Annotated in this window: 429 protein-coding genes, 14 tRNA genes, 1 other RNA gene and 2 pseudogenes (2 of these 446 only partly in view); 174 read left to right on the top strand and 272 right to left on the bottom strand. The window is 69.4% G+C overall.

The genetic code is table 11. The annotated features are described in order from the left end of the window. On the top strand, positions 1–277 hold the 3' end of the coding sequence (mutM, locus tag V2S04_RS09905; RefSeq protein WP_413638344.1) for a bifunctional DNA-formamidopyrimidine glycosylase/DNA-(apurinic or apyrimidinic site) lyase. The gene continues 626 nt to the left of window position 1, outside the view; 277 of the gene's 903 nt are visible here — the last part of the coding sequence; its start codon lies off the left edge, out of view; it ends in the stop codon at positions 275–277. A gap of 9 nt (positions 278–286) precedes the next feature. Here mutM and V2S04_RS09910 read toward each other — a convergent pair whose 3' ends face one another. Genes V2S04_RS09910 through V2S04_RS09925 form a run of 4 tightly spaced genes read right to left on the bottom strand, consistent with a single transcriptional unit; the run spans position 287 to position 3,282 of the window. Beyond that, the gene (locus V2S04_RS09910; protein WP_413638345.1) at positions 287–805 is read right to left on the bottom strand and encodes a GNAT family N-acetyltransferase; all 519 of its coding nucleotides are present in this window, start codon (positions 803–805) and stop codon (positions 287–289) included. Then, on the bottom strand, positions 805–1,899 hold the full coding sequence (locus V2S04_RS09915; RefSeq protein ID WP_413638346.1) for an N-acetyltransferase family protein: 1,095 nt from the start codon (positions 1,897–1,899) through the stop codon (positions 805–807). Before V2S04_RS09915 ends, V2S04_RS09910 begins: the two co-directional genes overlap by 1 nt. Then, positions 1,896–2,993: a GNAT family N-acetyltransferase gene (locus V2S04_RS09920; protein WP_413638347.1), complete on the bottom strand. Its 1,098-nt coding sequence runs from the start codon at positions 2,991–2,993 to the stop codon at positions 1,896–1,898. The genes V2S04_RS09915 and V2S04_RS09920 overlap by 4 nt, the downstream gene beginning before the upstream one ends. A 7-nt stretch (positions 2,994–3,000) precedes the next feature. Beyond that, positions 3,001–3,282 carry a hypothetical protein gene (locus V2S04_RS09925; RefSeq protein WP_413638348.1) on the bottom strand — a complete coding sequence of 94 codons (282 nt, stop codon included), beginning with the start codon at positions 3,280–3,282 and terminating at the stop codon, positions 3,001–3,003. Between the two features lie 536 nt (positions 3,283–3,818). Between V2S04_RS09925 and smc the strand changes: the two genes are divergently transcribed. From smc to V2S04_RS09940, 3 genes are read left to right on the top strand one after another with little or no spacing between them, the layout of a single operon-like run. Then, positions 3,819–7,361, top strand: a complete 3,543-nt coding sequence (gene smc / locus V2S04_RS09930; RefSeq protein WP_413638349.1) for a chromosome segregation protein SMC — start codon at positions 3,819–3,821, stop codon at positions 7,359–7,361. A 26-nt stretch (positions 7,362–7,387) separates the two neighbouring features. Then, a complete protein-coding gene (gene ftsY, locus V2S04_RS09935; protein WP_413638350.1) occupies positions 7,388–8,263 on the top strand; it encodes a signal recognition particle-docking protein FtsY in 876 nt (291 codons plus the stop codon). 38 nt (positions 8,264–8,301) lie between these two features. Next, positions 8,302–8,802: a DUF2004 domain-containing protein gene (locus V2S04_RS09940; protein ID WP_099194775.1), complete on the top strand. Its 501-nt coding sequence runs from the start codon at positions 8,302–8,304 to the stop codon at positions 8,800–8,802. A 6-nt stretch (positions 8,803–8,808) separates the two neighbouring features. On the opposite strand, the gene lipA is transcribed toward V2S04_RS09940, so the two are convergent. Further along, on the bottom strand, positions 8,809–9,801 hold the full coding sequence (lipA, locus tag V2S04_RS09945) for a lipoyl synthase (protein ID WP_413638351.1): 993 nt from the start codon (positions 9,799–9,801) through the stop codon (positions 8,809–8,811). Continuing rightward, complete coding sequence (lipB, locus tag V2S04_RS09950) at positions 9,798–10,448, bottom strand: lipoyl(octanoyl) transferase LipB (protein ID WP_413638352.1); 651 nt, start codon at positions 10,446–10,448, stop codon at positions 9,798–9,800. Before lipB ends, lipA begins: the two co-directional genes overlap by 4 nt. 104 nt (positions 10,449–10,552) lie before the next feature. On the opposite strand from lipB, the gene V2S04_RS09955 reads away from it, so the two are divergent. Next, positions 10,553–11,137, top strand: a complete 585-nt coding sequence (locus tag V2S04_RS09955; protein WP_413638353.1) for a TetR/AcrR family transcriptional regulator — start codon at positions 10,553–10,555, stop codon at positions 11,135–11,137. A gap of 39 nt (positions 11,138–11,176) precedes the next feature. Next, a complete protein-coding gene (gene ffh, locus V2S04_RS09960) occupies positions 11,177–12,730 on the top strand; it encodes a signal recognition particle protein (protein ID WP_413638354.1) in 1,554 nt (517 codons plus the stop codon). Positions 12,731–12,793: 63 nt separating this feature from the next. Here the strand turns inward: ffh and glpK are convergent, their stop codons facing one another. The 3 genes from glpK to V2S04_RS09975 all read right to left on the bottom strand — a co-directional run bounded on the left by glpK (position 12,794) and on the right by V2S04_RS09975 (position 16,895). Then, on the bottom strand, positions 12,794–14,308 hold the full coding sequence (glpK, locus tag V2S04_RS09965; protein ID WP_413638355.1) for a glycerol kinase GlpK: 1,515 nt from the start codon (positions 14,306–14,308) through the stop codon (positions 12,794–12,796). A gap of 28 nt (positions 14,309–14,336) precedes the next feature. After that, entirely contained in the window at positions 14,337–15,089 is a 753-nt protein-coding gene (locus V2S04_RS09970; RefSeq protein ID WP_413638356.1) for an MIP/aquaporin family protein, read from the bottom strand. 87 nt (positions 15,090–15,176) lie between these two features. Next, complete coding sequence (locus V2S04_RS09975; protein ID WP_413638357.1) at positions 15,177–16,895, bottom strand: FAD-dependent oxidoreductase; 1,719 nt, start codon at positions 16,893–16,895, stop codon at positions 15,177–15,179. A gap of 100 nt (positions 16,896–16,995) precedes the next feature. Between V2S04_RS09975 and V2S04_RS09980 the strand changes: the two genes are divergently transcribed. After that, the gene (locus tag V2S04_RS09980) at positions 16,996–17,964 is read left to right on the top strand and encodes a sugar-binding transcriptional regulator (RefSeq protein WP_413638358.1); all 969 of its coding nucleotides are present in this window, start codon (positions 16,996–16,998) and stop codon (positions 17,962–17,964) included. 7 nt (positions 17,965–17,971) lie between these two features. Here the strand turns inward: V2S04_RS09980 and V2S04_RS09985 are convergent, their stop codons facing one another. Next, complete coding sequence (locus tag V2S04_RS09985; protein ID WP_413638359.1) at positions 17,972–19,120, bottom strand: glutamate--cysteine ligase; 1,149 nt, start codon at positions 19,118–19,120, stop codon at positions 17,972–17,974. Positions 19,121–19,329: 209 nt separating this feature from the next. Here V2S04_RS09985 and rpsP point away from each other — a divergent pair, with 209 nt between their 5' ends. Genes rpsP through trmD form a run of 4 tightly spaced genes read left to right on the top strand, consistent with a single transcriptional unit; the run spans position 19,330 to position 21,254 of the window. Further along, entirely contained in the window at positions 19,330–19,746 is a 417-nt protein-coding gene (rpsP, locus tag V2S04_RS09990) for a 30S ribosomal protein S16 (RefSeq protein WP_099194785.1), read from the top strand. 6 nt (positions 19,747–19,752) lie between these two features. Further along, positions 19,753–19,983, top strand: coding sequence for an RNA-binding protein (locus V2S04_RS09995; protein WP_071644715.1), 231 nt, complete (start codon positions 19,753–19,755; stop codon positions 19,981–19,983). Between the two features lies 1 nt (position 19,984). Then, positions 19,985–20,548, top strand: a complete 564-nt coding sequence (gene rimM, locus V2S04_RS10000; RefSeq protein WP_340086735.1) for a ribosome maturation factor RimM — start codon at positions 19,985–19,987, stop codon at positions 20,546–20,548. A 13-nt stretch (positions 20,549–20,561) separates the two neighbouring features. After that, the gene (gene trmD / locus V2S04_RS10005) at positions 20,562–21,254 is read left to right on the top strand and encodes a tRNA (guanosine(37)-N1)-methyltransferase TrmD (RefSeq protein ID WP_099194787.1); all 693 of its coding nucleotides are present in this window, start codon (positions 20,562–20,564) and stop codon (positions 21,252–21,254) included. 17 nt (positions 21,255–21,271) lie between these two features. Here trmD and V2S04_RS10010 read toward each other — a convergent pair whose 3' ends face one another. Further along, a complete protein-coding gene (locus tag V2S04_RS10010) occupies positions 21,272–22,027 on the bottom strand; it encodes a DedA family protein (protein WP_413638360.1) in 756 nt (251 codons plus the stop codon). A gap of 101 nt (positions 22,028–22,128) precedes the next feature. On the opposite strand from V2S04_RS10010, the gene V2S04_RS10015 reads away from it, so the two are divergent. Continuing rightward, positions 22,129–22,353, top strand: a complete 225-nt coding sequence (locus V2S04_RS10015) for a hypothetical protein (RefSeq protein ID WP_413638361.1) — start codon at positions 22,129–22,131, stop codon at positions 22,351–22,353. A 21-nt stretch (positions 22,354–22,374) separates the two neighbouring features. On the opposite strand, the gene map is transcribed toward V2S04_RS10015, so the two are convergent. Then, positions 22,375–23,157: a type I methionyl aminopeptidase gene (gene map, locus V2S04_RS10020; protein WP_340086731.1), complete on the bottom strand. Its 783-nt coding sequence runs from the start codon at positions 23,155–23,157 to the stop codon at positions 22,375–22,377. Positions 23,158–23,259: 102 nt separating this feature from the next. On the opposite strand from map, the gene V2S04_RS10025 reads away from it, so the two are divergent. The 9 genes from V2S04_RS10025 (at position 23,260) to V2S04_RS10065 (ending at position 30,262) form a co-directional block, all read left to right on the top strand. Then, complete coding sequence (locus V2S04_RS10025) at positions 23,260–23,754, top strand: MFS transporter permease (RefSeq protein ID WP_099194791.1); 495 nt, start codon at positions 23,260–23,262, stop codon at positions 23,752–23,754. A 174-nt stretch (positions 23,755–23,928) separates the two neighbouring features. Then, positions 23,929–24,276 carry a 50S ribosomal protein L19 gene (gene rplS, locus V2S04_RS10030; RefSeq protein ID WP_099194792.1) on the top strand — a complete coding sequence of 116 codons (348 nt, stop codon included), beginning with the start codon at positions 23,929–23,931 and terminating at the stop codon, positions 24,274–24,276. A 117-nt stretch (positions 24,277–24,393) separates the two neighbouring features. Continuing rightward, positions 24,394–25,125, top strand: a complete 732-nt coding sequence (lepB, locus tag V2S04_RS10035; RefSeq protein WP_099194793.1) for a signal peptidase I — start codon at positions 24,394–24,396, stop codon at positions 25,123–25,125. After that, a complete protein-coding gene (locus tag V2S04_RS10040) occupies positions 25,122–25,781 on the top strand; it encodes a ribonuclease HII (protein ID WP_413638362.1) in 660 nt (219 codons plus the stop codon). The genes lepB and V2S04_RS10040 overlap by 4 nt, the downstream gene beginning before the upstream one ends. 43 nt (positions 25,782–25,824) lie before the next feature. Continuing rightward, on the top strand, positions 25,825–26,151 hold the full coding sequence (locus V2S04_RS10045) for a DUF2469 family protein (RefSeq protein WP_071644723.1): 327 nt from the start codon (positions 25,825–25,827) through the stop codon (positions 26,149–26,151). Positions 26,152–26,243: 92 nt separating this feature from the next. After that, entirely contained in the window at positions 26,244–26,606 is a 363-nt protein-coding gene (locus V2S04_RS10050; RefSeq protein WP_413638363.1) for a YraN family protein, read from the top strand. Next, positions 26,603–28,132: a YifB family Mg chelatase-like AAA ATPase gene (locus V2S04_RS10055; RefSeq protein WP_413638364.1), complete on the top strand. Its 1,530-nt coding sequence runs from the start codon at positions 26,603–26,605 to the stop codon at positions 28,130–28,132. Before V2S04_RS10050 ends, V2S04_RS10055 begins: the two co-directional genes overlap by 4 nt. Continuing rightward, complete coding sequence (dprA, locus tag V2S04_RS10060; RefSeq protein ID WP_413638365.1) at positions 28,129–29,304, top strand: DNA-processing protein DprA; 1,176 nt, start codon at positions 28,129–28,131, stop codon at positions 29,302–29,304. Before V2S04_RS10055 ends, dprA begins: the two co-directional genes overlap by 4 nt. Positions 29,305–29,359: 55 nt before the next feature. After that, positions 29,360–30,262, top strand: a complete 903-nt coding sequence (locus V2S04_RS10065; RefSeq protein ID WP_413638366.1) for a tyrosine recombinase XerC — start codon at positions 29,360–29,362, stop codon at positions 30,260–30,262. A 28-nt stretch (positions 30,263–30,290) separates the two neighbouring features. Here V2S04_RS10065 and V2S04_RS10070 read toward each other — a convergent pair whose 3' ends face one another. After that, entirely contained in the window at positions 30,291–30,788 is a 498-nt protein-coding gene (locus V2S04_RS10070; protein ID WP_413638367.1) for a murein hydrolase activator EnvC family protein, read from the bottom strand. 296 nt (positions 30,789–31,084) lie between these two features. Here V2S04_RS10070 and rpsB point away from each other — a divergent pair, with 296 nt between their 5' ends. The 8 genes from rpsB to V2S04_RS10110 all read left to right on the top strand — a co-directional run bounded on the left by rpsB (position 31,085) and on the right by V2S04_RS10110 (position 37,053). Next, the gene (rpsB, locus tag V2S04_RS10075) at positions 31,085–31,948 is read left to right on the top strand and encodes a 30S ribosomal protein S2 (protein ID WP_413638368.1); all 864 of its coding nucleotides are present in this window, start codon (positions 31,085–31,087) and stop codon (positions 31,946–31,948) included. 43 nt (positions 31,949–31,991) lie between these two features. Next, on the top strand, positions 31,992–32,819 hold the full coding sequence (gene tsf / locus V2S04_RS10080) for a translation elongation factor Ts (RefSeq protein WP_413638369.1): 828 nt from the start codon (positions 31,992–31,994) through the stop codon (positions 32,817–32,819). A 90-nt stretch (positions 32,820–32,909) separates the two neighbouring features. After that, a complete protein-coding gene (gene pyrH, locus V2S04_RS10085; RefSeq protein WP_099196663.1) occupies positions 32,910–33,626 on the top strand; it encodes a UMP kinase in 717 nt (238 codons plus the stop codon). A 75-nt stretch (positions 33,627–33,701) separates the two neighbouring features. Next, on the top strand, positions 33,702–34,256 hold the full coding sequence (gene frr / locus V2S04_RS10090) for a ribosome recycling factor (RefSeq protein ID WP_099196664.1): 555 nt from the start codon (positions 33,702–33,704) through the stop codon (positions 34,254–34,256). Between the two features lie 5 nt (positions 34,257–34,261). After that, positions 34,262–35,422, top strand: a complete 1,161-nt coding sequence (locus tag V2S04_RS10095; protein WP_413638370.1) for a phosphatidate cytidylyltransferase — start codon at positions 34,262–34,264, stop codon at positions 35,420–35,422. Next, the gene (locus tag V2S04_RS10100) at positions 35,419–36,009 is read left to right on the top strand and encodes a DivIVA domain-containing protein (protein WP_340086716.1); all 591 of its coding nucleotides are present in this window, start codon (positions 35,419–35,421) and stop codon (positions 36,007–36,009) included. The genes V2S04_RS10095 and V2S04_RS10100 overlap by 4 nt, the downstream gene beginning before the upstream one ends. 60 nt (positions 36,010–36,069) lie before the next feature. Then, positions 36,070–36,756: a transglycosylase SLT domain-containing protein gene (locus V2S04_RS10105; RefSeq protein WP_413638371.1), complete on the top strand. Its 687-nt coding sequence runs from the start codon at positions 36,070–36,072 to the stop codon at positions 36,754–36,756. A gap of 9 nt (positions 36,757–36,765) precedes the next feature. Beyond that, positions 36,766–37,053, top strand: coding sequence for a hypothetical protein (locus V2S04_RS10110; RefSeq protein ID WP_413638372.1), 288 nt, complete (start codon positions 36,766–36,768; stop codon positions 37,051–37,053). Positions 37,054–37,063: 10 nt separating this feature from the next. Here the strand turns inward: V2S04_RS10110 and V2S04_RS10115 are convergent, their stop codons facing one another. Then, positions 37,064–38,143: an AI-2E family transporter gene (locus V2S04_RS10115; RefSeq protein ID WP_099196667.1), complete on the bottom strand. Its 1,080-nt coding sequence runs from the start codon at positions 38,141–38,143 to the stop codon at positions 37,064–37,066. Positions 38,144–38,323: 180 nt separating this feature from the next. On the opposite strand from V2S04_RS10115, the gene V2S04_RS10120 reads away from it, so the two are divergent. Together V2S04_RS10120 and V2S04_RS10125 are read left to right on the top strand one after the other, a co-directional pair. Continuing rightward, positions 38,324–40,204 carry a glycosyl transferase gene (locus tag V2S04_RS10120; RefSeq protein WP_413638373.1) on the top strand — a complete coding sequence of 627 codons (1,881 nt, stop codon included), beginning with the start codon at positions 38,324–38,326 and terminating at the stop codon, positions 40,202–40,204. Further along, positions 40,201–41,142, top strand: a complete 942-nt coding sequence (locus tag V2S04_RS10125) for a tetratricopeptide repeat protein (protein WP_099196202.1) — start codon at positions 40,201–40,203, stop codon at positions 41,140–41,142. The genes V2S04_RS10120 and V2S04_RS10125 overlap by 4 nt, the downstream gene beginning before the upstream one ends. A gap of 51 nt (positions 41,143–41,193) precedes the next feature. Here the strand turns inward: V2S04_RS10125 and glgB are convergent, their stop codons facing one another. Genes glgB through glgX form a run of 3 tightly spaced genes read right to left on the bottom strand, consistent with a single transcriptional unit; the run spans position 41,194 to position 47,583 of the window. Next, a complete protein-coding gene (glgB, locus tag V2S04_RS10130; protein WP_413638374.1) occupies positions 41,194–43,401 on the bottom strand; it encodes a 1,4-alpha-glucan branching protein GlgB in 2,208 nt (735 codons plus the stop codon). After that, the gene (locus V2S04_RS10135) at positions 43,398–45,482 is read right to left on the bottom strand and encodes a maltotransferase domain-containing protein (RefSeq protein WP_413638375.1); all 2,085 of its coding nucleotides are present in this window, start codon (positions 45,480–45,482) and stop codon (positions 43,398–43,400) included. The genes glgB and V2S04_RS10135 overlap by 4 nt, the downstream gene beginning before the upstream one ends. A 31-nt stretch (positions 45,483–45,513) precedes the next feature. Then, positions 45,514–47,583: a glycogen debranching protein GlgX gene (gene glgX, locus V2S04_RS10140; protein WP_413638376.1), complete on the bottom strand. Its 2,070-nt coding sequence runs from the start codon at positions 47,581–47,583 to the stop codon at positions 45,514–45,516. 99 nt (positions 47,584–47,682) lie between these two features. Here glgX and V2S04_RS10145 point away from each other — a divergent pair, with 99 nt between their 5' ends. The 3 genes from V2S04_RS10145 to ligA all read left to right on the top strand — a co-directional run bounded on the left by V2S04_RS10145 (position 47,683) and on the right by ligA (position 52,354). Then, on the top strand, positions 47,683–48,837 hold the full coding sequence (locus V2S04_RS10145) for a cysteine desulfurase family protein (RefSeq protein WP_413638377.1): 1,155 nt from the start codon (positions 47,683–47,685) through the stop codon (positions 48,835–48,837). 38 nt (positions 48,838–48,875) lie between these two features. After that, complete coding sequence (mnmA, locus tag V2S04_RS10150; protein ID WP_413638378.1) at positions 48,876–49,973, top strand: tRNA 2-thiouridine(34) synthase MnmA; 1,098 nt, start codon at positions 48,876–48,878, stop codon at positions 49,971–49,973. Positions 49,974–50,035: 62 nt separating this feature from the next. Beyond that, entirely contained in the window at positions 50,036–52,354 is a 2,319-nt protein-coding gene (ligA, locus tag V2S04_RS10155; RefSeq protein ID WP_413638379.1) for an NAD-dependent DNA ligase LigA, read from the top strand. A gap of 125 nt (positions 52,355–52,479) precedes the next feature. On the opposite strand, the gene V2S04_RS10160 is transcribed toward ligA, so the two are convergent. Together V2S04_RS10160 and V2S04_RS10165 are read right to left on the bottom strand one after the other, a co-directional pair. Next, entirely contained in the window at positions 52,480–54,330 is a 1,851-nt protein-coding gene (locus tag V2S04_RS10160; RefSeq protein WP_413638380.1) for a DEAD/DEAH box helicase, read from the bottom strand. 41 nt (positions 54,331–54,371) lie between these two features. After that, positions 54,372–56,072: a long-chain-fatty-acid--CoA ligase gene (locus V2S04_RS10165; protein WP_413638381.1), complete on the bottom strand. Its 1,701-nt coding sequence runs from the start codon at positions 56,070–56,072 to the stop codon at positions 54,372–54,374. A gap of 48 nt (positions 56,073–56,120) precedes the next feature. On the opposite strand from V2S04_RS10165, the gene gatC reads away from it, so the two are divergent. Genes gatC through V2S04_RS10190 form a run of 5 tightly spaced genes read left to right on the top strand, consistent with a single transcriptional unit; the run spans position 56,121 to position 61,373 of the window. Beyond that, positions 56,121–56,420: an Asp-tRNA(Asn)/Glu-tRNA(Gln) amidotransferase subunit GatC gene (gene gatC, locus V2S04_RS10170; RefSeq protein WP_099195633.1), complete on the top strand. Its 300-nt coding sequence runs from the start codon at positions 56,121–56,123 to the stop codon at positions 56,418–56,420. Further along, positions 56,417–57,934, top strand: coding sequence for an Asp-tRNA(Asn)/Glu-tRNA(Gln) amidotransferase subunit GatA (gene gatA / locus V2S04_RS10175; protein ID WP_413638382.1), 1,518 nt, complete (start codon positions 56,417–56,419; stop codon positions 57,932–57,934). Before gatC ends, gatA begins: the two co-directional genes overlap by 4 nt. After that, on the top strand, positions 57,934–59,448 hold the full coding sequence (gene gatB, locus V2S04_RS10180) for an Asp-tRNA(Asn)/Glu-tRNA(Gln) amidotransferase subunit GatB (RefSeq protein WP_413638383.1): 1,515 nt from the start codon (positions 57,934–57,936) through the stop codon (positions 59,446–59,448). The genes gatA and gatB overlap by 1 nt, the downstream gene beginning before the upstream one ends. Before the next feature lie 50 nt (positions 59,449–59,498). Beyond that, positions 59,499–60,758, top strand: coding sequence for a DNA polymerase IV (gene dinB / locus V2S04_RS10185; protein ID WP_413638384.1), 1,260 nt, complete (start codon positions 59,499–59,501; stop codon positions 60,756–60,758). 30 nt (positions 60,759–60,788) lie between these two features. Next, entirely contained in the window at positions 60,789–61,373 is a 585-nt protein-coding gene (locus V2S04_RS10190) for a hypothetical protein (RefSeq protein ID WP_413638385.1), read from the top strand. On the opposite strand, the gene V2S04_RS10195 is transcribed toward V2S04_RS10190, so the two are convergent. The 5 genes from V2S04_RS10195 to orn all read right to left on the bottom strand — a co-directional run bounded on the left by V2S04_RS10195 (position 61,363) and on the right by orn (position 63,333). After that, on the bottom strand, positions 61,363–61,851 hold the full coding sequence (locus V2S04_RS10195; protein WP_413638386.1) for a DUF2017 family protein: 489 nt from the start codon (positions 61,849–61,851) through the stop codon (positions 61,363–61,365). The genes V2S04_RS10190 and V2S04_RS10195 overlap by 11 nt on opposite strands. Next, the gene (gene clpS / locus V2S04_RS10200; RefSeq protein ID WP_413638387.1) at positions 61,848–62,144 is read right to left on the bottom strand and encodes an ATP-dependent Clp protease adapter ClpS; all 297 of its coding nucleotides are present in this window, start codon (positions 62,142–62,144) and stop codon (positions 61,848–61,850) included. Before clpS ends, V2S04_RS10195 begins: the two co-directional genes overlap by 4 nt. After that, complete coding sequence (locus V2S04_RS10205) at positions 62,141–62,485, bottom strand: metallopeptidase family protein (RefSeq protein WP_413638767.1); 345 nt, start codon at positions 62,483–62,485, stop codon at positions 62,141–62,143. Before V2S04_RS10205 ends, clpS begins: the two co-directional genes overlap by 4 nt. Positions 62,486–62,594: 109 nt before the next feature. Next, positions 62,595–62,670: transfer RNA gene (locus V2S04_RS10210), tRNA-His, on the bottom strand. Positions 62,671–62,706: 36 nt separating this feature from the next. Next, entirely contained in the window at positions 62,707–63,333 is a 627-nt protein-coding gene (orn, locus tag V2S04_RS10215; protein ID WP_413638388.1) for an oligoribonuclease, read from the bottom strand. Between the two features lie 48 nt (positions 63,334–63,381). On the opposite strand from orn, the gene V2S04_RS10220 reads away from it, so the two are divergent. Continuing rightward, positions 63,382–63,453, top strand: a tRNA-Arg gene (locus tag V2S04_RS10220). 4 nt (positions 63,454–63,457) lie between these two features. On the opposite strand, the gene V2S04_RS10225 is transcribed toward V2S04_RS10220, so the two are convergent. Continuing rightward, entirely contained in the window at positions 63,458–63,721 is a 264-nt protein-coding gene (locus tag V2S04_RS10225; protein WP_099195640.1) for a hypothetical protein, read from the bottom strand. A gap of 66 nt (positions 63,722–63,787) precedes the next feature. On the opposite strand from V2S04_RS10225, the gene V2S04_RS10230 reads away from it, so the two are divergent. After that, a complete protein-coding gene (locus V2S04_RS10230; protein ID WP_413638389.1) occupies positions 63,788–64,690 on the top strand; it encodes an alpha/beta fold hydrolase in 903 nt (300 codons plus the stop codon). Here the strand turns inward: V2S04_RS10230 and V2S04_RS10235 are convergent. Beyond that, the gene (locus V2S04_RS10235; protein WP_340086685.1) at positions 64,662–65,135 is read right to left on the bottom strand and encodes an Lrp/AsnC family transcriptional regulator; all 474 of its coding nucleotides are present in this window, start codon (positions 65,133–65,135) and stop codon (positions 64,662–64,664) included. The two genes, V2S04_RS10230 and V2S04_RS10235, sit on opposite strands and share 29 nt — an antisense overlap. A 168-nt stretch (positions 65,136–65,303) precedes the next feature. Here V2S04_RS10235 and pdhA point away from each other — a divergent pair, with 168 nt between their 5' ends. Genes pdhA through V2S04_RS10250 form a run of 3 tightly spaced genes read left to right on the top strand, consistent with a single transcriptional unit; the run spans position 65,304 to position 68,804 of the window. Continuing rightward, positions 65,304–66,416: a pyruvate dehydrogenase (acetyl-transferring) E1 component subunit alpha gene (gene pdhA / locus V2S04_RS10240; protein ID WP_413638390.1), complete on the top strand. Its 1,113-nt coding sequence runs from the start codon at positions 65,304–65,306 to the stop codon at positions 66,414–66,416. Between the two features lies 1 nt (position 66,417). Beyond that, positions 66,418–67,443 carry an alpha-ketoacid dehydrogenase subunit beta gene (locus tag V2S04_RS10245; RefSeq protein WP_413638391.1) on the top strand — a complete coding sequence of 342 codons (1,026 nt, stop codon included), beginning with the start codon at positions 66,418–66,420 and terminating at the stop codon, positions 67,441–67,443. Then, complete coding sequence (locus tag V2S04_RS10250; protein ID WP_413638392.1) at positions 67,440–68,804, top strand: dihydrolipoamide acetyltransferase family protein; 1,365 nt, start codon at positions 67,440–67,442, stop codon at positions 68,802–68,804. Before V2S04_RS10245 ends, V2S04_RS10250 begins: the two co-directional genes overlap by 4 nt. A 35-nt stretch (positions 68,805–68,839) precedes the next feature. Here the strand turns inward: V2S04_RS10250 and V2S04_RS10255 are convergent, their stop codons facing one another. Continuing rightward, complete coding sequence (locus tag V2S04_RS10255) at positions 68,840–69,433, bottom strand: TetR/AcrR family transcriptional regulator (protein ID WP_413638393.1); 594 nt, start codon at positions 69,431–69,433, stop codon at positions 68,840–68,842. 92 nt (positions 69,434–69,525) lie between these two features. Between V2S04_RS10255 and V2S04_RS10260 the strand changes: the two genes are divergently transcribed. The 5 genes from V2S04_RS10260 to V2S04_RS10280 are packed head-to-tail and all read left to right on the top strand — an operon-like array spanning position 69,526 to position 75,438. Next, entirely contained in the window at positions 69,526–71,079 is a 1,554-nt protein-coding gene (locus tag V2S04_RS10260; protein WP_413638394.1) for a carboxyl transferase domain-containing protein, read from the top strand. 5 nt (positions 71,080–71,084) lie between these two features. Continuing rightward, complete coding sequence (locus tag V2S04_RS10265; RefSeq protein ID WP_413638395.1) at positions 71,085–72,980, top strand: acetyl/propionyl/methylcrotonyl-CoA carboxylase subunit alpha; 1,896 nt, start codon at positions 71,085–71,087, stop codon at positions 72,978–72,980. Next, positions 72,977–74,149 (top strand): acyl-CoA dehydrogenase family protein, encoded by a 1,173-nt coding sequence (locus V2S04_RS10270; RefSeq protein WP_413638396.1) that lies wholly within the window; start codon positions 72,977–72,979, stop codon positions 74,147–74,149. The genes V2S04_RS10265 and V2S04_RS10270 overlap by 4 nt, the downstream gene beginning before the upstream one ends. Positions 74,150–74,158: 9 nt before the next feature. Continuing rightward, positions 74,159–74,638 (top strand): MaoC family dehydratase, encoded by a 480-nt coding sequence (locus V2S04_RS10275; protein ID WP_413638397.1) that lies wholly within the window; start codon positions 74,159–74,161, stop codon positions 74,636–74,638. Next, positions 74,635–75,438: an HpcH/HpaI aldolase/citrate lyase family protein gene (locus V2S04_RS10280; protein ID WP_413638398.1), complete on the top strand. Its 804-nt coding sequence runs from the start codon at positions 74,635–74,637 to the stop codon at positions 75,436–75,438. Before V2S04_RS10275 ends, V2S04_RS10280 begins: the two co-directional genes overlap by 4 nt. 2 nt (positions 75,439–75,440) lie before the next feature. Here the strand turns inward: V2S04_RS10280 and V2S04_RS10285 are convergent, their stop codons facing one another. Both V2S04_RS10285 and V2S04_RS10290 read right to left on the bottom strand, forming a co-directional pair. After that, complete coding sequence (locus tag V2S04_RS10285; RefSeq protein WP_413638399.1) at positions 75,441–76,028, bottom strand: histidine phosphatase family protein; 588 nt, start codon at positions 76,026–76,028, stop codon at positions 75,441–75,443. 32 nt (positions 76,029–76,060) lie between these two features. Continuing rightward, complete coding sequence (locus V2S04_RS10290) at positions 76,061–76,909, bottom strand: Sir2 family NAD-dependent protein deacetylase (protein WP_413638400.1); 849 nt, start codon at positions 76,907–76,909, stop codon at positions 76,061–76,063. A 61-nt stretch (positions 76,910–76,970) separates the two neighbouring features. Between V2S04_RS10290 and V2S04_RS10295 the strand changes: the two genes are divergently transcribed. Further along, positions 76,971–77,780, top strand: a complete 810-nt coding sequence (locus tag V2S04_RS10295; RefSeq protein WP_413638401.1) for a TrmH family RNA methyltransferase — start codon at positions 76,971–76,973, stop codon at positions 77,778–77,780. Between the two features lie 10 nt (positions 77,781–77,790). Here the strand turns inward: V2S04_RS10295 and V2S04_RS10300 are convergent, their stop codons facing one another. Then, positions 77,791–78,618 carry an SGNH/GDSL hydrolase family protein gene (locus V2S04_RS10300; protein ID WP_413638402.1) on the bottom strand — a complete coding sequence of 276 codons (828 nt, stop codon included), beginning with the start codon at positions 78,616–78,618 and terminating at the stop codon, positions 77,791–77,793. A 104-nt stretch (positions 78,619–78,722) separates the two neighbouring features. Here V2S04_RS10300 and V2S04_RS10305 point away from each other — a divergent pair, with 104 nt between their 5' ends. The 4 genes from V2S04_RS10305 (at position 78,723) to V2S04_RS10320 (ending at position 82,930) form a co-directional block, all read left to right on the top strand. After that, on the top strand, positions 78,723–80,465 hold the full coding sequence (locus V2S04_RS10305) for a DEAD/DEAH box helicase (RefSeq protein ID WP_413638403.1): 1,743 nt from the start codon (positions 78,723–78,725) through the stop codon (positions 80,463–80,465). A 102-nt stretch (positions 80,466–80,567) separates the two neighbouring features. Next, positions 80,568–81,653: a VIT1/CCC1 transporter family protein gene (locus tag V2S04_RS10310; protein ID WP_413638404.1), complete on the top strand. Its 1,086-nt coding sequence runs from the start codon at positions 80,568–80,570 to the stop codon at positions 81,651–81,653. Between the two features lie 92 nt (positions 81,654–81,745). Further along, on the top strand, positions 81,746–82,201 hold the full coding sequence (locus V2S04_RS10315) for an SRPBCC family protein (RefSeq protein WP_099196487.1): 456 nt from the start codon (positions 81,746–81,748) through the stop codon (positions 82,199–82,201). 6 nt (positions 82,202–82,207) lie between these two features. Continuing rightward, positions 82,208–82,930 carry a glycosyltransferase family A protein gene (locus tag V2S04_RS10320; protein WP_413638405.1) on the top strand — a complete coding sequence of 241 codons (723 nt, stop codon included), beginning with the start codon at positions 82,208–82,210 and terminating at the stop codon, positions 82,928–82,930. 42 nt (positions 82,931–82,972) lie between these two features. Here the strand turns inward: V2S04_RS10320 and V2S04_RS10325 are convergent. Further along, positions 82,973–83,057 (bottom strand) — tRNA-Leu (locus tag V2S04_RS10325). 111 nt (positions 83,058–83,168) lie between these two features. Between V2S04_RS10325 and V2S04_RS10330 the strand changes: the two genes are divergently transcribed. Together V2S04_RS10330 and V2S04_RS10335 are read left to right on the top strand one after the other, a co-directional pair. Then, positions 83,169–84,464 (top strand): M20/M25/M40 family metallo-hydrolase, encoded by a 1,296-nt coding sequence (locus V2S04_RS10330; protein WP_413638406.1) that lies wholly within the window; start codon positions 83,169–83,171, stop codon positions 84,462–84,464. Between the two features lie 50 nt (positions 84,465–84,514). Then, positions 84,515–85,345: an undecaprenyl-diphosphate phosphatase gene (locus V2S04_RS10335; RefSeq protein WP_413638407.1), complete on the top strand. Its 831-nt coding sequence runs from the start codon at positions 84,515–84,517 to the stop codon at positions 85,343–85,345. Between the two features lie 22 nt (positions 85,346–85,367). Here the strand turns inward: V2S04_RS10335 and V2S04_RS10340 are convergent, their stop codons facing one another. Next, positions 85,368–86,213: a PAC2 family protein gene (locus tag V2S04_RS10340; protein WP_413638408.1), complete on the bottom strand. Its 846-nt coding sequence runs from the start codon at positions 86,211–86,213 to the stop codon at positions 85,368–85,370. A 77-nt stretch (positions 86,214–86,290) separates the two neighbouring features. Between V2S04_RS10340 and V2S04_RS10345 the strand changes: the two genes are divergently transcribed. The 9 genes from V2S04_RS10345 to lnt all read left to right on the top strand — a co-directional run bounded on the left by V2S04_RS10345 (position 86,291) and on the right by lnt (position 95,967). Continuing rightward, entirely contained in the window at positions 86,291–86,977 is a 687-nt protein-coding gene (locus tag V2S04_RS10345; RefSeq protein WP_413638409.1) for an HAD family hydrolase, read from the top strand. Then, a complete protein-coding gene (locus V2S04_RS10350; protein ID WP_099195612.1) occupies positions 86,974–87,984 on the top strand; it encodes a tRNA (adenine-N1)-methyltransferase in 1,011 nt (336 codons plus the stop codon). The genes V2S04_RS10345 and V2S04_RS10350 overlap by 4 nt, the downstream gene beginning before the upstream one ends. A gap of 10 nt (positions 87,985–87,994) precedes the next feature. Beyond that, entirely contained in the window at positions 87,995–88,906 is a 912-nt protein-coding gene (locus V2S04_RS10355; RefSeq protein WP_413638410.1) for a peptidylprolyl isomerase, read from the top strand. Between the two features lie 53 nt (positions 88,907–88,959). After that, positions 88,960–89,898 (top strand): helix-turn-helix transcriptional regulator, encoded by a 939-nt coding sequence (locus tag V2S04_RS10360; RefSeq protein WP_413638768.1) that lies wholly within the window; start codon positions 88,960–88,962, stop codon positions 89,896–89,898. Continuing rightward, the gene (locus V2S04_RS10365; protein ID WP_413638411.1) at positions 89,895–90,890 is read left to right on the top strand and encodes a helix-turn-helix transcriptional regulator; all 996 of its coding nucleotides are present in this window, start codon (positions 89,895–89,897) and stop codon (positions 90,888–90,890) included. Before V2S04_RS10360 ends, V2S04_RS10365 begins: the two co-directional genes overlap by 4 nt. 26 nt (positions 90,891–90,916) lie before the next feature. After that, positions 90,917–91,150 carry a Sec-independent protein translocase subunit TatA gene (tatA, locus tag V2S04_RS10370; RefSeq protein ID WP_099195615.1) on the top strand — a complete coding sequence of 78 codons (234 nt, stop codon included), beginning with the start codon at positions 90,917–90,919 and terminating at the stop codon, positions 91,148–91,150. 62 nt (positions 91,151–91,212) lie between these two features. After that, positions 91,213–91,971, top strand: a complete 759-nt coding sequence (gene tatC / locus V2S04_RS10375; protein ID WP_340087110.1) for a twin-arginine translocase subunit TatC — start codon at positions 91,213–91,215, stop codon at positions 91,969–91,971. Next, positions 91,968–94,439, top strand: a complete 2,472-nt coding sequence (locus V2S04_RS10380; RefSeq protein WP_413638412.1) for a DEAD/DEAH box helicase — start codon at positions 91,968–91,970, stop codon at positions 94,437–94,439. The genes tatC and V2S04_RS10380 overlap by 4 nt, the downstream gene beginning before the upstream one ends. Positions 94,440–94,443: 4 nt before the next feature. Further along, on the top strand, positions 94,444–95,967 hold the full coding sequence (lnt, locus tag V2S04_RS10385) for an apolipoprotein N-acyltransferase (protein ID WP_413638413.1): 1,524 nt from the start codon (positions 94,444–94,446) through the stop codon (positions 95,965–95,967). A gap of 1 nt (position 95,968) precedes the next feature. Here the strand turns inward: lnt and V2S04_RS10390 are convergent, their stop codons facing one another. The 4 genes from V2S04_RS10390 to V2S04_RS10405 all read right to left on the bottom strand — a co-directional run bounded on the left by V2S04_RS10390 (position 95,969) and on the right by V2S04_RS10405 (position 98,644). Continuing rightward, a complete protein-coding gene (locus V2S04_RS10390; RefSeq protein ID WP_099195619.1) occupies positions 95,969–96,352 on the bottom strand; it encodes an RNA polymerase-binding protein RbpA in 384 nt (127 codons plus the stop codon). A 117-nt stretch (positions 96,353–96,469) separates the two neighbouring features. Further along, the gene (locus V2S04_RS10395; protein WP_413638414.1) at positions 96,470–97,240 is read right to left on the bottom strand and encodes a glycerophosphodiester phosphodiesterase family protein; all 771 of its coding nucleotides are present in this window, start codon (positions 97,238–97,240) and stop codon (positions 96,470–96,472) included. Next, positions 97,237–98,163, bottom strand: coding sequence for an SPFH domain-containing protein (locus tag V2S04_RS10400; RefSeq protein WP_413638769.1), 927 nt, complete (start codon positions 98,161–98,163; stop codon positions 97,237–97,239). Before V2S04_RS10400 ends, V2S04_RS10395 begins: the two co-directional genes overlap by 4 nt. 7 nt (positions 98,164–98,170) lie before the next feature. Then, positions 98,171–98,644: an NfeD family protein gene (locus V2S04_RS10405; RefSeq protein ID WP_413638415.1), complete on the bottom strand. Its 474-nt coding sequence runs from the start codon at positions 98,642–98,644 to the stop codon at positions 98,171–98,173. 114 nt (positions 98,645–98,758) lie between these two features. Between V2S04_RS10405 and V2S04_RS10410 the strand changes: the two genes are divergently transcribed. Further along, positions 98,759–99,523, top strand: coding sequence for an SDR family oxidoreductase (locus V2S04_RS10410; protein WP_099195622.1), 765 nt, complete (start codon positions 98,759–98,761; stop codon positions 99,521–99,523). 60 nt (positions 99,524–99,583) lie between these two features. Here V2S04_RS10410 and V2S04_RS10415 read toward each other — a convergent pair whose 3' ends face one another. Further along, positions 99,584–100,168: an HdeD family acid-resistance protein gene (locus V2S04_RS10415; protein ID WP_413638416.1), complete on the bottom strand. Its 585-nt coding sequence runs from the start codon at positions 100,166–100,168 to the stop codon at positions 99,584–99,586. A 60-nt stretch (positions 100,169–100,228) separates the two neighbouring features. Between V2S04_RS10415 and V2S04_RS10420 the strand changes: the two genes are divergently transcribed. The 4 genes from V2S04_RS10420 to V2S04_RS10435 are packed head-to-tail and all read left to right on the top strand — an operon-like array spanning position 100,229 to position 104,283. After that, complete coding sequence (locus tag V2S04_RS10420; RefSeq protein ID WP_099195624.1) at positions 100,229–100,666, top strand: helix-turn-helix transcriptional regulator; 438 nt, start codon at positions 100,229–100,231, stop codon at positions 100,664–100,666. A gap of 10 nt (positions 100,667–100,676) precedes the next feature. Beyond that, a complete protein-coding gene (locus V2S04_RS10425; RefSeq protein WP_413638417.1) occupies positions 100,677–101,093 on the top strand; it encodes a VOC family protein in 417 nt (138 codons plus the stop codon). Between the two features lie 47 nt (positions 101,094–101,140). Next, positions 101,141–103,492: an ATP-binding cassette domain-containing protein gene (locus tag V2S04_RS10430; RefSeq protein ID WP_413638418.1), complete on the top strand. Its 2,352-nt coding sequence runs from the start codon at positions 101,141–101,143 to the stop codon at positions 103,490–103,492. Continuing rightward, positions 103,489–104,283 carry a class I SAM-dependent methyltransferase gene (locus tag V2S04_RS10435; protein WP_099195627.1) on the top strand — a complete coding sequence of 265 codons (795 nt, stop codon included), beginning with the start codon at positions 103,489–103,491 and terminating at the stop codon, positions 104,281–104,283. Before V2S04_RS10430 ends, V2S04_RS10435 begins: the two co-directional genes overlap by 4 nt. Here V2S04_RS10435 and V2S04_RS10440 read toward each other — a convergent pair. Next, a complete protein-coding gene (locus V2S04_RS10440; protein WP_413638419.1) occupies positions 104,278–105,126 on the bottom strand; it encodes a class I SAM-dependent methyltransferase in 849 nt (282 codons plus the stop codon). The genes V2S04_RS10435 and V2S04_RS10440 overlap by 6 nt on opposite strands. Before the next feature lie 48 nt (positions 105,127–105,174). On the opposite strand from V2S04_RS10440, the gene V2S04_RS10445 reads away from it, so the two are divergent. From V2S04_RS10445 to V2S04_RS10460, 4 genes are all read left to right on the top strand, one after another. Continuing rightward, a complete protein-coding gene (locus V2S04_RS10445) occupies positions 105,175–105,666 on the top strand; it encodes an NUDIX domain-containing protein (RefSeq protein ID WP_413638420.1) in 492 nt (163 codons plus the stop codon). A gap of 266 nt (positions 105,667–105,932) precedes the next feature. Beyond that, positions 105,933–107,036: a tyrosine-type recombinase/integrase gene (locus V2S04_RS10450; protein ID WP_340086649.1), complete on the top strand. Its 1,104-nt coding sequence runs from the start codon at positions 105,933–105,935 to the stop codon at positions 107,034–107,036. Between the two features lies 1 nt (position 107,037). After that, positions 107,038–107,379, top strand: coding sequence for a helix-turn-helix transcriptional regulator (locus V2S04_RS10455; protein WP_340086648.1), 342 nt, complete (start codon positions 107,038–107,040; stop codon positions 107,377–107,379). 334 nt (positions 107,380–107,713) lie between these two features. Beyond that, positions 107,714–108,865: a hypothetical protein gene (locus V2S04_RS10460; protein ID WP_413638421.1), complete on the top strand. Its 1,152-nt coding sequence runs from the start codon at positions 107,714–107,716 to the stop codon at positions 108,863–108,865. Positions 108,866–109,034: 169 nt separating this feature from the next. On the opposite strand, the gene V2S04_RS10465 is transcribed toward V2S04_RS10460, so the two are convergent. The 7 genes from V2S04_RS10465 to V2S04_RS10495 all read right to left on the bottom strand — a co-directional run bounded on the left by V2S04_RS10465 (position 109,035) and on the right by V2S04_RS10495 (position 116,666). After that, positions 109,035–109,628, bottom strand: a complete 594-nt coding sequence (locus V2S04_RS10465) for a hypothetical protein (protein ID WP_340086646.1) — start codon at positions 109,626–109,628, stop codon at positions 109,035–109,037. A 9-nt stretch (positions 109,629–109,637) separates the two neighbouring features. Next, positions 109,638–110,192 carry a hypothetical protein gene (locus tag V2S04_RS10470; protein ID WP_340086645.1) on the bottom strand — a complete coding sequence of 185 codons (555 nt, stop codon included), beginning with the start codon at positions 110,190–110,192 and terminating at the stop codon, positions 109,638–109,640. Between the two features lie 241 nt (positions 110,193–110,433). Further along, entirely contained in the window at positions 110,434–110,607 is a 174-nt protein-coding gene (locus tag V2S04_RS10475) for a hypothetical protein (protein ID WP_340086644.1), read from the bottom strand. 271 nt (positions 110,608–110,878) lie between these two features. Next, positions 110,879–112,285: a DUF222 domain-containing protein gene (locus tag V2S04_RS10480; protein ID WP_413638422.1), complete on the bottom strand. Its 1,407-nt coding sequence runs from the start codon at positions 112,283–112,285 to the stop codon at positions 110,879–110,881. A 52-nt stretch (positions 112,286–112,337) separates the two neighbouring features. Next, positions 112,338–113,951, bottom strand: a complete 1,614-nt coding sequence (locus V2S04_RS10485) for a bifunctional phosphatase PAP2/diacylglycerol kinase family protein (RefSeq protein ID WP_413638423.1) — start codon at positions 113,949–113,951, stop codon at positions 112,338–112,340. A 108-nt stretch (positions 113,952–114,059) separates the two neighbouring features. Further along, entirely contained in the window at positions 114,060–115,034 is a 975-nt protein-coding gene (locus tag V2S04_RS10490; protein ID WP_413638424.1) for an NAD-dependent epimerase/dehydratase family protein, read from the bottom strand. Positions 115,035–115,061: 27 nt separating this feature from the next. Continuing rightward, a complete protein-coding gene (locus tag V2S04_RS10495; RefSeq protein ID WP_413638425.1) occupies positions 115,062–116,666 on the bottom strand; it encodes a serine/threonine-protein kinase in 1,605 nt (534 codons plus the stop codon). A 130-nt stretch (positions 116,667–116,796) separates the two neighbouring features. Between V2S04_RS10495 and V2S04_RS10500 the strand changes: the two genes are divergently transcribed. After that, positions 116,797–118,125: an MFS transporter gene (locus V2S04_RS10500; protein ID WP_413638426.1), complete on the top strand. Its 1,329-nt coding sequence runs from the start codon at positions 116,797–116,799 to the stop codon at positions 118,123–118,125. Between the two features lie 13 nt (positions 118,126–118,138). Here V2S04_RS10500 and V2S04_RS10505 read toward each other — a convergent pair whose 3' ends face one another. The 6 genes and pseudogenes from V2S04_RS10505 to polA all read right to left on the bottom strand — a co-directional run bounded on the left by V2S04_RS10505 (position 118,139) and on the right by polA (position 126,042). After that, positions 118,139–118,882: a formylglycine-generating enzyme family protein gene (locus tag V2S04_RS10505; protein ID WP_413638427.1), complete on the bottom strand. Its 744-nt coding sequence runs from the start codon at positions 118,880–118,882 to the stop codon at positions 118,139–118,141. 2 nt (positions 118,883–118,884) lie between these two features. Continuing rightward, positions 118,885–119,535, bottom strand: a complete 651-nt coding sequence (locus V2S04_RS10510; RefSeq protein ID WP_413638428.1) for a YczE/YyaS/YitT family protein — start codon at positions 119,533–119,535, stop codon at positions 118,885–118,887. Further along, a complete protein-coding gene (locus tag V2S04_RS10515) occupies positions 119,532–120,287 on the bottom strand; it encodes a GDSL-type esterase/lipase family protein (protein WP_181417671.1) in 756 nt (251 codons plus the stop codon). Before V2S04_RS10515 ends, V2S04_RS10510 begins: the two co-directional genes overlap by 4 nt. A 50-nt stretch (positions 120,288–120,337) precedes the next feature. After that, positions 120,338–121,690 carry an MFS transporter gene (locus V2S04_RS10520; protein ID WP_413638429.1) on the bottom strand — a complete coding sequence of 451 codons (1,353 nt, stop codon included), beginning with the start codon at positions 121,688–121,690 and terminating at the stop codon, positions 120,338–120,340. A gap of 32 nt (positions 121,691–121,722) precedes the next feature. Next, positions 121,723–123,396 (bottom strand): annotated as a pseudogene (locus V2S04_RS10525) (DUF885 domain-containing protein). Positions 123,397–123,435: 39 nt separating this feature from the next. Further along, positions 123,436–126,042, bottom strand: a complete 2,607-nt coding sequence (polA, locus tag V2S04_RS10530) for a DNA polymerase I (protein ID WP_413638770.1) — start codon at positions 126,040–126,042, stop codon at positions 123,436–123,438. A gap of 90 nt (positions 126,043–126,132) precedes the next feature. Here polA and V2S04_RS10535 point away from each other — a divergent pair, with 90 nt between their 5' ends. Continuing rightward, positions 126,133–126,537, top strand: a complete 405-nt coding sequence (locus tag V2S04_RS10535) for a hotdog fold thioesterase (protein ID WP_099197151.1) — start codon at positions 126,133–126,135, stop codon at positions 126,535–126,537. A gap of 66 nt (positions 126,538–126,603) precedes the next feature. Here V2S04_RS10535 and V2S04_RS10540 read toward each other — a convergent pair whose 3' ends face one another. Continuing rightward, on the bottom strand, positions 126,604–127,221 hold the full coding sequence (locus tag V2S04_RS10540; RefSeq protein ID WP_071644465.1) for an ANTAR domain-containing response regulator: 618 nt from the start codon (positions 127,219–127,221) through the stop codon (positions 126,604–126,606). A 90-nt stretch (positions 127,222–127,311) separates the two neighbouring features. Between V2S04_RS10540 and V2S04_RS10545 the strand changes: the two genes are divergently transcribed. Continuing rightward, positions 127,312–127,394, top strand: a tRNA-Leu gene (locus V2S04_RS10545). Between the two features lie 43 nt (positions 127,395–127,437). Here V2S04_RS10545 and V2S04_RS10550 read toward each other — a convergent pair. The 33 genes from V2S04_RS10550 to efp all read right to left on the bottom strand — a co-directional run bounded on the left by V2S04_RS10550 (position 127,438) and on the right by efp (position 165,830). Next, positions 127,438–128,103 (bottom strand): esterase/lipase family protein, encoded by a 666-nt coding sequence (locus V2S04_RS10550; RefSeq protein WP_413638430.1) that lies wholly within the window; start codon positions 128,101–128,103, stop codon positions 127,438–127,440. Further along, positions 128,100–128,891, bottom strand: coding sequence for an alpha/beta fold hydrolase (locus tag V2S04_RS10555; RefSeq protein WP_413638431.1), 792 nt, complete (start codon positions 128,889–128,891; stop codon positions 128,100–128,102). The genes V2S04_RS10550 and V2S04_RS10555 overlap by 4 nt, the downstream gene beginning before the upstream one ends. Positions 128,892–128,971: 80 nt before the next feature. Continuing rightward, positions 128,972–130,420: a pyruvate kinase gene (gene pyk / locus V2S04_RS10560; protein ID WP_099195425.1), complete on the bottom strand. Its 1,449-nt coding sequence runs from the start codon at positions 130,418–130,420 to the stop codon at positions 128,972–128,974. 56 nt (positions 130,421–130,476) lie between these two features. After that, the gene (locus tag V2S04_RS10565; RefSeq protein WP_413638432.1) at positions 130,477–131,943 is read right to left on the bottom strand and encodes a glutamate synthase subunit beta; all 1,467 of its coding nucleotides are present in this window, start codon (positions 131,941–131,943) and stop codon (positions 130,477–130,479) included. Next, the gene (gene gltB / locus V2S04_RS10570) at positions 131,936–136,501 is read right to left on the bottom strand and encodes a glutamate synthase large subunit (protein ID WP_413638433.1); all 4,566 of its coding nucleotides are present in this window, start codon (positions 136,499–136,501) and stop codon (positions 131,936–131,938) included. Before gltB ends, V2S04_RS10565 begins: the two co-directional genes overlap by 8 nt. 132 nt (positions 136,502–136,633) lie before the next feature. Beyond that, positions 136,634–137,605, bottom strand: a complete 972-nt coding sequence (gene lgt, locus V2S04_RS10575) for a prolipoprotein diacylglyceryl transferase (protein WP_413638434.1) — start codon at positions 137,603–137,605, stop codon at positions 136,634–136,636. A gap of 10 nt (positions 137,606–137,615) precedes the next feature. Further along, positions 137,616–138,407: a tryptophan synthase subunit alpha gene (trpA, locus tag V2S04_RS10580; RefSeq protein WP_413638435.1), complete on the bottom strand. Its 792-nt coding sequence runs from the start codon at positions 138,405–138,407 to the stop codon at positions 137,616–137,618. Then, a complete protein-coding gene (gene trpB, locus V2S04_RS10585) occupies positions 138,404–139,558 on the bottom strand; it encodes a tryptophan synthase subunit beta (RefSeq protein WP_413638771.1) in 1,155 nt (384 codons plus the stop codon). Before trpB ends, trpA begins: the two co-directional genes overlap by 4 nt. Positions 139,559–139,623: 65 nt before the next feature. Then, positions 139,624–140,427, bottom strand: a complete 804-nt coding sequence (gene trpC / locus V2S04_RS10590; RefSeq protein WP_099195417.1) for an indole-3-glycerol phosphate synthase TrpC — start codon at positions 140,425–140,427, stop codon at positions 139,624–139,626. Next, positions 140,427–140,666, bottom strand: coding sequence for an HGxxPAAW family protein (locus V2S04_RS10595; protein WP_413638436.1), 240 nt, complete (start codon positions 140,664–140,666; stop codon positions 140,427–140,429). The genes trpC and V2S04_RS10595 overlap by 1 nt, the downstream gene beginning before the upstream one ends. A gap of 33 nt (positions 140,667–140,699) precedes the next feature. Further along, entirely contained in the window at positions 140,700–141,293 is a 594-nt protein-coding gene (locus tag V2S04_RS10600; protein WP_413638437.1) for a Trp biosynthesis-associated membrane protein, read from the bottom strand. Continuing rightward, positions 141,293–141,652 (bottom strand): phosphoribosyl-AMP cyclohydrolase, encoded by a 360-nt coding sequence (gene hisI / locus V2S04_RS10605; protein WP_413638438.1) that lies wholly within the window; start codon positions 141,650–141,652, stop codon positions 141,293–141,295. Before hisI ends, V2S04_RS10600 begins: the two co-directional genes overlap by 1 nt. Continuing rightward, positions 141,649–142,410, bottom strand: coding sequence for an imidazole glycerol phosphate synthase subunit HisF (gene hisF / locus V2S04_RS10610; protein ID WP_099195413.1), 762 nt, complete (start codon positions 142,408–142,410; stop codon positions 141,649–141,651). Before hisF ends, hisI begins: the two co-directional genes overlap by 4 nt. Next, positions 142,410–143,252, bottom strand: a complete 843-nt coding sequence (gene hisG, locus V2S04_RS10615; RefSeq protein ID WP_413638439.1) for an ATP phosphoribosyltransferase — start codon at positions 143,250–143,252, stop codon at positions 142,410–142,412. Before hisG ends, hisF begins: the two co-directional genes overlap by 1 nt. Before the next feature lie 41 nt (positions 143,253–143,293). Beyond that, positions 143,294–143,557: a phosphoribosyl-ATP diphosphatase gene (locus V2S04_RS10620; protein ID WP_413638440.1), complete on the bottom strand. Its 264-nt coding sequence runs from the start codon at positions 143,555–143,557 to the stop codon at positions 143,294–143,296. Beyond that, positions 143,554–144,234: a ribulose-phosphate 3-epimerase gene (gene rpe, locus V2S04_RS10625; RefSeq protein WP_413638441.1), complete on the bottom strand. Its 681-nt coding sequence runs from the start codon at positions 144,232–144,234 to the stop codon at positions 143,554–143,556. The genes V2S04_RS10620 and rpe overlap by 4 nt, the downstream gene beginning before the upstream one ends. Continuing rightward, positions 144,231–145,631 (bottom strand): RsmB/NOP family class I SAM-dependent RNA methyltransferase, encoded by a 1,401-nt coding sequence (locus V2S04_RS10630; RefSeq protein ID WP_413638442.1) that lies wholly within the window; start codon positions 145,629–145,631, stop codon positions 144,231–144,233. Before V2S04_RS10630 ends, rpe begins: the two co-directional genes overlap by 4 nt. Next, the gene (locus tag V2S04_RS10635; protein WP_413638443.1) at positions 145,628–146,548 is read right to left on the bottom strand and encodes a methionyl-tRNA formyltransferase; all 921 of its coding nucleotides are present in this window, start codon (positions 146,546–146,548) and stop codon (positions 145,628–145,630) included. The genes V2S04_RS10630 and V2S04_RS10635 overlap by 4 nt, the downstream gene beginning before the upstream one ends. Positions 146,549–146,585: 37 nt before the next feature. After that, a complete protein-coding gene (locus V2S04_RS10640; protein WP_413638444.1) occupies positions 146,586–148,565 on the bottom strand; it encodes a primosomal protein N' in 1,980 nt (659 codons plus the stop codon). Positions 148,566–148,572: 7 nt separating this feature from the next. Then, entirely contained in the window at positions 148,573–149,769 is a 1,197-nt protein-coding gene (metK, locus tag V2S04_RS10645) for a methionine adenosyltransferase (protein ID WP_110555004.1), read from the bottom strand. A gap of 111 nt (positions 149,770–149,880) precedes the next feature. After that, complete coding sequence (rpoZ, locus tag V2S04_RS10650) at positions 149,881–150,135, bottom strand: DNA-directed RNA polymerase subunit omega (RefSeq protein WP_413638445.1); 255 nt, start codon at positions 150,133–150,135, stop codon at positions 149,881–149,883. 60 nt (positions 150,136–150,195) lie between these two features. Further along, the gene (gmk, locus tag V2S04_RS10655) at positions 150,196–151,104 is read right to left on the bottom strand and encodes a guanylate kinase (protein ID WP_413638446.1); all 909 of its coding nucleotides are present in this window, start codon (positions 151,102–151,104) and stop codon (positions 150,196–150,198) included. Next, on the bottom strand, positions 151,097–151,960 hold the full coding sequence (gene pyrF, locus V2S04_RS10660) for an orotidine-5'-phosphate decarboxylase (protein WP_413638447.1): 864 nt from the start codon (positions 151,958–151,960) through the stop codon (positions 151,097–151,099). The genes gmk and pyrF overlap by 8 nt, the downstream gene beginning before the upstream one ends. Beyond that, complete coding sequence (carB, locus tag V2S04_RS10665) at positions 151,957–155,244, bottom strand: carbamoyl-phosphate synthase large subunit (protein ID WP_340086615.1); 3,288 nt, start codon at positions 155,242–155,244, stop codon at positions 151,957–151,959. The genes pyrF and carB overlap by 4 nt, the downstream gene beginning before the upstream one ends. Continuing rightward, positions 155,244–156,404, bottom strand: a complete 1,161-nt coding sequence (gene carA / locus V2S04_RS10670; RefSeq protein WP_413638448.1) for a glutamine-hydrolyzing carbamoyl-phosphate synthase small subunit — start codon at positions 156,402–156,404, stop codon at positions 155,244–155,246. The genes carB and carA overlap by 1 nt, the downstream gene beginning before the upstream one ends. Continuing rightward, complete coding sequence (locus V2S04_RS10675; RefSeq protein WP_413638449.1) at positions 156,401–156,907, bottom strand: hypothetical protein; 507 nt, start codon at positions 156,905–156,907, stop codon at positions 156,401–156,403. Before V2S04_RS10675 ends, carA begins: the two co-directional genes overlap by 4 nt. Then, positions 156,904–158,238: a dihydroorotase gene (locus V2S04_RS10680; RefSeq protein WP_413638450.1), complete on the bottom strand. Its 1,335-nt coding sequence runs from the start codon at positions 158,236–158,238 to the stop codon at positions 156,904–156,906. Before V2S04_RS10680 ends, V2S04_RS10675 begins: the two co-directional genes overlap by 4 nt. Then, positions 158,235–159,200, bottom strand: a complete 966-nt coding sequence (locus tag V2S04_RS10685) for an aspartate carbamoyltransferase catalytic subunit (RefSeq protein WP_413638451.1) — start codon at positions 159,198–159,200, stop codon at positions 158,235–158,237. The genes V2S04_RS10680 and V2S04_RS10685 overlap by 4 nt, the downstream gene beginning before the upstream one ends. Next, positions 159,197–159,727 (bottom strand): bifunctional pyr operon transcriptional regulator/uracil phosphoribosyltransferase PyrR, encoded by a 531-nt coding sequence (pyrR, locus tag V2S04_RS10690; protein ID WP_099195952.1) that lies wholly within the window; start codon positions 159,725–159,727, stop codon positions 159,197–159,199. The genes V2S04_RS10685 and pyrR overlap by 4 nt, the downstream gene beginning before the upstream one ends. A gap of 99 nt (positions 159,728–159,826) precedes the next feature. Continuing rightward, positions 159,827–161,398 carry a Rieske 2Fe-2S domain-containing protein gene (locus V2S04_RS10695; RefSeq protein WP_413638452.1) on the bottom strand — a complete coding sequence of 524 codons (1,572 nt, stop codon included), beginning with the start codon at positions 161,396–161,398 and terminating at the stop codon, positions 159,827–159,829. 90 nt (positions 161,399–161,488) lie between these two features. Continuing rightward, positions 161,489–164,803 (bottom strand): SNF2-related protein, encoded by a 3,315-nt coding sequence (locus tag V2S04_RS10700; RefSeq protein ID WP_413638453.1) that lies wholly within the window; start codon positions 164,801–164,803, stop codon positions 161,489–161,491. 50 nt (positions 164,804–164,853) lie between these two features. Continuing rightward, positions 164,854–165,264, bottom strand: coding sequence for a transcription antitermination factor NusB (gene nusB, locus V2S04_RS10705; RefSeq protein WP_099195950.1), 411 nt, complete (start codon positions 165,262–165,264; stop codon positions 164,854–164,856). Positions 165,265–165,266: 2 nt separating this feature from the next. Then, entirely contained in the window at positions 165,267–165,830 is a 564-nt protein-coding gene (efp, locus tag V2S04_RS10710) for an elongation factor P (RefSeq protein WP_071643676.1), read from the bottom strand. A gap of 151 nt (positions 165,831–165,981) precedes the next feature. Between efp and V2S04_RS10715 the strand changes: the two genes are divergently transcribed. After that, a complete protein-coding gene (locus tag V2S04_RS10715) occupies positions 165,982–167,226 on the top strand; it encodes a DUF222 domain-containing protein (RefSeq protein ID WP_413638454.1) in 1,245 nt (414 codons plus the stop codon). On the opposite strand, the gene V2S04_RS10720 is transcribed toward V2S04_RS10715, so the two are convergent. Next, on the bottom strand, positions 167,201–167,725 hold the full coding sequence (locus tag V2S04_RS10720; protein ID WP_413638455.1) for an alpha/beta hydrolase: 525 nt from the start codon (positions 167,723–167,725) through the stop codon (positions 167,201–167,203). The genes V2S04_RS10715 and V2S04_RS10720 overlap by 26 nt on opposite strands. Between V2S04_RS10720 and V2S04_RS10725 the strand changes: the two genes are divergently transcribed. Beyond that, positions 167,636–167,881, top strand: a complete 246-nt coding sequence (locus tag V2S04_RS10725; RefSeq protein ID WP_413638785.1) for a hypothetical protein — start codon at positions 167,636–167,638, stop codon at positions 167,879–167,881. The two genes, V2S04_RS10720 and V2S04_RS10725, sit on opposite strands and share 90 nt — an antisense overlap. Positions 167,882–167,911: 30 nt before the next feature. Here V2S04_RS10725 and V2S04_RS10730 read toward each other — a convergent pair whose 3' ends face one another. Further along, complete coding sequence (locus V2S04_RS10730; protein WP_413638456.1) at positions 167,912–168,577, bottom strand: SDR family oxidoreductase; 666 nt, start codon at positions 168,575–168,577, stop codon at positions 167,912–167,914. 118 nt (positions 168,578–168,695) lie between these two features. On the opposite strand from V2S04_RS10730, the gene V2S04_RS10735 reads away from it, so the two are divergent. Beyond that, complete coding sequence (locus tag V2S04_RS10735) at positions 168,696–169,274, top strand: hypothetical protein (RefSeq protein ID WP_413638457.1); 579 nt, start codon at positions 168,696–168,698, stop codon at positions 169,272–169,274. 2 nt (positions 169,275–169,276) lie between these two features. Here the strand turns inward: V2S04_RS10735 and V2S04_RS10740 are convergent, their stop codons facing one another. From V2S04_RS10740 to V2S04_RS10790, 11 genes are all read right to left on the bottom strand, one after another. Further along, positions 169,277–169,717, bottom strand: a complete 441-nt coding sequence (locus V2S04_RS10740) for a type II 3-dehydroquinate dehydratase (protein WP_413638458.1) — start codon at positions 169,715–169,717, stop codon at positions 169,277–169,279. Continuing rightward, entirely contained in the window at positions 169,714–170,793 is a 1,080-nt protein-coding gene (gene aroB / locus V2S04_RS10745; RefSeq protein ID WP_413638459.1) for a 3-dehydroquinate synthase, read from the bottom strand. Before aroB ends, V2S04_RS10740 begins: the two co-directional genes overlap by 4 nt. Further along, positions 170,790–171,311, bottom strand: coding sequence for a shikimate kinase (locus V2S04_RS10750; protein ID WP_413638460.1), 522 nt, complete (start codon positions 171,309–171,311; stop codon positions 170,790–170,792). The genes aroB and V2S04_RS10750 overlap by 4 nt, the downstream gene beginning before the upstream one ends. Continuing rightward, a complete protein-coding gene (aroC, locus tag V2S04_RS10755; RefSeq protein ID WP_413638461.1) occupies positions 171,295–172,524 on the bottom strand; it encodes a chorismate synthase in 1,230 nt (409 codons plus the stop codon). Before aroC ends, V2S04_RS10750 begins: the two co-directional genes overlap by 17 nt. Positions 172,525–172,528: 4 nt before the next feature. Continuing rightward, positions 172,529–173,353, bottom strand: a complete 825-nt coding sequence (locus V2S04_RS10760; RefSeq protein ID WP_413638462.1) for a shikimate dehydrogenase family protein — start codon at positions 173,351–173,353, stop codon at positions 172,529–172,531. Between the two features lies 1 nt (position 173,354). Beyond that, positions 173,355–174,776, bottom strand: coding sequence for an endolytic transglycosylase MltG (gene mltG, locus V2S04_RS10765; protein ID WP_413638463.1), 1,422 nt, complete (start codon positions 174,774–174,776; stop codon positions 173,355–173,357). Continuing rightward, complete coding sequence (gene ruvX, locus V2S04_RS10770) at positions 174,769–175,251, bottom strand: Holliday junction resolvase RuvX (protein WP_413638464.1); 483 nt, start codon at positions 175,249–175,251, stop codon at positions 174,769–174,771. Before ruvX ends, mltG begins: the two co-directional genes overlap by 8 nt. Then, a complete protein-coding gene (gene alaS, locus V2S04_RS10775) occupies positions 175,248–177,908 on the bottom strand; it encodes an alanine--tRNA ligase (protein WP_413638465.1) in 2,661 nt (886 codons plus the stop codon). The genes ruvX and alaS overlap by 4 nt, the downstream gene beginning before the upstream one ends. Positions 177,909–177,972: 64 nt before the next feature. Beyond that, entirely contained in the window at positions 177,973–178,161 is a 189-nt protein-coding gene (locus tag V2S04_RS10780) for a hypothetical protein (RefSeq protein ID WP_099196949.1), read from the bottom strand. Positions 178,162–178,223: 62 nt separating this feature from the next. Beyond that, entirely contained in the window at positions 178,224–178,853 is a 630-nt protein-coding gene (rpsD, locus tag V2S04_RS10785) for a 30S ribosomal protein S4 (protein ID WP_099196950.1), read from the bottom strand. Positions 178,854–179,037: 184 nt separating this feature from the next. After that, positions 179,038–180,366, bottom strand: a complete 1,329-nt coding sequence (locus V2S04_RS10790) for a replication-associated recombination protein A (RefSeq protein WP_413638466.1) — start codon at positions 180,364–180,366, stop codon at positions 179,038–179,040. Between the two features lie 168 nt (positions 180,367–180,534). On the opposite strand from V2S04_RS10790, the gene V2S04_RS10795 reads away from it, so the two are divergent. Then, a complete protein-coding gene (locus V2S04_RS10795; RefSeq protein WP_099196114.1) occupies positions 180,535–181,368 on the top strand; it encodes a formate/nitrite transporter family protein in 834 nt (277 codons plus the stop codon). Between the two features lie 65 nt (positions 181,369–181,433). On the opposite strand, the gene V2S04_RS10800 is transcribed toward V2S04_RS10795, so the two are convergent. Genes V2S04_RS10800 through nirB form a run of 4 tightly spaced genes read right to left on the bottom strand, consistent with a single transcriptional unit; the run spans position 181,434 to position 186,263 of the window. After that, a complete protein-coding gene (locus tag V2S04_RS10800; RefSeq protein WP_413638467.1) occupies positions 181,434–182,561 on the bottom strand; it encodes a uroporphyrinogen-III synthase in 1,128 nt (375 codons plus the stop codon). Beyond that, entirely contained in the window at positions 182,558–183,328 is a 771-nt protein-coding gene (gene cobA / locus V2S04_RS10805; protein WP_413638468.1) for a uroporphyrinogen-III C-methyltransferase, read from the bottom strand. Before cobA ends, V2S04_RS10800 begins: the two co-directional genes overlap by 4 nt. Next, on the bottom strand, positions 183,325–183,687 hold the full coding sequence (gene nirD / locus V2S04_RS10810) for a nitrite reductase small subunit NirD (RefSeq protein ID WP_071643690.1): 363 nt from the start codon (positions 183,685–183,687) through the stop codon (positions 183,325–183,327). Before nirD ends, cobA begins: the two co-directional genes overlap by 4 nt. Continuing rightward, the gene (gene nirB / locus V2S04_RS10815; protein WP_413638469.1) at positions 183,684–186,263 is read right to left on the bottom strand and encodes a nitrite reductase large subunit NirB; all 2,580 of its coding nucleotides are present in this window, start codon (positions 186,261–186,263) and stop codon (positions 183,684–183,686) included. Before nirB ends, nirD begins: the two co-directional genes overlap by 4 nt. A gap of 161 nt (positions 186,264–186,424) precedes the next feature. On the opposite strand from nirB, the gene V2S04_RS10820 reads away from it, so the two are divergent. From V2S04_RS10820 to V2S04_RS10830, 3 genes are all read left to right on the top strand, one after another. After that, positions 186,425–186,733, top strand: coding sequence for a hypothetical protein (locus V2S04_RS10820; RefSeq protein ID WP_271637589.1), 309 nt, complete (start codon positions 186,425–186,427; stop codon positions 186,731–186,733). A 133-nt stretch (positions 186,734–186,866) separates the two neighbouring features. Further along, on the top strand, positions 186,867–188,150 hold the full coding sequence (locus V2S04_RS10825) for a DUF349 domain-containing protein (protein ID WP_413638772.1): 1,284 nt from the start codon (positions 186,867–186,869) through the stop codon (positions 188,148–188,150). Between the two features lie 66 nt (positions 188,151–188,216). Continuing rightward, on the top strand, positions 188,217–188,777 hold the full coding sequence (locus V2S04_RS10830; RefSeq protein ID WP_413638470.1) for an SAM-dependent methyltransferase: 561 nt from the start codon (positions 188,217–188,219) through the stop codon (positions 188,775–188,777). Here the strand turns inward: V2S04_RS10830 and V2S04_RS10835 are convergent. The 10 genes from V2S04_RS10835 to pdxS all read right to left on the bottom strand — a co-directional run bounded on the left by V2S04_RS10835 (position 188,756) and on the right by pdxS (position 198,988). Then, entirely contained in the window at positions 188,756–191,008 is a 2,253-nt protein-coding gene (locus tag V2S04_RS10835) for a RelA/SpoT family protein (RefSeq protein WP_413638471.1), read from the bottom strand. The two genes, V2S04_RS10830 and V2S04_RS10835, sit on opposite strands and share 22 nt — an antisense overlap. Before the next feature lie 72 nt (positions 191,009–191,080). Next, positions 191,081–192,070: a protein translocase subunit SecF gene (gene secF / locus V2S04_RS10840; RefSeq protein WP_413638472.1), complete on the bottom strand. Its 990-nt coding sequence runs from the start codon at positions 192,068–192,070 to the stop codon at positions 191,081–191,083. After that, the gene (gene secD / locus V2S04_RS10845) at positions 192,070–193,806 is read right to left on the bottom strand and encodes a protein translocase subunit SecD (RefSeq protein WP_413638473.1); all 1,737 of its coding nucleotides are present in this window, start codon (positions 193,804–193,806) and stop codon (positions 192,070–192,072) included. Before secD ends, secF begins: the two co-directional genes overlap by 1 nt. A 41-nt stretch (positions 193,807–193,847) precedes the next feature. Then, positions 193,848–194,297, bottom strand: coding sequence for a preprotein translocase subunit YajC (locus V2S04_RS10850; RefSeq protein ID WP_413638474.1), 450 nt, complete (start codon positions 194,295–194,297; stop codon positions 193,848–193,850). 64 nt (positions 194,298–194,361) lie between these two features. After that, the gene (gene ruvB / locus V2S04_RS10855; RefSeq protein WP_413638475.1) at positions 194,362–195,393 is read right to left on the bottom strand and encodes a Holliday junction branch migration DNA helicase RuvB; all 1,032 of its coding nucleotides are present in this window, start codon (positions 195,391–195,393) and stop codon (positions 194,362–194,364) included. Continuing rightward, positions 195,386–195,994: a Holliday junction branch migration protein RuvA gene (gene ruvA / locus V2S04_RS10860; RefSeq protein ID WP_413638476.1), complete on the bottom strand. Its 609-nt coding sequence runs from the start codon at positions 195,992–195,994 to the stop codon at positions 195,386–195,388. The genes ruvB and ruvA overlap by 8 nt, the downstream gene beginning before the upstream one ends. A gap of 9 nt (positions 195,995–196,003) precedes the next feature. Continuing rightward, on the bottom strand, positions 196,004–196,582 hold the full coding sequence (ruvC, locus tag V2S04_RS10865; protein WP_413638477.1) for a crossover junction endodeoxyribonuclease RuvC: 579 nt from the start codon (positions 196,580–196,582) through the stop codon (positions 196,004–196,006). Positions 196,583–196,653: 71 nt separating this feature from the next. Then, entirely contained in the window at positions 196,654–197,418 is a 765-nt protein-coding gene (locus tag V2S04_RS10870; RefSeq protein ID WP_413638478.1) for a YebC/PmpR family DNA-binding transcriptional regulator, read from the bottom strand. A gap of 77 nt (positions 197,419–197,495) precedes the next feature. Continuing rightward, a complete protein-coding gene (pdxT, locus tag V2S04_RS10875) occupies positions 197,496–198,083 on the bottom strand; it encodes a pyridoxal 5'-phosphate synthase glutaminase subunit PdxT (protein ID WP_413638773.1) in 588 nt (195 codons plus the stop codon). A gap of 2 nt (positions 198,084–198,085) precedes the next feature. Next, complete coding sequence (gene pdxS / locus V2S04_RS10880; protein WP_099195756.1) at positions 198,086–198,988, bottom strand: pyridoxal 5'-phosphate synthase lyase subunit PdxS; 903 nt, start codon at positions 198,986–198,988, stop codon at positions 198,086–198,088. Positions 198,989–199,056: 68 nt separating this feature from the next. Between pdxS and V2S04_RS10885 the strand changes: the two genes are divergently transcribed. After that, on the top strand, positions 199,057–200,367 hold the full coding sequence (locus tag V2S04_RS10885) for an aminotransferase class I/II-fold pyridoxal phosphate-dependent enzyme (protein ID WP_413638479.1): 1,311 nt from the start codon (positions 199,057–199,059) through the stop codon (positions 200,365–200,367). Positions 200,368–200,371: 4 nt separating this feature from the next. Beyond that, positions 200,372–201,223 (top strand): pyridoxal kinase PdxY, encoded by an 852-nt coding sequence (gene pdxY / locus V2S04_RS10890; RefSeq protein WP_413638480.1) that lies wholly within the window; start codon positions 200,372–200,374, stop codon positions 201,221–201,223. A 29-nt stretch (positions 201,224–201,252) separates the two neighbouring features. On the opposite strand, the gene V2S04_RS10895 is transcribed toward pdxY, so the two are convergent. From V2S04_RS10895 to V2S04_RS10905, 3 genes are all read right to left on the bottom strand, one after another. After that, the gene (locus V2S04_RS10895; RefSeq protein ID WP_413638481.1) at positions 201,253–201,786 is read right to left on the bottom strand and encodes an HIT family protein; all 534 of its coding nucleotides are present in this window, start codon (positions 201,784–201,786) and stop codon (positions 201,253–201,255) included. After that, complete coding sequence (thrS, locus tag V2S04_RS10900; protein ID WP_413638774.1) at positions 201,783–203,720, bottom strand: threonine--tRNA ligase; 1,938 nt, start codon at positions 203,718–203,720, stop codon at positions 201,783–201,785. Before thrS ends, V2S04_RS10895 begins: the two co-directional genes overlap by 4 nt. Positions 203,721–204,072: 352 nt before the next feature. Then, on the bottom strand, positions 204,073–204,240 hold the full coding sequence (locus tag V2S04_RS10905) for a hypothetical protein (RefSeq protein WP_177243763.1): 168 nt from the start codon (positions 204,238–204,240) through the stop codon (positions 204,073–204,075). A 146-nt stretch (positions 204,241–204,386) separates the two neighbouring features. Between V2S04_RS10905 and V2S04_RS10910 the strand changes: the two genes are divergently transcribed. Then, a complete protein-coding gene (locus V2S04_RS10910) occupies positions 204,387–205,724 on the top strand; it encodes a cryptochrome/photolyase family protein (RefSeq protein WP_413638482.1) in 1,338 nt (445 codons plus the stop codon). Positions 205,725–205,764: 40 nt separating this feature from the next. On the opposite strand, the gene V2S04_RS10915 is transcribed toward V2S04_RS10910, so the two are convergent. The 4 genes from V2S04_RS10915 to V2S04_RS10930 form a co-directional block, all read right to left on the bottom strand. After that, the gene (locus tag V2S04_RS10915) at positions 205,765–206,037 is read right to left on the bottom strand and encodes a hypothetical protein (protein WP_413638483.1); all 273 of its coding nucleotides are present in this window, start codon (positions 206,035–206,037) and stop codon (positions 205,765–205,767) included. 134 nt (positions 206,038–206,171) lie between these two features. Beyond that, positions 206,172–206,243 (bottom strand) — tRNA-Val (locus V2S04_RS10920). A 25-nt stretch (positions 206,244–206,268) separates the two neighbouring features. Then, positions 206,269–206,339: transfer RNA gene (locus tag V2S04_RS10925), tRNA-Cys, on the bottom strand. Positions 206,340–206,395: 56 nt separating this feature from the next. Beyond that, positions 206,396–206,468 (bottom strand) — tRNA-Gly (locus V2S04_RS10930). Positions 206,469–206,673: 205 nt separating this feature from the next. On the opposite strand from V2S04_RS10930, the gene V2S04_RS10935 reads away from it, so the two are divergent. The 4 genes from V2S04_RS10935 (at position 206,674) to V2S04_RS10950 (ending at position 210,359) form a co-directional block, all read left to right on the top strand. Further along, positions 206,674–206,746 (top strand) — tRNA-Val (locus V2S04_RS10935). A gap of 118 nt (positions 206,747–206,864) precedes the next feature. Continuing rightward, positions 206,865–208,199: a cytochrome P450 gene (locus V2S04_RS10940; protein ID WP_413638484.1), complete on the top strand. Its 1,335-nt coding sequence runs from the start codon at positions 206,865–206,867 to the stop codon at positions 208,197–208,199. Next, on the top strand, positions 208,196–209,395 hold the full coding sequence (locus tag V2S04_RS10945) for a zinc-dependent alcohol dehydrogenase (RefSeq protein ID WP_413638485.1): 1,200 nt from the start codon (positions 208,196–208,198) through the stop codon (positions 209,393–209,395). Before V2S04_RS10940 ends, V2S04_RS10945 begins: the two co-directional genes overlap by 4 nt. A 70-nt stretch (positions 209,396–209,465) precedes the next feature. Beyond that, positions 209,466–210,359 carry a TIGR01777 family oxidoreductase gene (locus V2S04_RS10950; protein ID WP_413638486.1) on the top strand — a complete coding sequence of 298 codons (894 nt, stop codon included), beginning with the start codon at positions 209,466–209,468 and terminating at the stop codon, positions 210,357–210,359. Between the two features lie 42 nt (positions 210,360–210,401). On the opposite strand, the gene V2S04_RS10955 is transcribed toward V2S04_RS10950, so the two are convergent. The 3 genes from V2S04_RS10955 to zapE form a co-directional block, all read right to left on the bottom strand. After that, complete coding sequence (locus tag V2S04_RS10955) at positions 210,402–210,980, bottom strand: type II toxin-antitoxin system PemK/MazF family toxin (RefSeq protein ID WP_413638487.1); 579 nt, start codon at positions 210,978–210,980, stop codon at positions 210,402–210,404. Beyond that, complete coding sequence (locus V2S04_RS10960; RefSeq protein WP_413638488.1) at positions 210,977–212,236, bottom strand: ammonium transporter; 1,260 nt, start codon at positions 212,234–212,236, stop codon at positions 210,977–210,979. Before V2S04_RS10960 ends, V2S04_RS10955 begins: the two co-directional genes overlap by 4 nt. 113 nt (positions 212,237–212,349) lie before the next feature. Next, positions 212,350–213,393: a cell division protein ZapE gene (zapE, locus tag V2S04_RS10965; protein WP_413638489.1), complete on the bottom strand. Its 1,044-nt coding sequence runs from the start codon at positions 213,391–213,393 to the stop codon at positions 212,350–212,352. 126 nt (positions 213,394–213,519) lie between these two features. Here zapE and V2S04_RS10970 point away from each other — a divergent pair, with 126 nt between their 5' ends. Both V2S04_RS10970 and V2S04_RS10975 read left to right on the top strand, forming a co-directional pair. Next, entirely contained in the window at positions 213,520–214,416 is an 897-nt protein-coding gene (locus V2S04_RS10970; RefSeq protein WP_413638490.1) for a sulfurtransferase, read from the top strand. Between the two features lie 37 nt (positions 214,417–214,453). Further along, positions 214,454–214,885 carry a SufE family protein gene (locus V2S04_RS10975; protein WP_099195477.1) on the top strand — a complete coding sequence of 144 codons (432 nt, stop codon included), beginning with the start codon at positions 214,454–214,456 and terminating at the stop codon, positions 214,883–214,885. A 3-nt stretch (positions 214,886–214,888) separates the two neighbouring features. Here the strand turns inward: V2S04_RS10975 and V2S04_RS10980 are convergent, their stop codons facing one another. Beyond that, the gene (locus V2S04_RS10980; protein ID WP_413638491.1) at positions 214,889–216,037 is read right to left on the bottom strand and encodes an alpha/beta hydrolase family protein; all 1,149 of its coding nucleotides are present in this window, start codon (positions 216,035–216,037) and stop codon (positions 214,889–214,891) included. An 85-nt stretch (positions 216,038–216,122) separates the two neighbouring features. On the opposite strand from V2S04_RS10980, the gene V2S04_RS10985 reads away from it, so the two are divergent. The 4 genes from V2S04_RS10985 to V2S04_RS11000 all read left to right on the top strand — a co-directional run bounded on the left by V2S04_RS10985 (position 216,123) and on the right by V2S04_RS11000 (position 221,278). Further along, on the top strand, positions 216,123–216,644 hold the full coding sequence (locus V2S04_RS10985) for a DUF3000 family protein (protein ID WP_413638775.1): 522 nt from the start codon (positions 216,123–216,125) through the stop codon (positions 216,642–216,644). Then, complete coding sequence (locus V2S04_RS10990) at positions 216,637–217,833, top strand: HRDC domain-containing protein (protein ID WP_413638492.1); 1,197 nt, start codon at positions 216,637–216,639, stop codon at positions 217,831–217,833. The genes V2S04_RS10985 and V2S04_RS10990 overlap by 8 nt, the downstream gene beginning before the upstream one ends. A 74-nt stretch (positions 217,834–217,907) precedes the next feature. Continuing rightward, entirely contained in the window at positions 217,908–219,113 is a 1,206-nt protein-coding gene (locus tag V2S04_RS10995) for a thiolase family protein (RefSeq protein WP_340086573.1), read from the top strand. A 5-nt stretch (positions 219,114–219,118) separates the two neighbouring features. Then, positions 219,119–221,278, top strand: coding sequence for a 3-hydroxyacyl-CoA dehydrogenase NAD-binding domain-containing protein (locus V2S04_RS11000; protein ID WP_413638493.1), 2,160 nt, complete (start codon positions 219,119–219,121; stop codon positions 221,276–221,278). Positions 221,279–221,354: 76 nt separating this feature from the next. Here the strand turns inward: V2S04_RS11000 and V2S04_RS11005 are convergent, their stop codons facing one another. From V2S04_RS11005 to dut, 7 genes are all read right to left on the bottom strand, one after another. Next, on the bottom strand, positions 221,355–222,980 hold the full coding sequence (locus V2S04_RS11005) for a GMC oxidoreductase (protein WP_413638494.1): 1,626 nt from the start codon (positions 222,978–222,980) through the stop codon (positions 221,355–221,357). Positions 222,981–222,984: 4 nt separating this feature from the next. Further along, positions 222,985–223,875: a YegS/Rv2252/BmrU family lipid kinase gene (locus V2S04_RS11010; RefSeq protein WP_413638495.1), complete on the bottom strand. Its 891-nt coding sequence runs from the start codon at positions 223,873–223,875 to the stop codon at positions 222,985–222,987. A 29-nt stretch (positions 223,876–223,904) separates the two neighbouring features. Then, positions 223,905–225,848, bottom strand: a complete 1,944-nt coding sequence (gene dxs, locus V2S04_RS11015) for a 1-deoxy-D-xylulose-5-phosphate synthase (protein WP_413638496.1) — start codon at positions 225,846–225,848, stop codon at positions 223,905–223,907. Positions 225,849–225,965: 117 nt separating this feature from the next. Next, positions 225,966–228,872, bottom strand: a complete 2,907-nt coding sequence (locus tag V2S04_RS11020) for an aconitate hydratase (RefSeq protein ID WP_413638497.1) — start codon at positions 228,870–228,872, stop codon at positions 225,966–225,968. A gap of 130 nt (positions 228,873–229,002) precedes the next feature. Next, positions 229,003–229,764 carry a DUF3159 domain-containing protein gene (locus tag V2S04_RS11025; RefSeq protein ID WP_413638498.1) on the bottom strand — a complete coding sequence of 254 codons (762 nt, stop codon included), beginning with the start codon at positions 229,762–229,764 and terminating at the stop codon, positions 229,003–229,005. Beyond that, entirely contained in the window at positions 229,761–230,348 is a 588-nt protein-coding gene (locus V2S04_RS11030) for a DUF3710 domain-containing protein (RefSeq protein WP_099195468.1), read from the bottom strand. The genes V2S04_RS11025 and V2S04_RS11030 overlap by 4 nt, the downstream gene beginning before the upstream one ends. Then, positions 230,345–230,794: a dUTP diphosphatase gene (dut, locus tag V2S04_RS11035; RefSeq protein ID WP_413638499.1), complete on the bottom strand. Its 450-nt coding sequence runs from the start codon at positions 230,792–230,794 to the stop codon at positions 230,345–230,347. The genes V2S04_RS11030 and dut overlap by 4 nt, the downstream gene beginning before the upstream one ends. Positions 230,795–230,797: 3 nt before the next feature. Between dut and V2S04_RS11040 the strand changes: the two genes are divergently transcribed. Further along, entirely contained in the window at positions 230,798–231,280 is a 483-nt protein-coding gene (locus V2S04_RS11040) for a DUF3093 domain-containing protein (RefSeq protein WP_413638500.1), read from the top strand. A 59-nt stretch (positions 231,281–231,339) separates the two neighbouring features. On the opposite strand, the gene V2S04_RS11045 is transcribed toward V2S04_RS11040, so the two are convergent. Beyond that, positions 231,340–231,633 (bottom strand): DUF4193 domain-containing protein, encoded by a 294-nt coding sequence (locus V2S04_RS11045; protein WP_099195465.1) that lies wholly within the window; start codon positions 231,631–231,633, stop codon positions 231,340–231,342. Positions 231,634–231,843: 210 nt separating this feature from the next. Here V2S04_RS11045 and sepH point away from each other — a divergent pair, with 210 nt between their 5' ends. Further along, complete coding sequence (gene sepH, locus V2S04_RS11050; protein ID WP_413638501.1) at positions 231,844–232,866, top strand: septation protein SepH; 1,023 nt, start codon at positions 231,844–231,846, stop codon at positions 232,864–232,866. Here sepH and V2S04_RS11055 read toward each other — a convergent pair whose 3' ends face one another. After that, positions 232,867–233,994, bottom strand: coding sequence for an alkaline phosphatase family protein (locus tag V2S04_RS11055; RefSeq protein WP_413638502.1), 1,128 nt, complete (start codon positions 233,992–233,994; stop codon positions 232,867–232,869). Between the two features lie 83 nt (positions 233,995–234,077). Here V2S04_RS11055 and V2S04_RS11060 point away from each other — a divergent pair, with 83 nt between their 5' ends. Next, positions 234,078–236,516, top strand: coding sequence for a DNA gyrase/topoisomerase IV subunit A (locus tag V2S04_RS11060; protein WP_413638503.1), 2,439 nt, complete (start codon positions 234,078–234,080; stop codon positions 236,514–236,516). 19 nt (positions 236,517–236,535) lie between these two features. On the opposite strand, the gene V2S04_RS11065 is transcribed toward V2S04_RS11060, so the two are convergent. Next, entirely contained in the window at positions 236,536–238,662 is a 2,127-nt protein-coding gene (locus V2S04_RS11065) for a DNA gyrase/topoisomerase IV subunit B (protein ID WP_413638504.1), read from the bottom strand. A 176-nt stretch (positions 238,663–238,838) separates the two neighbouring features. Here V2S04_RS11065 and V2S04_RS11070 point away from each other — a divergent pair, with 176 nt between their 5' ends. Further along, the gene (locus V2S04_RS11070) at positions 238,839–239,048 is read left to right on the top strand and encodes a hypothetical protein (protein WP_099196012.1); all 210 of its coding nucleotides are present in this window, start codon (positions 238,839–238,841) and stop codon (positions 239,046–239,048) included. A gap of 60 nt (positions 239,049–239,108) precedes the next feature. Here V2S04_RS11070 and V2S04_RS11075 read toward each other — a convergent pair whose 3' ends face one another. Beyond that, complete coding sequence (locus tag V2S04_RS11075; RefSeq protein WP_413638505.1) at positions 239,109–240,143, bottom strand: alanine racemase; 1,035 nt, start codon at positions 240,141–240,143, stop codon at positions 239,109–239,111. Next, the gene (locus tag V2S04_RS11080; RefSeq protein ID WP_413638506.1) at positions 240,140–240,829 is read right to left on the bottom strand and encodes an alanine racemase C-terminal domain-containing protein; all 690 of its coding nucleotides are present in this window, start codon (positions 240,827–240,829) and stop codon (positions 240,140–240,142) included. Before V2S04_RS11080 ends, V2S04_RS11075 begins: the two co-directional genes overlap by 4 nt. Before the next feature lie 60 nt (positions 240,830–240,889). Between V2S04_RS11080 and V2S04_RS11085 the strand changes: the two genes are divergently transcribed. Next, positions 240,890–241,912, top strand: a complete 1,023-nt coding sequence (locus V2S04_RS11085; RefSeq protein ID WP_413638507.1) for a sugar-transfer associated ATP-grasp domain-containing protein — start codon at positions 240,890–240,892, stop codon at positions 241,910–241,912. A 54-nt stretch (positions 241,913–241,966) separates the two neighbouring features. Here V2S04_RS11085 and V2S04_RS11090 read toward each other — a convergent pair whose 3' ends face one another. The 3 genes from V2S04_RS11090 to V2S04_RS11100 all read right to left on the bottom strand — a co-directional run bounded on the left by V2S04_RS11090 (position 241,967) and on the right by V2S04_RS11100 (position 245,044). Further along, a complete protein-coding gene (locus V2S04_RS11090; protein WP_413638508.1) occupies positions 241,967–242,668 on the bottom strand; it encodes a coenzyme F420-0:L-glutamate ligase in 702 nt (233 codons plus the stop codon). Beyond that, positions 242,665–243,951, bottom strand: coding sequence for an RNA polymerase sigma factor (locus tag V2S04_RS11095; protein WP_413638509.1), 1,287 nt, complete (start codon positions 243,949–243,951; stop codon positions 242,665–242,667). The genes V2S04_RS11090 and V2S04_RS11095 overlap by 4 nt, the downstream gene beginning before the upstream one ends. A 166-nt stretch (positions 243,952–244,117) precedes the next feature. Further along, positions 244,118–245,044, bottom strand: a complete 927-nt coding sequence (locus V2S04_RS11100; protein WP_413638510.1) for a proteasome assembly chaperone family protein — start codon at positions 245,042–245,044, stop codon at positions 244,118–244,120. Positions 245,045–245,155: 111 nt separating this feature from the next. Here V2S04_RS11100 and V2S04_RS11105 point away from each other — a divergent pair, with 111 nt between their 5' ends. The 3 genes from V2S04_RS11105 to sucB all read left to right on the top strand — a co-directional run bounded on the left by V2S04_RS11105 (position 245,156) and on the right by sucB (position 249,855). Beyond that, on the top strand, positions 245,156–246,631 hold the full coding sequence (locus V2S04_RS11105) for a leucyl aminopeptidase (RefSeq protein WP_413638511.1): 1,476 nt from the start codon (positions 245,156–245,158) through the stop codon (positions 246,629–246,631). Then, positions 246,631–248,004 carry a dihydrolipoyl dehydrogenase gene (lpdA, locus tag V2S04_RS11110; protein WP_413638512.1) on the top strand — a complete coding sequence of 458 codons (1,374 nt, stop codon included), beginning with the start codon at positions 246,631–246,633 and terminating at the stop codon, positions 248,002–248,004. Before V2S04_RS11105 ends, lpdA begins: the two co-directional genes overlap by 1 nt. Before the next feature lie 72 nt (positions 248,005–248,076). Then, the gene (gene sucB / locus V2S04_RS11115) at positions 248,077–249,855 is read left to right on the top strand and encodes a 2-oxoglutarate dehydrogenase, E2 component, dihydrolipoamide succinyltransferase (protein WP_413638513.1); all 1,779 of its coding nucleotides are present in this window, start codon (positions 248,077–248,079) and stop codon (positions 249,853–249,855) included. 6 nt (positions 249,856–249,861) lie between these two features. Here sucB and V2S04_RS11120 read toward each other — a convergent pair whose 3' ends face one another. Further along, positions 249,862–251,208 carry a hypothetical protein gene (locus V2S04_RS11120; protein ID WP_413638514.1) on the bottom strand — a complete coding sequence of 449 codons (1,347 nt, stop codon included), beginning with the start codon at positions 251,206–251,208 and terminating at the stop codon, positions 249,862–249,864. 121 nt (positions 251,209–251,329) lie between these two features. Between V2S04_RS11120 and V2S04_RS11125 the strand changes: the two genes are divergently transcribed. After that, entirely contained in the window at positions 251,330–252,040 is a 711-nt protein-coding gene (locus tag V2S04_RS11125) for a DUF4191 domain-containing protein (RefSeq protein WP_413638515.1), read from the top strand. Positions 252,041–252,102: 62 nt separating this feature from the next. Here the strand turns inward: V2S04_RS11125 and V2S04_RS11130 are convergent, their stop codons facing one another. Then, positions 252,103–253,290, bottom strand: a complete 1,188-nt coding sequence (locus V2S04_RS11130; protein ID WP_099196018.1) for a RimK family alpha-L-glutamate ligase — start codon at positions 253,288–253,290, stop codon at positions 252,103–252,105. 25 nt (positions 253,291–253,315) lie between these two features. Here V2S04_RS11130 and V2S04_RS11135 point away from each other — a divergent pair, with 25 nt between their 5' ends. Then, positions 253,316–253,792 carry an ATP-dependent zinc protease gene (locus V2S04_RS11135; RefSeq protein ID WP_099196019.1) on the top strand — a complete coding sequence of 159 codons (477 nt, stop codon included), beginning with the start codon at positions 253,316–253,318 and terminating at the stop codon, positions 253,790–253,792. A 26-nt stretch (positions 253,793–253,818) separates the two neighbouring features. Here V2S04_RS11135 and V2S04_RS11140 read toward each other — a convergent pair whose 3' ends face one another. Then, complete coding sequence (locus V2S04_RS11140) at positions 253,819–254,205, bottom strand: RDD family protein (RefSeq protein ID WP_099196026.1); 387 nt, start codon at positions 254,203–254,205, stop codon at positions 253,819–253,821. 147 nt (positions 254,206–254,352) lie between these two features. On the opposite strand from V2S04_RS11140, the gene glnA reads away from it, so the two are divergent. After that, on the top strand, positions 254,353–255,777 hold the full coding sequence (glnA, locus tag V2S04_RS11145) for a type I glutamate--ammonia ligase (protein WP_413638516.1): 1,425 nt from the start codon (positions 254,353–254,355) through the stop codon (positions 255,775–255,777). A 99-nt stretch (positions 255,778–255,876) separates the two neighbouring features. Here the strand turns inward: glnA and V2S04_RS11150 are convergent, their stop codons facing one another. Next, positions 255,877–257,058 (bottom strand): polysaccharide pyruvyl transferase family protein, encoded by a 1,182-nt coding sequence (locus V2S04_RS11150; RefSeq protein ID WP_413638517.1) that lies wholly within the window; start codon positions 257,056–257,058, stop codon positions 255,877–255,879. A 121-nt stretch (positions 257,059–257,179) separates the two neighbouring features. Between V2S04_RS11150 and V2S04_RS11155 the strand changes: the two genes are divergently transcribed. Both V2S04_RS11155 and V2S04_RS11160 read left to right on the top strand, forming a co-directional pair. Beyond that, positions 257,180–259,324 carry a glycosyltransferase gene (locus V2S04_RS11155; RefSeq protein WP_413638518.1) on the top strand — a complete coding sequence of 715 codons (2,145 nt, stop codon included), beginning with the start codon at positions 257,180–257,182 and terminating at the stop codon, positions 259,322–259,324. Next, on the top strand, positions 259,321–260,649 hold the full coding sequence (locus V2S04_RS11160; protein ID WP_340086546.1) for a glycosyltransferase: 1,329 nt from the start codon (positions 259,321–259,323) through the stop codon (positions 260,647–260,649). Before V2S04_RS11155 ends, V2S04_RS11160 begins: the two co-directional genes overlap by 4 nt. On the opposite strand, the gene V2S04_RS11165 is transcribed toward V2S04_RS11160, so the two are convergent. Genes V2S04_RS11165 through V2S04_RS11185 form a run of 5 tightly spaced genes read right to left on the bottom strand, consistent with a single transcriptional unit; the run spans position 260,592 to position 266,877 of the window. Next, on the bottom strand, positions 260,592–261,314 hold the full coding sequence (locus V2S04_RS11165) for a hypothetical protein (protein WP_413638519.1): 723 nt from the start codon (positions 261,312–261,314) through the stop codon (positions 260,592–260,594). The two genes, V2S04_RS11160 and V2S04_RS11165, sit on opposite strands and share 58 nt — an antisense overlap. 57 nt (positions 261,315–261,371) lie before the next feature. After that, positions 261,372–262,307 (bottom strand): diacylglycerol/lipid kinase family protein, encoded by a 936-nt coding sequence (locus tag V2S04_RS11170; RefSeq protein WP_413638520.1) that lies wholly within the window; start codon positions 262,305–262,307, stop codon positions 261,372–261,374. A 26-nt stretch (positions 262,308–262,333) separates the two neighbouring features. Further along, complete coding sequence (locus tag V2S04_RS11175) at positions 262,334–265,312, bottom strand: bifunctional [glutamine synthetase] adenylyltransferase/[glutamine synthetase]-adenylyl-L-tyrosine phosphorylase (RefSeq protein ID WP_413638521.1); 2,979 nt, start codon at positions 265,310–265,312, stop codon at positions 262,334–262,336. Between the two features lie 9 nt (positions 265,313–265,321). Beyond that, positions 265,322–266,659, bottom strand: a complete 1,338-nt coding sequence (locus tag V2S04_RS11180) for a glutamine synthetase family protein (protein WP_099197070.1) — start codon at positions 266,657–266,659, stop codon at positions 265,322–265,324. 2 nt (positions 266,660–266,661) lie between these two features. Beyond that, positions 266,662–266,877: an SPOR domain-containing protein gene (locus V2S04_RS11185; RefSeq protein ID WP_413638522.1), complete on the bottom strand. Its 216-nt coding sequence runs from the start codon at positions 266,875–266,877 to the stop codon at positions 266,662–266,664. Positions 266,878–266,945: 68 nt separating this feature from the next. Here V2S04_RS11185 and ppgK point away from each other — a divergent pair, with 68 nt between their 5' ends. Further along, positions 266,946–267,689 (top strand): polyphosphate--glucose phosphotransferase, encoded by a 744-nt coding sequence (gene ppgK, locus V2S04_RS11190; protein ID WP_099197068.1) that lies wholly within the window; start codon positions 266,946–266,948, stop codon positions 267,687–267,689. A gap of 350 nt (positions 267,690–268,039) precedes the next feature. Here the strand turns inward: ppgK and V2S04_RS11195 are convergent, their stop codons facing one another. Beyond that, entirely contained in the window at positions 268,040–269,212 is a 1,173-nt protein-coding gene (locus V2S04_RS11195; RefSeq protein WP_413638523.1) for a tyrosine-type recombinase/integrase, read from the bottom strand. A gap of 816 nt (positions 269,213–270,028) precedes the next feature. Between V2S04_RS11195 and V2S04_RS11200 the strand changes: the two genes are divergently transcribed. Then, on the top strand, positions 270,029–270,463 hold the full coding sequence (locus tag V2S04_RS11200; protein WP_413638524.1) for a hypothetical protein: 435 nt from the start codon (positions 270,029–270,031) through the stop codon (positions 270,461–270,463). Between the two features lie 15 nt (positions 270,464–270,478). Here the strand turns inward: V2S04_RS11200 and V2S04_RS11205 are convergent, their stop codons facing one another. The 4 genes from V2S04_RS11205 to V2S04_RS11220 form a co-directional block, all read right to left on the bottom strand. Next, a complete protein-coding gene (locus V2S04_RS11205) occupies positions 270,479–270,733 on the bottom strand; it encodes a hypothetical protein (RefSeq protein WP_413638525.1) in 255 nt (84 codons plus the stop codon). Between the two features lie 573 nt (positions 270,734–271,306). Next, positions 271,307–271,576: a DUF1778 domain-containing protein gene (locus V2S04_RS11210; RefSeq protein WP_413638526.1), complete on the bottom strand. Its 270-nt coding sequence runs from the start codon at positions 271,574–271,576 to the stop codon at positions 271,307–271,309. A gap of 55 nt (positions 271,577–271,631) precedes the next feature. Further along, positions 271,632–272,132 carry a GNAT family N-acetyltransferase gene (locus V2S04_RS11215; RefSeq protein WP_413638527.1) on the bottom strand — a complete coding sequence of 167 codons (501 nt, stop codon included), beginning with the start codon at positions 272,130–272,132 and terminating at the stop codon, positions 271,632–271,634. 350 nt (positions 272,133–272,482) lie between these two features. Beyond that, positions 272,483–272,929, bottom strand: coding sequence for a hypothetical protein (locus V2S04_RS11220; protein ID WP_413638528.1), 447 nt, complete (start codon positions 272,927–272,929; stop codon positions 272,483–272,485). Positions 272,930–272,983: 54 nt separating this feature from the next. On the opposite strand from V2S04_RS11220, the gene V2S04_RS11225 reads away from it, so the two are divergent. Then, positions 272,984–273,571, top strand: coding sequence for an SOS response-associated peptidase family protein (locus tag V2S04_RS11225; RefSeq protein WP_413638529.1), 588 nt, complete (start codon positions 272,984–272,986; stop codon positions 273,569–273,571). Positions 273,572–273,601: 30 nt separating this feature from the next. Here the strand turns inward: V2S04_RS11225 and rnpB are convergent. The 4 genes from rnpB to V2S04_RS11245 form a co-directional block, all read right to left on the bottom strand. Beyond that, positions 273,602–273,967, bottom strand: an RNA gene (rnpB, locus tag V2S04_RS11230) — RNase P RNA component class A. Between the two features lie 14 nt (positions 273,968–273,981). After that, positions 273,982–275,694 carry a bifunctional 3'-5' exonuclease/DNA polymerase gene (locus tag V2S04_RS11235; protein WP_413638530.1) on the bottom strand — a complete coding sequence of 571 codons (1,713 nt, stop codon included), beginning with the start codon at positions 275,692–275,694 and terminating at the stop codon, positions 273,982–273,984. Positions 275,695–275,764: 70 nt separating this feature from the next. Then, a complete protein-coding gene (locus V2S04_RS11240) occupies positions 275,765–276,499 on the bottom strand; it encodes a zinc ribbon domain-containing protein (RefSeq protein ID WP_413638531.1) in 735 nt (244 codons plus the stop codon). 57 nt (positions 276,500–276,556) lie between these two features. Then, the gene (locus V2S04_RS11245) at positions 276,557–276,964 is read right to left on the bottom strand and encodes a YchJ family protein (RefSeq protein WP_413638532.1); all 408 of its coding nucleotides are present in this window, start codon (positions 276,962–276,964) and stop codon (positions 276,557–276,559) included. Between the two features lie 78 nt (positions 276,965–277,042). On the opposite strand from V2S04_RS11245, the gene V2S04_RS11250 reads away from it, so the two are divergent. Genes V2S04_RS11250 through V2S04_RS11265 form a run of 4 tightly spaced genes read left to right on the top strand, consistent with a single transcriptional unit; the run spans position 277,043 to position 280,695 of the window. Beyond that, the gene (locus V2S04_RS11250) at positions 277,043–277,882 is read left to right on the top strand and encodes an aldo/keto reductase (protein ID WP_413638533.1); all 840 of its coding nucleotides are present in this window, start codon (positions 277,043–277,045) and stop codon (positions 277,880–277,882) included. Continuing rightward, a complete protein-coding gene (locus tag V2S04_RS11255) occupies positions 277,879–278,847 on the top strand; it encodes a methyltransferase family protein (protein WP_413638534.1) in 969 nt (322 codons plus the stop codon). The genes V2S04_RS11250 and V2S04_RS11255 overlap by 4 nt, the downstream gene beginning before the upstream one ends. Beyond that, on the top strand, positions 278,840–279,964 hold the full coding sequence (locus V2S04_RS11260) for an acyltransferase family protein (protein WP_413638535.1): 1,125 nt from the start codon (positions 278,840–278,842) through the stop codon (positions 279,962–279,964). Before V2S04_RS11255 ends, V2S04_RS11260 begins: the two co-directional genes overlap by 8 nt. Next, entirely contained in the window at positions 279,961–280,695 is a 735-nt protein-coding gene (locus V2S04_RS11265) for a hypothetical protein (RefSeq protein ID WP_413638536.1), read from the top strand. Before V2S04_RS11260 ends, V2S04_RS11265 begins: the two co-directional genes overlap by 4 nt. Positions 280,696–280,698: 3 nt before the next feature. Here V2S04_RS11265 and V2S04_RS11270 read toward each other — a convergent pair. After that, positions 280,699–280,771: transfer RNA gene (locus V2S04_RS11270), tRNA-Val, on the bottom strand. Positions 280,772–280,924: 153 nt separating this feature from the next. Between V2S04_RS11270 and aceE the strand changes: the two genes are divergently transcribed. The 6 genes from aceE to V2S04_RS11300 all read left to right on the top strand — a co-directional run bounded on the left by aceE (position 280,925) and on the right by V2S04_RS11300 (position 288,525). Continuing rightward, positions 280,925–283,651, top strand: coding sequence for a pyruvate dehydrogenase (acetyl-transferring), homodimeric type (gene aceE, locus V2S04_RS11275; RefSeq protein ID WP_413638537.1), 2,727 nt, complete (start codon positions 280,925–280,927; stop codon positions 283,649–283,651). 28 nt (positions 283,652–283,679) lie between these two features. Beyond that, on the top strand, positions 283,680–284,870 hold the full coding sequence (locus tag V2S04_RS11280; RefSeq protein WP_413638776.1) for a PucR family transcriptional regulator: 1,191 nt from the start codon (positions 283,680–283,682) through the stop codon (positions 284,868–284,870). Positions 284,871–284,981: 111 nt separating this feature from the next. Then, entirely contained in the window at positions 284,982–285,902 is a 921-nt protein-coding gene (locus V2S04_RS11285; RefSeq protein ID WP_413638538.1) for an ACP S-malonyltransferase, read from the top strand. After that, the gene (locus tag V2S04_RS11290) at positions 285,899–286,897 is read left to right on the top strand and encodes a beta-ketoacyl-ACP synthase III (protein ID WP_099195055.1); all 999 of its coding nucleotides are present in this window, start codon (positions 285,899–285,901) and stop codon (positions 286,895–286,897) included. Before V2S04_RS11285 ends, V2S04_RS11290 begins: the two co-directional genes overlap by 4 nt. A gap of 64 nt (positions 286,898–286,961) precedes the next feature. Beyond that, positions 286,962–287,210 (top strand): acyl carrier protein, encoded by a 249-nt coding sequence (locus V2S04_RS11295; RefSeq protein ID WP_099195056.1) that lies wholly within the window; start codon positions 286,962–286,964, stop codon positions 287,208–287,210. A gap of 79 nt (positions 287,211–287,289) precedes the next feature. Then, positions 287,290–288,525: a beta-ketoacyl-[acyl-carrier-protein] synthase family protein gene (locus V2S04_RS11300; protein ID WP_340086533.1), complete on the top strand. Its 1,236-nt coding sequence runs from the start codon at positions 287,290–287,292 to the stop codon at positions 288,523–288,525. Between the two features lie 167 nt (positions 288,526–288,692). Here V2S04_RS11300 and V2S04_RS11305 read toward each other — a convergent pair whose 3' ends face one another. Both V2S04_RS11305 and V2S04_RS11310 read right to left on the bottom strand, forming a co-directional pair. Further along, positions 288,693–289,196, bottom strand: coding sequence for a DUF3145 domain-containing protein (locus V2S04_RS11305; RefSeq protein ID WP_413638539.1), 504 nt, complete (start codon positions 289,194–289,196; stop codon positions 288,693–288,695). Between the two features lie 179 nt (positions 289,197–289,375). Beyond that, positions 289,376–290,149 (bottom strand): hypothetical protein, encoded by a 774-nt coding sequence (locus tag V2S04_RS11310; RefSeq protein WP_413638778.1) that lies wholly within the window; start codon positions 290,147–290,149, stop codon positions 289,376–289,378. A 169-nt stretch (positions 290,150–290,318) separates the two neighbouring features. Between V2S04_RS11310 and V2S04_RS11315 the strand changes: the two genes are divergently transcribed. Together V2S04_RS11315 and V2S04_RS11320 are read left to right on the top strand one after the other, a co-directional pair. Then, positions 290,319–292,331 (top strand): DUF262 domain-containing protein, encoded by a 2,013-nt coding sequence (locus V2S04_RS11315; RefSeq protein ID WP_413638540.1) that lies wholly within the window; start codon positions 290,319–290,321, stop codon positions 292,329–292,331. After that, positions 292,331–293,584, top strand: coding sequence for an alpha/beta fold hydrolase (locus tag V2S04_RS11320; protein ID WP_413638541.1), 1,254 nt, complete (start codon positions 292,331–292,333; stop codon positions 293,582–293,584). The genes V2S04_RS11315 and V2S04_RS11320 overlap by 1 nt, the downstream gene beginning before the upstream one ends. A gap of 9 nt (positions 293,585–293,593) precedes the next feature. Here V2S04_RS11320 and V2S04_RS11325 read toward each other — a convergent pair whose 3' ends face one another. Continuing rightward, positions 293,594–293,800 carry a hypothetical protein gene (locus V2S04_RS11325; protein WP_413638542.1) on the bottom strand — a complete coding sequence of 69 codons (207 nt, stop codon included), beginning with the start codon at positions 293,798–293,800 and terminating at the stop codon, positions 293,594–293,596. Between the two features lie 97 nt (positions 293,801–293,897). Between V2S04_RS11325 and V2S04_RS11330 the strand changes: the two genes are divergently transcribed. Further along, a complete protein-coding gene (locus V2S04_RS11330; RefSeq protein WP_413638543.1) occupies positions 293,898–294,755 on the top strand; it encodes a DUF72 domain-containing protein in 858 nt (285 codons plus the stop codon). 64 nt (positions 294,756–294,819) lie between these two features. On the opposite strand, the gene V2S04_RS11335 is transcribed toward V2S04_RS11330, so the two are convergent. Beyond that, positions 294,820–295,827, bottom strand: a complete 1,008-nt coding sequence (locus V2S04_RS11335; RefSeq protein WP_413638544.1) for a YihY/virulence factor BrkB family protein — start codon at positions 295,825–295,827, stop codon at positions 294,820–294,822. Between the two features lie 142 nt (positions 295,828–295,969). Between V2S04_RS11335 and V2S04_RS11340 the strand changes: the two genes are divergently transcribed. After that, a complete protein-coding gene (locus V2S04_RS11340; protein WP_413638545.1) occupies positions 295,970–296,188 on the top strand; it encodes a hypothetical protein in 219 nt (72 codons plus the stop codon). On the opposite strand, the gene V2S04_RS11345 is transcribed toward V2S04_RS11340, so the two are convergent. Further along, positions 296,176–297,225, bottom strand: coding sequence for an iron-containing redox enzyme family protein (locus V2S04_RS11345; protein WP_413638546.1), 1,050 nt, complete (start codon positions 297,223–297,225; stop codon positions 296,176–296,178). The genes V2S04_RS11340 and V2S04_RS11345 overlap by 13 nt on opposite strands. A gap of 171 nt (positions 297,226–297,396) precedes the next feature. On the opposite strand from V2S04_RS11345, the gene V2S04_RS11350 reads away from it, so the two are divergent. Continuing rightward, the gene (locus V2S04_RS11350; protein ID WP_413638547.1) at positions 297,397–297,639 is read left to right on the top strand and encodes a CDGSH iron-sulfur domain-containing protein; all 243 of its coding nucleotides are present in this window, start codon (positions 297,397–297,399) and stop codon (positions 297,637–297,639) included. On the opposite strand, the gene V2S04_RS11355 is transcribed toward V2S04_RS11350, so the two are convergent. Beyond that, a tRNA-Ile gene (locus V2S04_RS11355) sits at positions 297,621–297,694 on the bottom strand. The genes V2S04_RS11350 and V2S04_RS11355 overlap by 19 nt on opposite strands. A gap of 20 nt (positions 297,695–297,714) precedes the next feature. Beyond that, a complete protein-coding gene (locus V2S04_RS11360) occupies positions 297,715–298,263 on the bottom strand; it encodes a gamma carbonic anhydrase family protein (RefSeq protein ID WP_413638548.1) in 549 nt (182 codons plus the stop codon). A 140-nt stretch (positions 298,264–298,403) separates the two neighbouring features. Here V2S04_RS11360 and V2S04_RS11365 point away from each other — a divergent pair, with 140 nt between their 5' ends. After that, entirely contained in the window at positions 298,404–298,889 is a 486-nt protein-coding gene (locus tag V2S04_RS11365) for a Dps family protein (RefSeq protein ID WP_099195067.1), read from the top strand. 138 nt (positions 298,890–299,027) lie between these two features. Here V2S04_RS11365 and V2S04_RS11370 read toward each other — a convergent pair whose 3' ends face one another. The 6 genes from V2S04_RS11370 to V2S04_RS11395 all read right to left on the bottom strand — a co-directional run bounded on the left by V2S04_RS11370 (position 299,028) and on the right by V2S04_RS11395 (position 305,532). After that, positions 299,028–300,518, bottom strand: a complete 1,491-nt coding sequence (locus tag V2S04_RS11370) for an amidohydrolase (RefSeq protein ID WP_413638779.1) — start codon at positions 300,516–300,518, stop codon at positions 299,028–299,030. Continuing rightward, on the bottom strand, positions 300,512–301,153 hold the full coding sequence (locus V2S04_RS11375) for an FMN-binding negative transcriptional regulator (protein WP_413638549.1): 642 nt from the start codon (positions 301,151–301,153) through the stop codon (positions 300,512–300,514). The genes V2S04_RS11370 and V2S04_RS11375 overlap by 7 nt, the downstream gene beginning before the upstream one ends. A 36-nt stretch (positions 301,154–301,189) precedes the next feature. After that, positions 301,190–302,671: an alanine/glycine:cation symporter family protein gene (locus tag V2S04_RS11380; RefSeq protein WP_413638550.1), complete on the bottom strand. Its 1,482-nt coding sequence runs from the start codon at positions 302,669–302,671 to the stop codon at positions 301,190–301,192. A gap of 89 nt (positions 302,672–302,760) precedes the next feature. Further along, a complete protein-coding gene (locus tag V2S04_RS11385; RefSeq protein WP_413638551.1) occupies positions 302,761–303,771 on the bottom strand; it encodes an Fpg/Nei family DNA glycosylase in 1,011 nt (336 codons plus the stop codon). Between the two features lies 1 nt (position 303,772). Beyond that, the gene (locus V2S04_RS11390; protein WP_340086521.1) at positions 303,773–304,288 is read right to left on the bottom strand and encodes a ribose-5-phosphate isomerase; all 516 of its coding nucleotides are present in this window, start codon (positions 304,286–304,288) and stop codon (positions 303,773–303,775) included. 50 nt (positions 304,289–304,338) lie between these two features. After that, positions 304,339–305,532, bottom strand: coding sequence for a ferrochelatase (locus V2S04_RS11395; protein WP_413638552.1), 1,194 nt, complete (start codon positions 305,530–305,532; stop codon positions 304,339–304,341). A 137-nt stretch (positions 305,533–305,669) separates the two neighbouring features. On the opposite strand from V2S04_RS11395, the gene pepN reads away from it, so the two are divergent. From pepN to V2S04_RS11415, 4 genes are all read left to right on the top strand, one after another. After that, positions 305,670–308,246: an aminopeptidase N gene (gene pepN / locus V2S04_RS11400; RefSeq protein WP_413638553.1), complete on the top strand. Its 2,577-nt coding sequence runs from the start codon at positions 305,670–305,672 to the stop codon at positions 308,244–308,246. A 76-nt stretch (positions 308,247–308,322) separates the two neighbouring features. Continuing rightward, positions 308,323–309,387 carry a mechanosensitive ion channel family protein gene (locus V2S04_RS11405; RefSeq protein WP_413638554.1) on the top strand — a complete coding sequence of 355 codons (1,065 nt, stop codon included), beginning with the start codon at positions 308,323–308,325 and terminating at the stop codon, positions 309,385–309,387. Next, on the top strand, positions 309,384–309,830 hold the full coding sequence (locus V2S04_RS11410; RefSeq protein WP_413638555.1) for a globin: 447 nt from the start codon (positions 309,384–309,386) through the stop codon (positions 309,828–309,830). Before V2S04_RS11405 ends, V2S04_RS11410 begins: the two co-directional genes overlap by 4 nt. Then, the gene (locus V2S04_RS11415; RefSeq protein ID WP_413638556.1) at positions 309,830–311,494 is read left to right on the top strand and encodes an FAD-binding dehydrogenase; all 1,665 of its coding nucleotides are present in this window, start codon (positions 309,830–309,832) and stop codon (positions 311,492–311,494) included. The genes V2S04_RS11410 and V2S04_RS11415 overlap by 1 nt, the downstream gene beginning before the upstream one ends. On the opposite strand, the gene V2S04_RS11420 is transcribed toward V2S04_RS11415, so the two are convergent. After that, on the bottom strand, positions 311,491–312,156 hold the full coding sequence (locus V2S04_RS11420) for a hypothetical protein (RefSeq protein WP_413638557.1): 666 nt from the start codon (positions 312,154–312,156) through the stop codon (positions 311,491–311,493). The two genes, V2S04_RS11415 and V2S04_RS11420, sit on opposite strands and share 4 nt — an antisense overlap. Positions 312,157–312,217: 61 nt before the next feature. Between V2S04_RS11420 and V2S04_RS11425 the strand changes: the two genes are divergently transcribed. Beyond that, positions 312,218–313,108 (top strand): acyl-CoA thioesterase, encoded by an 891-nt coding sequence (locus V2S04_RS11425; protein WP_413638558.1) that lies wholly within the window; start codon positions 312,218–312,220, stop codon positions 313,106–313,108. A gap of 3 nt (positions 313,109–313,111) precedes the next feature. Here the strand turns inward: V2S04_RS11425 and V2S04_RS11430 are convergent, their stop codons facing one another. From V2S04_RS11430 to V2S04_RS11450, 5 genes are all read right to left on the bottom strand, one after another. Then, entirely contained in the window at positions 313,112–313,588 is a 477-nt protein-coding gene (locus V2S04_RS11430) for an acyl-CoA thioesterase (RefSeq protein WP_099196780.1), read from the bottom strand. 1 nt (position 313,589) lies between these two features. Further along, complete coding sequence (gene ettA, locus V2S04_RS11435; protein WP_110554995.1) at positions 313,590–315,269, bottom strand: energy-dependent translational throttle protein EttA; 1,680 nt, start codon at positions 315,267–315,269, stop codon at positions 313,590–313,592. Positions 315,270–315,484: 215 nt separating this feature from the next. After that, a complete protein-coding gene (locus V2S04_RS11440) occupies positions 315,485–315,967 on the bottom strand; it encodes a DUF6993 domain-containing protein (protein WP_413638559.1) in 483 nt (160 codons plus the stop codon). A gap of 46 nt (positions 315,968–316,013) precedes the next feature. Then, positions 316,014–316,550, bottom strand: coding sequence for a single-stranded DNA-binding protein (locus V2S04_RS11445; RefSeq protein ID WP_413638560.1), 537 nt, complete (start codon positions 316,548–316,550; stop codon positions 316,014–316,016). Between the two features lie 143 nt (positions 316,551–316,693). Further along, on the bottom strand, positions 316,694–317,317 hold the full coding sequence (locus V2S04_RS11450) for a LysE family transporter (protein ID WP_413638561.1): 624 nt from the start codon (positions 317,315–317,317) through the stop codon (positions 316,694–316,696). A gap of 74 nt (positions 317,318–317,391) precedes the next feature. Between V2S04_RS11450 and V2S04_RS11455 the strand changes: the two genes are divergently transcribed. Beyond that, positions 317,392–318,099 carry a 3'-5' exonuclease gene (locus tag V2S04_RS11455; RefSeq protein WP_413638562.1) on the top strand — a complete coding sequence of 236 codons (708 nt, stop codon included), beginning with the start codon at positions 317,392–317,394 and terminating at the stop codon, positions 318,097–318,099. Positions 318,100–318,157: 58 nt separating this feature from the next. Here the strand turns inward: V2S04_RS11455 and V2S04_RS11460 are convergent, their stop codons facing one another. From V2S04_RS11460 to glgA, 3 genes are all read right to left on the bottom strand, one after another. Further along, positions 318,158–318,412: a type B 50S ribosomal protein L31 gene (locus tag V2S04_RS11460; RefSeq protein WP_099196416.1), complete on the bottom strand. Its 255-nt coding sequence runs from the start codon at positions 318,410–318,412 to the stop codon at positions 318,158–318,160. 86 nt (positions 318,413–318,498) lie between these two features. Then, on the bottom strand, positions 318,499–319,281 hold the full coding sequence (locus V2S04_RS11465; protein WP_413638563.1) for an ABC transporter ATP-binding protein: 783 nt from the start codon (positions 319,279–319,281) through the stop codon (positions 318,499–318,501). 18 nt (positions 319,282–319,299) lie between these two features. After that, positions 319,300–320,484: a glycogen synthase gene (glgA, locus tag V2S04_RS11470; protein ID WP_413638564.1), complete on the bottom strand. Its 1,185-nt coding sequence runs from the start codon at positions 320,482–320,484 to the stop codon at positions 319,300–319,302. A gap of 46 nt (positions 320,485–320,530) precedes the next feature. Between glgA and glgC the strand changes: the two genes are divergently transcribed. The 3 genes from glgC (at position 320,531) to V2S04_RS11485 (ending at position 323,182) form a co-directional block, all read left to right on the top strand. Beyond that, positions 320,531–321,772: a glucose-1-phosphate adenylyltransferase gene (gene glgC / locus V2S04_RS11475; protein ID WP_099196413.1), complete on the top strand. Its 1,242-nt coding sequence runs from the start codon at positions 320,531–320,533 to the stop codon at positions 321,770–321,772. A gap of 16 nt (positions 321,773–321,788) precedes the next feature. Further along, positions 321,789–322,424, top strand: coding sequence for a phosphoserine phosphatase SerB (gene serB / locus V2S04_RS11480; RefSeq protein WP_413638565.1), 636 nt, complete (start codon positions 321,789–321,791; stop codon positions 322,422–322,424). 62 nt (positions 322,425–322,486) lie between these two features. Further along, positions 322,487–323,182: an alpha/beta fold hydrolase gene (locus V2S04_RS11485; RefSeq protein WP_413638566.1), complete on the top strand. Its 696-nt coding sequence runs from the start codon at positions 322,487–322,489 to the stop codon at positions 323,180–323,182. A 24-nt stretch (positions 323,183–323,206) separates the two neighbouring features. Here the strand turns inward: V2S04_RS11485 and fabG are convergent, their stop codons facing one another. After that, positions 323,207–323,917 carry a 3-oxoacyl-ACP reductase FabG gene (gene fabG / locus V2S04_RS11490; RefSeq protein ID WP_413638567.1) on the bottom strand — a complete coding sequence of 237 codons (711 nt, stop codon included), beginning with the start codon at positions 323,915–323,917 and terminating at the stop codon, positions 323,207–323,209. Between the two features lie 103 nt (positions 323,918–324,020). Here fabG and V2S04_RS11495 point away from each other — a divergent pair, with 103 nt between their 5' ends. Genes V2S04_RS11495 through V2S04_RS11505 form a run of 3 tightly spaced genes read left to right on the top strand, consistent with a single transcriptional unit; the run spans position 324,021 to position 325,383 of the window. Next, positions 324,021–324,380, top strand: coding sequence for a DUF3099 domain-containing protein (locus V2S04_RS11495; protein ID WP_413638568.1), 360 nt, complete (start codon positions 324,021–324,023; stop codon positions 324,378–324,380). Beyond that, a complete protein-coding gene (locus tag V2S04_RS11500) occupies positions 324,377–324,577 on the top strand; it encodes a hypothetical protein (RefSeq protein WP_413638569.1) in 201 nt (66 codons plus the stop codon). The genes V2S04_RS11495 and V2S04_RS11500 overlap by 4 nt, the downstream gene beginning before the upstream one ends. Then, the gene (locus V2S04_RS11505; protein WP_413638570.1) at positions 324,574–325,383 is read left to right on the top strand and encodes an SURF1 family protein; all 810 of its coding nucleotides are present in this window, start codon (positions 324,574–324,576) and stop codon (positions 325,381–325,383) included. The genes V2S04_RS11500 and V2S04_RS11505 overlap by 4 nt, the downstream gene beginning before the upstream one ends. A 25-nt stretch (positions 325,384–325,408) precedes the next feature. Here V2S04_RS11505 and V2S04_RS11510 read toward each other — a convergent pair whose 3' ends face one another. From V2S04_RS11510 to sufB, 12 genes and pseudogenes are all read right to left on the bottom strand, one after another. Then, positions 325,409–327,007, bottom strand: a complete 1,599-nt coding sequence (locus V2S04_RS11510; protein WP_413638571.1) for an ABC-F family ATP-binding cassette domain-containing protein — start codon at positions 327,005–327,007, stop codon at positions 325,409–325,411. 69 nt (positions 327,008–327,076) lie between these two features. Next, a complete protein-coding gene (locus tag V2S04_RS11515) occupies positions 327,077–327,676 on the bottom strand; it encodes an energy-coupling factor transporter transmembrane component T family protein (protein ID WP_413638572.1) in 600 nt (199 codons plus the stop codon). Beyond that, positions 327,673–328,353 carry an energy-coupling factor ABC transporter ATP-binding protein gene (locus V2S04_RS11520; protein ID WP_413638573.1) on the bottom strand — a complete coding sequence of 227 codons (681 nt, stop codon included), beginning with the start codon at positions 328,351–328,353 and terminating at the stop codon, positions 327,673–327,675. Before V2S04_RS11520 ends, V2S04_RS11515 begins: the two co-directional genes overlap by 4 nt. Further along, the gene (locus V2S04_RS11525) at positions 328,350–328,946 is read right to left on the bottom strand and encodes a biotin transporter BioY (protein ID WP_340086499.1); all 597 of its coding nucleotides are present in this window, start codon (positions 328,944–328,946) and stop codon (positions 328,350–328,352) included. The genes V2S04_RS11520 and V2S04_RS11525 overlap by 4 nt, the downstream gene beginning before the upstream one ends. A gap of 97 nt (positions 328,947–329,043) precedes the next feature. Further along, positions 329,044–330,033: an MFS transporter gene (locus tag V2S04_RS11530; RefSeq protein WP_413638574.1), complete on the bottom strand. Its 990-nt coding sequence runs from the start codon at positions 330,031–330,033 to the stop codon at positions 329,044–329,046. A 67-nt stretch (positions 330,034–330,100) separates the two neighbouring features. Continuing rightward, a pseudogene (locus V2S04_RS11535) lies at positions 330,101–330,493 on the bottom strand (MFS transporter); the annotation flags it as partial. Continuing rightward, positions 330,490–331,683: a MalY/PatB family protein gene (locus tag V2S04_RS11540; protein WP_413638575.1), complete on the bottom strand. Its 1,194-nt coding sequence runs from the start codon at positions 331,681–331,683 to the stop codon at positions 330,490–330,492. The pseudogene V2S04_RS11535 and the gene V2S04_RS11540, both read right to left, overlap by 4 nt. A 1-nt stretch (position 331,684) precedes the next feature. Beyond that, positions 331,685–332,014 carry a metal-sulfur cluster assembly factor gene (locus V2S04_RS11545; RefSeq protein WP_099196638.1) on the bottom strand — a complete coding sequence of 110 codons (330 nt, stop codon included), beginning with the start codon at positions 332,012–332,014 and terminating at the stop codon, positions 331,685–331,687. Between the two features lie 9 nt (positions 332,015–332,023). Next, on the bottom strand, positions 332,024–332,794 hold the full coding sequence (gene sufC / locus V2S04_RS11550) for a Fe-S cluster assembly ATPase SufC (RefSeq protein ID WP_099196637.1): 771 nt from the start codon (positions 332,792–332,794) through the stop codon (positions 332,024–332,026). Further along, positions 332,795–333,121, bottom strand: a complete 327-nt coding sequence (locus tag V2S04_RS11555) for a non-heme iron oxygenase ferredoxin subunit (RefSeq protein WP_099196636.1) — start codon at positions 333,119–333,121, stop codon at positions 332,795–332,797. Next, positions 333,118–334,314: a Fe-S cluster assembly protein SufD gene (sufD, locus tag V2S04_RS11560; RefSeq protein WP_413638576.1), complete on the bottom strand. Its 1,197-nt coding sequence runs from the start codon at positions 334,312–334,314 to the stop codon at positions 333,118–333,120. Before sufD ends, V2S04_RS11555 begins: the two co-directional genes overlap by 4 nt. Next, on the bottom strand, positions 334,314–335,732 hold the full coding sequence (gene sufB, locus V2S04_RS11565) for a Fe-S cluster assembly protein SufB (protein ID WP_110554993.1): 1,419 nt from the start codon (positions 335,730–335,732) through the stop codon (positions 334,314–334,316). Before sufB ends, sufD begins: the two co-directional genes overlap by 1 nt. Positions 335,733–335,971: 239 nt before the next feature. Here sufB and V2S04_RS11570 point away from each other — a divergent pair, with 239 nt between their 5' ends. After that, entirely contained in the window at positions 335,972–337,114 is a 1,143-nt protein-coding gene (locus tag V2S04_RS11570; RefSeq protein WP_413638577.1) for a COX15/CtaA family protein, read from the top strand. A 75-nt stretch (positions 337,115–337,189) separates the two neighbouring features. On the opposite strand, the gene V2S04_RS11575 is transcribed toward V2S04_RS11570, so the two are convergent. Further along, positions 337,190–338,104 (bottom strand): heme o synthase, encoded by a 915-nt coding sequence (locus V2S04_RS11575; protein WP_413638780.1) that lies wholly within the window; start codon positions 338,102–338,104, stop codon positions 337,190–337,192. A gap of 282 nt (positions 338,105–338,386) precedes the next feature. Here V2S04_RS11575 and tkt point away from each other — a divergent pair, with 282 nt between their 5' ends. Genes tkt through pgl form a run of 6 tightly spaced genes read left to right on the top strand, consistent with a single transcriptional unit; the run spans position 338,387 to position 346,505 of the window. Further along, a complete protein-coding gene (gene tkt, locus V2S04_RS11580; protein WP_413638578.1) occupies positions 338,387–340,486 on the top strand; it encodes a transketolase in 2,100 nt (699 codons plus the stop codon). Between the two features lie 28 nt (positions 340,487–340,514). After that, complete coding sequence (gene tal, locus V2S04_RS11585; protein WP_413638579.1) at positions 340,515–341,627, top strand: transaldolase; 1,113 nt, start codon at positions 340,515–340,517, stop codon at positions 341,625–341,627. Further along, entirely contained in the window at positions 341,624–343,210 is a 1,587-nt protein-coding gene (locus V2S04_RS11590) for a glucose-6-phosphate isomerase (RefSeq protein WP_413638580.1), read from the top strand. Before tal ends, V2S04_RS11590 begins: the two co-directional genes overlap by 4 nt. Positions 343,211–343,244: 34 nt before the next feature. Further along, positions 343,245–344,789, top strand: a complete 1,545-nt coding sequence (zwf, locus tag V2S04_RS11595) for a glucose-6-phosphate dehydrogenase (RefSeq protein WP_413638581.1) — start codon at positions 343,245–343,247, stop codon at positions 344,787–344,789. Further along, entirely contained in the window at positions 344,786–345,721 is a 936-nt protein-coding gene (locus tag V2S04_RS11600; RefSeq protein ID WP_413638582.1) for a glucose-6-phosphate dehydrogenase assembly protein OpcA, read from the top strand. Before zwf ends, V2S04_RS11600 begins: the two co-directional genes overlap by 4 nt. Positions 345,722–345,725: 4 nt before the next feature. Next, the gene (gene pgl / locus V2S04_RS11605) at positions 345,726–346,505 is read left to right on the top strand and encodes a 6-phosphogluconolactonase (RefSeq protein ID WP_413638583.1); all 780 of its coding nucleotides are present in this window, start codon (positions 345,726–345,728) and stop codon (positions 346,503–346,505) included. Positions 346,506–346,521: 16 nt separating this feature from the next. Here pgl and V2S04_RS11610 read toward each other — a convergent pair whose 3' ends face one another. Continuing rightward, positions 346,522–347,487 (bottom strand): DMT family transporter, encoded by a 966-nt coding sequence (locus tag V2S04_RS11610; RefSeq protein WP_413638584.1) that lies wholly within the window; start codon positions 347,485–347,487, stop codon positions 346,522–346,524. Positions 347,488–347,560: 73 nt separating this feature from the next. On the opposite strand from V2S04_RS11610, the gene def reads away from it, so the two are divergent. Both def and V2S04_RS11620 read left to right on the top strand, forming a co-directional pair. Continuing rightward, the gene (def, locus tag V2S04_RS11615; RefSeq protein ID WP_413638585.1) at positions 347,561–348,127 is read left to right on the top strand and encodes a peptide deformylase; all 567 of its coding nucleotides are present in this window, start codon (positions 347,561–347,563) and stop codon (positions 348,125–348,127) included. A gap of 46 nt (positions 348,128–348,173) precedes the next feature. Then, entirely contained in the window at positions 348,174–349,160 is a 987-nt protein-coding gene (locus V2S04_RS11620; RefSeq protein ID WP_413638586.1) for a diaminopimelate dehydrogenase, read from the top strand. Between the two features lie 116 nt (positions 349,161–349,276). Here V2S04_RS11620 and V2S04_RS11625 read toward each other — a convergent pair. From V2S04_RS11625 to dusB, 5 genes are all read right to left on the bottom strand, one after another. Continuing rightward, positions 349,277–349,352, bottom strand: a tRNA-Asn gene (locus V2S04_RS11625). A gap of 95 nt (positions 349,353–349,447) precedes the next feature. After that, positions 349,448–350,215, bottom strand: a complete 768-nt coding sequence (locus V2S04_RS11630; RefSeq protein ID WP_413638587.1) for an ATP-binding cassette domain-containing protein — start codon at positions 350,213–350,215, stop codon at positions 349,448–349,450. A 35-nt stretch (positions 350,216–350,250) separates the two neighbouring features. Next, positions 350,251–352,098, bottom strand: a complete 1,848-nt coding sequence (dnaG, locus tag V2S04_RS11635; RefSeq protein ID WP_413638588.1) for a DNA primase — start codon at positions 352,096–352,098, stop codon at positions 350,251–350,253. After that, entirely contained in the window at positions 352,098–353,474 is a 1,377-nt protein-coding gene (locus V2S04_RS11640) for a deoxyguanosinetriphosphate triphosphohydrolase (protein WP_413638589.1), read from the bottom strand. Before V2S04_RS11640 ends, dnaG begins: the two co-directional genes overlap by 1 nt. After that, complete coding sequence (gene dusB / locus V2S04_RS11645) at positions 353,464–354,666, bottom strand: tRNA dihydrouridine synthase DusB (protein ID WP_413638590.1); 1,203 nt, start codon at positions 354,664–354,666, stop codon at positions 353,464–353,466. Before dusB ends, V2S04_RS11640 begins: the two co-directional genes overlap by 11 nt. Before the next feature lie 60 nt (positions 354,667–354,726). On the opposite strand from dusB, the gene V2S04_RS11650 reads away from it, so the two are divergent. Beyond that, entirely contained in the window at positions 354,727–355,230 is a 504-nt protein-coding gene (locus tag V2S04_RS11650; RefSeq protein WP_413638591.1) for a glutathione peroxidase, read from the top strand. Here the strand turns inward: V2S04_RS11650 and V2S04_RS11655 are convergent, their stop codons facing one another. Further along, on the bottom strand, positions 355,231–355,899 hold the full coding sequence (locus tag V2S04_RS11655) for a DsbA family protein (protein ID WP_413638592.1): 669 nt from the start codon (positions 355,897–355,899) through the stop codon (positions 355,231–355,233). A gap of 56 nt (positions 355,900–355,955) precedes the next feature. On the opposite strand from V2S04_RS11655, the gene V2S04_RS11660 reads away from it, so the two are divergent. Further along, complete coding sequence (locus tag V2S04_RS11660) at positions 355,956–356,519, top strand: AAA family ATPase (protein ID WP_413638593.1); 564 nt, start codon at positions 355,956–355,958, stop codon at positions 356,517–356,519. A 29-nt stretch (positions 356,520–356,548) separates the two neighbouring features. Further along, a complete protein-coding gene (locus tag V2S04_RS11665; protein ID WP_413638594.1) occupies positions 356,549–358,192 on the top strand; it encodes an HNH endonuclease in 1,644 nt (547 codons plus the stop codon). 8 nt (positions 358,193–358,200) lie between these two features. Here the strand turns inward: V2S04_RS11665 and V2S04_RS11670 are convergent, their stop codons facing one another. Both V2S04_RS11670 and recO read right to left on the bottom strand, forming a co-directional pair. Further along, positions 358,201–359,004: an isoprenyl transferase gene (locus tag V2S04_RS11670; protein WP_413638595.1), complete on the bottom strand. Its 804-nt coding sequence runs from the start codon at positions 359,002–359,004 to the stop codon at positions 358,201–358,203. Beyond that, the gene (gene recO, locus V2S04_RS11675; RefSeq protein ID WP_413638596.1) at positions 359,001–359,741 is read right to left on the bottom strand and encodes a DNA repair protein RecO; all 741 of its coding nucleotides are present in this window, start codon (positions 359,739–359,741) and stop codon (positions 359,001–359,003) included. Before recO ends, V2S04_RS11670 begins: the two co-directional genes overlap by 4 nt. Positions 359,742–359,777: 36 nt before the next feature. On the opposite strand from recO, the gene V2S04_RS11680 reads away from it, so the two are divergent. Continuing rightward, entirely contained in the window at positions 359,778–360,464 is a 687-nt protein-coding gene (locus V2S04_RS11680; RefSeq protein WP_413638597.1) for a trimeric intracellular cation channel family protein, read from the top strand. 16 nt (positions 360,465–360,480) lie between these two features. On the opposite strand, the gene leuA is transcribed toward V2S04_RS11680, so the two are convergent. The 13 genes from leuA to lepA form a co-directional block, all read right to left on the bottom strand. Beyond that, a complete protein-coding gene (gene leuA, locus V2S04_RS11685) occupies positions 360,481–362,235 on the bottom strand; it encodes a 2-isopropylmalate synthase (protein ID WP_413638598.1) in 1,755 nt (584 codons plus the stop codon). Positions 362,236–362,404: 169 nt separating this feature from the next. Further along, positions 362,405–363,352 (bottom strand): NADP-dependent oxidoreductase, encoded by a 948-nt coding sequence (locus V2S04_RS11690; RefSeq protein ID WP_413638599.1) that lies wholly within the window; start codon positions 363,350–363,352, stop codon positions 362,405–362,407. Between the two features lies 1 nt (position 363,353). Continuing rightward, positions 363,354–364,256 carry a GTPase Era gene (gene era, locus V2S04_RS11695; RefSeq protein WP_413638600.1) on the bottom strand — a complete coding sequence of 301 codons (903 nt, stop codon included), beginning with the start codon at positions 364,254–364,256 and terminating at the stop codon, positions 363,354–363,356. After that, complete coding sequence (locus V2S04_RS11700) at positions 364,249–365,544, bottom strand: hemolysin family protein (protein ID WP_413638601.1); 1,296 nt, start codon at positions 365,542–365,544, stop codon at positions 364,249–364,251. The genes era and V2S04_RS11700 overlap by 8 nt, the downstream gene beginning before the upstream one ends. Continuing rightward, on the bottom strand, positions 365,541–365,999 hold the full coding sequence (gene ybeY / locus V2S04_RS11705) for an rRNA maturation RNase YbeY (RefSeq protein WP_413638602.1): 459 nt from the start codon (positions 365,997–365,999) through the stop codon (positions 365,541–365,543). Before ybeY ends, V2S04_RS11700 begins: the two co-directional genes overlap by 4 nt. Continuing rightward, on the bottom strand, positions 365,996–367,021 hold the full coding sequence (locus V2S04_RS11710; RefSeq protein WP_413638781.1) for a PhoH family protein: 1,026 nt from the start codon (positions 367,019–367,021) through the stop codon (positions 365,996–365,998). The genes ybeY and V2S04_RS11710 overlap by 4 nt, the downstream gene beginning before the upstream one ends. 85 nt (positions 367,022–367,106) lie before the next feature. Further along, positions 367,107–367,454, bottom strand: a complete 348-nt coding sequence (locus V2S04_RS11715; protein WP_099194675.1) for an HIT domain-containing protein — start codon at positions 367,452–367,454, stop codon at positions 367,107–367,109. A 14-nt stretch (positions 367,455–367,468) separates the two neighbouring features. Continuing rightward, positions 367,469–368,197 (bottom strand): 16S rRNA (uracil(1498)-N(3))-methyltransferase, encoded by a 729-nt coding sequence (locus V2S04_RS11720; protein WP_413638603.1) that lies wholly within the window; start codon positions 368,195–368,197, stop codon positions 367,469–367,471. Positions 368,198–368,231: 34 nt separating this feature from the next. Beyond that, positions 368,232–369,338 (bottom strand): molecular chaperone DnaJ, encoded by a 1,107-nt coding sequence (gene dnaJ / locus V2S04_RS11725; RefSeq protein ID WP_413638604.1) that lies wholly within the window; start codon positions 369,336–369,338, stop codon positions 368,232–368,234. 42 nt (positions 369,339–369,380) lie between these two features. Then, complete coding sequence (hrcA, locus tag V2S04_RS11730) at positions 369,381–370,424, bottom strand: heat-inducible transcriptional repressor HrcA (protein ID WP_413638605.1); 1,044 nt, start codon at positions 370,422–370,424, stop codon at positions 369,381–369,383. Between the two features lie 57 nt (positions 370,425–370,481). After that, positions 370,482–371,708 carry a radical SAM family heme chaperone HemW gene (gene hemW, locus V2S04_RS11735; RefSeq protein WP_413638606.1) on the bottom strand — a complete coding sequence of 409 codons (1,227 nt, stop codon included), beginning with the start codon at positions 371,706–371,708 and terminating at the stop codon, positions 370,482–370,484. A 33-nt stretch (positions 371,709–371,741) separates the two neighbouring features. Then, positions 371,742–372,392, bottom strand: coding sequence for a DUF1990 family protein (locus V2S04_RS11740; protein WP_413638607.1), 651 nt, complete (start codon positions 372,390–372,392; stop codon positions 371,742–371,744). Positions 372,393–372,452: 60 nt separating this feature from the next. Next, complete coding sequence (gene lepA / locus V2S04_RS11745; RefSeq protein ID WP_413638608.1) at positions 372,453–374,303, bottom strand: translation elongation factor 4; 1,851 nt, start codon at positions 374,301–374,303, stop codon at positions 372,453–372,455. A 262-nt stretch (positions 374,304–374,565) separates the two neighbouring features. Between lepA and V2S04_RS11750 the strand changes: the two genes are divergently transcribed. The 6 genes from V2S04_RS11750 to rpsT all read left to right on the top strand — a co-directional run bounded on the left by V2S04_RS11750 (position 374,566) and on the right by rpsT (position 381,430). Further along, entirely contained in the window at positions 374,566–375,549 is a 984-nt protein-coding gene (locus V2S04_RS11750; RefSeq protein ID WP_271637432.1) for an ABC transporter permease, read from the top strand. A gap of 1 nt (position 375,550) precedes the next feature. Beyond that, positions 375,551–376,483: an ABC transporter permease gene (locus V2S04_RS11755; protein WP_413638609.1), complete on the top strand. Its 933-nt coding sequence runs from the start codon at positions 375,551–375,553 to the stop codon at positions 376,481–376,483. Continuing rightward, entirely contained in the window at positions 376,480–378,408 is a 1,929-nt protein-coding gene (locus V2S04_RS11760; RefSeq protein WP_413638610.1) for a dipeptide ABC transporter ATP-binding protein, read from the top strand. The genes V2S04_RS11755 and V2S04_RS11760 overlap by 4 nt, the downstream gene beginning before the upstream one ends. Before the next feature lie 105 nt (positions 378,409–378,513). Further along, on the top strand, positions 378,514–380,223 hold the full coding sequence (locus V2S04_RS11765) for an ABC transporter family substrate-binding protein (protein WP_413638611.1): 1,710 nt from the start codon (positions 378,514–378,516) through the stop codon (positions 380,221–380,223). A 67-nt stretch (positions 380,224–380,290) separates the two neighbouring features. Continuing rightward, the gene (locus V2S04_RS11770) at positions 380,291–381,064 is read left to right on the top strand and encodes an alpha/beta fold hydrolase (protein ID WP_413638612.1); all 774 of its coding nucleotides are present in this window, start codon (positions 380,291–380,293) and stop codon (positions 381,062–381,064) included. Positions 381,065–381,169: 105 nt separating this feature from the next. Further along, positions 381,170–381,430, top strand: a complete 261-nt coding sequence (rpsT, locus tag V2S04_RS11775) for a 30S ribosomal protein S20 (RefSeq protein ID WP_099194666.1) — start codon at positions 381,170–381,172, stop codon at positions 381,428–381,430. 72 nt (positions 381,431–381,502) lie between these two features. Here the strand turns inward: rpsT and holA are convergent, their stop codons facing one another. From holA to pabB, 5 genes are all read right to left on the bottom strand, one after another. After that, entirely contained in the window at positions 381,503–382,558 is a 1,056-nt protein-coding gene (gene holA / locus V2S04_RS11780) for a DNA polymerase III subunit delta (RefSeq protein ID WP_413638613.1), read from the bottom strand. Positions 382,559–382,587: 29 nt separating this feature from the next. Next, entirely contained in the window at positions 382,588–384,846 is a 2,259-nt protein-coding gene (locus V2S04_RS11785; RefSeq protein ID WP_413638614.1) for a ComEC/Rec2 family competence protein, read from the bottom strand. Beyond that, a complete protein-coding gene (locus tag V2S04_RS11790; RefSeq protein WP_413638615.1) occupies positions 384,843–385,496 on the bottom strand; it encodes a helix-hairpin-helix domain-containing protein in 654 nt (217 codons plus the stop codon). The genes V2S04_RS11785 and V2S04_RS11790 overlap by 4 nt, the downstream gene beginning before the upstream one ends. A gap of 110 nt (positions 385,497–385,606) precedes the next feature. Beyond that, on the bottom strand, positions 385,607–388,099 hold the full coding sequence (leuS, locus tag V2S04_RS11795; protein WP_413638616.1) for a leucine--tRNA ligase: 2,493 nt from the start codon (positions 388,097–388,099) through the stop codon (positions 385,607–385,609). Between the two features lie 111 nt (positions 388,100–388,210). Then, positions 388,211–389,569 carry an aminodeoxychorismate synthase component I gene (pabB, locus tag V2S04_RS11800; protein ID WP_413638617.1) on the bottom strand — a complete coding sequence of 453 codons (1,359 nt, stop codon included), beginning with the start codon at positions 389,567–389,569 and terminating at the stop codon, positions 388,211–388,213. Positions 389,570–389,611: 42 nt separating this feature from the next. On the opposite strand from pabB, the gene V2S04_RS11805 reads away from it, so the two are divergent. From V2S04_RS11805 to V2S04_RS11815, 3 genes are read left to right on the top strand one after another with little or no spacing between them, the layout of a single operon-like run. Beyond that, positions 389,612–390,289 (top strand): DedA family protein, encoded by a 678-nt coding sequence (locus V2S04_RS11805; protein WP_413638618.1) that lies wholly within the window; start codon positions 389,612–389,614, stop codon positions 390,287–390,289. Positions 390,290–390,321: 32 nt separating this feature from the next. Then, a complete protein-coding gene (locus V2S04_RS11810) occupies positions 390,322–391,350 on the top strand; it encodes an App1 family protein (protein ID WP_413638619.1) in 1,029 nt (342 codons plus the stop codon). Next, a complete protein-coding gene (locus tag V2S04_RS11815) occupies positions 391,347–392,204 on the top strand; it encodes a 3-methyladenine DNA glycosylase (protein ID WP_413638620.1) in 858 nt (285 codons plus the stop codon). Before V2S04_RS11810 ends, V2S04_RS11815 begins: the two co-directional genes overlap by 4 nt. On the opposite strand, the gene V2S04_RS11820 is transcribed toward V2S04_RS11815, so the two are convergent. Further along, positions 392,201–393,373: a glycoside hydrolase family 3 N-terminal domain-containing protein gene (locus V2S04_RS11820; protein ID WP_413638621.1), complete on the bottom strand. Its 1,173-nt coding sequence runs from the start codon at positions 393,371–393,373 to the stop codon at positions 392,201–392,203. The two genes, V2S04_RS11815 and V2S04_RS11820, sit on opposite strands and share 4 nt — an antisense overlap. Before the next feature lie 170 nt (positions 393,374–393,543). On the opposite strand from V2S04_RS11820, the gene V2S04_RS11825 reads away from it, so the two are divergent. Further along, positions 393,544–394,701 (top strand): calcium:proton antiporter, encoded by a 1,158-nt coding sequence (locus tag V2S04_RS11825; protein WP_413638622.1) that lies wholly within the window; start codon positions 393,544–393,546, stop codon positions 394,699–394,701. Between the two features lie 130 nt (positions 394,702–394,831). Here V2S04_RS11825 and V2S04_RS11830 read toward each other — a convergent pair. Beyond that, a tRNA-Ala gene (locus V2S04_RS11830) sits at positions 394,832–394,907 on the bottom strand. Positions 394,908–395,100: 193 nt separating this feature from the next. On the opposite strand from V2S04_RS11830, the gene V2S04_RS11835 reads away from it, so the two are divergent. Continuing rightward, positions 395,101–395,304: a hypothetical protein gene (locus V2S04_RS11835; RefSeq protein WP_099194657.1), complete on the top strand. Its 204-nt coding sequence runs from the start codon at positions 395,101–395,103 to the stop codon at positions 395,302–395,304. Between the two features lie 30 nt (positions 395,305–395,334). Here V2S04_RS11835 and rsfS read toward each other — a convergent pair whose 3' ends face one another. From rsfS to rplU, 9 genes are all read right to left on the bottom strand, one after another. Then, a complete protein-coding gene (gene rsfS / locus V2S04_RS11840; protein WP_413638623.1) occupies positions 395,335–395,712 on the bottom strand; it encodes a ribosome silencing factor in 378 nt (125 codons plus the stop codon). Continuing rightward, positions 395,712–396,809 carry a hypothetical protein gene (locus V2S04_RS11845; protein ID WP_413638624.1) on the bottom strand — a complete coding sequence of 366 codons (1,098 nt, stop codon included), beginning with the start codon at positions 396,807–396,809 and terminating at the stop codon, positions 395,712–395,714. Before V2S04_RS11845 ends, rsfS begins: the two co-directional genes overlap by 1 nt. Further along, positions 396,806–397,408: a nicotinate-nucleotide adenylyltransferase gene (gene nadD / locus V2S04_RS11850; protein WP_413638625.1), complete on the bottom strand. Its 603-nt coding sequence runs from the start codon at positions 397,406–397,408 to the stop codon at positions 396,806–396,808. The genes V2S04_RS11845 and nadD overlap by 4 nt, the downstream gene beginning before the upstream one ends. Positions 397,409–397,414: 6 nt before the next feature. Beyond that, positions 397,415–397,627 (bottom strand): hypothetical protein, encoded by a 213-nt coding sequence (locus V2S04_RS11855; protein ID WP_413638626.1) that lies wholly within the window; start codon positions 397,625–397,627, stop codon positions 397,415–397,417. A 49-nt stretch (positions 397,628–397,676) separates the two neighbouring features. Further along, positions 397,677–398,954, bottom strand: a complete 1,278-nt coding sequence (locus V2S04_RS11860; RefSeq protein WP_413638627.1) for a glutamate-5-semialdehyde dehydrogenase — start codon at positions 398,952–398,954, stop codon at positions 397,677–397,679. Between the two features lie 54 nt (positions 398,955–399,008). Further along, entirely contained in the window at positions 399,009–399,797 is a 789-nt protein-coding gene (gene proB, locus V2S04_RS11865) for a glutamate 5-kinase (RefSeq protein ID WP_413638628.1), read from the bottom strand. Continuing rightward, positions 399,794–401,293, bottom strand: a complete 1,500-nt coding sequence (gene obgE, locus V2S04_RS11870) for a GTPase ObgE (RefSeq protein ID WP_413638629.1) — start codon at positions 401,291–401,293, stop codon at positions 399,794–399,796. The genes proB and obgE overlap by 4 nt, the downstream gene beginning before the upstream one ends. A gap of 80 nt (positions 401,294–401,373) precedes the next feature. Further along, positions 401,374–401,631 (bottom strand): 50S ribosomal protein L27, encoded by a 258-nt coding sequence (gene rpmA / locus V2S04_RS11875; RefSeq protein WP_099196843.1) that lies wholly within the window; start codon positions 401,629–401,631, stop codon positions 401,374–401,376. 20 nt (positions 401,632–401,651) lie between these two features. Next, positions 401,652–401,960, bottom strand: a complete 309-nt coding sequence (rplU, locus tag V2S04_RS11880) for a 50S ribosomal protein L21 (RefSeq protein ID WP_182253397.1) — start codon at positions 401,958–401,960, stop codon at positions 401,652–401,654. A 214-nt stretch (positions 401,961–402,174) separates the two neighbouring features. On the opposite strand from rplU, the gene V2S04_RS11885 reads away from it, so the two are divergent. Next, the gene (locus tag V2S04_RS11885; protein ID WP_099196841.1) at positions 402,175–402,441 is read left to right on the top strand and encodes a DUF4031 domain-containing protein; all 267 of its coding nucleotides are present in this window, start codon (positions 402,175–402,177) and stop codon (positions 402,439–402,441) included. Here the strand turns inward: V2S04_RS11885 and V2S04_RS11890 are convergent. Further along, positions 402,406–404,841 carry an Rne/Rng family ribonuclease gene (locus V2S04_RS11890; protein WP_413638630.1) on the bottom strand — a complete coding sequence of 812 codons (2,436 nt, stop codon included), beginning with the start codon at positions 404,839–404,841 and terminating at the stop codon, positions 402,406–402,408. The genes V2S04_RS11885 and V2S04_RS11890 overlap by 36 nt on opposite strands. Before the next feature lie 266 nt (positions 404,842–405,107). Here V2S04_RS11890 and V2S04_RS11895 point away from each other — a divergent pair, with 266 nt between their 5' ends. Next, entirely contained in the window at positions 405,108–405,719 is a 612-nt protein-coding gene (locus tag V2S04_RS11895) for a vitamin K epoxide reductase family protein (RefSeq protein ID WP_099196469.1), read from the top strand. Between the two features lie 71 nt (positions 405,720–405,790). Here the strand turns inward: V2S04_RS11895 and ndk are convergent, their stop codons facing one another. The 11 genes from ndk to V2S04_RS11950 all read right to left on the bottom strand — a co-directional run bounded on the left by ndk (position 405,791) and on the right by V2S04_RS11950 (position 419,545). Continuing rightward, positions 405,791–406,207 (bottom strand): nucleoside-diphosphate kinase, encoded by a 417-nt coding sequence (gene ndk / locus V2S04_RS11900; protein WP_071643142.1) that lies wholly within the window; start codon positions 406,205–406,207, stop codon positions 405,791–405,793. A 1-nt stretch (position 406,208) separates the two neighbouring features. Continuing rightward, positions 406,209–406,625, bottom strand: a complete 417-nt coding sequence (locus tag V2S04_RS11905; RefSeq protein ID WP_413638631.1) for a DUF4233 domain-containing protein — start codon at positions 406,623–406,625, stop codon at positions 406,209–406,211. Then, on the bottom strand, positions 406,622–407,974 hold the full coding sequence (locus V2S04_RS11910; RefSeq protein WP_413638632.1) for a bifunctional folylpolyglutamate synthase/dihydrofolate synthase: 1,353 nt from the start codon (positions 407,972–407,974) through the stop codon (positions 406,622–406,624). Before V2S04_RS11910 ends, V2S04_RS11905 begins: the two co-directional genes overlap by 4 nt. Further along, complete coding sequence (gene ileS, locus V2S04_RS11915; protein WP_413638633.1) at positions 407,971–411,327, bottom strand: isoleucine--tRNA ligase; 3,357 nt, start codon at positions 411,325–411,327, stop codon at positions 407,971–407,973. The genes V2S04_RS11910 and ileS overlap by 4 nt, the downstream gene beginning before the upstream one ends. A 263-nt stretch (positions 411,328–411,590) precedes the next feature. Next, positions 411,591–412,556, bottom strand: coding sequence for an ArsA family ATPase (locus V2S04_RS11920; protein ID WP_413638634.1), 966 nt, complete (start codon positions 412,554–412,556; stop codon positions 411,591–411,593). Beyond that, positions 412,547–412,831, bottom strand: coding sequence for a cory-CC-star protein (locus tag V2S04_RS11925; RefSeq protein ID WP_099196465.1), 285 nt, complete (start codon positions 412,829–412,831; stop codon positions 412,547–412,549). Before V2S04_RS11925 ends, V2S04_RS11920 begins: the two co-directional genes overlap by 10 nt. 4 nt (positions 412,832–412,835) lie before the next feature. Continuing rightward, on the bottom strand, positions 412,836–414,563 hold the full coding sequence (locus tag V2S04_RS11930; protein ID WP_413638635.1) for a carbon starvation protein A: 1,728 nt from the start codon (positions 414,561–414,563) through the stop codon (positions 412,836–412,838). A 108-nt stretch (positions 414,564–414,671) separates the two neighbouring features. Further along, positions 414,672–416,156: an ATP-binding cassette domain-containing protein gene (locus tag V2S04_RS11935; protein ID WP_413638636.1), complete on the bottom strand. Its 1,485-nt coding sequence runs from the start codon at positions 416,154–416,156 to the stop codon at positions 414,672–414,674. Continuing rightward, positions 416,153–416,962, bottom strand: a complete 810-nt coding sequence (locus V2S04_RS11940; protein WP_413638637.1) for an ABC transporter permease — start codon at positions 416,960–416,962, stop codon at positions 416,153–416,155. Before V2S04_RS11940 ends, V2S04_RS11935 begins: the two co-directional genes overlap by 4 nt. Then, the gene (locus tag V2S04_RS11945; protein ID WP_413638638.1) at positions 416,959–417,924 is read right to left on the bottom strand and encodes an ABC transporter permease; all 966 of its coding nucleotides are present in this window, start codon (positions 417,922–417,924) and stop codon (positions 416,959–416,961) included. Before V2S04_RS11945 ends, V2S04_RS11940 begins: the two co-directional genes overlap by 4 nt. A gap of 1 nt (position 417,925) precedes the next feature. Then, positions 417,926–419,545 carry an ABC transporter substrate-binding protein gene (locus tag V2S04_RS11950; RefSeq protein ID WP_413638639.1) on the bottom strand — a complete coding sequence of 540 codons (1,620 nt, stop codon included), beginning with the start codon at positions 419,543–419,545 and terminating at the stop codon, positions 417,926–417,928. 163 nt (positions 419,546–419,708) lie between these two features. Here V2S04_RS11950 and valS point away from each other — a divergent pair, with 163 nt between their 5' ends. Together valS and V2S04_RS11960 are read left to right on the top strand one after the other, a co-directional pair. Further along, positions 419,709–422,282 (top strand): valine--tRNA ligase, encoded by a 2,574-nt coding sequence (gene valS / locus V2S04_RS11955; RefSeq protein WP_413638640.1) that lies wholly within the window; start codon positions 419,709–419,711, stop codon positions 422,280–422,282. Between the two features lie 2 nt (positions 422,283–422,284). Then, positions 422,285–422,506, top strand: a complete 222-nt coding sequence (locus tag V2S04_RS11960; RefSeq protein ID WP_413638641.1) for a hypothetical protein — start codon at positions 422,285–422,287, stop codon at positions 422,504–422,506. A gap of 27 nt (positions 422,507–422,533) precedes the next feature. Here the strand turns inward: V2S04_RS11960 and V2S04_RS11965 are convergent, their stop codons facing one another. The 4 genes from V2S04_RS11965 to tdh form a co-directional block, all read right to left on the bottom strand. Then, complete coding sequence (locus V2S04_RS11965) at positions 422,534–422,752, bottom strand: hypothetical protein (RefSeq protein WP_413638642.1); 219 nt, start codon at positions 422,750–422,752, stop codon at positions 422,534–422,536. A gap of 2 nt (positions 422,753–422,754) precedes the next feature. Next, complete coding sequence (locus V2S04_RS11970; RefSeq protein ID WP_413638643.1) at positions 422,755–423,366, bottom strand: ArsR/SmtB family transcription factor; 612 nt, start codon at positions 423,364–423,366, stop codon at positions 422,755–422,757. 75 nt (positions 423,367–423,441) lie between these two features. Next, complete coding sequence (locus V2S04_RS11975) at positions 423,442–424,620, bottom strand: glycine C-acetyltransferase (protein ID WP_413638644.1); 1,179 nt, start codon at positions 424,618–424,620, stop codon at positions 423,442–423,444. 9 nt (positions 424,621–424,629) lie between these two features. Then, a complete protein-coding gene (gene tdh, locus V2S04_RS11980) occupies positions 424,630–425,673 on the bottom strand; it encodes an L-threonine 3-dehydrogenase (RefSeq protein WP_413638645.1) in 1,044 nt (347 codons plus the stop codon). Positions 425,674–425,759: 86 nt separating this feature from the next. Between tdh and V2S04_RS11985 the strand changes: the two genes are divergently transcribed. Both V2S04_RS11985 and V2S04_RS11990 read left to right on the top strand, forming a co-directional pair. Further along, the gene (locus V2S04_RS11985; RefSeq protein WP_413638646.1) at positions 425,760–426,668 is read left to right on the top strand and encodes a LysR family transcriptional regulator; all 909 of its coding nucleotides are present in this window, start codon (positions 425,760–425,762) and stop codon (positions 426,666–426,668) included. A 23-nt stretch (positions 426,669–426,691) separates the two neighbouring features. Further along, positions 426,692–428,746, top strand: a complete 2,055-nt coding sequence (locus V2S04_RS11990) for a M3 family metallopeptidase (RefSeq protein WP_413638647.1) — start codon at positions 426,692–426,694, stop codon at positions 428,744–428,746. A gap of 12 nt (positions 428,747–428,758) precedes the next feature. Here the strand turns inward: V2S04_RS11990 and V2S04_RS11995 are convergent, their stop codons facing one another. From V2S04_RS11995 to V2S04_RS12045, 11 genes are all read right to left on the bottom strand, one after another. Continuing rightward, positions 428,759–429,310, bottom strand: coding sequence for an NUDIX hydrolase (locus tag V2S04_RS11995; protein ID WP_413638648.1), 552 nt, complete (start codon positions 429,308–429,310; stop codon positions 428,759–428,761). Between the two features lie 5 nt (positions 429,311–429,315). Next, on the bottom strand, positions 429,316–430,584 hold the full coding sequence (gene clpX, locus V2S04_RS12000) for an ATP-dependent Clp protease ATP-binding subunit ClpX (RefSeq protein ID WP_413638649.1): 1,269 nt from the start codon (positions 430,582–430,584) through the stop codon (positions 429,316–429,318). 140 nt (positions 430,585–430,724) lie between these two features. Then, entirely contained in the window at positions 430,725–431,576 is an 852-nt protein-coding gene (locus tag V2S04_RS12005) for an aldehyde dehydrogenase family protein (protein WP_413638650.1), read from the bottom strand. Continuing rightward, positions 431,573–433,015 (bottom strand): aldehyde dehydrogenase family protein, encoded by a 1,443-nt coding sequence (locus tag V2S04_RS12010; protein WP_413638651.1) that lies wholly within the window; start codon positions 433,013–433,015, stop codon positions 431,573–431,575. Before V2S04_RS12010 ends, V2S04_RS12005 begins: the two co-directional genes overlap by 4 nt. Positions 433,016–433,029: 14 nt before the next feature. Continuing rightward, positions 433,030–434,031 (bottom strand): deoxyribose-phosphate aldolase, encoded by a 1,002-nt coding sequence (gene deoC / locus V2S04_RS12015; RefSeq protein WP_413638652.1) that lies wholly within the window; start codon positions 434,029–434,031, stop codon positions 433,030–433,032. Then, positions 434,028–434,963, bottom strand: coding sequence for a sugar-binding transcriptional regulator (locus V2S04_RS12020; RefSeq protein WP_413638653.1), 936 nt, complete (start codon positions 434,961–434,963; stop codon positions 434,028–434,030). The genes deoC and V2S04_RS12020 overlap by 4 nt, the downstream gene beginning before the upstream one ends. Positions 434,964–435,209: 246 nt before the next feature. Further along, the gene (locus V2S04_RS12025) at positions 435,210–435,851 is read right to left on the bottom strand and encodes an ATP-dependent Clp protease proteolytic subunit (protein WP_363506028.1); all 642 of its coding nucleotides are present in this window, start codon (positions 435,849–435,851) and stop codon (positions 435,210–435,212) included. Between the two features lie 15 nt (positions 435,852–435,866). Continuing rightward, a complete protein-coding gene (locus V2S04_RS12030; RefSeq protein ID WP_099195276.1) occupies positions 435,867–436,457 on the bottom strand; it encodes an ATP-dependent Clp protease proteolytic subunit in 591 nt (196 codons plus the stop codon). 103 nt (positions 436,458–436,560) lie between these two features. Further along, the gene (locus V2S04_RS12035; RefSeq protein WP_413638654.1) at positions 436,561–437,064 is read right to left on the bottom strand and encodes a tetratricopeptide repeat protein; all 504 of its coding nucleotides are present in this window, start codon (positions 437,062–437,064) and stop codon (positions 436,561–436,563) included. Positions 437,065–437,133: 69 nt separating this feature from the next. After that, positions 437,134–438,636, bottom strand: a complete 1,503-nt coding sequence (gene tig / locus V2S04_RS12040; RefSeq protein ID WP_413638655.1) for a trigger factor — start codon at positions 438,634–438,636, stop codon at positions 437,134–437,136. Positions 438,637–438,696: 60 nt separating this feature from the next. Beyond that, positions 438,697–438,773 (bottom strand) — tRNA-Pro (locus V2S04_RS12045). A 130-nt stretch (positions 438,774–438,903) separates the two neighbouring features. Here V2S04_RS12045 and V2S04_RS12050 point away from each other — a divergent pair. Further along, a tRNA-Gly gene (locus V2S04_RS12050) sits at positions 438,904–438,974 on the top strand. A gap of 125 nt (positions 438,975–439,099) precedes the next feature. On the opposite strand, the gene V2S04_RS12055 is transcribed toward V2S04_RS12050, so the two are convergent. The 11 genes from V2S04_RS12055 to V2S04_RS12105 form a co-directional block, all read right to left on the bottom strand. After that, the gene (locus tag V2S04_RS12055) at positions 439,100–439,456 is read right to left on the bottom strand and encodes an RNA polymerase-binding protein RbpA (protein WP_099195274.1); all 357 of its coding nucleotides are present in this window, start codon (positions 439,454–439,456) and stop codon (positions 439,100–439,102) included. Continuing rightward, positions 439,456–439,704 carry a preprotein translocase subunit SecG gene (gene secG / locus V2S04_RS12060; RefSeq protein ID WP_101186835.1) on the bottom strand — a complete coding sequence of 83 codons (249 nt, stop codon included), beginning with the start codon at positions 439,702–439,704 and terminating at the stop codon, positions 439,456–439,458. Before secG ends, V2S04_RS12055 begins: the two co-directional genes overlap by 1 nt. 80 nt (positions 439,705–439,784) lie before the next feature. Beyond that, entirely contained in the window at positions 439,785–440,597 is an 813-nt protein-coding gene (gene tpiA / locus V2S04_RS12065) for a triose-phosphate isomerase (RefSeq protein ID WP_413638657.1), read from the bottom strand. Continuing rightward, positions 440,588–441,802, bottom strand: a complete 1,215-nt coding sequence (locus V2S04_RS12070) for a phosphoglycerate kinase (protein WP_413638658.1) — start codon at positions 441,800–441,802, stop codon at positions 440,588–440,590. The genes tpiA and V2S04_RS12070 overlap by 10 nt, the downstream gene beginning before the upstream one ends. 3 nt (positions 441,803–441,805) lie before the next feature. Then, on the bottom strand, positions 441,806–442,816 hold the full coding sequence (gap, locus tag V2S04_RS12075; protein WP_413638660.1) for a type I glyceraldehyde-3-phosphate dehydrogenase: 1,011 nt from the start codon (positions 442,814–442,816) through the stop codon (positions 441,806–441,808). Positions 442,817–442,916: 100 nt separating this feature from the next. Further along, positions 442,917–443,543, bottom strand: a complete 627-nt coding sequence (locus tag V2S04_RS12080) for a superoxide dismutase (RefSeq protein WP_099195270.1) — start codon at positions 443,541–443,543, stop codon at positions 442,917–442,919. A 148-nt stretch (positions 443,544–443,691) separates the two neighbouring features. Continuing rightward, positions 443,692–444,684 (bottom strand): DNA-binding protein WhiA, encoded by a 993-nt coding sequence (gene whiA, locus V2S04_RS12085; protein WP_099195269.1) that lies wholly within the window; start codon positions 444,682–444,684, stop codon positions 443,692–443,694. Between the two features lie 86 nt (positions 444,685–444,770). Continuing rightward, positions 444,771–445,643, bottom strand: coding sequence for an RNase adapter RapZ (rapZ, locus tag V2S04_RS12090; RefSeq protein ID WP_340088410.1), 873 nt, complete (start codon positions 445,641–445,643; stop codon positions 444,771–444,773). 25 nt (positions 445,644–445,668) lie between these two features. Further along, positions 445,669–447,555 carry an excinuclease ABC subunit UvrC gene (gene uvrC / locus V2S04_RS12095; protein WP_413638662.1) on the bottom strand — a complete coding sequence of 629 codons (1,887 nt, stop codon included), beginning with the start codon at positions 447,553–447,555 and terminating at the stop codon, positions 445,669–445,671. Continuing rightward, entirely contained in the window at positions 447,555–450,443 is a 2,889-nt protein-coding gene (gene uvrA / locus V2S04_RS12100; protein WP_413638664.1) for an excinuclease ABC subunit UvrA, read from the bottom strand. The genes uvrC and uvrA overlap by 1 nt, the downstream gene beginning before the upstream one ends. A 62-nt stretch (positions 450,444–450,505) precedes the next feature. After that, entirely contained in the window at positions 450,506–450,949 is a 444-nt protein-coding gene (locus tag V2S04_RS12105; RefSeq protein WP_413638665.1) for a MarR family winged helix-turn-helix transcriptional regulator, read from the bottom strand. Between the two features lie 43 nt (positions 450,950–450,992). Between V2S04_RS12105 and V2S04_RS12110 the strand changes: the two genes are divergently transcribed. Continuing rightward, positions 450,993–451,235 (top strand): hypothetical protein, encoded by a 243-nt coding sequence (locus V2S04_RS12110; protein ID WP_413638666.1) that lies wholly within the window; start codon positions 450,993–450,995, stop codon positions 451,233–451,235. A 39-nt stretch (positions 451,236–451,274) separates the two neighbouring features. Here V2S04_RS12110 and uvrB read toward each other — a convergent pair whose 3' ends face one another. Beyond that, on the bottom strand, positions 451,275–453,344 hold the full coding sequence (uvrB, locus tag V2S04_RS12115; RefSeq protein ID WP_413638667.1) for an excinuclease ABC subunit UvrB: 2,070 nt from the start codon (positions 453,342–453,344) through the stop codon (positions 451,275–451,277). Positions 453,345–453,409: 65 nt separating this feature from the next. Here uvrB and V2S04_RS12120 point away from each other — a divergent pair, with 65 nt between their 5' ends. Continuing rightward, the gene (locus V2S04_RS12120; protein WP_413638669.1) at positions 453,410–454,024 is read left to right on the top strand and encodes a DUF4126 domain-containing protein; all 615 of its coding nucleotides are present in this window, start codon (positions 453,410–453,412) and stop codon (positions 454,022–454,024) included. Between the two features lie 19 nt (positions 454,025–454,043). Here the strand turns inward: V2S04_RS12120 and coaE are convergent, their stop codons facing one another. Both coaE and rpsA read right to left on the bottom strand, forming a co-directional pair. Then, positions 454,044–454,643, bottom strand: a complete 600-nt coding sequence (gene coaE / locus V2S04_RS12125) for a dephospho-CoA kinase (RefSeq protein WP_413638670.1) — start codon at positions 454,641–454,643, stop codon at positions 454,044–454,046. 92 nt (positions 454,644–454,735) lie between these two features. Then, a protein-coding gene (gene rpsA, locus V2S04_RS12130; protein ID WP_413638672.1) for a 30S ribosomal protein S1 crosses the window boundary here: on the bottom strand, positions 454,736–455,326 show its 3' end. 864 nt of this gene lie beyond the right edge of the window; 591 of the gene's 1,455 nt are visible here — the last part of the coding sequence; the start codon falls outside the window, past its right edge; the stop codon is at positions 454,736–454,738.

A 455,326-nucleotide genomic window follows, 5' to 3' on the forward strand; every position in this document is an offset into this window, starting at 1 on the left:
CCACCCCGAGACGCACGGCACCGCCCTGTCGGTGCAGGCGCTGCGCCGGCTGTTCGCCGAGGTCCGTCTCGTGCTCGAGAAGGCGCTGGCCGAGGGCGGCACGAGCTTCGACGCGCAGTACGTCAATGTGAACGGGCAGGCCGGGTACTTCGCGCACTCGCTGAACGCGTACGGGCGCGGGGATCAGGCGTGCCCGCGCTGCGGCGGATCCATCCGTCGCGAGGCGTTCATGAACCGCTCGAGTCACTACTGCCCGCGCTGCCAGCGCAGGCGCTGAGCCCGACGGTCACTCCGCCGGACGGTCGATGGCGAACGCCAGGTGGGGCATGTCCACACCGCGGTAGTGCTTGATGAAGCGTCCCCGCACCGTCATTCCCAGCCGGATCGCGACGTTCATCGAGGCGATGTTCGTGTCGCGCACCTGCGCCCACACGCGGTCGGCACCGAGGGCCGTGAAAGCATGGTCACGGCATCCGGTCGCCGCCTCTGTGGCGTAGCCGCGGTGCCAGTGCGCGCGGTCGAAGAGGTAGCCGACCTCGATCACGTCCTCCCCGAGGATGTGCTGCCTGGTCAGCCCGCACTGGCCGATCATCTCTCCGGACTCGCGAAGCACCACCGCCCAGAGTCCGAACCCGTCGTCGCGGTAGCGCTCGCGCATCCGTCGAAGCCAGGCCTGCACCATCTGCTCGTCGAACGCGCCTTCGTAGGCGGTCATGGTGTCGTCGTCCTGCAGGATGGCGCGAAGGGCCGGCAGGTCGTCCTCGGTCAGTTCACGCAGGTCGAGACGTCTTGTGTGCAGGATCATCAGGCCAGCTTCTTCTGCCAGGCGCCCGCATACGAGGCGGGCGCGAAGCCCATCGCTTCGTTGATGTCGAGCATCGGCCGGTTCTCCTCGGCGTTGAACGTGGTGATCCGCGGCGAGCCCGGCGCGATGCCGCGCCAGCGCAGGATGTTGGCGCACTTCACGATCTGCCCCAGTCGGTGTCCGCGGTGCTCCTTGAGCACCAGCGTGCAGTACTGGTGCGTGACGCCAGTCGGATCGGTGCCGGTCACGAGCTCGTTGAACGCGGCGAGCGTTCCGGTCGGCACGTGCTCGACTGCGGCGACCGAGACGGTCTGGCCGCCCTCGACGAACCGTGCGTCGCGCCGCGCGATCCGATCGGCGTCCCAGGTTTCCTCGTCCACCTCGAGCTCTCCGCTGGGCGCGTCCGTCGACATGCGCGACAGCGCCCAGGCGTATCCCGAGCGCAGCTCGGGCGGGGTGGGAACGGTCCACTCCACGAGTCGGTACTCGGCGCCGGCGACGGCGAGCGCGTCGGCGAGCATCCTCTCGATCGGCGCCAGGTCGCCGTGCAGATCGAAAGCGCTGTTGCGCTCCACCTGCTCGAGGGTGAAGCCGTCATCGACGAGCAGCTGTGCGAGCGGGGTGCGCGACACCCGACCCCATCCGGTCCTCGGAACCAGCGGGGCGTCGCCGGGGTCGGGGCGGTGCAGCGTCCAGGTCTGGATCACCTTGCGTCCGAGCGCGCGCACCTCCTTCTCGGCAGCGGCGAGCAGAGCCTGCTCGATACCGCGCCCCCAGTTCGCGGGCATGACCATCAGGTCGATCTCGGCGCTCGTGGGCTCGGCGGTGGCGTGGGTGACGGTCACCGCGCCGACGATCTCGCCGTCCTCGCGGGCGAGCAGCGTCCGCTGTACGTAGTCGGTCGTCGCACGCCAGTGCGGCAGCATCTCCTCCGCAGTGGTACCCAGGTCGTGCAATCCCGTGTCGCTGAGGCAGATGGCGTTGTTCAGCGCGACGAAGGTGTGGAAGTCCGCCGCGTCGGGAGCGTCCAGCGCTTCCGGAACGGTCAGTGCGGTGATGGACAGTGCGGCCGTGCCGGTCGGCGTCGTGCTCATGCGAGGTCCTTTCTCCAGGCGCCCTCGTAGGCGATCGGGGCGAAGCCGATGGCTTCGTTGATGGAGAGCATCGGCCGGTTCTCCTCGGCGTTCCATGTGGTGACTCGGGGCGAGAGCGGATGTCGGTCGCGCCAGGCGAGCAGGCCAGCCGTCTTCACGAGCATCCCGAGTCGGTATCCGCGATGCTCGGCGAGCACGAGGGTGTCGAACTGGTGCGTGCCCGCGGAGTCGTCCTGCCCGATGGCGAGCTCGTTGAATGCGCAGAGCTCGCCGGTGGCGACGTGCTGCGCCGCGGTGACGAGAAGCGTCCAGCCGCGCTGCGTCAGTCGCGACTCCTCTCGGCGCAGGCGATCGGCGTCCCAGATCTCCTCCGGCATGCCGAGCTGCCCATCGGGCACGTCGGTCGACATGCGCGACTTCATCCAGGCGTAGCCGTCGACATACTCGTCCGGTGTCGGCATCGCCCACTGCACGACGCGGTAGGCAGTGGCGTGCGCCGCGGCACCGTCGCGCAGATCGCCCAGGCGCTTCGCGGTGCTCTCGTCCCAGATCAGTGCGCTCCCGCGTTCGACCTGCTCCAGCCGGAAGCCGGTGCACTGCAGGAAGCGCGCCGTGCGATCGAGGGGAGCGCACCCGGCACCGGTCGGCGAGTCGATCCTCGGCAGCGGCGTCGCCTCGTCGTGGTGCTCCGACCAGTTGAGCAGCTTGCGCACCCCCGCATCGCGTGCCGCCTGCTCGACCACAGCGTATGCGGCCGGTCCGATACCGCGGCCCCACGCGCGGCGGAGCAGAGCGACGGTCACGAATCCGGTCTCACCGCCGTCGTCGCGCAGGATGTCGAGCGCGCAGCGCCCGACAGCGTCGCCGTCGAGTTCGATCGTCCAGTGACGTCGGTCGCGGTCGGGGGTGGGGGAGAGCGTCGAGAGCAGTTCGGACGCGGTGAGGCAGTCGTCATCGCGACCGGTGGTCTCGATGAGCAGCTCGTTGCGCACGGCTGCGTAGGCACGCACTGCGGAGGACGGCCCCGCGTCCGCTCGGGCGGAGAGCTCGAGCGGACGCAGGGTCGCACCGGCGGGAAGGGAGATGCTCATCATCGGCCTTTCAGAGAATGTTGCGCTGCAGGCCCCAGACCAGCAGGTTGATCGCCTCGGTCTCGCGGATCGGCCGGCGGTCGAGATCCGGGATCGCGGAGGGGGCGGTCGCACGGACCCGAGTGCTGCGCTTCAGCAGCCAGAGTCCGATTCGGAAGGAGAGCCGGTCGGCCGCCGTCAGGCGCTGCAGACCGTCTCGGTCGGGGATGCTGATGGTCTGACGACCCTCGGGATCCGGCGGATGGATGGATGTCGATTGCTGCCGGTAATCGGTCAGCAGAACGGTGCTCACGATGTGTGCGCTTTCTGTTGGGATGGCTGGGCGAAGCCACCGCCGCGGACGGCGGGGTCGACGCCCGGGGACGCAGCATCGCGAACGGACCGGCCGACACGCAGTTCGGCCGAGATGTCAGGATGCTGACGGGCGTGGCCCGCGATGCGGGCGGGCGTCGGCTGCCGGGAAGGCGGCGACGGCGATCATCGATCAGACGCACAGAGGCGTCAGAGAGATCGGGAGAGGCGGGGCGGTTCTAGCCCTGAGAACGGGCGAAGGTCACCGACATGGCGGCGCGTGGCGCACGCATCGGCGACGTGGTGAAGAACCATGCGTCGTTGTTGTTCGTGATCATCGGTGACCTCCTCTCTTGTGATCGGAGGACACGCTAGTGAAGTTTCACAGCCCGCGTCAAGCATTTCCTTTCGACGCGGCGTGTCGCGATCGGCGCCGGTGGCGTCAGAACCCGGCGAGAACGGCGCGGAATCCGCGTCGTTCCGGTCGATCTCCGGTAGCGTCTCACCCGTGGACCCCCTGACCCCGAAGGCGCCGGCATGCATCTGAAGAGCCTCACGCTCAAGGGCTTCAAGTCGTTCGCGCAGCCCACCTCCTTCGTGTTCGAGCCCGGGGTCACCTGCATCGTCGGACCGAACGGATCGGGCAAGTCGAACGTCGTCGACGCCCTCGCCTGGGTGATGGGGGAGCAGGGGGCCAAGACGCTTCGCGGCGGCAAGATGGAGGACGTCATCTTCGCCGGCACCTCCACGCGCGGACCGCTGGGTCGTGCCGAGGTGCAGCTCACGATCGACAACACCGACGGCGCTCTGCCGATCGACTACGCCGAGGTGACCATCAGTCGCACGTTGTTCCGGAGCGGATCCAGCGAGTACGCCATCAACGGCTCCAGCTGTCGTCTGCTCGATGTGCAGGAGCTGCTCAGCGACTCGGGGCTGGGGCGCGAAATGCACGTCATCGTCGGACAGGGGCGCCTCGACACCGTTCTGCAGGCCTCGCCAGAGGATCGTCGTGGCTTCATCGAAGAGGCGGCCGGCATCCTGAAGCACCGTCGACGCAAGGAGAAGACGGTCCGCAAGCTCGAGGCGATGGAGACGAACCTCACCCGCCTCAGCGACCTCGCGGGCGAGATCCGCCGACAGCTGAAACCGCTGGGCAGGCAGGCCGAGATCGCCCGGGAGGCGCAGACCATCGCCGCCGTCGTGCGGGATGCCAAGGCGCGACTGTTCGCCGACGACGTCGTCGCCCTTCGCAGCGCCCTCGCGGACCACACTCGCACCGAACACGAGCGGCACACCGAGCGTCTCGTGCTGTCGGAGCAGGCCGAAGGGGTGCGCGCGGGCATCCAGCGGCTGGAGCAGCAGCAGAACTCGGCTGCCGTCGACCGCGCGCGCAGCGTCGCGTTCGCGCTCGAGCAGGTTCAGGAGCGCGTGCGCAGTCTGTACACCCTCGCCAACCAGCGACTCGCCCTGCTGGGCAGCGAAGACGACGATGCCGTCACCGCGATCACCGTCACGCAGGACACGATCGACGAGGCGGCAGACGAGGTCACGCGCATCTCGGAAGGGCTCGGCGATGCACAGGATGCTGCGGTCGCAGCCAGCCGTGAGGTCGTGAACGCTCGCGCAGAGCTGGACACACTCGATGTCGGCATCGCCGAGCAGAGCGCGCTGGTCTCGCAGTACGACATGCGCCTCAACACGCTGCGCGGCAACGCCGACGCGGCCGCATCGGCGCTTGCCGCCGTGCGCGGCGCGGTGCGGCGCCAGGAGCAGGCTCTCGAATCCGCCCACCAGCGCCGCCGGGAAGCGGCCGAGGCACTGGAGGCGATCGACGAGACGCATGCGCCGGAGGGGTCGGCAGCCGAATTCGCCGCCGCGTACGAAGCGGCGCAGAAGGAGGTCACGGCTGCAGAAGCCGAGCGCGATTCCCTGCGCGAGAGGCTGCATGAGGCCGAACGCGAAGCCGATTCGCTGACCGCGAAGGCTGCGGCGCTGACGAGCGCCCTGTCGCTGTCGGGCGGCGCGGCCGAGATCGTGGCATCCGGCGCCGCCGGGGTGCGCGGGCTCGTGGGCGACGCCGTGCAGGTGCGCGCGGGCTTCGAGGGCGCGATCGCGGCGGTTCTCGGGCCACTCGCCGAGGGCGTGCTGGTCGACAGCCCGGACCACGCCTTCGCGCTTGTCGCAGAGGGCGCTCGAGGGACGGTCGACGTCGTGATCGCCGAGGGGACGGTGCCCGCGGATGCGACCGTGCCGAACGTCGCCGGCGTCGTTGCGGCCACCGACGTCGTCGACGCGCCGCACGGCGTGCGCGGCCTCCTCGCCACGGTGCTGATCGCCGACGACCTCGATGCGGCACGCGCGGGCAGGGCGGCGCTGGACGCGCTCGGTGATGACAGGGCGACCATCGTGACGAAGAACGGCGAGGTCATCACCGCGCACACGCTGCGCGGCGGCTCGGGTGAGACGTCGCGTCTGGAACTCGCCGCTGAGCGCGACGCTGCGGCGGAGCGCCTCGCCGAGGTGCGCACGGTGGTCGACGCGCTGCGCGAAGCGCGCGTCGATGCCACCGACCGCGTCGAGACCGCACGGCGCGTGTCGAAGGACGCGCTGCGCGCCCTGCGCGAGCATGACGCGGCCTTGGCCAACCATGCCGAGCAGGTCAACCGGGTGACGGTGCAGCACGAGGCCGCGGCCGCGGAGTGCGCTCGTCTGGAGTCGAGTCTCGCGCAGGCGCAGTCCGCCGTCGCGGACGCCGAGCAGAAGGCGACGGCGGCGAAAGCGGAGCTGCAGGCGGCCGAGTCGGAGCCGCGCCCGGTGCTCGACGCCTCCGCTCGCGACGGGCTTCTCGAGGCGCTGGAAGCGGCTCGAGAGGCGGAGGTGCGCGCCCGGCTCGAGATCGAGACGCTGCGTGAACGCGTGCGGGCGGCACAGGCACGGGTCGTCTCGCTGGAGCGGCAGCGCGAAAGCGAACGGGATGCCGCAGCCGAAGCAGCGCGCAGGGCGGTGATCCGCCGCGGCCAGCGCGCGGCGGCGTCGGCCGTGGCCGACGAGCTGCCGCGGGTGCTGGACTCGATCGATCGGTCCGTGACCGAGGCACGCATCGCCCTCGCGGCCGCCGAGGCTGAGCGCTCGGCTCACAACGAGGAGCTCATCGCCCTGCGCAGGCAGGAGAGCAGTCTGCGCGACCGTCTTGCGGGCCTCACCGAGAGCGTGCACGGCCTCGAGCTGCAGATCCACGAGAAGAAGCTGCACCTCGGCAGCCTTCTCGACCGGGTGGCCTCCGAGCTCGCGCTCGACGAAGATATTCTCATTGCGGAATACGGCCCCGATCAGCTGATCCCGCGCGATCCGGGCAGCACATCGGATGACGATGCGTCCGGGGAGGAGCACGAGGCCACGGGCATCCCGTTCGACCGGCGCGTGCAGGAGCGACGACTCAAGGAGGCCGAACGCAAGCTGGGGCAGCTCGGCCGGGTCAACCCGCTCGCGCTCGAGGAGTTCGCCGCGCTCGAGCAGCGGCATGCCTTCCTCACCGAGCAGCTCGCCGATCTCACGAAGACCCGGCAGGACCTGCTCACCATCATCGCCGAGCTCGACGAGCGCATGCAGACGATCTTCGCCGCCGCCTTCGAAGACACGAAGCAGGCGTTCGGCGAGGTCTTCCCCCTGCTGTTCCCCGGTGGGTCGGGCAGCATCTCGCTGACCGACCCGGACGACATGCTCACCACCGGGATCGAGGTGGCGGTGCGCCCGGTCGGCAAGAAGATCGAGCGCCTTTCGCTGCTCTCGGGCGGCGAGCGGTCGTTGGCCGCGGTCGCCCTCCTGGTCGCCATCTTCAAGGCCCGGCCGAGTCCCTTCTACATCCTCGACGAGGTCGAGGCAGCGCTCGACGACGCGAATCTCGGCCGGCTGCTCACCGTCTTCGAGCAGCTGCGCGAGAGCTCGCAGCTGCTGGTCATCACGCATCAGAAGCGCACCATGGAGATCGCCGACGCCCTGTACGGCGTATCGATGCGGCAGGACGGCGTCTCGGCAGTGGTCGGCCAGCGCGTGGGCGACCGCGCCGCGGCATCCGCCTGACCTCCGCCACCGCCTAGGCTGGAGACATGGCGGAGAAATCCTGGTCCCTCGGTCGTGCGCTGCGCGGCATGTTCGTCAAGCCCACCATCGATGAGACGACGTGGGACGACCTCGAGACGGCGTTGATCACGGCCGACTTCGGCCCCGACATCACCGAGCAGCTGCTCGACGAGCTGCGCGAGAAGGTCGGCCGCTACCGCACGACCGACCCGCGCGACCTGCAGCGCATGCTGCGCGAGACCCTCGAAGAGCGCTTCGCGAAGTTCGACACCACGCTCAAGCTGACCGAGCGCCCCGCCGTCGTGCTCGTCGTCGGCGTCAACGGCGTCGGCAAGACGACGACCATCGGCAAGTTCACGAAGTTCCTGCGCGGGTTCGAGCGCAGCGTCGTCGTCGGGGCCGCCGACACGTTCCGCGCCGCGGCCGTCGAGCAGCTCGCCACGTGGGCGCAGCGCGGGGGAGCGGCGATCGTTCGCCCGCAGCAGGAGGGCCAGGATCCGGCATCCGTCGCCTTCCAGACCGTCGAGTACGCGAAGAAACAGGGCATCGAGATCGCCATCATCGACACCGCCGGCCGGCTGCACACCAAGAGCGGCCTGATGGATGAGCTGTCGAAGGTGCGACGCGTGATCGAGAAGCAGGCGCCGATCAGCGAAGTCCTGCTCGTGCTCGATGCGACGACGGGTCAGAACGGCGTCATGCAGGCGGAGTCGTTCCTGCAGCACGCCGGGGTCACCGGCCTGGTCATCACCAAGCTCGACGGCTCCGCGAAGGGCGGCTTCGTGCTGGCTGTGCAGGAGCGCACCGGCATCCCGGTCAAGCTGCTCGGGCAGGGCGAGGGGATCGACGATCTCACCGGCTTCACCCCGCACGTGTTCGTGTCGTCGCTCGTCGGCGCGTAGGACTACCGCCGCGGCGGAGAGGCTGGTTTCATAGCGATATGGCGATCGAACACGACTATTTCGGGGTTCTCTCCTCGGGGCCCGACGGCGCCATCTTCTGGACCGAGAGGGTCGATTTCGGCGACCAGTCGGTGACGGTCGATCTCACCGCCCCCGATCAGGACGACGTCTCGATCGCCGCCCTCGACGTCGCCGCCGCGCTGATCGCCGGGATCGAGGAGCTGGATGCCGCGGTCCGCGGCGCCATGCTCACCGAGGTCGACGATCGCACCAGCGAGGTGACCGAGTACATCCTGCAGCAGCAGGAGGCGTTCGGCGACGACCTCGAGGATGTGCTCGTCGATGTCAGCGGCGACGCCGCGGTGGACATCATCCGGTCGCTGCGCCTGTCGAGCATGACGATCCTGGCCGACGAGCACGGCGGCAGCGAGCCCTTCGCGGTTCTCGAGTACGCGCTCGACGCCGACGAGACCGACGAGGTCCTGCTGGTGAACCTGGCCTCCGACGGCTCGGTGCAGTCGGTCACCAGCGCCGACTGATCCCCATCAGACCGCCTGCGCGAATCCGAGGTCGGCGCCCTCGGCGATGTGCGCGAGATGCGGCGGGATCTGCCGGCCCTTCGAGATCATCGACTGCGCCCACAGGCGTCCAGCACGATACGACGAACGCACCAGCGGGCCCGCGAGCACGCCGAGGAAGCCGATGCGCTCGGCCTCGGCCTTGAACTCGACGAACTCGTCCGGCTTCACCCAGCGCGCGACCGGCAGGTGGCGAGGGGTGGGGCGCAGGTACTGCGTGATGGTGATGATGTCGCACCCTGCGTCGTGCAGGTCGTTCAGCGCCTCGATGACCTCCGCCGGCTCCTCGCCCATGCCCAGGATGAGATTCGACTTGGTGATGAGTCCCGCCCCGTGGCCCTGCGTGATGACGCTCAGCGATCGATCGTAGGTGAACGCAGGGCGGATGCGCTTGAAGATCCGCGGCACGGTCTCGACGTTGTGCGCGAAGACCTCTGGTCGCGCGTCGAAGATCTGCCCGAGGAACGCCGGATCGGCATTGTGCTCGTTGGCGAGCAGCTCCACGCCGGTGTTCGGGTTGAGCGCGTGGATCCGGCGGACGGTCTCCGCGTTCAGCCAGGCCCCGGTGTCGGGCAGGTCGTCGCGGGCGACGCTCGTGACGGTCGCATAGCGCAGCTTCATCCTCTGCACGCTCTCCGCGACGCGACGCGGCTCATCGGTGTCGTAGGCGTCGGGCTTGCCCGTGTCGATCTGGCAGAAGTCGCACCGCCGGGTGCACTGCGACCCGCCGATCAGGAACGTCGCCTCGCGGTCCTCCCAGCACTCGAAGATGTTCGGGCAGCCCGCCTCCTGGCAGACCGTGTGCAGGTCCTCGCTCTTCACCAGCGATTGCAGGGCGGTGTACTCCGGTCCCATCTTCGCCTTCGTCTTGATCCACTCGGGCTTGCGCTCGATCGGCGTCTCGGCGTTTCGCACCTCGAGGCGCAGCAGCTTGCGGCCCTCCGGGCGTGCGGCGCTCATGCGGCGACTCCTGCATCGTCGCTCGCGTACTCGGCGGCGAACGCCTCCGCCACGGACTGCACGATGTCTGCGGGGGTGATGTGCGATGCGGTCACCTCGCTGACGGTGGTGACCCCGGCGTCGGTGATGCCGCAGGGAATGATTCCGCGGAAGCCCGCCAGGGAGTTGTCGCAGTTGATGGCGAACCCGTGCATCGTGACGCCCTGCTGCACGCGCACTCCGATCGCGGCGATCTTGTCCTCGCCGAGCGGACGGCGGACCCAGACGCCGCTGCGGCCGCGCACCTGGTAGCCGTCGACGCCCAGCGGCGCCAGCACGCCGATCAGAAGCCGTTCGAGTCGGCGCACGTGCGCGACCACGTCGACGGGGGTCCGCAGACGCACGATCGGGTAGCCGACGAGCTGACCGGGGCCGTGCCAGGTGATCTTGCCGCCGCGGTCGACGTCGACCACCGGGGTGCCGTCCTGCGGGCGCTCGTGATCCTCGGTGCGCGCACCCGCCGTGTACACCGCCTCGTGCTCCAGAAGCAGCAGCGTGTCGGGACGCGTGCCGGCGACCACATCGTGGTGGATGCTGCGCTGTAGCTCCCAGCCGTCGAGATACGGCACGTAATCCGGCGCGAGACCGGTGATCTGGATGTCGAGCATCGGGGGCTTCTCCCAATTTTTGGATGGCGTCCAAGAACGAACTGCACATCACGATACGCCCTCCGGCGGCGTGACGCATGCGACGCGCGGCTACGCTGAGCGCTATGACCACGGCTTCGCGCGCAGGGCGCCCTCGCGCGTCGTCCCGCGAGACCCTCGCCGAGGCGGCGTGCGAGCTGTTCCTCGAGCAGGGCTACGAGGCGACGTCCATCGTCGACATCACCCGTCGGGCAGGCGTGAGCCGCTCGAGCTTCTTCAACTACTTCTCGTCGAAGAGCGATGTGCTGTGGTCGGAGTTCGACGCGCGGATCGACGCGGCGCTGGTGGCGCTCGCACGCGTGGGCCGGGGCGCCGACGGGCAAACGGTGCGAGACGCGCTGCGTCCGATTCTCGAGGGCCTCGCCCCCGACCCGCTGGCGCTCGCGATGCGCAACGCCAGCGCCATGGGCGTCGAGGCGGAGCTGATCCGAGACACGGGCCTGCGGCACGCGCGGCTGGCATCGGCGGTGGCCGCGACCGCCCGCAGCGCCGGCATCGAGGTCATCCGGGCTGACATCCTCGGATCCGCGCTGGCCACGGCGGTGCTGTCGTCACTGCGGGTGTGGGCCGAGCAGGGTGCCGGCCAGGCGACTCTGGATGAGAAGCTCGACGAGGCCATGCGCAGCGTCCACGACCTTCCCTGGGGTTGATCGGACGACGCTCGCCGCTCGCGTAGAATCAGAGGCACCATGGCTACGTTTGGCACGCTCTCCGATCGGCTCACCGAGACCTTCCGCAATCTGCGCACGAAGGGAAAGCTGACTCCCGCCGACGTCGACGGCACCGTCCGGGAGATCCGGCGCGCCCTCCTCGACGCGGATGTCGCCCTGCAGGTCGTCAAGGACTTCACCGCGAAGGTGCGCGAGCGCGCGCTAGGCGACGAGGTGAACAAGGCCCTGAATCCCGCGCAGCAGGTCGTGCAGATCGTGAATGAGGAGCTCGTCGCGATCCTCGGCGGCGAGCAGCGCCGACTCCAGTTCGCCAAGAACCCGCCGACGGTCATCATGCTCGCCGGACTCCAGGGATCCGGAAAGACGACGTTCGCAGGAAAGCTGGCCAGGCAGCTCGAGGCCGAGGGGCACACGCCGCTGCTGGTCGCGGCCGACCTGCAGCGTCCGAACGCGGTGAACCAGCTGCAGGTGGTCGCCGAGCGGGCCGGTGCCACGATCTTCGCACCGGAGCCGGGCAACGGCGTCGGCGACCCCATCCGCGTCTCGAAGGACGGTGTCGAGTACGCGCGCCGGCACCAGCACGACGTGGTCATCATCGACACCGCCGGACGCCTCGGTGTCGACGCCGAGCTGATGAAGCAGGCATCCGACATCCGCAAGGCGACCAGCCCCGACGAGGTGCTGTTCGTCATCGACGCGATGATCGGTCAGGATGCGGTGAACACCGCCAAGGCCTTCCAGGAGGGCGTGGACTTCACCGGCGTCGTGCTGTCGAAGCTCGACGGCGACGCCCGAGGCGGCGCGGCGCTGTCGGTTGCGTCCGTCACCGGCCGACCCATCATCTTCGCCTCCACGGGTGAGAACCTCGAGGACCTCGAGCCCTTCCACCCCGACCGCATGGCCAGCCGCATCCTCGACCTCGGCGACATCCTCACGCTCATCGAGCAGGCGCAGGCCGCGTTCGACGAGGAGGAGGCGCTCAAGGTCGCGGAGAAGCTGGCGAACGAGGCCTTCACCCTCGAGGACTTCCTCGAGCAGCTTCAGCAGATGAAGAAGATGGGCTCGATGAAGAAGATGCTCGGCATGCTGCCGGGCATGGGCCAGATGAAGCAGCAGCTCGAGGACTTCGACGAGCGCGAGATCGACCGCACTGAGGCGATCATCCGCTCGATGACCCCGGGAGAGCGTCGCAACCCCAAGATCCTCAACGGCTCGCGCCGCATGCGCATCGCCAAGGGCTCGGGCATGACGGTCACCGACGTCAACCAGCTGGTGCAGCGGTTCGAGCAGGCCGCGAAGATGATGAAGACCGTCGCCCGCGGCGGCACGCCGAACATCCCCGGCATGGGGCCCATGGGCAAGCCCGGCGCTTCGAGCAAGCGCGGCAAGAAGGGCGCCAAGGGCAAGGGCGGTGGTTCCCGCTCGGGCAACCCGGCCAAGCGCGCCGCAGAGAACGCGGGCCTCGCGACCTCGAACACCACGCCGACGGGCACCGGCTTCGGGCTCGGCGGGCAGAAGGCGCCCAGCGAGGCCGATCTCGCGGAGATCCAGAAGCTGTTCGGCAAGAGCTGACAGCGCCGAGACGAGAAAGCGGGCCCGGGGAGGAATCCCCGGGCCCGCTTCGTCAGTCGGCGATCAGCGCACGTCGGCGTCGACCCAGTCCATCGACTTCGAGACGGCCTTGCGCCAGAGGCGCAGCTGACGGTCGCGCTCCTCGGCATCCATGCTCGGCTCCCAGCGCTTGTCCTCCTGCCAGTTTGCGGACAGGTCGTCCAGGCCGCTCCAGAATCCCACCGCGAGACCGGCCGCGTAGGCAGCGCCCAGTGCGGTGGTCTCGGCGACGACCGGCCGCACGACCGGCACGCCGAGCACGTCTGCCTGGAACTGCATGAGCGCGTCATTGGCGACCATGCCGCCGTCGACCTTCAGCTCGGAGAGATCGACCCCGGCATCCGCGTTGACGGCGTCCAGCACGTCGCGCGTCTGGAAGGCCACGGCCTCGAGAGCGGCACGGGCGATGTGGTTCCGGTTCGAGTACCGGGTCAGGCCCACGATCGCCCCGCGGGCGTCCGGACGCCAGTACGGCGCGAACAGACCCGAGAAGGCGGGCACGATGTACACGCCGCCGTTGTCGTCGACCTGACGAGCGAGGTCCTCGACCTCGGGCGCCGAGCCGATGATGCCGAGCTGATCGCGCAGCCACTGGATGAGTGATCCGGTGACCGCGATCGAGCCCTCGAGGGCGTAGTGGGTCGGGCCGTCGCCGAGCTTGTACCCGACCGTGGTGAGCAGGCCGTTCTTGGAGTGCACGACCTCCTCGCCGGTGTTGAAGATCAGGAAGCAGCCCGTGCCATAGGTGTTCTTGCTCTCGCCCTTGTCGAAGGCGGCCTGACCGAAGGTCGCGGCCTGCTGATCGCCGAGGATGCCCGCGATGGGCGTCTCGCGCAGCAGCGACGAGCTCTCCGCCGCACCGTACACCTCCGACGAGGAGCGGATCTCAGGCATCATCGAGCGCGGCACGCCGAACGCCTCGAGGATGTCGTCGCGCCACTCGAGCGTCTCGAGGTCCATGAACATCGTGCGCGACGCGTTGGTCACATCCGTCGCGTGCACACCGCCGTCGACGCCGCCGGTGAGGTTCCAAAGCACCCAGCAGTCGGTGGTGCCGAACATCAGGTCGCCGGCATCCGCCTTCTCACGCGCACCCTCGACGTTCTCCAGGATCCAGGTGATCTTGGTGCCGGAGAAATAGGTCGCCAGCGGCAGGCCCACGACCGGCTTGAACCGCTCGACGCCTCCGTCAGCGGCGAGCCGGTCGACGATCTCCTGCGTGCGGGTGTCCTGCCAGACGATCGCGTTGTAGACCGGCTTGCCGGTGTTGCGGTCCCACACGACGGCGGTCTCGCGCTGGTTCGTGATGCCCACGGCGGCGATGTCGTGGCGGGTGAGGTCGGCGCGGCTCAGCGCCAGGCCGATGACCTCCTGCACGTTGCGCCAGATCTCCAGTGCGTCGTGCTCGACCCAGCCCGCCTTGGGAAGGATCTGCTCGTGCTCCTTCTGACCGGTGGCGACGATGCTGCCCTTCCGGTCGAAGATGATGGCACGGCTCGACGTGGTGCCCTGATCGATCGCGATGATGTACTCAGCCATGTTGTTTCTCCTTTGAAATCGAATCGGGTCAGGCCAGGCTCAGCAGAGCCGGTGCGGCGAGCGCAGCGATCGCGGCGCCGATGAACGGGCCTACGACCGGCACCCACGAGTACGACCAGTCGCTCGAGCCCTTGCCCTTGATCGGCAGGATCGCGTGCGCGATGCGGGGGCCGAGATCACGGGCCGGGTTGATGGCGTAGCCGGTCGGACCACCGAGGGATGCACCGATGCCGACCACGAGCAGGGCGACGGGCAGCGCCGTGAGCGGGCCGAGGCCGCCGGGGGTGCCGATCTCGATGTCACCGTAGTCCGCGAACGCGAAGATGACGAACATCAGCACGAAGGTGCCGATGATCTCGGTGACGAGGTTCCAGCCGTAGGAGCGGATCGCCGGACCGGTCGAGAACACGCCGAGCTTGTTCGCGGCCTCCGGCTCCTCGTCGAAGTGCTGCTTGTACGCCAGCCATGCGAGCACCGCGCCGACGATGGCGCCGAGCAGCTCTGCAGCGGTCGCGACCAGGAAGGCGACGAAAGTGATCTTGCCGGCGATCAGCAGACCGAGCCCGACGGCCGGGTTGATGATCGCGCCGGAGTACGCCGACACGAGTACACCCGCGAACACGGCGAGACCCCAGCCCCAGTTGACCATGAGGAAACCGCCCGCGAAGCCCTTGTTCTTGGCAAGGGCGACGTTGGCGACGACGCCGCATCCGAGAAGGATCAGCATCGCTGTTCCGACGAACTCGGAGAGGAAGTACAAACCGAGATTGACATCAGTCATGTCTTCATTGACCTTTCGTGCTGCCCGCGCTCTCCCCGGCGCGGGCAATGGGTGAATTCATGTCGCGGGGAGGCGACGGTCGGTGCTTCAGCCGTTCTGATGCGACGGAAGTGCGGGAAGGTCGAGGCCGTGTCGGTCGTTGAGCAGAGAGCGCGTCTCCTCGAGTTCGGCAACGCGTCGCTCGGCGTCCCAGTCGAGGAGAGGAGCCATCGCATCGGCGAGCTCGACGAGCACCTCGTCGGTGACATCGCCGGTGAACGCCAGACTGGTGCGACGCAGGATGACATCCTGAAGGCGGACGGCGTGTTCGCGCTCGACCATCCACATCAGCTCTCGTGTCGACAGATCACCGTCGGCGAGCGGTGCGTCGTCGCCTCCGCGGACGAACTGCCAGACGTCAGCCGCGCGGGTGCCGTATCGGGTGAGCAGGCGCTCGGCGCGGTCGCCCGCGCCGGGAAGGTTCTGCTCGATCCAGCTGTGCCGGGCGCGCGCGGTACGCGGGAAGCCCTGTCCGCCGCCGATCGCGCGGCCGACGGTCGACACTCGTCGGCCGCGACCGATCAGTCCGAGCACGACGTCGGAGAGCGACTCACCGAGTGCGCGGAACGTGGTCCACTTGCCGCCGACGAGGCTGACCAGGGGGACGTCTCCGTCGCGGTCGACCTCGACCCGGTAGTCGCGCGAGACGAACCCGGGCGCAGTGTCCTCGTGACGGGGGAGCGGACGGATGCCCGAGAACGTGAAGACGATCTGATCGCGCGATACCGGGATGGACGGGAACACGTGATGGATGAGGTCGAAGAAGTAGTCGATCTCCTCCTCCGTGCACACCGGCACCTCCCGAGGGTCGGCGTCGATGTCGGTCGTGCCGACGAGCACGCGGCCCTTGAGCGGGTAGATGAGCACGATGCGTCCGTCGGAGTGCTCGAAGAAGATCTCCCGCCCGCCGGTCGCGTCGAGCAGCTCCGGGTGATCCAGCACGATGTGCGACCCCTTGGTGCCGCCCATGAAGCGGGTCTCCTCGCCGAGGGCGTCGTTGGTGAGGTCGGTCCACGGACCCGAGGCATTGACGACCACGTCGGCCGACACCGTGAACTCGGTGCCGGTCTCGAGGTCGCGCAGCAGCACGCCCTCTGCGGTGCGGCCGACGGCCTCGACGTAGTTGAGCGCCACGGCGCCAGGGTGCGCGGCCCGTCCGTCCTGCAGCACGTCCAGCGCGAGACGCTCCGGGTCGTGCATCGAAGCGTCGTAGTACGTGGCGGTGTACTTGATCTTCGGGTCGAGCGCGGGCAGCTCCGCCAGCGAGCGCTTGCGTCCGAGGAAGCGGTGGCGGGGGACGACCCCGCCGTCGCGCGAGAACGTGTCGTAGATGGTGAGTCCGACCTTGATCAGGAAGGCGCCGCGCTCCTGCGGCTTTCCGCTGCGGTGCGTGAGGAAGCGCAGCGGAGCGGAGAGGATGCCCGAGAAGGTCGAGTAGATCGGGATGGTCGTCTGGAGGGGCTTGACGTAGTGCGGCGCGATCTTGAGCAGGCCGTTGCGCTCCTGGACGGATTCCCGCACGAGGCGGAACTCGCCGTTCTCGAGATAGCGGATGCCGCCGTGGATCATGTGGCTCGAGGCTGCGGAGGCACCGGATGCGAAGTCGCCGCGCTCCACGAGCAGGACATCGACGCCCTGCAGGGCGAGATCGCGGAACGTGGAGATGCCGTTGATTCCCGCACCGATGATGAGAACCGTGGTGCGTCCCGACTCGCGGACTGCTTCGACCTGCTGGCGTTCGCGTGATGAGTGCGTCGACTCGATCATCTTCGACCTCCCTCTTCTCTGGATGCTCTCAGCATCGACCCGAAGAGCGCCACGTGCAACCCCGATGCACATATGTGCAAGAATCGGCGCGGAGGAAGACATGACAACGGACGCCGCACGCGACCGGAAGCTGATCGCGGCGCTGACCGCGGCTCAGCTGTATTACATGCAGGACCAGACGATGGAGGTCATCGCTCGCGAGCTCGGCACCTCCCGATCATCGGTGTCCCGTCTGCTCAGCTTCGCCCGGGAGGTGGGCCTGGTCGACATCCGGATCCATTCGCCGCTGGAGCGGCTGGGGATGCTCGAGCAGCGACTCAACGAGCGGCACGGGATCACCGCCCACATCGCTCCGATCCCGGAACGCGTCAGCGAGGTGGAGCGACTCGAACGCGTCGCGCTGACGGCTGGCCGCCTGCTGACGCAGTTCGTCGAGTCGAACATGGTCGTCGGCGTCGCCTGGGGCTCGACCATCAGCGCGGTCAGCCGCTCGCTGCTGCCGAAGGAGACCCACGGGACGACCTTCGTGCAGCTCAACGGCGCGGGCAACACGCAGACGAGCGGACTGGAGTACTCCAGCGACATCCTGCAGCGCTTCGGATACGCCTTCGGCGCCCAGGTCGAGCAGTTCCCCGTCCCCGCCTTCTTCGACAGCCCCGACACGCGCGAAGCGATGTGGCGCGAGCGCAGCACCCGCCGCGTGCTCGCCTTCCAGGCGAAGATGGACATCGCGGTGTTCGGTCTGGGATCCCCCGGGGCCGATGTGCCCAGCCGTGTGTACGTCGGCGGCTACCTCGGTCGCGATGACTACCGGAGTCTGGAAGAGGATGCCGTGATCGGCGACGTCGCGACGGTGTTCTTCCGAGCGGACGGCAGCTGGCGCGACGTGCGGCTCAATGCACGTTCGACCGGTCCTGGCCTCGACCGGCTCCGGCGGGTGCCGCGCCGGGTGTGCGTCGTATCGGGCGCGGCGAAGCTCGGCTCGCTGAGAGCGGCCATCGGCGCAGGGCTCATCACCGACGTCGTGCTCGACGACGCGCTGGCTCGCCGTCTGCTCGACAGCGACTGAGCCGCGGTCAGTCTCCGGGCGAGCTCTCGGGCCCACCGCGGAATTCGCGGATGAGGTGCTGCACGACCTGCCGCAGGTCGCCGCCGGCGGCGTCCGCCGCAGCCAGCTGACGGTCATAGCTCGCGCCTTGCTGCACGATCGTCTGCACGCCCTGCAGCTCACGCGTGCAGTGGAGATCGGCGGCGATGGGCATGAGGTCCTCGACGACCGCGGCGAGATGCTGGCGCACCGGCACCTGCGAGCCCGCCCGGTCGACGATGACGCGGGCGTCCAGCCCGTAGCGCGCCGCCCGCCACTTGTTCTCACGGTGGAACCAGGGCTGCAGTGTGGGCAGCTCCCGTCCCTCGTCCATCTCGCGGGAGAAGAACTCGACGAGCGTCTGGGTGAGAGCGGCAACGGATGCCAGCTCGCTCAGCGTCGACATGCCGTCGCAGGCGCGGATCTCGATCGTGCCCCACTTCGGCGCCGGCCGGATGTCCCAGCGGATCTCGGACGCATCCTCCATCACCCCGGTGCGGGTCATGTCATCGACGAAGGTCTCGAACTCGCGCCAGGTGGAGATCGACCAGGGAAGGCCTGCCGTGGGCAGCTGCTGGAAGACCAGCGCCCGGTTCGAGGCGTAGCCGGTGCGCTCGCCCGCCCAGTACGGGCTCGATGCCGACAGCGCCTGCAGGTGGGGGAGGAACGCGCCCAGTGCGCCCATGATCGGCAGGACCTTCGCGCGATCCTCGATCCCGACGTGCACGTGGATGCCCCAGATCATCATGTTGCGACCCCACCACTGGGTGCGCTCGATGAGCTTGCGGTAGCGGTTCTTGTCGGTCACGCGCTGGTCGTACCACTGCGCGAACGGGTGGCTGCCGGCCGAGAGCAGCTCGATGCCCGCCGGATCCGTCGCCCGGCGCACGGCGCCGATCGCTGCGGCGATGTCGTCGACCGCGTCCGCGACCGTGGCGCCGACCCCGCTGGTGACCTCGATCGTGTTGGTGAGGAGCTCGCCCGTGACAGTGTGGCGCTCGGGGGCGCTCTGCTGCTCGAGACGGGACAGCAGCTCGGGAGCCCGCCCGACGAGATCTCCCGTCGCGGGATCCGCGAGCATGATCTCCCACTCGAGTCCCACGGTCGAGCGGGATGAGGAGGCGAATTCGATCGGCACGCGCACAGTCTGACACGCCGGATCGACACGACGGCGACGCGATGACGTGTCGTTTCGCGGACTGCGGCGGGATCTGGCAGAATAGAGGGTCGGACGGCTGCTCGACCCTCTATCCAGCATCCGTCACCCCTTTCAGAGCTTCCGCCGGATGTGCACCCCACTCTCCAGGCGACCGGTTCATCTTTCTTTCCACACCATTCAGGAGAATCGTGGCTGTCAAGATCCGTCTCAAGCGCATGGGCAAGATCCGTGCACCGCACTACCGCATCGTCGTCGCTGACTCGCGCACCAAGCGCGACGGTCGCGTGATCGAGGAGATCGGCAAGTACCACCCCACCGAGAACCCCTCCTTCATCGAGGTCGACTCCGAGCGTGCGCAGTACTGGCTGTCCGTCGGCGCGCAGCCGACCGAGCAGGTCACCGCGCTGCTGAAGCTCACCGGCGACTGGGGCAAGTTCAAGGGCGACAAGGACGCGAAGTCCACAGTCCAGGTCGCAGAGCCCAAGGCTGCCTTCGAGGTCGACTCGGCCAAGAAGTCGGTCATCAAGCCCAAGGCCGAGAAGAAGGCCGACGCTCCCGCCGCCGACGCGGAGGCCGCTGAGGCTCCCGCCGCCGACGCAGAGTAATCCGCTGTGCTCGCCGCCGCGCTCGAACACGTCGTCAAGGGGATCGTCGATCACCCGGACGATGTCCGCATCACCGCATCCGCGTCGCCCCGTGGCGACCTGCTCGAGGTGCACGTGCACCCGGATGACCGTGGTCGCGTGATCGGGCGCGGCGGCCGCACCGCTAAGGCGCTGCGCACTCTCATCTCCGCTCTCGCCGACGGACGTCGCGTCCGCGTCGACGTCGCGGACGACTGACGTGGCCGCCGAGAAGAATCAGCTCCGCGTCGGTCGCCTGCTCAAGGCGCACGGACTCAAAGGCGCGTTGAAGCTCGAGCTGTACACCGACAACCCCGAACGGCGTTTCGTGCCAGGGGCCGAGTTCACCCTGCAGGTGCCGGAGGCATCCAGCTGGCACGGCAAGACCGTCACCATCCGCGAGTACCGCGTGATGAACGGCAACTCCGTGGTCTTCCTCGACGGCGTGGATGACCGCACCGCCGCCGAGTCGCTCGTGCGCGCCATCCTCTGGATGGACGAGGACGACGAGGTCGAGGACGACGCCTGGTACGCGCATCAGCTGGTCGGACTGGACGTGGTGCGCGACGACGTGGTCGTCGGCCGTGTCGCCCGCGTCGAGCATCTGCCCGCACAGGACCTGCTGATCGTCAAGACCGACGGGGACGACGTGATGGTGCCCTTCGTCGAGGCCATCGTGCCGACCGTGGACATCCCGGCCGGCCGCATCGTCGTCACCCCGCCGCCCGGCCTCTTCGAGGAGCTGCCGGCTCCGGACGCAGCCGACGACGCGTCCGCAGGCTGACGCGCGGCGAACGATGAGAATCGACGTCGTCTCGATCTTCCCGTCGTACTTCGACGGGCTCGCTCTCTCCCTGCTCGGCAAGGCGCAGGATTCGGGCATCCTCGACATGAACGTCCGCGACCTTCGCGACTGGACCTCCGACCGGCACCGGACCGTCGATGACACCCCGTACGGCGGGGGGGCCGGCATGGTCATGAAACCCGAGCCGTGGGGGCTCGCGCTCGACGAGCTGGCGCCGACCGAGGCATCCGTCCGGCCCACCATCATCTTCCCCTCGCCCGCCGGCGAGGTGTTCACCCAGACGACCGCCCGCGATCTCGCCACCCGCGAGCACCTGATCTTCGGATGCGGCCGGTACGAGGGAATCGACGAGCGCGTGTTCGAGTACGCCGCTGACCTCGGCGAGGTGCGGCTGATCAGCCTCGGGGACTACGTTCTCAACGGGGGAGAGGTCGCCGTCATGGCGATGGTCGAGGCGATCGGCCGGCTCATTCCCGGAGTCGTCGGCAACCCCGAGAGCCTGGTCGAGGAGTCCCACGAGGACGGCCTGCTCGAGTACCCGTCGTACACGAAGCCGTCGGTATGGCGCGACCGCGAGGTGCCGTCGATCCTGCTCAGCGGCAACCACGGCGCCATCGCCGCCTGGCGCCGCGAGCAGCAGCTCGAGCGCACCCGCGCACGCCGGCCCGATCTGCTGTCGGACTGAGCGTCGCACGGGGCCGTTCAGCGGCCGGATGCGACGGGGATGTCGTCGGTGCGCGGATCGTCCTGCACGGTGCTGGACTCGTTCTGATCGGTGCCGGACTCGCCCTGCTCGGCACTGGTGCTGTGGTCGCGGCTTCGCTGTGCGCGCAGCGAGCGGATGCGCAGCGTCGCGAACACACCCACGGCGACCGCGACGATCGCGATGACGACGTTCTGCACCACGTCGACGTACTGCTCGACGATGTGCCAGCCTGAGCCGAGGAACCAGCCGCAGAGGATGAACACGGTGTTCCAGGCCAGGCTGCCCGCTGTCGTGAGCAGTCCGAAGCGCCACAGCGGCATCCGCGCCACACCGGCCGGTATCGAGATGAGGCTGCGGAAGATCGGCACGAACCTGCCGAAGAAGACCGCTTTCCCGCCGTGTCGGTGGAACCAGGCGACGGTGCGGTCCACATCGGAGACGTCGACCAGCGGCAGGCGATCGGCGATGCGGCGGAGGCGCTCCAGCCCGAGCCACGCCCCCAGCCCGTAGAGCGCGAGGGCACCCACCAGCGAGCCCAGGGTCGTCCACAGGACGGCCTCCCAGAGGCCGAATGAGCCGTCGTGGGCGGCGATCCCCGCCATGGGCAGGATCGCCTCGCTCGGCAGGGGCGGGAACAGGTTCTCGAGCGCGATGGCGACCCCGGCGCCGATGGGGCCGATGACGTCCATCAGGCCGATCACCGCGTCGATGAGTGAGCCCAGCCAGGAGGTGTCGGTCGTGGAGGTCGTCATCGTGTGGCGTATCCCTCAGATCGTCGGGCGGGTGTCCGGGCCGAGCCTACGGGTGTCGCATGCGAGAGTTCTGGGAGTGCCGGCCCTGCCATACTGACCGCATGCCTTTCGCCGTCGGCCTCGCCGTCATTCTCGCGCTCGTGGCCGTGTTCCAGATCGCCCTCGCAGCCGGGGCGCCGTGGGGACGACTGGCATGGGGAGGGGCATACGAAGTGCTGCCGGCGAAGCTGCGGATCGGCAGCTTTGTGTCGGTGCTGATCTACGTGCTGGCGGTGCTGAGCCTGCTCATCGCGCTCGGCGCGGGTGCGCTCCCGCCCGTAGCCTGACCGGGGGAAGAGCCAGTCGGATCAGTCGACGCCGAGGAAGCTGCGGTCGGTGAGCACGATCGGGCCGTCCTTCGTCACGGCGACGGTGTGCTCGGAGTGCGAACCGCGGGAGCCGTCCGCGCTGCGCAGAGTCCAGCCGTCGTCGTCGGTGACGAGCTCGTCGGTGGTCGCGAGGAACCACGGCTCGAGAGCGAAGACGAGCCCCTCGCGCAGCGGGAAGCCGCGTCCGGCGCGCCCGTCGTTCGGCACATGCGGGTCGCCGTGCATGATCCGGCCCACACCGTGCCCGCCGAAGTCGGTGTTGATCGAGTAGCCCTCGCCACGTGCGACGGTCGCGATCGACGCCGAGATGTCGCCGATCCGGTTGCCGACGACCGCGGCGGCGATGGCCGCTTCGAGAGCCCGCTCGGTGGTGTCGATCAGGCGCAGGTCCTCGTCGCGCGGGGTGCCGACGACGAACGACACGGCGGAGTCGGCCACCCAGCCGTCGACGGAGACGGCGAAGTCCAGCGAGACGAGGTCACCGTCGCGCAGCGTGTAGTCGTGCGGAAGGCCGTGCAGCACGGCGTCGTTCACCGAGGTGCAGATGACCTTGCCGAACGGGCCGCGTCCGAACGAGGGGGCGTAGTCGATGTAGCACGATTCCGCGCCGGCGCGACGGATGAGGTCGTGGGCTCGAGCGTCGATGGAGAGCAGATTCGTCCCGACCTTCGTCTCGTCGCGCAGGGTCGCCAGGGTCTCGGCGACGAAGCGGCCGGCGGCGCGCATCTCGTCGATCTCGGCGGGGGTGCGCAGTTCGATCATGGGAGTTCCTCTCGTCAGCATCCATTCTCCCCGATGCGCGGGCGGGCGATGCCCACAGCGAACACCCGCCCGCGGCATGCGGTGTCGACGTAGCATCGGAGTATGGTCCTGCGACGGCTCTTCTTCCGCTGGCTGCTGCCGGCCTCCCTCGTCCTTCCCGCGTGGATGCTGGTCGGCTGGGCGATCTTCGGCCGAAACGGCTGGGGTCTGCTCTGGGTGCTGCTCATGGCGATACCCGGCGTGCTCGTCTCGCAGCTCGTCCTCACGCTGCTCACCCGGTCACGGCCCTCGGTGCGCGCCGAGCGCGCGGTCTCATGGCTCGATGTCGCAGGATTCGGCGTCTGGCACGTGCTGACGATCCTCGTCGGGTGCTTCATCGACGGCGCGTTCCCGTGGCTGCTCACCGGCGCCATCGTGGCCGCGGTCGCGCTGCTGTGGATGCAGCTGTGGCAGCTGTGGAACGAGGCGAGGGGCGCGGGCGCGCGGCTGCGCGAGACCATCACCTGGTCGACCATCACCGCGCAGCCGCGCACGGATCGCACCGCGGCGGAGCCGGATGTGATCGTGATCGAGGAGACCCGCTCGCGCGAGATCTGACCCGTTCCGCTGATTGGCGCGCGGGTCCGGTTCATGGCAGAATAGCTGTTTGTGCCGTGACCTGGTTCTGCCTCAGGGGAACCCGCGGACGCATCGCGCGCCGCTCGGCACACACCCGTTCTCATCCCTTTGATTCATGCATCCGACCTGTGGCGAGTGCAGAGAGAGACGATCATGCAGATCCTCGACGCCGTCGACGCGGCTTCGCTCCGTTCCGACATTCCTGTCTTCCACCCCGGTGACACCGTCAAGGTGCACGTGAACATCACCGAGGGCACCCGCTCGCGCATCCAGGTGTTCCAGGGCGTCGTCATCGGCCGTCAGGGCGATGGCGTGCGCGAGACCTTCACGGTCCGCAAGATCAGCTTCCAGGTCGGCGTCGAGCGCACCTTCCCGGTGCACTCGCCGGTCATCGACCACATCGAGGTCGTCACCCGCGGTGACGTCCGTCGCGCGAAGCTGTACTACCTGCGCAACCTGCGCGGCAAGAAGGCCAAGATCAAGGAGAAGCGCGAGAACTGACTCGTCGCATCCTTGCACCAGAACCCCGGGACACTCGTCCCGGGGTTCTGTCGTTCGGGCGCGGGTGTGCGAACCTTGTAATGCCGCGCGCGCGGTGAGTCGATGAAGAGGAAACACATGACATCCGATGCCCCCGCGGCAGTCCAGTCGCCGCAGCGGCGTCGGGGGGCACTGGTGTTCCTGCGGGACGTGCTGGTCATCATCCTCATTGCGGCACTGGTGTCGTTCGTGGTCAAGACCTTCATCGTCCGCTCGTTCTACATCCCGTCCGGCTCGATGGAGCGCACGCTGCTCGTCAACGACCGCATCCTCGTCGACGAGCTCACGCCGCGCTGGAGCGGATACGACCGTGGAGACGTGGTGGTGTTCCAGGATCCGGGCGGCTGGCTGCCCCCGGCGCCCCAGACGCCGGCGCGACCGCCGCTGATCGAGGCGGTCGACTGGGCGCTCACCTTCGTCGGCATCTCGACGACCGACGCGCAGGACCACCTGGTCAAGCGGGTGATCGGGATGCCGGGCGACCACGTGGTGTGCTGCAACGCGCTCGGTCAGATCACCGTGAACGGCTCTCCGATCAATGAGCTCGGCTACCTCAACCTTCCCGAAGGCGACACGGCGGCCTCCAACGCCGAGTTCGACGTCACGGTGCCCGAGGACCGCATCTGGGTGATGGGCGACAACCGCGACCGCTCTCAGGACTCCCGCGCACACCAAGACCTGCCCGGCGGCGGTTTCGTGCCCCTCGAGAACGTGGTGGGGCGCGCATTCCTGACCACCTGGCCGCTCGACCGGTTCGGGCCCATCGACACGCACGACGACGTCTTCCGCGCCGTGCCGGACCCGAAGTGACCGTCGTCGCCCCGTCGCTCACGCTCGAACGACGGCTGCTGAAGGAGTTCGACCTCATCATCGCCCTGGACGAGGTCGGCAGGGGAGCGCTGGCGGGTCCCGTCGCCGTCGGAGCCGCGGTGATGGATGCCGCGGGATCACGCCGACGCGTTCCGGACGGCCTGCGCGATTCGAAGATGATCACCGAGAAGCGCAGGCCCGAGATGGCCGATCGCGCCAGCAGTTGGGTGCCGCTGTCGGCGGTGGGCTGGTCGACCGCCGCGGAGATCGACGAGGTCGGCATCATGCGCGCGCTGGGACTCGCCGCGTCCAGGGCCGTGCAGGCGGTGGTCGACGCGGGGGCGTCCCTCGAGCGGACCCTCGTGATCCTCGATGGCAACCACGACTACATCTCCCGCGTGCACCCCGCTCCACTGGTCGTCCGCACGGTGACCAAAGGCGATCGAGACTGCGCATCCGTCTCCGCCGCCTCCGTCATCGCGAAGGTCGCACGCGACACCCACATGGCGACCCTGCATCCCGAGCATCCCGACTACCAGTGGGACCGCAACAAGGGCTACGCGAGCCCCGAGCACCGCCAGGCGATCCGCGATCGAGGGCTCTCGCCGCTGCACCGATCGTCGTGGGCGATCGCGGACGCGCCGACCCTGTTCTGACGAATCCGCATTCCTCGTCCGGTGCTCATAGGATGGAGTCATCATGGATGAGGATGCCTTCGACGACTACGACCGCGAGCTCGAACTCGCGCTGTTCCGCGAGTACCGGGACGTCGTCGGACAGTTCCAGTACGTCGTCGAGACCGAGCGCCGGTTCTACCTCGCCAACGAGGTGAACGTCGTGCGTCGTGACACCGAGCACGACTTCTACTTCGAGATCTCGATGACCGACGTGTGGGTGTGGGACATCTACCGCGCCGACCGCTTCGTCAAGGCCGTCCGCGTGCTGACCTTCAAGGACGTCAACGTCGAGGAGCTTCAGCGTCGCGAGTTCGAGCTGCCGGAGGAGCTGTCGCTCGACGGCAAGTGACTGTTCTCCCCAGTCCGGTGATGTCGACGGGTTCTCCCCAATCGCTGTGAACGGCGCTGCTGCGCGTCCGAGGCGCGCACCAGGCTGTCGTCATGGCAGAGAAAGACGACTTCGGGCGAGCGGGTGAGGACCGCGCGGCGCAGCACCTGAGAGCCCGCGGCTACGAGATCCTCGAGCGCAACTGGCGGTGCCCGCAGGGCGAGATCGACATCGTGGCGACGCGCGATGATCTGCTGTGCGTGATCGAGGTGAAGACGAGACGCTCCGACCGCTTCGGTCACCCCTTCGAGGCGATCGACGAGCGAAAACGGCGACGGCTCTGGCGGCTCGCGTTCGCCTGGGCGGACTCGCACGCCGAGTCCGCGCGCGGCCGACGCATCCGTCTCGAGGCGATCGGGCTGACCGGAGCGGATGCCGGTGACGCCCGTCTCGAGCATCTCGAGGATCTCCGGTGAGCACGGCACGCACCTGGGCGGTCGCGCTCACCGGCGTCGACGGTCACATGGTGGAGGTGGAGGCCGATCTGAGCAGTCAGACGCCCGGCTTCCAGATCATCGGCCTGCCGGACAAGGCGCTCGGCGAGGCGGCGCAGCGCGTGCGCAACGCGTGCGTGAACGCGGGACTGGACTTCCCGCGACGCCGTCTCACCGTGAATCTGTCACCCGCGAACCTGCCCAAGGCGGGCAGCGGGTTCGACCTGAGCGTTGCGGTGGCGACGCTCGCCACCACCGGAGCGCTGCGGCGGGAATCCGTGCGCTCGACCGTCCACATCGGCGAGCTGGGGCTCGACGGCCGTCTGCGGCCGGTGCCCGGGGTGCTGCCCGCGGTATACGCCGCCGCCCGAGCCGGGTTCACGAAGGTGATCGTTCCGCATGCGAACGCCGCCGAGGCGCGGCTCGTGCCCGGTGTCGGGGTGCACGCGGCGGTGTCGCTCGCCGAGGTCGCCGTCGCGCACGGCGCCGAGATCGACGTGGTCGACACCGAGCCGGTGCGGATGCCGGCGCCCGCCCTGCCCGCCGGTGAACCTCTCGACCTCGCCGACGTGATCGGCCAGGACGAGGCTGTCGATGCGCTGATCACGGCCGCAGCCGGCGGCCACCACATGATGCTCAGCGGTCCGCCCGGCGCCGGCAAGACCATGCTCGCGCGTCGGCTCCCCGGCATCCTGCCCACCCTGAGCGAGAGCGAGTCGCTCGAGGTCGCGGCGATCCGCTCCCTGACGGGCGAGACGGTCACGCGCCTCGACCCTCTGCCGCCCTTCGAGGCGCCGCATCACAGCGCCTCGGCGGCGGCCCTCGTCGGCGGGGGATCCCGCTCACCGCGTCCGGGTGCGATCGTCCGGGCGCACCGCGGAGTGCTCTTCCTCGACGAGACGCCCGAGTTCCAGCGTGCCGCGCTCGATGCGCTGCGCCAGCCGCTGGAGTCCGGCCGGATCGAGATCATCCGCGCCGGATTCGCCGCGTCGTTTCCCGCGAGGTTCCAGCTGGTCCTGGCCATGAACCCGTGCCCGTGCGGCAACTACGGTGTGCGCGGGGCCGAGTGCACGTGCCCGCCGATGGCCATCCGCCGGTACGCGGGCAGGCTCTCGGGGCCGCTGCGCGACCGGGTCGACATCGACCTGCAGGTGGCGCGGGTCGCGGCGTCGCGAGCCACGTCGGGTGAGCGCTCGGGGCAGTCGACCAGCGTGGCACGCGATCGCGTGGCCGCGGCCCGGCAAGTGGCGGCGGAGCGGTGGCGAGGAAGCCCGTGGCGGCTCAACGGCGAGGTCCCCGGCGATCGACTGCGCCAGGGCGCACTGCGCCTGCCGCCCGCCGTGCGGGCTCCGCTCGATCGCGCTCTCGAGCGCGGCGCGGTGACGCTGCGGGCGTATGACCGGGTGCTGCGCATCGCATGGACCTTGAGCGACCTGCTGGGGCGATCGTCGCCGGGCGCCGAGCAGCTGGGTCACGCGCTCTTCCTGAAGAAAGGACTGCTGGCATGATCGCCACCGGACTCGAACTGATCGACGATGCCGAGCTCATCGCCGCCGCCGCGCTGCTCAGGCCCGACCTGGACCCGACCGAGGTCGCCGCGCGGGCCGCGTGGTCGGTGCTCGTCGAACCGGGCGACGGCGTCGCCGGCGCCCTGATCCAGAGTCTCGGGGCCACCGAGGCGCTGCGCACGGTGTTCGGAGACCTGTCTCTCACGATGCCCGGCCTGGTGCCGCCACGCGCCATGTCGGAGGCGGTGGCGCGGTGGCGGCCGCGCGCGCAGCCCCGCGCGGTGCGTGATGCCCTGCTGTCGGCGCACAGTGTGGGTGCCCGTCTGCTGCTTCCCGGCGACGAGCTCTGGCCGGAAGGGCTGCACGATCTCGACGCGCATCAGCCCGTGCTGCTCTGGGCACGAGGCATGTGCGATGCGCTGCACGCCGAATCGGCCGTGGCGATCGTCGGAGCCAGGGCGGCGACCGCGTACGGCGAGAGCATCGCCGCGGAGATCGCGGGAGATCTCGCGTCGACGGGCACGCTCGTGGTCTCCGGAGGAGCGTACGGCATCGACGGCGCGGCGCACCGAGCGGCGCTCGGCACGGGCGGCGCCACGGTGGCCTTCCTCGCCGGCGGCGTCGACCGGGCGTACCCGATCGGTCATCAGCAGCTCTTCGACCGGATTCGGCAGGCCGGTGTGGTGCTCAGCGAGGTGCCGTGTGGTTCGGCGCCGACGAAGTGGCGGTTCCTGGCCAGGAACAGGCTTATCGCCGCCGCGAGCATGGCGACCGTCGTGGTGGAGGCGGGCTGGCGCAGCGGCACGCTGAACACCGCCGGGCACGCCTCGTCGCTGGGCCGCCCGCTCGGGGCTGTGCCGGGTCCCGTCACCTCAGCCGCATCGGCCGGCTGTCATCGCCTCCTGCGTGAGTTCGATGCCGTCTGCGTCACCAGCGCACGTGATGTGCGGGAGCTGTGGGGAGAGCGGGATGCCTCGAATCCGACACCGCCGGCTCCGGATCACGACCGCACCAGGCTGATCGACGCGATGAGCACCCGGAGCGCGCGGGAGACGGCCGACATCGCTCGTCGCAGCGGTCTGTCGATCGAGCGGGTGCGGTCGCTTCTGGGACTGCTGGCGCTGGACGAGCGGGTCGCGCAGCGCGATGGCGGCTGGGTGCGGCGAGACTGACGCGATCCTCGGCGCGGCAGGTCGAGAAGCGGACGGGACGCGACATGCTGGTCGGGTGCGGTACGCGAACGCGGTTGACTCCTTCACCTCGCACCTCGAACAGGTGCGGCGGCTGTCTCCGGCCACGGTGCGCGCCTATCGTGCGGATCTCGCCGACCTCGGCGCCGTCGTCGGCGACGCCGAACTGCGTGACGTCGACCTGGAGATGCTGCGCGAGTGGCTCTGGCGCGCGACGCAGCGCGGTGACGCCCGCTCGACGATGGCCCGACGGGCTGCGGCCGCCCGCTCGTTCTTCGGCTGGGCGCACGAGAGCGAGCTCATCCCTGTCGACCCGAGCCTGCGACTCGTCACCCCCAAGCGCGCGAAGACGCTGCCGATGGTCGCGTCGAAGGACGGCATGCGCGACCTTCTCGATCAGCATCGCGTCGCCGCCGCCGCCGGCGACCCGGTCGCGCTCCGTGACCACGCCATCCTCGAGGTGCTCTACGGCAGCGGTGTCCGCGTCTCGGAGCTGTGCGGCATGGACGTCGACGACATCGACATGCAGCGGCGCACGGTGCGGGTGCTGGGCAAGGGGTCCAAGGAGCGGGTGGTGCCGTTCGGATCACCCGCCGCCGCCGCCGTCGGCGCCTACACGACCAGGGGGCGCCCGGCGCTGCTCGCCCGCACGGAGCACACGACCCCGGCGCTGTTCCTCGGTGCGCGGGGCGCGCGCATCGGATCGCGCACGGTGTACGCCCTCGTCGCACGCGTGCTCCGACCGATCGTCGGATCCGAGCACGTCGGCCCGCACGCCCTGCGCCACTCCGCGGCGACGCACCTGCTCGACGGCGGAGCCGACCTGCGCGCGGTGCAGGAGATCCTCGGGCATGCGAGCCTCGGAACGACGCAGATCTACACGCACGTCTCGGCCGAGCGCCTGATCGACGGCTATCGCCTGGCGCATCCGCGGGCGTGATCACGCTCTGCCGGGTGCGAACCCGGGCTCAGCCCTCGCAGCAGGGCAGCAGGACCGCCCGCGGCACCTCTCCGAACAGCGGCAGGGGATTGAGGTAGGCGCCGTCTCGGCGCACGCCGATGTGCAGCGTGCTCCGCGCCGCGTGGCCGCCCGACGCGACGACGCCGATCGGGTCGCCGGCGAGCACGACATCACCGGGGGAGAGCGACGACGCCACCGGCTCCCACGTGCTCACCAGGCCACCCCCGTGGTCGATCGTGAGCAGCGGGCGATCGACCACCGAGCCGCGGAACGCGACGACGCCCCGGGCCGCCGCCCTGACCACAGTCCCTTCCGGCGCGGCGACATCCATTCCGCGATGCCCCGGCCCGTACTCGTGGGCCGGAGCGCGAAACGGCTCCACCACGGTGCGTGCACCGGCGATCGGCCACTGCCACGCAGGCTCGCCGGCGTCACCGGCGCCGGCCGCGCCGTCACCGGCGAGCAGGGCGAGCGAGAGCAGGACAGCGAGAAGTCGGCGGCGCATGGCTCCACCCTCGCCGATCGGGTCATGCCCGCGGATGCCAGGGGCCGGTCGTCGTGGAGAAGCGGCCGCGCGGGCACGCCTGTGCAGGACGTTTCGGCCCGACCGGATCCTGTACACTGGGAGAGCACCTCGAAATCGGGGTGACTACGCGTGCCCACAGCGACTTCGGTCGTGGCATCCACTCCCACAGGTCCTGCTCTCGAGCGGGCGGGTGTGCGCCGGGCACCAGGACTGCCGGTCGTTCGACCGGCGAATCAACCTCAAGGACGCGACAGCGTCAGAACAAGGAGACGACCATGGCTGTGGTCACCATCCGCCAGCTGCTCGACAGCGGCGTGCACTTCGGACACCAGACCCGCCGGTGGAACCCGAAGGTGAAGCGCTTCATCCTCACCGAGCGCTCGGGCATCCACATCATCGACCTGCAGCAGTCGCTGTCGTACATCGACCAGGCGTACGACTTCGTCAAGGAGACCGTCGCGCGCGGCGGCACCATCCTCTTCGTCGGCACCAAGAAGCAGGCGCAGGAGATCCTCGCCGAGCAGGCCGACCGCGTGGGCCAGCCCTACGTGAACCAGCGCTGGCTGGGTGGTCTTCTGACCAACTTCTCGACCATCGCGAAGCGTCTCGCCCGCATGAAGGAGCTCGAGGAGCTCGACTACGAGAACCCCGCCGCCTCGGGCTTCACCAAGAAGGAGCTGCTTCTCAAGAAGCGCGAGCTCGACAAGCTGCACAAGTCGCTCGGCGGTATCCGCAACCTCTCGAAGACCCCGTCCGCTCTGTGGGTCGTCGACGCCAAGCGCGAGCACCTCGCCATCGACGAGGCCAAGAAGCTCGGCATCCCCGTGATCGGCATCCTCGACACGAACGCCGACCCGGACGACTTCCAGTACCCGATCCCCGGCAACGACGACGCGATCCGCTCGGTGTCGCTGCTGACGCGCATCATCGCCGACGCCGCCGCCGAGGGCCTGCAGCAGAAGCACAACCCCGATGCCGGTGACGCCGAGCCGCTCGCCGAGTGGGAGCGCGAGCTGCTCGAGGGTGCTGACGCGCCCGCCGCCGAGGCCGAGGCTCCTGCCGAGGCCGCCGGCGAGACCGAGGCTCCCGCCGAGACCGAGGCTGCAGCCGAGGCTCCCGCCGACGCAGACGCCAAGTAAGTCACCCCCACACGTACAGACACGAAGCAAGGAGCCACCACACATGGCCAACTTCACCATCGCCGACATCAAGGCGCTGCGCGAGCAGCTGGGCACCGGAATGGTCGACACCAAGAAGGCGCTCGAGGAGGCTGACGGAGACGTCGAGAAGGCGACCGAGATCCTGCGCCTCAAGGGTGCGAAGGGCAACGCGAAGCGCGCCGACCGCTCCACCAGCGAGGGCCTCGTCGTCGCTCGCGAGTTCGACGGCGGCGTCACGCTGCTCGAGCTCGCCTGCGAGACGGACTTCGTCGCGAAGAACGAGCGCTTCATCACGCTCGCCGAGAAGGTCGCCGACGCCGTCGCGGCCGTCGCCGCCGACTCGCTCGAGGCAGCGCTCGCGGCGCCCGTCGGCGACCAGACGGTCGAGCAGCTGATCTCGGACGAGGCAGCGATCATCGGCGAGAAGGTCGAGCTGCGTCGCGTGCGCACCATCACCGGTGACGCCGTGTCGGTGTACCTGCACCGCACCAGCAAGGACCTGCCGCCGCAGATCGGTGTCGTGGTCGCGTACAGCGGCTCGGACGCCGACACCGCTCGCAGCATCGCCCAGCACATCTCGTTCGCGAACCCGTCGTACCTCACCCGTGAGGACGTCCCGGCCGCCGAGGTCGAGAAGGAGCGCGAGATCGTCACCGAGATCTCCCGCAACGAGGGCAAGCCCGAGGCCGCCCTGCCGAAGATCGTCGAGGGTCGTGTCACCGCTTACTTCAAGCAGGTGGCGCTTCTCGAGCAGGACTACGCGAAGGACAACAAGCTGTCCGTGGCCCAGGTCGCGAAGGATGCCGGTATCACCGTCACCGACTTCGCCCGCTTCAAGGTCGGCGCGTAACAACCTCCAGGGGGTTCGGATCTGAGATCCGAACCCCCTTCTTCATGCCCAGAAGGCACTATCTTGAATCGGGACGAGAGGAACTCATCCATGACCGAAGGCACCGGACGCCGGCGCGTCCTCCTGAAGCTCTCCGGCGAAGCATTCGGCGGCGGCCAGCTCGGCGTCAACCCCGACATCGTCGGCCAGATCGCCCGTGACATCGCCGCGGCCGTCGACCGCGTCGAGATCGCCGTCGTCGTCGGCGGAGGCAACTTCTTCCGTGGAGCAGAGCTCAGCCAGCGGGGCATGGACCGTGGTCGGGCCGACTACATGGGCATGCTCGGCACCGTCATGAACGCACTCGCCCTGCAGGACTTCCTCGAGCAGGCGGGCGCGGCGACGCGCGTGCAGTCGGCCATCTCGATGACGCAGGTCGCCGAGCCGTACATCCCCCTGCGTGCCGAGCGGCACATGGAGAAGGGCCGCGTCGTGATCTTCGGCGCCGGCGCGGGACTGCCGTACTTCTCCACCGACACCGTCGCCGCTCAGCGCGCGCTCGAGATCGGCGCAGACGAGGTGCTGGTGGCCAAGAACGGCGTCGACGCCATCTACACCGCTGACCCGAACAAGGACGCGAGTGCCGAGCGCATCGAGCGCGTCACCTACCGCGACGCCCTGCAGCGCGGCCTGAAGGTCGTCGACTCCACGGCGTTCAGCCTGTGCATGGACAACAACATGGACATGCGCGTGTTCGGGATGGAGCCCGCCGGCAACGTCACCAAGGCGCTCCTCGGCGAGCCGATCGGAACACTCGTCACCCCCTGACCGCCTGGTCGCTCAGGGTCCGGCGGCACACCGCCGGATAGAATCGATGCACAACCACGACCTTAAGGAGCACCCGTGATCGCGGACGTCCTCGCAGATACCACCGCTCGCATGACCCGTGCGGTCGACGCCGCCAAGGAGGACTTCGCCACGGTCCGCACCGGGCGCGCGAACCCCCAGCTCTTCCAGAAGCTCATGGTGGACTACTACGGCTCGCCCACGCCGATCGCGCAGCTGGCGTCGATGGCCAACCCCGAGGCGCGCACCCTCATCGTCACCCCGTACGACAAGAGCGCGCTGAAGGCGATCGAGCAGGCGATCCGCGACATGCCGAACCTCGGTGCCAATCCGACCAACGACGGCAACATCGTCCGCGTGACGATGCCCGAGCTGACCGAGGAGCGCCGCAAGGAGTACGTCAAGCTCGTCCGCGGCAAGGGGGAGGACGCGAAGGTCCAGGTGCGCGGCATCCGTCGCAAGGCGAAGGATCAGCTCGACGCCCTCAAGAACGAGGTCGGCGAGGACGAGATCGCTCGCGGCGAGAAGGAGCTGGATGCTCTGACGCGTCAGTACGTCGACGCGATCGACGACGCGCTAAAGCGCAAAGAGGCAGAGCTGCTCGAGGTCTGACAGGCATGGCAGCTGACAGCGATTCCGACGATCAGCCGCTGACGCGGCGGGCCGCGCGCCGAGGCGATTCGCCCTCGAGCGCGGCCGCGGCGAGCTCGCCGGCCGATCCGGAGGACGTCGACACCCCGGCTCGCGGGCTGCCGCTCTCGGACGCATCGTTCCCGGCGTTCGATGCCGAGCGGATCCCGCCGCGCCCGCCGATGCCGGCTCCGCACAGCACCGACTCGCACGCCATCCGCGAGCAGTGGCGGGCCGCGCGGGGCGAGTTCGAATCCCATGTGACACTGGCGCGCGAGCAGTTCGACCAGGCGAACGAGCGGATCAAGCAGCGCACCGGCCGCGACCTGATCGTCGCCATCCTCATCGGCGTCGGCTTCGGCGCCGTGCTGATCGCATCGCTGCTGTTCGTGAAGTGGCTGTTCGTCCCCATCGCGGTCGCCGCCGGTCTGCTCGGCACCTACGAGCTCTCGCGCGCGCTGCGCACCGGCGGACGACGGGTCGATGTCGTGCCGCAGCTGATCGCGGGCACGGCGGTGCTGCTGACCGGTCCGTTCGCGGCGCTGTGGCTCAGCTGGGTCGTGCTGTTCGCCGCCCTGGCGTTCGTGAGCGTCTGGCGCATGGTCGCCCAGATGATCGCGGCCGACGGCCGCACCTACGGTGACGTGCTCTCCGACGTCGTGGTGGGCGCGTTCGTGCAGGTCTACGTTCCGTTCCTCACGTCGGTGGCGCTCATGCTGCTCAGCCGTGAGCACGGCGAATGGTGGGTGCTCGGCTTCGTCGCCGTGGCGGTCGCTGCGGACACCTGCGCGTATGCGGCGGGTCTGGCCTTCGGCAAGCACCCCATGGCGCCGCGGATCAGCCCGAAGAAGACCTGGGAGGGTTTCGCCGGCGCGGTGCTGGGCTCGCTCGCGGTCGGCGTGCTGCTGGCGCTGTTCCTGCTGCAGCTGCCGTGGTGGTGCGGGCTCATCTTCGGCGCGGCGATCGTCGCCTGCGCGACGCTCGGCGACCTGGGGGAGTCGATGCTCAAGCGGGACCTCGGCATCAAGGACATGAGCTCTTGGCTGCCCGGGCACGGCGGGCTGCTCGACCGGCTCGACAGCATCCTGCCCTCGACGATCCCCGCGATCGCGCTGTACCTCCTCTTCACCCCTCTGATCGGATCATGATGACGGATGCAGACCTCGAGGCGCTCACCGGCTCGGAGGAGGAGACGCCCCCTGCCTTCCCGCTGACCAGCGGCCGGCAGCGCGGATATCATCGGGCTGCGGTCGACAGCTTCCTCGACGCCGCGCGCGCCGCATTCGAGCAGTCGCGCACGGACTTCGGCGCCGATGACGTGCGAGCGGCATCCTTCCCGCTGGTCCGCGAGGGATACGTCATCGCGGAGGTCGACGCCGCGCTGTCGCGGGTGGAGGATGCCTTCGCGCAGCGCGCGCGTGAGGAGGCGATCCGCCGTGTCGGCGTGGACGAGTGGGTCTCTCGGGCGCGCGATGACGCTCAGCAGGTGCTCGACCATCTCAGCCGGCCGGCGCGACAGCGCTTCGCTCGGACGAGCATCCTGACCTTCGGATACCGGATCGAAGAGGTCGACCACGTCGCCGACCGGATCTCGGCGTTCCTGCGCGACGGCGTCGCTCTCGACGCGGAGCAGGTGCGCGGAGCCGCCTTCCGCATGCAGCGCGGCGGGTACCGCGAAGAGCAGGTGGATGCCCTGCTGGATGCCACGGTCGAGGTGATCCTCGCGGTCAGGTGACCTGTTCACGGTGAGTTCTCATGATCGATGACCCAGGGTGTGCGTAAGATGGGGGCCATCGTGACTCCCGATAACGACTTGATCTCGAACTCGACGCGCCCGAACGCGTCCCGTTCGACGAAGAAGAATCCGACGCGCGGACGAGCCAGCGCTCTGCTGGCGGGCCTCGCGGTGATCGGCATCTCCGCCGCCATGATGGCGCCGTCGGGCATGGCCGTCGCCGATCCCGAGACGACCGACGCACCGCTGACCGCCTACTCGCTGGCGGCCGCCGAGACGCAGAGCATCACGGTCTCGGTCGAGGGCGCCGACATCGCACCGGTCGCCCGCAGCGGGTTCGACGTCTACGTCAAGCCGAAGCCGAAGCCGAAGCCCAAGCCGAAGCCGAAGCCCGTCGCGCAGACGGCATCCTCGTCAGGCAGCAGCAGCGGCCGCAGCAGCGGCCCCTCGATGCCCCGCTACACCGGCGGCGGATCGAAGGAGGACTGGATGTCGGCGGCCGGCATCGCGAGCGGCGACTGGGCCTACGTCGACTACATCGTCTCGCGCGAGAGCGGCTGGAACCCCAACGCCACCAACGCGTCCTCTGGCGCGTGCGGTCTGGTTCAGGCCCTTCCCTGCAGCAAGGTGCCCGGCAACGGGTACGACCCCGTCGACAACCTCCGCTGGGGCAATGGCTACGCCGTCGGGCGCTACGGCAGCTGGGCTGCCGCGTACGCCTTCTGGTCGCGCAACCACTGGTGGTGAGCAGGCATCGTGCCACGCTCACATCGGCGACGACCTGATCCCAGTGGCTCGGACGAGTCGTTCGATCGGCTGCTGGCCGGCTGGAAGCGCACCGAGACGCGCCGCGGTCGCGAGTGGACCGTGCAGCCCATCTCGGCGATGCAGGCGCTCAAGGACTACCGGTGCCCGGGCTGCACGCGGACGATCGCACCCGGCACCGCACACGTCGTCGTGTGGCGCGCCGACGGCGTGATGGGGGAGAGCGCGGACCTCGCCGCCCGACGGCACTGGCACACGCACTGCTGGCGGATCGCCTGACCGGGCGCGTTCAGCGCTCGTTCATCCGCGGGATGAGCACCTGCCGGTAGATGATCAGCACGCTCGCCGCGACCGGGATCGCGATCAGCGCGCCGAGCAGTCCCAGCAGCGCGCCGCCCGACAGGGCGGCGATCACGACGACGGCACCCGGCACCGACACCGCACGGCTCATGATGCGCGGCGCGATGAAGTACGCCTCGACCTGCATGTAGATCAGGTAGTAGATCGCGGCGGCGAGGGCGGTCGCCGGAGAACCCACGCCGGGCAGCAGACAGGCGAGCACGATGATCGTCGACCCTGTCAGGGTTCCCACCAATGGGATCAGCGAGAAGAAGAAGGCGACGACCGCGAGCACCGCGGTGAACGGCGCGTCGATGATCGACAGATAGATCACGCTCAGGATGCCGTTGATCACACCGAGCGACACCTGCCCCATCACGTAGTGCCCGACGGAGTCGGTGATCTGATCGGCGATGTCGATGAAGCGCTCCCGCTTGGATGCGGGCACCAGCTGGTAGACCGCGCGCTTGAGCGACGGCGTGGACGCGGTCATGTAGATGGTCAGGATCAGGACGATGAAGGCCCCGAAGCCGCCGGCGAGCACCGCGCCGCCGACGACGAGCACTCCCTGGCCGATCGACTCCGTCCAGCTCGCGACGGTGTTCTGCCACTCATCCTTCGCCATCCAGTCGTTGATGTAGGCGAACACATCGTCGACGGCGAGGTTGGGGAACGTGTCGGTCATCCAGCCCTTGAGATTGTCGATCGTCTCCGGACCGTCCTGCACGAGCGGACTGATCTTCGCGACCAGCTGGGTGATCTGATCGACCAGCACCGGCATGACGATCAGCACCACGGCGGCGAACACGCCCAGAACGGCGAGGATGGTCAGAAGCACCGCGGCCCAGCGGGGCAGTCCGCGCCGCTCGAGGTACGAGACGAGGGGATCGAGTCCGAGACTGAGGAAGAGCGCTGTCCCGATGTACAGGATGATCGTCGACAGGGTCTGCACGCCGTTGATGAGCAGGATGCCCAGGCCCACGCCGAGCGTCGCCACCAGCGCGGTGCGGAAGGGACTGTGAATCTTCATGGTTCTCCTGGTCGACCTGGGAAGATCCTAATCGTCTGCCGCCGACACGCTCCCGCGACTGGCCGCACCGACGCTCACGCCGGTCTCGGCGTCGTTCGTGGGCAATGCCCAGGTGGTTTCGCTAGTCTGAAACGTCGAGCGGACCGGCGGCGAATGCCCGGTCACGTAAGGAGTTGATTCGTGCGTTTCGTATGGGCCGTCGTGGCCTTCGTGCTGGCCACGGTTCTCATCGGAGCCGGGATCGCCCAGCGCACCATCTTCATGGGCCCGTCAGAGCAGCGGATGGAGCTGTCCGTCGAGGAGCCGCAGCCGTACATGCTGGTCGATGCCGAGGTGTTGGCCGCGCACCCCGGTCTTCAGACACTGCAGGTGCGCGGCGAGGGCGAGATCTTCGCGGCATACGGGCGCACGGCCGACATGAAGGCCTGGCTGTCTGACACCGCGTACACCGACGTGACCCTCGGCAAGGGCGACGAGCCCGCCACCTCCACGGTGGCAGCCCAGCAGCCGCCGGCCGGCGGAGGCGAGACCTCCGGTCGCAACCCGGCAGGCTCCGATCTGTGGCTGGACTCGTTCGTCGACGAGGACACGCTGATCACCGAGATGCAGCTGACTCCGGGGCACAGCGTTCTCATCGCCCGCGACGGAGTGGAGCCGGCACCCGACGACGTCCTGCTCACCTGGGGACTCGACACGCGCACGCCGCTGGCGGGACCGCTCATGGTCGCCGGGGGCGCGCTGCTGCTGGTCGGTCTGGTGCTCTACATCCTCGCCATCAAGCACCAGCGTCGCGGTCGCGGCCCCCTGCGCAAGGGCCCGGCACCGCTTCCCGAGACCCAGCCGATCGAGATGCCCGCCGCCCCGCGACGCGAGGCGATCGAATCGGGTGACGGCGAGACGGCCGGCGACGACGCGACGGCGCAGGGGGAGTCGGCCGACGGCGCCGCCGATCAGGCATCCGGTCGCGCACCGCGCACCGCGCACCGTGTCAGCCTGCGCCGGCGACTGGCGCTGGGCCTGCCTGCACTCGGGCTCACCGCTGTGCTGGCGACAGGATGCACCGCGGAATCGTGGCCCGATCTCAGCGCCGACACGCCCACGCCCACCCCGACGCCGACGGTCGTCACCCCCGAGGACCAGAAGCCTCCTGTGGTGACCGAGAAGCAGGGGCAGCGCATCGTGTCGCAGATCGCGCAGACGGTGGAGAAGGCCGACACCGACCTCGACATCGCTCTCGCCGAGACCCGACTCTCCGGCGCCGCCCTCGAAGGCCGCCGCACCGAGTACGTGCTGCGCGACAAGATCGCCGAGCGCACCGACCCGCTGACCTCGCCGCGCGGCAAGGTGAAGATCCTGCTGCCGGAGGCCACCGACGGCTGGCCGCGCTCAGTGCTGGCGCTCACCGTGTCGGAGGACGACGAGACGGTGCCGCCCGTGCTGCTCACCATGACGCAGGCCGACCCGTGGTCGAACTACCGGGTCTCCGAGATGGCCGACATGCCGGCCTCGTCCGAGTTCCCCGGCGTGGCGCCGGAGTGGCTCGGCGCCACCAGAGTGCCCGACGAGTCGCCGTTCCTCGCCCTCGCCCCCGAGAAGGTCTCCGAGGCGTTCTCCGACTTCGTCGATCAGGGCGACAAGAGCGAGTACGCGGGCAGGTTCGACGAGACCGCCGAGAAGCTGGCGCAGAGCGTCCGTGACAGCCGGGCCGCCATCGTGCAGGGCCTGAAGGACAAGAAGGCCGACAAGACGTCCAAGGTCGCATTCGACATGAAGCCGACGGACGAGCCCCCGCTCTCGCTCGCCACGCTCGACAGCGGCGCGGTCGTGGCCGTCAGCGTCTACGACGTCGAGACCATCACACCGACGTCGAAGGACGCCGTGATCCGCGTGGGCGACAACCCCGAGGCCAGCGCGCTGACCGGCGTCAAGGAATCGGCGAAGGGGTTCACGACGACCTACGCCATCCAGCTCTTCTTCTCGGTGCCCGCTCAGGGCTCGAACGAGCAGATCCGTCTTCTGGCCTACCACCAGGACCTCCTCAGCGTGAAGGTGATCAAGTGACTGAAATCTCCGCAGCCGCTCTTCGCGGCGCCGTCGACCTCTCCTCCCTGCGCAACCGGCCGGCCTCCCCGGCGCCGGGCGCCGCGCCGGCGGCCGCACCCGGCGCGGAGTCTGCAGATGTCGTCGTCGACGTGACGGACGAGTCGTTCGGTGAGATCGTCGAGCTCTCCCGCTCGGTGCCCGTCGTCGTCGACCTGTGGGCGGAGTGGTGCGGCCCGTGCAAGCAGCTGAGCCCGATCATCGAGAAGGTCACCCGCGAGCAGCGCGGCCGGGTGGTGCTCGCCAAGGTCGACGTCGATGCCAATCCGCAGATCGCACAGGCCTTCCGTGCGCAGTCGATACCGATGGTGGTGGCTCTGCTCGGCGGCCAGCCCGTTCCGATGTTCACCGGGGCGGTGCCCGAGGAGCAGGTGCGCGAGGTCTTCGCGCGTCTGCTCGAGGTGGCCGCTCAGAACGGCATCAGCGGCTCGGTGCCCGTCGACGACGCCGAGCGCCCCGCGGCCGAGGAGCCGGAGCAGGCGCCCCTTCCCCCGCTGCACGCCGAGGCGTTCGAGGCGATCGAGGCGGGCGACTACGCGCGCGCCATCACGGCGTACGAGCGCGCCCTCGCCGAGAATCCGCGTGACGACGACGCGAAGGCGGGCCTCGGACAGGTGCGTCTGCTGCACCGCGTGCAGGGACTGGATCTGCAGCAGGTGCGTGCCGCCGCGGCCGCCGCACCCGACGACGTCGACGCGCAGTTCCAGGTGGCCGACCTCGACCTCGCCGGAGGGCACGTCGACGACGCGTTCGGCAGACTGCTTGACCTGTTCGCCGCCGCCGGCCCCGAGCAGCGCACGCGCATCCGCGAGCGCCTGGTGGAGCTGTTCGAGCTCATCGGAGCAGCCGACCCGCGGGTCGCGTCGGCCCGCACCCGGCTCACCTCGCTGCTGTTCTGATCCCCGAGTCGCAGACGACAGCGCCGGCCCGATCAGGGCCGGCGCTCTCGCTCACCACCTGCTCGGTGTGGGCAGATGCGGGTCGGGCTGGTGGCGGAACCACAGGGTCGTCAGCGCCGGAAGCGTGACGGTCGCGATCGCCGGGGCGTCGTCGTCGGCGCGGTGGGCGCTGATCATGCCGAGGTTCCCGGTGTCGTGCCCGCCGAAGGCCGCGGCATCCGTGTTCAGGATCTCCTGCCAGGCGCCCTCGACGGGCAGCGCCAGACGATAGCCGGTGCGCGTCACTCCGGCGAAGTTGGAGATGACCACCAGACGTCCGCCGTGGGCATCCCGCCGCTCGAAGGCGATCACGCTCGGGTCCCAGGTCGGCGCGCCGAGCCGTGAGAACGAGCTGCCGTCGCTGTCGCGCTCCCACAGCGGCGCCTGGGCGCGGTACACCGCGTTCAGCGAGCCGACCAGCTCGAGCAGCTGCGCGTGCGACGGCTGATCGAGCAGCCACCAGTCCAGCTCGCGGTCGACCGACCACTCGCCGATCTGCCCGAACTCCTGACCCATGAACAGCAGCTTCTTGCCCGGGTGCCCCCACATGAAGCCGAGGTAGGCCCGCAGGTTCGCCAGCTTGTGGGCGTGGTCGCCCGGCATCCGCGAGACCAGGCTGCCCTTGCCGTGCACGACCTCGTCGTGGCTGATCGGCAGCATGTAGTTCTCGCCGAAGGCGTACACGAACGAGAACGTCATCTCGCCCTCGTGGTGGGAGCGATGCAGCGGGTCGCGCTTCATGTACTCCAGCGAGTCGTTCATCCAGCCCATGTTCCACTTGAAACCGAAGCCGAGTCCGGCGTGGTCGGTCGGGGCGGTGACGCCGGGGAACGCCGTGGACTCCTCGGCGATCATGACGATGCCCTTGTGCAGGCGGTATGCGGTCGCGTTGACCTCCTGCAGGAACCGGATCGCCTCGAGGTTCTCCCGCCCGCCGTGCACGTTCGGCTCCCACTCGCCGGCCTTGCGCGAGTAGTCGAGGTAGAGCATCGAGGCCACGGCGTCGACGCGCAGGCCGTCGACATGGAACTCGCTGAACCAGTAGAGCGCGTTCGCGACGAGGAAGTTGCGCACCTCGTTGCGCCCGTAGTCGAACACGAGGGTGCCCCAGTCCTGATGCTCGCCGCGGCGCGGATCGCCGTGCTCGTACAGCGGGGTGCCGTCGAAGCGGGCGAGAGCGAACTCGTCCTTGGGGAAGTGCCCGGGCACCCAGTCCATGATCACGCCGATGCCGGCCTGGTGCAGCTGGTCGATCAGGTACTTCAGATCGTCGGGCGACCCGAACCGGCTGGTCGCCGCGTAGTAGCCGCTGACCTGATAGCCCCACGAGCCGCCGAAGGGATGCTCGGCCAGAGGCATGAACTCCACATGCGTGAATCCGGTCGCCTGCAGGTGCTCGATCAGCGGCGCGGCCGCCTCGCGATAGGTCAGTCCGCCGCGCCACGAGCCGAGGTGCACTTCATACACCGACATCGGCTGGGCAACGGCGTGCGTCGCTGCACGGCGGGTCAGCCAGGCTGCGTCGTTCCAGCGGTAGGCGCTGAGCGTCACCACCGACGCGGTGGCCGGAGGCAGCTCGGCCTCCTGGGCCATCGGGTCGGCCTTCAGCCGCCACCGCCCGTCCGCACCGAGGATCTCGTACTTGTAGCGCGTACCGACCGGCACGTCGGGCACGAACAGCTCCCACACCCCGCTGCCGCCCATGGAGCGCATGCTGTGGCCCTCGCCGTTCCAGGCATTGAAGTCGCCGACCACGCGTACGGCGGTCGCGTTGGGCGCCCACACCGCGAAGTCCACGCCCTGCTCGCCGTCGAGCGCGCGCGGGTGCGAGCCCAGCACCTCCCAGAGGCGCTCGTGGCGTCCCTCCGCGATCAGGTGGATGTCGAGCTCGCCGACAGCGCTGAGGTGCCGGTACGGGTCTCCCGCGATGCTCTCCTCGCCGCCCTCGTACGTTGTCGCGATCCGGTATGCCACCGGCGGGCCGCTGTGGCGGGCCTCCCAGATGCCGTGCGCGACATGGTCGAGGTCGAGTCGCGACCCGTCCTCGAACACGGCCTGCACCGTCTCGGCCATCGGCCGACGGGCGCGGATGGTCGTGCTGCTGCGGCCGACGGAGTCGGTGCTCGGATGCGCTCCGAGCACTGCGTGCGGATCGTGATGCGTGGACTGCGCCACCGCGACCCATTCCGCCGACGCTGAGACGTCCTCGAGATAGCTCATGATCGCTCCTTCACCTTCAGAATGTGCACCGGCTCGGCGAACGCGTCGAGGCGCACGTAGTTGTGATCGGTCCAGGTCCACACCGCTCCGGTCAGCAGGTCCTCGACCTCGAACGCCTCCCCGGGTTCCACACCCCAGATCGTGGTGTCCAGGTGCACGGTCGTCTCACGCACCGAATGCGGATCGACGTTCGCGACCACGATGAGGGTGTCGTTGCGCCCGGTGCCGGTGAAGGCGGCATCCAGATGCTTGGAGTAGACCAGCACCGCGTCGTCGTCGCTCCAGTGCGCGGAGAAGTTCCTCAGCTGTCCGAGGGCCGGGTGCTCGCGGCGGATCTGGTTCAGGCGCCGCAGCAGGGGAGCGAGGGACTCGCCGCGCTGCTCTGCGCCGTCCCAGTCGCGGAACTTGAACTCGTACTTCTCGTTGTCGATGTTCTCCTCGGAGCCGGGGCGTGCCACGTTCTCGATCAGCTCGTACCCTGCGTACACACCCCAGGTGGGCGCGGCGGTCGCGGCGATGCAGGCGCGGATCCGGTATGCGGCGCGCCCGCCGAACTGCAGGTACTCGGTGAGGATGTCGTGCGTGTTCACGAACAGGTTCGGACGCATGTAGTCGCAGGTCTCGTGCGAGACCGAGGTCAGGAACTCCTCGAGCTCCGCCTTCGTGTTGCGCCAGGTGAAGTACGAGTAGCTCTGCTGGAACCCGACCGCCGCCAGCGCGCGCATGACCGCAGGGCGGGTGAAGGCCTCGGCGAGGAAGATCACGTCGGGGTCCGCGGCGTTCACCCGCGCGATCAGCCATTCCCAGAACTGCAGCGGCTTCGTGTGCGGGTTGTCGACCCGGAAGATCTTCACACCCAGCTTCACCCAGTGCATGACGACGCGGAGCATCTCGGCATAGCTGCCGGCCGGGTCGTTGTCGAAGTTGAGCGGATAGATGTCCTGGTACTTCTTCGGCGGGTTCTCGGCGTAGGCGATCGTCCCGTCGGGAAGCGTCGTGAACCACTCCGGATGCTCGGCGACCCAGGGGTGGTCGGGTGAGGCCTGCAGGGCGAGGTCGAGAGCGACCTCGAGTCCTTGCTTCGCCGCGGCCCGGATGAAGGCGCCGAGGTCCTTCTCGGTGCCGAGCTCGGGGTGGATCGCGTCGTGGCCGCCGTCGGGCGACCCGATGGCGTAGGGCGACCCGGGATCGCCCGGCTCGGTCGTCAGGGTGTTGTTGCGCCCCTTGCGGTTGGTGGTGCCGATCGGGTGGATCGGCACCAGGTAGATCACGTCGAACCCCATGCCCGCGACCCCGGGGAGCCGCTTCGCGGCCGTGCGCAGCGTGCCGCTCTTGACAGTGCCGTCCTTCAGGCGGACAGCGCCCTCCGACCGCGGGAAGAACTCGTACCATGAGCCGACGCCGGCGCGCCGGCGCTCCACGCGCAGCGGCAGCCATTCGGTGACGGAGCCGAGCGAGGCGAGCGGACGGCACGAGAACGCGGCGGCGAGCGCCGTGTCGGTCGCGACGGCGCGCAGCGATTCGGCATCCGATGCCTTCTGGGCCTTGCGCAGCCTCGTCGCGGCGGAGCGCAGCGCGCGCAGCTCGCCGGCGGCGCGGTCCTCCTCCTTGGCGGCCGCGGCCAGCAGCTGCACGCCGAGCGCGCACATCACCGGCACGTCGACGCCGGCCGCGGCCTTGACGTCTGCGGCGTGCGCCCAGGTGGCGTAGTCGTCGGAGAATCCCTCGAACCGGTATCGCCAGTCTCCTGCACGATCGATCGCGACCGTCGTGCGCCACCGGTCGGTGCCGTCGGCGAGCGGCGTGAGCCGGTGCAGGCTCTCCTCGCCCGTCGGCGAGGAGAGGCGCAGGTGAACGCCGATCAGATCGTGCCCCTCGCGGAACGACACGACGTCGAACGGCACCGCCTCGCCGACAAAGGCCTTCGCCGGGTATCCCTGCGGCACGTGCGGCGTCGGCGAGAAGAGCGGGATTCGCCCGGCTCTCAGGCCGGGGGCCGATGTCGTCTCAGCGGCAGGGCGCAGAGGGATCTGTGCGGGGCTTCTCAGTCCCGCAGATTCAGGTGCTGTCTGTGCGGCCACACCTTGAATGTACCGCGCCTGCAGGTGGGCGTCACTCCACTCGGAAGAGCTGCATCGACGTTCCGGCGACTGGCAGCACGTCTCCCGGCAGGTACCGTCGCTGCTCTTCGGTGGGGGTCTCGTCGGCGCTCGACCACAGCGCGGTGAAGGCGGTCGCGCCCTCGAGGACGTCGGGCAGACGAACGTCGATCGGCGTCTCGGTGCCGTGCACGATCAGCAGGATGCGGTTGCTGTCGCCGTCGCGCGTGTCGCTCGTCGCGACGTACTGCAGCGTGCGGTGACGCGGGTCGTTCCACTGCTCCGCCTCCATGGTCTCGCCGTTCTGGTCGAACCACTCCATCTCCGACGCCTCGGGAACGTGCTCGCCGAGCACCGCGTATCTCGCCGGTCGCAACGCACGGTTCTCGGCGCGCAGGCGCGTGAGCGCGGTCACATGCGCGAGCAGATCCTTCTGCCACTGCTCGTGCGTCCAGTTCAGCCAGGTCAGCGCCGAGTCGTGGCAGTAGGCGTTGTTGTTGCCCTTCTGCGTGCGTCCGAACTCGTCGCCCGCGGTGATCATCGGGATTCCGGCCGAGAGCAGCAGGGTGCCCATCAGGTTGCGCATCGCTTTGCGCCTCGCCGCGAGGATCGCCGGGTTGTCGGTCTCGCCTTCGACGCCGTGGTTGAACGATCGGTTCACATCGGCGCCGTCGCGATTCTGCTCGCCGTTGGCCTCGTTGTGCTTGACGTCGTACGTCACCAGGTCGTGCAGGGTGAACCCGTCGTGCGCGGTGACGAAGTTCACGCTGGCCAGCGGGCCGCGCTCCTCGGAGTAGGTGTTGGCCGACCCTGCCAGCCGGTTGGCGAAGCCGCCGACGCCCACCGGTGCCGACGCGCGGCGGGCGTAATCGATGTCGCTGAGCCAGAAGTTGCGGGCGCGGTCTCGGAAGCGGTCGTTCCACTCGCTCCAGCCGGCCGGGAAGTTCCCCGTCTGCCAGCCACCGAGCCCCACGTCCCACGGCTCGGCGATGATCTTCGCATCCTGCAGGAGCGGGTCCTCGCCGATGGCCCGCAGCAGCGGGTGCTCGATGTCGTATTCGTGATTCGCGTTGCGGCCGAGCGCCGTGGCGAGGTCGAAGCGGAAGCCGTCGACCTGCATCTCGGTCGCCCAGTAGCGCAGCGAGTCGAGCACGAGGCGCGCGGGAGCGTCGGCCGAGGTGTTCAGCGTGTTGCCGCACCCGGTCGTGTCGACGTAGGCGCCGTCTTCGAGCTGGCGGTAGTAGAGCGCGTTGTCGATGCCGCGGAAGCTCGAGCGGGGACCGCCGATGCCCTCTTCGCTCGTGTGGTTGTACACGACGTCGAGGATGACCTCGAGCCCGGCCTGATGCAGCAGCTTGACCATGCCCTTGAACTCCGCGAGCACAGCCTCGGGTCCCGCGCGGCGCGCCGCTTCGGTGGCGTACGCGGTGTGCGGGGTGAAGAAGCCGAGGGTGTTGTAGCCCCAGTAATTGGTCAGCCCGCGCTCGAGCAGCCGCGGTTCGGGAACGAACGCGTGCACGGGCAGCAGCTCGACGGTCGTCACGCCGAGCCGGGTGAGATACTCCGTCATCGCCGGGTGGGCGAGTCCGGCATAGGTTCCGTGCAGCGCCGCGGGCACTCCGGGGTGCCGCTTGGTGAGCCCCTTGATGTGCCCCTCGTAGATGACCGTCTCGTCCATCGGCACGCGAGGCTTTCGCACGTCGCCCCAGTCGAAGCCGTCGGCGATGACGACCGACCGCCATTCCTCGTACCCGTGTCCCTGCGCCAGCCCTCGGGAATAGGGGTCGAGCAGCAGCCGCTCGGGGTTGAAGACGTTGCCCGGCCCGTGCGGTCCGTCCACCCGAAGCGCGTAGCGGGCGCCGGGCTGCAGCAGAGCAGTGGTGACCTGCCAGATCCCACCTGCCCTGCGCTCGAGCGAGAGGGTCTCGATCTCCCAGTCGAGGTCGTGCTCGTCGAAGATCACGAGCTCGATCGACGACGCGTTCTGAGACCACACGCGCAGTGTTCCGACGCCGTCGTGCAGACGCACGCCGAGGTCGTCGAGGGTGTCGCCGCCGAGCGGCGGCCGGGGCAGAGCGGGCATGAGCAACAGCCTAAACGCGCCGCCCCTTCCGTGATGAATCCGAGTTCCACCTGTGCTGATCTCCAGTCCCGTCGTGACCGGCGGTGGGAGGATGGAGGGATGCGGCACTACCTCGATCACGCGGCCACGACGCCGTTGCGCGCCGTCGCCCGCGACGCGTGGATCGCCGCATCGGCGATCGTCGGCAACGCCTCCTCGACGCACGGTGCGGGTCAGGATGCCCGCCGGCTGCTCGAGGAGTCCCGCGAGCGGGTGGCGGCTGTTCTCGGGTGCGAGCCGATCGAGGTCGTGTTCACCTCGGGGGGAACCGAATCGATCAACACGGCGCTGCGCGGACTGTGGGCGATGCGCCGCGCGGATGCCGGATCGATCGTGCTGCCGGATGCCGAGCACCACGCCACCATCGACACCGTCGCGGCCCTCGAACGCGACGGCGCCCGTGTGCGGTCGGTTCGGGTGGACGCGCAGGGGCGGATCGACGTCTCCGCGTTCGCCGACGCACTCGACGGAGCCGCCCTCGCGACCGCCCTCGTGGCGAACAACGAAGTCGGGACGATCAACGACGCGGCCGCCATCAGCTCGGCGGCTGCGGTGGCGTCGGTTCCGCTTCACCTCGACGCGGTGGCCGCGTGCGGGCAGCTGCCCCTGGTGTTCCGGGCGCTGAGGGGGGAGGCGCCGCCGGAGGCGGGTCTCGTCGCGATGAGCATCGCCGGTCATAAGATCGGCGCGCCGGTCGGCACGGGTGTGCTGATCGCGGCGCGCGGCGCCCGGATCGCGCCGCTGCTGCACGGCGGGATGCAGCAGCGCGGTCTGCGCGCCGGCACCCAGGACGTGCCTGGCGCTGCCGCCCTGGCCGCCGCGCTGGAGGAGGCCGAGGAGCAGCGTGCGAGCGAGAGCATCCGGCTCGCCGCTCTGCGCGACGGACTCGTCGCCGGCATCCTCGACGCGGTCCCCTCCGCCAGCCTGCTCGGCGACGCGCAGGACCGTCTGCCCGGCAACGCGCACCTGCTGTTTCCCGGGGCGGTGGGGGAGAGCCTGCTCTTCCTGCTCGATATGGCGGGCATCTCGGCGTCGACAGGGTCGGCCTGTCAGGCCGGGGTCGCCGAGCCCTCTCACGTGGTGATCGCGATGGGTCGAAGCGAGCGGGATGCCCGCAGCGTGCTGCGGTTCACCCTCGGCGCCTCGTCGACTCAGGCGGATGTCGACGCGGTGATCGCAGCTGTGCCGGATGCCGTCGCACGTGCCTCCCGCTGACACGCCACGCCCAGCCACCCGCTCGTAGACTGGAGTCCATGCGAGTTCTGGCGGCGATGAGCGGTGGTGTCGATTCAGCGGTGGCCGCGGCGCGAGCCGTCGATGCCGGGCACGACGTCGTCGGTGTCCATCTCGCGCTCTCGCGTGCGGGCGGGACGCTGCGCACCGGCAGTCGCGGATGCTGCACCGTCGAAGACGCACTGGATGCCAGGCGCGTGGCCGATCTGCTCGGCATCCCGTTCTACGTGTGGGACTTCTCGGAGCGCTTCCGCGACGATGTGATCGATGACTTCATCTCGGAGTACAAGGCGGGGCGGACGCCCAACCCGTGCCTGCGCTGCAATGAGAAGATCAAGTTCGCCGCTCTTCTCGAGCGTGCGATCGAGCTCGGGTTCGATGCGGTGTGCACCGGCCACTACGCGACGCTCGTCGACGGCTCCGAGGGCCTCGAGCTGCATCGTGCATCCGACTCGGCCAAGGACCAGTCCTACGTGCTCGGGGTGCTGAACGCCGAGCAGCTGGCGCACACGTACTTCCCGCTCGGGGAGACGCCCTCCAAGGCGCTGGTGCGCGCGGAGGCCGCGGAGCGCGGCATCACCGTCGCGCAGAAGCCGGACAGCCACGACATCTGCTTCATCCCCGACGGCGACACCCGCGCGTGGCTCGCGGAGAAGGTCGGCACCGCGACCGGGGACATCGTCGACCGCGACGGCGACGTCGTCGGCACCCATGAGGGCGCCCATGCATTCACGGTGGGCCAGCGGCGCGGTCTGCGCCTGGGGGTTCCGGCCCCGGACGGCAAGCCGCGCTTCGTCCTGGAGGTGCGGCCCGTCTCGAACACCGTCGTCGTCGGCCCGAAGGAGGCCCTGGCGATCGCGGAGATCGCGGGGGAGCGCTTCTCGTGGGCGGGTGCCGCGCCCGCGGCGTCGGAGTTCGCCTGCGAGGTGCAGATCCGCGCCCACGCCGATCCTGTGCCGGCGCGGGCGCAGGTCACCGACGCGGGTGTGCGGGTGGTGCCCGATTTCCCGCTCGACGGCGTCGCGCCCGGGCAGAGCGCGGTCATCTACGTCGGCACGCGGGTGCTCGGTCAGTTCACGATCGACACCACGGTCTCGGCGGTCCCGATCGGCGCGTGAACCGATCGGATCGCTCAGGTCAAGGCCTCCGGGTTGTCGGCGGCCGCTCATAGACTTGCGTGGTGCCTGAGAACATCTCGCTGACCGACGCCCGCGCCGAAGCCGAAGAGCTGACGACCCGCATCCTTGAGGCGAAGGACGCGTACTACGGGCGCGACACGTCGCTCGTCGACGACGCCACGTACGACGCCTGGATGCACCGGCTGGAAGAGCTCGAACGCCTGCACCCCGAACTGCAGGGGCAGGATTCGCCCACGCAGATGGTCGGCGCCGCCGGAGCGACCGGGCTGGACACGATCGAGCATGCCGAGCGGATGCTGAGCCTCGACAACGTGTTCTCGCTCGACGAGCTGCGCGAGTGGGCGGCGAAGACCCGGGCATCCGCCGGGCGCGAGGTCGCCTGGCTCACCGAGCTGAAGATCGACGGACTGGCGATCAACCTGAGATACGAGAACGGGGTGCTCACCTCGGCGGCGACCCGCGGCGACGGCCGGGTCGGCGAGATCGTCACCGAGAACGCGCTGCGCCTCGCCGACATCCCCGAGCGGCTCGTCGGGGAGGGGCATCCGGAGATCGTCGAGGTGCGCGGCGAGGTGTTCATCCCCGTGGCGGCCTTCGAGCGGCTCAACGCCGCCCAGGCGGCGTTCCGCGACCGCGTCTTCGCCGTGGCGCGCGAGCGGTGGGAGGCGCGCACGGGGGCGAAGAAGCCCTTCGACGACGAGAAGGCGCGCACCGCTGCGGCTCGGCGGTTCCCCGCATTCGCCAATCCGCGCAACGCCGCCAGCGGCGGACTCCGACAGCAGATCGACAAGAAGAGCGGTCTCGAGCTCGAAGCAGGGCTGCTGCGCATCGAGTCGCTGTCGCTCTACGTGCACGGCATCGGCGCCTGGAGCAACCCCCCGGTCGCAGCCCAGAGTGAGGTGTACGAGCTGCTCGCCTTGTGGGGCCTGCCGACGAGCCCGCACACGAAGGTGTGCCGCAGCATCGACGAGGTCGAGGAGTTCGTCGCGCATTTCGGCGAGCACCGCCACGACATCGAGCACGAACTCGACGGCATCGTCGTGAAGGTCGACGAGCTCGCACTGCACGACGAGCTCGGCGCGACCAGCCGCGCGCCGCGGTGGGCCATCGCCTACAAGTACCCGCCGGAGGAGGTGCAGACCCGCCTGCTCGACATCGTCGTGTCGGTCGGTCGCACCGGACGTGCGACGCCGTTCGCCGTCATGGAGCCCGCCCACGTCGCCGGCTCCGTCGTGCGCCAGGCGACGCTGCACAACAAGGACGTCGTGAAGGCGAAGGGCGTGCTGATCGGCGACACCGTCGTGCTGCGCAAGGCCGGAGACGTGATCCCCGAGGTGCTGGGCCCGGTGGCCGAGAAGCGCGACGGCACCGAGCGCGAGTTCGTCATGCCCGGGCTCTGCCCCGAGTGCGGCACGCCGCTGCGCCCGATGAAGGAGGGCGACATCGACCTGCGCTGCCCGAACGCGCGCTCGTGCCCCGCGCAGGTGCGTGGGCGCGTCGAGCACATCGGATCCCGTGGCGCGCTCGACGTCGAGGCGCTCGGCGAGGTCACCGCCGCGGCGCTCACCCAGCCGAGTCGCCCGTCCGTCGCGCCGCTGGAGACCGAGGCAGGGCTGTTCGATCTGACCCTCGAGCAGATCGTGCCGATCGAGGTCGTCGTCCGCGACTCCGAGACGGGGCTGGCGAAAGAGGACGACGACGGCATCGTCAAGACCCGCGCACCGTTCCGCCGCAACCCGACCGCTGCCGAGAAGAAGCAGGGGCTCGACGGACCGCAGCCGTCATCGCAGGCGGTCAAGCTGCTCGCCGAGCTCGAGAAGGCGAAGACGAAGGAGCTGTGGCGCCTGCTCGTCTCGCTGAACATCCGGCACGTGGGGCCGGTCGCGGCGCGCGCGCTCGCGCAGTGGTTCGGGTCGCTGGACGCGATCCGCGCCGCGAGTCGCGACGAGCTGGCCGCTGTCGAGGGAGTGGGCGGGATCATCGCCGACTCGCTGCTGAGCTGGTTCGAGGTCGACTGGCATCAGGACATCGTCCGGCAGTGGGCGGATGCCGGTGTGCAGTGGTCCACCCCCGGGCATCCCGGCCCCGGGGCCGCCGTCGCCGAGGGCGGCGTGCTCGACGGACTCACGGTGGTCGCCACGGGAAGCCTCGAGGGCTACTCCCGCGAGGGTGCCGAGGAGGCGATCATGAAGGCCGGAGGGAAGGCCGGATCATCGGTGTCGAAGAAGACCGACTTCGTGGCGGCCGGGCCGGGTGCGGGATCGAAGCTCGCGAAGGCCGAGGCGCTCGGTGTGCGCATCCTCGACGCCGCGCAGTTCCACGTCCTCGTCACGCAGGGACCCGACGCGCTGGACGCGTGACCGGCCGCTTCGCGCGGGCGCTTCGCGCGGAGATGGGCGCTTGGCGCGGATGCCCGGGCTGGACACGTCCGCGTGACGCGCTCATCCCCGCGGCTGATGCACGCGGGGATGAGCGCGACGCCGCCTCAGCTCCTGTGTCGCGGCTTGCGCGCGGGGCGATCGTCCCGCGAGTATCCGCGGCCGGCACGGTCGCCTCGGCCGCCGCGGTCGAATCCGCCGCGATCGTCGCGGTCACGCGGTGAGCGACGGTTCGGCACGCCCCGGTCGGGGCGGATCTCGATCAGCTTGCCGGAGATGCGGGTGTCGCGCAGCCGCTCGAGCACCGCCTGATCCATGTTCACCGGAAGCTCGACGATCGAGAAGTCGGGCTTGATCGAGATCGCGCCGAAGTCGTCGCGTCCCAGGCCTCCCTCGTTCGCGAGCGCGCCGACGATCTGCCGCGGCTCGACCCTGTGTCGACGGCCGACCTCGATCCGGTAGGGCGCGTAGTCGCCGCGTCCGCGGCGTTCGCGGGGTCCGCGGTCGCCGCGATCCGACGAGCGGTCCTGACGCTCGCGCGGCGGACGGTTGTCACGCTCCACCGCCCTGGACAGCTCGTCGTTCTCAGGATCGAGCAGCAGCGGAGTCTCGCCCTGGGCGACCACGGCCAGTGCAGCGGCTACGTCCGCCTCGGGCACATCGTTGTTGCGCACGTAGTGGGCGATGATGTCGCGGAACGCCTCGATGCGGCGCGTCTCCCCGAGGGCTGCGGTGATGGCGTCGTCGAAACGCGCGAGACGGGTGGAGTTCACATCCTCGGTCGTGGGCAGCTGCATCTGCGTGGGCACCTGACGCGTCGCCTTCTCGATGTGCTTCAGCAGATAGCGTTCTCGCGGCGTGATGAAGCTGATCGCATCGCCGGTGCGACCGGCGCGGCCGGTGCGGCCGATGCGGTGCACGTACGATTCGGTGTCGGTGGGGATGTCGAAGTTGACGACGTGGCTGATCCGCTCGACGTCGAGGCCCCGGGCTGCGACGTCGGTCGCGACGAGGATGTCGAGCTTGCCGTCCTTGAGCTGGTTGACGCTGCGCTCACGCTGGACCTGCGGGACGTCGCCGTTGATCGCGGCCGCGGAGTATCCCCGGGCGCGCAGCTTCTCGGCGAGAGTCTCGGTCTCATTCTTCGTGCGGACGAAGACGATCATCCCGTCGAAGTTCTCGATCTCGAGGATGCGGGTCAGGGCGTCCACCTTCTGCGCGTACGAGACGACGAGGTAACGCTGGGTGATGTTCTGGTTGGTGGTCGTCTTGCCCTTGATGGCGACCTCTTCAGGCTCGTTCAGGTACTGCTGAGCGAGGCGGCGGATCGTCGCGGGCATGGTCGCCGAGAACAGCGCGACCTGCTTGTCCTCGGGGGTCTGTGCGAGGATCTGCTCGACATCCTCGGCGAAGCCCATCTTCAGCATCTCGTCGGCCTCATCCAGCACGAGGTACTTCAGCTCCGAGAGATCGAGCGTGCCCTTCGCCTGGTGGTCCATGATTCGACCCGGCGTGCCGACGACGATGTGCACGCCGCGCCGCAGCGCAGACAGCTGCACGCCGTATGCCTGCCCGCCGTACACGGGAAGCACGCGCACGTCCTTCATCCGGGCGGAGTACGCCTCGAACGCCTCGCACACCTGCAGCGCGAGTTCGCGGGTGGGGGCGAGCACGAGCACCTGCGGCGTCTTCTGACCGAGGTCGAGGTTCTCGAGCACGGGCAGCGCGAACGCGGCGGTCTTGCCCGTTCCGGTCTGCGCCGTTCCCAGCACGTCGCGCCCCTGCAGAAGCAGAGGGATCGTCGCGGCCTGAATCGGCGAGGGGGTCTCGTACCCGAGGTCCTTGATCGCCTTGAGCAGCGAGCCGGTGATGCCCAGCTGCTCGAATCCGGGAGCGGCTGCGCTCGCGTCGGCGGTCTCGGGCGCGTCGGTGGCAGGGGCGATGTCGTCGGCAGTCACCTGTCAACGATAGTGGGTGCGGATGTGAGTGCGCTGGCCGCTCAGCCGCCGGAGGTCAGCGCCAGCAGGCGCTCCTTCACCTGCCGGCGCAGCACCTTGCCGATCAGCGACTTGGGCAGCTCGTCCACCACGAAGAGACGTCGCGGCACTTTGTACGGGGTGAGGATGCTGCGGGCGAACGCGCGGATCGCCTCGACATCCACCTCCTTGCCGTCCTCCACGACGATCGCGGCGGCGACCTCCTCGCCGGAGCGCTCACTGGGAAGACCCACCACAGCCGCGTCGACGACATCCGGATGCTGCCGCAGCGCGCCCTCCACCTCGGTGGGCGCCACGTTGAAGCCGCCGGTGATGATCAGCTCCTTGATGCGGTCGACGATGCGCACGAACCCGCGCTCGTCGATCGTGACGATGTCGCCGGTGCGGAACCACCCGTCGACGAACACCGCCTCGGTCTCCTCCGGCTTGCCGTAGTAGCCGGAGAACACCTGGGGACCGCGCACGATCAGCTCGCCTGCAGAGCCCGCCGGCACGTCGACGGTCGGATTCTCCGGGTCGACGACGCGGCACTCGGTGCCGGGCAGCGGCAGCCCGACCGTGCCGGCCACCCTGTTGTCGGCGACCGGATTGGCCATCAGCACCGGGGAGCACTCGCTCAGGCCGTAGCCCTCGACGAGGTAGCCCCCGGTCGCCTCCTCGAATGGCACCACGAGGTCGTGCGACAGCGCCATCGCACCCGAGATCGCGACCTCGGTGCCGGCCAGCGAGACACCCTTCTCATGGGCCGCCGCCAGCAGCCGCTCGGCGATCGGAGGCACGAGGGGCAGGAACGTGGCCGGATGCCTCTTCGCGACCTCGAGTACGAGGTCCGGGTCGAATTTCGGGAACAGCACGAGGCGCGCACCCATCGACATGGCGAACGTGAGGCACAGCGTGAGGCCGTAGGCGTGGAACATGGGCAGCACGGCGTAGACGACGCAGCCGTCGCCGCGGGTGATCGACGGCACCCACGCGCGGGCCTGGGCGGCATTGGCGAGCAGGTTGCGGTGCGTGAGCGACGCCCCCTTCGGTGTGCCCGTCGTCCCCGAGGTGTACTGGATGATCGCGAGATCGTCGGTGGCGGGTCGCGGGTGCGACGCCGGAAGCGGAGCGGATGCCACGAGCGAGTCCCAGCTGATCGCGCCGCGCACCTTCGTGGTCAGCGCGTCGCGCGACGCGCGCGCCTTGGCGATCGGCAGCCTCAGCATCAGCCGGGTCGTCAGCGGCATCGACTTCGTGACGTCCACCGAGATCAGGCTCGTCACGGCGAGGTCGGCGGGGAATTCCTGCACGGTGGCTGCGACCTTGCTCCACACGATCGCGTGCTTGGCGCCGTGGTCCTCGAACTGCTTGCGCAGCTCCCGCGGCGTGTACAGCGGATTGTGCTCGACGACGACGGCGCCGAGGCGCAGCACGGCGTAGAACGCGATGATGTGCTGCGGGCAGTTCGGCAGCACGATCGCGACGGGATCACCCGGCCCGAGGCCGAGGTCGCGCAGCCCCGCGGCGGCGCGCTCGATGGCATCCTGCATGTCGCGGTAGGTCGTCTCGCGGCCGAAGAACTGCAGGGCGGGGGCATCCGGGTAGTCGCGCACCGATGCGTCGACGATGTCGATCAGGGAACCGGTGACCTCGGGAAGATCCTCCGGCACCCCCTCGGCGTAACTTGCGGTCCAGGGGCGGGGCGGAACGAATTCGGTCACGCGTCCCAGCTTACGTGGCCGCGCCCCGCGCTCTCGTAGACTGGTGTGGTGTCTGAAATCACCCCTGATCTTGTGCGCCATCTCGGCGTGCTCGCGCGCATCCAGCTGTCCGACGACGAGGTGACGCAGCTGACGGGTCAGCTCGACGCCATCGTCGACAACATCGCGAAGGTGTCGGAGGTCGCGACGCCTGACGTCGTGGCCACCAGCCACCCGATCGCGATGAGCAACGTCTTCCGTCCCGACGAGGTCGGCCAGACCCTCACGCTCGAGCAGACCCTGCAGAACGCCCCGGATGCCGCCGACGGCCGCTTCCGCGTCACCGCGATCCTGGGAGAAGAGCAGTGAGCGACATCATCCGACTGACCGCCGCCGAGCTCGGCGAGAAGATCGCCGCGGGTGAGATCTCGAGCGTCGAGGCGACCCAGGCGCACCTCGACCGCATCGCCGCCGTCGACGGCGACGTGCACGCCTTCCTGCACGTGAGCGAGCACGCCCTCGCCGCGGCGGCCGACGTCGACGCCCGGCGCTCGGCGGGGGAGCAGCTCGGCCCGATCGCCGGTGTCCCTCTCGCGGTGAAGGACGTGCTGGTCACCACCGACATGCCCTCCACGAGCGGATCGAGGATCCTCGAAGGCTACATGTCGCCCTTCGACGCCACGGTCGTCGCCCGCTCGCGGGCCGCCGGCCTGGTGCCGCTGGGCAAGACGAACATGGACGAGTTCGCGATGGGATCGTCGACGGAGTTCTCCGCCTACGGCCCGACCCGCAACCCGTGGGACCTCGGGCGCATCCCCGGCGGCTCCGGCGGCGGATCCGCCGCCGCCGTCGCGGCGTTCGAGGCGCCTCTCGCGCTCGGCTCCGACACCGGCGGATCCATTCGCCAGCCCGCGCACGTCACCGGCACCGTCGGGATCAAGCCGACCTACGGCGGCGTCAGCCGCTACGGGGCCATCGCCCTGGCATCCAGCCTCGACCAGGTCGGCCCGGTGACCCGCACCGTGCTCGACGCCGGTCTGCTGCACGACGTGATCGGCGGTCACGACCCGAAGGACTCCACATCTCTCGCGAAGGAGTGGCCGTCGTTCGCCGACGCCGCGCGCGAGGGCGCCAGCGGGCGGGTGCTCGAGGGGCTCAGGGTCGGCGTCATCAAGGAGCTGCCGGATTCCGGCTTCCAGGACGGCGTGGCGACGTCGTTCCGCGAGTCGCTCGCCCTCATGCAGGCGCAGGGCGCCGAGATCGTCGAGATCTCGGCTCCGCATTTCGAGTACGGCGTGGCTGCGTACTACCTGATCCTGCCCGCGGAGGCGTCGAGCAACCTCGCGAAGTTCGACTCGGTGCGCTTCGGTCTGCGCGTCACCCCGGACGGCAACCCGACCGTGGAGGACGTCATGTCCGCCACTCGCGAGGCCGGTTTCGGCCCCGAGGTGAAGCGACGCATCATCCTCGGCACGTACGCGCTGTCGGCCGGCTACTACGACGCGTACTACGGCAGTGCGCAGAAGGTGCGCACGCTCATCCAGCGCGACTTCGACGCGGCGTTCGCCCAGGTCGACGTCATCGCGACGCCGTCGGCGCCCACCACGGCGTTCCGGATCGGCGAGAAGATCGATGACCCGCTGCAGATGTACCTCAACGACCTGACGACGATTCCGGCGAACCTCGCCGGGGTGCCCGGCATCTCGATCCCCTCCGGTCTCGCAGCCGAGGACGGCCTGCCCGTCGGCATCCAGTTCCTCGCGCCCGCGCACGAGGACGCCCGTCTGTACCGTGTCGGCGCGGCCCTCGAGGCCGCGCTCGTCGACTCGTGGGGTGAGCCGCTGCTCGCCCGCGCTCCGCAGCTGCTGGGAGGAACCCGCTGATGGCAACCGCCAAGCTCATGGACTTCGACAAGGCGCTCGAGATGTTCGAGCCCGTGCTCGGCTTCGAGGTGCACGTCGAGCTGAACACACGCACGAAGATGTTCTCGGACGCGCCGAACCCGGCGAACGACGAGTTCCACGGCGCCGAGCCGAACACCCTCATCGCACCGGTCGACCTCGGCCTGCCCGGCTCGCTTCCCGTGATTAACGCGACGGCCGTGCGCTCGTCGATCAGTCTCGGCCTGGCGCTGGGCTGCTCGATCGCCGAGTCGAGCCGTTTCGCGCGGAAGAACTACTTCTATCCCGACCTGGGCAAGAACTATCAGATCTCGCAGTACGACGAGCCGATCGCCTTCGAGGGATCGGTCGAGGTCGAGCTCGAGGACGGCACGCTCGTGACGATCCCCGTCGAGCGCGCTCACATGGAGGAGGACGCAGGCAAGCTGACCCACATGGGTGGTGCCACCGGCCGGATCCAGGGCGCCGAGTACTCGCTGGTCGACTACAACCGCGCGGGTGTGCCGCTGGTGGAGATCGTCACGAAGCCGATCTTCGGTGCCGAGCACCGCGCGCCCGAGTACGCGAAGGCGTACATCGCCGCGATCCGCGACATCGTGCGCGGACTCGGGATCTCCGAAGCACGCCTCGAGCGAGGAAACCTGCGCTGCGACGCCAACGTGTCGCTGCGACCCCGCGGGCAGGAGAAGCTGGGCACGCGCACGGAGACGAAGAACGTCAACTCGATGCGCTCGGTAGAGCGGGCCGTGCGATACGAGATCCAGCGCCAGGCCGCGATCCTCGCCGACGGTGGAACGATCATCCAGGAGACGCGTCACTGGCACGAGGACACCGGCACGACGTCCCCGGGTCGCCCGAAGTCGGATGCCGACGACTACCGCTACTTCCCCGAGCCGGACCTGCTGCCGGTGCAGCCGTCGCGTGAGCTCGTGGAGGAGCTGCGCGCCGCGCTGCCCGAGCAGCCCGTCGCACGTCGCCGTCGGCTGAAGGCGGAGTGGGGCTTCACCGACCTCGAGTTCCAGGACGTCCGCAACGGCGGACTGATCGACGAGGTTGAGGCCACGATCGCCGCGGGTGCCGCGCCGGCCGCCGCACGCAAGTGGTGGACGGGCGAGATCACCCGCATCGCGAACGCGCAGGAGCGCGACGCCGCCGGCCTCGTCGCCCCGGCGGACGTGGCGGCTCTGCAGGCGCTGGTGGATGCCGGGACGCTGACCGACAAGCTGGCCCGTCAGGTTCTCGAGGGCGTCATCGCCGGTGAAGGCTCGCCGCAGGAGGTCGTGGACTCGCGCGGACTGGCGGTCGTCTCCGACGACAGCGCACTGATCGCCGCGATCGACGATGCCTTCGCCGCGCAGCCCGACGTTCTGGCGAAGATCAAGGACGGCAAGGTGCAGGCCGCCGGTGCCGTCATCGGCGCCGTGATGAAGGCGATGAAGGGTCAGGCCGACGCCGCGCGAGTGCGCGAGCTGATCCTCGAGCGCGCTGCGCAGTGACCAGCGGGTGCCACCGACGCGATGTCGGTGGCACCGGTCAGGATGGATGCATGGGACGAGGTGACGGGTCGGGCCGCATCGTCTCGCCCGCGGGCGCTGACGACAGCGGCACGGGCATCCTGCACGTCGACATGGATGCCTTCTACGCGGCGGTCGAGGTGCTGCATGACCCCTCGCTGCGGGGTCTGCCGCTGATCATCGGCGGACGCGATGGACGCTCGGTCGTCTCCAGCGCGTCGTACGAGGCTCGTCGCTTCGGGGTGCGCAGTGCGATGCCGGTCGGCCAGGCTCTGCGACTCTGCCCGACAGCGCGCGTGGTACCGCCGGATTTCACGCGCTATCGCGCGGTGTCGGCGCAGGTGATGGACATCTTCCAGAGCATCACGCCGCTCGTCGAGCCCCTGTCCATCGACGAGGCGTTCCTCGATGTGCGAGGCGTGCGCAGGCTGTGGGGGAGTGCGGGCGAGATCGCCGCCCTCATCAGACGGCGGGTGCGCGAGGAGGTGGGCATCACGTGCAGCGTGGGCGTCGCGGCCACGAAGCACGTGGCCAAGATGGCCTCGACCGCCTCCAAGCCCGACGGGATGCTCGTTGTGCCGGCTTCCCGCACCCAGGAATTCCTCGACCCGCGGCCGGTGGGCGCGATGTGGGGTGTCGGGCCGAAGGCCGCGGAGGCTCTGCAGCGTCGCGGCATCCGCCTGATCCGCGATGTCCGGGAGGCGCCGAGCGAAGCGCTCGAGCGGGCAGTCGGTCCAGCGCTCGGTCAGCGGATGCAGGATCTCGCGCGCGGTCTCGATCCGCGAACGGTCGAGACCGAGCGCGTCGAGAAGAGCATCGGGCACGAGGAGACGTTCGACCGTGATATCGACGATCTCGATCTGCTGCGCTCGGAGCTGCTGCGTCTCGCCGACAGGGTCGGAGTGAGACTGCGCTCTGCAGGCTGGCATGCCGGGGTGGTCGCGATCAAGATCCGCTTCGCGGACTTCAGCACCCTGAGTCGCAGCGTGTCGCTGCCGGAGCCGACCGACGTGGGTCAGCGCATCGGCGAGACCGCGGTCGGTCTCTTCGGCCAGATCGATCGGCGTGATCCGGTGCGACTGGTCGGCGTGCGTGCGGAGAAGCTCCGCCCGGCCGGCGCGTCGGCGATGACCCTGTGGGACGACGACGAGGACCAGCGCCGGCTGGAGGGGACACTCGACGAAGCGCGAGCACGATTCGGTGTCGGCATGATCACCCGCGCACGGCATGTCGGAGCGGCCGACCGTCGTGGAGCGGGCGACCCGCACCCGCGGCCGTTCGGTCGCGAGTGAACGACTCCGCGGTTCGGCTAGCGTGGAGCCATGCCAGCGCCCCACACCCCTGACCCCTTCGGAGAGCGTCTGGGCGAGGCGACCGCACGGATCCGCGATGCGATCACGGCAGTGGCGGCGTCGAATCCCGTGGTCGTCATCGACGGTCGAAGCGGCGCGGGCAAGAGCAGTCTCGCCGCCCGCGTGGCGCGCGCGTGGCCCCTGCGCACCCCCGTGCAGCTGCTCGCGCTCGATTCGGTCTACCCAGGGTGGGACGGACTCGAGCGCGGCGCCGAGATCGCGCGGGAGAGCGTGCTGCGCCCGCACGGTCGCGGGCTGATCGGCATCTGGCGCCGCTGGGACTGGGAGCGCGAAGAGGAGGCGGAGGCGCACGCCGTCGACCCGGCCCTCGGTCTGATCGTCGAAGGCTGCGGTGCCCTCACACCGGCCTCGGCGGGGCTGGCGGATGTCACCGTCTGGGTCGACGGGCCGCGGGATTCGCGCCGGCGTCGTGCCCTCGAACGGGACGGCGACGGTTTCCGCAGCCACTGGGATATGTGGGCGGCTCAGGAGGATGCGCACATCGCGCGCCACGACCCGCAGGGCCTCGCGCAGCTGAGCATCGTCACGCCGTAGCGGCGTCGTCGGCGTCGTCGGCTCGCTGGATGAGGTCCTCGAGGCGATAGCCGAGCCAGTCGTACACGTGGAAGCGTGGATCGTCCGTCTCGTGATGGTCGGCATGGTCGATGCCCAGGCGGGCGGCGACGACCAGTCGTATCGAGGCGAGCGTGCGCAGCCAGGCGTCGAGGTGGCCCGAGTGCACCTCGACGCTCTGTGGGGCAAGCGGGTCGCGCGTGTCGTCATCGACGTCGAACGGGACGAGATCGTCACGCATCGCGACAGCATCCGCGCGCCGACGGTCGAACAGCTCGTCTGCGGTGCCTCGGTGGAACTCGGCGGCGGCCGCGTCGTCGTCCGGGTAGGCGACGGGCGTCAGCCGCGCCAGGGCCGGATCGGAGCTGCGACGGGGTTCCTCGACGAGCGAGAGGAACTCGTCGGTCAGGTGGAGGAGGTTGCGGCCCTCGACCCACGCGAGCGTGATCGTGACGGTCACTGCGGCGCCTTGCGGATCGTGGCCCAGAGTCCGAAGTCGTGCATCGCCTGCGCGTGCACCTCCATGGTCTCGCGGGGACCGGTGGCGACGACGGCGTGGCCCTCATTGTGCACCGCGAGCATGAGCGCGGTCGCGCGCTCGGGCGGGTACCCGAAGTAGCGGCGGAAGACACGCACGACATAGCTCATCAGGTTCACGGGGTCGTCCCAGACCACCAGCTGCCACGGCACCAGGGGCGCGACGGTGAGCTGCTCGTCGAGCAGGGGAGTGGATGTCGGGATGCTCGTGCTCATGCCCATCCCAGTTCGTGCAGCTGTTCGTCGTCGATGCCGTAGAAGTGCGCGATCTCGTGGACGAGCGTGGTGTGCACCTCGTCACGCAGCTCCTGCTCGTCGCCGCAGGCGTCGAGATGAGCGCGCCGGTAGACGATGATGCGGTCGGGCAGCTCACCCATGCCGTACTGGCCGCGCTCGGTGAGTGCGAAGCCCTCGTAGATGCCGAACAGGTCGCCGCCGTCCTCCGGTTCGTCCTCGACGACGAAGACGACGTTGTCGAGCCCCTCGACCATCTCGTCGGGCAGTCGGTCGAGCTCCTCGACGACGAGCGCCTCGAAGGCGTCGGCGGTCATGTCCATGCCGCCGTCGGCCAGAGCCTGCGCGTCGGAATCGAGTGAGGAGGACATGCTTCGATGCTATAGGCGCAGACACACGAAGGCCCCGGATCCTAAGATCCGGGGCCTTCCCTGGGGTGAGTAACGGGGCTTGAACCCGCGACCCCCGCGACCACAACGCGGTGCTCTACCAGCTGAGCTATACCCACCATGCGCCTGCCGGAGCGGGCAACTCGATAAGTCTATTACATGTTCGGAGTGAACTCTGACACGGTGCGGGTCGCGATGTCGCGCGCCTGGTCCGAGGAGGGGCCGGGGGCGTCGATGAACACCGCGGAGCGGTAGTAGCGCAGCTCGCGGATGGACTCGAGGATGTCGGCGAGGGCCCGATGACCGCCGTTCTTGTCGGGCGCCTGGAAGAAGACACGCGGATACCAGCGGCGAGACAGCTCTTTCACACTCGACACGTCGACGTTGCGATAGTGCAGGTACTGGTCGATCTGCGGCATGTACTTCGCGAGGAACATGCGGTCGGTGCCGATCGTGTTGCCGGCGAGAGGCGCCTTGCGTTCGAGGGGAACGAAGCGCTTGATGTACGCCAGAGTTCGCTCCTCTGCCTCGGCTAGGCTCACGCCGGCGGGGATCTCCTCCATGAGACCGGAGGTGCGGTGCATGTTCGCGACGAAGTCGTTCATGTTCGCGAGGGCGGCATCGCTGGGCTTGATGACGACCTGGAAGCCCGGGTCGAGAAGATTGAGGTCGAAGTCGGTGACCACGACGGCGATCTCGACGAGTTCGTCGACCGAGAGGTCGAGGCCCGTCATCTCGCAGTCGATCCAGACGAGCCGGTCGTTCTCAGTCGAAGAAACCATGGTTCGATCCTAGCGACGGGGCCCGACACGGTAATCTGGAGCCGGTACGCCTCCTTAGCTCAGAGGAAGAGCATCGGCTTTCTAATCCGTTGGTCGCAGGTTCGAATCCTGCAGGGGGCACATCTCACCCACGCAGTGCGGCCACAGCGTCATCGGCGTCCCAGAACTCGCCCACCAGGCGGAAGGCTCCGGATGCCAGATGCAGGCGCTCCGCGCGGAACCGGATGCCGAGCGGATCGGCGATCACCCGCAGGTGGCCGCGGATGACGCCCCGCGCATCGACGACTCGCCACAGGTGATCGCCTGCGCGGTCGAGGTGCTCAGCCCTCGTGCGCAGCGTCGGCGTCTCCCACAGGAGAGCCGGGTGTGTGTCGGTGAGCGAGGTCATGCTGTCTCCTTCCCTGATTCGAACATATGGACGGCCGCCGACATTCCGTCCCGTAGACTCGGCGGCATGCCCGTCGCCTCGCCGTACGCCGCCCGTCTCGCGGAGATCCCGGTCGAACGCCATGAGGCGCAGATCATGGGCTCCACCACGGCGTACTGGGCGTATGGAGAAGCCGCAGAGGACGCGCCGACGATCATCGCGGTGCACGGATTCCGCGGCGAGCACCACGGCCTCGAACCCGTCGTGGCGTACCTGCCCGGCATCCGGATCATCTCTCCCGATCTCCCCGGGTTCGGCGAGACGCCGCCGATCCCGGCTCGTGAGCACGACCTCGGTCTCTACACAGGCTGGCTGTGCGAGTTCGCCCGCACTGTCGCCCCGGGGGCGATCATCCTGGGGCACTCGTTCGGCTCGATCGTCACGTCGGCCGCGGTGGCGAGCGGACTCGAGACCCCCCGCCTGATCCTCATCAACCCCATCGGCGCCCCCGCCCTCGAAGGGCCCAAGGGCCTGCTCACCCGGCTCGCAGTGTTCTACTACTCACTGGGTGCGCGTCTGCCCGAGCGGGCAGGGACGGCCCTGCTTCGCCATCCGCTCATCGTGCGCATCATGAGCATCGCGATGGCGAAGACGCGCGATCCGAAGCTGCGGCGCTTCATCCACGACCAGCACGACACCCACTTCTCGCGCTTCGCCGACCGGGATGTGCTGCACGATGCCTTCGTGACCAGCGTGTCGCACGACGTGCGAGCGTTCGCGGGTGTGATCGACGTGCCGACCCTGCTCATCGCCGCCCAGCGCGACGACATCACGCCCATCGAGGCCGAGCGACGTCTCGCGATGATGTTCCCCCGGGCCGACCTCGTCGAGATCGCCGGCGTGGGTCATCTCATCCACTACGAGACGCCCGCGGAGGCCGCGGGAGCGATTCGGCGCTTCCTCAGACTTCCCGCCGTGCGAGGCCGATGAGCCCGGCCACACGGAACGGGATGACCTCGCCCATCGCGAGCGAGGTCTCGGTGCGCTCGACCCCCTCGATCGACAGGATGCGCGCATCGGTGTCGAACAGGTGGCGAGCGTCTCGGCACGCCACCCGCGCCAGCAGGTCGATCGATCCGCTGAGCCCGTGCGCCTGAACGATCTCCGGCACCCGTGAGAGCTCGCTGATGATCCGGGGCAGCTCGGTCTGACGCACTCCGATGCTGATGAACGCCTGCAGCGGGAACCCGAGCACCTCGGTCGAGAACGACCGCTCGTACGATTCGAAGACCCCCGTCTGCTCCAGGCGGGCCATACGCGCCTGGATGGTGTTGCGCGACAGGTGCAGTCGATCGGCGAGCTTCACGACCGTCATGCGGGGGTCCTCGGCCAGGGCGGTGAGCAGTTCGAGGTCGGTGCGATCCAGGACGGGCATAGTGCCACACGATAGCAGGGCGGCTGACGGCAGAACTACGCAACATGCTCAACAAGCGCAGACATGCTTGAGCGAGGTGTCAGTCGGACGTACCATTCGAACAAGCCCGACACAGCAGTCGGGAAGCCGTGCATGCCCCACGAAGGCAACCACGTCAGGAGGACGCCGATGTCACCGCACACCACCCCGATCGTCGACACGCAGAACGATCTGGAACTCACGGAGCGCATCATCGCTCCCGACGGCACCCGCGTGCCGAACCCGCAGCTCGACCGGTGGATCGACGACGTCGACTTCCCCACGATGCGCGATCTGCACCGCGACATGGTGGTCCTGCGCCGCATCGACGCGGAAGGCGTGGCGCTGCAGCGCCAGGGCCAGCTGGGCCTCTGGGCCCCCTGCAACGGCCAGGAGGCGGCGCAGATCGGCACCGGCCGCGCACTGGCCGCGAAGGACTTCGTCTTCCCCAGCTACCGCGAGACCGGCGTCATGTACACCCGCGGCGCGGAGCCGGCCGACTACGTGCGCATGTGGCGCGGCGAGGAAGGTGCGGCGTACGACCCCGCCCGCCTCGGCATCGCGCCGCTGCAGATCATCATCGGCGCGCAGACCCTGCACGCCGTGGGCTACGGCATGGGCATCCGGCACGACGGCGCCGACGAGGTCGCCGTCACCTACTTCGGCGACGGCGCGACCAGCCAGGGCGACGTGAACGAGGCGATGATCTTCGCGTCGTCGTATCGCGCGCCTGTCGTCTTCGTCTGCCAGAACAACCACTGGGCGATCTCGGAGCCAGTCGGTCTGCAGTCGCAGTACCCGCTGGCCGGGCGCGCCCCCGGGTTCGGCATCCCCAGTCTGCGCGTCGACGGCAACGACGTCCTCGCCTGCATGGCGGCGATGCGCTGGGCGCTGGATCACGCGCGATCCGGGAAGGGGCCGGCGTATCTCGAGGCGGTCACCTACCGCATGGGCCCGCACACCACGGCCGACGACCCGAAGCGCTACCGCGACGACGCCGAGCTCGCGCTGTGGCGCCAGCGCGACCCGATCGCTCGGCTCGAGGCTCACCTGCGCGCCGCAGGGGAGCTGAGCGACGAGCACCTCGAGTCGGTGCAGAAGGCCGCCGACGAGATGGCCCGCGAGATGCGCGCAGCGTGCATCGGCATGCAGACCCGCCCGGCTCTCGCGGTGTTCGACCGCGTGTACGCCGAGCCGCACTCGGACCTCGAGCGTCAGCGCGCCGAGTACGCCGCGTACCTGGCATCGTTCGAGGAGGCCTGAGATGACGCAGATGACCATGGGCAAGGCCCTGAACGCGGGTCTGCGTCAGGCGATGCTCGACGACGAGAAGGTCGTCCTGATGGGCGAGGACATCGGCACGCTGGGCGGCGTCTTCCGCATCACCGACGGGTTGAAGGACGAGTTCGGCGCGAAGCGCGTGATCGACACGCCGCTCGCCGAATCCGGCATCGTCGGCACCGCGGTGGGGCTGGCCTTCCGTGGCTACCGGCCCGTCGTGGAGATCCAGTTCGACGGGTTCATCTACCCGGCGTTCGATCAGATCGTCTCGCAGGTCGCGAAGCTGCACTACCGCACGCAGGGCCGGGTGAAGATGCCGCTCACGATCCGGGTGCCCTGGGCGGGCGGCATCGGCGCGGCAGAGCACCATTCCGAGTCGCCCGAGGCGTACTTCGTGCACACGGCGGGTCTGCGGGTCATCGCCGTCTCGGACCCGCAGGACGCGTATCGCTGCCTGCGCCAGGCGATCGCCAGCGACGACCCGGTGCTGTTCTTCGAGCCGAAGCGCCTGTATCACCACAAGGGCGAGGTCGATCTCGACGCGTCGCTGGCCGACGCCCCTCCGATGGGCCTGGCGCGCGTCGTGCGCCAGGGCACGGACGCCACGATCATCACCTACGGCGCCATGGTCGGCACCGCACTCGATGCGGCCGCCGCCGCCGAGGACGAGGGCGTCTCGCTCGAGGTCATCGACCTGCGCTCGCTCTCCCCGGTCGACTACGAGACCGTCTCCGCCTCGGTGCGCCGCACCGGACGGGTGGTCGTCGTGCACGAGGCATCCCGTGAGGCGGGCGTCGCGGCGGAGGTCATCGCGAGCATCACCGAGTTCTGCTTCGAGTACCTGGAGGCTGCGCCCGTGCGCGTGACCGGGCACGACATCCCGTATCCGCCGGCGAAGCTCGAGAAGTTCCACCTGCCCGACCTCGACCGCATCCTCGACGCCGTCGACCGTGTGCTCGATCGCCCGCACAGCCTCAGTGGGGCGGACGCGAAGGGGGATCAGCGGTGATCGCCGAATTCCGTCTGCCCGACCTCGGAGAAGGACTGACCGAGGCCGAGGTGGTGCAGTGGCTCGTGCAGCCGGGCGACGCCGTCGCCCTGAACCAGACGCTTGCGGAGGTCGAGACGGCCAAGGCCGTGGTCGAACTGCCGTCGCCGTACGAGGGCCGGGTGGCCAGCCTGCATGCCGACGCCGGTGAGACCGTCGCCGTCGGCGCTCCGCTCATCGCGTTCGATGTCGCAGGCGACGAGCCCGATGCGCCCGCCGCGCCCGAGGCCGAGGAGAAGGCGCAGCCCAACCTGGTCGGGTACGGTGCAGCGCCGGCATCCGGCTCTCGACCGGCGCGACGCGCCCGCCGCGGCGGGCCGGTTCCGGTGGCGGCCGCCGACGCCGAGGTGCTCGTCGCAGCCCCGCACGATGCGCTCCCGCCGAGCGTCGCCGAGCCGGCGGTGGGGGAGCGACCGCGGTCGACCCCGCCCGTCCGTGCGCATGCGAAGCGCCTCGGCGTCGATCTCGCGCTCGTCGCCGCCGAGGTCGGCGATCGGGTGATCACCCGCGATGACGTGGATGCCTATGCCGAGCGCGTCGGAGCCTCGCGGGCCGCCGGGCAGGCAGCCCCCGAACCCATGACGAACGCTCCCGTGACCCCGACCGGCGAACCGGCGGCGCAGCGGTCGCAGACGCGCATCCCGATCAAGGGGGTGCGCAAGCACACCGCCCAGGCGATGGTGCACAGCGCCTTCACCGCGCCGCACGTGACCACGTTCCACACGGTCGATGTGACGGCCACGATGGAGCTCATCGACCAGCTGAAGGCCGACAGGTCGCTTTCCGAGCACCGTATCGGACCGCTCGTGCTCATCGCGAAGGCGGTGACGCTGGCCCTCGGCCGCAACCCGTCGCTGAACGCGACGTGGGACGAGTCGGCCGGCGAGATCGTGCAGAACCATTTCGTGGATCTGGGGATCGCCGCCGCCACCGAGCGCGGTCTGATCGTGCCGATCATCCGGGATGCCGAGCGGCTCTCGCTCACGGGGATGGCCGATGCCCTCACCCAGCTGACGCAGACGGCGCGCGCAGGCAGGACCAGTCCGGCAGAGCTCGCCGGCGGGACGTTCTCGATCACCAACATCGGGGTGTTCGGCATCGACGCGGGCACGCCCATCCTCCCACCCGGGCAGTCGGGGATCCTCGCCGTCGGCGCGGTGCGACGTCAGCCGTGGGAGCACCGCGGCGAGATCGCGCTGCGGCAGATGATGACGCTGAGCCTGTCGTTCGACCACCGACTCGTCGACGGCGCCGAAGGCGCACGCTTCCTCAAGGACGTCGCCGACATCCTCGAGCAGCCGGGACGCGCGCTGCTCTTCTGAGCGGCGACGCTCCGGCGCGTCACCGCCGTCGGCCGTCAGCCGACGGCGGTGAGCGCCGCCATCGCCATCGCCGCGAGCACGCGGGCGGTGTCGGCCCGCGTGCGCAGCGCGGCGGAGGTGCTGTGCGGGGTGGAGTTGAGCAGCCCGAAGCACGCCTGCACCCGCAGACGCAGCTCATCGCGCTCGGCATCGACGAGAGTGCCCAGCGTGTCGATCCACAGCTCGATGTATCCGCGCTGTAGGCGGCGCACGTCGTCCTGCGAGTCGGCGGTCAGATGCGAGAGATCGCGGTCCTGAACGCGGATGACATCGGCGTTGCGCAGGGCGAAGTCGACGTGGAAGTCCACCAGCGCCGCCATCCGCGACCGGTCATCGCTGGCGCCGCTCACCACCGCTGCGCCGCCCGAGACGAGATCCTCGCTGACCCCGATCAGCAATGCGCCGAGCAGCGCCTGCTTTCCGGCGAAGTGCCGGTACACCGCGGGGCCGGATATCCCCACGGCCGCGCCGATGTCCTCCAGGCTCACGCCCGAGTAGCCTCGTGCGCCGAAGAGGTCGGCGGCGGCGAGGAGGATCGCATCGGTCCGCTCGGCCTTGGCGCGATCGCGCGCGGTGACGGGCGTTGTCATTTCGGTTAATCCTCGCTAACCTGAATTGCCGGGGTTAGTGAACACTAACCCTTCTGGCGCGATTTTTCAGCAACGGTCAAGGAGGACCCGCGATGCCGGTCACCCAGCAGGCACTCGCCGACGAGCTTCGCGAACGGCTCAGCACCGCCGCGCTCGGCGGACCGACCCGCTCGAGGGAACGACACATCGCCCGCGGCAAGATGCTGCCGAGGGATCGGGTCCAGCGACTGCTCGACGAGGGCAGCCCGTTCATCGAGGTCGCGCCGCTCGCCGCCCACGGGCTTTATGGCGACGAGGCACCGGGGGCGGGCGTGATCGCCGGCATCGGCCTCGTGCACGGCCGGCACGTCATGGTGGTCTGCAACGACCCCACGGTCAAGGGCGGCACCTACTTCCCACTGACCGTGAAGAAGCATCTCCGCGCCCAGGAGATCGCGCTGGAGAACCGGCTGCCGTGCCTCTACCTGGTCGACTCGGGCGGCGCGTTCCTGCCCAAGCAGGACGAGGTCTTCCCCGACCGCGACCACTTCGGCCGGATCTTCTTCAACCAGGCGCGCATGTCCGCAGAAGGCATCCCGCAGCTCGCCGCAGTGCTCGGATCGTGCACCGCGGGAGGAGCGTACGTGCCGGCCATGAGCGATCAGACCGTGATCGTGCGCGAGCAGGGCACCATCTTCCTCGGCGGGCCGCCGCTGGTGAAGGCTGCCATCGGCGAGGTCGTCACCGCGGAGGAGCTCGGCGGGGGAGAGCTGCACGCCCGCCGCTCGGGTGTCGTCGATCATCTGGCCGAAGACGACGAGCATGCGCTCGAGATCCTCCGCGACATCGTCGCGACCCTCCCGCGACCCGCAGACCCCGCCTGGTCCGTCGCGCCGAGCGTCGCGCCGCGCGCGAAAGGCAGCCTGTACGACGTCGTCCCGGTCGATGTGAACGCGTCCTACGACGTGCACGAGGTCATCGACCGTCTGGTCGACGGCGACACCGTCTCGGAGTTCAAGCCCGAGTACGGCACGACCCTGGTCACCGCGTTCGCCCGCCTGCACGGCCACCCGGTCGGCATCGTCGCCAACAACGGCGTGCTGTTCAGCGAGTCCGCGCAGAAGGGCGCGCACTTCATCGAGCTCTGCGACCAGCGCGGCATCCCTCTGCTGTTCCTGCAGAACATCACCGGGTTCATGGTCGGCACCGACGCCGAAGCGGGAGGCATCGCCAAGGACGGCGCGAAGATGGTGACCGCCGTCGCCACCACACGGGTGCCCAAGCTCACCGTCATCATCGGCGGCTCGTTCGGCGCCGGCAACTACTCGATGTGCGGGCGGGCGTACTCGCCGCGGTTCCTGTGGAGCTGGCCCGCCAGCCGCATCTCGGTGATGGGCGGGCCGCAGGCGGCATCCGTCCTCGCGACGGTGAAGGAGGACCAGCTCGTCGCAGCCGGCACGCCGTGGACGGCCGAGCAGCGTGCCGAGTTCGAGGCACCCGTGCGCAGCCAGTACGAGGCGCAGGGCGAGCCGTACTACGCCACCGCGCGGCTGTGGGATGACGGGATCATCGACCCCGACCGCACCCGGGACCTGCTCGGGCTCGCCCTCGACGTCGTCTCCCGCACGCCCCTGCCCGAGCCCCGCTTCGGCCTCTTCCGGATGTGATCAGCATGAGAATCGACACCGTCCTCGTGGCGAACCGCGGCGAGATCGCCCGCCGCATCATCCGCACCCTGCGCGAGCAGGGGGTGCGCAGCGTCGCCGTGCACAGCGACGCCGACGCCCTGGCGCCGCACGTGCGTGAGGCGGACGACGCCGTGCACATCGGGGGCTCGCCTGCTGCCGAGTCGTACCTGAACGTGGATGCGATCATGGCGGCCGTCGAGGCGACCGGCGCCCAGGCCGTCCACCCGGGCTACGGGTTCCTCTCCGAGAGCGTCGCGCTGGCGCGCGCCTGCCAGGCCGCCGGCGTGATCTTCATCGGGCCGGGCGAACGCGCCCTCGAGATCATGGGCGACAAGGCGCGCGCACGAGAGCACGTGTCCAGGCACGGCGTCCCGGTGGTTCCCGGTTTCGACGCATCGGGCCTCGACGACGACGAGATCCGCGCCAGGGCGCAGGACGTCGGCTACCCGCTGCTCGTCAAGCCCAGCGCGGGCGGTGGCGGCAAGGGCATGGAGATCGTGCGCTCGGCAGACGAGCTGACGGCCGCACTCGCCACGGCACGCCGGGTCGCGACGGCCGCCTTCGGCGATGACGCGATGGTGCTCGAGCGCCTGGTGCAGCGGCCCCGGCATATCGAGGTGCAGGTCCTCGGCGACACCCACGGCAACGTCATCGCCCTCGGCGAGCGCGAGTGCACCCTGCAGCGTCGTCATCAGAAGGTGATCGAGGAGGCGCCCGCCGCGAACCTGCCGGACGACGTGCGCACCCGCCTGCTCGAGGCCGCCGTCGCGGCCGCGCGCAGCGTCGATTACGTGGGCGCCGGCACCGTCGAGTTCCTCGTCGAGGCGGATGCGGTGGGCGAGGTGTTCTTCATCGAGATGAACACCAGGCTGCAGGTCGAGCATCCCGTCACCGAGGAGGTCACCGGTCTCGACCTCGTCGCCCAGCAGCTGCACATCGCCTCCGGGGGAGCCATCGAGACGGCCCCCGAGGTCCGCGGTCACGCCGTCGAGGCGCGGGTGTACGCGGAGTCGCCCGAGCGCGGCTTCCTGCCCTCGACGGGGCGCGTGCTGCTTTTCGACGCACCCGAGGGCGTGCGCGTGGACGCCGCCGTCGAGACCGGCTCGGAGGTCACCGGCTTCTACGACCCGATGATCGCCAAGGTCATCGCCTACGGCCCCGACCGGGTCACGGCGCTGCGCCGCCTCGATCTCGCCCTGGCGCGCACGGTGGTGCTCGGTGTCGAGACGAACATCGCGTTCCTGAGGACGCTGTGCGCACACGACCGTGTCGTGTCGGGAGACCTCGACACCGGGCTGATCGAGACCATGCTGCCGTTCGCCGCGGGTGCTCCCGACGGGCGGATGCTTGCGGCCGCGGCGGCTGCGACCGAGGGCATCCGCGAGCGCGACGGCGTCTCGCCGCTCTGGCACGGTCTCGAGGGCTGGCGGATCGGCGCGAGGGCCCCTCGCCCGAAGATCGCTTTCCTCACCGACGACGATCAGGTGCTCGAGGCGCCGGAGGGGGCCGCCGCCGGCACCGCGGCGACCGCGATCGACGCCGACGGCGCCGTCTGGGTCTCGGCGCAGGGCAGCACCGTGCGCCTTCGCCGGCTGACACGCCGCGCCCGCATGGATCTGCGCCTCGCTGAGCAGGAGCGGGCATCGGGACCCCGCGAGCCCGAGGGCCGCGCCCCCATGCCCGGCAGCATCGTGGCCGTGCACGTCGCCGACGGGGACGCGGTCAGAGCAGGAGAGCCCATCGTCTCGATCGAGGCGATGAAGATGGAGCATCCGGTGCTCGCGCCGCACGACGGCACGGTGCACCTGCTGGTCGCCCTCGGCGACCAGGTGCGACGGGACCAGCCCGTGGCACGAGTCAGCGAACAGGAGACAGCATGAGCGTCCAGACCGAACTGACAGGCGTCGACCTCAACGAGGAGCAGCGGGAGCTGGCCGCGATGGTGCGCGAGTTCGCCGAGGGGGTCGTCGCCCCGCAGGCGTACGAAGCCGACCGCACCCACACCCTGAACCTCGACGTCGTGCGCCAGATGGGGGAGATGGGCCTGTTCGGGCTGCCGTTCTCCGAGGAGCACGGCGGGCAGGGCGGCGACTACCTGGCCCTGGGCCTGGCGATCGAGGGCATCGCCCGCGTCGATCAGTCGCTCGCGATCACGCTGGAAGCCGGAGTGAGCCTCGGTGCGATGCCGGTCTACCGTTTCGGCACCGAGGAGCAGAAGCAGGAGTACCTGCCATCGCTGCTCGCAGGCGATGCGCTGGCGGGCTTCGGTCTCACCGAGCCCGAGGCGGGAAGCGACGCGGGCGCCACCCGCACCACGGCCCGCCTCGAAGGCGGCGAGTGGGTGCTCGACGGCAGCAAGCAGTTCATCACCAACTCCGGCACCGACATCACCCGCTTCGTGACGATGACCGCGGTCACCGGGCAGAGCGATAGGCGCAAGGAGATCTCGACGATCATCGTCCCCAACGGCACCCCCGGGTTCACCGTCGAGCCAGCCTACGACAAGGTCGGCTGGAACGCCTCCGACACGCATCCGCTCACCCTGCAGGACGTGCGGGTTCCCGAGGCCAACCTTCTCGGCGAGCGCGGCCGTGGGTTCAAGAACTTCCTCAGCATCCTCGACGAGGGCCGCATCGCGATCGCCGCTCTCGCGACGGGCGCCGCGGAGGGATGCCTCGAGGCTGCAGTGGACTACGCCGGAAAGCGCACGGTGTTCGGCGCGGCCCTGAGCACGCGTCAGAACGCGCAGTTCACGCTGGCGCGCATGCGGGCGCGGGTGCACACGGCGCGCCTGGCCTGGCATCACGCGGCGCGGCTGCGCGACGCGGGCCGCCCGTTCGCCGAGGAGGCCGCGATCGCCAAGCTCGTGTCGGGCGAGGCCGCGATGGACAACGCCCGCGACGCCACGCAGATCTTCGGCGGCAACGGGTTCATGAACGAGTACTCCGTGGCACGCCACTACCGCGACTCGAAGATCCTCGAGATCGGCGAGGGCACCACCGAGGTGCAGCTGCTGGTGATCGCGCGGTCTCTGGGCCTGGTCGGATAACGTGCGAGCATGACCGACATCGTTCAGCGCGGACTGTACTTCGAGGAGTTCGAGGTCGGCGCGCGATACCTGCACCGGCCCGGGCGCACGGCGACGGAGGCCGACAACGTGCTCTTCACCACGCTCACCATGAACACGCAGGCCCTTCACCTGGATGCCGCGTTCGCCGACGCCCAGCAGCCCTTCGGCCAGCGGCTGATGAACTCGATGTGGACCCTGTCGACGATGGTGGGCGCGTCGGTCACGCAGCTCACCCAGGGCACCCTGGTCGCGCAGCTCGGACTCGGCGACATCTCGTTCCCGCACCCGCTGTTCCACGGCGACACGCTCTACACCGAGAGCGTGATCGTCGACAAGCGGCTCTCCGCGTCGCGACCGGGGCAGGGGATCTGCACGATCGAGCACACCGGCCGCAACCAGGACGGCGTGGTCGTCGCGAGAGCGACGCGCACGACCCTGATGCGCTGCCGTCCGGAGGGCGAGCGGTGACCTTCGGCATGGGGCCGGCGCTGCTGTTCTGTCCGGCCGACCGCCCCGAGCGGTTCGCCGGAGCACTGCAGAAGGCGGATGCCGTGATCCTCGACCTCGAGGATGCGGTGCTTCCGGATGCCAAGGACCGGGCGCGCGCGAACGTCATCGCGGCCGACGTGGATCCTGCTCGGGTGATCGTACGGGTGAACGCGCCGGACACCGCGGAGTTCGCGCTCGATGTCGACGCGGTGCGGCGCACGCCTTTCCGCACCGTCATGATCGCCAAGAGCGAGGACTCGGCGGCGTTCGACGTCTTCGGCGCGGAGTTCGATCTGATCGCGCTGTGCGAGACGGCTCGGGGCGTGCATCGTGCGGCGTCCCTCGCCGCGCACGGGCGCACGGTCGCACTGATGTGGGGCGCGGAGGACCTCGTCGCCTCGCTCGGCGGGACGTCCAGCCGCCTGCCCGACGGGCGCTACCGTGACGTCGCCCGCACCGCCCGGGCGCAGGTGCTGCTCGCCGCCGGAGCACACGAGCGTTCCGCGGTGGACGCCGTGCACCTCGACATCGATGACGTCGACGGGCTGGCGGCAGAGGCTGCCGACGCCGTGGCATCCGGATTCCGCGCCACCGCCTGCATCCATCCGAAACAGGTCGCCGTCATCCGCGACGCATACCGGCCCGATGAGGCGACGGTCGGCTGGGCCAGGGCGGTGCTGGCCGCGGCCGAGGGGGAGCGGGGCGTGTTCCGGTTCGAGGGGCGGATGGTCGACGAGCCGGTGCTGCGCCACGCCCGCGCTGTTCTCGGCCGACGCTGAAGTCAGATCGGGATCGCCTCGAGCAGGCGCAACGTGCCGCGCTCGGCGACGAAGCGGTGCACCGAGCCGTTGTGCAGCGAATCGCCGATGCGCGGCAGCGAGCCGCCCGAGACATGCATGAGCAGCGAGCGGATGACACCGCCGTGGCTCACGACGATGATCGACTCGGCGCGCGGCGCCGACCGACGTCGCGATGCGCGCACGATCCGATCCAGAGAGTCCAGCGCGCGGTCGCGCACCTCCTCCAGCGTCTCCGCCCCCGGTACCGCCGATGTCCAATCGCCCCACGTCGTCAGGTAGTCGTCGACGAGCATCCCCTCGCCGTCGCCGAAGGTGCGCTCCCGAAGACCGCGGGTGAGCGCAGGGGCTGCGAGGCCGAGCTCGTCCGCGATGATCTGCGCGGTCTCCTGGGCGCGCACCAGCGGGCTCGCGTAGATCGCGTCGTACCGTTCGCCGGCGAGGGCTTCGGCCGCGGCCTTCGCGTCACCGCGACCGGTGTCGTTGAGGGGGATGTCGGTGGTGCCCTGGATGCGACGGGCGAGGTTCCAGTCGGTCTGTCCGTGGCGTACGAGTGTCAGCAGGGTCACCATCCGAGCCTAGATGAGACAGCTGCGAGGCGGATTCAGAGAGCGCCGAGACGGGATGCCAGTGCGGTGAGCACCTCGGTCGTGCCTCCGGCGATGACCTCGTCGGCCCAGACATCCGCCCTGGTCGGCTCGTGGTTCACGATGACGATGGGCATGCCCCGGCGTCGCGCACGCTCGATCACCCGGATGCCGGAGTTCACGGCGAGCGATGTGCCGGCGACCACGAGTGCGGCCGACGCGTGCACGAGCGACTCCGCGAGGGCGAACCGCGCGATCGGCACGAACTCGCCGAAGTACACGACGTCGGGCTTGAGCATCCCGGCGCAGATCTCGCAGGACGGGATGACGAACCCCTCGGTCGTCGCCGGCGAGACATCGCCGTCGGGGTTGAGCACGATGTTCTCGGGAACGAGGATCCACGGGTTGAGCTGCTCGATCTGCTCGGCGATCGCGCGCCGGTCGTACACCTGGCCGCAGTGCAGGCAGAGCGTGCGATGCATCGTGCCGTGCAGCTCGATCACCCTGCGGCTGCCGGCGCGCAGATGCAGACCGTCGACGTTCTGGGTCACGACTCCGGTCGCGGATCCGGCTCGTTCGAGCGCCGCGAGCGCGAGATGACCGCCGTTCGGATCGGGTGCGGTGAACGCGCGGTAGCCGAGATGACCGCCGAGCCAGTACCGCCGCCGAGCCGCCTCATCCGACAGGTACGTCTGGATGGTCATCGGGTTCGACCGGGGCGGTGCGCCCGCGCCCCGGTACGCGGGGATTCCCGAGTCGGTGGAGATGCCGGCCCCGGTGAGCAGCGCGAACGGGCGATCCTGCAGCAGCTCGGCGGTGCGCTCGACGGCCTCGCCGATGGTGTCCGAGGGCTCGAGGGACTGCACCCCGGAAGTCTAAGCGCGGACGAGGCGCATCGGGGCCGTTCCGACCTGACAGCATGGACGGATGCAGCTGCACCACCTCGCCGACCCGCACGACCCGCTGCTCGACGACTACCGCGCCCTCACCGACACCGCGCTGCGTCGGGTGCGTGAGCCGGCCGGGGGGCTGTACATCGCCGAATCCGCGAAGGTGATCGAACGCGCCCTGCAGGCCGGCCACCGTCCGAGATCGGTGCTGACCCAGCAGAAGTGGACGGATGCCGTCGCCGAGCTGCTTCAGGGCCGCGACGTGCCGGTGTACGTCGTGGCCGACGACGTCGCCGAGCGGCTGACCGGCTTCGCCGTGCACCGCGGCGTGATGGCGGCCATGCACCGACCCGATCCGGTGCCGGTGTCCGACCTCCTGTCGTCGATCTCCCACCGCCGCTCCCGCATCGCCGTCCTCGAGGGGCTGACCGACCACACGAACGTGGGCGCGGTCTTCCGCTCGGCCGCGGCGCTGGGCGTCGACGCGGTGCTGGTGACGCCGACCTGCGCCGATCCGCTCTACCGTCGTGCGGTGCGGGTGTCGATGGGCAGCGTGTTCCAGGTGCCGTGGACGCGCATCGAGAACTGGCCGCAGGGCATCGACGACCTCCGCCGCGGCGGCTACGTGGTCGCCGGCATGACGTTGGGCGCGGGCGCCGTCGAGCTCGACGAGCTCGTGGCCGAGTCGCCGGAACGCCTGGCGCTGGTCTTCGGCACCGAGGGCGACGGCATCCTGGGGGAGACCGAGCGGATGCTCGATCGCCGCGTCACCATCCCCATGAGCGGGGGAGTCGACTCGCTCAACGTCGCGGCGGCGTCGGCTGTCGCGTTCTACGCGACGCGCTGAACCCCGCGGCTCAGTCGTCGTCGGTGCGGAGGACCGGCATCGCGTCGGGGCGCTTCGCCGCGATGTGATCACCCGAGGACTGGTGGCGCAGGCGCCGCAGCACCCAGGGCACGAAGTGCTCGCGCGCCCAGCCGATGTCCTCGGTGCGCGCTTCGCGCCAGGTGCGCACCGGAATCGGGTCGGGCTGCATGGCCTGCAGATCGTTGGGCACGTTGAGCGCGCGCAGCACCATGCGAGCGACCTCGTGGTGGCCGAGCGGGTTCAGGTGCAGCCGGTCGTCGGCGAAGAAGCGGCTGTCCTGGATGACCTTCAGCGCCCACTGGTCGGCGACGATGCAGTCGTGACGCTCGGCGATCGCGCGCACGTTCTCGTTGTAGATCGCCACCTTGCCGCGGAAGGCGCGGAACACCGGCGTGAAATGCGTGTCTATGCCGGTGAACAGCACGACGGCGGCGCCCGTGGACGCCAGCCGGGCGACGGCGCCCTCGAGCTGGGCGGCGATGTCGTCGGGGTCGGTCCGGGGGCGGATCACATCGTTGCCGCCGGCGCAGATCGAGACGAGGTCGGGCTTCAGCTCGACGGCCGGCTGGATCTGCTCGGCCACGATCTGGGCGATGAGCTTGCCGCGCACGGCGAGGTTGGCGTAGGCGAAGTCGTCGACCTTCTGCGACAGCACTTCGGCAACCCGATCGGCCCAGCCCCGGTGACCGCCCGGGGCCGCCTCGTCGGGATCGCCGATGCCCTCGGTGAACGAGTCCCCGACGGCGACGAACCGGCGCCACGGGTGCGGACCCTCGTTGGCGACGTACGGGGTGCGGGACGAATCCTGATCGACCATCGGCTCTCCTTCAGCAGCCGTGCCGGGCATCGCCCCGACACGGCACCGAGCCTACCGCCGGGCCGCAAGGCGAACTGTCGGCGGGCTGGATTATCGTAGACGGGATGCTCTCTCCGTCCTTCCCTCAGCGCGCCCCCTGGGGTACCGCAGACAAGCTGCGGGCGTGGCAGAGGGAGGCGCTGGATCAGTACTTCCAGGCCGATCAGCGCGACTTTCTCGTCGCCGCGACCCCCGGCGCCGGAAAGACCACGTTCGCCCTGACGCTGGCGGTCGAGCTGCTGCGGATGGGTGAGGTGAACCGCGTCATCGTGGTCGCTCCGACCGAGCACCTGAAGACCCAGTGGGCCGACGCCGCGGCCCGGGTGCACATCCGCCTCGACCCTCGCTTCCGCAACAGCCACTGGGCCCCGTCCCGGCAGTACCACGGCGTGGTCGTGACGTACGCGCAGGTCGCGGCCAAGTCGTCGGTGCACCGTCATCTCACCGAAGACGCCAAGACGCTGGTGATCCTCGACGAGGTGCATCACGGCGGCGACGCGCTGAGCTGGGGCGATGCGATCCGCGACGCGTACGCGCCCGCCAAGCGCCGTCTGCTGCTCTCCGGAACGCCCTTCCGCAGCGACACGGCACCCATCCCGTTCGTCGAGTATCTTCCCGACGAGTCCGGCGCGCGCGTGTCGAGCACCGATTATGCGTACGGCTACGGTCGAGCTCTCGAAGACGGCGTCGTGCGTCCCGTCCTGTTCCACATGTACTCCGGCAAGATGCGCTGGCGCACGAGCGCCGGCGACGAGCTCGAGGCGCATCTCGGTCAGGACAACACGAAGGACGTCACCTCGCAGGCTTGGCGCACGGCGCTCGATCCGGAGGGGGAGTGGATGCCGGCGGTGCTGCGCGCCGCCGACCGTCGCCTCTCCGAGATCCGCCACCACGTGCCCGATGCGGGCGGCCTGGTGCTCGCCACCGACCAGACCGTGGCGCGCGCGTACGCGAAGATCCTGCACAGCATCACCGGACAGCAGCCGACCGTCGTGCTCAGCGACGACGCCGCGGCCTCCGAGCGGATCGAGAGGTTCAGCGCCGACGACCGGCGGTGGATGGTCGCCGTGCGCATGGTGTCGGAGGGCGTCGATGTGCCGCGCCTGGCGGTCGGCGTGTACGCCACCTCATCATCGACCCCGCTGTTCTTCGCCCAGGCCATCGGCCGTTTCGTGAGAGCCCGCCGACGCGGTGAGGCCGCGAGCGTCTTCCTGCCCAACGTCCCGGTGCTGATGACCCTGGCGAACGAGATGGAGAAGCAGCGCGACCATGCGCTCGACCGGCAGACCAAGGACGACGACGGCCTCGAGGACTCGCTGCTGGAGAGCGCGAATCGCGAGGATGACGCATCGGATGCCCTGACGCAGGAGTTCAGCTACCAGGCGATCTCATCCCTCGCCCACTTCGACCGGGTGGTCTTCGACGGCAAGGACTTCGGTCAGCTCGCCGAGCCCGGCACGCCCGAGGAGGAGGAGTTCATCGGGCTGCCCGGGCTGCTCGAGCCGGAGCACGTGCACGACCTGCTCATGCAGCGCCAGGCGCGGCAGAGCAAGCTGCGTCAGGCCCGGGAGGCTGCGGCACCGCCCGAGCAGGAGTCCAGCCTTCCCGCGCCGCTGCACCGTACGCTGCGTGAGCAGCGGCAGCTGCTGAACAGCCTCGTCGGGCTGTACGCGCGCCAGAGCGGCGAGCCGCACGGAGCGGTGCACGCCGAGCTGCGTCGCGTCTGCGGCGGCCCCGCGGTCGCGCAGGCGACCGTCACGCAGCTGCAGTCGAGGATCGATGTGCTGCGCAAGCGCGTGCGCACCTGAGCGCGGTTCGGGCATCCGAAAACCTGTCAATCGTTGATCTGACGCGGTCTGCGCGGCTCCGCGTCGATACCGTTGACTGTTCACCCACAGCACGGAGGATGCATGAACGCGCCCGCACAGCCCACCGCCGCCGACCGCCGGCAGTGGGCTCGATACCTCGTCGAGGAGCGCGCCGAAGGCGCCGTCTACGCCAACCTCGCGGCCCGCCGCGACGGGGAGGAGCGGCAGATCCTGCTGTCGCTGGCCGAGGCGGAACGGCGTCACGAGCAGCACTGGCTCGACCTGCTCGGCGCGGAGCCGCAGCGCCTGCCCAAGGCGGGACTGCGTTCGCGGATGCTCGGCTGGATGGCATCCCGTTTCGGCTCGATCTTCGTGCTCGCACTGGCGCAGAACGCCGAGGCGAGATCGCCCTACGACACCGAGAAGTTCGCCACCCCCGCGATGCGCGCTGACGAGAAGGTGCACCACGAGGTCGTGCGCGGTCTCGCGGCCCGCGGACGCCGACGCCTGTCGGGTTCGTTCCGCGCCGCGGTGTTCGGGGCGAACGACGGGCTCGTCTCCAACCTCGCCCTCGTCCTCGGCATCGGCGCGACAGGGGTCAGCGGCGGATTCGTGCTCTTCAGCGGCATCGCCGGTCTGCTGGCGGGTGCGCTGTCGATGGGAGCGGGGGAGTTCGTCTCGGTCCGCTCCCAGCGCGAGCTGCTCGCATCGACCGAGGAGAACGGCGAGGCCGACGCCGCGGCCGCCGATCTCGACATCGACGCCAACGAGCTCGCCCTCGTCTACCGTGCCCGCGGCATGGCCGAGGACGAATCGCTCGCCCGCGCGCAGCGCGTCGTGGAGGCCGCGCGTGCCGGCATCCGCCGAGACGCGACAGGTCCGATCGGGATCCACTCCGGGCATGACGTCGTGGGAAGCGACTGGGCCGCGGCGATCTCGAGCTTCCTGCTCTTCGCGTCCGGCGCCATCGTGCCGGTGCTGCCGTGGATCTTCGGTCTCAGCGGCGCGACGGCGATCGTGGTCGCGCTCGCGCTGGTCGGCGTCGCGCTGCTCGCCACCGGAGCCATGGTGGGGATCCTCTCGGGGGGACCGCCGCTCAAGCGCGCGCTGCGCCAGCTCGCGATCGGCGTAGGGGCCGCCGCGGTCACATACGTGCTCGGGCTCGTCTTCGGCGTCGGTGCGGTGTGACCTTATGCCGGCACGCGCCGCCGTCAACCCCCTCCCGAGATCGGCCGCAGTGCGGCTGACTGGGATCTCCATCCAGAACCGAGGAGTTGAAGATGCCCCAGATCATCGAGACCATCGACGTCAACGTTCCCGTCACCGTCGCCTACAACCAGTGGACGCAGTTCGAGAGCTTCCCGCACTTCCTCGACGAGGTCGTCTCGATCACCCAGATCGACGACACGCACAACCACTGGGTGGTCAACGTGGGCGGTGCCGAGCGCGAGTTCGACGCCGAGATCACCGAGCAGCACCCTGACGAGCGCGTCGCCTGGCGCAGCGTCGGCGGCGAGACCGAGCACGCCGGTGTCGTCACCTTCCACAAGCTCGACGAGAACACGACGCGCGTCACGGCTCAGATCGACTGGGACCCGCAGGGTCTGCTCGAGAAGCTCGGCTCGCTGGTGGGAGCGGGCTCCCACGCCGTCAAGAAGGACCTCGACAACTTCAAGAAGTTCATCGAAGGTCGTGGCGGCGAGACCGGCGCCTGGCGCGGCGACGTCGACGCCTGAGTCTCCTTGTACATATCGGTCGTCATCCCGGTGCGGGATGACGCAGAGCTCCTGACGCGCTGCCTCGCCGCATTGCGCGAGCAGACGCGACAGGCCGACGAGGTGATCGTCGTCGACAACGCATCCTCGGATGCGTCGGCGGCGATCGCCGCGTCGGCGGGGGCACGGGTGGTGTCCTGCCCGGAGGTCGGCATCCCCGCCGCCGCGGCGGCCGGGTACGACGCGGCGACGGGCGATCTCATCCTGCGTCTCGACGCCGACTGCGTTCCGCCGTCGACCTGGGTGGAGGATGCCGGAGCGTGGTTCTCGCGCTCTCCGAGGTGCGTCGCGGCGACGGGCGGTGCGCGATTCATCGACGGGCCGCGGGCGCTGCGCTGGACCGCCCTGATCTATCTCGGTGCATACGAGATCGCCACAGGATCGGCGCTCGGTCATCGGCCGCTCTTCGGCTCGAACATGGCGATGCGGACGGATGCCTGGCATGCCGTGCGCGAGCACGTGCATCGGCACGACGCCGAGACCCACGACGACCTGGACCTGTCGTTCCACCTCGGCTCGATCGGCCGCATCGGGCGGATGGCGGGCCAGCGGATGGGGATCTCCATGCGCCCGCTGTGGCCGGGACGCGCCTTCGGCCGCCGCATGCGACGGGGAACCCGCACTGTCCGGCTGCACTGGCCAGAGGACTTTCCGCCGTACCGGTGGAAGCGCCTGCGTGCACGGGGCTGAGAACGAAGAAGGCCCCGGATCCTGGGATCCGGGGCCTGTCCGTGCGCGAGGGGGGACTTGAACCCCCACGCCCTATTCGGGCACTAGCACCTCAAGCTAGCGCGTCTACCTATTCCGCCACCCGCGCAGGTGATGAAATGTTCGTTGCCGAACGAAGATCGACTCTAGCACGCCCCGCTTGCCTGTTCGAACCAGCGCGACGCCCGGGCGTGGCACCGGGGTTGGATAGCCTGAGGGCATGCCCGAGTCAGAGCTTCCCGAGGTCGTCCGCATCGCCCGCGACCTGATCCGCATCGACACGTCGAACTACGGGGGAGGCCGGGCGAACGGCGAGCGCGAGGCGGCCGAGTACGTCGGCGCCTACCTGAGCGAGCTGGGCCTCGAGGTGGAGTACTTCGAGCCGATCGATCGACGCACCAACGTCTCGGCCCGAGTGCGCGGCCGCGACCCCGAGCGTCCGGCCCTGGTCGTGCACGGACACCTCGACGTCGTGCCGGCCGTCGCCGCCGACTGGAGCGTCGATCCGTTCGAGGGCGTCGTGCGCGACGGCATGCTCTGGGGGCGTGGCGCGGTCGACATGAAGAACATGAACGCGATGATCCTCACCGCGGTCGCCGACATCCTGCGGGCAGGGGAGCAGCCCGAGCGCGATCTGATCCTCGCCTTCTTCGCCGATGAGGAGAACGGCGGCGTCGAGGGATCCGCCCTCGTCGTGCAGCAGCGGCCGGACTGGTTCGCGGGCGCCACCGAGGCGATAAGCGAGGTCGGAGGATACTCGATCACCGTCGACGATCACCGCGCCTACCTTCTGCAGGTCGGTGAGAAGGCGATGCTGTGGCTGCGTCTGGTCGCCACGGGCCGCGCCGGCCACGGCAGTCGGTACCACGAGCAGAACGCCGTCACCCGGCTCGCCGAGGCCGTCGCGGCCGTCGGCCGCACCCGCTGGCCGATCCGGCTGACGCCGACGACCCGGGCGCTGCTCGACGGTCTGAGCGAGGTGACCGGTCGTCCCACCGACGACCCGGATGCCCTCGCCGCCGCCGCAGGTCCTGCGGAGGCGTTCCTGCGCTCCACGTTCCGCACCACGACGAACCCCACCGCACTGACCGCCGGATACAAGCACAATGTGATCCCCGGCACCGCCGAAGCGCTCATCGACGTCCGGGTGATCCCCGGCACCGAGGACGACGTGCTCGCCGAACTGCAGCGCATCGTCGGAGACGACATCGAGATTCAGACGGTCGTCCGCGACATCGGCATGGAGACCCCGTTCGCCGGCGAGCTCGTCGAGGCCATGGTCGCGGCCCTGGGTCGGCACGACCCCGGCGTGCCGGTGATCCCGTACCTGCTCGGCGCGGGCACCGACAACAAGGCGCTCGCCTCGCTCGGCATCACCGGCTACGGGTTCGCTCCGCTGCGCCTGCCGGCCGATCTCGACTTCACCGGGATGTTCCACGGGGTCGACGAGCGCGTGCCCGTAGAATCGCTTGTCTTCGGCCAGCGCGTGCTGGCCGATCTGCTGCGCAGCTGCTGATCGGCATCCGCTCGCGCCACGCCCACGAACCCCTGGTCAGAAAGCGACGCATGAACCTGCTCGAAGCGCTCATCCTCGGCATCGTGCAGGGACTCACCGAGTTCCTGCCCATCTCCTCCAGCGCCCACCTGCGCATCGTCGGCACGTTCCTGCCGTCGGGGGAGGACCCGGGAGCCGCATTCACGGCGATCACGCAGATCGGCACCGAGGCCGCCGTCGTCGTGTTCTTCTGGCGGGACATCACGCGCATCATCGCGCAGTGGTTCCGATCTCTCACCGGCAAAGCGCCGCGCAACGATCCCGACGCGCGCATGGGCTGGCTGATCATCCTCGGCAGCATCCCCATCGTCGTGCTCGGGCTGCTGTTCCAGGACTCGATCGAGACGGTGTTCCGGTCGCTGTGGATCGTCGCCGTCATGCTGATCGTCTTCGGCGTGCTGCTGGGCATCGCCGACCACGTCGGCGCGAAGCGCCGCAGGCTCGACCAGCTCACCTACGGTCACGGCGCCGCGTTCGGTGTGGCTCAGGCGCTCGCGCTCGTCCCGGGCGTCTCGCGCTCGGGGGGCACGATCACGATGGGGCTGTTCCTCGGGTACGAGCGGGCCGCCGCTGCGCGCTACGCCTTCCTGCTCGCGATCCCCGCCGTGTTCGGCAGCGGCTTCTACCAGCTGATCAAGCACGGCGGCGACGCGAACCAGCACTTCGGACTCGGTGAGACCCTCGCCGCGACCGGTGTGGCGTTCGTCGTCGCGCTGGGAGTGATCGCGTTCTTCATGAACTGGATCTCCAAGCGCAGCTTCCTGCCGTTCGTGATCTACCGCGTGCTGCTGGGCGCGGTCATCATCGTCCTGCTGATGACCGGCGTCGTCCCCGCCATCTGAGCTCTCAGCGTCGTCCGCGCGGTCAGCGCTTGTCCGGTCCGTCGCCGCGGCGACGCAGGTAGCGCTCGAACGCCTGCGCGATGGCATCCCCTGACGCGTCGGGGGAGTCCCACGTGTCGCGCGTGCGCTCGAGCTGGCGGATGTACTCAGCCATGTCCTCGTCCTCGGCGGCCGCGGCATCGATCGAGGCCTCCCACGCCGCCGCCTCGGTGCGCAGATGCTCCCTCGCGGGGCCCACACCGGTGAGCTCCTCGAGGCGATCGAGAAGCGCGAGCGTCGCCTTCGGCGAGGGCGAAGCCGTCGCGACGTAGTGCGGCACGCTCGCCCAGAGGCTCGCCGTCGGGATCTCCGCCTGACTGAAGAACTGGTCGAAGACGCTCAGGATGCCCACCGGGCCCTCGTAGGTCGACTTGTCCAGACCGTGCAGTTCCCGCACCCGATCGTCCTGACTCGAGGCGAACACCGAGATCGGCCGGGTGTGTGGCACGTCCGAGAGCATCGCGCCGATCGTGACCAGGCCGGTGATGTCGTCGCGCAGGGCGACATCGACGAACTCGTTCACGAACGCCTGCCAGGCACGTGCCGGCTCCGAGCCGGTGAGCAGCCACAGCTCGGGCCCCTCTGCGACCGGACGGGTGGGACGCCACAGCGTCGCGTCCGGCCAGCGCAGCTCCCGGCGCCCCTCGGCGGTGAGCCGGGTCGAGGGACGGGTGTACTGGTAGTCGAAGTACAGCTCGGGGTCGACCGCGTGCACCTGCTCGTACTCGCCGGCCGCGCGCAGGGCGGCGATGGCACCGCTCGCCGCCTCGCCGGCATCGTTCCAGCCGTCGAACGCGGCGACGATGATGCGAGAGCCGAGGACGTCCATCCCTCTCCTTCCGGGAGCCGAGGTTCTCCCTCCAGGCTAGACCTCACCGCCGGGCCCGGGGCGGCGACCCGGCTAGCATGGGTGCAATGAGCAGAAAGCCGCGCGCGGTCCTGTGGGACATGGACGGAACCCTCGTCAACACCGAGCCGTACTGGATGTCGGTCGAGACCGAGCTGGTGGAGTCGTACGGCGGCCGCTGGACCCATGATGACGCCACGCAGCTGATCGGCAGCAATCTGCTCGACAGCGCCCTCGTCCTGCAGCAGGCGGGCGTCGACCTCGAACCGTCCGACATCGTCGATCTGATGACCGACCGCGTGGCCGAGCGCCTCCGTACGCAGGGCGTGCCGTTCCGACCCGGGGCGCGCGAGCTGCTCGCCGACCTTCGGGAACAGGGCGTCCGCACCGCTCTGGTGACCATGTCGCTGCGCCGGATGGCTCTCGCGGTGGTCGAGCGGATCGACTTCCACGCCTTCGACCTCGTGGTCGCCGGCGACGAGGTCGAGCGCCCCAAGCCGTTCCCCGATCCGTATCTCACCGCGGCCGCGCAGCTGGGCATCGACATCGCCGACGCCGTCGTCATCGAGGATTCGCCTCCCGGGGTGACCTCCGGCGCGGCGTCCGGAGCGGTGACGCTGGGCGTCCCCAACCTGGTTCCGCTCGACGGCTTCGGCGCGGACGCGCTGTGGCCGACCCTCGAGGGTCGGACCACCGCCGACATCATCGACCTGCACGCCCGTTTCGCGAAGGAGGGCGCACGATGAGCGCCGCGCGCCCGAGTGGTCCCTTCCGTGAGGGAGACCGCGTCCAGCTCACCGGCCCGAAGGGCCGGCTGCACACGATCACGCTGCGCGCCGACGGCGAGCTGCACACGCACCACGGGGTGCTGCGGCACGCCGATCTGATCGGGCAGCCCGACGGCTCGGTCGCGACGAACAGCTCCGGGCACGACTACCTCGCCCTTCGCCCGCTGCTGCGTGACTTCGCGATGTCGATGCCGAGAGGTGCGGCCATCGTGTACCCGAAGGACGCGGCGCAGATCGTGATGCAGGCCGACATCTTCCCCGGCGCGGTGGTCGTCGAGGCGGGCGTCGGCTCCGGAGCCCTGTCGCTCGCGCTGCTGCGTGCGATCGGTCCCGACGGCAGCCTCACCTCGTTCGAACGACGCGAGGACTTCGCCGAGGTCGCGAAGGCGAACGTCGAGACCTTCTTCGGCGAGACCCCCGAGACCTGGGAGGTCGTCGTCGGCGACCTCGCCGAGCAGCTCGGCGCTCAGCACCAGCCGGGCACGGTCGATCGCGTCGTGCTCGACATGCTCGCCCCCTGGGAGTGCATGGACGCGGTGGCGGAGGCACTCACGCCGGGTGGAGTCGTGATCTGCTACATCGCCACTGCCACGCAGCTGTCGCGGGTGGCCGAGTACATCCGCAACACGGGGCTGTTCACCGAACCGGATGCCTCCGAGACCATGGTGCGGGGCTGGCACGTCGAAGGACTCGCCGTGCGGCCGGACCACCGCATGGTCGCCCACACCGGCTTCCTGCTCACCGCGCGCCGTCTGGCGCCCGGTGCCGTGCCGCCCGAGGTGCGCCGTCGCGCGTCGAAGTCGAGCTACGGCGACGAGGACGTCGAGCTGTGGACACCGGGAGCGGTCGGTGATCGGCAGATCACCGACAAGAACCTCCGCAAGCGCGTGCGCGAGGCGCAGAAGGCGGCGGGCGGTGCGCGGATCGCGACCGCGTCGCGCGAGGGCGAGCAGGCATCGCAATAGACTGGGGCGCGTGCGTAAAACGACCGCTGCCTTCTCGGCCCTCGCCCTCTCGACCATCGTCCTGACCGGCTGCTCGGCCGCGACGCCGACCTTCGACGGAGCCGCATGCGACCGCGACAGCTCCGCGGCGCTGGAGACCTCGGTGAAGGTGAGCGGTGAGTTCGGCTCTCCGCGCGTGACGGTGCAGACGCCGGTGCACTCCGGGCATGTGGCCTACGCCGATCTCATCACCGGCGACGGTCGTGCGATCACCACAGGCAGCCAGGAGGCGATCCTCGCCCGGGTGCTCGTGAACGGCACGACCGGCGAGGCGATCGACGCGCAGCTGAAGCTGTGGAGCCCCGAGTCGGCCGCCGCCGAGCTGCCCGGCATCGATCAGGCGCTGGAGTGCGCGACCGAAGGCAGCCGGATCGTCGTCGCCATCCCGGCATCCGACCTCCCCGAGGGCGTCGCCCCGCAGATCGGACTCGACACCGACGAGAGCCTGCTCGCGGTGTACGACGTGCGCTACACCGCTCTGGCCAAGGCCGACGGCGAGCCCGTCTTCAACGACGCGCCCGGTCTGCCCTCCGTGGTGCGGGCGCCCGACGGGCGCCCCGGTGTGATCATCCCCGACGTCGCCGCTCCGAAGAAGACGGTCACCGAGACGCTGCTGCAGGGCGAGCACGAGAAGGTCGGCGACGGAACCGCCCTCATCCGCTCGACGTCGGTCGGCTGGTCGAGCCGCAGCGTCGAGCAGACGACGTGGGACGGCACGCTCACGGGCACCGACGGCCTGCCCGCCGAGGTCGCAGACGCGGTCTCCGAGGCACGGGTCGGCTCCCAGCTGATGGTCGTCGTGCCGTCCGAGTCCGGCGACGACGCAACCGTGTACGTCGTCGACGTGCTCGGAGTCATCCCCGCGGAGCTGGTGGCGCAGTGACGCCCGCCCGCATCCCGGCCGAGGAGCGCCTGACGAATCTCGTCGTGGCGCTGATGGCCACGGAGATCGGGCTCACCAAGCAGCAGATCATCGAGAACGTCTCGGGCTACCGTCAGCGGGTCGATGCCGGAGCGAAGACCGACGCGCTCGAGAAGATGTTCGAGCGCGACAAGGACGAGCTGCGCTCGCTCGGCGTGCCGATCGAGACGATCGGCGATCCCACCGACCCGCACGACCTGCGCGAGGCCCGGTACCGGATTCCGCAGGCCGAGTACGACCTGCCCGCAGACATCGAGTTCACGCCGGCCGAGCTCGCGGTGCTGCGCCTGGCGGGCAGCGTGTGGAGCACCGAATCCGTCTCGCTCGATGCGCGGTCGGGCGTGCGCAAGATCCGCGCCCTCGGCATCGACGGCGACGAGCCGATCATCGGCTTCGCGCCGCGGATCGCAGCGCACGACGCCGCATTCCCCGCTCTGCAGGAGGGCATCGAGCGCAACCGGGTGGTCGTCTTCGAGTACCTCAAGCCGGGCGAGAAGGCGCCCACGCGCCGCCGTGTCCGTCCGCTCGCGCAGGTCGAGTACGAGGCGCGCTGGCACCTGTTCGGCGTCGACATCGACGCGGATGCGGAGCGCACCTTCCTGCTCAGCCGCATCGTCTCCGACGTGAAAGTGACGTCGCAGACCTTCGACGTCGCGCTTCGCGCCGGGGCCGCGGAACGCGCACTCGCCGGGCTCGAGCAGGTCGCCGCCGCGCAGAAGGCGGTGCTCGAGGTCACCCCGGGCACCGAGGCGGCCCTCCGTCTGGGACGGCGGGCGACTCCGCGCGCGCAGGGCATCGCCGTCGGCTACGTCGACCGGCACATCTTCGCCGACGAGCTCGCCTCCTACGGCCCCGAGGTGCGGGTGGTGGCCCCCGACGACCTGCGGGATGCGGTGATCGAGCGGCTGCGGTCGATCGCCGACCACCACGCCGCAGAGGGGAGCGACTCATGACCGCGTCGGGCGCACCGCTGCTGGCGGCCGATCGGGTACGTCTGTACCTGACGCTCGTGCCTTATCTGCTCGAGCGCGGCCAGGTGACCCTCGATGAGGCCGCAGCGGACTTCGGCGTCACACCGGAGGCGCTGCGGGGGATGGTCGAAAAGCTCACCGTCATCGGTCTGCCCGGCGACTCCGGTTACTGGCAGCTGCCGCAGGAGATGTTCGACATCGACTGGGATCTGCTCGACGAGCATGACATCATCGAGATCACCAACGATGTCGCGCTGCGTCGCGTGCCGCGGCTCACCGCACGCGAGGCCGCCGCGCTGCTGGCCGGACTGCAGATGGTCGCCTCGGTGCCCGCCGTCGCGGAGTCCGGCCTGGTGAGCGGCCTGATGGCCAAGCTCTCGCGCGGTTCGGCCGACGCGCCACCCGACCTGATCGTGGCACCTGCGGCGGTCACCGAAGTGCAGCGCGTGATCTCCCAGGCCCTGCGAGACGGCGTCGCCGTCTCGTTCCGCTACCAGGCGCCCGACGCGCTGCCGACCACCCGCACCGTCGATCCCGCCCAGATCCGGATCGACAACGGCCAGTGGTATCTGCAGGGCTGGTGTCATCTGCGCACGGCCATGCGCACGTTCCATCTCGACCGTGTCAGCGACGCCCGACTGACCGACATCCCGATCACCCACGCCGACAGCGCTGTGCCCGCCGAGTTCGGCGCCGGCGACGGTCCCGAGGGCGAGGTCACGGTGCGCATCCCCGAGCGGCTCGCACCGCTGATCGGCTCGTTCCCGCAGGAGGAGCTGGCGCGCGGCGGCGGTCTGGTCACCCTGCGCATCCGCATGGCAGATCCGCGGGGCATCAAGCGCGTCGCCGGCCGCTTCGGGGGAGCGCTGGAGGTTCTCGATCCGCCTCTGGCGCGGGCGACGACGCATGACTGGGCGTCTGCCGGACTGGACCTCTACAAGACACCGGGCCCGAGATCAGTCGGGCTAGACTGATCGCACCAACGATTTAGGAGCTCCACATGTTCGCTGGCCTCAACGGATGGCACCTGGTTATCCTTCTCGTCGTCATCCTTCTTCTCTTCGGTGCGGCGAAGCTGCCGGCGCTGGCGAAGAGCATGGGTCAGTCGGCTCGCGTCTTCAAGGGCGAGATGAAGGCCATGCGCGAAGAGGACGCCGCCGACACGACCAAGAAGAAGGATGCCGTGAGCGACGTCGACCCGGACGCGCCCGCCGGCCCTGATCGCACAGTCTGATCGACGTGGCTGCGGTAGATTCCCACGCCGCGAAGGACAGCCGGCCACGCGGTGAACGGCGGATGTCGCTGGGAGCTCACCTTCTCGAGTTCCGCAAGCGTCTGATGCTCTCTGCTGCCGGTCTGCTGGTCGGCATGATCGTCGCGTTCATCGTGACCGATCCGATCATCGCCTTCATCTCCGAGCCGATCAACCGGGTCGCGGAGGAGAGCGATCAGCTGGTGGCGCTCACCTTCAGCTCGGTGACCGCTCCGTTCGACCTGCGGATGCGCATGGCGTTCTCGCTCGGCCTGTTCCTGTCGGCGCCGATCTGGATGTGGCAGATCTGGGCGTTCATCATGCCGGGCCTGACCCGCAAGGAGATCAAGTACACCCTGGGCTTCCTGGGGGCCGCGCTGCCGCTGTTCTTCGCCGGGTGCTATGTGGGAACGCTGATCGTTCCGCACATCATCGAGCTGATGGCGACGTTCACCCCGGACGGCGCGCAGAACCTCTACACGGCGAAGGAGTACTACGACTTCGTCTTCAAGATGATGCTGGTGATCGGCGTCGCCTTCGTGCTGCCGGTCTTCCTCGTGGCCCTGAACTTCGCGGGCATCCTCTCCGGTCGGGCGATCCTGAAGGGCTGGCGCGTGGCGGTGCTGATCGCGACGACGTTCGCCGCGCTGGCGACGCCCGCCGCCGACGTGGTCAGCATGCTGATGCTGGCGGGCATGCTCGTGGTGCTGTATTTCGCCGCGGCCGGTCTCACACTGCTGCTCGACAAGCGACGTCGCAAGCAGCGGGTCGCGGCCGGTCTCGACCCGGATCTGCCGGCATGAGCTCACCCTCTGAGCGCTACGCCGCTGCGCGGGCAGCGGCAGAGCATCCTCAGACGCAGGCGTTCGCCGAGCGGCAGCGCTTCGCCCTCGACCCGTTCCAGATCGACGCCTGCTACGCCCTCGAGCGCGGTCGCAGCGTGCTCGTCGCCGCTCCCACCGGGGCCGGAAAGACCATCGTCGGCGAGTTCGCGATCCACCTGGCGATGCAGACGGGAGGCGACAAGGCGTTCTACACGACGCCGATGAAGGCCCTGTCGAACCAGAAGTTCCGCGAGCTCGTCGACGTGTACGGACCCGATCAGGTCGGTCTGCTGACCGGCGACACGAACATCAACGGCAACGCGCGCATCGTGGTGATGACCACCGAGGTGCTGCGCAACATGCTGTACGCCGACTCCGACGCCCTGCGCGGACTCCGCTACGTCGTGATGGACGAGGTGCACTACCTCGCCGACCGCTTCCGCGGCCCGGTGTGGGAGGAGGTGATCCTGCACCTGCCGCAGCAGGTGCGGCTGGCCTCGCTCAGCGCGACGGTGTCGAACGCCGAGGAGTTCGGCGACTGGCTCGACACCGTGCGCGGCGACACCGACGTCATCGTCTCGGAGATCCGCCCCGTGCCTCTCGAGCAGCACGTGCTCGTCCGCGACGACCTCCTTCCCCTGTTCGACGAGCGGGCCGGCATCGCGACCGCGCAGGTGAATCAGGAGCTGCTGCGCATCCGCTCGTTCACCGGCTCCCGGCACGAGAGCAATCGCCGCGCGCAGGAGTACCGCAGCAGCCGGCACGCCGGGCGTGAGGCGCACCGGCCCCCGCGCGGCGGCAGGCGCCCGGTGCGCGCGTCGAACGCGGGCCGCATCGAGCGGATGGACCGCCCCGAGGTGGTGCGTCTGCTCGAGCGGGCGAATCTGCTGCCGGCGATCTTCTTCATCTTCAGCCGTGTCGGCTGCGACGCGGCGGTGCAGCAGGTGCGCCGTTCGGGTGTGCGCCTCACCTCGCAGGAGGAGCGGTCGCTGATCCGCGAGATCGTGAACGACCGAACCCGGTCGCTGCAGGACGAGGATCTCGACGTGCTCGGATTCTGGCAGTGGCGCGACGACCTCGAGCGCGGCGTCGCCGCCCATCACGCCGGAATGCTCCCCGCATTCAAGGAGGTCGTCGAGGAGCTGTTCCAGCGCAAGCTAGTGAAGGCGGTCTTCGCCACCGAGACGCTCGCGCTCGGGATCAACATGCCGGCGCGCACCGTGGTGCTGGAGAAGATGGAGAAGTTCAACGGCGAAGCCCGGGTGGCGATCACGTCGGGGGAGTACACCCAGCTCACCGGTCGCGCCGGTCGCCGGGGGATCGACATCGAGGGCCACGCCGTCGTGCAGTGGACAGAGGGGATGGATCCGCAGGCGGTCGCCGCACTGGCATCCCGCCGCACCTACCCGCTCAACTCCAGTTTCCGCCCGACCTACAACATGGCGGTGAACCTCATCGACCGCTTCGGGCGCGCCCGTGCGCGCGAGATCCTCGAGTCGTCGTTCGCGCAGTTCCAGGCCGACCGGTCGGTGGTGGGCCTCGCCCGGAAGGTGCGCGAGGCCGAGGAATCCCTCGCCGGATACCGCGAGGCGATGACCTGCGAGCACGGCGACTTCCTGGAGTACGCTGCGATGCGGCGCGAGCTCAGCGATCTCGAGAAGAAGGATCGACGGGATGCCGGAGGGCGTGCCGCGCACGACAAGCGCAGCAAGAAGATCCAGGGTCTGCGCACCCGGATGCGTCGCCATGCCTGTCACAGCTGTCCCGACCGTGAGGCGCACGCGCGCTGGGCGGAACGGTACTTCTCGCTCAAGCGCGAGACCGACCGCATTCGCCGGCAGATCGAGACCCGCACCGGCACCGTCGCGCGCATCTTCGACCGGGTCATCGACGTGCTGCAGGTCGTCGGCTACCTCGACGGCGAGGAGGATCAGCTCTCACTGACCGATGCCGGTCGCACGATGCGCCGCATCTACGGCGAACGCGACCTGCTCGTCGCCGAGTCCCTGCGACAGGGGCTGTGGCGCAATCTAGACGCGCCGTCGCTCGCGGCGATGGCGAGCTGCCTCGTGTACGAACCTCGTCGGGACGAGCAGAACATGGGGGAGCGAGGGTTGCCCCGAGGCGCCTTCCGGATCGCGTACGACGCGACGACCCGGCTCTGGGCCGAGCTCGACGAACTCGAGCACGACTACTCGCTGCCTCGCACCGAGCCGCTCGCTGCGGGCTTGGCCGCGGCCATGCACTCGTGGGCACGCGGCGGATCGCTGGATCGGGTGCTGATCGACGCCGACATGGCGGCCGGCGACTTCGTGAGGTGGGCGAAGCAGACCATCGACCTTCTCGACCAGCTCTCGATCGTCGCAGAGGACGGCGAGCTGGCTCGCACCGCGCGACGCGCGCTCGACGGGGTGCGCCGCGGCATCGTGGTCTACACAGCGGTGTGATCGGATGAGCGACACCTTCTCGCCGCCTGCGGCGCGCGCGCCGCTGCCCCTGTGGCTGGCTGCGCCCGCCGCGGCCGGCGCCGGTGTGCTGATGGCGCTCGCCTTCCCCTCGACGGCGATCTGGCCGCTCATCTTCGTGGCACTGCCGCTGCTGCTGTCCGCGCTGCGCGGTCGACGCGTCGGCGGCGCGCTGCTGGTCGGACTCGCCTACGGATTGCTCTTCTTCGGGCTGCAGGTGTCGTTCACCGCTCGCTATCTGGGGCCTGTGCCCTGGATCGCATTGACGGTCGTGGAGGGCGTGCTGACCGCGGTGGCGCTGATCCCGATCACGCTCGCCTACCGCTGGCTCCCTCGCGTGTGGCCACGCAGCCGCGCCGTCGCTCTCCCTTTCGTCGTGGCAGGGCTGTGGACGCTGCACGAGCTGTTCCTCGGCAACTGGCCGTACGGCGGCTTCCCCTGGGCGCGGCTGGGCATGTCGCAGGCGGAAGGGCCGTTCGCGCCGGTCGCGTCGTGGATCGGGGTGAGCGGACTGACCTTCCTCATGGTCGCGCTGGTGGCGTTGACGATCGAGCTGGCCCGGATGCGGGGCCGGCGCCGACCCGCCCTGCTGATCGCTCCGGTGATGACGCTCGTCGTGCTGGCGGTCACGCCGCTGTTCCCGACCGCGCCGTCGGGCGAGATGCGCATCGCCGCCGTGCAGGGCAACGGGAGCACAGGATACTTCGACGAACGGGAGCCGTACGGCGTCATCACCGCCCAGACGGCAGCGACCAGGACGATCGGCGACGCCCCTGTCGATCTGCTCGTCTGGCCCGAGGGCGGCGTCGACTACGACCCGTTCCAGGACGAGGCGACAGCGCGCCGGCTCACTCGCCTGGTGAGCAGGTTCGACGCGCCGCTGCTCGCCAACACGGCGACCGAACGCGGCGACGACATCTTCAACACGTCGTTCCTGTGGACTCAGGACGGTGAGGCCGGTCAGCTGCATGACAAGCGGCATCCGGTGCCGTTCGGCGAGTACGTGCCCGACCGCGACTTCTACTACGCGCTCGCTCCCGAGCTGATCGGGCTGATCGGGCGCGAGTACACCCCAGGCTCCAACCCGCCGCTCGTGCGGGTCGACGGCGTCGGGGTCGGACTGGCCATCTGCTTCGACGTCATCTACGACGAGGTTATCCGCGAGGGCGTGATGCACGGCGCCGAGGTGCTGGTCTTCCAGACCAACAACGCCGATTTCCGCGGCACCGACGAGAACCTGCAGCAGCTGGCCTTCGCGCGGATGCGTGCGATCGAGACCGGACGCAGTGTGGTGAACGTCTCGACCGTCGGCACGAGCCAGATCATCCGACCCGACGGATCGACGGTGGCCGGCCTGGACGCGGATGAGGCCGGAGCGCTGCTCGAGGATGTCGAACTGCGTTCCGGCCTCACGGCGGGTGTGGTGCTCGGGCCGTGGATCCAGCTCGGGATGCTGGTCGCCGCGGCCCTTCTCGTGGCCGCCGGAGTGCTCTCACGCCGGCGGCGGTGAATCAGGCCCCGATACGTGCCCGGGTCGGGTCGTCCCCGGCGCCGCGGCGGGCGCGGACGTAGGCGAGCCGCTCCGCGAGGAGCTCTTCCAGCTCGTCGCGCGTGCGGCGCTCGAGCAGCATGTCCCAGTGGGTGCGTGCCGCCTTCTCGTCGTTCTCCTCGATCTTGACGGGCGCGCCGTCTACCTGCAGCACCGCCTCGGCGCCGCAGTGGCGGCACTCCCAGGTCTGGGGTGCCTCGGCGTCGGCGGCGAACATCAGGGTGGTCTCCTGGCCGCACGTGTCGCACTTGTACGCGGTGGCGCGTCGCTCCATGAAGACGACGCCCTCCTCGCTCTGAAGGCTCTGGGCACCCAGCCGGATGCCGCGAAGGCTGCGATCTGCCATTGTGTGGTCCTCTCGTCGCTGTCAGGTATAACGCTCGCGCCTGTGCGCTTCATCCACACCGGCGACATGCGGCGCGAACTCACAGGCGAATCCCAGGGCTCGAGCGGCCCGGCAGGATCAGTCGAGCAGCTGCAGGGCGATGTCGGCGCGATCGGTCACGATGCCATCCGCGCCGGCCGCGACGAGGCGGCTCATGTCATCGGGATCGTTGATCGTCCACACGTGCACCTCGATGCCGTGCCGCTGGGCGGCGCGAAGCAGCGACGGGGTGAACAGCCGGATGCCGCGGTGGGACTCCGGGATCTGCACCGCGTCGACGTCCCGCAGCGTGCGGGCGGGGGAGAGGCGCGCGGCCGACAGCGCCCGCAGCCGCGCGATCACGGAGCGGCCGCCCGAGGTCGCCGGCCGGAGCGCGGCGCCGGCCTGCATCGTCGATCGGAGCGCCGCCAGGCGGGTGGCGTCGGAGAAGCTGGTGACCAGCACGCGGTGGGCGTGCGCGGCGAGCACGGGGCCGAGCCGCTCGACCGCGGCAGGGGTCTTCACATCCAGGTTGAACCGGGTGTCGGGGAAGGCGACGAGCGCGCCTGCGACGGTGAGCAGTCCACCGTGCTCGGCGAGCAGGCTCTCGAGCTCTCTGGTGCGCACCGAGGCCACAGCTCGCGTGTCGCCGGTGAGCCGCTCCAGAGTGTCGTCGTGGAAGAGCACGACGTCTCCGTCTGCGGTCACCTGGCAGTCGGTCTCGATGTACTCCGCGCCGGTCGCGTGGGCGGCCGCGAAGGCGGCCGCCGTGTTCTCCCACACTGACGAGTCCTCGCCGCCCGCGGAAGTCAGCCCCCGGTGCGCGAGAACTCGAGGATGCCGGGATCCGGCGAAGAACGGATGCGTCACGCGTCGCGCTGCGAGTCTCCCGCGACGTCGCCGCGTGGGGTGAACGCCGAACCGATGCCCTTCAGCGCCTCGGTGAGCTCGCTCGGGATGATCCAGAGCTTGCTCGACTCGCTCTCGCTGATCTTGGGCAGCATCTGCAGGTACTGATAGGCGAGCAGCTTGTCGTCGGGGCGGCCCTGGTGGATGGCTCCGAAGACGTTCTGGATGGCCTCCGCCTCACCCTGCGCACGCAGCACCGCAGCCTGCTTGTCGCCCTCCGCCTTGAGGATCGCCGCCTGACGCTGGCCCTCCGCCTCGAGGATCTGCGACTGCTTCGATCCCTCAGCCGTGAGGATGGCCGCGCGGCGGTCGCGCTCTGCGCGCATCTGCTTCTCCATCGAGTCCTGGATGGAGACGGGCGGGTCGATCGCCTTCAGCTCGACCCGCGAGACGCGGATGCCCCACTTGCCGGTCGCCTCGTCGAGCACCACGCGCAGCTGGCCGTTGATCTCATCGCGACTGGTGAGCGCCTCTTCGAGGTTCAATCCGCCGACGACGTTGCGCAGCGTCGTCGTGGTGAGCTGCTCGACGGCGCCGAGGTAGTTGGCGATCTCGTAGGTGGCGGCACGGGCATCCGTCACCTGGAAGTACACGACCGTGTCGATCGACACCACGAGGTTGTCCTCGGTGATCACCGGCTGCGGCGGGAACGAGACGACCTGCTCGCGCATGTCGATCAGCGGCCGGAGCCGGTCGATGAACGGAACCAGCAGGTTAAGACCGGGCTGGAGCGTCTTGTGGTACCTGCCCAGTCGCTCGACGACCCCGGCGGTCGCCTGGGGGATGATCCGGATCGAGCGGGCGATCGTGACCAGCACGAAGATTATGACCGCGATGGTCAGAACCCACGCGATGGCGGTCGGAATGAACGAGGAGTCGTTCATCATGCTCCTATTCGGTGACGGGGCGGACGACGGCGGTGGCGCCGCTGATGTCGGCGACGGCGATGCGGGTGCCGGCGAGGATGGGCGTGCCGTCCGCGCTGCGGGCGGTCCAGATGTCGCCGTTGCTGAGCTTGACCTGACCGGTGATCTGCGTGATGTCGAGCAGCGCGGTGCCCTGGAGGCCCATCAGGGCATCGACGTTCGACTTCACCGGGTCCTCGCCACGTCGCAGGCGATGGAGCAGGGGAGGGCGGAGGAAGAAGATGAACAGCGCCGCCGCGACGGCGGCCACGATGAGCTGCGCCCACCAAGGCAGTCCGAGCAGCCCGCCGATCAGGCCGACGAGACCTCCGAACGAGAGCATGAGGAAGGTGAAGTCGAGAGTGAGCATCTCGATCACGAGGAAGACGGCGATCAGCACCAGCCAGGCGATCCATGCCCACTGGCTGATGTCGGCCATGAATGCCGTGAAACCGTCCATGCGCCCTCCTGGTCGTCAACCTACCACGCGGCTCAGCCCGCGGTCGGCCTGGGCCGGCGTTGTAGTGTGGGTTGTCGCCAATCCAGCGATTTTCGCGCATCCCGAGGAGCAGAGATGACCCAGGTCCTTCCCGCCGGATCCCTCGACGGCAAGGTGGCTCTCGTCACCGGCTCGTCGCGAGGCATCGGAGCCGACACCGTCCGCTACTTCGCCGAGGCGGGTGCGGACGTCGTGATCAACTTCCGCAACAAGGCTCCGCGCGCCGAGAAGCTCGCGACCGAGCTGCGCGCCCTGGGCCGCCGTGCGCTCGTCGTCGGCGCTGACCTGACGGACCCCGCATCGGTGTCGTCGATGTTCGACCGGGTTAGGGAGGAGTTCGGGCGTCTGGACGTGCTCGTGCTCAATGCCTCTGGAGGCATGGAGTCCGGAATGGCCGAGGACTACGCCCTCAAGCTCAACCGCGACGCCCAGGTCAACGTGCTGCAGACCGCGGAGCCGCTGCTCGGCGACGGAGCCCGGGTGGTCTTCGTGACCAGCCACCAGGCCCACTTCATCCGCACCACCCCCACCATGCCCGAGTACGAGCCGGTCGCCCGCTCCAAGCGCGCCGGCGAGGATGCGCTGCGCGAGCTGATCCCCGGCCTCGCTGAGAAGGGCATCGGCTTCACCGTGGTCTCGGGCGACATGATCGAGGGCACCATCACGGCGACGCTGCTCGAGCGCGCCAACCCCGGTGCCATCGCCGGCCGCCGCGAGTCGGCCGGGAAGCTCTACAACGTATCGGAGTTCGCCGCCGAGGTCGCCAAGGCCGCCGTCGAGCCCGTGCCGGCCGACAACACCCGTCTGATCGGCGACACCTCGGACTTCGCCGCCGAGTGACGCAGCGGTGAACAGAAGGAGGCGGCCCGCAGGGGATCGCCTCCTTCTGTCATTCCTGCCTCAGACCGCGGGATCCGGGATCAGGGTGGCTTCGGTGTCCTTGAGAGTGAAGGCGCGCACCAGCTGCACCACTCCCAGGGCGACGAGCGAGATGCCGAGGATGATCCAGAGGACCGCTGCCGCGTACAGCGGCGAGAGCAGCACGGCGATGCCCGCGACGATGCCGAGCAGCGCATAGAGAAGCGTCCACACCTTCGACGCGTCGTGTCCCATCAGACTCAGGGCCACCACGCCGTCGGCGATCCAGCTGACGCCGATGAAGATCGCGACCACGATCGCCAGCGTCACGGTCGCGGCGCCGAGGTTCGCGAAGGCGATGATGCCGGTGGCGATGAAGAGCAGACCGAGCGCGATGTGACCGGCGCGCACCCACCCGCCGCCCTTGCCGGAGAAGATCCCCAGTCCGAGGTAGACGAGGCCGCTCACGATCAGATAGCTGGCGAAGATGCCTGTGACGATGACCGCCGACTTCTGCGGCCAGATGAGCAGCACGAGACCGGCGACGAGCGTGATCGCGCCGGCTATGCCGAGGAAGATCCGCACGGAGCGCAGGAAACCCGGCTCTGCGGTGAGTGGTGGGGCCATGGTGATCCTTTCGTGAGCGGGCGCTACGCGCCACACGCTAGCGGATGCCAGGATCGTTTTGTGGCACAGGATGACGAGAGGCGTCGGCTGTCGGAGCTGGTCAGGCTGCGCCGAGTGCGCGACCGGATCGATCGCGAGTACGCGCGCCCGCTCGACGTCGAGACCCTGGCGCGCGGCGAGCACATGTCGGCGGGGCATCTCAGCCGAAGATTCCGGCAGGTGTTCGGCGAATCGCCATACTCCTATCTGATGACCCGACGCATCGAGCGGGCCATGGCTCTGCTTCGCCGTGGCGACGTGAGCGTGACCGATGCCTGCTTCCAGGTGGGGTTCTCGTCGCTCGGCACGTTCAGCACGCGCTTCAGCGAACTCGTCGGTGTGTCGCCGAGCACCTACCGTCGCGACCCCGGGCTCGGGCCCGGCATCCCGTCGTGGGTGGAGAAGCAGGCGACCAGACCGATCAGGAATCGAGAAGCGACGTCGCACGGGCGTGAGTAGCGTCGAGGCCATGAACAACCTCACCATCAGCGTCAGCTTCCTCCCGCACACCGATCCCGAGGCATCCCTCGCCTTCTATCGCGACGTGCTCGGATTCGAGGTCCGCAAGGACGTCGGATACGAGGACATGCGGTGGATCACGGTCGGGCCGGCCGGCCAGCCCGACACGTCGATCGTGCTCACCCCGCCCGCCGTGGATCCGGGCATCAGCGACGACGAGCGCCGAACCATCCTGGAGCTGATGGCGAAGGGCAGCTACGCCGGCGTCGTGCTCACCGCCGACGACGTCGACGCGGCGTTCGCCGAGATCGAGGCGAGGGGCGTCGACGTCGTGCAGGAGCCGATCGACCAGCCCTACGGCGTGCGGGACTGCGCGTTCCGCGACCCGGCCGGTAACTTCGTGCGTATCAATCAGGCCCTCGTCTGACGACGCCCAGCTCGAGCATCCCGTCCACCCCGTCCGAAGGAACCGCAGTGTCACAGGATCACCCCGCCGACAGCCACGACGTCATCCGCGTCGAGGGCGCTCGTGAGAACAACCTCAAGGATGTCTCCGTCAGCCTGCCCAAGCGCCGCCTGACCGTCTTCACCGGCGTCTCCGGCTCGGGCAAGAGCTCGCTCGTGTTCGACACGATCGCCGCGGAGTCGCGACGGATGATCGACGAGACCTACAGCGCGTTCGTGCAGGGCTTCATGCCCTCGGTGCCGCGGCCCGACGTCGACGTGCTCGAAGGGCTCACCACCGCCATCATCGTCGACCAGGAGCGTCTCGGCGCGAACCCGCGGTCGACGGTCGGCACGGTGACGGATGCCAACGCGATGCTCCGCATCCTGTTCTCGAAGTTCGGCGAACCGTACATCGGCGGACCGACGGCGTTCTCGTTCAACATCCCCACGCAGAAAGCCAGTGGCGTGATGACCGGGCCGAAGGGCGAGAAGAAGATCGTCAAGGACGCGGTGTACCTCGGCGGCATGTGCCCCCGCTGCGAGGGCAGGGGAGCGGTGTCCGACATCGACCTCGCCCAGGTGGTGGACGAGTCGAAGTCGCTGGACGGGGGTGCGATCATGGTGCCCGGGTACACCGCCGACGGATGGATGGTGAAGGGATTCTCGGAGTCGGGCTTCTATCCCGCCGACAAGCCGATCGGGTCGTTCACCGACAAGCAGCGGCAGCTGTTCCTCTACGGCGAGGTCACCAAGGTCAAGATCTCGGGGATCAACATGACCTACGAGGGGCTGATCCCGAAGATCACCAAGTCGATGCTGTCGAAGGACATCGACGCACTGCAGCCGCACATCCGCGCGTTCGTCGAGCGGGTGGCAACTTTCAAGACCTGCCCCGAGTGCGACGGCACGCGACTCACCGAGGGTGCGCGATCGTCGAAGATCGACGGCACGAGCATCGCCGACGCGTGTCGCATGCAGATCACCGATCTCGCCGCCTGGGTGCGCGGCCTCTCGGTGCGCGGCGCCGGGCCGCTGCTGGACGCGCTGCGGGCGAATCTCGACTCGTTCGTCACCCTCGGACTCGGCTATCTGAGCCTCGAGCGGCCGTCGGGGACGCTGAGCGGGGGAGAGGCGCAGCGCATCAAGCTGCTGCGGCACCTCGGCTCGTCGCTCACCGACGTCACCTACGTGTTCGATGAGCCGACCATCGGGCTTCATCCGCACGACATCCAGCGGATGAACTCGCTGCTGCTGAGGCTGCGCGACAAAGGCAACACGGTGCTCGTCGTCGAGCACAAACCCGAGACGATCGCGATCGCCGATCGCGTCGTCGACCTCGGACCGGGCGCCGGCAGCGGCGGGGGAGAGGTCTGCTTCGAGGGCACCGTCGCCGAGCTGTCGCAGAGCGGCACGCTCACCGGGCGTCATCTGCACGATCGTGCGTCGCTGAAGGATGCCGTGCGAGAGCGCAGCGGCGTCATCGAGGTGCGCGGCGCGGACGCGAACAACCTCAAGGACATCGACGTAGACGTGCCCACCGGGGTGCTCACGGTCGTCACGGGCGTCGCCGGCTCGGGGAAGAGCTCGCTCGTTCACGGATCGATAGCGCCGATGGACGGCGTGGTCGCGATCGATCAGACGGCGATCAAGGGCTCGCGCCGTAGCAACCCGGCCACCTACACGGGGATGCTGGAGCCGATCCGCAAGGCGTTCGCCAAGACCAACGGCGTGAAGCCAGCGCTGTTCAGCGCGAACAGCGAGGGCGCCTGCCCGAGCTGCAAGGGATCGGGTGTGATCGTCACCGAGCTCGGATTCATGGACACGATCGAGACGCCGTGCGAGGACTGCGGGGGCAAGCGGTTCCAGCTGGGTGTGCTCGACTACAAGCTGGGCGGACTCGACATCACCGAGGTCCTCGACCTTCCCGTCGCCGAGGCGCACACGTTCTTCTCGGCGCCGGAGACGAAGATCCCCGCCGTGGTCTCGGTGCTGAGCCGACTCGAGGACGTCGGGCTGGGATATCTGACCCTCGGACAGCCGCTGTCCACTCTGTCCGGCGGAGAGCGCCAGCGACTCAAGCTGGCGATTCAGATGGGGGAGAAGGCCGACGTGTACGTGCTCGACGAGCCGACCACCGGCCTGCACCTCGCAGACGTCGAGAACCTGCTGGGTCTGCTCGACCGACTGGTCGACGCGGGCAAGACCGTCATCGTCATCGAGCATCATCAGGCGGTGATGGCGCACGCCGACTGGATCATCGACATCGGGCCCGGCGCAGGACACGACGGCGGGCGGGTGGTGTTCGAGGGCACGCCGGGCGATCTTGTCGCCTCGCGATCGACGCTCACCGGCGAGCACCTGGCGGAGTACGTCGGATGACGGCGCAGGAATCCATCGACGCCCGCATCCTGAGCTACTACGGCGAGCTGTTCGATGAAGGGGCGCGCCTTACGACCCGGTCTGCGCAGGGCCCTGTCGAGTTCGCGCGCACGCAGGAGATCATCCTCGAGCGCGTCTCCGCCGGGCGCGTGCTGGACATCGGCGGCGGCGCCGGTGTGCACGCGCGGGCATTGCAGTCCGCCGGCTTCGAGGTGGAGGTGATCGATCCCGTTCCGCGGCACGTCGATCAGGCTCGGGCCGCCGGCCTGAGCGCCCGGATCGGCGACGCCCGCGCTCTGCCGTTCCAGGATGCCGAGTTCGACGCGGCGCTCGTGCTCGGGCCCCTGTACCACCTCGCCGCTCGTGAAGACCGCCAGCTCGCGCTGCGCGAGGCGGCGCGCGTCGTGCGCCCCGATGGTCTGATTTTCGCGGCGGGGCTCTCGCGATTCATCGCATTCGGGAAGACGACTCTGGCCCGCGGCATCCCCGACCCATATCCCGATGAGTGGGTCGCGGTGGCAGCCAGGGGAGAGCCCGCCGCCGGGATGCGGTTCCCCGCCGGCCACTTCCACACTGCCGAAGAGCTTGACGAGGAGGCGCGCTCATCCGGACTGGAGGTCGAGGCGGTGCTGGGCGTGGAGGGTCCCGCCGGTTCACTGCTGGAGTCGCTGGAGGGTGCAGGGGAGGAGCTCGTGCAGGCAGCGCTTACGGTCGCCCGCGCTGCGGCTTCTGTTCCCGGTGTGCGCGACATGAGCGCGCACCTCATCGCGGTCGCGCGCGTTCGGTCATGAGTCGCGCTGGGCGACGATCGTATACGTGCAGGGGATGAGGTCGCGCTCGGATTCCGCCCACGCGTAGCCGCCCGCGACCTCGACCATGCGGGGGCTGAACTGCCAGGGGAGTGTGCGGCCCTCATCGAAGTGCACCAGGCGCAGGCCGTGGGCGAGCAGAGCGCCGATGATCTCGGAGAGCGGATGCGGCCACTCATAGGTGCGCGAATGCTCGACCCTGCCTTCGCCGACGTACGTCGAGGGGTCGTCCCACAACTGGGCGCGACCGTCGCCGAAGTACGGGTATCGCGTCTTCAGATCGGGCGCCTCTTCGTCGAGCGCGTACAGAGCAGGATGTCCGTCGCGGATGTAGAAGATGCCACCGGGTCGCAGCAGCCCGTGGATCTGCTCGGCCCAGCGGTTCAGGTCTTCGAGCCAGGTGATCGTTCCGATGCTGGTGTAGACGACGTCGAACTCTCTGTCGACGGCGCGACGTGCATCCAGCACATCGGTCTCGACCCAGCGCGCCTGTACGCCCGCACGCGCAGCCAGGGCGTCGGCCACCGTCAGCGCCGGACCGGAGAAGTCGACTCCGGTGACGTTCGCCCCGGCGCGCGCCAGTGAGACGGTGTCTGTGCCGATGTGGCACTGCAGGTGGCAGAGGTCCAGCCCTCGCAGGCTCTGCTCGGGAAGAAACCGCTCGAGAACCGGCAGATCCGCGCGCACGACGTCGCTCAAGTGCGCGGGATCGTCGTAGCGGTCGAGACCGTAGGCGACCTCGTGCAGCGGGACGCGGTCGTTCCAGTTCTCGTGATTGGCTCGCCGCGCGGATTCCCAATCGATGTCGACATTGCTCCCGTTCACATCGGCGAGCATACCCAGCGCACGCCGCGCGGCGCATCAGTGTTGTGCGTGGGCATCCAGCAGACTGAGACGGTGTCGGTCGATCGCTCTCATATCCGCGTCAAGGCGATGCTCATCGTGCTGCATCCCGATGGCGCACGGCATCTCGTCAGCGTGAACGCGCCGACGGTGGAGAATCCGCAGGGATTCCATCGTCTGGTCGGCGGCAGCGTCGAGCTCGGCGAGCGTCTGGACGATGCGATCGTGCGAGAGCTCGACGAGGAGCTCGGCGCTCGCATCCACGAGATACGGCATCTGGGGATGATGGAGAACATCTTCAGGTACAACGGCGAACTGGGCCACGAACTCGTCGCGCTGTACAGCGGTCGGCTCGATCCCACGCCCGCCGAGCACGGCGCGACGTTGACTGAGTCGGACGGATCGGTCGTTCCGATCGCCTGGCGACCGATCGATGATGCTGATAGCTCGATGCCGCTGTATCCGGCAGGGATTCAGGGCTGGATTGACGGCACTGCGGTGTCCATGCGGAATAACCGATAATGCACATTATGTCAGTACAAGCAATCATTATTGCAGTGGATGAAATTCCACTCAAGCTCCACCGGCGCCACGACTGAGGCTACCGCGAAACTCCGCTGACGGGGCCGCGCTCCCCTGGATTCCCGCCACTTCATTCGACTCTGACAGCGCGACACTAGTCTCCGCCCGCAGCATGCGTTGCGGTGCTCGAATGCCTCAACTCCCGTGCCGTTGCAACGATCTTTCGTTTGGTGAATGATAGTTGCATCCAATGAAAGGAAGTCTGCATGGTCATCGAGTTGACGAGCCACGCCAAATGGGGCGCGGGCGTTGCCGTACTTCACCCCGAGGAGCAGACCTTCAACGAGATGCTGTCGGGCTTTCGTCGCCAGCAGCTCGCGCGTGGCCTGTCCATCGGAACGATTGAGGGCCGTGAAGCGGTCGTGCGCAGGTTCATGGAGACCACGAACCAGTACCCGTGGCTCTGGACCGTCGAGCACATCGACGAGTTCTTCGGGGACCAGGTTGCGATCCACGGGAACAAGCGGCCAACGATCCGCAAGTACCAGGACGCGCTCAGCATGTTCACCGACTTCATCTGCTCCCCCGCGTATGACTGGGTCACCAGGTGCAACGACATGTTCGGCACCCACCCCGTCCCGGTGCTTCATCAGTGGAATATGGTGCGACACATCCAGGAGGCCGAGCATGGTGGCCGCCGACGTCCGTTCCGCCACAGAGAGCTGCAGGCATTCTTTGACCGCGCTGACGATGAAGCCGACAGCATCTCCCGTCTGAACAGGAAGGGGTGGGCCGCGGCGTTCCGCGATAGCACGCTGTTCAAACTCACCTACTGCTTTGGCCTTCGACGAAACGAGATTCGACACCTCGAGACCTTCGACTTCAGCCGAAACGCCCACGCACCTGAGTTCGGAAAGTACGGTCACCTAAACGTCCGGTTTGGTAAGGCGATGAAGGGATCCGACCACAAGCAGCGAAACGTCTTGGCGGTGTTCCCGTGGGGCTCGGAGATTCTCGAAGAGTGGCTCGAGCGCGGACTCCCCCGCTTCGGCGGCGGCGGCACATCACTGTTTCCCACGGAGCGAGGAACGCTCGTCTCCGAGTCGGCGCTGAACACTCGCTTCCGCCTTTATCGCGATGAGCTCGGCTTCGGCAAGGACCTCACCTTTCACTCGTTGCGTCACTCCTACATCACCCATCTGATCGAGGGCGGGTTCGATTCGCTCTTCGTCCAACAACAGGTTGGACACGAGTACGCATCGACCACCGCGCTCTACACCGGGGTCTCCAGCGACTTCCGTGTCAAGACACTCAGACGAACGCTCGACAGTACGATGGCCGATGCACTCAAGTACGGATTGAAGGACTGACATGCGACGCACCGCCGACTACGCCTGGAACCTCGCCGAACTCATGGCACGCAACGGGATGCATAACTCGACCGACTTGGCTCCGCATCTCAATAACCACGGCCTCACAATGTCATCTGCGCAGATCTGGCGGTTGGTCACACAACGGCCAGAACGCCTCTCGCTGCCCCTCCTCGCGGCGCTCTGCGACATCTTCCATTGCACACCCGCGGACCTCATCACTGTGTCCGCGCAGGACGCCACCAACACAAAGAAGGTCGTCAACCAGGTCATGGACTTCAAGGGCCCCGTCAGCCAGGCGCGGCCCCGCCGAGCTCGAATTCTGCGCGATGAGTCCGAGTAGCGAACGGCCCCGCCGCAAGGGGCGGCCGCGAGGCGAAGGTGAGGTCCGCTGCGCGCGTTGCGGAGACCTCGGTCCGGCATCCACAACCAAGTATCGGTTACCTGAGGGCCTCATCTGCGGGCGATGCTACGACCGGGCCGTCCATACCCATGGAATCTGTGCCGGCTGCCATGTCGAACGATTGCTGCCGGGAATCGACGCGGAGGGTGGGCCGCTCTGCGCAGATTGCGCCGGCATCAACCGCGACTTTCGCTGTAAACGATGCTACCGGGAGCGAGCGATCTTTCGCGCCGGACTCTGCGAGCTTTGCGCTCTATCCGATGACCTCAACCAGGTGCTCGGGCACCCCACCGAGAGTCATCGCAGCGATCTCCTGCAGCTCAGGGACCACTTGCTCCGAGCGGACCGCCCTACTAGCGTCCTCACCTGGATTCGCTCCGCCAAGGTTAGGTCTCTGCTCGGCGCTCTCGCGGAAGGTCAGGGCCCGCCGGACCACGCCGTTCTTGACGCGCTCCCGCAAGGCGGCGCCGTCGACCACATCAGAGCGTTGCTCGTTGAGGTGGGCGTCCTTGTTCCTCGCGACGAGGCGTTCACGCGTTTCGAAGCATGGGTTCGCAAGAAGGTTGAGTCGTTCGAAGGCGAGCACAGGGGCGCGCTCGAACGATACGCGGTTTGGTATCACCTACACCGCATCAGACAGATTCAGAGCAATGACCGCGACGTTCATTCCGCCGCCCACAACGCGAAGCAACAAATCACGGCAGCGGCGAACTTCCTGCATTGGCTCCAGGAGCAGGAGATCACACTCGACGTCTGCCCCCAATCCCTCGTCGACATCTGGCTCACGACGGGAAACTCGAGTCGATACACGGTCCGCGGGTTCTTGCAGTTCGCGAGAGAAAGCAGGCTCGCTCCCCCACTTCACGTCCCTACGCGCCACGCTCGCGCCCAAACTCGGCGCATTACCGACAGCGAGCGACTGGAGTGGATTGGCTACTACCTGACGGAGGACTCGCTCTCACCCGCGGCGCGTTCCGCCGCCCTGCTATTGCTGGTCTTCGGCCAACCGCTGACGCGCATCGCCACGATGCGACTGGACGCGGTCCACGATGACGCCGTCGAGGGCATGAGAATCAGGTTCTCGGAAGACCCGGTCCACGTCCCAGAGCCGTTTGATGGCATCCTCCGCCAACATCTGGCCTCCAGAGCTCGAACACGGACCGGCTCGGTCGGCAGCAACCCCTACCTGTTTCCAGGAGCGCGCGCAGGGCGGCACATCACGCGCGAGCAGCTCAAGGTGGAGCTCAACTCGCTAGGGGTTGACGTCCTCGCGGCGAAGAACACCACGCTCGACGAGCTGGTCGCCGCGATGCCAGCGCCCATGGTGGCGGACGCCCTTGGATACAGCTATACGGCGCTTGGCCAGCACGAGCAGCACCGGGGTGTTCGATATCGGAGCTACGTGAGCGGCCGCTACGGCGACTAGGACAAGCACGGCCTTCCCGGCTGCCATGGACGCAGAACAATCCTCATCGATATATTGCTCGGCCTAGCGGAAGCGGCTCTATTCACCGGCTGCAATCAGTTGGGCTCCTCTCTAGTGAGCCCAACTGTCAATTTCGGGTCCGGCGCAGCAACACATTGGGCCCGGTCGGTCATCTCAGAAGCGCGTCAACTTCGTTCGAGGAGATCTCCTTGAAGGGGGCCATGTCGGCGTTGACGGCTCGGAAACCACCGTCCCCTGTAGCTGCAAACATGCCGGCGGAACCGCCGAGAATAACGAAAGTCCCGTCGAAGCTGTCCTTGGCGAAGAGGAGGTAGTCGTTGGAGACCTTAAGTTTTGGCTCCTCCTGTGCCTCGTACACGACCCCATCAATCGTCCCGCCAGTCTGAATGACTACGACGGTGGCACCGATCTTGGTGTCGCCGCGGTGAACGGCAGTGACCTGCAATGTCACAGCCGTGGCGGCCACGGCGTCGTCCTGCTCCATCGCGCGCTTCTTCTCCTCGTCGGAGAGACCGTACATCGGGTTTTCTTCGGGAGAGTCACCCTCATACCGGGGCGTGAGTACAGTATCCTCGGTCGAGAGCACAGTCCCCTCCACGACGAGGGTCGCCGTTTCGGCCAGCGATTTCTCGTCGTATGTGGGGTAGTCACCGGAACCCTGCACGGTCCTTGTACATCCTGCAAGCATCAACGTGACGACCGCGAGTGCGACACCGAATCGATACGCTCTTAAGTTCACCATTCCGAATCCTTAGTAGTAGGAGTTTGACTCGCCGACTTCGCCACTTGTCGGGCCCGTCACAGTGTTGCGATTGCGGTTGTGGCTCATGAGCTGGAACTGGTTGGTGGTGTGGGCGAGTCGAAGAGCGTGCCCATACTCATGCGCGGTCGTGCTCTTCACCACATTCCCCCACGTATAGCCTTTCTGTTTGATGTGGGCGTTCAGATTCGTTGAGTCCAATCGAATTCTGAAGCTGGTCCCTTGCGTAATCGGGTTGTAGTACCCAAACCAGTCACTTCCGTAGGAACCGACAGCCGTGTTACTGACACACGACGACGACTGATAGAGGTTGCCCGTGAAGTACGAATTGTTATTCCACGCATTGCGTCCATTGTTGATCGCCGACGCCCACGTTGAGTTCACCGTCAAGGGCTTCATGCAGAGGACGTTATTCCACATCCCCGCAGAGTAGTATGCGGCATTTGCGGCGGTAGTCGATGTCAACCCGAACAACAGGAAGGTCCCACACACCGCCAGGAAAACTTTCAGCCGCTGGCGCAACCTGCGCATCTGGTCGACGGTCATTGCCAACATCTTCCTGCAAGCTCACCATTGAGTGGCCACAGCGTAGCGCAGGTACTACGACTTTGGAAGGCTTCCGTGACCCGGAGCGTCGGAACTGACTTCGCTTCAGAATCCAGAAGGATGGACGGGTCTCGTCAGCCCAAGAGACAACAGCTCGGCACGGCTACTCAATCAGCACAAAGCGCCTGCGGTGATAACCAGGCCACAATCATTCAGGTTTGCCACTCTCCCGATGTTCTGCTCAATCTTCCGGCCAGGTGTGCAACGGATCGGTGGGCACGTACTGCGGGCGTTCATCGATGATCTCGATGGTCTTGCCGGGGGTAGTCATTCCGTTGGCGTGCGCGATGGCTGCGAGTGTGCAGCAGCTGTGTGCGCCCGCGGTCCAGGCCGAAGCGTCCTCGTAGGCGTCCACGGCACCCCGGGCGCCGAGACTGACGCCCACTAGCCCGATGCAAGCCACCTGCGTGGTCGTGGCGGCTCACGGGTCGCAGTAGCTGAGGACGGTCGGCACCCCTGCAGCCTCTGGACCGGGTGGGGTCCACAGCTTGAACATCGAGCACACCCTCAGCGCGGGAGATCCCCGCAAGGGGAACTAGGAAATCGACCAACAATACTCATCTTGATAATGTCCTTCCCCAGTAGCCTGATTCCGCACCTCTCCCGCGAGCGGCGAACCTGCAGCGTCACTCTCGCTGCAGGGCCCGCTCGACACTGAGCCTCGGAGTGCGCCATCGTCGCTGCGGATCCCACCACGCCGGACCGCGGATCTCGGGCAGTCCGCTCTGCATGCGAATCTGCCAGCCCGAGGTGTCGAGCGTTCTGTGATGCCACCAGCACAGTGGTACGCCGTTGTCGGTGTGGGTCGGTCCGCCACGAGCATGCTCGACGACGTGATGGATCTCACACCACGACGCACGCACATGGCATCCGGGAATCAGGCACTCCTGATCGCGCAGCACGATCGCCCGCCGCTGGTAGGCGGTGAACACCCGGTCGCTCACCACGATCCCGGCGATGCGGCCCTCGTCGGTGAGGATCCGCTGGATCGTGCCGGAGCAGCCGGTGTGCGCAGCAACGGACGCGCTGACCGGCGCCTCGACGCCGGGAATGGTCGCCCAGCCCGCACCTGCCGTCAGGTCGGATGCCGTGACCTGCACGACCAGAGTCGGCGCCGCTCCCCCGAGGTGCGGCATCTCATCGTGACGCGCGGCGATCCCCAATGCGGTGGCGAGTGCATCGTGCTGCCTCTGAGGCGTGGTTCTCGGGTCGATGACCTTGCGCGGGTCGCTGTTGAATTCGTCGTCTTCACCGTCGTGCTCGTCTGAGAAGCGGAAGGCCACGCCGAGATCGGCCGGCCCATCGACCTTCGGATTGAGCAAGGCGTCGAAGATGAGCTGCAGCTGGGCGTACACCTCGGGAAGGAGGTTGCCGCGGATCGGATAGACGCCGTCCTGAACTCGACCGATGGTGACACCCCGTCGCTGGCGGGCACGTTCCTCCGTCGGCTCGGAACCATCCGGATCCAGCCGCATCGCAATCGCCTGCGCGAGAAGCTTCAGATCCTCGGCGATCGCCGGTGGCATGGCATCCGAGACGCCGTCCGACACACCCCTCGCCATGTCCGCCAGAACTGCGTCGGCCTGCCACCGCGCGGGAGCTCCGATGCGGTCACCCGCCTGCTCGATCGGGCCGATCGCCGAAAGCAGACCGGCGACACCCAGATCGCCGCCCAGCATCGCCTGTCGCAGGGCAGGCCAGCGAGCAGGCATCCACTCCCCCGACGTGATCTCGCGATCCCGGCTCACGGCGCGACCGGCCTTCGCGATCTGCGCAGCCGTACGAGCATCCGCGCGCAGTGCGCGCTGCAGCAGTTCGTTCATGCTCCGGCATCCGCCGGCCGCCGGCAGCGTCGGGGCGTCTGCGGTGGCCACCGTCTCGACGATCACCGCCTCCACCCGCCGCTGCACCTCCCCTACTCGAGCGAGCACGCCGAGCCGCTCAGAGTCGGTCAGGCATCCGAGCGCGTCATCCGACAACAGCAGATCAAGGTCGGCGACGACCCGGTCGAGCACTGCTGCGGTGGTTTCCATACCTCCATTGAACACCGGGCCACCGACATTGATCCGGCTGAGTATCTCCCGGTCAGCGAGATTTTCCGCGATCGCCGAATCCCTGCTGTCCACTCGCGGTGACAGGCGCCCCGTAGACGTCCAGCCCACCGGGAACGATCCGCACCGTCGCCACCGTGCTGCCCTCCTCGAGCACGGAGACCTCCCCGTCGTGCGCCACGTTCACCGCAGCGCCCGTCGACGAGCGCGCCTCGATCCGGACCTGCTCGGCGGTGAACGCCTCGATCGTCGCGAGCGCGGCGCGCCCGGGCACCCGATCGAGAAGCCCGGATGCCCGCACGCCGAACGCCAGCGCGACGAGCCCGCGCAGTCGCGGCATCCGGCCCCGCGCGTGCAGCACCCGCACATCCAGAACGCCGTCGTCGAGGCGACGTCGCTGCAGCGGCACCATCGACGCCGATGAGTTCTGCCCTGCGGCGACTGCGATCGACCAGACGCGCGCTGCGCGTCCGTCGACGCGCACGTTCAGCGTGTGCGCCCGCGCCAGCACCCGCACCGCTGCGATCAGCGCGGCGACGGGTTTGCCCAGGGCCGACTCCATCTCTTCGCGTTTCGCCACGAAACCCGGGTACACCCCGATCGAGGCGACATTCATCACGGTCACCGGCTGCCCGTCGTCGATCGTCAGCTCGGCGACATCGACGCGCCGGCCCGCGCCGTCTCGCAACGCCTGCACCGCATCGTCGATCGTCTCGGCACCCGCCGTTCGTGCGAAGTGGTTGAAGGTTCCGCCCGGGAAGATCAGCAGCGGAAGGCGAGCCCGGCGTGCGGCGTCGGCGGTGGCGGCGACGGTGCCGTCTCCGCCCCAGACGCCGATGACCCGGGGCGGGTTGGCTCCGGTCAGGGCATCACGCACCAGTTCCGCGATGCGCTCGCCCTCTTCGAGAACGTGGATGCGGGCGAGCGGAAGCTCTCGCGAGATGAACCCGCGGGGCTCCGGGCGCAGCGGGTCGATGCCCGAGGCGACGTTCACGAAGATGAGTGCGCCGTTCCCCTCCGGCAGCGACGGGAGGGGAATCGCCGGACCGAGGTGCGCGGGCTCCGGGCGTGCAGGAGCCGGCACCAGCATCCGACCCACGACCGCGACGGCGGAGCCCAGCGCTGCTCCCCCGATCACGTCCGAGAGCCAGTGCGCACCGGTGTGCAGACGCGAGTACGCCACCGCGGCGCCGAGCGGTGCGAGCAGGGCGCCCGAGCGGCCGGACTCGAGGGCGACGCCGGTGACGAAGGCCGCCGCCGATGCCGAGTGACCCGAGGGGAACGAGCCGGAGGTCGGCGTGCGCGTGAGGCGTCGCGGCACCGGGACGTCCTTTAGCAGCGGCCGGTCACCGCCGAAGATCTGCTTGCCGACGAGATTCGCCAGCGCACTGCCGACGATCAGCGATCCGATCCCGCGCACCGCCCCGCGGCGCGGCTTGCCGCCGAGCAGGTAGAGCGCCGCGGCGATCTCGAACCACAGACGGCTGCGGTCCGCCCGGTGCGACAGCCGGGCGAGCCTGCGGTCGAGCTGAGGCAGATGGCGGTGGCGATTGACGGCGTGCGATGCGCGCGCGTCGATGTGTCGCACCCAGCGCGGCAGGATGCGCACGCGCCGCAGGGCGATGATCGGATGCGAGGGCCCCTTCATGGTCTGAGAGTAGTCCCCGACAGCCCGGTGGCGAACAGCGCCGTCGCGGACAGCCCGGTGGCGAACAGCGCCGTCGCGGACAGCCTCGTGGGGTGCAGCACGTCGGGATCAGGCCAGCGGCGCCAGGACGGGCAGTCGATCATGCTCGATGAGCCAGCGCACCGATTCGAGGATCGCCGCTTCCGGCTCGTAGCGCGGGGCGTAGCCGAGAAGCGTCCGCGCCTTGTCGATGCTGAACACCTGGCTGCGCTCGAGATGGCTTCGGCTGACGTCGGCGTGCTCGGGGGTCGTCAGCTCGCGGAAGCGGTCCCAGCTCACGCTGCGCATCGCCGAGACGCCGCCGAACCATCCGGAGGCGATCTCGATGTATCCCCGCACGTTCAGCGCGGTGGGCGCGACGATGTTGAAGTCCTCCCCCGCTGCGGCATCCCGGTTCTCGACAGCTCGCTCGAACGCCTGGGCGACATCGTCGGCGTGCACATGATGCAGCGTCTCGGTGCCGCTGCCGGGCACGTCGATCGTCCGGCCCGACGACAGCGCCGTCCACAGTGTCTCGTCCAGATTGCCGAGCGGTCCGATCGGCTGCCAGCCGGGACCGACGATGTGGCCGGGGTGGAGGGAGGTGGTGATCAGTCCCCCGTCTGCGGTCTCCCGCTTGAGCAGGTCGGCGATGCGCGCCTTCTGGATGCCGTACTCGTCGTGCGGCTCGTCGGTGCACGCCGAATCCTCTGCGATCGGAAGCTTGCGGCTCGCGCCGTACCGCCACACCGAGCCGCAGTGCAGCAGGTGCCCGACTTCGCCACGGAGCGCGGTGACGAGAGCCGCGGCGGAGTCCTCGGTGAAGCAGATCAGATCGATGACCACGTCAGGATGCTGCGCGAGAACCGTCTGCCCGAACGAGCCCGCGGCATCCTCCGCTGCCCTGTCGGCGGCGATCTGGGTCACCTCACGCCATTCGGACCCGTCGGTGTACGGTGTGGCCGCACCTCTGCTCATCGAGACGACCTGATGGCCGGCACGGACCAGACGCGGAACGAGGAACGAGCCGATGTGGCCGCTGCCTCCGATGACGAGGATTCTCATGACGACGAACCTACGCGTGCACCGACCTCATCCGGTAGGCGCGGGTGAGGGCGAGGCGTCGGTCCCCTCTTCGGTGGCGCCGCCGGTTCCGACGTCGGGGGTGGGCGCGGGCTCGCTCTCCTGCTGCTCCTCCTCCGCATCCTCGGCCGCTTTCTCAGCCTCCTTCTGGGCCTTCTCGGCAGCCTTCCGCTGCTCCTCAGCAGCCTTCTCGGCAGCCTTGCTCTGCTCTTCGGCCTCCTTCTCCGCCTCCTTCGCCGCCTTCTCCTCCGCCTTCTCCTCCGCTTTGCGGTCATCCTTCGAGTCGTCTCCGCGAGCCGGGCCTGCGGGCTGCTCGGCGTCCGGGGTGTTCGTCGGTGCGGGCGGAGTCGCCGGAGCCGTACCACCGGTGTCGGCAGGAGTCGTCTGCGCCGGAACGGGGGCGGCGCCGCCGGTCATCCACGCGCCCACGGCGATTGACGCGGCGGCGACGGCTGCGGCGACCGCGCCGATCACGCCGAGGCGACGCCGTCGGGGCCGGCGCTCGGCGCCGCCATCATCCGGCGCTGCCGGCATGACGCGGGTGGCCTCTGCTGCCGCGATACCCGCTCCCGCGGCACCCGCCGCTCCCGCGGCACCCACCGCTCCCGCGGTCGGTGCCGCCATCGCCTCGGTTACGGCGTCGGACGGTGGAGCCATCGCCGCCGTCGCCGGCGGCACCGCCGCATCCGCCGCCGTAGCCGCCTGTGCCGCACCGGCCGCCAGCGCCGCGGCGGCGACCGCTGCCGGCGTGGTCGGCAGGGGCGGCGGAGCGGACGCCGCCGACAGATCGGATGCCGCCGCGAACACCTCGGATGCCGTCGGTCGCTCGCCCGGGTCGGTGGCGGTCATCGCGGTGAGCAGGCCCGACCATGCCGGCCCGAACTCCGCAGGCACCTCGGGAGGCGAGGTCAGCCTCGCCATCGCCGCGCCGATGCCCTCGAGCTGGGGGAATGCGCGGGCGCCGGTGAGCGCCTCCAGCATCACCAGGCCGAGCGCGTAGATGTCGGCTGGCGGGGCGGGCATCGCACCCTGCAGCTGCTCGGGGGCGATGTACGCCGCCGTGCCGATCACGATCCCGGGCGACGTGAGTCGCGCGGCGTCGACCAGCGCGGCGATGCCGAAGTCGGCGAGCTTCGCCCCTGAGCGGCTGGTGGGGAACGGCGCGTCGGACAGCAGCACATTCGACGGCTTGATGTCGCGATGCACGATGCCTGCGCTGTGCACGACGTGCAGTGCCTCCGCGAGGTCGATCGTGAGGGCGGCGACATCCGCCGGAGCGAGCGGTCCCTGGGCGATGCGGTCGGCGAGCGTGGGCCCGTCGACGAACTCCATCACGAGGTATTCCGCCCGCCCGGGCTGAAGCTGAGCGTCGTAGAGGGTCACGAGACCGGGATGATTGAGCGAGGCGAGAGCGGTCGTCTCGCCCCGGGCGCGACCCGCGGACGCGTCGTCGCCTTCCAGCTCGCTGCGCAGCAGCTTGATCGCGACGATGCGGCCGAGAAGGGTGTCTTCGGCGCGGTACACCCGGGCCATGCCGCCCTGACCGACGCATTCCAGGATCCGGTAGCGTCCGTCGATCAGGCCGGATGTGGGAAGCGAGTCATCGGTCGTCATCGAGTCCTCCTGTCGCCTGGTCGGGTGAGCGGCGACGACGACACACTGTACGACGAGCGAGGTGGTCGGCCCATGGGCTTGACAGCGCGCGCGATCGGCTTCGAACGCGCGCCGGGACTAGCCTTGACGGGTGAACGCTACTCCCCTCCCCCGCACGACCCCCGGATGGCGCGGCTGGACGGTGTGGGGCGTCGCCGTCGCCGCGTACGTGCTCGCGATCACCAATCGCAGCTCGCTGAGCGCGGTTGGGGTCGATGCGGCAGAGCGCTTCCAGGCGGACGCCGCGACGCTTTCGCTGTTCGCCGTCGTGCAGCTCGCGGTCTACGGCGGTCTGCAGATCCCCATCGGGGTGCTGCTGGACCGCTACGGCTCGCGCCCGATCATGGTGATCGGGATGCTGCTGATGGGACTCGGACAGTTCGTCATGGCGGTGTCGCCCAGCATCGGCGTCGCGCTGATCGCCCGCGTGCTGCTCGGCGCCGGCGACGCCGCGATCTTCCCCGCCGTCCTGCGCCTTGTCGCCACCTGGTTCCCCGCTCAGCGCGGTCCGGTGATGGGTCAGCTGACCGGGTTGGTCGGGCAGACCGGTCAGCTGATCGCCCTGCTGCCGTTGGCCGCCCTGCTGCATTCCACGAGCTGGACGATCACATTCGGCAGCATCGCCGGTCTCGGGCTGCTTTTCGCGATCCTCGTCTGGATGCTCGTGCGCAACCACCCGCCGGAGCGCAGCGCCGACGTGACGGTGAACACCGAGACCGGCGTCGTGCAGGTCATCACCTCGGCCATCGACACCGGGGTCGGCATCCGCGCCGCATGGGCTCACCCCGGCACGAGGCTGGCCTTCTGGTCGCACTTCACCACGCCGTTCGCCAGCACGGCGTTCCTGCTGCTCTGGGGCATGCCCTTCCTCACCGCCGGTCAGGGGCTGTCGGCGGCTGCTGCGGCGGGCATCCTGTCGATCAACGTCCTGGTCAGCATGGCGCTCAGCCCGGTGCTCGGAATGCTGTCGCGCCGCATCCCCACCCGGCGCTCGCTCGCCCTCGTGCTGCCGAGCGTCGGCATCCAGGTGCTGGCGTGGAGCACGGTGATCCTCTGGCCGGGACCGGCGCCGATCTGGCTGCTCACCGTGCTGGTCGTCTGCCTGGCCGCCGGCGGTCCGGCATCCATGATCGCATTCGACCACGCGCGCACCCACAATCCCGCTCATCGTCTCAGCACCGCGACCGGCGTGACGAACTCGGGCGGCTTCCTCGCGGCGCTCATCGCGATTTTCTTCATCGGCTTCACCCTCGACCTGCAGGGCGCGGGCACGCCCGACACCTATTCGCTGGATGCCTTCCGCTGGGCCTTCGCGACGCAGATCCCGCTCTGGCTGCTGGGGGCGGGATTCATCATCCGCGAGCGCAAGAGCACCCGCATCCGGATGGGACTGGACCCCGAGCGGCGGCGTCGCCGCTGACTTGCGCCGGTCGTCATCGTCGTGGCGTCCATCCGATCGGTCGTGGTCCCCCGCGTCCGCCGCGCTCGATGTCTGCCCGTGCCGACCATCCCTGGGCGCCGTCGGCGCCGTCGAACCCGCCGCGTGCCAGACGCATGCCGACGTCGTCGTGGTGCATCCGCGGCGCTCCGCCCCGGCGCACCGAGGCGCGCACGCTCCACATGTCATCGGCGAAGCCGCCTCCGCGGAAGACCCGGTACTCGTCGTACCGTTCGGGATCGAGGAGGTCCCAGCACCACTCCCACACGTTGCCGAGGGTGTCGAAGAGGCCGTTCAGGTTCGGCAGCTTCATCCCGACGTCCTGCGGTGACGGCACCCCGTCGAGCGCCGTCCAGGCGATCTCGTCGAGCGGCCCGTACTGCGGCCCGATCGATCCCGCGCGGCAGGCGTACTCCCACTCCGCCTCCGTCGGCAGGCGATATCCGTCGCTGTCGACGTGCCAGGTGACGTCCTCGCCGTCGAACGAGTAGGCCGGGTCCAGGCCCTCCCACTCGGAGGCGGCGTTGCAGAACCGAATCGCGCGGAACCAGCTGAGGTCACGGGCGGGGCGGCGCGGGTGCTCCGCCGCGATGCCCAGGACCTCGGCGAACTGCTCCTCGGTGACGGCGAACGCACCGATGTCGAAGGGCTCGAGCGCAACGGTTCTGCGCTCGTCGCGGCGCGCGTCGTGCAGGGTCACCGTTCCCGCCGGAAGGGCTTTCATCTCCCACAGGTCCATGCTCAGCCCTCCACGGCCACGGGACCGCTCCGTGAGGCGGATCCCGGCTTCGGCTCCAGCGGGACGGCGAACACCCGGAGGAAGAACTGGCACAGCGGGCCGACGAGCAGGGCGAACAGCACCGTGCCGACACCGACTGTGCCGCCCAGCGCCCAGCCGATGAGCACGACCGTGACCTCGAGGCAGGTGCGCACGAGCCAGATCGGGCGCCTCAGCCGCACGTGCAGACCGGTCATCAGACCGTCACGCGGTCCGGGACCGAAATGGGCGCCGATGTACAGTCCCGTCGCGGCCGACAGCACCAGCAGACCCACCGTGAACAGCAGCGCCTGCTGCCACAGCTCCTCACCGACCGGGATGACGAGGAATCCGACGTCGGCGGAGGGACCGACCAGCAGGGCGTTCACGACCGTGCCGATGCCCGGCTTCTGGCGGATCGGGATCCACATCAGCAGCACGATGCCGCTGATGATCGTCGTCACCACTCCGAACGACAGCGGGACATGCCGCGTGATCCCCTGGGTCAGCACATCCCACGACGCCGCCCCGAGCGCGCTGCGGACGAGGAACGCGATGCCGATCCCGTACAGGAAGACTCCGACGAGCAGCTGGAGGATGCGCCGCGGCATCCTCCGCCCGCGACCAGGCGTCACGCCGGCGTCCGCTCGACCCAGTCGGCGAACTTCGCGACTCGTCCGTCGCCCGACGAGGTGCGGGTGAGGCGACGACGCACCCAGGGGCCGACGAACTCACGGTAATAGGCGAGTCCCACCGGGCCCGCGGGATGATCGGTGCTCGGCGACCACCACTCCTCCGGCGGCTCCAGTCCCACCGCATGCAGCACGCGCGCGGCGACCCGGTGGTGACCGTTCGCGTTCATGTGCAGCCGATCCTGCGACCAGTAGCGCGGCCGGGACAGCTCGGCGTCCGGCCAGTTCAGAGCGCGGATGACGTCGGGGCGGTCCTCGAGACGCCGCAGCACGGCGGCCGACAGCGCGTCGCCGCGCCGTTGGAACACCGGACCCATGGGCAGCTGAGCGCTCGGATTTGCGCCGGAGAGGACGATCAGCGTCACCCCCTCCTCATCGCAGCGTCGCAGGACGCGCGAGAAGGCATCCGCGATGTGCTCGGTGTCGGCGTTGGGCCGGAGTATGTCGTTGCCGCCGCCGTTGAACGACAGGTGCGTGGGCCGCAGCGCCAGCGCGGGTTCGAGCTGCTCCTCCACGATCGGCCAGATCAGACGGCCGCGGATGGCGAGGTTGGCGTACTGGATGGGTTCGCCCAGGGCATCCGCCCATCCCTGCGCCGCCAGATCCGCCCAGCCGCGCACCGTGCCGTCGAGCAGCTCGTCGCCGACACCCTCCGTGAAGGAGTCGCCGATCGCCACGAAACGCACTGCCGTCATCCGTCCAGCCTATTGCCGCAGCGTGCGGTCCACGCCCCGCAGTCGCGTGCTCAGCGTTCATCGAGCGCTCGACCGCGGAGGTCGACCAGCCCCCAGGCGGCGACCGTGGCGATCACGAAGAACCCGGCGAACACCGAGAAGGCCAGAGGCGCTCCGCCCGAGGCGAGCATGACCGGGACGATCAGGGGCGCGATGATCGACGCGATGCGCCCCACTCCCGCCGCCCAGCCCGAGCCGGTGCCGCGCAGGGATGTCGGATACAGCTCGGGGGTGACCGCGTAGAGCGCGCCCCAGGCCCCGAGGTTGAAGAACGACAGCGCCATGCCGGTGGCGATGATCGCCCCCTCGCCGCTCGCGGTGCCGAACAGCACCGCCGAGATCGCAGCGCCGGCGAGGAACACCGACAGTGTCGCCCGGCGGCCCCAGAGCTCGATCAGCCATGCCGCGACCGCGTAACCGGGCAGCTGGGCCAGGGTGATCAGCAGAGTGAACGCGAAGGAGCGCACCAGATCGTACCCGGCCTGCACGAGGATGCTCGGAATCCAGATGAACGCGCCGTAGTAGGCGAAGTTCACGCAGAACCAGACGAGCCAGATGCACGCCGTGCGTGCACGGAACTCGGCCGACCACAGCGCCCCCACGCGCTGTGCGGCATTCGCGGCGACGGACTGAGCCGCAGCGATCGGGCGCGCGGTCTGCGTGCGCTGCAGGTCAGCGGCCGTCTCGAAGGTCGACACGACCCGTTCGGCCTCGGCGAGCCGCCCTCGCGAGGCGAGCCAGCGCGGCGACTCCGGAAGGCCCCAGCGCACCACGAGGGCGTACGCGGCGGGTATCGCACCGAGGGCGAAGGCCCACCGCCAGCCGTCTTCGGATGCCGGGATCACGAAGTAGCCGATGAGCGCGGACGCCGTCCATCCCACTGCCCAGAATGCTTCGAGGATGACGATCAGCCGGCCGCGGATCGCCGCCGGGGCGAACTCGCTCACGTAGGTCGATGCGACCGGCAGCTCTGCGCCGAGCCCGAGCCCGACGAAGAAGCGCAGCACCAGCAGGAGCGCCACTCCCCCAGCGAGTGCACTGGCACCGGTGGCGATGCCGTAGATCAGCAGGGTGATCGCGAACACCTGGCGACGGCCGAGACGATCGGCCAGCAGACCGCCGACGCTCGCGCCGATCGCCATGCCCACGAACCCGATCGACGCGATCCACCCGGTCTCGGCGGGTGAGAGCTGCCACTGCTGTGCGAGCACGGCGATGATGAACGAGATGAGCCCCACGTCCATGGCATCCAGCGCCCAGCCGAGACCCGAGCCGGTGAGCACGCGCAGGTGCGGGCGCGTGAACGGCAGAGCGTCGAGTCGCGACGCGATGGATGCACGGCTCGGCAGCTCGGTGTGCGGCATCCTCTCATCGTAGAGGCGCCGCGCACACCGGCTCAGCCGATGACGGCGGTGCGCAGGGTGTCGAGCCCGACCCCGCCGATGTCGAGCGCGCGCTTGTGGAAGTCCTTGAACGAGAACGCGTCGCCCTGCTTCTGCTGCACGGCATCGCGCACCTGCTCCCAGATGCGCTGACCGACCTTGTACGACGGCGCCTGTCCCGGCCAGCCGAGGTACCGGTTGACCTCGAAACGGCGGAACTCGTCGAGCATGTTCACGTTGCGGCGCATCTCCTCCAGCGCGTAGTCGTGATCCCAGACGCCCTCGCCGCTCAGGCGGGGCTTCCCGAGGTGCACGCCGATGTCGAGCACCACGCGCAGGGCGCGCATGCGCTGCCCATCGAGCATGCCCAGGCGGTCGGCGGGGTCGTCGAGGTAGCCGAGCTGCTCCATCAGGCGTTCGGCGTACAGCGCCCACCCCTCGGCGTGCCCGGAGGTGCCGGCGAGCACCCGCCGCCAGGTGTTCAGCTCGGCGCGGTTGTAGGTCGCCTGCGCGATCTACAGGTGATGACCGGGAACGCCCTCATGGTAGACGGTGGTCAGCTCACGCCACGTGTCGAACTCGGTGACGCCCTCAGGCACCGACCACCACATCCGGCCGGGGCGCGAGAAGTCGTCCGTCGGTCCGGTGTAGTAGATGCCGCCCTCCTGCGTCGGGGCGATCATGCACTCCAGCTCGCGGATCTGCTCGGGGATGTCGAAGTGGCTGGCGCCGAGATCGGCGATCGCGCGATCGCTTGTCTCCTGCATCCACTTTTGCAGCGCCTCGGTGCCGTGCAGCTTGCGGGAGGTGTCGGCCTCGAGATGCGCCACCGCCTCCTCGACGCTCGCGCCGGGCAGGATCTCGTTCGCTATCGCCTCCTGCTCGGCGATCATGCGCTGCAGCTCCTCACGACCCCACTCGTAGGTCTCGTCGAGGTCGATGCTCGCGCCGAGGAACCGGCGGGAGTTCAGCGCGTACAGCTCGCGACCGACGGCATCCTGCTCCCCGGCGACCGGTGCCAGCTCGCCGACGAGGAACTCGCGGAGCCGGTCGTAGGCGACCCGCGCCGCCCCGGCGTGGTCGGCGATGTCACGTGCGAGGGACGCGGGCAGCTGACCCTGCTCCGGCGCCGCGTCAGATGCGAAGGCGGCGAAGAAGCCGCCGTCGGCGCTGTACCGGGCGATCTGCGTGGCGACCTCGGTCACCTGCCGGCGGGCGGGGACGACACCGCGCCGGATGCCTTCGCGCAGCGTCTCGATGTAGCCGTTCAGCGCTTCGGGGACAGCGGCGAGGCGTTCGCTGACCACCGACCAGTCGTCGATCGTCTCGGTCGGCATCAGGTCGAACGCCTGACGGAAGTCCTGCGGCGCCGACGCGATGACGTTCAGATCCCTCAGGTGCCACTGTGCGTCGTGCAGCTCCAGCTGCAGCCGCAGCTCCGCCGACAGGTCGGTTTTGGTGACCCGGTCGATGTCGTCGACCGGGGTCGCGGCATCCAGCTGCGCGAGAGTCTCGCGTGCGGCCGCGACGGCGCGTTCGTGACCCTCGGGGCTGACGTCGTCGAGGCGGGCGTTCGCCTCGTTGCGCCCGATGTAGGTGGCGAGGATGGGTGAGAGATCGACCAGCGTGTCGACCCAGTTCTCGGCGATCAGGTCGATGGCGGAGGGGGTGCGCGGCTCTGAACTCATGATCTCGAGCCTAGACCCGCGCCCCCTCACGCCACGGGATCAGTGTGCGGCTTCGTTCCAGTCCCGTCCGCGACCGACCTGCACGTCCAGCGGGACCGACAGCTCGGCCGCACCCATCATGCGCTCGCGCACGACGCTCTCGACCTCGTCCCACTCTCCCGCGGCGACCTCGACCACGAGCTCGTCGTGGATCTGCAGCAGGGCGCGCGAGGCGAGCCCGCGATCGCGCAGGTCGGCATGGATGCGGTTCAGCGCGATCTTCATGATGTCGGCCGCGCTGCCCTGGATGGGGGCGTTGAGCGCCGCTCGCTCGGCGTTCTCGCGCAGCACCCGGTTGGGGCTGGTGAGGTCGGGGAACGGACGACGGCGGCCGAAGATCGTCTCGGTGTAGCCGTCTTCCTTGGCCTGCATCACCGAGGCGCGCAGGTAGTCGCGCACCGAGCCGAAGCGAGCGAAGTACTCGAGCATGAGCTGCTTCGCCTCGGACTGCTCGATGCGCAGCTGCTTCGACAGCCCGAACGCGCTGAGTCCGTACACCAGCCCGTACGACATGGCCTTGACCTTCGTGCGCATGGCGGAGGTGACCTCTTCGGGTTCGACCCCGAACACGCGCGCGCCGACGAAGCGATGCAGATCCTCACCCGAGTTGAAGGCCTCGATCAGACCGGGATCGCCCGACAGGTGCGCCATGATGCGCATCTCGATCTGCGAGTAGTCGGCGGTCAGCAGCGTCTCGTAGCCCTCACCCACCTGAAATGCGCTGCGGATGCGGCGCGACTCCTCGGTGCGGACCGGGATGTTCTGCAGGTTCGGGTCGGTGCTCGACAGGCGCCCGGTCTGGCTGCCGGTCTGCACGTACGTGGTGTGGATGCGGTGATCGTCCCGGATCGCGGTGTCGAGCGTCTCGATGATCTGGCGCAGCTTGGTCGCCTCGCGGTGCTGCAGCAGCAGGGCGAGGAACGGATGCGGGCTCGTCTCCTGCAGGTCGGCGAGCACCGCGGCATCCGTCGAGTACCCGGTCTTGGTCTTGCGGGTCTTCGGCAGCTGCAGGTCTTCGAACAGCACCTCCTGCAGCTGCTTCGGCGACCCCAGGTTGAACTCGCGACCGACGAGCGCGAACGCCTCGGCGGCGAGAGCGTCGGTGCGGGCGAGCAGCTCGCCCGAGAACGTCGACAGCACCTCGTGCGACACGCTGACCCCCGCCGACTCCATGTCGGCCAGGGCGATCACCGCGGGCAGCTCGATGTCGGTGAGCACCGCGGCCACCGATTCGGGCATCGCCTCGCGAACAGCGGCGGCGGTGCGCAGCGTGAACCACGCCTCCTGCGACGGTGTCGCGCCGTCGGTCTCGGGCACCAGCTGGGTGGGGTCGGCTTCGGGGAGCTTCTCGTCGAGGTAGCGGCCGACGAGGTGCGCGAGGGTCTTATCGGGAAAGCTCGGGCGCATCAGCCACCCGGCGAGCAGGGTGTCGTGGGCGAGCCCGCCGAGGCGGATGCCCTCGCGCAGCAGCGCCTTGACCTGGGGCTTGGCGTCGTTCAGTACTTTGGGGGCGTCTGATTCGAGCCACGGGGTCAGCGCGGCGGCGGTGTCGGGGTTCCAGCTGCACTCGTGCAGGTCGGTCTCGGTCGCCACTCCGACCCGCGTGATCGCGCCGCCGGCGATGGTGAGCAGCAGCCCCACCTCGCCGGTCTGCTGGCCGAGCCAGCCTGCGATGTCGGCGGCGGACGACTCCGACGCGGCGGGCACGGCGACCGCCGGCGCGTCGTGCACCGGTTCGTCGGGGGCGCCGACGGCCTCGAAGACCCGCGGAAGAAGCGTGCGGAACTCGAGACGGGCGAAGATGTCGCGCACGGCCTGCGCGTCGATCGGCGCGACGACCAGGTCGTCGGGCGCCACCGGCAGCTCGACGTCGTCGAGCAGACGGTTGAGCTGGCGATTGCGCCGCACGTCCTCGATGTGATCGCGCAGGTTGCCGCCGACGACGCCCTTGATCTCCTCGGCTCGCGCCAGCAGCTCGTCGAGGCTGCCGAACTGCGTGAGCCACTTCACCGCCGTCTTCTCGCCCACCTTCGGCACGCCTGGCAGGTTGTCGCTGGTCTCGCCGACGAGCGCCGCGATATCGGGGTACTGCTCGGGGCGCACGCCGTAGCGCTCGTGCACGGTGGCGGGGTCGTAGCGCTTCAGCTGCGAGACGCCCTGAACCGACGGGTACAGCAGCGTGACGTCGTCGTTCACCAGCTGGATGGTGTCGCGGTCGCCCGAGACGACGAGCACCTCGTAGCCCTGCTCCGAGCCCTGCTTCGCGAGCGTCGCGAGGATGTCGTCGGCCTCGATGCCCTCCTGTGTCAGCACCGGGATCGACATCGCGGCCAGGCACTCCTGCAGCAGCGGGATCTGGCCCTTGAACTCGCCCGGCGTCTCGGAGCGAGTGGCCTTGTACTCGGGGTAGACCTCGGTGCGGAACGAGCGTCGTGAGGTGTCGAAGGCGATCGCCATGTGGGTCGGCTTCTCGGCCTTGATGAGGTTCACCAGCATCGACAGGAAGCCGTAGATGGCGTTCGTGTGCTGGTTGTCCCTGGTGGTGAAGTTCTCGACCGGGAGGGCGAAGAAGGCCCGGTATGCGAGTGAATGGCCGTCGACGACCATGAGGGTAGGCTTTGCGGAGTCCGTCACCCTGCAAGCCTAACGAGGGCGACGGACACGTGCTGAGGAGGAGCATTGACCGAGCAGACCGAGATGACCGGCCTCGAGTGGGCCACGCACCGTGGCATGGGTGCGCTGGCGGAGAAGATGGGCATCGAGTTCACCGAGTTCAGCGTCGAGCGCGCGGTCGCGACCATGCCGGTCGAGGGCAACACGCAGCCGGTCGGCCTGCTGCACGGCGGAGCGTACGTGGTGCTGGGCGAGTCGCTCGGATCGATGGCCGCGAACCTGCACGCCGGCCCCGGGCGTCTCGCGGTCGGCGTCGACATCAACGCGACCCACACGCGCTCGGCGACCTCCGGCTTCGTCACGGGCGTCTGCACCCCGGTGCACCTCGGCCGCAGCATGACCGTGCATGAGATCGCCGTGTCCGACGAGCAGGGCCGCCGCTGCTCGACCATCCGCATCACGAACCTGATCAAGTCCGTCGACGCCTGACGGAGAATATGGAAGAGGCCCCGCCGATCGGCGGGGCCTCTTCCATATGAAGCGGGAGGACTCAGCTCACTTCTTGGGAGCCAGCTGCTCGATGATCGCCTTCGCGACGTCCTGCATGGTGAGGCGGCGGTCCATCGACGCCTTCTGGATCCAGCGGAACGCCTCCGGCTCCGACAGGCCCATCTTCTCGTTCAGCAGGCCCTTGGCGCGGTCGACGAGCTTGCGGGTCTCGAACCGCTCGACCATGTCGGCGACCTCGGCCTCGAGCGTGATGATCTGCTCGTGACGGGCCAGTGCGATCTCGATGGCCGGCAGCAGGTCGTTCGGGGTGAAGGGCTTGACGACGTACGCGAGGGCTCCGGCCTCGCTCGCGCGCTCGACGAGCTCCTTCTGGCTGAACGCGGTCAGCAGCACGACGGGCGCGATGTTCGCCTTGTGCAGCTTCTCGGCGGCGCTGATGCCGTCGAGCTGAGGCATCTTCACGTCCATGACGACGAGGTCGGGTCGCAGCTCGGTCGCCAGCTGCACGGCGGTCTCGCCGTCACCGGCCTCGCCGACGACGTCGAATCCGTTGTCGCGCAGGATCTCGACGATGTCGAGGCGGATCAGCGACTCATCCTCAGCGACGACGACGCGACGCGGGGCGGATGCCGTGGGCTGCTCGGGCTGCTCTTGCTCAGTCACCCGTCCATCCTAGTCGAACCGCAGACGGGTGGCGGAAGGGCGCACGGGCGGCAGCGGCGGCTGCGCTACAGTCGTATGCGCGGTGTGCCGGCCGGCGTGGCGGAATGGCAGACGCGGAGCACTCAAAATGCTCTGTCCGAGAGGGCGTGTGGGTTCGAGTCCCACCGCCGGCACATGCGCAGGAGGGCCGTCCCGGAGGGGCGGCCCTCCTGCTGCTCAGGCCGCCAGCGCGGCGAGCTCCGCCATCACCCGCGGATGCGCGAGCACACGGAAGTGGCCCCCGGTGTCAAGCGGCACGTTCTTCGCACCGGGCAGCTCGCTGCCTTCGGGGATATGCGGGTCGAACCGGGCGTACACCGACACGATCCGGGCGTTCGCCTGGCGCTGAGCGGACAGCGCGGCGATCGACGGGTGCCGCGGTGACAGCGCGCGCAGGCTGCGGGTGAGCATCATCCTCGCGTAGCGCGACCCGCCGAACGGGGTGGCGACGGCGAGCATCCCGCGCACCCGCCCGGCCTCCGGACCCAGCATCACCAGCTTGCCGGCGAGTCCCCCCTTGCTGTGCGCGAGCAGCACGACGTCGTGCAGGTCGCGCGCGGCGAGGTAGGCGCTCACCCGCTGCGCCATCTCGGCGATCGGACTGAGGTTGCGCTCCAGCGGTTCCACCACGTGCACCGGATGTCCGTCGCGATGCGTCCGCTCGATGAGTGGCCGCATGAAGCGCCAGCTCTCGTAGATGCCGGGCAGCACGACGATCGGCACGCCGGCACCGTGCAGGTACGTCTCGGCCCGGTTGCGGTCGCCGAAGGCGCGCACCTGCCAGACCGCGGCGTAGGCGTAGTCCTGCGCCCACCAGATCGCTCTGCGCAGCAGCCCGCTCACCCGTCGCCCTCCTGCACCTGCCCGGCGAGCCGAGCGGCGCAGAAATCGCGGATCGCGGAGGCGACCGCGCCCGCAGCCGTGTGCTGCACGTTGTGCACCCTGCTGGGGATCTCGATCAGCGCGGCCCCGTCCGCTGCCGCACTCAGCCGACGGCACCAGGCGCGCGACGCGATCGGATCGCGGGATCCACGCAGCACGAGCACCGGCACCTGCACCCGGGTGATCCGGTTCTCAATGCGGTAGCCCAGCATGTGCCGCAGCTGAGCGAGGTACCAGAGCGGGCCGCAGCGCAGGTAGTCGGCGAACACCAGGGCGTTGGCTCGCGGCGGCTCTCGCACGGTGTCCACCGCCAGCAGGCCCGCCTGCTGCAGCACGGTCCGCCGACGCTCATCGGCCACCGGCCCGATGAGCACGACCGCCTGCGCGAGATCGGGCCGACGCGCGGCGAGTTCCACCATCCACTGGGTGCCCATCGACTGTCCGACGAGCACGACCGGCCCGGTCGCGATGACCTCGGCACGGATCCGGTCGAGCAGGGCGGCGAGGCCATCCGCCATCTCGGCGATGTCGACGTCGCGCCCGGGTTTCGGCAACCCTCCGAATCCGGGCAGGTCGACCGAGATCACCGTCCCCCTCGCGGTCAGGGAGCGGTGCAGGCGCGCGAGGTAGCGGTGCGACATCCCGATCCCGTGCACCAGCAGGAACGTGGTGCCCGCCGGACCGTACGTGGTGATCGTGCGGAAGCGGAGCGAGCCGATGCGATGCGTCTGCTGCGTCTCCGGCGTCATCCCAGCACCGTACCGCGTTCCGCGTGCACCAACGCCGAGGGGCGGACCTGATGGCCCGCCCCTCGGCGTTCGAATACGGCTCAGACTCCGGTCTTGTAGACCGGAGCTGCGCCGCCGACGGCGTCTCCGACCTTGTGCACGCGGATGTCGTTGGTCGAGCCGATGATCCCGGGAGGGGATCCGGAGATCACGACGATCTGGTCGCCCTCCTTCGCCAGCCCGCTGCCGAGCAGGTACTCGTCGGCCTGACGGTACATCGAGTCGGTGTGCTGCACCATCTCGACCAGCGTCGAGCGGATGCCCCAGGTCATCGCCATGCGGCGTCGGATGCCCGGCTCCGGCGTGAACGCGATCATCGGGATGCGCGACCGCAGCCGCGACAGACGGCGGGCCGAGTCACCCGACTGGGTGAACACGCACAGGTACTTCGCTCCGACGAACTCCGCGACCTCGAGGGCCGCGAGGGTGATCGCGCCACCCTGCGTGCGGGGCTTGGTGTTCAGCGGCGAGATGCGCTCGAGCCCGTGCTCCTCGGTCGACTCGATGATGCGGGCCATCGTCTCGACGACGACGACGGGGTACTCCCCCACGCTCGTCTCGCCCGAGAGCATCACGGCGTCGGCGCCGTCGAGCACGGCGTTGGCGACATCGGACGTCTCGGCACGCGTCGGCACGGGGCTCGAGATCATCGACTCGAGCATCTGCGTCGCCACGATGACGGGCTTCGCGTTGCGGCGGGCGAGCTCGACCGCGCGCTTCTGCACGATCGGCACCGCCTCGAGCGGCAGCTCGACGCCCAGGTCGCCACGGGCGACCATGATGCCGTCGAACGCGTCGACGATCTCCTCGAGGGCGTCGACGGCCTGCGGCTTCTCGATCTTGGCGATGACGGGGATTCGCACGCCCTCCTCCGCCATGATCTCGTGCACCCGCTCGACATCCGTGGCGTTGCGCACGAACGACAGCGCGATGACGTCGGCGCCGGTGCGCAGACCCCAGCGCAGGTCGTCCTCGTCCTTCTCGCTCAGCGCGGGCACGTTCACGGCGACACCGGGCAGGTTGATGCCCTTGTTGTTCGAGACCGCGCCGGCGACGATGACCTTGGTGGTCACGACCGTGCCGTCGGTGTCGACGACCTCGACGCGCACCTTGCCGTCGTCGATCAGCAGGAAATCGCCGGGCTTGACGTCCTGGGGAAGGCCCTTGAACGTGGTGCCGCAGATCTCGCGGTTGCCGATGATGTCCTCGGTGGTGATCTTGAAGATGTCACCGACCTCGAGCTCGTACGGGCCGTCCTCGAAGCGGCCGAGACGGATCTTCGGCCCCTGCAGGTCGACCAGCACGGCGACGGCTCGACCCGAGTCCTCAGCGGCACGACGCACGTTGGCGTAGTTGGCGTCGTGCACGGAGTAGTCGCCGTGGCTGAGGTTCAGACGGGCGACGTCGACCCCCGCGTCGATCAGGGCACGGACCTTCTCATAGGTCGAGGTTGCAGGGCCGAGTGTGGCGACGATCTTCGCGCGTCTCAACATCATCTCCAGGGTAAGAGGGCATAAATCAACATGGCGACGTTGCCGCGCTCAGCCTACGCGGGCTGAACGCGGAACGCGACATCTGTGACGGCCACCGGCGAGGGCAGCACGCTCGCGCCCATCAGGTGCCGGTCGATGGCCGCCGCCGCCGAACGGCCCTCGGCGATCGCCCAGACGATCAGCGACTGCCCGCGCCCCGCGTCGCCCGCGACGAACACGCCCGGGATCGCCGTCGCGTACTCGCCGTCGCGCTGCAGGCTGCCGCGGTCGGTGACGACGGGCTCGGTGTCACCGCCGAACGAATGCGTCTCCGGTCCCGTGAAGCCCATCGCGATGAGCACGAGCTCTGCCGGGATCTCCCGTTCGGTGCCGCTGCGGGGCACCCGCCTGCCGTCGATGTACTCGGTCTCGGCCACGCGGACCGCGCGCACCCGCCCCGACTCGTCGCCGAGGAACTCCACCGTCGACGCCAGGTAGGTGCGCTCACCGCCCTCTTCGTGCGCCGACTGCACCTCGAACAGCGTCGGCATGGTCGGCCACGGCTGGTCGTCGGAGCGCTCGGTGCCAGGCTGACGGCCGATGGCGAGGTTGGTGACGCTGCGGGCACCGTGGCGGTGCGCGGTGCCGATGCAGTCAGCGCCGGTGTCACCGCCGCCGATGACGACGACGTGCTTGCCGGCCGCGGTGATCTGGTCCGCGACCTCGTCGCCGGCGCCCACGCGGTTGGAGGGCACCAGGTAGTCCATGGCGAAGTGCACCCCGTCGAGGTCGCGACCGGGGATCGGCAGGTCGCGCGGCACGGTCGCACCGGTGGCGATCAGCACGGCGTCGTAGCGGCCGCGCAGCTCGTCCCACGACAGGTCGCGGCCGATCTCCACACCGGGCCGGAAGCGGGTGCCCTCCTGCTCCATCTGCGCCAGACGGGTGTCGAGATGGCGCTTCTCCATCTTGAAGTCCGGGATGCCGTATCGCAGCAGTCCGCCGATCCGGTCGTCGCGTTCGAAGACGACGACCGTGTGCCCGGCACGCGTGAGCTGCTGCGCCGCGGCGAGGCCCGCAGGGCCGGATCCGACGACCGCGACCGTGCGCCCGGTGAGTCGCTGCGGCGGCTGGGGTTCGACCCAGCCCTGCGCGAACGCCTCATCGATGATCGACACCTCGATCTGCTTGATCGTGACCGCCGGCTGGTTGATGCCGAGCACGCATGCGCTCTCGCACGGCGCCGGGCACAGCCTGCCGGTGAACTCCGGGAAGTTGTTCGTTGCGTGCAGCCGCTCGATCGCCGCCCGGTCGGCGCCGCGCCAGGTGAGGTCGTTCCATTCCGGGATGAGGTTGCCCAGCGGGCATCCGGAGTGGCAGAACGGCACGCCGCAGTCCATGCACCGGCTCGCCTGCCGCTTCAGCACCGCACGGTCGCCCGGCTCGTAGACCTCTTTCCAGTCCATGATGCGCACCGGCACCGGCCGCCGGGCCGGCAGCTCGCGTTCGGTCGTCTTCAGAAAGCCCTTGGGGTCAGCCACCGGTCACCTCCAGGATCCGGTCCCAGACGACGTCGCCGTCGGGGTCGATCCCCGCGGCCTCCGCCTCCTGGCGCATGGTGCGCACCGCGGCGTAGTCGCGCGGTAGCACCTTCGTGAATTCGCTTGTGACGCTCTCGAAGTCGTCCAGGAGAGCGGATGCCAGCGGTGACGCCGTCCGCTCGACGTGCTCGACGAGCAGCTCGCGCAGCACCTCGGCGTCGTCCCTGCCCAGGGGCGTGAGCAGCAGCTCGCCGGCGCGCAGCGCCTGGCTGTTCACCTTCGCCTCGCTCAGGCCGTGCACGTACGCCACGCCGCCCGACATGCCGGCGCCGAGATTGCGCCCGGTGTCGCCGAGGATCACGGCGACACCGCCGGTCATGTACTCCAGAGCGTGATCGCCGACACCCTCGACGACGGCGGTCGCACCCGAGTTGCGCACGAGGAAGCGCTCGCCCACCACACCGGAGATGTACATGCTCCCGCTCGTCGCGCCGTACCCGATCACGTTGCCCGCGATCACGTTGCGGTGCGGCTCGAACGCGGCATCCCGATCCGGGCGGATGACGATGTCGCCGCCCGAGAGGCCCTTGCCGACGTAGTCGTTGGCGTCGCCCTCGAGTCGCAGCACGATGCCCGGCGGCAGGAACGCCCCGAGCGACTGCCCGGCCGTGCCGTGCAGCGTGATGTCGATGGTCTCGCGAGGCAGCCCGGCCGCACCGTGGCGCGCGGTCACATGGTGGCCGAGCATGGTGCCGACGGCGCGCTCGGTGTTGCGGATCGGCAGCTCCATCACGACGGGCAGGCCGCTCTCGAGCGCCTCGGTGGCGTGGGCGAGCAGCGTGGTGTCGAAATGCTTCTCGAGCTCGTGGTCCTGGGTCCGGGCACTGCGCCGCGGCTCGCCGGCCGGGAACGCCGGCCCCTCGAGGATCGGTGCGAGGTCGAGGCCGTCCGCCTTCCAGTGCCGCACGGCCGGATCCGTGCGCAGCAGGTCGTGCCGGCCGATGATCTCATCGATCGAGCGGAAGCCGAGCGCGGCGAGCAGCTCGCGCACCTCCTCCGCGATGAACTCCATGAAATTCACCACGAACTCCGGCTTGCCGGTGAAGCGCTGCCGGAGCAGCGGGTTCTGCGTGGCGACGCCGACCGGGCAGGTGTCGAGATGGCACACCCGCATGAGGATGCAGCCGCTGACTACGAGCGGCGCCGTGGCGAAGCCGAACTCCTCGGCTCCCAGCAGCGCGCCGATGATCACGTCGCGACCCGTCTTCAGCTGTCCGTCGACCTGCAGCACGACCCGGTCGCGCATGCCGTTGAGCATGAGCGTCTGCTGAACTTCGGCGAGTCCCAGCTCCCACGGGGTGCCGGCGTGCTTCAGCGAGTTCAGCGGGCTCGCACCGGTGCCGCCGTCGTGACCCGAGACGAGCACGACGTCGCTGAGCGCCTTCGCGACGCCCGCGGCGACCGCTCCGATGCCCGACTGGCTGACGAGCTTGGTGTGGATCCGCGCCTTCGGGTTCGCGCGCTTCAGGTCGAAGATGAGCTGCTTGAGGTCTTCGATCGAGTAGATGTCGTGGTGCGGCGGCGGTGAGATCAGCCCGACGCCCGGTGTCGCGTGCCGGGTTCGCGCGACCCACGGATACACCTTCTGCGGGGGCAGCTGGCCGCCCTCGCCGGGCTTCGCGCCCTGTGCGAGCTTGATCTGCAGGTCGTCGGCCTCGGTGAGGTACTGACTGGTCACCCCGAACCGGCCGGAGGCGACCTGCTTGATGGCGCTGCGACGCTCGGGGTCGACGAGGCGGTCGGGGTCCTCTCCGCCCTCGCCCGTGTTCGACTTGCCGCCGAGGCGGTTCATCGCGATGGCGAGCGTCTCGTGCGCCTCCTGCGAGATCGAGCCGTAGCTCATCGCTCCGGTCGAGAAGCGTTTGACGATCGCGCTGACCGGCTCGACCTCGTCGAGCGGAACAGGGGGGCGCTCCCCCGTGCGGAGCTCGAACAGGCCGCGCAGGGTCTTCAGCTCCCTGGCCTGGTCGTCGACGAGTCGGGTGTATTCGCGGAAGATGTCGTACCGGCGGGTGCGCGTCGCGTGCTGCAGCCGGAAGACGGTCTCGGGACTGAACAGGTGCGGCGAGCCGTCGCGGCGCCACTGGTACTCGCCGCCGGTCCACAGCCTCTCGTGCGCGCGGGGCGCGTTGTCCTGCGGATACGCGTGGTCATGACGCTTCTGGTTCTCGATGAAGACGTCGTCGATCCCGATGCCGCCGAGCTTGGTCTCGGTGCCGGTGAAGTAGCGGTCGACGAACTCCTGGCTCAGTCCCACAGCCTCGAAGACCTGGGCACCGGCATAGGAGGACACCGTGGAGATGCCCATCTTCGACATGATCTTCAGCACGCCCTTGCCGAGGGCGTGGATGAGGTTGTGCACCGCCTCGTCGGGTGCGAGTCCGGTGATGAACCCGGTGCGCACCAGATGCTCCACGGTCTCCATGGCCAGGTACGGGTTGACCGCGGCTGCGCCGTAGCCGATCAGCGTGGCGACGTGATGCACCTCGCGCACGTCGCCTGCCTCGACGATGAGTCCCACCCGCATCCGGGTCTCCCGCCGGATGAGGTGGTGGTGCACAGCCGAGAGCATCAGCAGCGACGGGATCGGCACCCGGTCCTTGTCGGAGTCCCGATCGGAGAGGATGAGGAACTCCGCGCCGCGCTCGATCGCGGCATCCGCTTCGGCGCACATCTCGGCGAGCCGCTCGGGCAGGGACTGAGGACCGGCGTCGAAGTGGTACAGACCCGAGATGGTCGCGCTCCGGCGTCCGGGCAGGGCGCGATCGACGTGCTTGATCTTCGCCAGCTCGTCGTTGTCGATCACCGGGAAGTCGAGGCTGACCGTGCGGGCGTGCTCCGGGCCCCACTCGAGCAGATTGAGCTGCGGACCGAGGCCGAGGCGCAGGCTGGTCACGACCTCTTCGCGGATGGCGTCGAGAGGCGGGTTGGTGACCTGCGCGAACTGCTGCACGAAGTAGTCGAACAGCAGCCGGGGTCGTTCGCTGAGCACCGCGATCGGCGTGTCGCTGCCCATCGCGCCGAGAGGCTCGGCGCCGGTCTGGCCCATCGGGGTGAGCAGCACCTTCACCTCCTCCTCGGTGTAGCCGAAGGTGCGCTGGCGGCGGGTGATCGACGCGGCGGGATGCACGATGTGCTCGCGCTCGGGCAGATCCGTCAGCCGCACCGCGCCGGCGTCCAGCCACTCCTGCCAGGGATGCAGCGTGGCCAGCTCCCGCTTGACCTCGGCGTCCTCGATGATGCGGCCCTGCGCCGTGTCGACCAGGAACAGGTGGCCGGGGCGCAGGCGACCGCGGCGCTTGATCCGCTCGGGCGCGAACTCGAGCACCCCGGTCTCGCTGCCGATGACGACGAGACCGTCGACCGTCTCGGTCCAGCGGCCGGGGCGCAGGCCGTTGCGGTCGAGGGTCGCGCCGACCTGCGTGCCGTCGGTGAAGATGAGCGCGGCCGGTCCGTCCCAGGGCTCCATCTGGATGTCGTGGAACTCGTAGAACGCCCGCAGGTCCGGGTCGATGTCGGGCTGCTTCTCCCACGCCTCGGGCACCATCATCATGATCGCGTGCGGCAGGCTGCGGCCGGTCAGGGTGAGCAGCTCGAGCACCTCGTCGAAGGAGGCCGAGTCGCTGGCGCCGTCGCTGCAGATCGGCAGAAGCGGTCGGATGTCGCCGAGCAGCTCGGAGTGCAGCTGAGACTGACGGGCGCGCATCCAGTTGCGGTTGCCGCCGACGGTGTTGATCTCGCCGTTGTGCGCGAGCATGCGCAGCGGCTGGGCGAGCGGCCACGACGGGAAAGTGTTGGTCGAGTAGCGCGAGTGCACGACCGCGAGCTCGGAGGCGAACCGCTCGTCCTGCAGGTCGGGGTAGAACGGCTCGAGCTGAAGTGTGGTCAGCATGCCCTTGTAGCCGAGCGTGCGGCAGGAGAGCGAGACGAAGTATGCGCCGAGTTCGTGCTCGGCGCGCTTGCGCAGCCGATAGGCGAAGCGGTCGAGGGTGAGTGCGGACGCGGCGCTCAGACCCGGGCTGCTCACGAAGAGCTGCTCGAAGGCGGGTCGCGCCTCGTCGGCGAGCTTGCCGAGGTGCTCGTTGGCGGTGGGGACGACGCGCCATCCGAGCACGGTCAGGCCCTCTTCAGCGGCGATGCGCTCAATGCCGGCCTTCTGCTCACGGCGTGCGCTCGACTCCCTGGGGAGGAACGCGAGACCCGCGGCGTACTCGCCTGCTGGGGGGAGATCGAAGGAGACGACCTGCCGGAGGAACGCGTCGGGCATCTGGGTCAGGATGCCTGCGCCGTCGCCGGTGCCGGCATCGGAGCCGATGGCACCGCGGTGCTCCAGGTTGCGCAGCGCCTCGAGCGCCAGCGCGATGATGTCATGGCCGGGTTCCCCACGGAGCGTTGCGACCATGGCCAGGCCGCAGGCATCCTTCTCGTGGGCGGGGTTGTACAGACCCTGCTTCGGGGGGTAGGCGCCGGAGGCGCCGTAGGGAGGCTGGAAGTACACCAGTCACCGTCCTCAGATTTCAGGTGAACCCGGGGGACATCATCGGCCCGTGCGTTCAGTGCGATCTCTCGCGCGGAAGGAGGGCCCGGGCGGGCCCCCACGTGACGGGAGCGGTGCTTGTGGCGTCGGCTCCTATTTCGCTTCGGTCGAGACGGGAGGCTCACTCACGTCGACGAAGTCGAAGGAATTGTCCTGCGATTCTACATCGGCGATCTCGGGTTCCCGACCGCGGACGTAGGGCGACGGCTCGACGCCCGGGTGACGGCGGGTCTGCACGATGAAGATGACGATGCCGACCACGACGCCGACGATGGCGGCCCAGACGTTGCTGCGCAGGCCGAACAGGATCTCGCTCGGGTCGATCCGGATGGACTCCCAGACGATGCGACCTGCGCTGTACCAGATGAGGTACAGCGCGAACAGCTTGCCCCACTGCAGGCGCAGACGGTGTCCTGCCCAGAGGAGGACGAGCACGCCGAGACCGTTCCAGAGCACCTCATAGAGGAACGTCGGGTGGAAGAGCGTGCCCTCGGCGAGACCGGCGGGGAATGCGGGATTGGTGGACTCGATCTCGAGCCCCCAGGGCAGATCGGTCGGGAGGCCGAAGAGCTCGTGGTTGAACCAGTTGCCGAAGCGGCCCATGGCCTGCGCGAGCAGGATGCCGGGTGCGAGCGCATCGGCGAATGTCCAGAACCGGATGCCGGTCCACCGGCAGCCCAGCCAGGCGCCGACGGCGCCGCCGAGCAGCGCGCCGAAGATCGCGATCCCGCCCTCCCAGATCGCCCACACCGAACCGGGCTCGAACGGGTTCCAGGTGTTCCTGCCCTCGCCGAAGTAGAAGTTCGGGTGGGTGAGCACGTGGAAGATGCGCGCGCCGATGATGCCGAGCGGCACCGCGATGATCGCGATGTCGATGACGACCCAGTTCTCGGCCCCCCGCCTGGTGAGGCGGTGGTTGGTCAGCAGCACGGCCGCGATGATCCCGGCGATGATGCACAGCGCGTAGAAGTGGATCGTCAGAGGACCGATCTGGAAGCTGCTCTCCGGCGGGCTGGGGATGCTGGCGGGCACGACCGTGAGGCTGCTGAGAGGCGCGAAGGGCATGAGAGAGATCCTAGTATCGCGTCGTCGGCGTACCGCCGGCGAGGGTTCTGGTGGTTTCGGCGAGGGCCTCGAGTCCGCCGTCGCGCAGCGCCTTGACGAGCGCGGTGCCGACGATGGCACCGTCGGCGTACTCGACGACGCCCGCGACCTGCTCGGCGTTGGAGATGCCGATGCCGACGCAGGCGCGCACGTCGCCGCGGGCTCGCATGCGCTCGACGAGCGTGCGCGCGGCCAGGTCGAGCGCGGCGCGCTCACCCGTGATGCCCATGGTCGAGACCGTGTAGACGAAGCCCGTCGACGACGACAGGACGAGGTCGAGTCGCTCGTCGCTCGAGGTGGGGGCGGCGAGGAAGATGCGGTCGAGGCCGGTGCGCGTGCTCGCCTCGATCCACTCCCCTGCCGACTCGGGCGTGATGTCGGGGGTGATCAGACCCGCGCCGCCCGCGGCGAGCAGGTCGTCGGCGTAGCGGTCGACGCCGTACTGCATCACCGGGTTCCAGTACGTCATCACCACGACGGGCACATCGGTCTCGTCGGTGATGGCCTTGACGGCGGTGAACAGGTCCCGCATCCGGAAGCCGTTCGCGAGCGCGTGCTGCGTCGCCTCCTGGATGACCGCCCCGTCCATGACGGGGTCGGAGTAGGGCGGGCCGAGTTCGATGATGTCGACGCCGTTGCGCGCGAGCGTCAGCGCCGCCTGGATGCTCGTGTCGAGGTCGGGGTAGCCGACCGGCAGGTAGCCGATGAAGGCACCCCGCCCCGCCTCGTGCGCCCGGCGGATGGCGTCGTCGACCCGGCTCACTCCGCGTCCTCCCGGTCGTAGAGGTCGAAGTAGCGCGCGGCGGTGTCCATGTCCTTGTCTCCGCGGCCGGAGAGGCAGATGGCGATGATGCCGTCGGGGCCGAGCTCGCGTCCGATGCGGAGTGCCCCGGCGAGGGCGTGCGCCGACTCGATCGCCGGGATGATGCCCTCCGTCCTGCTGAGCAGGCGCAGCGCCTGCATGGCCTCGTCGTCGGTCGCGGGGATGTACTCGGCGCGGCCGATGTCGCTGAGCCACGCGTGCTCGGGTCCGACTCCCGGGTAGTCGAGGCCGGCGGAGATCGAGTGCGACTCGGTCGTCTGCCCGTCCTCGTCCTGCAGCACGTAGGTCTTCGCGCCGTGCAGCACACCCGGGCGGCCCCGGCCGATCGAGGCGGCGTGCTTCGGAGTGTCGACCCCGTCGCCGGCGGCCTCCACGCCGTACAGCCTGACCTCGGTGTCGTCGAGGAACGCGTCGAACATGCCGATCGCGTTCGATCCCCCTCCGACGCAGGCGACGACGGCGTCGGGCAGGCGGCCGGCTTCGGCGAGCAGCTGCTCGCGCGCCTCCTCGCCGATGATCTTCTGGAAGTCGCGCACCATCGCCGGGAACGGATGCGGGCCTGCGGCGGTGCCGAAGATGTAGTTGGTGGTCTCGACGCTGGCGACCCAGTCGCGATACGCGTCGTTGATCGCGTCCTTCAGGGTGCGCGACCCGGTGGTGACGGCCACCACCTCGGCGCCCAGCAGGCGCATCCGCGCGACGTTGAGGGCCTGGCGCTCGGTGTCGACCTCGCCCATGTAGATCGTGCAGTCCAGCCCGAACAGCGCGGCCGCCGTCGCGGTGGCGACCCCGTGCTGACCGGCGCCGGTCTCGGCGATCACCCGGGTCTTGCCGAGCCGCTTGGTCAGCAGCGCCTGCCCGAGCACGTTGTTGATCTTGTGCGAGCCGGTGTGGTTGAGATCCTCGCGCTTGAGGAACACTCGAGCCCCGCCCGCGTGCTCGGCGAAGCGCGGCACCTCGGTGATCGGAGAGGGCCGGCCGGCGTAGGAGTGCAGCAGGCCGGCGAGCTCGGAGCGGAACGCCGGGTCGGCGATGGCCTCCTCGTACGCGACGGTAAGCTCGTCGATCGCCGCGATGAGCGACTCCGGCATGAAGCGCCCGCCGAAGTCGCCGAAGAACGGCCCGTGCTGGTCACGCAGACTGACGTTCACGTTGGTCACTCCGTCCTCCCGCGCACCGGCGTGTCGCCGGCCGCGAGGAATGCGTTCAGGGTGGCGACGGGGTCGCCGGTCACCAGCGCCTCGCCGATGAGCACGACATCCGCCCCGGCATCCCGGTACCTCGCGACGTCGTCGGGCTTCAGCACGGCCGACTCGGCGATGCGGACTGCGGAATCCGGGATGCGGTCCGCCAGCCGGGCGAACAGGTCGCGGTCGAGTTCGAGGGTGTGCAGGTTGCGCGCGTTCACGCCGATGAGATCCGCGCCGAGATCGATCGCGACCTCGAGCTCCTCCGCGGAGTGGGTCTCGACCAGCGGCGTCATGCCGAGCTCGCGGATCAGGGCATGCAGCTCGAACAGCACCGTGCGGGAGAGACCCGCGACGATGAGCAGCACGAGATCGGCTCCCGCCGCGCGGGCCTCGAACACCTGGTACGGGGTGGCGACGAAGTCCTTGCGCAGCACGGGGAGGGACACGCGGGCGGTGACGGCCTCGAGGTCGGCGAGGCTTCCGCCGAAGCGGCGCTGCTCGGTGAGCACGCTGATCGCCGATGCCCCGCCCTGCTCGTACAGCGATGCCTGCAGCGCGGGATCCGGGATCTCGGCGAGCGGGCCGCGGGAGGGGCTGGCGCGCTTGACCTCCGCGATGATCTTGACGCGATCCGCGGGGGCGAGCGCGGCGAGTGCATCGCGGGCAGCCGGACGCGATGCGGCGTCACGCTCGACGACGGCGAGCGGTCGCGACAGGGCGCGCTGCTCGGCGTCCTGCACCGCGCCGGCCGTCAGGTCGGCGAGGACCATCAGTGCGCCTTCGGCGTGTACTTCGGGCCCTTCACACCCCAGCCGGCCTTCGCCATCACCCAGCCGACGATCGCGCCGAGCACGACGACGGCCGCGGAGATCCAGACACCGACCACGCCGGAGCCGTCCGGGAAGCAGAAGAAGACCGTGCCGGCCGTGAAGCCGACGAGCATGATCACGACGGCGGTCCAGGCAGCAGGCGAGTGTCCGTGGCCGGGATCGGCGATCGGGTTGGTCATGTTCTCCTCCGGATGGCTAGGGATGCTGACAGTCTATCGGGCTGAGTCCGTCGGGTCCGTGCCGTGCGACAGCTCGTCCCAGGAATCGACCGCGTCGAGGGGACCCGTGCTGCGGTGCGCCGCCTCAGAGCCGGAACGGTAGCGTCGGCCGCCGGCCGCCCAGCGGCGAGCGGTGGCGAGCACGAATGCGGATGCCAGGGCGAGAACGGCCCAGCAGATGAGGGCGATAAGCGGCCAGGGCGTGGCGATGACATCGGCCACGACATCCCGCATCGCCTCCTGACCGCCGAGCCCGGTCGCCTCGGTCACGGCCGGAGCGACGGCGGAGATCGGGGCCGAGCCGACCAGCGGCACGGTGCCGAGGATCAGCAGGGCCGCCGCGGCGAGTCCGAGCACGGCGAGGATGTGCCGCAGCACGGGACCGGCGATCGAGAGCGCGGCGCCCAGCGCGAGCACGGCCAGTGACAGGGGGGCGAGCAGCGGGTAGATGACTGCCCCGGTGACGGTCAGCGCCTCACCGGAGTCGGCGCGCTGCACGGTCGCCCAGACCTGTGTCGAGGAGATGATGCCGATCCCGCCGGCGAGCAGGAAGGACAGCACGCCGAGCATGCGGGCGCGGCGCAGCATCAGGACACCTCGTCGACCGGCCGGTCGGCGACAGGCAGTTCGCGCCCGTCGAAGCAGGTTCGCGTCCCGGTGTGGCATGCGGGCCCGTGCTGATCGACCTGCAGCAGGATGGCGTCGGCGTCGCAGTCCACGGCGACGCGCACCACCCGCTGCGTGTTGCCCGAGGTGTCGCCCTTGCGCCAGTACTCCCGTCGCGAGCGCGACCAGTACACCGCCCGTCCGCCGATGATCGTGCGGCGCAGCGCCTCGGCATCCATCCAGGCGAGCATCAGCACCTCGCGGGTGTCGTGCTGCTGCACGATGACCGGTGCGAGTCCGGCGTCGTTCCAGGCGATCTCCGGCAGGTCGGGCGACGTCATCGCACGACCACCCCTGCGGTGCGCAGGGCGTCCTTGACCTCGCCGATCGTCAGCTGGCCGCTGTGGAACACGCTGGCCGCGAGCACGGCATCCGCTCCCGCCTCGATCGCGGGGGCGAAGTCGTCGACCTGCCCGGCTCCCCCGGATGCGATCACCGGCACCGCGGAGACCTCACGCATCAGGCGGACAAGCTCCAGATCGAAGCCGTCCTTGGTGCCGTCGGCGTCGATGGAGTTGACCAGCAGCTCCCCCGCCCCGCGTTCGATCGCCTCACGTGCCCAGTCGAGCGCGTCGAGGGTCGTCTCGGTGCGGCCCCCGTGCGTGGTGACGACGAACCCGGAAGGCGTCGTCTCGGCGCGCTTCACGTCGAGCGACAGCACGATCACCTGCGCTCCGAACCGGTCGGCGATCTCGTCGATCAGGGCAGGTCGGGCGATCGCCGCCGAGTTCACCCCGATCTTGTCGGCGCCGACCGAGAGCAGCCGAGCGACGTCGTCGACACCGCGCACGCCCCCGCCGACGGTGAGCGGCACGAACACGTGCTCGGCCGTGCGCTGCACGACGTCGTAGGTCGTGGCCCTGGCGTCGACCGTGGCGGTGACGTCGAGGAAGGTGATCTCGTCGGCGCCCTGCGCGGCGTAGTGCGCCGCCAGTTCGACGGGGTCGCCCATGTCACGCAGGTTCTGGAAGTTCACGCCCTTCACGACGCGACCTGCCGAGACGTCGAGGCAGGGGATCACGCGGGCCGCGAGGGTCATCAGAGCCTCGCCGCGTGGATGGCGGAGACGAGGATGGCCCGGGCGCCGAGCGCGTACAGGTCGTCCATCACCTGGTTCATGCCCTTGCGCGGCACCATCACGCGCACGGCGACCCACTCGGGGTCGCGCAGCGGTGAGATCGTCGGCGATTCGCGGCCGCCGGCGATCGCCACGGCCTGGTCGACCAGGTGTACGGGCAGGTCGTAGTCGAGCAGCACGTACTGGCGCGCGACCATCACGCCGCGCAGCCGGCGCAGCAGCCGGTCGGTGCCCGGCACGTCCCCGGGGCGGCTGATGAGCACCGCCTCCGACTCGATGATGACCGGGCCGAAGATCTCCAGCCCCGCCTGGCGCAGTGTCGTGCCGGTCTCGACGACGTCGGCGATCACGTCAGCCACGCCCAGACGCACGGCCGACTCGACCGCGCCGTCCAGCGAGACGAGCTCGGCGGTCACGCCGTTCGCACGCAGGAAGTCGTCGACCAGCCCCGGGTAGGCGGAGGCGACGCGCACGCCCTCCAGGTCCTGGATCGACGCGTAGCGGCCGGGAGGGGCGGCGAAGCGGAAGGTCGAGCGGGCGAAGCCGAGCTGCTCGATCTCGCGGGCGTCGTCCTGACGCACGTCACGCAGCAGGTCGCGACCGGTGATGCCCACGTCGAGCGCGCCGGAGGCCACGTAGGTGGCGATGTCGCGAGGGCGAAGGTAGAAGAACTCGACGTCGCTGTCGGCGTCGATGACGTGCAGGGTCTTGGGGTCGCGGCGGCCGGTGTAGCCGGCCTCGGCGAGCATCTCGGCGGCTGTCTCGGAGAGGGAGCCCTTGTTCGGAACGGCGATGCGCAGCATGGATGTCTTTCGTCTGATGTGAACGGTCGTCTGAGCGCGGTTCACAGATGTCGGTAGACGTCCTCGAGGCTCAGCCCCTTGGCGAGCATCATCACCTGCAGGTGGTACAGCAGCTGCGAGATCTCCTCGGCGGCCTCGTCGTTCGACTCGTACTCGGCGGCCATCCAGACCTCGGCCGCCTCCTCGACGATCTTCTTGCCGATCGCGTGCACTCCGCGATCCAGCTGTGCGACGGTGCCCGATCCCTCGGGGCGCTCCTGCGCGGTGGCGCTGAGCTCGGCGAACAGTTCGTCGAATGTCTTCACGATTCCAGGCTAGCCGCTCGCGCGCGCTCGCGAAGACCGATGACCGCCGCCTCGATGTCGTCGGCGCCGTACACGGCCGAGCCCGCGACGAAGGTGTCTGCGCCGGCCTGGGCCGCCTGGGCGATCGTCGCGTCGGAGATTCCGCCGTCCACCTGCAGCCAGACATCCGACCCGCGCCTGCGAGCCTCATCGTGCAGCGCCCGCAGCTTCGGCATCGTCTCGGGCATGAAGCCCTGGCCGCCGAATCCCGGCTCGACGGTCATCACCAGGATCTGGTCGAACTCGTCGAGGATGTCGTACAGCGGCTCTCCGGCGGTGCCGGGCTTGATCGCCACACCCGCCCTGGCGCCCATCGAGCGCAGCCGGCGCGCGAGGGCGACCGGGTCGCCGGCGGCCTCGAGGTGGAAGGTGACGCTCGCGGCTCCCAGCTCGGCGTAGCCGGGAGCCCAGCGGTCGGGGTCGCTGATCATCAGGTGCACATCGAGCGGGATGGGGCTGGTCTGCTGGATGCGCTCGACCATCTGCGGGCCGAACGTGAGGTTCGGGACGAAGTGGTTGTCCATCACGTCGACGTGCGCGAAGTCGGCCGACGCGATGCGGGCGAGCTCGGCCTGCATGTTCGCGAAGTCGGCGGCGAGGATGCTCGGGTTGATGCGCGGTGCGGGTGGCAGGTTCACGACTGCGTCCTTTCCGGATCGGTGCGGCGCTGCAGCAGCGCGAGGAACATGGCGTCGGTGCCGTGGCGGTGCGGCCACAGCTGCACGCTGCCGCCGCTCGGCCCTTCGGCGGTGCGCGGAGCGAGGTCGATCGGCGTCTGGGCGACGTCGGCCATCACCGTTCGGGCGTCGAGCTCGATGATGTCGTCGCGGCGGCGGAGCACCTCGGCGACGACTCCACTCGTCTCGGCGAGGTGCGGCGAGCACGTGGCGTAGCCGACGATCCCGCCGGGCACGAGGGCGTCGATCGCCGCGTCCAGCAGCTGGGTCTGCAGCTCGACGAGCTCAGCCACGTCGCCGGGCGACTTCCGCCAGCGCGCCTCCGGGCGCCGGCGCAGCGCGCCCAGTCCGGTGCACGGCGCGTCGACCAGGATGCGGTCGAAGGATGCCGGATGCCGTGCCGCGAACGCGCGGCCGTCCTCCTCGTGCACGGCGACCTCGGTCGGCAGCGGTCGCACGGCGTGACGCACGAGGCCGGCACGGGCGGGCACGACCTCGTTCGCGTCGAGCCGGGCGCCCGTCTCGTGGGCGAGCGCGGCGAGCATCGCCGTCTTCCCGCCGGGACCCGCGCACAGATCGAGCCAGCGCTCCCCCGCGCGCACCGGTGCGGCCGCCGCCAGCGCGAGCGCGATCAGCTGCGAGCCCTCGTCCTGCACGCGGATGGTGCCGTTCGCCGCGGTGATGACCTCGCGCGGGTCGCCCCCGGGCGAGCCGAAGGCGGTGGCGGCGTAGGGACGGCGGGGGGTGCCCGGCTCGGCGAGCCCGGGAAGCGCCGCGAGCGTCACCTCGGGTGCCTCGTTGTCGGATTCGAGCAGCTGCTCCAGCTCGTCCGCACGGCCCTCTGCGGCCAGAGCGCGCCGCAGCGCGCGGATCACCCACACCGGGTGCGCGGTGCGCAGGGCCAGACGCTCATCATCGGAGCGCGCACCGGCCTCGATGCGCTGCTGCCAGGTGGCGGCGTCGTCGCGGCCGATGCGTCGCAGCACGGCGTTGGCGAATCCGGATGCGCCGCGACCGGCCTCCGCCACGACGAGCGAGACGGACTCGTTCACGGCGGCATGGGCGGCGACGCGGGTGGAGAGCAGCTGGTGCGCGCCGAGGCGCAGGGCATCCAGCACCGCCGGGTCGATCTGGGCGACGGGCCGGCCGGCGGCCTCGGCGATGATGGCGTCGTAGGTGCCGCGACGGCGCAGGGTGCCGTACGCGAGCTCGGTGGCGAGACCCGCGTCCTGGGGGTTCAGGCCGGCTTCGACGATCAGCTTCGGCAGCAGCAGGTTCGCGTAGGCGTCGTCGTCCGACACCGCTCGGAGCACGTCGAAGGCCACCCAGCGTGCGGCCTGGATCTTCGGCGCGCTCATGAGCCCGCCCTCAGTGACTCGCCGTCGCGCAGGCCGCGCCACCAGTCGACGGCGTTCATCGGCCCCTTGCCGGCCGGCTGCACGCGGGTGACGGCGAGGGGTGCGGTTCCGGTGCCGATGAGCACGGCGTCGCGGGCCGCCCGCAGTCGTCCGGCGTCCAGCGGATCCGCTGACGACGCCGGGGTGGCGGCGAGGATCTTCAGCCGGACGCCGTCGAGGGTGGTGTGCGCTCCCGGTTCGGAGGTCACGCCGCGGTAGCGGGCGTAGACGCGCTCGAGCGGCTGAGCCCAGTCGAGCGCGCCGTCGTCGAGCGCGAGCTTGGGTGCCAGCGTCGGGGCGCCCTGCTGCGGCCGCGCCTGGGCGGTGCCGTCGGCGATCGCGTCGACCACGTCGAGCGTGAGAGCGGCGCCGTCGTCGGCGAGCACCCCGAGAGCGACGTCCGCGGTCGCGCCATCGGGCAGCGCGACCGGGCGCATGGCGAAGACGTCGCCCGCATCGAGCGCGGGCACGAGCTGGAAGACGCTGACGCCGAGCTCCGCGTCGCCGGCGATGAGCGCGCGCTGCACGGGGGCTGCTCCGCGCCACTGCGGCAGCAGGGAGAAGTGCAGGTTGATCCAGCCCTTCTCGGGCGTCGACAGCAGCGGTTCGCGCACGATTCCGCCGTACGCGACGATCACCCCAAGGGACGCATCGAGCGCCGCGATCTGCTCGGTGACCGCGTCGTCGAGCCGCGCCGCCTTGATGATCGGCAGGCCGAGCTGCTCGGCGGTTTCGGCGACCGGCGACGGCGTGAGCACGCGCCTGCGCCCGAGGGGGGCATCCGGGCGGGTGATCACCGCCGCGATCTCGTGCCGCGCGGCGAGGGCCCGCAGGGTGGGGACGGCGGCGGCGGGGGTGCCTGCGAAGACGAGGCGCATGAAAGGTTCTCCGGTCGGTCGAGCGGCGTTCGGACGATCAGATGTCCGGTTCGAGGATATCGAGGTGCACGGCGAGAGGGATCCGCTGTCGGCCACGCCCTCGTCTGCTCTGCGCGGCGTCGGCGACCACGCTGGCGCGCAGGGCGTCGGCGACACCCTGCCCGGCCGCGTACGGGAAGCGGACCAGAGCCCGCATGCGCCCGTCGTCGTCGATCGGCACGGGGCCGAGCACGCCCTCCTTCGGCACGCCGATGCCGACGAGCACGTCGAGCGCGGCGCGGACCGAGGCGGGAACGCCCTCGATCTGGGCGAACCGCGCGGTGGGGGGCATGTGCAGCGGCATCCGCGCCTCGAGCTCCGAACGGGCGTACGCCGCAGACGACCAGGTGGCCAGAGCACGGGCGACCGGGCCGTCGACGCCGACGAGGTGCACGGGGGCTGCCGGTGCGGCGAGAGCCGCGGCATTCGACCACCAGCGCAGACACGACTCGCCTATCCGCAGCTCGGGAGCCTGCAGCATGCGCGCCCCGTCGAGCAGGATCACCGCTCGGTAGCCGCCAGCCGCCACCGGTTCCGCCCCGCGGGTCGCCACGACCAGTGCCGGGCGCTCGTCCACGTGCTGCACCGTGTGGGTGCCGTCGGAGACGATGACCCGCACGCCGGGGAAGGCCCGCCCGAGCTCGTCGGCCGTGCGCTCGGTGCCCGATGACGCCAGTCGCACCTGGTCGGACGAGCACTCCGTGCAGCGCCAGGAGTGCGCCGAGCGACCGCACCAGCCGCACACCGGCACGGCGCCGCGCCGGCGGGCGCCGAGAGGCCCGCCGCACTGCCGGCAGCGCGCGGGATGCCGGCAGGTGGCGCAGACCAGTGACGGGGCGAAGCCCGGGCGGGCCACCTGCACGAGGACGGGGCCTTCGGCGGCCGCCGCGCGTGCGGTGGCGAAGGCGCTCGACGGCACGCGCTGCCCCATGGTCTGCTCGAGCTCCTGCGGCGTGCTCAGCCGAACGTTCGGGATGACGCGCCGGGTGGCCGTGATGTCGTGCAGCCAGGAGTGCTGCACCAGCCGCTGCACGTCCGTGGAGCGGCTGTGCGCCACGAACAGCAGCGCGCTGCCCTCCTGCTCCTGCCGGATCAGGGCCGCGTCGCGAGCGTGCACGTACGGTGCGAGCGGCTCGGCCAGCAGCGGATCGGAGTCGTCCCAGAGGGCGACCAGCCCAGCCTGCGCGGGCGAGTAGACCGCCGAGCGGTTGCCGATCACGACGCAGGGGGCGTCGTCGAGTGTGCGAAGGAACGCGCGGTAGCGGTCGGGATTGGCCTGCCTGGCGTCGTGACGGACGATCGCGTGGCCGGGCACGAGCTGCTCGAGCGCCGTCTGCAGCAGCTCCTGGTCGCGGTAGTCCGGTACGACGAGGATGCTCGAGCGACCGGACGCCAGCTGAGCTGCGGCGAGCGATGCGAGCAACGTCGCCCAGCCCGGTTCGGAGCCCTCCTGCACGGGGATCGCCTCGACGGCGGCGCGCTGGGATTCCGCGACCACCTCCGCCAGACCCTCGTAGCGTGAGATGGTCTCCAGGGCGCGGCTCAGGGCATCCGGTTCGACGTCGGCGGCCTCCTCGACCGGCGTCCAGCTCTTCTCGACCCGCACCTGCCGCTTCGGGATGGCGAGGCGGAGGATGTCGGATGCCGAGCCCGCGGCGCGGTCGGCGGCGCGCCGAGCGAGACGGTACAGCCGATCCGGCATCACCACCGTGGGCGACACCACGCTGTCGATCTCGGACAGCGTGCGACTGGCGTCCGGCTCGACGTCGATCTCGACGACGAAGCCGTCGACGACGCGACCGGCGGTGCGCAGGGGGGCCTTGATCCGAACTCCGGGGACGACGTCGCCGACGTGATCGGGCAGCGCGTAGTCGAACAGCCTGTCGAGCTGCGGCAGCGGCGAGTCGATCAGCACCCGCGCGATGCGGCGCCCCTCCCCCGTGGTCGCCGTCTCGCGCTCAGCACGAGCCTCGGGCATGACGGCCTCAGAGGCCGGCAGCGCGGCGCAGGTCGTCGGCGCGGTCGGTGCGCTCCCAGGTGAAGTCGGGCAGCTCGCGGCCGAAGTGCCCGTACGCCGCGGTCTGCGCGTAGATCGGCCGCAGCAGGTCGAGCTCCTCGATGATCGCCTGCGGTCGCAGATCGAACACCTGCGAGATCGCGTCGGTGATGGTCTCCTCCGAGACACGGCCGGTGCCGAAGGTCTCCACGTACAGCCCGACCGGGCGCGCGACGCCGATCGCGTACGCGACCTGCACCTCGGCGCGGTCGGCGAGTCCGGCGGCGACGACGTTCTTCGCGACCCATCGCATCGCATAGGCGCCCGAGCGATCGACCTTCGACGGGTCCTTGCCGCTGAACGCGCCCCCGCCGTGCCTGGCGGCTCCGCCGTAGGTGTCGATGATGATCTTGCGACCGGTGAGCCCCGCATCGCCCTTCGGTCCGCCGGTCACGAACGGGCCGGCGGGGTTGATGTAGTACTTCAGGTCGTCGGCGAGATCGAGGCCGGTCTGCTCGAGAACCGGGTCGATCACGGCTTCGCGCACGAGCTGCTTCAGCTCGTCCTGCGAGATGTCGGGGTGGTGCTGCGTGGAGAGCACGACGGCGTCGACGGTCTTCGGGGTGAAGCCGTCGTAGCCGAGCGTGACCTGGGTCTTGCCGTCCGGGCGGAGGAAGGCCAGCTCGCCGGAGCGGCGCACCTCGGTGAGGCGCTCGGCGATGCGATGCGCTGTCCACGCGGCCATCGGCATGAGCTGCGGGGTCTCGTTGGTCGCGAAGCCGAACATGATTCCCTGGTCACCCGCGCCGAGCAGGTCGCGGGGATCGGTCGATCCGCCGTCGCGCTGCTCCTGCGCCTGGTCGACACCGTTGGCGATGTCGGCGGACTGCTCGCCGACCGAGATGCTCACACCGCATGACGAGCCGTCGAAACCGGTGTCGCTGGAGGTGTAGCCGATGCCGTTGACGACGTCGCGCACGATCGTGGGGATGTCGACGTACCCCTCGGTGCGGATCTCGCCCGCGACGTGCACGAGACCCGTGGTGACGAGCGTCTCGACGGCGACGCGCGAGTCGCGGTCGACGGTGAGGAGCCCGTCGAGGATGCTGTCGGAGATCTGGTCGCAGATCTTGTCGGGGTGTCCCTCGGTGACGGACTCGGACGTGAACAGGCGCAGCGCGCTCATCGGGGCTCCAAAGCGGTGTCGTGGGGCGGAGCCGGTGCGGGCTCGACGCCAGTGTGCATGAAGCCGCCGACATCCCGATGAGGACGTCGGCGGCTCACAGCGCGAGGGTGGTCACTCAGCGTGACGGATGCGCAGCTTGTCCTCGTTGATCTCGTGCAGGGCGATCGTGAGGGGCTTGTCCTCGACCGAGGAGTCGACCAGCGGGCCGACGTTGTCGAACAGGTTCCCCTCGTGCAGGTCGCAGTAGTAGTCGTTGATCTGGCGGGCGCGCTTGGACGCGTAGATCACGAGCTCGTACTTGGACTCGACACGCTCGAGCAGGTTGTCGATGGGCGGGTCGATGATGCCGTTGTTGTGTCCGGCCATGGTGGACCTCCTGGTCAGGCGACGATGTCGTCGAGAACGTTGGGTGAGAGCGAGCGCGGATCAGCGCGCAGAGTCTGTAGCCAATTCTACGACCTCTTCGGCCGCGGTGGCGACGTCGGCGTTCACGACGAGGTAATCGAACTCGTTCTGCGCCGCCAGCTCGACGCGCGCGGTGCGCAGTCGACGGGCGCGCTCCTCGGCATCCTCCGTGCCACGGCCGACGAGTCGGAGCACGAGCTCGTCCCAGCTGGGGGGCAGCAGGAAGACCAGCGACGCGTTCGGCTCGGCGGCGCGCACCTGCCTCGCGCCCTGCAGATCGATCTCGAGCAGCACTGTCCTGCCGTCCGCCAGCGCCGCGTCGACGGGACCGCGCGGTGTGCCGTAACGGTGCTTGTTGTGCACGACCGCGTACTCGAGCAGCTGCTCGTCGGCGATCAGCCGGTCGAACTCGGCGTCGTCGACGAAGTAGTAGTGCACACCGTCGACCTCTCCCGGGCGGGGCGCCCTCGTCGTCGCAGAGACCGACAGGTGGATCTCGGGGTGGGTCTCGCGGATGTGGGCCGCCACCGTGCCCTTGCCGACCGCGGTGGGACCTGCGAGCACGAGCAGCCGGCTGCGGGCCGGGCGTGGCCGGTGCGGCGGGAAGCGCTCGTCGAGCCAGGCGCCGAGGGCTTGCCGCTGACGCACGCCCAGACCGCCGAGTCGCTTGACCGGAGCGATGTGCAGCTCGTCGAGCACCCGGTCGCGCTTGCCGGCGCCGATGGCGGGCAGCGCCATGAGGAAGTCGGTGACGCGCATCGTGGCGGCGTCGGATTCCGCATCCTCGGTCGCCTGACGCAGCACCGTCTGCGGGGCGATCACCCGCGTGCTGAGGTCGCGCTTGAGGGCGGCGCGGGCGCGCCGGCGCTCGAGGGCGCGCCGCGAGGCGGCGACGCGATCGACGTCGGGGACGGCGGGACGTTCAGCCACGGAGGACCTCCTGGTATCGCGCGTTGCGGGTGCGGATCGTCTCGGCGATCGCGTCGGGACCGGCGGCCAGGATGCTGCGGCTCTCGCTCGCGAGCACGTTGTGCGCCACCGCGCCGAAGCGGCCGGTGAGGTCGGCGGCAATGGCCCCCTGGGCGCCGAAGCCCGGCGCGAGGATGGGCGTGTCGGCCAGCTGCGCATCGTCGAGACCGACATCGGCGCGGTCGACCGTCGCCCCGATCACGAGTCCGATGGGTCCGAGCCCGCCGGCGAACGCCGCCGAGTGGTTGACCCAGGTGACGTCTCGGGCGACCCGCGCCGCGACGGTCTGCTCGTCGCCCGCCGCCACATCGACGGTGCGGGCGGTCTGCAGCGCGGCCGCCTCGGGGTTGCTCGTCGCCGCGAGCACGAACACGCCCTTCTCCGCCCGGACCGCGGCGGTGAGCGTGTCACGCAGCGATTCGGGACCGAGGTAGGGGCTGACGGTCACGGCATCCGCCTCGAGGGGCGCCCCGGGCTCCAGCCAGGCCGCCGTGTAGCCGGCCATCGTCGAGCCGATGTCGCCGCGCTTGGCGTCGGCCAGCACGATCAGGCCGGCCTGGCGTGCCGCCGACGAGATGTCCTCCAGCGCCGCGAAGCCGCGTGACCCGAAGCGCTCGAAGAAGGCGACCTGCGGTTTGACGATGCCCGCGCGACCCGCCGCGGCGTCCACCACGGCGAGACCGAACGAGCGCAGTCCCTCGGCGTCCTGCCCCAGACCCCACTGGTCGAGCAGAGCGGCGTGCGGGTCGATGCCCACGCACAGCGGACCGAAGCGGTCCATCGCCGTGCGCAGGCGGGCGCCGAAGGACTCGCTCATCGCGCAGCCTCGCGGTCGAGCGCGTACTCCTGGAGGCTGCGCACGTCGAAGCCGGATTGCGTGGCGTCCATGCCGGTCACCGCTGCGCCGAGCACGGCCATCGTGGTGAACAGGGCCTTATCCGCGGCGACCGCGGCCGCGCGGATCTCGTAGCCGTCGTGACGGGCGGCGCCACCGCTCGGGGTGTTCACCACGATGTCGATCTCGCCGTCGTTGATCAGGTCGACGATGTTGCGCTCGCCGTTCTGCTGCGTCTCGCTGAACTTCGCGACGACCTGCGCGGAGATGCCGTTGCGTCCCAGGATCTCGGCGGTGCCCTCGGTCGCCACGAGCGAGAAGCCGAGCTGCTGCAGGCGGTGCGCAGGCAGGATGACCTCGCGCTTGTCCGAGTCGGCGACCGAGATGAACACCGTGCCCGAGGTGGGCATCCCGCCGTACGCGGCCGACTGGCTCTTGGCGAACGCGGTCGGGAAGTCGCGGTCGATGCCCATGACCTCACCGGTCGAGCGCATCTCCGGCCCGAGGACCGAGTCGACGACCTTGCCGTCGTGGGTGCGGAACCGCTTGAACGGCAGCACGGCCTCCTTGACGGCGACCGGCGCGCCCAGGGGCACCCGGGAGCCGTCCTGTGCGGGCAGCATGCCCTCGTCGACCAGCTCGGCGATCGTGGCGCCGGCCATCAGCCGGCTGGCGGCCTTGGCCATCGGGATGCCGAGCGCCTTCGACACGAACGGCACCGTGCGGCTGGCGCGCGGGTTGGCCTCGATGACGTAGAGCACGCCGGCGCTGATCGCGAACTGCACGTTCAGCAGGCCCCGCACGCCCACACCCTGCGCGATCGCGAGGGTCGCGGTGCGCACGCGGTCGATGTCGGTGCGTCCCAGCGACACAGGCGGCAGGGTGCAGCTGGAGTCCCCGGAGTGGATGCCCGCTTCCTCGAGGTGCTCCATGACGCCGCCGATGTACAGGTCGGTGCCGTCGTACAGCGCGTCGACGTCGAGCTCGATCGCGTCGTCGAGGAAGCGGTCGACGAGCAGTGGCTTGCCCTCCTCGATGACGACCTCGCCGGCGGTGCGCACGAAGTACTCCCGAAGCGACTCGGAGTCGTAGACGATCTCCATGCCGCGACCCCCGAGCACGAAGCTCGGGCGCACCAGCACCGGGTAGCCGATGTCCTCGGCGATGCGCACCGCGCCGGCGACGTCGATGGCCGTGCCGTTGCGCGGCGCCACCAGACCGGCGTCGTCGAGGAGGCGTGCGAACAGCTCGCGCTCCTCGGCGAGATCGATCGCTGCCGGGCTCGTGCCGAGGACGGTGTAGCCGGCGGCCTCGATGCCCTTGGCGAGCCCCAGCGGGGTCTGCCCGCCGAGCTGGCAGACGACGCCGAGGATCGTGCCGCTGCGGGCTTCGGCGTCGAGCACCTCGAGGACGTCCTCGAGGGTGAGGGGCTCGAAGTACAGCCGGTCGGAGGTGTCGTAGTCGGTCGACACGGTCTCGGGGTTGCAGTTGACCATGACCGTCTCGTACCCGGCATCCGACAGCGCGAACGACGCGTGCACGCACGAGTAGTCGAACTCGACGCCCTGGCCGATGCGGTTCGGGCCCGACCCGATGATGACGACCTTGGTGCGCTCGCTGGGGGCGACCTCGGTCTCGAAGTCGTAGCTCGAGTAGTGGTACGGCGTGAGCGCGGGGAACTCCCCCGCGCAGGTGTCGACGGTCTTGAAGACCGGACGCACGTCGAAGCCGTGCCGGATGCGGCGCACCTCCGCCTCGTCGATGTCGCGCAGCTGCGCGATCTGGGCGTCGGAGAAGCCGTGCTCCTTGGCGTGACGCAGCGTCTCGCGATCGAGCTCGTTCGCGGATGCCACCGCCTCGGCGACCTCGTTGATCAGCACGATCTGATCGAGGAACCACGGGTCCATGGCGGTGGCGTCGAAGGCCTGCTCGATCGTCGCCCCCTTGCGCAGCGCCTGCTGCAGCACGACGATGCGGCCGTCGGTCGGCGTCTTCGCGACCTCGAGCAGCTCCTCGACGGAGCGGGGCTCGTCGCCCCAGTGGAAGCTCGAGCCGCGCTTCTCGAGCGAGCGCAGCGCCTTCTGCAGCGCGGTGGTGTAGTTGCGGCCGATGGCCATCGCCTCGCCCACCGACTTCATGGTGGTGGTGAGCGTGGCATCCGCCGCCGGGAACTTCTCGAACGCGAAACGGGGCACCTTCACCACGACGTAGTCGAGCGTGGGCTCGAAGCTGGCCGGGGTGACGCCGGTGATGTCGTTCGGGATCTCGTCGAGACGGTAGCCGAGGGCCAGCTTCGCGGCGAGCTTCGCGATCGGGAACCCGGTCGCCTTGGAGGCGAGCGCGGACGATCGCGAGACGCGGGGGTTCATCTCGATGACGATGATGCGCCCGTTGGTCGGGTCGACGGCGAACTGGATGTTGCAGCCGCCGGTGTCGACGCCCACCGAGCGGATGATGTCGATCGAGATGTCGCGCATCTTCTGGTACTCGCGGTCGGTGAGGGTCAGCGCCGGCGCGACGGTGATCGAGTCGCCGGTGTGCACGCCGACGGGGTCGACGTTCTCGATCGAGCAGACGACCACCGTGTTGTCGGCGGTGTCGCGCATGAGCTCGAGCTCGTACTCCTTCCACCCGAGGATCGACTCCTCGAGCAGCACCTCGTTGGTCGGCGAGTCGTGCAGCCCGGCTCCGCCGATGCGGCGGAGGTCGGCCTCGTCGTAGGCGAACCCGGAGCCGAGTCCGCCCATGGTGAAGGACGGGCGCACGACCAGCGGGTAGCCGAGCTCGTCGGCGCCGGCCAGCAGCTCGTCCATCGTGTGGCAGATCACCGAGCGGGCCACGTCCGCGCCCGCCTCGAGCACGAGCTCCTTGAAGACCTGACGGTCCTCGCCGCGGCGGATCGCGTCGACCTTCGCGCCGATCAGCTCGACGTCGTACTTCTCGAGGATGCCCCGCTCGTGCAGCGCCATGGCGGCGTTGAGCGCGGTCTGCCCGCCGAGCGTCGGCAGGATGGCATCCGGCTTCTCCTTGGCGATGATCGTCTCGATGACCTCGGGCGTGATCGGCTCGATGTAGGTCGCATCCGCGAAGTCGGGGTCGGTCATGATGGTCGCCGGGTTGGAGTTGACGAGGATGACGCGCACGCCCTCTTCGCGCAGCACCCGGCACGCCTGGGTGCCGGAGTAGTCGAACTCGCAGGCCTGGCCGATGACGATCGGACCCGAGCCGATGACCAGGACGGAGGTGATGTCTTCGCGCTTCGGCATCAGTTGGCGCCCTTCTTCTTGTTCGCGACGACGAGTTCGCGGAATCTGCTGAACAGGTAGTGGGCGTCGTGCGGGCCGGCCGCCGCCTCCGGGTGGTACTGCACCGAGAACGCGGGCAGATCGAGGGCGCGCAGGCCCTCCACGACCTGATCGTTCAGGCCGACATGGCTGACCTCGACTCGTCCGTATCCGTGTGGGCTGTCGAACTCGCCCTCGACCGGGGCGTCGACGGCGAAGCCGTGGTTGTGCGCGGTGATCTCGACCCGGCCGGTGGCCTTGTCGATCACCGGCTGGTTGATGCCGCGGTGGCCGAAGGTGAGCTTGTAGGTGCCCAGCCCCAGGGCGCGGCCGAACAGCTGGTTGCCGAAGCAGATGCCGAAGTACGGCAGGCGGGCATCGAGAACCTGGCGCAGCACGGCGACCTGCTCGTCGGATGCCGAGGGGTCGCCGGGGCCGTTCGAGTAGAACACCGCATCCGGCTCGACCGCGGTGATGTCGTCGAAGGTGGCCGACTGCGGCAGGACGTGCACGTCGAAGCCGAGGGCTGAGAGGTTGTCGAGGGTGGACTGCTTGACGCCGAGATCGAGCACGGCGAGGTTTCCGATGCGCTCGGTGCTCGCAGGGATCACGACAGCCTCGGTGACGGAGACCGTGGCCGACAGGTTCTGACCGGTCATCTCAGGGGCGGCGGTCACCTGTCGCAGCTGCTCGGCGGCATCGAGTGCGGCGTCCGCGCCCGAGAAGATCCCGCCGCGCATCGAGCCGGTGTCGCGGATGCGCCGGGTGAGGGCGCGCGTGTCGATCGCGCTGATGCCCACGATGTCGCTGCGCACGAGTGCGTCGTCCAGCGACTCCTCGGAACGCCAGTTCGACACCCGGCGCGCGGGGTCGCGCACGATGTACCCGGCGACCCAGATGCGCGAGGACTCCTCGTCCTCGCGGTTCATGCCGGTGTTGCCGATGTGCGGTGCCGTCTGCAGCACGATCTGACCGGCGTACGAGGGGTCGGTCAGCGTCTCCTGGTAGCCGGACATGCCGGTCGCGAAGACCACCTCGCCGAGCGTGGTGCCTCGAGCGCCGTAGGCGCGGCCTTCGAACCGGGTGCCGTCCTCGAGCACGAGGACGGCCGGCTCGACTGCGTTGATGGTGTGCGATATCACGGGTTCTCTCCGTTCTCCGCAGCGGCGCAGAGGCGCTCGAGCTGCGGGAGGATGTCTGCAGGCCCACCGGAGGCGGGCCGGATGAATGAGTCGACGTGGATGCCGTCGGCCGCACGCCAGACCAGGCGGATGAGGCCGTCGCGCTCCACGACGCGGTCGATGGCGACGGTGGCACGGTCCGCCGCGACGAGCCGCGAGGAGGCCAGGAACACGGTCGGTGCGCCGTCGAGGCTGAGGGCGACGCCGCGGTCGGTGAGCACGAGCTCGCCACGGGCGCGGTACGTCAGCGGGCTGATCGCGAGGCGCTCGAGCGGGTGGTCGTGCTTGGTCGTGGCGACGTACAGGATCTCGTGCCTGCCGGTCACATCCGCATGCTCGGGCACACCGAGCGGCGCGGTGAGACCGGCGTCGCGTCGCAGCCGGCTGCGCCACGCCATGAACATGAGGAGCAGGATGACCGCGGCGACGAGACCGATGATCAGACCGGCGACTTCCCGGCTCACTTCGTGCTGCTCCGCTCGCTCGGCGCGGCGGACTCGCTCAGCTCCTCGACGAGGACTCCCCCGTCGACCGTGATGACGCCGCCGTGGATCGTCCACTGCACGCGACCCGGCAGCTCCCGGCCCAGATACGGCGAGTTGTGGCTGCGCCCGTGCAGATCGGCCTCGGTGAAGACGCCGGGCACGCTGGGGTCGTAGAGCGTCACGTGCGCGGGGCGGCCGACCTCGAGCGCGCCGAAGCCGTCTAGGTGCCCGATGCGCGCCGGTGCCGCGCTCATCACGCGGGCGACGTCCGACCAGTCCAGCTGGCCGGTGCCGACCATCGCCTGGTGCACGACGCGCAGCGCGCTCTCGAGCCCGACCATGCCGTTCGCGGCGGCCTGCCACTCGCAGGCCTTGTTCTCGGCCGGGTGCGGGGCGTGGTCGGTGGCGACGATGTCGATCGTGCCGTCGGCCAGCCCCTGCCGCACGGCCTGGACGTCCTCGGCGGTGCGCAGCGGCGGGTTGACCTTGTAGCGGGCGTCGTAGTCGCGCACGAGGTCGTCGGTCAGCAGCAGGTGGTGCGGGGTGACCTCGGCGGTGACCTGGATGCCGCGCTTCTTGGCCCAGCGGATGATGTCGACCGATCCTGCCGTGGACAGATGGCAGACGTGCAGCCGGGAGCCGACGTGCTCGGCCAGCAGCACGTCACGGGCGATGATCGACTCCTCGGCGACGGCCGGCCAGCCGGCGAGGCCGAGCTCGGCCGACACGACGCCCTCGTTCATCTGGGCGCCCTCGGTCAGGCGCGGGTCCTGGGCATGCTGGGCGATGACGCCGTCGAACGACTTCACGTACTCGAGCGCGCGGCGCATGATCAGCGGGTCCCAGACGCAGAAGCCGTCATCGCTGAAGACGCGCACGCGGGCTCGCGAACCCGCCATCGCGCCCAGCTCGGCGAGCCGCTCGCCCTTCTGCCCGACGGTGACCGCGCCGATCGGCTGCACGGTGGCGTAGCCGGCGGCCTCCCCGAGGGCGAGCTCCTGCTCGACCACGCCGGCGGTGTCGGCGACCGGCTGCGTGTTCGGCATCGCGAACACCGCGGTGAATCCGCCGGCGGCGGCCGCGCGGGTGCCGGTGAGCACGGTCTCGGATGCCTCGAAGCCGGGTTCGCGAAGGTGCGTGTGCAGGTCGACGAGGCCCGGGAGGGCGACGAGGCCGGCTGCGTCGATGACCCGGGCGCCCGATCGGCTGAGACCGGAGCCGATCTCGGCGATGACGCCGTTCTCGATCACGATGTCGGCGCTGTCGCGCCCGAGCAGCTGGACGCCTGCGATGACGAGGGTCTGGCTCATTTCACTTTCCCCTCTTCGTCGTTGCGCTCCCCCGCCAGCAGCAGGTAGAGCACGGCCATGCGCACCGAGACGCCGTTGGTGACCTGCTCCAGCACGGTGGAGCGCGGTGAGTCGGCGGCTTCGGATGAGATCTCGAGACCGCGGTTCATGGGACCGGGGTGCATCACGATGCTATCGTCCGGCAGCGTCGCCGCGCGCACGGCGTCAAGACCCCACAGCCGGGAATACTCCCGCTCAGTCGGGAAATACGCGGCGTGCATGCGCTCGGCCTGGATGCGCAGCATCATGACCGCGTCGGGGCCTTCCGCGAGTGCCGCGTCGAGGTCGTAGAGCACGCGGACCGGCCACTCGGAGACGTTCTGCGGAACGAGCGTCGGCGGGGTGACCAGCGTGACGTCGGCGCCGAGCAGCGAGAGCAGCCACACATTCGAGCGGGCGACGCGGGAGTGCAGCACATCGCCGACGATGACCACGCGCAGACCCGACAGGTCGTGTCCGCGGCTGTCTCTGCCGTGCCGGCGCTTGCGGACGGTGAAGGCGTCGAGCAGCGCCTGGGTGGGATGCTCGTGCGTCCCGTCGCCCGCGTTGACGACGCCGGCCGAGATCCAGCCGCTCGTCGCGAGGGTCCGCGGGGCTCCGGATGCCGAGTGGCGCACGACCACGGCATCCGCCCCCATCGCCTGCAGGGTCTGGGCGGTGTCCTTGAGGCTCTCGCCCTTCGAGACGCTGGAGCCTTTGGCCGCGAAGTTGATCACGTCTGCGGAGAGCCGCTTGGCGGCCGCCTCGAACGAGATGCGGGTGCGGGTGGAGTCCTCGAAGAAGAGGTTCACGACGGTCTTGCCGAGCAGCGTCGGCAGCTTCTTGACCTCGCGCGACTGCGTGTCGGCCATGTCCTCGGCGACGTCGAGGATGCGCAGCGCCTGCTCGCGGTCGAGGGTGCGGATGTCGAGCAGGTGCCTCATGATTCGATCGTCACCTCGTCGGATCCGTCGAGTTCGCGCAGCCGCACGTTGACGCGCTCGGCGCGGGAGGAGGGGATGTTCTTGCCGACGAAATCCGGGCGGATCGGGAGCTCGCGGTGCCCGCGGTCGACGAGGATCGCCAGGCGCACGACGGCGGGGCGTCCGATCGACTGCAGGGCGTCGAGCGCGGCGCGGATGCTGCGTCCCGAGAACAGCACGTCGTCGACGAGCACGACGGTCCTGCCGTCGATGCCGTCGGCGGGGATCTCGGTGCGCTTGGGCGCGCGGGTGGGGTGCTTCGCCAGATCGTCGCGGAACAGCGTGATGTCGAGGGAGCCGACGGGGATGTCCGTCTCGGCGATGCCGGAGATGATCGGTCCGAGCCGCTCGGCGAGCGTCACTCCCCTGGTCGGGATGCCGAGGAGCACGAGACCTTCAGCGCCTCGGTTCGACTCGAGGATCTCATGGGCGATGCGCGTCAGAGCGCGCGCGATGTCGGCTTCGTGCAGCACTGTGCGTGCAGTCATCGGCCACTTCCCTTCTCCGCCTCTCTGGACGGGTTTAAAGGTTCGGTGATGTCTCGAGTCTAACGATTCGCCCTCAGCCGTGCTGGTATACCACTGCGCTCAGGCGCCGAGGCGCAGCGCGTCCTCGGTGACCGGGCAGCGCTCGGCGCGGATCGGGTGCCCGGATGTCGTGAGGCACTTGCCGGTCGCGAGATCCCACTTCCAGTCGTGCATCGAGCAGGTCAGGATGCCGTCCTCGATCTTGCCGGTGCGGGTGAGGTCGGCGCGCAGGTGCGGGCAGCGGCGCTGCACCACCCAGTCGCCGATCTCGGCGTCCTCGGTCTGATCAGTCTGCTCCTGGTACCAGTTCTCGACGTACTCGATCCGGTCGACGGAGAGGCACTTGAGGAAGGTGGTGAGGAACTCGTTGAACTTGCCGCTGCGCCCGACCGAGAACTGCATCGACAGGAAGATCGAGTTCGACCAGTCGATCTCGTGGTCGCGGATGTTCGTCGAGACGAGGTCGGCGGGGATCGTGTACCAGTAAATGCACTCCTCGCCGGCGTACTCGCGCACCTTGGCCTTCGGGAAGTCGACGACCATGTCCAGCTCGCCGATCCGGAAGCGCACGTTGCCGCCGACGCCGAGCCGGATGGTGCGCGACTTCTTCAGCAGCGGCTCCCACCATTCCTTGATCGCGGCGAGCATCTCGGCCGGCGGGATGATCTCGGCGCGGCTGGCCTCCTCGTCGCGGATCTCCTGCTGACGCGTCGCCCGCTGCTCTTCGAGGTAGTCCCACTTCTCGTCGAAGATGTGGTCGATCTCTTCCTGCGAGTACAGGCTCTGCGACACGCTGAGCTCGCCGTGGTTCATCTCGACCACGGTGCCCGGGATGAACAGGTGGCCGTCGTACTGCGGAGCCAGCTCCTTCATGTGCGCCAGGAACTGCTTCTGATCGGTGAAGATCGAGTCGTCGTCCTGCCCGGTGCCGTTGAAGCGGAACAGCTCGTCGCGCAGGAACATGGGCGGGCCCGCCATCGGGAAGACGTGCGGAGCGTCGACTTTCTCGATGTAGTACATGGCGCGCTTGTTCTGCGCGTCGCGCTTGAGCCCGGCGAACTTCTGCTTGGCGTCCTGCGGCAGGTCGTAGACCATGGGCCACCAGATCGCTCCGGAGACCTGCGTGAAGTACGCCTCGGGCTTGCCGAACGACAGCAGCGCCTCCAGGTCGAGCGGGTGGGAGTCGTTCTGGTTGAGGATCGATGCCGTGCCGTCGTCGACGCTCAGCGACGAGTCGCCGATCGGTCCGTCGCTCGGCGCGCGCAGCGGGGTGATCATCATCTTCAGGTCGCCGCGCTCGATCACCTGGCCGGCGGGCGCGTAGGTGATGTTGTTGTAGCCGAGCGCCCGGATGTCGACCTCGAGGTCGTCGGTGACGTACTCGGGCAGCAGCACCTCGATGTCCTTGGAGATGTACTTCTCGAGCAGCGCCGGGTCGAAGTGATCGCGGTGGCGGTGCGAGATGTACAGGAAGTCCGCCTCACGCCCGAATCGCTCCCAGTCGAGCCCGCGGTTGTCGGGGAACGGGAACCACGAGCCGTAGAACGAAGGACCGAGAACGGGGTCGCAGATGATGTTGCCGCCGACCGTCTCGATGAACATTCCAGCGTGGCCGAGTCCCGTGATCCGCATGTCTCTCCTCTGGGTTGGACAGCGTCGATTCTATCGAGGGCTTCCTGTGCGCGGTCGGTGACGGGCCGTGCTTATCGGGATGCCGCGCGGTCAGGACTCGAGCAGCCCGCGGATGTCGTCGGCTGTGAGCGCCTGCGCGAACAGCGCCTCGTCGTCCATCACCGCGGTGAACAGGCGGGCCTTGCGTCGCTGCAGGGCCAGCACCTTCTCCTCGATGGTGCCTGCCGCGATCAGGCGGTAGACGATCACCGGCTGCGTCTGCCCGATCCGGTGCGTGCGGTCGATCGCCTGCGCCTCGGCCGCGGGGTTCCACCACGGGTCGAGCAGCAGGACGTAGTCGGCTTCGGTCAGGGTGAGACCGAACCCGCCGGCCTTCAGGCTGATCAGGAACACCGGGGCATCGCCGGAGCGGAACGCGTCGACGACATCGTCTCGGCGGCGGGTCGAACCGTCGAGGTACTCGTAGGCGATGCCCGCGTCACGCATCCGCTCGGCGGCCATCTCCAGGTACGAGGTGAACTGGCTGAAGACCAGAGCGCGATGCCCTTCCGAGCGCAGCTCCTGCACGTGCTCGAGCAGCACATCCAGCTTCGCCGATGATGAATCGTCGGCATCCGGTTCGATCAGCCGGGGCGACAGCGCGAGCATCCGGAGCATCGTGAGCGAGCGGAACACGATGAACCGGTTGCGATCGAGGTCGGCGAGCAGACCCAGCACCTTCTGCCGCTCGCGCTGCAGCACGGTGTCGTAGACGGCCCGGTGCGCGGGGCTGAGATCGACGAACAGCTCCTGCACCTGCTTTTCGGGCAGGTCGGCCGCGACGAGATCTTTGGTGCGTCGCAGCATGAGGGGCCGGATGCGGAGGCGCAGCCGCTCGAGCCGCCGCTGGCGGAATGGAGCGCCCTCCTCGTTCTCGGGCACCTTGCCCCGCTCGATCGGCTGGACGTACTCCTCGCGGAAGCGGCGCTTCGACGGGAAGAGCCCCGGCGCGGTCAGCGAGAACAGCGCCCACAGGTCGGTCAGGCTGTTCTCGAGCGGCGTGCCGGTGACGGCGATCGTGACGACCGATCTCAGCTCGGCGATCGCCTGGTGCACCTTCGTCGCGGGGTTCTTCGCGAACTGCGCCTCGTCGATGATCACGCCCGCCCAGTCGAGCCGCTGGTACTCCTCGGCATCCAGTCGAAGCAGGGTGTAGGAGGTGACGATGACGTCGGCCCCGGCGGCCATCGCGCTGATCTCGTCGGCCCGACGTGACCCGGTGCCTTCGACGATGCGCACTCGCAGGTCGGGCGTGAACCTGCTCGCCTCGCTGCGCCAGGTGCCGAGCACCGAGGTCGGCGCGATCACGAGGAAGGGGCGCTTCTCGTCGTTCTCCACGGCGTGCGCGATGAGCGAGAGCAGCTGGAGCGTCTTGCCCAGCCCCATGTCGTCGGCGAGGATGCCCCCGAGCCGGTGCTGCCAGAGGAACGCCAGCCAGTCGAGCCCCTGCTGCTGGTAGGGGCGCAGCTGTGCTCGCAAGCCCGCGGGCGGTGTCGTGGGGGGAACGTGCTCGATGCCTCGCAGGCCCTCGGCCAGGGCTCGCCAGCCCACCGCCTGCTCGGACTGGTCGGCGAGATCCTCGAAGTCCTCCCAGAGCGCGGTCTGGTGGCGGCTGATGCGCGGGCCGGTCTCCCACTCGGTGAGAGCGCCGGCCTCGTCGATGAGCTCCCGCAGCTGTTGCAGGGCCGGGTGCGCCAGGGAGAAGTAGGTGCCGTCGACGAGCATGAGCTTCGTGCGCCGCATGCTCAGCGCGGTGAACAGGGGCGTGAACGGGATCGAGTGCCCGTCGATCTTGACCAGGACGCCGAGGTCGAACCAGTCGGGATCGGTCGACTCGACCGTCGACACCGAGATCTCGGGGGTGCCGGTCAGCTCGCGGTACCGGGTTCGACGACCCGTCACGACGACCTTCACCGTGGAGGCCTCGAACGCCGGCAGCACGTGCGCAGCCCACTCCGCCGCGCCGAGCTGCTCGAGCTCTGCGCGATGGCGGAACTCGTCGCGCGTCGCACCCGCCCAGATGGCCTCGATGTCACGGAGGCATCGGCGCTCGGCATCCGGATCGCGGAACCGTTCTTGGCCGGTGAGCGCGACCGAGCCGTGGCCTGCATACTCCCACTCGAATCGGTAAGAGACGCGATGCCCGCTGCGGAACGCCACGCGCAGCACCGGTTCCGGCGCGGCGAGCGATGGCAGCGCCAGGTGGTCGGCGGCCGTGACGTTCGTCTGCCTGGCCAGCGCCGGATACGCCTCGGCGACGAACTGCTGCCGGTCGTGCGGCGGCACGTCGATCGGGCCTGCGGCGCCGAGCGCGTTGAGCACCGCAGGGGCGAGCGGCACCTGGGCGACGGCGACCTCGATGCGGGTGCCGACGAGCTGCCAGCGGTACACGCCGATCCGGCCGATGGGGCGCAGGGATGCCGCGGCCGCCGCTTCGCCGTCGACCGTGGCGTCCACGGCGATCGCGAGCCCTCCGCCCTCGCCCGGCTCGATGCGCAGGCCCACCTGCGCTGTTCCGGCGAGAGAGACGCTGGTGTGCTTCTGCGTCGGGACGATCGGGATGCCGAGGTCGGCGAGGACGTCGAGGTGCCGCCACAGCAGCGCCGTCTCGACGCGATCGAGCGCTATCCAGTCGCCCGCGGTGCCGGACAGCAGCGAGTCGCGGGCGATGTTCAGGAAGTCCGTGAACCATCGCGCCTGATCAGCGCGGAAGCGTCCCGACGAGCGCCGCACCGAGTCCCAGGAGGCATCTCCCTGAATCCAGCGGCCCGTCGACGCGCTGCGCACGAGCGGTCTGACGCAGAGCAGGATCTCACCGTGGTCGCCGGCGAGGTCGCGGGGCGTGGCCGCGTGCAGAGCGGCGGGCCCCCACCGGTCGAAGGAGTGGCGGGGACGAACGCGCACTTCGATGCCGAGGGCGAGGGACGGCTCGTTCTGCGCCGTGTCGGACGCGTTCAGCAGCGCACGCCATGCCGGCGGCGGGACGGGACGGGCGAAGGCCCCGAACTGCTCCCAGGGCTCGCGAGGAGGCGGTGGCGCCACAGCCGGAACGGCGGGCGGCAGCGGTTCCGCTCGCGCAGGTTCGTCGGAGTCGGCTCCGACGAGGACCGCTGCGATCGCATGCTTGCATGCGGAGGCGACCGGGCACGTGCAGCTGGTCGTCATGATCCGCTGTCCGTCGAATCTCACGCGGCAGCGATAGGGAGCGCGTTCGCTGCCGAACACTCTGGCGCTGAGCGTCTGCGAGGCGGCGTCCCACCGGGCGTCGACGACGCGACCGCGATCCGCATAGTCGAGGCCGCGCTGGTACCCGCCGTCTCCGCCCAGAGCTCGCAGCGCGGTGGCGGTGGGACGAGGAGAGCTCATGGCAGCATCCTCCCCGTCACCACCGACACGCGCTCAGCGTGGGCCGAGAATCAGATCGAGCGTGCGATGCGGGCGAGCACGCCGTGCACGAACGCGCCGGAATCCTCGGTCGAGAGCTCCTTGGCGAGCTCTACGGCCTCGTCGATGGCCACAGCCGTCGGCACCTCGTCGTTGTAGACGATCTCCCACGTGCCGATGCGCAGCAGGGCGCGGTCGACGGCGGGCATCCGGTCGAGCTTCCAGTCGTTGCTGTGCGTGGTGATGTGCTCGTCGATCTCATCGCGGTTGTCGATGATGCCGTCGACGATGTCGCGGGCGTACAGCCAGGAGGCCTCACGTGCGGGTTCGCTGGCGGCGCGTTTGGCCGCCGCGGCGAGAACCACCGAGAGCTCCTCGCCGCGCACGTCAGCCGAGAAGAGGATGTCGAGGGCGCGCTTGCGCGCCTTGGTACGGGCGCTCAAGGTCAGTCGTTGACCCGGCCGAGGTAGTCACCCGTGCGGGTGTCGACCTTGACCTTGGTGCCGGTCTCGAGGAACAGCGGAACCTGGATCTCGTAGCCGGTCTCGAGAGTGGCGGGCTTGGTGCCGGCCGACGAGCGGTCGCCCTGCAGGCCCGGCTCGGTGTAGGTGACCTCGAGCACGACCGAGGCGGGGAGCTCGATGTAGAGCGGGTTGCCGTTGTTCAGCGCGATCTGCACCTGCTGGTTCTCGAGCATGTAGTTCTTGGCGTCGCCGACGGTGGCCGCGGGGACGTTGATCTGGTCGTAGTCCTCCTGGTCCATGAAGACGAAGCTGTCTCCGTCGGTGTACAGGTAGGTGAAGTCGCGGCGGTCGACGTTCTCGATCTCGATCTTGGTGCCGGCGTTGTAGGTCTTGTCGACCGACTTGCCCGTGACGACGTTCTTCAGCTTGGTGCGGACGAAGGCGCCACCCTTGCCGGGCTTGACGTGCTGGAACTCCACGACGCTCCAGAGCTGTCCGTCGATCTTGATGACGACGCCGTTCTTGATGTCTGCAGTGGATGCCATGGTGATGGGGGTCCGTTCATTCAGAAGCTTCGAGGGCCCGCGCGGGTGCGCGCAGAGGTGGCCGAGAAGCAATTCTATCGGATGCCCTGAAATGGACGATGGGAGGGCGGTCACCCTTTCCTTATTCGAAGTTTTGTTCTATACTGGAGGCATGGTCATCGACGAGGAGCTCGGCCTGATCCCGCAGACGGCGGGTGATGTGCTGGGGGTGCTTCTGGATGATGTGACGTGTTCCGAGGTGGATGCGAATCGGTCTGCGGCTCGTCAGGCGCAGCGCGTGGCCGAGGCGGTGCAGTTCGCTCGTCGGCATCCGGAGATCTACACGATCGACGCGGACGTGCAGATGGCCGAACGGTCGGTGGTTCTGGAGCTGTCGCTGCGGTTGCGTATCTCGCAGGAGCGGGTGCGCGAGCTGTGCGTGGTGGCGGAGACCGCGGCGCGGGATCTGCCGCTGCTGTGGCAGCGTGCGCGCGACGGGTTCGCGTCGATGCACAACGTCGGCGTGGTCGTGACAGCGGCGGGCCCGCTCGCCTGCCCGGCGGATGCCCCGCAGCCGGTGCGGGATGCGCTGGCCGCTGCCTTGTCACGGGTGGATGAAGCCGCACAGGAGTGGGTGCTGACATGCTCATCGGCGGTGCTGCGCCAGCGGGCGAAGAAGCTCGTCGACCGGATCACCGGCGACACTGCGGCGCGCCGGCACACCCGCGCGATGTCCGACCGGCACGTCAGCGTCTCCCCCGCCGGCGACGGGATGTCATGGATCACCGCTCTGCTTCCCACTCACGAAGCGGTCGCTGTGATGCAACGCCTGACCGCCACGGCCAAGCACACCCAGAAGGACAAGCGCGACGGCAGAACGCGAAATCAGATCCGCGCGGATCTGTTCAGCGGGTGGCTGCGCGGCGTCGGCACGCCGACCGCGGTGAAGACGAAGCTGTTCGTCACCGTGCCCGTCCAGCTGCTGGCCGGCGAGCCCGTACCCGTCGAGCAGGCCTCGATCGTCGGCGGCGACAGCATCGACCCGCTCACCGCGAAGCAGCTCTTCCTCGATGCCCGCGGCTTCCGCCGGGTGATCACCGACCCCCTCAAAGGCGTGATCATCGACATGGACCGCCGCACCTACCGCCCCACCCGAGCACAACGCGACTGGCTCACGCTGCACCACGGCACCTGCTCCCGCGACGGATGCACCCGCCTCGCCCTCGACGCCGACCTCGACCACGACCGCCCCTGGGCCCGAGGCGGAACCACCGACCTCACCCAACTGCGACCCCTCTGCCCGCGCGACCACACCATGCGACATCGCACCCGCATCCGCTACCGCACACGCCCCGATCGCTCGGTGCAAGCCATCACCCCCACTGGGTACATCAGCACCGCACCACCACCCTTCTGACGACCGAGTGCGGCCGATCGACTCTCAGGCGGTGAAGACTTCGGGAAGAGCATCCACGAACTCGCGGAGGTGGCTGTACCAGACGGTATGTGCTGCGCCGGGGATCTCGCGCACGTGCACACCGCGACGAGTGAGATCCGCAGCAGCCTCCTCGGCTGCGGAGCCGCCGGTCGTTCTCGTACTGTTCGATGAGTGCTTCGCGGTCCTGACCGCCTCGAATCAGCATGCCGGCGTCGACGTAGACCGCAGTAGTCGGGCGCAACCGACCCACGGCTGCCGCGAGAACCGATCCGCCGTACGAATGGCCCATGGCGACCGTGAGAGGGCCCGAGAGGCTGGTTCTGACCGTCTCTACCACCGCGTCGGCAGCCGCCGACACCGAAGTCGCCTCGTCCCGGGGTGACAATCCGTGACCCGGCAGGTCGACTGCGAGCACTCTGTAACCGCTGTCGATCAGGCGATCGGTAACGGCACCCCAGCTCTTACTCGAGCCGCACATGCCGTGCACCAGCAGAGCGCTTCGCGGCCCTCGGCGGAGCTGCCCGTGCGCCCGGTCGACCACTTGTGGAAGGGCCTGATCATGCTCACCAACCTCACCCCGGGAGAGTCCGATTTCGCACGTCGCGTGTTGCAGGAGCTCCTCGGCCCGGAATGATCCGGGCGCGCTGACTTGCCGGGCGGGACCTCAGAACCGCGCCGAGAATCCACCGTCGGTGTGCAGCAGCTGCCCGCTGATCCACCGGCCCTCGTCGGACAGCAGGAACGAGGTGATCCCTGCGATGTCCCGCGGCGTGCCCGAGCGACCGAGCGGATGCTGCGCGGTCAGGGCGCGGCGAGTCTCATCGTCCATCCAGCCCGTGTCGATCGGCCCCGGATTCACGACGTTCGCAGATATCCCGCGCGGCCCCAGCTCTCGCGCGGCGGAGATCACGATGCGATCCAGCGCACCCTTCGACGCCCCGTACGGCAGGTTGCCCGTCACGTGATCGCTCGTGAACGCGACAATCGCTCCCCCGGTTTCACCGGCCTGGCGCGCGAAGGCGGCGATCAGGAGCAGAGATGCGCGAGCGTTCACCGCGACGTGCTGGTCGAAACTCTCGGCGGTGGTGTCGAGGATGCCCGACTCCACATCGTGGGCGTGGCTGAGCACCAGAGCCGAGATGGTTCCGCGCTCGTGCGCGACCGTCTCAATGAGAGCGGCCGGCGCCTGGGCATCCGAGAGGTCGCATGGATGATCCCCGGCATCGAGATCGCTGGTCACCACCTCCCACCCGTCGGCGCGGAGCCGAGGAACGATGCCGGCAGCGATGCTGTTCGAACGAGCGGCTCCGGTGACCAGCGCGAGGGGCATGCGTCGACGCTAGCAGCCCGACACGGGCCGGGAGCGCGGGTTCTGCAGCGGCCCCTGTACAGCAGCGGGCGTCGCGTGGTGGACTGGCCGCGTGAGCTTCTTCCCGCCTGATCCCCCGATGCCCGAGCAGGATGACGACGAGTCGCCTCAGCCGCGCTGGTGGCAGGCTCCGGAGACCGAGCTGCCGATCCTCGTCGCCGCGCCCGAGATCCTGGGCGCCACCGAGCATGTCGCCGTCGCAGTCGCCGGCGTCGCCGTGTACTCGGACGGCATCGAGCTCCGTATAGAGCGGCGTCTGCGCCGCAATGGCCTCGCCCTCCGGGAGTGGAACGAGCTGACGGGCGCTTTCATGGAGCACATGCCCTACGGCTCGGCCGACCCGGGCGGGCGCTTCCGCGTCGGCTTGGTGCTTGCCGACGGAACGAAGGTGACCGACGCCTCCCCCTTCTTCGGCGGCGGTGATCCGATGGCCGAACCAGACGAGTACATGCTCAGCCGGCGTGAGCAGGGCGGTGGCGGCGGTGCGCATGCCTACTCGACGGCCGATCATCTCTGGCTGTGGCCGCTGCCGCCCGACGGATCCATCGACGTGGTCGTGCAGTGGCCGACTTTCGGCATCGGCGAGACGCGCGTGCGCATCGACGTCGGCGCGATGTCGGAGCTGAGCACGCGAGCCCGTCCCTTCTGGGCCGACTGAGCTCAGAGCAGCGCAGCCAGCTCCCGTACGGCGCGCGCGTAGCCGTCGACGCCCTCGCCGACCACGCGCACGGCCGCCACATCGTCGAGATAGGAGAAGTGCCGGAACCTCTCCCGTGCGTAGACGTCCGAGATGTGCACCTCAGCGAACGGCAGGCCGACCCCGGTCAGGGCATCCCGCAGCGAGACCGAGGTGTGCGTGAGCCCGCCGGGGTTGATGATGATCGCCGCGCAGTCCTCCCGGGCGGCGTGAATCGCATCGATCAGCACGCCCTCGTGGTTGCTCTGCAGCGCCCGGAGCTCGTACCCGGCCTCGACCGCCGCGGCCGCCGTGAGCTGCTCGACATCGGCCAGAGTCGCGCTACCGTACACGTCGGGCTCCCGGGTGCCGAGCAGGTTGAGGTTCGGACCGTTCAACAGCATCAGCCGGCGGGCGTCGGTCATCCCGCCACCTCCTGGTAGGCGGCGAACATGAGCGACTCGTCCGGCGCCTGCACCACCGTCGGCTTGGCGATGTCGTCGAGCAGGATGAAGCGCAGCATCCCGCCGCGCGCCTTCTTGTCGCGCTGCATGGTGGCCAGCAGCTGCTGCCAGGCTCCCCCGCGGTACGTCGTCGGCAGTCCGAGCGACTCGAGCACCGCACGGTGCCGATCGGCTCCGGCGTCCGGAAGCCTGCCGGCCAGACGTGACAGCTCGGCGGCGTACATCATGCCGATCGAGATCGCCGCACCATGCCGCCACTGATAGCGCTCGGCGTGCTCGATCGCATGACCCAGGGTGTGGCCGTAGTTGAGGATCTCCCGCAGGCCGGCCTCACGGAAGTCATCCGAGACGACCTTCGCTTTCATGTCGATCGCGAGCTCGACCGTGCGACGGAACTCGTCGGTCGTCGGGTCGACCGCCCGCTCGGGCGAGGCCTCGATGATGTCGAGGATCTCGGGCGCCCAGATGAACCCCGCCTTCACGACCTCCGCGTATCCCGCGGTCGCCTCGTTGGCGCTGAGGCTCTGCAGCTCGTCGAGATCGCCGATCACGGCACGCGGCGCCCAGAACGCGCCGACCATGTTCTTGCCCTCGGCGGTGTTCACCCCGGTCTTGCCGCCGACGGCGGCGTCGACGAGACCGAGCACGGTCGTCGGCACCTGCACGACCTGCACGCCGCGAAGCCAGGTCGCGGCGACGAAGCCGGCGACATCGGTCACCGAACCTCCTCCGTAGCCGATCACAGCGTCGGTGCGCGTGAAGTCGGCCTGACCCATCACCTGCCAGCAGAACGCTGCGACTTCGATGCGCTTGCCCGCCTCGGCATCCGGGATCTCGGCGAGCAGCACCTCGAGGGCGCCGTCCGACATGAGTCGTTCGCGCAGCTCTGCCGCGCGCTTGCCGAGCGTCGGCGGATGCACGACGAGCACCTTGCGCACGGCGGGATCCAGTGCCGCCCGCACACCGTCGAGGATGCCGCGCCCCACGCTGATGTCGTACGGCGTGCTTCCCGAGACGCTGATCGTGGTCGTGGTCATGGCTGCTTCCTCCTCCAGGCGGCGATCTCCTCCGCCAAAGCGCGCATGGGTCTGCGCGATGTGTCGACGGTCAGGTCGGCGACCTCCTCGTACCAGCCGCGTCGCTGGTCGAAGATGGCGCGCCACCGGGCGACGGGGTCGTCACCGGCGAGCAGGGGGCGTCCCGACCCGGTGATGCGGCGTTCGACCGCCTCAGCGGTGACGGTGAGGAAGACGACGGAATGCCGGTGCAGCAGAGCGCGCGTGTCGGCATCCGTCACCGCTCCCCCGCCCAGCGAGACCACACCGCCCTCCGCGACGGCCGTCGCGACGGCCTCGCGCTCGAGCTCGCGGAAGCGCGCTTCCCCGTGCTCGGCGAAGATCTCGGGGATCGGCCCGTGCTCCGCCGCTATCCGTTTGTCGGTGTCGATGAACGGAACATCGAGCATCCGCGCGACCTTGCGGCCCACACTGGTCTTGCCTGCGGCCATCGGGCCGACCAGCACGAGCGTCAGCGGATGCTCAGACGAGCTCATCATGGGCGAGCAGCGCCGCCTCGGATGCGGGCGCGGTGCGCAGCGACTCGGGGATCGCCGCCACGTACGAGTCGAGGTTGCGGCGGGTCTCGCGGATGCTGTCGCCGCCAAACTTCTCGAGCAGCGAGTTCGCGAGCTCGATCGCGACCATCGCCTCGGCGACGACGCCCGCGGCGGGCACGGCGCACACGTCGGAGCGCTGGTGATGCGCGGTCGCGGTCTCGCCCGAGGCGACGTCGACGGTGCGCAGCGCGCGCGGCACGGTCGCGATCGGCTTCATGCCGGCCCGGACGCGCAGCACCGTTCCGGTGCTCATGCCGCCCTCGATGCCGCCGGCCCGGTCGGATGCCCGGGTGATGCCGTCCTCGGCCGCGAACAGCTCGTCGTGAGCGGCGGAGCCGCGGCGCCGGGTGGTCTCGAAGCCGTCGCCGACCTCGACGCCCTTGATGGCCTGGATGCTCATCAGCGCCTGCGCGAGACGCCCGTCCAGGCGGCGGTCCCAGTGCACATGCGAGCCGATCCCCGGCGGAAGACCGTAGGCGAGCACCTCGACGATGCCCCCGAGCGTGTCACCGTCCTTGCGGGCGGAGTCCACCTCCTCGACCATGCGTGCGGAGGTCTGCACGTCGAAGCAGCGCAGCGGATCGGCGTCGAGAGCGTCGACGTCGTCCGGTGTCGGCAGTGCGGAACCTTCCGGCACACGCACGGGTCCGATCGAGAGGGTGTGGCTGACGAGACGGATGCCGAGCTCCGCGAGGAACGAGCGAGCCACGGCGCCGAGGGCCACACGCGCGGCCGTCTCGCGTGCGCTCGCGCGCTCGAGGATGGGCCGGGCCTCATCGAAGTCGTACTTCTGCATGCCGACGAGGTCGGCATGACCCGGACGGGGGCGTGTCAGGGCTGCTCCCCTGCCTCGGGATTTCTCGGTGAGCTCGGTGGGTGCCGGGTTCATCACCTCGGTCCACTTGGGCCACTCGGTGTTGCCGATCCGCAGGGCGATGGGGCTGCCCAGGGTGCGGCCGTGGCGCACACCGCTGGAGATGGTCAGCTCGTCCTGCTCGAACTTCATGCGCGATCCGCGTCCATAGCCGAGCTTGCGGCGCTGGAGGTCGGCCTGGATCGCCTCGGCCGTGACGGTCACACCGGAGGGCAGGCCCTCCACGATGGCGATGAGTTCGGGGCCGTGCGATTCGCCGGCAGTGAGCACGCGGAGCATTGTCCTAGTCTTCCATGCTCGCCGACCGCATGATGTCGACTGTGACGGCCTCATCCGGCAGCTCTCGCTGCTGGTCGCCGTGCCGGAAGATGCGGATCTGACGCACAGCCTGGAACAGCAGCATCTCGAAGCCCGAGATCACGTTCGCCGACGGCCAGAGCGCTGCGAGGGCGGACGGCCACGGCGCATACGCCGCCTCGAACAGCGTGCCGCCGACCGCGGCGAGCGGTGTCGCGACGGCAGCCTCGAGCACGGTGCCGCTGGGCAGCGTGGCGACGGTGACGTCGACATCCGCTGCCGGTGCCGAGAAGTCGACGGTGGTGAGCCGAACGCCCAGCGTCTCCGCCGTCGGGCGGAGCCGGTCGACGGCCTCCGGCCGTCTCGCCCGGAACTCGACGGCGTCGACTCCGAGGTCGCTCAGTGCGACGAGTGCGGATGCCGCGGTCGCGCCGGCGCCGAGGATCCGGGCGCTGCGCACCGCGGTCACCCCGGCGTGGGTGAACGCATCGACGATCCCGCCGACGTCGGTGTTGAACCCGCGCAGCGTCTCACCGAGCAGCAGCGTGTTGACCGCACCGGTGAGCGAGGCGTGCCGGTCGAGCTCGTCAGCCGCCGCGTACGCGACCTCCTTGAGCGGCATGGTCAGCGACAGTCCCCGCCAGGTGTCGTCGAGCGACGCGAGCGCATCCGCGAAGTCGGCCGTGCCGACACGGCGACGATCGTATGTCCAGTCGAGACCGAGCCGGCGATATGCGGCGAGGTGCAGCTGAGGCGAGCGGCTGTGCCCGATCGGATCGCCCCACACCGCCAGACGGGTGCGCCCGGTCATCTCAGCATCCCTTGTAGTCAGGATTCGAGGCGCACCAGGCGGCCAGCTTGTCGATCCCCTTCTGGTGCTGCTCGTAGGTCTCGGAGAACTGCGTCTCACCGGTGCTGAAGTCGACGGTGACGAAGTACAGCCACGGGCCGTCGGCCGGGTGCATGGCGGCGTCGATCGCGGCGTCCCCGGCGTTGGCGATCGGCGTGGCGGGGAGCCCCGTGTTGACGTAGGTGTTCCACGGGTTCTCGTCGAACTGCGCCTCTTTCGAGGTGCTCGCCTTGCCCGCGTGCAGCTCTCCGTAGCCGTACTGCGCCGTCGAGTCCATCTGCAGCATCATGCCGTCGTCGATGCGGTTCTGGATGACACGCGACACCTTCGGGAAGTCCGGGGTGCGCGCCTCGCGCTCGATGATCGAGGCGATCGTCAGCACGCGCTGGGCCTCGGTGTCGGGAACACCCGCCTTCTCCAGCGACGTGCGTGTGCGATCGACCATCGCGGCGATGACGTCCTTGGCAGACACCCCCGGGTCGAACGTGTAGACGGCCGGGAACAGCCAGCCCTCGAGGCTCTGGGCGGGGACGTCGTAGACCTTCGGATCCTTGACCGCCGCCTGGAGCTCTTCGATCGGGATCCCGACGCCCTCCGCGATCCGCGGAAGGGACGATTCGACGGTGCTGCCCTCGGCGATGCGCACGGTGTTCGCCATGCGGTTCTCGGGGTCCTGCAGCGCCTTCAGCGCGGCCTCTGCCGTCATCTTCTGCTGCAGCTTGTACACGCCGGGGTAGAACGTGGGGTTGGTGTCGTTCTCGATCAGGTAGTCGTAGAACACGCGGTCTGTCTTGGTGACCTTGGCCTCGAACAGGGCCGTGGACACGGGCGACCCGGTGTCGCCCTCCTTGATCGTGACGAGGGCCTCGCCGGTCGCGATGCCGGGCTCGTAGTCCTTGGGCTCGCCCCAACCCATGATGTCGTCGATCTTGTCCTGGTACGTGTTGTAGACCCACGCGCCGCCGGCGGCGATGCCGCCGCCGATGACGAGCAGGATGATCAGGGCGATCAGACAGCCGCGCCCGCGGCGCGCGCGAGGCACCTCGGTCGCCGCCTCCGGAGCGAAAAGCGCGTCGAGGGAGCCGTGATCGGGTTGGTCGGCGGGGCTCTCGGTCTCCGGCGCGGCGTCCGACGCCTCGAGCGACGCTGTCTCCGGTGCGGCCACGGGCGGCGCGGGCACCTGTCGGGTCTCATCGTCGGCGGAGCGTTCCTGGTCGACGCCGCCCCCCGCGGCCTGCCGCGCAGCGGCCTCGCGCAGTGCGCGGCGCGACCCGGGAGCCGGCTCGTCGCGCACCTCCCGCTCGGGCAGCGGGGTGGACGCCGTGGGGACGTTGTCGAAGAAGTCGCCGAGCGAGTCGGATCTGCGGTCCTGCGGGTCAGACATCGCGCGGGGGCTCCTGAACAGGGGTGATCAACGCACCGGCGGGGCGACCGGTGCTCTTCTCGGTGTCGACGGCGTGCTGCAGCAGCACCACCGCCGCCACCTGATCGACAATGCTACGAGAATTCTTCTGGGAACGGCCGGATGCGCGCAGCGCCGTGTGCGCGCTGACCGTGCTGAGCCGTTCGTCGACCATCCGCGTGTCGATGCCGGAGCGACGGTGCAGCTCGGCGGCGAACTCGCGTGCGTCAGCTGTCGAGGGCGTGTCCTCGCCGCGCATGTTCACCGGGAGACCGACGACGACCTCCAGCGGCTCCCATTCGGCGAGGATCTGCAGGATGCGCTCGATCGACGCCTCCGACCGCGGCACCGTCTCCACCGGAACGGCGAGCATCCCATCGGGGTCGCAGCGCGACACCCCGACACGCGCCTTGCCGACGTCGATGCCGATGCGGGTCCCGCGGCGGAAGCCGCTCACGCTGCCGACAGCTCCGAGGTGATCGCGGAGAGCGCGGCGTCGAGCGCCGAGGCGTCTGTGCCGCCGCCCTGCGCGACGTCGTCCTTGCCACCGCCGCCGCCGCCGAGCATTCCGGCGGCGATGCGCACGAGCGCACCGGCCTTCGCGCCGGACTGCCGAGCGGCCTCGTTCGTCGCGACGACCACGATCGGGCGTCCGCTGACGATCCCGCCGAAGGCGACCACCGCCGCCTCTGAGCCGAGGCGCTCGCGCACGCTCAGCGCGAGGGTGCGGATGTCGTCGGCGGAGGCGATGTCGCCGAGCGATGCGGATGCCACCCGATAGCCGCCCACCGGCGACGCGGCCTCGACGAGTGCGGGAACACGACCCTCGCGCTCCTTCGCCTCGAACTGCGCGATCCGCTTCTCGGCGGCCTTCAGATTCGCCTGCAGCTCTTCGATGCGGGCACCGAGCTGATCGCGGGGCGCCTTCAGCGCCGAGGTCAGCTGCGAGACGACCGTGCGCTCGGCGGCGAGCTCGCGGAAGGCATCCTGACCGACCAGCGCCTCGATGCGGCGATTGGATGCGCCGACCGATGACTCGCCGACGAGACTGACCAATCCGATCTCGGAGCTGGTCTGCACGTGCGTGCCGGCGCACAGCTCACGCGACCACGGCCCGCCGATGTCGACCATGCGCACCACGTCGCCGTACTTCTCGCCGAACAGTGCCATTGCGCCGGCTTCCTTGGCCTCGTCGAGCGACACGATGCGGGTGGTGACCTCGAGCGCGTCGTTGACGGCCCGGTTCGTGATCTCCTCGATCTCCGAACGGGTGTCGAGCGACAGCGGCTGCGACCACGAGAAGTCGAAGCGCATGTAGCCGGCGCGGTTCAGTGACCCCGCCTGCGTCGCGGTCTTGCCGAGGGTGTCGCGCAGGGCGGCGTGCACCAGGTGGGTGGCGGAGTGCGCCTGGCGGGCCGCGCGGCGGTTGGCGGCGTCGACCACGGTGGTCGCGCGGTCGTCGACCGAGACCGATCCCGTGGCCACGTGGACGGTGTGGCTGATCAGGCCCGGCACCGGCCTCTGAACATCGAGGACGTCGAGCTCGAAGCCGGCGCCGACGATCGTGCCCTTGTCGGCGACCTGCCCGCCGGACTCGGCGTAGAGGGTCGTCTCGGCGAGGATGACCTCGGCGACCTGCCCCTCCGAGGCGGTCTGCGCGGGCGCGCCGTCCACGATCAGACCGAGCACGCGGGACTCCGTCTGCAGATCGGTGTAGCCGGCGAATCCCGTCTCACCCTGCGCGCGGAACTCGCGGTACACCGACACATCGGCGAGCTGACGCTTGCGGTTGCGGGCGTCGGCCTTGGCACGGTCGCGCTGCTCCTTCATGAGCGCGTCGAACGCGGAGCGGTCCACGTCGAGCCCGGCCTCCTCGGCGACCTCGAGGGTGAGGTCGATGGGGAAGCCGTAGGTGTCGTGCAGCAGGAACGCCTCGGATCCGCTGAGGGTGGCGCCGCCCTTCTTCTTCGTGTCGTCCAGCGCGAGATCGAGGATGGTCGAGCCCTGCGCGAGCGTGCGGCGGAAGGTCTCCTCCTCGGCGAAGGCGGCCGACGACAGGGTCGACCACTCCGTCTCCAGCACCGGGTAGGCCGACTTCATGGCATCCCTCGACGCCGCGAAGAGCTCGGGGAACGCCGGCGCGTCGACGCCCAGCAGGCGCATCGACCGCACGGTTCGGCGCATGAGCCGGCGCAGGATGTAGCCGCGGCCCTCGTTGGAGGGGCGCACCCCGTCGGAGAGCAGCATCAGCGACGAGCGCACATGGTCGGCGATGACGCGGAAGCGCACGTCGTCCTCGTGCACGGCGCCGTACTTCCTGCCGGAGAGTTCGACGGCGCGGTCGAGAACCGGACGCACCTGGTCGGTCTCGTACATGTTCTCGACGCCCTGCTTCAGGAAGGCGACGCGTTCGAGTCCCATGCCCGTGTCGATGTTCTTCATCGGCAGCTCGCCGACGATGTCGAACTCGGTCTTGCTGCGGACGTTCTCGACGAACTCCTGCATGAACACGAGGTTCCAGATCTCGAGGAATCGCGAGTCGTCGACGGCCGGGCCGCCGTCCCTGCCGTAGGCGGGTCCGCGGTCGAAGAAGATCTCCGAGTCGGGGCCGCCGGGGCCGGGCTGGCCGGTGTTCCAGTAGTTGTCCGCACGCCCGAGCCGCTGGATGCGCTCCGGCTTCAGGCCGATGACGTCGCGCCAGATGGCCTCGGCCTCGTCGTCGGTCTCGTAGACGGTGACCCACAGGTCCTTCTCGTCGAAGCCGAGGCCGCCCTCGGCCTCGGACGAGGTCAGCAGCTCCCACGCGTAGCGGATGGCGCCTTCCTTGAAGTAGTCGCCGAACGACCAGTTGCCGAGCATCTGGAAGAACGTGCCGTGGCGCGCGGTGCGCCCGACCTCTTCGATGTCGTTGGTGCGGATGCACTTCTGCACATCGGCGATGCGCGGGTGGGGCGGGGGGACGACGCCCGTGAGGTACGGGATCATCGGCACCATGCCCGCGACCGTGAAGAGCAGCGAGGGGTCGTCGCTGACCAGGGATGCCGAGGGGACGATGAGGTGGTCGTTCTTCTCGAAGTAGTCGAGGTAACGCTGCGCGATCTCCGCAGTTTTCATAGAGCTCGTGGCATTCCTTGCGTGGGAGCGCCGCGTCGGTGTGCGCGGCGGGTGGGAATCGGGGTCAGTCGTCTGCGGGGTCGGACAGGCGGGCGTCCTGCTGCCGATACGCGTCGCCGATGATGGCGGTGACCTGCGACAGCCGGCCGTCGAGGTCGGCGAAGATCTCCTGTCCGCGGGGATCCTTGTTCATGAAGTGAGCGGCGACGAAACCGCCGATCACGCCGAGCAGGAACCAGGACAGTCTCTTCATCGCTCCATCCTACGACGAGAGGCGCCGGGGAATCCCCGACGCCTCTCGTGCTGATGCGGAGATCAGCGGGCTGCGTAGTACTCGACGACGAGCTGCACTTCACAGGTCACGGGGACCTCGGCGCGCTTCGGACGACGGACCAGGCGGGCCTGCAGCTTGTCGAGCTCGACCTCGAGGTAGCCCGGAACCGGGGGCAGGACCTCGGCGTGACCGCCGGCTGCTGCGACCTGGAACGGCTCGAGAGCCTCGGACTTGGCCTTGACGTGGATGAGCTGACCCGGCTTCACGCGGAAAGACGGGCGGTCGACGAGCTGACCGTCGACGAGGATGTGACGGTGCACGACCAGCTGACGAGCCTGCGCGGTGGTGCGGGCGAAGCCGGCACGCAGCACGAGGGCGTCGAGACGCATCTCGAGCAGCTCGACCAGGTTCTCACCGGTCAGGCCGTCCTTGCGGCGAGCCTCGTTGAACGCGATGCGCAGCTGCTTCTCGCGGATGCCGTACTGCTCGCGCAGACGCTGCTTCTCACGCAGGCGGACGGCGTAGTCGCTGTCGGCCTTGCGCTTGGTACGGCCGTGCTCGCCGGGAGCGTAGGGACGCTTCTCGAGGTAGCGGGCGGCCTTCGGGGTGAGCGGGATTCCCAGCGCACGGCTGAGACGGACCTTGCGGCGGTCCTGGGACTTCGTGACCACGAAGTGTTCCTTCCGTGACGTGGACGCGTCTTTCGCGCCTCACGGGCGTATCGCCTCGCTTCCTCCTTCTCGTCGCGCACGCCGGGGCGCGTCGGGAAGTGATGCAGGAGCGGAGGGATGCCCGAAAACTCTGTTTCGAGCCGGTCAATGCTAACAGATCGCGGCTGAGCGGATCTCGCGCACGTCAGCGATCGCCGAGGATCTTCCGGATGCGCTCGAGGCGAGGCGCGATGTCGCGCTCGGCACCGAGGTTCTTCGGTTCGTAGTAGCGCCGCCCCACGAGCTCGTCGGGCAGGTACTGCTGAGGCAGGATGCCCGCGTCGCTGTCGTGCGGATAGCGGTAGCCCTTGCCGTGCCCGAGGCGCTTCGCTCCGGCGTAATGGGCATCGCGGAGGTGGATCGGCACACGGCCGAATCCGCCGGCCCGCACGTCCGCGATCGCCTGATTGATCGCGGCGTACGCGGCGTTCGACTTGGCGGTCGTCGCCAGGTAGATCGTCGCCTCGGCGAGCGGGATGCGCCCCTCTGGCATCCCGATGAAGGCGACCGCATCGGCGGCGGCCGTCGCGATCGTCAGCGCCTGCGGGTCGGCGAGACCGATGTCCTCCGCAGCGGAGATCACGAGTCGACGGGCTATGAACCGCGGGTCCTCCCCCGCCTCGATCATCCGTGCCAGATAGTGCACCGCCGCATCGGCATCCGACCCGCGGATCGACTTGGTGAAGGCGCTGATCACGTCGTAGTGCTCGTCGCCCTGTCTGTCGTAGCGCAGCAGCGCCCGATCGACGGCCTGGGCGACGTCCTCATCCGTGACGACGACCTCCTCACCCTCCTCGTGCTTCGAGAGCGCGACGGCCGCGGCCGCCTCGAGTCCGGTGAGAGCACGGCGCCCATCCCCCGACGCGAGACGGATCAGGGCCGCCCGCGCATCATCGGACACGCTCACCGCGCCGGCCAGCCCGCGCGCGTCTTCCACGGCACGGTCGAGCAGCACGCCGATGTCGTCGTCGGTGAGGGGCTTCAGTGTCAGAAGCAGCGAACGCGAGAGCAGCGGCGAGATCACCGAGAACGACGGATTCTCGGTGGTCGCCGCGATGAGGATGACCCAGCCGTTCTCGACGCCGGGCAGCAGGGCATCCTGCTGGGCCTTCGTGAACCGGTGGATCTCATCCAGGAACAGGATCGTGGTCTGGCCGTAGAGGTCGCGCTGCGTGATCGCCTCCTGCATGACCTCCCGTACGTCCTTGACCCCGGCGGTGATCGCCGACAGCTCGACGAACCGGCGCCCCGAGGAACGGGCGATGGCCTGAGCGAGCGTGGTCTTGCCTGTGCCGGGCGGACCCCAGAGGATGATCGACACCGCGCCGGGCGCCTTGGCATCCGGATCGGCGAGGGCGACGATCGGCGACCCCGCGCGCAGCAGATGCTGCTGCCCGGCCACCTCGTCGAGCGAGACCGGCCGCATGCGCACGGCGAGCGGTGTCTGTCCCGAGAGCAGGGGCGCGGAGGTCATCCTCCCAGGCTAGTCGGGGCGGCCGACACCCGTCTTGCTCACAGCGCCGCGCGGGCGAGGTGAGAACTTGGTTCCATAGGCGTAACCACACACACGAACCTCGGAAACATCGCTGGACCACGCTGTCCTCGAGAGAGCCCGACCGGGCTCCTTTCCTAGGAGGTACTCGTGTCTTACGTCAAGCCCGCCCAACTCGTCGGCCACATGCTCGACGCCGGCGCCGCCAAGATGCAGATGTCCGCACGCGACACTCTGATCCGGGCCTTCATGGGCGCAGCCCTGCTCACCATCGGCGCGGCCTTCGCCGTGACGATCGCCACGCAGACCGGCCAGCCGCTGCTGGGCGCCGTGCTCTTCCCCGTCGGCTTCGTCATCCTCTACCTGTTCGGCTACGACCTGCTCACCGGCGTGTTCACCCTCGGTCCTCTCGCCGTCCTCGCACGGCGCCCCGGTGCCACGGTTCCTGCCATGCTCCGCAATTGGGGCCTGGTGTTCCTGGGCAACCTCTGCGGCGCGATCCTCGTCGCCGTGCTCATGGCCGCGGTCTTCACCTATGGCTTCTCAGCCGAGCCGAACGAGGTCGGCCGCGCGCTGGGCGAGATCGGCCACAGTCGCACCGTCGGATACGCCGATCACGGCCTCGCCGGCATGCTGACGCTGTTCATCCGCGGAATGCTGTGCAACTGGCTCGTGTCGACCGGCGTCGTGCTGGCGATGGCGTCGAACACCGTCGGGGGCAAGGTGATCGCCATGTGGCTGCCCATCATGCTGTTCTTCTACATGGGCTTCGAGCACTCGATCGTGAACATGTTCCTGTTCCCTTCCGGCCTGCTCATGGGCGGGGAGTTCACGCTGTGGGACTACCTGATCTGGAACGAGATCCCTACGGTCGTCGGCAACCTCGTGGGCGGACTGCTCTTCGTCGGACTCCCCCTCTATCTGACGCACGGCGGCAGCTCTGTCCGGCAGCCCGCGGAGGAGTCTCGTTCCGTCATGGTGTGAGCGCAGGTGCATTCACGGACGGGCCGACGGAGAGGCACGCGAGGTGCCTCTCCGTCGGCCCGTGTTCAGAGCCGCTCGTCGAGCGCCAGCCGGTACCCGCGTTTGACCACGGTCGTCACGGCGCGCCTGTCGCCGAGCGCCTCGCGCAGACGCGCGACCGCCATCTCGACGGCGTGCGGACTCTGGCCTCCCCGCGGCAGCACTCGCCTCAGCTCCTCCCGCGAGAGAACGCTCCCTCGGGCATCGAACAGTGCGCCGAGCACACCCGCAGATGCCGGGGACAGTGGCACGAAGCGATCACCGATCAGCGCACCACCGCTGCGCACCTCGAGCGCGCCCGCCGCTGTGGTGGCGAAGGGCGCCCCGGCCGCGAAATGCTCCACGACGCACCGCACGAGCGAACCCAGACGTCCGCGCGCGGCGACCGCCGTCCGCAGGCCGGCATCCCGGAGCGGCGCCGCGGTGATCGGACCGACGGCGGCCAGCAGCAGCCGCTGGGATTCCGCGCGCCGGCGGATCGCGGCGAGCGACCCGGCGATCTCGGCGATGCGCAGCCATTCCGCAGCGCCCGGCGCCGACGTGAACAGCAGCGCGTCCACGGCTCCGGAGGCGGCCTGCTCAGCCGAGCGGCGCACGAGGCCCGCATCCGGCGGCGGGCCCCACCTGTACACGATGAGGGGCACGACGGTCGCGCCGTGTGCGGTGAGCAGCTCGTCCAGTCCGTCGGAGCCCGCGCCGTGATGCTGCACGGCGATCCGCTCACCCTCCACGCCGCGGGCGATGAGATGCTCCGCCACCTCGGCGGACGTCTCCGTGCTCGCCACCCAGTCGGCGGAGAACCCCGCCTGCTGAATGGCTCCGTGCGCCTTCGGTCCGCGGGCGATGAATCTCGCCTGCGACAGCGCGTGGGTCAGCTGCGGGTGCAGGTCGCGCTCGTGGACGGCATCCATCCAGCCGCGGAGCCCGACCCCGGTGGTGACCACGACGGTGTCGGGCGGCTGGGCGACGAGCTCGCGCGAGCGCTCGAGGAGCAGCTCGTCATCGGCGGCGGGCAGGATGCTGAGAGCGGGCGCACGCTGCACCGTCGCGCCGCGACGTTCGAGCGCGACGGCGAGATCGCCGGCGCGACGATCGGCGACGACGACGATCGCGCATCCCGCCAGAGCGGAATCCGGCAGTCGGCCAGGCGTCACGCGGACACTGCTCCCACGGGCTCCGGAGATGGCCGGACCGGTGCGAGCAGCCCGGCTCGCGCGACGTCGCCGATCACGATGACCGCGGGATTGCGCAGCCCCATCGTCCTGGCATCCGCCGCCGCACTGCCGAGGGTGGTGCGGATCGAGCGCTGCTGCCGCGTGTGGCCGTTCTCGATGAACGCCATCGGCGTGCCGGGTGCGATGCCGTGTCGCAGTGCCGTGTCGACGAGACGGGGAAGCGCGGTCACTCCCATCAGGATGACGGTCGTAACCTGGGGATCCGCGATGGCCGTGAGCGTGGTCGCGTCGATGCCCCGATGCCCGGTGGTGACGTGGAACGCGGCGGCCGTGCCGCGATGCGTGAGGGGGATGCCGAGCGCCTGCGGAACGGCGATCGCGCTGCTCGGCGCCGGGGTCACGTCGACCGGCACACCCGCCACGAGACACGCCTGCATCTCCTCCGCTCCCCTGCCGAAGACGAAGGGATCGCCTCCCTTCAGACGCACCACCCGGCGGCCGGCCGCCGCGTGCATCACGAGAAGCCTGTTGATCTCCTCCTGAGGAACCGGGTGATGACCGGGCTGCTTGCCGACGTCGATCACCAGCACGCGAGGGTCGAGTCCCTGCACGATCTCGGCTGCCGGGCCGAGCCGGTCGAACACGATCACGTCGGCTTCGGCGATGAGACGCGCCGCGCGCACCGTCATCAGATCGGCCGGACCGGGGCCGCCGCCGACGAGGTCCACTCTGCCGAGCATCGTCATCGCAGCTCCCCGAGGTGGATGAGCACGTCGCCGTCGTGCATGACCACGGGCCATACCCGCAGCGTCGCGGGCGGCCGTCCCTGGGTGGCGACGCACAGACCGGTGCGCAGGTCGAACACCTGCTTGTGCATCGGCGAAGCGACGGTGGGTGCGCCGTCGCGGGTGCCCACTATGCCGCGAGACATCACCTGCGCCCCGCTGTACGGGTCGAGGTTCGCGACCGCGTGCACCGTGCCGTCGGCGAGCAGGAAGAGCGCGATCTGCGTCTTGCCGAAGAGGGCGGCGCGCCCTCTCTCGACCTCGAGATCGGTCAGCGCGCATGCGCGGACGAGCGTGTCGAGACTGTGGGCGATGGTCATCTGCGCACCTCCAGGGTGGTTCCGGCGATCAGGATGCCGCCCGCCGTGCGCTCCGCCTCGGTGGCGGGGCGCACCTGCCCGCGCACAGGGACGTAGGCGAGCGAGGGGTCGGGGGTGTCGGCGGCGTTGACGAAGGAACTGAAGCGTCGCAGCTTCTCGGGGTCGCGCAGGGTGGCGGCCCACTCGTCCTCATAGCGATCCACGTGACGCGCCATCGCCGCGTCCAGGTCGGCACAGATGCCGAGCGCGTCGTCGAAGACGACGCTGCGGAGCCCGTCGAGACCGTCTTCGAGGTCTTCGCACCACGCTGCGGTGCGCTGCAGCCGGTCGGCCGTGCGGATGTAGTACATGAAGAACCGGTCGATGGCCTGGATGAGCCCGTCGTCGTCGAGGCCGGACGCGAACAGCTGCGCGTGGCGAGGGGAGAAGCCGCCGTTCCCGCCGACGTACATGTTCCAGCCCTGCTCGGTGGCGATCACGCCGACATCCTTGCTGCGGGCCTCCGCGCATTCTCGCGCGCATCCCGAGACGCCCAGCTTCAGCTTGTGCGGTGCGCGGAGCCCCCGATAGCGCAGCTCGAGACGCACGGCCATGCCGACCGAGTCGAGCACTCCGTAACGGCACCAGGTCGACCCGACACAGGACTTGACGGTGCGCAGCGCCTTGCCGTAGGCCTGACCGGATTCGAATCCGGCGTCGACGAGCCGCCCCCAGATCTCGGGAAGCTGCTCCAGGCGTGCGCCGAACATGTCGATGCGCTGGCCACCCGTGATCTTCGTGTACAGCCCGTACTCGTCGGCGATCCGGCCGATCGCGATGAGGCCGGCAGGGGTGACCTCGCCGCCCGGCATCCTGGGCACGACCGAGTACGTGCCGTCCTTCTGCATGTTCGCCATGACGTGGTCGTTCGTGTCCTGCAGGGTCGCGTTCTCACCCTCGAGCACGTGATCGCCGACGAGCACCGCCAGGATCCCCGCGAGTGCGGGCTTGCAGATGTCGCACCCGCGGCCGTGTCCGAAGCGCGCAATGACGGTGCTGAACGTCGTCAGCCCGGAGACGCGGACCGCGTCGAACAGCTGCCGTCGCGACATGTCGAAGTGCTCGCACAGCGCGGTCGATGCGGCGCGGCCGGTCTTGGCCAGCTCGGCTCCGACGATCTTCGAGACCATGAAGACACACGAACCGCACGTCGCACCTGCACGAGTGCAGGCCTTCACCGCCGCAGCGTCGGCGCAGCCCTCCTCGTGGACCGCGGTGCGGATGCGCCCTGCCGTGACGTCGGCGCACGAGCACACGACTGCGGCGTCGGGCAGTTCGCGCGTCGGCGTCCCGGCTGGCTCCTCCGGCATCAGATACGCGGCGGGGTCGCCACCCAGCGCGGCTCCGACGAGCGGGCGAAGTTCGCCGTAGGCGCTGGCATCGCCCACGAGGATGCCACCGAGCAGCGTCTGCGCATCATCCGAGAGCACGAGCTTCTTGTACACCCCGGCGACCGGATCGGCGTAGACCACGTCCAGAGCGTTCGGCGTGGTCGCCATCGCGTCACCGAAGCTGGCGACGTCGACCCCGGAGAGCTTGAGCTTCGTCGCGTCGTCGTATCCGGGGAAGGCCGCGGGCCGGCCGAGCAGGCCGCTCGCGGCGACCTCGGCCATCGCGTAACCAGGGGCGACGAGCCCGACGCAGCGCCCGTCGAAGCTCGCGACCTCCCCGATGGCGAGGATGCGCGGGTCGGAGGTGCGGCACGCGTCGTCGATCAGCACGCCGCCGTTCGCGTGGACCGCGATTCCCGCGGCACGTGCGAGCTCGTCACGGGGCCGCACGCCGACGGTGAAGACGACGACATCGGCGGGAAGATGTCCGCCTTGCTCGAAGTCGACCCGGCGCACCCAGCCGGAATCGTCCGATGCGATCCTCGTCGTGCGGCTGCGCGTGCGCACCTCGACGCCGCGAGCCTCGATCAGGCGCTGCAGCATGCGACCGCCCGCGTCGTCGAGCTGAGCGGACATCAGGCGGTCGGCGGACTGGATGACCGTGCACTCCACGCCCATGCCGTGCAGGGCGCCGGCGGCCTCGAGGCCGAGCAGGCCGCCACCGACCACTGCGCCTCGGAGCGGACGCCCGAGCACCGCGAACCGCTCCTGCACGTGCGTGCGCAGGGCCGTGACGTCGTCCAGTGTGCGGTACACGAAGCAGCCGGGCAGATCGTTGCCCTCTACGGGAACACGTGGTGCCGACGAGCCGGTGGCGAGCACGAGCGATTCGTACGAGTGCACCGCACCGGACACGGTGCTCACCGTTCGCGACTCACGGTCGATCCGCACCGCGGGGTCGTCGCCGAGGTAGGTGACCCGCTCATCGGCGAGGACCGCGCTGTCGAGCGCGAGGTCCTCCGCAGTCGCCCCGGAGAAGAACGACGTCAGACCCACCCGGTCGTACGGCGGATGCCCTTCTTCGCCGATGACGGTCACCGATCGCCCCGCGTCGGCGCCGCTGAGCAGACTGTCCACGAAGCGATGTGCCACCATCCCGGCGCCGATCACGAGCACGTTTGAGGCTGTGGTGTTCTGAATTGCCATCCGGCTCCCCTTCCGTCAGACCCGAAGCTACGCAACGTGTGTTTCGCGAACCCGCGGCCCTGCGTTACGCGCAGCGAACAATTCGCTCACAAACGCATAACGAAGCATGTGAGACGGCGACGGTAGGCTCGCAGGCACGACCCCGATCAGGAGGACAGCCGATGCCAGCCCGTGGTTCTCGTGACGCCCGGCTCAGAACCGAGGCGGAGCGCGCCAGACTTCACGCCGCCCGAGCGGCGTGGCACAGCAGAACGATCCGTCGGCGGCGCAGAGACACCGTCGTCGCGACCGTGGCCGGCTCGCTGATCGTCGTCGGCGCCATCGCCAGCCAGGTCGTGCACGCGCAGGTGACCGCACCCGAGCCGACCCCGGCCCCGACCTCCACCACGGCGCCGGTCGAGACCCCGTCGCCCGCCCCCTCCACGAGCCCACCGCTCAGCCCGACCCCGACGCAGTCTCCGGGTGAGTGAACTAGGCTGAGCAACGTCCTTTCCCCCTCCCGCGGAGCGACCGCGCAAGGAGAACATCGTGTCTGACAACGACGCCCCCACGCCCACCCCGCCGGTCCCCGGTCCGCCGGTGCCGGCACCGCCGCGCAAGCCGATGCCGGCGGCCGCTCCGGCTGCCTCATCAGCTCCGGTGGTCGCTCCGATCGCATCGGACGCCGCCGAGTGGGGCCGCGTGACCGAGGACGGCACCGTCGAGGTCCGCGAGGGCGAGACGTGGCGGCCGGTCGGCCAGTACCCCGACGGCACGGCCGACGAGGCGCTCGCCTACTTCGCCCGCAAGTACGACGATCTCGCCGTCAAGCTCGGCACGCTCGAGACGCGCGCGCAGAACGGCGGTGCCTCGGCATCCGACCTGACCAAGCAGGCCACGCACCTGCGGGGCGAGGCGACCGACGCGGCCGCGGTCGGCGACCTGGTCTCGCTGCGGGAGCGCATCGAGACACTGCTCGCGTCGCTCGCCGAGGCCACGGCGAAGGAGTCCGCTGCGGCGAAGGAAGCGCTCGACGCCGCCATCGCCGAGCGCACGCAGATCGTCGAGAAGGCCGAGGCGATCGCCGCCCGCGACCTGTCGAAGGTGCAGTGGAAGCAGGTCACCACCGAGATGACCGAGCTGTTCGACTCGTGGCAGGCGCATCAGCAGAATGCGCCGCGTCTGCCCAAGGGCGTCGCACAGCAGCTCTGGAAGCGCTTCCGCGATGCACGCTCCACGGTCGACAAGGCACGTCGGGCGTTCTTCTCAGAGCTCGATGATGCCCACCGCGCCGCACGCGACGCCAAGGCGCGTCTCGTCGAGCGTGCCGAGGCTCTCGCGCCGCGCGGCGTCGAGGGGATCCCCGCCTACCGCGATCTGCTCGACGACTGGAAGGCATCCGGCCGCGCCGGGCGCAAGGCCGACGACGCGCTCTGGGCGCGGTTCAAGGCGGCCGGTGACGCACTGTACGCAGCCCGCGCCGAGCAGGCCGCGGCCGAAGAGGCGGATTCCGCTCCGAAGATCGAGGCGCGCGAGGCCCTTCTCGAAGAGGCCAAGGCGGTCGCCGACGAGCCGAACCTCAAGCGCGCCCGTGCGCTGCTCACCCGCATCCAGCGGCAGTGGGATGAGGTGGGCCGCATCTTCCCGCGTGAGAAGGAGCGGGCTCTCGATGACCGCATGCGCTCCATCGAGCAGGCGCTGAAGTCCCGCGAGGACGTCGACTGGAAGAAGAACAACCCCGAGACGAAGGCACGCGTGGGCGACATGAGCTCGCAGCTGCTGGAGGCCATCGACAAGCTCGAGGCCGAGCTCGCCGCCGCGGAGAAGTCCGGCGACAAGCGTGCGATCAAGGAGGCGACCGAGGCTCTGGCCGCGCGCCGCTCCTGGCTGAGCGCGCTCGGCGGCTGACCGACGTTATCCACAGTGTGAGCCGTGGGGTCCTGGACGAGGACCCCACGGCTCACACTGTTAACCGTGCATCCCGCTCTGTTCTACCGCCCGGGTGATCGGCTCACGCTCCCCGAGCTGACAGCCGCGCGTCTGGATGGCGACGTCGTCGAGGTCGGCGAGGGGTACATGCCGGCCGACACGGTGGAGGGCGTCGGCGCTCGCGCCCTCAGCCTGTCCCCGCTCGTGCCCGCGGGTGCCGCGGTCAGCGGGGTGAGCGCGGCGTGGGTGCACGGCGCGGGTGACGCGCCGCCCGCCGTGCACCACGTGTCGCGGATCAGCGTCAGCAGGCAGCGCGTCATGGTCTCTGCGCGCGTCGTGCACCACGAGCGGCTGCTGGAAGCCGACGAGGTGCAGTCGATCGCCGGCGTCTGGGTCCAGACTCTGCTCGCCACTGCCGTCTCCCTGCTGTTCAGCTCGGCCCGCCGAGCCGAGGACGAGGTCTGGCTCCAGTCGCTGATCGGACTGGTCCCCGGGCTCGCCGAGGCCGTGCGCGCGCAGGTGATGCCGCTGGGCAGACGGCCCGGCGCCCATCACGCACGACGGATGCTGGACGGCTGGGCCGGTCAGGAGGTCGTGACGCGGTAGACGTCGTAGACCGCGTCGATGCGCCGCACGGCGTTCAGCACGCGGTCGAGATGCACCGAGTCGCCCATCTCGAACACGAACCGGCTGAGCGCCAGGCGCTCGTCCGTCGTCGACACTGTCGCAGAGAGGATGTTCACGTGGTGTTCGCTGAGCACGCGCGTGACGTCCGAGAGAAGACCCGAGCGGTCGAGAGCCTCGACCTGGATCTGCACCCGGAAGACACTCTTCGTGGTCGGTGCCCACTCCACCTCGATGAACCGCTCGGGGTCGGAGCCCAGCGCCTTGACGTTCACGCAGTCCTGGCGATGCACAGAGACGCCGCTGCCGCGGGTGACGAAGCCGACGATCGGGTCTCCCGGCACAGGCGTGCAGCAGCGCGCCAGCTTCACGAGGATGTCGGATGCGCCGCGCACCAGAACCCCGGAGTCGCTCGTGCGCGGCTCGCGCGCGGGCGCCTGCCCCGGGAGCTGGATGGCGCCGGTGCTGGTGTCCTCATCCGCGGCGACGAGAGCGGTGACCTTCTCGAGCACCGACTGAGTCGAGACGTGCCCCTCGCCGACGGCGGCGTACAGGCCGGACACGTCCTCGTAGCGCAGCTGCCGGGCGACCTCCGCGAACGACTCCTGGTTCATCAGCCGCTGCAGAGGCAGGTTCTGCTTGCGCATGGCGCGGGCGATCGACTCCTTGCCCTGCTCGATCGCCTCCTCGCGACGCTCCTTCGTGAACCAGCCGCGGATCTTGTTGCGCGCGCGGGTGCTCTTGACGAAGCTCAGCCAGTCCTGGCTGGGGCCGGCATCCGGGTTCTTCGAGGTGAACACCTCGACGACATCGCCGCTCTTCAGCGTCGTCTCCAGCGGCACCAGGCGGCCGTTGACCTTGGCGCCCATCGTGCGGTGCCCGATCTCGGTGTGCACGGCGTACGCGAAGTCCACGGTCGTCGCGCCGGCGGGCAGCCCGATGACGCGGCCCTTCGGTGTGAAGACGTACACCTCCTTGGCGCCGATCTCGAACCGAAGCGAGTCGAGGAACTCGCTCGGATCGGCGGTCTCGGCCTGCCAGTCGGAGATGTGCGCGAGCCACGCCATGTCGGTGTCGGCGGCGCGAGCATCGACCTTGCCGCCGTTCATCCGCTCTTTGTACATCCAGTGCGCAGCCACACCGAACTCCGCCTGCTGGTGCATCTCGTGCGTGCGGATCTGGATCTCGACAGTGCGGCCGGAGGGGCCGATGACCGTCGTGTGCAGCGACTGATAGAGGTTGAACTTGGGGGTGGCGATGTAGTCCTTGAACCGGCCCGGGAGCGGTGTCCACCTGGCGTGGATGGCGCCGAGCACGGCGTAGCAGTCGCGCACCGAATTCACCAGCACACGGATGCCGATCAGATCGTAGATGTCGTCGAACTCGCGTCCACGCACCACCATCTTCTGGTAGACGGAGTAGAGCTGCTTGGGCCGGCCGACGACCTTGCCGCGGATGCGCAGCTCGCGCAGATCCTCGTTGATCGACTCGATGACGTTCTGCAGGTACTTCTCGCGCTGCGGCGTGCGCTGCGCGATGAGACTGTTGATCTCGGCGTAGATCTTCGGATGCAGCACCGCGAACGAGAGATCCTCGAGCTCCGACTTGATCGTCTGGATGCCGAGTCGATGCGCGAGCGGCGCATAGATCTCGAGCGTCTCCTTCGCCTTGCGCGCCGACTTCTCGGGCGGCACGAAGCCCCACGTGCGGGCGTTGTGCAGGCGGTCGGCCAGCTTGATCAGCAGCACCCGGATGTCCTTCGACATCGCCACGATCATCTTGCGGACCGTCTCGGCCTGCGCGCTCTCGCCGTACTTGACCTTGTCGAGCTTCGTCACACCGTCGACGAGCATGGCGACCTCGTCGCCGAACTCGGTGGTCAGCTCGGCGAGTGCGTAGCCGGTGTCCTCGACCGTGTCGTGCAGCAGCGCGGCGGCGATGGCCCGGGGGCCGAGGCCCAGCTCGGCGAGGATCTGCGCGACGGCGAGCGGATGGGTGATGTAGGGCTCGCCGCTCTGCCGCAGCTGACCCTCGTGCTTCTCCTTGGCGACGCGATATGCGCGCTCGATGATGGGCAGATCGCCCTTCGGGTGATTGGCCCTGACGGTGCGGATCAGGTTGTCGAGGTCGTTGACCCTGGGAGCGCGCGAGAAGATGCGCGGCACGAGCCTGCGCAGGCTGGACCCCTGCGATGTCGCCGGAGAATCCGCCATCTTCTGCTCCTGTCCCGATCAGATAATCCTACGCGGGGCCGGGCACCCGCCCGGCCCCGCGTGGAGAGGGTGTCACACCGCTGCGACTGCACGCTCGCGTGCTTCGTGCACCTTCGCGTCGTGGGCGACGATCTCGGGTTCCCGCTCGCGGAACAGCGAGTAAAGAGGGGCTGCGACGAACAGCGTCGAGTACGTGGCGACGATGATGCCGACGAAGATCGACAGCGAGATGTCGGTGAGCGTCTCGGCGCCGAACCACAGCGATCCGATGAACAGGATCGCACCGACAGGCAGGGCGGCGACCACGGAGGTGTTGATCGAGCGGATCAGCGTCTGGTTGACGGCCAGGTTGACGGACTCGCCGAAGGTGCGCGTCGTCTGATTGACATCCTCGGTGGTGTTCTCACGGATCTTGTCGAACACGACCGTCGTGTCGTACAGCGAATACGCCAGGATCGTGAGGAATCCGATCACCGCGGCCGGCGAGATCTCGAATCCCGCGAGGGCGTACACGCCCACCGTGATGAGCAGCACGTCGAGCAGGCCGATGATCGCCGCCGCCGACATCTTCCAGGTGCGGAAGTAGATCGCGAGGATGAGGAAGGTCAGCGCGAGGAAGATCGCGAGCCCCCACAGAGACTGCCGCGTGACGTTCTCGCCCCACGCCGGGCCGATGAACGAATCGGTGATCTCGTCGGCCTTCACGTCGTACGCGTCGGCCAGAGCCGCCTTGACGTCCTGAGTCTGTTCCGGAGTCATCTGATCTGTCTGCACGCGCACGTCGCGGCCGTTGACGGTCACGACCTTCGCCGCGGCCTCGGGCACCACCGAGCGAACCGCGTCGGTCGCGAGCGCCTGGTCGGTCGACGACGGCGCGAGCACGACGAACTGCGAACCGCCGGTGAACTCGATCGAGAACTGCACGGGGCGGATCAGCGGGACGAGGGCCGAGCCGACCACGAGAAGGATGGCGATGACGAACCACAGGCGCCGCTTCCCGACGAACGGGAACGAGGTCTTGCCCGAGTAGAGGTTGTTTCCGAACTCATTCATGGAGAACATCAGGCGTCGGAGTCCTTTCCGGCATCCTTGGATCCTGCGAGAGCCTCTGCGCGCTTGCGTTCGGCGATGGTCTGGCGCTTCTCCGCCTCACCCCGTGCTCCCCTGTTGCGGGCGGCGCGGCCGGACGAGCCTGTACGCACGTCGCGGAACTGGGCACGGCCGCGGTAGACCGCTCCGAGCGCCTCAGGGTCGAGACCGGAGAGCTTGTGCCCGCCGCCGAAGAAGCGGGTGCGGGCGAGCAGCTGCATGACCGGGTGCGTGAAGATCACGAAGATGAACACGTCGATCAGCGTGGTCAGACCCAGCGTGAACGCGAAGCCCTTCACCGTCGCGTCGGCGAGGATGTACAGCACCACGGCGGCGAGGATGTTGATCGACTTCGAGATGTAGATCGTGCGCTTGGCGCGCCCCCATCCGTCCTCGACGGCGGCGACGATCGACTTGCCGTCGCGCAGCTCATCTCGGATCCGCTCGAAGTAGACGATGAACGAGTCGGCCGTGAATCCGATCGACACGATCAGACCGGCGACGCCGGCCAGCGACAGGCGGAAGCCCATCCGCCACGCGAGGATCGCGATGACGATGTACGTCAGCACGCCCATCACGCCGATGGACGCCATGATCACCCAACCCAGAGCGCGATAGGTGATGAGCGAGTACAGCGCGACCAGACCGAGACCGATCAGACCGGTGATGAGGCCGATCTCCAGCTGCTGCGAGCCGAGGGTCGCCGAGATGGTGTCGGAGCTCTCGACGGTGAAGCTCAGCGGCAGCGCGCCGTAGCGCAGCTGGTCTGCCAGCGCCTTCGCGCTCTCCTGCGTGAAGTTGCCCGAGATGCTCGGCTTGCCGTTGAGGATGACCGCCTGCATGGTCGGCGCGGAGAGAACCTTGCCGTCGAGGACGAACGCGAACTGGTCGCGCGGCGACTGCTGAGCGAGGCGGTTGGCGTTCAACCGCTGGCTGACCTCGCCGAAGATCTCGGTGCCCTTGCCGTCGAACTCGAGGTTGACCGTCCAGCGGCCGCTCTGCTGCTCGCGGCCCGCAGTGGCGTCGTTGATGACAGTGCCGTCGAGCTCGACCGGACCGAGCAGATACTTGGCGCTGCCGTTCTCGTCGCACGCGATGAGAGGCTCGTCCTCGGGCGCGTTCGCGTCGACCTCGGCGGAGCAGTCGTACGCGCGCAGCGCGGCGATCTGCTTCTCGGTGGCCCAGCTGGGGTCGGACTTGTCGGTCGGGGCCGGCGACGGCTCGTCGTTCAGGGTCGCAGCGGGCGTCGGGAACGCCGTCTCCTGGCCGTCCTCGCCGACGAACGACGTCGCGGGGTCGGTCGCCAGGATCACCGGACGCAGCTCGAGCTTGGCGCTGGCCTGGATGCGGTCACGCGTGGCCTGATCGGCGACACCGGGGATCTGGACGACGATGTTGCGGCCACCCTCGGTGGTGATGTCCGCTTCCGCCACACCCGACGCGTCCACGCGCTGGCGGATGATCGCCGCCGCCTGGTTGAGCTGCTCCTCGGTGGGAGCCGCGCCGTCGGGCGACTCCGCGCCCAGGATGATCTGCGTGCCACCCTGGAGATCGAGCGCCAGCTCCGGTGCCCACGAGCTGGCCGGCTCCCCGGCGTCGGTCTTGAAGACGTAGACGCCGAGTGCGTTGATGCCGAACAGCACCGCTGTGACGATGAGCAGGCCGAGGAGGACTCGCCAGGCGTGGCGAGTCGGAGATGTGGATGCCACTGAGTTCCGCTTTCGAGAGAGGTGCCGTGCGTGCCGGCGAATCAGTTCCCGTCGTTGCGCTCGAGGCGCGCCTTGGTCTCTTCCGGGGTCTCGACCTTGATCGACTCGATGCCGTCGGTGCGGTCCTGAGCGGGCGCGGCGTCGACGTCCGCCGCCGGCTCGTCGACGACGACGTCGTCTGCCGGCCCGTCGACGATCACGTCGCCCTCCGGCGTCTCCTCGACGAGGCGGAGGATGGCCTGGCTGTGCACCTCGATGACGACGCCCGGGGCGATCTCGATCTGCGCCGGCTTGTCGAGGTCGACCGGGTCGTACGAGACGACGGTGCCGTACAGGCCGCCCTGCAGCAGGACCTTGACGCCGGGGACGGTCTTGGTGGCCTTCTCCTCCTGCTGCTCCTTCATCTGCTTCTGACGCTTGCGGGTGTTCACGAACATGAACACGAGCATCACGCCGAGAAGACCGAAGAGCATGAGGGACATGGGATCCATGGAGATGGGCCTTTCGGGGAGCGCACGCCGATGAGCGCACAAGGGTTCAGGGAGGCTTCAGCGATTATAGGTCATCGAACAATGCCACACCGTCGGGGTGGCTGATGCCGAGGTGGCGGTACGCCTCGGGCATCGCGATGCGTCCGCGGGGCGTGCGCCCGAGGAATCCGATGCGCACGAGGTAGGGCTCCACGACGCTCTCGACGGTCTCGGCCTCCTCGCCGACCGCGACGGCCAGGGTGCTCAAACCGACGGGTCCCCCGCGGAATCGCCGCACCAGCGCGTCGAGCACGGCGCGGTCGAGGCGGTCCAGACCGATGGCGTCGACATCGTAGAGGTCGAGCGCGGACCGCACGTCGTCGAGGGATGCCGCAGAACCGCCGCCGTGCACCAGGGCGTAGTCGCGCACGCGGCGCAGCAGCCGGTTCGCTATGCGGGGTGTGCCGCGCGAGCGACGCGCGATCTCACTCAGCGAGTCGTCGGGCAGCCGCACGCCGAGCACGTTCGCCGAGCGCGCGATGACGCGCTCGAGATCGTCGTCGTCGTAGAACTCGAGGTGGCCGGTGAAGCCGAACCGGTCACGCAGCGGATTGGGCAGCAGACCCGAGCGGGTCGTCGCGCCGACGAGGGTGAACGGGGCGAGCTCGAGGGGGATGCTCGTGGCGCCGGCGCCCTTGCCGACCATGATGTCGATGCGGAAGTCCTCCATCGCCAGGTACAGCATCTCCTCGGCGGAGCGCGCCATGCGGTGGATCTCGTCGATGAACAGCACCTCCCCCGGCGTGAGGCTGGACAGCAGGGCGGCGAGGTCGCCGGCATGCTGGATCGCGGGCCCGCTCGACAGGCGCAGCGGGCGCCCGCTCTCGTGGGCGACGATCATCGCGAGGGTGGTCTTGCCGAGACCGGGCGGCCCGGCGAGCAGGATGTGATCGGCGGGCCGATCCTGCATGCCCGCGGCCTCGAGAAGCAGCTGGAGCTGACCGCGCACCTTCGGCTGCCCGACGAACTCGTCGAGGCTGCTCGGACGCAGCGCGCCCTCGATCGCGAGCTCCGTCTCGTCGAGCGCCTCCCCGGCCTCGCGGGATGGCTCAGCCACGCTTGGCTCCCGGGCCGAGTGCGGCGAGCGTGCGACGCAGCAGCGCCGGCACCGACTCGCGCTCCGCGTCCGTGGCGTCCTCCGCCGAGGTCGCGGCGGCTTCGGCGGCGACCTTCTCCGACCAGCCCAGGCCGACCAATGCCGCCGCGACCTGCTCGACCGTCGCGGTCGCAGGTGCGCCCGCGGGGGCGGATGCCACGCGCGGCTGCACCTTGCCTGCCAGCTGCACGACGATGAGCTTCGCGGTCTTCGGACCGATGCCGGAGACGCGCCGGAAGGGGGCGTCGTCCTCCGCCGTGACCGCCTCGGCGATCTGGTCGACGGTGAGGTGCGAGAGCACGCCGAGGGCGGACTTCGGCCCGACGCCGGTGACGCTGAGCAGCTGTCTGAAGATCTCCAGCTCGTCGCGGTCGCTGAATCCGAACAGCGTCAGTGCATCCTCGCGGACGATCAGGCTGGTGTGCAGCTGCAGCTGCTCCCCCACCACGGCGGTGTGCGCGACGTCGCCGGGGACGAAGACCGACAACCCCACACCGCCCGTCTCGATCACGACGAGGGCGGAGTCGGCGTGCAGCACCGTGCCGCGCAGAGACGAGATCATGCGCTCAGCCTATCGGACATATGTTCTAGAAGTGCGGGCGCCACGCTCGGCTTCCGCCCATGCCTGCTGCGCCGGTGTCAGCCCGCCGGCAGCGGGCGCGTGCGCCGCCCCGCCCCGCCAGGCGTGGCACAGCGCGATCGCGAGGGCGTCGGCGGCGTCCGCGGGCTGCGGCGGGGCGTCCAGCCGCAGGATCCGCGCGATCATCGACTGCACCTGACGCTTGTCGGCAGAGCCGTATCCCGTCACGGCGGCCTTCACCTCGCTGGGCGTGTGGGTGGCAGCGGGAAGACCCGCTTCCGCGGCGATGAGCAGGGCGACGCCGGATGCCTGGGCCGTGGCCATCACGGTCTGCACGTTGTGCTGCGCGAACACCCGCTCGACGGCGACGGCGGCGGGGCGGTGATCCTCGATCGCCGCCCGGATGCCCGCGGCCACGGAGGCCAGTCGCGTGGACAGGTCGGCGTCCACGGGCGTGCGGACCACGCCGACGTGCACGAGCGTGGCGCGGCGCGAACGGTCGACGTCGACGATCCCGATGCCGCAGCGGGTGAGGCCGGGGTCGATCCCGAGGACGCGGAGTGAGCTCACTCCCCCAGGCTAGGAGGCGCGCGAAGGCCCCGGGCGCAGGCGCGCCCGGGGCCTCGAAGCCGCTGCGTCGATCAGTCCTCGTCGTCGTTCTCGAGCTCGGCCTGCACCTCGGGGGTGAGGTCGAAGTTCGCGAAGACGTTCTGCACGTCGTCGCTGTCCTCCAGCGCGTCGATGAGGCGGAACACCTTGCGCGCCGTGTCGGCGTCGATCTCGACCTTGAGGTTGGGCACGAACTCGACGTCGGCGGAGTCGTAGTCGATGCCGGCCTCCTGCAGCCCGGTGCGCACGGCCACGAGGTCGGTCGCCTCGGCGATCACCTGGAACCCGTCGGCGTGCGGTTCGACCTCCTCCGCGCCCGCCTCCAGAGCGGCCATCATCACGTCGTCCTCGGTGGTGCCCTCTCCGCTCACGACGATGACGCCCTTGCGGGTGAAGTTGTACGCGACCGATCCCGGGTCGGCGAGAGTGCCGCCGTTGCGGCTGAGGGCGGTGCGCACCTCTGCCGCGGCGCGGTTCTTGTTGTCGGTCAGACACTCGATCATGAGGGCGACGCCGTTGGGTCCGTAGCCTTCGTACATGATCGAGGTGTACTCGACGGCCTCGCCGCCGATGCCCGCGCCGCGCTTGACGGCGCGGTCGATGTTGTCCTTCGGGACGGACATCTTCTTGGCCTTGAGCACCGCGTCGAAGAGCGTCGGGTTGCCGGCCTGGTCAGGTCCGCCGAGTTTGGCGGCGACCTCGATGTTCTTGATGAGCTTCGCCCACGACTTTGCACGACGCGCGTCGATGACGGCCTTCTTGTGCTTGGTCGTGGCCCACTTGGAATGCCCGGACATATGTCTCCGCTCGTCGTCTCCGCCCGAGAGTCGCCTCCAGGGCGTCGTCCATTCTATCGAACCCGCGTCGCGGCGCTTCAGCCCTGCGCGGCGACCCGCCGGAGGAACCGCTCATGGAAGCGGGACTCCCCCGAGATCTCCGGGTGGAAGCTGATGCCCAGCAGGCTGCCCTGCTCGACGGCGACGACGCTGCCGTCGTCCAGCGCGGCCAGCACCGTGGCATCCGGACCGACCTTCTCGACGACCGGGCCGCGGATGAACGCGGCGTGCACAGGGTCCTCGCCGAGCGCCGGCACCTGGACCTGACCCTCGAACGAGTCCACCTGGCGACCGAACGCGTTGCGCCGCACCGTCACGTCGAGCCCGCCGAAGGTCTGCTGCCCGTCGATCGCGTCGACGAGGCGGTCGGCGAGCATGATCAGGCCCGCGCAGGTGCCGAACATCGGCATCCCTCGCCCGATCGCCTCGCGGATGGGCTCTGCCAGCGAGAAGATCCGGGTGAGCTTGTCGATCACGCTCGACTCGCCGCCGGGGATCACGAGGCCGTCGACGGCGGCGAACTCCTCGGGTCGGCGCACCCGCACGACGTCCGCGCCGAGGCGCTCGAGCATGGCGACGTGCTCGCGCACATCACCCTGCAGGGCGAGCACCCCGACGCGCGGCATCGTCACCAGCCGCGCTCGGCGAGGCGGTGCGGAGCGGGCAGGTCGGAGACGTTGATCCCGACCATCGCCTCACCGAGACCCCGCGACGCCTCGGCGATCACCTTCGGGTCGTCGTAGAATGCGGTGGCCTTCACGATCGCCTTCGCGCGGGCGACGGGGTCGCCCGACTTGAAGATTCCCGAGCCGACGAATACGCCGTCAGCGCCGAGCTGCATCATCATCGCGGCATCCGCGGGCGTTGCCACACCGCCGGCGACGAACAGCACGACGGGCAGCTGGCCGGTCTCGGCGATCTCCGCGACCAGCTCGTACGGCGCCTGCAGCTCCTTCGCGGCGACGTACAGCTCGTCCTTCGACAGGGCGCCGAGGGCCGCGATCTCGCCGCGGATCTTGCGGATGTGCTTCATCGCCTCGGACACGTCGCCGGTGCCGGCCTCGCCCTTGGAGCGGATCATCGCGGCGCCCTCGGTGATCCGGCGCAGCGCCTCGCCGAGGTGCGTTGCGCCGCAGACGAACGGCACGGTGAACGGCCACTTGTCGATGTGGTTCACGTAGTCGGCGGGCGAGAGCACCTCGGACTCGTCGATGTAGTCGACGCCGAGCTCCTGCAGCACCTGCGCCTCGACGAAGTGACCGATGCGGGCCTTCGCCATGACCGGGATCGAGACGGCGTCGATGATGCTGTCGATCATGTCGGGGTCGCTCATGCGCGACACCCCGCCCTGGGCGCGGATGTCGGCGGGCACGCGCTCGAGGGCCATGACGGCGACGGCTCCGGCGTCCTCGGCGATCTTCGCCTGGTCGGCGGTGACGACGTCCATGATGACGCCGCCCTTGAGCATCTCGGCCAGACCGCGCTTCACGCGCTGGGATCCGGTGGTGGGGTTCTGATCGGTGGACGCCATGCTCACTCCTCGTTGTGACAATCCAGACTTTGGCCTAGGCCAAACGATAGCACCCTAGACTCGAGGCGATGGACATCGAGATCACGGGCACCTCGGCAGCGGAGATCGCCGACAGTGTGCGAGGGCTGCGCGAGCGCGGAAGCCTGCGCCCCGGAGACGCGCTGCCGCCCGTTCGGGAGCTCGCTCTCACCCTCGGCGTCAACCGGAACACGGCGGTCGCCGCATACCGCCAGCTCGCACAGGCCGGTCTCGTGCTCTCCCGCGGTCGCGCGGGCACGGTGATCGCCGGAGCCGAGCCGGTGGCACAGGAGGGCATCGCCGACACCGTGCTCCGCGACGTGGCATCCGGCAACCCGGACCCACGACTGATCCCGGACCCGACACCGGCGCTCGGACGCATCGTCGGGCGTCCGGTGCTGTACGGCGAGCCGGTGATCGACGCGGGCCTGGAGCAGTGGACGCGGGAGTGGATGCTCGCCGACCTCCCCCGCGACGATCTGCGGGTCGTCGTGACCAGCGGCGCCGTCGACGCGGTCGAGCGGCTGCTCGCGCAGGCGCTCATGCGCGACGACGCGGTCGCGCTCGAGGACCCGTGCTTCCTCTCCAGCATCCACACCGTGAGACTCGGCGGCTATCGCGCGGTTCCGGTCGCCGTCGACGAGGAGGGTATGACCATCGATGGTCTGCGCGCCGCACTCGACGCCGGCGTCAGGGCCGTGATCAGCACGCCGCGCGCGCAGAACCCCACCGGAGTGAGCCTGACGCCCGCGCGCGCGGCGGCGCTGCGCGACGTGCTCGCGGACCACCCGTACGTGCTCATCATCGAAGACGACCACTTCTCGCTGCTCTCCCCGCACCCGTACGCCTCGCTGATCGGCCCGGACCATCGTCGGTACGCGCTGATCCGCTCGGTGTCGAAGTTCCTGGGCCCGGATATGTGCCTGGCACTGGCAGGGACTGATCCCACCACCGCCGAACGGCTGGCGATGCGTCTCAGCCCCGGCACGACATGGGTGAGCCATCTGCTGCAGCGGCTGGCGCACGCGCAGCTGACCGACATCGACGTCCGTGCGCAGATCTCCCGTGCCGCCGCGCACTACGCCGACCGGAACGCCGCGTTCCGCGATGCTCTGCAGGCCCGTGGCATCCGCACGGTCTCGACCGACGGGCTGAGTCTGTGGGTGCAGCTGCAGACCACCGCCCGCGCCGCCGCCGACCGCCTCATGCGTCGCGGCTGGCTCGCCCGCCCCGGCGACGAGTTCCTGCTCGACGAGGCCGCGGGTCCGTCGAAGCATCTGCGCCTCACCGTGCACGACCTGACGGATGCCGAGGCGGCCCGCCTCATCGACGATCTGGCCGCTGCCGCAGTGAGAGGATGAGAGGATGAAGATCCTCTCGATCCAGTCGGCCGTCGCCCACGGCCACGTCGGAAACTCGGCCGCCGTCTTCCCGCTGCAGCGCATCGGCGTCGATGTGCTGCCGGTCTACACGGTCAACTTCTCGAATCACACAGGCTACGGCGCATGGCGCGGACCGATGATCGACCCGACCGACGTGCGCGAGGTCATCACGGGCATCGAGGAGCGGGGCGTCTTCGGGCAGATCGACGCGGTGCTCAGCGGCTATCAGGGCGGCGAGGGCATCGCCGATGTGATCGTCGACGCCGTCGCGCGGGTCAAGGCTCAGAACCCCGATGCCGTGTACGCGTGCGATCCGGTGATGGGCAACGCCAAGTCGGGATGCTTCGTCGCCCCCGCGATCCCCGTGCTGCTTCGCGACAAGGTCGTGCCTGTCGCAGACATCATCACCCCGAACCAGTTCGAGCTGGGCTTCCTCACCGACACCGACCCGTCGGATCTCGAGTCCACCCTCGCCTCGGTCGACGCCGCGATGGCGATGGGCCCCTCGACCGTGCTCGTCACCTCCGTCGAGCGGCCCGACCGCGAGGAGGGCACCATCGAGATGCTCGCCGCCGACCGCACAGGCGCCTGGCTGGTCGCGACACCGCACCTGCCGATGAAGGCCAACGGCTCGGGCGATGTCACGGCCGCGCTGTTCACCGCGCATTACACGGCCACGGGCGACGCGAAGCTGGCCCTCGAGCGCACGGTGTCGAGCGTGTTCGACCTGCTGCAGAACACCCTCGACGCGGGCGACCGCGAGCTGCGTCTCGTCGAGTCGCAGGAGGCCTACGCGCACCCGCGCATGCAGTTCACCGCGCGCCAGGTGCGCTGACGCTCGGCAGGTTCAGCGCCTGAGCGGGCTCAGTGCGGCCAGGCGTTCGCGACGGCCTCGCGGATCTCGTCGAGAAGCTGCGGCAGCGCCTTCGTCTTCGCGATGATCGGGAAGAAGTTGGCATCGGTCGCCCATCGCGGCACGATGTGCTGATGCAGATGGGCGGCGACGCCGGCACCGGCCACCTCGCCCTGGTTCATGCCCAGATTGAAGCCGTCGCAGCCAGACACCTCGCGCAGCACCCGCATACCCGTCTGGGTGAGTGCGCCGATCTCGGCGACCTCCTCGACCGTCGCCTGATCGTAGGTGGCGATGTGACGATACGGGCACACCAGCAGGTGCCCCGAGTTGTACGGGAACAGGTTGAGCACGACGAACGCGGTCTCGCCGCGAGCGACGATGAGCCGCTCCTCGTCGGGATGCCTGGGCGCCTCGCAGAACGGGCACTCGTCACGCAGCGGCTGAGGCCCCGCCTTGATGTACGCCATCCGGTGCGGGGTCCACAGACGCTGGAACTCGTCCGGCACGCCGACCAGACGGTTGCCGTCCTCGAGCTCGGTCAAGCCAGATCCTCCGAGGTCATCACGCGTGCGTGCGCGGCGATCGCCGAGCGGATCCGCGACACGGCATCCGCGATCGGCACGCCGTTCTCCTGCGATCCGTCGCGGAAGCGGAACGAGACGGTGCCGGCGGCCCGGTCCTGCTCTCCGGCGATGAGGATCAGCGGCACCTTGGCAGTGGTGTGATTGCGGATCTTCTTCTGCATGCGATCGTCGGAGTGGTCGACGTCGGCGCGCACCCCGGCATCTCGCAGCTGACCGATCACGCCGTCCAGGTACTCGGCGTACTGGTCGGCGACCGGCACGCCCATCACCTGCACCGGCGCCAGCCACAGCGGGAAGTCGCCGGCGTAGTGCTCGAGCAGGATGGCGAAGAACCGCTCGACCGAGCCGAGCAGCGCTCGGTGGATCATCACGGGGCGGTGCTTCTGCCCGTCCGGGCCGGTGTACTCGAGTTCGAAGCGCTCGGGCTGGTTGAAGTCGAGCTGGATGGTCGACATCTGCCAGGTGCGCCCGATCGCGTCGCGGGCCTGCACCGAGATCTTCGGCCCGTAGAACGCGGCGCCTCCCGGGTCGGCGACCAGCTCGAGGCCGGACTCGAGAGCGACCTCGCGCAGGGTGTCGATCGCGGTGGTCCACTGCTCGGGCTCGCCGAGGAACTTGTCGTTGCCCTCTTCGTTCGTCGACAGCTCGAGGTAGAAGTCGTTCAGACCGTAGTCGCGCAGCAGGGTGAGCACGAGGTTCAGGTTGGTCGCGAGCTCGTCGCGCACCTGGTCCTGCGTGACGTAGATGTGCGCATCGTCCTGGGTGAGCCCGCGCACCCGGGTGAGGCCCGAGAGAGTGCCGCTCTTCTCGTACCGGTACACGGTGCCGAACTCCGCCATGCGCAGCGGCAGCTCGCGGTAGCTGCGTCCGCGCGCCCTGAAGATCAGGTTGTGGAACGGGCAGTTCATGGGCTTCAGGTAGTAGTCCTGGCCCTGACGGGTGATGTTGCCGTCGTCGTCACGCGCCTCGTCGAGATGCATCGGAGGGAACATGCCGTCGGCATAGGTCTGCAGGTGACCGGAGGTCATGAACAGATCCTTCTTGGTGATGTGCGGACTGTTCACGACCTCGTAGCCGTTCCGCAGCAGGTGACGACGCAGGTTCTCCTCGATCTCGTAGCGGATGATGCCGCCCTTGGGGTGGAAGACCGCCAGCCCGGAGCCGATCTCGTCGGGGAACGAGAAGAGGTCCATCTCGACGCCCAGCCTGCGGTGATCACGACGCTCGGCCTCGGCCAGACGCTCCTGATATGCCCGGAGCTCGTCCTTCGTCGGCCACGCCGTGCCGTAGATGCGCTGCAGCTGCGGGTTCTTCTCGCTGCCGCGCCAGTACGCCGCGGCGACGCGGGTGAGATCCCAGCCGTTGCCGACCATGCGGGTGCTCGGCACGTGCGGCCCGCGGCAGAGATCCTTCCAGGCGACCTCGCCGTCCTTCGTCACGTTGTCGTAGATCGTCAGCTCGCCGGCGCCGATCTCCGCAGATGCTCCCTCGGCCGCGTCGGCCCCCGAGCCCGGCCCGCCCGCGAGATCGATGAGCTCGAGCTTGAACGGCTCGTCCGCCATCTCGGCTCGGGCCTCGTCCTCGCTGACCACGCGACGCGTGAAGCGCTGGCCCTCGCGGATGATGCGCTGCATCTCCTTCGAGATGGCCTTGAGGTCGTCGGGGGTGAACGGGGCATCCACGCCGAAGTCGTAGTAGAAGCCGTCGGTGATGGGCGGGCCGATCCCGAGGTTCGCCTGGGGGCGGATGCGCTGCACAGCCTGGGCCAGCACGTGCGCGGTCGAGTGGCGGAGGATGGCGAGGCCCTCGGGGCTGTCGATGCCGACCGGCTCGACGACGTCGCGGTCGGTGATCGTCGCGGCGAGGTCCTTCAGCTCGCCGTTCACGCGCATGGCGATGACGGATCGATCGGTGAACAGGGCGAAGCCGTCGCGGTTGTCGGCGCTCGGCTGGGCGATGTCTGACACGGGTTTCTCCAGGTAGGCGTATGGAACAGGATGACTCAGCTGCGGACGCGACACGCGTCCTGCCCGCTCAGGCCTCCGTAGTTCGCGCGACGACACCGGTGACAGAGGTCACAGGGACGGTCGAGGCGGATTCCATGCTCCGAAGTCTACGCCGCCGCGTCACCGCCACCCGCATCCCGCCCGGGACATGAGAAAGCCCCGGTGTGCGAGCGCCCGCTCTGCGCACCGGGGCCTGGCGCCGATCGCTACCCGTTGACGATCGACGCAGGGTCGGAGGTCACACGCTCGTGTTTCGACCCGAGACCGCCCTGATGAGCCACGCGATCACCGCGAGCGCAAGAAGGACCAGTCCGACCCACAGCAGGAAGTTGAGGGACTGCACCAGACCACCCGTGATGGCCAGGATGATCGCGATGACCGCGATGATGATGAGAAGGGGATTCATGACCGCTCCTTTCCGTTCTGGAGCTCAGATGAGCGCCGTTGAGTCGACAGTAGAGTCGCTCGGGTCGTTCGCCGTAGGGGGTTGACTCCGTCCGCCGAACCGTGCGACGCCCCCGAGACGCAGGAGGCGTCTGGAATGCTGAGCACATGACGTCTCCCTCGATCGTGTGGTTCCGCGACGACCTGCGCCTCGCCGACAACCCCGCGCTGCGCGCGGCGATCGATCGCGAAGAGCCGATCATCGCCGTGTACGTGCTCGACGACGGATCGTCGGGGCTGCGGATGCCAGGCGGCGCAGCACGGTGGTGGCTGCACCACTCGCTCGCATCGCTGCGTGAGCGTGTCACCGAGCGAGGCGGCGTGTTCCTTCTTCGCCAGGGCCCCACCGCCGCGGTCATCTCGGAGCTGGTCGCCGAGACCCGGGCCGGCGCGGTGTTCTGGAACCGCAGGTACGGCGGGCCGGAGCGGGAGCTCGACACGGGTATCAAGGCCGCGCTGAGGCAGCGGGGCGTCGAAGTGCGCTCGTTCGCCGGGTCGCTCCTGTTCGAGCCGTGGACGGTGCGCACCGGAAGCGACACGCACTTCTCCGTGTTCACACCCTTCTGGCGGGCATGCCTGGCGCTGCCCGCACCGCGCGACCCGCTGCCGGAACCGCGCGAGCTGCACGGGCCGCGCACGGCACCGGCATCCGACGATCTCGACGACTGGCAGCTGCTGCCGACCGCGCCGGACTGGGCAGGCGGCCTGCGCGAGACGTGGGAGCCGGGTGAGCCCGCCGCACGCGTCCGACTTCGCGAGTTCCTCGAAGAGGATCTGCCGCACTACGACACGGCTCGCGACGAACCGGCGGCCGGCGCCACGTCCCTGCTGTCACCGCGGCTGCGCTGGGGCGAGCTCAGCCCGTTCACGCTCTGGCACGACGCGACCCGGCAGGAAGGCGCCGGACGCTTCCTCTCGGAGATCGGGTGGCGCGAGTTCGCGTGGCACACATTGTTCCACTTCCCGCAGCTGGCGACGCGCAATCTCCGCCGGGAGTTCGACGCGTTCCCCTGGCCGCGGCTGAAACCGACCAGGCTCGCGGCATGGCAGCGCGGCGAGACGGGCATACCGCTGGTCGACGCCGGAATGCGCGAACTCTGGCACACCGGATTCATGCACAACCGAGTGCGCATGGTGACCGCGTCGTTCCTGATCAAGAACCTGCTCATCGACTGGCGCCGTGGGGAGGAGTGGTTCTGGGACACGCTCGTCGACGCCGACGACGCCTCGAACCCGTTCAACTGGCAGTGGGTCGCCGGTTCCGGGGCAGACGCCGCCACCTACTTCCGCGTCTTCAACCCCGAGCTGCAGGCGAAGAAGTTCGATCGCGACGGGCACTACGTGAGCGAATGGGCTCGCGACGCTCCGACAGAGCCCATCGTCGATCTCGGCGAGACGCGCAAGGCGGCGCTGGCCGCCTACGAGACCATGCGCCGGGCACGCTGAGCGGAACCGCTCTGGCCCGAGATACCGCTCTGTGCCGAGATCAGAACAGATCCGCCGGCAGGTCGTCGAATCCGCCGGGCTGGACTGCGTCGACCGCTTCCAGACGGAACGGCAGCACGGCGATGCGCACACGGCTGTGCGGTGAGAGCAGAACAGAGACTTCCGCGCCGTCGGCCGTGCGGAAGTCGACGAATCGGCTGTGGGCTGCGGCCTCTTCGATGCGGCGTTTCAAGTCGCCGATGTCCTGATCCCGCTCCAGCGGGAGGCTGTCGTCGTCGTCGATCAGGATGATCGCCTGCTGCCCCGTGGTCATGCTGCGACGGTAGCCATCCCAGTCCCGCATGCAAGAGGGGGTTGCGCCCGGCGCATGGACTTGCAAGAGGGCGCGTCGGTGAAGGTGCCGGGAAACGACAGAACCCCCGGATCTCTCCAGGGGTTCTGTGTCTGTGCGCGATACTGGGATCGAACCAGTGACCTCTTCCGTGTCAGGGAAGCGCGCTACCGCTGCGCCAATCGCGCCTAGAAGGCTGTTCAGTTGTCAGAGAGGTGGCGACGGGATTCGAACCCGTGTAAACGGCTTTGCAGGCCGGTGCCTAGCCTCTCGGCCACGCCACCGCGAGGTGGATTCGAACCCACATGCGGAAACCCCCGGAAGGGGGCTCCTGCACTCGAGCGGATGACGAGACTCGAACTCGCGACCCTCACCTTGGCAAGGTGATGCGCTACCAACTGCGCTACATCCGCATATTCTGTTTTTCGTTTCCGGCGTCCCGGGCACTTGAAATACATTAGCCCAGGATCGCCGCTTCGCCAAACCGCTCCGCGCCGCCGGGCGTGTCTTTCGCGGCCGTGCGAACCGCCACGCCCGGCCGCTCGCCCGGTGTCGGTGGGCGAGCCCGGATCGGGTATGCTTTCTGACTGTGCCACCGTGCACGACACAACTCCACATGGGCGATTGGCGCAGTTGGTAGCGCGCTTCCTTCACACGGAAGAGGTCGTCGGTTCGAGTCCGGCATCGCCCACCGTGAAGCCCCGTCAGTCACCTGACGGGGCTTTCTCGTTCCCGGCCGGCTTCTAGCACACACGACCGCGAAACGCGCCCCCGTTCACAGATGAGCGCACCACGTTCAGGCTGGCACCATGCTTCACCGGATCGCAGACGACGCTCCCCTTCTCTTCGTGCACGGCTACGACCTCGGCGCCCGCATCTGGTCACGGGTGACAGAGGGCGCACGTGCGGCGCCCATGCGGCTGCTCGGCCATCGAGCCGTGTTCGTGCGCGGGGCCGAGGGCGTGCGCCTCTTCTACGACGAGAGCCGCGTCGCGCGACACGGCGCGATGCCGCGCTTCGTGCAGGAGACGCTGTTCGGGCACCGATCGGTGCACAGCCTCGACGGTTCGGACCATCGCCACCGCAAGGCGACGTTCGTCGATGTCGCCTATGAGGACGAGCAGGTGCATCGCCTGAATCCCGAACTCGAGCGCGAGTGGCGGCACGAGCTCGACGACTGGATCGCCGGCGGCGACCGCACCGCGTACGACGCAGCGGTCGGCGCCTTGGGACGGGCCGGGATGCAGTGGGCCGGCCTTCCCGGGTCGGCCGACGCCCGCACCCGCTGGGCGTCGCGTCTCGCACAGATCGTCGACGGCTTCGGCCGCCCCCTCTCCCCAGGCTTCGCGATGGCCGCGTTCAACCGACTCTGGTCGGATCGTCGCGCCGCGCGACTCATCCACGACGTGCGCGCGGGCAGCCTCACGCCGCCGAAGGGCACCGCGCTCTTCGAATGGGCTTGGCACCGCGGCCCCGACGGCCGGCTGCTGACCGAGCGCCTGGCCGGCATCGAGCTGCAGAACAGCATCCGTCCGCTCGTCGCGGTGGCGCGCTTCGTGGCCTTCGCCGCGAAGCGGCTGCACGAGGACGCCGATTGGCGGATGCGCATCCACGCCGAGACCGCGCGAAGCGGACGGCTCGTCGGCGGACCCCTCGCCGTGGCGTTCGCACAGGAGATCCGCCGCACCGCGCCTTTCGTGCCGATGCTGCCGGGGCGGGCGACCACCGACATCGACTTCGACGGTCAGCATGTGCCCGCCGGGGGTCGCGTGGTCATCGACATCCTCGGCACCGACCTCGATGACGCATCCTGGGACGACGCGTCGGAGTTCCGTCCCGAGCGCTTCGTGCACCGACCCGACTACGAGGCGATCCCGGCATTCATCCCGCACGGGGGCGCAGACGTGGCGACCGGCCATCGCTGCCCCGGCGAGAAGCTGGCGATCGCCGCCCTCTCCGCCGCGATCGCGGCCCTGTCCGACCCGCGGGTGCAGATCTCATCACAGGGACTGGAGGTCGACCGGCGCCGGCTTCCCACCATGCCCGCCTCCGGCGGGTGCGTCCACGCCGCGGCGCCCCGAGACGCCGACACCACCCCGTCCGCAGACCGACACGAATACGACGACCAGAGGAGCATCTCATGAAAGCACTGACCTGGCACGGCAAGCGCGACGTCCGCATCGAGCAGGTCGCGGATCCCGGCATCCTCGAGCCGACCGACGCGATCATCCGCGTGACCTCCACCGCGATCTGCGGCTCCGATCTGCACCTGTACGAGCTGCTCGGGCCCTTCCTCGACCGCGGTGACATCCTCGGTCACGAGACCATGGGCGAGGTCGTCGAGGTGGGCTCGGCGATCCGCAGCCTGGCGCCCGGCGACCGCGTCGTGATCCCGTTCAACATCTCGTGCGGCACGTGCTGGTTCTGCGCACGCGGCCTGCAGTCGCAGTGCGAGACCACGCAGGTGCGCGAGTACGGCAGCGGGGCGGCCCTGTTCGGGTACACCAAGCTCTACGGCCAGGTGCCCGGCGGCCAGGCCGAGTACCTGCGGGTGCCGCTGGCCGACTACAACCACGTGAAGGTGGGCGACGAGCTGCCCGACGAGCGCTACCTGTTCCTCAGCGACATCCTGCCGACCGCCTGGCAGGGGGTGGAGTACGCGCAGGTCCCGGCCGACGGCACCGTCGCCGTGCTGGGGCTCGGCCCCGTCGGCCAGTTCGCCGCACGCATCGCGCGGTCGCGCGGGCTGCGTGTGCTCGCCGTCGATCCCGTCGCAGAGCGGCGGGGCATGGCGGCGCGTCATGACATCGAGGTGTTCGACCTCGACGACGACACCATCCCGCATCTGCGCGACCTCACCGCCGGCCGCGGCGCCGACTCGGTGATCGACGCGGTCGGCATGGAGGCGCACGGCAACCCGGCCATCTCACTGGTGCAGCAGGCGGTCGGACTGCTGCCCGATCCCCTCTCCCGACCCGTGCTCGAGCACGCAGGTGTGGACCGTCTCGCCGCACTGCACGCGGCGATCGACCTGGTGCGACGTGGCGGCACCGTCTCGCTGAGCGGCGTCTACGCCGGTGACGCCGACATCCTGCCGATGAAGACCCTGTTCGACAAGCAGGTCACCATGCGGATGGGACAGTGCAACGTCAAGCGCTGGACCGACGAGCTGCTGCCGCTGGTGGAGGACGACGGCGACCCGCTGGGCGTCATGGATCTCGCCACCCACCGCGCCGCACTCGACGCGGCGCCCGACCTGTACCGGACGTTCCAGCGCAAGGAGGACGGCTGCATCAAGGTGGTACTCACCCCTGACGCGCCGCACGAGCCGGCATCGTGAGCCGGCGCACGAACCGTAGGATCGGGCTCACCGGCGCGCGACGCGCGCCGCATCCGGAAAGGCGGCACGCATGAGCGACTCCCGCGTCGTGATCTCAGGAGCCAGCGGCCTGATCGGCGGCGCTCTCACCCGCTCGCTGCGCGCGGACGGCTTCCGCGTGGTGCACCTCGTGCGCCGTCCCGCCCGGCATGCCGACGAGATCGAATGGCTCACCGGCCGCCCGCTCGATCCCGACGCGCTCGGCGGCGCGGCCGCCGTCGTCAACCTCAACGGCGCGAGCATCGGGCGCCTGCCCTGGGGGCCGCGCTACCGGCGCACGCTGCTCGAGTCGCGGCTGCAGCCGACGGGCGCGCTCGCCGACGCGCTGCTCGCACTGAGGTCCGACGCGCCGGCGCTGCTGTCCGCATCCGCCGTCGGATACTACGGAGACCAGCCCGGCGTGCATCTCGACGAGACGGCGGCACCCGGAGAGACGTTCCTCGCGGACGTCTGCGTGCAGTGGGAAAGGGAGGCGCAGCGCGCGGCGGGTGTGACGCGGGTCGTGCTGCTGCGCACCGCGCCGATCCTGCATCCGGATGCCGTGCTGAAGCCGATGATCACGCTCACGCGGTTCGGTCTGGGCGGGCCGCTCGGGTCGGGCCGGCAGGTGTGGCCGTGGATCTCGCTCGACGACGAGGTGCGCGCGATCCGGCACGCCATCGAGTCGGAACTGCATGGGCCGGTGAACCTCAGCGGCCCTCAGCGCGCGACCGCCGGCGGGATCGGCCGCGCCCTGGCGACGCGGATGCACCGGCCCTACCTGCTTCCCGCACCGGCGTGGGCGCTGAGGCTGGGGCTCGGCCGTGCCGCAGCGGATTCGCTGCTGCTGGCGGATGCCGACGTGACTCCTGACGCGCTCACGCGTTCCGGTTTCGAGTTCCGCCACCGCACGGCACCCGAGGCCATCGCCGCAGCCATCGGCTGAGCAGCGGCGCCGGAGGGCGACGGCGGCCGAGACGTGCGTGTGTCAGACCCGAGCCCACCCGTACCTGTCGACGAGCGCGCGGGCGATGCGACCATAGCGGACGACATCGAGCACCGCCGCCTCTCTGCGCATGCCGTCGTGGTGCACGCTGTACAGCTGCTCGATGTCGACCCACGACTCGCGCCCCTGCGCGTCCCAGGCGCCGGAGCCGATCGAGATGAAGTCCCGATCGCGCTCATGGGCTCTGCTCGTCATCCGCACCGCGTAGACGCGGTCGGAGCCGTGCCGCCCGATTACCAGCACCGGCCGGTCCTTGCCGCGTCCGTCGTTCTCCGCGTAGGGCACCCAGGTCCAGATGATCTCCCCGGAGTCGGGCAGGTGATTGCGCGAGGGCGAGTAGCCGACGCTCACACCGCCGACGCGCTCGGGGTCGACCTGCACGGTCTCGGCCCCGGGCATCCTGCCGGCCGAGGAGTCCCCCTCGGGTGTCGATCGGCTGCGGTCCGGTCGCAGGGTGGCACGCCGGCGGGGGCGGGCCTGCTGCCCGCCCCCGCTGCGTCCCGACAGCGCCCTGCCGAGAAGGTCGACGATGACCGAGAGGATCCTGCTGCCTGAGCTCACCCGCCCACCATAGCGGCGGGTGACGGCGCGAGCGCGTAGCCCTCCTCGCCGTGCACGGCCAGGTCGACACCGGCGAGCTCATCCTCGCCGGTGACGCGGAAGCCGATCGTCTTCTCGATCGCGAAGCCGATCGCGTAGGCGACTACGAACGAGTAGACCATCACTCCCCCGGCCGCGATCACCTGCACGGCGAGCAGCCGCAGATCACCTCCGGTGAACAGGCCCTGCCCGGTGGCGAAGAAGCCGAGGTACACGGTGCCGAGCAGCCCGCCGACGAGGTGCAGGCCCACGACGTCGAGCGAGTCGTCGAACCCGAGCCGGAACTTCAGATCCACCGCCAGTGCGCACGCGACCCCCGACAGCGCTCCCAGCAGCAGCGCCCATCCCGGCGTCAGGTCGGCGCAGGCGGGAGTGATCGCGACGAGACCCGCGACCAGGCCCGAGACCGCTCCGACCGAGGTCGGCTTCCCGACCCGCAGCTTCTCGACGAGCACCCAGCCGAGGATTCCTGCGGCAGCGGCGCCCAGCGTGTTGATCGCGATCAGACCCACACTGCCCATGTCGTCCGAGAGCCATTCGGCCCCGGCGTTGAACCCGAACCATCCGAACCACAGCAGCGCCGCGCCCAGCAGCGTCAGCGGCACGTTGTGCGGCTTGTTGAGCTCGCGCCCGAAGCCGATGCGCTTGCCCAGTACGAGAGCCAGCGCGAGGGCTGCGGCGCCTGCGTTGATGTGCACGGCGGTGCCGCCGGCGTAGTCGATGACCGCCACTCCGCTGTCCTCCCCGAACAGCTCCGTGCCGAGGTTCATGATCCAGCCGCCGCCCCACACCCACGCGGCGATCGGGAAGTAGCCGATCGTGCCGAAGATGCCCACGAAGATGAGCCAGGGGCCGAAGCGCGCCCGATCGGCGATCGCACCCGAGATGAGCGCGACGGTGATGATCGCGAAGGTGGCGCCGTACGCGACTCCGAGCAGGGCGACGTTGGCGTCCGGTCCCGCCGATGCCGCCGCCAGGCCGAGATCGGCGAACGGGTCGCCGGCGAAGTGCGACGGAGACGTGACGCTGCTCATCGAGTAGCCGTAGAGAACCCAGAGCACAGCGATCAGACCGATCGCGCCGAAGCTCATCATCATCATGCTGATGACGCTCTTCGCCCTGACCAGACCACCGTAGAAGAACGCCACCCCGGGCGTCATCAGCAGCACGAGCGCTGTCGCGGTGACCACCCACGAGACATTGCCTGTGGCATCCATGTCGAAACCTCCTCCGTTGAACGAACGAGGTCAGTCTGGGCTCCTGATGTTTCCGCCGGGCACGCATCGTGTTTCCGGCACGTTACGCCGCGGCGCGCGGTGTGACGATCGTGTTACTCGGCTGCGGAGTGGGTCAGCGCGTTCAGGCGCGAGATCGCGCGCAGGTACTTCTTGCGGTATCCCCCGGCGAGCATCTCGTCGGCGAACACCTGGTCGAGCGCGACCCCGGTCGCGACGATCGGCAGCTGGGCGTCGTACACCCGGTCGACGAACGCGACGAAGCGCAGCGCCTCGGACTGGTCGGTCAGGGTGTGCACGTCGCGCAGGCCGACCAGCGACAGCCCGTCGATGAGGCGGATGTAGCGGGACGGATGCACCTGCGCCAGGTGCTGGATGAGATCGGCGAACGCGTCGTCGGATGCCGCGCCCGAGGCCGCCGTTTGTTCGATCGCCCGCGCGTAGCGGGTGGCGTCGGACACCACCGAGCTTCCGTCGATCGCGCGCTGCCGATAGTCGACGCCGTCGATGCGCAGCGTCTCGAAGTTGTCGGCCATCGCGTGGATCTCGCGCAGGAAGTCCTGTGCGGCGAAGCGGCCCTCCCCGAGCGCGTTCGGCGGCGTGTTCGAGGTGGCGGCGAGCTTCGTACCCGACGGCACGAGCTCGCCGAGCAGCCGGGTCATGACCATCGTGTCACCGGGGTCGTCGAGCTCGAACTCGTCGATGCACAGCAGATCGGCGCCGCGCAGCAGGTCGACGGTGTTCTTGTAGCCGAGTGCGCCGACGAGCGCGGTGTACTCGATGAACGAACCGAAGTACTTCCGACGCGCGGGCAGCGCGTGGTAGACCGACGCCAGCAGGTGGGTCTTGCCGACTCCGAAGCCGCCGTCGAGATACACGCCCGGCTTCATCGGCGTCTCCTTCGGAGCACGACGGAACAGCCCCGCCTTCTTCGCGGGCGCCGGGCCCTTTCCGGCGAAGCGCTGCAGCAGCTGCTTGGTCGCCTCCTGCGAGGGATAGCGGTCGTCGGCGCGATAGCTCTCGAAGGTCGCGTCGTCGAACTGCGGGGGCGGCACGAGACTCGCCAGCATCTCGGTTCCGGTCACGACGGGCGTGCGCTCCGTGAGGTGCACCACGCCCGTGCTGATCTGCTGGGTCATCACGTTCCTGGAGTCATAGTCTTACGATCCTGATGCGGGTGCGCGCCAGGGCATCTATCGTCATAGGGGACGGCTCAACTTTACGCCGTCGCCGAGTCCACCCGAGCCTGACCCTGAGGAGCATCCGTGGCCGTCGATCACGACACGTCATCCGCCAAGTTCGCAGAGTACGCCGCACCCGGCCGTCTCGTGTCCACCGAATGGCTGGCCGCCAACCTCGGCACGCCGGGACTCGTCGTCGTCGAGTCCGACGAGGACGTGCTGCTGTACGAGACGGGACACATCCCCGGTGCGGTGAAGGTCGACTGGCACACCGAGCTGAACGACCCGGTCGTGCGCGACTACGTCGACGGCGAGGGCTTCGCCGAGCTGATGAGCCGCAAGGGCATCTCGCGCGACGACACGGTCGTCATCTACGGCGACAAGAACAACTGGTGGGCCGCCTACGCGCTCTGGGTGTTCTCGCTCTTCGGCCACGAGGATGTCCGCCTCCTCGACGGCGGCCGGGACCGCTGGATCGCGGAGGCCCGCGAGATCACGACCGAGAAGACCGAGCGGCCCGCCACGGACTACCCCGTCGTCGAGCGCGACGACTCGGTGCTGCGCGCCTACAAGGACGACGTGCTCGCGTTCATCGGCAAGGGACCGCTGATCGATGTGCGCTCCCCCGAGGAGTACAACGGCGAGCGGACCACCGCACCCGCGTACCCCGAGGAGGGCAGCCTGCGCGCCGGTCACATCCCCACCGCGCAGAGCGTGCCGTGGGGCAGGGCCGTCGCCGAGGACGGCGGGTTCAAGACGCGAGCCGAGCTCGAGGAGATCTACCGCGACGGCGCCGGCATCAAGGACGGCGACGACATCATCGCGTACTGCCGCATCGGTGAGCGCTCCAGCCACACCTGGTTCGTGCTGCAGCACCTGCTCGGGTTCGAGAACGTGCGCAACTACGACGGATCGTGGACCGAATGGGGCAGCGCCGTGCGCGTGCCGATCGTCAGCGGCAGCGAGCCCGGTTCGCTCTGAGCATCCCGGCGGGCCACGGGGTGGGATGATGGCAGGGATGACTGACACGCACGTCCCCGCCACGCTCGCCGAGTTCCGCGACGAGTTCCTCGAGCTTCCGGAGCCCGATCGCCTCGAACTGCTCCTCGAGTTCGCCAACGAGCTGCCGCCGGTCTCCGATGAGATCGCGAGCCACCCCGAGATGTGCGAGCGGGTGGCGGAGTGCCAGTCGCCCGTCTACATCTATGTCGAGGTCGAAGGCGGCGTCGTCGCCATGCATGCGATGGCGCCGCCGGAGGCACCCACCACTCGCGGCTTCGCCAGCATCCTCGTGCAGGGGCTCACCGGTCTGACCGTCGACGAGGTGCTCGCGGTGCCGAATGACTACCCGCAGAGCATCGGTCTGACCCGGCTGGTCTCCCCGCTGCGGATCGGCGGGATGACCGGGATGCTGATGCGCGCGAAGCGCCAGGTCGAAGCGAAGCGCTGAGCGTCAGGCCAGGCCGCGCTCGGTCATCCAGTCGGTGATCGCCGCCGTCCAGCCGTCCTGGTCGTAATTCCAGATCTTGGTGTGCCGCGCCACCCGGAACTCCGGCATGGTCACCAGATCGGGTCGCGCCTCGGCGAGGGCGTGCGAGGCATCCGCGGGGACGAAGCCGTCGTCCTCGCTGTGCAGGATCAGGATGGGCGCGGCGAGCTCCGACGCGCGCGCGACCATGTCGAGCCGGTCGAACGGGATCGCCTCATCCGCCCCGCTCAGCCGGGCGAGGACGGAGTTGCCCAGAGCCCCCATCGCGAGGCCGGGCAGAGGCTCGCGCAGACCCGATTCGCGCGCCTGGAAGCGCAGCACCGTGCGCCAGTCGACGACCGGCGACTCGAGGATGACGCCGGCGATGGCATCCCGGTGCTCCGACGAGACGGCGGTCTGCAGCGCGATCGCACCGCCCATCGACCACCCCATCAGCACGATGCGCTCCGCGCCGCGACGCAGCGCGTACCCGATCGCGGCGTCGACGTCGCGCCATTCCGCCGCACCGAGCGCATAGCCGCCGCCGCGCGAGCGCGGGGCTTCCCCGTCGTTGCGGTACGACACGACGAGCGAGGGCAGACCCATCGCATGCATCACCGGCACGGCGCGCAGGCACTCCGACCGGGTCGTGCCGCGCCCGTGCACCTGGATCACCCAGGTCGACGATTCCGCGGGGAACAGCCACGCCGGGCACGGCCCGGCCGGTGAGCCGATGAGCACGCTCTCCCACGGCAGATGCAGCTCACTCGGCGTCACGTGGTACCAGCCGCTGAAGGCTGCGTCGCCGTCGACGCGGGCGCCCGGCTCGATCTGGGTGAGCAGCTTCCGGCGCACCGTGCTGCGGTCGGCGCTGAGCACCGCGCCCAGCTTGACGTACCCGTAGGTGCCTGTCGCGAACAGTCCGTAGCGTCCGGGCAGCTCGGTGTCGGGCGTGCGGGCGAGCTCGATCGTCTGGGCGCCGGTGTCGATCGCGATGATGCGCGTGTCGTTGCGGCGCACGGCGGGCGAGACGACGCGACGCGCCGTCGCGAGGACGGCCGCTGCGCCGGCTGCGAGCCCGGTGGCGATGACGGCGGGGACGGCGAAGGCTACGGCGTGCCTGAGACTCTTCATCGCCTCCCGACTCTAGCCTGTCCTCGTGAGCGCACACCCGGATGCCGCAGCGCTGTTCGACGCAGCGGCGGCAGAGCTTCGTGAGATGGCGTTCCGCGCCGACATCGTGGTGCGGGAGATCCCGTCTCCGGCGGGGCTCGCGCCGTTCGCGCTCGCGCTCGCCGCGGATGTGCGCCCCGACGATCACGGCGACTCGGTCTACGGCACGGGGCGCTTCGTGCTGCTGCACGACCCGGATGAGCCCGACGCGTGGGGCGGGGCGTGGCGGATCGTCGCGTTCGCGCAGGCGCCTCTCGAGCCCGAGATCGGCACCGATCCGCTGCTCGCCGACGTCGCGTGGTCGTGGCTGGTCGACGCCCTCGACTCGCGCGAGGCCGCGTATCACTCGGCATCCGGCACGTCGACGAAGATGCTCTCCAAGGGCTTCGGCGCGCTGGCTGCGGAGGGCGACGGGGCGCAGATCGAGCTTCGTGCGTCGTGGACTCCGGATGCCCCGCTGCGCCCGCATGTGGAAGCATGGGCGGAGCTGGTCGGGATGCTCGCGGGACTCCCGCCCGGATCAGAGGACGTCGCCGTGTTCGGCGCGAGAAAGGGCGCACGTGGCTGAGTACTCCGTGATCGACGACCGTGCGGAGTTCGAGGCGGCAGCCGCCGCGCTGGCGCAGGGAACCGGGCCCGTGGCGGTCGATGTGGAGCGGGCCTCCGGGTTCCGCTACTCCCAGCGCGCGTACCTCGTGCAGGTCTACCGCCGCGGCGCCGGCGTGCACCTGTTCGACCCGCCCGCGATCGGTGAGTTCCGAGCGCTTCAGGATGCCATAGGCGATGCCGAGTGGGTGTTCCACGCGGCAAGTCAGGATCTGCCGTCGCTGCGCGAGCTCGACCTCGTGCCCTCGCGCATCTTCGACACCGAGCTCGCCTCGCGACTCCTGGGCAGTGACGGCTTCGGGCTCGCCGCGGTCGTCGAGCACACGCTGGGCATCACTCTCGCCAAGGCCCATTCCGCCGCCGACTGGTCGACCCGACCGCTTCCCGACCCGTGGCTGGAGTACGCCGCGCTCGACGTGCTCCACCTCGTCGACGTGCGCGATGCCCTCGTCGCGGAGCTCGACGCCGCCGGCAAGTCGGAGATCGCCGCCGAGGAGTTCGAAGCGACGCTGCGCCGCCTGCCGAAGCCGCCGCGAGAGGAGCCATGGCGGCGGCTGAGCGGACTGCACAAAGTGCGCGGCGCCCGTCAGCTCGCGGTGGCTCGCGAGCTGTGGACCGCCCGCGAGCAGTACGCCGAGGAGGTCGACGTGTCGCCGGGACGGCTCGTTCCCGACCGCTCACTGCTCGCCGCGCTGCTGGCGTCGCCCCGCTCGAAGCAGGACCTCGCCGGCCTCAAGGAGTTCAACGGACGCGCGAGCCGCACCCAGCTCGATCGCTGGTGGGCCGCGATCGAGAAGGGGCGCACGACCGACGATCTGCCGCGCGAGCGGGTGCCGAGCGATGCGCTCCCCCCGCCGCGTGCCTGGGCCGACCGCAACCCGGACGCCGACCTGCGGCTCAAGGCCGCTCGCCCGGTGATCGAGGCGCTGGCTGAAGAGCTGCACATGCCCACCGAGAACCTGCTCACTCCCGAGCACCTGCGCCGCCTCGCCTGGCAGCCGCCGACGGAGTTGACCGCGCAGTCCGTGGGCGCGGCGCTCCTGGAGCTCGGGGCACGCCCCTGGCAGGTTGCGCATACCGCACAGAAGATCGTGGATGCATTTGTAGAGGGGCCGCAAACCCCCGTCGAGGGGTTGCCGAGCGCTTCGTAGGTTCGATCCAACCGATTCCAGGCCGCGTTTGCGCACTCCTAGGGTGGATGAGAACCCCAACCTATGGAGGCAGAGTGGCCGAGATCTCGGACGTCTACTTCGTCGATGGAGTGCGCACCCCGTTCGGGCGCGCCGGCGAAAAGGGCATGTACTGGAACACCCGCGCTGATGACCTCGCCGTCAAGGCGACCATCGGACTGATGGAGCGCAACGCCGCTGTCCCGGCGGAGCGCATCGACGACGTGGCGATCGCCGCCACGTCGCAGACCGGAGACCAGGGCCTCACGCTGGGTCGGTCGGTCGCCATCCTGGCCGGCCTTCCGCAGACGGTACCCGGCCTCGCCGTGGAGCGCATGTGCGCCGGCGCGATGACCAGCGTGACCACGATGGCGGCATCCATCGGCGTCGGCATGTACGACCTCGCCCTCGCCGGCGGCGTCGAGCACATGGGCCACCACCCGATCGGCGGCAACGCAGACCCGAACCCGCGCTTCGTGGCAGAGAAGATGGTCGACCCGGGGGCGCTCAACATGGGCGTCACCGCAGAGCGCATCTTCGATCGCTTCCCGCATCTCACCAAGGAGCGCTCCGACCGCTTCGGCATGCTGAGCCAGCACAAGGTGCAGGCCGCGTACGACGCGGGCAAGATCCAGCCCGACCTCGTGCCTGTCGCGATCAAGGGCGCGGACGGCGCGTGGGGTCTCGCGACAGAGGACGAGGGCCGTCGCCCGCAGACCACGATGGAGGATCTCGCCGCGCTCAAGACGCCGTTCCGGCCCCACGGCCGGGTCACCGCGGGCACGTCCTCCCCGCTCACCGACGGCGCAACCATGTCGCTGCTGGCCGGCGGCGGGGCGGTGAAGGAGCTGGGCCTGCAGCCGAAGATGAGGATGGTCTCGTTCGCGTTCGCCGGCGTGCAGCCCGAGATCATGGGCATCGGCCCCATCCCCTCGACCGAGAAGGCGCTGAAGAAGGCCGGTCTCGACATCTCCGACATCGGACTGTTCGAGCTGAACGAGGCGTTCGCCATCCAGGTGATCTCCCTCCTCGACCACTTCGGGATCGCCGACGACGACCCGCGCGTCAACCAGTGGGGCGGAGCGATCGCGGTGGGACACCCGCTCGCGGCATCCGGAGTCCGGCTGATGATCCAGCTCGCGGCTCAGTTCGCCGAGCGCCCCGACGTGCGCTACGGTCTGACCGCCATGTGCGTCGGACTCGGCCAGGGCGGCTCGGTCATCTGGGAGAACCCGTTCTACGACGGCAAGAAGAGGAAGTGACCGCGATGGCTGACACGATCAACGCACAGTACGCCGGGGTCGACTTCACGCCCCTGTCGGCACTGGCCGACGGCGAGGTCGTCACGCACTCCCCCGTGCGCGACATCCGTCTCGCCTCGGGCAAGGTGCTCGCCCTGATCACCCTCGACAACGGTCGCGATCACACGCGACCGAACACGCTCGGTCCTGCCACGCTCACCGAGCTCGGCGAGACGCTCGACTCGCTCCGAGCTCGCGCGGCCGCGGGAGAGATCCAGGCGGTGGGCATCACCGGCAAGCAGTACATCCTCGCTGCGGGAGCCGACCTGTCCGACATCAGCCGGGTGGGGTCGAAGGACAACGCCCGCCTGATCGCGCAGCTCGGGCACAAGGTGCTCGGCTCGCTGTCGGAGCTGGGCGTGCCGTCCTTCGCGTTCGTCAACGGGCTCGCGCTCGGCGGCGGCATGGAGATCGCGCTGAACTCCACCTACCGCACGGTCGACGCATCCGCCGCGGCTCTCGCGCTGCCCGAGGTCTTCCTCGGGATCATCCCCGGCTGGGGTGGCGCGTACCTCGTGCCGAACCTGATCGGCATCGAGAACGCGCTCGAGGTCGTCATCTCGAACCCGCTCAAGCAGAACCGCATGCTCAAGCCGCAGCAGGCGTTCGAGCTGGGCCTGATGGACGCCATCTTCCCGGCATCCACGTTCCTCGAGAGCTCGCTGGCCTGGGCAGACGCGGTGCTCGGCGGAAAGAAGGTCGAGCGTAAGAACGAGCCGGGCAAGATCGAGCGCACAGTCAAGTGGCCGATCGCGATCAAGATGGCCCGCGGCATGCTGGAGTCGAAGATCGGCACCGTGCCCCGCTCGCCCTACGTCGCCCTCGACCTGCTCGAGAAGGCGAAGAGCAGCACGAAGGCCGAGGGCTTCGCCCGTGAGGACGAGGCCCTGGCGGAGCTCGTCACCGGCGATCAGTTCGCTGCCTCGATGTACGCCTTCGACCTCGTGCAGAAGCGCGCCAAGCGCCCCGTCGGAGCCCCCGACAAGGCGCTGGCGAAGAAGGTGACCAAGGTCGGCATCATCGGCGCCGGCCTCATGGCCAGCCAGTTCGCCCTGCTCTTCGTGCGCAGGATCCAGGTTCCGGTGCTGATCACCGACCTCGATCAGGCGCGCGTCGACAAGGGCGTGGCATACATCCACGACGAGATCGGCAAGCTCGAGCAGAAGGGCCGCCTGGACGGCGACACCGCCAACAAGCTGCGCTCGCTCGTCACCGGCACGACCGACAAGACGCAGTACGCGGACTGCGACTTCGTGATCGAGGCCGTGTTCGAGGAGGTCGGGGTCAAGCAGCAGGTGTTCGGCGAGATCGAGAAGATCGTCGCAGAGGACGCGATCCTCGCGACGAACACCTCGTCGCTGTCGGTCGAGGAGATCGGCTCCCAGCTCGCCCACCCCGAGCGCCTGGTCGGGTTCCACTTCTTCAACCCGGTCGCGGTCATGCCGCTGATCGAGATCGTGAAGACGCCGCACACCGCGGAAGCCGCCCTGTCGACGGCCTTCGTCGTCGCGAAGGGTCTGGGGAAGAACGCCGTGCTCACGGCCGATGCTCCCGGCTTCGTCGTGAACCGTCTGCTCGCGAAGGTCATGGGCGAGGCGGCTCGGACCGTGTACGAGGGCACTCCCATCGCAGACGTCGAGAAGGCGTTCGGGCCGCTCGGACTGCCGATGGGACCGTTCCAGCTGATCGACCTGGTCGGCTGGAAGGTCGCGGCGCACGTGCAGGACACCATGGTGCGTCACTTCCCCGACCGCTTCTACGCGAACGAGAACTTCCACGCTCTCGCCGAGCTGGATGCCGTGGTCGAGAAGGACAAGGGCGGCCGGGTGACCGGATGGACGAAGGCCGCCGAGAAGGTGCTCAAGGGGCATGCGGGCAGCTCGCCGGCATCCGCTGAGACGATCCTCCGGCGCGTGCAGGACGGCCTGGCGCAGGAGATCCGGATCATGCTCGATGAGGGTGTCGTGCCCGAGGTGGAGGACATCGACCTCTGCCTGATCCTCGGCGCCGGGTGGCCGTTCATCGACGGCGGTGCGTCGCCGTACCTCGACCGCGAGGGCGCGTCGGAGCGGGTGTTCGGCAGCACCTTCCACACCCCGCCCATCCGCGGGATCGCTCAGAACTGACGCTCACTGGCAGGGGCCGCACCTCCGGGTGCGGCCCCTGCTGTCGTCCCTGCCGGCTCGTGCGACGATGCGCGGATCAGCCGACCGGTGCGGGGCGCTGATCGACCTCGCCGCGGCGCGGCCAGTGGGCGACGGCGCGTTCGGCGAGTGCGGTGATCGTCAGCGAGGGGTTCACTCCCGGGTTCGCCGGCACCGCCGCACCGTCGAGGACGTGGATGCCCGGGTGCCCCCATACCCGGTTCCACGGGTCCACCACTCCCCGGTCGGGTGAGTCGCTGATGACCGCACCGCCGAGGAAATGCGCAGTCAGCGGGATGCCGAACACCTCCGGCCACGATCCGCGGGGCTCGGTGCGCACTCCGGTCTCCCCCTGCATCCGTTCGGCGATGGCCGCCACGGCTCGATGCGCCTGCGGCAGGTACGACGGATTCGGCGCACCGTGCCCCTGTCTGCTGGTCAGCACGTCGCGGCCGAACCGGCGACGGAGTGACAGGGTGAGCGAGTTGTCGGCGGTCTGCATGACCAGTGCGATGATGCCCCGCTCGCTCCAGCGGTGCAGGTCCGCGAGGCGGAACTGGCGGATCGGATGCCGGATGAGCGCGCCGAGCAGCAGGGCGAGTCGTCGACCGAAGGAGCGGTCGCCGGGAACGAGGACGGTCGCGAGAGCGCCCATCAGATTCGAGCCCGGGCCGTAGCGCACGTTCTCGACGTGCGTACGATCGTCGATGTGGAACGAGGTGGTGATCGCGACGCCTCGCGCATAGCCCGCGGAGTCGGGCACCCGCGTCGACACGGCTCCGTCGAGCGCCTCCGAGTTCGTGCGGGTGAGCCGGCCGACGGCATCCGAGATGCGCGGCAGCGCGGCCGATGCGCGCATACGGTGCAGCAGCTGCTGCGTGCCCCAGGTGCCCGCCGTCAGCACCACCTGCTCGGCGCGCACGGTCCGCCGGTCGCGGCGCAGCCATGCGCCCGAGCGCTCGGTGGTGACGAGGTAGCCGCCGCGCGCATCCTGGCGCACCTCGACGACGGTGCGCATCGCGTCGATCCGAGCACCGCGCCGCTCGGCGAGGGCGAGGTAGTTCTTCATGAGCGTGTTCTTCGCGCCCACCCGGCAGCCGGTCATGCAGTTGCCGCACAGCGTGCATCCCGTGCGATCCGGCCCCTCCCCGTCGAAGAACGGATCCGGCACCCGCACTCCCGGCGTGCCGAGGAACACCCCCACCGGGGCGTGACGGAAGGTGTCGCTCACGCCGAGATCCTCGGCGGCGCCGGCCATGATCCGCTCGACCGGCCCGGTGTGCGGATAGCGCTCCACCACCCCGAGCATCCGCTTCGCGGTCGCATAGTGCGGGGCGAGCTCTGCATGCCAGTCGATGCCGGCGGGCCAGTTCCGGTCGGCGAAGAACGACGACGGCGGCTCGTACAGCGTGTTCGCGTAGTTCAGCGATCCGCCGCCGACGCCCGCGCCGGCGAGGATCATGACGTGCGGCAGACGGTGGATGCGCTGCACGCCGAAGCATCCGATCCGCGGCGCCCACAGGTAGCGACGCACGTCCCACGAGGTCCTCGCGAAGTCCTGGTCTTCGAATCGCCGGCCCGCCTCGAACACGCGCACGCGGTACCCCTTCTCTGACAGGCGCAGCGCGGCGACGGATCCGCCGAAGCCCGATCCCACTATCACGACGTCCTCGTCGTACGTCATGTGCTCACTCCTTCGGGACCATCATCGTTACGGCGGCCGGTCGGACGCCGATGACGCATTCGCTCACGCCGACGCGCTCACCGTCGGCGTATACGACGAGGTCAGGCGCCGCCACCCGCACAGAGCGCGCCCGGCGATGCCGCACCTCGGGCAGCCCCAGGTGGCTGCCGCGCAGCAGCAGCGGGAAGAGCCGCAGCAGCCTCCTGCGGCGCAACGGCGCGACGTGCACGATGTCGAGCAGTCCGTCATCGGGCCGAGCGCCGGCGCAGATCGGCATCCCGCCGCCATAGCTGCGGGTGTTGCCGACGGCGAGCAGCGTACCGGGCTGCACGCGCTCTGCGTCGCCGTCGATCGAGATGCGGAACAGGGTGGAGCGCAGTCGCGCGAGCTCGATGACGAGTGCGAGGTAGTAGCGCAGCCGGCCGCTCGGACGGCGCAGCGCGTTCGTGCGCTCGCTCACCTTCGCGTCGAATCCGAGTGCCGCCACGGTGAGGAACGTCCTCGCCGAGCCCTGCGACCGGATCGTGCCGAGGTCGATCGTCCGGGCGGAGCCGTGCAGCGCGACGAGGGCGGCCGTCTGCGGATCGCCCGTCGGGATGCCGAGTGCCCGTGCGAGGTCGTTGCCGGTTCCGGCCGGTACGAGGGTGATCGGATGCCCGTTCTCGGCCAGCACGTCGATGATGCCGGCGAGCGTGCCGTCGCCGCCGACGACGACGACCCCGTCGGGATCCGCCCGGACCGCCCGCTCTGCGAGCGTCATGGTCTGCTCCGCCGTGCTGCCGGCGTAGACACTCACGTCGGCACCGGCCGCGCGCAGCGCGCTCGCGGCCTCCACGCCGACGCGCGCACCGTGCCCCCTGCCCGCCTGCGGGTTGACGATGAGCGCGAGGCGCACGACCTCGTCCACTCGGCCGCTCGAGAAGCTCAGCGCTTCTGGACGAGCGGCAGGTCGATGGCTCCGGTCTGCCCAGCGGCCTTCGCGACGGGGATGCGGGTGCCGCCGACCTGCGCGACGACGTCCGCGGTGATCTTCTCGGCCTCAAGACCCGCGTCCTCGAGGATCTGCTCACGGGAGGCGTGCTCGAGGAACTCGTCCGGCAGACCCAGTTCGTCGACGCCGGTGTCGATCCCGGCCTCGCGCAGCACCTGGCGCACACGGGTGCCGATACCGCCCACCCGGATGCCGTCCTCCAGCGTGATCACCAGCCGGTGCCGTGCCGCCAGCTCCACCACCGAGCTCTGCACCGGCACCGCCCATCGCGGATCGATCACCGTCGCGCCGATGCCGCGTGCGCGCAGCCGCCCGGCGATGTCGACCGCCATCTCGGCGAACGAGCCGATCGCGACGATCAGCACATCCTCCTCCTCGCCGCGGGCGAGCACGTCGGTGCCGTCGGACAGACGCTCGATCGCGTCGATCGTGTCGGGGACGTCGCCCTTCGGGTAGCGGATGACGGTCGGCGCGTCCTCGACGGCGACGGCCTCGGCGAGGGCTTCGTGCAGGCGCGCGGCGTCGCGCGGAGCTGCGATCCGGATGCCCGGCACCATCTGCAGCATGGCGAGATCCCACACCCCGTGGTGGCTCGGGCCGTCGGGGCCGGTCACACCGGCGCGGTCCAGCACGAAGGTGACGCCGGAGCGGTGCAGCGCGACGTCCATCAGCACCTGATCGAACGCGCGGTTCATGAACGTGGCGTAGATCGCGACGACGGGGTGCAGACCGCCGAAGGCCAGGCCCGCCGCGGAGGCCACCGCGTGCTGCTCGGCGATGCCGACGTCGTAGACGCGGTCGGGAAAGCGCTCGGCGAACGCGGCGAGGCCGGTCGGGCGCAGCATCGCCGCGGTCATCGCGATGACCTTGTCGTCGCGCGCGCCGATCTCGACGAGCGCGTCGGAGAACACCGACGTCCACGACGTGCCGGACGACGATGAGAGCGGGCCGCCGGTCTTCGGGTCTATGCGGCCGACCGCATGGAACTGGTCGGCCACGTCGTCGAGAGCGGGCTGGTAGCCGCGCCCCTTCTCGGTGATGGCGTGCACGATCACCGGCGCACCGTAGTCCTTGGCGAACTGCAGCGTCTCGATCAGCGCATCGACATCGTGCCCGTCGACCGGGCCGAGGTACTTGATGTCGAGGTTGGAATACAGCGCCACATTGTTGGTGAAGCGCGACAGGAAGCCGTGTGTTCCGCCGCGGACGCCGCGGAACACGGCCCGGCCGAGCGGACCGAACGCGCGGAACAGCCGGTCGGACTTGCGATGCATCTCCCGGTACACGCCCGCGGTGCGCACCCGGTTCAGGTAGCGCGACATGCCGCCGATCGTCGGTGCGTAGGAGCGCCCGTTGTCGTTGACGACGATGACCAGGTTGCGATCGTTGTCGTCGCTGATGTTGTTCAGCGCCTCCCACGTCATCCCGCCGGTGAGCGCGCCGTCTCCGACCACGGCGACCACATGGCGATCCGAGCGGCCGGTGGCCGTGAGGGCACGCGAGATGCCGTCCGCCCAGCTCAGCGAGCTCGACGCGTGCGAGGACTCGACCACGTCGTGCACGCTCTCCGACCGCTGCGGGTAGCCGGCGAGTCCCCCGCGCGAGCGGAGGTTGGAGAAGTCCTGCCGTCCCGTGAGCAGCTTGTGCACGTACGACTGATGCCCGGTGTCGAAGATGATCGGGTCATCGGGAGACGAGAAGACCCGGTGCAGCGCGATCGTCAGCTCCACGACGCCGAGGTTGGGCCCGAGGTGCCCGCCGGTGCGGGCCACGTTCTCGACGAGGAACGCGCGGATCTCCGCCGCCAGCTCGATCAGTTCCGCGCCGGAGAGTCGGTCGAGATCTCGGGGGCCGCTGATACTGGGCAGGATCGGCATGGACGTCCTTCCGCGACGTGGATCACGCGCCGGAGACGGCGTGCGCATCGGAACATTCTACCGCGGGATGCGACAGGGGCTCGGATGCCGAAGCATCCGAGCCCCTGTCTCCGTCGGTCAGACCAGCGAGCGCAGCACGTACTGCAGGATGCCGCCGTTGCGGTAGTAGTCCGCCTCACCGGGGGTGTCGATGCGGACGACCGCGTCGAAGGTGATGGGCTCGCGGCCCTCGGCCGAGAACTCGCTCGGCGTAGCCGTGACCTTCACCGTCTTCGGGGTGACGCCCTCGTTCAGCGCGGTCAGGCCCTCGATCGAGATGATCTCGGTGCCGTCGAGTCCGAGCGACTCCCACGTCTCGCCGGCCGGGAACTGCAGCGGCACGACGCCCATGCCGATGAGGTTCGAGCGGTGGATGCGCTCGAAGCTCTCGGTGATGACCGCCTTCACGCCGAGCAGGTTCGTGCCCTTGGCCGCCCAGTCGCGCGAGGATCCCGAGCCGTACTCCTTGCCGCCGAAGATCACCAGCGGGATGCCCTCGTCCTGGTAGTTCTGCGACGCGTCGTAGATGTACGCCTGCGGACCGCCCTCCTGGGTGAAGTCGCGGGTGAACCCGCCCTCGATCTGCTGGCCGTCGTTGACGGCCTTGACCAGAGCGTTCTTCAGGCGGATGTTCGCGAACGTGCCGCGGATCATCACCTCGTGGTTTCCGCGGCGCGAGCCGTAGGAGTTGAAGTCGCGCTGCTCGACGCCGTGCTCGGTGAGGTACTGCGCGGCCGGGGTGCCGGCCTTGATGTTGCCGGCGGGCGAGATGTGGTCGGTGGTGACCGAGTCGCCCAGGGTGGCCAGCACGCGTGCGCCGGTGATGTCGGTGACCGGCGCGGGCGTCAGCTCCATGCCGTCGAAGTACGGGGCCTTGCGCACGTACGTCGACGAGTCGTCCCACTCGAAGATCGGCCCGGTCGGCGTCGGCAGGTTCTTCCAGCGCTCGTCACCGTCGAAGACGGTCGCGTACTGCTTGATGAACTGGTCGCGCGAGATCGACGAGTCGATGATCTCCTGCACCTCTTGGGGTGCGGGCCAGATGTCCTTGAGGAAGACGTCGTTGCCCGCTTCGTCCTGACCCAGCGGGTCGCTCTCGAAGTCGAAGTGCATCGAGCCGGCGAGGGCGTAGGCGACGACCAGCGGCGGGCTGGCGAGGTAGTTCATCTTGACGTCGGGGCTGATGCGACCCTCGAAGTTGCGGTTGCCCGAGAGCACCGCGGTCACAGCGAGGTCGTGCTCGTTGACGGCGGCCGACACCTCTTCGATCAGCGGGCCGGAGTTTCCGATGCAGATCGTGCAGCCGTAGCCGACGGTGTAGAAGCCGAGACCCTCGAGGTCCTTGTCGAGCCCGGACTTCTCGTAGTAGTCGGTGACGACCTTCGAGCCGGGTCCGAGCGTGGTCTTGACCCACGGCTTCTGCTTCAGCCCCTTCTCGCGCGCCTTGCGGGCGAGAAGCCCGGCGGCGATCATCACCGACGGGTTCGAGGTGTTGGTGCACGAGGTGATGGCGGCGAGCGTGACGGCGCCGTTGTCGAGGATGTACTGCTGACCCTCGGGAGTCGTCACCTTGACCGGGTTCGATGCGCCGTGGTCGCCGCTGGAGGCGAGCATGCTGTGCTCGTGCGCGCTCTCGTGCTGGTACGAGACGCCCTCCTCCGAGACGTGCTCGCGCTCGACACCGGGCGCGTTGCCCGGATCCGATGCCGGGAACGTGCCCTCGACCTCGACGGATCCCTCGTTCGCGGAGGTGTAGTTCAGGATGTCCTTCTCGAACTGCTGCTTCGCCTCGGCCAGCAGGATGCGGTCCTGCGGGCGCTTGGGGCCGGCGATCGAGGGGACGACCGTCGACAGGTCCAGCTCCATGTACTCCGAGTACGAGGGCTCCTTGTTGGCGTCGTGCCACAGTCCCTGCACCTTGGCGTACTGCTCGACGAGCTCGACGGCGTGCTCGTCGCGCCCGGTGAGGCGGAGGTAGTCGAGCGTCACGTCGTCGATGGGGAACATCGCCGCGGTCGACCCGAACTCGGGCGACATGTTGCCGATGGTCGCGCGGTTGGCGAGCGGCACGGATGCCACGCCTGCGCCGTAGAACTCGACGAACTTGCCGACCACACCGTGCTGGCGCAGCATGTCGGTGATCGTGAGAACCACGTCCGTGGCGGTGACACCGGCGGGGATCTCGCCGGTGAGCTTGAAGCCGACGACGCGCGGGATGAGCATCGACACGGGCTGGCCGAGCATCGCGGCCTCCGCCTCGATGCCGCCGACGCCCCAGCCCAGCACGCCGAGGCCGTTGACCATCGTGGTGTGCGAGTCGGTGCCGACGCAGGTGTCGGGGTAGGCGCGCAGCACACCGTCGACGGTGCGGTCGTAGACGACCTTCGCCAGGTGCTCGATGTTGACCTGGTGCACGATGCCGGTTCCCGGGGGCACGACCTTGAAGTCGTCGAACGCGGTCTGGCCCCAGCGCAGGAACTGGTACCGCTCGCCGTTGCGCTGGTACTCGATCTCGACGTTGCGCTCGATCGCGTCGGGACGGCCGAACAGGTCGGCGATGACCGAGTGGTCGATGACCATCTCGGCCGGCGACAGCGGGTTGATGCGGTTCGGGTCGCCGCCGAGGGCGGTGACCGCCTCACGCATGGTGGCGAGGTCGACGATGCAGGGAACACCGGTGAAGTCCTGCATGACCACACGGGCCGGCGTGAACTGGATCTCGGTGTCGGGATCGGCCGAGGGGTCCCACGAGCCGAGCGCCTCGATCTGCGCCTTGGTGACGTTCGCACCGTCCTCGGTGCGCAGCTGGTTCTCGAGAAGCACCTTCAGCGCGAAGGGGAGCTTCTCGTGACCGGCGACCGTGTCGACCCGGAAGATCTCGTAGTCGGTGCTGCCGACCGTCAGGGTGCTCTTGGCACCGAAGCTGTTCACCGTGGACACGAATCCGTCTCCTTCTGATCGGATGGAAGCGACAGGCGCTTCCATCTTGCTCGCCGAGAGAGCGCCACGGCTAGCAAGGTTGGCCTTACCAGTCTGCGTCGGGCGACCGCTCGGACGGAATGAGCAATTTATCTTGACGTCAAGATAAATCTACCAGAGGGATGCGCTCCGCGTCCTACTCGGCACGCCGGTACAGGGCGCGCACGACGAGCCAGGTGACGGCGACCATCGGCGCGAACAGCGGCAAGCCCATGACCAGCTTCAGCGTGCCGAGCAGCGTCACCTGATCGGTGAGATAGAGCGGCAGCTGCACGGCGAGGCGCAGCAGGAAGAGCGCTCCCCACGCCAGACCGAGCCAGAAGAACGCACGGCGCTTGCGGCGGTCCGACCGCCAGCTCGTGCCCTCCCCCATCAGGAAGCCGACGGCCAGGCCGATGATCGACCAGCCGATCAGCGCGGAGACCACCATCGCCGTGCCGTAGAGGGCGTTGGTGATGAGCCCGGGCACGAAGTTGTCGGCCCCGCGTCCGGTCCACAGGGCCAGGGCCGCGGCGGCCGCCGCGGCGACCAGTCCCCCGAGCGCGGCGGACGGCGGCGACTTCTGCACGAGACGCACGATCGTGAACACCGCGGCGATGCCGACGGACACCCCCAGCGAGAGAAGCAGAGGCTCGGGGCGGATGGTGAAGAGGATGACGAAGGCGAGGCTCGGCAGGACCGACTCGACGATCCCGCGCCATCCGCCCATCGCAGTCCAGACAATGCGCTGGGTGCTCTCCTCGGTCTGCGCGCTGAGACCGGCGCGGCGCGCGGCGCCGCTGAGTGCCGCGCCGATCACCTCCGCGGCCGTCGGCTCGCTCTGCGGAGCGGAGCCGGCCGGCTCCGCCGCCGAGCGCTCCGCGGAACCGGCGCCGTCCGGATCGTCGGGCAGCGTCACGCCGATCCCGGCGTGGACGGCATCTTGAGCGGGATCAGATCGCGCGGCGGCATGGGCGATCCACCGCGCACCACGACGATCGAGCGGAACAGATCCTCGACCTGCTCGGCGGCCGCGGGATCCGATGCCGCGTCACCGCCGATGACGCCGCGCAGGAACCAGCGCGGGCCGTCGACGCCGATGAAGCGGGCCAGGCGCATGCCCGAGCCCTCGGCCGCGGTCGCCGGCACCTCGGCGAGAAGCTCCTTGCCGAGGTTGCCCTCGCGCTCTTCGACGCGTCCTCCCTGGGTGCGGATCTGATCGCGCAGCTGCACGCGGGTCTCGTCCCACAGACCGCGAGTGCGCGGCGCGGCGAAGGGCTGCACCTGCAGCGACGAGCCGGCGTAGTCCAGGCCGACGGCCACGATCCTCTTGCTCTGCTCCTCGACCTCGAGGCGCAGGTTCAGGCCCTCGCGGGGCAGCACCTTGATGCCGCCGAGGTCGATGTACGGGCGAACCGGGTTCGCCTCGCTGTCGTCGAACGGGCCCGCGGTCGCACGATCGGCCGGTGCGGACTTCAGCGTGGGTTCGATCTCTTCAGTCATTCGCTCTTTCCCTGGGTGTAGCCGGTCGACCCGAATCCGCCGTCGCCGCGTACGCTCTCGGGCAGTTCGTCGACAGGCTCGAAGCGGACCTGCACGACGGGCATCACGATCAGCTGCGCGATCCGGTCGCCGACCGCCACATCGTACGCTTCCCTGCTGTCGGTGTTCAGCAGACTGACCCTGATCTCACCCCGGTAGCCGGCGTCGACCGTGCCCGGGGAGTTCACCACGGTGATGCCGTGCCTGGCCGCGAGCCCGCTGCGCGGGACGACGAAGGCGGCGTACCCCTCGGGCAGCGCGATGCGCACTCCCGTGCCGATCAGCGCCCGCTCGCCGGGCTCCAGGCGGACGGCCTCGGTCGAGACGAGATCGGCCCCCGCGTCTCCGGGGTGCGCGTAGAACGGGACGTTCGCGGAGATAATGGGAACGGCAACGGAATGAGTCACCCCATGAGGCTAATGCAGAACACCCGCCCGGCTACGCGCGAGACCTACCGTGAGCGGCTCGCTCCCGGTATGTGGCTCCTGGTCACGATCGCGCTCGCGGGCCCGATGGTCTCACTGGTGCTGACGCCCCTGGACCCGAGCCTCGCGCTCATAGTCGGGGCCGCCGTCTCTCTTGTCCTGGTGACGCTGAGCATCGCCCTGTCCCCCACGATCCGCATCGCAGACGGTGTGCTGCACGCTGGGCGGGCCCACATCGACGCGCGGTGGCTGGGCGAGCCGCAGGATCTCGGCGGTGAGGACGCCAGGGCCCGTCGCACCCATCAGATCGACAGGGAGGGCTGGAATCTGCTGCGCGGAGGGATCGACGGGGTGGTGATCGTGCCGATCACCGATCCCGATGACCCGGTGAGCAGCTGGATGCTCTCGTCGCGCACCCCCGACCGCCTCGCCGCGGCGATCCGGTCGGCGCGCACCGACCCTCGCTGAGGCCCCGGAACCAGAACGCGCCCCGGGCCAGGAGGGCCGGGGCGCGTGCGTGTCGGTCGTCAGGCGGCGCATTCCTTGCAGATGGGGCCGTCGGCACCCTCGTGGTCGAGCTGCGAGCGGTGCTTCACGAGGAAGCAGCTCATGCAGGTGAACTCGTCCTGCTGCGCGGGCAGCACGACGACATCGAGCTCCATGTCGGAGAGGTCGGCGCCGGGAAGCTCGAAACCCGTGGGGTTGTCTGCGTCCTCGACATCGCCGGCGCCGGACTGGCCGCTCGGCACGCGCTCCTTGAGGGCTTCGATCGACTCGGAGTCGTCTTCGCTCTTGCGAGGGGCGTCGTAATCGGTTGCCATGCGGTGATTCTCCACTTCCGTGGTGCGTGCGGGTCTGGGTGGGGGGATCCGATCTCGGGTGATCGGCGGGCCATAGTTTGCACGACTGGGCTTCATTTCGCAAATGCCTGTGGACCCGCTCGGGAAAACTCGCGGCACGCCCGCGGTATTCCCGCTGCGATCAGCCTGCGCGTGACACCATGAACGCACACCCATCAGAGGGGCATTGGCATGGAAAACGTCACCATCGTCGGAACGGAATCGGGAGTCCTCGTCCTCGCGACGGAGTCCGGGCAGCGCTTCGCGCTCCCCATCGACGACGTCCTGCATCGCGAGGTGCGTCGAGCGACCCGCGACGCGGAGCCCTCGCCCGCGCGCCTGGCCGCGAGCCCGCGTGACATCCAGGCGCAGATCCGCGCCGGCCTGTCGGCAGCCGAGGTCGCCGCGCTGCTCGGTGTGAGCGAGGCCGACGTGGCGCGCTTCGAAGGTCCGGTGCTGGCCGAGCGCGAGCACATCGTCAATCAGGCGCTCGCGGTTCCGGTGCTGATCGGCAGCGACGTCGAGCCGGATGCTCAGCCCACCTTCGGCATCGCCGTTCGCGCGAAGCTCGCGGATCTGGAGGCGACCGAGGAGCGCTGGGCGAGCTGGAAGGACGAGGCGGGCTGGACGGTCAAGCTGGAGTTCACCGCGAACGACGTCGCACACGACGCGCGCTGGACGTTCGACCCGCGCCGCAGCACCCTCTCCCCGATCAACGCCGACGCCACGCAGCTGTCCCGCCAGGGATCGCTGCCGGAGGGTCTCATCCCGCGTCTGCGCGCCGTCGACGCCGAGCGTGTCTCGCCCTATAAGGACGACAGCCGGTTCGACTCGGGCGCATTCGGCCCCCGCCTGCTGCCGCAGCCGGAGGAGAGCGAGGAGGCGACGCCGACTGAGCACTCCAGCGTCGCCGCCCATGATGCCGCTGCGCGGCGGGCGCCGGAAGAGCACCGCACGAGCTCTGAGACCGCCGATCTGCTGGAGGCTCTGCGCCGTCGCCGCGGCCAGCGCGAGTCCGCTCCGCTCTTCGACGACGCCGAGAGCGAGGAGCCCTCGCCGATCGCGCTCTTCGACGCGCTCGAGGAGCCCGAGGAGCAGCCCGAGGCGAAGCCGGCGCGCGAGCAGGCCGTCGAGCAGCCGAGCGGGCGCCGCAAGCGCCGCAACGCCATGCCCTCCTGGGACGAGATCGTGTTCGGGGCTCGCACCGACGAGTGATCAGCGGCGGAAGGCGCCCATCCGGATGAACGGCACCCGCCACTCCTCCGGCGTGAGCGCGCCGTGCTGTCCGACCATCCCGCGACCGCGCTGATCCTCGGCCTCGGCATCGTAGAGCGCGGCATTGCCCCGCGCGATGACGAGCATGTCGCCGATCCGCTCGCGCACGGCACCTGCGATCACCGGCCCGAACATGCCGGCGTCGATCGCCTCGGTGCGGCTGATCACGTCGGCGGATCCGTCGAGATCGCGCCGCCACCTGGCCAGCAGACGCGCATGGTCGACGTCCGGTTCGGCGTAGACATGCAGCATCCGCGGCTCCCCGCCGATGTGCCGGATGCCGTCGTGCCACCCGCCTGCCGCATCGAGCACGAGCTGACGGTGGTGCGGCACGTCGATCATGCCGTGATCGGCGGTGACCAGCACCCCGACCCCGTCGGGAATCGGTCGCGAGAGCGCGGCGTCCACGTCTTCCAGAGCGGCGACCCATTCCGCCGACGCCACACCATGACGGTGGCCCGCCTTGTCGACCTCCGGAAGGTAGCAGTAGACGAGGGCGCCGTCGTGCGCATCGGCCAGCTCCCAGGCCAGCTCCACCCTGTCGGCGGCGCTGCGCGCCGCCCGGAAGTCCGCCCCGCGCAGCGTCGCGCGTGAGAACCCGCTTCCCTCGTAGGCCGGGATGCCGATCGCGAACGCCGGATGCTCGGCTGCCGCGGCCTGCTCGAACACCGTCGCACTCTCCTGCCACCGCAGCGGATCGATGCCGTCCTCGTCCCAGCCGGAGAGCAGGTTCACCAGCGTGTCGCTCTCCCGGTCCCGCACCCGGTACCCGACCAGGCCGTGCCCGCCGGGTGCCGAGCCGGTGAGCAGCGATGTGAGAGCGGCGGCGGTCGTCGTCGGGAACACCGATCCTGCGATGTCCTTCTTCGCCATGGCCGACGACAGTGTGCGCGCGTGACCGGCGTGGGCGCGCAGCGGCAGCGCTCCGAGGCCGTCGACGACCACGAGCACGACCGATCGGACGGACGGGAGGTCGGCGGATCCGTCACGCAGTGCGGCGAGCAGCTGAGGCGCCACCCCGCTGATGTTCCGCGTCGAGTCGAGGCTGGTCGGTAGGATGAGAGGCATCCGGGTCAGTCTCGCACAGCCGACCCGACGCACCGCGCCCGAGCGCCGTCGCGAGTCCGCCCCGAGCGACCAGCAGGAAGTCCATGCCAAAGCCCTCGCCATCCGAGCCCGTTCAGGAGCGCATCCAGGACATCGACCTGTCCCAGGAGATGCAGGGCTCGTTCCTCGAGTACGCCTACTCGGTCATCTACTCGCGGGCGCTGCCCGATGCGCGCGACGGACTGAAGCCGGTGCAGCGGCGCATCCTGTATCAGATGGCCGAGATGGGCCTGCGACCGGATCGCGGACACGTCAAGAGCGCGCGCGTCGTCGGCGAGGTGATGGGAAAGCTGCACCCGCACGGCGACTCCGCCATCTACGACGCCCTCGTGCGCCTCGCCCAGGACTTCGCGCTGCGCGTGCCGCTCGTCGACGGGCACGGCAACTTCGGCTCGCTCGATGACGGACCCGCCGCCTCCCGCTACACCGAGGCGCGTCTCGCTGCATCCGCCCTGGCGATGACCGAGAGCCTCGACGAGGACGTCGTCGACTTCGTGCCGAACTACGACGGACAGTTCCAGCAGCCGGCCGTGCTCTCGGCCGCGTTCCCCAACCTGCTCGTCAACGGGGCCAGCGGCATCGCCGTGGGCATGGCGACCAACATGGCCCCGCACAACCTCATCGAGGTCGTCGCCGCCGCCACGCATCTGCTCGAGAACCCCGAGGCGAGCACCGCCGAGCTGATGGAGTTCGTGCCCGGTCCCGACTTCCCCTCCGGGGGGATCCTGATGGGGCTCGACGGCGTCAAGGACGCCTACGAATCGGGTCGCGGAGCATTCCGGCTCCGGGCGAAGACGTCGATCGAGCCGCTCGGCCCCCGCAAGACCGGCATCGTCGTCACCGAGCTGCCGTATCAGGTGGGTCCGGAGCGCGTGATCGAGAAGCTCAAGGATGCCGTCAGCGCGAAGAAGCTGCAGGGCATCAGCGATGTGCAGGACCTCACCGACCGCAAGAATGGTCTGCGCCTGGTCATCACCGTGAAGACCGGGTTCGACCCGGCGGCCGTGCTCGAGCAGCTGTTCCGCTTCACTCCGCTCGAGGACTCGTTCTCGATCAACAACGTCGCGCTCGTGGACGGCCAGCCGCGGACGCTGGGTCTGAAGGAGCTGCTGCGGGTGTACCTGCAGCACCGGATCGATGTCGTCACGCGACGCAGCCGGTACCGCCTGGCCCGCCGCAACGAGCGGCTGCACCTGGTGCGAGGGCTGCTGCTGGCGATCCTCGACATCGACGAGGTGATCCAGGTCATCCGCTCGTCCGATGACTCCGAGACCGCCCGCAGTCGTCTGCAGCAGGTGTTCGAGCTCGACGAGGTGCAGGCGGAGTACATCCTCGAGCTGCGCCTGCGCCGCTTGACGAAGTTCTCGCGCCTGGAGCTGGAGGCGGAGCGCGACAAGCTGCTCGCCGAGATCGCCGAGCTCGAGACCCTGCTCGCCGACCCCGCTCTCGTCCGCGCGCAGGTCGCCCGAGAGCTGGATACCGTGGCCGAGCAGTTCGGCACCCACCGGCGCACCCTGCTGCTCAACGCCGCGCCTCCCAAGGCGCGCACGGCGAAGTCGGCGGCCGAGCTGCAGATCGCAGACGCGCCGACCACGCTCCTGGTGTCAACCACCGGTCGCGCGGTGCGCGTCGACCTCGAGCCGGGCGCCGCGATCACCACCCCCGCGCGTCGCAGCAAGCACGACGCCATCCAGGCGCGACTCGAGACGACCACGCGCAGCGAGATCGGCGCCGTGACCTCCAGCGGCCGCGTGGTGCGTTTCACCCCGGTCGACATCCCCGCCGTGCCCGCGACGTCCGTCGGGCTCGGCGCCGGTGTGCGCATCTCCGACTACCTGGGTCTGACCGACCGCAGCGAGCGGGTCATCGCGCTGATCCGCTTCGACGATGACACGCCCCTCGCACTCGGCACGAAGGACGGAGTCGTCAAGCGCGTCGTACCGTCGACACTCGCCGTGCGTCCCGACATGGAGATCATCGGGCTGAAGCCGAAGGACGTCGTCATCGGCGCCGGCCCTGCCCCCGACGATGCAGAGCTCGTCTTCGTCACCTCCGACGCGCAGCTCCTGCATTTCGCGGCGTCGAACGTGCGCCCGCAGGGCGCTCCCGCCGGCGGCATGGCCGGCATGAAGCTCGGGGCGACGGCGCAGGTCATCTCGTTCACGGTCGTCACCTCGGCGGAGGACGCCGTCGTCGTCACCGTCTCGGGCTCGGCCGGCACCCTCGCCGGCGCCGATGCCGGGCGGGCCAAGGTCTCGGCGTTCACCGAGTTCCCCGCCAAGGGACGCGCCACCGGGGGCGTGCGCGCACATGCGCTCCTGAAGGGCGAGGACGGTCTCCGCCTCGCCTGGGCCGGCGTCGAGCCCCGGGCGGTGGGAGCGGACGGTGCAGCCCGCGTGCTGCCCGACTCCGGCGCGAAGCGCGACGGCTCGGGCCAGCCGCTGGATGCCGTCATCGGGTCGGTCGGCACCGCCATCGGCTGACCCCGCGGGTCAGCCGAGCTCAGGCGTCGATGGACTCGCGGCTGAGCCTGTCGCTGGAGCTCATGATGAACTCGCGACGCGGCGCGACCTCGCTGCCCATCAGCAGCTCGAAGGTGCGCACCGCGGCATCCGCCGACTCCGCATCCTCGATCGTCACGCGGCGCAGCAGACGCCCGGACTTCTCCATGGTCGTGTTGGCGAGCTGATCGGCGTCCATCTCACCGAGACCCTTGTAGCGCTGGATCGGATCCTGCCAGCGTTTGCCCGCCTTCTGCAGCTTCGTCAGAAGCGCGTGCAGCTCCGCCTCGGAGTACGTGTAGATGGTCTCGTTCGGCTTCGAGCCGGGGTTCATGACGATAACGCGGTGCAGCGGCGGAACGGCCGAGAACACCCGGCCCGCCTCGACCAGCGGGCGCATGTATCGGAAGAAGAGGGTCAGCAGCAGCGTGCGGATGTGCGCGCCGTCGACGTCGGCGTCGCTCATCAGGATGACCTTGCCGTACCGTGCCGCGCTCAGGTCGAACGACCGCCCGGAGCCGGCGCCGATCGTGGTGATGATCGCCGCGCACTCGGCGTTGCCGAGCATGTCGCTGATCGACGCCTTCTGCACGTTGAGGATCTTGCCGCGGATGGGCAGCAGCGCCTGGAACTCGCTGTTTCGCGCGTGCCGCGCGGTGCCGAGTGCGGAGTCGCCCTCCACGATGAACAGCTCGCTGTGCTCGACGTCGTTCGACCGGCAGTCGACGAGCTTCGCGGGCAGCGACGACGACTCGAGGGCCGTCTTGCGCCGCTGGGTCTCCTTGTGGGCGCGGGCCGAGACACGCGCCTTCATCTCGGAGACGATCTTGTCGAGCAGCATCGAGGCCTGGTTCTTGTCGTCGCGCCGGGTCGAGGCGAAGCGCTCGGCGAGCTGCTTGCGCACCACCTGCGCGACGATCGTGCGCACCGCCGGAGTGCCGAGCACCTCCTTCGTCTGCCCCTCGAACTGCGGTTCCGGCACCGTCACGGTGAGCACCGCGGTGAGCCCGGCCAGCACGTCGTCCTTCTCGAGCTTGTCATTGCCGACCTTGAGCCGACGGGCGTTCTGCTCGACCTGCCCGCGCAGGGTCTTCAGCAGCTCCTGCTCGAAGCCCTGCTGGTGTGTGCCGCCCTTGGGCGTGGCGATGATGTTGACGAAGGAGCGGATGGTGGTGTCGTAGCCGGTCCCCCAGCGCAGCGCCAGGTCGACCTCGCACTCGCGCTCGACCTCGGTGGCCTTCATGTGCCCGTCCGGCTGCAGCACCGGCACCGTCTCGGTGAAGCGTCCGCTGCCCTGGATGCGCCAGGTGTCGGTCACGGGTGCGTCGGATGCCAGGAACTCGACGAATTCCGAGATTCCCCCCTCGTACAGGTAGGAGGTGACGCGCGGCGCCGTGGGCTCGGCCGCATCGGCCGCAGGTGCCGAGAGGGGCCGCTCGTCGCGGATCTCGAGCTCGAGGCCGGGGACGAGGAAGGCGGTCTGCCGCGCGCGCGTCTCGAGCTCGGGAAGCTGGAACGCCGCGTCCTTGGTGAAGATCTGGCGATCGGCCCAATAGCGCACCCGGGTGCCGGTGACGCTCTTCGCGACCTTGCCGATGATGCGCAGCTCGCTGCGCTGCTCGAAGGGAGTGAACGGAGCATCCGGCCGCGGCTCGCCCTCGTCGGCGAACACGCCGGGCTCGCCGCGGTGGAATGACATCGCGTAGGTCTTCCCACCGCGGTCGACCTCGACGTCGAGGCGCTCGGAGAGCGCGTTGACAACCGATGCGCCCACGCCGTGCAGACCGCCGGACGCCGCGTACGAGCCGCCGCCGAACTTCCCGCCCGCGTGCAGCTTCGTATAGACGACCTCGACACCGGTGAGCCCGGTGCGCGGCTCGACGTCGACGGGCACGCCTCGACCGCGGTCGGCGACCTCGACGCTGCCGTCGTCGTGCAGGGTGATGTCGATCTTGGTGCCGTTGCCGGCCACGGCCTCGTCGACGGAGTTGTCGATGATCTCCCACAGGCAGTGCATGAGACCCGGCGAGCCGTTCGACCCGATGTACATGCCGGGGCGCTTGCGCACGGCCTCGAGGCCCTCGAGAACCTGGAGATGGTGGGCGGAGTACTCGGCAGTCACAGTCATCGATTCTATTTCCGGTGGGCCGCCCGCTCCGACCGCGACACCCGGTCGGCCGCAAGGGGATGTGCGGCGCGTACGCGGACAGCGAAACACGCCGCCATCCGGGCATGCACACAGGAACCGCGTGGTTGTATTGAGCACGATCTCAAAGGGATCTGACCGCTAGAGGAGGCACCGAGATGAACGCTACGACTGAGCGCGAGACCGTCGAGTACCGCCTCACCGCGATGGACCGCTGCGACTCCTGCGGGGCGCAGGCGTACATCGCCGCCGAGGTCAACGGCACCGAGATGCTGTTCTGCGCGCACCACGGACGCAAGTACGAGGAGAAGCTGCGCGCCGTCGCGACCTCCTGGCACGACGAGACCGCCCGCCTCATCGAGGCCTGACTCTCTTCGTCCCCCGAGTCTTCTCGCCTCGGAGCCTCGTCGCCCCGGGTGCGGCACTCGTCAGTCGGCGGCGGTGCGCCGCACGCGCGGCGACAGGCGCAGCGCGATCTCCTCGCCGATCGAGTCGATGCGCTCACCCAGCGCGGTGACGTCGGCCTCGCCCTGATCGCCGGGGCCGTGGATCAGCACCCGGTCGCCGACCTCGGCGCCGTCCCAGACCCCGACGACGCTGCTGTGCGGACCGATGGAGAGGATCGGCCGCACTCCGCCGGGCGTCGCGACATGCTGCCCGGTGAGGGTGGACGGCAGCCCGTGCAAGGAGCCGATGCCCACCTCGACGCCCTCGTCGCCCACGCGCTCGACCCGAGCGCTGAGCGTCGCGACCGGCACGACGCCCGGAATCTGCGGACCGTCACCCGAGCGGATGCCGTAGCAGAACGCCCCGACCCGGCAGATCGATCCGCGCAGCTCGGGCCGCCACCACGACGCGGCGGACGCGGTGAGGTGCTCGACCTCCAGGTCCGCCCCGGCGTCGCGCAGGACGGCTGTCGCGGTGCGGAACACGTCGGCCGATGCGTCGTCGTCGGCGTCGCTGGCCTCGCTCAGGTGACTCCAGGCGCCGACCACGCGAAGCACACCCGACCGCTGGGCCCGCATCGCCGCGGCGACGAACGCCGGCCACTGCTCCGGCCGCACGCCGTTGCGGTGCAGTCCGGTGTCGATCTTCAGATGCACCCGTGCCACGAGCCCGAGCCTGCTCGCCGTGTCGATCACGCGCTGCAGATAGTCCATCGTGCCGACGCCGAGGTCGACATCGGACTCGATGGCCCGGCCGATCTCGTCATGCGTCGCGAGCGCCCAGGCGAACACTCTCGCGTCCGGCCGCAGCGCGCGGACGCGCAGGGCGGTGACCACGTCGTACGCGCCGAACCAGTGCACCTGGTCCGCGGCGTCGATCGTCCACTCCAGGCCGTGCCGATACGCGTCGTCCTTCACCACGAGCATCAGGCGGCTCGGCGCGATCTGCGCGGCGACGGCGGCGATGTTCGAGCGCAGCGCGCTGCGAGACATCGTCAGTTCGGGCACCGACGTCATTCCACGTGCTCCCTTCGGGCATGCATGCCGACCGCGGTGACGATCTCGGGCGGGGTGAGGCCGGTGATCCGCGCCCAGTCGGCCACCTGCTGCGCCGCCGGGCCCGCACCGCCGAAGTAGGTCACCTCGTCGCCCTCGTCGAGGTCGGCCTCGCCGATCTCGACCACGCACACGTCCATGGCCACGCGGCCCACCACCGGGTGCAGGCGCCCGCGGATCTCGACCCGCGCGCTGTTGCCGAGGGATCGGACGATGCCCTGCGCGTAGCCGCCGGTGACGAGTGCGACCCGGGTCGGCGCCGCGGCGCGGTAGAGATACCCGTAGGAGACCCCGTCGCCTGCGTCGAGGGGCTTGATCGACAGCACGGTGCCGGTGAGACGCATCGCCGGATCCACGTTCGAGCCGGGCAGGCCGAACAGCACATGCGAGTCGACGTCCGCCCGGGCGTCGGTCGTCGCCGGCAGACCCAGCTCCGCCAGCACGGCCGCGTCGACCTCGTCGACGAGCACGACGGAGGCACCGGAATCGAGCACGATCCGAGCGGCCTCGACGACGCCGTGCCCCCAGGCATCCGCCCGCAGATCCACCACCGAGCCCCCGCCGGCGAGAGCCGTCCGGGCTCCGAGACGCAGAGCCGCCCTCGACACCAGAGCGCGCGGAAGACTGCTGCTGGCGGATGGGCTCACAGTTCCACAGTACCGCCCACGCGTAGACTGGCATCTTCCCGACACCGACTGGAGATGTGCATGCCAGCCAAGGGCCTGGGCCTCGCCCCCCGCCTTCGTTACCTCGTTCAGCGCGCCACCCGCATCGACGTGGGATCCGTCCTCACGCGGGCGAAGGAGGTTCGCGCGGAGCACGGCAAGGCGGTGCCCGCCGTGGTCGCCGACATGCTGTGGAGCGCCGCTCGTCACAACGTCGGATTCCAGGACTACGTCGACTTCGACTTCGCGATCCTCACGCGCGCAGAGCGCGAGACGTACATGACGCACCCGATCTCGAACCAGTACTCGCAGCGCTTCGACGCGCCCGCATACCGCCACTTCTTCCACGACAAGATCGAGTTCAACAAGGTCTTCAACACGCACCTCCGCCGGGAGTGGATGATCGTCGACGAGTCCAACGCCGACGCCGTCGAGCAGTTCGTCTCGAAGCACGCCACCGTCATCGCGAAGACGCCGATGGGCCAGGCCGGCAGTGGAGTGCGCCGCTACCACGCCGCCGACGTCACCGACTGGAAGGCGTTCCACCGTGAGCGTCTGGAGCGCGGCGAGCTGCTGCTCGAAGAGGTCATCGTGCAGCACGCCGATCTGGCGGCCGTGTGCCCCGGCACCGTGAACACCACGCGCGTCACGGCGTTCTTCGACGGGAGGAAGACGCACATCCTCGCCATCGCACAGAAGTTCGGCCGCGGTGAGGTGAGCGATCAGATGAGCTTCGGCGGCTTCTACACGATGCTCGACGACGAGGGGCACGCGCGTTCGGCCGGATACGACTCGCACGGCCATGTGCACGTCGACCACCCTGACTCCGGCTTCCGGATCGCGGACTTCCAGCTGCCGATGATGGCCGAGCTGCGCTCGTTCGTCGACGAGGTGGCGCGCGTCGTTCCTCAGGTGCAGTACGTCGGATGGGACTTCGTGATCACCCCGGACGGCCCCGTGCTCGTCGAGGGCAACTGGGGCGCGGGCGTGTACGAGAACAAGCCGTCGGTATCGGGCATCCGCACCGGCCACCGTCCCCGCTACCGCGCGGCGATCGGTCACTGACACGCGAGAACGGCCCGGGCGGAGGCCCGGGCCGTTCTCGTCGTCGTGCGTTTCTCAGGCGCGACGGATGATGCCCAGCGGAGTCGACTGGTGTCCCTGCCCCAGAGGGTTGTCCCCCAGGATCTCGACCAGGCGCTGCTCGCCGGCGCGATCGAGCGTCGAGCCGAGGATGTTGCCGCCGATGTCGTTGATGTCGACGACGGCGACGTCGACCCCGGGGACGCCGACCAGGGTCTGCAGCTCACGCGCGACCCGAACCGGATTCTCCGGGCCGAGCACGACCGCCTTGTTGTACGGCGGGATGGTGCCCGCCGTGGGGCCGTCGATCGCGCGGGCCTTGTCTCCCGCGATGCGATAGAAGTCGCCCTTGCGCCCCAGCGCCTTCGTCACGGCCGACACCGCGGCGGCGAACAGGATGCGGGGGGTGCCGCACTCGCGCAGCGCCATCTCCATGGTCTCGGGCATCCCGAGACCGATCCCATAGGGCGTGCGAGTGACGTACTTCGACAGGAGTCGCGCGAGCCGGCGGGGCTGGATCTCATCCAGCCGGAACGAGCGGCCCTGCGTGATCGCGACGATCTTCTCGGTGACGAAGAGGATGTCGCCCGAGCGCAGGCGCGCCGGCGCGTACTCGCGGATGAACTCCTCGAGCGAGTCGCCGGGCATGACGACGCGCGTGCGGATCGGGATGCGCTGGTACGACGTGCCTCCGACCTCGACGGCGAGAGCCTTGCCCTCGTTGGCCTCGGACATCATTCGAGGTAGTCCCGCAGCGACTGCGAGCGGCTGGGGTGCCGCAGCTTCGCCATCGTCTTCGACTCGATCTGGCGGATGCGCTCACGCGTCACGCCGAACGTGTCGCCGATCTGGTCGAGCGTCTTCGGCTGGCCGTCACCGAGACCGAACCGCATCCGGATCACGCCGGCCTCGCGCTCGGACAGCGAGTCGAGAAGCTGCTCGAGCTGACGCTGCAGCATCGTGAAGCCCACCGCGTCGGCTGGCACGACGGCCTCGGTGTCCTCGATGAGGTCGCCGAACTCGCTGTCGCCGTCCTCACCGAGCGGGGTGTGCAGCGAGATCGGCTCACGACCGTACTTCTGCACCTCCACGACCTTCTCGGGGGTCATGTCCAGCTCACGCGAGAGCTCTTCGGGCGTGGGCTCGCGTCCCAGGTCCTGCAGCATCTGGCGCTGCACGCGGGCGAGCTTGTTGATGACCTCGACCATGTGCACGGGGATGCGGATCGTGCGCGCCTGGTCGGCCATCGCGCGGGTGATCGCCTGGCGGATCCACCAGGTCGCGTAGGTCGAGAACTTGAAGCCCTTGGTGTAGTCGAACTTCTCGACCGCACGGATCAGACCCAGGTTGCCCTCCTGGATGAGATCGAGGAACTGCATGCCACGGCCGGTGTAGCGCTTCGCGAGCGAGACGACCAGACGCAGGTTCGCGCCGAGCAGGTGGCTCTTCGCGCGCTGGCCGTCACGGGCCACCCACTGCAGGTCGAGTCCGAGCTGGCTCGACTTCTCAGCCGCCGACATCGTCGACAGCTTCTCCTCGGCGAACAGACCGGCCTCGATGCGCATCGCGAGCTCGACCTCTTCGGCCGCGTTCAGCAGCGCGACTTTTCCGATCTGCTTCAGGTAGTCCTTGACGGGGTCGGCGGTGGCGCCCGTGATCTGCGTGGAGTAGACGGGGACGTCGTCCTCGTCCTTCGAGGTGAGGACGATGGCCCCGGTGGGCAGCGGCTCGGTGAAGGCGGGCTTCTTGTCGCCCTCCTCCTCATCGGCGTCATCGGTCTCGACGGCCTCGTTCTCGACCTCGGCCGTCTCGTCGTCCTTCTTCTTCGACGTGCGACGGGCGGGGGCCTTCTTCGCGGGTGCCGTGGCGGCGACCTTGGTCGACGCCTTGGCGGCCGTCTTGGTCGTCTTCTTCTTGGGAGCCGCTGCGGCAGCGTCGACGGCCTCGACCTCGGGGGACTCGGTCTCGGCGGTGGTCTTCGTCGTGGTCGTCCGGGAGTTCTTGCTCGTGGCAGGAGTCACGTTTCGCCTTTCACGGAGCGGTGCACACGCTCCGAGCCATTTCGGACACTAGTAAGACCCTTGTCAAGTCCATCCGCGAGGAATGTCTGTTGACAATGGGTCGAGCATCCATTATCACACACCCCGGCGGCGGGTTGCTCCCATTCAGCCGGATCCGCGCGTCGGCTCAGCGCTGCTTGTCGTCATCCCCGGGTCGGCGGGTGGCCAGATAGCGCTCGAGCTCGGCCGCGAGCTCGTCCGCGCTGGGCAGGTCGCGCTCGTCGAAGCCCTCCTCGTCGCCGGGCTCGTCACGACCGGCCATGTACGCGTCGTAGCGCTGCTCGAGTCCGTGCAGCATCTGCACGAGCTCGTCACTGCCCTGCACCTGCTCGGCCACCCGGGCGTGGAACTCCTCGCCGCGCTCCTGCACGGCATCCACGCGCAGCACGAGGCCGGTGCCCGCCATCACCTTGTCGGCGGCGGCGATGACGGTGTCGGGGTACTCGGTGTCTGCGAGGTAGTGCGGCACCAGCAGGACGAACCCGGCCACGCGCACATCGCTCTCGATGAGCCGGAACTCCAGCAGGTGACCCGCGGTCGCGGGCACCTGTGTGCGCGGTCGCCACACCGAGTGGACGGCGGTCAGATCGCGGCGGTTGCCGCTGACCGTGACGCCGAGCGGGCGGGTGTGCGGCACAGGCATCGCGATGGAGTGCACCCAGGTGACGGTCGCGACCTGGAACGCACCGACGAAGTCGACGACCGCGCGCGCGAACGCGTTCCAGGCGAAGTCGGGCTCGTAGCCCGACAGCAGGAGGAACGGCTGCCCGAGTGCATCGTGGGCGAGAGAGAGCTCGAGGCGTGCGGGGCGGTACTCGGTGAGGTGGTCCTGGTCGAAGACCATGATCGGGCGCCGCGCCCGGTAGTCGAGCAGCACGTCGTTGTCGAACATGACGATCGGGCTGGGATCGGCGGTCGCGTTCAGATGCTCGATGAGACCGGCGACCGCACTGCCGGCGTCCGTGAAGCCGGTGAGCAGGATGACCAGAGGCAGGCCGGTCGGGACGTCCGGCGCACCGGGAACCGACTCGAAGAGGTCTGCAGGTGACGGCATGTCTCCATGCTACGAGTCGCATCCGAGCCGCGGGTGGCGGCCTGCATGCTCACAGCGAACACGGCCGGGTCCGCTCGGCTCGGTTCCGACCGCCGTCCATAGGATGGACGCATGACGCTTCCCGTGATCTCGCACACGACCGATCCGTTCCCCGGAAGCACTGCAGACGCCGCAGTGCTCGTCATCCCCGATCCCTCCTCCGCCGCCGACGCACTGAGCGCATTCGAGGGTCTCGCCGACACCCTGGCAGGCATCGGGTACAAGGGAACCCCCTCCGCGTACGCACGCGTGCATCTGCCGGCGGTGACGCCGCTGCCGCTCGCCGTCGTCAGCGCCGGCCGGGAGCCGGACGCCGCCGCCGTGCGCGACGCGGTCGCTACGGCCGTTCGCACACTGACCGGATTCACCACGCTGGCGGTCGGGTTCGCCGGCGACCTCGACCGGCACGCGGATGCCGCAGCAGAGGGCGCGCTGCTCGGCGGCTACCGCTTCGACGACTACCGCTCGGAGAAGAAGCCGGCGCGCGCGGACGCGATCGTGCTGCACGCGGCCTCGCTCGGCGACACCGCTCTCGATGACGCGCGCGCCGTGGCCGAGGCGGTGGCGCTGGTCAAGGACCTGGTGACCGTCCCGGCCGAATGGCAGAGCCCGGCTCAGCTCGCCCAGGAGGCGGTGGATGCCGTCGCCGACCTGCCGATCGAGGTGGAGGTGCTCGACGAGACGCAGCTGGAGGAGCAGGGCTTCGGCGGGATCCTCGGCGTGGGTCGCGGGTCGGACCGCCCGCCTCGGATGGTGCGACTGGAGTACTCGCCCGCCGACGCCGCGCGCCACATCGCACTGGTGGGCAAGGGCATCACGTTCGACACCGGCGGCCTCTCGCTCAAGCCCGCAACCGGCATGGTCGGCATGAAGTTCGACATGGCGGGAGCTGCGACCTCGCTCGCGGCGATCCGCGCCGTCGCCGCGCTGCGGCTGCCGGTGCGCGTCACCGCGTTCCTCTGCATCGCCGACAACATGCCCTCCGGCCGTGCGACGCGTCCGGGCGACGTGCTGCGAATGCTCGACGGTCAGACCGTCGAGGTGCTGAACACCGACGCCGAGGGGCGTCTGGTCATGGCGGACGGGCTCGTCGCCGCGAGCCGGGAGAACCCCGACGTCATCATCGACGTGGCGACGCTCACCGGGGCGATCATCGTCGCGCTCGGCATGCGCCACACCGGCGTGATGGGCGACGACGCCGCCGTCGCAGAGTACCTGGCTGCCGCCGAATCGGTGGGCGAGGACGCGTGGGCCCTTCCGCTGCCCGAGTTCATGGAGGAGAGCCTGGACTCGCAGATCGCCGACATGGTCAACGCGAACATGGGCGACCGCTCGGGCGGATCGCTGTTCGCCGGTCTCTTCCTGCGCCGGTTCATCGGTCGGACCTCGGATGCCGAGGACGCCCCCCGCATCCCGTGGGTGCACCTCGACATCGCCGGATCCGCCGAGCACAAGGGCGCGCCCTACGGCTTCACCGAGAAGGGTCCGACCGGAGCAGCGGTGCGCTCGCTCATCGCCTTCGCACGCGCGTCCGTCACGGAGTCGTGATGGCCACCCACGAGTTCGACCTGGTGATCCTCGGCGGCGGCAGCGGCGGCTATGCCGCGGCCCTGCGCGCGAGCGAGCTGGGCAAGAGCGTCGCCCTCATCGAGAAGGACAAGGTCGGCGGCACCTGCCTGCACCGGGGCTGCATCCCCACCAAGGCGCTGCTGCACGCGGCCGAGGTGGCCGATCATGTGCGCACCGCGGCGTCGGTCGGCGTGACCGCCACCCTCGACGCGGTCGACGCGTCGGGCGTGCGCGCTTACCGCGAGGGCATCGTCGCGAAGAAGTTCAAAGGTCTCGAGGGACTCATCAAGGCGCGCGGCATCACCACCGTCAGCGGCGAGGGCCGCCTCGTCGCCGACCGCTCGGTGACCGTCGGCGACGACCGCTACGTCGGCCGTGACGTGGTGCTCGCCACCGGGTCGTACAGCCGATCGCTGCCCGGTCTGGAGATCGGCGGTCGCATCCTCACCAGTGAGCACGCGCTCGCGCTCGATGAGGTGCCGACCAGCGTGATCATCCTCGGCGGCGGCGTCATCGGCGTCGAGTTCGCCAGTGTGTGGAAGTCGTTCGGTGCCGACGTGACCATCGTCGAGGCGCTGGAGCACCTGGTGCCCAACGAGGACGTCGCGATGAGCAAGGGCCTCGAGCGCGCCTTCCGCCGTCGCGGCATCGCCTACTCGCTGGGCACCCGCTTCGAGAAGGCCGAGCAGGACGACACGCAGGTCACCGTCACGCTGGAGGACGGCAGGAGCTTCACCGCCGACTACCTGCTCGTCGCCGTTGGCCGCGGCCCGGCCACGGCGGGTCTCGGGTTCGAGGAGGCCGGTGTCGGCCTCGAGCGAGGCTTCGTGACGGTCGACGACCAGCTGCGCACCGCCGTTCCCGGCGTGTGGGCAGTGGGTGACATCGTGCCCGGACTCCAGCTCGCGCACCGCAGCTTCCAGCAGGGCATCGCCGTCGCCGAGCGGATCGCCGGGATGGACGTGCCGACGCCTCCCGAGTCGCAGATCCCCCGGGTGACGTACAGCAGCCCGGAGGTCGCGTCGGTCGGCATCACGGAGGCGGATGCCGTCGCCGCGCACGGCGCCGACTCCGTCGCGTCGTACGAGTACAACCTCGCCGGCAACGGCAAGAGCGAGATCATCGGCACCGGCGGCATGGTGAAGGTCGTGCGCCGCAAGGACGGACCGGTTCTCGGGGTGCATCTGATCGGCGACCGGGTCGGCGAGCTGATCACCGAGGGGCAGCTCGCCGTGGCATGGGAGGCGCATCCCGAAGACATCGCACCTCTCATCCACGCGCACCCCACGCAGAGCGAGGCACTCGGCGAGGCTTTCCTCGCTCTCGCCGGAAAACCGCTGCACGCACTGTAGGAACGCACAAATACCCATGGACTCCCAGGTCACTAAGCTGGGGGCATCACAATCTTCCGAAGGAGACTCGACATGAGCACAGCCGTGGTCCTTCCCGCACTCGGGGAGAGCGTCACCGAGGGCACGGTCACTCGCTGGCTTAAGCAGGTCGGCGACACCGTGCAGGCCGACGAGGGCCTGCTGGAGATCTCGACCGACAAGGTCGACACCGAGATCCCGTCGCCGGTCAGCGGCGTGATCGAGGAGATCCTCGTCGCGGAGGACGAGACGGTCGAGGTCGGCGCGATGCTGGCGCGCATCGGCGACGGCAGCGGCGCAGCCTCCGTCGGGGACGCCCCGGCCGCTGAGGCACCGGCTGCCGAGCAGGCACCCGCACAGGAGGCTCAGTCGACGGCGGCCCCGGCCGAGAACGAGGTCGAGGCCTCGCAGGCGGCAGACCAGGCCCAGGCCTCCGCACCCGCCGCGTCCGGCGACGCCACCGATGTGGTGCTGCCCGAGCTCGGCGAGAGCGTCACCGAGGGCACCGTCACCCGCTGGCTGAAGAAGGTCGGCGACGACGTCGCGGTCGATGAGGCGCTGCTCGAGATCTCGACCGACAAGGTCGACACCGAGATCCCCTCCCCTGTCGCCGGAACCCTGCAGGAGATCCTGGCAGACGAGGACGAGACCATCGAGGTCGGCGCGGTGCTCGCCCGCATCGGCTCGGGAGCACCGGCCGCACAGGAGGCACCTGTGCAGGAGGCACCGGCTCAGCAGGAGGCACCCGCACAGCAGGAGGCACCCGCACAGCAGGAGGCACCCGCACAGCAGGAGGCACCCGCACAGCAGGAGGCACCCGCACAGCAGGAGGCACCCGCACAGCAGGAGGCACCCGCACAGCAGGCGCCGGCTCAGCAGCAGGCGCCCGCGCAGCAGGCCCCCGAGGCGTCGGCGGAGAACGACTCCGACTCGCTCTACGTGACCCCGCTGGTGCGCCGTCTGGCCAGCCAGCAGGGCATCGATCTGAAGACGGTCACCGGCACCGGTGTCGGCGGACGCATCCGCAAGGAGGACGTCCTCAAGGCCGCCGAGTCGAAGTCGCAGGCTCCGGCAGCCGGTGCCGCCGCGCCCGCACCGGCTCCGCTCGAGGTGTCGCCGCTGCGCGGCACCACGCAGAAGATGTCGCGTCTGCGCAAGGTCGTCGCCGAGCGCGCCGTCGCCTCGATGCAGCAGACGGCGCAGCTGACGACGTTCGTCGAGGTGGATGTCACCAAGCTGGCGGCGTTCCGCACCGCGAAGAAGGACGAGTTCAACCAGAAGACCGGCGCGAAGCTGTCGTTCCTGCCGTTCTTCACGCTCGCTGCCGCTGAGGCGCTGCAAGCGTTCCCGATCATCAACTCGACCGTCGACGGCGACTCGATCGTCTACCCGCCGAGCGAGAACATCTCGATCGCGGTCGACACCGAGCGGGGTCTGCTCACGCCGGTCGTACGCGATGCCGGGACGAAGAACATCGCCCAGCTCGCGCAGGAGATCGCCGATCTGGCGGCCCGCACGCGGGACAACAAGCTGAAGCCCGACGAGCTGGCCGGCGGCACCTTCACGGTGACCAACACCGGTTCGCGCGGCGCCCTGTTCGACACGCCGCTGGTGTTCCTGCCCCAGTCGGCGATCCTCGGCACCGGCGTCGTGTTCAAGCGCCCCGGCGTCGTGACCGTCGACGGGGTGGACGCCATCGCCGTCCGCTCGTACGTCTACCTGGCGATCTCGTACGATCACCGCACGATCGACGGCGCGGACGCGGCCCGCTTCCTGGGCGCGATCAAGACCCGCCTCGAGTCGGCGGACTTCGCCGCGAACCTCGGGATCTGAGCGCGCTCAGCCCCCATCGGATGGCTGGTCCGCGACGTCGTACACGTCGCGGACCAGCCATCGGTCTTCCTGCCTGACCAGCACGAGCATCTGCTCGCCCCGCTCCCCCGACGGGCCGAGACGCAGCACGCTGACATCGCCGTAGTCCTCCACGGCGCTCACCGTCCGCTTCCCATCGGTGCCGGCGAGGCGCTCCTGCACAAGCGCCCCGGCCCCTGCGACGACAGCCTGCGCGCACGCCGCATCTCCCGCGTCGGCGCAGCCGGCCACCGAGGCGAGCAGCTCGGTGGCCCGGTGCTCGATCGATCCGTCCGCGACGGCATCCGGGGCGGATTCGGCGCTCTCGCGCGCATCCGTCGCCGTCGCCGTCGTCGCCGCATCCGTGCCGGCTCGGGTGTCCGCGCTCGGGGCAGCCGGCGTCTCGACGACGGATGACTCGATCGCCGCCGAGCCCTCGTCGGGCGACGGCCACATCAGGCCCCCGAGCAGCACGACCGCGGCGGCGGCACCACCCACCAGTACCATCCGCCCCCGGCCGGCTGGTGCACCACCCCGCGGCTGCGGGGCAGCGGCCGGGTGCCGGGCGGGCATCCGCTTCGCCGCGAGCCGCCGGAGCGGCTCCGCGGCCTCGGTGGCGCGTGTCCGCAGCCGCCGCAGCAGCCTGGGCTGCTCCGCCAGCGCGTCGATGTCGTCGGGGAGCCGCGAGCGATGCACCTCGATCGCCGACACGCGTTCGGGCGCGAACACGTCGCGCGCCAGAGGCCGCGGTGCGGCGAGCTCGGTCAGCTCCCTCTCCCAGCGCTCGACCGATCGCTGCACGACCCTCAGATCGCCCATGCCGCCGAGGATGTCGGCCAGCAGCCGATCCATCGCCCGGTCCACGCCGATCTCGCGCAGCCTCTCGATGAGGGCGACCGCCGACGCGATGCAGTCGACGCCCTCGCCGGGCGCGAACAGGGGCCGTGCCTCGTCGGTCAGCCACCACTGCCCCTCGAGGCGCCGGTCGCCGACCTCCACGATCCCGCGCAGCATACTTCCGACCAGGGTCACCGCCTCCCCGGCGGTCAGGGGCGCCGATGCGGCGGCCCTGCGCCCGACGAGCACCTCGACCCGCTCCGCGCACCACGGCAGCAGAGCGTCGTGGCCGTCGCGTCTGCGCAGCACATCGCGAACGCCCGCCACGTGCTCTGCGCCCGAGAACATCCACAGCGCTTCCGGCACGCCCGCCACGTCCACGCGCACCCCGCGCAGTTCGCCGTCGGTGATGAGCTCACCGGGATAGGCGGATTCCTGCCCTTCGAGCATCCGGATCCCGCGGTGTGCACCGGGCGTCAGTGCTGCTGTCTCGTCCATCCGACCATCCCAGCGCGCCGTGCCGCTCGACGGTGCGAAGAACAGCGCATTGGGGACAGAACGCCTCTCTCCGACGGATGTGCAGGAAGAACGGCGGCCGTCGGATCGGTAGGCTGTACCCATGGCAAAGAGTGCTCCCGTCACCGAGAAGCGGCCCGGCTTCTTCTCGCAGATCCGTTCCCTGTTCCGTTTCACGCGGGACGTGTACGGCTGGCTGCCCTGGGCGCAGATCGCCATTCTCATCGCGGGCGTGCTGATCGGCCTCATCATCGGCTTCCTGATCAGCGGGGCCTCGGTGCTCGGCCTGATCCTGTGGGGCTTCACCGGCCTCATGTTCGGTGTGCTGGGGGCGATGTTCCTCATGACCCGACTGTCGACCAAGGCCATGTACGCCAAGATCGACGGGATGCCCGGTGCCAGCGGTCACGTGCTGAGCACCAGCCTCGGGCGCAGCTGGTCGGCCTCGGACACCCCTGTCGGCGTGAACCCGAAGACCCAGGACGCCGTCTACCGTGTGGTCGGGCGCGGCGGCATCGTGATCATCGGCGAGGGCGCCCGCGGACGCCTCACCCGCCTCGTGAACGATGAGCGCCAGAAGGCGCAGCGCGTCGCCCACGGCGTTCCGGTCACCGTGCTCTACGTCGGCCACGGAGACGACGACGTCGCCATCAGCGACCTGTCGAAGACGATCAAGAAGCTCCCGAAGGCGATCGACAAGGCCACGATGGCCGCCGTGATCCGCCGCATCGATTCGGTGTCGCAGTCGCTGTCGTCGCTGCCCATCCCGAAGGGCATCGACCCGACCCGCGTGCGCTCGCAGCGCCCGCGCTGATCCCGCGCCTGCTCAGACGACGAACGGTCCCTCTCCTGCCGAGAGGGACCGTTTCGCGTCCGTCACTCGCCGAGCGGCTCCTTCGGAAGGCGGCGCACGCGCGGGCGACGACGCCGCTTCTCGGGGATCATCGAGCGCATCTCCTCGAGCTTGCCGAAGCACAGCAGACGGTCCTCGGCCTCGAGCACGACGTGCTTTCGCGGGTTCGGGATCACGCTGACGCCGCGGTGCAGCGTGAGCACGGTGATGTCGCGATCCCAAAGGCCCAGATCGCCGAGCTTCATGCCGACCTGCTCTGCCCCGGAGTGGATGAGCAGCTCGGCGACGCCGTAGCCGGTCGAGACGCTGAGACGCTGACGGATGTCGATGTCGGGGAACGCGACCTGATTCGCGATGTAGTCGATGATCGCGCCGGCGACATCGAGATTCGTCGCCGCCTCGATGCCCTGCAGGCCGGGTGAGGAGTTGACCTCCATCACCAGAGGGCCCTCATCGCTCTCGAGCATGTCGACACCGGCGACCCGCAGACCCATGATCTGCGCCGAGCGGACGGCCGTCTGCTCGTACACCGGATCGAGCGTCACCGGTTCGACGCGACCGCCGCGGTGCACGTTCGAGCGGAACTCGTCGCCGTCGGCCACGCGGCGCATCGCGGCGACGACGCGGTCGCCGACGACGAGCGCGCGGATGTCGCGCCCGCGGCTCTCCGCGATGAACTTCTGGATGAGCACGTTCTGCTTGGTCGAGTGCAGCGTCTCGATGATGGCCTCGGCGACCTTCACCTGCGGGGCGAGGATGACACCGATCCCCTGAGTGCCCTCGAGCAGCTTGATGACGACGGGAGCGCCGCCGACGCGCTCGATCGCGGGCCGCACGTCGGCGCGGTTGCGCACGAACGCCGTGGGCGGCATGGCGATGTTGTGCCGCGAGAGGATCTGATTGGCGCGCAGCTTGTCGCGCGCGCTGGAGATGCCGTTGGCGGTGTTCGGCGTGTAGACGTCCATCTGCTCGAACTGACGCACGACGGCCGTGCCGAAGTACGTGATCGAGTTGCCGATGCGGGGCAGGATGGCGTCGTAGTCACTCAGCTGCTTGCCGCGGAAGAACAGATCGGGGGCGTCGGCGGTGAGGTCGATCGCGAAGCGCAGCGTGTTCAGCACCTTCACGTTGTGCCCGCGCTGCTGCGCCGCGGCACGCAGTCGCTGCGTCGAGTACGAGTGCGGGGCGCGCGAGAGGACGGCGATCTTCACAGATGTTTCCTGCCAGGATGTAGGGGTGACACGGTCCTCTCATTCAAACACGTCCACGGGTTGGCGCGAGTGGGTCGGGCTGCCGGAGCTGGGGATCGAGTGGCTCAAGGCGAAGATCGACACCGGGGCGCGCACGTCGTCGCTGCACGCGTTCGACGTCGACGAGTTCGACCGCGACGGCGAGGAGTGGGTGCGCTTCACAGTGTGCCCCTGGCAGGACAGCACCGCCGACGCCGTCGTGCACGAGGCGCGGGTGCATGACCGGCGCGCCGTGCGCAGCTCGTCGGGCCACACCGAGCATCGCATCGTGGTGACGATGCGAGTGCGCCTGGTCGGGCACGACGTGGACGCCGAGGTCACGCTCACCAACCGAGATGAGATGGGCTTCCGGATGCTGATCGGGCGCGAGGCCCTGCGCCAGGGTTTCCTGGTCGACCCGGCCCGCTCGTTCCTCGGCGGACGAGCGCCGCGCGAGATGCGCAACCGCAACCGCGGACGCTGAGCCGCGCAGGCAGCTCCGCCGAGCGGTCAGGTGCGCACCAGCACCGTCCCGGCCAGCTTGTCGTGCAGGCCGCGCTGATCGGCATCCCAGATCACGGCCGGGATCACGACGACCAGCAGCAGCGTCCGCACGATCGGCCGCCACAGACCCACCCACGCCCCGTCCAGCCGCTGCACGCGCATGCCGAGCATCCGGTGCCCGGGGCTTCCGTTCGCCGTCGCGAGGAACACGATCTGCAGTACGGCGAACACCATCATGGGCGCGAACTGACGCCAGCCCGCCTCCGCGGGCAGCTCCAGAGGGTCGTAGGCGAGGAAGCCCATCGCGATGATCGTCGCGGCGAAGTAGTCGATCAGCAGGGCGGATATCCGGCGACCAGGGCGGGCGATGCTCCCCGGGCCTGAAACGGGCATTCCGAGGCGTTCGCCGGGGTACTCACTCACCCCTCCAGCCTACCGAGCGGCTGTAACATGCCGGAAACACGGCGGACACGGCGGAGAAACCCGGGGCGCATAACCTGCGTATGGTTGATGCAACCGATACCCGATCAGGAGTCGTACATGTTCACAGAGCCCGCAGAGGTCATCCGCTACATCGAAGAGAACGACGTCAAGTTCCTCGACATCCGCTTCACCGACCTTCCCGGGGTCCAGCAGCACTTCAACATCCCCGCGTCGACCGTGGACGAGGACTTCTTCCGCGACGGACAGCTCTTCGACGGATCGTCGATCCGCGGATTCGCGAGCATCCACGAGTCGGACATGCAGCTGATCCCCGACGTCACCACCGCGTATATCGACCCGTTCCGCACCGCGAAGACGCTGGTGATGGTCTTCGACATCTACAACCCGCGCACCGGCGAGATCTACAGCAAGGACCCGCGTCAGGTCGCCAAGAAGGCGGAGAAGTACCTCGCCTCGACCGGCATCGCCGACACCGCGTTCTTCGCACCCGAAGCCGAGTTCTACATCTTCGACGACGTGCGCTACTCGGTCACCGCAGGTGAGAGCTTCTACAAGGTCGACTCCGAGGAGGCCGCGTGGAACTCCGGCCGCGAGGAGGAGGGCGGCAACCTCGGCAACAAGACGCCGTTCAAGGGCGGCTACTTCCCGGTCGCCCCGGTCGACAAGACCGCCGACCTGCGCGATGACATGACGCTGCGGCTGATCGACTCCGGCTTCAAGCTCGAGCGCTCGCACCATGAGGTCGGCACCGCCGGCCAGCAGGAGATCAACTACCGCTTCGACACGATGGTCAGCGCGGCGGACGACATCCTGAAGTTCAAGTACATCGTCAAGAACACCGCCGAGGAGTGGGGCAAGACGGTCACGTTCATGCCGAAGCCCCTGTTCGGCGACAACGGCTCGGGCATGCACACGCACCAGTCGCTGTGGCTCGACGGCAAGCCGCTGTTCTTCGACGAGGCCGGCTACGGTCAGCTCAGCGACATCGCCCGCTGGTACATCGGCGGTCTGCTCAAGCACGCGCACGCCGTGCTCGCGTTCACGAACCCGACGCTGAACAGCTACCACCGCCTCGTGAAGCACTTCGAGGCCCCCGTCAACCTCGCCTACTCCGCCGGCAACCGCTCGGCCGCGATCCGCATTCCGCTCACCGGGTCGAACCCGAAGGCGAAGCGCATCGAGTTCCGCGTGCCCGACGCCTCGTCGAACCCGTACCTCGCGTTCGCCGCGCAGCTGATGGCAGGCCTGGACGGCATCAAGAACCGCATCGAGCCGATGGAGCCCATCGACAAGGACCTGTACGAGCTTCCTCCGGAGGAGGCCGCCAACATCCCGCAGGTGCCGAACTCGCTGCTCGACTCGCTCGAGGCTCTCCGCAAGGACCACGACTTCCTGCTCGAGGGCGGCGTGTTCACGCAGGAGCTCATCGACACGTGGATCGAGTACAAGTACAACAAGGAGATCCTGCCCATGGCGCAGCGCCCGCACCCGTACGAGTTCGAGCTGTACTACGGCTGCTGAGCCCTCCGCTCACCGAGAAACCACTTCCCGCCGGAGACAGCACGTGTGAGCGTGCGTCTCGCGCGGGAAGTGGTTTCTCGCGTTGAGAGCAGGACGCGATCAACGCAGCGCGTCGGCGACCGAGTCCCACCACGCGGCGGAGTCGGCACGGTGGCTGTCGAGGCGCTCGGCGGCGCCGCGGGTCGTGGCAGCCGCCGATTCTGCGGTCCGGGTCAGGTGATCGGAGGCGTCCGCGAGTCCGTCGAGGTCGATGACGCTGTCCTGCCCCCAGTGACCGAGCGCACCGGAGAGTTTGACGTGCGTGTACTCGTCCGCGGCGAGAGCGAGGATCGGCACGCCCGCCGGGGCGGCGAACACGGCGGGGTGGTAGCGGCTGGTCACCAGCAGACGCGATGTGCGGGCAAGTCGCGCGGCCGTGAGCGAGTCGCCGCTGGGCAGGACCTCGCTCGCGCGCCGCATCCGCGCACGCACCCGCTCATGCAGGGCAGCGTCGCCGGCCGGCTCGGCCCCCGGCCGCTCAGGACCGAAGTGGGCGTGGAACACCACAGGGCCCACGGTGTCGGCCGCATGGTCGAGCAGCGCGGCAATCCCGCTCTCGACGGCATCGGCGGGGCGACCGGCGAACCAGCCGGACAGGCTGACGAGCACGCGATCCGATGCGGCGGGGCCGTCGCCGTCGGCCGGTCCGCGCCCGAGGAATGACGCATCGTCCACGCCGGCGTGCACGTCTGCGCCCCACCCGCGAGCGAGCTGCGCCGAGGCGTACTCGCGCACGCCCGTTCGTGCGGCTGCGCGGATCATGGCGGCGACCCGTTCCGCGTCGTCCGGCTCCAGGTCGGGACCGAAGGTCTGGCCCGACACCACGACGGGCAGCGCACGCGCATGCGCCATCGCGGCGAGCGTCGTGCGCTCGTAGACGTGCACCGGCCACCGCGAGGCGAGGTTACCGCCACCGGCGATGAGCACACCCGACGCCTCGTCGAGAGCGTCGAGAACCTGCCGGGCCGGATCGTCCGCACCGAGCGGGGTGCGCCCGGTCGCGGCGTCGACGAGAGACGTCGATCGGCGCGCGGCGGCAGCGCGGTCGAGCCCGACGAAGCCGAGGCGCGGCACGCTGGGCACCCCGTAGCGGGCAGCGGATTCCTCGGGCGCCGACGAGACGCCGACGACACCGAGACCCCGTTCGGCGAGCTCGTCTCGCGCCGCTTCGAACATCGCCTCGTCGCCGATGTGGATCATGCCCGAGAGCACGCCGATGTCGCCGATGGTGAGAACGCTCACGTCTGTCCTTCGCTCGGGATCCGGGGCCGACGATCGGCGCCTTGTCAACCGTAAACCGTATTCTTCTCGCCGCAGTACGATTCGAATCGGTGCCGGTGTCGGCGCCCGTTCGGAGGGCAGCATGGGCATACAGACGGCGATGGACCGCATCACCGAATCCGCGTCGATCATCGAGGCGATGCGCGCCGCCGACGATCTGGCCTTCGAGGCCGGTCGCGACCCGGGCGTGCGCACCCTGCGGGTGCTGTCGGCCGCCCTCTCGGCCGACGACGATCTCGCGGCGATCGCGGCCGTGCACGCGCTGGCCGAGATGAACGACGAGGAGGCCGCGCGGCTGCTCTCGAGTCTGCTGTCGTCGCCTCGGGCCTACATCGTCGAGCACGCCGCAGACGCCCTCGGGCGTCGACCCGCGCGGCCCGAGGCCATCGGGCGGCTGGTGCGACTCGTCGCCGACGGAGGATTCGCCGGCATGCTCGCTCAGCACACGCTGGAGAAGTGGTCGGCGGGAGCGGCCGAGCTGCTCGCGGTCGCCCTCGAGACCGCGTGCACCGGCACCCTGTCCCCCGACGCCCGCGCCCGCCTCGTCGAGACGATGGGGCTGGTGCGCCACCCGCTCGCCGTGCGCCCCCTTCGCGCCTGGGCGTCCGACCGCTCGGCGCCGCCCGCCGTGCGCGAGGCGGCCGTCGCCGCACTCGGTCAGCGCCGCGAGCCCGTGGCGATCTCGACCCTCGAAGACCTCGTCGTCGAGGGGGGCGCGATCGGCGAACTCGCCCGACTTGCGCTGATCGATGCCGAGCCCGCGCCGACCGCGCATCGGGCCGACGAAGGACTCACCGTCGCCCAGCTGTTCCTGCACGCCGACATCGACCCGTCGCTGTCGTCGGCCGGATCCGGCGACAACGGCGGGATCGCGACGCTGCTCGTGCGTCTGGGCGACGCGCTCGTGGCCGAGCCCGCGGCCGTGCAGCGCGTGCTGACCCTGTCTCGAGGCACCACCGCCCAGGCCGGCCCCGACCTGCTGCGGGTCGCGGGCGGCGAGACCGGCCATGTGTACGGGCACATCCCGCTGAGCGCACCGCCGGTGACATCCGCGGCCGCATGGCCGCTGCGTGTGAGCGTGCGCCGCGGCATCCGCCGCCTGCTGCGTGCCGCCGGCCGCGTCGACGTGCTCCACCTGCGGATGGCGGATGTCGGCAGTCTCGCCGCCGCCGACGTCGCGCGCGAGCTCGGCATCCCCACCGTGTTCACCGTGGCACCCGATCCGCACAGCGTCATCGCGTCGCTCGAGCGCTCGGGCACGCTCACCCGGGAGGCCTTCGGGCCCGCCGACCTGACCGAGCACTTCTGGTTCCGCACCCACCTGGTGCAGAGCCTGGCCGCCTCCGCGGCGCATTCGGTGTTCTTCCCGCGTCCGTCCCTGGAGCGCGACATGCACGCGCTCGTCGGCATCGACATGACCTCGCACCCCGAGCGGCACACCGTGGTCGCCGAAGGCGTCGATCTCGACGTCGTCGACCGCGCGGTCGCTCGCGCCCGGCAAGCTGCCGACGGCGCCGGGCACACCCCGGCGATAGCCGAGCTCGCCGCCCTGCTCGACGCGCTGCCGGCACACCGGCGACGCCTGCCGCTGCTGGTCACGGTCGGGCGGATGCACCGCATCAAGGGCATGGCGACGCTGGTTCAGGCATGGGCCGACGGTCCGCTCCGCGACGCCGCCAACCTCCTGGTGATCGGCGGTGATCTCGAGCACCCCTCGGCCGACGAGCGGGAGCAGCTCGACCGCATCGATGTCACGGTCCCGGCGCCGGAGCGCGCGACTCGTGGTCTGCTGCTGACCGGCCACCGCTCCAACGACGTCGCGGCGGAATGGCTGGCTGCTGCGCGGTTCGGTCTTCCCGGTCGCGCCGAATCCGGCGGGGTGTACGTCTGCGCCAGCCTCAAGGAGGAGTTCGGCCTGGCGATCCTCGAGGCGATGGCCACCGGCCTGCTCGTGGTCGCACCCGACAGCGGTGGTCCTGCCACCTACGTCGACGACGGTGACACCGGCTTCCTGACCGAGACCGCGGATCCCGCCAAGCTCATCACCGCGACAGAGCGCGCGCTCGCCCGCGCCGCGGCCGGCGACGACGGTGCAGCCGCACGCGCGCGCGACCTCGTGGCGGCGCGCTTCACGATCCAGGGCATGGCGGCGAAACTCGCTCCGGTCTACGAATCGGTCGCGCTCAGCGAAGCCGAACTGCAGCGGGCGGCGGAGCAGCTGGTATGACTCTGCTGATCATCAGCCCCGACTACGCCTCTCACCTGCTTCCGCTGGCATCTCTGGGCACGGCGTGGCGAGATGCGGGCGACGAGGTGGTGGTGGCCACCGGGCCGGCGACCGCGCCGATCGTCGCGGAGTTCGGCTACCGCCGTGTCGACCTCCCTCTCGGGCGCGGCGCGAACGCGGGCGTCATCCGCAGCTCCGAACAGCAGGCCGAGGAGGCGGCGTCACTCGAGGGCTTCTTCGCCGCGACCCGCGTGGGTATGGTGCCCACGCTCGCCTATCAGGCGCGCGAGCGCCTCACCGACCTCATGTGGCAGCCCGTCGACCGAGCACGAGCGACCCTGCAGGTGATCGACGAGGTCGCGCCCGATGCGATCCTCGTCGACCATCTCGCGTACAGCGCGCGCCTGGCTCTGCACACCCGTGGCGTCCCCTACGGCGACGTGGTTCTCGGGCACCCGAGCGCGCTGCCGGTCGCGGGCGAGGTCTACGGCTACCCGCCGGCGTGGCCGACGGCCTTCGCGCCCGGCGAGGCGGAGCTGAGCGATCTGCGCGCGCTGTGCGAGGAGGTGTCGAGGCGCTTCACGGCCCAGTGGAACGACGCAGCCGCGGTGCTCGACCCGCATGCCCGGCCGGTCGCCGATGCGTTCGCACTGCACGGCGACACCGTCCTGTACAACTACCCCGCGGAGCTGGCCGCAGGCGACGGGAGAGAGCTGCCGCCACACCGCTTCCTGGGATCGACGCCGCGCGACGAGGCCGCCGCATCCGGCGTCGAAGAATGGATCGCCACGGGCACCCCGTACGTCTACGTGAGCTTCGGCAGCTTCCTGTCGGTGCGCGGCGACGTGCTCGCACGCATCGCTGAAGCCCTGCGCACGGCGGGTCTGCGCGCGGCGATCGCGACGGGCACGACGGACGCCGCAGCTCTCGGCCCGGTTCCGGGCGACTGGCTGGTCGCGGAGTATCTGCCGCAGGTGCGCCTGCTCGCCTCAGCGGCTGCGGCCGTGACGCACGGTGGCAACAACTCGGTCACCGAGGCGGTGGGGCACGGGGTTCCGCTGCTCGTGCTGCCCTTCTCCACCGACCAGTTCGCCGGCGCTGCCGCGATCGAGCGCACGGGGACGGGTCGCGCGCTTGATCCGAACGCGGCTTCGGTGCATGACCTCGCCGCAGCTCTGCGGGAGGTCGCCGACCCGGCGTTCGGCGGGCGAGCGGTGCTCGCCCGGGCTGCCGGCGCGCAGCTGGCCCATCCGGGCCCGTCGATCGCCTACGCGACGGTCTCAGCCACCGCCACCCGGGCAGCGCCCACCGCGCCCACCAGCTGAGCCATCGCCGACGGGTCGCCGGCTGCCGCCCGATAGCGCTCCATGCGCGCGGCGTTCGCATCGTACGCGGCGCCCGCGCGCACTTCGCCGACGTGGTGCAGCGCGTACACGCGACCGGAGTGGCGGACCGGCGGTGCCCCGAGGATCGTCGAGTGCGCCAGGAACCAGGCCGCGTCCTCGAACCCCCAGCCTCGGAAGGCCTCATCCTGACCCCCGTGGCTGCGCCATGTGCGCGGCGTCGCCACGTACACGCCCGAGCAGGCGCCGTCGACGTACTGCTCGACCGTGCAGTCCGCGAGCGGCTTCCCCGCGGCGTGATCGGCAGAGCCGGTGCGTCCGAGCCAGCGGTACTCGTCGTACGGCAGGTGCACGAACGGGCTGACCGCGGCGGCGCGGATGGCTGCGATCAGCGGCTCGCGCTCGGGGATCGTGTCGGCGTCGCCCACGACCACGACCTCGTCCGGATCGGCGCCGGCCATACCCGCGTTGCGACACGCGGCGAGGACGAACGGCACCTCGCCCGTGTCGACGGTCTGCAGGGGGATCTGCGGCAGCGTCTCGCGGTACCAGGCGATCACGCGTTCGAATGCGTCGATGCGCGAGGGCGCGGGGCGCCACGGGATGATGATGCGAGCGGCGGGAAGCGGCGAGTCGAGGGCGGTCATGCACCTTCCTTTCCCCCTGAGCTTAGGCGACGTCACGCCCCTCACCGCGTACGCGGCTCAGCAGAGCACCCGCAGCGCACCGGGCTGCACCCGCACGGCGAGCTTCGAGATGCTGCCCGCCTCCTCCCCGTCGATCTCGAAGGGCACGGGACCGGGCAGGGCGACGGCGATCGCCTCGCCGGTGAGGTGCTGCGTGATATCGGTGCTGATCGTCTCGTCATCGCCGCCCAGAAGGCGGCGGATGCCGTTGTCCCAGACCACCGTGCGCAGCGTCTGCAGCCACTGGACGACGTTCTCGGCGCTGATGAGCAGCAGATCGAGTCGCCCGTCGTCGACCACCGCGTCGGGCAGCAGGGTGAAGCCGCCCTGGATGTCGCCGCAGTTGCCGATGAGCAGCGTGTGTCCGCTGAACGTCTGCTGCTCGCCGTCGTCGAGAGTGATGCGGAAGTCGACCGTCTCGGATGCCGTCACGGCGCGCCCCATCGCCGCGACGTAGGCGAGCCAGCCCGCCTTGCCCTTCAGGTCGTCGTCGGTCTCGGCGAGCATGTGCGCGTCGAGACCGAAGCCCACCATCACGAGGAATCCGTTCTCGACCTCGGCGTCGTCGGTCCTGGTCCAGCCCATGTCGATGCGACGCTCATGGCCTGCGGCGATGACGTCCAGAGCCTTGGGGATGCTGCCCACCGGAATGCCGAGGTTGCGCGCCAGCAGGTTACCCGTGCCCTGCGGCACGATGCCGAGCGCCGGCGCCTCCTCCCCCGCCGAGGCGAGGACCTCGGCGACGGTGCGCACCGTGCCGTCACCGCCCACCGCGACGACCACGTCGCAGCCTGCGTGCACCGCTTCGGCGGTCATGGCCCGACCGGGATCGTCCGCGGATGTCTCCCACCACATGAGTTCGGTGTCCTCCGGCACAGCCGCGGTCACGGCATCCCGAAGCGCGTCGCCGTCGATCTTGGTCGGATTCCAGACGATTCCGAACCGCTGTGCCATCTTGTCTCCTTCATGACGACTGAACGTCAGCCGTAGAACTGCTTCTCGAACACTCGCCGCGCGCGGCGCGTGACCCGGAGGTAGTCCTCCTCGAGCACCGTCGCGGCGCGGTCAGGATATCCCAGAAGACGACCGACGCCGTCGAGCTCGCGGATCTCGACCGGCAGCACGTCCTTCGTCTGACCGGTGAGCAGCGTCATCGCCGATCGCAGCCGGCTGGCGAGCACCCAGGCCTCGCGCAGCCGCTCGGCATCGTCCGCCGGGAGCAGGTCGGCGAGCACCGCGGCATCCAGCGCCTGCAGCGTCGACGTCGTGCGCAGGTCGGGCACCCGGTGGCCGTGCTGCAGCTGCAGCACCTGCACCATCCACTCGACATCGCTGAGGGTTCCGGGGCCGAGCTTGAGATGGCGGCGCGGGTCGGCGCCCTGCGGAAGCCGCTCGCCTTCGACACGCGCCTTTATGCGCTTGATCTCCCGCACGTCCTGCTGCGAGACGGCCTCAGGGTAGCGGATGCTGTCGGCCAGCTCCGTGAACCGGGTGATCAGCTTCACGCTCCCGGCGATCCCGCGCGCCCGCAGCAGCGCCTGCGCCTCCCACGACAGCGACCAGCGCCGGTAGTACTGCGTGTACGCCTCGATGGTGCGCACGATCGGCCCATTGCGTCCCTCCGGGCGCAGGTCGGCGTCGAGGTCGAGCGGCACCCGGTGATCGGCGAGGTGCTCGCGCAGCCCTGCCACGATCTTCGCGGCGTGCTGCTGCGCCCGCTGCGGGTCCACGCCGTTCGGGTCATAGATGAAGAGCACATCCGCGTCGGAGCCGAAGCCGAGCTCGGCGCCGCCGAAGCGACCCATCGCGATGATCGAGAAGTCCATCGCGTCGTCCTCCGGCGGCACGATCTCCCGTCGCACCGCGCGCAGCGCCGCCTGGATCGTCGCCTCGGTGATCTCGGTGATGGCCCTGGCCATCTCATCGACGCCGACCTGCTCGAGCACAGCTCCCATCGCCGTGCGCAGCAGCTCCCGCCGGCGCAGCGCCCGCACCGCCCGCAGCGCGTCCTTCGTGGTCGAGTGCCGGGTCTGGATCGCCCTGGCCTCCTCATCCAGGGCGGCCCCGCCGCGTGGTCGCAGGGCCGCGGGCGAATCGAGCCACGCGACCGATTCGGGGATCCACTCCATCAGCTCGCCGACGTAGCGCGAGCTGGAGAGCAGCCGTGTCAGCCGCTCAGCGGCGCCGGACGAGTCGCGCAGCATCCGCAGGAACCAGTGCGTGTCACCGAGTCGCTCGCTGATCCGGCGGAATGCGACGAGGCCGTAGTCGGGATCGGTGCCGTCGGCGAACCAGCGCAGCATCACCGGCATGAGGTGCTTCTGGATGGTCGCTTTGCGACTCAGGCCCGAGGTGAGAGCGGCGATGTGGCGCAGCGCTCCGGCGGGGTCGCGGAAGCCGATGGCCGCGAGACGGGAGCCCGCCTGCTCGGTCGTGAGAGTGCGCTCCTCGGCCGGCAGCGAGGCGACCGCCGAGAGCATCGGCCGGTAGAACAGTCGCACGTGCTGGTCGCGCACCGAGCGGCGCACCTCGTCCCACACGGACTGCAGGCCGGATGCGCTGTCGGCCAGGGCGGTGGCACGGGCCAGGCGGCGCATCCCCTCGTCGTCGCGCGGCATGAGGTGCGTCCGCGTCAGGTCGTGCAGCTGCAGGCGGTGCTCGAGCAGGCGCAGGATGCGGTACTGCTCGCCGAAGGCGCTCGCCTCTGCCCGCCCGATGTAGCCGCCTTCGACCAGGGCATCGAGCGACTCGAGGGTGCCGCGGGTGCGGATGCCCTCGTCGGTGAGTCCGTGCACGAGCTGCAGCAGCTGCACCGTGAACTCGATGTCGCGGAGCCCCCCGGGGCCGAGTTTGATCTGGTACGGCATGTCCTCGGCGGGGATGTGGTCGGTGACGCGCTCGCGCATCCGCTGCACGCTCTCGACGAAGTCCTCCCGTTCGGCGCTCGTCCACACCTTGGGCTGAACGGCCGCGATGTACTCCGCGCCGAGGTCGGCGTCGCCGGCGAGCGGGCGCGCCTTGAGCAGCGCCTGGAACTCCCAGCTCTTCGCCCAGCGGTCGTAGTAGGCCAGGTGGGATGCCAGCGAGCGCACGAGGGCGCCCTGCTTGCCCTCCGGGCGCAGAGCCGCATCGACCTCCCACAGCGGCGGTTCGATGTCGATCCCGCTGAGTGCCACCATGGTCTCGCGCGCCAGCCGCGTCGCGATGTCGATCGCTCTGGCCTCCGAGACCGCGTCCTCGTCCGACGTGCCCGCGACGAAGATGACGTCGACGTCGCTGAGATAGTTCAGCTCGCGCGCGCCGGCCTTGCCCATGCCTATGATCGCCAGTCTGGTCGCCGCGATCTCCTCGCGTGTGCCGGCGCGGCCGGATCCGGCGACCACGGTGCGCGCGACCGCGAGGGCCGCCTCGAGCGCGGCGGCAGCGGCATCCGCGAGGGCGGCCGAGACATCGGCGATGACCGTCGTCGCCGATTCGGCGGCGAGATCCACGGCCGCGATCTCGCTGAGACAGCACCGGTAGGCCACGCGCAGCGCCCTGACCGGATCCGCGGCGCGGGCGAAACCGGCATCCGCGTCGATCGCCGCGAGCAGCCGCGAGGTCAGCTCCGCCGCATCCGGCAGGTCGCCGCGCAGCAGGACGTCCACGCGCAGATGCGCGGGATGCCGCTCGAAGAACGCGCCGAGGGCGCGGGATGCCCCGAACAGCCGCCACGCGGCCTCCCGCGCGGCGGGATCGGCCAGCACGGCGGCGACCCGAGCGGCGTCGCGGCGCGCCACATTCACCAGGCCGCGCACAGCGGCATCCGGATCGGCAGCGATCATGCCCTCCGCGAGCTCGGCCCGCTCCAGCCCCGTGAGCTCGGCGAGCTCGGTGAGGTCGGCGGAGGCCGAGGTCAGCTCGACGAAGCCGAGTCGCGCGAGCGCAGACAGCGACACGGACGCATCAGGACGCGCCATCGCCGCACCTCAGAGCAGCCCGAGATTGCTCTTGAGCTCGAACGGCGTCACCTGACCCCGGTAGGCCTCCCACTCCTTCTGCTTGTTCAGCAGCACGTAGTTGAAGACCTGCTCGCCGAGGGTCTCGGCGACGAGCTCGGAGTCCCGCATGTACTCGAGGGCGTGGTCGAGGCTCGCGGGCAGCGGTGCGTATCCGAGGGCGCGGCGCTCGGAGTCGCTCAGCGACCACACGTTGTCCTCCGCCTCCGGCGGGAGCTCGTACTCCTCCTCGATGCCCTTGAGGCCGGCCGCGAGCATCAGCGCGTAGGCGAGGTACGGGTTCGCCGCCGAGTCGAGCGCGCGGTACTCGATCCGCGTGGACTGGCCCTTGTTCGGCTTGTACATCGGCACGCGCACGAGCGCGGAGCGGTTGGCGTGACCCCAGGTGACGAAGCTGGGCGCCTCGTCGCCGCCCCACAGGCGCTTGTACGAGTTGACGAACTGGTTCGTGACCGCGGCGATCTCGTTCGCGTGGCGCAGCAGGCCGGCGATGAAGCGGCGCCCGGTGAGCGAGAGCTGGTACTCGGCGCCGGCCTCGTAGAACGCGTTCATGTCGCCCTCGAAGAGCGACACGTGCGTGTGCATGCCGCTGCCCGGGTGGTCGTTGAGAGGCTTGGGCATGAACGTCGCGTACACGCCCTGCTCGATCGCGACCTCCTTGACCACCGTGCGGAAGGTCATGATGTTGTCCGCAGTGGTGAGGGCATCGGCGTAGCGCAGGTCGATCTCGTTCTGTCCCGGGCCGCCCTCGTGGTGGCTGTACTCCACCGAGATGCCGAGGTCCTCGAGCATCCGCACGGCGCTGCGACGGAAGTCGTGCGCGGTGCCGCCGGGCACGTTGTCGAAGTAGCCGGCGTTGTCGGCGGGCACCGGCCCCTCCGGGCCGAGCTGCGACGACTTCAGCAGATAGAACTCGATCTCGGGGTGCGTGTAGAACGTGAAGCCCGCGTCGGCGGCCTTCGCCAGCGCTCGCCGCAGCACGTTGCGCGGGTCGGAGACCGCGGGCCGCCCGTCAGGGGTCGTGAGGTCGCAGAACATGCGCGCGGTCGGGTCGATCTCGCCGCGCCAGGGCAGGATCTGGAAGGTCGACGGGTCGGGCTGCGCGAGCAGATCGGACTCGTAGGTGCGGGTCAGTCCCTCGATCGCCGAGCCGTCGAAGCCGATTCCCTCGGCGAAGGCGCCCTCCACCTCGGCCGGGGCGATCGCCACCGATTTGAGAGTGCCGATGACATCGGTGAACCAGAGCCGGACGAACTTGACGCCGCGCTCCTCGATCGTGCGCAGCACGAAGTCGCGCTGCTTGTCCACCCTCACTCCCCCGACTCGAGGGAGCTGGAGCTCCACGCGTCGTCGGCGGCGTCTTCCTCGGCCCAGGCGCGGGAGCGCTCTTTGAGCGTCTCCGGTGCGCGAGCGGCATCCGCCTCGGTGTCGAACGGGCCCACCCGGTCGACGGCCGCGGACAGCATGCCGAACTCGACCTCCCCGGTGCTGAGGTTGTACCAGTACTTCTCGTCGCCGTCGGACATGTCAGCTCCTTCGTCGGGTTCTCGTCACGATCCTAATCGCTGGGTCGGGCATCGCTAGGCTAAACGTCATGGCACAGGCAATCGGCGTCGACATCGGCGGAACGGGCATCAAGGCGGGTATCGTCAACCTCTCCACGGGCACACTCGACTCGGACCGGGTGCGGGTTCCCACCCCCGAGGGAGCACGTCCGGCTGACGTGCTCGAGACCGTGCGGGAGGTGCTCGACACCCTCGGCGTGAGCGACTCGTCGCTGCCCCTGGGCGTGGCGTTCCCCGCCATCGTTAAGTACGGCCGGACGCTGTCCGCGGCGAACATCGCGAAGGACTGGGTCGACTTCGAGGCGGAGAAGTTCTTCGAGGACGGCCTGGGGCGCAGCATCACCTTCGTGAACGACGCCGACGCGGCCGGCGTGGCCGAGGCGCGCCACGGCGCCGCTCGAGACGCACGCGGTCTGACCATCCTGACCACTCTCGGCACCGGCATCGGCTCGGCCTTCCTCTACAACGGCGTCCTGGTGCCGAACACCGAACTCGGCCACCTCAACCGCGAGGGCGAGTCGATCGAGCGGTGGACGGCGTACTCTGCGATGGAGCGCGAGAGCCTGTCGTGGGAGGCCTGGTCGGCCCGTCTGCAGGAGTTCTACACGCACGTGGAGTTCCTGTTCAGCCCCGACCTGTTCGTCGTCGGCGGCGGCGTGTCGAAGCACCCCGACAAGTTCCTCCCGCTGCTCGATCTGAAGACCCCGATCGTCGCGGCCGTGCACCGCAACGCCTCCGGCATCATCGGCGCCGCCACGCTCTCGGCGGACTAGCCCAGAACGCAGAACGGCCCGGTCATGACCGGGCCGTTCTGCGTTCTTGGCGAGTGGGCCGGCCTGTACGCCGGGTTCTGACTCCTAGGTAATGGCTGGTGACGTGGGGCGCGGAGAAGGCTGTAGTTCTGCGGAATCTTCGGGGTGAGGTCATGGCTGTTCAAGCGCTGGCTGGAGACTTCTGCGGACTTCTTGCGGACTCCCAGCCCAGGTTTCCTGCTGGGGCTCGTCCTCCACGGTCTCCGCCTCAATCACCTCGTTCTCAAAAGGCGCATCTGTGCCTTTCGCTCCTGGGGCGGTATCAAAATTGATGTTCGGCCCCCGCAGGGCTCATCCGGCAGGTCTGACCTTCATAGGAAGAGGCCTTCCACGTTCGACATCGCACGCTTCAATCGGTCTAGATGTGCGGGGCTCTTGTAGGCCCTGGTCATCGCACGTGTGGAGTGGCCGACGAGCTCGACAATCATGTGTTCGGGTATGTCCGCAGCGTAGAGAAGATCGACGGCGGCATGGCGCAAATCGTGCAATCGCACGAACCGATCAGCGCCGAGGACTTCCCGCTGCACCTGACGCCATCGGCGCGTCTCGATGTTCGGGTCAATGGGGCGACCCTTATTGGTGAACACCAACCCCCATTGATTCGGCTCCGTTGTTGCAATGTGGTGCCGCATTAGGCTTCGGAGGGGTTCGATGAGGGGCACCGTTCGCCGACCAGCCTTCGACTTCGGGCGTGTCAAGAAGAACCCGCCGTAGAGGTGCCGGTACTCGAAGTCGGACGGCGCGATGGGCCGGCCATTCTCCCCGCGCTTCAAGGTTTGCATCTGCCAGCTGATGTCTACGTAGTCGGAGACGCGGTCCAGCTCGAGGCCGACCACCTCTCCCCTACGCGCACCGGTCAAGAGGTAGGTCATCCATTTCACACCGTCGGGCCTCGTCCGAAACGCGTCGAGCAGTAAGCGAACGTCTTTGGAGTTCGGGACGTCGAGCTGTGGTCGGGCAGGGCGCGGCTGCTCGACGAGGCGCACCGGGTTCCTCGGGATCTCTTCCTCCCGTACAGCCGCGTCGAACGCTCGAGCAGCAACTACGTGGGCGTTCCGCACAGTTGTCGGGGAGCATTTCTCGCGGATGTCTCTCTGCATGCGTCTGATGTCAGCGGGCCGCACTGCAGCAAGTGGCGTGTCCTTGCCGAGGGCGGGGACAATCCTTCCCGCCGCGATCGACTTGTATCCGTCCGCTGTTCTAGGACGAAGGTGCGGGTACACGCACTCGCTAAGCCAGTAGTCGAACCATTCGCCAACGGTCGTCCCCTCCCCGGTCGGATAGGACGAAGGCGAAGGCAGGTCGGTGCCAGCCCTCGAGCGCTCATACTCTCTGAGCCGAGCGAGGACGACCTCGCGGTTCCTAGAGCGGTACATCTTGCGCCTACGCTTACCGTTCTCACTCGGGAGCGGCAGAGCTACCGTCCAGAGGCCATTCTTGGCGAGGAACAGTGACCCAGATCCTCGCGTCCGTCGCGCCGCCATACCCGGCAGACTAGGGCTTGAGAGCCACCACCGCGATAGAACGCCCGCCATTACCAGCAGTCATCGCTTCTTTCTCCGCTTGAGCGAACCGGACTGCCGTAGCCGTACGCTGCGCATTCTGTTGCCTGCTCCCCGTGCATGGGGCCGGTCGTGGGAAAGCGCGTCGATCGTATCCAGACGTGCGGATAAAGCGACATCACCGAACAGCTTCCGTAGGTTCGGGGTCGCCCTGTGGACGCGCCGAAGATCAACCACATAGCCCGCTGCACCGAGGAGCACCATCCCAGCCATGACCCACAGATAGACGGTCGTGATCCCGTCGCTGACCGGGTTCGCGGACGGTTCGCGCGGAACCATAGCGGCGCAGACGGCGAGGGCCGCAACTCCGATTGCCACTGTGCTGGCTGTGACGACGCGCGGCCAGTACCAAGCGGCCCGCTTTGCGCACTTGGCGGCCTTTCCTCAGGCTTGCCTCTGCCAGTTCCAGGGATAGGTATGCGCCAGCTCTCTGAGCGGCGCTTCGTGCGTCATCTGAGAAGAACGAGCCCGCGTTCTGATCCGTGACGAACTTGGAGAGCTCGTCGCGATACGCGGATGTCTGAGCGCGGCCTCTCGCGGTCCGCCAGTTGAGCGCAAGCCCAGCGAAGCCTACCGACAACGATCCGATCGCCACCCAGTCACGCAAGTCCATGAGCGCTACCGTAGCGGGCGGGTGCGGGGCATCAAACGGTCGCAGGACGGTTGTGGCTAGTTCATCAGGCATTCGACGTTGCGCCACACGTCATCCCGGGCCGACAACAGCGATACACTCGCGCCATGAGTGGACACGGCGTCAACTGGCACCCGAACGGCTCCGATGAGCTTCCCCTTTTGCTCACAGGCGGAGCCGAAGCGGGCACGTTCAATCTGCGCTTCCCGCCGGAATACGCCTCCGAGATCAAGCAGCTCCTCGACGAGGCCGGACTTGAACATTCGACGGCCATGGAATTCTCTGATGGCTGGAACCTCGCGATCGAAGCTGTCCGGGTCCTCGGTCTGCCGGGCGGGTTCCTCGCCCTCGCTTCCGTTTATAAGACGTTCATCAAGCGGCACGATGGCAAGAAGGTCGTGATCAAAGATGGCACCTCCGTCTCGGGGATCTCAGAAAAGGCGATCTTGAAGATCATCGAGGAACAAGCGGAGCGTCAGCGTGCTTACGATGCGGCGGTGCGTGCAATTTCCAGCCCGCCTCCGCTCAACAAAGAAGAATAGACAGGTGATCGGCACCTAATAGCAGGACACCTTAGTTAGCTTGAAGCCGTCGCCGATGTCGCGGATATCCTCCAGGGACAGTTTGACCTCCGAATCAGGGCCCACTCCTCCGGGCGAGGCGTTGGTCATGCCGACAACCGCCCCGTCGGCTGTGACATTGGCCTCGACGTAGAGGTTCTGGGGGCACCCGTTTTCGACATGCAACTCCACCTGCACGCAGTCATATCGCTGGCAGGTGTACGAGCCGTTCGGGGAGAACTTGATGTACACATTGCCGCTGTCGGCAACCGTGTAGCCCCGAGCCTGCCACTGCTCGTCGAGACCATCTTGCGGGGCTGAGCGCTCGCGCTGGAGGCAATCGTGGCCCCGCCTACGGGGAGCGGGAGGTCGGGGGCAGCGGCACATGATGTCAAGGCCAGAACAGCGACGAGGAGGGAAACTGCACGGGCGAGGGGAGCTTCATGAGCGGATGCTAGCAGGAGGGCGGCTCGCGTTGGAAAGCGTGTACCCGCGGTGGACTGCGCTGAGAGCTTGTTTCAGGGTCTCCTCCGTAGTCACTTCCCAAGCAGCCGACATACGCTGTTGGAATGGACGACCTCGAGCACGGAGCGCAGCCTCAATGCCCTGAGGACGACATCGTGATGCGCGACTTCAAAGGCGGCTAGCAGTGTCCTCACTGCGGACATGTGCAGCTCCTCGACGAGGTTGAGATGCCGCCGAAGTTCGAAGGGCACGAGTTCGGTCCACCTCGTGCGTGACAGGGACGTGTTCTTCGGCGTGGGTATACGTTGGGCCCCGCTAGTCCGAAGACGAGCGGGGCCCGATAGCTACTGGAGACACTGGTTAGACCCCCAGCTCCTTGATTCGCTCAGCTGCTGCCCTCAGCGCGTCCGTGGGTTCGCGGTCTTCGGTCAGCAGTCGTTTGATCTGCTCAACTTCTGTTGCCGTTACGCGAAGGCGCTCCTCAAGCAACACGGTTCGAGCGCGCGAAACTGCGGCATCGACAACAAACGCGGTTCGTGCAACGCCCTGGAGCGTGGCGGCCTCATCGATGATCTCAAGAGCTGACGGCGCCACGCGCATGTTGACGTGTGCGCTAGCTACTGTAGTCATGGGTTCCTCCGATGGTGGGGTGTACACACAATGTAATCACGTTGTGGGTACACACTCAAGCTGTAAAGAGCGATCTCACCGTCTTCAAAGGAATCAGCAGATGTCGCTCGTGCTCGGCGAAGCGCTCAAAGCCGTATCTCTCGTAGAACTTCGCAGCGGACTCACTGATCGCATGCACTACGACGAACTGGATGCCCAGCTCATCCGAAACCCGAACGCACGATCTAAGGGCGTGCATCAGCAGCAGTTCCCCGAGGCCCTCACCCTTCACGGAGCCGCAGCGTGCAAGCCTTGCGATCAGCACGCAGGGGACGGGATACCTCTGCGGCGCCGCGAATGCTCGAGCAAGTTCCTCGCCGACGAGAGAGTAGGCGGTCTGCGCGTAGTAGCCGAAGACCCGGGGATCGTCGTCTGAGACCAGTACGCGCGTGAGGGTGCTGCCCCTCTTATCTGACTGGCTCGCGTGCCTCTTCAACCAGACGTTCAGGTCGTCTACACCGCAGTCGAATGGGTCACGGTCATGCTTCGCCTTGTCGAACGTCTCTATTGACCACACGGAGTCAATCTAGCGCCCGACCACCGAGCGCAGCGGCAACCTCCCCTCCGTCGGACGTAGAATCTAAGCTCCCGGCCGGAGGAAGGAACTGCCCGGCCATGGGACGACCATCAGCACTCCGCGAAGCGAGCATCGAACGGCGATCGCAGGAGCAGTCGATCATCGCCGCCGCGAAGCACGGGCCGCTGCAGACGCTCACGGAGCGCGAGCTCGAGCTGCGGGACCAGCCCCTGGCGATCTATCCCTGGAACGCGCAGCGCCGCGTGAAGGCGTGGGTGCGGTTCGGGCCGGAGGCGATGCGAAGCTGGTCCGCTGGGTGTGGGGCAACGCCGTGCAGCTCGCCGAATAGGTCAGATTGCTTCGTCCTCGAAACCCTGATCTCCCTTAGGCGGGTTGTAGATCGTTCCGAATGCCGCGCCGACTACAAGCATCAAGGCGAGTGCTATCAGAACACTGACGGGCAGAGCTACCCAGGCCCACCCCGTACCCCAAACGGAAATGCACCAGACCGAGAGCCCATAGGTCGCGCTCCCGGCGAAGGCCGCCAGAATCAGCGTCAGGACGAGGTTGGTCACGTTCAAACGTCGTGACTCCCTGACCATGATTGCCCTCGCTTGAACCGCGACGAGTTCGGACAACGCGTTGTACGCGTCGCTTTCAGCCGGGACGTCCTTCAACGCCGCCGATGCTTCTCGAAGCCTGCGAAGTTGCGCCGGTGTTCGCTCACGCTGGCCAAGGGCGCCGAGCAAGCCGAAGAGGGGCACAGCAAGCGCTGCAAGGAACTGCCATTGGTTCACATGCCGATGCTAGCGCCGATGACGCGACGGGGAATGAGGCGTAGGGTCGTTCGCATGTGTGGTCGATTCGCGATGGATACCAAGACCGACGAGCTCGTGCGGGAGTTCGTCGGTCAAGGCGGGAACCCCGAGGACTGGTGGAAGTCCTGGCACGGCTCCTACTCGATCGCCCCGACCGATTACGCGCCCATCGTCCGCGACCGTGGCGAGGGGCGCATCCTCGAGTTCGTCAGGTGGGACTGGCGGAAGCCCGCGAACCGCCTCAAAGGTGCGCCGATCATCAACGCCAGGATCGAGAAGCTCGCCACCGGATTCTGGGCGCCCGCGTTCACCGCAGCCCGGTGCGTCGTCCCGACGCGTCAGAAGTTTGGGCACCTGTGGCGCCCGGCGGCGAAGACCGCCGGCCTCACCACCGAGACGGGCACAGGGATGCACGCGCTGCGCCACTACTACGCGTCTCTGCTGATTCGATACGGCGAGTCGGTCAAGACCGTTCAAAGTCGGCTCGGACACAAGTCTGCGACCGAGACGCTCGACACCTACGGGCACATGTGGGCGGACTCTGATGACCGCACGCGTGACGCGATCGACAGCGTTCTCGGGGCTTCTGCGGTCTCCCTGCGGACAAAGAAACCCGTCTGACCAAGGAACCCCAGGTCAGACGGGTGTGGGCGAGTGGGCCGGCCTGTACGCCGGGTTCTGTTCAGGAGTACTTCGCTCCCTTGACGGCCATCTCTCTCGACGACACGTTGCCGTGTCGCTCCAGCGACCTACCCGAGGACTCGGCGAGCCGCGTCAACGTCCTCTGTCTGGTCTTGCTCCGGGCGAGGTTTACCTGGCGGGGCGCGTCACCGCACCCCCCGGTGGTCTCTTACACCACCCTTTCACCCTTACCACCGTCGCGAGGACGGTGGCGGTCTGCTCTCTGTGGCACTGTCTCGCGGATCACTCCGGGTGGGTGTTACCCACCGCCCTGCCCTGTGGAGCCCGGACGTTCCTCGGTGCGCTCACGCGCCACGCGGCCGTCCGGCCGACCCACTCGCGTCTTGATTCTACGCGCCCTTGGCCGCGTCGTCGGCGATGTGCACGTCGAGGGGGACGTCGATCGCGAACCCGGGGAAGAGTCGCGCGGTGGCGGCGTCGGCGGCGTCGCGCAGGATGCCCGCGACGGCCTCCGCCTGATCGGACGGGGCGTGCACGATCACCTCGTCGTGCAGGAAGAACGCCAGATGCGCGCGGTCGCGGAACACGGCGCCTGATGCCGGGGCGGGAGCGGATGCCGCCGGCAGCCCCATCAGGCGGTGGCGGATCTCGGCGAGCCACAGCAGCGCCCATTCAGCCGCGGTGCCCTGGACGATGAAGTTGCGCGTGAACCGTCCTCGATCCCGCGCCCTGCTGCGCGCGCGGCTCTGCTCGGATCCCGCGGCGTCCGGTCCGCTCGCCTCCGACTGGGTCATCCGCCATGCTTCATCCGGGCGCGGCGAGCTGCGCCCCAGCAGGGTGCTGACCACGCCGCCCTGCTCTCCGGTGCGGGCCGCGGCATCGACCAGCGCCATGGCGCGCGGGTAGACCGCCCGCAGCCGCGGCACGAGCTGCCCGCTCTTACCCGTGGTGGCCCCGTACATCGCTCCCAGCACGGCGTACTTCGCCTCGTCGCGCGTCGCGACCGCGCCGGAGCGCACGACCCCCTGGTACAGGTCGCGCCCTCGTGCCGCCTCGACCATCGCGGCGTCCCGTGACATCGCGGCGAGCACCCGCGGCTCCAGCTGTGCGACGTCCGCGTCGATGAGGGTCCAGCCGGCATCCGCGCGGACGGCGCTGCGCAGCTGTCGCGGGATCTGCAGCGCTCCACCGCCCGACGACGCCCACCGCCCGGTCACCACGCCGCCGGTGAGGTAGATCGGCCGGAAGCGCTCCTCGCGCACCCACTCGTCCAGCCACGCCCAGCCGTTCGCGGTGAACAGTCGCGCGAGCTTCTTGTACTCGAGCAGCGGCGCGACCACCGGATGCTCGACCCGCGACAGCTCCCAGCGGGAGGTGGACTCGACGAACACGCCCGCCCGATGCAGCGCCCGCAGCAGCCGGGGCGGGCTGTCGGGGTTCAGGCCCGGTTCGTCGAGGTGACGCGCGATCTCGGCGGCGAGAGCGGCCATGCGTGCCGGCCGCGCACCGCGCAGCGGGCGCGCCCCGAGCTGCTCCACCAGGATGCCGTGATGCGCCGCCGTGCTCCACGGCAGACCTGCGGCGGTCATCTCCTCGGCGAGCAGCGCGCCGGTGGACTCGGCGGCGCACAGCAGGGCCAGCCGCGAGTCGGACGCCGCGGCGAGAGCCGTCAGCTGTGCGCGCCACTGGGCCCGTACCTCGACGACGTCGTCATCACGCTCCACCTGGGCGTCGCCGACATCGAAGAGACCGGGCTGCGTGCCGGCATCCTCGACGCCGTCGGTGCGCAGCCAGCGAGAGGACGCCGGCAGCGGTGTCGCCAGCGAGGCCGTGTCGCGCAGGATCGCGTGACACAGCAGCAGGTCGTGGGCGCGGCGCAGTCGGACTCCTGCAGCCAGAAGCGGCGGATAGAAGCTGCGCAGACTCCGCACCGTCCACCGCGGTGAGAGCTGCGCCTCGAGCTCGCCGACTCTCGTGGCGAGCGCATCATCGACGACGCGATCGAGCACGGGCTCCGCGTCGGTCTGCGCATACAGGGCGATGACCCAGGCGCCGCCGTCGCGCGCCACCAGCGCGTGCGGTGGCTCAGCCGTTCGGGTCACGGCATCCGGTCTACCACCCGCGTCCGACGTCGCCGCCGTCACGCCGATCGGCTGTGCGAGCGAATGCTCGTCACAGCCCGGATTCCTCGGTGCGCACGAGGATGCCACCGCACTCCGGGCACGACACGACGTCGTCCTCGGCCGCCGCGCGCACGGCGTTCAGGTCGCTCCCGGCCAGCACCATCTGGCAGCCCTCGCAGATGCGACGACGCAGCAGACCAACGCCGATCCCGCCCCGAGCCGCGCGGCGGGTGTACTCGGCGAGCAGCTCGGCGGGCACGCTCTCGGCCAGAGCAGCACGGTCGCGGGCGAGATGCTCGCCCTCGGTCGTCGCGGTCGCCATATCGGCCTTCGCCGCAGCGGTCAGCCGGGCTCCCTCCGACTGGGTCTGATCGATCAGCGCCTGCTGTGCGTCGACGGCGGCCTGCGCGTCTTCGACGCGGCCCATCACGTCGAGCTCGGAGTCCTCGAGCATCGTGATCCGGCGGCCCAGGCTCGCGATCTCGTTCTCGAGGGCCTGCGCCTGCTTGGGGTCGGTCGCCGACGCGAGCCGCTCGGCGTCCCGGTCGCGGCGCTGCGTGGCGAGGGCCACATCGGATTCCAGGCGTGCCAGCTCCGCCTTCGCGTCATCGAGCACACCGGCAAGGGCGGTCAGCTCGCCGACCTGCTGCTGGCGCACGGCCGCGAGCTCGTTGATGCGCGCACCCTGCGCCGGAGTGGTGCGCGCGCGTTCGGTCTGCGCGATGCGCCGATCGAGGTCGGCGATGTCGAGAAGGCGACGCTGGTGCTCGGGGCTGGCTTTCACCCCTCAAATCTAGCCGCAGACGACCATGTCGTCGACGAGATACGCGGGAGCCCGCGCTCAGACACCCCGGCCGTCGCGCACCACGCCGTCGACGTACAGCCAGAGCCGATCCTCACGCACGAAGCGGCTGCGCTCGCGCAGCGACCCACGACCGGCGTCGTCGCGGTAGAACGCCTCGAACTCGACGACACCGCGGTCGTCGAACGGACCGCCCATCTCCTGATCGAGGATGTCCAGACGCTGCCAGCGGGTTTCCTCGTCCAGCTCCACCCGCTCAGGGCGGGTGTCGGGGTGCCATGTGCGCAGCAGGTGGCGTGCATCTGCGATCGCGAAAGCCGTGAACCGCGAGCGCATCAGTCGCACGGCGGTCGGCGCGACGCCCGAGGCGAGCACAGGCCCGCAGCACGAGCCGAACACGTCGCCGCTCGTGCACGGGCAGCGCTGATCACTCGCAGGCGTGGACATGCGTCCATGCTGTCACGCCGTCGCCGTCGCCGGGACGGCGGCCGTAGGCTGGCGGCACCGACGATCCGGAGGATTCCCATGACCGCTGTTCCCGTCTTCACCGCCCACAACGGATTCCGGCTCCCCGCCGTGGGGCTCGGCACGTACCGCCTCAACGGAGAGGCCGGCGCACAGGCGGTCGCCGCGGCGATCGGGCTCGGCTACCGGCTGGTGGACTCGGCGTTCAACTACGAGAACGAGGGCGCGGTGGGCGCCGGGGTGCGGGCATCCGGGGTCGATCGCTCCGAGATCATCGTCACGACGAAGCTGGCGGGCCGGCATCACGAGACCGCTCTGGCGCGCACGAGCATCGAGGAGAGCCGGTTCCGTCTCGGCCTCGACGCCACCGATCTGCACCTCATCCACTGGCCCAACCCCTCGAAGGGGAAGTTCGAGCAGGCCTGGGAGGCGCTCGTGGACGCCCAGCAGCGCGGCACCGTGCGCCAGATCGGCGTGTCGAACTTCCTCCCCGAGCACCTGGAGCGCATCGAGACCGCCACGGGCGTGCGTCCCGTCGTGAATCAGATCGAGGTGCACCCCTACTTCCCTCAGGAGGACGCGCTCGCGCTGCACGCCGAACGCGGGATCCTCACCGAGGCATGGTCGCCTCTCGGCCGGGCGAAGCAGGTGCTCGAAGAGCCGGTGATCACCGAGATCGCCGCGCGCCACGACATCTCCCCGGTGCAGACGATCATCGCGTGGCACGTCGCCCGGGGCACGGTCTCGATCCCCAAGGCCGCCTCCGTCGAGCACCAGCGCGCCAATCTGGAAGCCGCCACGGTCGTTCTCGATGCCGCGGAGGTCGAGGCCATCACCGGGCTGGGTCGCGCGGACGGTCGTCTCTTCGACGCGGACCCGGCCACGCACGAGGAGATGTGACACTCGCCGCGATCCTCGATCGCCGCGCCGGTCGGCTGTACTTCGGCGCGCAGGCGGTCGCCGGCGCGCTGTGGTGGATCGGCGTCGCGACGGTGCCCGCCGTCAGAGCCGCCACGCTCGCCGGACTGCCGGCGGGGCTGATCGCTGTCCTCGACATCCCGCTGTTCGTCATCATGTCGGCGCTCGCCGCGGCGGGGTTGCGCGGGTGCGCGGAGGCGGCGACCGGCTGGACGGTGCTGGTGACCGCGGCCATGGCGGGGTACGCCACCCTCACGGGGCTCGCCGGATGGGGTGCGATCGCGATGATCGCGGCCAGTGCGGGGTCGGTGGCGGCGCTGCTGCTCGTGCGCCTCGGTCACCTGCCGTCGGAGTGGCTGATGGTCGGCCCCTTCCGCGCGCGGGTCGCGGCACCGGCATCCACCCGATCGCACCTCCGGCGCACCGTGGCGCAGATCGTCGTCTTCTGGGGCGGTGCGCTGCTCGTCGTCCCGGCTGTCATCCTGATCCTCGAACGGCGCTGGGGTGTTCATCTGCCGATGCCCTTCCTCGTTCAGGTTCTCGGCGGCGCGCTGCTCGTGGCCGCGTCGGCCCTGGGCATCCGCTCAGCCGGGGTGATGGTCGGCAGCGGCGACGGCACGCCTCTGCCGAGCGCCACCGCGGCGCGACTGGTCGTGACCGGCCCCTACCGCTTCGTCAGGAACCCGATGGCCGTCGCGGGCATCGCCCAGGGCGTCGCCGTGGGCATGCTGTGCGAGTCATGGCTGGTGATCGTGTACGCGCTGTGCGGCTCGCTGGTGTGGAACGACCTCATCCGCCCGTGGGAGGAGAAGGACCTCCTCGCCCGGTTCGGCGACGAGTACGAGCGCTATCGGCAGCGCGTGTCGTGCTGGATCCCCCGGAGGCCGCGGGCGGCGACCCGACCGGTCGGCCCGGCCGCCGCCTCGTATACTGACCCGGATGTCTGAGCACACCGAGCCCCCTGCCACCCCGGCGCCGCAGACCCGCGCCGCGGCCCGCCGCGCCGGTGAGAACCGGCCCGCCGCAGAGCCGTCCGCGCCGGAGCCGACCGCGGCCGCCCGGCCGGGCCGCGGAGCCGACATCAGCCGTGCGCTCGAGCGGCACGATCGTCGCATCGGATGGATGGATCTGCTGCGCGGACTGTCGATCCAGCTCGTCATCCTGCACCACAGCACCCAGATCGTCACTTACCGGATCGGCGAGGTGCCGGGCTTCTTCGAGTTCCTCAGCGCCTTCTTCGCCCCGTTCCGCATGCCGATGCTGATGTTCCTGTCGGGTCTGCTGGTGGCCGGATCGCTGCACGCGCCGGCCGGCAAGTACGTGTGGGGCAAGGTGCGCCGCATCGTGTGGCCGATCATCGTGTGGACGTTCATCTACACGGCCTCGCAGCTGGTCGCCGACCCGGGTCTGAAGCACATGCCCTGGGAGCCCGGCTTCTGGGACACCTATCTGTGGTTCATGCAGTTCATCTTCGCCTACTACATCATCGCGCTGCTGCTGCGCTGGGTCCCCGCCTGGGTGATGGTGGCGGTGCCGTTCGTCGCGATGTTCCTCATCCCCGCCGAGCTGGAGCTGCTGCAGCGGTTCTTCTACCTGATGCCGTTCTTCTTCCTCGGCGCGTTCATCGAGAAGCACTGGGATCAGTACGCCCGCCTGCTGAGCGTCCGGCTCGCCGCCGTGCTCGCCGTCATCCCGATCGGCGTCGCCCTTTACTCCGGGTTCGTCGATCCGCTCTGGTACGAGCCGCTCTCGGCACTGCCGGCGATGCTCGGCATCCTCATCCTGGTGCGGCTCACCGCCGCGGCGCCCGAGGCCGCGTGGCTCGCGCCGGTGCGCTTCGTCGGCCAGTACTCGCTGATCTACTACGTCGCCCACTACCCCGTCTTCGCCGCGCTCGGATGGCTGGCCGCGAAGGCCGGCATCACGAACCCGGGGCTGGGTCTGGTGATCATCTTCACCGTGACGGTCGCGATCGCGACCGGCTTCGCGCTGATCGGCCGCCGGATGCCGGTTAGCCTGCTCTTCGAATTGCCGCGCAGATTCAGTTCCGCGAAGCGGACATGACCTTCTTCGAGCAGGTTCCGGATCCGTCTCGCGGATCGCGTCCCCGGCGATCCGGGGCTCGCGGCGCGAGGACCGCCGCCCTGCTCCTGCTCATGGCCGCGGTCACGCTCGGCGGTCTGTGGCTGGTGTCCGAGGACTCCGCGTCGGACGAGCCCCTGCTCAGCCGCATCCTGCCCGGCCTGTCGGCCGCCCCGCCTGCGCTCGACGACGAGTTCGCGGCGCTCGCCGACCGGATGGTCCTCACCCCGGAAGGGCGCGAGGTGCTCGCGTCGACACAGCCCCGGTTCGTGGATGCGGGCGAGCTCGCCGAGGTCTGCGGCAGCGACTCGCACGGCACCGATGACACCATCCTGCTCGGCTGCTTCACGGGCTTCTCGCAGTCGCGGGCGCAGGACCGGATCGTGATCCTCGAGCCGACGGACGACCTGATCGGCCGGTCGCTGGTGACCACGGCCGCGCACGAGCTGCTGCACGCCGTCTTCGCGCGGATGCCCGGCGAGGAGCAGTCCCGCATCGCCGATCTGGCGGCGGCGGCCACCGCGCGCCTCGCGGCGGACGACCCGGTGCACGAGCAGATCGCCGCGTCCATGGGCGGCGACGAGGCCAGCCGTGCCACCGAGCAGTTCGCCTACCTCGGCTCGCAGATGAGACTCGACCCGGTGCACGACGCCGAGCTCGAGGAGATCTACGCGCGCACCTTCGAGGATCGCACCGCGATCCTGCCCCGTTGACGGTGGGCCCTGCCGGGATCGAACCGACGACATCCACGGTGTAAACGTGGCGCTCTACCAGCTGAGCTAAAGGCCCTGGTACCGACATTCTACGGTGCGGAATTTGCGGAACCCGCCTTCGGAACGCATATAGGCTGAGCACAGCGCGTGTTGTGCAGAGCCGACAAGGCTCACCCGCGACGCATCCCGTTTCCTTGGCAAGACCTGCCAGCTTGACGAAAGGCTCCACGTGACCGTCCACGATCAGGATCCGTACTCCCAGGCACCTCTGGACAGCGACCCGGATGAGACCGGCGAGTGGCAGCAGTCGCTCGACGAGCTGGTAGACGCGAAGGGTCCCGGTCGCGGCCGGGAGATCATGCTCAGCCTCCTCAAGCGCTCGAAGGAACGCCACCTCGGCGTCCCCATGGTGCCGACGACCGACTACATCAACACCATCGCGGCCTCGAACGAGCCCGAGTTCCCCGGCGACGAGGAGATCGAGCGCCGCTATCGGCACTGGATCCGCTGGAACGCCGCGGTCACCGTGCACCGCGCCCAGCGGCCCGGGATCGGGGTCGGCGGGCACATCTCGACCTACGCGGGTGCCGCGTCGCTGTACGAGGTCGGCTTCAACCACTTCTTCCGCGGTCAGGACCACCCGAACGGCGGCGACCAGATCTTCATCCAGGGGCACGCCTCCCCCGGCATCTACGCCCGCTCCTTCCTCGAGGGGCGCCTGAGCGAAGCCGACATGGACGGCTTCCGTCAGGAGAAGTCGCACGAGGGCCACGCCCTGCCGTCGTACCCGCACCCGCGATCGATGCCGCACTACTGGCAGTTCCCGACCGTGTCGATGGGTCTCGGCCCGATCAACGCGATCTACCAGGCGCAGGCGAACAAGTACCTCACCAACCGCGGCATCAAGGACACCGGCGACCAGCACGTCTGGGCGTTCCTCGGAGACGGCGAGATGGACGAGGTCGAGAGCCGCGGTCAGCTGCAGGTCGCCGCCAACGAGGGTCTCGACAACCTCACCTTCGTGATCAACTGCAACCTGCAGCGTCTCGACGGCCCGGTGCGAGGCAACGGCAAGATCATCCAGGAGCTCGAGTCCTTCTTCCGCGGGGCCGGCTGGAACGTCATCAAGGTCATCTGGGGCCGCGAGTGGGACGACCTGCTCGCCCGCGACACCGACGGCGCGCTGCTCAACATCATGAACGCCACCCCGGACGGCGACTACCAGACGTACAAGGCCGAGTCCGGCGCGTACATCCGCGAGAACTTCTTCGGCCGCGACGAGCGCGCCGCCGCCCTCGTCAAGGATCTCTCCGACGACGAGATCTGGCACCTGCGCCGCGGTGGCCACGACTACCGCAAGGTGTACGCGGCCTACAAGTCGGCCATGGAGCACAAGGGCCAGCCCACCGTCATCCTCGCGAAGACCGTCAAGGGCTACGGCCTCGGACCCCACTTCGAGGGCCGCAACGCGACCCACCAGATGAAGAAGATGACGCTGGAGAACCTCAAGACCTTCCGCGACACCATGCAGATCCCGATCACGGATGCGCAGCTCGAGGAGAACCCGTACCTGCCCCCGTACTACCACCCGGGCCAGGACGACGAGACGATCCAGTACATGCTCGAGCGCCGTCGCAGCCTGGGCGGTCTGCTGCCCGAGCGGCGCACGACCCACACGTCGATCACGCTGCCCGAGGAGTCGACCTACGCCCTGCCGCGCAAGGGCTCCGGCACGCAGGAGATCGCCACGACCATGGCGTTCGTGCGTCTGCTGAAGGACCTGCTGCGGGCGAAGGACTTCGGCAACCGCATCGTGCCGATCATCCCCGACGAGGCGCGCACGTTCGGCATCGACGCCTACTTCCCGACCGCGAAGATCTACAACCCGAACGGGCAGCACTACACCTCCGTCGACCGGCAGCTGCTGCTGGCCTACAAGGAGAGCCCTCAGGGGCAGATCGTGCACGTGGGCATCAACGAGGCCGGCGCCATGGCGGCGTTCACCGCCGCCGGCACGTCGTACTCCACGCAGGGCGAGCCGCTGATCCCGATCTACATCTTCTACTCGATGTTCGGCTACCAGCGCACGGGAGATGCGATGTGGGCGGCGGGCGACCAGATGGCGCGCGGGTTCATCATCGGCGCCACCGCCGGTCGCACCACGCTCACCGGCGAGGGCCTGCAGCACGCCGACGGACACTCGCCGCTGCTGGCGTCGACCAACCCGGCGACCGTGTCGTACGACCCCGCGTACGGCTACGAGATCGCGCACATCGTGCGCTCCGGTCTCGAGCGGATGTACGGCGGGTCGCACCCCGACCCTGACGTCATGTACTACATCACCGTGTACAACGAGCCGCTCGTCCAGCCGGCCGAGCCGGAGGATGTCGACGTGGACGGCATCGTGCGCGGCATCCACCGCATCAAGCCCGGCACCGGTGACGGCCACAAGGCCCAGCTGTTCGCCTCGGGCGTCGGCGTGCCCTGGGCGCTGGAGGCGCAGGAGCTGCTGCAGAAGGACTGGGGCGTGAGCGCCGACGTGTGGTCGGTGACCTCGTGGAGCGAGCTGCGCCACGACGGCCTCGCCGTCGACGAGCACAACTTCCTGCACCCCGAGGAGGAGCCGCAGACGGCCTACCTCACGCAGAAGCTGCAGGGCGCCGAGGGCCCGGTCATCGCGGTCAGCGACTTCATGCACGCCGTGCAGGACCAGATCCGTCCGTGGGTGCCCAACCCGTACTACACGCTGGGCGCGGACGGCTTCGGATTCTCTGACACGCGCGCCGCCGCACGCCGGTTCTTCAAGATCGACGGGCCGTCGATGGTCGTGCGCACCCTGCAGGCTCTGGCGGACGAGGGCCGGGTCGACCGCTCGGTCGTCGGACAGGCGATCGAGAAGTACCGCCTCTTCGACGTGAACGCCGGCACCAGCGGGAACGCGGGCGGCGAGAGCTGAGCCTGTGAGCAGTACCGCCCAGCAGGCCATGGACAAGGCCGCGACACTCGCCTGGCTGCGCCGGATCTCCGGCGACATCGCCACGGTGACGATCAAGCGGCTCGAGGACACCCTGCCCTGGTACGCCGACATGCCACCGGCCCGACGCTCCGCCGTCGGGCTGGTGGCCCAGGCCGGCATCACCTCGTTCATCCAGTGGTACGAGGACCCGACATCCACCCCGTGGATCGCCGCCGACATCTTCGCCGCCGCTCCCCGAGAGCTGCTGCGCAGCGTCAGCCTGCAGCAGACGCTGCAGCTGATCCGCGTCACGGTCGAGGTGACCGAGGAGCGCGTCGCCGGACGCGGTGAGGATCTGCGCGAGGCGATCCTGCTGTACTCCCGCGACGTCGCGTTCGCGTCGGCGGACGTCTACGCGCGCGCCGCTGAGGCGCGCGGTCTGTGGGACGCCCGGCTCGAGGCGCTCGTCGTGGACTCGATCCTCACCGGCGAGGCCGACGAGGAGCTGCCCAGCCGGATCGCCGCGCTGGGCTGGCACGGGCACGGCGAGGTGTGCGTCATCGTCGGCACCACTCCCCCGCAGTTCGATGTCGATCTCGTGCGGCGCACCGCACGGCGACTGTCGGTCGACGTCCTCATCGGCGTGCAGGGCTCGCGCCTCGTGCTGGTGATCGGGCGCGCGCGCGTGCCCGGCAAGGAGGAGGAGGGCGAGGATCTGCCGTTCAGCGAGATCGCGCAGCGTCTCGAGCCGTCCTTCGGACCGGGGTACGTCGTGCTCGGCCCGCCCGTCTCCGCGCTCGTCGACGCCGGGCAGAGCGCCCGCGCCGCCCTCGCCGGTTTCGCGGTCGCACGCGCGTGGCGGGGTGCACCGCGCCCGGTCGAGGCGGACGACCTGCTTCCCGAGCGCGCCCTCGCCGGGGACACGCTGGCCAAGCAGACGCTGATCGAGCGGATCTTCCGTCCGCTGCAGGCGCATTCCACGGATCTCGTCACGACGCTGTGGAGCTATCTCGACAACGGGCGCTCGCTCGAGGCGACCGCCCGCGAGCTGTTCGTGCACCCGAACACGGTGCGTTATCGGCTCAAGCGCGTGACCGAGGTGATCGGCTGGGACGCCACCGGGCCGCGCGAGGCGCTCATCCTGCAGACCGCGCTGATCCTCGGGTCGATCGGAGCCGCAGAGCCGGCACGCCGCCGCGCCGTCGCCCGCCGCCGCTGAGGCCCAGACCGGGCACGCCCCGCGGGAGGATGTGCGCCACGCACAACCGATTCGCGGATTGTTGTGATGTTTCATCCACCATGTCCGGCGAATCGTTGGCAGACTGGTCTGGTGATTGTCGTCGCATCGCCCGGACAAGGTTCCCAGACTCCCGGATTCCTCGCACCCTGGCTGGAGCTGGACGGCGTCGCCGACCAGCTCGCCTCGTACTCCGAGGCCGCCGAGGTCGATCTGATCGCACACGGCACCGAATCGGACGCCGACACGATCCGTGACACCCGCATCGCACAGCCGCTCATCGTCGCCGCGTCGCTGATCGCCGCCGACCAGCTGACCCGTCGCGCCGGCCGCCGCGCCGACGGCGTCGCCGGGCACTCGGTCGGCGAGCTCGCCGCCCTCGTCGGCGCGCAGGTGCTGCAGGCCGAGGACGCGATGCGACTGGTGGGCATCCGAGGCCGGGCGATGGCGGATGCCGCCGCCCGGACTCCCACCGGCATGAGCGCGGTGCTCGGCGGTGACGCCGACGAGGTGCTCGCCATGCTCGGGGACCTCGAGCTGACGCCGGCGAACTACAACGTCGCGGGCCAGATCGTCGCGGCCGGAGCACTCCCCGCTCTCGCACAGCTGGCCGAGCGCGCGCCGCGCGGAGTGCGGGTCATGCCGCTGCAGGTCGCCGGCGCGTTCCACACCTCGTACATGGCGGAGGCCGTCGACGCCCTGCGCGCGGCCGTCGCCGACGTCGCAGCCTCCGACCCGAGCATCACGCTCTGGTCGAACCGCGACGGAGCCGTCGTCGACAGCGGAGTGGATGCCCTCGAGCGCATCGTCACCCAGGTCTCCTCGCCGGTCCGCTGGGACCTGTGCATGGAGTCGTTCGCCTCGGCCGGCATCACCGGGTTCATCGAGATGGCCCCCGCCGGCGCGCTCGTCGGACTCGCGAAGCGGGGCCTGCGCGGCATCCCGAACGTCGCGGTGAAGACCCCCGACGACCTCGACGCAGCCGCGGAGCTGCTGAATGGAGCAGACTCGTGAGCACCCTCAAGCAGGCGACGGGCGCGGCCCACACGCGCATCTACTCGGTCGGCGCCGCGCGCGGCGAGAACGCCGTTCCCAACGAAGACCTCATCGGCCCCATCGACTCGAGCGACGAGTGGATCCGCCAGCGCACCGGCATCATCACCCGCACCCGCGCCGTGCCCGAAACCAGCGCGATCGAGCTGTCCGCCGACGCCGCGAAGGAGGCGGTGGAGCGTTCCGGCATCGACCCCGCCGAGATCGACCTCGTGATCGTCGCGACCATCAGCAACCCCAAGCAGACTCCCTCGGTCGCTGCGATCGTGGCGGATCGGATCGGGGCCACCCCGGCGGCCGCCTACGACATGAACGCCGCGTGCGCCGGATACGCCTACGCCGTCGCGCAGGCCGACGCGCTCATCCGCGCGGGAGCCGCCCGCCACGCGGTCGTGATCGGCGCCGAGAAGCTCTCGGACGTCGTCGACCCGACCGACCGGAGCATCTCCTTCCTGCTCGGCGACGGCGCCGGTGCCGTCGTGATCGGCCCGAGCGAGACGCCCGGCATCTCGGCCACGGTCTGGGGCTCCGACGGCTCGAAGGCCGACCTCGTGGGCATGAACCACACGCTCACGGAGTTCCGCGACGGCAAGGCGCCGTGGCCCACCCTGCGCCAGGAGGGCCCGCGGGTCTTCCGCTGGGCCGTGTGGGAGATGGCCAAGGTCGCGCGCGAGGCGCTCGAGAAGGCCGGCGTCGAGGCATCCGACCTCGCCGCGTTCATCCCGCACCAGGCGAACCTGCGCATCATCGAGGAGTTCGCCAAGCAGCTGAAGCTGCCCGAGACGACCGTCATCGCCCGCGACATCGAGACCACCGGCAACACGTCGGCCGCATCGATCCCGCTCGCCACCCACCGCCTGCTCGAAGAGCACCCCGAGCTCAGCGGTGGTCTGGCGCTGCAGATCGGCTTCGGCGCCGGATTGGTCTTCGGCGCGCAGGTGGTCGTGCTTCCCTGATCGGGTGCGCGCCTTCCCTAGACTGGTCAACGGTTCCAACCCATTCCGAGAAAGAGGAAACACCATGGCTCTCACCCACGACGAGGTCCTCGCCGGCCTTGCTGAGCTGGTCACCGACGAGACCGGCATCGACGCGTCCGAGGTTCAGATGGAGAAGTCGTTCACCGATGACCTCGACATCGACTCGATCTCGATGATGACGATCGTCGTCAACGCCGAGGAGAAGTTCGGCGTCACCATCCCCGACGACGAGGTCAAGAACCTGAAGACCGTCGCCGACGCCGTCAACTTCATCGTCGCCGGCCAGGAGTAAGACCCGTCGATGCCACCCCCGCGGACCGCGGGGTGTGGCATCTCCTTCCCGCACGCACCCCTCCTCACGAAGGACCCCCATGACCAAGCGCATCGTCGTCACCGGCATCGGCGCCACCTCCGCGCTGGGCGGCACGGCTCCCGAGAACTGGACGAACCTGCTCGCCGGCCAGTCCGGCACTCGCACGCTGGCACACGAGTGGATCGAGAAGTACCAGATCCCCGTGCACTTCGCCGCAGAGGCCATCGTCCGTCCCGAGGAGGTGCTGCCCCGTCACGAGGCGAAGCGCCTCGACCCGTCGACGCAGTTCGCACTGATCGCGGCCCGCGAGGCGTGGGAGGACGCCGGTGCGCCCGATGTCGCCCCCGAGCGCCTGGGCGTGGACTGGGCGACCGGAATCGGCGGCGTGTGGACGCTGCTGGATGCCTGGGACACCCTGCGTGAGAAGGGCCCGCGGCGCGTCATGCCGCTGACCGTGCCGATGCTCATGCCGAACGCCGGCGCCGGGAACCTGTCGCTGCACTTCAACGCCAAGGCGTACGCTCGCACGGTGGTGAGCGCCTGTGCATCGAGCACCGAGTCGATCGCGAACGCGTACGAGCACCTGCAGGACGGTCTCGCCGACGTCGTCATCGCCGGTGGCGCCGAATCGGCGATCCACCCGATCACCATGGCGTCGTTCGCGTCGGCGCAGGCGCTGTCCCGCCGCAACGACGACCCGGCCACGGCATCCCGCCCCGGTGCGATCGACCGCGACGGGTTCGTGATGGGAGAGGGCGGTGCGGCCCTCGTGCTCGAGACCGAGGAGCATGCCACGGCACGCGGCGCGAAGATCTACGCGTACGTCGTCGGCGGCGGTGTGACGGCCGACTCGTACCACATCACCGGAAACGACCCCGAGGGCGCCGGCGCCGCACGCGCCGTCGAGGCGGCCCTCGCCCAGGCCGGCGCCTCGCCCGACGAGGTCGCGCACATCAACGCGCACGCCACCTCCACCCCGGTCGGCGACCCCAACGAGTACGAGGCGCTCAAGCGCGTGTTCGGCGACCGTATCGACGAGATCCCGGTGTCTGCCACCAAGGCGTCCACAGGCCACCTGCTCGGCGGCACCGGCGCGCTCGAAGCGGTGTACACCATCCTCGCGCTGCGCGACCGCGTCGCACCGCCCACGATCAACATGACCGAGCCCGACCCGGCTGTGCCGTTCAAGCTGTCGACCTCGCCGCAGCCGCTGGGCGACGGCGAGCTGCTGGCGATCAGCAACTCGTTCGGCTTCGGCGGTCACAACGCCGTCGTCGCGTTCCGCAGCGCCTGACGCGCGTCCCGCCGGCAGACACGACGAAGCCCCCGCCTTCCCCGGCGGGGGCTTCTGTCCGATGCGGGAGATTCGCTTCCTCGGTTCCCGGGTGCAGTCACCGGGTCCCGCTACTCGCGCCTCTCCCGCACGTCTTCTCTGCTCCGGCCGTCCGGCCGGGCGGCCAGCTATCCGACCTTGTGCAGCCAGACGACGTGCGTGTCGTCACCGGCGTGGCGGAACGGTTCGAGCTCCTCATCCCAGGCGGAGCCGAGGGCGACGTCGAGCTCGCGCTGCAGCTCCGCGGCGTTCCCGGCGGCGATCTCCATCGCGTAGCGGATGCGGTCCTCGCCGATGACGATGTTGCCGGCCGAGTCGGTCTGCGCGTAGTGGATCCCGAGATCGGGGGTGTGCAACCACCGCCCACCCTCGCTGCCCGGCGTAGGATCCTCCGACACCTCGAAGCGCAGATGCTCCCATCCGCGGATCGCGGTCGCGAGAGCGGCGCCCGTGCCGGCCGGGGCGTTCCAGTAGAACTCCGCACGGCGAGTGCCCTGCTGCACGGGCTGGTCGCTCCACTCGAAGTTGACGGCACGACCGATAGCGCGTCCCACCGCCCATTCGAGGTGCGGGCAGAGCGCGCGAGGAGCGGAGTGGATGAACACCACTCCGCGTGCGTATCCCGTCGCCATGATCTCTCCGTTTCATCAGGTACGTCTTCCCCTACGACCTGATCCGAAGATGCGGCGAACTATGCGGTTGTACGGCGATTATCACCCAGAACAGCGCGAATCACAAGCGTGTCATTCCCGGTGGCACGACGGCCCCGGTCGTGATGACCGGGGCCGTCAGGCGATGGAGCGCGGGCTGCTTACGCCTCGCTCATCGCGAGCTTGGCCTGCTGGCCCTTCGCGGCGTAGTAGGCGGCGCGAGCGGCGTCGCGACGGGCCTGCTCCGCGTAGCCGGCCTCGAGCACGTCCTGCGGCACCTCGACCTGCTCGTGCTGGTCGGTGCCGTGGTACTTCTCGATGTACGCGTCGAGCTCGGGGCCCGACTCCCACGAGGTGATCAGGCAGTAGCGCGGCTCGGTGCCGTTGTGGGTGGTGGCGTGCCACAGACGCTGGGTGTCGACGATGAGCTGGGCACCGGCCGGAAGGGCGATGCGGTACTCGACGCTCGGGTCGGTGCGGTTCTCACGCAGGACGAAATAGCTGTCCTTGTCGTCGGTGAGGTTGAAGAATCCGCGCACGACCCAGCCGGTGCCGTCCGGGTTCAGCCGGTTGTTGTCGTCCTGGTGGAGGTTGTAGAGGCACTCTCCGTAGGGCGTCGGCTGCAGCTCGATGACGCGGCAGCGACCGACGTTGGCACCCGGCTCCTTCGCGCGAGCCGTCAGCGTGGGGGCGATCGCGGTCTGCGAGTCGATCCAGACGCCGTCCTTGTCGGTGCGCGGCGGCTTGTGGTTCCAGAAGCCGTTGCACTCGATCTCGCCCTTGGCGCTGGCGAGGGGCGAGAAGCGGGTGTCGCCCGAGGACTTCCAGTCGACATACTCGATGTCGAGCCACTCCTTCGGGTCCATCTCCCCGTCGTACGGGTCGAGGATGACGAATCCCTTGTCTTCGAGGGCTGCGGACTTGATGTATCCCATGATCTGAGTCATGTCCTTTCGTAATGGGCCAGCACGTTTTAACAGGCCCTACTTAGGCAAGCCTACCTCGGCCGCCTGGGCGGACCCCGGCGCACGACCGGAGAAAATCGCCCGGGCTAGACTCGATCCGGCGGACCGTCACACCGCCGTTCGGAGGAGTCACGCAGCCATGGCACCGGCGACCAATGTCGACGCACACGCGACCGGAACGATCGAGTGGCTCTCCGCGCCGACGACGAACATCGTCGTCCCGGTCTATCAGCGCCAGTACCGCTGGGACATCGGCGGGTGCGAGAAGCTGCTGTCGGACATCCGGGCGGTGGCCGGAGAGGATGCCGGGCACCGTCATTTCATCGGCTCCATCCTGTCCGGACGCGACGGCGCGTCGGGTGCGGATGCCGCCGACGATCTGATCCTCATCGACGGTCAGCAGCGGATCACGACGATCATGCTGCTCATCGCGGCGCTGCACCATGCGGTCCGCGACAGCGACCCGCAGCTGGCGTCCGAGCTGCAGCGCGTCCTCGTGCGCGCCGACGACCCGACGCGCACCAAGCTGCGCCCGCACGACGCCTGGGCCGGTCCCTACGAATCCGTGGTGCTCGATCGGCGCGACGACGTGGAACGCGAATCCCGCTTCGACGACAACTACGCGTTCTTCCGCAGCCAGGTGCACGCAGACGAGGCGCGCACGGTCTGGCAGGGCCTGCAGCGGCTCGAGCACGTGTCGATCACTCTGGGGCCGCAGGCCAGCGCACAGCAGATCTTCGAGAGCCTGAACTCCACCGGGCAGCCGCTGCGCGATCACGAGCTGATCCACAACTACATCCTGATGGGACTCTCGCACGCCGAGCAGCAGCGCATCGAGCGGGAGTTCTGGCTGCCGATCGAGCAGCACACGGGTGAGACCATCGGAGCCTTCTGGCGGCACTTCCTCCTGATGATGACCGGGCGCGAGATCGATGCGGCCGGCGAGCACGGCGTCTACGCGGCGTTCCGCGGCACGTTCCCGCGCCTCGACATCGATCACCTCCGTGCCGACGCGGCGGTCTGGCGAGCCTACGCCGAGATCTACGGCATCCTGCTCGATCCCTCTCTCGAGGCGGACGCGGGCCTGCGCGCGCAGCTGCTGCTGGTGAACACCTTCGGACGCACCTCGTATCCGCTCGTGATGAGCGCCTACGGCGACTATCGCCGGGGCCTCATCCCCCGCGAGCAGCTCATCGACGTGCTGGAGTGGGTCCAGGCGCTGTTCCTGCGCCGGGCGATCGTCGGGCTCCCCGCCGATCGCCTCATCGCCCGGCTGTGCCGTGCCCGAGCCGAGGGGCACGACGCCCTCATGCGCGCCATCGGCCGCATCACGCCCTCGGACGAGCGGGTCAGCGCGGTGCTGAAGTACGGCGAGCTCCCCCATCCTGCATATGTGCTCGGGCGGATCGAGGGCGTCGAGGATCTGTCCGACCACGACGTCGAGACCATCGTCCCGCCCGTCCCGGCGACGACCTGGAGCGGAGACGGCGTCCGGCCGTGGAACGAGTACAGCGAGGACGAGCAGAACGCGCACCGCGCGCTGACGCCCACGCTCGGCAACCTCACACTGCTGGAGGACTCTCTCACGCTGCGCGTCTTCGGCGCATCGTTCCCCGAGAAGCGCGATCTCGCGTACGCTCGCAGCTCGGTCGCGGCCACCAGAGAGCTGGCGGAGGTGCCGGCGTGGAACACCGCCGCGATCGCCGCCCGCACCGTGCGGCTCACCGCCGAGCTGCTGCGGATCTGGCCGCGCCCGGACGTGGGCGAGATCGACGACGACGGGCTCACCCCCGTGCTCGACGCGGTGCGCCGCCGAGGCTGGCCGGCCGGCTGGGACCGGGAGTTCGACTACTGCGAGTACCGCGGCGAGCACTGGGAGATCAAGGACGTCCGCGCCCTGTTCAACCGCATCTTCCGCCGCGCGTGGACCGACGACCGCCCCGCGGCCCTGGCGTACAGCGCGAAGCACGGTGGTCCGATCTACGACGAGATGGCGTGGAAGGGCCAGTGGGACGAGTTCGACGAATCGCACTTCCTCTACATGGGCTGGGACTCGCACTACATGATGACGGCCCTGCAGGGGGTGCTGGAGGAGTCCGGCATCGCCGCCGAGGTGTTCGTGAAGTACTCGTACATAGGGAACGTGATGTGATGACCGCCACGACCGTCGTCCGGCGCATGCAGGACCTCACCGTCGAAGAGCACACCCTCACCCTCCCCCTCGTCTGGGGCGACGCCGACGACACGCGCACGATCGACGTCTTCGCGGCGGTCGTCAGCCGCGAGGGCGGCGAGAACCTGCCCTACCTGGTCTTCCTGCAGGGCGGGCCCGGCCACGAGGCGCCCCGCCCGTTCCATTCCCCGTCGAGTCCGTCGTGGCTGGACGCCGCTCTCGCGGAGCACCGGGTGGTGATGCTGGATCAGCGCGGCACGGGCCGCTCGACGCCGGTGGGCGACGCAGATCTCGCGCGCGGCGCCGAGGCGGTCGCCGAGCACCTCACGCACCTGCGCGCGGATGCCATCGTCCGCGACTGCGAGGCAGTGCGCCAGCATCTCGGCGCAGAGCGCTGGAGCGTGCTCGGGCAGTCGTTCGGCGGGTTCACCACACTCGCCTACCTGTCGACCGACGCGTCGTCGCTCGAGCGCGTCTACATCACGGGCGGACTGAGCACCCTCGACCGCACCCCCGACGAGGTGTACGCCCTCTGCTACGACAAGATGCGCGACGCCTCCGAGCGGTACTACCGGCGCTTCCCCGAGCACCGCGACCGGATGCGCCGCCTGGCCGACCTCGCGCTCGCCGGGAGGATCACGCTGCCGGACGGTGAGATCGTGTCGCTGTCGCGGCTGCGGTCGGTCGGGTCGGCGCTGGGCACGAACGACGGCTGGCAGGCGCTGTGGTCGCTGCTCGAGCTGGATCCGTTCTCGAACGCCTTCCGCCACGACCTCGCCGCCGCGATGCCGTACGACGGGCGCAATCCGCTCTATTACGCGTTCCACGAGTCCAGCTACGCCTCCGGACACGCCACTCGCTGGTCGGCCGAGCGCATCGAGCCGGCCGACTTCGCAGCCGACCCGACCCTGTTCACCGGCGAGCACATCCGCCGCGACTGGACAGAGACCGTTCCCGCCTTCCGCCCCTGGCGAGACGTAGCGCTCGCGCTGGCCGAGCACGAGTGGCCGAGGATCTACGACGCGGCCGCCGTGCAGGCATCCGGCGCGGTCGGCGCAGCCGCGGTCTATGTCGATGACGTGTACGTGCCGTACGAGTTCTCGATGGAGACCGCGCGCCTGCTGCCCGGCGTGCGCACCTGGGTGACCAGCGAGCACGAGCACAACGGTCTGCGCGCCGGCGACGTGCTGCCGCGTCTGCTCGATCTCGCGCACGACCGTCGCGTGCGCTGAGCGGACCGCTCAGGCCGTCTGGTCGCGGTCGTCGTCATCGGCGGGCACATCGATGCTCTGCTCGATGACATCGGCGGGGTTCGCCGCCACGCCGTCCGGCACGGGCTCGGTGGTGGTGCGCTCGGGGTCGCGCGGCGGCTCCACCGCATCGCGCTGCTGCTCCAGGGCATCCGCCTCGGGGATTTCCGTGGTCGGATCGTGTCGCTGATCGGTCATCTCGTCCTCCTCCGCGCTGGGTTACCCAGCGTGACGGGCGCCGCGTCGGTCGTCAAGGCCATGTCGGCCCTGGCGGTGCCGAGCTACCGTGACCGGGATGACATCGCATGATCCTCCCGCCCCTGGCGTGTCACGCATCCGGGTCGGAACCTCCGGCTGGCGATACCGCTCGTGGCGCGGGGACTTCTACCCCGAAGGGCTGGTGCAGCGTGCGGAGCTGGCGTACATCGGCGAGCACTTCTCGACCGTCGAGCTGAACGGGTCGTTCTACTCGCTGCAGCGCCCGCAGAGCTATCTGCGCTGGCGCGAGGCCGTTCCCGATCGGTTCACGTTCGCGGTGAAGGGGTCGCGGTACATCTCGCACATGCTGCGCCTGCGTGACACCACGACCGCACTGGCCAACTTCTTCGCGTCCGGCGTGCTCGCTCTGGGATCGACACTCGGCCCGATTCTCTGGCAGCTGCCCGAGCGGCAGGTGTTCGACCCCGATGTGCTCGACGCCTTCCTGGCCGGCCTGCCGCGCACCACGGCGGAGGCGCGCGCCCTCGCGCAGCGGCACGACGAGCGGATGAACGGACGCACATGGCTGGAGGACGTCGACGATCGGCCGCTGCGCTACGCGCTGGAGCCGCGCTCCGAGACGTTCGACGACCCTCGGCTCACCGAGATCCTGAACGAGCACGGGGTCGCTCTGACCGTCGCGGATACGGCGGGCAGGTGGCGGCGGTTCGAGCCGGGCGACGCCGATCTCGTCTACGTGCGGCTGCACGGCGCAGCGGAGCTGTACGTCAGCGGCTACACCGCCGAGGAGCTGCAGGAGTGGGCCGACCGCTGTCGCAGGTGGGCGAGCGCAGGGCGCGATGTGTGGGTCTACTTCGACAACGATGCCCGAGGGCACGCGCCGCACGATGCGCTCTCCCTCGCCCGCCTGGTCGGCGACACTCCGCGCATCTGATCACCTGCGCGCATCTGATCACCTGCGCGCATCTCGTCCCCTGCGCGCCCGCGACCGCCGACGCTCACCGGCGCGATCGGCGCAGCCGGCGCGCCAGGCGCTCGTCGGCAACGTCGTTCTCGGCCGTCTTCTCGAGTCGCTCGGTGTCGCGCAGCGGCACCTGCAGCTCGCGCTCAGCGGGCACACCCCGCCGCAGCTCTCGCACGCGCTCGAGCTCCGCGTCGAACAGCGCGCCCACGAGCAGCGCGATGTTGCCGATCCACAGCCACAGCAGGAAGATCACGACGCCGGCGAACGACCCGTAGAGCCGGTCGTAGTCGGCGAGGTTGCCGACGTAGAAGCCGAAGCCGACGGATGCCAGGGCGAACGCCGCGATCGCGACCAGGGCCCCCACGCTCATCAACCGGAACCGGGGGTGGGCGATGTTCGGTGCGAAGTAGTACAGGATCGCCACGATCAGGCACACCACGAGCACGACGGCGGGCCATCGGGCGATGCGCCACACGGTCAGCGCGACCTCCCCCGCGCCCAGCGACCTGCCCAGCGATTGCGCCAGCGGCCAGCTCAGCGCCGCCAGGGCGCAGGCGATCGTGACGAGCACGAAGACGGCGAACGTCACGAGCAGGTGCGTCGGCTTCGCCTTCCAGAACATGCGCCCCTCGGGCACGTCGTAGATCCGGTTCATCGCGCGTCCGAGAGCGGTGACGTATCGGGCGACCGACCACAGGGCGAACACGAGGGCGAGCACGAGCAGCCAGCCGGCTCCCGCCGTCGAGGCGACCTGCTCCAGCGGTCGGCGCAGCGCCTGCACGATGTCCGCCGGCGCCACCTCGCCCAGCAGGTCGAGGACGGCCTTCGCTGCTCCCCGCTTCTCACCGAAGACTCCGATCACCGCGAACGCCGCGATGAGGGCCGGGAACATAGCGAGGATCGCGTAGAAGGTGAGGCCGGCGGCGGCATCCGGGCAGTAGGTGCGGAAGAAGCCGCGTGCCACTCGCCGGATGATGAGAGACGTCGCCTCCCGACGCTCGCCGGCGCGGTGCGGAGCGGCTTCTCGCGGGTCTGTGGCCATGACTTCAGGATGCCCCATCCGGGCACCCGCGGCATCGCCCTTGCCACGGATCGGAGCGCGATGCTACCCCGCCTGGCACCCGGGTCAACCCCGTTGCCCGCGCCGCTCGCCCCCGCCACGGTGGAAGCGGAAAGGAGCACACATGTCGAACGTCCACGAACAGCCCGATGAGGAGCCCACCGCGGAGGAGCTCGAGGAGCCCAGCACCGAGAAGGAGCCCGGCGAGGAGCCCAAGGTCGAGCACCCGGACGACCCCGAGCCCGACCACGAAGCAGTGGGCATCGGCGTCGTCGGCGGCCCGCAGACCGACACCGCCGACGAGGGGTCCGCTTCCGACCCGGACTCCGCTCAGTCCGGCTGACGCGCTTCGCGCAGTGAGCTGCGGCCCGCCTGCCAGGCGTGCAGGATGTGCTCGCTCGCCCACCCGTCGACGGTGAGGCAGGCCGCAGCTCCGAAGAGGATGTCGCCGAGGAGCTCGGGCGAATCCTCGGCCAGCGAGCCGGCGAGGTCGCGCGCCGCGATCTGCTCGTGCACCGCATCGGCTTCGACGTGCTCGTCGTAGTACGCCGCCACATCGTCCCCGAAGCCGATCCGCCTCAATCCCTCGGCTATCGCCCGGCACGGCAGGGAGGAGGTCATCTCGAAGGCTGCCAGGTGACCCACGACGGCGCCCCGCAGACGGCGGTTCAGCCCGAACATCGTCATCAGGTTGAACGACGCGAAGGTGATCGCCGGCACGGCATCGACGTAAGCGCCGTAGGTGTCGTCGAGTCCGGCGCCACGCATCGCGTCGGCGAACATCACCTGGTGCATGCGCTCCACCCGTCCGCCGCCGTACTCGTCGGCCTGGATCTCGATCAGCGCCGCCTTGGCCCGGCCGGTCAGTCGAGGTATCGCCCACGAGTGCGTGTCGGCCTCGCGGAGCGTGTAGATGCTGCGCTGCATGAGCAGCTCACGCGCCTGGTCGACGTCGGCCTTCCGGCTGACGAAGTGCGACAGGCTCGGCCCGGGCTGCGGAGCCGCCAGGGCGAAAAGTGCCGCAGCGACGGCCTCCCGGGTGGGCGCCGGCGGGTCGGGCAGTGGCACCGCTGCGCGCACGGCATCCTCGAAAGCGCGCTCGAGAACGGCGCGAGCGGTGAGCAGTGAGACATCCCATTCCCAGTGCGCCCCGAACTGCGGCAGCGACCCGTATGCGACGGAATAGAGCAGGAAGAGCGAGAGCTGCACGTCGTCATCGGTGATCGGGTCCTCGACCAGAACCGCCTCTCGAGCAAGCCGCGGCAGGCTCTCGACCCGCTCAGGGGCCCGGTCGGAGAGCACCTCGAGCAGTTCGGCGCTGAGTGGGCCGCGAGAGCTGATGGCGATGTCCGTCGCTTCGGAGGAGAGGCTGAGCGTCATGGGGCTCCTTCATCGGGCGGCGATCCGAGCGGATCACCGATGTGCGACCACCTTAGGTCTCCTCGGCCGCCCGACCACAGGCCTTGACACGGCACACTGCCGAGCGTCAAGTCCCTGCCGTGCACGGCGCGCAGACGCGAGACTCGCCTCTCACCGTGATGAGGAGTGCACATGACCGCCCGAGCCGAAGCGCCGTCGATCACCGCCTGCACGAACGGGCCGCTGCTCGTGCGAGGCGACGTGGAGCTGCAGTCCGCCGCGGGGCGGCCCATTGAGCGCCACCGTCGCACGATCGCACTGTGCCGGTGCGGACTGTCGTCGATCAAGCCGTTCTGCGACGGTGCGCACAAGACGTCCGGCTTCCGCACCGATGACGCGGGCGATGACGCGGAGAGTAGGGCGGGTCGGACTTGAACCGACGATCGTTGGGTTATGAGCCCACTGCCTTAACCAGCTTGGCCACCGCCCCGTGAGGAACCAGCCTACCGGTCAGTCGGGATGCGACCCCGCCTGCGCGGCCGCGTGGGTGCGGGTGTGCGCGAGATAGATCGCGGCGTTCTCGATGAGCCCGCGGCGCTCTTCGTCGGAGAGGGGCCTGCGCACCTTCGCTGGCACGCCCGCCACGAGCGAGCCGTCCGGCACCTGCGTGCCGCCGAGCACCACCGCGCCGCCGGCGATCAGGCATCCGGCGCCGATCACCGCACCGCTGAGCACGACGGCTCCCATCCCGACGAGGGATCCGTCGCCGATCCGGCAGCCGTGCACCACCGCGTTGTGGCCGACCGAGACGTCTGCGCCGATGACCACGGGGTGCGCGCCGTCGACATGCACCGAGACGTTGTCCTGCAGGTTGCTGCGCGGCCCGATGCTGATCGATGCCGAGTCGGCTCGCAGCACCGCGTTGTACCAGATGCTGACGGAGTCGGCCAGCGCGACGTCGCCGACGATGCGCGCGCCGTCTGCGACGAACGCGTCGTCCGCGAGGCGGGGAACCTGCGTTCCGAGGGCGATGACGGAGGCGTTCTCGGCGACGGGCATGTAGGTGAGACTACCCTCTATCCCGCTTGTTTCCGCGGAAGTGGAGGGCGGTAAGCGTTGCCTACGCTTGCTTGCGGAATGATTCGCGCTGAGTACCGTTGTACCCAGAAGACGTGGCAGAAGACTTCCCGGAGGTTCCCATGAGCAAGGCCCAGACCGTTCCCAGCATCGCCGTCGACCCGACCGTCGCCGCGGCGGCGGCGCAGTTCCTCTCGCCCGTGGTGCTCGGCCTGCAGGCCCTCACCGTCAACGGCAAGCAGGCGCACTGGCACGTCCGTGGCGCGAATTTCGTCGGAGTCCACGAGCTGCTCGACACGATCGTGGAGCACGCCGGCGACTTCGCCGACACCGCCGCGGAGCGCATCGTCGCCCTCGGTCTGCCCATCGACGCCCGTGTGCAGACCGTCGCAGAACGCGCCGGCAGCACCGCCGTGCCCGCCGGTTTCGAGCAGTCGGATGAGCTCATCCGCGCCGTGATCGGCGACATCGACGCGATTCTCGTCGATGTGAAGGCCGCGGTCGACGGTCTCGACGAGGTCGATCTCACCAGCCAGGACGTCGCAATCGAGATCCAGCGCGGCCTCGAGAAGGACCGCTGGTTCCTCATTTCGCACATCGCCGCCTGACGCGCGACGGAGACTCGATCCAGAAGGGCGCTGCAGCATCGCTGCGGCGCCCTTCTCGCGCCTCGCGCGTCCGCGCGCTCACTCGAGGTGCGCTCACTCGAGGTGCGCTCACTGCAGGTGCACTCACTGCAGGTGCGCTCACTGCAGGTGCGTGAGCCTGCCGCCGAGAAGGGTCGCCGAGACGGGCATCCGCCGCAGTTCGACACGGTCGGCGGACAGCGGGTCACTGTCGCACAGCACGAGGTCGGCCGCACCGCCGATCTCGATGTCGGTCTCGCCGTGCCGGCTGCTCGCGCGCAGCGCGGATTCGACGCCGACCCGCTCGCCCGGCTGCCACGGCTCGCGGTCGTCTCCGGTGCGGTGAACCGCCGCCGCGATCGTCAGCCACGGATCGAGCGGGGCCACCGGGGCGTCCGACCCGAACCGCACCGGGATGCCCGCCTCGAGCAGCGATGCCAGCGGGTGACTCAGCGCCTGCTGATGCTGCCAGAGGCTGCCGACCATGTCGCGGTCGTCGACCGCATGCTCGGGCTGCACACTGGCCACCACGCCCAGTCTTGCGAAGCGGGCGAGATCGGCGTGGCGCACCAGCTGCGCGTGCTCGATCGTGCCGCGCGCCTGCGTGTAGGTGAACGCGTCCAGCGCGGATGCCACGGCGCGGTCGCCGATGGCGTGCACGGCGACCTCGATCCCCGACGCCGTGGCCTCGGTGAGCAGATCCCGCAGGCGGTCCGGCTCGATGGTGAGCACGCCGAAGTTGGCCGGGTCGTCGTCGTAGGCGTGCGAGCACGCGGCGGTGCGGGTGCCGAGCGAGCCGTCGGTGATGAGCTTGAGGGGGCCGACGTGCACCAGTCCGGCGGTTCCGCGCAGCTCGTCCCCGGTACGCAGCCCCTGCTCGATCGCACGAGGCAGGTCCGCCGCGTAGAAGGCGAACTCGACACGATGCGCGGCGAACCCGGCCTCCGCCCGGCGCAGCCACGCCTCTGCGTTCCACGCCATGTCGAAGTCGACGATGCCGGTGACCCCGCGTGCGGCCGCCCGATCCGCGGCGCGACGCACCGCATCGTCCGCCGTGAGGTCATCCGCGGCGTTCAGGCGTCGGGAGATCTCGAAGGCGTCCTCCTCCCGCAGCATCCCGTCCGCGGTCGGGGTGAAGCCCTCGCGCCGGAACGCGGCCGAGTTCAGCCACACGCTGTGCACGTCCGCGTTGATCAGGTAGGTCGGACGGTCACCGGTGCGCTCGTCGAGCAGGGCGAGGGACGGGGCGTCCGGCCAGAGGGCATCCCGCATCCCGGCGCCCACCCGCCGCCCGTCCGCGAGAGCATCGGCATCGCCCATGACGCGTGCCGCCTCGGCCGCGCTGTGCACCTCGCCCAGCGGCACGCGGTCGGCGTTCAGCGCCCATTGCACGGTGTGCACATGGTGGTCCCAGAGCCCCGCGACCACCCGACGGCCCTCGCCCTCGAGCACGACGCCCCGGCTGGCCAGCATGCCGGTCGGCGCCGCGTCGACGATGCGGCCGCCTCGGATCACGAGGTCGACAGGCTCGTCGCCGAAGGTCAGCGCGAGCGGACCGCTCAGCCGCACCGCGCGCACGAAGTCGACATGATCACCGCGCGCGGTCACGATCGATTCCCCTGACGCGCGTCGCGGGCACGGCGCATCTCGGTGGCCAGTGCCCGGTTGGCCTGAGGGCCGTCGCCCTCGAGCGCCGCGATCACCTCGTCAACAGTCTGGGCGGGCTTGTTCTGGCTCAGCTTGCGCTTCGCGACGACCGTCGCCGGTGTGAGCCGGAAGCCGACGGTGCCCGCGGCGAGGCGGTGCACGAACGCCGCGTCGTTGGGCAGCTGCCACATGCCGCGGGGGTTCGGCATGCGGTTCTCGAAGACGTCGACCATCCTCTCCAGCACGCGGAGGTTCTCGTCGTCGGAGAGGATCTCGGGCACTCCGCGCAGGTGCACCGACACGTGATTCCACGTCGGCACCGCCTGCACCTCTCCGTACCATCCGGGCGAGACGTACCCGTGCGGCCCCTGGAAGGCGATGAGGATCTCGCGCCCGCCCAGGCCGTGGATCAGATCGTCCGGACGCCCCACGTGTCCGACCACCGTGAGGTCATCCCGCTCGTCGTCGAGCAGCACGACGTAGTGCGAGGCGACGAGCCCGTCGTCGCCGTCGCTGACGAGAGTGGCCCACGGGTTGAGCCGGATGATCCGGCGCAGTTCGGCCGGGTCTGTCATGGCGAAGCTGGGGTTCTGACGCACCCTGCAAGCCTATGACCGACCCGGCCGGACCATCGCTCATCGCGGGGTCTTGACCACCGGGATCGCCTGGGTCTTCCACTCCTCGAAAGCCTGGTCGCCCGCCATGAACGCGTTGACCTCGTCGGGCGTAGCCCTCAGCTTCGGATCGTTGTCGAGGTACTTCTTCGTCTCGCGCGCGACGAGACCGGAGAGGATGAGCAGTCCGATGAGGTTCGGCAGCGCCATGAGGCCGTTCATCACGTCCGAGAACGCCCACACCACGCCCAGCTGCACCGTGCAGCCGATGAAGACGACGAGCGAGAACAGGATGCGGAACGGTATCACGGCCTTGCGGCCGATCAGCCGCTCGATGCTGCGCTCGCCGTAGTACGACCAGCCGAGGATGGTGGAGCCGGCGAACAGCACCAGCCCGATCGTCACGATGTAGTGCCCCCATTCCCCGGGCAGGCCGTGCGAGAACGCCTCGCCCGTCATCAGCGCCGCACTGATCTGCTCCCCCGTATCGGGATCGGTCATGTTCCAGACGCCGGTGGTGATGATCACCAGCCCCGTGCAGGTGACCACGATGATCGTGTCGATGAAGGTCTGCGTCATCGAGACCAGGCCCTGTCGTACCGGGTGGCTGGTCTTGGCGGCTGCTGCCGCGATCGCGGCGGAGCCCATTCCCGACTCGTTCGAGAAGATGCCTCGGGCGACACCCATCTGCACGGCGATGATGATCGCGGAGCCGGCGAAGCCGCCGATCGCGCTCGTGCCGGTGAAGGCCTCGGTGAAGATCTGCGCGAACGCGGCCGGGACGCCGCCGATGTTCGCGATGAGGATGTAGATCGCGCCGAGCACGTAGAAGATGATCATCACAGGCACGAGACCCGCGGTGACGCGGCCGATCGACTTGATCCCGCCGACGAGCACGAGCAGCGCGAACACGGTGAGCACGATGCCGGTGACCCAGGTGGGCACGTTGAAGCTGTTCTCGAGGTTGGCCGAGATCGAATTGCCCTGCGTCATGTTGCCGATGCCGAAGCAGGCGATGACGGCGGCGATCGCGAAGAAGATCGCGAGGAACTTGCCGAACCCGCCGGGGATGCCGCGCTCGAGGTAGTACTGCGGTCCGCCGGACTTCTCGCCCGCGGCGTCGGTCGTGCGGAAGCGCACGCCGAGGAACGCCTCGGAGTACTTCGACGCCATGCCGAGCAGCCCGGTCACCCACATCCAGAACAGCGCACCCGGGCCGCCGATGCCGATGGCCGTGGCGACGCCGACGATGTTGCCGGTTCCCACCGTGGCGGCGAGGGCCGTGGTCAGCGCCTGGAACTGGGAGATGTCGCCGTCTGAACCGGGGTCCTTGCGGGTGAACAGGCCCAGGCGCAGTGCTGCGCCGAGGCGGAGGAACTGCAGACCGCCCAGGCGGATGGTGAGGTAGAGGCCGGTGCCGAGAAGCAGCGGGATGAGGACCCACGGCCCCCAGATCCACGAGCTGATGTTCTCGAGCACGGCCTGCAGGCCGGAAAGATCCATGGAGTCTCCTGTCGTGCGACGTTGCGAACGGACTCCGCCATCCTATTCACAGCACGCACTCAGGTTCGGCCATCACGCGCCGGTCGTGCTCAGCGCTGGCAGGACGGGCACCAGTACAGCTTGCGGGCGCCGATCTCCTCCAGGGCGATCTCCGTGCCGCAGATCCGGCACGGCAGACCAGCACGGTGATAGACCCAGTGACGGTCGTCCCGGCTCGCCATGGCCGCGCGGTACGCATCGCCGGTGAGTCCGTCCATCGTCATCATCTGCCCGGTCTCGACACCGATGGAGAGCAGACGCACCCAATCGCGCCAAAGCTCGCGCACGACCTCCTCCGGCACGTCGCGGCCGGGCGTGTGCGGCTCGAGCCGCGCGCGGAACAGCATCTCGGCGCGGTACACGTTGCCGATGCCGCTCACCACCGACTGGTCCATCAGCAGCAGCGCGATCGGCGTGGGCTTGCGGCGCACGATGCTCACGAAGCGCTCCTCACCTTCCGCGACGTCGCCGACCAGCGGATCGGGCCCGAGCTTGGCGACCGTGGCGAGCATCTCGTCGGTGCTCTGCAGCGCGCAGGCCGTCGGCCCGCGCAGATCGGCGCAGGTCGTGTCGTTCAGCAGCCGCAGGCGCACCTGGCCGACCACCGGCGGCGGCCATTCGTCGCCCTCGTCGGCGAGGCCGCTGGTCTGCTCCGACATGCGCACGTGCACCCGGGTCCTCCGGGGGGCGCCGATCGAGGTCAGCGAGTTCTCGCCGGCGTCGTCGAAGATCGCCTCATCGTCCGCGGTGGCCAGGTCGGTGCCGCGCTGGTTGGTCTGCCCCATGCGTCCGTTGGCGGATGCGATGGTCGCATCCGCCACGATCTCACCCGCGAAATCCCATGCGCCGTACAGACCAAGATGAACGCGCAGCCAGACCGCGTCCTCGAACTCGAGGAACATCTGCTTGCCGACCGCCATCGCCTGCAGCATCTCGCGCCCGTCGAGCACCGCCGCGCCCTCCGCGAAACGGCCCTGCGGGCTCGAGGCCCGCACGGGGCGGCCGGTGAAGTTGCGCGCGAACTGCCGGGCGATGCGGTGGACGGAATGACCCTCGGGCATCTCAGGCCCGCCCGTCGGCGGAGCCGGCACCGTCCTGACGCGGATCCGGGAGCAGGGAGCCGTCCCGCTCGAACGCGGCGATCTGGCCGATGCGGCGCACGTGCCGCTCCTCGCCCGAGAACGGCGTCGCGATGAAGCGGTCGATGAACGAGGTCACCTCGTCGAAGCCGTGCTGGCGCGCACCGATCGAGATCACGTTCGCGTCGTTGTGCTCGCGGGCGAGCTCCGCCGTCGACAGGTTCCACACCAGCGCGGCGCGGATGCCCTCGACCTTGTTCGCCGCGATCTGCTCGCCGTTGCCCGAGCCGCCGAAGACGACGCCGAGCGCCTCCACTCCCGCGCGCTGGTCGGCGACCACCGCCTGCGCCGCACGGATGCAGAACGCGGGATAGTCGTCGAGCGCGTCGTACTCCACGGGGCCGTGATCGACGACCTCATGGCCCGCGTCGCTCAGGTGCTGCTGCAGGCGGGTCGAGAAGTCGAGTCCGGCGTGGTCTGTGGCGATGTGGATGCGCATGAGCACCATCATATTCAGCGCCGCGCCCCCGGTTTCGGGCCGTTCGCTGATCAGGGAGCGATGCCCGCCGCCGCCGGCTTGAAACCGGCGCGAATGTTCTCGCAGCAGCCCGGGCGGCACACGTCGTACCACGGGCCGAGATCGGTCACGTGGGCGCGATCGGCGGCGGGGCGGCCTTCGAGACGCTCCTGCACCAGATCGACGATGCCCGAGACGAACGCCGGCGAGACACCGGGAGTGGGCGTGCGGGCGAAGGCCAGGCCCGCCTCCTCGGCGGCTTCCTTCGCCTCGGTGTCGAGATCCCAGAGCACCTCCATGTGGTCGCTCATGAACCCGACCGGCACGACGACGACGGCGCGGCGCCCGCGCTGCGGCAGCTCGCCGATGACGTCGCAGACGTCGGGCTCGAGCCACGGCTGCGAGGCGGGGCCCGAACGCGACTGGTACACGAGCTCCCACGGCACATCCGCCGCGGCCGGCGTCAGCTCTGCGACCCGCGCCATCACCCACGCGCTGACCGCCTGGTGCTGCACGGCGTACGCGCCGCCCTCGCCCCAGTCGATGTCGCGCGGGCCGGAGCGCACGGCGTCGTCCATCGGAATGCTGTGCGTCGAGAAGAGCACCTGGATCTGGTCGGCCGCGAGTCCCTCGTCCAGGCGCTGCCGCACGGCGTCGTGCACCCCCTCGACGAACGCCTGCACGAAGCCGGGGTGGTCGAAGAACGGACGGATCTTGTCGATGGTGACGACCCCGTCGTACTCGGTGCCGTCGAGGATGCGCGAGAAGTCCTCGCGGTACTGCCGGCAGCTCGAGAACGAGCTGTACGCGCTGGTCGCGAAGGCCAGCAGAGTGGTGTGCTCGTCCGCGACGGCCTCGGCCACCGCGTCCTCGAGGTACGGCGCCCAGTTGCGGTTGCCCCAGTACACCGGCAGGTCGATCGATCGAGCGGCGAGCTCCGCCTCGAGCGCCGCCTTCAGCGCACGGTTCTGCGCGTTGATGGGGCTCACGCCGCCGAAGTGGCGGTAGTGGTGCGAGACGTCCTCGAGTCGCTCGTCGGGGATGCCCCGACCGCGGGTGACATTGCGCAGGAACGGGATCACATCATCCTGGCCCTCCGGCCCGCCGAATCCGGCGAGCAGGATGCCGTCGTAGGCGACGGGGACCTCGACGTGTGCGGAGCCGGTCGATGCGGCCGGCGAGGCGTGCGGGACGACGATCTTCTCTGGAGTGCTCACGGGGTACATCCTGTCACCGACTCTCTATGAGCCAGCATCGAGGTCTGCACCCGCACACGGGCCTGGCGTAGGCTGTCATGGTTGCCGTCGGCGCCAGCAGCGTCGACGCACCTCGACATCCCCTCCACCAATGGGAGAAATCAGCTGTGCCTGGAGAAAACCTCACACGTATCGAAGCGCAGGAGCGCCGTGCCGTCATCGACACGCAGTCGTACGAGATCTCACTCGATCTGACCAAGGGCGCGGAGGTGTTCGGCTCGCGCAGCGTGGTCCGCTTCACCGCGACGCCGGGTGCATCGACCTTCATCGACCTCATCGCACGCGAGGTGCGCGAGATCACCCTCAACGGCGAGCAGGTCGATCCGAGCGCCGCCTTCGCCGATTCGCGCATCGCCCTCGGCGACCTGCAGGCCGAGAACGTCCTCATCGTCGACGCCGACTGCCTGTACACCAACACCGGTGAGGGACTGCACCGCTTCGTCGACCCCGCCGACGGCGAGGTCTACCTGTACTCGCAGTTCGAGGTGCCCGACTCCCGTCGCGTGTTCGCGGTGTTCGAGCAGCCCGACCTCAAGGCGACGTTCCAGTTCACCGTGACCGCGCCTTCGGCGTGGAAGGTCGTCTCCAACTCCCCCACCCCCGAGCCGATCGTGCACGACTCCTCGTCGGGCTCCGAGGGCGTCGCGACCTGGGGCTTCGCCCCCACCCCCCGCATCTCGTCGTACATCACCGCTCTGGTCGCCGGGCCCTACGAGGCCACCTTCTCGGAGCTCACCAGCGCGTCCGGCAAGGTCATCCCGCTCGGCGTGTACGGACGCAAGAGCCTGTGGCAGCACCTCGACGCCGACTACATCTTCGACAAGACCCGTCAGGGTTTCGAGTACTTCGAGGCGAAGTTCGGCGTGCCGTACCCGTTCGAGAAGTACGACCAGCTGTTCGTGCCCGAGTTCAACGCGGGCGCCATGGAGAACGCCGGAGCGGTGACCTTCACCGAGACCTACGTGTTCCGCAGCAAGGTGACCGACGCCGTCAAGGAGCGCCGGGTCGTCACGATCCTGCATGAGCTGGCGCACATGTGGTTCGGCGATCTCGTGACGATGAAGTGGTGGAACGACCTCTGGCTGAACGAGTCGTTCGCCGAGTGGGCATCCACCATCGCCACAGCCGAGGCCACCGAGTGGGAGGCCGCCTGGACGACCTTCAACGCGATGGAGAAGACCTGGGCGTACCGCCAGGACCAGCTGCCCTCCACCCATCCCATCGTCGCGGAGATCAACGACCTCGAAGACGTGATGGTGAACTTCGACGGCATCACGTACGCCAAGGGCGGCTCGGTGCTGAAGCAGCTGACCGCCTGGGTCGGCATCGACGCCTTCTTCGCCGGGGTCGGGCAGTACTTCCAGAAGCACGCGTGGGGCAACACCGAGCTGAGCGACCTGCTCACCGAGCTCGAGGCCACCAGCGGCCGCGACCTGACCACCTGGGCGAAGAAGTGGCTCGAGACCGCCGGCGTCAACACCCTCGCCCCGGTCATCGTCGAAGACGCCGCAGGCGCGATCACCCGTTTCGCGGTGACGCAGACGGCCCCGGCCGACTACCCGACCATCCGTCCGCACCGCCTGGGCATCGGCTTCTACTCCCTCTCCGGCTCGGCGGGACGCTCCGAGCTCGTGCGCACGCATTACGTCGAGGTGGACATCGACGGCGACCGCACCGAGATCCCCGAGCTGCAGGGCCTCGAGCGTCCCGACATGGTGCTGCTCAACGACAACGACCTCGCCTACGCGAAGATCCGCCTCGACGAGCGCTCGCTGGCCACCGCGATCGAGCACCTGTCCGACATCGCCGACCCGCTCGCGCGGTCGCTGGTGTGGGGTGCGGCGTGGGACCAGACCCGGGATGCCGAGACGGCCGCCTCCGATTACATCGATCTCGTGCTCGGCAACATCGGCCACGAGACCGAGTCGACCACGGTGCGCACCACCCTCTCGCAGCTGCAGCTCGCCGCGAACATCTACGTCGCCCCCGAGTCACGGGCCACGGCCCGCGAGAAGATCGCGGACGGGCTGTGGGCGCTGGCCCAGCACGCGGAGGCCGGCAGCGACAGTCAGCTGCAGCTCGTCACCGCGTTCGCCAACTCGATCGCCACCCCCGAGCAGGCCGGCATCGTCGGTCGGCTGCGGGCGGGTGAGGAGACGCTGCCCGGTCTCGAGATCGACGCCGACCTGTCATGGCTGCTGCTCGCCGGTCTCGCCGCAGCGGGTGCGACCGACGCCGCCGCGATCGACGCCGCACTGGCCGCCGACAACACGTCCAAGGGCGCGGAGTTCGCCGCTCAGGCGCGCGCCGCCCTGCCCACCGCCGAGGCCAAGCAGGCTGCGTGGTCGTCGCTCATCGACAACAGCGACCTGCCGAACACCATCGTGCGCTCTGCCGCCCTCGGCTTCGTGCACCCCTCCGGTGTCGACGTGCTCCGGGATTTCATCCCGAAGTACTTCGAGATGCTGCTGCCGATCTGGGAGGAGCGCACCTACCAGATCGCCGACTACCTCGTCGTCGGCCTCTACCCGCGCTCCCTCGCGAGCGTCGAGCTGCGCGACGCGACGCGCGCCTGGCTCGCCGAGAATCAGGACGCCGCTCCGGCTCTGCGCCGTCTGGTGCACGAGAACCTCGCAGACGTCGAGCGGGCGCTGGCCGCGCAGTCCCGCGACGCCGAGGACTGATCCGCACGCACCACTCCGATGACACAGGGCCTCGGCGCACAGTGTGCGCCGAGGCCCTCTCGGTACCATCGAGATGATGAGCGCATACCTCGCGGCTGCCGCCGACCCCGCACCGAAGACCACCTGGGAGACGATCCTCGGGGTGCTCGTCGACGTCGGCTGGAACGCGCTCGCGGTCGCCATCATCATCGCCGTGTGCGCACTGACCGCGCTGCTGCTGCGCCTCGTGATCAGACGTGTGGTGCAGCGCATCGTGAACAGCGCGAAGACCAAGGCACGGGTGGATGACACGCAGGCTCTGGAGCGGTCGCCGCTCGCTGACATGCGTCTCGTGCAGCGCACGCGGACGCTCGGCACGATCCTGACCAACATCGTCAACGTGATCCTCGTGGTCGTCGCCATCGTGCTGGTGGTCAACCATCTGAACAAGGACCTCCTCGGCTCGCTGACACTGCTCACCGCCGCGGTCGGCGCGGGGCTCGGCTTCGGGGCGCAGAACATCGTCAAGGACGTCCTCAACGGGCTGTTCCTGGTGGCCGAGGACCAGATCGGCATCGGCGACGTCGTCGACCTCGGCCTGGCGTCCGGTGTCGTCGAATACGTCAGCGTCCGGATCACCCAGGTGCGCGACGTCAACGGCACGCTCTGGTACGTGCGCAACGGCGAGGTCACCCGCATCGGCAACATGTCCCAGGGCTGGGCACGCGCCATCGTCGACCTCGGCGTGTCGCCCGACGCCGATCTCGAGCTCGTCGAGAAGACCATGCTCGAGACCGCGCAAAACCTCGCGAAGGACCCGAAGTGGCGCACCCGCATCATCGCGAAGCCCGAGATCTGGGGGCTGGAGAGCATCGACGGCGACGCACTCGTGGTGCGGGTGGTCATGAAGACGCGCGCCAACGCCATGGACGACGTCTCGCAGGAGCTGCGGCGCCGGCTGCGCGCCGACCTGGCCGAGAAGGAGATCGGCGTGCCGCGCCTGGCGGCGGTCACCCTCTCGGGCCTCGAGGGCGCCCGCCGTGTTCGGGGCGCGAATCCCCCGGTCACCAAACCCAACCCGGTCACCGGAGTGCCGCGGATCGCCGACCGCGGCATCTGGCGGCGCAAGAAGACCACCGACGAGGAAGGCGGCGCGCAGTGACGTTCTACGACGAGGTCGGCGGCCGGCCCACGTTCGAGCGACTGGTTGCGGTGTTCTACCGCGAGGTCGCGCTCGACCCCGTGCTCAAGCCGATGTACCCGGAGGAGGATCTGGGGCCTGCCGCCGAGCGCCTCACCTGGTTCCTCGCCCAGTACTGGGGTGGCCCGAGCACGTACGGCGAGCAGCGCGGTCATCCGCGGCTGCGGATGCGGCACGTGCCGTTCCACATCGACCCGGACGCACGCGACCGCTGGCTGCGCCACATGCGCACGGCGCTCGACGAGGTGCAGCTGTCGCCGCTGCACGAAGCGACGCTCTGGGACTACCTCGAACGGGCCGCATATGCCATGGTGAACACATTCGAGCCCTCGGGCATCGGTGCCGGCCCGCAGGGCCGCCCGACGCTCGAGCACCGCGCCGCACCGGAGCCCACGGAGACCTGATGACAGCCCCGCCCCGCACCTCCGCATCCGACGTCCTCGTGATCGGGTGGGGGCTGGCGGGGCTGGTGGCCGCCGCCGAGGCGCTCGCCGCGGGAAGACGGGTGACGATCATCGATCAGGAGCCGCGTCAGAACCTCGGCGGACAGGCCTGGTGGTCGTTCGGCGGACTGTTCCTCGTCGACTCCCCCGAGCAGCGTCGGATGGGCATCCGCGACTCGCTGGAGCTCGCGCGACAGGACTGGTTCGGAAACGCCGGCTTCGACCGGCCGGAGGACGCGTGGCCGAAACGCTGGGCGGAGGAGTACCTGCAGTTCGCCGCCGGGGAGAAACGCGCCTGGCTGCGCGAGCGCGGGGTGGGCTTCTTCCCCGTGGTGGGCTGGGCGGAGCGCGGCGGTGGCAACGCCACCGGACCCGGCAACTCCGTGCCCAGGTTCCACATCACGTGGGGCACCGGCCCCGGCATCCTGAACCCGTTCGTCGCGGCGGTCGAGGCGGCCGAGGCGGAGGGGCGGGCGACGATCCTGCCCCGGCACCGCGTCACCGACCTGATCGTCGAGGACGGCGCCGTCGTCGGCGCCCGAGGGATCGTGCTCGCCGACACGCATGCGCCCCGGGGCGTTCCGACCTCGCGTGATCGCGTGACAGACTTCGAGGTCCGAGCGGATGCCGTGATCGTCGCCTCCGGCGGCATCGGCGGCGACCACGAACTGGTCCGCTCGTTCTGGCCCGACCGCCTCGGCACCCCACCCGAGCGCATGCTGACGGGCGTCCCCGCGTACGTCGACGGATCGATGCAGGCGGTCGCCCGAGCCGCGGGCGCAGACCTGATCAACCGCGACCGCATGTGGCACTACGTCGAGGGCATCGAGAACTGGGATCCGGTGTGGCCGGGCCATGGCATCCGGATCCTGCCCGGACCCTCCTCGCTGTGGCTGGACGCCACCGGCGCTCGGCTGCCGGTGCCGCTGTATCCCGGCTTCGACACCCTGGGCACGCTCGCACACCTGCGCCGCACCGGCCACGATCACTCGTGGTTCGTGACCTCGCTGAAGATCGTCGAGAAGGAGTTCGCGCTGTCGGGCAGCGAGCAGAATCCGGACCTGACCGGCAAGGATCTCGGGCTGCTGCTGCGCTCGCGGCTGGCGAAGGGGCCCACCGGACCCGTGCGGGCGTTCCTCGAGGAGGGCGCCGACTTCGTCGTCGAGGACGATCTGGAGTCGCTGCTTGCAGGCATGCGGGCGAGACCGGGCGGAGACGTGCTCGATGTCGACCGGGCGCGCGAGGAGGTGATCGCGCGCGATCGTGAGATCGAGAACGAGTTCACGAAGGACGGGCAGGTCGCCATGCTGCGATCCATGCGGCGCTACCGCGGCGATCGCCTGATCCGCACCGCGCCACCGCATCGGCTGCAGGATCCCGCCGCCGGACCGATGGTCGCCGTGAAGCTGCACGTGCTCACCCGGAAGTCGCTCGGCGGGATCCACACCGATCTCGACGGGCGTGCGCTGGACCTCTCCGGCTCGCCGATCCCCGGGCTCTTCGCCGCCGGTGAGGCCACCGGGTTCGGCGGCGGCGGGATGCACGGCTATCGCGCGCTGGAGGGCACCTTCCTCGGCGGATGCCTGTTCTCCGGCCGGCAGGCCGGCCGCGCCGCCTCGCGCTAGGAGTCGCCGCCGGTGCTGCGCACGGCGGTGAGCCCCGTGACCGCGGGTCCGCGGCTGAGCACGTGCCCCCGGGCGAGGGCGAGGCGCGTCCAGCGCCCCGATCGGGTCACCCGCACCTGCTCCGCGCCGCTGATGAACCCGAACGCGTGTGCGGCGAACGCGACCCCGCGCGGCAGGCCCGACAGCGCCTCGTCCGGCTCACCCCAGACGCGCGCCCGCAGTGCGCGGACGGCGTCCTCGCCGGCGCCGGGTGCGGTGCCGTGCGCCACAGCGGAGATCCCCCACTGCGCGCGTTCGGCGATGATCTGCGCGGTGAGGTCGCCGACGTGCATCCACTCGCCCCGGGGCGGCGCGACGCCCGCCCAGGCGGGCGCGCGGCCGGTGTCGGGCAGCGACAGCTCGTGAGGGTTCTCGCCTTCCGCGAGCTCGTCCACGACGATGTCGCAGCGAAGTTCGGGGTCGGCGCGCACGATGCGCATCGCGAGCACCGTCGGCGTCTGGTCGAACAGGCTCTGCGGCGCGAGCGCTGCGGCGGTGAGCGCGAGCACGCCGTCAGCCGCCTGCAGCCGCACCCCGTCGGCACCCGCCTGAGACGCCCGTCCGGCGAAGGTAAGCACGTCACGTGCGGTCTGAGCGTCGGCGAGCACGAGCGGTCTGGTCACGCCTCTACGTTAGCCGGAGCGCCGACGTGGGGCCGCCGAGCCGTCGACCTAGACTGGTCGGATGAGCGCTGAGCAGGATGCCCGCCGATCCGTGGACGCCCTCCTCGAGGTCCTCGACCTCGCCGAATCGGAGGCCAGGACCACCGAGGACATCTTCACCGGTCGGTCGCACTTCATGCCCACCGGGCGGGTGTACGGCGGTCAGGTGCTCGCCCAGTCGCTGGTCGCCGCCGAGCGCACGCTGAGTGAGGACCGGGTCGTGCACTCGATGCACGGCTACTTCCTGCGCCCCGGTGACACCACCAGCGGCATCACGTTCGCCGTGGATCGCATCCACGACGGGCGGTCCTTCTCGACCCGCCGCTGCCAGGCGTTCCAGGGCGGGGTGCCGATCTTCTCGATGATCGCCTCCTTCCAGGATGAGGATCCGGGTGCCGACCACGCCGAGCCCATGCCGGAGGGCCTGCCCGACCCCGAGCAGCTGCGCCCGGATGAGGAGCTGGTCGGCGAGGTGCACCCGCTGACCCGCAAGATGCTCACCGAGCGCCCCGCCGACGTGCGCCACGTGGAAGGTCCGCTCTTCATCGACGTGGCGGGCGAGCGCGTCGCGCACCAGGCGGTGTGGATGCGCATGCGCGCGTCGATGCCGGACGACCCGCGCGTGCACCGTGCTGCGCTCGCGTATCTCAGCGACATGACCATCCAGGAGTCGATCCTCCGCCGGCACGGCGTGACGTGGAGCACCCCGGGGCTCAAGGTGGCGAGCCTCGACCACGCGATGTGGTGGCACAGGTTCGGACGCGCCGACGAGTGGGTGCTGTACGCGCAGGAGTCGCCGAACGCCCGCGGCGGGCGAGGGCTGGCGACCGGCCGGATCTACGACCGCGAGGGCACGCTGCTCGCCAGCGTCGCACAGGAGGTCATGGTCCGGGTTCCGCAGCCGGAGGGCTGATCCTCAGCGACGTGCGTAGCTGATCGGGTCGCCGACGAACGGCTCCCACGCGGCGCGCATCTCCGGGCTGATCCGGGTGGGCCGGCCGGTGGCGGCGTCGACGAGCACGATCACCGCCGTGGAGCGCGCATAGAGCGTGCGCTGCACGCTCGCCGGGTCGTTGTGCACCTCGTAGCAGACCTCGAGGCTCGAGCCGCCGAGCTTGCCGAACCACATCTGCACCTCGAGCGGACGGCGCTGGTAGGGCACCGGTGCGAGGTACTCGATCTCCTGCCGGGCGATCAGGGTGAGCACGCCCTGCTCGATGCCCGAGTCGAGCACCGCCGTCGCCGGCGCCTGCTCCCCCGCCGCCGGCTTCCAGAAGGCGCGCACGCGCGCCTCCTCGAGAAGCTTGAGCATGGAGGTGTTGTTGACGTGGTTGAACGCGTCGAGGTCGCCCCATCGCAGGTGGATGGGGATGTGCAGGCGCCGGGATGTCACGTCAGTCGCGAGTCAGCTTGCGGTGGGTGGTGCGGTGCGGGCGAGCCGCCTCGGGACCCATGCGCTCGATCTTGTTCTTCTCGTACGCCTCGAAGTTGCCCTCGAACCAGTGCCACTGGGCGGGGTTCTCGTCGGTGCCCTCGTACGCGAGGATGTGGGTCGCGATGCGGTCGAGGAACCACCGGTCGTGCGTGATCACCACGGCGCAGCCCGGGAACTCGAGCAGAGCGTTCTCCAGCGAGCTGAGGGTCTCGACGTCGAGGTCGTTGGTCGGCTCGTCGAGAAGCAGGAGATTGCCGCCCTCCTTGAGCGTCAGCGCCAGGTTGAGGCGGTTGCGCTCACCACCCGACAGCACGCCGGCCTTCTTCTGCTGGTCCGGTCCCTTGAAGCCGAACTTCGACACGTAGGCGCGCGAGGGGATCTCGGTCTTGCCGACCGTGATGAAGTCCAGTCCGTCGGAGACGACCTCCCACAGCGTCTTGTTGGGATCGATGTTCGCGCGGGACTGGTCGACGTAGCTGATCTTGACCGTCTCGCCGATCTTCAGGTCGCCCCCGTCGAGCGGCTCGAGGCCGACGATGGTCTTGAACAGGGTCGTCTTTCCGACACCGTTCGGGCCGATCACGCCGACGATGCCGTTCGGCGGCAGGTTGAAGCTGAGCCCGTCGATGAGCATGCGGTCACCGAAGCCCTTGCGCAGGTTCTTCGCGTCGATGACGACGTTGCCCAGACGCGGGCCCGCAGGGATCTGGATCTCCTCGAAGTCGAGCTTGCGCGTGCGCTCCGCCTCGGCAGCCATCTCCTCGTACCGGGCGAGACGCGCCTTCGACTTCGTCTGACGACCCTTGGCGCTGGAGCGCACCCACTCGAGCTCGTCCTTGAGTCGCTTGGCGAGCTTGGCGTCCTTCTTGCCCTGGATGTCGAGGCGCTCGGCCTTCTTCTCGAGGTAGGTCGAGTAGTTGCCCTCGTAGCCGATCAGGCGGCCGCGGTCGACCTCGGCGATCCACTCCGCGACGTTGTCGAGGAAGTACCGGTCGTGCGTGATCGCGATGACGGCGCCCTTGTAGTCCTTGAGGTGCTGCTCGAGCCAGAGCACGCTCTCGGCGTCGAGGTGGTTGGTGGGCTCGTCGAGCAGCAGCAGGTCGGGCTTCTGCAGCAGCAGCTTGGCGAGCGCCACGCGGCGCTTCTCACCACCCGAGAGCGGCGCGATGGGCGCATCGGCCGGAGGTGTGCGCAGGGCGTCCATGGCCTGCTCGAGCTGCGAGTCCAGGTCCCAGCCGTCGGCCGCGTCGATCTCCTCCTGCAGCACGCCCATCTCGGCGAGCAGCGAGTCGAAGTCGGCGTCGGGGTCTGCCATCAGGGCGGAGATCTCGTTGAACCGGTCGAGCTTGGGCTTGATCGCCACGCCGTCCTGGATGTTCTCGAGGACGGTCTTCGTCTCGTCGAGCTCGGGCTCCTGCATGAGGATGCCGACGCTGAAGCCGGGGGTGAGCTTCGCCTCGCCGTTCGACGGGGTGTCGAGCCCCGCCATGATCTTGAGGATCGTCGACTTTCCCGCGCCGTTGGGGCCCACCATGCCGATCTTCGCCCCGGGGAGGAACGCCATCGTCACGTCGTCGAGGATGAGCTTGTCACCCACCGCCTTGCGCGCCCGCACCATGGAATAGATGTACTCAGCCATACCGTTCAACGCTCCTCTGGAAGACCTGTCTCAGCGCCCGTCACCCGGCGCAGCGCATGCCGGGGACGGATGCGCGAAGTGTGTGCGGCCGATCGCGGGACTTCTCCCATCGTGATCAGCTCAACTCCCCACCCTACCGGTCGTCGCCTGCGGCCGCGCTCAGCCGCCGCACCGCGGTCGCCGCGCTGATGCTCTCCTCGCCAGGACGCGGGCGCTCACCAGTCGATGGGCCGCGTCCGCCCGATCAGACAGGCCCCATCCGCCAGCCGCGGCATCAGCGCCGTCACCGGCTCACCCGTGGAGGGCCCGACCTGACCGACCAGGCACTGCGTCCGACTCCACGCCACCGAGAACTGCAGGCTCTCGGCCTGATTGCCGACGGTGCTGCGATCGGCTGTGACCTGCATGTCGTCACGGACGAAGCCGGCCTGCTCGAGCGCATCGACATAGGCCCGGCCGCGGTCGCGGGCATCCGAGGCCCACACGCGAGCGGTGACCGCCGTGAACGACTCGAGCGCCGCATCCGCATCCGTCGGCGCGGGTGTCGCCTGCGGCGGATCGGCGATCAGCGACGGCGTCGCCGCGGACGGTGGATCCGGTGAGCAGCCCGTCAGAGCGAGGAGGAGGATCCCCGCGCCGCCGATCAGCGCGCAGGCACGACGGGGCCGCCGGACGGAGACGGATGACCCTCGGTGCACGCCCAGAAGTCTAGGCGCTCGACCATCCGTCCCCGTCCCGGGCGCGTCACGAGAACGACAGCGCGCTCTCCTGCTGCGCGTCATCGGCGTCGGGCTCGCCGGCGACCTGGTCCGTCAGCGCCAGCCCGGCACCCCGCCACGCGTCCTGATCGGCTTCCGTCGGCTCCTCCGGGCTCGGCGCGACGTCGGACGATGCGGGCGCAGTGGGCTGCTCGGAGCGCGGTCGGCGCGCGAACGCACTCGTTCCGCGGCGCAGATCATGGCCGATCGCATCGGCGGTGATCTCGACGTCGATGCCCTTCTTGCCATTGGCCTCCCACTCCTTCTGCCGCAGCCGCCCGACCACGATCACCGGGTCGCCGCGATGCAGAGACGCCTTGGCGTGCTCGGCGAGGCTGCCGAACGCCGACACGGCGTACCAGTTGGTGACCCCGTCGACCCAGGCTCCGGTGCGCTGGTCGAAGTATCCCGACGACGTCGCGACACGGAAGTTGATCACGGCCTTCCCGGCGCGGGTCTCGTTGCTGATCGGGTCGTTGCCGATGTTCCCTGCGATGGTCAGGACGTCGTTCGTGATGCTCATGTGTGCTCCTTCGTTGCCGGGGCGTGCCCGGGTCTGAACAGCGTGCCCCTTCGCATCCGACATCTCCGCCTCGTATCCCGGCGACGGTGGAGAACTCCGGAGAAGAGCCGATCGGTGCAGGAAGACCGGAAGCGGCCGGCTCGTCAGTGCACGAGCAGCAGCAGAGCGGCGACGGCGATGAACAGCGATCCGAAGATCGAGTTCAGGATGCGCAGGCCGCGGGCATCACGCGTGAATCGGCGGAACGGCTTCGCCGCCGCAGCGAAGAAGAACCACATCACGAGGACGTCGACCACGATCACCGTGCCGACGAGCACCAGATACTGAGGAAGCGGGTCGCGGTCGAGGCGGACGAACTGGGGCACGAACGCGAGGAAGAACACGATCGCCTTGGGATTGAGCAGATTGACCCAGAACCCGCGTCGGAAGATCGACCACGCGCCCTCGCGGGCCCTGCCGATCCGCTCCATCGACTGGGGGTCGGGCTTCGCCACGATCAGCCGGATGCCGAGATAGATGAGGTACGCCGCCCCCGCATATCTGATGATCTCGAACAGCAGCGGCGACCGGGCGACGAGAAGCCCCACCCCCGCCGCGACGATCACGACATGCACGATGAGCGCGGCCTGCTGCCCCAGCACTCCCCACAGCGAACGCCGCCAGCCCTGCGCCAGGGCGTTGCTCATCGTGTTGATGGCTCCCGCTCCCGGAGTGAAGCTGATCACCACGCACGCCGCGAGCAGCGAGAGCCATACCGTCCAGGTCACCAGCACAGCGTAGTGATCCGGTGGCCGCGGAGTGCAATCGCGACGGTGTCGGCGGCCGCTCCTATGGTGAGGCCATGACTCTCCCGACCGACGCTCCGGCCTGGCTCACGCGCGTGGGCGTGTTCGATCTCGAGACCACCGGAGTCGATGTGACCAGAGACCGCATCGTCACCGCGCACGTCGGCGTGCTCGACCGGCACGGCCGAGAGCTGGCGGCACGTGACTGGCTGGCAGACCCCGGTGTGCCGATCCCCGACGGCGCGGCGGCCGTCCACGGCATAAGCACCGACCATGCCAGGGCGCACGGCCGACCGGCACGCGAGGTCGTGAGCGAGGTGGTTCGCGCCCTCCGCGCGCTGTTCGCGCAGGGGATGCCGATCGTCGCCTACAACGCGTCGTACGACTTCTCGCTCCTCGCGCACGAAGCCAGGCGCCACGGCATCCCGGAACTGGTCGCCCCCTCCCCCGTGATCGACCCGCTGGTGATCGACAAGGCGCTCGATCGGTACCGTCCGGGCAAACGCACGCTGACGGTCGTGGCCGATCACTACGCGGTTCCGCTGGACGATGCGCATGAAGCGTCTGCCGACGCCGTCGCGGCAGGTCGCGTCGCCCTCGCGCTGGCCGGCCGGTTCGCACTGCCACCGTCTGCGGCGGAGCTGCACACCCGGCAGATCGGCTGGGCCCGTGATCAGGCGACCAGTCTGACCGAGTACTTCGTCCGCATCGGCCGCCTGGACCCGGAGCAGACGCTCGACGGCATGTGGCCGGTGAGGGAGTGAGCGCCGGCGTAAGACGAAGGCCCCGCCTTCGATCAGACGGGGCCTCGTTGGCGGCTGCTTACTTGGAGCCGCCGAAGTTCTTGAAGCGCTGATTGAACTTCTCGACGCGACCGGCCGAGTCCATGATGCGCTGCTTGCCCGTGTAGAAGGGGTGCGAGGCCGAGGAGATCTCGACGTCGATGACGGGGTACTCCACACCGTCCAGCTCGATCGTCTTGTCGCTGGTGACGGTGGAGCGGGTGAGGAAGGTCTCGCCCGAGCCGAGGTCGCGGAACACGACGGCCTGGTAGTCGGGGTGGATGTCAGTCTTCATGGGATTCCTTACGTGGTGCCCTGGATTCTGCCAGGGACGAGGGAAGTCTGCGGTGCGATCGCACCAAGGATCTACTTTAGCACCTCTCAGGCGGCGCGCGCGGCGTAGCGGCCGCCGTCCTGCGTGAGCACGATCGGCATGCCGAACGCCTCCGTGAGGGCCTCGGCGGTCAGCGTCTCGGCGATCGGGCCCGCGGCCACGACCCCGCCCTCCCGGAGCAGGAGCACGTGCGTGAAGCCGACCGGGATCTCCTCGACGTGGTGGGTGACCATGACCATCGCCGGGGTGGTCGGCGATGCGGCGTAGCCGCTGAGCAGCTGCAGCAGCTCCTCACGGGCTCCGAGGTCGAGGCTCGCCGTCGGCTCGTCGAGCAGCAGGAGCTCGGGGTCGGTCATCACGGCGCGTGCGATCTGCACGCGCTTCTGCTCGCCGTCGCTGAGCGTGCCGAACAGGCGCTCGGCGAGGTGCTCGAGGTGCCAGTCGGCCAGGACACGACGTGCGCGGCGCTCGTCGATCGCCTCGTAGTCCTCGTTCCAGCGGCCCATCACCGAGAACGCCGCGGTCATGACGGTGTTCAGCACGGTCTCATCGCGCGGGATGCGTCGCGCCATCGCCGAGGAGGCGAAGCCGATCCGCGGACGCAGCTCGAACACATCCGTGCGTCCGAGGGTCTCCCCCAGCACGGTGACCGTTCCGGATGTCGGATGCATGAGCGTGTCGGCCAGCTGGAGCAGCGTGGTCTTGCCTGCGCCGTTCGGCCCCAGCACCACCCAGCGCTGATCCTCGGACACCGACCAGGTCACCCGATCGACGATGTTGCGGCCTTCTCGACGCACGACGACATCGGTGAGATCCAGAGCGCTCGACATGACGCCAAGCCTATCGGCTCAGGAGGTGAGCTCCTCGTACAGCGCGCGCGTGGTGTCGGCGATCGCCCCCCAGCTGAATTGACCGCGCGCACGCTCGCGCCCGGCCTCGCCGTACCGCTTCGCCTGCGCGGGATCGCCGGTGACCTCGGTGAGCGCGGCGGCGAGGTCCGACACGTAGCGCTCCGGATCGACCGGCGTCCCCGTGCCGTCCTGCAGCTGCTCGATCGGCACCAGCCGACCGGTGACGCGGTCGTCCACCACCTCGGGGATGCCGCCGGTGGCCGTCCCGACGACCGCGGCGCCGCACGCCATGGCCTCGAGGTTGACGATCCCGAGGGGCTCGTACACCGACGGGCAGACGAACGTGGTCGCCGCCGCGAGGATCGCGGACAGCTCGTCGCGCGGCAGCATCCGCTCGATCCAGATGACGCCCTCTCGTGTCTGCTGCAGCAGCCGCACACCCTCCTGCACCTCGGCCATGATCTCCGGGGTGTCGGGAGCGCCCGCGCAGAGTACGAGCTGCACGTCCTTCGGCAGCAGCTGCGCCGCGCGCAGCAGGTACGGCAGCCCCTTCTGCCTGGTGATGCGACCGACGAAGACCACCGATGGGCGTGCGGGGTCCATCCCGATGCTCTGCAGGAATGCGGGGTTGTCGACCGGCCGCCAGCGCTCGACGTCGATCCCGTTGTGGATCACGTGCACGCGCGTCGGGTCGACCTGCGGGTAGCTGCGCAGGATGTCCTGACGCATCCCGGCGCTCACAGCGACGATTGCGGCCGCGTTCTCGTAGGCGAGCCGCTCGATCCCGCTGGAGACGGCGTATCCGCCGCCGAGCTGCTCGGCCTTCCACGGCCGGAGCGGCTCGAGGCTGTGCGCGGTGAGCACGTGCGGTATGCCGTGCAGCTGCGAGGCGAGATGCCCAGCGAAGTTCGCGTACCAGGTGTGGCTGTGCACGAGATCCGCTCCGGCCACGTCGCCGACCATGAGAAGGTCCGTCCCGAGGGTCTGCAGCGCCGGGTTCGCCCCGTCCAGTTCCGCAGGTGCCCGATAGGCGTGGGTGCCGGGTTCGGTGCGCTCCGCGCCGAACGCCCGCACGCGCACGTCGATGCTGCTGCGCAGCGCCGACACCAGCTCCGCGACATGCACTCCGGCACCGCCGTAGATCTCCGGCGGATATTCCTTGGTGATGATGTCGACTCGCATGTCTGCACGCTAGTACATCGGCCGCTGAGCGCTCTATGGTGGACGCATGTCGGCTCCAAAGAAGGTTTTCGGGATCATCCTCGCCGGCGGCGAGGGCAAGCGCCTCATGCCGCTGACCGCGGACAGAGCCAAGCCGGCGGTGCCCTTCGGCGGTCAGTACCGCCTGATCGACTTCGCGATCTCCAACCTGATCAACTCGGGTCTGCGTCAGGTCGTCGTGCTCACCCAATACAAGTCGCACAGCCTCGACCGGCACATCTCGCAGAACTGGCGCATGTCGGCGCTGCTCGATTCGTACGTCACCTCGGTGCCCGCGCAGCAGCGGCTCGGCAAGCGCTGGTTCTCCGGCTCGGCCGACGCCATCCTGCAGAGCCTCAATCTGATCAACGACGAGAAGCCCGACATCGTGGTGGTCATCGGCGCCGATCACGTGTACCGCATGGACTTCCAGCAGATGATCGACGCGCACGTCGCATCCGGTGCGCCGGCGACCGTCGCCGGGATCCGCCAGCCGCTGGCCCTCGCCTCGCAGTTCGGCGTGATCGACGTCGATCCCGAGACGGGGCGCATCCGCGACTTCCTCGAGAAGCCCGCCGACCCGGTCGGGCTCGCGGACTCGCCGAACGAGGTGCTCGTCTCGATGGGAAACTACGTCTTCGACGCCGACGCGCTCGTGGCAGCGGTCGAGGCCGACGGCGAATCCGCCTCATCGGGCCATGACATGGGCGGCGACATCGTGCCCTACTTCGTCGAGCGCGGCGAGGCCGGCTACTACGACATGAAGCAGAACGACGTTCCCGGCTCCTCGCCACGCGATCGCGCGTACTGGCGCGATGTCGGGACCATCGACTCGTACTTCGACGCGCACATGGATCTGATCTCGACGCTGCCGATCTTCAACCTCTACAACACCGACTGGCCCATCCGCACGCAGAACGTGAACATGCCGCCGGCGAAGTTCGTGCGCGACGCGGTCGGGCGCATCGGCAACGCGATCGACTCGGTCGTCGCCGCGGGTTCTGTGCTGTCGGGCACGCACATCGAGCGCAGCGTCATCGGCCTGGGCGGCATGGCGCTGGGCGGATCGACCATCACCGACTCCGTGCTGCTCGACAACGTGCACATGGGGCTCGGGTCGCGCGTGCGTCGCGCCGTGCTCGACAAGAACGTCATCCTCGAGGACGGCGCGACGGTCGGAGTGGATCGCGAGCGCGATCTGGAGCGCGGCTTCACGGTGACCGACTCCGGCATCACGGTCGTCGGCAAGGGCATTCGCATCACCCGCTGACCGCTACGCTCGACGGGTGACCGCTGCGCGCTTCCTCGTCGTCCTCGATGCCGATTCCACGCTCATCCGCAATGAGGTGATCGAGCTGCTCGCCGATGAGGCGGGTCGCCGTGCCGAGGTGCAGGCGGCGACCGAGGCGGCGATGCGCGGCGAGGTCGACTTCGCGTCGAGCCTGCGCTCGCGCGTCGACGCGCTGCGCGGCGTCCCGACGACCGCCTTCGAGCGCGTGCGCGCCCGGATCGAGCCCACACCCGGGGTGCGCCAGCTGACCGCCGCGGTGCACGAGCGCGGCGGGGTCGTCGGCGTCGTCTCGGGCGGCTTCCACGAGGTCCTCGACCACATCGCCCCGGGACTCGGCGTTGATCGCTGGCGGGCGAACCGGCTGCTGCTCGACGGGGACGTGCTCGCCGGCGCGGTCGACGGCGAGATCGTGGACGCCGATGCGAAGGCGGCGTCGCTGCAGGGCTGGGCTGCCGAACTGGGTGTCGCACCGCACGCGACGATCGCTATCGGCGACGGCGCCAACGACCTCACGATGATGGCCGTCGCCGGCCTGGGGATCGCATTCAACGCCAAGCCCGCCGTGCGCGCGGCGGCGTCGCTGGTGGTCGGACCGCAGGATCTGTCCGAGATCATCCCGCTGCTGCCCTGACGAGTGATGCTCCGTGTCGGCCGACGCTGGACGATGTCGGTGCCTGCGCGTAGCGTCTGCGCATGGACATCATCCTCGTTCCCGGTCTCTGGCTCGACGCCTCCTCGTGGGATCCGGTGGTGCACGCGCTCCGCGCGGCCGGCCATCGACCCATCGCACTGACGATGCCGGGTGTCGGCGAGCCGGCGTCGGTCTCGTCCGACATCGGGATGGCGGACTGGATCGACGCGGTCGTGCGCGAGATCGACGCGGCCGAGCAGCCGGTGGTGCTCGTCGGCCACTCCGGCGGCGGCAACGTCGTGTGGGGTGCCGCGGATGCCCGCCCGGAGCGAGTGCGACGGGTCGTGTTCGTCGACACGATCCCGCCGGCGCCCGGCCAGGAGATCAGCGACCTGCCGATCGTGGACGGCGTCGTGCCGTTCCCCGGCTGGGACTTCTTCCCCGATGAGGATGTGTACGACATCGATGACGAGACGCGAGGCCGCACCCTCGCGCAGACGCACAGCGTGCCCGCGCGTGTACCGAGCGACCCCATCACCCTGACGCACGAGAGCCGGCACGGTGTGCCGGTGACGATGCTGATGGGCTCGTACGACCAGGCGCGGGTCGATGCCGAGTCCGGCGAGTGGGGTGCCTACGGCGAGGAGTACCGGGCCATCGCCGACGCGGAGGTCGTGCGGATCGGTTCCGGGCACTGGCCCCAGTTCACCGTGCCCGAGCGGCTGGGCGAGCTGGTCGTCGCGGCCGTCGACCGGTGACGTCGGTGCGGGACGACAGCGGAGTCAGTGCCCCATTCCGAGGCCGCCGTCGACGGGGATGACTGCTCCGGAGATGTACCCCGCGTCGTCGCCTGCCAGCCAGGTCACCGCAGCGGCGACCTCGTCGGGGCTGGCGAAGCGGCCGGCGGGAATGCTCGCCTTGTACTGCTTCTGCGTCTCCTCGGGCAGCTGAGCGGTCATGTCGGTCTCGATGAAACCGGGAGCCACCACGTTGGCGGTGATCCCGCGCCCGCCCAGCTCGCGGGTGAGTGAGCGCGCGAAGCCGACCAGGGCGCTCTTCGACGCCGAGTAGTTGACCTGCCCGGCGGAGCCGTACAGGCCGACGACGCTGGAGATGAGGATGACGCGGCCGAAGCGCGCACGCAGCATGCCCTTCGAGGCACGCTTGACGACGCGGAACGTGCCCCCGAGGTTCGTCGCGACGACGCTGTCGAAGTCATCCTCGCTCATGCGCATGAGCAGCGTGTCCTTGGTGATCCCCGCGTTGGCGACCACGATCTCGACCGGACCGAGCTTCTGCTCCACCTCGGTGAACGCCGCGTCGACCGCGGCGGCGTCGGTGACATCCGCTCGCACGGTCAGCGCACCCTCGGGGCCCTCGCCGCTGCGCGCGGTGACCGCGACGCGGTAACCCTCGCGAACGAAGCGTTCGGCGATCGCGCGGCCGATGCCGCGGTTTCCGCCGGTGACGAGGACGACGCGCTCAGCGCTCATGTGGGGCTCCTGACTGAGGGAACGGGACGGTGGCCATCCTACCGAGCGCAGGCCGCGCGAAACGGCGGCCCGGACCCCGGCCGCGGCGTAGGCTTGAAGCACCGTGAAAGAGAAGCGCCACGCCCCCTCCGTCACCTCCCTGCCGCAGTCGCCGCAGGACGAGGCTGACCACCGCGTGCGCCGCTACGCACTGACGATGGGCATCCGCACGGTCTGCTTCCTTCTCATGGCGCTCGTCCAGCCGCTGGGATGGTGGACCTGGGCGTTCGCGGCAGCCGCGATCTTCCTTCCCTACATCGCCGTCGTATACGCGAACGCGGGCAGTGACAGCACCGCCAGCGCTGTCGAGTCGCCGCAGATCCAGCTCGAGGCGCCAGGGGCGTCCGCCACGGAGCCCGCCCCGGCCGACCCGGACGTGTTCACGATCGCCGAGAAGCGAGACGAGCACGGAGAAGACAGATGACGACTTCCGTGCTCGAATGCGCACGTGCGCAGTGCCGCGAGCCCGCCACGCATCACATCGTCTGGCGCAACCCGCGCATCCATCCCGAGGACAGGCGCAAGATCTGGCTCGCGTGCGACGCGCACGTGCAGTTCCTCAGCGAGTACCTGCGCGCGCGGGACTTCCCTGTCACCGTTCACGAAGGGCTGCCCGAATGAGCCGTCTGATGCGCTGGGGCGTCTACGTCCTCGTCGCGATCGGCTTCGCGGTCGCGTGCGTCTTCCTCTCTCAATGGCAGTTCGATCGCAATGAGTCGCGCGCCGAGCAGATCGCGCTCGTCGAGCGCAACTACGACGCGGAGCCGGTTCCCGTCGCCGACCTGCTCGGCGAAGACGGAGGGCTCGACCCGGGCGACGAATGGCATCCTGTCCTGCTGCGCGGAGAGTACCTCGCCGACGAGCAGCTGCTGGTGCGCAACCGCCCCCACGCGGGAACCAGTGCCTTCGAGGTTCTCGTGCCGTTCCGCGACTCGAGCGGCATCGTGCTGCTGGTGGATCGCGGCTGGATCTCCCCCGGCGAAGACGCGGTGCCCCAGTCGGTGCCCTCGCCGCCGTCCGGCGAGAGCTCCGTGATCGTGCGCCTGCGTCCGGGCGAGCGCCTCCCGGCATCCGGTCGCAGCGCCCCGGAGGGGCAGGTGCCGACCATCCACCTGCCCACGGTGGCCGAACGGGTGGACCCGGCGCTCAACACCAGTGCGTACGGTCAGCTCGTCTCGGAGCAGCCGACGGCCGATGCCGCTCTGGGCGGTTTCGCCTCGCCCACCGACGACCCCGGACCACACCTGTCGTATGCGATCCAGTGGATCCTCTTCGCCGTGATGGGCTTCGCCTTCATCGGCTACGTCATCCGCATCGAGATCGTGAAGGCGAAGGAGGACGCCGGCGAGCTGCCGAAGCGTCAGCCGCGTCGACGTGACCGTGACGCCGACGACGAGGACGCGCTGCTCGACGCCGCGACGCGCTGAGCTTGACCGGCTGCCACGCCGATGCTCAGGCGAGTTCGATGAGGTCCTGATACTCCTTGCTCCAGATGTCCTCGACCCCGTCGGGGAGGATCAGCACGCGCTCGGGGTTGAGCGAGGCGACCGCACCCGGGTCGTGCGAGACGAGCACGACCGCACCCTCGTAGTGCGCGAGAGCACCGAGGATCTCCTCGCGGGAGGCCGGGTCGAGGTTGTTCGTCGGCTCGTCCAGCAGAAGCATGTTCGCCGAGGAGACGACCAGGGTGGCCAGGGACAGGCGCGTCTTCTCACCGCCCGAGAGCACCCCGGCCGGCTTGTGCACGTCATCGCCGGTGAACAGGAACGAGCCGAGCACCTTGCGCGCCTCGGTCTCGTTCAGGTCAGGCGCGGCCGAGATCATGTTCTCGAGCACCGAGCGCTTCACGTCGAGGTTCTCGTGCTCCTGCGCGTAGTAGCCCACCTTGAGGCCGTGACCGGGCTCGAGCTGACCGGTGTCGGGCTGGTCGACACCGGCGAGCAGTCGCAGCAGGGTGGTCTTGCCCGCACCGTTCAGCCCCAGCACGACGACCTTGGACCCGCGGTCGATGGCCAGGTCGACATCGGTGAAGATCTCGAGCGAGCCGTACGACTTCGACAGACCGGATGCCATCAGCGGCGTCTTCCCGCACGGGGCGGGCTTCGGGAAGCGCAGCTTCGCGACCCGGTCGACCTGACGCACCTCGTCGAGGCCGGAGAGCAGCTTCTCGGCGCGCGCGACCATCTGGTGCGCGGCGGCCGCCTTGGACGCCTTGGCACCGAATCGCGCAGCCTGCAGCTGCAGCTGCGTGGCCTTCTTCTCGGCGTTTGCCCGCTCCTTCTTGCGTCGCTCCTCGTCGGCCACGCGCTGGCGCAGGTAGTTCTTCCAGTTCATGTTGTAGATGTCGATGACCTGGCGGTTCGCGTCGAGGTAGAACACGCGGTTGACCGTCTCGCCGACCAGCTCGACATCGTGGCTGATCACGATCAGTCCGCCCTTGTAGTCCTTCAGGAACTCGCGCAGCCACACCACGCTGTCGGCGTCGAGGTGGTTGGTGGGCTCGTCGAGGATCATCGTGTCGGCGTCGGAGAACAGGATGCGCGCCAACTCGATCCGGCGGCGCTGTCCGCCGGAGAGGGTGCTCAACGGCTGATCGAGGATGCGGTCGGGCAGCGACAGGTTGTGGGCGATGGATGCCGCCTCGGCCTCGGCCGCGTAGCCGCCGAGCGCCTCGAAGCGCTCGGTGAGATTGGCGAACTTGCGCATGGCTCGCTCGGCGATCTTCGGGTCGTCGGATGCCATGTCGTGCGACGCGGTGGAGATCCCGAGCTGGATCGATCCGAGACCGCGTGCATCGAGGATGCGGGTGCGTGCGAGCATCTCGGGATCGCCGGTGCGAGGATCCTGCGGCAGGTAGCCGATCTCGCCCGACCGGGTGACCCTGCCCTCGGAGGCGAGCACGTCGCCGGCGAGCACCTTCGTGAGCGTGGTCTTGCCGGCGCCGTTGCGGCCGACGAGACCGATCTTGTCGCCCGCGGCGACCCGGAACGAGACGTCCGACATGAGCACGCGTGCTCCGACGCGGATCTCGAGGTCATGCACGGCGAGCACAGCGGTATCCGTTCGTTCGGGGGGAGGCGGCCGAGTGGCCAGCCTCCCAGTATAGTTCGCCGGCTGCCGTCAGCGGCCGAGCCCACGGGCCGACAACGCGTCGCCGACGTCATCCGCATGCTTCATCGCGAGCACGAGCAGCGGGACGGCGCTTCGCACACCGAGTCGCACTCCCCTGGCCCGCTGCGCGTCACGCACCTGCTCGAGAAGGCCTGCCAGCACCGGGACCATCGTGATGGTGAGCGAGACGGCGAGAGCCGGGGTCTCGGGATCGACGCCGAATGCGCGCAGCGGCCGGAAGAGCCGGCACAGCACGTCGAGCATGTCGCTCGTCCTCGTGGTGCGGGTCACAGCCTCCGCGAGCAGCAGCAGGGTCACGACCCGACCGGTGCTCTGCACGGCGGCGGAGGCGCTCACGAAGACGACGAGCGCACCGCCCAGGACGACGATGACCCAGCGCAGACGCCACCAGGCGACGGCCACACCTCGCGCCCCGGCGCCTGCCCCGAGCGCCACCACCAGCGAGGCGACGCCGAGCAGGAGCAGCGTCCATCCCGTCGCGGGACGCGCGATCGAGATGATCAGGGCGCTGACGGCCAGGCCCAGCAGCTTCCACCCCGCAGGGGCTCGATGCAGGATGCTGTCGCCGGTTCGGTACAGCGAGATCACGCGCTGATCCGGCGGTACATGTCGATCACGCCCTCTGGCTCCCCCGCGGCGGCGAGCCGTCCGCCGTCGAAGAGCATCACCTCATCGCAGCGGGCTGCCAGCTCGAGGTCGTGCGTGACGATGACGACGGGCACCTTGAGCCCCAGAAGCAGGTCTGCGATTCGCCGGGCGTTGCGCAGATCGAGCAGCGTGGTCGGCTCGTCGGCCACCACGAGCCGCGGTTCGGTGCACAGCACCGCGGCCAGCGCCAGAAGCTGCCGTTGACCGCCCGACAGCTCGGACACGGGCTGATCGCCCCGGCCCGCCAGCCCGTACTGCTCGAGGAGCCGCTCGACCCGTGCCGCACGCGTCGCGCGCGGCACGGAGCCGAGCGAGAGCGTCAGGTCCTCGGCGGGCGTCGGCATGAGGATCTGCGCCTCGGGATTGGTGAACACGAATCCGACGCGCGAGCGCACCCGCGTCGCATCGGCGCTCGGATCGAGTCCGAGTACGCGCACCGCACCCGAGGTCGGCCGGCGCAGCCCGTTCATCATGCGGGCGAACGTCGACTTCCCCGATCCGTTCGCGCCGATCACCGCCGTACGCGGTGCCGTCAGCCGCGTCGTCACGCCGGTCAGGATCCGACTGTCGCCGACCGTGTACGACACGTCGTCGAACGCGACGTGCGAGGTCGTCACTGCGCGGCGACGGCGCCGACGGCACGGACCGGAGCGCCCGCGCTCGCCGGGAAGGCGCGCGGATACGCCCGGTGGAGCGCGACGGCGAGGACGGTCGCCAGCGCGGCCTTGATGAGGTCGCCCGGCAGGAAGACGACGGTCGAGACAGCGGTGAGATCGAGCGGCACGCCGGTGACCGCCGCCTGCACCGGGATGCCGAACAGGTAGACGACGAGGATGCCGCCGACCAGCGCACCGCCGGCCGCACGCCACCAGGTGAAGCGCCCGCTGTGCGCGATCAGGCCGATCACGAACGCGCCCGCGACCCACCCCGCCATGTACCCCGCGGTCGGTCCGACGAAGGCGCCCAGGCCGCCGCGCCCGCCGGCGAGCACCGGCAGCCCGATCGCCGCGAGTGCCAGCACGAGCAGGATCGACAGCGGAGCGCGACGTGCGCCGAGCACGAGCCCGGCGAGCATGACACCGAGCGTCTGGCCCGTGATCGGCACCCCGCTCGGCAGCGGCACCATGACTGTGCCGAGGACGATCACGAGAGCTGCGAAGACGGCGATGCGCGCGAGGTCAGCGCTGAGTGGACGGCGGTCGGAAATCATCGGTCCTCCGGAGGTCGTGGGTTACGTGCACCGAAACGGCTTTCACGTTGTCGAATCCCACAGTATTGAAGGCAGCGACGGGGCCGGACGCCGACACCTACAGCGTGCGCGGCCGGATCTTGTCGAGTGCGACACAGCGACCGTCAGCGCGCCGGATCGCCCATCCGCAGGCCCGGCAGCAGCGCGAGCACCGTGAGAGCCGCGGCGAACGCGTAGACGGCGGCGAAGCCGCTGCCCAGCAGCGGCAGGCCGATGAAGCCGAGACCTGCGACCGCGACGGCGAGGGCGGAGCCGTGGCATCCGATATCGACAGCGCCGAGGAGTTGAACCCCTCGTCGCGGGTCGTCGAGTAGGCGAGGGTCAGCACAGTCAGTCGGGGGTACAGCAGGCCCATTCCCGCGCCGGCGATCCCCCATCCGATCACGACCACCCAGGGCAGGGACCTCAGCAGGACGACGGCGAGAATGGCGAGCAGCGCCGTCATCAGCAGAACGAAGGCGATCAGCATGATCCGGCGACTGCCGAGCCGGTCGCCGTAGCGCCCCTGCACCGCGGAAGCGCTCGACCAGCCGAGCGCGGCCAGGGTGAGCGCCAGCCCTGCGATCGACGGGGAGAAGTCGTGCTCGTCCATCAGGAGCTTCGGGATGTAGGCCTCGGCGGCGAAGAACGCGCCGGCGATGATCCCGCGGGTCAGCACGACGCTCGGCAGACCGCGTGCGGCACGCAGCGTGCGCCGCGGCAGGAGCGGCAGGAGCGCGACCCCGATCACGACGATGCCGGTCGCCGCCAGCGGTCCCCCGAACCCCGGCGGCAGCTCGACGGTGAAGCCCACCCCGACAGCGCAGACCGCGACGACGACGGCGAGCAGCATCCGCGTCCCGAACGATCCCGTCGCGGATGCCGGCGGCGGGGCGTCTGCGAGCCCGGAATCGGACCCGGCGTCCGCCGCATCCACCTTGAGCGGGACGGCGCGCAGACGCTGCGCGACGAGCACGAATGCGCCGGCCGTCAGCACGGCGACGCCGAGGAACGCCCAGCGCCAGTGCAGCAGCTCGGTGACGAGCCCCGCCAGGAACGGGCCGACCATCGACGGCACCACCCAGGCGGCGGCGTAGGCGGCGAAGATGCGCCCGTGCAGGTGCGGGGGGGTACACCCGCGCGACCACGACGTACAGCGCCACCGTCTGCCCGCCCGCTCCGAGCCCCTGGATGAGCCGCCCGGCGAGGAATGTGTACATGTCGAGGGCGCAACCCGACACGACCAGTCCGGCGAGGAACAGCACGACCGACGTGTACAGCGGCGCGCGGGGACCGGCGGCATCGCTCCAGCTGCCCGCCCCGACCATCCCGATGACGCTCGTGGCGAGCGTGCCGGAGAAGGCGACGGCGTACAGCGCCCCGCCGTGCAGGTCGGCGCTGACCACGGGCATCACCGTGGTCACGGCGAGAGCCTCCAGCGCGGCGAGGAAGATCAGGATGACCGAGCCGATGGTGATGCCGAGACGGGTGCGGTCCCAGATCGTCGCGGCTCGGGTGCTCGTGCTCACTCCGCGGCCTCGGCCGCACGGGACGTCTGGTCGAGACGGCCGCGCAACGCGGCGATCCGGGTGACGGCCTCGGTGATGATCTCGGGGCTCGTGCCGAAGTTGAGGCGCACATGACCCGCGCCCTCGGAGCCGAACGCAGGGCCGTAGTGCAGGGCCACCTCGGCCTCGCGCAGGATGCGACGCGCCGGGTTCGGTCCCCAGCCGAGATCCGTCAGATCGATCCAGGCGAGATATCCGGCGTCGGGCATCCGATACCTCGCCTCGGGCAGGTGCTCGGCGAGCAGCGAGCCCACCAGACGGCGATTCTCGTCGAGCGTGCGCAGCAGAGCGTCGAGCCACTCATCGGTCTCGCGCGCGAACGCGGCGACGGCGGCGATCAGCCCGAACTGCCCGGTGCGCCACTCGACCTCGACCGGCAGCTCGCGCAGCACCCGCTGCGTCCCGGGGCTCGCGCCGACCATCAGAGCGCACTTCAGCCCCGCGAGATTGAACGCCTTGCTGGCGCTCACGACCGCATACCCGACCCGTGCGGCAGCATCGCCCGTGGCGAGGAACGGCGTGTAGCCGGCATCCGGCTGGGCGAGAGGCGCGTGGATCTCATCGGAGATCACCACCGCGCCGTACCCCTCCGCGAGCTCGGCGACCGCGCGCAGGGACGCGGCGGAATGCACCGTGCCGGTGGGGTTGTGCGGGTTGCACAGCAGCACCGCCCGCGCTCCGGATGCCAGTGCCGCCGCGATCCCGTCGAGGTCGAGCTGCCACCCGGCGCCGGTGTCGCGCAGGGGCACGCGCTCGACGACGCCGCCGGCCTCTTCGACGAGCTCGAAGAACGGCGGGTACACGGGCGGGTTGACGACGACCCGCTCCCCCGGGGCGATCACACGGCGCAGGATCTCGACGATGCCCATGCTGACATCGGCGGTGCTGCGCATGCCGGCCGGGTCGGGCGCCCACGCGAACCGACGCTCCGCGAACGCCGCGTAGGCGGCCGCGAGCGGGGTGCGGGAGGCGACGTAGCCGGTGTCACCGGCCCGCACCGCTCGCTCCAGCGCCGTCGTGATCGCCGGCGCGAGCGCGAAGTCGGTCTCGGCGACGAAGAGCGGGAGCACCCTCTCCGGGTACTCCCGCCACTTCTCGCTGGTGCGCTGCCGCAGCTCCGCCAGGGGAAGAGCCACGACGTGTGCTGTCATGTCAGATCGCGAATCCGAGCGCGCGCATCATGTCGCGGCCGTCGTCGGTGATCCGCTCCGGACCCCACGGCGGCATCCACACCCAGTTGATGCGGAACTGGTCGACCACCGAGTCCAGCGCCTGCGCGGTCTGCTCCTCGAGCACGTCGGTGAGCGGGCATCCGGCGCTGGTCAGCGTCATGTGGATGACCAGCGCGTCGTTCTCGTCGTCCCAGGAGAGGTCGTAGATCAGGCCGAGGTCGACGACGTTGATCCCGAGCTCCGGGTCCATGACGTCTTTCAGAGCCTCGGTGACCTCGTCGTACTTCTCGGGGGTGAGAGTCGCGGTCATGCTCCCAGCCTACGCTTCGATGGGCTCTGCGGGGTCGAGGAAGCGGTCGTAGCCCTCGTCCTCGAGCCGGTCGGCGAGCTCGGGGCCGCCCTCCTCCACGATCCGGCCCTTGACGACGACGTGCACGTAGTCGGGGCGGATGTAGCGCAGGATGCGGGTGTAGTGCGTGATCAGCAGCACGCCGAGGTTCGTCGCCTCCTTGGCGCGGTTGACGCCCTCCGAGACGATCTTCAGCGCGTCGACGTCGAGACCGGAGTCGGTCTCGTCGAGCACGGCCAGCTTCGGCTTGAGAACCTCGAGCTGCATGATCTCGTGGCGCTTCTTCTCGCCGCCGGAGAAGCCCTCGTTGACGTTGCGCTGCGCGAACTTCGCGTCCATGCGCAGGTTCGACATGGCCTCCTTGACGTCCTTGGTCCACTGGCGGATCGAGGGCGCCTCGCCGTCGATAGCGGTCTTCGCGGTGCGCAGGAAGTTGGTCACGGTGACGCCGGGGATCTCGACGGGGTACTGCATCGCGAGGAACAGGCCGGCGCGGGCGCGCTCGTCGACGCTCATCTCGAGGACGTCCTCGCCGTCGAAGGTGATGGTGCCCTGGGTGACGGTGTACTTGGGGTGACCGGCGATCGTGTAGGCCAGGGTCGACTTGCCGGAGCCGTTGGGGCCCATGATGGCGTGGGTCTCACCGGTCTTGATGGTGAGGTCGATCCCGTTGAGGATCGGGGTCTCGCCCTGTTCGGTCTCGACCGTTACGTGCAGGTCGCGGATCTCGAGAACAGACATTCAGACTTCCTTAGTGACAGTGGGATCGATGAGCACGTCGTCGCCGTCGATCTCGACGACGAACACCGGGACGGGCTCGTAAGCGGGAAGGTTGAGGGGGCGGCCGGTTTCGAGCGAGAACGCCGAGCCGTGGGCCCAGCACTCCAGCGTCTTGCCTTCCACGAACCCCTCGGACAGCGAGATGTCGCCGTGCGTGCAGCGGTCGCCGATGGCGTGGATCTGGTCGTCGCCGTCCTTGACGATCGAGATCGCGATGCCGTCGAGCTCGACGCGCAGGGGCGTGTCCTGCTCGAGCTCGCTGACGCTGCAGGCGCGCTGTGCGCTCACTTGGTCACCGCCTCGAGCTCGGCCTCGAGAGCGGCGGTCAGCTCCTCCTGCAGCGAGGGGATGCCGATGCGCTGCACGATCTCGGTGAGGAATCCGAAGACGACCAGGCGACGCGCCTCCTCTTCCGAGATGCCGCGAGCCTGCAGGTAGAACAGCTGCTCGTCGTCGAAGCGACCCGTCGCACTCGCGTGTCCGGCGCCGGCGATGTCGCCGGTCTGGATCTCGAGGTTCGGGATCGAGTCGGCGCGTGCACCCTCGGTGAGGACGAGGTTGCGGTTCGCCTCGTACGAGTCGGTCCCGGTGGCATCCGGTCCGATCAGCACGTCGCCGATCCACACGCTGTGGGCACTCTCGCCGTGCAGCGCGCCCTTGTACAGCACGTCGCCGGTGGTGTGCGCGCCCTTGTGGTGCAGGTAGACCTGGCTCTCGAGGTGCTGGCCGGAGTCGGCGAACGACAGACCGTACAGGTAGCCGTGCGAGCCGCTGCCTGCGAGCTCGACGTTCGGGTTCACGCGCACGACGCCGCCGCCGAGGCTGACGACGATGTGGGTGAGCTCGGCGTCGCGGTCGACGCGCGCCTGGTGGGCCGCGGCGTGCACCGCGTCGTCCTCCCAGCGCTGCACGGTGACGAGCTTGAGCTTCGCGCCGTCGCGCACGATGATCTCGACGTTCTGCGCATACTCGGCGACGCCGCTGTGGCGCAGCACCACGGTCGCGACGCTGTGGCGACCGGCCTCGATGACGAGGTGGGCGTCGGCACGACCGCCGGTTCCGTCGATCGTGACGACGATCGGCTCGGCGACCTCCTCATCGGCGGGGATGCTGAGGTGCAGGGCTTCGGCCGCACCCTGCCAGGCCACGGCCGAGACGACGTCCTCCGGCACGAAGAACTCGCCGCGCGGCGTCGAGCCGTGCGCGAGCGGGGTGCTGAGGTACTGCTCGTGGCTGAACGTGTAGCTGACGCCGTCGTTCGCCTCTGCCGGGCGGAGCAGCGACTTCAGCTGCGCGATGGGCGTGTGCTTCCAGTTCACCTCGCGGCCGGTGGGGGCGCCGAAGTCGTCGGGGTCGAACGACCGGGGGCGCTCCGAGCGGGTCTGCACCGGCACGAAGCCGGCGTCCGCCAGCTGAGCGGCCGGGTCGATGTGCGCGTTCGTCTGTGGCGCCAGCTCGGGCGCCTGTGTGGGGGCCGTCATCAGCCGACCGATCCTTCCATGCCCATCTCGATGAGCTTGTTCAGTTCCATCGCGTACTCCATGGGCAGCTCGCGCGCGATGGGCTCGATGAACCCGCGCACGATCATGGCCATAGCTTCGGTCTCCTCGATGCCGCGGGACTGCAGATAGAACAGCTGCTCCTCGCTGACCTTCGAGACGGTGGCCTCATGACCGAGCTGCACGTCGTCGACGCGGATGTCGATCGCCGGGTAGGTGTCGGAGCGCGACTGCGTGTCGACGAGCAGCGCGTCGCACACGACGGAGTTCGCCGAGTGGTGCGCGGCCGCGTCGACGCGGACCTCGCCGCGGTAGCCGGCGCGTCCTCCGCCGCGGGCGATCGACTTCGAGACGATCGACGACTGCGTGTACGGCGCCATGTGCACCATCTTCGCGCCGGCGTCCTGGTGCTGGCCGGGGCCGGCGAACGCGACCGAGAGGGTCTCGCCCTTGGCGTGCTCGCCCATCAGGTAGATCGAGGGGTACTTCATGGTCACCTTGGAGCCGATGTTGCCGTCGACCCACTCCATGGTGGCGCCCTCGTGGGCGACCGCGCGCTTGGTGACGAGGTTGTAGACGTTGCTCGACCAGTTCTGGATCGTCGTGTAGCGCACGCGGGCGTTCTTCTTCACGATGATCTCGACCACGGCGGAGTGCAGCGAGTCCGACTTGTAGATCGGCGCGGTGCAGCCCTCGATGTAGTGCACGTAGCTGTCTTCGTCGGCGATGATCAGGGTCCGCTCGAACTGGCCCATGTTCTCGGTGTTGATGCGGAAGTACGCCTGCAGCGGGATCTCGACGTGCACGCCCTTGGGCACGTACACGAACGATCCGCCCGACCACACCGCGGTGTTCAGCGCGGCGAACTTGTTGTCACCCGACGGGATGACGGTGCCGAAGTACTCCTCGAAGAACTCCGGGTGCTCGCGCAGCGCCGTGTCGGTGTCCATGAAGATGACGCCCTGCTGCTCCAGATCCTCACGGATCTGGTGGTAGACGACCTCGGACTCGTACTGCGCGGCGACACCCGCGACGAGCCGCTGACGCTCGGCCTCGGGGATGCCGAGCCGCTCATAGGTGTTCTTGATGTCGTCGGGGAGGTCTTCCCAGCTCTGCGCCTGCTTCTCGGTGGAGCGCACGAAGTACTTGATGTTGTCGAAGTCGATCTCGCTCAGGTCGGCACCCCAGGTGGGCATCGGCTTGCGGTCGAACAGCGACAGGCCCTTGAGGCGGGTCTTCAGCATCCACTCCGGCTCGCTCTTGAGAGCCGAGATGTCACGCACCACATCCTCGGAGAGGCCACGGCGCGCGCTGGCTCCGGCGGCATCCGCGTCGTGCCAGCCGAACTCGTACACCCCCAGCCCTTCGAGTTCCGGGCGGTCGATCAGCACATCCGACATGACACACTCTCCTCAACACGGGCCCAGACGGTGTCATCCGCCCCGGCACACCGGTTCCCCGTCGAGTCTTCCGGGGAATGGATGCCGCTGATGGGCCCTCATCTTCGGCGCAGGACTCGCGCCTAAACTGTCAGTGAGGGAGTTCGCGCTGCGCGCACCCCCACCACGATCCCGATTCTACAGGTTCCGCCTCGCGGGCGGGCCGCGCCCGCCTGTCGACTCCGCGAACCGGAGGCACCATGAACCACACCAGCGCTGCGGATATGATCACGCGCAGCCGCACCCGCGGCGACTCCTTCGGGTGGCTGCCGACGACGATCGGCCGACGGCTGCGGGTGTTCGCGTGGCTGTCGTTCCTCGCCGAGGTCATCATCATCGGCACCGGCGGGGCCGTGCGCCTCACCGGCTCGGGACTCGGGTGCTCGGAGTGGCCGCTGTGCACGCCCGAATCGCTCGTGCCGATCCTCGAGGTGCAGGGCCTGCACGGCGCCATCGAGTTCGGCAACCGCGTCATGACCGGCGTGGTCGGGCTGCTCGCCCTTGCCGTGCTGATGCTGACGCTGCACGTCGTCAGCGGCCGCCGTCTGGTGGTGCGAGCGCTGTGGTTCGCGCTGGGCGGGATCGTGCTCGGCGTCGCTGTCTACATCGCGACCGCCTTGGTCGGCGTGCCGGGCGCCGATGAGCGGACGACCGCGGTGATCGCGGCGGCGTTGATGTCGGCGGCGCTGCTGCTGGCGGTGCTCGTCGGCGCCACCGACTCGCTGCGCCAGCCGATGCCCCGCAAGGACCTGGCCGTTCTCGCGTGGATCGTGCTGGTGGGCGTGATGGCCCAGGCCGTGGTCGGCGGGTTCGCGGTGATCACCAGCCTGAACGCGTTCATCGTGGGGTTCCACTACACCGTCTCGCTCGCGCTCGTCTGCGTGACCGCGCTGTTCCTCGTCCGACTCGACACTCCCGGCGCGCCTCGCGTGCGGGCGGTGCCCGCCTGGTTCTCTGCGCTGACCCACGTCACCGGTCTCGCGCTCGCGACGACCATCGTCGTCGGCGTGCTGACCACCGGATCCGGACCGCATTCGGGCGACGAGGCGATCAAGAGACAGGGGTTCGACGCGACGGTGCTCGCGCACGTGCACTCCTGGCCCGGGTACATCCTCGCCGCGCTCGTGCTCACGCTGCTCGTCGCGGGCTGGGCGATGCGCCTGCGCCCCCGCATCTGGCTCCTGGTGCTCGCCGCGGCGATCATCGTGCAGGTCGGCGTGGGCGTGCTGCAGGCGCGCACCGGTCTGCCGCCGATCCTCGTCGGCGTGCACATGGTGCTGGCGTCTCTCTCCGCCGCCGCCTACGTGGTCGTGGTCACCAAGCTGAAGAGGCCCGTCGACTGAGCGGATCGCGGATGACGCGACGAGGCCCCCGCCGGATGGATTCCGGAGGGGCCCCGTCGTCGGTGCGGACGCGAATCAGAAGGGCAGCAGGGGGTCGACCGCGACGGCGAGGAAGATCAGCGTCAGGTACGTGATCGAGGCGTGGAACACGCGCATCGGCCGCGCCTCTCCCCCGTGCACGGCCCGGTTGTACAGCCGGTGCGATTCATAGATGAACCAGCCGCCGAAGACGAGCGCCGAGACGGTGTAGACCAGGCCCATGTGCGCGACGGGCACGAGCAGAAGCGAGCACGCGACGGTCGCCCAGGCGTACAGGATGACCTGCAGGCCGACCTGCGACGCCGAGCGGGTGACGCCGAGCATGGGCACGTCGACGTCGTCGTAGTCGTCTTTGTACTTCATCGACAGGGGCCAGTAGTGCGGGGGCGTCCACAGGAAGACCAGCACGAACAGCACGAACGGCGGCCAGTCCAGGGACCCGGTCACCGCCGTCCAGCCGATCAGCACGGGGAAGCATCCCGCGATGCCGCCCCACACGATGTTCTGCTCGGTGCGGCGCTTGAGGATCATCGTGTAGATGACGACGTAGAAGAAGATCGCCGTGACCGAAAGGGATGCGGCGAGCCAGTTGGTGGTCAGCAGCAGCCACACGGTGGATGCCACGGCGAGCAGCCACGAGAAGACCAGAGCTCCGCGCGGCGAGACCTCGCCCGTCACGAGCGGGCGGTTCTCGGTGCGCTTCATGTGCACGTCGATGTCTCGATCGAGGTACATGTTGAAGGACGCGGCGGACGAGGCGCTCATGGCGCCGCCGATCACGGTCGCGACGACGAGCCAGATGTCCGGCATCCCGCCTTCCGCCAGGAACATCACCGGAACGGTGGAGACCAGCAGCAGCTCCAGCACGCGCGGCTTCGTGAGGGCGATGTAACCGCGGATCTTCTGACCGAGCGAGTGATGAGTCGCGGCGGTCTGCGATGTCGTCGAGATCGCGATCCCCTCCTTATGCGTGCATGGCGGACGTCATCCCAGTCTATGCCACCCGGCGTGTCGCACCGGGTCGACGGGGAATGCGAGCGCGCCCCGTGCGGCGACTCCTCGGAAAGCGATTTCCGTAATGTGTCGGACGCATGCAACACGCACCTGACGACGACACTCGCACGGGTATGCTGAGACCCACTCGCGCACCCGCTGCTGTGCAAATCCCCTCCGTGAAGACGCGGAAAGCGCAGGAATACGGGGGCCTCCGCAAGCGTCTGAAGGAGTATGGCCGTGGCAGAACTTCACTGGGATGAGATCGATCGACGTGCGGTGGACACCGCCCGAGTGCTCGCGGCCGATGCCGTCGAGAAGGTGGGCAACGGTCACCCCGGCACGGCGATGAGCCTCGCCCCGGCCGCCTATCTGCTGTACCAGCGCGTCATGCGTCACGATCCGTCCGACACCGACTGGCTGGGTCGCGATCGCTTCATCCTCTCGGTGGGCCACTCGTCGCTGACCCAGTACGTGCAGCTGTACCTGGGCGGCTTCGGACTCGAGCTCGAAGACCTCGAATCGCTGCGCACCTGGGGCTCCAAGACCCCCGGGCACCCCGAGTACGGGCACACCAAGGGCGTCGAGATCACGACAGGACCGCTCGGGCAGGGCCTCGCGTCGGCGGTCGGCTTCGCCTACGCCGCGCGCTACGAGCGCGGACTCTTCGACCCGGATGCCGCCGCCGGCACCAGCCCGTTCGACCACTTCGTCTACGTCATCGCCGGCGACGGCGACCTGCAGGAGGGCGTGACCAGCGAGGCGTCGTCGCTCGCCGGCCACCAGCAGCTCGGCAACCTCATCGCGATCTACGACTCCAACCAGATCTCCATCGAGGACGACACCGACGTCGCGTTCACCGAGGACGTGGCGGCGCGCTACGAGGCGTACGGCTGGCACGTGCAGACCGTCGACTGGAAGAAGACCGGCGAGTACGTCGAGGACGTCGCCGAGCTGCACGCCGCGATCGCCGCGGCCCAGGGCGAGCAGGCGAAGCCGTCGCTCATCATCCTCAAGACGATCATCGGCTGGCCCTCGCCCGGAAAGCAGAACACCGGCAAGATCCACGGCTCCGCGCTCGGCGCAGACGAGCTCGCCGCGACGAAGAAGGTGCTGGGGTTCGATCCCGAGCAGCATTTCGTCGTCGCCGACGACGTCATCGCCCACACGCGCCGGCTCGGTGAGCGCGCCGCAGACGCTCGCGCCGAGTGGCAGAAGTCGTTCGACGCATGGGCGCAGGCCAACCCCGAGCGCAAGGCGCTGCTCGACCGTCTCGAGGCGCACGAGCTGCCCGAGGGGATCGTCGACGCGCTGCCCGTGTTCGAGGCAGGCAAGGACGTCTCGACGCGCGCCGCCTCCGGCCAGGTGATCAACGCGCTGGCGGCGCAGCTGCCCGAGCTGTGGGGCGGCTCGGCCGACCTCGCCGAGTCGAACCTCACGACCATCAAGGAAGCGCCGTCGTTCATCCCTGTCGAGTGGTCGACGCATGAGTGGAAGGGCAACCCCTACGGTCGCGTGCTGCACTTCGGCATCCGCGAGCACGCCATGGGCGCCATCATCAACGGCATCGTGCTGCACGGCCCGACCCGCGCATTCGGCGGCACCTTCCTCATCTTCAGCGACTACATGCGCCCGGCTGTGCGCCTGGCCGCCCTGATGAACGTGCCGAGCATCTTCGTCTGGACCCACGACTCCGTGGCGCTCGGCGAGGACGGCCCGACCCACCAGCCGATCGAGCAGCTCGCCTCCCTGCGACTGATCCCCAACTTCACCGTCGTGCGCCCGGCCGATGCGAACGAGACCTCCGCGGCGTGGCTCGAGCTGCTGCGCCGCCACGGCGGACCCGCGGGACTCGCCCTGACCCGCCAGAACATCGCGGTGTTCGAGCGCGGCGACGGCGAGGCATCCGGTGACGTCTTCGCCTCGGCCGCGCACACCGCCAAGGGCGCCTACGTGCTCGCCGAGGCCCCGAACGGCACGCCGGATGTGATCCTCATCGCCACCGGCTCCGAGGTGCAGCTCGCCGTCGCGGCGCGCGAGACGCTCGCCGCCGAGGGCGTGGGCGCACGCGTGGTGTCGGCACCGTCGCTGGAGTGGTTCGCCGAGCAGGACGAGGCGTACCGCGAGTCGGTGCTGCCGGCATCGGTCACCGCGCGCGTGTCAGTCGAGGCGGGTTCCGTCGCCGGCTGGCGCGACATCGTCGGCGACCGCGGCCGGTCGATCGGCATCGACCACTTCGGTGCATCGGCCGACTACAAGACCCTGTTCGAGAAGTTCGGCGTCACCGCGGAGGCCGTCGTCGACGCCGCCCGCGAGACCATCGCCGCGGCCGCGCGCTGAGCGCGCCGCAGAAGGAGAACGAGACATCATGAGCACCCCCACCGAGAACCTCGCACAGGCCGGCGTCAGCATCTGGCTCGACGACCTGTCGCGCACCCGCATCAGCTCCGGCAACCTCAAGCAGCTGATCGACACCCGCAACGTCGTCGGCGTCACCACGAACCCGACGATCTTCGCGACCGCGCTGATGGATCAGAACGACACCTCCTACGACGAGCAGACCCGCGAGCTCGCCGTCGCAGGCGCCAGCGCGTCGGAGGCGATCTTCGCCGCGACCACGCAGGACGTGGGCGACGCGCTCGACGTCTTCCGCCCGGTGTGGGAGGCGACGAACCACGTCGACGGACGCGTGTCGATCGAGGTCTCCCCCGACCTCGCCCACGACACCGAGGGCACGGTCGCATCGGCCAAGGAGCTGTGGCAGAAGATCGACCGGCCCAACCTGCTGGTGAAGATCCCCGCCACCAAGGCCGGCCTGCCTGCGATCACCGAGGCGATCGCGGCCGGCATCAGCGTGAACGTCACCCTGATCTTCAGCCTGGAGCGCTACAACGACGTCATCGACGCCTACCTGACCGGCCTCGAGCAGGCGAAGGCGGCGGGCCTCGACCTGTCCACGATCCACTCGGTCGCCTCGTTCTTCGTGTCGCGCGTCGACACCGAGACCGACAAGCGTCTGGAGCAGATCGGCACCGACGAGGCGCTGGCGCTGAAGAGCAAGGCAGGACTCGCCAACGCCCGCCTCGCCTACGAGCTCTTCGAGAAGAAGTTCGCCGAGAAGCGCGCGCAGGACCTCATCTCCGCCGGCGCCAACCTGCAGCGCCCGCTGTGGGCATCCACCGGCGTGAAGGACCCGAACCTGCCCGACACGCTGTACGTCACGCAGCTCGTCGCCCCCGGCGTCGTGAACACCATGCCCGAGAAGACCCTCGAGGCCACCTTCGACCACGGCGAGGTGACCGGAGACACCATCACCTCGACCTACGCGCAGTCGCACGAGGTCATGGCCGGTCTCAAGGCGGTCGGCGTCGACTTCGACGACGTGACCCGGGTGCTCGAGGAGGAGGGCGTCGCCAAGTTCATCGACTCGTGGCACGGCCTGCTCGACAGCGTCGCGAAGGTCCTGGAAGCCTCACGATGACCGTCTCGGTGCACGTGCCTCACAACGTCGATGCCGTCGTCGACGAGCTGGTCGACCGCCTCGTCGCGTCACGTGTCACCTCCGCCGACAGCGACCTGTGGGGCCCGGATGCCGCGGCCGAGGCCGCCGTGCGGCTCGGCTGGGTCGACGCCGTCTCGAACTCGCGACCGCTCGTCGCGGAGATCGTCGCACTGCGCGACGATCTCCGCGCCCGCGGCGTCGATCGCATCGTGCTCGCGGGCATGGGCGGCTCGTCGCTCGCCCCGGAGGTCATCGCCGAGACGGCCGGTGCGCCGCTGACCATCCTCGACAGCACGGCACCTGCGCAGGTGCTGCGTGCGATCGACGATGGTCTCGCACGCACGGCGCTGGTCGTCTCGTCGAAATCCGGATCGACCGTCGAGACCGACTCGCAGCGACGCGCATTCGAGGCCGCGTTCAGCGACCTCGGCATCGACCCCGCCGAGCGGATCGTCGTGGTCACCGATCCCGGCTCGCCGCTGGAGGAGTCCGCACGAGAGGCCGGCTACCGCGTGTTCACGGCCGATCCGCATGTGGGCGGACGCTACTCCGCGCTCACCGCGTTCGGCCTGGTCCCCGCCGGCCTCGCCGGGGCGGACATCGGCGAGCTGCTCGACGAGGCCGAGGCTTCGCTGCTGCAGTTCGCGGTCGACTCCCCCGAGAACCCCGCGCTGCGCCTGGCCGCGGCGATCGTCGGCACCGAGCCGCGTCGCGACAAGCTCGGCCTGATCAGCGACGGCACGCACATCGAGGGCCTGCCCGACTGGATCGAGCAGCTCATCGCGGAATCCACCGGCAAGGCCGGCACGGGCATCCTCCCCGTCGTGCTGCTGCCCGTCTCACCAGAGCTCGAGAGCCACCCGGCCGATCTGCAGGTCGTGCGCCTCGTCGACGACGCCGACGAGGATCACCTCCGCCACCAGGGCGAGATCCTCGTCAGCGGTACCCTCGGCGCGCAGTTCCTGCTCTGGGAGTACGCCACCGCGATCGCCGGGCTGCTGCTCGGCATCAATCCGTTCGACCAGCCCGATGTCGAGGCCGCCAAGGTCGCCGCTCGCGGACTGCTCGACGGCACCCCCGAGGCGTCCGCCCCCGCGTTCGTCGAGGACGGCATCGAGGTGCGCGCATCGGATCAGTCGCTGGTGGCCGCAGGCACGATCGCCGGCGTCCTCGACGCGCTCTGGTCGCGGCTCGGCGTCGACGGCTACGTCTCGATACAGGCATACGTCGACCGCACGGACGTGCCGCAGCTGCAGGGACTGCGTGAGATGGTCGCGGCCGACTCCGGTCGTCCGACGACGTTCGGCTGGGGCCCGCGCTTCCTGCACTCGACCGGCCAGTACCACAAAGGCGGTCCGGCTCAGGGCGTGTTCCTGCAGATCACCGAGCGCACCGAGGTCGATCTTGAGATCCCCGGCCGCCCGTTCACGTTCGGCCAGCTGATCGCCGCGCAGGCTGCGGGCGACGCAGCCGTGCTCGCGCGCCTCGGCCGTCCGGTCGTCACCCTCACCATCACAGACGCCGTGGATGACGTGCTGGCGCTCTTCGAAGCCGCCCAGTGAGACCATCCGCACCACTTGGAGATATCCCCCACCGATGACTGCCCCCGTCTCCCGCGGACACAATCCCCTCCGCGATCCCGATGACCGTCGCCTGAATCGCATCGCCGGGCCGAGCGCCCTGGTGATCTTCGGCGTCACAGGCGACCTGTCCCGCAAGAAGCTCATGCCCGCGGTCTACGACCTCGCCAACCGCGGTCTGCTGCCGCCGGGATTCGCCCTGGTCGGCTTCGCCCGACGCGACTGGGAGGATCAGGACTTCGCGAAGGTCGTGTACGACGCCGTCAAGGAGCACTCGCGCACCGAGTTCCGCGAGGAGACCTGGCAGCAGCTGCTGCAGGGCATCCGCTTCGTGCAGGGCACCTTCGACGATCCCGCAGCGTTCGCGCGACTGCGTGAGACCGTCGAGACTCTCGACGTCGAGCGCGGCACGATGGGCAACCACGCGTTCTACCTGTCGATCCCGCCGAAGGACTTCCCCACGGTGGCGCGCCAGCTGAAGGAATCCGGGCTCGTCGGCGAGCACAGCGACGAGGACAGCTGCTGGCGCCGCGTCGTCATCGAGAAGCCGTTCGGAGACGATCTGGAATCGGCTCGGGCGCTCAACAGCGCGCTCGAGGTCGCCTTCCCCGCCGACTCGATCTTCCGCATCGACCATTACCTCGGGAAGGAGACGGTGCAGAACATCCTCGCGCTGCGCTTCGCCAACGAGCTGTACGAGCCGATCTGGAATCGCAACCACATCGACCACGTGCAGATCACCATGGCCGAGGACATCGGCGTGGGCGGTCGCGCCGGGTACTACGACGGCATCGGAGCGGCGCGCGACGTCATCCAGAACCACCTGCTGCAGCTTCTCGCCCTGACCGCGATGGAGGAGCCGATCAGCCTCTCCGCCGAGCACCTGCGTGCCGAGAAGGAGAAGGTGCTCGAGGCCGTGCAGCTGCCCGCGGATCTGTCCCTCGCCGCGGCGCGCGGACAGTACGCCGGCGGCTGGCAGGGTGGCGAGAAGGTGAACGGCTTCCTCGAGGAGGAAGGCATGGACCCCGAGTCGAGCACGGAGACGTACGCGGCTCTCAAGCTCGAGATCGCCACGCGACGCTGGGCGGGTGTCCCCTTCTACCTGCGCACCGGGAAGCGGCTCGGACGGCGGGTCACCGAGATCGCCGTGGTGTTCAAGCGGGCGCCGCACCACCTGATGGGCCGCGCCTCGGAGCTCGGGCAGAACGCGCTCGTGATCCGCGTGCAGCCGAACGAGGGCGTCACCATCCGCTTCGGCTCGAAGGTGCCGGGGGCAGGCACCCAGGTGCGCGACGTGACCATGGACTTCGGCTACGGCCATGCGTTCACCGAGGCCAGCCCGGAAGCATACGAGCGCCTCATCCTCGACGTTCTGCTCGGCGATCCCCCGCTCTTCCCCCGCCACGAGGAGGTCGAGCTGTCGTGGAAGATCCTCGACCCGATCGAGCAGTACTGGGCGTCGCTCGACTCCCAGCCCGAGCAGTACGCACCTGGTTCGTGGGGGCCGGCCTCGGCCGATGAGCTCCTCGCACGCGACGGACGAGTCTGGAGACGCCCGTGATCATCGACATCCCCGACACGACCATCAGCCAGGTCGCCAAGCAGCTCGTGAAGGTGCGTGAAGAGGGCGGCGCCGTCGCCCTCGGTCGCGTGCTGACCCTCATCATCGCCGCCCGCAACGGGGTCGCCGAGGAGGCCATCGAGGCGGCGAACGACGCCTCGCGCGAGCACCCGATGCGCGTGATCGTCCTCACGGTCGGCGAGGGCGAGGCCCGTCTCGACGCGCAGATCCGCGTCGGCGGCGACGCCGGCGCGAGCGAGGTCGTCGTGCTCCGCGCCTTCGGCGACGCCGCGAGCAACGCCGAGAGCCTGGTGACGGGCCTGCTGCTGCCGGATGCCCCCGTCGTCGCGTGGTGGCCCGACGAGGCGCCTCTGGACGCCGCGGACTCCCCGCTCGGGCGCATCGCGCAGCGACGCATCACCGATGCGGCGACCAGCCCCGACGTCCGCGACCGTCTCAGCCTCCTGAGCCGCACCCACGCGCCCGGCGACACGGACCTCGCCTGGACCCGTCTCACGCACTGGCGCGAGCAGCTCGCCGCCGTGCTCGACCAGCCCCCCTTCGAGGATGTCACCTCCGCGGAGGTGCGGGGCGCCGCCGCGTCGCCGTCGACCGCGCTGCTCGCCGCATGGCTTCAGATGGCCCTCGACGTGCCGGTGACCTGGTCGTACGAGAACCCGAGCGAGTGGGAGGAGGGCATCAAGTCGGTGCGCCTCACCCGCGCGAGCGGCGACATCCTGCTCGAGCGACCGTCGCCGAGCGTCGCCGTGCTGACGCAGCCCGGACAGCCGGATCACGAACTGCACCTGCCGCGTCGCACCCTGCGGGAGTGCCTCGCCGAGGAACTGCGTCGCCTCGACGCCGATCTGCTCTATGGTCGAGTCATCACCGAGGGCTGGTCGCACCTCGGTCCGCCCGAGCAGAGAGCGTGATCGGATGAAGGTGCAGGGGTCCGTGAAGTCCGTCGTCGTCGAGGAGACCCCTGCCGCCCTCGCGGCTCGGGTCGCCGATCGCTTCATCACCCGTCTGCAGGCGCGCACGCGCAACGGACGCATAGCGCACGTCTGCCTCACCGGCGGGTCGATGGGTGGGGCCGTGCTGGCCGCGACGGCGCAGGATGCCCGCACCGCCGACATCGACTGGTCGCTGGTGCACTTCTGGTGGGGTGACGAGCGCTTCGTGGAGCGGGACGACCCCGATCGCAACTCGCTGCAGTCCCGCCGGGCTCTGCTCGATCACATCGCCGTGCCCACCGAGAACGTCCACGAGGTCGCCGCCCCGAGTGACGGTCTCACCCTCGATGAGGCGGCCGCGGCTTACGCCGCGGAGCTGGCGCGTTTCCCGAGCGACCACGGCGACTGGCCGTCGTTCGCGGTGTGCTTCCTCGGCGTGGGCCCCGACGGCCACATCGCGTCGCTCTTCCCGGATCGCCCCGAGGTGACGGTGACCGATGCCGCGGCGCTGCCCGTCCGCGATTCGCCCAAGCCGCCACCCGAGCGCGTCACGCTGACCCGCCCGGTGCTGAACTCCTCGAAGCGCGTATGGCTGGTGCTGACCGGCGCCGACAAGGCATCCGCTCTGGGACTCGCCCTCGCCGGCGCCAGCTACGCCAGCGTCCCCGCTGCGGGCGCGAAGGGCAGACGTCGCACGGTCTACTTCGTCGACGAGGCGGCGGCGTCGGAGGTCTCGCCCGACCTCATCGACCGGGACTACTGAGACTCGTCGACCCGGGTCACTGGGAGGCAGAGCCTGCCGCGGGGTCGCTCCCACGGCGGAGGCCGAGCTCCTGACTGTCGCTGAGCACCTGCGGGTGGTACCGCGCCAGGCCGAACACGCCCCAGATGGCGATGATGCCCGCGATGACGAAGAAGATCACCACGACCAGCGGCGCAGCGGCGGCCTCACCGAGCACGAGCGCGCCGATGAGCACGGCCACGATCGGGTCGATCACCGTGAGGCCCGCGATCACGAGGTCGGGCGGGCCCGAGCTGTAGGCGGTCTGCACGAAGTAGGCGCCCACCGCAGCAGCGGCGATCAGGGCGATGACGCAGACGACGGTGAGCCACTCGAAGTCGCCGGCCTGGATCCGGCTGATGACCGCCTTGGCGAGCGTGGCCACGAAGCCGTAGAGGATACCGGCGCCGGTGACGTAGAACAGGGCGCGCATCCGGCGACGGAGGATCAGCCAGCAGGCGCCCAGCACGATGATCACGACCAGCAGCGTCGTGAGGATCGTGAAGAGGTCGTCGTTGCTGATCGGACGCTCCGTGGCGTACAGCGCGGCGAGGATCACGAACAGGAAGATGCCGCCCAGGCACGCGCCGATCGCGATCAGCGACTGCCTGGTCGGGGTGTGGCCGGAGATCCGGGCGTTCAGCAGCGTCGTGACCACCAGCGCGATGGCGCCGAGCGGCTGAACGACGATCAGCGGGGCGATGGCGATGGCACTGAGCTGGCAGGCGATCGCGAGGCCCAGCATGATCGTGCCGATGATCCACGACGGACGGGTGAGCAGCGCGCGCAGCTGCGCGCCGCTGAGTCCGGAGGTGCCCTGCGTGCCGCTGAGCCGCTCGACCTTCTCGACACCACGGTGCTGGTACTGCGCGCCGAGTGACATGAACACCGCGCCGGCGAGCGCCAACGGGATGCCGAGCAGCAGAGCGGGGTTCTGGAAAACCCCGACCAGCTGATCGCTCACGTCCGATGCGAACTCAACCCCATGATGCACCGTCTCACCCTACCTGCCGCCCCGCTCGCATTAGGGTTGTGGCGTGGCTGTTCTTCCGATCCGCATCATGGGCGACCCCGTTCTGCACGCACGCGCGAGCGAGGTCGACGAGGTGACCGACGAGATCCGCACGCTCGTCGCCGACATGTACGAGACCATGGACGCCGCTCCCGGCGTCGGACTCGCCGCACCCCAGGTCGGCGTCCCTCTGCGCATCTACGTCTACTCCTACGTCGACGACGACGAGAGGCCGTGGCGGGGCGAGATCATCAACCCGGTGCTCTGGATGGCCCCGCCCGAGCCGGGCTCTCCCGACCCCGAGGAGGAGTCCGAGGGGTGTCTGTCGTTTCCCGGCGAGCGCTTCGCGCTGCGCCGCTCCGACCGGGTGCTCGTCACCGGCACCGATCTCGCCGGCGGCGACGTGCGCATCGAGGTCGACGGATGGCGCGCCCGCATCATGCAGCACGAGTTCGATCACCTCGACGGCATCCTGTACGTCGACCGCCTCGGCGATTCCGACTGGAAGACCGTGCAGAAGATCGCGCGCAAGCGCGGCTGGCAGCGCGGCTCGCACAGCTGGATGCCGGGAGTCGACGACCTCGAGGGCTGAGCCGCGTTCGGCGGCGGACCCCCCCCTCGGAGCAGAAGAGAGCAACATGGACGCACAGGTGCGCGTCGGCATCGTCGGCTACGGCAACCTCGGTCGGGGCGTCGAGCTCTCCTTGCGGCTGAACCCCGACATGCGCCTGGTCAGCGTCTTCACCCGCCGCGACCCGGCCTCCCTGCTGACCGTCGACCCGGATGCCCCGGTTCACCGCATCGATGATCTCGAGTCATGGCGAGACCGGATCGACGTCCTGATCCTGTGCGGCGGCTCGAAGAGCGATCTGCCCGAGCAGACCCCGTCACTGGCATCCGCCTTCTGCGTCGTCGACAGCTTCGACACGCACGCCCGGATCCCCGAGCACTTCGCCGCGGTGGATGCCGCGGCGCGCGCCGCGGGCACGACCGCGGTGATCTCCACGGGCTGGGACCCCGGCCTGTTTTCGCTGCAGCGCCTGTACGGCGAGGCGATCCTGCCGCAGGGCGAGACGTACACCTTCTGGGGGCGCGGGCTCAGCCAGGGGCACTCCGACGCCATCCGGCGCATTCCCGGTGTCGCCGCCGGCGTGCAGTACACGATCCCGTCGGAGAACGCGATCGCGCGGGTGCGGGCTGGTGAGCGCCCCGAGCTGAGCACGCGCGAGAAGCACACCCGGGAGTGCTTCGTCGTGCTCGAGGACGACGCGGATCCGGACGCCGTCCGCGCGGCCATCGTGAGTATGCCCGATTACTTCGAGCCGTACGACACCACGGTGCGCTTCATCTCTGCCGAGGAGCTCGCCCGGGATCACACCGGGGCCCCGCACGGCGGGTTCGTGATCCGCAGCGGGACGACGTCCGCGTCGGCGGGTCAGACGGTCGAGTTCCGGCTCGGCCTGGATTCGAACCCCGAGTTCACCGCCAGCGTGCTCGTGGCATACGCTCGCGCGGCCGCACGACTCGCCGCCTCCGGCGACCACGGCGCGAAGACGCCGTTCGACATCGCGCCCGGCCTGCTCTCGCCCAAGTCCCCCGACCAGCTGCGCGCCGAGCTGCTCTGATGCTCTTAGCGCGGATGCGGGGCGTCCGACCTGGGCCCGCGTCGCTCCTCGGCCCCTCTGCCGACATAGCACCGGAACGACGAAACCCCGTCACGAGGACGGGGTTTCGAGGGGATTGGCTCCCCGGCTTGGACTCGAACCAAGAACCTGCCGGTTAACAGCCGGCTGCTCTGCCAATTGAGCTACCGAGGATCATTCGGTCGTCACCCGCTGGGCGGGCAACTCCCCCAGCTTAGCAAACTCCGGCGGCCGCGCTGAACACGGGCGACACCCCGGGCGTGGCGACGTCAGGGTCCGACGTCGCCTTCGGCGTTGGGGGCCCAGATGAGGTTCGAGCCGATGCCCCTCGCCACGACGTGACCCGCCCTGAGCAGCAGCGTCTCGGCCGCGAGCTCGCGGATGAATCCGGCGTCGTTGGTCACGAGCAGCGCAGCCATCGATCTCTCGGTGCGGCGACGTGTGATCGCATCGAACACGACCGGACGCACCTCGAGGTCGAGATTCGCGAGCGGCTCGTCGGCGATGAGGACGCGCGGCTCGAGCATCAGCGCTCGTGCGATGGCCACGCGCTGTCGCATGCCGGCGCTCAGCTCGTAGGGGAACTTCGACGCGAGGCCGAGCGGCAGGTGCAGCTCGTCGAGCAGCGATGCCACGCGGATCGCCAGCGCTTTCTCGTTGACCTTCTTCTCACGAGACGTGATCGGCTCCGAGATGACCTCGCCCACGGTGAGCCTCGGCGGAAGCGACGCGCCCGCCCCCTGACCGACGTGCCCGCTGAGCGCGGTGAGCATGCGGCGCTTGCGCCCTGGCTTGCGGATGTTCACGCCGCACACGGTGGCGCGCCCGCCGGCGACCGTCAGCGACGAGTCGCCCATTCCTGCCAGGGCGGTGACCAGCGTGGACTTGCCCGAGCCGGTGGCGCCGCCGATGCACATGAGCTCACCGGGTCGCAGCGCGAATGTCACGCCGTCGACGGCACGCGTGGTTCCCCCGTGGCCGATCCGGTCGATGACCAGATCGTGGCAGTCGATCGGGAACTCGCTGTCGGCAGGCATAACGTCCATCCTGCCTTCTCGAGGCGCGAAAGAGATCAGGACTCGGCGAACCGCAGTCGCTCGGCGTCCACATCCCGCAGCCGCATGCGCAGCGCCCGACCGCCGTCCGAGTCGGCGGGCACCCGCTGAACGGCGCCGAGCAGCTCCTGCTTCTCCCGCTCGATACTCCGCAGGATCAGCCTGCGGCAGAGGTCGGCCGACGAGGCGAGCGCGCCCTCGTCGTCCCGCGCGGGGAAGGGCATCATCAGCAGCTCGCCGGCGAGGCTGCGGTACGGCTCGCGCACGGCATCCGCCGCCGCGGTGGCCCACCCGACGCGGGTGCGGTCGGCGACCGACGCGACCGCATCGCGCACCGCTTCGAGAGCCGGATGCCGGAACGGCTCGCTCAGCGCGCGCGTCAGCGCATCCTGGTCGAGGCGGTGCCCGTACTGCAGCACCCCCATCAGCGCGTCCCGCTCCAGTGCGACCTCCGGTGTGCGCGGAAGATCCGCCAGCCGGACGCGCGTGATCCCCTCCGCGCCGTCGTCGTGCTGCACCTGGCGCTGTACCGGCTGCTCGCGCTCACCGCGCGCGGCGCCCTGCACCTGCTGATGGACCGCGGTGGGATCCATGCCGAGCCGGCGTGCGAGCACCCGCTCGTATCCGGGACGCAGCAGCTCGTCGCGGATCGAGGCCACGATCGGCGCCGCTGCGCGCAGCGCGCCGACCTGGCCCTCGACGGTCGCCAGATCGTACCCGGAGAGCTTGCGGTCGATCGCGAACTCGAACATCGGGACCTTGGCATCCATCAGTCCCCGCACCGCCGCGTCGCCGCGCTGCAGACGCATGTCGCACGGGTCGAGGCCGTCCGGGGCCACGGCGACGAAGGTCTGCGCGGTGAAGCGGGAGTCCTCACTGAAGGCGCGCAGCGCGGCCTTCTGCCCTGCCTCGTCTCCGTCGAACGTGAACACGACCTCACCGGCGGCCGAGTCATCGCCCATCACCCGGCGGAGGACCTTGATGTGCTCGGGCCCGAAGGCGGTGCCGCAGGTGGCGATCGCCGTCGTGACACCGGCGAGGTGGCAGGCCATCACATCGGTGTACCCCTCGACCACGACCACCCGTCGCGGGTCGCCGCGGCTGATGTCGCGCTTGGCCAGGTCGAGTCCGTACAGCACCTGCGCCTTCTTGTAGATCGGCGTCTCGGGGGTGTTCAGGTACTTCGGCCCCTGGTCGTCGTCGTAGAGCTTGCGCGCGCCGAAGCCGATCGTCTGTCCGGTCACGTCCCTGATCGGCCAGACGACCCGCCCGCGGAAGCGGTCATACACACCGCGCTGACCGGCCGAGACGAGACCGGCCGCGGTCAGCTCGTCGCGCGTGAACCCCTGCGCAGTGAGCGCTTTGAGCATGTTGTCCCACCCGCGGGGCGCGTAGCCCACCCCGAAGTGCGCGGCAGCACCGGCGTCGAAGCCGCGCTCGCCGAGGAAGCGCCTGGCGCTCTCGGCCTCGGGGCTCAGCAGCTGGGAGCGGAAGTACTCCCCCGCCGCCGTGTTCGCCGCATACAGCCGACTGCGACCGCTCGTCTCCGGGGCGGCGCCGCCGTCCTCGTAATGCAGCGAATAGCCCACCCGTGCGGCCAAGCGCTCCACCGCCTCGGTGAAGCTCACGTGATCCATCTCACGCAGGAACGAGTAGACGTCACCCGACGCGCCGCAGCCGAAGCAGTGGTAGTACCCGACCTGCGGGCGCACGTGGAAGCTCGGACTCTTCTCGTCGTGGAACGGACAGAGGCCTTTGAGAGAGCCCACACCGGCGGACTTCAGCGCGACCCGCTCGCCCACGATGTCGGCGATGTTGGTGCGCGTCTTCACCTCTTCGACGTCGGCCTGCAGAATGCGGGGCATCAGACGACCCCTTCGACGACCACCCGGGACTCGGCTCGGCGGTGCACGCCCGGGCGCGCATGCCGCGGACTCCAGATGCCGACCTCGGCGGGATCGATCTCGCCGACCAGCCGGTTGTGCCAGTCGACGGCCGTCTGATCGGTGAGGCTGGCGATCTGATCCACCACGACGCGAGCTCGCTGCGCGTCGGTGTCCGCGGCGAGGAAATCGGCCGAGAACGCAGGCTCCAGCACGTCGGCGCCGGCCGACCACAGTGCGTCCGTCGACCACAGCGCATCGGCGAGGCGATGCAGGACTCGGCGCTGCTCCTTGTACACGCCCTTGCGAGCGTCGATCGTCACGATCGCCTGGCCCATGATGCCCTTGAGCACCGCGATCTCGGTCTCGACCTCGCGGGGGATCACCACGTGCGCGCTGTAACGGGCGAGCGTCTCCCCCGGATACGCGGCCCTGGTCGCGGCCACGGAACCCCGCGCGAAGCGACCGATCATGTCGCTCGTGAGGTTCTTCAACCGTGCCAGGTCGCGACGCGATCGGTCGAACGACCGCATCCACATCGTCTCGCGGGTCAGCCGGTACAGCGCGTCGGCGAGCTCGTCGCGAGTGTAGTCGTAGCCCACCCACTGCTGGATGCGGCCGATCAGCGGGTGATGCTCGACGGGGTCCGACAGCTGCGCCACGTCGACGTACCCGTTGACGATCGCGTCCTCGAAGTCGTGCACCGAATAGGCGATGTCATCGGAGAGATCCATGATCTCCGCCTCGATGCAGCGTTCGCGCCCGGATGCGCCCTCACGCATCCACCGGAAGACCGGCTCGTCCTCGGGGTACACGCCGAACTTCAGCCGGCCACCCGGGTCGGGGACGGGCTCGGCGACGGTCCACGGATACTTGCAGGTCGCGTCCAGGCTGGCCCGCGTCAGGTTGAGCCCGACCGAGTGGTCGCTGTCGTCGAGCACCTTCGCCTCGAGGCGGGTCAGGATGCGCAGCGACTGGGCGTTGCCCTCGAACCCGCCGATGTCCTCCGACCACTCGTTCAGGGCCCGCTCGCCGTTGTGCCCGAACGGCGGATGGCCGAGGTCGTGGCTCAGGCACGCGGTGTCGACCACATCCGCCGAGACGCCCAGCGCACTGGCCAGCTCCCGCCCGACCTGGGCGACTTCAAGCGAGTGCGTGAGCCGGTTGCGCGCGAAGTCCGCGGTGCTGGCGGGGCTCAGCACCTGCGTCTTCGCGGCGAGGCGGCGCAGCGCCGCCGAGTGCAGCACTCGAGCGCGGTCGCGTGAGAAGTCGTCGCGCTCCGAGCGGTGCGTCTCCGCGAAGAAGCGCTCGGCGTCGTGCGCGCCGTAGCCGCGAGAAGCAGCCGGATCAGCCGCCATCGTTCTCGGTCTCCGCTCCGCGCATCATGTCGCCGACTCCCTCGCCGATCTCCCGTGAATCGAGCCAGCCCTCGGGCAGGGCGGTGCGCTTGGGCGATCCGGCTCGTCCGCGCTGCCCCTCCGCGCCGACGCCCGGGTACGGTGCATCGCCGATCGTGCTCAGCAGATCGTCGATCTCCTGCAGGGTGGACGCCCGCGCCAGCGCCGCGCGCAGCTCGCCGCCCACCGGATAGCCCTTGAAGTACCACGCGACGTGCTTGCGGATGTCCTTGCAGCCGCGATCCTCGTCCTCGAAGAACTCGACCAGCAGCTCCGCGTGCCGACGGAACGCATCCTTGACGAAGCCGAGGGTCGCATCGACGACGGGTGCCTGATCGGAGCCGGAGCCGCGCCGCGCGGACGCATCGGGGCCGAGCGCCGCGGCGAGCTCGCCGAACAGCCACGGCCGGCCCAGGCATCCGCGACCGACCACGACGCCGTCGCAGCCGGTCTCGTCCATCATCCGCACCGCGTCGCCCGCCGACCAGATGTCGCCGTTGCCGAGCACGGGGATGCTCGTGACGGCCTGCTTCAGCTCGCCGATGGCGCTCCAGTCCGCATGCCCGGAGTAGTACTCAGAGGCGGTGCGCGCGTGCAGCGCGACCGCCGCGGCCCCGGCATCCTCCGCCGCGCGTCCGGCGTCGAGGAAGGTCAGATGATCCTTGTTGATGCCCTTGCGCATCTTGACGGTGAGCGGCACGTCGCCGGCCGCCTTCACAGCTCCCTGCACGATGTCGGTGAAGAGCCCGATCTTCCACGGCAGCGCTGCTCCCCCGCCCTTGCGCGTGACCTTGGGCACGGGGCAGCCGAAGTTCAGATCGATGTGATCGGCGCGGTCCTCCGCGACGATGATGCGCACGGCTTCGGCGATCGTCGCCGGGTCCACGCCGTACAGCTGGATCGACCGCGGCGTCTCGCTCTCGTGATGCTGGATGAGCCGCATCGTGATGGCGTTGCGCTCGACGAGCGCGCGGGAGGTGATCATCTCGCTCACGTAGAGGCCCGCGCCGTACTCGCGGCACAGTCGCCGGAACGCGGTGTTGGTGATGCCCGCCATCGGGGCCAGCACGACGGGGGTGTCGAGTTCGATCGGGCCGATGCGCAGCACCGGGGCGGAGGCGGTCGCAAGAGCGGAGTCAGTTGCCAGAGTCATGTCCTGTCCATTCTCCCAGACACCGGCCGGCGGCGGGCGCAGCCCGCTTAGGCTGTGGAGATGACCGCATCCCCGCTCCGACAGATCCCCTTCACCGACGCGACGGGCGCCGAGAAGACGCTCGACGATCTGGGTGCCGACGTCATGCTGATCGTCAACGTGGCCTCCAAGTGCGGCCTGACACCGCAGTACACGCAGCTCGAGGAGCTGCAGCGCCGGTTCGGCGATCGCGGATTCAGCGTCGTCGGCTTCCCCTGCAACCAGTTCTTCGGTCAGGAGCCGGGGTCGATGGAGCAGATCCTGGAGTTCTGCTCGACCTCGTACGGCGTGACCTTCCCTGTCAACGACAAGGTCAAGGTCAACGGCCGCAGCGCGCACGAGCTCTACCAGGCGCTGAAGCAGACCCCGGATGCCGGCGGCAAGGCGGGCCGCGTGGAGTGGAACTTCGAGAAGTTCCTGGTCGGCGCGGACGGCTCGGTGCAGCGATTCCGTCCCAGGCAGAAGCCGGACGACCCCGAGATCGTCGCGGCCATCGAGCGCGCGCTGGCCGACGCCGAACGCTGATCAGCTCGCGGCGGTCTTCTGCGCCCAGATGTCGCGGATGACGTTCTCGAACGCCTCCGGAGGCTGCGCACCGCTCACGCCGTACTGCCCGTCGATGACGAAGAACGGCACGCCGTTGATCCCGTACGCCCTGGCCTGAGCCTGGTCGGCGCGGACGTCGTCGAGGTGCGCGTTCGTCTCGAGCGCGGAGCGAGCCTCATCGGCATCCAGCCCCACCTCATCGGCCAGCGCGACCAGGTCGTCGATGCGGCCGACATGCCTGCCCTCGGTGAAGTAGGCCGACATGAGGCGCTCCTCCATCTCGTGCTGCCGCCCCTTGCTCTTCGCGAAGTGCAGCAGCTCGTGCGCCTTCACGGTGTTCGTGTGCTGCAGCAGGTCGAAGCGATACTCGAGGCCCGCCCCGGAGGCGACGTTCGTGACGTGCGCGAGCATCTGCTCGACCTGCTCACGGGGCATGCCCTTGTGACCTGCGAGGAAGTCGATCTCGTCGCCGTCGAAATCGACCGGAGTGTCGGGCGAGAGCTCGAAGGAGTGGAACGTCACGCTCACCTGAGGCGCGTCGTCATCAGCGGCGGTGGCGGCGAGTCCCTTCTCGAGGTTGCGCTTGCCGATGTAGCACCACGGGCAGGCGATGTCGGACCAGATGTCGATGGAGATGGGTTCGCTCACACCCCATACAACCGCATGCCCCAGCCCGCATATTCCCTGTCGAGTAGCCTTCTGGGGTGCCGACCGCAGATGATGCCCCTGCTCTGCACCCCTCGCGGGTGCTGATCGCAGGGGTGACGGGGGCGGGAAAGACGACGCTCGCACGGCGCATCGCCGCGGTGTGGGGTCTGCGGCACGTCGAGATCGACGGTCTCTTCCACGGGCCGGACTGGACGCCACGCCGCGAGTTCCTCGACGACGTGCGGACGTTCGCCGCCGAGGACCGCTGGGTCACCGAATGGCAGTACACGAGCAAGGGCACCGACGAGATCCTGGCGCCTCGCGCGCAGATGGTGCTGTGGCTCGACTACCCCTACCGCGTCGTGCGGTCACGCCTCGTGCGGCGCACGGTCTCGCGGCAGGTGCTGCGCACCGAGCTGTGGAACGGGAACCGAGAACGCGGTCTGCTGAACATCTTCAACCGCAACGCCGAAGACAACATCCTGCTGTGGCAGACGAAGACGCTGCACAAGTGGGCCGAGCGGATGCCCGAGATCGAGGCGCGGTTCCCGCACCTGACGATCGTGCGCTTCGGGCATCCCCGCGAGACCGAGCGGTGGCTCCGGGCGCTGTCCGGGTGAATGTCGGAGGTACGTTCTACTCTTCGAGTATGTCCACCGCATCGCAGGATCCGTTTTACCGGCAGCGTGAGCTGCTGGATGAGTGGGTCGAGGTGCGGACGGAGATCAACCGGCTCGAAGCGCGGGCGGCGGCGCTGCTGGCGCAGCGGATCGAGGTGATGGATGCGGATGTCGCGGCCGCTCCCGTGCACCGTGAGGCGATCCGCCGGTCGATGGTGGCGGAGTACTCCGCGGCCGGGCGGATGGCGAAAGGCAGCGTGGAGCAGGCGTTCGCCGAGGCGCGCGCCCTGTGCGACGACTTCCCGAACCTGCGCGAGTCGTATGCTGCAGGACGGGTCAGCGCGGCGCACGTGCGGGAGATTCTTCGAGCGGCAGGCCCACTGATCCAGGCGATCGGTGAGGGCGCGGCGACCGAGGCGGATCACGCGCTGTACGAGGCGGCGGCCCTGGAGTTCGCCGAGACCGAAGCGCCCGCCCGCACCCGCGCGCACGTGCGGGAACTGATCGCCGCCCTCGTACCGCAGACGATCACCGAGCGGCACCGCACCGCCGTCGCCGAGCAGTCGGTCACGGTGCGCGAGCTCGACGATGAGATGGCGCTGCTGCAGGCCATCATGCCCACCTACAAGGCCGTCGCGATCCTCGACCGGCTCACCGCCATCGCCCGCGCGCAGAAGCAGCACCCCGAGAACCGCCACCCCACCCTGCCCACCGACCTCGACGCCGACGCCGAGTTCGAGACCGGTCGCGCGCAGGCAGAGGCTGAGGCGCGGGCGATCTTCGGCGCCGATGACACCTACACCACCGACCCGTTCGACCTGCCCGACCCGTTCGACCTGCCTGGGGCGTGGGAGGCCTATGAGGACGCCATGGACCGTCTCCTAGAACACGGCCCCACGGTGATCCGGATCCCCACCGACACCCGCAAGTTGGACGAGATCCGCACCGAACTGCTCAGCGACCTCCTCCTCACCGCGAACCCCAGTGAGATCATGGGCACCGGGCTCGACGGCATCCACGCCCGCATCCAGGTCACCGTCGCCGCCACCACCCTCACCGGCGCCGACGAGCACCCCGCCCAGCTCGACGGACACGGCACCCTGCACCCCGACATCGCCCGCCACCTCGCCGGCCACACAACCGGGTGGACCCGCCTGTTCCTCGACCCCACCGGACTGGTCACCGACACCGACACCTACACCCCCACCGAGCCGATGCGCCGCTACCTGCGCGCCCGCGACCAGCACTGCCGCTTCCCCGGCTGCCGCATGCCCATCCACCGCTGCGAAACCGACCACACCCACGACTGGGCCCTCGGCGGACCCACCCGCACCGACAACCTCGCCCACCTCTGCCTCACCCACCATGCGCTGAAGCATCCGGACATACCGGAGCAGTTCCGCTGGACAGCCAGACAGCTCCCCGACTGGACCCTCGAATGGACCAGCCCCACCGGACGCACCCACCACGACAGACCACCCCGCCGGGTCATGTTCGTGCCCAGCGACCCGTCACCGCCCGAAGCGGAGCACGAGCAGGCCGGCGAAGAGGCGCAGCGCGCGCCAGGCCCACCGGGCCGCTCGGTCGCGCACAGCGGCTGGCCCGCGCAGCACCACACTCCACCCTGGGAGACGACGGACACCAGAGCGGCCCCGCCTCAGCCGGAGGAGTGACGGGAACGTCAGGCCGTGGCGTCCGGCGAGTTGACCGCTCCGCCGAACCGGCGATCGCGCGACAGGTAGATCTGGATCGCCCGCCACAGCTCCTCGCGTGAGAAGTCCGGCCAGAGCGTGTCGAGGAAGACCATCTCGGCGTAGGCCGCCTGCCACAGCAGGAAGTTCGAGGTGCGCTGCTCCCCCGAGCTGCGCAGGAACAGGTCGACGTCGGGCATGTCGGGTACGTAGAGGTGCCTGCGGATCTGCTTCTCGGTGATCGCGCTCGGCCGCATCCGCCCGGCCTTGACCTCCTCCGCCATCGCCCGCATGGCGTCGACGAGCTCGACGCGTCCGCCGTAGTTCACGCACATGGTGAGCGTGAGCACGTCGTTGTCCTTCGTGAGCTGCTCGGCGAACTGCAGCTCCTTGATGACCGAGCCCCACAGGCGCGGCTTGCGCCCGGCCCAGCGCACCCGCACGCCCCATTCGTTGAGCTGGTCGCGACGGCGATGCAGCACGTCGCGGTTGTACCCCATCAGAAAGCGCACCTCCTCGGGAGAGCGCGCCCAGTTCTCGGTCGAGAAGGCGTACACCGACAGGTGCTTCACACCCGCCTGAATCGCGCCCGCGACGACATCCAGCAGCACCTCCTCGCCCGCCTTGTGCCCTTCGATGCGGTTCAGCCCTCGGCGGTTGGCCCATCTGCCATTGCCGTCCATCACGATCGCGATGTGCACCGGCACCGCGGGGAACGCCGGAGGCGTCTTGCCCGTCCAGTCCAGCGGCCGGAACGGCACCGCGTCCTTGTGCGTATACGGCTTCGGGGTCACCGTGGTCCTCTCGAGAGCGGGGTCACGTGCTCGAGCGAGCGGATGCCGCGCTCGAGATGCCACTGGGCGTAGGCGGCGATCGTGCCGGACGCGGCGGCCATATCGGCCGACGGTGCGGCATCCACCGTCGTCCAGTCGCCGCCCATCAGCGCGCGCAGCAGCGCCAGCGTCGACGGCGAGATCCGAGGGCTGCCGGCCGGCGCACAGGCGTCGCACACCGACCCGCCCAGCTGTGCGCCGAAATGCCGATGCGGCCCGGGGGCACCGCACCGCGCGCAGTCGTCGAGGGCGGGTGCCCAGCCCGACAGCGCCATCACGCGCAGCAGGTAGGAGTCGAGGATGCTGCGGGCGGCATGCTCACCTCGCGACAGCGAGCGCAGCCCGCCGACCAGCAGCAGATACTGCTCGGCCGTCGCCTCGGCCTCATTGAGCCGATCTGCGGTCTCGACCATGGCGCTGGCGGCCGTGAAGCGCTCGTAGTCGACGGCGATGTCCGCTCCGTAGGCGCCCAGCGAGTCCGCCTGCTGCACGATGTCGAGCGTGCGCCCCTTGTACATCTGCACATCGGCGACCATGAACGGCTCGAGCCTGGAGCCGAACTTCGATGAGGTGCGCCGCACGCCCTTCGCGACCGCACGGATCTTTCCGTTGCGTCGCGACAGCATCGTGACGATGCGATCCGCCTCACCCAGCTTGTGGGTGCGCAGGATCACCGCTTCATCTCGATAGGTGGGCACGGAACGATTATCCCCCGGTCACGAGAGAATGGTCGGGTGACGGAACCGCTCTTCACCATCCCGCTCTGGGCCGATCTTCTCGGCGTCGGGCTCGGCGGCATCCAGGGAGCGATGTTCGCCTCGGGCTTCCAGGGTCAGCGTCGTCTGGACTGGCTCGGCGTGGCGATCATCGGCATCATGATCGGCATGGGCGGCGGCCTCATCCGCGATCTGCTGATCGGCCAGCCACCCGCCACCCTGCAGAACGACTGGTATCTCATCACCGCGGCAGGGGCGGCGCTGTTCGGGATGCTGCTCGCCGGCGTCCTCAACCGGATCAACACGTTCATCGTGGTGCTCGACGCCGCCGTGATCGGCATGTTCGGCGCGTTCGGGGTCAGCAAGGCGATCGCGTTCGGCATCCCGCCCGTGCCCGCCGTGTTCATCGGCGTGTGCGCCGCGGTCGGCGGCGGTGTGCTTCGCGACGTGCTCATGGGGCTGCCGGTCGCGATCATGCACGTCGGTTCGCTCTACGCGGTGGCGGCCGGCGCGGGCTGCACGACCATCGTGATCCTGCACGCCTTCGACGTCTCGATCACCGTCGCGGCCGTGATCGGCATCGTCGTCACGGCCGTCATCCGGGTGCTCGCGGTGGTCTTCGACGTGTCGCTGCCTGAGCAGCGGCGCCTGTACCGACGCAAGGTGGCCACCGAGACCGGGATGATCCCGATCATCAAGCCGTGATCGGGATCATCCGCGCTCACACCGCCGCGAGCTCGCCCACCCGCGAGCGGATCGAGCGATTCACGCAGGAGACGATCGCCTTAAGCGACGCCGTCGAGATGTCGCCGTCGATGCCGACGCCCCACAGGCGCTGATCGTCGACCTGCAGCTCGACGTAGGCGGCTGCCTGCGCATCGCCGCCGGTCGAGAGGGTGTGCTCGACGTAGTCGTACAGCGAGATGTCGAAGCCGCGACCGCGCAGGATCTCGATGAACGCGGCGATCGGGCCGTTCCCGTGACCGGATGCCTGCTCGCTGGTCTCCCCGTCGCGCAGCACGATGTCGAGCGAGACGTCGCCGGACATGTCGCTGCGGGTCTGCGTGCCGAGCAGCTCGAAGCGTCCCCACTTCGCCGCGTCGTCGTCGGCGGGCAGATACTCGTCGGTGAAGATCGACCAGATCTGCTCGCTGGTGACCTCCCCGCCCTCGGCATCCGTCTTGGCCTGCACGACACCCGAGAACTCGATCTGCAACTTGCGCGGCAGGTCGAGGGCGTGGTCGGTCTTCAGCAGGTAGGCGACACCGCCCTTGCCGGACTGGGAGTTGACGCGGATGACGGCCTCGTACGAGCGACCGAGATCCTTCGGGTCGACCGGCAGGTAGGGCACGCCCCATTCGATCTCGTCGATCGAGACGCCCTGCTCGTCGGCCTTCGCGGCCATCGCCTCGAAGCCCTTCTTGATCGCGTCCTGATGCGATCCGCTGAACGCGGTGAACACCAGGTCCCCGGCCCAGGGGCTGCGCTCGGGCACCGGCAGCTGGTTGCAGTACTCGACCGTGCGCTTGACCTGGTCGATGTCGCTGAAGTCGATCTGCGGGTCGATGCCCTGCGTGAACAGGTTGATCCCCAGCGCGACCAGGTCGACGTTCCCGGTGCGCTCGCCGTTGCCGAACAGGCATCCCTCGATCCGGTCGGCGCCGGCCAGGTACCCCAGCTCCGCGGCGGCGATCGCGGTGCCGCGGTCGTTATGCGGATGCAGCGACAGGATCACGTTCTCGCGGTGCGCCAGGTGGCGGTTCATCCACTCGATCGAGTCCGCGTACACGTTCGGGGTCGCCATCTCGACGGTGGCGGGCAGGTTGATGATCACCTTGCGGTCGGGCGTCGGCTCGAGCACGTCGAGCACGGCGTTGCAGACCTCGACGGCGTACTCCAGCTCGGTGCCGGTGTAGCTCTCGGGCGAGTACTCGTAGTACACCTGCGTGTCGGGGATGCGCTTCTCGAACCGACGGCACAGGCGTGCACCCTCGAGTGCGATCTGCTTGACGCCCTCGCGGTCTGAGCGGAAGACGACCTCGCGCTGCAGAACGCTGGTGGAGTTGTAGAAGTGCACGATCGCCTGCTTAGCGCCGACGATCGCCTCGTAGGTGCGCTCGATCAGGTGCTCACGGCACTGGGTCAGCACCTGGATGGTCACGTCGTCGGGGATGAGGTCCTCTTCGATCAGCTGACGCACGAAGTCGAAGTCGGTCTGGCTGGCCGACGGGAAGCCGACCTCGATCTCCTTGTAGCCCATGCTGACGAGCAGCTCGAACATGACGCGCTTGCGCTCGGGCGACATCGGGTCGATGAGCGCCTGGTTGCCGTCGCGCAGGTCGACCGCGCACCAGCGGGGCGCTTCGGTGATGCGCTTCGAGGGCCAGGTGCGATCTTCGAGATCGATGCGGATCTGCTCGTGGAACGGACGGTACTTGTGCACCGGCATCGCCGAGGGCTTCTGATGGTTCTTCATGATGGGGCTGCTTCTCTTCGTCAGATAACGTGCTCGGGCCAACACAAGCGCCGCGACGAGGAAGGCCCGATGATCAGGACTCGTCGCGGCAGCTAAGAAGAAGCAGACCGCCCAGAGGCATGCCTCGATGCTAGCACTCCGCTTGGCATGATGCTCACCCGAAGCCGCTTCAGGGGATCAGCGCGATCTTCCCGCCCGGATGCCCGTCGGCGAGGAACGCGAGCGCCTGCGGCGCCTCAGCGAGCGGGTACTCGCGCGCGACCGGCACGACGATGTCGCCTGCCTCGGCGGCCTCGACGAGGTGGATGCGCGCCTCGTCGCGGTACCGCGCGGTCTCGGGATCGGCCCCCGAGCTGGCGAGGAAGCCGTGCTCGGCGGCCGCCGCCGGCGCGACGATCGTGACGATGCGTCGGCGGTCGTTCACGAGGGCGAGCGACGTCTCGACGGCCTCCGGTGTGCCGGCGGCGTCGAGCGCGGCATCGACCGCGGTCACGCCGGCACCGGCCATCGTCTCGCGGATGCGCGAGAGCAGCCCGTCGCCGTACTCGACCGGCAGACCGCCGAATCGGCGCACCTCGTCGAAGCGGGCGCGACCGGCCGTGCCGATCACCCGAATGCCCTGCATCGCGGCCTGCTGCAGAACGCTCACTCCGACCGCACCGGAGGCGGCGTGCAGCAGCACGGTCTCGCCACGGGTCGCACCGACCGCGTGCAGCATGGCCGATGCGGTCGTTCCCGCGAGCAGCAGGTTCGCCGCCTCCGCGTGCGTGAGGCCGGCGGGCTTGCGCAGCACTTTCTGCGCGGGCACCGTGAGCTCGGTGGCGTATCCCCCGCGCACCCGGAAGGCGATCACCTCGTCGCCGACGGCGACGCGGCCGGTGACGATCTCGGTGCGAGGACCGACCGCCGTGACGACTCCCGACACCTCGTAGCCGATCGGCGTGGGCAGCTCGATGCCGCTTCTGGGGGCTGCGACGTGCTTCGCGTCGGCCGGGTTCACACCGGCGGCGTGCACGCGGATCGTCACCTCACCGGCATCCGGCCTCGCCACCTCGTACTCCTCGAGGCGCCATCCGTTCGGCGAGCCCCACTCGCGGGCGACCCAGTGCTCGGCCATCTCAGAAGCCGAGCCGGCCGAGCTGCTTGGGGTCTCGCTGCCACTCCTTGGCCACCTTGACGTGCAGCTTCAGGAAAACCCTCGTGCCGAGCAGCTCCTCGATCCCCTGGCGGGCGGCCGCGCCGACGTCGCGCAGGCGGGCGCCCTTGCGTCCGATGATGATCGCCTTCTGACTGTCGCGCTCGACGACGATCGAGGCGTAGACGTCGGTGAGATCGCCGTCCTCGCGGGGCGCGACGTCATCGACCACCACGGCGATCGAGTGCGGCAGCTCGTCCCGGACGCCTTCGAGAGCCGCTTCGCGGATGATCTCGGCGATGCGATCCTCGTCGGACTCGTCGGTGACGAGGCCCTCCTCGTACAGCCGGGGCCCCGTGGGCATGAGCTGCAGCATCTCGTCTGCCAGCACGTCGAGCTGCTCACGGGTGAGCGCCGACAGCGGGATCACCGCAGCCCAGTCCTCGCGCAGCGAATCGACCTCCATGAGCCGCTCGACGATGTCGTCCCTCGCGGCGGCATCCGTCTTCGTCACGATCGCCACCTTCTTCGCCCGCGGGTAGCCGTCCAGCGACGCGGCGATGCGCCGATCCCCGGGGCCGACCTTCTCGGTCGCCGGAACGCAGAAGCCGATCACGTCGACATCGCCCAGCACCTGCTCCACCAGGTCGTTGAGCCGCTCGCCGAGCAGGGTGCGCGGCTTATGGATACCGGGGGTGTCGACGATGACGAGCTGACCGTCGGGCCGGTTCAGGATGCCTCGGATCGCCCGCCTAGTCGTCTGCGGCTTCTCGCTGGTGATCGCGATCTTCTCACCCACCAGCGCGTTCGTCAGCGTCGACTTGCCGACGTTGGGTCGTCCGACGAACGTCACGAAGCCACTGCGGGTCTTCTCTCGATCACTCATTGCCCTGTCCTCCATCGTCTTCGTCGTCGTCCCCGCCCTCGGGGGCTCGCTCCACGAACACCGTGGCCAGTCCCCTGCCCCGCCCGCGTGACGCCCCTCCGGTGAGCACCAGCCCCTGCACCGTCACGGTGTCCCCGGGCTGCGGGATCCGCCCCAGCTCCTTCGCCAGCAGACCGCCGATCGAGTCGACGTCGTCGTCTTCGAGCTCGAGGCCGAACAGGTCGCCGACGTCCTCGAGCCCGAGCCGGGAGTTGACGCGGTAGCGACCGTCGGCGAGCTCCACGACCTCGGCGGGGCCGCGATCGTACTCATCGGCGATCTCGCCCACGAGCTCCTCGATGAGGTCCTCCAGGGTGACGAGTCCGGAGATGCCGCCGTGCTCGTCGATGACGATGCACACGTGCACCGCATCCCGCTTCATCTGCTGCAGCAGCGTCTCGGCACGCATCGACTCCGGAACGAAGACCGCCGGTCGGGCGATCGGTCGCACCGGGCGTCCGCGCCACGCGCTCTCGTCGCGGTACGCGAACTGCACGAGATCCTTCAGGTAGAGCACGCCGACGACGTCGTCGGCCTCGCCGTCCACGACGGGCATGCGCGACACTCCGGTGCGCAGGAACAGCTCCATCGCCTCGGTCGTCGTCGCCTCGGCGTCCACCGTCATCATCTCGGTGCGCGGCACCATCACCGCACGCACGAACTGGTCGGTGAAGTCGAACACCGAGTGGATGAGATCGCGGTCGTCGGTTTCGATGAGCCGGTTCGACGCCGCTTCGTCGACCATGCTCAGCAGCTGCTCCTCCGAGGCGAAGCTGCTGCGTCCCGTGCCAGGGGTGACCCGCTGCCCCACCGAGACCAGCGCCTGAGCGAGCGGCCCGAGCAGGATGCGCATCCCACGCACGACCGGTGCCCAGGTGCGCAGCATCGACGTCGCGTGCAGACGCCCGAAGGACCTCGGGCTGGCGCCGACGAGCACGAACGTGATGCCGGTCATCAGCACCGCGGCGGCGAGCATCGCCCACCAGATGCTGGGCAGCAGCGCGTCGAGCGCGACCGTCACGAACACGGCCGCCGTGGTCTCGGACAGCACACGCATGAAGGCGACGGCGTTCACGTGCGGTGCCGGATCGGCGGCGATGCGCGCCAGGGCGTCGGCGTTGCGGCCGTCCGCCGCCATGTTCTCGAGGTCGCTGTTCGAGCTGACCGAGAACGCCGCATCCACGGCCGCCATCAGGCCGCCGAAGGCGACCAGCAGCACGGCGGCCGCGAGCAGTATCGCCGGCGTCATCGACCGCGTTCGGCGCGCGCGAAGCCCTCGATCAGCGACTTCTGCAGTCCGAACATCTCACGCTCCTCGTCGGGTTCTGCGTGGTCGAAGCCGAGCAGGTGCAGCAGTCCGTGCGTGGTGAGCAGGATCAGCTCGTCCATCAGCGAGTGCCCTGCGGTCTGCGCCTGCGCCTCGGCGACCTGCGGGCACAGCACGATGTCACCGAGCAGACCGGGGGGCGTGGGGTTCTCCGGGCTGCCGGGACGCAGCTCGTCCATCGGGAAGCTCAGCACGTCGGTCGGACCCGGCTCGTCCATCCACTGCACGTGCAGCGACTCCATCGCGCCCTCGTCGACGAGCACGATCGCGACCTCCGCGTCGGGGCTGACGTGCAGCTGCGCGAGGTTGAAGTCGGTCAGCCGCTGCAGCACCGTCTCGTCGACCGTGATCGCCGACTCGTTGTTGATCTCGATCACTTCAGGCCTCGCTTCGGCATGCGGTCTCGGGGTTTCTGCGGCTGCCCGCTGCGACGCTCGGCGCGGTTGGCGAACTGATGCGCCTGCTCGCGCTCGACTCGCGCGGCCGTGCGCTGCTCGTCGTACTCGCTGTACGCGTCGACGATGCGGCCGACGAGCGAGTGCCGCACGACGTCGTCGCTGGTGAGCCGGGAGAAGTGGATGTCGTCGATGTCGCCGAGCACACGGGTGACCAGACGCAGACCCGAGGCGCCCTGCGGCAGGTCGACCTGGGTGATGTCGCCGGTGACGACCATCTTCGTGCCGAACCCCAGGCGGGTGAGGAACATCTTCATCTGCTCGGGCGTGGTGTTCTGCGCCTCGTCGAGCACGACGAACGAGTCGTTGAGCGTGCGACCGCGCATGTAGGCGAGGGGCGCGACCTCGATGGTGCCGGTGGCCATCAGCCGCGGCACGACCTCGGGGTCCATCATCTCGTTGAGTGCGTCGTAGAGCGGACGCAGGTAGGGGTCGATCTTGTCGGTCAGCGAACCGGGTAGGAATCCCAGCCGCTCTCCCGCCTCCACGGCGGGGCGAGTGAGGATGATGCGCTGGACCTCTTTGCGCTGCAGCGCCTGCACGGCCTTCGCCATCGCCAGATACGTCTTGCCGGTGCCGGCCGGTCCGATGCCGAAGACGATGGTGTTCTGCTCGATCGCGTCAACGTACTCCTTCTGCCCCATCGTCTTCGGGCGGATCACCCGGCCGCGGGTGGACAGGATCGCCTCGCCGAGCACCTCGCTGGGACGCGGCCCCTCGTCGCGACGCAGGATGCGCGCGGAGTGCTCGACGTCGCTCGGGGCGAGATCGTGACCCGATCGGGTCATCTCGATGAGCTCCTCTACGAGTCGTCTGGCCGCCTCGACGTCGGACGATGTCCCGCCGAGCGTGATCTCGTTGCCGCGCACCATCACCTGCACGCTCGGATGCTGCTTCTCGAGCATCCGCAGCAGGCGGTCCTGTGGGCCGAGCAGCTGCACCATGGCGATGCCGTCGGCGTAGATGCGCTCGGTGCGCTCGGGTTGCGCGGGGAACTGCGCGGGTGCGCTTCCCTGCTGTGCGCTGTCATCAGAAGCCAACGAGCTTGCCCTCCTCGATGTCGCCGAGCACGTGCGCATGGACGTGGAACACCGACTGCCCGGCGCGGGCGCCGTTGTTGAAGATCAGACGGTACTCGCCGTCGGCGTGCTCGGCGGCTATCTGCTTGGCGACGGCGACCATCTCCGCCATCAGGCCGGGGTCGCCGGCCGCGAGTTCGGTGACGTCGCGGTACTGCTCGGTCTTGGGGATCACGAGCGCGTGCAGCGGCGCCTGGGGGTTGATGTCGCGGATCGCGAACACGCGCTCGGTGTCGGCGAGGACGTCGCCGGGGATCTCCCCGTTGAGGATGCGGGTGAAGATCGAGGGTTCGCTCATGCGTGCAAGTCTATTCACCAGCGGCCGAGCGTGGCCGAGAGCACCGCGATCGCCGCGGGACCGGCGGTCGACGTGCGCAGCACCGTGTCACCCAGACGCACGCGCTCGGCACCCGCCGCCTCGAGCCGGTCGAGCTCGTCGGGAGCCATCCCGCCCTCCGGTCCGACCACGAGCACGAGGTCGCGACCGTCGGCACGGATGCTCGTGAGCGGCGTCTCGGTCCACGGGTCCAGCACGAGCAGTCTGGCGTGCGCCGCGCGCTCCGCCAGCTGGGCCGTCGACTCCACCGGCGCGACCTCGGGAACCCAGGCGCGATGCGCCTGCTTCGCGGCCTCGCGGACGATCGTCGACCAGCGCTCGCGCCCCTTCGCGGCCTTCGGCCCCTCCCAGCGCGACACGCTGCGCGACGCCTGCCACGGCACGATCTCATCGACGCCGAGCTCGCACGCGGCCTGCACGGCGAGCTCGTCGCGGTCGCCCTTCGCCAGCGCCTGCACGAGAACGATGCGGGTCTCGGGCTGGGCCTGTTCGCGGCGGCCCGTGATCCGCACGCTCACCTGCGATGCCGTGACGTCTTCCGCTGCGCCTTCGAGCCACACACCGCGGCCGTCGCCGATGGTGACGCTCTCACCCACCCGCACTCGGCGCACCACGGAGGCATGCTTCGCCTCGGATCCGGTGAGGCGGACGACGTCGCCGACAGCGGCGCTCGTGCAGTCGGGTACGACGAAGTGCAGGGCCATGGGGCTCCGATCGGTGCGGTGCGGTGCGGTGGTGTCAGTGGCTGCGGAAGCGGTCGCGCAGCTTCGAGAACAGCCCCTGCTGGAACTGCGCGAGCCTGGGCCCGGGGGCCTTGGCCTTCTTCGCGAAATCCTCGATGAGCTTGCGCTGACCGGCGTCGAGCCTGGTCGGGGTGACGACCTGCACCCCGACGCGCAGGTCGCCGCGCTGGGATCCCCGCAGCGGCGTGATGCCGCGCCCGCTGATGGTGAGCACATCGCCGGACTGCACGCCCGCACGCACCTCGAGGTCGACGGATCCGTCGAGACCGTCGATCGTCGTCGTGGTGCCGAGGATGGCATCCGTCATCGACACCTCGAGCGTCGCCAGCAGGTCGTCGCCGTCGCGGCTGAACACCGGATGCGGCGCGACCGAGACCTCCACGTACAGATCGCCGTGCGGGCCACCGGCCCGGCCGACCTCGCCCGAGCCGGGCAGCTGCAGTCGCAGTCCGGTCTCGACGCCGGCCGGGATGTCGAGGGCGACGGTGCGCCGCGAGCGCACGCGCCCCTGCCCGGCGCAGGATCCGCACGGGTTGGGGATGACCGTGCCGTAGCCCTCGCAGCTGCCACAGGGCTGCGTGGTGACGACGTTGCCGAGGAGGCTGCGCACCTGACGCTGCACGTGGCCGCTGCCGCCGCACACGTCGCAGGTGACGGGAGAGGTGCCCGGCTGGCAGCAGCTGCCCTGGCAGGTCTCGCAGAGCACCGCGGTGTCGACCTCGATGTCGCGGTGCACGCCGAACACGACGTCGCCGAGGTCGAGGTCGATGCGCACGAGGGCATCCTGGCCTCGCTCGCGACGGGAGCGGGGTCGGGCCGAGCGAGCACCTCCTGCGGCGCCGAAGAACGTCTCGAAGATGTCGCCGAAGCCGCCGAACCCTCCGAAGCCGCCGTTCTGATCGCCGCCCATGTCGTAGCGACGTCGCGAGTCCTCGTCGCTGAGCACGTCGTAGGCGTGCGTGACGAGCTTGAACCGCTCCGCGGCATCCTCACCCGGGTTCACGTCAGGGTGCAGCTGACGTGCGAGCTTGCGGTAGGCCTTCTTGATCTCGTCCTGAGAGGCGTCCTTCGACACCCCGAGGACCTCGTAGTGATCCGCCACGGTCACCTTTCTTCGTGTGCGTTCGTGTGTGCGGCCCCCGCGTCAGCGGGCGGCCTCGTCTTCTTCGAGCATCCGCGACAGATAGCGGGCGACCGCCCGCGCTGCCGCGAGATTGCTCGGGTAGTCCATGCGCGTCGGCCCCATCACGCCGACCCGGGCCGTGCCGCCGGGAGCGGCGTAGTTGCTGGCGACGATCGACGCCTCACCCAGCCCGAACGGAGCGTTCTCCGTCCCGATGCTGGTGGCGAGGCCGTGCTCGTCGGTCACCATCTCGCTCATCAGCCGCAGCAGCGTCACCTGCTCCTCGATGGCCTCGAGGAGTGGGTGGATGCTGCCGCGGAAGTCCTGTTCGCGGCGGGCGAGGGTCGCCGCGCCGGCCATCACCAGGCGCTCCTGCCGGAACTCGGCCAGCTCCTCGGCGATCACGCCTGCGAGCGACGCGAGTGCGGGGTGCAGCCGAGGAAGAGGCGAACCGGTCTGCGGTTCGATGCTCGACGCGATCCGCTCAGCGGCCTCGCCGACCGCCCGGCCGGTGATCAGTGCGGAGAGCTGCGCGCGCAGCACGGCCACATCCTCGTCGTCGATGTCGATGGGCAGCGGTGAGATGCGCTGCGACACGCCGCCGGCGTCTGTCACCAGCACCACGAGCACGCGATTCGGCGCCAGAGCGACGAGCTCCACATGGGTGATGCTGGCCCGCGCGAACGACGGATACTGCGCGAGAGCGACCTGGCCGGTGAGCTGGGTGAGCACCCGCACGGTACGCGCCATCAGATCGTCGAGGTCGCTGGGAGCGGCGAGGAACGACTCGATGGCCGTGCGCTGCGGCGCGGAGAGGGGGCGCACCTGGGCGAGGTGGTTGACGAACACGCGATAGCCCTTGTCGGTCGGCACCCGCCCGGACGACGTGTGCGGGGCGGTGATGAGCTCTTCGTCCTCGAGCTGGGCCATGTCGTTGCGGATGGTCGCCGCCGACACGCCGAACGCGTGCCGCTCGACGATCGACTTGCTGCCCACGGGCTCGTGCGTGGCGACGTAGTCCTGCACGATCGCGCGGAGGACCTCCAGCCCTCGCTGTGTGACCATCATCCCTCCCGCTGGCACTCGAACCTTCCGAGTGCCAATCCTACCCGCTCCCCGAGGTCAGGCGGTGAGTGCGCGCACCACGGCATCCGCCAGCAGCCGACCGCGCAGGGTCAGACGCACGCGGCGCTCGCGCACGGCCGCCGCAGCATCGACGAGCCCGTCGGAGATCAGCTCTGCGACGCGGTCCCGCCGCTCCTCGGCGATGTCGTCGATCGGCAGGCCCTCGGCGAGACGGCTCTGCAGCAGCACCCGCTCGAGCGTGCGCGCCTCGAGGTCGGGCCGCTCGCGGCCTGCGGCGGGCGACTCGCCGAGGGCGAGACGCTGCGCGTACGCGGCCGGATGCTTCACGTTCCACCACCGCAGACCGGCGACGTGGCTGTGCGCGCCGGGCCCGAAGCCCCACCAGTCAGCACCACGCCAGTAAGCCAGGTTGTGCCGGGATCGGTGGTCTGCACCGTCGGCACGGGCCCAGTTGCTGACCTCGTACCACTCGAACCCCGCGGCGCCGAGGCGCTGGTCGGCCGCCTCGTACATGTCGGCCTGCAGGTCGTCGTCGGGTGCCGGCACCTCCCCTCGCCGGATCTGCCTGGCGAGCTTGGTGCCCTCTTCGATGATCAGCGCGTACGCCGAGATGTGGTCCGGTCCGAGTGCGAGTGCCGCGTCCAGGGACTGCTCCCAGTCGTCGAGCGACTCCCCCGGCGCCCCGTAGATGAGATCGACGCTGACGTCGAGTCCGGCACCGCGTGCCGCGTCCACGGCTGTGCGGACGTTCTCGGGTCGATGGGTGCGGTCCAGAGCCGCCAGCACATGCGGCACGGCCGACTGCATCCCGATCGACAGACGGGTGACGCCGGCGTTCACGAGCGTGCGCACCACGTCGGGTGTGACCGTGTCTGGGTTCGCCTCGACCGTCACCTCCGCTCCCTCCCGGATGCCGAACACCGACGTCACCGCGGTGAGCATCCGCGCCAGATCACCCGGGGGCAGCAGCGTCGGTGTTCCGCCGCCGAAGAAGACGGTGTCGAGCGGGCGGATGCCGCCCGCGTCGCCGAGCACACGACGCGCGAGGTCGATCTCGCGGATGAGGGTGTCGGCGTACTCGTCCTGCTTCGCGCCCCGCAGCTCGGTCGCGGTATAGGTGTTGAAGTCGCAGTAGCCGCAGCGCACCCGGCAGAAGGGCACGTGCAGGTAGGCGGAGAACGGGGTCGAGGCGTCGACGACGAGGTCGTCGGGGACGCGTCCGTCAGCGGGCGCCGGATCGCCCAGCGGAAGGGGCCCGGCCATCAGGATGCCCGCGCCATCAGAGTGCCCGCGTCATCAGATCGGCGTCGCGTAGAGCGGCGAGATCGCGCGCAGGTACAGTGCGAACAGCTCGCGGCGGCGCCGACGCACCATGCCGGGCAGACGGTACATCAGCGACACCGGGGCGTCGAAGGCCCGCACGGTGAACCAGACCTCGTCGGTGTCCTCGCGCCAGTCGATGTCGAACGACTCCTCGCCGCTCACCACCGAGCCGCCGACGGTGCCGAGCACGAAGCCGATGCGGCGCCGCTCCTCGGTCACCGAGATCACGCGCAGCTCGGCATCGACCCGCATGCCCTTGACTCGGCCGTGCAGCTTGAGGGTCATGCCTGGCGCGACGAAGGGCGTCCCGTCGGCGGCGAAGCGCTGCTCGACCTGCGCGCGGTTCGGCGCGATCGGCGCCCCCTCGGCGTCGAAGCTGACGCCGGTGTACGCCGCGCCCGCGGCGGGGCGCACGTCGCGCAGCTCGAGGCCGGCGGCGCGCTGCGCCGTCCACGACAGCAGCGCCTCCCCCGCGGTGCGGAAGCGATCCTCGCCGCTGCCCAGCCGCCAGGACTCCTCGGCCGGGATGCTGCGCTCCGGCGGGTACTGCATGAGGTCGGGTGCGTGGGTCGCACCCACCGCGGCATAGTCCACCGTGCCTTCTCGGAAAGTCCCCCGACGCATGATCTCCAGCCTAAGCGACCTGTCTGAACAGTCTCCGAACGACACCGCGTCCAGAACGACCTACTTCTTGTCCTTGCCCTCGACGTCGCCCGACAGCGCGGCGATGAACGCCTCCTGGGGCACCTCGACACGGCCGACCATCTTCATGCGCTTCTTGCCCTCCTTCTGCTTCTCGAGCAGCTTGCGCTTGCGGCTGATGTCACCGCCGTAGCACTTGGCTAGGACGTCCTTGCGGAGAGCGCGGATCGTCTCGCGGGCGATGATGCGCGCGCCGATGGCGGCCTGGATGGGAACCTCGAAGTTCTGCCGCGGGATGAGCTTGCGCAGGCGCTCGGTCATCAGCGTGCCATAGGCGTACGCCTTATCGCGGTGCACGATCGCGCTGAACGCGTCGACCTTGTCACCCTGCAGCAGCACGTCGACCTTGACGAGGTCGCCCTCCTGCTGGCCGTCGGGTTCGTAGTCGAGGCTGGCGTAGCCCTGCGTCTTCGACTTCAGCTGGTCGAAGAAGTCGAACACGATCTCGCCGAGCGGCATCCGATAGCGCAGCTCGACGCGCTCCTCGGAGAAGTACTCCATGCCCAGCAGCGCACCGCGCCGCGACTGGCAGAGCTCCATGACCGTGCCGACGTAGTCCTTGGGCAGCAGGATCGCGGTCTTCACCATGGGCTCGGACACAGTGGCGACGCGCCCGTCGGGGTACTCGCTCGGGTTGGTGACGGTGACCTTCTCACCCGTGTCGGTGACGACCTCGTAGATCACGCTCGGCGCGGTGGTGATGAGGTCGAGACCGAACTCGCGCGAGAGCCGCTCCGTGATGATCTCGAGGTGCAGCAGACCGAGGAATCCGCAGCGGAAGCCGAAGCCGAGCGCGACCGAGGTCTCGGGCTCGTACTGCAGCGATGCGTCAGAGAGCTTGAGCTTGTCGAGCGCCTCGCGCAGCTCGGCGTAGTCGCTGCCGTCGATCGGGTAGATGCCCGAGAACACCATCGGCTTCGGGTCGGTGTAGCCGGCGAGCGCCTCGGTGGCGGCGCCCCGAGCGGTCGTGACGGTGTCGCCCACCTTCGACTGGCGCACGTCCTTCACACCGGTGATGAGGTAGCCGACCTCGCCGACGCCGAGTCCTTTGGACGGGATCGGCTCAGGACTGGAGACCCCGATCTCGAGCAGGTCGTGCATCGCCTTGGTCGACATCATCTGGATCCGCTCGCGCGGGTTCAGCTTGCCGTCGACCATGCGCACGTAGGTCACGACACCGCGGTACGAGTCGTACACCGAGTCGAAGATCATGGCTCGCGCCGGGGCATCCGGGTCGCCGACCGGGGCGGGGATGTCCTGCACGATGCGGTCCAGCAGCTCCTCGACGCCCACGCCGGTCTTGCCCGACACGCGCAGCACGTCCTCGGGGCGGCCGCCGATCAGGTCGGCGAGCTCCTTGGCGAACTTCTCGGGATCGGCCGCCGGAAGATCGATCTTGTTCAGCACGGGGATGATGTGCAGGTCGTTCTCGAGCGCCAGGTACAGGTTCGCGAGCGTCTGCGCCTCGATGCCCTGCGCCGCATCGACCAGCAGGATCGCGCCCTCGCACGCGGCCAGCGAGCGGGACACCTCGTAGGTGAAGTCGACGTGCCCGGGGGTGTCGATCATGTTCAGTGCGAAGGTCTCGCCGTCGACCGCCCACGGCATCCGCACGGCCTGGCTCTTGATGGTGATGCCGCGCTCGCGCTCGATGTCCATGCGGTCGAGGTACTGCGCGCGCATGTCGCGATCCGCCACCGAGCCGGTGACCTGCAGCATCCGATCGGCCAGGGTCGACTTGCCGTGATCGATGTGAGCGATGATGCAGAAGTTGCGGATCTGCGTGGCGGGCGTCGCCGCAGGCGACAGCGGGGTGAGAGCGCGGGGTGACATGTGGTCCTTGGGACGTCCGAGAGGGTTCAGACAAGTCTACGTTCAGCCCGGCGCAATCCCCCATTCGGTTGCTCCGGTGATAGTCTCGCGAAGTTGCCCGAGCCGATCCGGTGAGACTGGATCCCATCGGCTATACGACTCCGTCACAGCCTCGCTGCGTGTGTCGGCGTAGGCTGGAAGCGGAATGACCCATGACGTCATCCCGACTCAGCGTCGCGTCGGAGATCCCGTGCACGGCTGTAGAAGAGAAAGACCCCACACCTTGATCAAGTATCTCGTGCGCCGGACACTCGGCTGGCTGCTCATGATCGTGGTCGCGACGAATGTCACCTACTTCCTTGCCTGGTCATTCCTCGATCCGCGAAGCAACTACGTCGGCCGCAAACCCCCCCTGAGTCCTGAGCAGATCGAGAATCTGCTCGGCCCGCGAAATCTCAGCGAGAGCACTCCGCTGATCGAGAGGTGGTGGACCTGGCTCACGGGCATCCTGCTCCGTTGGGACTGGGGCCTGAGCCCCACCGGCGGCTCGGTAAACAACGAGATCGGCTACCGCATGTGGGTCAGCGCCGAGCTGGTGCTCGGAGCGACCATCATCATGACCGTCCTGGGCATCTGGATCGGCGTGTACACGGCATCCCACCAGTACAAGCTCGGCGACCGCATCTGGCAGGCCGTGTCGATCATCACGATGAACATCAACATCATCGTCGCCGCACTCGCCGTCGTCATCCTCGCGATCAACTTCAACAACTGGGTCGGCACTCGCGTCTTCTACGTGACGGGCTCCTCGAGTCAGGGGGTCACCGGGTTCTTCCCGGTGCTCGTCGATGCACTGCAGCATCTGATCCTGCCGACCATCGCGCTCGTCGTGACCGGATACGCCGGCACGCACTTCCTGCAGCGTTCGCTGCTGCTCGACAACATCAGCGCCGACTACGTGCGCACCGCACGCGCCAAGGGGCTCACCAAGTCCCAGGCCATCCGGCGTCACGCCCTGCGCACGTCCCTGATCCCCGTCGCCACGCAGGTCGCGTTCTCGATCCCGGCGATCTTCACCGGCGCCATCCTGACCGAGACGATCTTCGCCTGGCAGGGCATGGGGCGCTACTTCCTGACCACGATCAACGGCAACGATGTGCACGGTGTGGTCGCCGTCGCCGCGTTCGGCGCCGTGCTGACGGCGATCGGCGCCGTACTGGCCGACATCGCCGTCGTGGTCCTCGACCCGCGAGTGAGGGTGAGCTGACATGACCGACCAGATGATCGACTCCGGGATCCAGCCGCCGGTCGGCCCCGACACCACGGCCGAGCGGATCCCCAGCAAGCAGCTGTCGAAATGGACGCTGTACACGCGCCGCTTCATGCGCAACAAGCCGGCCGTGTTCGGCATCGTGATCTTCGTCCTGCTGGCCCTGGCCTCCGTCATCGTGCCGCTGTTCGCGCGCTGGGAGGTCAACGAGATGGACTTCCTGAACCTTTCCACCGGCCCCTCGTCCGACCACTGGTTCGGCACGAACGCCTCGGGCAACGACACGTTCGTGCAGACCTTCGTGGGTCTGCAGCGCTCGCTGATGATCGCCCTCGTCGTCTCCATCGGTGTGACGGTGATCTCGGCGATCGTCGGCACCGCGGCAGCCTACTTCGGTGGCATGGTGGAGCGGGTCACCCTGCTGGTCATCCACTTCTTCATGGTGGTCCCGACCTTCCTCATCCTCGCCCTGGTCTCCAACGACGCCGGCGGCGACTGGCGGGTCATCTCGCTCGCGCTGATCTTCATCGGCTGGTTCTTCCCCGCCCGCGTGATCTGGACCATGGCCCTCTCGTTGCGCGAGCGCGAGTACGTGCACGCCGCCCGCTACATGGGCGTCCCCGGCATGCGCGTGGTGCTGCGCCACCTGCTGCCGAACGTCGGCTCGCTGCTGGTGATCAACTTCACGCTGGGCGTGGTGGCCGCGGTCATGACCGAGACCGGCCTGTCGTTCATCGGCTTCGGCGTGAAGATCCCCGACGTCTCGCTCGGTTCGCTGATCGGCGAGGGAGCGGCCAGCGTCACCAGCGCGCCGTGGCTGTTCTACTTCCCGGCCCTGGCGCTCACCCTGCTGACCGTGTCGATGGCGCTCGTCGCCGACGGACTGCGCGACGCACTCGATCCCACCTCTGCGGCGGGAGGCCGTGCATGAGCAACGTACTCTCTGTCCGTGACCTCAAGGTCAGCTTCGCCTCGGAGGCCGGCCGCGTCGACGCTGTGCGCGGAGTCTCGTTCGACCTCGAGGCCGGCAAAACGCTCGGCATCGTCGGCGAGTCCGGCTCGGGCAAGTCGGTCACCTCGCTGGCCATCATGGGGCTGCTCGACGAGAACGCGCGAGTCACCGGCTCCATCCAGTTCGAGGGCGAGGAGCTGCTCGGCAAGACCGACAAGGAGATGTCGGTGATCCGCGGCAACGGCATGGCGATGGTCTTCCAGGACCCGCTCACCTCGCTCACGCCGGTGTTCACGATCGGCGATCAGCTGATCGAGGCGGTTACGGTGCATCGCAGCCTGTCGCGCACCCAGGCATGGGAGCGCTCGCTCGAGCTGCTGCGCCTGGTCGGCATCCCCGAGCCCGAGAAGCGGATGAAGTCGTTCCCGCACGAGTTCTCCGGCGGGATGCGCCAGCGCGTGGTCATCGCCATCGCGATGGCGAACAACCCGCGCCTGATCATCTGCGACGAGCCGACGACGGCCCTCGACGTGACCATCCAGGCGCAGATCCTCGACCTCATCGAGAAGGCACAGGACGAGACCGGCGCCGCGGTGATCATGATCACTCACGACATGGGCGTGGTGGCGCGCACCGCCGACGACGTCATGGTGATGTACGCGGGTAAGCCCGTCGAGCACGCCCCGGCGCACGAGTTGTTCCACCGCACCCGGATGCCGTACTCGATCGGCCTGCTCGGCGCGATCCCCCGCGTCGACAAGGTCGAGAAGGAGCCGCTGACACCCATCAAGGGCAACCCGCCGCTGCTGATCGACCTGCCCGACGCGTGCCCGTTCGCCGCGCGCTGCCCGATCGCGCTCCCGGCGTGCGTGCAGGGCGAGCCTGCGCTGCTGCCGGTCGTCACCGGCGGCGGCCAGTCGCACCTGGCGGCGTGCATCCGTGCCGACGAGATCGACGACGACGCGCGCATCGGCGGGCTGCCGGTGTACCCGGTCGCCCCGATCCCCGAGAGCGACCTCACCCGCACGCCCCGCGAGCAGCGTCCGGTGACGCTCGAGGTGCGCAACATGGTCAAGACGTTCCCGCTGACCAAGGGCGCGTTCCTCAAGCGCAAGGTGGGCGAGGTACACGCGGTCAAGGGCGTGAGCTTCGATGTGCGCGAGGGCGAGACCATGGCCATCGTGGGCGAGTCCGGTTCGGGCAAGACCACGACCCTGCTGCAGATCATGGACTTCGAGAAGCAGGCCGACGGCGACATCATCATCGCCGGCACGAGTGTGAACGAGCTGCACGATCGCAAGCTCGAGCGCCGGCTGCGCCGCGACATCCAGATCGTCTTCCAGGACCCGATGGGCGCGCTCGACCCGCGCATGACGGTCACCGACATCATCGCCGAGCCCATGCGCGCCATCGGCATGGACAAGGACGAGGTCAACAGCCGGGTGCACGAGCTGATGGACCTGGTGGGGCTGAACCCCGCGCACCGCGACCGCTTCCCCGGCGCGTTCTCGGGCGGCCAGCGCCAGCGCATCGGCATCGCTCGGGCGCTGTCGACCAATCCGAAGATCATCGTGCTCGACGAGCCGGTCTCGGCGCTGGACGTGTCGATCCAGGCCGGCGTGATCAACCTCCTCGACGAGCTCAAGGTCAAGCTGGGACTGTCGTACCTGTTCGTCGCCCACGACCTCTCGGTGATCCGGCACATCGCCGATCGCGTGGCTGTGATGTACCTCGGGGAGTTCGTCGAGCACGGCGACGTCGACGAGGTGTTCGACAATCCGCAGCACCCCTACACGCAGGCGCTGCTGTCGGCGATCCCCGTGCCCGACCCCGACATCGAGCGCACTCGCCAGAGGGTCGTGTTCGACCCGGAGACCATGTCGACGCGCCCGGCCACGGTCTGATCACCGTCCGATAACAGTTAGTCACGATTCACTGTCGCGCCCGCCGGGGTCGGAAAGCGCGAACTATTCTCCCCATATGACACGCCGCAAGGCGAAAGGAGCACCATGAAGCAGCAGAAGCTGATGGGAGCGCTGGCACTCACCGGCGCTTTCGCACTCGTCCTCACCGGGTGCGCCCCTGACACCGGCAACAACGGTGGCAGCGGCGACAACGGCAGCGCAGCCGAGACCTCGGCCGCGGACTACAACCCGCAGCCGCGCGAGAACCTCAAGGAGGGCGGCACGGTCAACTTCCCGATCAACGAGATCCCCGAGCAGCTGAACTCCTTCCACGGTGACGGCAGCGCCGACACGGCCCGCGTCGCCGCGTGGTACATGCCGCAGATCCTGCTGCAGAAGCCGGACGGCACCCCCTACAAGCACGACGCGTACCTCGACGAGTGGAAGATCGACACGGTCGACGGTAAGACGCAGATCACCTTCACGTTCACCGACGAGGCGACCTGGAACGACGGCACGCCGATGGACTGGACCGCGATCGACGCGACCTGGAAGGCCAGCCGCTCGACCGAGGAGGGCTTCGTCCCGAACGCCACCGACGGCTACAAGGAGATCGAGAAGGTCGAGCAGGGCGACACGCCCAAGACCGCGATCGTCACCTTCAAGGGCGAGTTCGCGTGGCCGCAGATGCCGTTCCTCACGGGCATCATCCACCCGGCCCTGGCCGACCCCGACACCTTCAACACGGCGATGATCGACGACCCGCACGCCGAGTGGGGCGCGGGTCCCTACACCGTCGACGAGTTCGACGCGAACAAGGACTTCATCTCGTTCAAGCCGAACGACAAGTGGTGGGGCGACAAGCCGCTGCTGGACGAGGTCACCTTCAAGGGCATGGACTCGCAGGCCTCGATCAACGCGTTCAAGAACGGCGAGATCGACATGGTCGGCGTGGGCACCAAGGACCGCCTCGCGCAGGTCAAGGACATGAAGGACATCGAGATCTACCGCGCGCAGCAGACCGCAAACACGCTGCTCGAGGTCGACGCCGAGAAGCCGCAGTTCGCGGACGTCAAGGTGCGCGAGGCGTTCTTCAAGGCCATCGACATCGACCAGCAGAAGAAGATCGCCTGGAACGGCCTCGGATACGAGGAGGAGCCGGCCGGTTCGCTGACCCTCTTCTCGTTCCAGCCGGGCTACACCAACGCGCTCGAGGAAGCCGGCTACAAGTTCGACGTCGAAGGTGCCAAGAAGCTCCTCGACGAGGCTGGATGGAAGGAAGGCTCGGACGGCATCCGCGAGAAGGACGGCGTCAAGCTCTCGGTCACCTACCCGATCCACAGCGACGACCCGACCCAGAAGGCTCTCGCGCAGTCGATCCAGGCCCAGGAGAAGGCCATCGGCATCGAGGTCAAGGTGGACGTCCGCCCGTCGAACAAGTTCGCCGAGGATTACAACACCAAGAACTGGGACATCTTCAGCCTGCGCTTCACCTCGTCCGACCCGTTCGGCGCCGCATGGTTCTGCCAGCTGTACTGCCAGGACATGGGCCTGAACCTCTCCGGCGTGCAGACGCCTGAGATGGATGAGCGCATCCACGAAGAGGTCGAGTCGATCAACGACCCCGAGAAGCAGACGGCCGCGGCCATGAAGCTCGAGGCCGAGATCTTCCAGGACTGGGGCCTCATCCCGCTGTACAACGGACCGTCCATCTCGGCGGCCAAGACGGGCCTCGCCAACCTGACCCCGGAGCCCTACGTGGGTCTGGACCTCTTCGGCGTGCAGCCGGTTGAGAACGTCGGCTGGGAGAAGTAAGCACAGCACGATCGGAGCGGGGCCGGTGGTTCATCCACCGGCCCCGCTTTCTTCATATGCTGGTGAGGTGAGCGTCCAGGTCGTCCTCGTGCACGGCATCCGCACGTCCGCGACCATGTGGCGGTCGCAGGTCGAGTGGCTGACGGCGAACGGGATCCCGTCGAACGCCGTGGATCTGCCCGCGCACGGCACGCGCCGGGATGAGGACTTCACCCTGCACGAAGCGCTGCGCACGATCGACGCGGCCGTGCGTGCCGCGGCGGACCACGGGCCGGTGCTGCTCGTTGGGCATTCGATGGGCGGGCTGCTCGCGCTCGCGTACGCCGGCGGCGAGGACGCTCCGCCGATCGCGGGCGTCGTGGCGGTGTCGTGCACGGCCCTGCCCCGCGGAGCGGCGCTGCGGGCGTACCGCGTGCTGGCCGGGGCGATGAACTCCCTGCCGGGGCGCGGGCAGTGGCTCACCGATCGCGTGCTGGCTGCGACCCTGCCGACCGACACGCGCGGCGACTTCGCCGCCGGCGGATACGCCTTCGACGCCCAGGACGCCGCCCTGAGCAGTCTCGCGGCACTCGATCTGGAGACGGCGCTCTCGCGCATCCGGATCCCGCTGTGGTTCGTGAACGGCCAGTACGACCAGCTGCGGGTCAGCGAGGCGCTCTTCCAGCGCCTCGCGCCCCATGCCGAGCTGATCGTCGTGCCCCGAACCTCGCATCTGGTCACCGCCATGCGCCCGTCGATCTTCAACGCGGTCCTGCGCCTGGCGGTGGCTGTTCTGGATGCGCGTGGCTGCGCCCTCCGGGGCTCGGGCTCCGATTCTGCACCACCGCGCGAGTACTGGTAGCATTGACTCTTGGCTTGCGTGTGGGTTCGTCCCTCACGACCGCTGTGCGACGTCCCTCTACCGTCGGCAGCATCCGATTCCCATCCAGACAGAAAGTGTCCACACGTGGCAAACATCAAGTCGCAGATCAAGCGCAACAAGACCAACCTGAAGGCTCAGGAGCGCAACCGCGCCGTCAAGAGCGAGCTGAAGACGCTGGTCCGCAAGACCCGCGAGGCCATCGCCTCCGGCGACAAGGAGGCCGCAGAGGGCGCCCTCAAGCTCGCGTCCGTGAAGCTCGACAAGGCCGTCAGCAAGGGCGTCGTGCACAAGAACCAGGCGAAGAACCGCAAGTCGGCCATCGCCAAGAAGGTCGCCGCTCTCTGAGCCCAGCATTCTGCTTCGAAGGCCCGTCCCGTTCGCGGGGCGGGCCTTCTGCCGTATCAGGAAGCTTCTGTGTCAGGCGTGTTCGGTCTCAGGCGCGAACGCGTCTCGGGTGGCGACCACGGTGACCATGCGCTCGAGCGCGAAGATCGGGTCGCGCGAGGCGCCTTTGACCTCGGCGTCGGCGCGGGCGGTCGCCTGGATCGCCATGCCGAGCGAGCGCTCGTTCCAGCCGGCGAGGTCCTTGCGAGCCCGGTCGACCTGCCAGTCCTTCATGCCGAGCTGCTGCGCGAGCTGGCGGCTGGGCTCCCGCCTCCCGGCGACGCGGGCCATCGTGCGCAGCTTCATCGCGAACGCCGCGACCATGGGCACGGGGTCGGCGCCGGATGCCAGTGCGTGGCGCAGCGTCACCAGCGCTTCGCCGTAGCGGCCTGCGATGGCGGTGTCGGCGACGACGAACGCCGACACCTCGACACGACCGCCGTAGTACTTCGTGATGATCTCGTCGGTGATGTCGCCCTCGACGTCGCCGATCAGCTGCTGACAGGCTGCGGCGAGCTCGGTGAGATCGTCGGCGAAGGCCGAGACCAGCGCGCGCAGTGCGGTCGGCTGGATGCGCTTCTTCACGGCCTTGAACTCGCCGGCGGCGAAGTCGACCCGATCCGAGTCGCGCTTCACTGCGGCGCAAGGGATCTCGATGCCACCGCCCGTGCCGGCGCGGACGGCGTCGAGCAGCTTCTTGCCCCGCACGGTGGCGCCCGTGTGGCGGAGGATCACGGTCGCGCCGTCCTGCGGGGCGTCGAGGTAGCGCACCGCCTCCTGCAGGAAGGCGTCGGTGCACTTCTCGACACCGGCGACGCGCACCAGCCGCGGCTCGCCGAACAGCGACGGCGAGGTGAGCGCGAGCAGCGTGCCCGCGGCGTAGTCGTCGGCGCGGATGTCGCTCACCTCGAGGGCAGGGTCCTCGGCGCGCAGGTAGTCGCGCACCCCGGCGATCGCACGCTCGGCGAGCACCTCCTCCGGGCCAGAGACGAGCACGATCGGAGCGGGGCGCGGCTCGCGCCACGGAACCTGCGGGATCCTGGCGCCCTTCGCGGCCGTGCTGCGTGCCGAAGAACGAGGAGCTGCCATGCTCTCAGCCTACCGGCGGGTGCCGACCTTCACTCCTGACGTTCGGTCCAGACCACCAGTCGGCCGGCCCGCTCGCCGAGCAGTACCAGGCCGCGCTGGTCGGTGCGCAGAACACGGGCGCCGCCGGCGTCGAGGAGCGAGAGCGTCTCGGCTCGCGGATGCCCGTAGTCGTTGTCCTCCCCCACGCTGATCAGCGCCACCGGCGCATCGACCTGCGCATACAGATCAGCCTCCTGATCCCGGCTGCCGTGGTGCGCGACCTTCACCACCGCGTACTCGCCGCGCACGCGCCCGCTCGATAGCAGCTGCCGCTGCGGAGCGGCCGAGAGATCACCGAGCATGAGCATCCGCGGCACTCCCCCGCCCGCGACGTCGACGACGAGGCTGGCGTCGTTGCCGCTCGGGAAGGCCGCGGAGTCCGGCGGCGGCCAGACGACACGCCACTCGGCCGAACCCAGCGATCCGTGTGTCCCCGCCGCGCCGGCCCGGAGCACCGCTCCCCCGGCGGCGAGCTCATCGAGGATCCGCTGGTCGGCGGGCTCCGCCACCGGTCCGTGCAGCACGGTGTCCACCCGACCGGCGAGCGAGGTGGCCGCGCCGACGTGGTCGAGGTCGAAGTGCGTGAGCACGAGCAGATCGATCCGCTCCGTGCCGGTCTTCGCGAGGCAGGCGGACAGGGCCTCCGAGTCCGCTCCGGTGTCGACGAGCGCGCTCTGATCCCCTGAGCGCATGAGCACCGCGTCACCCTGGCCGATGTCGCAGGCGGCGATCGTCCAGTCGGCCGGCGTCGTCATCGACCCCAGCGGTCCGATCAGGAGCATCCGAGCCGCCGAGACCGCCAGCGCCACGACGACGACGCCGCTCGCCGCGAGTCGCAGCCCGACCGAGCGCGGACGGGTGAGCACGAGCGTCGCCGCGATGCTGAGAACGGCCACGACGAGGGCCGCCACGGGCCCTGCCGGCACCGAGGCGGTCGCACCGGGCAGCCCCGCCGCGACCACCGCGGTCGTCTGGATCCAGGCGGCGGGAAGCCAGGCTGCGGCAGCGAGCACGTCCGCCAGTGCCGGCAGCGGCGCGGCAAGACACGCCAGCAGGCCGATCACGGTCGCGATGGGTGCGGCAGGAGCGGCGAGGAGGTTCGCGACCACCCCGATCACCGATTGCGTGTCCGAGAACAGCGCGACGATCGGTCCGCACACCAGCTGCGCGGCGAGCGGCACCGACAGCGCGAGGGCGAGCGGCACGGGCATCCATCGGCGAAGCCCGCGCAGCAGCGGGCGGGAGAGCACGAGCAGGGCCGCGGTGGCGGCAGCAGACAGGGCGAATCCGGGCGTGGCCGCCAGCCACGGGTCGACGACGAGCAGTCCGCAGACAGCCAGCGACAGCATCGCCAGTCCGGCGCTGGGCCGGCCGAGCAGCAGGGTGAGCATCGCCAGGGCCGCCATGACGGACGCGCGGATCACGCTCGGCTCGGGTGTCACAAGCACGACGAACGCCGACAGGGAGAGCAGCGAGAGCATGACGCGAAGCACCCGGCCGCCGCCGAGCAGCGAGACGAACCAGAACACGGCGGCGACGACGATCGCGCAATTCGCGCCGCTCACGGCGGTGAGGTGACTGAGCCCGGATGCCAGCATCGCGCCGTTCACCTCCTCGGACACCGCTCTCGTGTCGCCGACGGCAAGGCCGGGCAGCAGTCCGGCGCCCGGTTCGGGCAGGGTTCCGGCGCGCTCGATGAAGTCCGCGCGCGTGGTCGCGGCGATCGCGAAGACCCCGGATGCGGGCTGGGCCACCTCGGCGCGGGAGCCGAAGACGACGAGAGCCGCTCGCTCGCCGTCACCCGCGCGCTTGCCCTGTCCGCTCACCCGCAGCACGGCGCCGAGATCCGCGCCGTCGATGGGCGCGACCCCGACCCGCACCGGGGCCGCGATGGCGCGTGGATGCCCGGGCGGTCCGACCGTGATCGTCTGCGCGTCGAACCACAGTCGCCCGTCGGCGCCGAGCGACGCAGACGAGCTGACCTCGATCGTCGCCTCCACGACGTGGCCGTCCTCTGCCCCGAGTGCGTCGCGCGCCGACTGCGCCCCGGCGATGTTCGCCGCCACAGCCGCACCGCACAGCAGCATCAGCACGATCATCCCGGCCGACCGCCGACGGGCGAGGATCAGCAGGGCAGCGCCACCCGCCCCGACACCGATCGCCGGCGCTGCCAGGTGCGGCAGGTGGATCAGCAGCAGTGATGTCCCCCACAGCACCAGCGCGAGCACGGCGGTGCGCAGGTCTGTCACACCGTCACCTTCTCGCGTACGCCGGCGAGCAGCTTCTCGCCGATGCCCGGCACCGCGAGCAGATCGTCGACCGAGCGGAACCGCCCGTTCTCGTCGCGCCAGTCGATGATCCGCTGCGCGAGGGCGGGACCGATGCGCGGCAGCGTCTCGAGGGCCGCCTGGTCCGCGGTGTTCAGGTTCACGGTGCCGTCGGCGCCCGCGCCGCCACTCCCGCCGGGGGCGCCGGGAGAGCCGGGCGCAGGCTCGGCTCCGATCTTCGGCACGACGATCTGCTCGCCGTCGCTCAGCGGCCGAGCGAGGTTCACCGCCTGCAGGTCGGCGGACTCGAGGGTGCCTCCGGCCGCAGCGAGGGCGTCGACGAGCCTCGCCCCGGGCTCGACGATGTAGAGCCCCGGTGCTGCGACCTCTCCGAGCACGTGCACGTACAGTCCCTCGGCAGGTGCGACCGCGGGCGGGTCTGCGCCCTCGATCGAGGTCGAGGAGCCGTCGTCGAGTGCGATGCTCTCCGCCGGTGACGCCTGGCCGCGCAGGATGCCCCACCCGACGGCGGCCGACAGCACCACGAGCCCCAGCGTCACGGCCGCGCCGATGCCCAGCCTCAGACGCGGGCGCGCGCGGGCATCCGGTTCGGCGGGCTCGTCGGCTGACACCCTGTCACGCTAGGCGGCGCAGGCGGCCCGACCATCACGCGGTGCCGAGCGCTGTGGACAAGTCGCGCCGAACCCGCGCCTGTGCAGAGCCCAGGCGCGAGGCTGGAGGGTCAGCCCTTGACGGCGAAGTTGACGATCTTCGGCGCACGCACGATCACGCGCACGATCTCCTTGCCCTCCAGCGCCCGCTGCACCTTCTCGTCCGCGCGTGCGGCGGCCTCGAGGTCGGCCTCCGAGATGTCTGCGGGAACGTCGAGGGTGGCACGCACCTTGCCGTTGACCTGCACGGCCACGGTCGCCGATTCCTGAACGAGCAGGGCGGGATCGGCATCCGGCCACTGCACGGCGCTCACCGACGGCTCGTGCCCGAGCCGCGCCCACATCTCCTCGCCCGTGTGCGGAGAGATGAGCTCGATGATCATCGCGACGGTCTCAGCGGCTTCGCGCACGGCCGGGTCGGCGGCTCCGGCGCCGGTGTCGATCGTCTTGCGGATGCCGTTCACCAGCTCCATGAGGCGGGCCACGAGCACGTTGAACTTCGTCTGCTCGACGAGGGCGGGCGCGTCGGCGAGCAGACGGTGGGTGATGCGTCGCAGGGTCGCGTCACCGGCATCCGGAGCGGTTCCCGCGTCGCTCGCGACCTCCTCCGCGACGCGCAGCGCACGGGAGAGGAACTTCTGCGCGCCCGAGAGCGAGACGCCGTTCCACTCCTTGTCGTCCTCCACCGGACCGGCGAACGCGAGGCCCAGACGCAGCGCGTCGGCGCCGTACTGGCCGAGCAGGTCCGACAGCTCGACGAGGTTGCCCTTGCTCTTCGACATCTTCGCGCCGTCCATGATGACCATGCCCTGGTTCACCAGGTTCGAGAACGGCTCCTCGAAGTCGATCAGTCCGAGGTCGAACAGCACCTTGGTGATGAACCGCGCGTACAGCAGGTGCAGGATGGCGTGCTCGACGCCGCCGAAGTAGCCGTCGACCGGCGCCCAGCGCTTCGCCTGGTCGGGGTCGAACGCGAACTCGTCGCTGTGCGGCGACAGGAAGCGCAGGAAGTACCACGAGCTGTCGACGAAGGTGTCCATCGTGTCGGCGTCGCGCAGGGCCGGCTCGCCCGAGGCGGGATCGATCGTGCGCACCCACGACTCGGCGGCCCCCAGCGGCGACGAGCCCTTGGGGCGCAGGTCGAGGCCCTCGACGCTGGGCAGACGCACGGGCAGACGGTCCTCGGGCACCGGCACGACGCTGCCGTCCTCGAGGTGCAGCATCGGGATCGGGGTGCCCCAGAACCGCTGACGCGAGATCAGCCAGTCGCGCAGGCGGTAGTTCTTCGCGGCGCGACCGGTGCCGGCCTGCTCCATCCGCTCGATGGTGCGGGCGATCGCGTCGGCCTTGTCGACGCCGTCCAGGTCGCCGGAGTTCACCAGGCGACCGTTGCCGATCAGCGCGGTGCCGGTCGTGGCGGGGTCGAGTTCGCTCAGGTCGCCGCCCTCGTTCGCGCCGCCCTCGACCGTCGTGTCGACGACGATCTTCACCGGAAGGTCGAACTCGCGGGCGAAGTCGAGGTCGCGCTGGTCGTGCGCGGGCACCGCCATCACGGCGCCGTGTCCGTAGTCCGCCAGCACGTAGTCGGCTGCCCAGATCGGCAGGCGCTCGCCGTTGACGGGGTTGATCGCGTAGCGCTCGAGGAACACGCCGGTCTTCGGGCGGTCGGTCGCCTGCCGCTCGATCTCGGATTCCTTCTGCACTTTGTCGAGGTACTCCTGGAAGCGGGTGCGCACCTCGGCCGACGAGCCGGCGGCCAGCTCGGCGGCCAGGTCGGCATCGGGCGCCACGACGAAGAAGGTGGCTCCATGCAGCGTGTCGGGGCGGGTCGAGAAAACCGTGACGGGCTCGTCGCGCCCCTCGATGCGGAAGTCGACGTCGGCGCCGGTGGAGCGGCCGATCCAGTTACGCTGCATCTGCAGCACCTTGTGCGGCCAGTGACCCTCGAGCGTGTCGAGGTCGTCGAGCAGCCGGTCGGCGTACTCGGTGATCTTGAAGTACCACTGGGTGAGCTTCTTCTTCACGACCTCGGCGCCGCAGCGCTCGCAGCGGCCGTCGACGACCTGCTCGTTGGCGAGCACCGTCTGGTCGTTGGGGCACCAGTTCACGGCGCTCTTCTTGCGGTACGCCAGTCCCCGCTCGTACAGCTTCAGGAACAGCCACTGGTTCCAGCGGTAGTACTCGGGGTCGGAGGTGTGCAGCACGCGCGACCAGTCGTACGACATGCCGTAGCCGCGGAATCCGGCCTTGTGCTGCTCGATGTTCTTGTAGGTCCAGGCGCGCGGATCCGCCCCGCGCTTGATCGCGGCGTTCTCGGCGGGCAGGCCGAACGAGTCCCAGCCGATGGGGTTGAGCACGTTGTGCCCGCGGTGACGCCAGTACCGGGCGACGATGTCGGGGTACAGATAGTTGATCGCGTGCCCCATGTGCAGGTCGCCGGAGGGGTACGGGAACATGCCGAGGATGTACTTGCGGGGCCGCTCGTCGTCATCGCCGCCCGCCACGAAGGTGTCGTTCTCAGCCCAGTACTCCTGCCACTTGAGCTGGATGTCGTGCGCGGACATCACTTCAGGGGACTCGGCGTGGGACGCGTGCTCGGTCAAGGAACGGCCAATCTGACGATGCGGAACGGCCCGGAGATCGGGCCCTTCCAGGGTATCGCGAGCGGCGTGCGGTCAGGAAACCGGCAGCAGGTCGCGCCAGGGCCCCGGCAGCACCGCGCCGAGGGCGGCGAGCGGGGCCCTCGCCTTCGTCGCGACCTCGGCGGCCTCGGCATCCGGCTGCGACAGCCAGGTGATCCCGCCCCCGGCGCCGACGGATGCCGAATCCGCGTCGACCACGATCGTGCGGATGACCATCGCGAGGTCGACGCGCCCGTCGATGCCGACGTGTCCGAAGCATCCGGAGTAGATGCCGCGCGGCGCCCGTTCGAGCTGGTGCAGGATCGTCATCGCCGACAGCTTCGGCGCCCCGGTCATGCTGCCCGCCGGAAACGCGGCGTCGCACAGTTCTCCGAACGTCACCCCGTCGCGCAGGCGGACGCTCACCGTGCTCACCAGCTGGTGCACGGCCGGGTACGTCTCGACCTGCCAGAGACGCTCGACCTCGACGGTGCCCGGCACGCCGATGTGCGAGAGGTCGTTGCGCATGAGGTCGACGATCATCACGTTCTCGGCGCGTTCCTTGACGTCGGCGCGCAGCTCGTCGACGAGCCGGGCGTCGTCGGCCGGGGTGCGGCCACGAGGGCGCGTGCCCTTGATCGGGCTCGTCGATGCCCGTCCGCCTCCGACCGAGAGGAACTGCTCGGGGCTGGCGCTGAGCACCTGCTGCTCCCCCACCCGCAGGTACCCGCCGTGATGCGCGGGCGTCGATGCGCGCAGCCGGCGGTACACCGTGAACGGATCGTCGGGGCGAGAGGTGGTGAATCGCGTGGTGAGGCACAGCTGGTAGGCATCGCCGCGCTGGATCGCAGCCCGGCACTGCTCGACGAGCTCGATGTACTCCGCGACGTCGTGCCGGGCGGTGGCGGTCTGCTCATCTGCGACCGGCGGTGCCGGCGCGAGCGAGGGCGCGGCTGTCACGGCCGCCCGCACCGTGCGTGCCCAGGCGTCGACCTCGTCTTCCGCGGCGAGCGCGTGCAGTGCGCCTGTGCGGTGGTCGAGGGCGACGGCGCGGGTGACGGCGATCCAGGTCGGTCTCGCATCGCCGTCGGCGACCGGAGCGCCGTTCGCCGCCGCGCCGTGCTCGTAGGGCAGCCAGCCGACCCAGCCGCCGAGGAACGGAATCGACGGGGCGTCCTGCGACCCGCTCAGCGCGATCGCGCGCACGGCATCCGGGTCGCTCTCCGGCTCGCCTGCGCCGATGATGCTCCACCCGTTACGGGCCTCGGCTCCCGCATCCAGCCAGAAGGCCGCGCTGGTCTCGGAGAAGAGATGCGCGAAGAGCGCTTCGATGTCGGGGCGCCGCGCGTCGGCGGCGTGAGCGTCGGGGGAAGGCGCGACGGCGCGCGCGATGAGGGGCGGCGGTACGGGCACCTTCACAGCGTATGACTCCGCCGCAGGCTTTACGCTCATGGGGTGAACGACATCGTGCTGTGGGTCATCGAAGCCGTTCAGGCCGTCGACCCTGTGCTGCGCACGGTGCTCGCCGGCATCGCCATCATGCTCGAGACGAGCATCCTCATCGGCCTCGTGGTTCCCGGTGACACGGTCGTGCTCGTCGCCGCCATCGGCGTGGACGGGTGGGTCGAGGGGATCGCCCTGGGCGCGACCGTCGTGGTCGGAGCGCTGATCGGCGAGTCCATCGGCTTCTGGCTCGGCACCTGGGCGGGCCCGTACATCCGCGCGTCGTGGCTGGGCCGCCGCATCGGCGAGGAGCACTGGGAGCGCTCGGAGCGGTACCTCCGCCGCCGCGGCGGGGTCGCGATCTTCCTCTCCCGCTTCCTGCCCGTACTGCATTCGCTGGTCCCGCTCACCGTCGGGATGAGCGGCTACGCCTACCGCCGGTTCATCGCCTGGACCCTGCCGGCCTGCGTGCTGTGGGCCGGCCTGTACGTCGGCATCGCCGCCACCGCCGCCGGCAGCTACCCCGAGCTGTCGCAGCGCGTGCATTACGCGGGGTACCTGTTCGTCGGGCTCATCGTCGTTCTGCTGCTCGTGCTGCTGGTCGGCAAGAAGCTGCTCGCCCGGCGCGAGGAGCGGCACATGCGCCGGGCGGCGGAGCCGAAAGAGGGCGAGCGGCGCCGGGATCGGTGATTCTCGCCCGCAACCGTGGAAGACTGGATGGGATGTCTCCTGCCTCACCGGCCAAGATCCACTGGTTCGCCCGACTCGAACACCGCGTTCACGTCTGGCGCGAGCGCCGCGCCCGCCGACGCGGACGTTCGGCGACGGTCGTCCCGTTCCCCGGCTACGGCAGCACCACCGGCTGGGTGCGCGTCGTCGGCCGTGCGCTGATCGTGCCCGCACCGCTGAAGAAGACCCGCGGCGAGGCGAGCGTGCGCGGCTGGCGCTCGTTCGTCAGCATCCCGGTGAGCTTCGCGTCGGTCGTCATCGAGATCGGCGGGCGCACGCACACGGTCGTCGCGGACCGCGGCGGAGTGATCGACTCGGTCGTCGAGGCGGACCTGGCGCCCGGCTGGCAGAGCTTCTCGATGTCGGTCGAGGGCCGGAAGCCGGTGGAGGCCACCGCGTTCATCGTCGACGAGAACGTCGACTTCGGCGTGGTCTCCGACGTCGACGACACGGTCATGGTCACCGCGCTGCCGCGACCGTTCATCGCCGCATGGAACTCGTTCGTGGTCGACGAGCACGCCCGCACCCCGGTGCCGGGCATGGCCGTCCTTCTCGAGCAGCTGCGCCGCGACAATCCGGGCTCGCCCATGATCTACCTCTCCACCGGGGCGTGGAACGTCGCGCCCACGCTGACCCGCTTCCTCAGCCGCCACCTCTTCCCCGCGGGCTCGATGCTGCTCACCGACTGGGGTCCGACGCACGACCGCTGGTTCCGCAGCGGCCAGGCGCACAAGACCGGCAACCTGCGCCGACTCGCAGAGGAGTTCCCGAACGTGCGCTGGCTGCTGATCGGTGACGACGGGCAGCACGACGAGGCGATCTACTCGCAGTTCCTCGAGGAGCACCCGTCATCCGTCGCCGGCGTCGCGATCCGCCGCCTGCTGCCGGCCGAAGCCGTGCTCGCCGGTGGACGCGCGTCCGGGCATCACGCGGAGGGCAGCGTCCCGTGGGTGAGCGCCGAGGACGGCGCGGGGCTCCGCGAGCGGCTCGGCGAGGTCGGCATCCTCCGCGATCCGTCATGACGACTCTCGCGCGCACCGAGTGGACCGCTCGTGCGCAGGCGCACGCCGAACGGGCCGACGCGCTGACCGCCGCGCACCGCGCCCGTCAGCGGCGCGGCGACAAGCATCCGGTGGAGGACTTCCTCTTCACCTACTACTCGTACAAGCCCGCGCAGCTGCGCAGGTGGCATCCGGGTGCCGGGGTGACGCTTCAGGATGCCGGGGAGCGCGCCGACTGGCGCTGGTACTCCCCCGGTGCCGAGCCCGGCGAGTACGCGCCCGACCCGGAGGCGTTCCACGCCGAGAAGCCCCAGCTCGCGTCTGTCGTGGAGCGGATGCTGCGGCTCACCGCCGCCCGCCCCGCGCAGTTCGGATGCTTCGGGCTGCACGAATGGGCGATGGTGTACCGCACCGACGAGCACCGCCACGCCGTGCCGCTGCGTCTGGGCGGTGCGGGAACCGACGCGGTCGTTGAGGCCGGCGATCTGCGGTGCACGCATTTCGACGCGTTCCGGTTCTTCACCGACGATGCCGTGCCCCGCAACCGCCTGCCGCTGAGCCGTGAGAGTCAGCCCGAGCTCGAGCAGCCGGGGTGCCTGCATGCTGGAATGGACGTGTACAAGTGGGCGGTGAAGCTCGGTCCTCTCGTGCCGGGCGAGCTGCTGCTGGATGCCTTCGAGCTCGCCTCCGACATCCGCCTGCTCGACATGCAGGCGGCGCCCTATGACCTGTCGGAGTGGGGCGTCCTGCCCGTTCGCATCGAGACCGCCGAGGGCAAAGCCGAGTACGTGCGTCGGCAGCGCGTGTTCGCGGAGCGGGGCAATGCCCTGCGCGAGCGGATCCTGCTCGCCTGGCTCGGTCCGCAGTCCGGCTAGCGCTGCTCGGCCACCTGCATCCGCAGCCGCATGACGTGCTCGGCGGCATCGCGCAGTCGAGCGGCGCTGAGGCGCCCATCGTCGACCGCGTCGACGATGCCGGTCACCATCTGCGGCGCCGTCTCGGCGGTGGACCCGGCGATCATGAGCACCATGTCGTTGCCGGCCTGCAGCGCCGTCACCGCGTTCGCCACGGGGTCGCCGTACTCGGTGATGCCCGAGCCGCTGAGCATGCCGAGGTCGTCGGTGATCATCACGCCGTCGAATCCGAGCTCATCCCGGGCGATCTCGTGCCAGCGCTTCGACAGCGATGCGGGCGCCGGGTCGACGGCCGTGTACGCGAGATGGCCGAACATGAGCAGTTCGGCGTCGGCGTCGATGCCGGCGACGAACGGTCGGGCCGCGCCCGCCCGCCACTGCTGCATCGTCATCGACGTGGCGGGGATGCTGTGATGGGAGTCACCGGGAGCGGCGCCGTGGCCCGGGAAGTGCTTCAGAGTCGACAGCACCACGCCCTTCTCGCCGCTCACGGCCGCCGTCACGCGAGAAGACGCGGACTCGGGGTCGATGCCGAGGGCGCGGGAGGCGATGAACGACGAGGCGTCGGCCGGCACGTCGGCGACGATCCCGAAGTTGACGTCGGCACCGGTCTCGGCGACGAGAGCGGCGCGCTGGGCGAAGACCTGCTCGGTCTGCGCGGGGTCGAGGGCCTGCAGTCCCCGCCCGCCGGGAAGGTCGTCCCACGGCAGACGGGTGACGACGCCGCCCTCCTCGTCGATCGCGATCAGCGGCGGCAGGGCGGCGTCGAGCGTGAGCGCATCGGTGACCGCTCGCACCTGCGCCGCGTCGGCGCCGATGTTCCCGCCCATCAGGATGAACCCGCCGAACGCGGCGCCCTGGGGCGCCAAACGCATGTACGCGCGCAGAGCGGCGGAGTCGGTGCCGGAGATGTGCCCCATCACCACGCTGGCGGCCTGCTCGGTCACGCTCATCCGTGCCACGGCGTCGGCAGCGGGGTCGGGCGGCGGAGTCGGCGACGGCGAGGGCGCGCTGGAGGAGGGCTGGCGTGTCGCCGAGGGCGAGCTGCTGGGAGCGACGGGCGCGCAGGCGGCGAGAAGGCACACCGCCATGGCGGCAGTCAGGACGCCACGCATCACTCGAGCACGCATGACGTCGAGGCTACGCCCCGCCTCCGACCGTCAGCTGTGCGAGGCGGTCACGCAGGTGCGGGGGGCGTCCCGTCGCGCGGCCGCTTGCTATCCTGGTGCTCACGCGACCGGCGGGACGACCCGACGGAGAGATCTCAGGTGGGGACGGCCCCGCAGATTCGGCTCGCACCGTGCCTCGCTCCGCCCTCCTGAGCAGCTCCGTCCTGACACGCAACGTCCTCACGCGCACCGCCCTCGTTCGCCTCCTGCTCGGCTGGGGCTCGTTCGTCGCTCTGATCGCGCTCGCCCCTCTGCTCGAGGGCGAGCTCCCGACGCCGGTGCTGTGGCTCCTCCTGGCGGTGATCGTCGCCGTCATCGCGGTGTGCGCGTTCGGGGTCGTCACCGAAGCGGAGCATCTGTCCCATCGCCTGGGCGACCCGTACGGCACCCTCGTGCTGACCCTGTCGATCGCGGCGATCGAGGTGATCCTCATCGCCGCCGTCATGCTCGGGCCCGGCGAGCATCAGACCATCGCTCGCGACTCGGTGATGGCGCTGTCGATGATCATCATGAACCTGGTGGTCGGCGTCGCGCTGATCGCCGGCGGGCTGCGGCATCCCGGCCTGCGCGCGAACCGCGACGGAGTCTCGGCCTACCTCGCCATGCTGATCGTGCTGCTGTCGATCGCGTTCGCCTTCCCGGCCTTCCTCGGCGACGACGGGGCCTACGGCCCGGCCGCCGCGATCGGCATGATCGTGCTCGTCGTGCTGCTCTATGCGTTCTTCCTGCAGCGTCAGACGGGGGCGCAGAAGACGGACTTCCAGGAGGCGGGTGCCCGCTCGGATGCCGGTGCGGCGCCCTCTCGCCCCGCGGTGCGAGCTGTGCTGGCCGCGCATCGCGGCGAGCTCGTCGCCCGCACTCTGCTGCTGCTCGCCCTGGGGCTGCCGATCGTGCTGCTCTCCCACGACATGGCCACGCTGCTCGATGCCGGTCTCGACCGTCTCGGTGCGCCGGTGGCGCTCTCGGGCGTCCTGATCGCGATGATCGTCTTCCTGCCCGAGACGATCACGACGGTGCGGGCAGCCCTCGGCGGCGAGATGCAGCGCGTGAGCAACCTCTGCCACGGCGCCCTGGTGTCGACGGCAGGGCTCACGATCCCGGCGGTGCTGACGATCGGCCTGCTGACCGGTGAGAGCGTGCTGCTCGCCGAGAGCCCGGTCAACCTGCTTCTGCTGGGCCTCACTCTGGCGCTGACCATGGCCACCTTCAGCGCCCGGCGCGTGACGCCCGTGCACGGGGCCACGCACGTGATGCTGTTCGCGGTGTACGGGCTCAGCGTTTTCGCTTGACCACGTCGAAAGGGTTCTCGGGGGCGCCACCGGGCATCCGCTTCCATCCGGCCCACGCCCGCACCCGGCCGGCTGATCCGTAACGTAGAAAGAGAGAAGCCCCGCGATCACTCGCGGGGCTTCTCTGTCGTGGTGGACCTGAGGGGACTCGAACCCCTGACCCCCTGCATGCCATGCAGGTGCGCTACCAGCTGCGCCACAGGCCCGTCTTCGCCGCCGAACTCGGCAACCAGATCAGCATACTACGCACCGGAGGGCGAGCGCCAAATCGCTCGGGCAGGCCGGGAGTGTCGTCTTAGCCCGCCACGGCAGCACCGTCAACCGCCTTCGGAGAGAGCGGGATCGGAGCTAGATTCGCGGCACGCGACGTGCAGGACGTCGACAGCGAGAGGAGCGATCATGTCGAACCCCACCCCGAACATGCTTCCCGAGGACCCCGACCTCGAAGAGAACGAGGGCACACCGACTCGAGAGGTCGACGGCGAGGTCGAGCTCGACCCGGATGCCGATCCCGACCGCGTCGACAGCATCGACGCCGACCGCATCGCATCCGGCGCGGGTGACGAAGACGACGCGTGGTCAGGAGACGAACGGGCCGACTGACGAGTCAAGCCCGCGAGCGGACCGTCGCGCTCACTCCCCCGTCGCGGGCGCGGGCAGCTCGATCGGAACGACAGGGCAGTCCTTCCACAGGCGCTCGAGACCGTAGTAGACGCGCTCTTCGGAGTGGAAGACGTGCACGACCAGGTCGCCGAAGTCGAGCAGCACCCAGCGCGACTCCGCACGCCCTTCGCGGCGCACGCGGCGGTGCCCCGCCTCGAGCAGCCGATCCTCAATCTCATCGGCGATGGCGGCGACGTTGCGCTCGCTGCTGCCCGTGACGAGCAGGAAGATGTCGACCAGGGGCAGAGGCTCGGAGACGTTCAGTGCAACGAGGTCCTCGCCGCCCTTCGCGTCCGCCGCGCGTGCGGCGATCTGCAGCATCTCTGCGGCGGTTTCGGGGGATTGCATCAACCGAGGACTCCTGTGGTGAAGGCGATGATCAGCGCCGCGGCCAGCGCGAGCGCGAGACCCCCGGCGACGATCGCGAGGGTGAGAGTGAGCTTGCTGCCCTTGTCGGGCACGGGTGGCCGGATCACTTCGCCGGCGGGCTTGGACGTGCTGATCGCCGAGCTGGCGGCGATCGGTGTCGGCGATGAGGCGGGCGCGAGCTCGCCGTCGATGAGGACGGCGTCGATGTCCTTGCCATCGGCGGCGCCGAGCGCGTGACCCTGCGAGCCCATGCCGTCCGGCAGCGAATACGTGCCGGTGATCAGCAGCTCGCCGGTCGACGCGACCGGCCCGGACAGTGACCCGGCGCCGGGTGACGGCGTGAAGATCAGCGTGCTCGACGTCTTGTGCGCACCGGCGGATCCGGTCTCGAGCAGGTCGTCGAAGGCGGCCGGGGTGCCGTGGCTGGACGGCGACCTCTTCACGCCGATGCCGAACGCGGCACCGACCTTCGGACGCTCGGACTCATCGGCGCCCGCCGCGGGGGTCGGCTTCGCCGCAGTCGACTGCGGCTCGTCGGCGGACGTCTCGTCGGCGGACGCCTCGTCGACCTGGGCGGCGCTCGCGCCGGGCACATCGAACTGCGGCGTCTCGGTCGACTGCGGCGCGAAGGCGGGGATGCCGGAGACGAGCTCCGGTGCTTCGACGACGTGCTCCTCGACGACGCGCTCCTGGATGACCGGCTCCTGGATGACCGGCTCCTGGACAACCGGCTCCTCGACGACGGGCTCCTGGACGACGGGCTCGTGGACGACCGGCTCGTCGTCGTCGGTCGGCACCGGTACGGAGCCGGTGCGCACACGCTCCTGCGCGCGCGCCGCGCGACGCGTCAGCGGGGCGTCGGATGACTCAGCCGTTGCCGCGCTGCCTGCCTCCGGCGCGGGGGTCTCCTCGGGCGACGAGGGTCCGCTGGGCGGCTCGACCGGCTGCTGAGCCGGCGTCGGCTCGGCCGGTGCCTCCGCTGCGTCATCACCGCCGATGACCGGTGTCGAGCCGGTCAGGCGGAGCTCACGCAGCTGCTTGCGTGTGAGGGTGCGCCCGTCCTCTTCAGTGCTCATGCCTTGCTCCGATACAGATGATGCTTCGCGATGTACTGGACTACGCCGTCCGGCACCAGATACCAGACCGGCTGGCCGTCGGCGACCCGCTCCCGGCAATTCGTCGACGAGATCGACAGCGCCGGCACTTCGAGCTGACTCACATCCTCGGTGGGCAGTCCGTCGGTGCTCAGCACGTGACCCGGCCGGGAGACCGCGACGAAGTGGGCTAGATCCCACAGTTCATCATGATCCCTCCAGCTGAGAATCTGCGCCACGGCGTCGGCGCCGGTGATGAAGAACAGCTCGGCATCCGGGCGCTGCCTCTTGAGGTCGCGCAGGGTGTCGATCGTGTAGGTCGGCCCGTCCCGGTCGATGTCGACACGGCTCACGGTGAAGTCCGGGTTCGACGCGGTCGCGATCACCGTCATCAGATAGCGGTGCTCGCTGGGCGAGACGTTCTGCTTCTGCCAGGGCTGACCGGTCGGCACGAAGACGACCTCGTCGAGGCCGAAGGAGTGCGCGACCTCACTCGCCGCGACGAGGTGACCGTTGTGGATGGGGTCGAAGGTGCCACCCATCACGCCGATGCGCGGTGCTCGAGCGGTGGAATCGTGCATGCGGTCCTAGTGGCCGTGGCCGTCCTTGCCGTGCTTCAGCGCGTACGCCTCGGCCTTGGCGGCGTGGCGGTTGGCGACGTTGCGGAAAGACAGCGTCACCAGGCCGAGCGCGGCGAAGACGAGCGCGGCGATGACACCGAAGATGAAGGTTTCAGCCGCCACGTTCCCGTGGTGCTCCGTCTCGGCTGCGGCCATCGCAATCTGTGCGACGAGGTTCATCCTGACTCCGTTCCTGACCTGGCAAGCAAACGCCTGTCCAGTCTAGTCCTCAGTCGCGGACCTGACCGGACCCGCGCGCGAGCCACTTCGTGCTGGTCAGCTCGCCGAGGCCCATCGGACCGCGCGCGTGCAGCTTCTGCGTCGAGATGCCGACCTCGGCGCCGAAGCCGAACTCCGCGCCATCGGTGAAGCGGGTCGACGCGTTGACCATCACCACAGCCGAGTCGACCTCGGCGAGGAAGCGCTCGGCGTTGCACATGTCGGTGGTGATGATCGACTCGGTGTGACCGGTGCTGTAGCGGCGGATGTGCGCGAGTGCCTCATCGAGGTCGTCGACGACCTTGATGGCGATCTCGAGCCCGAGGTACTCGGCAGCCCAGTCCTCCTCGGTGGCGGGGATCGTCCCCGCGACCAGCCCGACCACCATGTCGTCACCGTGGATGGCCACACCCTCGCTGAGCAGCGCGCTGGCGATGACCGGGACGAGCTGCGGTGCGGCCTGGCGGTGCACGAGCACCGTCTCGACCGCATTGCACACGCTGGGGCGCTGCACCTTCGCGTTCAGCACGATGTCGCGGGCCCAGTCCATCGGGGCCGACTCGTCGATCACGATGTGCACCACCCCGGCACCGGTCTCGATGACCGGCACGGTCGACTCGGTGACGACGGTCTCGATGAGCGATGCGCTTCCCCGCGGCACCAGCACATCGATGAGTCCGCGCGCGTGCATCATCGCCTTCGCACCGTCACGCCCGAAGTCGTCGACGCTCTGGATCGCCTCGGCATCATGCCCGAGCGCGCCCAGCGCGTGGCGCATCACCGAGACGAGCACCGTGTTGGAGTCTCGTGCAGCGCTGCCCCCGCGCAGCACCACCGCATTGCCGGAGCGCAGCGCGAGCGCGGCGATGTCGACCGTGACGTTCGGTCGCGCCTCGTAGATCGCGCCGACGACTCCGAACGGAACGCGCACCTGCTCGAGAGCGACGCCATTCGGCATCCGGTGCCCGCCGACCACCTGACCGATCGGGTCGGGCAGAGTGGCGACGTCGCGCACGGCGGATGCCAGGGCGGCGACCCGACGCTCGTCCAGGCGCAGCCGGTCGATGAGGGACTCGCCGATGGCATCCGCCCGCCCGCGCTCGACGTCGAGCGCGTTGGCCTCGACGATCCGCGCCGTGTTCGTCTCGATCGCTGCGGCGATCGCCTCGAGCAGATCCGCCTTCTCGGCGCTGGTCAGCCGCGCGATCGAGCGGGACGCCTCCTTGGCGCGCAGCAGGCGATCCTGTGCGGTCTCCGCGGCGACGTCGGTGGCGGTGGAAGTGCTCATGCGGTCAGTGTATCGACGCGCGAACGACCCTCGGGCCGCCATGACGCGCGCGGCTCAGGCGGTGGCGGACGGCACGAACCAGGTGCCGATCTGCTCGCCCTCGAGGGCTTTCGCGACGAGGTCGGCGCTGGTGACGAGCACACCGATGCCGGAGGCCGCCGCCATGCGCGCGGCGGAGACCTTCGTGGCGGCTCCCCCGGTGCCGACGCTGTTGACCACCGACGCCCCGAACTCCAGACCGCTCAGGTCGCCGTCGGCCGGGATCTCGTCGATCGGCGCGGCGGCCGGATCGGTCGGCGGCTTGGTGTAGAGCGATTCGACGTCGCTGAGCAGCACGAGCGCGTCGGCGCCGACCAGCTGCGCCACGAGCGCGGCGAGCCGGTCGTTGTCGCCGAAGCGGATCTCCTGGGTGGCGACCGTGTCGTTCTCGTTGACGATCGGCAGGATGCGCAGGGTGAGCAGTCGATCCATCGCACGGCGCGCATTGCTGCGGGACGTCGGGTTCTCGAGGTCGCCGGTGGTCAGCAGCACCTGACCTGCGACGATGCCGAACGGACGCAGCGCCTCCTGGTATCGGAAGACGAGCACGTTCTGACCCACCGCCGCGGCGGCCTGCTGCGTCGCCAGATCGGTCGGGCGCGAGTCGAGATCGAGGAACGGGATTCCGGTGGCGATCGCCCCCGACGAGACGAGGATGATCTCCGCTCCACGACGGTGCGCCGACGACAGCGCCTGCACGATCATCGGGATCCGCCACGACGACTCACCGCTGATCGACGATGAGCCGACCTTGACGACGATCCGGTTCGCGGTGGCGAGCTCCGCGCGGGTGCGCGCGCTCACTCCTCGTCCTCGCGGGAGGCGAGGCGCTTCTCCTCCAGCTCCGCGCGGGCGGCTGCCCTGGCATCCATCATCTCGTGGTACTGCTCGCGTCGCTCGGCCGTGGTGCGCCGGTTGGATCCGCCGATGCGGATGTCGGTGCCGCGCGGCGAGCCCATGAGCTCCGCGGTCGACGCGATCGACGGCTCCCAGTCGAAGACGACGCTGTTGTCGCCGGTGCCGATCATCACCGTGGCACCGGCCACGGCACCGGCCTTGAACAGCGCCTCCTCCACACCGAGGCGCTCGAGGCGATCGCCGAGGTACCCGACGGCCTCCTCGTTCTGGAAGTCGGTCTGCTGCACCCAGCGCACCGGCTTCTCGCCCAGCACGCGGTAGATGTTGCCGTAGGTGCCGCCCTCGACCCGGATCGAGAACTCCTCCTTCGATCCCTTCGGCCGGATGACGACGCGCTCGCGCGGCACCTCGACGGCCGCCTCGGCGCGGTGCTGGTCGACCAGCTCGGCGAGGGCGAAGCTCAGCGCACGCAGTCCCTCGCGGGCGACCGTGGAGATCTCGAACACGCGGAACCCGCGCGCCTCGATGTCGGGGCGCACCATCTCGGCGAGCTCTCTCGCCTCGGGGACGTCGACCTTGTTCAGCGCCACGAGCTGGGGACGCTCGAGCAGCGGGGTCTGCCCCTCGGGCACCTCGTAGGCGGCGAGCTCGGCGAGGATCACATCCAGATCGGAGAGCGGGTCGCGCCCCGGCTCGAGGGTCGCGCAGTCGAGCACGTGCAGCAGGGCGCTGCAGCGCTCGACGTGACGGAGGAACTCGAGCCCGAGGCCCTTGCCCTGGCTGGCGCCCTCGACCAGACCGGGGACGTCGGCGATCGTGTAGCGGCTGTCGCCGGCCTGAACGACGCCGAGGTTGGGGTGCAGCGTGGTGAACGGGTAGTCGGCGATCTTCGGACGCGCGGCCGACATCGCGGCGATGAGGCTCGACTTTCCGGCGGACGGGTAGCCGACGAGGGCCACGTCGGCGACGGTCTTGAGCTCGAGAACGACCGAGAGCTCCTGGCCGGGTGTTCCGAGCAGGGCGAAGCCGGGCGCCTTGCGCTTGGGCGAGGCGAGGGCTGCGTTGCCGAGCCCGCCGCGGCCGCCCTCGGCGACCACGTACTTCTCGCCCGGGGTGATCATGTCGTGCAGCACGTCTCCGTCGACGCTCTTGACCACGGTGCCCACCGGCACGGGCAGCTCGAGCGACTCGCCGTCGTACCCCGAGCGGTGATCGCCCATTCCGAAGCCGCCGTTGCCGCCGGTTCGGTGCGGCGAGTGGTGGTAGGACAGCAGCGTCGTGACCTGCGGGTCGGCGACGAGGATGATGTCGCCGCCGTCACCGCCCTTGCCGCCGTCGGGCCCGCCGAGCGGCTTGAACTTCTCGCGATGGACGGAGACGCAGCCGTTGCCACCGCGGCCGGCGCGAAGGTGCAGTGTGACCGTGTCGACGAACGTGACCATGTGTCGTGCTCCTCCGGGTTGTGCTGGGATACGAGGACGGGGCGAGCCGAAGCCCGCCCCGTCCCGGAAGTCTGCTGCTCTTACTGAGCGGCTGCGACGATGTTGACGACCTTGCGGCCGCCCTTGGTGCCGAACTCGACAGCGCCCGCCTCGAGTGCGAACAGCGTGTCGTCGCCGCCACGGCCGACGCCTGCGCCGGGGTGGAAGTGGGTGCCGCGCTGACGGACGAGGATCTCGCCGGCGTTGACGGTCTGACCGCCGAAGCGCTTGACGCCGAGTCGCTGTGCGTTGGAGTCACGACCGTTGCGGGTCGAGCTCGCGCCCTTCTTGTGTGCCATGTCCTGAGCCTCTTCCGTGCTTACTTGATGCCGGTGATCTTGACGCGCGTGAGCTCCTGACGGTGGCCCTGGCGCTTCTTGTAGCCGGTCTTGTTCTTGTACTTCTGGATGACGATCTTCGGTCCGCGGAGGTTGCCGAGAACCTCTGCCGTGACCTTGACCTTCGCCAGCTTGTCGGCGTCGGTGGTCACAGAGGCACCGTCGACGAGAAGCACGGCGGGAAGCTCGATGTTCTCGCCCTGGGCAGCCTGAACACGGTCGAGCTGAACGATCGTGCCGACCTCGACCTTCTCCTGCCGGCCACCGGCGCGCACTACTGCGTAAACCACTTCATACCTGTTTCGTTGGGGAGCGGATCGCTCCGGGAATCTCACGGGAAGACTGTTGCTTGCGTACATCGCCCGGGGCGACGGGTGCAGACGCAAGACTTCTCCTGCGACCGGAAAAGCCGTCAGGGGTCTCGCACCAAAGGACAACTTTACCGGATCATCGCCGATGCCGCAAAGCGACGCCGAGCGTGTGTCCCCATCCTAAGATCGCGACATGACCGTTCTCGTCGACGACCCCATCTGGCCTGCGCACGGCCGACTGTGGGCGCATCTCGTCAGCGACTCGGATCTGGCCGAGCTGCATGCGTTCGCCGCGGAGCAGGGCATCCCTCCTCGCGCCTTCGACCGCGACCATTACGATGTGCCGGAGGACTCGCTGCCGAGACTCCTCGCCGCCGGCGCGGTGCGCGTGGGCGGCAAGGAGCTCACCAGACGGCTGATCCGCTCAGGACTCCGGGTTCGGGCTCGAGACCGGCGCTGACGCCTCGCCCGAGGCGTTCGGGGTGAGCATCGCGGTGGTCACGCGACGCCGGCTGCGCCCCTGCCCTGGCGCCTTGGGCTCGGGAAGGGCGTCGAGCACCGAGTCGAGCAGCTGCTCAGTCTCGGTCTTCGGCGCCTTGCGGTCGCCCCCGCGCTTCTTGCGCTTCTTCGGACGCTCGCTCTGCGCAGGAGCCTCGGCCCCGCTCTGCGGCTCGGCGGCGGGCTGTTGGACTGCCACCTCGCCGTTGGCGATGATCGTCGAGGCCGCGATGGCGGCCAGGGCCGACTTCGCCCCCTCGGTGATGCTGTGCGTGCCGCCGTTCGCGGATGCCTGGGGCGCCGGTGCTGGGGTGGACTGCTGCTGCGACTGGGAGCCGCCGCGCGAGCGGCGGTTCTGGCCGCCGCCGCCGTTCGCGCCGCCGTTGCCGCTGCGGTGCTTCACGACCGGGTCGTGGTGCACGATCACCCCACGACCGGCGCACACGTCGCACGCTTCGCTGAAGGTCTCGAGCAGTCCGAGACCGAGCTTCTTGCGGGTCATCTGCACAAGCCCGAGCGAGGTCACCTCGGCGACCTGGTGCTTCGTGCGGTCGCGGCTCAGGCACTCGACCAGGCGGCGCAGCACGAGGTCGCGGTTGGATTCGAGCACCATGTCGATGAAGTCGACGACGATGATGCCGCCGATGTCGCGCAGGCGCAGCTGGCGGACGATCTCCTCCGCGGCTTCGAGGTTGTTCTTGGTGACGGTCTCCTCGAGGTTTCCGCCCGAGCCGACGAACTTGCCGGTGTTGACGTCGACGACCGTCATCGCCTCGGTGCGGTCGATCACGAGCGACCCGCCCGAGGGCAGCCACACCTTGCGGTCGAGCGCCTTCTCGATCTGCTCGGTGATGCGGTACGCGTCGAACGGATCGACGTCGTCGGTGTAGGTCTCGACGCGCTCGAGCAGGTCGGGGGCGACGCTCTCGAGGTACGCGCGGATGGTGTGCTGCGCGTCATCGCCCTGGATGGTCATGCGGGTGAAGTCCTCGTTGAAGACGTCACGCACGATCTTGACGAGCAGGTCGGGCTCTGCGTGCAGCAGCGCGGGCGCCTGCTGCGTCTGCACCTGCTTCTGGATGTGCTCCCACTGCGAGGTGAGCCGCTGCACGTCGCGGGTCAGCTGCTCTTCGGTGGCGCCCTCGGCCGCCGTGCGGACGATGACGCCCGAGGACTCGGGCAGCACCTCCTTGAGGATGCGCTTCAGGCGCGCGCGCTCGTTGTCGGGAAGCTTGCGCGAGATGCCGTTCATCGAGCCGCCCGGCACGTACACGAGGTAGCGCCCCGGCAGCGAGATCTGGCTGGTCAGGCGGGCGCCCTTGTGGCCGACCGGATCCTTCGTGACCTGCACGAGCACCCGATCGCCGGCCTTGAGCGCCAGCTCGATGCGGCGGGGCTGGTTGCCCGTCTCGACGCCGTTCCAGTCGACCTCGCCCGAGTACAGCACGGCGTTGCGGCCACGGCCGATGTCGACGAACGCGGCCTCCATGCTCGGCAGCACGTTCTGCACGCGACCGAGGTAGACGTTGCCGATCAGCGAGGCATCCTGGTTGCGCGCGACGTAGTGCTCGACGAGCACGTCGTCCTCGAGCACGCCGATCTGGGTGCGGCCGTTCTTGGAGCGCACGACCATCATGCGGTCGACCGATTCGCGACGTGCGAGGAACTCCGCCTCGGTCACGACCGGACGGCGGCGACCGGCATCGCGGCCGTCACGTCGGCGCTGCTTCTTGGCCTCGAGACGCGTGGACCCCTTGATCGCCTTCGGCTCGGTGATGTACTCGACCTGGCGCTGACGCTGGCGCGGCTCGTCACGCGACTCGTCGCCCTCGCCGCGGCGACGGCCGCGACCCCGGCGGAACGCGCCGCCGCGGTCGTCGCCCTCGTCGTCGTCCGCACGGCTGTTGCGCGCGGGAAGCGGGGTGATCTCGGGCGCATAGAAGTGCAGCTGGGTGGAGACCTTCGAGACGAAGACCTCGGGCAGCAGCCCCAGGCTGACGGCCGTCACCGGCTTCGGCGCCTCCGGCTCGGCCAGCTGTGCCGGCTCGGCGGACTGTGCCGGCTCCGCGGGCCGTGCCGGCTCCGCGGGCCGTGCCGGCTCGGCGGGCTGTGCCGGCTCGGCGGGCTGTGCCGGCTCGGCGGGCTGTGCCGGCTCCGCGGGCTGTGCCGGCTCCGCGGGCTGTGCCGGCTCGGCGGGCTGCTCGGGCTCAGCTGGCTGCTCGTCCCCCGCGGCCTGCGGCGCGGCATCCGGTTCTGCGGCGGCGGGCTGACCCGTCTCCGCGGCCGGGGTGTCCTCGGCTACCGGCTGTGCCGGCGTCTCGTCGAGGGGAAGGGTGTTGTTGTCATCGTTCTCATCGGCCATCTCTGGCTAGCTCCCTGCGCGGGCACTGCGTGCGCCGCGAAAACTCGTGCGGCGAAACAGCGGCCGCGAACTCGATCGGCTGGTGATCGGCTCACTGGCGCGACCACCTGGGGCACATGACCCCGAAGTCTTGTCGATTCGGTCGCGGGTCAACGCGACGTCGTCTTCAGCCATTATCGCACTACCGGCCCCCGACGACAGAACGCGTCCGGCTCGCGCGCCGCGATTCTCCCGAGCCGCATAGGCGCCGCTGGGATAATCGCGCCATGACCACGCCGCGCCCCCGCCATGTCGGATACGGAATCTGGCTCATCGTCGCCGCGATCCTCGGGTGGTGGGCCGCTTTCCAGCTCACCCTGGAGAAGTTCTACGTGCTCGAGAACCCGGGCGAGACGACGAGCTGCTACGTGAGCGTCATGCTGCAGTGCGATAAGAACCTCGGATCGTGGCAGGGCTCCGTCTTCGGCTTCCCCAACCCGCTGATCGGCGTCACCGCATGGATGGCCGTGCTGGTGATGGGCGTCGCCGTGCTTGCGGGCGTGCGGTTCCCTCGGTGGTTCTGGGGCGCGTTCGGCGTCGGCGTGCTGGGGGCGTTCATCTTCGTGTGCTGGCTGATCGGCCAGAGCATCTACAACCTGCACACCCTCTGCCCGTGGTGCATGGCGACGTGGGCCGTCACCATCCCGACCTTCTTCGCCACTGCGGTGCACCTGGTGCGCAACGGCACACTGGGACGTTCAGCCGCGGCGCGCGAGCGCGCCGGTCGGCTCATGGTCTGGGTGCCGCTGGCGACCATCCTCGCCTACGCGATCATCATCGCCATGGCTCAGCTCGCCGGCCTCGACCTGCTCGGCGAGGTCATCGACATGGTCTTCTGACACCGGCGACGGACAGACGAGAAGAGGGATGCCCGTGCGGGCATCCCTCTTCTCGTCTGGACTGGTCTCGCTCAGTCGAACCAGATGCCGAGCTCGCGCGCGGCCGACTCCGGGCTGTCCGAGCCGTGCACCAGGTTCTGCTGCACCTTCAGGCCCCAGTCGCGGCCGAAGTCGCCGCGGATGGTGCCGGGCGCTGCGGTGGTCGGGTCGGTGGTGCCCGCGAGCGAGCGGAAGCCCTCGATGACCCGGTTGCCGGCGAGGCGGATGGCCACCGACGGGCCCGACATCATGAACTCGAGGAGCGGCTCGTAGAACGGCTTGCCCTCGTGCTCGGCGTAGTGAGCCGCAAGGCGGTCGCGGTCGGGCTCGACCAGACGCAGGTCGACGAGCGCGTAGCCCTTGGCCTCGATGCGGGCGAGGATGCTGCCGGTCAGGCCGCGGGCGACGCCGTCGGGCTTGACGAGGACGAGGGTTTCTTCAGTGGCCATGTCATTCGCTCTCTGTGTGAGGTTCTGCCGGCGGGCCCGCCGGCCGCTGTCGGTCGATGCGGGCCCCACCGATCGTCGCATACGCCCACATGCCGCCGAAAATCAGCACGACGAAGATGATCGCGGGCTCGAAGACGCCGCCGAGGGCGATCACGCCCTGCAGCACCCATCCGGCAGGGATCGCCCAGGGCTTCGCGATCGACCCGGCGACGCCGATCAGGGCGATGGCGACCACGACGCCGGCGACGATGCCCCACCATGACGGGATGCCCGCAGGCAGCGCGTCGAGCCCGAAGATCACGAGGCCCGCGAGCAGCGCGCCGACGGCCTCGAAGCCGAGCACGATCGAGCCGAGCTTCTGCACCAGCGTCCGCGGCGGACGGGCGGGACGCGCCGCGGGCGTGCTGCGGGCGCTCATGCCCGCCACCCCGACTTCCAGTCCTCCTCCTCCGAGAGCAGCAGAGCCTCACCGGCCAGCACGATCGAGCCGGCGATTACGACAGCGCGTCGATCGGCCGACGCCGCCCACTCGCGCGCCGCGTCGACGGCGTCGGCGAGGGTGGGGTGCACGCTCGCGCGGCGTCCGCGCTCCTCGACCAGGTCGGCGATGGCATCCGCATCCGCCGCCCGATCCGAGTCGGGTGCCGTCGCGAACACCTCGGCGACCTGCGGCAGCAGCTCGTCGACGATGCCCGCGGCATCCTTGTCGGCGAACACGCCGAGCACGAGACCCCACTCGTCGAAGTCGAAGCTGTCGTCGAGAGAGCGCGCGAGGGCCGCGGCGCCGTGCGGGTTGTGCGCGGCATCCACCACCACGGTCGGCGCGATGCCGACCAGCTGCAGCCGGCCCGGCGAGGTGGTGTTCTGCAGTCCGTCGGCGAGGATGTCGCCGACGATGCGCTGTGATGCGCCGCCGATGAGCGACTCGACGGCGGCCACCGCGAGGGCGGCGTTATGCCCTTGGTGGGCGCCGTACAGCGGCAGGTACTCGTCGGCGTACTCGCCCGCGAGCCCTCGGATGCTGATCAGCTGACCGCCCACGGCGAGCTTCTGCGCACTGAGCCCGAACTCCTCGCCCTCGAACGCGACCGTCGCGTCCTTCTCGGCGGCGACCCGGCGCAGCACCGCGGCGACCTCGGGCTTCTGCTCGGCGGAGACGACGGCGGCGCCGTCTTTGATGATGCCCGCCTTCACCTCGGCGATGGCCTCGATGGTGTCGCCGAGACGGTCGGCGTGGTCCATGTCGATCGGCGCGAAGACCGCGACGTCACCGTCGGCGGTGTTCGTCGAATCCCACGACCCGCCCATGCCGACCTCGAGCACGAGCACATCGACGGGTGCGTCCGACGCGGCGACGAACGCGAGCACCGTGAGCAGCTCGAAGAACGTCAGAGGCGCATCCCCCGCAGCCTCCAGCTCGGCGTCGACGATGCCGACGAACGGCTCGATCTCGTCCCACGCGTCGGCGACCGCGGCATCCGCGATCGGCTCGCCGTCGATCATGATCCGCTCGGTGAAGCGCTTGAGATGCGGGCTGGTGAACAGCCCCGTGCGCAGCCCGTGCGAGCGCAGCAGACTCTCGATCATGCGCGCGGTCGAGGTCTTGCCGTTCGTACCGGTGATGTGCACGACGCGATAGGTGCGCTGCGGATCATCGAGCAGGGTCAGGATGCGGGCGACCCGCTCCTTGCGGGGCTGCACCCACCTCTCGCCCGCCCGCTCGAGCAGCTTCTCGTAGACGATGTCGGCCCGCTGCGCATCGCTCATCGAGCCACCCCCTCGGAGACGTTCGAGTCGATCGTGACGATGATCGTGGCCTTCTGCGCTCCCAGCGCCTTGGCGCTCGTGCGGAACACGCCGTCGCCGGGGCTGCCGATGCTCTCGGCCAGCTCGTCGATCTCGTCAGTGGCCTGCACCGCGAGTCCGACCGCGAGGGTCTCGCCGGCGATCAGGTCGGCGTGATGCTGAAGAGCCGCGGCGTTCTCGGCGGAGACATTCAGCGCCAGCACGATGCGGTCGCTGACATCGAGACCGGCGTTCTTGCGGGCCTCCTGAACGACGCGGATGGCGTCTCTGGCCATTCCCTCGGCCTCGAGCTCGGGCGTGGTGACGGTGTCGAGCAGCATGAATCCGCCCATCGGCACCAGTGCCAGCGCCTCCCCCTCGGGGCGACCCGACGTCTCGAGCACCAGGTCGTACTCGTGCGGCTCCAGCGCGATGCCGTCGGCGGTCACCACACCGTCCTCCTCGGTCCAGAAGCCCTCCTTCGCCGCGCGGATGACCTTCTGCACCTCCTTGCCCAGACGCGGGCCCGCGGCGCGGGCGTTGACGCTGAGCCGGTGGCTGATGCCGTACTCGGATGCGGTGGCTTCGGCGAGCTGCACGAGCTCGACGGACTTGACGTTGAGCTCCTCGCGCAGGATGCCCTCGAACTGGGCCAGGTCGGCGGCGAGCGGCGACACGACGGTGAGCCGGGCGAGCGGCAGGCGCACGCGCAGCTTCTCCTTCTTGCGCAGCGCGTTGCCGACGCTGGAGAGCTCGCGGACCGCGTCCATGGCGTCGCGCACATCGTCCGCCGCGGGGAACGCGTCGGCATCCGGCCAATCGGTCAGGTGCACGCTGCGCCCGCCGGTGAGACCCTGCCACACCCGCTCGCTGATCAGCGGCACGAGCGGAGCCGCGACGCGGGTGAGCGTCTCGAGCACCGTGTAGAGCGTGTCGAACGCCTCGCGGCTCTTCGGGTCGTCGCCGACACCCTCCCAGAAGCGGTCACGGGAGCGGCGGATGTACCAGTTGGTCAGCACCTCGGCGAAGTCGCGCAGACGCGCGGATGCCGTGGTGGAGTCGAGACCCTCGAGGTCGGCGCGCACCTCGCGCACGAGGTCGCCGAGGCGCGCGAGGATGTACCGGTCGAGCACATCGGTGCTGTCGACGCGCCAGGAGGCCTGGTATCCGCCGCTCGCGTTGGCGTAGGTGGCGAAGAAGTACCACGAGTTCCACAGCGGCAGGATGAACTCGCGCACTCCGGCGCGGATGCCCTCCTCGGTGACGGCGAGGTTGCCGCCGCGCAGCACCGAGCTCGACATCAGGAACCAGCGCATGGCATCCGATCCGTCCCGGTCCAGCACCTCGCTGACGTCGGGGTAGTTGCGCAGCGACTTCGACATCTTGTAGCCGTCGCTGCCGAGCACGATGCCGTGGCAGCTGACGCCGGTGAACGCCGGGCGGTTGAACAGGGCGGTCGAGAGCACGTGCATCACGTAGAACCAGCCGCGGGTCTGACCGATGTACTCGACGATGAAGTCGGCCGGCGAGTGCGAGTCGAACCACTCCTGGTTCTCGAACGGGTAGTGCACCTGCGCGTACGGCATCGATCCCGAGTCGAACCACACGTCGAAGACGTCCTCGATGCGGCGCATCGTGCTGCGGCCGGTCGGGTCGTCGGGGTTCGGACGGGTCAGGTCGTCGATGTACGGGCGGTGCAGGTCGATCTCGCCCTGGGGGTTTCGCGGCAGCGTGCCGAAGTCGCGCTCGAGCTCTTCGAGAGATCCGTAGGCGTCGACGCGCGGGTGCTCGGGATCGTCGCTCTTCCAGATCGGGATGGGTGAGCCCCAGTAGCGATTGCGGCTGATCGACCAGTCGCGAGCGCCCTCGAGCCACTTGCCGAACTGGCCGTGCTTGACGTTCTCGGGCACCCAGGTGATCTGCTCGTTGTTCGCGAGGAGGTCATCCTTGATGTCGGTGACGCGGATGAACCAGCTCGAGACGGCCTTGTAGATCAGGGGGTTCCGGCAGCGCCAGCAGTGCGGGTAGGAGTGCACGTAGCTCTGCTCGCGCAGCATCCGTCCCGCCGCGCGCAGCAGGCGGATGAGCGGGGTGTTCGCATCCATCCACAGCTGACCGGCGACATCGGTGACCGACGGGAGGAAGCGCCCGCCGTCGTCGAGGGAGATGATCGTCGGGATGCCGGCGGCGTTCGTCACCCGCTGGTCGTCCTCACCGTAGGCGGGCGCCTGGTGCACGATGCCGGTGCCGTCGGTGGTGGTCACGTAGTCGTCGACGAGGATGCGCCAGGCGTTCTCGGTGCCCCAGGTCTCGGCGTCCGCGTAGTAGTCGAACAGTCGGTCGTACGCGACGCCGTCGAGGTCCTCACCGCGGACGGTCTGCTGCACCGCGGCGAGCGCGTCGTCGGCGCTCTCGTAGCCCAGGTCCTTCGCGTAGCCGCCCAGCAGGTCGCGGGCGAGCAGATAGCGGTGCGCATCGCTCTCAGCGGGGTCGTCGCCCGGCACGATGTCGGCGGCGCCGTTCGGTCCGCCCGGCAGCACGACGTACTCGATGTCGGGGCCGACGACGAGGGCGAGGTTGGTGGGCAGGGTCCACGGGGTGGTCGTCCAGGCGAGAGCGCGGACGGCCGTGAGCCCGAGCGTCTCGGCCTTGGCGCCCACCAGCGGGAAGGTGACGGTGACCGAGGGGTCCTGACGGTCCTTGTACACGTCGTCGTCCATGCGCAGCTCGTGCGCCGACAGCGGGGTCTCATCGCGCCAGCAGTACGGCAGCACACGGTAGCCCTCGTATGCGAGGCCCTTGTCGTACAGCGTCTTGAAGGCCCACAGCACGCTCTCCATGTAGCCCAGGTCGAGCGTCTTGTATCCGCGCTCGAAGTCGACCCAGCGGGCCTGGCGGGTGACGTAGTCCTGCCACTCATGGGTGTAGGTGAGCACCGAGTCACGCGCCTTCGCGTTGAAGACGTCGATGCCCATCTCCTCGATCTGGCTCTTCTCGGTGATGCCGAGCTGCTTCATCGCCTCGAGCTCTGCGGGCAGACCATGCGTGTCCCAGCCGAAGACGCGGTCGACCTTCTTGCCGAGCATGGTCTGGAAGCGAGGGAAGACATCCTTCGCGTACCCGGTGAGCAGGTGCCCGTAGTGCGGCAGGCCGTTGGCGAACGGGGGGCCGTCGTAGAAGACCCACTCGTCGGCGCCGTCGCGCTGCGCGATGGAGGCCCGGAAGGTGTCGTCGGTCCTCCAGAAATCGAGCACCTCGCGCTCGATCTCGGGGAAGCGCGGGCTCGGGGTGACGGCGTCGGCGGCTGCGCCGAAGGAGGAGCGCGGGTAGGTCATCGTCTCTCGCAGTGGTCGGTGCTGATGGCTGGGCGGATGCTGCTGCCGGGACGACCCGTGCTCACGCACGAACCGCGGTACCACCCTGCGTGCCTCTCGCGAAGCCACTCTCACTGCGGCGCTGACGGGCCTGCCCCGCTCGGTTCTAGTCGGTCCGAGGACCTTTCTTCCGAGAGCTCCCCGGTGATGGCCGGATCACAGCTTGTGCGGCCATTCTACGCGGCCGTCGGACCTCGCGCATCCGCCCGACCGGGCGAGGCGCGCTACGCGGACTCGAGCAGGTCGGCGAGCGCCGCCAGCGCATCGGCGCCGGTCAGCTCGCCCGGCATGAGGGGGATCTCGAACACCGGGGCGTCGGACACCGCGCCGCGCACGTGACGCAGGTGGGCGTCCTCCACGTCACGGCGGGCGTGGAGCAGCTCGCCGGCATCGGCGGGCGAGCGCCGGTTGGCGATCAGGGCACCGACGGCGACGCCCATCTCCCGCAGGTTGTCCACCACCTCCAGGGTCTCGGCGACCGGAAGCGCCTCGGCGGTGAACACGACCGCGAACGCGCAGCGTGCCGGATCGGTCACCGCCTGCTGCATCGCATCGAAGCGATCGCGCCGGCGCTGCAGCGCGCGGCGCAGGTCGCCCTGCGCCTCAGCCTGCGCGTCCGGCGCCCCCGTGAGTCCGCGCATGGCCGCGGAGAAGCGCTCGGAGCGATCGCGGTTGCGCAGCAGCGTCTCGGTCCAGCCCGCGAGCTGTCCCGGCAGGGCCAGCAGGCGCAGCGTATGCCCGGAGGGAGCGGTGTCGAAGATCACGGCGTCGTAGTCGCGCTGCCCTGACTCGACGAGTTCCGCGATGCGCTCCAGCACCGCCGACTCGTGACTGCCCGGAGCATGACGGGCGCGCTCGAGGTGGGCGCGAGCAGGCGCGTGCTGGCGCTCGGGCAGCATGCTCAGCATGGTGCGCTCGACAGCCGCCAGATGCCTGTCGATCGTGGCGTGCGGGTCGATCTCCACCCCGTCGACCGTCCCGCTGCCGACCTCCGCCAACCGCACCGGAGCATCCCCCACCTCGATGCGCCAGAGGTGGCCGAGGTTGTGCGCCGGGTCGGTCGAGATCACCAGCACCCGCTCCCCCGAGCGGGCGCGGGCGAGAGCGAGAGCGGATGCCAGGGAGGTCTTGCCGACGCCGCCCTTGCCTCCGACGAACAGCAGCGGGCGGCGCAGGGCGTCTAGCAGCATGTGACGTGATCCAGGGGTGAGCGGGGCATGCCCATGCGGCGATGCCAGGCATGGAAGTCCGCGGCGAGCAGGGGCATCAGCTCGGCGCTGTAGTACGCGGCGGGATCGGGCACCCCGAGCGCCTCGCCGAGCACGATGAGGGCGAAGAGGTCGTCCTCATCACGGCGCTCTCGAGCCAGTGTCTGCCGGTAGGGGCCCGCGTAGTACTCGGCGAGCCCCCGCCGGAAGGCGGCCCAGCGTCGTCGCAGACGCCGGACCGCCTCGCGGGATGACATCGGATCAGACCTCTTCGCGCACCGCCTCGAGCCGGGCGTCCTCATCCTCGGCCTCGGGCGGGTCGGTCGCAGCCTTGCGCATCGCGATGGCCGCTTCGACGGCCACCCACACGCTCGAGGCGATGATCACCACGTCGAGGCCGAACAGCAGCCAGTCGGCCTTCGCCGGATCGGCGAACGAGGCGAGCTGCTCGATGGCCGCCCAGAACGACAGCACGAACACCAGCACCAGCGGGATGAGCGCCGGCAGCGGGTTGCGACGCTTGCGGATCAGCATCACCGCGATGATCGACAGCGTCAGCGATGCGAGCAGCTGGTTGGTCGTGCCGAAGAGCGGCCAGATGCGCAGACCGCCGTCGCCGCCCAGACCCTGCGAGAAGGTGAGTCCGAGGCCGACCACGACGACGACGATCGTCGCGGGCACCTTCGTGATCCGCAGCTTCATCGAGTCGCCGATCTCCTGCACCACGAATCGCAGCAGGCGCATCCCGGTGTCCATGGTCGTCGCCGCGAAGAGCACCGCCATGGTGGCCAGCACGGTCGCGCTGAGCGAGGCGGGCAGTCCGATGCCCGCCTGCATCAGCTCACCGCCGCCTGTGACGAACGCTCCGACGCCTCCTGCGCCGAACGCGCTGTACACCTCGTCCCATTCGGCGACCGTGCGGAACCCGGCGATCACCGCGAGAATCGTGCCGAGCGAGAGCAGGCCCTCGCCGACCGCGCCGAAGTATCCGACGAACCGCGCGTCGGTCTCCTTATCGAGCTGCTTCGAGCTCGTGCCCGACGAGACCATGCCGTGGAAGCCGGAGATCGCACCGCACGCGATGGTGACGAACAGCAGCGGCACCATGCTCGGCGTGCCGTCGGGAACAGCCGTGTTGATGGCCGGGGCGACGATCTCGGGCGCGGCGCCCGAGAAGAGGGTCGCGGTGAGCACGGATCCGAACAGCAGGATCAGCCCGACGAAGAGCTGCACCCCGTTGATGTAGTCGCGCGGCTGCAGCAGCACCCACACCGGCAGCAGCGAGGCGATGGCGCCGTAGACGAACAGCGCCAGGATCCAGAAGGTCGCCGGCCCCATGCCGAGGAAGTCGTCGGGAAGCACGACAGGCACCTGATCGCCGAGCACGATCAGCGCGTACAGCGTGACGACGCCGACGACGGTGACGGGCAGCAGCGGCCAGCGCAGGCGGTACACGGCCACGCCGACGAGCAGCGCGACGACGATCGCGCCCCAGGTGGGGATCACCGCGCTGGGCGTCGAGATGAGCAGGTTCTTGATGACCACGGCGAAGGCGGCGATCACCATGAGCAGCAGCAGGAAGATCACGACCAGGAACAGGCCCGCACCCCGCTTGCCGATATATCGCGCGGAGAGGGCGCCGATCGACCGCCCCTTGTTGCGGGTCGAGGCCCACAGCGCGCCGAGATCGTGCATGCCGGCGAAGAAGACCGTGCCGATCGTGACCCAGAGGAAGGCCGGAACCCATCCCCAGATCACCGCGATGGCAGGTCCGACGATGGGGGCCGCGCCCGCGACCGAGGTGAAGTGGTGGCCCCAGAGGATGAACTTGTTCGTCGGCACGTAGTCCACGCCGTCGTTGAGTTCATGAGCGGGGGTCGCGAACGATGCGTCGAGTCGATAGACCCGATTGGCCAGGTATCTCGAATAGACCAGGTATCCGACGGCGAAGATCGCCAGTCCGATGAACATGAGGAGAACGGGAGTCATTGCGGAGCTTCCTTTCGGCAGCGGCTTCGTCGTCGCTGTTGCGCCCCACCATAGCGAGACCTGGGATTTCGCTGGGAGCCGACTCGCCCGCGCGGCCGATCCTGTCGTTCACCGAGCGGCGGCGAGCAGCTCACGGGTGAAAGGATGCTGAGGTTCGGCGAACACATCGGCCACTCGTCCCTGCTCCACGATCACGCCGTCGCGCATCACCAGCACGTCGTCGCAGACCGCCGCGATCACGGCGAGATCATGCGAGACGAACACCATCGTGAGATCCCGCTCGAGCTGCAGCCGTGCGAGCAGGGCGAGCACTCGGGCGCGCACGGTCGGATCCAGCGCCGACACCGGCTCGTCGAGCACCAGCACCTGCGGATCGGCGGCCAGCGCGCGGGCGATCGCCGCGCGCTGCCGCTGCCCTCCGGAGAGCTGCCGCGGGCGCCGTCGGGCAAGAGCCTCATCGAGTCCCACCTCGGTCAGCAGTCCCGCCACGGCTCCCGGCCGATCGCCGCGAGGCACCCCTGCGGCCTGCAGCGCTTCGGCGATCGACCGGCCGATCGTCCAGCGCGGGTCGAAGGCGCCCAGCGTATTCTGGTGCACCAGCTGCACCCGCCGCGCGCTCGCCCATTCGATCGAGCCGCTGTCGGGGCGCTCGACGCCGAGCAGCATCCGCGCGAGGGTCGTCTTTCCAGAGCCCGACTCGCCGACGATGCCCAGGGTGCTCCCCGATTCGAGCCGGAACGAGGCTCCGACGACCGCGGGCCGTTCGAATCGCTTCGACACGTCGCGCACCTGCAGCAGCACCTCGCCCGCCTGATCGCTCGGTGTGCGCGGCCGCGGTGCGCTCGCCTCGACGAGAGCGCGGGTGTACTCCTCGTGCGGCGACGCCATCACCTCCGCGACGGTTCCGTGCTCCACGATGCGCCCCTCGCGCATCACCAGCACCCGATCGGCCACCCGCCGCACCGCGGCGAAGTCATGGCTGATGAACAGCACGGCTCGTCCGTCATCGGCGACCGATCGCAGCAGGGCGAGAATGCGGGCCTGGACGGTGGCATCCAGCGCGGTCGTCGCCTCGTCGGCGACCAGCACGGCAGGATCGGCGGCGAGCGCCGATGCGATCAGCGCTCGCTGGCGCATCCCGCCCGACAGCTCGTGCGGGCGGCTGCGCGCCCGTCTCTCGGGCTCGGGCAGCGAGACGGATGCCAGCAGGCGCACCACCTGCTCATCGCGATGTCCCTCATGCAGCCGGTGGATCTCCATCGGTTCGGCGACCTCGCGTCCGATCCGGCGCAGGGGGTCGAGCGCGGCGAGCGCGTCCTGCGAGACCAGTGCGATCCGCCGACCTCGCAGCGCCAGCCACGACCTCTCGTCGAGGCCGAACGCGTCCGCGCCGTCGACACTCAGTTCGTCCACCGTCATGCGCGCCCCGTCGGGCAGCATCCCGAGCAGGGCGCGGGCGGTGAGTGACTTGCCGGCGCCGGACTCGCCGACGATGGCGACGCACTCCCCCGGTGCGACGTCGAGGTCGACCCCATCGACCACGGCGCGGCCGCCGATCTCGATGCGCAGTCCCCGCAGATGCACGGCGCTCATGCGCGCCTCCCCTCGGCTCGGGCGCGCAGTGCGCGGCCGACGACCGTCGCGCTGATCACGGTGAGGGTGATCGCGAGCCCGGGGAACACCGAGATCCACCATGCCCGGCCGAGCACATTGCGACCGCCCGAGAGCATGAGCCCCCACTCGGGCGCGGGCTCGGACGGGCCGAGGCCGAGGAAGCTGAGACCGGCGGCGGCGAGGATGCTCGAGCCGATGCCGATGGTGGCGAGCACGCTGAGCGATCCGAGCACACCCGGCATGACGTGCCGGGTGAAGGTGCGCACCGGTCCGACTCCGAGGATGCGCGCGGCTTCGACATGCTCGGCGATGCGCAGCGTGCGCGTCTGCGTGCGCGCGAGGCGGATGTACACCGGCACGGCGGCGATCGTCACGGCGATCGCGACGTTCACCGATCCCGGGCCGAGCACCGCCACCACGATCAGGGCGATGAGGAACTCGGGGAAGGCGAGCAGGATGTCGGTGGCGCGCATCGTCAGTGCGTCGACCGACCGCGGGGCGACACCCGACAGCGAGCCGAGCGCGAGGCCGATCCCGACGGCGAGTGCGGTCGCGAGCAGCCCGATGCCGACCGACCGCCCCGCCCCGTGCACGACGCGGGAGAAGACGTCGCGTCCGGACTGGTCGGTGCCGAACAGGTGCTCGCCGCCCGGCGCCTGGAGTGCTGCCCGCACGTCGGTGCGCAGCGGGTCGTGCGTGGCGAGGAGGTCGGGAAAGATGGCGGCGAGCGCGATGAAGGCGAGGAACGCCACCGCGACGGACAGTCCCACCCTCCGCGCGGTCATCGCCGCTCCTGCAGGGCGGGGGCCTCGAACGCCGCGACGGCCGTGCGCAGACGCGGGTCGAGGACCGGATGCAGCAGCTCGACGATCACGTTCACGATGACGAACACGAGCGCGCTCAGCATGATCACCCCCGCGACGACCGGCAGGTCGCGGTCGACGATCGCGGTCAGGGTGACACGGCCGAGACCGGGTCGGGCGAACACCGTCTCGACGAGCACCGCACCGCCGAGCAGCGAGCCGATCAGATAGGCGGTCAGCGTCAGCGCGCTCGCCGCGCCGTGCCGGAGCGAGTGCCTCAGCACGAGACGGACCGGCCCGGCGCCGCGGGAGCGGACGGTCTCGGCGAACGGCTCCCGCTCGGCGTCGTCGATGCCGTCCCGCAGCACCTGACCGATCAGTGCGGAGACGGGCAGCGCGAGGGTGAGAGCGGGCAGCACGATCGTGGCAGGACTCCGGGTGCCGGCGACGGGGAACCACCCGAGTCCGAACGCGAAGACCGCGAGCAGCACGATGCCGATCCAGAACACCGGAGAGGAGAGCACGAGCAGCTCGGCGGTCACGACCACCGCCCGCGCGACCCCGCGCCGAGCCAGCAGCGCCACGGCGACCGCGATGATCACGGCGACCAGCAGCGCCAGCGCCGTGAGCTGCAGTGTCGGACCGAGCTGGCGCCCGATGACCTCGGTCACGGGCATCCGGAGCTGATACGACGTCCCCAGATCACCGCGCAGCACGCCCCCGATGTACGACACGTACTGCTCGAGCGGAGGGCGATCGAGGCCGAGCTCGGCCCGCACTCCGGCTTTGACGGCCTCGCTCACCTTCGCCTGCGGACCGAGCATGACCGAGACGGCATCGCCCGGGATGATCCGGAACGCCAGGAAGGCCAGCGTCGCCGCGCCCCAGAGGACGAGCGCGGCCGAAGCGGCGATCCCGGCGAACCGGATCAGGGCGCGCCGCACGTCAGCGGCTGACGCTCGCGTCGTAGAACAGCGGCCGGCCGTACAGGTCGTACTCCAGGCCCTCGACGCCGGTCGCGGAGCCGGTGATCAGCGACGACACATACAGCGGCACGATCGCGACGTGCTCGGCGTTCCACTGCTGCAGCTCGGTGTAGATCTCGGCGCGCTCAGCCGTGTCCGACGTCGAGAGACCGCGCTCGAGCAGCCCGTCGACGGCGGGGTCGCTCACCTGCGAGGCGTTCTGGAAGCCGTCGGTGCCGAGGTGGCTGCGCAGCAGGTCGGCGTCGACGCCGGAGAAGTCCCAGTCGGTGATGTCGTACGTCTTCGGGCCGTACTGCTCGTTGTAGGCGGCGGGTTCGAGCTTCTCGCGGACGATCTCGAAGCCCACGTCCTTCAGGTCGGACTGGATGGCGTTGCCCAGCGCCGTGCGGTCGTCGGAGATCGGGGTCCAGGCGATCCAGCGGGCGGAGAGGCGCTTGCCGTCCTTCATCCGGATGCCGTCGTCGTCGCGCTGCGTCCACCCCGCCTCGTCGAGCAGGGCGTTCGCCTCGTCGGCGTCGAACGGCCAGCTGCCCTCGAGCGCCTTGTCATACCCGGGAGTGGTCGGACCGAGGATGCTCCATGCGCGGGGGAACTCCCCGAAGAAGATCTCCTCGACAGCCGCGTCGATGTCGATGGCCAGCGAGAACGCCTGGCGCACCTTCTGGTCGGCGAAGACGCCGTGCTTCTCGTTGAGGAACAGCGAGTACGGCAGACCGGGATACTCCCTGGCGGTCACCGTGATGTCGTCGCCGAGGTCGGAGACGACGTTCGGCGGAAGCTGCGTGGCCACGTCGGCCTCGCCGGATGAGAGCACGCCGGCGCGGACGGATGCCTCGGGCAGCAGCTCGACGCGCAGGGTCTTGATCTCGGGCGCCTCGGCTCCGTCCGGTCCCCAGGCGTAGTCGTCGTTACGGGTGTAGACGATCTCCTGGTCTGCGGTGTACTCGCTGAGCACGAACGGACCGGTGCCGATCGTCACATCGGGTCCGCCGGCGGCGAGCTGATCGGCGGAGCTCTCGAGCACCTTCGGCGACCAGAAGCCGAGCTGGGCCGTGCTCGCGGCCTGCAGGAACGGCGCGTACGGCTGAGTGAAGCTGACTTCGACGGTATGGTCGCCGATGATCTCGGTGCCGGCGTACAGCTCGCCGCCGAGCATGCTGGCGGCCTGCGCCGACTTGGTCGCGGGATCGACGATGCGGTCGAAGTTCGCCTTCACCGCCGCGGCGTCGAACGGCGTGCCGTCCGAGAAGGTGACGTCGTCGCGGAGTTCGAAGGTGTAGGTCTTCCCGTCGTCGGAGACCTTCCAGCTCTTCGCGAGCCACGGCGAGAACGAGCCGTCGGCCTCCTGGAAGACGAGCGAGTCGAGCACCTGGCGCTGCACCATGCTCGACACGTCGAGCTGGCTGGTCTGCGGGTCCATGTGGCCGGCCGAGAGGTTCGCACCCTCGATCGCCCAGATGAGCTCGGCGTCGTCGGCGCCGCCGCCGTCGGCCGGTCCGGCGCAGGCGCTGAGCAGAAGAGCGGATGCGGTGGCCAGGGCGGCAAGGGGCAGAAGGCGGCGCACGGGAAGAGACGGCATTCGGGAACCTCGATGAGTGCGGGAAGGGGAGGACTCCATCCTACCGGCGGTTCTTGGACTCGGTCGATCTACGAGTCGGATGATCCCGCCCGGTAGACTCGCGGGACAACCCACACTCAGGCACGCTCACACAGTGCCGCACACATCGCTCGAGGAGACCGTCATGTCCAGCATCCCTGACAAGCCCGCGCTCGAAGGCCTCGAGGCGAAGTGGGGTGAGCGGTGGTCCGACCAGGGCACGTTCCTCTTCGACCGCGCCCGCGCGGTGGCATCCGGTCGCGACAGCGTCTACTCGATCGACACTCCCCCGCCGACCGCATCCGGCAGCCTGCACATCGGCCACGTCTTCTCGTACACCCACACCGACATCAAGGCGCGCTTCGAGCGCATGCGCGGACGCAACGTGTTCTACCCGATGGGCTGGGACGACAACGGCCTGCCCACCGAGCGCCGCGTGCAGAACTACTACGGCGTGCGCTGCGACCCGTCTCTGCCGTACGACCCCGACTTCACCCCGCCGTTCGAGGGCGGCGACAACAAGTCCTCACGCGCGGCCGACCAGCAGCCGATCAGCCGCCGCAACTTCATCGAGCTGTGCGAGAAGCTGACCGTCGAGGACGAGAAGCAGTTCGAGGCGCTGTTCCGCCAGCTCGGCCTCAGCGTCGACTGGACCCAGACGTACCGCACGATCTCCGACGACACGATCCGCCAGAGCCAGCTCGCGTTCCTGCGCGGACTCGAGCGCGGCGAGGCGTACCAGTCGCTCGCGCCCACGCTGTGGGACATCGACTTCCGCTCGGCGATCGCGCAGGCCGAGCTGGAGGACCGCGAACAGCAGGCGGCCTTCCACCGGGTCGCCTTCCACAAGACCGACGGCTCGGGTGACATCGAGATCCAGACCACCCGCCCCGAGCTGCTGCCCGCATGCGTGGCCCTGGTCGCGCACCCCGACGACGAGCGGTACCAGCCGTACTTCGGCAAGACCGTGCGCACCCCGATCTTCGACGTCGAGGTGCCCGTGCTCGCGCACCACCTCGCCCAGCCCGACAAGGGCTCCGGCATCGCGATGATCTGCACCTTCGGTGACGTGACCGACATCATCTGGTGGCGCGAGCTCGACCTGCCCAACCGCACGATCCTCGGCAAGGACGGCCGCGTGCTCGCCGACGCGCCCGAGGCGATCGTCTCGGAGGCGGGCCGCGCCGCGTACGCCGAGCTCGCCGGCAAGACCGTCTTCAGCGCCCGGAAGGCCATCGTCGAGCAGCTGCAGGCATCCGGCGACCTGCTCGAGGTCGGCAAGCCCTTCAACCACGCCGTGAAGTTCTTCGAGAAGGGCGACCGTCCGCTCGAGATCGTCTCAACCCGCCAGTGGTACATCCGCAACGGCGCCCGCGACCCGCAGCTGCGCGAGCAGCTGCTCGAGAACGGGCGCGAGCTGAGCTGGCATCCGGAGTTCATGCGCGTGCGCTACGAGAACTGGGTCGGCGGTCTCACCGGCGACTGGCTGATCTCGCGCCAGCGGTTCTTCGGCGTGCCGATCCCAGTCTGGTACGCACTCGACGAGAGCGGCGAGCGCGACTACGACCGCGTGCTGACGCCTTCGCTCGAGAGCCTGCCGATCGATCCGACCACGGACGTGCCGGAGGGCTACACCGAGGACCAGCGCGGCGTGCCGGGCGGATTCGAGGCCGAGCAGGACATCTTCGACACCTGGGCGACGTCGTCGCTCACCCCGCAGCTGGCCGGCGGCTGGCAGCGCGACGAGGAGCTGTGGAACACCGTCGCGCCGTTCGACCTGCGCCCGCAGGGGCAGGACATCATCCGCACCTGGCTGTTCTCGACCATGCTGCGCTCGACGCTCGAGGACCAGCGCTCGCCGTGGCGCAACGCCGCGATCTCTGGCTTCATCGTCGACCCCGACCGCAAGAAGATGTCGAAGTCGAAGGGCAATGTGGTCACCCCCGCCGACATCCTCGAGAAGCACGGCTCCGACGCGGTGCGCTACTGGTCGGCATCCAGCCGGCTCGGCATGGACGCGGCGTTCGACCCGCAGAACCCCACGCAGGTGAAGATCGGTCGCCGTCTGGCGATCAAGATCCTCAACGCCGCTAAGTTCGTGCTGTCCTTCCCCGTCCCCGAGGGCGCGCAGGTCACACATGCGCTGGACGCGTCGATGCTCACCGCCCTCGACCAGGTGGTGCGCGAGGCGACGAAGGCGTACGAGGGCTACGACCAGGCGAAGGCCCTCGAGGTGACGGAGGCGTTCTTCTGGACGTTCTGCGACGACTACCTCGAGCTCGTCAAGGAGCGCGCATACGACCAGACCGATGTCGGTCAGGCCTCGGCCGCCCTCGCACTGCGCCTGGCGCTGTCGACGCTGCTGCGTCTGCTCGCTCCGATCGTCTCGTTCGCGACCGAGGAGGCCTGGTCGTGGTTCGAGGACGGCTCGATCCACACGGCCTCGTGGCCCGAGCCGCTGGAGATCGACGGCGACACCGCGGTGCTCGCCACGGCCAGCGAGGCGCTGATCGGCATCCGTCGGGCGAAGACCGAGTCGAAGGCCTCGCAGAAGACGCCGGTCGCGACCGCCACCATCGCCGCGCCCGCCGCCAAGATCGACGCGCTGCGCGCCGCCGCCGACGACCTGCGCGCCGTCGGCCGCATCGCGGAGCTGGAGTTCGCCGAGGCTGACGAACTGACCGTCACGGCGATCGAGCTGGCGCCGGCGGAGGCCTGATCATGCAGCTCGGCACGAGGTGGGAGGCCGGCGCCGAACCGCCGGCCTCCGTTCCCGCGCAGCTGCGCCCCGCGATCGCCAAGGTCGATGCGACTCTCAGCGGCACCCGCGCGCACTGGACCCTCACCTGGCTGGAGGGTCGGCCGATCGCCGAGCTGGATGCCGGCTGGGAGGTTCTGCTCACGGCATCCGGTGAGGTCGTCGCCCGCCCCTTCGAGGACTGATCCCCTCCGCGCCCATCGCCGGCGGGATCAGCGACGCGGGAGTCCGACGGTCGCGAGGAGGTGATCGACCTGGCGCGGGTCGTGCCGCCTGGTCTGCTGCTCGCGAAGCACGTCGAGTGCGAGCTCGCGGCGTTCCGCCCTGGCGAGGATTCGTCGCTCGACATGACGGGTGAGACCCGCGGCGATCTGCTGGAGCAGCCGCTCGAAGGGCGTGGGAGATACGAGGCAGAGAGTCGCGGTGCTCATGGTCACTCCTGGTTCGTGATGCCGCGACTGCTCGCCGCGGGAAGATCGAAGACCTCGGCGCGCAGCGACACGCGCCTGGTGCCGGGCAGGGACTCCTGCCCGCGGTAGCGCTCGACCGCGGCGTCGACGACCGCAGTCAGCTCCTGCTTCAGTTCGGCCATCTGCTCGGGCGTGACGTCGAGCATGGTCGTCATGACGAGCCCGGCGTCCTTCCACCCGTCCGGCTGCTCGGACTCAGGACGATTGATGTACTCCATCAGGGTCTGGTGACGCAGGCGCAGGAACTCGGTCGTGACGATCTGCGCTGCGGCGCGGCTCGACGGCGACATCGCCTCAGTGGGACCGGGCATGTCGACGCGTCCCTTCGGCCGCTCCCACCAGCGCTCGCGCGCGGTGCCCCGATCGGGCACCTCGCGGATGAGATCGTGCGACGCCAGCGCCCGCAGGTGATAGCTGGTGGCTCCGGATGTCTCACCGATCAGCGCGGCGAGGCTGCTCGCGGTCTGCGGCCCCCGTTCGCTGAGCAGGTCGTAGATGCGCACCCGCAGCGGGTGCGCCAGCGCCTTCAGGGCCCTCGCATCGAGGGTGCGGACCTGCTGCTCGTTCGTCGTCATGAGTGCAAAGATACTCTTGCAAAGAAGTATTTGCAAGAGTATCTTTGCATCGACGAGAGCGCTGAATCCCGTCGCTCAGCTGACCGCGTCGCGTGCCGCGACGAACGCCGTCACGCACCGCTCGACCTGCTCGGGCGTGTGCGCCGCCGAGAGCTGCACGCGAATACGGGCAGCGCCTCGCGGCACGACCGGGAAGCTGAATGCCGTGACGTACACGCCCTGACGCTGCATCTCGTCGGCGATGCGGGCGGTGAGCGCGGCGTCGCCGAACATCACGGGCACGATCGGATGCTCGCCCGGGAGCAGATCGAAGCCCTCCTCGCTCATCCGCCGGCGGAACAGCTCGGCGTTCTCGATCAGTCGCGCGCGCAGATCGGCCGATCCCTCGACGAGATCGAGCGCCGTCAGCGTGCCCGCCACGATCGACGGCGCGAGCGTGTTCGAGAAGAGGTAGGGGCGCGAGCGCTGGCGCAGCAGCGCGACGATGTGGCGGTGCGCGGCGACGTAGCCACCGGACGCCCCGCCGAGGGCCTTGCCGAAGGTGCCGGTGTAGATGTCGACCCGGTCCGAGACGCCGCAGAACTCGGGAGTGCCGCGGCCGTTCTCGCCGACGAATCCGACGGCGTGCGAGTCGTCGACGAAGACCAGGGCATCGTACTGCTCCGCGAGGTCGCAGATCTCCCGCAGCGGGGCGATGTAGCCGTCCATCGAGAAGACGCCGTCGGTGACGATGACCCGGAATCGGGCATCCGCCGCCGCCTTCAGCTGCTCCTCGAGATCAGCCATGTCGCGGTTGCGGTAGCGCAGGCGACGAGCCTTCGACAGCCGGATGCCGTCGATGATCGACGCGTGGTTCAGCTCGTCCGAGATGATCGCGTCCTCGGCGGAGAAGAGCGTCTCGAACACCCCGCCGTTGGCGTCGAAGCAGGAGGAGTACAGGATCGCGTCGTCGGTGCCGAGGAAGGCGGCGAGTCGGCGCTCGAGCTCGAGGTGCTGCTCCTGCGTGCCGCAGATGAAGCGCACGCTCGCCAGGCCGTAGCCCCACTCCTGCAGCGCCCGCGCAGCGGCGTCGACGATGCGCGGATCGTCGGCGAGTCCGAGGTAGTTGTTGGCGCAGAAGTTGAGCACCTCGGTTCCGCCGGTGATGATCTCGGCCTTCTGCGGACCGGAGATGCCGCGCTCGCGCTTGGTCAGGCCCGCCTCCTCGATGCCGGCCAGCTCGCTCTGCAGGTGATCCTTGAACGTCGTGTACATGACAGCTCCTTACAGCTCGGTCCAGTCCAGGATGATCTTGCCGGTGCCCGCCGACTCGGCGGCAGCGAAGCCGCGCTCCCAGTCGCGCGCCGGGATCACGTCGGCGATCACCCGGGTGATCGCCTCGCGCAGGGTGGCGCTGGTCTGCAGCATGGCGCCCATCGCGTTCCACGTCTCGAACATCTCGCGTCCGTAGATGCCCTTGATGGTCAGCATGTGGGTGACGAGCTTGCCCCAGTCGATGTCGAAGCCGGCGCTGGGCAGCCCGAGCATGGCGATCTGCCCGCCATGGTTCATGTTGTCGATCATCGCCGGCAGCGCCGAGGGCGCACCGCTCATCTCGAAGCCGATGTCGAAGCCCTCGCGCATGCCCAGCGCGCGCTGCGCCTCGTGGATGTCCTGCCGCGAGACGTCGACGACGGCGTCGGCGCCCATCCGCGTCGCCATGTCCAGACGCGGGGCGCTGACGTCGGTGGCGACGATGAAGCGCGCACCCGCATGCCGGGCGACGGCGATCGACATGAGGCCGATCGGCCCACACCCGGTGATCAGCACGTCCTCGCCGATCACGCGATACATCAGGGCGGTGTGCACGGCGTTGCCGAGCGGATCGAAGATCGCCCCGAGCTCCGGGGTGACATCGTCGTGGTGCACCCAGACGTTTGCGGCCGGGAGCGAGAGGTACTCGGCGAAGGCGCCGTCGCGCTGCAGGCCGAGACCGATCGTGCGGATGCACATCTGCCGGCGGCCGGCACGGCAGTTGCGGCAGGTGCCGCAGACGATGTGCCCCTCGCCCGACACGCGGTCGCCGACCGCGATGTCGTGCACCATCGGACCGACCTCGACCACCTCGCCGTAGAACTCGTGCCCGGGGATCAGCGGCGTCTCGATCGCGGATGCCGCCCAGTCGTCCCAGCGGTGGATGTGCAGATCGGTGCCGCAGATGCCGGTGCGCAGCACCCGGGTCACCACCTCGCCCGTGCCGGCGACCGGATCGGGGCGCTCGACGAACTCGAAGCCGGCGCGCGGCCCGCTCTTGAACAGTGCCTTCATGCTTCGATGACACCGCACCCGCGGATGTAGAGCAACCGACTCTTGCTGCATGGTTCGTTAAGTTCTGCTGAAACTAGGATGGGTGCGTGGAACTCCATCAGCTGCAGATCCTGCGCGAGCTCGGCGCACTCGGCAGCGTCACCGCCGTCGCCGAGGCGCTGCGCGTGACGCCGTCGGCGGTCTCGCAGCAGCTCGCCGCACTGCAGCGCGGCGTCCGGACGCCGCTCACCCGGCGGCAGGGTCGCACTCTCGTGCTGACCGCCGCGGGCCAGGTCCTCGCCGAAGCGGGCGGGGAAGCGCTGGATGCGATGGCCGCGGCTCGCGGCGCCCTGGAGGCGTACGAGCAGGACTCCGCCGGGGTGGTGAGCGTGAGCGGCTTCCACAGTGCGGGTCAGGCCCTGTTCGGCGCACTGCTGCGCGACCTCGCCGGGCAGCAGGATCCACCCGCCGTGCAGCTCACCGACGAGGACGTCGCGCAGAGCGAGTTCCCCGCCCTGACCGCGCGGTACGACCTCGTACTCGCTCATCGGATGGAGCACTCCGCACCTTGGCCCGCGCAGGGGGTGCGCAGCCTCACCCTCGTGCGCGAACCGCTGGATGTCGCGGTCGCGGCCTCGCATCCGCTGGCCGCCCGCTCGTCGGTCTCGCCCGCCGACATCGCCGGCGAGCGCTGGGTGACCAGTCGCATCGGCTACTCCCCCGACGACGTGCTGGGAGCCATCGCCGCCGTCGCCAACGTCGCCCCGCGCGTGCAGCATCGCATCAACGACTACGGCGCGGTCGCCGCCGCCGTCGCCGCCGGTGACGTGATCGGGCTGCTCCCCCGCTTCACCTCCCGCAGCGTCGATGACAGCGAGATCGTGCGCATCCCCCTGCTCGGCGTCAGCACGCACCGTCTCATCGACGTCCTCGCCCGCCCTGAGACCCTTCGCCGGCGCAGCGTGCGGCTGGTCGTCGAGGGACTGCAGCGCGTGATGGGCCGTCTCAGCGGCTGACCGGCCGCACTTAGACTCACGGCATGACCGAGGCCACGAACCCGCTGCTCTCCCCCTCGACGCTTCCGTACGGAATGCCCGACTACGCGGCGATCCGGCCCGAGCACTATCTGCCGGCGTTCCAGGTCGCCTTCGACGAGCACCGCGCGGAGATCCGCGTCATCACGGTCGCGCGGTCGACGCCGACCTTCGAGAACACGATCGAGGCGCTGGAGCGCAGCGGCGAGCTGCTCGACCGAGTCTCGCACGCGTTCTTCACCGTGAGCTCGGCCGATGCGACCCCCGCCATCCAGGAGGTGGATGAGCGGCTGGCGCCGCTGCTGGCCGCCCATGACGACGCCGTCAGACTCGACGCGCAGCTGTACTGGCGCGTGTCGCAGGTGCACGAGCGCCTCGGCGAGCGCCCGGATCTCAGCGCCGAGCAGCAGTACCTCGTGCGTCGCCACTACCGCGAGATGAGCCATGCCGGCGCGGGGCTCGACGACGAGGCGAAATCGCGGCTGACGGAACTGAATCAGCGCCTGTCGACGCTCGGCACGACCTTCGAGAAGAATCTGCTCGCCGACACCAACGAACTAGCGGTCGTGTTCGACGATCCTGCTGCGCTCGACGGGCTCACCGCGGGGGAGCTCAGCGCCACCGCCCGCGCCGCGGCGGAGCGCGGTATGGCAGGCCGATATCTGGTCACGCTGCCGCTGTTCAGCGGGCATCCGTATCTGGCATCCCTCACGGTGCGCGAGAGTCGCCGCCGCATCATGCAGGCATCACTCGCCCGCGCCTCTCGCGGGAACGAGCACGACAATTGCGCTGTGCTCACCGAGATCGTCGCGCTTCGGGCCGAGCGCGCGGCGCTGCTCGGTTACGACTCGCACGCCGCGTACGTCACCGCCGACGAGACCGCCGGCTCGCCCCAGGCGGTGGAGCGGATGCTGCGGGAGCTGGCCGCTCCCGCGGCGCGCAACGCCCAGCGCGAGAACGGAGCGCTGCAGCGGATCATCGACGAGACCGAAGCCGAGCCGTTCGCGCTTGAGGCTCACGATTGGGCCTTCTACACCGAGAGGGTCCGCCAGGCCCGCTACGACATCGACACGGCCGCGCTGCGTCCGCACTTCGAGGCGGAGCGGGTGCTGCGCGACGGTGTCTTCTTCGCCGCGACACAGCTCTACGGCATCCGCTTCACCGAGCGGGCGGATCTGATCGCCTACCACCCCGGCGCGCGGGTCTTCGAGGTCCATGACGACGACGGCTCTGCGGTCGGGCTGTACGTCCTCGACCTGTACACGCGCGATTCCAAGCGCGGCGGCGCCTGGATGAATCCGATCGTCGGTCAGTCGGCTCTGCGGGGCACCCTCCCGGTGGTGGTCAACAACCTGAACGTCTCGCAGCCCGGTGACGGGCAGGCGACGCTGCTGACCCTCGACGAGGTGACCACCCTGTTCCACGAGTTCGGGCACGCCCTGCACGGGCTGTTCGCCCGCGTCACCTACCCGCACTTCTCCGGAACGAACGTGTTCCGTGACTTCGTCGAGTTCCCCAGCCAGGTCAACGAGATGTGGATTCTGTGGAGTGAGGTGCTGAGCAACTACGCGCGCCATCACGAGACGGGCGAGCCGCTCGACGCGGGCATCGTCGACCGGCTGCGCGCATCGCAGGCCTTCGATCAGGGGCACGCCACAAGCGAGTACCTCGCGGCCGCGTGGCTCGACCAGGCGTGGCACCGCATCGCCGCAGGCTCCACGGTGGGCGATGTCGCGCGGTTCGAGCGCGACGCTCTGGCCGACATCGGTCTGCTGAACCCCGTCGTGCCCACCCGCTACTCGTCGACCTACTTCGCCCACGTGTTCTCGGGCGGATACAGCGCCGGGTACTACTCGTACATCTGGAGCGAGGTGCTCGACGCCGACACCGTCGAGTGGTTCCGCGAGAACGGCGGCCTCACGCGTGAGAACGGCGATCGCTTCCGGCGCCGTCTGCTCGGCGTCGGCGGCTCGAAGGATCCCCTCGAGGCATACCGCGACTTCCGCGGACGCGATGCCGAGATCGGACCGCTGCTCACGCGCCGCGGGCTGCAGGCCTGAGCCGCCGGCCGCCTACTGATCCGAGTGGGCGGCGAGCCACTCCCGGCCTTTGTACCAGGTGAGCTGGTGATAGCTCTGGTGGAGGTGCGCGCCGAGACCGTCCATCGGCATCACGTGAACCGCAATGGCTTCGCTCTCGTCGAGCTGAGGGTCGCCGACGCGCTCACAGCCGCGCGCCAGGAAGTGGTGCACGCGGTTCGTGTGATTGCCGAAGTTCGCCCAGGTCGGGCCGAGGTCGACGATCTCGGATGCCTCGAACCCGGTCTCCTCGCGAAGCTCGCGACGGGCGGCGGCGATCGGCTGCTCCCCCGGTTCGACGGCTCCGCCGATCGTCCCGAGTGCGATGACACCAGCGCCATGTCGGTACTCGTCGACGACGATAGCCTCGTCGTTCGACGAGAGCGCGAGCACCGAGATCCAGTCGCCGTACTCGAGCACGTAGTACGGCGCGATCGCCAGCCCGGCGTCGTTCTCGCACTCGTCAGCCCGTAGGCGGATCCATCGATCGGCGAGGAGGGTGCGGGTGCCGACCACCCGCCAGGGGCGCGGTCTGTCGACGGCCACCGAGCTCAAGCGCTCTTGCGCTTGCGGGAGAGCACCACGGTGGGCGGCGCTCCCTCTTCGACCGCGGCCTTGGTGACGACGACCTTCGACACGTCCTCGGCGGACGGGATCTCGAACATGATCGGACCGAGCACGTCCTCGAGGATCGCCCGCAGGCCGCGGGCGCCGGTCTTGCGCAGCACCGCGAGGTCGGCGATGGCACGCAGCGCGTCCTCATCGAACTCGAGCTGCACGCCGTCGATCTCGAACATCCGCTGGTACTGCTTCACGAGCGCGTTGCGCGGACCGGTGAGGATGTCGATCAGGGCATCCTGGTCGAGCGGCGACACGGAGGTGACGACCGGCAGGCGGCCGATGAACTCCGGGATGAGGCCGAACTTGTGCAGATCCTCGGGCAGCACCTCGCTGAACAGATCGAGGTCCTTGCCCTTGTCGTGCAGCGGGGCGCCGAAGCCGACGCCGTGCTTGCCGACCCGTGCCGAGATGATGTCCTCGAGGCCGGCGAACGCACCCGCGACGATGAACAGCACGTTGGTCGTGTCGATCTGCAGGAACTCCTGGTGCGGGTGCTTGCGACCGCCCTGCGGCGGGACCGACGCGACGGTGCCCTCCAGGATCTTCAGCAGCGCCTGCTGCACGCCCTCACCCGACACGTCACGGGTGATCGACGGGTTCTCCGCCTTGCGTGCGATCTTGTCGATCTCGTCGATGTAGATGATGCCGGTCTCGGCGCGCTTGGTGTCGTAGTCCGCCGCCTGCAGCAGCTTGAGCAGGATGTTCTCGACGTCCTCGCCCACATAGCCCGCCTCGGTCAGGGCCGTCGCGTCGGCCACGGCGAACGGCACGTTCAACCGCTTGGCCAGGGTCTGCGCGAGGTAGGTCTTGCCGCAGCCGGTGGGACCGAGCATGAGGATGTTGCTCTTGGCGACCTCGACCTCCTCCGCCTTCTGCTCGGCGGACTGGATCGTGCCGCGAGCACGGACGCGCTTGTAGTGGTTGTAGACGGCGACCGCGAGCGAGCGCTTCGCGGCGTCCTGTCCGACGACGTACTCCTCGAGGAACGAGAAGATCTCGCGGGGCTTGGGCAGCTCGAAGTCGGCCACGGGACCGCTGCCGGCCTCGGCCATGCGCTCTTCGATGATCTCGTTGCACAGCTCGACGCACTCGTCGCAGATGTACACGCCGGGACCGGCGATGAGCTGCTGCACCTGCTTCTGGCTCTTTCCGCAGAAAGAGCATTTGAACAGATCAGCGCTTTCACCGATGCGTGCCATGCGCGTCCTCCTCGGGGGAATGAGAGATCGTCCTTCGAGCGTAACGTCTGCCCCCGACACCGGGCCGCATTGACGGGGCGGATGACGCGGGCCCGACTCCGCCGTCGGCGGAATCGGGCCCGTGCACAGGGTTCAGCCGCTCACACCATCGATTTGGTGTGCCACACCGTCTTCGTCTCGGTGAACGCGCTGATCCGGTCGAGGCTCGGCTCCACGCCCCCCGGGCGCAGCACGCGCTTGAGCGTGTCGGCGGCGGCGATCTCGAGGTCGACCCAGTCGAGCCCGCCGGCGCCGCTGAGGTCGAGCGCGTTGACATCGGCGTGGGATGCCAGCCACGGGGCGATCTCGGCCGGCGAGCCGGTGAGCACGTTCACCACTCCCCCGGGCACATCGCTGGTCGCGAGCACCTCGGCCAGGCTGATCGCCGAGAGCGGGAACCGCTCGCTCGCCACGACGACGACCGTGTTGCCGGTGACGAGCGCCGGCGCGATCACCGAGACCAGGCCGAGCAGCGCGGAGTCCTGCGGTGCGATCGTCGCGACGACCCCGGTCGGCTCGGGCACCGAGATGTTGAAGTACGGGCCCGACACGGGGTTGGCGTTGCCCGCGACCTGCGCGTACTTGTCGCACCAGCCGGCGTACCAGACCCACAGGTCGATGGCGGCGTCCACCTGCGCGCTCGCGGCACCGGTCGACGCGCCCTCCTGATCGACGATCTCGTCGATGAACTGCGCGCGGCGGCCCTCGAGGATCTCGGCGACGCGGTAGAGCACCTGGCCGCGGTTGTACGCGGTGGCGCCCGACCAGCCCTTCACCGCGGCGCGAGCGGCGACGACGGCATCCCTGGCATCCTTCCGCGACGCCTTCGCGGCGTTCGCGAGAAAGGCGCCCTTCGGCGAGACGACCTCGTAGGTGCGGCCGGACTCGCTGCGCGGGAAGGCGCCGCCGATGGCGAGCTTGTAGGTCTTCGGAACGGTGAGGCGCTTGCTCATGCCGAGGCTCCCTTCAGGTATGCGGTCAGGCCGTGGCGACCGCCCTCACGGCCGTAGCCGGACTCCTTGTATCCGCCGAACGGGCTCGACGGGTCGAAACGGTTGAAGGTGTTCGCCCAGACGACGCCGGCTCGCAGCCGGTCGGCGACGGCGAGGATGCGCGAGCCCTTGTCGCTCCAGATGCCCGCCGACAGCCCGTACGGCGTGTTGTTCGCCTTCGCGATCGCCTCGGCCGGCGTGCGGAAGGTGAGCACCGACAGCACCGGTCCGAACACCTCGTCCCGCGCGATGCGGTGCGAGGCCTCGACGCCGGTGAAGATCGTCGGCGCGAACCAGAAGCCCTTCTCCGGGATCGCGCAGTCGGCGGTCCAGCGCTCGGCGCCCTCGGCCTCGCCGATCTCGCTGAGCTCGCGGATGCGGGCCAGCTGAGCGGCGGAGTTGATCGCCCCGATGTCGGTGTTCTTGTCGAGCGGGTCGCCCAGACGCAGCGTCGACAGCCGGTGCTTGAGCCGCTCGATGACCTCGTCGTGGATCGACTCCTGCACGAGCAGGCGGCTGCCAGCGCAGCACACGTGACCCTGGTTGAAGAAGATCCCGTTCACGATGCCTTCGACGGCCTGGTCGATGGGGGCGTCGTCGAAGACGATGTTGGCGGCCTTGCCGCCGAGCTCGAGGGTCACCTTCTTGTCGGTGCCGGCGATCGCCTTGGCGATGTCGCGGCCCACACCGGTGGATCCGGTGAAGGCGACCTTGTCGACATCAGGATGCCTGACCAGTGTCGCTCCCGTCGCGCCCGCGCCGGTGACGATGTTGACGACACCGGCGGGCAGGTCGGCCTGCTGCAGGATCTCGGCGAAGATCAGCGCCGTGAGCGGCGTGGTCTCGGCTGGCTTCAGCACGACGGTGTTGCCGGCGGCGAGGGCAGGGGCCACCTTCCACGCCAGCATGAGCAGCGGGAAGTTCCACGGGATGACCTGAGCGGCGACGCCGAGGGCACGCGGGTTCGCGCCGAGACCGGCGTAGTCGAGCTTGTCCGCCCAGCCCGCGTAGTAGAAGAACCAGGATGCGACCAAGGGCACGTCGACATCACGGCTCTCCTTGATCGGCTTGCCGTTGTCGAGGCTCTCGGCCACGGCGAGCTCCCGCGCGCGCTCCTGCACGAGCCGCGCGATGCGGAACAGGTACTTGCCGCGGTCGCGGCCGCTCATCTTCGACCACACTCTGTCGTGCGCGCGGCGGGCTGCGCCGACCGCACGGTCGATGTCGTCGTCCGAGGCCGAGGAGATCTCGGCGATGCGGCTCTCGTCGGCGGGCGAGATGGTGTGGAAGTTGTCGCCGCTGCCGTCGACGAACTCACCGTCGATGAACAGCCCGTAGCTGTCCTTGAGACGCAGGATCGCCGTGGACTCCGGGGCGGGAGCGTATTCCAGGAATGACATATTCATTCTTCCTGTCAGTCGATGGTGACGTAGTCGGGTCCGGAGTAGTGTCCGGAGGTGAGCTTCTGACGCTGCAGCAGCACGTCGTTGAGCAGGCTGGAGGCGCCGAAGCGGAACAGGTGCGGCTGCAGCCACTCCTCGCCGGCAGTCTCGGCGACCGTGACCAGGTACTTGATCGCGTCCTTCGACGAGCGGATGCCACCGGCGGGCTTGACGCCGATCTTCTCCCCCGTCGCGCGGTGCCAGTCCCGCACCGTCTCGAGCATCAGCAGCGTGGTCGGCAGCGTGGCCGCGGGCTGCACCTTGCCGGTCGACGTCTTGATGAAGTCGCCGCCGGCGAGGATCGACAGCCAGGACGCGCGCTTGATGTTGTCGTAGGTGTTCAGCTCTCCGGTCTCCATGATGACCTTGAGCGAGGCGTAGCTGCCGTCCTCGCGGCGGCACGCCTCCTTCACCTGGGCGATCTGGTCGAAGACGAATCCGTAGCGTCCCTCGAGGAACGCGCCGCGGTCGATGACCATGTCGATCTCGTCGGCGCCGGCAGCGACGGCATCCGCCGTGTCCGCGAGCTTGATCTCCAGCGACGAGCGTCCGGAGGGGAAGGCCGTCGCGACGGCTGCGACCGAGATGCGGCCCTCGTCGGGGTCGCCGTGCAGAGCGCCGAGCGCCTCGACGGCGTGACCGACCATGTCGCCGTACACGCAGACTGCGGCGACCAGCGGCGTGCTCGGGTCGGCGGCATCCGGGTTCTTCGCCTTGGCGACCAGCGAGCGCACCTTGCCGGCCGTGTCCGCACCCTCGAGGGTGGTCAGGTCGATCAGCGAGATGATCTTGTCGAGCGCCCGCGCCTTCGACGTCGTCTTGATCGACCGGGTGCCGAGGGCAGCGGCACGCTGCTCGAGACCGACGGCATCGACGCCGGGCAGGCCGTGCAGGAAGCGGCGCAGGGTGGCGTCGTCCGGGTCACCGCCCAGCACGTCGACCGCGCTGCGGCGGGCCAGTTCTGTTGAGGTCACTTCTCCTCCAGGAGTTCTCGGGCGGTGGATTCGTCGGTCACCACGATGCTGCACAGGCCGTTGCTGACGACTGTACGCGCGATGTCGTGCTTGGCGGCACCGGCGGTGACGAAGATGGATCGGGGTGCGGCGCGCAGCTGCTCGAGAGCGACGCCGAGGGTGCGCGCGTCGAGCTGCGGATCGACCGTGTTGCCGTCGGCGTCGATGTAGCGGCCGAGCAGATCGCCGACGGCGCCGCGCCGGACGAGCTCGGCGATGTCGTCCGGCGTGAGGTAGCCGTTCTCGACGTGCGCAGACCCGGCATCGGCCGGCCCGGCGGTGAACAGGAACGTGTTGGCGGCCGCAGCGTGCTCGAGAACGGCGGCGACCGTGCGGTCGGACTCGATGGCGGTCTTGGTCTCGACGAGCTCGAGGATCGCAGGGCTCGGCAGCAGCATCGCCTGACCGCCGCCGCGCTGGGCGATGGTGGCGGCGACGGATGCCGCGCCGCCCGCTCGGCGGTTCAGGCTGACGCCGCCGTTCGCCTGCACGACGGTGACGCCGTGCGCCCATCCCTCCGGCAGCGCGTCGGCGATGGCGGTGAGCGTGCGTCCCCAGCTCACCGCGAGAGTGCGGGGCACGGGACGAAGAGCGGTCAGCATGTCGGCCGCGGCGCGAGCGACACGCTCGAGCACGAGGTCGGGCTCGTCGGGCACGGGAACGACCACGGCATCGCGCAGCCCGAACCTCTCGACGAGCTCGCGCTCGAGCCCCAGACGGCGGGCACGAGGATGCACGATCTCTATGCGCACGATGCCGCGCTCCCTGGCCTGCACGAGCAGTCGCCCGACCTTCCAGCGGGAGATGCCGAGAAGGGCGCCGATCTCGTCCTGCGTCTTGTTCTCGTCGTACGAGAGCTCGGCCACACGCACCATGAGCAGTTCGTCGTCCACGGCATCCTCCTTCCGACCTCGAGTCTAGAAGGACACCGACACTCGCGCAGCGGTTTGCTCAGATGAGCAACAGGGGCGCGCGTCCCCGCGCATCCGTTGTCGCGAGGTCGCCGCACGCCGCGCGGAGATGTGCGCTCCGCGCGGACGCATGCGCTGATTTCCTGCGCGCTGGGCGAACTCCTGGGCGGCAGGCGCGCACGTGAAAGGCGGCCCGGCTCGATGCCGGACCGCCTTTCGGTGGAGTGCTCAGCCGCGCTTGCGTGAGGTCAGCACCTGGTCGACGATGCCGTACTCGAGCGCTTCGTTCGCAGACAGGATCTTGTCGCGGTCGATGTCGCGGTTGATCTGCTCGACCGGCTTGCCGGTGTGCCGCGCCATGGTCTCCTCAAGCCAGGTGCGCATCCGCAGGATCTCAGCCGCCTGGATCTCGATGTCGGATGCCTGACCGTGACCGGCCTCACCCATCGCGGGCTGGTGCATCAGCACGCGGGCGTTCGGCAGCGCGAGGCGCTTGCCTGGCGCACCGGCAGCGAGCAGCACCGACGCCGCGGAGGCCGCCTGACCGAGCACGACCGTCTGGATGTGCGGCGCGACGTACTGCATGGTGTCGTAGATCGCCGTCATCGCGGTGAACGAGCCACCGGGCGAGTTGATGTACATCGTGATGTCGCGCTCGGCGTCCTGGCTCTCGAGCACGAGCAGCTGGGCCATCACGTCGTCGGCCGACGCGTCGTCGACCTGCACGCCGAGGAAGATCACGCGGTCTTCGAACAGCTTGTTGTAGGGGTCCTGGCGCTTGAAGCCGTACGCGGTGCGCTCCTCGAACTGCGGCAGGACGTAGCGGCTGGAGGGCAGGTTTCCGGCAGCGCGGAAGGTGGGGGTGTGCATGCGTGTCTTCCTTCCTTACTGGTCCGCGCCCGTGCCGCCGCCACCGGTGACGTCGCTGGCGTGCTCGCGGATGTGATCGACGAAGCCGTACTCGAGGGCCTCTTCGGCGGTGAACCAGCGGTCGCGGTCACCGTCGGCGTTGATCTGCTCGACCGACTTGCCGGTCTGTGCGGCCGTGATCTCGGCGAGGCGGCGCTTCATCGACAGGATCAGCTGAGCCTGAGTCTGGATGTCGCTCGCGGTGCCGCCGAAGCCGCCGTGGGGCTGGTGAAGCAGAACGCGGGCGTTCGGGGTGATGTAGCGCTTGCCCTTGGTGCCGCTCGTGAGCAGCAGCTGGCCCATGGACGCCGCCATGCCGATGCCGACCGTCACGATGTCGTTGGGCACGAACTGCATGGTGTCGTAGATGGCCATGCCCGCGGTGATCGACCCACCGGGAGAGTTGATGTAGAGGTAGATGTCCTTCTCAGAGTCTTCGGCGGCGAGAAGGAGGATCTTCGCGCAGATCTCATTCGCGTTCTCATCGCGCACCTCAGAGCCCAGCCAGATGATGCGGTCCTTGAGCAGCCTGTCGAAGACGCTCGTCGCCATCAGGGGTTCAGCCATGTCAGCTCCTGTTTCCGTGTTTCGGTGATTCGAATCTACCGGCGGTCACACGCGCGTCCGGCCGTGTTCGCCGTCGGCATATCAGCGTGGCGCGGTCGCGACCTCAGGCGTCCCTCGGGTCCAGCAGCTCAGCCGCGTACCCCGTCACCGATCGCGTGTACCGGGTGAGGTGCGGAGCGAGCGCATTCAGGGCGATGGATGCGCCGCGCACCGCGTCACCGGAAGAGACCAGGGCCAGGGCGTAGAACGCCGCGGCCTCGTCGGCCATCGACGCGCCCCGGGTGCGCTCGTACTCCTCGGCGAGCAGCTGCAGGGACTCGTCGACCCGGCCGAGATTGCGGATGGTGCTGGCGAGCTGGATGATCGCCCTCGTGCGCCGTTCGGGGTCGAGGCCTGCGTCGAGAGCGGCTCGGTACAGCGGCTCCGCAGTCGCCTCCTCCCCCGCGCTGTCCCGCGCGCCCGCCCGCTCGAACAGAGCCACCGGATGCCCGTCGCCGAGCTCCGCAGCCAGACCGTCGATCCGCGCGATGCGCTCCTCGTCGCTCAGAGCGTCGTCCGCCCACACGGCATCGATGCGCGTCTGCCACTCGTCCGGTGCCTGATCCATGTCGTCCTCCTCCTCATACGACGAAGGGCGGATGCCGCAGCATCCGCCCTTCGCTCGATCACGAAGTGATCATTCGGCCTTGTCGGCCTCGTCCTTCGCGGCGGCCTTCTTGGCCGGAGCCTTCTTCGCAGCCGGCTTCTTGGCAGCGGGCTTCTCAGCCTCTGCGTCGTCAGCGGCGTCCTTCTTGGCGGGAGCCTTCTTCTTCGCCGGAGCCTTCTTGGCCGGCTTCTCCTCCTCGGCGGCGGGAGCCTCCTCGGCCGGAGCCTCGTCGCCCTCAGCGGCGTCGTCGTCCTCGGCGTCGCCGATGAACTCCGACAGGTCGACCTTGGCGCCGTTGCTGTCGACGACGTTCACCTTCGCGAGCGTCACGGCGAGAGCCTTGTTGCGGGCGACCTCGCCGACGAGCGCGGGCAGCTGGCCGGCGCCCTGCAGCGCCTCGACGAACTCCTGCGGAGCCATGCCGTACTGGGCTGCCGACTGGATCAGGTACTGGCTGAGCTCCTCCTGCGAGACCTGCACGTTCGCGTTCTCGGCGATCGTGTCGAGCAGCACCTGCGTGCGGAACTGCTTCTCGCTCGCCTCGGCGACCTCGGCGCGGTGCTCGTCGTCTTCGAGGCGGTTCTCGTTCTCGAGGTGAGCGTGCACCTCGTCCTCGATGAGCTGCGGCGGGACGGGGATCTCGACCTGCTCGAGAAGCGTCTCGATGAGCTGGTCGCGAGCGGCGGCGCCCTGGGTGAAGACACCCTGCTGCGCGACGCGCTCGGCGAGGCTCTCGCGCAGCTCGGCGAGGGAGTCGAACTCCGAGGCCATCTGGGCGAAGTCGTCGTCGGCCTCGGGGAGCTCGCGCTCCTTGACGGCCTTGAGCGTGACCGAGACCTCGGCCTGCTCGCCGGCGTGGTCGCCGCCGACCAGGGCCGAGCTGAAGGTGGTCTCCTCACCGGCGGTGAGGGTGTCGAGCGCCTCGTCGATGCCCTCGAGCAGCTCGCCCGAGCCGATCTCGTACGACACGCCCTCGGCGCGGTCGATCTCGGCGCCGTCGATCGTGGCGATCAGGTCGAGCTCGACGAAGTCGCCCTTCGCCGCGGGACGGTCGACGGGGATCAGGGTGCCGAAGCGCGCTCGCAGGTTGTCGAGCTCCGCGTCGATCGCGGCCTCGTCGGCCTCGACGGCGTCGACGGTGATCGTGATGTCCGACAGCTCGGGCAGCTCGATCTCGGGGCGCACGTCGACCTCGATGTCGACGAGCAGGTCGCCGGAGAAGTCCTTCTCGTTCGGCCACTGCGTGATGTCGGCAGCCGGGCGGCCGACCATGCGCACGTTGTGCTCGGCGGCGGCCTCGCGGAAGAAGCCGTCGAGGGCCTCGTTCACGGCGTGCTCGATGACGGCACCGCGGCCGACACGCTGGTCGATGATGGGAGCCGGGACCTTGCCCTTGCGGAAGCCGGGGATCTGAACGTCCTGCGCGATGTGCTCGTAGGCGTGCGCGATGCTGGGCTTGAGGTCCTCAGGGGTGACCGTGATGGTGAGCTTGACCCGGGTCGGGGACAGCTTCTCGACGGTGCTGTTGGCCATGCTGGTGTGTTCTCCTTGTGGTTTCCGCGTTGACGACGCGGTCGTGAAGTCTCCGGGCCGTGGTCGGGGCGACAGGATTTGAACCTGCGACCTCCCGCTCCCAAAGCGGGCGCTCTACCAAGCTGAGCTACGCCCCGGCTTGAACCCGCGCACACGGGAACGGCCCTGACGAGTCTAACGGACGGAACACGTCGCTCCGTCCGCTATGCTTTACGAGGTGCTCCGCTCGACGGGGCAGCCGAGAGGGCGACACGCCGCCGGTTCTGCGGGGATGTAGCTTAATGGTAAAGCCTTAGTCTTCCAAACTAATGACGCGGGTTCGATTCCCGTCATCCCCTCTGATGAAGAAGGCCCCCACCGCGAGGTGGGGGCCTTCTTCATGCAGCCGGCCACGACCTGTGCCCGGCGCGAACAGCAAGAATCCCCGGAGCGGCGGGCCCCGGGGATTCTTCGCAATGGGATGTCAGTTGCCGCCGCGACGCTCGCGCAGCTGGGTGAGCGCGTCCTCCAGCAGCTGCTTGGCCTCTTCGTCGGTGCGACGCTCCTTCACGTAGGCGAGGTGCGTCTTGTAGGGCTCGGCCTTGGCGAGTGCCGGCGGGTTCTCGCGGTCGCGACCGGCCGGAAGGCCGCTCTGCGGGTGGTCGATGATCTCGGGGATCTCCTCGTCGGGGAGCCCCGCCGCGAAGTAGCGCACCGTCTCGTTGCCGAGGCCGTCCCAGTACGACACCGCGATGCGGTCTGCGTGGTAGCCGTGGTCCTGCTCGCCCATCGGGCCGGAGCCCACGCGCGTGCCGCGGATCGCGTTTCCGCCAGTAGCCATCAGATCACCTGGAACTTCGTGATGAGACCGAGCGCGACGATCGAGATGAACCAGATCAGGGCGAGCACGATCGTGAATCGGTTGAGGTTGCGCTCGGCGAGGCCGGAGGAGCCCACCGCAGCGGACATGCCGCCGCCGAACATGTCGGACAGACCGCCACCGCGGCCCTTGTGAAGAAGGATGAGGAGCGTCAGCAGCACACTGGTGATGCCAGTGAGCACCTGCAGAACGAACTCGAGAACCTGCACGAGGAAAGCCTTTCGCCGGGGCCGGAATGCCCGTCTAGCGGTCAATTATAGGACGAGGCGCCGAGGCGCCCCGTCCCGACTCACACGCCGACGTGCTTCTGGAAGCGCACGATCGCCGCGAATTCGTCCACGACGAGGCTCGCACCGCCCACCAGCGCTCCGTCCACATCGGGCTCGCGCATGAAGCTCGCGATGTTCCCGGACTTCACCGATCCGCCGTAGAGGACCCTGGTGCGCGCGGCCGCGTCGTCGTCGAGCACCGTCGCGAGCACGCCGCGCAGAGCCGCGCAGACGTCCTGCGCCTGAGCGGGTGTCGCCGCCTGACCCGAGCCGATGGCCCACACGGGCTCATAGGCGATGACGATGTCGGCCGACGCGGGCACCCCCTCGAGAGCCTTCTCGAGCTGGCCGGCGGGCACCGCGCTGGCGCCGAACCGCTCGAGGTCCTCGGCGGTCTCGCCCACGCAGATCACCGGGACCAGGCCGTGCTTGAGCGCCGCCTTCACCTTGGCGTTCACGAGGGCGTCATCCTCGTCGTGGTACTCGCGACGCTCGGAGTGACCGATGATCACGTAGCCGACGTTGAGCTTCGACAGGAACGCACCCGACACCTCCCCCGTGTACGCACCGGAGTCGTGCGCCGAGAGGTCCTGCGCACCGAGAGCGAAAGGGATCTTGTCGGCATCGATGAGCGTCTGCACGCTGCGGATGTCGGTGAAGGGCGGGAAGACCGCCACCTCGACCGAGTCGCCCTCGTGCCCGGCGTCCTTGAGGGTCCAGTGCAGCTTCTGCACCGTGGCGACCGCCTGCAGGTGATCGAGGTTCATCTTCCAGTTGCCCGCGATGAGCGGGGTGCGGCGGTTCTGCGTGCTGGTCATGGAGTTCACTCCCATCCGAGGACCGTCAGGCCCGGTAGCTTCTTGCCCTCGAGGAACTCGAGGCTGGCGCCTCCGCCCGTCGAGATGTGTCCGAACTGGTCGTCCGAGAATCCGAGCTGGCGCACCGCGGCGGCGGAGTCCCCGCCCCCGACCACGCCGAGCCCGTCGACTTCGGTGAGCGCCTGCGCGACGGCCCTGGTGCCCGCAGCGAAGGCCGGGAACTCGAACACGCCCATCGGACCGTTCCAGAACACGGTGCGAGACGACCGCACGGCGTCGGCGAACACCTTCGCCGTGTCGGGTCCGATGTCGAGGCCGATGCCGGATGCGCCGAACGAGCTCTGCTCGATGGCATCCGCCGGGACGACCTCGTGAGCGGCGTCGGCGGAGAATCCGGAGGCGACGACGACATCGGTCGGGAGGACGAGCTCGACCCCGCGATCCTTCGCCTCGGCGATGTAGCCGCGGACGGTGTCGAGCTGATCCTTCTCGAGCAGGCTGGAGGCCACGGCGTGCCCCTCGGCGGCCAGGAAGGTGAAGAGCATGCCGCCGCCGATGAGCAGACGATCGACGCGGGGCAGCAGGTGCGAGATCACGCCCAGCTTGTCGCTGACCTTCGAGCCGCCGAGCACGACCGTGTACGGACGCTCGGGGTTCTCGGTGAGTCGGTCGAGCACGTCGAGCTCTGCGGCGATCAGCAGGCCGGCCGCAGAAGGCAGCGCCTGGGCCAGGTCGTAGACGCTGGCCTGCTTGCGGTGCACGACACCGAATCCGTCGGACACCAGCGCGTCACCCAGCTCGGCGAGCTGCGCGGCGAACCCGCCGCGGACGCTGTCGTCCTTCGATGTCTCCCCGGGGTTGAACCGCAGGTTCTCGAGGACGGCGATGCCGCCGTCCTCGAGACCCGCGACGATCTCACGTGCGGAGTCGCCCACGGTGTCCGTCGCGAATGCGACCGGCACTGCGAGCAACTCCGACAGTCGCTGCGCGACCGGCTCGAGGCTGTACTGCGGATCGGGCGCGCCGTCGGGGCGTCCCAGATGCGAGCACACGATCACGCGTGCGCCGGCATCCGAGAGCGTCTTGAGGGTGGGCAGGGATGCCCGCACGCGACCGTCATCGGTGATGACACCGTCCCGCAGCGGGACGTTCAGATCGCAGCGGACGATGACCCGCTTGCCCGACAGGGAGCCCAGGGACTCGAGAGTGCGCAGCGCCATGGTTCAGAGACGCTCGGCGACGTACTCGGTGAGGTCGACGAGACGGTTCGAGTAGCCCCACTCGTTGTCGTACCAGCTCGAGACCTTGACGAGGTTGCCGCTGACGTTGGTCAGCTCCGAGTCGAAGATCGACGAGTGCGCGTTGAGCTGGATGTCGCTGGAGACGATCGGGTCCTCGGTGTACTCGAGGATGCCGTTCAGACGGCCCTCCGCTGCGGCCTCGCGGTATGCGGCGTTGATCTCGTCGACGGTCAGGTCGTCGCGCTCGGCGATGATCGTGAGGTCGACGATCGAGCCGGTGGGCACCGGCACGCGGTACGACGAGCCGCTGAGTTTGCCGTTCAGCTCGGGCAGCACGAGACCGATGGCCTTCGCGGCCCCGGTCGAGGCGGGCACGATGTTGACGGCGGCGGCGCGGGCGCGTCGCAGGTCGCTGTGCGGGCCGTCCTGCAGGTTCTGGTCGGCGGTGTAGGCATGTGCGGTCATCATGAAGCCGCGCTCGATGCCGAACTTGTCGTTGAAGACCTTCGCGAGGGGCGCGAGGCAGTTGGTGGTGCACGAGGCGTTGGAGATGACGTTCATGGTGGCCGAGTCGTAGGTGTCCTCGTTCACGCCCATGACGAACGTGCCGTCGACGTCGGTGCCGGGCGCCGAGATGATGACCTTCTTCGCGCCGCCGGCGATGTGCTTGGAGGCGTCGGCCGCCTTGGTGAAGCGGCCGGTCGACTCGATGACGATGTCGACGCCGAGCTCGCCCCACGGAAGGGCTGCGGGGTCGCGCTCCGCGAACACCTTGATGTCCTTGCCGCCGACGGTGATGACGTCACCCTCGTGGGAGACCTCGACGCCCAGAGGACCGCCCACGGAGTCGTACTTGAGCAGGTGTGCCAGGGCGGCGTTGTCGGTGAGGTCGTTGACCGCGACGATCTCGATGTCAGCGTTCTGTGCGAGCGCCGCACGAAGGAAGTTACGTCCGATACGACCGAAGCCGTTGATACCGATCTTGACAGACACGAAAGTCTCCTGGTTCTTACTCGGGGAATTGCGTAATTCTTGCGGAATGAACGGACAACGGCGTCCTGATGAGCCTGACGCCCATCAGGACGCCGGTCTTTTACGACAGTACCAGCAGACCGGAGGTCTTCTCGCGCGCGATTTCAAAGCGTGACGCGACGTTCTGCCAGTTGGCGATGTTCCACGCCGCCTTGATGTAGTCCGCCTTGACGTTGAGGTAGTCGAGGTAGAAGGCGTGCTCCCACATGTCGAGCTGGAACAGCGGCACGGTGCCCTGAGCGGTGTTCGACTGCTGGTCGAACAGCTGCTGGATGATCAGACGCGCGCCGATCGGGTCCCAGCTGAGCACGGCCCAGCCCGAGCCCTGGATTCCGGCGGCGGCGGCGGCGAAGTGCGCCTGGAACTTCTCGAACGAGCCGAAGAACTCGTCGATCGCGGCCTTCAGCTCACCCTCGGGCTGCCCGCCGCCCTCGGGCGACAGGTTCGTCCAGAAGATGGAGTGGTTGACGTGACCGCCGAGGTTGAACGCGAGGTCCTTCTCGAGCTTGTTCACGTTGGCGAGGTTGCCGCTCTCGCGGGCCTCGGCGAGGCCGTCCAGTGCCGCATTGGCACCGGCGACGTATGCGGCGTGGTGCTTGTCATGGTGCAGTTCCATGATCTTGCCGCTGATGTGCGGTTCCAGAGCCGCGAAATCGTAAGGAAGGTCGGGGAGCGTGTACGTCGCCATGTCGAATTCATCCAATCCGCGCCGCGCCGCGGCGCTTGCCGATCCCCCGCGAAGCCGAAGTGCCTCGCAGAGCAGACGCTTTTCATCCTACTGACGACAACGCTGCAGGCGGCGGGATGTTCCGAATTGACGAGACGGCGCGGGGTCCCTACTCGTCCAGCCCGGCGGGAACGGCGGCCTCCGTGCCCGGGACGCCCTCCTGCTGCGCACGCTTGTCGGCCATCGCGAGCAGGCGGCGGATGCGTCCGGCCACCGCATCTTTGGTGAGCGGCGGGTCGGCGTGGTGTCCCAGCTCGTCCAGACTCGCGTCGCGGTGCGCGAGGCGAAGACTGCCGGCCATGCGCAGGTGCTCGGGCACGTCATCGCCGAGGATCTCGAGCGCCCGCTCGACCCGGGCACACGCGGCCACGGCGGCCTGCGCCGATCGGCGCAGGTTGGCGTCGTCGAAGTTGACGAGGCGGTTCACACCGGCACGCACCTCGCGGCGCTGGCGCATCTCCTCCCACGCGACGGCGGTGCGACGGGCGCCCATCGCGGTGAGGATCGCCCGGATGGCCTCGCCCTCGCGCACGACCACGCGGGGCAGACCGCGCACCTCGCGCGCCTTCGCCGCGACGCCGAGACGGTGCGCCGCGCCGACGAGAGCCATCGCGGCCTCCCCGGACGGGCAGGAGATCTCGAGCATCGCCGATCGGCCGGGTTCGCTGAGGGATCCGGATGCCAGGAACGCGCCCCGCCAGATGCCCGCGAGCTCCTCCGGGGAGCCGGTGGTGAGACGGTTGGGCAGGCCGCGCACCGGCCGGCGGCGCGCGTCGAGCAGGCCGGTCTGACGTGCGAGGGTCTCCCCCGCGGCGATGACGCGGACCGCCCAGCGTGCTCCGCTGCCGGCACCGCCGGCGTTCGCGACACTGGCCTTGACCTGGGCGATCTCCGGACGGACGCCGTAGATCTCGGCGAGATCGCGGCTGACACGACGGGCGAGCAGTTCGGCATCCACCTCGGCTTCGACTGCCACGCGACCGGCGATGGAGTGCAGACCGCCTGCGAAGCGCAGGATGGTCGTCACCTCAGCGACGCGCACCGTCGGGGGTGCGTTGCGCACGCTGACGAGCTCGGCCTTGACGTCGGTGGTTAGTGCCACGGGACTCCTCACGATCCAGGCGTCGGATCGCGACGCAAGGGACTAGCCTACAAGGCGCGCGGCCTTCGCACCGACCCGATCGGGCGTCACTCGCGGCCCAGATCGCGATGACGCACGTTGATCGCGACGCCCGGCACGTCCGACAGCCGGCGGGCGAGCTCCTCGCTCATCGCCACCGAGCGGTGCTTGCCGCCCGTGCAGCCGATCGCGACCGTCGAATGGCTCTTGTTCTCGCGCTGGTACCCCTCCAGCACCGGGCGCAGCGCCTCGGCGTAGGAGTCGAGGAACTGCGCCGACCCGGGCAGGCCGAGCACGTAGTCGCGGACCGCCTCGTCGCGGCCGGTGAGGTCGCGGAGATCCTCGTTCCAGAACGGGTTCGGCAGGAACCGCATGTCGGCCACGAGGTCGACGTCGGTCGGCAGGCCGTACTTGAACCCGAAGCTCAGGATGGTGAGTCGGTGACGAGCGGCGCCCTCCTCCGAGAACATCTCCGACACCTGCATCGCGAGCTGGTGGATGTTCAGGGTGGAGGTGTCGATGAGCAGATCGGCGGCTTCGCGGATGGTCGCGAGGCGGGCGCGTTCGGTGCGGATGCCGTCGAGCAGCGTGCCGTCGCCCTGCAGCGGGTGCGGACGGCGCACCGACTCGAAGCGGCGCACGAGCACGTCGTCGGATGCGTCGAGGTAGAGGACCTTCACACCGCCGCGCGAACGCAGCGCACGGTAAACCTCGGGCAGCTCGTCGAACAGTCCGCGACCGCGCACGTCGACGACGGCGGCGATCTTGGGCAGATTGCCTGCACCCATGTCGGTCAGCTCGAGCAGCGGACGCAGGATCTGCGGCGGCAGGTTGTCGACGACGTACCATCCGAGGTCCTCGAGCGCGTTCGCCGCGGTCGTCCGACCCGCTCCCGACATCCCGGTGACGATCAGGAACTCGCCCTGCTGTGCGGCCGCCATCGTGCTCCTTTCCCGCTCTACCAGCCTAGCGAGTCACGGGCGCCTGTCCGCCCGCGAGGTGGGCGTGGATCGTCGACGCCAGCACCGGTCCGATGCCGGCGACCTCGCTGATCTGCTCGGGGCTCGATCCGCGCAGCGCCGTCACGGAGCCGAAGTGGGTGAGCAGGGCCTTGATGCGCGCGTCTCCGAGTCCGGGGATTTCGCGCAGCACGGTCTGGATGTCGCGGCGGCGCCGTTTGCGCTGATGCGTGATGGCGAAGCGGTGCGCCTCGTCGCGCAGCCTCTGCACCAGGTACAGCGCCTCGCTCGTGCGCGGCAGGATGACGGGGAAATCGTCATCGGGCACCCAGATCTCCTCGAGACGCTTGGCTATGCCGCACAGCGCGATCTCGGTGTGGCCGCTGTCGCGCAGCGCACGCGCCGCGGCCTGCACCTGCGGCTGACCGCCGTCGACCACGAGCAGCTGGGGGCGGTAGGCGAACCGAGGGCGCCGGCGCTCCTCTCCCCCGTCCTCCTCGGCGGAGTCGGGGCCGGAGTCCACGCGGGCGAGACGCCGCATGAGCACCTGGTACATCGAGTCGGTGTCGTCGGTGGTCTCGGCGATGTTGAACGAGCGGTACTGGTCTTTGCGCGGCAGGCCGTCCTCGAAGACCACCATCGAGGCGACGACGTTCGTGCCGCCGAGGTGCGAGATGTCGAAGCACTCTATCCGCAGCGGTGCCTCCTCCATGCCCAGCGCCTCCTGCAGGTCGGTGAGAGCCTGGGTGCGGGCGACGTAGTCGCTGGTGCGGCGGGTCTTGTGGCGCAGCAGCGCCTGCTGCGCGTTGAGCGTCGCGGTGCGCATCAGCTCGGCCCGCTGTCCGCGCTGAGCGACGGCGATCTCGACGCGGCGCCCGCGCCGCTCGCGCAGCCACTGCTCGAGCTCGGCGGCATCGTCGGGCAGCGCCGGCACGAGCACCCGACGCGGGATGTCGGATGAGTCGCCGTACACGCGCTGCAGGATCTGGTCGACCAGCTCGCCGCCGCTGATGTCAAGCTCCTTGTCGACGGCGAGCGAGCGGACACCGCGCACACGCCCACCGCGGATCACGAAGTGATGCACCGCCGCCGACAGCTCGTCCTCGGCGACGCCGAACAGGTCGGCGTCCTCGTCGGCGGGGAGCACCAGCGCGCTCTTGCCGAGCACCGCCTCGATCGCGGTGAGCTTGTCGCGGAACTTCGCGGCGGCCTCGTAGTCCATCGCCGCCGAGGCCGCGAGCATCCGCTTGGTCAGGTCGCGGGTGAACCGCTCGTCGCCACCCGCCATGAAGGCGACGAAGTCGTCGACCATCGCCCGGTGCTCGTCGATGGTGACCGTCATCGAGCACGGCCCGCCGCACTTGCCGATCTGGCCGGGGAAGCACGGCCGACCGGTCTGCATCGCTCGCCGGTAGCTGGAGTCGCTGCAGGTGCGGATCGGGAAGGCCTTGACCATCAGATCGATGGTCTCGTGCACCGCCCAGACCTTGGGATACGGACCGAAGTAGCGGGCGCCGGGGATGCGGCGGTTGCGCGTCACCATGACCCGGGGAGCCTCGTCGCCCAGCGTGATCGCCATGAACGGATACGACTTGTCGTCGCGGTAGCGCACGTTGAACGGCGGATCGAACTCCTTGATCCACATGTACTCGAGCTGCAGCGAGTCGACGTCGGTCGCGACGACGGTCCACTCGACGGATGCCGCGGTCGTCACCATCCGCCGGGTGCGCTCGTGCAGGGTACGCAGCGGTGCGAAGTAATTCGACAGCCGCTGACGCAGGTTCTTCGCCTTGCCGACGTACAGCACCCTGCCGTCGGCATCGCGGAAGCGGTAGACCCCGGGGTCCGTGGGGATCTCCCCCTGTCGCGGTTTGTACGGGAGGACGTCGGCCATCAGCCGGCCTTGCGCGAGTCGCGCTCCTGACCGAGGATCTCGGCGAGGAAGGCGCCGGTGTGGCTCTCCTCGACCTCGGCGATCTGCTCGGGGGTGCCGGTGGCGAGGATCCGCCCTCCGCCCGACCCGCCCTCGGGGCCGAGATCGATCACCCAGTCGGCCGACTTGATGACGTCGAGGTTGTGCTCGATGACGATGACGGTGTTGCCCTTGTCGACCAGCCCGTTGAGCACCTCGAGGAGCTTGCGCACGTCTTCGAAGTGCAGACCCGTGGTCGGCTCGTCGAGCACGTAGATGCTGCGACCGTTGCTGCGGCGCTGAAGCTCGGTGGCTAGCTTGACGCGCTGAGCCTCTCCGCCCGACAGGGTGGTCGCCGCCTGACCGAGGCGCACGTAGCCGAGGCCGACGTCGACCAGCGTCTTCATGTAGCGGTGGATCGCCTGGATCGGCTCGAAGAATTCCGCTGCCTCGGCGATCGGCATCTCGAGCACCTCGGCGATGTTCTTGCCCTTGTAGTGCACGGCGAGCGTGTCGCGGTTGTACCGCTTGCCGTGGCACACCTCGCAGTCGACGTACACGTCGGGCAGGAAGTTCATCTCGATCTTGATCGTGCCGTCACCCGAGCAGGCGTCGCAGCGGCCGCCCTTGACGTTGAAGCTGAACCGGCCGGGCAGGTAGCCGCGCACCTTCGCCTCGGGCGTCTCGCTGAACAGCGTGCGGATGCGGTCGAACACACCCGTGTAGGTCGCCGGGTTCGACCGCGGGGTGCGGCCGATGGGCGCCTGGTCGACGTGCACCACTTTGTCGAGGTTGTCGAGACCGGTGACGCGGGTGTGCTTGCCGGGCACGGTGCGAGCGCCGTTGAGACGACTGGCGAGCACCTGGTAGAGGATGTCGTTCACCAGCGAGGACTTGCCCGAGCCGCTGACGCCCGTCACGGCGGTGAGCACTCCGAGGGGGAAGTCGGCGGTGACGTTCTTGAGGTTGTTCGCCCGCGCGCCGACGACGCTCAGCATCCGCTTCCTGTCGATCCTGCGTCGCTTCGCGGGAGTGGCGATCTCGCGGCGGCCGGCGAGGTAGTCGCCGGTCATCGACCCGGTCTCCGCCAGCAGGGCCGAGTACGGACCCGAGTGCACCACCTCACCACCGCCGACGCCGGCACCGGGTCCGATGTCGACGACCCAGTCGGCCGCCTCGATGGTCTCCTCGTCGTGCTCGACGACGATGAGGGTGTTGCCGAGGTCGCGCAGACGCACCAGGGTCTCGATGAGCCGGCGGTTGTCGCGCTGATGCAGGCCGATCGACGGCTCGTCGAGCACATACAGCACGCCGGTCAGCCCTGACCCGATCTGGGTCGCCAAGCGGATGCGCTGCGCCTCACCGCCCGAGAGCGACCCGGCCGAGCGGCCGAGGTTCAGGTACGACAGGCCGACCTGCAGCAGGAACTCGAGCCGCAGCCGGATCTCCCGCAGCACCTGGGCCGCGATCTTCGCCTCGCGCTCGGTGAGCTCGAGCTCGTGCATGAACGTGCTGGCGTCGGCCAGGCTCAGGTTCGACACCTCGGCGATCGAGTGCCCGTGCACCTTGACCGCGAGCACCTCGGGCTTGAGGCGCGCGCCGTCGCACACCGGGCAGGGCACCTCGCGCAGGTACTCCCCCCAGCGACTGCGCTGCGTGTCGGACTCGGCCTGCAGGTACTGCCGCTCGATGTAGGGCACCACGCCCTCGAAGCCCGACGTGTAGCGCATCTCGCGCCCGTAGCGGTTCTTCCACTTGACGCTGACCTTGTAGTTGTCGCCGCGCAGCACCGCCTCGCGCACATCGGAGTGCAGCTGGTTCCACGGGGTGTCGAGCGAGAAGTCGAGATCGCGGGCGAGGCCCTCGAGCAGCCGCTCGTAGTACTGGAAGAGCCCCTTGCCCTGGGTCGTCCAGGGCAGGATGACACCCTCGCGGATCGACAGGTCCTCGTCACCGAGCATGAGCTCGACGTCGACCGACATCCTCGTGCCGAGTCCCGCGCAGGCGGGGCATGCGCCGAACGGCGCGTTGAACGAGAACGTGCGCGGCTCGATCTCGGTGAGCGTGATCGCGTGACCGTTCGGGCAGGCGAGCTTCTCGGAGAAGGACTGCCAGGCGGCATCGCCCTCCTCGTCGACGAAGTTGACCTGCATCACGCCGCCGGCGAGCCCCAGCGCGGTCTCGACCGAGTCGGTGACGCGGCCGAGGATGTCGCCGGACGCCACCAGGCGGTCGACCACGACGGCGATGTCGTGCTTGTAGCTCTTCTTCAGCGTGGGCGGCTCGGCCAGCTGCACCAGGTCGCCGTCGACGATCGCACGCGAGTAGCCCTTGGCACCGAGCTCTTTGAAGAGGTCGACGAACTCGCCCTTCTTCTGCGTGACGACCGGCGCGACGATCTGGTAGCGCGTGCGCTCGGGCAGCTCGACGAGCTGATCGGCGATCTGCTGCACCGTCTGACGCTGGATGCGCTCACCGCACTCGGGGCAGTGCGGGATGCCGATGCGCGCCCACAGGAGTCGCATGTAGTCGTGGATCTCGGTGATCGTGCCGACCGTCGAGCGCGGGTTGCGGTTGGTCGACTTCTGATCGATCGAGACGGCGGGGCTCAGCCCTTCGATGAAGTCGACGTCGGGCCGATCCACCTGCCCCAGGAACTGGCGCGCGTACGCGCTCAGCGATTCGACGTAGCGGCGCTGTCCCTCGGCGAAGATCGTGTCGAACGCCAGGCTCGACTTGCCCGACCCGGACAGCCCGGTGAAGACGACCAGCGAGTCGCGCGGGATGTCGATGTCGACGTTCTTCAGGTTGTGCACGCGGGCACCGCGGACACTCAGCTTTGCGGGGGAGGCGACAGGAACGATGGGCACCGTTCAAGTGTAGGAGTGGCCACCGACACCGGGCTCCGCGTCAGCCGAGGGCGAACGGCCGGTCACCGCGAGGGGGTCGATCCGCCGGCGAACGGCTTGAGGGCATCACGCAGCGAAGCGACCTCGTCGATGCCCGTCCCGACAGCCGCCATGACGGCCCGCGGCACGTCGACGGCCCTGGCTCGCAGCGCCTTCCCCGCCTCGGTCAGCGTGATGTCCAGCCGCCGCTCGTCGACCGCGCTGCGCGCCCGCTCGATCAGACCGTCCTTCTCGAGCCGCTTCACCAGCGGCGAGGCGCTGGCCGGCTCGAGCGCCAGTTCCGCGGCAAGTTCGCTGAGCGAGCGCGGTGAGCGCTCCCAGAGGGCGAGCATGACGAGGTACTGCGGGTGCGTCAGCCCGAGCGGCTCGAGGATGGGACGGTAGACGGCCACGACATTGCGCGCCGCCGTCACCATCGCGAAGCAGAGCTGATTCTCGAGGCGCAGCAGATCGTCGTCGGAAGTCACCCCTCGATCATATTCGTGCACAGATGTTGAGTACACTAAGGATATGGCGAACCACTCCAACCGCATTCCACTGCGCACCCGCATCCGCGAGGCCGGCGGGCTGTACGCCTGGTTCAACACCAATCTGATCCGCCTCGCCGGCCCCGCCTCCGTCGGGCCCTATGAGCCGACGCTGCCGCCCAGCGCAGCGGAGCGCGCAGAGCGCGCCTGTCCCCTGTGCGGTGCGCCGATGAACCAGCACAGCATCGATCGCAGCGGCCCGAAGCCGCTCATGCACTGCCCCTGACCTGCCGCCGCCCCTGCGGCCGAGTCGCCGGGCGCCGGGTCAGGCGTGCCCGGCCCGCTCCATCGCCCGCAGCTCCTTCTTCAGGTCCTGCACCTCGTCGCGCAGACGAGCGGCCAGCTCGAACTTGAGCTCGCTGGCGGCCGCCAGCATCTGATCCGACAGGTCGGCGATCGTCTCCTCGAGCTGCGCCGCCCCCTCCGCCGCGATGCCGGTGCGGCGCAGGTTCGGCGTCGGCGACTTGCCCTTGCCGCTCTTGTTCCGCGCCGATCGCATGTCGGCCGTGTCGGCCGCCTCGCGCGCGAGCACCTCGGTGATGTCGGCGATCCGCTTGCGCAGCGGCTGCGGGTCGATCCCATTCTCCTTGTTGAACGCGATCTGCTTCTCACGACGGCGCTCAGTCTCCTCGATGGCCTTCGCCATCGAATCGGTCATGTTGTCGGCGTACATGTGCACCTCGCCCGAGACGTTGCGCGCCGCGCGGCCGATGGTCTGGATGAGCGACGTACCCGAGCGCAGGAAGCCCTCCTTGTCGGCGTCCAGGATCGCGACCAGCGACACCTCGGGAAGGTCGAGGCCTTCACGGAGCAGGTTGATGCCGACGAGCACGTCGTAGACGCCCGCGCGCAGCTCGCTGAGCAGCTCCACACGGCGGAGCGTGTCGACATCGGAGTGCAGGTACCGCACGCGCACACCGTGCTCGCCGAGGAAGTCGGTGAGCTCCTCCGCCATCTTCTTGGTGAGAGTCGTGACCAGCACGCGCTCGTCGCGGCCGACGCGGATCCGGATCTCCTCGAGGAGATCGTCGATCTGACCCTTCGACGGCTTCACGATGATCTGGGGGTCGACGAGACCGGTGGGACGGATGATCTGCTCGACCACGCCGTCGGCGATGCCCATCTCGTACTTGCCGGGCGTCGCGGAGAGGTACACGGTCTGGCCGATGCGGTTCTTGAACTCGTCCCAGCGCAGCGGACGGTTGTCCATCGCGCTGGGCAGACGGAAGCCGTGCTCGACGAGCGTGCGCTTTCGGGAGGCGTCGCCCTCGTACATCGCGCCGATCTGCGGCACGGTGACGTGCGACTCGTCGATGACGAGCAGGAAGTCGTCGGGGAAGAAGTCGAGCAGGGTGTGCGGCGGCTCGCCCGGCATGCGGCCGTCCATGTGCCGCGAGTAGTTCTCGATGCCCGAGCAGAAGCCGAGCTGCTGCAGCATCTCGATGTCGAAGGTCGTGCGCATGCGCAGCCGCTGGGCCTCGAGCAGCTTGCCCTGACGCTCGAGCTCGGCCAGCCGCTCCTCGAGCTCGTGCTCGATCGTGCCGATGGCGCGCTGCACCACATCGGTGCCGGCGACGTAGTGCGATGCGGGGAAGATCGGCACGGAGTCCAGCTTCGCGATGACCTCGCCGGTGAGCGGATGCAGCGAGTACAGCGCCTCGATCTCGTCTCCGAAAAGCTCGATGCGGATCGCGTGCTCCTCGTACACGGGGATGATCTCGATCGTGTCGCCGCGCACCCGGAAGTTGCCGCGCGAGAAGTCGACGTCATTGCGGTTGTACTGCATCGCGATGAACTGGCGGATCAGCGCATCCCGGTCGTAGCGCTCCCCCACCTGCAGCGCCACCATGGCGCGCAGGTACTCCTCCGGGGCACCGAGACCGTAGATGCACGAGACGGTCGAGACCACCACGACGTCACGGCGGCTGAGCAGCGAGTTGGTCGTCGAGTGGCGCAGGCGCTCGACCTCGGCGTTGATCGAGGAGTCCTTCTCGATGAAGGTGTCGGTCTGCGGCACGTACGCCTCGGGCTGGTAGTAGTCGTAATACGAGACGAAGTACTCGATCGCGTTGTTCGGCATGAGCTCGCGGAACTCGTTCGCCAGCTGCGCGGCCAGCGTCTTGTTGTGCGCCATGACGAGGGTCGGCCGCTGCACCTGCTCGATGAGCCAGGCCGTCGTCGCCGACTTTCCCGTGCCGGTCGCGCCGAGCAGCACGACATCGGTCTCACCGGCGTTGATGCGCGCCGCGAGGTCGGCGATGGCCTGTGGCTGATCGCCCGCCGGCATGTATTCGCTGACGACCTCGAACGGGCGGACGCTGCGCGTGGGTTGCATCCCTCCAGCCTACGAGCCGCCTCCGACACCGAGGGCCGCCGAGCGCGGCCGCCTAGAGTGTGAGCGTGATCGAGTTCATCATCGGCTCCAGCCTCGCCGCCAGCGCGGGACTGAACGCGTGGATGCCGCTGTTCCTCCTCGGACTGTCCGACCGGCTGTTCTCCGCCGTCGACCTACCGGCGGGCTGGTCGTGGCTCTCGAGTGACATCGCGCTGTGGGTCATCGGTGCGCTTCTCGTGCTCGAGATCGTCGCCGACAAGATCCCGGCGCTCGACTCGATCAACGACATCGTGCAGAGCATCCTGCGTCCCGCATCCGGCGGCATCGCCTTCGGCGCGGGCGCAGGCGCGCAGACGGTCGCCGTCGACGACCCCTCCGCGTTCTTCTCGGAGAGCACCTGGGCGCCCATCGTCGCGGGCATCGCGATCGCGCTGATCGTGCACATCGTCAAGGCCACCGGACGCGTCGCCGCCAACGCGGCCACCGCCGGTCTCGCGGCTCCCGTGCTCAGCACCGTCGAGGACGGCGCCTCGTTCGCGCTGGCCGCCGCGGCCATCGTCGTCCCGGCGCTGGCCGTGGTGCTGTTGGTCGGCCTCGTCATCGCCGCCGTCGTCTCGATTCGCCGCGCCCGGCGACGCCGGCGGGCGGTCGACCACCCGGCTGGAGGCGAGCGGGGCTAGAGCATCGGTGACCGCGCGATCACGCGGTCGCGAGCGACTCCCACAGCGCGTCGACCTGCTCGAGCGTGCGCTCAGCAGTTCCCGACGTGTCGATGACGACGTCCGCGATCGCGCGACGCGCGTCGTCGGAGACCTGGGCGCCGATGCGGCGGAGCGCGTCCTCCTCCGTCATCCCCCGCAGCTGCACCATGCGTCGCACGCGCAGCTCGGCGGGGGCGTCGGCGACGACGATCAGATCCCACGGATCGTCGACCCTGGCCTCCACGAGCAGAGGCACGTCGTACACGATCACCGCGGCCGGATCCGCGGCGAGGGCGGCGTCGAACCGCCGCTGCGACTCGGCTCGCACGGCCGGATGCACGATCGCGTTCAGTCGCTGCAGGGCGGTGTCATCGCCGAACACACGCGCGCCGAGCGCCGCACGGTCGAGCGAGCCGTCCGCGGCGATCACGTCCTCGCCGAACGCCGAGGCGATCGCGTCGAGCACCGGACTGCCCGGCTGCTGCACGTCGCGCACGATCCGATCGGCATCGACGATCACCGCCCCGTGCTCGGCGAGACGCGCGGCGATGGTCGACTTGCCCGAGGCGATGCCTCCGGTGAGCGCGATGAGCGGCATCCCCCCATCCTGGCATGCGGCAGGCACGGCGCCGGATACGCGGAACGGGCCGCCACACGAAGGTGACGGCCCGTTCCTGTGGTGATCCGAGATCAGCTGTTGCCGCCCGAGAGCTTCTCGCGCAGAGCGGCGAGAGCCTCGTCGTCGGCCAGCGTGCCGGCACCGGTCGTGTCGGTCGAGAACGACTGCGCACCGAAGTCGTCGCCCGCGGCGGCCTCGGCCTCGGCGGCCTTGACGACCTGAGCCTTGTGCGCCTCCCAGCGAGCCTGGGCAGCGGCGTACTCCTGCTCCCATGCCTCGCGCTGAGCGTCGAAGCCTTCCTTCCAGGCGCCGGTCTCGGCGTCGAAGCCCTCCGGGTACTTGTACTCGCCGTTCTCGTCGTACTCGGCGAGCATGCCGTACAGGGCCGGGTCGAACTCGGTGCCGTTGGGGTCGACCGACTCGTTGGCCTGCTTCAGCGACAGCGAGATGCGGCGACGCTCGAGGTCGATGTCGATGACCTTGACGAAGACCTCTTCGCCGACCGACACGACCTGCTCGGCCAGCTCGACGTGCTTGCTGGAGAGCTCCGAGATGTGCACGAGGCCCTCGATGCCGTCTGCGACGCGGACGAACGCACCGAACGGAACGAGCTTGGTGACCTTGCCCGGTGCGATCTGGCCGATCGCGTGGGTGCGGGCGAA

Origin of the sequence: Microbacterium sp. OR21 (genome assembly GCF_047306785.1) — a bacterium.
Lineage (GTDB): Bacteria > Actinomycetota > Actinomycetes > Actinomycetales > Microbacteriaceae > Microbacterium > Microbacterium esteraromaticum_E.

Excerpts from the sequence above, each read along its gene's own strand:
- V2S04_RS10095 (WP_413638370.1), top strand. The coding sequence starts at position 34,262 with ATGGCAGCTGACAGCGATTCCGACGATCAGCCGCTGACGCGGCGGGCC.
- V2S04_RS09920 (WP_413638347.1), bottom strand. The coding sequence starts at position 2,993 with ATGATGAGCATCTCCCTTCCCGCCGGTGCGACCCTGCGTCCGCTCGAG.
- carB (WP_340086615.1), bottom strand. The coding sequence starts at position 155,244 with ATGCCGAAGCGCGAAGACATCACCTCCGTCCTGGTCATCGGCTCGGGT.
- V2S04_RS11530 (WP_413638574.1), bottom strand. The coding sequence starts at position 330,033 with ATGGTCGGCCCGTTCCTGGCGGGGCTCGTCACCGAGCTGCTGCACTGG.
- V2S04_RS09980 (WP_413638358.1), top strand. The coding sequence starts at position 16,996 with ATGACAACGGACGCCGCACGCGACCGGAAGCTGATCGCGGCGCTGACC.
- V2S04_RS11000 (WP_413638493.1), top strand. The coding sequence starts at position 219,119 with ATGGCTGACACGATCAACGCACAGTACGCCGGGGTCGACTTCACGCCC.
- V2S04_RS10300 (WP_413638402.1), bottom strand. The coding sequence starts at position 78,618 with ATGGTCGATCAGGATTCGTCCCGCACCCCGTACGTCGCCAACGAGGGT.
- aroC (WP_413638461.1), bottom strand. The coding sequence starts at position 172,524 with ATGCTCCGCGTGCTCACTGCCGGCGAATCGCACGGCCCCGAACTCATC.
- V2S04_RS11485 (WP_413638566.1), top strand. The coding sequence starts at position 322,487 with ATGGACATCATCCTCGTTCCCGGTCTCTGGCTCGACGCCTCCTCGTGG.
- V2S04_RS10380 (WP_413638412.1), top strand. The coding sequence starts at position 91,968 with ATGAGCTCACCCTCTGAGCGCTACGCCGCTGCGCGGGCAGCGGCAGAG.
- V2S04_RS12035 (WP_413638654.1), bottom strand. The coding sequence starts at position 437,064 with ATGGATCAGGCACCGGACGAGTGGCAGACGCGCATCGATGCCGTGTGG.
- V2S04_RS10490 (WP_413638424.1), bottom strand. The coding sequence starts at position 115,034 with ATGAGAATCCTCGTCATCGGAGGCAGCGGCCACATCGGCTCGTTCCTC.
- V2S04_RS10985 (WP_413638775.1), top strand. The coding sequence starts at position 216,123 with ATGGCGTTCCGCGCCGACATCGTGGTGCGGGAGATCCCGTCTCCGGCG.
- V2S04_RS10350 (WP_099195612.1), top strand. The coding sequence starts at position 86,974 with ATGAGCGCCGCGCGCCCGAGTGGTCCCTTCCGTGAGGGAGACCGCGTC.
- trpB (WP_413638771.1), bottom strand. The coding sequence starts at position 139,558 with ATGCCGGAGTCGCTCATCGCGGCGATCGACGAGCTTACCGTCGCGTAC.
- V2S04_RS10360 (WP_413638768.1), top strand. The coding sequence starts at position 88,960 with ATGGCCACGGAGATCGGGCTCACCAAGCAGCAGATCATCGAGAACGTC.
- V2S04_RS10980 (WP_413638491.1), bottom strand. The coding sequence starts at position 216,037 with ATGAAGAGTCTCAGGCACGCCGTAGCCTTCGCCGTCCCCGCCGTCATC.
- lnt (WP_413638413.1), top strand. The coding sequence starts at position 94,444 with ATGAGCGACACCTTCTCGCCGCCTGCGGCGCGCGCGCCGCTGCCCCTG.
- V2S04_RS10100 (WP_340086716.1), top strand. The coding sequence starts at position 35,419 with ATGATGACGGATGCAGACCTCGAGGCGCTCACCGGCTCGGAGGAGGAG.
- V2S04_RS11765 (WP_413638611.1), top strand. The coding sequence starts at position 378,514 with ATGAAGCAGCAGAAGCTGATGGGAGCGCTGGCACTCACCGGCGCTTTC.
- V2S04_RS10390 (WP_099195619.1), bottom strand. The coding sequence starts at position 96,352 with ATGGCAGATCGCAGCCTTCGCGGCATCCGGCTGGGTGCCCAGAGCCTT.
- hisF (WP_099195413.1), bottom strand. The coding sequence starts at position 142,410 with ATGACCCTCGCGGCCCGCGTGATCCCCTGCCTCGACGTCTCGGCAGGT.
- V2S04_RS11815 (WP_413638620.1), top strand. The coding sequence starts at position 391,347 with ATGACGACTCTCGCGCGCACCGAGTGGACCGCTCGTGCGCAGGCGCAC.
- V2S04_RS11175 (WP_413638521.1), bottom strand. The coding sequence starts at position 265,312 with ATGGCGCGTCCTGATGCGTCCGTGTCGCTGTCTGCGCTCGCGCGACTC.
- uvrC (WP_413638662.1), bottom strand. The coding sequence starts at position 447,555 with ATGGCCGACGTCCTCCCGTACAAACCGCGACAGGGGGAGATCCCCACG.
- V2S04_RS10050 (WP_413638363.1), top strand. The coding sequence starts at position 26,244 with ATGGCAGAGAAAGACGACTTCGGGCGAGCGGGTGAGGACCGCGCGGCG.
- ppgK (WP_099197068.1), top strand. The coding sequence starts at position 266,946 with ATGGCACAGGCAATCGGCGTCGACATCGGCGGAACGGGCATCAAGGCG.
- V2S04_RS12010 (WP_413638651.1), bottom strand. The coding sequence starts at position 433,015 with ATGTCATTCCTGGAATACGCTCCCGCCCCGGAGTCCACGGCGATCCTG.
- V2S04_RS11200 (WP_413638524.1), top strand. The coding sequence starts at position 270,029 with ATGAGTGGACACGGCGTCAACTGGCACCCGAACGGCTCCGATGAGCTT.
- lepA (WP_413638608.1), bottom strand. The coding sequence starts at position 374,303 with ATGTCACCCCGCGCTCTCACCCCGCTGTCGCCTGCGGCGACGCCCGCC.
- V2S04_RS11855 (WP_413638626.1), bottom strand. The coding sequence starts at position 397,627 with ATGAACCTCGTCGCACAGATTGCGATGGCCGCAGCCGAGACGGAGCAC.
- V2S04_RS11925 (WP_099196465.1), bottom strand. The coding sequence starts at position 412,831 with ATGTCATCCCGCGAGGCGGTCCGGCGTCTGCGACGACGCTGGGCCGCC.
- V2S04_RS10715 (WP_413638454.1), top strand. The coding sequence starts at position 165,982 with ATGGTCATCGACGAGGAGCTCGGCCTGATCCCGCAGACGGCGGGTGAT.
- ndk (WP_071643142.1), bottom strand. The coding sequence starts at position 406,207 with ATGGCCACTGAAGAAACCCTCGTCCTCGTCAAGCCCGACGGCGTCGCC.
- sufB (WP_110554993.1), bottom strand. The coding sequence starts at position 335,732 with ATGTCGGATGTGCTGATCGACCGCCCGGAACTCGAAGGGCTGGGGGTG.
- lepB (WP_099194793.1), top strand. The coding sequence starts at position 24,394 with ATGACATCCGATGCCCCCGCGGCAGTCCAGTCGCCGCAGCGGCGTCGG.
- V2S04_RS11720 (WP_413638603.1), bottom strand. The coding sequence starts at position 368,197 with ATGGCCCTGCACTTCGTCGTACCCGACTGCACGAGCGCCGCTGTCGGC.
- glgB (WP_413638374.1), bottom strand. The coding sequence starts at position 43,401 with ATGAGCTATCTCGAGGACGTCTCAGCGTCGGCGGAATGGGTCGCGGTG.
- obgE (WP_413638629.1), bottom strand. The coding sequence starts at position 401,293 with ATGGTCACGTTCGTCGACACGGTCACACTGCACCTTCGCGCCGGCCGC.
- fabG (WP_413638567.1), bottom strand. The coding sequence starts at position 323,917 with ATGAGCGCTGAGCGCGTCGTCCTCGTCACCGGCGGAAACCGCGGCATC.
- V2S04_RS10365 (WP_413638411.1), top strand. The coding sequence starts at position 89,895 with ATGACCGCGTCGGGCGCACCGCTGCTGGCGGCCGATCGGGTACGTCTG.
- pyrR (WP_099195952.1), bottom strand. The coding sequence starts at position 159,727 with ATGACTGCACGCACAGTGCTGCACGAAGCCGACATCGCGCGCGCTCTG.
- V2S04_RS11740 (WP_413638607.1), bottom strand. The coding sequence starts at position 372,392 with ATGCGTCGGGGGACTTTCCGAGAAGGCACGGTGGACTATGCCGCGGTG.
- glpK (WP_413638355.1), bottom strand. The coding sequence starts at position 14,308 with ATGGCTGAGTACATCATCGCGATCGATCAGGGCACCACGTCGAGCCGT.
- V2S04_RS10010 (WP_413638360.1), bottom strand. The coding sequence starts at position 22,027 with ATGACGACCTCCACGACCGACACCTCCTGGCTGGGCTCACTCATCGAC.
- V2S04_RS11525 (WP_340086499.1), bottom strand. The coding sequence starts at position 328,946 with ATGATTTCCGACCGCCGTCCACTCAGCGCTGACCTCGCGCGCATCGCC.
- V2S04_RS10470 (WP_340086645.1), bottom strand. The coding sequence starts at position 110,192 with ATGACCGTCGACCAGATGCGCAGGTTGCGCCAGCGGCTGAAAGTTTTC.
- V2S04_RS11960 (WP_413638641.1), top strand. The coding sequence starts at position 422,285 with ATGCAGCTCGGCACGAGGTGGGAGGCCGGCGCCGAACCGCCGGCCTCC.
- V2S04_RS11390 (WP_340086521.1), bottom strand. The coding sequence starts at position 304,288 with ATGCGCATCCACATCGCCACAGACCACGCCGGACTCGACTTCTCGACC.
- hisI (WP_413638438.1), bottom strand. The coding sequence starts at position 141,652 with ATGACGTCGCCCGACCTGCCGGAGATCGCCTGGAACGACGCCGGACTC.
- uvrB (WP_413638667.1), bottom strand. The coding sequence starts at position 453,344 with ATGCAACCCACGCGCAGCGTCCGCCCGTTCGAGGTCGTCAGCGAATAC.
- leuA (WP_413638598.1), bottom strand. The coding sequence starts at position 362,235 with ATGAAGAACCATCAGAAGCCCTCGGCGATGCCGGTGCACAAGTACCGT.
- mnmA (WP_413638378.1), top strand. The coding sequence starts at position 48,876 with ATGCGAGTTCTGGCGGCGATGAGCGGTGGTGTCGATTCAGCGGTGGCC.
- mltG (WP_413638463.1), bottom strand. The coding sequence starts at position 174,776 with ATGTCTGACCCGCAGGACCGCAGATCCGACTCGCTCGGCGACTTCTTC.
- V2S04_RS11455 (WP_413638562.1), top strand. The coding sequence starts at position 317,392 with ATGACTCTCCCGACCGACGCTCCGGCCTGGCTCACGCGCGTGGGCGTG.
- lipB (WP_413638352.1), bottom strand. The coding sequence starts at position 10,448 with ATGCTCGACATCCAGATCACCGGTCTCGCGCCGGATTACGTGCCGTAT.
- ffh (WP_413638354.1), top strand. The coding sequence starts at position 11,177 with ATGGCTACGTTTGGCACGCTCTCCGATCGGCTCACCGAGACCTTCCGC.
- V2S04_RS10480 (WP_413638422.1), bottom strand. The coding sequence starts at position 112,285 with ATGGAAACCACCGCAGCAGTGCTCGACCGGGTCGTCGCCGACCTTGAT.
- V2S04_RS09955 (WP_413638353.1), top strand. The coding sequence starts at position 10,553 with ATGACCACGGCTTCGCGCGCAGGGCGCCCTCGCGCGTCGTCCCGCGAG.
- tatC (WP_340087110.1), top strand. The coding sequence starts at position 91,213 with ATGTCGCTGGGAGCTCACCTTCTCGAGTTCCGCAAGCGTCTGATGCTC.
- V2S04_RS11320 (WP_413638541.1), top strand. The coding sequence starts at position 292,331 with ATGACCGCCACGACCGTCGTCCGGCGCATGCAGGACCTCACCGTCGAA.
- V2S04_RS12030 (WP_099195276.1), bottom strand. The coding sequence starts at position 436,457 with ATGGCTGAACCCCTGATGGCGACGAGCGTCTTCGACAGGCTGCTCAAG.
- V2S04_RS12080 (WP_099195270.1), bottom strand. The coding sequence starts at position 443,543 with ATGGCGACGTACACGCTCCCCGACCTTCCTTACGATTTCGCGGCTCTG.
- V2S04_RS10310 (WP_413638404.1), top strand. The coding sequence starts at position 80,568 with ATGAACGCGCCCGCACAGCCCACCGCCGCCGACCGCCGGCAGTGGGCT.
- sucB (WP_413638513.1), top strand. The coding sequence starts at position 248,077 with ATGAGCACAGCCGTGGTCCTTCCCGCACTCGGGGAGAGCGTCACCGAG.
- ileS (WP_413638633.1), bottom strand. The coding sequence starts at position 411,327 with ATGACCTACCCGCGCTCCTCCTTCGGCGCAGCCGCCGACGCCGTCACC.
- V2S04_RS11505 (WP_413638570.1), top strand. The coding sequence starts at position 324,574 with ATGAGCCGTCTGATGCGCTGGGGCGTCTACGTCCTCGTCGCGATCGGC.
- V2S04_RS11835 (WP_099194657.1), top strand. The coding sequence starts at position 395,101 with ATGTCGAACCCCACCCCGAACATGCTTCCCGAGGACCCCGACCTCGAA.
- V2S04_RS11075 (WP_413638505.1), bottom strand. The coding sequence starts at position 240,143 with ATGACGTCGGTGCCCGAACTGACGATGTCTCGCAGCGCGCTGCGCTCG.
- V2S04_RS10410 (WP_099195622.1), top strand. The coding sequence starts at position 98,759 with ATGACCCAGGTCCTTCCCGCCGGATCCCTCGACGGCAAGGTGGCTCTC.
- nadD (WP_413638625.1), bottom strand. The coding sequence starts at position 397,408 with ATGCACGATTCCACCGCTCGAGCACCGCGCATCGGCGTGATGGGTGGC.
- V2S04_RS09975 (WP_413638357.1), bottom strand. The coding sequence starts at position 16,895 with ATGATCGAGTCGACGCACTCATCACGCGAACGCCAGCAGGTCGAAGCA.
- V2S04_RS10635 (WP_413638443.1), bottom strand. The coding sequence starts at position 146,548 with ATGCGCCTCGTCTTCGCAGGCACCCCCGCCGCCGCCGTCCCCACCCTG.
- V2S04_RS11665 (WP_413638594.1), top strand. The coding sequence starts at position 356,549 with ATGTCCACCGCATCGCAGGATCCGTTTTACCGGCAGCGTGAGCTGCTG.
- rpoZ (WP_413638445.1), bottom strand. The coding sequence starts at position 150,135 with ATGGCCGGACACAACAACGGCATCATCGACCCGCCCATCGACAACCTG.
- V2S04_RS11030 (WP_099195468.1), bottom strand. The coding sequence starts at position 230,348 with ATGACTGAAGAGATCGAACCCACGCTGAAGTCCGCACCGGCCGATCGT.
- V2S04_RS10315 (WP_099196487.1), top strand. The coding sequence starts at position 81,746 with ATGCCCCAGATCATCGAGACCATCGACGTCAACGTTCCCGTCACCGTC.
- sepH (WP_413638501.1), top strand. The coding sequence starts at position 231,844 with ATGGAAAACGTCACCATCGTCGGAACGGAATCGGGAGTCCTCGTCCTC.
- V2S04_RS10045 (WP_071644723.1), top strand. The coding sequence starts at position 25,825 with ATGGATGAGGATGCCTTCGACGACTACGACCGCGAGCTCGAACTCGCG.
- V2S04_RS11620 (WP_413638586.1), top strand. The coding sequence starts at position 348,174 with ATGGACGCACAGGTGCGCGTCGGCATCGTCGGCTACGGCAACCTCGGT.
- V2S04_RS10295 (WP_413638401.1), top strand. The coding sequence starts at position 76,971 with ATGCAGCTGCACCACCTCGCCGACCCGCACGACCCGCTGCTCGACGAC.
- dnaG (WP_413638588.1), bottom strand. The coding sequence starts at position 352,098 with ATGCCCCGCATTCTGCAGGCCGACGTCGAAGAGGTGAAGACGCGCACC.
- V2S04_RS11090 (WP_413638508.1), bottom strand. The coding sequence starts at position 242,668 with ATGATGTCCGAGGCCAACGAGGGCAAGGCTCTCGCCGTCGAGGTCGGA.
- V2S04_RS11445 (WP_413638560.1), bottom strand. The coding sequence starts at position 316,550 with ATGAGCATCACGAACGACGTCCTGACCATCGCAGGGAACATCGGCAAC.
- V2S04_RS10915 (WP_413638483.1), bottom strand. The coding sequence starts at position 206,037 with ATGACCACGGGGCAGCAGGCGATCATCCTGATCGACGACGACGACAGC.
- V2S04_RS10275 (WP_413638397.1), top strand. The coding sequence starts at position 74,159 with ATGACCGACATCGTTCAGCGCGGACTGTACTTCGAGGAGTTCGAGGTC.
- V2S04_RS11325 (WP_413638542.1), bottom strand. The coding sequence starts at position 293,800 with ATGACCGATCAGCGACACGATCCGACCACGGAAATCCCCGAGGCGGAT.
- V2S04_RS11245 (WP_413638532.1), bottom strand. The coding sequence starts at position 276,964 with ATGTCCACGCCTGCGAGTGATCAGCGCTGCCCGTGCACGAGCGGCGAC.
- V2S04_RS11125 (WP_413638515.1), top strand. The coding sequence starts at position 251,330 with ATGGCAAAGAGTGCTCCCGTCACCGAGAAGCGGCCCGGCTTCTTCTCG.
- V2S04_RS10740 (WP_413638458.1), bottom strand. The coding sequence starts at position 169,717 with ATGACCGACGCCCGCCGGCTGATGCTGTTGAACGGTCCGAACCTCAAC.
- V2S04_RS11895 (WP_099196469.1), top strand. The coding sequence starts at position 405,108 with ATGACCACGCCGCGCCCCCGCCATGTCGGATACGGAATCTGGCTCATC.
- tig (WP_413638655.1), bottom strand. The coding sequence starts at position 438,636 with ATGGCCAACAGCACCGTCGAGAAGCTGTCCCCGACCCGGGTCAAGCTC.
- sufC (WP_099196637.1), bottom strand. The coding sequence starts at position 332,794 with ATGTCTGTTCTCGAGATCCGCGACCTGCACGTAACGGTCGAGACCGAA.
- tpiA (WP_413638657.1), bottom strand. The coding sequence starts at position 440,597 with ATGGGAGTGAACTCCATGACCAGCACGCAGAACCGCCGCACCCCGCTC.
- V2S04_RS11020 (WP_413638497.1), bottom strand. The coding sequence starts at position 228,872 with ATGGAAGCGCCTGTCGCTTCCATCCGATCAGAAGGAGACGGATTCGTG.
- V2S04_RS11045 (WP_099195465.1), bottom strand. The coding sequence starts at position 231,633 with ATGGCAACCGATTACGACGCCCCTCGCAAGAGCGAAGACGACTCCGAG.
- V2S04_RS09940 (WP_099194775.1), top strand. The coding sequence starts at position 8,302 with ATGGCGATCGAACACGACTATTTCGGGGTTCTCTCCTCGGGGCCCGAC.
- V2S04_RS11385 (WP_413638551.1), bottom strand. The coding sequence starts at position 303,771 with ATGCCCGAGGGTCATTCCGTCCACCGCATCGCCCGGCAGTTCGCGCGC.
- pyrH (WP_099196663.1), top strand. The coding sequence starts at position 32,910 with ATGACCGAAGGCACCGGACGCCGGCGCGTCCTCCTGAAGCTCTCCGGC.
- V2S04_RS10735 (WP_413638457.1), top strand. The coding sequence starts at position 168,696 with ATGCCCGAGCAGGATGACGACGAGTCGCCTCAGCCGCGCTGGTGGCAG.
- glgX (WP_413638376.1), bottom strand. The coding sequence starts at position 47,583 with ATGCCCGCTCTGCCCCGGCCGCCGCTCGGCGGCGACACCCTCGACGAC.
- V2S04_RS10260 (WP_413638394.1), top strand. The coding sequence starts at position 69,526 with ATGCCGGTCACCCAGCAGGCACTCGCCGACGAGCTTCGCGAACGGCTC.
- pgl (WP_413638583.1), top strand. The coding sequence starts at position 345,726 with ATGAAGGTGCAGGGGTCCGTGAAGTCCGTCGTCGTCGAGGAGACCCCT.
- V2S04_RS11460 (WP_099196416.1), bottom strand. The coding sequence starts at position 318,412 with ATGAAGACTGACATCCACCCCGACTACCAGGCCGTCGTGTTCCGCGAC.
- lgt (WP_413638434.1), bottom strand. The coding sequence starts at position 137,605 with ATGCCCTTCGCGCCTCTCAGCAGCCTCACGGTCGTGCCCGCCAGCATC.
- V2S04_RS11060 (WP_413638503.1), top strand. The coding sequence starts at position 234,078 with ATGCCAAAGCCCTCGCCATCCGAGCCCGTTCAGGAGCGCATCCAGGAC.
- V2S04_RS10400 (WP_413638769.1), bottom strand. The coding sequence starts at position 98,163 with ATGAACGACTCCTCGTTCATTCCGACCGCCATCGCGTGGGTTCTGACC.
- V2S04_RS11260 (WP_413638535.1), top strand. The coding sequence starts at position 278,840 with ATGTCTGAGCACACCGAGCCCCCTGCCACCCCGGCGCCGCAGACCCGC.
- V2S04_RS10455 (WP_340086648.1), top strand. The coding sequence starts at position 107,038 with ATGCGACGCACCGCCGACTACGCCTGGAACCTCGCCGAACTCATGGCA.
- V2S04_RS10305 (WP_413638403.1), top strand. The coding sequence starts at position 78,723 with ATGCTCTCTCCGTCCTTCCCTCAGCGCGCCCCCTGGGGTACCGCAGAC.
- V2S04_RS11415 (WP_413638556.1), top strand. The coding sequence starts at position 309,830 with ATGACAGCCCCGCCCCGCACCTCCGCATCCGACGTCCTCGTGATCGGG.
- V2S04_RS10435 (WP_099195627.1), top strand. The coding sequence starts at position 103,489 with ATGACGGCGCAGGAATCCATCGACGCCCGCATCCTGAGCTACTACGGC.
- V2S04_RS10535 (WP_099197151.1), top strand. The coding sequence starts at position 126,133 with ATGACCGGCCTCGAGTGGGCCACGCACCGTGGCATGGGTGCGCTGGCG.
- zapE (WP_413638489.1), bottom strand. The coding sequence starts at position 213,393 with ATGACCCAGCAGATCAGCACGGGCGTGGTGCACCTCACGGAGCGCACG.
- rsfS (WP_413638623.1), bottom strand. The coding sequence starts at position 395,712 with ATGCAATCCCCCGAAACCGCCGCAGAGATGCTGCAGATCGCCGCACGC.
- V2S04_RS11690 (WP_413638599.1), bottom strand. The coding sequence starts at position 363,352 with ATGGCCGAGCACTGGGTCGCCCGCGAGTGGGGCTCGCCGAACGGATGG.
- V2S04_RS10555 (WP_413638431.1), bottom strand. The coding sequence starts at position 128,891 with ATGACGCCGGAGACGCAGCAGACGCATCGCATCGGCTCGCTCCGCTTC.
- V2S04_RS11500 (WP_413638569.1), top strand. The coding sequence starts at position 324,377 with ATGACGACTTCCGTGCTCGAATGCGCACGTGCGCAGTGCCGCGAGCCC.
- V2S04_RS10145 (WP_413638377.1), top strand. The coding sequence starts at position 47,683 with ATGCGGCACTACCTCGATCACGCGGCCACGACGCCGTTGCGCGCCGTC.
- V2S04_RS10450 (WP_340086649.1), top strand. The coding sequence starts at position 105,933 with ATGGTCATCGAGTTGACGAGCCACGCCAAATGGGGCGCGGGCGTTGCC.
- V2S04_RS12055 (WP_099195274.1), bottom strand. The coding sequence starts at position 439,456 with ATGGCTACTGGCGGAAACGCGATCCGCGGCACGCGCGTGGGCTCCGGC.
- V2S04_RS11085 (WP_413638507.1), top strand. The coding sequence starts at position 240,890 with ATGCCAGCCAAGGGCCTGGGCCTCGCCCCCCGCCTTCGTTACCTCGTT.
- V2S04_RS10885 (WP_413638479.1), top strand. The coding sequence starts at position 199,057 with ATGGACATCGAGATCACGGGCACCTCGGCAGCGGAGATCGCCGACAGT.
- ftsY (WP_413638350.1), top strand. The coding sequence starts at position 7,388 with ATGGCGGAGAAATCCTGGTCCCTCGGTCGTGCGCTGCGCGGCATGTTC.
- V2S04_RS10115 (WP_099196667.1), bottom strand. The coding sequence starts at position 38,143 with ATGAAGATTCACAGTCCCTTCCGCACCGCGCTGGTGGCGACGCTCGGC.
- V2S04_RS11335 (WP_413638544.1), bottom strand. The coding sequence starts at position 295,827 with ATGGCCACAGACCCGCGAGAAGCCGCTCCGCACCGCGCCGGCGAGCGT.
- dusB (WP_413638590.1), bottom strand. The coding sequence starts at position 354,666 with ATGACTCTGGCAACTGACTCCGCTCTTGCGACCGCCTCCGCCCCGGTG.
- V2S04_RS10905 (WP_177243763.1), bottom strand. The coding sequence starts at position 204,240 with ATGAATCCCCTTCTCATCATCATCGCGGTCATCGCGATCATCCTGGCC.
- V2S04_RS10465 (WP_340086646.1), bottom strand. The coding sequence starts at position 109,628 with ATGGTGAACTTAAGAGCGTATCGATTCGGTGTCGCACTCGCGGTCGTC.
- pdxT (WP_413638773.1), bottom strand. The coding sequence starts at position 198,083 with ATGCCGCGCGTCGGGGTGCTCGCCCTGCAGGGTGATGTGCGCGAGCAC.
- V2S04_RS10945 (WP_413638485.1), top strand. The coding sequence starts at position 208,196 with ATGAAAGCACTGACCTGGCACGGCAAGCGCGACGTCCGCATCGAGCAG.
- V2S04_RS11910 (WP_413638632.1), bottom strand. The coding sequence starts at position 407,974 with ATGAGCGATGCGCAGCGGGCCGACATCGTCTACGAGAAGCTGCTCGAG.
- V2S04_RS11930 (WP_413638635.1), bottom strand. The coding sequence starts at position 414,563 with ATGACTCCCGTTCTCCTCATGTTCATCGGACTGGCGATCTTCGCCGTC.
- V2S04_RS10330 (WP_413638406.1), top strand. The coding sequence starts at position 83,169 with ATGCCCGAGTCAGAGCTTCCCGAGGTCGTCCGCATCGCCCGCGACCTG.
- coaE (WP_413638670.1), bottom strand. The coding sequence starts at position 454,643 with ATGCCGCTCATCGCGCTCACCGGAGGCATCGCCTCGGGCAAGTCGACC.
- V2S04_RS10730 (WP_413638456.1), bottom strand. The coding sequence starts at position 168,577 with ATGCCCCTCGCGCTGGTCACCGGAGCCGCTCGTTCGAACAGCATCGCT.
- V2S04_RS10270 (WP_413638396.1), top strand. The coding sequence starts at position 72,977 with ATGAGCGTCCAGACCGAACTGACAGGCGTCGACCTCAACGAGGAGCAG.
- V2S04_RS11380 (WP_413638550.1), bottom strand. The coding sequence starts at position 302,671 with ATGGATCTTTCCGGCCTGCAGGCCGTGCTCGAGAACATCAGCTCGTGG.
- V2S04_RS10255 (WP_413638393.1), bottom strand. The coding sequence starts at position 69,433 with ATGACAACGCCCGTCACCGCGCGCGATCGCGCCAAGGCCGAGCGGACC.
- V2S04_RS11315 (WP_413638540.1), top strand. The coding sequence starts at position 290,319 with ATGGCACCGGCGACCAATGTCGACGCACACGCGACCGGAACGATCGAG.
- V2S04_RS12070 (WP_413638658.1), bottom strand. The coding sequence starts at position 441,802 with ATGGCGCTGCGCACTCTCGAGTCCCTGGGCTCCCTGTCGGGCAAGCGG.
- tatA (WP_099195615.1), top strand. The coding sequence starts at position 90,917 with ATGTTCGCTGGCCTCAACGGATGGCACCTGGTTATCCTTCTCGTCGTC.
- V2S04_RS11185 (WP_413638522.1), bottom strand. The coding sequence starts at position 266,877 with ATGTCCGACGGCGACGAGAAGTACTGGTACAACCTCAGCACCGGGGAG.
- V2S04_RS10190 (WP_413638385.1), top strand. The coding sequence starts at position 60,789 with ATGCCAGCGCCCCACACCCCTGACCCCTTCGGAGAGCGTCTGGGCGAG.
- leuS (WP_413638616.1), bottom strand. The coding sequence starts at position 388,099 with ATGTCCGCGCACGACATCCAGCTCAAGTGGCAGGAGTACTGGGCTGAG.
- V2S04_RS10685 (WP_413638451.1), bottom strand. The coding sequence starts at position 159,200 with ATGAGGCACCTGCTCGACATCCGCACCCTCGACCGCGAGCAGGCGCTG.
- cobA (WP_413638468.1), bottom strand. The coding sequence starts at position 183,328 with ATGACGATGCTCGGCAGAGTGGACCTCGTCGGCGGCGGCCCCGGTCCG.
- V2S04_RS11280 (WP_413638776.1), top strand. The coding sequence starts at position 283,680 with ATGGACAAGGCCGCGACACTCGCCTGGCTGCGCCGGATCTCCGGCGAC.
- V2S04_RS10780 (WP_099196949.1), bottom strand. The coding sequence starts at position 178,161 with ATGAAGAGACTGTCCTGGTTCCTGCTCGGCGTGATCGGCGGTTTCGTC.
- V2S04_RS11905 (WP_413638631.1), bottom strand. The coding sequence starts at position 406,625 with ATGAGCGCCCGCAGCACGCCCGCGGCGCGTCCCGCCCGTCCGCCGCGG.
- V2S04_RS10265 (WP_413638395.1), top strand. The coding sequence starts at position 71,085 with ATGAGAATCGACACCGTCCTCGTGGCGAACCGCGGCGAGATCGCCCGC.
- V2S04_RS11300 (WP_340086533.1), top strand. The coding sequence starts at position 287,290 with ATGACCAAGCGCATCGTCGTCACCGGCATCGGCGCCACCTCCGCGCTG.
- V2S04_RS10680 (WP_413638450.1), bottom strand. The coding sequence starts at position 158,238 with ATGAGCCAGACCCTCGTCATCGCAGGCGTCCAGCTGCTCGGGCGCGAC.
- V2S04_RS11465 (WP_413638563.1), bottom strand. The coding sequence starts at position 319,281 with ATGTCGAGCGCTCTGGATCTCACCGATGTCGTCGTGCGTCGAGAAGGC.
- V2S04_RS11070 (WP_099196012.1), top strand. The coding sequence starts at position 238,839 with ATGAACGCTACGACTGAGCGCGAGACCGTCGAGTACCGCCTCACCGCG.
- V2S04_RS10940 (WP_413638484.1), top strand. The coding sequence starts at position 206,865 with ATGCTTCACCGGATCGCAGACGACGCTCCCCTTCTCTTCGTGCACGGC.
- V2S04_RS11935 (WP_413638636.1), bottom strand. The coding sequence starts at position 416,156 with ATGAGCGCCGTGCATCTGCGGGGACTGCGCATCGAGATCGGCGGCCGC.
- trmD (WP_099194787.1), top strand. The coding sequence starts at position 20,562 with ATGAGAATCGACGTCGTCTCGATCTTCCCGTCGTACTTCGACGGGCTC.
- zwf (WP_413638581.1), top strand. The coding sequence starts at position 343,245 with ATGACTGCCCCCGTCTCCCGCGGACACAATCCCCTCCGCGATCCCGAT.
- pyrF (WP_413638447.1), bottom strand. The coding sequence starts at position 151,960 with ATGAGCGAGTCCTTCGGCGCCCGCCTGCGCACGGCGATGGACCGCTTC.
- V2S04_RS11570 (WP_413638577.1), top strand. The coding sequence starts at position 335,972 with ATGAACCACACCAGCGCTGCGGATATGATCACGCGCAGCCGCACCCGC.
- lipA (WP_413638351.1), bottom strand. The coding sequence starts at position 9,801 with ATGAGCGCCGCACGCCCGGAGGGCCGCAAGCTGCTGCGCCTCGAGGTG.
- V2S04_RS11330 (WP_413638543.1), top strand. The coding sequence starts at position 293,898 with ATGACATCGCATGATCCTCCCGCCCCTGGCGTGTCACGCATCCGGGTC.
- hisG (WP_413638439.1), bottom strand. The coding sequence starts at position 143,252 with ATGCTGCGCATCGCCGTTCCGAACAAGGGCTCCCTCTCCGAGACAGCC.
- V2S04_RS11120 (WP_413638514.1), bottom strand. The coding sequence starts at position 251,208 with ATGGACGAGACAGCAGCACTGACGCCCGGTGCACACCGCGGGATCCGG.
- nirB (WP_413638469.1), bottom strand. The coding sequence starts at position 186,263 with ATGGCAATTCAGAACACCACAGCCTCAAACGTGCTCGTGATCGGCGCC.
- hemW (WP_413638606.1), bottom strand. The coding sequence starts at position 371,708 with ATGGCCGGGCCCCTTCCGCTGGGCGATCCGGCGCCCGCTGACGGACGC.
- smc (WP_413638349.1), top strand. The coding sequence starts at position 3,819 with ATGCATCTGAAGAGCCTCACGCTCAAGGGCTTCAAGTCGTTCGCGCAG.
- V2S04_RS12110 (WP_413638666.1), top strand. The coding sequence starts at position 450,993 with ATGGCGAACCACTCCAACCGCATTCCACTGCGCACCCGCATCCGCGAG.
- V2S04_RS11345 (WP_413638546.1), bottom strand. The coding sequence starts at position 297,225 with ATGACGCTCAGCCTCTCCTCCGAAGCGACGGACATCGCCATCAGCTCT.
- V2S04_RS11005 (WP_413638494.1), bottom strand. The coding sequence starts at position 222,980 with ATGACGTACGACGAGGACGTCGTGATAGTGGGATCGGGCTTCGGCGGA.
- V2S04_RS10630 (WP_413638442.1), bottom strand. The coding sequence starts at position 145,631 with ATGAGCGCGCCGAAGATCCAGGCCGCACGCTGGGTGGCCTTCGACGTG.
- V2S04_RS11630 (WP_413638587.1), bottom strand. The coding sequence starts at position 350,215 with ATGCCTGCCGACAGCGAGTTCCCGATCGACTGCCACGATCTGGTCATC.
- V2S04_RS11040 (WP_413638500.1), top strand. The coding sequence starts at position 230,798 with ATGAGGCTAATGCAGAACACCCGCCCGGCTACGCGCGAGACCTACCGT.
- V2S04_RS11990 (WP_413638647.1), top strand. The coding sequence starts at position 426,692 with ATGACCGAGGCCACGAACCCGCTGCTCTCCCCCTCGACGCTTCCGTAC.
- V2S04_RS11700 (WP_413638601.1), bottom strand. The coding sequence starts at position 365,544 with ATGACGCCGGCGATACTGCTCGCGGCCGCCGTGCTGCTGGTCGCCTTC.
- V2S04_RS11140 (WP_099196026.1), bottom strand. The coding sequence starts at position 254,205 with ATGCCCGTTTCAGGCCCGGGGAGCATCGCCCGCCCTGGTCGCCGGATA.
- V2S04_RS10975 (WP_099195477.1), top strand. The coding sequence starts at position 214,454 with ATGACTGACACGCACGTCCCCGCCACGCTCGCCGAGTTCCGCGACGAG.
- V2S04_RS11225 (WP_413638529.1), top strand. The coding sequence starts at position 272,984 with ATGTGTGGTCGATTCGCGATGGATACCAAGACCGACGAGCTCGTGCGG.
- V2S04_RS10760 (WP_413638462.1), bottom strand. The coding sequence starts at position 173,353 with ATGACCGGGCGCACCCGTCTGGCGGTGTGGGGCGATCCGATCGGGCAC.
- V2S04_RS10505 (WP_413638427.1), bottom strand. The coding sequence starts at position 118,882 with ATGGACCTGTGGGAGATGAAAGCCCTTCCGGCGGGAACGGTGACCCTG.
- pdxY (WP_413638480.1), top strand. The coding sequence starts at position 200,372 with ATGAAGATCCTCTCGATCCAGTCGGCCGTCGCCCACGGCCACGTCGGA.
- V2S04_RS10515 (WP_181417671.1), bottom strand. The coding sequence starts at position 120,287 with ATGACGGCAGTGCGTTTCGTGGCGATCGGCGACTCCTTCACGGAGGGT.
- V2S04_RS10850 (WP_413638474.1), bottom strand. The coding sequence starts at position 194,297 with ATGGATCCCATGTCCCTCATGCTCTTCGGTCTTCTCGGCGTGATGCTC.
- dprA (WP_413638365.1), top strand. The coding sequence starts at position 28,129 with ATGATCGCCACCGGACTCGAACTGATCGACGATGCCGAGCTCATCGCC.
- V2S04_RS11295 (WP_099195056.1), top strand. The coding sequence starts at position 286,962 with ATGGCTCTCACCCACGACGAGGTCCTCGCCGGCCTTGCTGAGCTGGTC.
- V2S04_RS11425 (WP_413638558.1), top strand. The coding sequence starts at position 312,218 with ATGAGCGCTGAGCAGGATGCCCGCCGATCCGTGGACGCCCTCCTCGAG.
- glgC (WP_099196413.1), top strand. The coding sequence starts at position 320,531 with ATGTCGGCTCCAAAGAAGGTTTTCGGGATCATCCTCGCCGGCGGCGAG.
- V2S04_RS11155 (WP_413638518.1), top strand. The coding sequence starts at position 257,180 with ATGGGCATACAGACGGCGATGGACCGCATCACCGAATCCGCGTCGATC.
- V2S04_RS11640 (WP_413638589.1), bottom strand. The coding sequence starts at position 353,474 with ATGGCGGCTGATCCGGCTGCTTCTCGCGGCTACGGCGCGCACGACGCC.
- V2S04_RS11105 (WP_413638511.1), top strand. The coding sequence starts at position 245,156 with ATGACGCTTCCCGTGATCTCGCACACGACCGATCCGTTCCCCGGAAGC.
- V2S04_RS11970 (WP_413638643.1), bottom strand. The coding sequence starts at position 423,366 with ATGACGACGAACGAGCAGCAGGTCCGCACCCTCGATGCGAGGGCCCTG.
- aroB (WP_413638459.1), bottom strand. The coding sequence starts at position 170,793 with ATGACCACGACCACGATCAGCGTCTCGGGAAGCACGCCGTACGACATC.
- V2S04_RS11160 (WP_340086546.1), top strand. The coding sequence starts at position 259,321 with ATGACTCTGCTGATCATCAGCCCCGACTACGCCTCTCACCTGCTTCCG.
- V2S04_RS11365 (WP_099195067.1), top strand. The coding sequence starts at position 298,404 with ATGAGCAAGGCCCAGACCGTTCCCAGCATCGCCGTCGACCCGACCGTC.
- sufD (WP_413638576.1), bottom strand. The coding sequence starts at position 334,314 with ATGACGGCCCCCACACAGGCGCCCGAGCTGGCGCCACAGACGAACGCG.
- dinB (WP_413638384.1), top strand. The coding sequence starts at position 59,499 with ATGGGACGAGGTGACGGGTCGGGCCGCATCGTCTCGCCCGCGGGCGCT.
- V2S04_RS11940 (WP_413638637.1), bottom strand. The coding sequence starts at position 416,962 with ATGACCGCGCGGAGGGTGGGACTGTCCGTCGCGGTGGCGTTCCTCGCC.
- V2S04_RS11310 (WP_413638778.1), bottom strand. The coding sequence starts at position 290,149 with ATGGGATACATCAAGTCCGCAGCCCTCGAAGACAAGGGATTCGTCATC.
- V2S04_RS11860 (WP_413638627.1), bottom strand. The coding sequence starts at position 398,954 with ATGAGCACTTCCACCGCCACCGACGTCGCCGCGGAGACCGCACAGGAT.
- V2S04_RS10015 (WP_413638361.1), top strand. The coding sequence starts at position 22,129 with ATGCCTTTCGCCGTCGGCCTCGCCGTCATTCTCGCGCTCGTGGCCGTG.
- V2S04_RS11195 (WP_413638523.1), bottom strand. The coding sequence starts at position 269,212 with ATGGCGGCGCGACGGACGCGAGGATCTGGGTCACTGTTCCTCGCCAAG.
- V2S04_RS10600 (WP_413638437.1), bottom strand. The coding sequence starts at position 141,293 with ATGCTGCGCCGCGCCCGCATGCTCGGCGTGCTGTCCTTCCTGCTCGCC.
- thrS (WP_413638774.1), bottom strand. The coding sequence starts at position 203,720 with ATGCGCGTGAACGGCGAGCTGAAGGACCTCGCCGCGACGATCACCGAC.
- V2S04_RS11885 (WP_099196841.1), top strand. The coding sequence starts at position 402,175 with ATGACCGTTCTCGTCGACGACCCCATCTGGCCTGCGCACGGCCGACTG.
- V2S04_RS10025 (WP_099194791.1), top strand. The coding sequence starts at position 23,260 with ATGGTCCTGCGACGGCTCTTCTTCCGCTGGCTGCTGCCGGCCTCCCTC.
- polA (WP_413638770.1), bottom strand. The coding sequence starts at position 126,042 with ATGGTCGTCGACGGCCATTCACTCGCATACCGGGCCTTCTTCGCCCTC.
- V2S04_RS11165 (WP_413638519.1), bottom strand. The coding sequence starts at position 261,314 with ATGACCGCCCTCGACTCGCCGCTTCCCGCCGCTCGCATCATCATCCCG.
- hrcA (WP_413638605.1), bottom strand. The coding sequence starts at position 370,424 with ATGGTCACACAGCGAGGGCTGGAGGTCCTCCGCGCGATCGTGCAGGAC.
- V2S04_RS09915 (WP_413638346.1), bottom strand. The coding sequence starts at position 1,899 with ATGAGCACGACGCCGACCGGCACGGCCGCACTGTCCATCACCGCACTG.
- rpmA (WP_099196843.1), bottom strand. The coding sequence starts at position 401,631 with ATGGCACACAAGAAGGGCGCGAGCTCGACCCGCAACGGTCGTGACTCC.
- V2S04_RS11540 (WP_413638575.1), bottom strand. The coding sequence starts at position 331,683 with ATGACAGCACACGTCGTGGCTCTTCCCCTGGCGGAGCTGCGGCAGCGC.
- V2S04_RS11965 (WP_413638642.1), bottom strand. The coding sequence starts at position 422,752 with ATGAGCACCGCGACTCTCTGCCTCGTATCTCCCACGCCCTTCGAGCGG.
- tsf (WP_413638369.1), top strand. The coding sequence starts at position 31,992 with ATGGCCAACTTCACCATCGCCGACATCAAGGCGCTGCGCGAGCAGCTG.
- V2S04_RS10485 (WP_413638423.1), bottom strand. The coding sequence starts at position 113,951 with ATGAAGGGGCCCTCGCATCCGATCATCGCCCTGCGGCGCGTGCGCATC.
- V2S04_RS11950 (WP_413638639.1), bottom strand. The coding sequence starts at position 419,545 with ATGCCGTCTCTTCCCGTGCGCCGCCTTCTGCCCCTTGCCGCCCTGGCC.
- V2S04_RS11755 (WP_413638609.1), top strand. The coding sequence starts at position 375,551 with ATGACCGACCAGATGATCGACTCCGGGATCCAGCCGCCGGTCGGCCCC.
- V2S04_RS10345 (WP_413638409.1), top strand. The coding sequence starts at position 86,291 with ATGGGTGCAATGAGCAGAAAGCCGCGCGCGGTCCTGTGGGACATGGAC.
- V2S04_RS11100 (WP_413638510.1), bottom strand. The coding sequence starts at position 245,044 with ATGCCGTCACCTGCAGACCTCTTCGAGTCGGTTCCCGGTGCGCCGGAC.
- gatB (WP_413638383.1), top strand. The coding sequence starts at position 57,934 with ATGGCAACCGCCAAGCTCATGGACTTCGACAAGGCGCTCGAGATGTTC.
- V2S04_RS10910 (WP_413638482.1), top strand. The coding sequence starts at position 204,387 with ATGACGTCTCCCTCGATCGTGTGGTTCCGCGACGACCTGCGCCTCGCC.
- V2S04_RS10835 (WP_413638471.1), bottom strand. The coding sequence starts at position 191,008 with ATGGCGGATTCTCCGGCGACATCGCAGGGGTCCAGCCTGCGCAGGCTC.
- rpsB (WP_413638368.1), top strand. The coding sequence starts at position 31,085 with ATGGCTGTGGTCACCATCCGCCAGCTGCTCGACAGCGGCGTGCACTTC.
- dxs (WP_413638496.1), bottom strand. The coding sequence starts at position 225,848 with ATGCCGATCCTGCCCAGTATCAGCGGCCCCCGAGATCTCGACCGACTC.
- V2S04_RS11360 (WP_413638548.1), bottom strand. The coding sequence starts at position 298,263 with ATGCCCGTCGCCGAGAACGCCTCCGTCATCGCCCTCGGAACGCAGGTT.
- V2S04_RS10285 (WP_413638399.1), bottom strand. The coding sequence starts at position 76,028 with ATGGTGACCCTGCTGACACTCGTACGCCACGGACAGACCGACTGGAAC.
- V2S04_RS11810 (WP_413638619.1), top strand. The coding sequence starts at position 390,322 with ATGTCTCCTGCCTCACCGGCCAAGATCCACTGGTTCGCCCGACTCGAA.
- V2S04_RS10750 (WP_413638460.1), bottom strand. The coding sequence starts at position 171,311 with ATGATGAGCTCGTCTGAGCATCCGCTGACGCTCGTGCTGGTCGGCCCG.
- V2S04_RS12005 (WP_413638650.1), bottom strand. The coding sequence starts at position 431,576 with ATGAGCAAGCGCCTCACCGTTCCGAAGACCTACAAGCTCGCCATCGGC.
- V2S04_RS11715 (WP_099194675.1), bottom strand. The coding sequence starts at position 367,454 with ATGAGCGAACCCTCGATCTTCACCCGCATCCTCAACGGGGAGATCCCC.
- V2S04_RS11890 (WP_413638630.1), bottom strand. The coding sequence starts at position 404,841 with ATGGCCGATGAGAACGATGACAACAACACCCTTCCCCTCGACGAGACG.
- V2S04_RS10695 (WP_413638452.1), bottom strand. The coding sequence starts at position 161,398 with ATGCGGATCACGGGACTCGGCCACGCTGGAATGTTCATCGAGACGGTC.
- alaS (WP_413638465.1), bottom strand. The coding sequence starts at position 177,908 with ATGAAAACTGCGGAGATCGCGCAGCGTTACCTCGACTACTTCGAGAAG.
- V2S04_RS10720 (WP_413638455.1), bottom strand. The coding sequence starts at position 167,725 with ATGTGCGGCTCGAGTAAGAGCTGGGGTGCCGTTACCGATCGCCTGATC.
- V2S04_RS11650 (WP_413638591.1), top strand. The coding sequence starts at position 354,727 with ATGACCGCATCCCCGCTCCGACAGATCCCCTTCACCGACGCGACGGGC.
- V2S04_RS10790 (WP_413638466.1), bottom strand. The coding sequence starts at position 180,366 with ATGACCTCCGCGCCCCTGCTCTCGGGACAGACACCGCTCGCCGTGCGC.
- V2S04_RS10960 (WP_413638488.1), bottom strand. The coding sequence starts at position 212,236 with ATGGATGCCACAGGCAATGTCTCGTGGGTGGTCACCGCGACAGCGCTC.
- V2S04_RS11405 (WP_413638554.1), top strand. The coding sequence starts at position 308,323 with ATGAGCGCATACCTCGCGGCTGCCGCCGACCCCGCACCGAAGACCACC.
- map (WP_340086731.1), bottom strand. The coding sequence starts at position 23,157 with ATGATCGAACTGCGCACCCCCGCCGAGATCGACGAGATGCGCGCCGCC.
- metK (WP_110555004.1), bottom strand. The coding sequence starts at position 149,769 with ATGAGCGCGCTGCGCCTGTTCACGTCCGAGTCCGTCACCGAGGGACAC.
- orn (WP_413638388.1), bottom strand. The coding sequence starts at position 63,333 with ATGGTTTCTTCGACTGAGAACGACCGGCTCGTCTGGATCGACTGCGAG.
- V2S04_RS12025 (WP_363506028.1), bottom strand. The coding sequence starts at position 435,851 with ATGCACACCCCCACCTTCCGCGCTGCCGGAAACCTGCCCTCCAGCCGC.
- clpS (WP_413638387.1), bottom strand. The coding sequence starts at position 62,144 with ATGAGCACGAGCATCCCGACATCCACTCCCCTGCTCGACGAGCAGCTC.
- V2S04_RS11710 (WP_413638781.1), bottom strand. The coding sequence starts at position 367,021 with ATGGTGCAGCTGCTCGGCCCACAGGACCGCCTGCTGCGGATGCTCGAG.
- rplS (WP_099194792.1), top strand. The coding sequence starts at position 23,929 with ATGCAGATCCTCGACGCCGTCGACGCGGCTTCGCTCCGTTCCGACATT.
- V2S04_RS10425 (WP_413638417.1), top strand. The coding sequence starts at position 100,677 with ATGAACAACCTCACCATCAGCGTCAGCTTCCTCCCGCACACCGATCCC.
- V2S04_RS10415 (WP_413638416.1), bottom strand. The coding sequence starts at position 100,168 with ATGGCCCCACCACTCACCGCAGAGCCGGGTTTCCTGCGCTCCGTGCGG.
- V2S04_RS09970 (WP_413638356.1), bottom strand. The coding sequence starts at position 15,089 with ATGACTGATGTCAATCTCGGTTTGTACTTCCTCTCCGAGTTCGTCGGA.
- V2S04_RS11170 (WP_413638520.1), bottom strand. The coding sequence starts at position 262,307 with ATGGCACAGCGGTTCGGAATCGTCTGGAATCCGACCAAGATCGACGGC.
- pdhA (WP_413638390.1), top strand. The coding sequence starts at position 65,304 with ATGTCACCGCACACCACCCCGATCGTCGACACGCAGAACGATCTGGAA.
- V2S04_RS10520 (WP_413638429.1), bottom strand. The coding sequence starts at position 121,690 with ATGCCGCACACCGAGCTGCCGAGCCGTGCATCCATCGCGTCGCGACTC.
- V2S04_RS10405 (WP_413638415.1), bottom strand. The coding sequence starts at position 98,644 with ATGGACGGTTTCACGGCATTCATGGCCGACATCAGCCAGTGGGCATGG.
- V2S04_RS11250 (WP_413638533.1), top strand. The coding sequence starts at position 277,043 with ATGACCGCTGTTCCCGTCTTCACCGCCCACAACGGATTCCGGCTCCCC.
- V2S04_RS10335 (WP_413638407.1), top strand. The coding sequence starts at position 84,515 with ATGAACCTGCTCGAAGCGCTCATCCTCGGCATCGTGCAGGGACTCACC.
- nirD (WP_071643690.1), bottom strand. The coding sequence starts at position 183,687 with ATGACCATCGCCCACAGTCTCGACACGCTCGTCCGCGCATGCGCGCTG.
- V2S04_RS11305 (WP_413638539.1), bottom strand. The coding sequence starts at position 289,196 with ATGGCGACGGGATACGCACGCGGAGTGGTGTTCATCCACTCCGCTCCT.
- pdxS (WP_099195756.1), bottom strand. The coding sequence starts at position 198,988 with ATGGCGTCCACCGATCAGAACCCCACCACCGGATCCCAGCGCGTGAAG.
- ruvA (WP_413638476.1), bottom strand. The coding sequence starts at position 195,994 with ATGATCTCGTCTCTGCGCGGCACGGTGCTGCACGCCGACTCCGCCCTC.
- V2S04_RS10950 (WP_413638486.1), top strand. The coding sequence starts at position 209,466 with ATGAGCGACTCCCGCGTCGTGATCTCAGGAGCCAGCGGCCTGATCGGC.
- glnA (WP_413638516.1), top strand. The coding sequence starts at position 254,353 with ATGTTCACAGAGCCCGCAGAGGTCATCCGCTACATCGAAGAGAACGAC.
- era (WP_413638600.1), bottom strand. The coding sequence starts at position 364,256 with ATGAGTGATCGAGAGAAGACCCGCAGTGGCTTCGTGACGTTCGTCGGA.
- tdh (WP_413638645.1), bottom strand. The coding sequence starts at position 425,673 with ATGAAGGCACTGTTCAAGAGCGGGCCGCGCGCCGGCTTCGAGTTCGTC.
- V2S04_RS10245 (WP_413638391.1), top strand. The coding sequence starts at position 66,418 with ATGACGCAGATGACCATGGGCAAGGCCCTGAACGCGGGTCTGCGTCAG.
- V2S04_RS10700 (WP_413638453.1), bottom strand. The coding sequence starts at position 164,803 with ATGAGCTCTCCTCGTCCCACCGCCACCGCGCTGCGAGCTCTGGGCGGA.
- V2S04_RS11975 (WP_413638644.1), bottom strand. The coding sequence starts at position 424,620 with ATGTACACGACGTTCAAGGATCACCTGCAGAGCGAGCTGGCCGGCATC.
- secF (WP_413638472.1), bottom strand. The coding sequence starts at position 192,070 with ATGTTCTCCATGAATGAGTTCGGAAACAACCTCTACTCGGGCAAGACC.
- V2S04_RS10495 (WP_413638425.1), bottom strand. The coding sequence starts at position 116,666 with ATGACGACCGATGACTCGCTTCCCACATCCGGCCTGATCGACGGACGC.
- glgA (WP_413638564.1), bottom strand. The coding sequence starts at position 320,484 with ATGCGAGTCGACATCATCACCAAGGAATATCCGCCGGAGATCTACGGC.
- V2S04_RS11395 (WP_413638552.1), bottom strand. The coding sequence starts at position 305,532 with ATGTACCCCGTGAGCACTCCAGAGAAGATCGTCGTCCCGCACGCCTCG.
- lpdA (WP_413638512.1), top strand. The coding sequence starts at position 246,631 with ATGGCCACCCACGAGTTCGACCTGGTGATCCTCGGCGGCGGCAGCGGC.
- V2S04_RS09910 (WP_413638345.1), bottom strand. The coding sequence starts at position 805 with ATGATCCTGCACACAAGACGTCTCGACCTGCGTGAACTGACCGAGGAC.
- clpX (WP_413638649.1), bottom strand. The coding sequence starts at position 430,584 with ATGGCACGCATCGGTGAAAGCGCTGATCTGTTCAAATGCTCTTTCTGC.
- V2S04_RS10235 (WP_340086685.1), bottom strand. The coding sequence starts at position 65,135 with ATGCCCGTCCTGGATCGCACCGACCTCGAACTGCTCACCGCCCTGGCC.
- V2S04_RS11845 (WP_413638624.1), bottom strand. The coding sequence starts at position 396,809 with ATGAGCACTGAAGAGGACGGGCGCACCCTCACACGCAAGCAGCTGCGT.
- V2S04_RS11920 (WP_413638634.1), bottom strand. The coding sequence starts at position 412,556 with ATGCTGCTAGACGCCCTGCGCCGCCCGCTGCTGTTCGTCGGAGGCAAG.
- V2S04_RS11545 (WP_099196638.1), bottom strand. The coding sequence starts at position 332,014 with ATGACCGCGACTCTCACCCCCGAGAAGTACGACGAGGTCACCGAGGCT.
- efp (WP_071643676.1), bottom strand. The coding sequence starts at position 165,830 with ATGGCATCCACTGCAGACATCAAGAACGGCGTCGTCATCAAGATCGAC.
- V2S04_RS10640 (WP_413638444.1), bottom strand. The coding sequence starts at position 148,565 with ATGCCCGAGGCTCGTGCTGAGCGCGAGACGGCGACCACGGGGGAGGGG.
- V2S04_RS11340 (WP_413638545.1), top strand. The coding sequence starts at position 295,970 with ATGTCGAACGTCCACGAACAGCCCGATGAGGAGCCCACCGCGGAGGAG.
- V2S04_RS11055 (WP_413638502.1), bottom strand. The coding sequence starts at position 233,994 with ATGCCTCTCATCCTACCGACCAGCCTCGACTCGACGCGGAACATCAGC.
- tal (WP_413638579.1), top strand. The coding sequence starts at position 340,515 with ATGAGCACCCCCACCGAGAACCTCGCACAGGCCGGCGTCAGCATCTGG.
- V2S04_RS10820 (WP_271637589.1), top strand. The coding sequence starts at position 186,425 with ATGCCAGCCCGTGGTTCTCGTGACGCCCGGCTCAGAACCGAGGCGGAG.
- V2S04_RS11265 (WP_413638536.1), top strand. The coding sequence starts at position 279,961 with ATGACCTTCTTCGAGCAGGTTCCGGATCCGTCTCGCGGATCGCGTCCC.
- V2S04_RS10205 (WP_413638767.1), bottom strand. The coding sequence starts at position 62,485 with ATGGACATGACCGCCGACGCCTTCGAGGCGCTCGTCGTCGAGGAGCTC.
- V2S04_RS11590 (WP_413638580.1), top strand. The coding sequence starts at position 341,624 with ATGACCGTCTCGGTGCACGTGCCTCACAACGTCGATGCCGTCGTCGAC.
- V2S04_RS11065 (WP_413638504.1), bottom strand. The coding sequence starts at position 238,662 with ATGACTGTGACTGCCGAGTACTCCGCCCACCATCTCCAGGTTCTCGAG.
- V2S04_RS11350 (WP_413638547.1), top strand. The coding sequence starts at position 297,397 with ATGACCGCCCGAGCCGAAGCGCCGTCGATCACCGCCTGCACGAACGGG.
- holA (WP_413638613.1), bottom strand. The coding sequence starts at position 382,558 with ATGGCAGCTCCTCGTTCTTCGGCACGCAGCACGGCCGCGAAGGGCGCC.
- V2S04_RS11820 (WP_413638621.1), bottom strand. The coding sequence starts at position 393,373 with ATGCGTGCTCGAGTGATGCGTGGCGTCCTGACTGCCGCCATGGCGGTG.
- ettA (WP_110554995.1), bottom strand. The coding sequence starts at position 315,269 with ATGGCTGAGTACATCTATTCCATGGTGCGGGCGCGCAAGGCGGTGGGT.
- V2S04_RS10870 (WP_413638478.1), bottom strand. The coding sequence starts at position 197,418 with ATGTCCGGGCATTCCAAGTGGGCCACGACCAAGCACAAGAAGGCCGTC.
- V2S04_RS10230 (WP_413638389.1), top strand. The coding sequence starts at position 63,788 with ATGCCCGTCGCCTCGCCGTACGCCGCCCGTCTCGCGGAGATCCCGGTC.
- V2S04_RS11760 (WP_413638610.1), top strand. The coding sequence starts at position 376,480 with ATGAGCAACGTACTCTCTGTCCGTGACCTCAAGGTCAGCTTCGCCTCG.
- rapZ (WP_340088410.1), bottom strand. The coding sequence starts at position 445,643 with ATGGCGGCCGCACAGCAGGGCGAGTTCCTGATCGTCACCGGGATGTCG.
- valS (WP_413638640.1), top strand. The coding sequence starts at position 419,709 with ATGTCCAGCATCCCTGACAAGCCCGCGCTCGAAGGCCTCGAGGCGAAG.
- V2S04_RS10825 (WP_413638772.1), top strand. The coding sequence starts at position 186,867 with ATGCCGGCGGCCGCTCCGGCTGCCTCATCAGCTCCGGTGGTCGCTCCG.
- V2S04_RS10225 (WP_099195640.1), bottom strand. The coding sequence starts at position 63,721 with ATGACCTCGCTCACCGACACACACCCGGCTCTCCTGTGGGAGACGCCG.
- V2S04_RS10070 (WP_413638367.1), bottom strand. The coding sequence starts at position 30,788 with ATGCGCCGCCGACTTCTCGCTGTCCTGCTCTCGCTCGCCCTGCTCGCC.
- V2S04_RS10340 (WP_413638408.1), bottom strand. The coding sequence starts at position 86,213 with ATGGACGTCCTCGGCTCTCGCATCATCGTCGCCGCGTTCGACGGCTGG.
- trpC (WP_099195417.1), bottom strand. The coding sequence starts at position 140,427 with ATGGTCCTCGCCGACCTGACGGCCGGCGCGGTGCAGGACGCCGAGCAG.
- V2S04_RS10595 (WP_413638436.1), bottom strand. The coding sequence starts at position 140,666 with ATGACCAACCCGATCGCCGATCCCGGCCACGGACACTCGCCTGCTGCC.
- V2S04_RS11210 (WP_413638526.1), bottom strand. The coding sequence starts at position 271,576 with ATGACTACAGTAGCTAGCGCACACGTCAACATGCGCGTGGCGCCGTCA.